The sequence below is a fragment of the Rhodococcus spongiicola genome (assembly GCF_004011835.1).
Taxonomy (GTDB): Bacteria; Actinomycetota; Actinomycetes; order Mycobacteriales; family Mycobacteriaceae; genus Prescottella; species Prescottella spongiicola.
Genome location: NZ_RKLN01000001.1, coordinates 1 through 461,373 on the forward strand (window position 1 = coordinate 1; position 461,373 = coordinate 461,373).

Sequence of the window (461,373 nt, forward strand, 5' to 3'; positions counted from 1 at the left end):
CACACCAAAACCAGAAACCCGCAAGGTCCCTCGCTCCGGGGCAACCGCTCCATTCTAGCCCACCCGAGAACCGGACACAAACCCCAACCCTCGAAGCAAACCACCCCGGCACGCCACCACCACCCCCACACAAGCGAGGGCGATCCAACCAACCGGGAAAATCAGGCGCTCCCCGTCCAACCTCGTTTACCCACGCCGATCAACCAACGATCGCGTCCGGGTCGGTGTCCGAGCCGCTCTGACCCGAACCAAGTTACGCCAGCGTTTCCCCACCGTCAAACCACCAGGTGGCCAACCACATTGACCACAAACACGCAGGTCACCAGGTGGAAGCCGGCCGATGACAGGCAGAACACAATTTTGTGACGCCGGGCACAGAATCTCGTGCGCCCCTCAGGATCTCGCGCACCCCTCAGGAACTGTCGACTCGGCGAATGTCGCCTCCGAGATCCGAGAGGTCCTCGACGAACCGCGGGTATCCCCGATCGATGTGATAGACGTCGTGCACCTCGGTCACGCCGTCGGCAACCAGACCTGCCAGCACAAGGCCGGCTCCCGCGCGAATATCGGAGGACCAGACCGGTGCGCTCGACAACTCCGGAACGCCACGCACAACCGCGTGATGTCCGTCCGTTCGCGCGTCGGCGCCGAGCCGAATCATCTCCTCTACGAACCGGAACCGTGCCTCGAAGACGTTCTCGGTGATCATCGAAGTGCCCTCGGCGATAGCTGCCAGACCGATGGCCATCGGCTGTAGGTCCGTCGGAAACCCCGGGTACGGAAGCGTCGCGAAGTTCACCGCCTGGGGGCGGTTCGCCTGAACGACTCGGAAGCCGCTTGCCTCAATGCTGATCTGAGAGCCTGCCGCCCGGAGTTTGTCGAGGACCAGCGCCACGTGGTTGGGGTTCACACCCCGGACGAAGACATCGCCGCGCGACATGGCTGCCGCGATTCCCCATGTGGCCGCGACAATCCGGTCTCCAATCACGCGATGCGACGTCGGATGGAGTCGATCGACCCCCCGAATCGTGAGAGTGGTCGAACCCGCGCCGCTGATCTTGGCGCCCATGCGCGTCAACATGTTGCACAGATCCACGATCTCCGGTTCGCGTGCAGCGTTGTCGATGACCGTGTCGCCCTTCGCCAGGACCGACGCCATGAGAATGTTCTCGGTCGCACCGACGGACGGGAATGCCAACCTGATGTTGGCGCCGTGAAGATCGTCGGCCTCGGCGACGACACACCCGTGCTCGATCTCGCTGTGCGCACCGAGCAGACGCAGGCCGGACTGGTGCATGTCGAGGGGACGTGAGCCAATGGCGTCACCACCGGGCAGTGCCACCACGGCCCTACGGCACCGTGCGACGAGGGGGCCGAGCACACAGACCGATGCCCGGAACTGCCGCACCGCGGCGAAGTCCGCGTGATACTTCGGCTGCGCCGGCGTGGTGATCGTTGCAACGTCGTCGTCGAGGACGACCTCGCACCCCAGACCGCGAAGGACGTCTGCCATCAACGGGACGTCGAGGATGGCCGGGCAGTTGCTGATCACGGTCGTGCCCTCGGCCAGCAGTGCCGCAGCCATCAACTTCAGGACGCTGTTCTTCGCCCCACCCACTGAAACCTCACCGACGAGTCGGTTTCCGCCGGTGACAAGAAAGCGTTCACTCACAGTCGCACAGCCTAGCCAGGGAAATACGATTCATGCTGAGCGGTACCGTTAGCCCATGGCTGTGCATCTGACACGGATCTATACCCGTACCGGCGACGATGGGACGACCGGCTTGAGCGACTTCTCCCGCGTGTCGAAGAACGATCCACGCCTGGTCGCGTACGCAGACTGCGACGAGACCAATGCGAGCATCGGTGTCGCGCTGGCACTGGGCGAGCCGCCCGAGGAGATCGTCGAAGTTCTCCGACAGATCCAGAACGATCTGTTCGATGCCGGCGCGGACCTCTCCACACCGATCGTCGCCGAACCGAAATACCCGCCGCTGCGAGTGACACAGTCCTACATCGACCGCGTCGAGGAATGGTGCGACAAGTTCAACGAACGACTCGAGCCTCTGAACTCCTTCATCCTTCCGGGCGGGACTCCGCTGGGCGCCCTCCTGCACGTCGCACGCACCGTTGCACGACGGGCAGAGCGTTCGGCCTGGGCGGCAGTCGAGGCGAGCCCGGACGATACGAGCGTGCTTCCGGCGAAGTACCTGAACCGGCTTTCGGACCTCTTGTTCATCGTCAGCCGGCTCGCGAATCCCGGTGGCGACGTCCTCTGGAAACCTGGTGGCGGCAGCAACGCCTGAACCGTCGACCTACCCATAAACGACACAAGGAAGGCCCGACGGCCTCCCTCGACACAACCCCGAGGCTGGGGCAGCCTCGCGACTACCGACGGCCGCGCATCGAACGCCCCGACGGCCTTGATTCCACCCAGGACAAGAACGCAGTCAAAGCACCACGGTCAAGAGCGATCTCGTAGGTGCGGTCACCGTCGACGACCTCGAGAATCACGATCTCGTCGGTCATGATGTCGTACTCGTCTCCGACCGGACCGCGCCGGGCCCCGATCTCGATGCCCTGGCGGGACATTCGGGAATCCGGACCGGGACGCAGGCTCGACAGCTTGTAGAACACGAGAACGCCGTCGCCGTACCGCACCACCCCGTGCCGCCAGCCGCTCCCACCCACGGCGGGGGTGACCCGCAGAATCGCCGCAGTACCGCCGCGACGCAACACCGTCAGCCGGTACACGAAAGCCGCGACGAACGCCGCGAGCAGTACTACCAGAATGATGAGAACAACCATCCCGATTGTCACTGCTCGTCGGCTCCGTCGCGGCTCTTCGTGAAGTGATCAGGCGCGTTCGACCGCACGCAGCTGGCCCTTGGCGGCAGCAAGCGCCTCCTGGTCATCCTGCGTCTCCGCCAGGACAGCCCTGGCCGCCTCGACGTCGATGTCCTCCGCCAAGTCGGCCGCCTCCGCGAGGATCGTCACCGTCGTGGCGGTCACCGAGAGGAAGCCTCCATGCACGGCCGCGACCACACGATCGCCGTCAATGGTCGTGATCGCGACCACGCCGCCCTCGACGAGCTGACCGAGGACCGGCTCGTGTCCGGGCATGACGCCGATCTCGCCCTCTGTCGTCTGAGCGCTGACCAGCTTCGCCGATCCGGACCAGAGTCGCTGCTCGACGGCAACGAGTTCAACGGTCATCTCAGCCATGTCGGTCTACTTTCCGGTGATCTTCTTGGCAGCGGCTTCGACGTCGTCGAGTCCACCGCAGCTGTTGAACGCCTGCTCCGGCAGGTGGTCGAACTCGCCCTTGCAGACGCGGTCGAACGCCTCGATGGTGTCGCGGAGCGGCACAACCGAACCGACCTCACCGGTGAACTTCTCGGCGACGATGAAGTTCTGGCCGAGGAACTTCTGGATGCGACGGGCGCGACCGACGAGGACCTTGTCCTCCTCCGAGAGCTCGTCCATACCGAGGATGGCGATGATGTCCTGCAGTTCCTTGTACTTCTGCAGGATTCGCTTTACCTCGTTCGCGACGCGGAAGTGCTCGGCACCGACGATGCCGGGCTCGAGGATGCGCGAGGTCGACGTCAGCGGGTCGACAGCGGGGTAGATACCCATCTGCGAGATCGGACGCGAGAGCTCGGTGGTCGCATCGAGGTGCGCGAAGGTCGTGGCCGGCGCCGGGTCGGTGTAGTCGTCGGCGGGAACGTAGATCGCCTGCAGCGAGGTGATCGAACGGCCACGGGTCGAGGTGATGCGCTCCTGAAGCTCACCCATCTCGTCAGCCAGCGTCGGCTGGTAACCCACGGCGGACGGCATACGACCCAGCAGGGTCGAGACCTCGGAGCCGGCCTGGGTGAACCGGAAGATGTTGTCGATGAACAGCAGAACGTCCTGTCCCTGGACATCGCGGAAGTACTCCGCCATGGTCAGCGCGGACAGTGCGACGCGCATACGCGTTCCCGGCGGCTCGTCCATCTGACCGAAGACGAGAGCGGTGTCCTGGAGGACGCCCATCTCCTCCATCTCCAGCTTCAGGTCGGTGCCCTCACGGGTGCGCTCACCGACGCCGGCGAACACCGACGTACCGGAGAACTCGCGCGCGATACGGGTGATCATCTCCTGGATCAGAACGGTCTTGCCGACACCGGCGCCACCGAACAGACCGATCTTGCCGCCCTTCACGTACGGGGTCAGCAGGTCGATGACCTTGATACCGGTCTCGAGAATCTCGGTCTTGCCCTCGAGCTGGTCGAACGCTGGGGGCTTGCGGTGGATACCCCACTGCTCACCGTCGCGACCGGTGCCCGGGGCGTCGAGGCAGTCGCCGAGGGCGTTGAACACGTGGCCCTTGACGACGTCGCCGACCGGAACCGAGATCGGCTTGCCGGTGTCGTGCACGGCGGCACCACGGACCAGACCGTCGGTCGGCTGCATCGAGATGGTGCGGACCAGGTTGTCACCCAGGTGCTGCGCAACCTCGAAGGTCAGCGTCTTCGCCACCGACGGGAGGGTGACCTCCGAGCGCAGGGCGTTGAACAGATCGGGCACGGCACCTCGCGGGAACTCGACGTCCACGACGGGGCCGATGACGCGCACGACGCGGCCGGCAAGTGCCGACGCCGCGCTGGCGTTGGTATCGGTAACTGCTGCGGTCATGTGCTTCTAGTCACTTCCTGCACTCGAGGCGAGTGCGTCAACGCCGCCGACGATCTCGCTGATTTCCTGGGTGATCTGGGCCTGTCGAGCCTGGTTCGCCTGACGGCTCAGGGTGTTGGCCAACTCCGTCGCGTTGTCGGTGGCCGCCTTCATCGCGGTCCGACGGGCGGCGGACTCCGAGGCCGCGGAGTCCAGCAGCGCCGCGAAGATGCGCGTGCTGATGTACTTCGGCAGCAGGGCCGCGAGCAGCGTCGAGGCCTCCGGCTCGAAGTTGTACACCGCGGTCGGACCATCGCTGCCATCGTGCTGACCGTTGGACAGCATGTCCTCGCCCAGCTCGATGTGGTCCTCGGTGTAGGCGACCTCGAGCGGCGCCATGCGGCGAACCTCGGGGGTCTGGGTCAGCATCGACACGAAGCGGGTGTAGACGATGTGGAGCTCGTCGACGCCCTCGATCGTGCCTTCGCCGCTCGGCGCCTCGACATCCGAGCCGGAGCCCGCCATGAACAAGTCGACGAGGTGACGGCTCGCCCTCGCGGCGTCCGCGTAGCCCGGCTCTTGTGAGAAACCGGTCCACGCGCCCCCGGTCGTGCGGCCTCGGAAGGTGTAGTAGGCGAGGCCCTTGGCGCCGAGCACGTACACGATCGGCTCCTTGCCCTCGGATCGCAGGAGCTGAAGCAGCTCCTCGGCTTCCCGGAGGACGTTGGCGTTGTAGCCACCGCACATTCCGCGGTCACTGGTCACGACCAGGACGGCGGCACGCTTCGGATTGGGGCGTTCGTTGAGCAGCGGGTGGTCGAGCGAAGCCGACGCACTCGCAAGCTCGGTCAGGACCTTGGTGATCTCCTCGGCGTACGGCTTCGAGGCCGCGACACGCGCCTGCGCCTTGGTGATGCGAGACGTCGCGATCAGTTCCTGGGCCTTGGTGATCTTCTTGGTCGAGTTGACCGACTTGATGCGAGAACGCAGTTCGCGAATGCTTGCCATCTAGCGGTCACTCTCCCTTCAGATGTCGCTGGATCATGGGGATCACGCTCACTTGCTGACAGTGGTGCGCTTGACGGTCACCGTCTCCTGGCCGACCTCGGACGCGTCGAGCGCCTCAGCCTCAGCCTCGTTGACGACACGCTTTCCGTCGGTGGTGAGGAAGCCGGCCTTGAACTTCTCCGTCGCGACCTTCAGCGCCGCGATCGAATCCTCGTCGAGGGCCTTGCCACCCTTGATCTGCTCGTAGACGCTGCTGGCGTTGCGGCGCAAGTCCTCGAGCAGTTCAGCCTCGAAGCGACGAACGTCGCCGACCGGAACGGAGTCGAAGACACCCTCACCGGCGAGGTAGATCGAGATGATCTGGTCCTCGACGGGGATCGGCGAGTACTGGTCCTGCTTGAGCAGCTCGACCAGACGTTGGCCGCGCTCGAGCTGAGCCTTCGAGGCGGCGTCGAGGTCGGAGGCGAAGGCCGAGAAGGCCTCGAGCTCGCGGAACTGAGCCAGTTCCAGACGCAGAGAACCGGAGACCTTCTTCATGCCCTTGGTCTGCGCGGCACCACCGACTCGGGAAACCGAGATACCGACGTTGATCGCCGGACGGATGCCCTTGTTGAACAGGTCGGACTCGAGGAAGACCTGGCCGTCGGTGATGGAGATGACGTTGGTCGGGATGTACGCCGAGACGTCGTTGGCCTTGGTCTCGATGATCGGCAGGGCCGTCAGCGAACCGCCACCGAGCTCGTCGGACAGCTTCGCCGAACGCTCGAGCAGACGCGAGTGCAGGTAGAACACGTCGCCGGGGTAGGCCTCGCGACCCGGCGGACGACGCAGCAGCAGCGAGATGGCGCGGTACGCCTCGGCCTGCTTGGTCAGGTCGTCGAACACGATCAGGACGTGCTTGCCCTGGTACATCCAGTGCTGGCCGATGGCCGAACCGGTGTACGGCGCGAGCCACTTGAAACCGGCGGAGTCGGAGGCCGGCGCGGCGACGATGGTGGTGTACTCCATCGCACCCTGCTCCTCGAGGGCAGCCTTGACGCCCGCGATGGTGGAGCCCTTCTGGCCGATCGCGACGTAGATGCAGCGGACCTGCTGCTTCGGGTCGCCGGTCGCCCAGTTGGCCTTCTGGTTCAGGATCGCGTCGACGCAGACCGCGGTCTTACCGGTCTTGCGGTCGCCGATGACGAGCTGACGCTGGCCGCGGCCGATCGGGGTCATGGCGTCGATTGCCTTGATGCCGGTCTGCAGCGGCTCCTCGACGGGCTGACGCTCGAGCACGGTAGCGGCCTGCAGCTCGAGCGCGCGGCTCTCGTTGGTCACGATGTCGCCGAGCCCGTCGATCGGGCGGCCCAGCGGGTCCACGACGCGGCCCAGGAAGCTGTCGCCGACCGGAACCGACAGAACGTCGCCCGTCCGCCGGACTTCCTGGCCCTCTTCGATGTGCTCGTAGTCACCCAGGATGACGGCACCGATCTCGGTCGCATCCAGGTTCAGGGCCACACCGAGCACGCCGCCCGGGAACTCCAGCAGCTCGTTGGCCATCGCCGACGGCAGGCCGGTGATGTGAGCGATGCCGTCGCTGGTGTCGGACACCACGCCGACCTCCTCACGGGAGGCCTCCGGTGAGTAGCTCGCGGTGTAGGTCTCAATCGCGCTACGGATCTCGTCGGAGGAGATCGTCAGCTCCGCCATGTTTTTCCTGCTCTCGGTATCTGGTCTTCGAAAAGATCGGGAGTATGTGTTCGGCCGTCGGCTACTTGAAGGTCTTCCGCAGGGCAGCGAGGCGACCGGCCGCGCTCCCATCGATGACCTCGTGATCGACCCGGACGACCATGCCGGCGAGAAGGTCCGGATCGACCTCCACGTGCACGGTGACGGGCTTGCCGTAGGTGCGGGTCAGCGTCGCCGCAAGCCGGTCGACCTGTGCACTCGACAACGCCGAGGCGCTGCGCACGTGCGCGACGGCCCTGTTCCGCTGGGCTGCAGCCAGCGCCGACAACTCGTCGAACGCCTCCGCGGGAGCGGATCGCAGCCGACTGACGGCCTGGATGGCGAGGGCCTCCGTGATCGCGGTGACCTTGCCGTACAGCAGCCTCGACAGCAGTTCGCGCTTGCTGGCGACCGGCTTCGAGAGATCCGAAAGGACCTGCTCGAGCTGCGGGTTGCCGGCAACGATGCGGCCGAGGCGGAAGAGCTCGTCCTCGACGGCATCGCTCTGATCCTGGTCGGCCGCGGCCCGAAGCAGGGACTCACGCCCGAGCGTGACCAGGGAGTTCAGTAGATCTGCCGAGGACGACCAGTCCTGGCCCACGGCGGTCTCGAGGGCTGTCAGCGCCTCGGCGCCGACCTTCCCGGAGAACACCTGGCGGGCCAGGCCTTGCCGACCCGCAGCAGGCGCGGAGGCATCGGCCAGCGCGCTCCTGAGACCGCGCTGGCCGTCGAGAACCTCGACCACCGAGAACAGCTCGGATCCGGCCTGCGCCGCGGCCGCAGTGGCCGCGCCGGGAGAAACGGAATCCAACGCCGCGGTGAGCGCAGAACGGGTCTGCGTCAGGGCTTCACGGCTCGCTGCGTACATGGTGCTCACTTTCCTGCTGCGGAATCGGCGCCGACAGCGTCCAGCTCGTCGAGGAAACGATCGACCGTTTGAGTACGCCGGACGTCGTCGGCGAGGGACTCCCCGATGACCTTCTCGGCCAGGTCGACCGCGGTCTTGCCGAGCTCGGCCCGCAGTTCGGTCACGATCTGCTGGCGCTGCGCGACCAACTGGTTGTGACCGGCCGCGACGATGCGGTCGCTCTCCTCCTGAGCCTGTGCCTTCATCTCGGCGATGATCTGCTGGCCCTGGGTACGTGCATCCTCACGGATCTGGGCAGCGACGCTCCGAGCCTCGGCGAGCTGGGCATGGTACTGCTCCAGTGCGGCCTTGGCCTCGGCCTGAGCCGCTTCGGCACGCTTGATGCCGCCGTCGATCTGCTCGGTGCGCTCGGCGAGAACCTTCTGGAACATCGGAAGGACAAACTTCCAGAAGACGAACCCGACGACCACCAGGGCAACGATCGACCAAGTGATGTCATACGTCGCGGGCAGGAGGGGGTTGTAGTCCCCCGGGGCCGCGAGCAATGCAATGGTGGTTGACATGGTGTGTTCTTAGAAGATGAAGCCGGCGACGAGGCCGATCAGTGCCAGGGCCTCGGTGAAGGCGATACCGAGGAACATGGTGGTACGCACCTGGCCGGCCATCTCGGGCTGGCGGACCATGCCCTCGATTGCCTTACCAACGACAATACCGACGCCGATGCCGGGGCCGATGGCGGCGAGGCCGTAGCCGACTGCACCGAGACCGCTGAACGTGGTCTCTTCCTGCGCGAGGACCTCAACTGCCTGAAGCGCAACGCTCATGTGGTGTTCCGTTCCCTTTCTGTTTCCCACCGCCGGTCGGCGGGTGGGTCAGGTCTGTCGATATGTATGAGTGGTCAGTGCGAGTCGGCGTGCAGGGCCAGGTCGATGTACACCGCGGTGAGCAGTGCGAAGACGTAGGCCTGCAGGGCGATAACCAGGAGTTCGAAGAACGTCATGGCGACGCCGGCGATGATCGACGGGATACCGAAGATCGCCTCGAACCCTCCGGCGGTGAAGAAGAAGTACTGGGTGGCGCTGAAGAACAGCACCAGCAGGATGTGCCCGGCAAGCATGTTGGCCATGAGTCGGACCGTCAGCGTGAACGGCCGGAGCACGAACGTCGAGAGGAACTCGATCGGGATCAGCAGGACGTGCAGCATCTTCGGGACATCCGGCACCACGACGCTCGATTTGACGTACTTGAAGAAGCCGTACTTCTTGATACCGACGTAGTTGAATGTGACGTAGGCCACTACCGCGAGCACCAGCGGCATACCGATTCTCGCGTTTGGCGAGATATTCAGGAATGGGGTGATACTCGCGAGGTTACTTGCCAGCACAATGAAGAAGATCGTCGTGATGATCGGCAGGAAGCGCTTGCCCTGCTCCTTGCCGAGGATCTCTTCGGCGATGTTGATCCGAACGAAATCGAGGAAGAACTCGGCGACGTTCTGGACGCCACGCGGAACGATCTTCGGGCTCCGCATCGCGATGATGAAGAACAGCGCGACCACTGCCGACATCAGCAGACGGATCAACATCAGTCGGTCGAGCTCGAAGGGAGTACCCTCGAACAACAACGCTGGCGGGTAGAAATCATCGAGTGACGGCGGCGTATATTCACTCGCGGCCATGAAGGTGACGCTCAGCGGTCTCTCCCGTAGTCGGCCGCAGGCATTGCTGTCTGCGGTTCGATCGGACATTGACGATCTAACAAGTCGACCAGGTCGGCTCGCGTATTCGTCAGCAGCTCGAGACTCGGGCGAACCGGTCCTGGCGTCTGTCGGTGTCGGCGACTGTCGTCGACTCGGCAACGAGAAGGCGGTTCCATCCGAACCTTTGCTTCGGACAATTCCGACGACCCCTGTCGCCAGCAAACACCGAGACGCCGGGCTTTATGGACTTTCCCGTCGTCAGCGCGCTTGCCTGGCCCAGAGACTACCAAGACATCTACGACATTGTGTAGACGGGGTCCCCTAGGACTCTGGAACACGTTCCGCGAACCGATTGCCTGGACCTACTGCGCAGTTCCCGAGTCCTGCACAGTCCCCGAGTCCTCCACAGGTCCGGCGTCCCTGTCGGACTCGGGAGGCGTCACGTACGGCACCTTCGTCTTCAGCACACCGTAAGTCTCCGCGCCCAGCACGATCACGAGCGAAAGGACGATCACGATCACCATCGCCTGACGGTTGTAGAAGTCGAGCGGATCGAGGATCGCGAGCACCGTGATCGCCAGGACCATCTTCAACAGCCAGCTTCCGAGCAGGACCGCACCCGCTGTCACCGCCGGCATTCTGGCCGTCAACAGCACGGCGAGCGCCGTACACAGGATGAACCCCCCGCCGACCGCGGCACCGAGCAAGGCACCCCACAGCCCGGCCACACCGGCGGCAAGACCCGCGACCGCCGCACCCCCGGCGGCGAGAGCGAGGAGCCCGAGGACTCCGTAGCGGAGTCCACGGCGGAGTGCTGCGGTCGGGTCGGCAGAATACGGCGCGGGGGTCGAAGTCACGGGACCAAGGGTAGAGGACGCCCCCGGGTCCCGCCCCTACCGGCGACGAGCCAGCTGCAGCCCGCGCCAGGACGGAACGGCCGTCACCACAAGCGCGAACACCAGACCGCCGGCGACCAGCAGGACCACCACGCGTCGGTCGATCAGCGCGGACCCGACCGCACCGAACGCGAGTATCGCGACCCACAGGTAGATCAGTAGGACGACCCGGCGATGCGAGTGACCGATCTGCAGCAGGCGGTGGTGCAGGTGCATCTTGTCGGGACTGAACGGACTCACACCGGCGCGGGTCCGTCGGACGATCGCGAGCAACAGATCCAGGATCGGGATGAACATGACGGCACCCACGAGCAGAAGCGGCGACAGCAGACCGAGCAGATCACGTGATCCGTACGCGTTCAAGCTGATCCGGCCGGAAGCACTGGTCGACACCGCCGCCAACGTCAGACCGATCAGCATCGATCCCGAGTCACCCATGAAGATTCGCGCCGGCTGGAAATTGTGCGGCAGGAAGCCGAGGCAGGCGCCGGCGAGCGCCGCGGCGATCATCGCCGGTGGGTACGCGCTCGCTGCGCCGCCCTGGTCGTGCAACAACCCCACCGAGAACGCGCAGATCGCGAGCGACGCGATCAGGCCGAGTCCCGCCGCGAGCCCGTCGAGACCGTCCACGAAATTCATCGCGTTGATCATCACGACCGTCACCGCGACCGTGACGAGCCCCGCCTGGAGTTGATCGAGGATTATCGTGGTGTCGCCGAACGGCTGGTAGATGATGTACCAGCTGACCCCCATGACCGCCAGGATTCCGGCGGCGGTCACCTGACCGACGAACTTGGTCAGTGCATCGAGACCCCAACGGTCGTCGATCACCCCGACCAGCACGATCACAAACCCGGCTACCAGTACCGCACTGATGTCGCTCGAGAACTCGAATCCACGGGTCAGCGCCGGTAGCTGGCTCGCGAAGAGCAGCGCGACGAGCATTCCGACGTACATCCCGACCCCGCCGAGTCGGGGTATCGGCTGCACATGCACGTCCCGGTCACGCGGAATCGCAACGGCGCCGAACCGGGTGGCCAACACTCGGACGGCTCCGGTCCCGAGGAAGGTGACGACGGCCGCCGTGAACAGCACCAGCAGCAGTTCGCGCGCCGGCACGCCCGCCCCGTTTCCTGCCTGGGCAAGCGCCAGCACGGCCGTATCCGCAGAACTCACTTCGACGACGCTACCGGCACGCCGGCGTGGGGACGGGATTGAGCACGACGGGTCCGATCACGGGTCACTTTCCTTCCGGCAGCAACGTTTCGACGGCAACCCCGAGCACGTCGGCGACGTCGGCGGTGGACACGGCACCCTCGCGGAGGATGCGCGGCTCGTCCGAGGTGATGTCGACGATCGTGGACGCGAGGGCGTGTGTCGCGGTGCCGCCGTCCAGGTAGACGCTCGCGGCCCCACCCAATTGGTCGCGCGCCTCTCCGACGGTGGTGGCCGGCGGCCGTCCGGAGATGTTCGCGCTCGATACCGCCATGGGCCCGACATCGCGCAACAGTTCGAGTGCCACCGGGTGCAGCGGCATCCTGAGCATCACGGTGCCGCGATTGTCACCGAGGTCCCAAGCCAGCGAAGGAGCCTGCTGCACAACGACACTCAGTCCACCGGGCCAAAACGCCTTGATCAGGTCGCGAGCTTGCGGACGCACAGAGTAGACGAGACCATCGATCGTGTTCCACGAGCCGACCAGGACTGGAACCGGCATGTCCCGACCGCGGCCCTTCGCCCGCAGAAGACTGGCGACCGCGTCACCGTCGAACGCGTCGGCACCGAGACCGTAGACGGTGTCGGTCGGAAGGACGACAAGCCGGCCGGCCTTGAGCGCGTTCTTCGCCGCGGTCAGTCCGGCTTCACGATTGTCGGGATCCTTGCAGTCGTAGACAGTGCTCACGCTCCCATCCTTCCATTCACCGCAGGTTCCCATTCACTGCAGGTTCACTGTCATCGCGCTGCCTCGAGGTCAGTGGCGATTCGCTGCGCGACAACGAATCGGGGCCGGCCCGCGAGATCCGGGTACTCCTCGACATGGTCGAACACGCGGCGGACCCGGAACAACTCTGCGACCTGTGCACCATTGGTGTCGTCGTGCTCGACACCGACGACGCCTCCGATGCGCAACCATCTGGCGATGTTGTTGATCATCGGCTTGATGACGGAAAGCCCGTCGGATCCGCCGAACAGTGCGGAGTGTGGGTCGTGGTCGGCAACCTCGGGATCGAGTGTTGCGTTCTCGGGAATGTACGGAGGGTTGGACACGATCAGATCGACTCCGCCCTCCAGTCCGGTGAGCAACCCACGGTCGGTCACGTCGCCCTGAACGAGACGGATTGGCGTGTCTCCAGCCTCGCGTCGACGATCCGCATTGCGACGTGCCCAAACGAGGGCATCGGTGTCGAGTTCGACCGCGTGCACGATGGCGTCCGGGCGCTCGTGTGCGATCGCCAGCGCGAGCGCACCCGATCCGGTGCACAGGTCCAACACAACGGGCGCACGTCGGCCAGACGCCTCGAGACGCGCGAGCGCCCACTCGAGAAGCAGTTCGGTTTCGGGTCGCGGCACGAAGACACCGGGTCCCACCTCGAGCGTGATGTTGCCCATCGCCGTCGCCCCGGTGACGTGCTGGAGCGGTATCCGTTGGGCACGACGGGCAACCAAGTCCCGGTACTTGTCGACGACGGCGTTGTCCACCAACGGCACCAACCCGAGTCGGGTGCGTTCTATCCCCAGCACGTGCGCGGCGAGCAGTTCAGCGTCCACCCGGGCTGACGGAACTCCCGCCCGTTCCAACTCGGCGGCTGCCTCGATGATGACCATGCGGATAGGTTGTCGACTCACGGGTACAGCCTGCCATGTCGGTCACAGGCCCAGCACGGATAGGTGGCGGTCAGCTTGCGTCGGTTTTGAGGGGTCCGCACGGCGATAGAATGCGACCGGTCTGAATATCGTCAGACGGGGGCCGGATGAAGTAAGGACCGTTCCTATGTTCTCCGCCAGCGCGGGCCGCATACTCGCGACCGCAGTTCTCACCACAGCCACCATGTACGTCGGATCGGCGGTCGCGCTCGCTGCGCCGTTCAACGTGCAACCGACACCGACGATCTGCCCGGGCGGCATGGGCCCGGTCGACGTCACAGCTCTGCCGGGAGGCCGCCTCGCGGTCAGCGTCCCCGAACCTCCGCCGGCTGGCGGAGGCAGGGTGGTCTGGGTCAACACCAGCACCGGTGCCACCGGGATCACCACCCTCACCAACAATGGCGACCGTGCCGAGGTCATCGCCGACACCGGGCCGGGCACGGTCATCACGACGATCGACGGCGTCTACACCAACGGCGCCGGTCAACCGTGCGTTTTGGCGCAGGGGGGCGTCGGGACGACGGTCGTGCCCTGACTCTTACTCGGCGGCCAGCCGAGCCTCACGGTCCGCCTGCCCGAGGGCGTCGAGCAGAGCGCCCATGTCGCCCTCGAGCACGGCGTCGAGGTTGTGCGCCTTGAACCCGATGCGGTGGTCGGTGATGCGGTTCTCCGGAAAGTTGTAGGTGCGGATGCGCTCCGAGCGGTCGACTGTACGGATCTGGCTCTGTCGGCCCGCGGATGCTTCCGCGTCCGCGGCTTCCTCGGCCGCCGCCTGTAGGCGAGCAGCGAGAACCTGCATGGCACGGGCCTTGTTCTGAAGTTGGGAACGCTCGTTCTGACACGTCACGACGATGCCGGTCGGCAAGTGGGTGATACGGACCGCAGAGTCGGTGGTATTGACGCCCTGGCCTCCCTTGCCCGACGACCGGTACACGTCGATACGCAGGTCCGACTCGTCGATCTGGACCTCTTCGACCTCCTCCGGCTCGGGGTAGACCAGGACTCCCGCCGCGGACGTGTGGACGCGACCCTGCGACTCCGTCACAGGTATGCGCTGCACGCGGTGCACGCCGCCCTCGAACTTCAGGCGCGACCAGACACCGTCACGGACGTCGCCCTTCGACTTGATCGAGATCGTGGCGTCCTTGTATCCGCCCAGGTCGGACACCGTGGCGTCGAGGATCTCAACGCGCCACCCAGCCCGCTCGGCGTACCGGAGGTACATGCGGGCGAGGTCCGACGCGAACAGGGCGGATTCCTCACCGCCCTCACCGGACTTGAGCTCGATCACGACGTCGTCGCCGTCGTGGGGGTCACGCGGGGCTAGCAGGTCGGTGAGTGTCTCGTCGAGCTTTGCCACCGTCTCCTCGAGGACGGGAACCTCGGCGGCGAAGGCCGAATCGTCGGCGGCCAGTTCACGGGCCGCTTCGAGATCCTCCTGCGCTGCCTTGAGCCTCGTGTAGGTCGCCATGACGGGAGCGAGCTCGGCGAAGCGCTTGCCCACTTTTCGTGCCACTGCCGGGTCGTTGTGCAACGCAGGATCAGCGAGCTGCTGCTCGAGGGCTGCGTGCTCGGCCAGGATGTCGTCGATCGCCGACGGCTGCGTGGTCCCTGCCATGGTTGGCTCCTGCTTCACGTTTCGGCGCACTTGTCGGTGCTTGTCGGTCGAATGTTTTTCGAGACCGCTCCCAACCGCGGCAAGTGCGTCAACGGGGTGGGAGGACGATACAAAAACGCCGACGCCCGGCCTGCAGGAGTCGCAGGACGGGCGTCGGCGGGGCAGCTACTTGTCGGCAGCCTTCTTGGGAGCACGCTTGCCGTAGCGCGCCTCGAAGCGAGCGACGCGTCCACCGGTGTCGAGGATCTTCTGCTTGCCGGTGTAGAACGGGTGGCACTGCGAGCAGACTTCGACGTTGATGCGTCCGCTCTGCGCGGTGCTGCGGGTCTCGAACGTGTTGCCACAACCGCACACGACGGTCGTCGCAACGTATTCGGGGTGAATTCCAGCCTTCATGGTGTCCCTTTCAATGGCCGCCGGGTCGACCTCGCCGTTCGAGGCCGTGAACCGGAACCGGACATAGTTGTCACGCGGGCGATCATTCTGCCAGATCTCCGGCGTCTGCTCCTAAACGCGAGCGTGATCTTCAACGCAACACCGGGCAGGATATTCCCGCCCGGTGACTCGGACGTCAATCCTCCAGCGCACTCGGTGCAGTCTTCGAGACGTTCATGAGGAACTCGACGTTGCTCTTGCTCTTCTTGAGTCGGTCGATCAGCAGGTCGATCGCCTGGTGTGAATCCAGACCGGACAGCACGCGCCGCAGCTTGTGCACGACGGCGAACTCGTCGGGGCTCATGAGAAGCTCGTCCTTGCGAGTACCCGATGGGTTGACGTCGACCGCTGGGAACACACGACGCTCGGCGATCTTACGATCGAGCTTGAGCTCGGCGTTGCCCGTGCCCTTGAACTCTTCGAAAATCACGGTGTCACCGGTGGAGCCGGTCTCGACCATCGCGGTCGCGATGATCGTCAGTGATCCACCGTTCTCGATGTTGCGAGCCGCGCCGAGGAAACGCTTCGGCGGGTAGAGCGCCGTCGAGTCGACACCACCGGACAGGATGCGCCCGGACGCCGGTGACGAGTTGTTGTACGCGCGGCCCAGGCGAGTGATCGAGTCGAGCAGCACCACGACGTCGCGGCCCTGCTCGACGAGCCGCTTGGCGCGCTCGATGGCGAGCTCGGCCACCGAAGTGTGGTCTGACGGCGGGCGGTCGAAGGTCGAGGCGATGACCTCGCCGTTGACCGACCGCTGCATGTCGGTGACCTCTTCCGGACGCTCATCGACAAGGACGACCATCAGGTAGCACTCGGGATTGTTGACCGAGATCGCGTTCGCGATGTCCTGGAGGACTGTGGTCTTACCGGCCTTCGGCGGCGACACGATAAGCGCGCGCTGTCCCTTGCCGATCGGCATGACCAGATCGATCACGCGGGTCGTGAGGATGTTCGGCGTGGTCTCGAGACGCAGGCGCTGGTTCGGGTACAGCGGCGTGAGCTTGTTGAATTCCGGCCGCTTGCGTGCCGCCTCGGGATCGTGCCCGTTGACGGTGTCCAGGCGCACCAACGGGTTGAACTTCTGTCGCTGGTTGCCCTGCTCACCCTCGCGCGGGGCACGGACCGCGCCGGTGATGGCATCGCCCCGGCGCAAGCCGTTCTTGCGAACGAGGTTCATCGAGACATACACGTCGTTCGGGCCGGCCAGGTAACCCGACGTCCGCACGAACGCGTAGTTGTCGAGGACATCGAGAATGCCGGCCACGGGCTGGAGTACGTCGTCCTCGCGGATCTCGGGCTCGCGACCCTCGCCGGCCTCACCGCGGTCACGTCCACGACGACGCTCCCGGAAACGACGACCGCGACGTCCGCGGCCTCCCTCCTCGTCATCTCCGTCACGGCGTTCACCGCGGCCCTCACCACGTGGGCCGCTGCCGCCCTGGTTGCGGTCACCGCGTTCGCCACGGTCACCGCGCTCGCGACGGCCACCACGTTCGCCACCCTGCTGGCCCTTGCCCTGCTCACGCGCGCCCTGCTCGCGTGTCTCGCCCTTGGCGTCGGATTCCTTGGCGCCCTCCTTGCTCTCGGAGGGGCGGGCCTCGGATGTGCGGGCCTCGGCAGGGGGCGTCGTGACAGTGGCGCCGCTCTCACCGTCGGCACCCGACTGCTCGGCGGCACCGGCCCGGCGGGTTGCCCCGCGACGTTGACGACCACGACGCGGCGCCTGCTCGGCGTCGGAGTCCCGGGTGTCGGTAGAGGAGGTGGGCGCCGACGGTGTCTGCTCGCCAGGCGAGTCCGTCTTGTCCGCGGCAGGCTTGTCCGCGGCAGGCTTGTCCGCGGCAGGCGCCGCGACCGCCGCACCAGACGAAGTGTTCGCTGACTTGGAGGCGACTTCTCCCTGCCGCTCCTTGATGGCGGCTATCAAGTCGCCCTTTCGCATTCCCGAAGTGCCCTTGATACCGAGTTCGCCCGCAAGCGAACGAAGCTCGGTCAGCACCATTCCGGAAAGCCCGGCGCCCCGTCGGGCCTCGGCGCGTTTGGGCGACGCAGCAACCGCACCCTCGTGCGGTGCAGCCTCGGATATCTTCGGAGGATTACCTGCCCCAGCACCCGCGGCCTCTGCCAGGGATTCTCGAACGGGCGTCGCAATCAGGTCCGTATCGGTCACGGAGGTCCTTTCCTTCCCTCACTCGCGCTGCGCTGAGCTGAGGGTTCGTCCCGCAGTTCAGCCGACAACTGAACTCGGATATGCCGTATCCGGTGGATGGAAATTCGGCCTGTCCCCCATCACATCACCCGAGAAGGCGGGTGCTGTCGATCGATCAACGCATAAGGAATCGCGTGAAGATCATGCCAGGTATCCCCCGGGGAAATGGAGTAATTGCCCTGGTGAAGCACCGGCGTCTGAAGCGCACGATGTACGGACACGCTCAGAATAGCGGCGAATGCTTCGTTCGGCAAGAACTGATCCTGAGCGCGTCCGGCTAATTCACTTGCACGCCATCCGCGATCTCGAGTTCGAGAACCCGAATGCCGTCCCGCTCGGCTTCGCTGCGAAGTGCATGCGGGAAAGGCCGATCGGACAGAGCCAGCACGGTAGGGCCGGCTCCCGACACTGTGGCCGCGATCCCGGCCGCCCGTAGCTTTGCGATCCACCGGGTCGTCAGCGGTAGCGCCGGCGCGCGCTGCGTCTGGTGCAGCTTGTCCTCGGTGGCAACCATCAACAGGTCCGGACGCTGGGTGAGCGCGACCACCGCGAGCGCACCGCGGCTGACGTTGAACGCTGCGTCGCGGTGCGGCACTATCTCCGGCAGCAGACCGCGAGTCAGCGCAGTCGACGACCGCTCGGAGGGAACGAGGGCCACGACCCGGATGTCTGGGTGCACGGGGAGTCGCACCGCGGAGTAGAGGCGTTGCGACTCGTCGTCCGCATCAGATTCGCTCCACGAGACGACAGCCCCGCCGAGGACGCTCGCCGCCGCGTTGTCGGGGTGCCCCTCGAATTCCGACGACAACTGCACCATCTGCGCATCGGTCAATGCCAACTCGGGCGCCGCCTTGCGGGCCAGACCGTTGGCGGCAGCGAGACCACCGACCGCGGCCGATGCAGACGAACCGAGTCCCCGCGAGTGAGGAATGGTGTTCCGGCACAGCACGTCCAAACCATCGGCCCACAGTCCGACTGCCTCGAGGCCGCGCTCGATCGCACGGACGACGAGGTGGGACGGACCCCACGGCACATCGTCCGCGCCCTCGCCGTCCACCCGGATCGTCAGTCCCGAACCCGTGGTTGTGACGGTGATCTCGTCGTACAGCCCGAGCGCGAGACCCAGTGTGTCGAATCCCGGACCGAGGTTTGCGCTCGACGCGGGTACGCGCGCCGTCACCGTGAGTCCGGCGGGAAGGGTCCTTGTCATCTCCTGCTTCACTGCCGTGTCCGGAGCCGCGGTCACTACGCGAGCTCGAGGGCGGATGCCACGGCGACGGGATCGACCGGAATCGGCTGCACCGCAGGCATACCCGCGAGCGCGGCGTCCGGGTCCTTGAGTCCGTTGCCGGTGACGGTGCAGACGACGGTCAAACCAGGGTCCAGCCAGTTCTCCTTGCGCGCTGCGAGCAACCCCGCGACGCTCGCGGCCGATGCGGGCTCGACGAACACTCCCTCGGTCGCGGCGATCAGCCGGTACGCCTCGAGAATCTCTTCGTCGGTCGCGGCACGGAACGCACCGTTCGACTCCTCCTTGGCGGCGACGGCGCCATCCCACGACGCCGGCGCGCCGATGCGGATCGCGGTCGCGATGGTCTCCGGATTCTTGACCGGAGCGCCCTGAACCAGCGGTGCCGCGCCCGCAGCCTGGACACCGAGCATGCGTGGGCGTACCGAGGTGATGCCATCGGCGAAGTACTCGGAGTAGCCGCGCCAGTAGGCGGTGATGTTGCCCGCGTTGCCAACCGGCAGCGCGTGCACGTCGGGCGCCCTGCCGAGCGCGTCGCAGATCTCGAACGCAGCCGTCTTCTGGCCCTCGATGCGCACCGGGTTCACCGAGTTGACCAGACCGATCGTCGAGAACTCCGCTGTTGTCTTGCGGGCCAATTCGAGGCAGTCGTCGAAGTTACCCTGCACCTGGATGATTCGTGCACCGTGCATGACGGCCTGCGCAAGCTTGCCCATCGCGATCTTGCCCTGCGGAACCAGCACCGCGCAGCCCATACCGGCCTTCGCGGCGTATGCGGCCGCGGAGGCCGAGGTGTTGCCAGTCGATGCGCACAGCACCGCACGCTGCCCCCGAGCGAGCGCATCGGTCACGGCCATCGTCATGCCGCGGTCCTTGAACGAGCCAGTGGGGTTGAGGCCCTCGACCTTGAGGTAGACGTCGCACCCGGTCAGCTCCGACAGATGCCCGGCCGGCAACAGCGGCGTTCCACCCTCACGTAGCGTGACGGTCTTCCAGTCCGCTCCGATCGCAAGCCGGTCGCGGTAGGCCTCGATCAGTCCCGGCCACGGCCTGTGGACGGGGGTGGCCTTCTCCTCGGCCTTGGGGTGGACGCCGGTCATTCGGAGGTACCTTCCAGTCGGAGCACGCTGGTCACAGCGGTTACGGATTCGAGTTCGGCAAGAGCGGCAACCGTTTCCGCCAATGCTGCGTCGCTCGCGAGGTGGGTCACGACCACCAGGCGCGCACCGTCGCCGGCACCCTCCTGACGGACCGTTGAGATGCTGATCTCGCGCTTGGCGAACTCGGCGGCGACCGCGGAGAGCACACCGGCCCGATCGGCCACCTGCATGTTGACGTAGTAGCGGGTCGGGATGTCGCCCATCGGCGCGATACGCAGGTCAGCGTATTTCGACTCGCGCGGACCACGGCCGCCATGGACTCGGTTGCGCGCGGCCATGACCAAGTCACCCATGACCGCGGACGCGGTGGGAGCCCCGCCCGCGCCCTGGCCGTAGAACATCAGCCGACCGGCATTGGCCGATTCGACGACGACGGCGTTGTACGCGCCGTTCACGCCGGCGAGCGGGTGCTCGCGCGGGACGAGGGCCGGGTACACCCGTGCCGAGACGCGCTCGCTGCCGTCCGCGTCGACGATGCGCTCGCAGATCGACAGCAGCTTGATCGTGCAGTCGAGGGACCTGGCGGCGTCGAGATCCGCAGCCGAAATTTGCGAGATGCCCTCGCGATACACATCGGCGGCGGTGACGCGGGTGTGGAAGGCGATCGACGCGAGGATCGCAGCCTTCGCCGCCGCGTCGAACCCCTCGACGTCGGCGGTGGGATCGGCCTCGGCATAGCCCAGGCGCCCGGCCTCGGCGAGCGTATCGGCGTAGTCGGCACCGGTCTCGTCCATCGCGGACAGGATGAAGTTAGTGGTGCCGTTCACGATGCCGAGCACACGGTCGACCCGGTCACCGGCGAGCGACTGCGTCAGCGGACGGATCACGGGAATCGCACCGGCCACCGCGGCCTCGAAGTACAGGTCCACGCTCTGCCGCTCGGCGGCCTCGGCGAGCTCACCGGTGTACTCGGCGAGCAGAGCCTTGTTGGCCGTGACGACCGACTTACCGGCGTTGAGTGCGGCGAGCACCAGCTTGCGCGGTAGCTCGATGCCGCCGATGACCTCGACGACGACGTCGACGTCGTCCTGCGTCACCAACGACTCGGCGTCCGTTGTCAGCAGCTCCTCCGGCACGCCGCGATCGCCGTCGATGCGGCGCACCGCGACGCCCCGCAGTTCCAGCCGCGCGCCGACTCGGGCCTCGAGGTCCGCTGAATGGTCCCGGATGATTCGGGCCACCTCGCTGCCAACGGTCCCGAGGCCTAGAACAGCTACCCCGATGGCGCGCTGCGCCGATTCGTTGGTCACTCCGCAACCTCCAAGCTGAGCAGATCTTCCACAGTTTCCCTACGCAAGATTAGGCGTGCGGTACCACCCCGCACCGCGACCACTGCCGGGCGCGGGAGCAGGTTGTACCGGCTCGACATCGAGTAGCAGTATGCGCCGGTCGCCGCCACGGCGAGCAAGTCTCCCGGACCGAGGTCGTCCGGCAGCCACGTGTCCCGGATGACGATGTCACCACTCTCACAGTGTTTGCCCACCACACGCGCGACCACCGGCTCGCCCACGCTGTCACGCGAGACCAGACGAGCATCGTAGTCCGCCTGGTACAGCGACGTACGGATATTGTCGCTCATCCCGCCGTCGACGCTGACGTAGCGGCGGGTCGCCCCACCGTCGAGCGTGACGTCCTTGATGGTTCCGACCTCGTAGAGCGTGACGGTGCCCGGGCCGGCGATGGCCCGGCCCGGCTCGACCGTGAGGGTCGGCACCGGCAGCCCGGCGGCCCTCGACTCGGTAGCGACGATGTGAGCGAGCTTGCCGGCGAGCACGTCGACCGGTGGCGGGTCGTCGCTCGGCACGTACGAGATGCCGAGCCCTCCGCCGAGGTCGACGATCGACAGCTGAGACGTCTTCTCGACACCGAACCGGTCGACGATCTCACGCATGAGGCCGATCACGCGGTGCGCGGCCAGCTCGAATCCGTCGACCTCGAAGATCTGCGAGCCGATGTGACTGTGCAAACCGACCAGACGCAGATTGTCGGATGCGAAGACTCGCTCGACGGCGTCCATCGCCTTGCCGCCGGACAGCGAGAATCCGAACTTCTGATCCTCGTGCGCGGTCGCGATGAACTCGTGGGTGTGGGCCTCGACACCGACGGTGACGCGGACCAGGACGTCCTGCACGACACCTTGGCGTGCCGCCAGCGCGTCGAGGCGTTCGATCTCGACCAGCGAGTCGAGCACGATGTGGCCGACGCCGGCTGTGACTGCGGTCTCGAGTTCGGCGACTGACTTGTTGTTGCCGTGCATGGTGATTCGCTCCGCCGGGAAGCCTGCATGCAACGCCACCGCGAGTTCGCCCCCCGACGCGACGTCCATCGACAGGCCCTCGTCGCGCACCCATCGGGCGATCTCCGTCGACAGGAAAGCCTTGGACGCGTAGTGCACTCGCTCGGCGCCACCGAAAGCGGTGGCCATGTCCCGGCACCGGGAGCGGAAGTCGTCCTCGTCGACGACGAACAGCGGGGTTCCGTACTTCTCCGCAAGCTCGGTGACCGGGACTCCGGCGAGCCGGACCTCACCGTCGTCGCCGCGCTCGGCCCCGCGGGGCCACACGTGCGGCGGCAACGTCGTCATCTTCGACGGTGTCGCCGGACGCGGGGGCAGCCCAGGGGCGTGCTGGATCTCGGCGTGCCGGGGTCCGGCGGGGTGCGCGTTCACATCCGCTCCGGTGCGCTGACGCCGAGCAGCTCGAGGCCGTTCGCGAGGACCTGACGTGACGCGTCGCACAGTGCCAGGCGTGCGATGTGCAACTCGGTGACCTCTTCGTCGCCCTGCGGGAGGACCCGGCACACGTCGTAGAAGCGGTGGTACGTCCCCGCGAGTTCCTCGAGATACCGGGCGACGCGGTGCGGCTCACGCAGTTCGGCGGCCTTGGCGACGACACGAAGGTATTCGCCGATGGTGCGGATCAGGTCACCTTCGCGGTCATGGGTGAGCAGACTCAAGTTCGGGTTCTGCGAACTCAGACCCATCTCGGCCGCATTGCGCCCGATCGAGCACAGGCGCGCGTGCGCGTACTGCACGTAGTACACCGGATTTTCGTTGGTGGCGGCGGCCCACAGCTCGAGATCGATGTCGAGGCTCTGGTCCACCGACGACCGCACCAGTGAGTAGCGGGCCGCGTCGATACCGATCGCCTCGACGAGGTCGTCGAGCGTGATGACCGTGCCGGCTCGCTTGCTCATCTTCACGGCCTCGCCCCCGCGAACGAGGTTGACCATCTGACCGATCATGACCTCGACGGTGTCGGGATCGTCGCCGAACGCGGCCGCGGCGGCCTTGAGCCTGCCGATGTAGCCGTGGTGATCGGCGCCGAGCATGTAGATGCACAGGTCGAAGCCGCGGGCGCGCTTGTCCTGGAAGTACGCGATGTCACCGGCGATGTACGCGGCGTTGCCGTCGGACTTGATGACCACGCGGTCCTTGTCGTCCCCGAAATCGGTGCTCCTGAGCCACCACGCGCCGTCCTCGTGGTACAGGCTGCCCGAGTCCTTGAGAGTCTCGACAGCCTTGGTGACGGCACCCGATTCGAACAGCGAATACTCGTGGAAGTAGACATCGAAATCGACACCGAATTCGTGCAGCGTGCGCTTGATGTGCGCGAACATCAGCTCGACACCGATGGATCGGAAGGTCTCGTGACGCTCGGCGTCGGGCAGCTCGAGCGCGCCAGGAGCCTGCTTCTGCACCTCGGTGGCGATGTCGACGATGTAGGCACCCGCGTAGCCGTCCTCAGGCGCGGCCTCGCCCTTGGCCGCAGCGATGAGCGAGCGTGTGAACCGGTCGATCTGGGCGCCGTGGTCGTTGAAGTAGTACTCGCGGGTGACGTCGGCACCCTGCGTGGCCAGAATCCGGCCGAGGGCGTCGCCAACTGCGGCCCAGCGGGTGCCGCCGAGGTGGATCGGGCCGGTGGGGTTCGCGGAGACGAACTCGAGATTGATGCGCTTGCCGGTGAGCGCATCGCCCGAGCCGTAGGCTGCGCCCGCCTCGAGCACCTTGGCGACGATCACACCCTGGGCATCGGCGCCGAGGCGAATGTTGAGGAAGCCTGGCCCGGCGACCTCGGCCGACGTGACGCCGTCGGCCGCGCTCAGCGCCTCGGCGAGCCAGGTGGCGAGATCACGCGGATTGGTGCCGGCCTTCTTGGCGACTTGCATCGCCACATTGGTGGCATAGTCGCCGTGCTCGGGGTTGCGGGGGCGCTCGACCGTGAGAGTCGCAGGCAGTACGGACACGTCGAGTCCACGCTCTGCGAGCACCTTCGCGGCGGTCCCTCGGAGCAGTTCGGCAAGGTCGGCTGGAGTCACAGGAGTCCATCTTATTGCGTGTATCGCAGGGGCGGATAACCAGTGTCAATAACTGGTATGGCCCTCTCAAAGGTTCCGCTCAGGGTCGATACGTACAGTGTGATGGATCCCGAGGGAGCTTGGAGGCTCGTTATCCCCTCGGGGACGCCCTGTCCAATCACCGAAAGAGCACTCATCGATGCCTAGCGGTTCGGAAAATCGTGGTTCCGGCTCCAAGAAAACCGGGGCCAAGTCAGCGAAGGCGATCAAGGCAGCCCGGAAGCAAGGCGGCGTACCCAACACCAAGCGTGGAGGTGGCGCAACCCGTCAGGTTCCATGGCTGACGGTCGGCGCCGTCGGCGCCGTCGTTGCACTCATCGCCGTCCTCGCCGTCGGCCTGTGGCCGAAGTACCTGGCCAAGAAGGAGGCCGACAAGTTCGCACCGACGGCGTCCAACCAGGATCCGTCGATGGCGATCGACGGTGTGGTCAAGATCGACTACCCCGCCGGCCAGCACGTCGGGTCCATCCAGCGAGTCGCGTACGACCAGTCGCCTCCGTTCGGCGGCCCGCACGATGCCGTCTGGGCCACCTGCACCGGCAATGTCTACCCCGACGCGCTTCGGTCCGAGAACGCCGTTCATTCACTCGAGCACGGTGCAGTCTGGATCACCTACAACCCCGACAACATCGGTGACGAACAGCGCGAGAAGCTCGCCGACCGCGTCGAAAGCGGGAGTGGCTATTTGCTGATGTCGCCATACCCGGGCCTGGACACGCCCATCTCGCTGCAGTCGTGGGGCCACCAGCTCAAGCTCGACGACGCCGACGACCCGCGCATCGACCAGTTCATCACCGCGCTGCGCCTGAACCGGTACATGTATCCCGAGCCCGGAGCGACCTGCGCGACCATTCCGGATTCGTTCGATCCCAACAACCCGCCGCCGTTCGATCCGAGTGCACCCGGACCCGATGCCGTCCCGATGAGCGACAGCGGCATCGCGCCCGACAACAGCACCGACATGCAGGTCCCGGCGGGGACCGACCAGCCCGGCGTCGGCGCAAACGAGTGACCGGCGCTATGGCGGACATCGAGCCGGAAACCGACGGCAAGGAGACGTCGCACAAGCGCAGCCAGCGCACGGCCCTCATGATCACCGGGCTCGTCGGGGTCCTGGCCATCGGTTTCGCGCTGGGGTTCCTCGTGCGTCTTCCGTTCGATGACACCTCGACGCCGACGCCGGCCGCGGACTCGGTGGATGTCGGGTTCTCGCAGGACATGACCGTTCACCACGTGCAGGCTGTCGAGATGGCGACGATCGCCCTGACCAAGTCGGACGACGCGGCCGTGAAGACCCTCGCCTACGACATCCTGACCAGTCAGTCCGACCAAATCGGACAGATGCAGGGTTGGCTGGCGTTGTGGGACAAGGCGCCGCGGCCGACCAGTGAATACATGACCTGGATGTCGGAAGGTGGCGCCGAGAGCATGCATGGTGGTCACGGTCAGGCGGCATCGGACAGTACCGCCGAGCCAGCGACGAACGGCGACCGTGCGATGCCGGGCATGGCGACCCCAGCCGAGATGACCGCGCTGGGTCAGGCGTCCGGCCCGGAACTGGACGTGATGTTCCTCCAGCTCATGCTGCGTCACCATCAGGGCGGACTGCCGATGGGCGAGTATGCCGAGCAGTATGCCAACGCTCCAGTCGTCCGCAATCTGGCGAAGAAGATGGTGGACATGCAAACCGGTGAGGCAAATCTGATGACGGACATGCTCGCGGAGCGGAATGCGGAACCGCTGCCGCTGAACTGATCGTTCCGTTCGCGAAGTCCAAACCGGGCGGCACACCCTCGAGGTGGGCCGCCCGGTCTCGTCTCCTCGCTGTTATGGGGCCGACCTGGAAAGCCCTATCTACCAACAGATGTGGATGTTCGCCGGCGCCGTGCTGAACCCTCTCCCGCCACGGCACGGAAGGCGGTTGTGAACTGAGTAGATGGCCGCCGCTGTCCAGGCGCCGTGCGGTGATGGGTGGCAAAGGTCCCCGCGCACGTGTGTTACTGTTTTCTCCGCCCCGCCCTCGTAGCTCAGGGGATAGAGCGCTTGCCTCCGGAGCAAGAAGTCGCAGGTTCGAATCCTGCCGAGGGCACACGGAAGGCCCCCTCCCTCGGGAGTGGGGCCTTCGCCCGTTTCAGCGCCGTGCCGAGTCGACCTCAGCGCAACCCTGAGCGCAGATCCAGTCCCCACGCCCCCACACCGCACACGACGACGACCGCGACGGAGACCACCGCGGCTCCTGTCGGAACGGCCTCGGGCCAGTGGAAAAGGGGTGCGGGCGCGTAGTCCCCGTACCTCGATCCCGTCACCCAGGCGGCGGACACGGCCGCCGGGATCGCGATCGTGAACGGCAGCGACAGCCCGACGGTCGAGGCCGGCGCCGACGTCGGCAGACACGAACTCACGACGAAAGCCGCCGCAGCCGGCAGCACGAATATGAATCCGACCACGGGAACGGCGTCCCAAGGCTCCTGCGTGAGGAGAACTGCCGCGGCGACAAGAGCCAGCAGACCGAACCCGAGCATTGGCATCGGAAATCGAAGACCCAGTGCGGTTCCCGCGGCTATCAATGCCGCTGAGATGGCCAGGATCCACGGCTCGGTGGTGGACGACGGCGCCCCGCCAAGTGCAGCGGCGAGAACCGCGGTGCCAGCGAACAGGATTCGGCCGTCAGGGCCGGGCAGCCTCCACGCGCTCCACGCGACGACGGCGACGACCACCGCGGCATAGACGAACCACGCCGTCGGGGGTGCGCCCCCGTCGACGAGGAGCCAGTTCACTGCGAAGGCCACGACGGGCAGCGCCGCGACCAAAAGGAGAAGGCGCCGGTCGAGTCTCGTCGTCCACGACGTCCGACGATCGAGGAGCGATCCAACTATCACCAGCACGGCGGTCGTGATCGGGATCCACGACGGTAGGACGGCCCCAGGATCCCACTCCGTCAACGAGGCGTAGGCGGTCCATCCCCTGGCCTCAGACCAGTACCGCTGTCCTTCGACAGCCTCGGCCAGCATGAAGGCGCCGATCATTCCCGCAGCAAGGGACGCCTGCGCGCTCAGCTGCCGGGAGGCCAGCGGTGCCGCCGCACCGAGAACCAGCCCGGCAGCAACGGCATTGGAGTACATGAACACCGCAGAATCGGCCGGGTAGCGAATCAGTTCGGGCAGTGCCAGCAGCATCGGTCCCGCGGCCCCGACCACGGTGGTCAGGGCGATCGACCGTCGGCGAGCCAGCGCGCTCGTCACGGCGACGGCTATCACCGCGGCGCACGCGACACCGGCGCCGTCGGCAGCGAGGATCGCCGGCAAGTTACTGGTGGCGTCCCGAGCGTCCGACCCCAACGGCGACCACAGCACCCAGCCGGCGAGCACACCGCTGAGCAGCGCGACGACGGCTCCCACGGCACGAGCGAGACGGACCACGCTTCGTTCCTCTCTTTGTTCGGTCTACCTCTTCTTTTTCTTTGTTCTACGAGGCCTGCAACTCCGCGACGACGTCGGCCATCCTCCGGTCCAACTCGGGATTCTCGGGCAACGCCAACGTGACCGTCCTCGCAACGCCGTCGAGCCGACGCCGAACCGCGTCTGCGAGGGTGTCGTAGCGCGCCGTCGGGACGATCTCGCCGAGCACCTCGTCGGTGACGACGTCGCGCAAACGATCCCACTCGTCGCGGCGGACCAGCTCGGCCAACTGCTCCTGCAGTCCCGTGAATCCGTTCCGTTCCAACGCCCCTCGGTAGGCCGGGGTCGAATACAGGAAACCGAAGAGTCGGCGGCGACGTTCACGCTCCGCGGCGACGTCCGCGTCGGTCGCTCCGGTGATCACCTGCAGTCCCGCGACGATGTCGAAGTGCTCGAGCGAGCGCCCCCTCGTCGAAGCTCCCTCGGCCAGTGCGGGTAGGCATTCGTCGACGAGGTAGCGCGGATCGGAGTTGGTGGGGTGTGTGATCAGACCGTCGGCCACCTCCCCGGCAACGCGGAGCATGCGCTGTCCCACCCCGCCGAGGTAGATCGGCGGGATCGCGGTGTCGGCATCGGGTCCGGGGTTGAAGTACGGCTGCATCCGGGTGAACCGGTATCGATTCCCCTCGTACGCGACGAGTTCACCGGTGCGGAAGGTTGCGAACGCCGAGCGGACCACGCCGACGTACTCGCGCATGCGGGCTGCGGGCGCGGACCACTCCATGGCATACCGCTCCTCGATGTTCTGTCGGATCTGACTGCCGAGCCCGAGGTGGAACCGCCCGCCCGACATCTTCGACAGGTCCCATGCCGCGTAGGCGGTCAGCAAGGGGCTGCGGACGAATGCCAATGCCACCGAGGTGCGTACGACGATCCGGTCGGTCGACTGCAGCGCAAGCAAGGCGAGAAGGAACGGATCATGGACGGTTTCGGACACATGCAACCCGTCGTATCCGGCGGCCTCAGCCCGGCGCGCGAAATCAGCGACCGCGGAGGGATCGATGGCGGGATCGGTTCCGGTGTAGACCTGCATCCGTCCGTTCTACCCGGCGAATCGCCAGATCGCGTGGCGGCACGGGGGGTACGGCCGTACGACATGTGACTGTCGATACCATCGCTTCTCGTGGTCGACAGCATGGTGGGGACGGAGCAAGTATCCGCGAAGGTGCCGCCGAGACGCCCGAGAACCCCACGCACCACATGGTGGGGGCTTCGTCAGGCACGCCTGATCGCGATAGTCGCGGCACTGATCGGTGTCATTTCGGCGCTGGCTATCCCATTACTGCCGGTCAACCAGCAGCAGGCGTCCCTGTCGTGGCCGCAGAACGGCGTCACGACGAGTGTCGAGGCGCCGTTGGTGTCGTATGCACCGCTGACGTTCGATGCCCGTATCCCCTGCGCGACGGCGCGAGGGCTCGAGGCGGGTGGTTCTGTCGCCGCCACCATGCCTTCGGGCGCACCGGGTGCCGAGCGGTACGGGTTCGTCGCGAAGACCTTGGCGGCGTCCGGGGATTCGCCCGCTCGCCTCGACGTGATCCTCCGCGACACCGCGCTGCTGTCTGTTCCGCTGTCGGAGCTGACAGGGCCGGAGTGCGCAGTGACGATCGCATCCGACGCGACGCGCACCACCGCGGCCGTCACCGGCTCTGCGATGGCCGAGTCGATTCCGACGAAAACACTGGACGGCGACTTCCGTCCGCAGATGGTCGGTGTCTTCAGCGACCTTGGCGGTGCGGCCCCATCCGGCCTGCAAGTGGCCGCCGAGTTGGATTCGCGGTTCTCGTCCTCGCCGACGCTCGTCAAAGTGGTCGCGATGATCACCGCGGTGCTGGCGACGCTCGCGAGTCTCGTTGCTCTGCACCGTCTCGACTGCACCGACGGCCGCCGCGCCCGACGGTTCTTGCCGGCCCGCTGGTGGCGTTTCGGGGTCACCGACGCCGTCGTCATCGGCACGCTCGTACTGTGGCACTTCATCGGTGCGACCACCGCCGACGACGGGTATCAATACACGATGGCGCGGTCGGCACAGTCGTCCGGCTACATGTCGAACTACTTCCGCTACTTCGGGGTCCCCGAGACCCCGTTCGGCACGCCGTACTACTACATCTTCGGTCTGCTCGACGACATCTGGAACGCCAGCCCTTGGGTACGCCTTCCGTCCCTACTCGCGGGTGTCGTGACGTGGATGGTGCTCAGCCGGGAGGTAGTCCCTCGCCTGGGGATCGCGGCGCGAACGAGTCGTGTGGCGCTGTGGACGGGCGCCTTCGGGTTCCTCGCCGTGTGGCTGCCGTACAACAACGGCCTGCGTCCTGAACCGATTGTCGCCGCGGGCGTGTTGCTCACGTGGTGCTCGATCGAACGGGCGATCGCAACCCGGCGCCTTCTTCCAGCCGCCGTCGCCATCCTCGTCGCCGCCGCGACGCTCTCGGTGGGCCCGTCCGGCATCATCTGTTTCGCGGCTTTGCTCGCCGGAGCGCGGCCCCTGTTGCGCATCGTCGTCGCTCGCGCGAAAACCATGGGCTACGCAGCACTGTTGCTACCGCTCGTCGCGTCCGGGACCGTGATTCTCGTCGCGGTGTTCGCCGATCAACCACTCGCGGTCGTCCCGGTCATGCAGGAAGCGCATGCCGTCGCGCTGCCGAACGAGAAGTGGTTCACCGAGTTTCTGAGATATCAGTGGCTGCTCAACTACTCACCCGACGGCTCCCTCGCTCGACGCTTCGGCATATTCACGATGTTCCTCGGCATCGCGGTCGCGACGCTCGCGATCCTGCGCAAGGGCGGAAGGATCCCCGGAACCGCAGCCGGTCCGTCGCGGCGGATCGTCGGCATCACGCTCGGCGCCGTCGCCCTGATGATGTTCACGCCGACCAAGTGGACGCATCATCTGGGCGTCTTCGCCGGGCTCGCCGGTGCACTCGCGGTGCTCACCGCGCTTGCCGTGGGCACCGCCGTCCTGCGTTCCCCGCGCAACCGCGCACTGTTCGCGGCGGCCGTGTCGTTCGTCCTGGCCATGTCGTTCACCGGGACCAACGGCTGGTGGTACGTGTCGTATTTCAGCGTGCCGTGGTGGGACAAGCCGCCGTCGATCGCCGGCACAGGGGTGGGCACCATGTTCTTCGGTGCCACCCTGGCGATGCTCGCGGTCGCGGCGTGGTGCCATCTCCGCGAGTCCGCGGTTCCCCGAACGGGTTCGCGTGCCCGGTGGATCTGGGCCATGCCACCCCTCACGATCGCCGCCGCCGCGATGGTGCTGTTTCAAGTGCTTTCACTCGCGAAGGGCGCGATCACGCAGTATCCAGCGTTCTCGCTGGCACGATCGAACATCGACGCACTGCGCGGCCAGAACTGCGGACTCGCCAACGACGTTCTGCTCGAGGTGGATCCCAATCTGTCCATGCTGCGACCGATTTCGGGGAACGCCGCGGCGGCACTCGCAGGAGAAACATCGACGGGCTTCACACCGAACGGTGTCGCCACCGATCTCAGTGCCGACGCGGACACGGCCACGACCGGCGCGGCGAATCTCGTCGACTCCGACGCTGAAGCAACCCCGGCCGACGCCTCCGCCGGTACGGGTGGCGGGGAAGGTGCGATCGGTGTCAACGGCAGCACGGTCGCGCTGCCGTACGGGCTCGATCCGGCGACCACCCCGGTGCTCGGCTCCTACCGTCGGGGTGAACAGGTCGCATCGACGTTGACGAGCGGGTGGTACGGCCTGCCCGCTGTCGGTTCCGACGGCACACGGGGTGACCTCATCTCGATCGCGGTGGCCGGCCGGATCCGGTCGGTCGATTCCGACGGCGTCGTCACGCCCGGACAGAACCTCGACATCGAATACGGGCACCGGCAGCCGGACGGATCGGTGACGGTGCTCGGCCGGGCGGCCCCGCTCGACATCGGCCCGGCGCCGTCATGGCGCAATCTGCGGGTGCCGCTCGACCAGTTGCCGGTCGAGGCCGACGCTGTCCGTCTGGTGGCCTCCGACGACGACCGCGACCCCGACCAGTGGCTGGCTGTCACTCCCCCACGGGTCCCGCGCACACAGACGTTGAACGACGTCGTCGGGTCGGACACCCCGGTGCTCGCGGACTGGGCAGTGGGACTCCAGTTCCCGTGTCAGCAACCGTTCTCCCACCTCGACGGTGTCGCGGAGGTGCCGCAGTACCGCATCCTCCCTGACCGTGGCGGCGCCGTCTCGACGAACAAGTGGCAGGACCATTTCGGCGGTGGCCCGCTCGGGTGGACCGACCAACTGCTGACCGCACGAACGATCCCGTCGTATCTGAATCACGACTGGCGACGCGACTGGGGACAGATCGAACAGTTCACCCAGCGAGACGAGACCGCGGCGCCGGCGCAGATCGCCACCGTGACCGAGCGTCGCTCGGGCCTGTGGAATCCAGGCCCGATGGCGCTGAACTTCTGACAGGTCCCGAAGTGCGCTCGTCCCCTACGGGCGCGGCTCGATGATCGCCGTGATCGCATCGATCTCGGCGCTGGGGATCGAGAAGTGTTCGGTGATCGCGACGGTGATGGTCTCGCGCCCACTGGTCATGTCGAGCAGGAATCGGGCGACGACGTCGGCACCCCACTCGCGGAACTCGAGGTCCCGGATGCCGCTGATCGGCCGGTACTGTTCGCCCGTTTCGAGCAGCGAACGGATCTCGTCGCCGGAATCGCCTGTACGCTTTCCGTTCTCGTAACGATGACAATGTCGCGCGAGGCGGACCTTGCTCGCGTCGTGGGTGACGAGCGAGTCGATGTACTCTCGCGCCATCGCCACGCGCGGGCTGTCCTGCGGGGCCGCGTCGGTCAGGTCGGCGATGCCGGCCAGCATGGAAACTGCCAGGTCACGCCGACAGATCAGGAGGTCCGGCAGGTACGGGTGCTCCTCGTTGTAGCGCAGCGGGGTGCCGTCGATCCGCGAGCAGTGCAGACCCGCCGCGAGTGCCACCCCGACCGGGGCGGCCGAGTCCCACTCCCACTGTCCGCCGGCGTGCACATAGGCGTCGGCGTCACCGCGGACGACGGCCATCGCCTTCGCGCCGGCGGACCCCATGGGCGCGACGTCGCCGCCGACCCGCTGCGCGAGGGCGTCGACGAACGCCGGAGGCCTGCTGTCGCTGACCAGGATTCGAGGACGCGGCCGGTCCGATGCCACCGCCCGAGTGCGTCCGCTGACGTACACCTCGCCGAGCGCGGGCTGCGCGACAGCGGCGGCGGTGATGCCGCGGTCGCGTTCCCACAGCGCGACGTGCACGGCCCAGTCGACACGCCGGGCGAGACCGTACTCTCGGGAACCATCGAGCGGGTCGATGATCCACACGCGGCGGTTGTCCAGGCGTGCACGGTCGTCGGCGGACTCCTCGGACAGCACCGCGTCGCCGGGGCGGATGGCAGCCAGCCCCTCGAGCAGAAGGGTGTTGGCCGCCTTGTCACCGCGGCGGCCCAGTTCCTTCGCGGCGGCCTTGTCCAGCGGGGTCTCCCCCAGTTCACGGGACCGCAGCTCGAGTAGCAGGTTCCCCGCGCGGGCGGCGAGATCGGCGGCGAGTTCTGCGTCGGTGGTCACAGCTCCAGATACTCCATGATCTTGGCTGCCTGCGCGACGGGGTCGCCGTCCTCGGGCCGCAAAACGATCTCGGCGTTCCGGGGTACCTCGTACGGGTCATCGACACCGGTAAACCCGGTGATCTCCCCGGCACGGGCCTTGGTATACATGCCCTTGGGGTCCCGGGCCTCGCACTGCTCGATCGGGGTATCGACGAACACCTCGACGAACGGCAGGCCCGCCTCCCGGTGCAGACGGCGCACGCGTTCGCGGTCCTCTCGATACGGGCTGATGAGCGAGGCGACCGCGACGAGGCCGGCGTCCGCCAACAGTTGCGCCACGGCGCCGACACGCCGGACGTTCTCCGCGCGATCGGCCGCACTGAACCCCAGGTCCGCGTTGAGCCCGTGTCGCAGGTTGTCGCCGTCGAGCCGGTAGGCCGGTACTCCCGCCGCGACCAGTCGCCGCTCCAATTCGACGGCGACGGTGGACTTTCCAGAAGCCGACAGGCCTGTGAGCCACACCGTCGCTCCACGCGTGGCGCGCTCGTCGCGGGACAGCGCGGCCGAGTGCCACACCACCTTCGATTCCTTGAGGGTGGGGCCGGTGATCATGCCGGCGGCAACGGTGTTGCCCGTGGTGTCGTCGACCAGAATGAAGCTGCCGGTGACACGGTTGCGCCGGTACGGGTCGAACAGCAGCGGCTGTTGGGTGCGCAGCTGAATACGTCCGATCTCGTTGAGATTCAACGACTGTGCGGACTCGTCGCGGTGCAGGGTATTGACGTCGAGGCGGTAGTCGAGCCGGACCACCCGTGCCTTGGTGGCCCTCGTGGTGTGCAGCACTGTGTAGCGCGCGTCCTCGCTCAGACTCGACTGCTCGGCAAGCCAGCAGATCATCGCGTCGACCTCTTGGCCGACGAGCGGTCGATTGTTAGGCCGGCACAGCGTGTCACCGCGTCCGACGTCGAGATCGTCGGCGAGTTGCAGGCACACCGCCGACGGTGCGAATGCCTCCCCGATCGGCTCGCCGCCCGGCCCCCAGATCGCGGAGATCGTCGAGGTGAACCCCGACGGCAGCGCGACGACCTCGTCACCGGGCTTGAAGACACCACTGGCGACGGTGCCCGCGTAGCCACGGAAATCGTGGAGGTCGGCGTCGGTCTGCTGCTGCGGGCGGACGACGTACTGGACCGGAAGCCGCGCATCGATGAGATTGCGATCGGAGGCGATGTGTACCTCCTCGAGGTGGTGCAGCAGCGACGACCCCTCGTACCAGGGCATGTTCTCGGTACGGCTGACGATGTTGTCGCCCTCGAGCGCCGACACCGGAATGAACGTCAGGTCGTGCACGTCCAGCTTGGTCGCGAACTGACCGAACTCGTCCTTGATCTGCTCGAAGCGTTCCTGCGACCAGTCGACGAGGTCCATCTTGTTGACACACAGCACGAGGTGTGGAATCCCGAGGAGGGTGGACAGGAACGCGTGCCTCCGGGTCTGCTCGAGCACCCCCTTGCGGGCGTCGACCAGGATCAGCGCAAGATCCGCGGTGGAGGCGCCGGTGACCATGTTGCGCGTGTACTGCTCGTGGCCGGGGGTGTCGGCGATGATGAACTTCCGTTGCGGGGTCGCGAAGTAGCGGTGCGCCACGTCGATCGTGATTCCCTGCTCCCGCTCGGCCCGGAGCCCGTCGGTGAGGAGCGCAAGATCGGTGTGCTCGGCTCCGCGTTCGCGGCTGCTGCGTTCGACGGCCTCGAGCTGGTCCTCGAAGATCGACTTCGAGTCGTACAGCAAGCGCCCGATCAGCGTGGACTTGCCGTCGTCGACGCTGCCCGCGGTCGCGACGCGGAGGAGTTGCCGGGTGTGCACCATCAGAAGTACCCCTCCTTCTTGCGGTCTTCCATGCCGGCCTCGGAGATCCGGTCGTCCGCGCGGGTCGCGCCGCGCTCGGTGATGCGGCTGGCCGCGACCTCGGTCACGACCTGCGCAGGGGTGGAGGCCGACGACTCGACACAGCCCGTGCACGTCGCGTCTCCGACAGTGCGGAAACGGACGAGCTCGTCGCGCGGTTCCTCACCCGGTAGCAGCGTCAGGAACCTCGTGTGCGCCAGTAGCATTCCGTCGCGTTCTACGACCGGGCGGCGGTGTGCGTAATAGATCGGCGGCAGGTCGATGTCCTCCTCGAGGATGTACTGCCAGATGTCGAGTTCGGTCCAGTTCGACAGCGGGAACACTCGGATGTGCTCCCCCTTGCGATGCCGGCCGTTGTAGAGATTCCACAGTTCGGGGCGCTGCGCGCGGGGGTCCCACTGACCGAACTCGTCACGGAAACTGAAGACCCGCTCCTTTGCGCGAGCCTTCTCCTCGTCGCGACGGGCTCCGCCGAACACGGCGTCGAACCGATTTTCACGGATTCCACGGAGCAGCGCATGGGTCTGCAGACGGTTGCGACTCGCTCGTGGTCCGGTCTCGTCGACCACGCGTCCGGCGGCGATGTCGTCCTCGACGCTCGCCACGACCAGCCGCAGGCCGAGGCGCCCCACGGTCCGGTCGCGAAACTCGATCACCTCGTCGAAGTTGTGTCCCGTGTCGACGTGCATCACTGGGAACGGCAGCGGTGCCGGCCAGAAGGCCTTCGCCGCGACGTGCAGCATCACCACCGAATCCTTGCCGCCCGAGAACAGCAGGACGGGGCGCTCGAAGGTCGCAGCGACCTCTCGGAAGATGTGGACCGCCTCGGCCTCGAGTGCCTGCAGATGGGACAACTCGTAGCCCGGCGGGGATGTCAACGGGGTCACTCGCGGCTCCTCGCGGATATGCCGGTACATTTTTGTACCGGTCCGGTTCACAGACCAGCTATGGGCCGAGAATAGAGCCGGGTCCTCCCTCCGGTCAATGGGCTACCTGTCGGGTCTGCTGCCGTGCGGGCTGGGCACCGTTCGGTCTAGTAGCGGACGGGCCGTCGCCCTCCGACCTCCGCGGTCACCGCATCCGCGGCCGCCACGAGCGCCTCACCGCGCCGGGCGATCTCGGTGCCGCTGATCGATGAGCCGACGTCGAGTGTCAGCACCAGCGATTGATGACCGTCGGCGTCGTAGCACGGGGCGGCGATCAGGCTCACCGGGTACTCGACATCGGCCTCCGTCTCACTGCCGAGGTAGACGCGGTCGCCTAGGCTCGAGACCATCTCGCCGATCAGTTCGCGTAGTTCCTCCGGCAGCTCCCGCCCGGCGACTCCTGCCATGAGAGAGAAGAGCTTGCGCCCGACAGGCGTGAGCCGCTCGACGAGGTACCCGACGCGGCGGCAATCGTCGACGACGCGCCCGAGCAGTTCCCGATCGAGCACGACCGGTAGGGCCGGCTCGCGGCGCAACCACGCCTCGAGGTCGTCGTCGCCGTCCCAGATCACGTACATCAGCCCCACCGGTGGAGCGAACGGGTACGCCTGCCCGACGCGGGCCGTGGTGCGACCCACCCTCATCCCTTGCGGGGCAACGGTCTCGAGAATCATGACCTGGTCACCCACGACCGCCGACGCTGTGCAGACCGCGTCGAACTCGGCCGCGAGCCGATCTAGTTGGCCGCGGGCGATCGGCCCGACGGCGAACCCGCGCTGCGCGGCCCGACCCGCCGCGATGAGCGCGGGCCCGAGTCCGTAGGTCTTCGAGGCCGGGTCTCGGGTGAGGTATCCGCCGGACACCAACTCGGACAGGATGCCCAGACAGGTCGGCTTGCTGATCGACAGTGCCCGCGCCAGTTCCGACAGTCCGAACCGTTGGACCTCACGCGCGACGAGGAAGTCGAGGACCTGCACCACTCGCTCGGTCGGCGGAGATCGACGCCCGCTCGGCTCAGCAGGCTCGGCAACCCCTGAAGTCATTGACCACTCCTTGAAACACGTTCTATCGTCGGACAACACCAGATCTACCACTCAGGTACATATTTGTACCTCTGGACCGAAGGAGCAAGGTGTGCTGACGGATCCACTCGCCGAGGCCATCGCCGAGGCCGAGACCCTCGTCAAAGAGGCCCCCCACATCCGGTCGGAGCAGGATCTCCTCGAGGGAATGCAGTACCTCGCGGGCGGCATTCTCGCGACCGTCCACGCGGCCTGGGCTACAGAGAAGACCCATCCGAGCTTCATCCAGGGCACCGGCCCGTTCATGAAGATGGGCCTCGACAACCCCGACACCCTGTACTTCGGCGCACGGATCAACGACGACGCGGAGTACATCGTGACCGGCACCCGGGGCACCACGGCCGACCTGAGCTTCCAGGTACTCAGCGGCAACTACACGAACGCGAACGTGCCCGGCAGCGAGATCGCCTTCGACGACCGGGAACTCCACATCGAGGACGACGGCACGTTCGTCGCGACGTTCGGCCCCGGGCCGGCGGAGGGACGCCGGAACCACTTCACGCTCGCGCCGGGGTCGAGCCAACTCGTGGTTCGCGAGGTCTACAGCGACTGGAGCCAGAAACGCGGCACCATCCGGATCGAGCGTGCCGACAGGATCGGCATCCCGGTGCCACCGCTCACGCAGGAGGAGACGGAGAAGCGATTCGCCCGAGCCGGCAAGGCGCTGGTCAGTCGCGTGAAGACGTGGCTGCAGTTCCCGCGGTGGTTCTACGACAACCTGCCGGTCAACACGATGACCGCGCCGCGGCTGACCCCGGGCGGCCTGGCGACGCAGTACTCGTCCGTGGGCCACTACGACCTCGCCGACGACGAGGCGATGATCATCACCGTCCCGAAATCCGATGCGCCGTATCAGGGTTTCCAACTCGGCAGCCTGTGGTACATCTCGCTCGACTACATCAACCACCAGACGTCGCTGAACAACGCGCAGGCTCAGGTCGATCCCGACGGGATGATCCGGATGGTCCTCAGCGAGCGGAACCCGGGCGTCACCAACTGGCTCGAAGCGCTCGGCCACCCGCGTGGTTACCTGCAGTTCCGGTGGCAGCGGACGTCCCGCGAATTCACCCCGGAGGACGGCCCGCGCGTCGAGGTGGTGAAGTTCGACGAGATCCCCGGGAAACTCCCGTTCCACGAACACAACAAGATCACGCCGGAGGACTTCGCTGCCCGCATCGCGCAGCGCCAGGCCGCCGTCGCCGACCGGATGATGGGGTAGAGCCATGACAAACCTGCTGCAGGACAAGGTGATCGTCGTCTCGGGCGTAGGTCCGGCGCTCGGCCGGACCCTGGCGCTGCGCTGCGCTGAGGCGGGCGCCGACCTGGTGCTGGCGGCACGCACCCAGGCCCGCCTGGACGAGGTCGCCAAGGAGGTCACCGACCTGGGCCGGCGCGCGGTGACGGTGTCGACCGACATCACCGACGATGCCTCGGCCGCGCATCTGCTGGCCGCCACCACGGACGCCTACGGCCGGGTCGACGGGCTGATCAACAACGCGTTCACGGTGCCATCCATGAAGCCGTTCGCCCGCACCGACTTCCAGCACATCCGGGACGCGATCGAGCTGACCGTGCTCGGGGCGCTGCGGCTGACCCAACTGTTCACCCCGGTCCTCGCGGAATCCAAGGGTGCGGTGGTGAACGTCAACTCGATGGTGCTGCGGCACTCCCAGGAACGCTACGGCAGCTACAAACTGGCCAAGTCGGCCCTGCTCGCGATGTCGCAGTCCCTGGCCACCGAACTCGGGCCGCAGGGCATCCGCGTCAACTCCGTTGCTCCCGGATACATCTGGGGTGAGACGTTGAAGAAGTACTTCGAGCACCAGGCGGAGAAGTACGGCATCACCGTCGAACAGATCTACGAGCACACCGCCGCGAACAGCGACCTGAAGCGACTGCCGACCACCGAGGAGATCGCCGACGCAGTGATCTTCCTCGCCTCGCCGATGGCGAGCGCGATCACCGGCCAGTGCCTCGATGTCAACTGCGGCGAGTTCCACCACTAGAGCGAGGAGCAAAGGGCCACCATGACCGAAAGCACCAGTTCCGATCGCACGACGGTCGGCACCATCGAGGACCTGCACGCGTCCGCTACCCGGATGACCGGGCTCACCGACTTCGGAGTCGACGACTACACCGAGGCGCTCGGAGTCCTGCTCGAATCCTACGCACGGGACGAGGATCTGACCCCGTTCGGCAGCAAGATCTCCCGGGTCTTCCTGCGCGGCGCCCTCGTCGCCCGTCTCCTCAGCGAGTCTGCTTGGGCGCAGTTTCCCGAGCACGCCGACGTGCGCATCGAGCGACCGATCTTCGTCACGGGCCTGCCCCGGACCGGCACGACCGCCCTGCACCGTTTGCTCACGGTGGACCCGGCGCACCAGGGCCTCGAGATGTGGCTGACGGAGATGCCGCAGCCGCGCCCACCCCGGGACACGTGGGAATCCAACCCGGTATTCCAGGCACTCGAACAGCAGTTCAGCCAACATCACGTGGAGCATCCCGAGTTCATGGGCGTGCACTACATGTCCGCCGGCGAGGTCGAGGAGTGCTGGCAACTGCTGCGGCAGACGTTCAAGTCGCTGTCTTACGAGTGCCTCGCAAACCTGCCCACGTACTCGAAGTGGCTCGAAGGGCAGGACTGGACGAACGCGTACGCGCGGCACAAGAAGAACCTCCAGCTGATCGGCCTGCACGATCAGAACCAGCGCTGGGTGCTCAAGAACCCGAGCCACCTGTTCGCGCTGGACGAATTGATGTCGGTGTATCCCGACGCACTGGTCGTCCAGACCCATCGCCCGCCACGGACGATCGTGCCGTCGATGTGCAGCCTCACCGAACAGGCCACCGAGGGGTGGTCGAACAAATTCCGTGGCGAGGTGATCGGCCGCAGCCAACTCGACCTGTGGGCGCGCGGTCTCGAAACCTTCACGTCCGCGCGGACCAAGTACGACCCCGCCCAGTTCGTCGATGTCGACTACAGCGACTTCGTCGCGGACCCGCTGGGCACCGTCGAGGGGATTTACTCGCACTTCTCGATCCCCCTGTCGGAGCAGGCACACAGCGCGATGGAGGACATGCATGCCGAGAGTCGCTCCGGCAACCGCAAACCGGCCCATCGCTACACGCTCGAGGACTACGGGCTGACCCCAGAAGAGGTCGACGAACGGTTCGGGGACTACGCCGGCGCGTGACGCCTACCGGAGGTGAGCGCCCAGTAGGGCGTCGAGGGCCTTGGGCGCTTCCTCCGGGATCCAGTGACTGACCCCGGGCAGGACCTCGAACATGTAGGGGCCGTCCACGTACCGGCCGGCAAGCCGTGCGCCGGCTTCGCCGAGCATCGCGTCCGCGTCGCTCCACACATACAGGGTGGGCACGCGGACGCGGTTCGGAAGGGAGTGAGGTGCGGTCATCATCAACGCGCGGTACCAGTTCAGCCCACCACGGGCGCGGCTCCGGTCCCGCATCGCACCGAGGTCGCGATCAGCGGCGGCGTCGCTCATTCCGCTGGCGATCAGGTACCGCCGGACGGATCCGCTTGCCGCGAGAAGCTTCTCGGGAATCACCGGCAGCTGGAAGGCGAGGATGTACCACGACATTCGGATCTGCCGGCTGGTGAGCAAGGCCCGTACGAAGGCCGTGGGGTGCGGCACCGAGAGCGCGGTGAGTGTCCGCACGAGATCGGGTCGCCGTGCGCCGAGCCACCACGCGACCGCCGCTCCCCAATCGTGGCCGATCACGTGCACCGGTCCGCGCCCTATCCGGTCGATCAGCGCCACTACGTCCGCGACCAACTCCGATGACCGGTACGCCCACCGGGAGCGCGGCCGTGCGCCCGCCGAGCATCCTCGTTGGTCGACCGCGAAGGTACGAAATCCCCGGGCGTGCAGAAGCGGAGCAACGCGGCTCCAGCAGCGGGAGTCCTGCGGAAATCCATGCAGCAGGACGACCGGAGCGCCATCAGCGGGTCCCTCGTCGCGCACGTCGAACGTCAAACCGTTCCGGGTGTACGAGGTGATCCGATCGTCGAGGTCCATTCGATCTCCTGCCCGTTGCGAGACAACGTCACGCTAGGAATCGACACAGCGGGTCAGCCTCCGGGCGCCGGGATAGACCCATACCAAATCGACACAGTTCAGACAAACCACTCGGTTACTGATAACTTCTACCGCGAGTGGCGTCACGCCACCAACACAAAAGCATCTCAAAGGAGTGACGAATGAATGTCAACACGATCTCTGCCGTGATCGAACTTGTCTACCTGGGCAACGCGCTGGTCGACACCCTGGGCGACCTGGGAATGACCACGGGGAGCTGACCTCCACCCACGCGTGCGGGCCGGGTCCACTGTGGATCCGGCCCGCACGCGTGTTTGCGGTGGGTCCGCGAACCGCGAACTCGCACGTGGGAGGATCGGGACATGCCGACACCGTCACCGTTGCCCCTGGACCCGATCGAGGAAGCGCATCGACAGTGGACCGAGCACGGTTGGGGGGCCGTGGCCGACGGCATGGCCGCAGTGACGTCGGTGGTGCGCGTCCAGCAGATCATGATGGCCCGGGTCGAGGAGGTCCTCAAGCCCTTCGGGCTGACGTTCTCACGCTACGAACTGCTGACACTGCTGACCTTCACCCGCAACGGGGCGCTGCCGATGGCCAAGGCAAGCGCCCGACTCCAGGTACACCCGACGAGCGTGACCAACGCGGTCGACCGACTCGAGGCCGCCGGCCTGGTGCGCCGTGTACCGCATCCGACTGATAGGCGTGCAACCCTCGTCGAGATCACCGACGAGGGACGTGAACTGTCGGTCCGCGCGACCAGGGCACTCAACGAACAGGTATTCGCCGAGCCCGGCCTGGCACCCGACAAGCTGGACGCGCTGATCCGCATTCTCACCGAACTGCGTCATCAGGCAGGGGATTTCGACACCGGCGACAGACCCGGAAAGTGGCACTAGCAAGGGGCATCAGCAAAAGGCACTGACAAAGTGGCACTACCGCAGCCCGGCCCCGCACCGTCCTGAGACGTGGGACCGGGCTGGGCCGCTGCTAGTGGTGGCCGAAGTTCGGATCACGCTTCTCGGTGAACGCGGCCATGCCTTCCTTCTGGTCCTGGGTCGCAAACGCGGAGTGGAACACTCGCCGTTCGAACCGCACACCCTCGGTCAGCGTTGACTCGAACGCCCGGTTGACCGACTCCTTGACCATCATCGCGATCGGCAGGGACATGTCGGCGATCCTCGACGCGGTCGCGATGGCGTCGTCGATCAGGTCGATGGCCGGTACGACCCGGGAGACCAGCCCCGCGCGCTCGGCTTCCTGGGCGTCCATGGTGCGGCCGGTCAGACACAGGTCCATCGCCTTGGCCTTGCCGACTGCCCGGGTCAGCCGCTGCGAACCACCGATGCCGGGCAGCACGCCGAGCTTGATCTCGGGCTGACCGAACTTGGCCGAGTCTGCGGCGATCAACACGTCACACATCATCGCGAGTTCACATCCACCCCCGAGCGCGTAGCCGGCGACGGCGGCGACGATCGGCTTTCGGGCCGCGGCGAGGCGATCCCACGCCGAGAACCAGTCGTCGAGGTACATGTCCATGAACGACTTGCTCTGCATCTCCTTGATGTCCGCGCCCGCCGCGAACGCGCGCTCGCTGCCGGTGAGCAGGATCGCGCCGATGCTCCGGTCCTTCTCGAAGTCCTCGACGGCAGCGACCACCTCCGACATCAGCTGCGCGTTGAGCGCGTTGAGGGCGTCCGGCCGGTCGAGCGTGATCATGCCCACGCGGCCGGTCCGTCCGACCCGAATGGTCTCGTAGTCCGTCATCGAGTGTCTCCGTTCGACCTGTCCCTGATGTCCCTGATGATCGCCGAGAAGTCCTCGCCGCCGTGCCCGGTCTCGTGGAACCTCCGATACAGCTCGGCGGCCCGAATTCCGAGTTCGCCGTCGACACCGTTGTCACGCAACGCGTTCGCAGCCAGACCGAGGTCCTTGTCCATGAGCGCGGCCGCGAAGCCCGGCTCGTAGTCGTTGTTCGCCGGGCTCCCAGGAACCGGCCCCGGCACCGGGCAGTTGGTGGTCAGTGCCCAGCACTGACCTGACGCGTTGGAGGCGACGTCGAACAGGGCCTGGTTGCTCAGTCCCAGCTTCTCCCCGAGCACGAACGCCTCGCTTATCGCGATCATCGACACCCCGAGGATCATGTTGTTGCAGATCTTCGCGGCCTGTCCGACGCCCGCCCCACCGCAGTGCACGACCTTGCGTCCCATCGCCTCGAGCAGCGGACTCACTGTCTCGAAGTCCTCGTCGGCACCCCCGACCATGAACGCCAGCGTGCCCGCGGACGCACCCATCACACCACCTGAGACCGGCGCGTCGACACCACGATGACCCGCTTGCTCGACGAGGTCGTGGGCGGTGCGGGCATCGGCGACGTCGATCGTCGAGCAGTCGACGAACAGCGTGCCCGGACGCGCCGCGGCGAGGAGACCACCGCGGTAGAGGTCGAGCACATGCTTGCCGCCGGGCAGCATCGTGATGACCACATCGGCGTCGGCGGCCGCCTCAGCGGCCGAGCCGACCACGGTGACGCCGGCCCGCGCGGCCACTTCCAACGCGGCCGGGACGAGATCGAATCCACGCACTCGGTGCCCGGCCTTCACCAGGTTCGCCGCCATCGGTCCACCCATGTGACCGAGGCCGACGAATCCGATGGTGGTGCCTTTGTCAGTCATTGCTTCTCCTCCCCATTCGCGAGCGCCGCGGCCAAACCGAGTTCGGACTCACCGAGAGGCTCGAAGAATCGATCCACGTGTTCGTCGGTGACCGCCTCGAGGGTCGACGGCGACCATGCGGGTTTCCGGTCTTTCTCTACCACCTGCGCGCGAATGCCCTCCACCAGATCATGAGAATCCAGGCACGCCGACGACACCCGGTACTCCTGATCGAGCGCCTCCTCGAGGCTGCCGAATTCACGTGCCTGTCGCAGCGCCCGCAACGTCACCTTCACGGCAGTAGGGGATTTCGCGAGGATTTGCTCTGCGGCCGCCGTCGCCTCAGGCACGCCGCTCGCGCGGAGGTTGGCGACGATCTCCTCGACCGTGTCGGCGGCGTAGGCCGCGTCGATCCAGCCACGCTGCTCGGCCAGCTCCGATGCTGGGGGCGGCTCCGCGAACAATGCCAGCGCGTCCTCGACCGAGCCGGTCGAGAGCACGCGTTCGAATTCCGCGAGCCGACCCGACGGGACGAAATGATCGGCGAATCCGCAGTAGATGGCGTCGCCGGCCCCCAGTCGGGACGTCGTCAGCGCGATGTGGGTGCCGAGCTCCCCGGGCGCCCGCGACAACAGGTAGGTTCCGCCGACATCAGGGACGAATCCGATCCCGACCTCGGGCATTGCGATCGTCGATCGCTCGGTGACGACCCGTACGTTGCCGTGGGCCGAGATCCCGACACCTCCACCCATGACGATGCCGTCCATGATCGCGACGTACGGCTTGCCGGAGCGGGCGATCGCGGCGTTGAGCACGTACTCGTCCCGCCAGAAGTCCTTCGACCCACTGCCACCCTCGCGGGCGTCGTGGTAGATCGAGACGATGTCGCCTCCCGCGCACAGACCGCGCTCGCCGGCGCCGATGACCAGCACCGCGTGGACCCAGTCGTCGGCGGCCCATTCGAGCAACGTCGACGTCAGCGCCTGCACCATGGTGTGGGTGAGCGCGTTGATCGCCTTGGGTCTGTTGAGGGTGATGCGACCGAGACCGCCGACCCGCTCGACGATCACCTCGGCCTGGTTCGACGCCGTACCGGCGGCGGCGCGTCGATCGTCGCCGCTCGCCGTGCTCACGCCGGCCCGACCAACGCGCGGGCGACTACTACTCGCATGATCTCGTTGGTGCCCTCGAGGATCTGGTGCACCCGCAGGTCCCGCACGATCTTCTCCAATCCGTATTCCGCCAGATAGCCGTAGCCGCCGTGCATCTGCAGTGCCTCGTTCGCGACCTTGAATCCGGTGTCAGTGGCGAAACGCTTGGCCATCGCGCACAACTCCACCTTGTCCGCGGTGTCGGCGTCGAGAGCGGCCGCCGCCCGCCACAGCAGGGTGCGCGCGGCTTCGAGTTCGATCCGCATGTCGGCGAGCCGGAACTGCAGCGCTTGCGACTCGACGAGCGCCGACCCGAACGCTTTGCGCTCCGCGAGGTAGGCGACGGCCTTGTCGAAGGCGACCTGCGCACCGCCGACCGAGCACGCGGCGATGCCCAGACGTCCACCGTTGAGGCCCTTCATCGCGATGGGGAAGCCCTCACCTTCACCACCGAGCAAGTTCGCGGCCGGCACCCGCACGTCATCGAGGATCACCTGTCGAGTGGGCTGGGCGTTCCAGCCCATCTTCTTCTCGTTGGCGCCGAACGACAGTCCGGGCGAGTCCTTGGGCACGATGAATGCCGAGATGCCGCGGGCGCCTGCTTCACCCGTACGGGCCATGACGATGTAGACGTCGGACGTTCCCGCGCCGGAGATGAACTGCTTGACCCCGTTGAGCAGATAGTCGTCTCCGTCACGAATGGCCTTGGTGGACAGGGCTGCCGCATCCGATCCCGCGCCCGGCTCGGTGAGGCAGTAGCTGCCGAGGTGTTCCATCGCCGCCAGCGGGGGCACCCAGAGCCGGCGCTGCTCCTCGGTACCGAACTCGTCGATCATCCATGTGACCATGTTGTGGATCGAGATGTATGCGGCGATCGACGGGCATCCCGTGGCGAGTTGCTCGAAGATGCGGACGCCGTCGAGTCGGCTGAGGCCGGAGCCGCCCACGTCCTCCCGGATGTAGATGCCACCCATGCCGAGTGCCCCGGCCTTGCGCAGCACGTCCACCGGGAAGTGCTTGGTCTGGTCCCACTCGATCGCGTTGGGACCCAAGTACTCCGCGGCGAACTCACGCGCGGTGTCGCTGATCGCGCGTTCGTCGTCGGACAGGATGAACACTGGCCGCTCCCCTACTTCATCGTCGGGATGACGAAGTGATCTACATGCTCTTTGACGCCGGAAGGCCAGCGCTGCGTGACCGTCTTGGTCTTGGTGTAGAAGCGGATCGAGTCGGGGCCGTGTTGGCCCAGATCACCGAACCCGGAGCGCTTCCAGCCCCCGAACGTGTGGTAGGCGATCGGGACCGGGATCGGCACGTTCACGCCGACCATGCCGGTGTCGACGCGGGCGCAGAAGTCGCGGGCGGTGTCGCCGTCGCGGGTGAAGATCGCGACACCGTTGCCGTACTCGTGCTCGGACGGCAGCCGCAAGGCCTCCTCGTAGTCGTGCGCGCGGACGACCTGTAGGACGGGACCGAAGATCTCCTCCTTGTATATCCGCATGTCCGAGGTCACGCGGTCGAACAGTGTTGCTCCGGTGAAGAATCCGTCCTCGTGCCCGTCGAGTTCGAAGCCGCGGCCGTCCACGACTAGTTCGGCACCCTCGTCGACTCCGATCTGAACGTAGCCGTTGACCCGGTCGAGAGCGTCGGCTCCGACGAGCGGGCCGAAGTCGGCGGCTTCGTCGTCGGAGCGTCCGATCTTCAGCTTCGCTACTCGTTCGGCAAGCTTCGCGACGAGCGCATCCGCAGTCTGCTCCCCGACCGGCACCGCCACCGAAATGGCCATGCAGCGCTCGCCCGCCGAGCCGTACCCGGCGCCGACCAGCGCGTCGGCGACCTGCTCGAGATCCGCGTCGGGCATGACGATCGCGTGGTTCTTCGCCCCACCGAAGCACTGGGCGCGCTTGCCGTGCGCGGTAGCGGTCTCGTAGATGTACTGCGCGATGGGGGTGGAGCCGACGAACCCGACAGCTTTGATCCGCGGATCGGTCAACAGCACATCGACCGCATCCTTGTCGCCGTTGACGACGTTGAACACGCCCGGTGGCAGACCGGCCTCGAGGAACAGCTCCGCCAGACGCAGCGGCACCGACGGATCCCGCTCGGACGGCTTGAGTACGAACGCATTCCCGCACGCGAGGGCGGGCGCGGCCTTCCACAACGGAATCATTGCCGGGAAGTTGAACGGGGTGATGCCGGTGACCACGCCGAGCGGTTGGCGCATCGAGAACACGTCGATTCCGGGGCCCGCCGACTCCGTGTACTCACCCTTGAGCAGGTGCGGGATGCCGGTGGCGAACTCGACGACCTCGAGCCCGCGCTGGATGTCGCCCTTCGCGTCCGGAATGGTCTTGCCGTGTTCGGACGAGAGCAGCCGTGCGAGCGGTTCCATCTCGTCCTGGATCAGCTGCAGGAATCGCATCAGCACGCGGGCGCGACGCTGCGGATTCCACGACGCCCACTCCTGCTGCGCCTCCGCAGCGCTCGCGATTGCCGCCTCGGTCTCGGGCCGGCCGGCCAACGGAACCCGAGCCTGCACCTCACCGGTGTTGGGGTCGAAGACGTCGGCGAATCGACCGGAGGCTCCGGGGATGCGCTTGCCTCCGATGAAGTGGGAGAGTTCTCGAACACCCATGTGCGAATCCACCCTTCTGTCGGGTCGGTACCTGCTAGGTCAGCGCCTGCGTCGATCCCAAACGACACAATGGAGACGCATCACCCTATATTCATCGTTCATCCTATAGTTGGACGTCCAGGCACGTCTAGGGGTGTGAACCCGACAATCGCCCGAAGCCCAGATCAGCGCCCATGTCGTCCGGAAGAATGACCATCCGAACGCCTGGTTCTCAGCGGCACTTCTGGACGGAGATCAGCGATGGACGACCTGGGCGAACCCATTCTGGACTCGATCGACCACCCCTTCTCGCGGCGCGGCCTCCTCGGTAGCGCGGGTGCAATGCTGATCGCGGGCATGGCCGGCGGGGCCACCCACGCAGCGGCGGCCTCCGGACCCGCGCGCTCGCAGTCGGGCGGCCTCCCCCACCGTCCCAACATCGTCGTCCTGGTCACCGATCAGGAACGTGACCCCATGTACTGGCCGCAGGGGTGGTCCGAGGACAACCTGCCCAACCGTAAACGCCTCGCCGACACTGGCCTGTCCTTCGACAACGCGTTCTGCAACAGTGCGATGTGCTCGCCCAGTCGGAGCACGTTCTTCACCGGCCTCTACCCGGCGCAGCACGGCGTCACCGCGACCCTGACCGAGGGCGGGACTCTCTCTCCGACCGAACCGACACTGCCGCTGGACATCCAGAACATGGCCAAACTGCTCGACTCCGCCGGCTACAACGTGCAGTACCGCGGCAAGTGGCACATGAGCAAGGGCGCCGACGGCGGCGACCCGTCGACCGAGGACCTCGCCGCGTACGGCTTCCACGGCTGGGTTCCGCCCGAAGGAGGCCAGGACACCAACCCCGACCACTTCGGTGGCGGATGCGCCGACCTCGACAGCGGCTACGCGGCACAGGCCGTCGACTTCCTACGAGGCGTCGACCCCGCCGACGACCGCCCGTTCGCGCTCATCGTCTCGTTGGTCAACCCGCACGACGTGCTCGCGTACCCACGGACGTGGGACGCGATCAACGGCGACTGCGACAACTACGGGTCGGCTCCCGGCGTCTTCGCGCAGGGCATCGACCTACCGCCTACATACGGCGAGACCCTCGCACTGAACTTCAAACCCACCCCGCAGATGCAGTCGCAGGTGCTGCTCGCCGCCGGGCTGGGTCCGCTGGCCGGAGAGCAGGCGGCCCGCAACTACGTCAACTTCTACGCGTACATGCACAAGGTGGTCGACGACCACATCGGCGCGGTACTCGACGCCCTCGAATCCCGGCCCGGGATGCGGGATTCGACGGTCGTGGTCCGGATGTCCGACCACGGCGAACTGGGCCTGTCACACGGTGGGCTGCGGCAGAAGATATTCAACGCGTACGAGGAGACGCTGCGGGTACCGCTGGTGATCAGCAACCCGGCGCTGTTCCCGCAGCCCGTGCGTACCGGCGCCCTCGCTTCGCTGATCGACGTGATGCCGACACTCGCCACGCTCGCGGACGTACCGGACCTCTCTGCGTGGGACTTCCGCGGCGTCGACCTCATGCCGATCGTCGCCGACGCAGCCGCAAACCCGAACTCCCCGAGCACCCATGTACAGGACGTCGTGCACTTCACCTACGACGACCAGAACTGCGGCGTCCCTGACGGACAGAACATCGTCACCCAGCCCAACCACATGCGCACCATCCGGGACCACCGCTGGAAGTACTCGGTGTACTTCGATCCGGCGGGCGTGACGCCGCCCCAGTTCGAGATGTACGACCTGGAGACAGATCCGCTCGAACTGCACAACCGTGCCAACCCTCTGAACGTCGCCTACTTCGATCCGGCCCAGGCGGAACGGATGCACGCCAAGCTGTTCGAGGTCATGGAGCGGTGCGGGACGACGCCCGCCGTTGGTCTCGCGACGGTACCGGTGGGGTCGTAGATGTCCGACACAGTCACCACCGGCACCACGCCACCGAGGTGATCGCGAAGGAAGCCAGAATGGCTACAGGCCGAGCATGATCAGGTACGAGATGTCGACGAAGAAGTTCCATACATCGACCAGAGGCTCGGAGAGCGCGACTACGAGAGCACGCAACGGCTCCGGCCACCCAGCAAGGGGATCCGGCGACGGCGGGTTGGCCTGCGCAACTCCGCCGCCAACGAACAGGCCGCCGACGAAGAGAAGTACACCCAAGGACGCGACAGCTGCAGCGGCTCTGATCTTGTTCATGCCGGGTACATCTGGCCGGAAGATCTGCGCGTTACTACCAACGCCACGTGCCGAATTCGACTCGAGTTGCGGGCGGGAGACTCCCAGCGCCGTATACAGTTCGGCCATGTACACCCAGACGACGGACAGTGTGGTCGACACAGAACCAAACGTCGAGTCCTGTGCACTGATCACGATCGATGTGCAAACAGACTTCTCCCGCGCCGGGGGCGCGACCTATGTCGAAGGAACGGAACCGCTACTTCCGACCATGGCGAAGATCGCGACGGCCTTCCGTCGCGCGGGAAAGCCGATCGTGCACGTAGTACGTCTGTACGAGCGGGACGGTAGCAACGCTGAACTGTGCCGACGCAACATCGTCGCCGACAGTTCGGGGATCGCCGCTCCCGGATCCGAGGGGAGCCAACTGGACGTTGCACTCCGACCCAGCCCGGACGTCGAACTGGATCCGGAGTGGCTGCTCGGCGGCGAATTCCAGAAGATCGCACACAACGAGTGGCTGATGTTCAAGCCGCGGTGGGGGGCGTTCTACGAGACGAACCTTCGCGCACATCTCCATCAGTTGGGCGTGGACTCGCTGGTGTTCATCGGCGCGAACTTTCCGAACTGCCCGCGCACGAGCATCTATGAGGCAACAGAGCGCGATTTTCGAGTGGCGATGGCGAGTGACGGCATTTCCCGGACCTACGACCGGGGTCTGGAAGAGTGTCGGGGAATCGGCGTTCGCGTGATGTCCAGCGACGAAATCTGTCGGTGGGTCGAACCGAGACTGGTCGCCGAATCTCCCTGAGAGAATAGACATCACGCTCATGTCGGTAACATTCGAGGAGCCGATCGGCAGCCGGGCGCGCGACGCCTGTCAATGTCGGGGCTGATCGCGAAGCTGTGGATACCTGCGAAGTGCTCGTTCCTGCTCGCTGCTTCCGGCCGGGTGGAAGCCCGAGATCAACTGGTCGAAATGTGCGCCGGCGTCGTGGAGGACATGCACGATGCGATCGGCGAGGAGATTGTTGTCGCCCTGACCGCGCAGGCCGATGAAGACCTCCCACAGCCGACTCCCCGACGGTGGTGGCTCCGGTCGATGCTTGGCATTGAACGCCGCAACACCGTCGGATGCCGGCACCGGCCCGCGGATCTGCCACCGCCCGATCGCAGTGAGCGTGTCCGCGAGGGCGGACCGGAGCCGCGCAACGTACTCGGCAACGCCGGCATCCGTGGCGTAGAAGTGCAGCACATTCTCAACCAGGTCGCTGTCCTGGAACGGGTCCGGCGGATCCGGCTCCGCATCCCATACGCTGCCGCGATCCACGTCAACGCCACCGACCCGGTCCAGGTCTGTGGCGGTGGTTTCCTCGCCCGAAGCGGGCGCGCCGCGTTTCTTGTCGGCGAACAGGCACTGAAGGTGATCCGAGGCACATCGGCCGTGTGTAACGCCGTCGATCCCTACCCCGACAACTCGGACGTCTACGACATGTTTTGGGGGATGATCAAAATGAAGCGTTCGGGGTTCGTTGTCGCTGGTGTGCTGCTGGCTGTCGGATTGGGCGGTGTCGCCGCGCCGACAGCAACCGCTCTGGGTTCCAATACCGGGTCGGAGGAGCGGCCCTGCAGTGACGAGTTCCGCCTCCCATGGGAGCCGGCCACACCCACGACTACTCCCGTACTCAGTCCGTACGGCACAGCCGACATCTACTGCTGGTACGCGGGCGGCTTCTCCGGGGTTTATCAGCTTGACCCGTGGGGTAACAAGCACCGCCTCGCGGGTGGCATGGGCTACTTGGGGAGCGCTGCTGCCAGCGTGAACAGCGTGCCCCTGCTGGCCCTGCTGCCCCTGCCCTTCTACGTGTGGGATCTCACAACTCTCTGACCGGGGTTTCACGCGGACAACCCTGCCGCGGACCACACGTCCAACTACTCGATCTGCCCAGCAACAACCCACATGGGAGGTTCACCTTGCGAAAGCGACTCACTACGATAACCGCCGGGCTGACCTGTGCAACAGTGGTATTCACTGCCACTGGATGCGGGAGCACCGATGCCCAGTCGGCTGAGATCACCGCGAGTGCGCCGGTAACCTCGACCACGACCGCAGCGCCGCAGAGTTCGACCACCACCTCTGTAGCCGCCGCTACCGCACCAATTCCCGCAGACGCAACTGAACCAGCGCCGAATTCGAACCCGGCAATCCCTACCGATACGGCCCCGCAATCGTCGCAAGCCTCAGCATCGGCAGACCTGATGCTGACCGACGTGCGGGTCGGTCAGCATCCGGGCTTCGATCGCGTGGTCTACGAGTTCGCCGGTACCGGCACTCCGGGTTGGCGTGCACGCTACGTCGATGGCGCCTTCCAGGACAACAGTGGCAAGCCGATCTCTGTGGCAGGAGACGGAATTCTGCAAATCTACATCAACCGAATTGCGTTTCCCTCCGACGACACCGAAACCGGTTCGTTTCCCTTGGTCCCAGGAGCATCGGGGGGCGTCGTGACCGAGGTGCGGGAAGGAGTCAGCTGGTCCGAGGGTGACATGCAGTCGTTCATAGGTACTGCTCGTCCCCAACGCCCGTTCACGGTCTTCACTCTCAGCGAGCCCACCCGGGTCGTCGTCGACATCGCCACGTGAACCAGTCGGGATTCACTGGTGTCGGCGCCTTACGGACGCTGCTGTGCACGGTTCGGCGACAGTCTCGATGACCGACGCCGGACCGCACTCCCCAACGCTCGGTAGCACTCGTCGAGGTCGCGAAGGGCCGCAGCCACGCCCACCTCGTCCTCGGCACCCTCACGAAGCACCTTGCGCAGCAGCATCGCATCGAGATCATCTGGGGCCGCAGCAAACTCGACCTCCGGCAGGTCCAGGTAGCTGACCTCGTCTCCGAAGTGGTCGTCGCCGAAGTGGTCGGTCCCGCCAGTCGGTGACTCCTCCTCGCCGCCGACGGCACGGATGAGTGTGTCGAGGTCGAGTCCACGCACCGTGAGCATCGTGATCGGATCGCGGTCGACGCGTTCGGCCAGCAGGTATGCGACCGCGGCGACGTGTTTGCAGGGCCACTCGAGGTCGGGGCAGGTGCAGTCGAAGTCGAGCTCACGCCCGCCGTCCGGCACCAGCATGGGTGCGAGTTCCTGCGGCACCGCCCCGGCGGCGAGCGCGGCGAGCAGTCCGGGTGTCGACCGGACCGTGTCGACCAACTCGGCGGTGTGCTCGTCGTCGAGGGTCCGCAGCGTCAACACCGCAGTGAACGGGGCGATCTGGCTACCCTGCACCTCGCCGGTGGCCCGTCCGGCCGCGATGTCCAGGGCGACCACTTGGCCGCCGCGAGCGTAGGTGCGTCCGCGGCTGAGCCGGCCGCTGTCAGCGACCTGCTCGAGCACGTCGATCAGGGCACGCCCCCACCACCCGCGGGCGAACGCGCCGCGCTTGGAGGCGGCCTCGACGCCGCCGACCACTGGCCGTCGTTTGCCGAATTCCGAGAAATCCGGGCGCCCACGCTGCGCGTTCATTCGCCGACCGCCTCTTCGCCGAGAGTCAACAGGTCGTGGAGCTGATCGGTGCTCATCTCGGTGATCCACCGCTCACCGGTCCCGATGGCGAGATCCGCGAGCTCCTGCTTGTTCGAAATCATCGCGTCGATCCGCTCCTCGAGTGTGCCGACGCACACCAGCTTGCGAACCTGGACGTCACGGCGCTGGCCGATCCTGAATGCACGGTCGGTGGCCTGGTTCTCCACCGCCGGATTCCACCAGCGATCCAGATGCACAACGTGATTGGCTGCAGTCAGATTGAGGCCTGTCCCGCCGGCCTTGAGTGAGAGCAGCATGATCGGTGGTCCACCCGTGCCCTGGAACTGCTCGACCATCCGGTCGCGGCGCGCCTTGGGGACGCCGCCATGCAGGAACGGTACGTCGACACCGAACCGCTCCGACAGGTAGGGCACCACGAGATCTCCGAATTCCCGGAACTGGGTGAACAGCAGGGCGCGCTCACCGTCGGCGGTCACCGCGTCGAGAATGTCCTCGACGAGGCCGAGTTTGCCGGACCGGTGCCGACCTCGGCGCAGCACCCCGGACCCGTCACCCAGGAAATGCGCCGGATGGTTGCACACCTGCTTGAGGCGGGTGAGCGCTGAGAGAACCGCACCCTTGCGCTGCATGCCCTCGGTGTCCTTGATCTTCTTCAGCATGTCGTCGACCACCGCCCGGTATAGCGCAGCCTGCTCGACGGTGAGGTTCGCCCGCACCGTCATCTCCTGCTTGTCCGGAAGATCGGAGATGACGGCGGGATCGGTCTTGACGCGCCGCAGGATGAACGGCGCCGTCACCGCCCGCAGCCGGGTAATGGCGGGCTCATTCTGCTCGCGTTCGATCGGTACAGCGAACCGGGCCCGGAATGCCTGTGGGCTGCCGAGCATCCCGCGATTGACGAAGTCGAGGATCGACCGCAGCTCGTCGAGCCGGTTCTCGACCGGGGTGCCGGTAAGCGCGACACGATGTTCGGCCGGGATCGCCCGGGCGGCGCGGGCTTGCGCGGTCGCCGAGTTCTTGATGTGCTGCGCCTCGTCCAGCACCACCCGGCGCCACGTCTGCTCCGCCAGCGTGGTGACGTCGCGGGCGAGTAGCGAGTACGTCGTGATCACCAGGTCGCTGGAGCGGACCGCGGCGGCCAAGTCCTCACCGCGGCTGCGGTCGGCACCGTGGTGCACCTGCACGCGTAGGTCTGGGACGAACCGGGCGGCCTCGCGTTGCCAGTTGCCGACTACCGACATCGGGCACACCAGCAGAGTCGGCTTACCGGACCGCTCGTGGGCGAGCAGGGCCAGCAACTGCAGCGTCTTGCCGAGGCCCATGTCGTCGGCGAGGACGGCGCCGAGCCCGAACTCGCTCATGAACGCCAGCCAATCCAGGCCTCGCTGCTGGTAGGGGCGCAAGTCGGCCTCGAGTCCGTGTGGTTTCGGGACCGGCGACGGCTCGAGGGTGCCATCAAGCAGGGTGCCCACCCACCCGGTGGCTTGTAGGTCCTGCACTGGGACCGGAGGCCGATCCGCCTCGATCAGCTGCCCCAGCAACTCGCCCAGCGTGCCCTCGCCACCCGAATTCCGTTGGGTCACGTAGCGGGCCGCCTGCGCGAGCACGGCTGCGTCCGCCTGCACCCACTGACCGCGCAGCCGCACCAGGTCGCTCTGGGTGTTCGCGAGCCGGGCCAGCTCGTCCGCGGTGAGAACCATGTCGCCCAGCGCGAGTTCCCAGTCGTACCCGACGATCTCGTTCATGCCGACCGCGCGTTCCTCAGCGGCGGGCGCCGGTGGCGACGACACCCGAACACGCAGCGACGGCGAGACCACCGCCCACGCCCGGGGCAACAGCAGCGTGATGCCGGCGTGCTGCAGCGCCCGCGCTCCGTGCAGCACCAGGTCGGTGACGACGGCGGTGGGCAGCAGCAGGTCGAGGCTGTCCGGATCGGACGGCAGATCCCGCAGTCTCGGATAGGCCGCGGAGACGGCGCCGAGCTTGCGGACCCCGACCTCGAGCAGCCGGGCCTCGGTGCGGTGCAGCAGGATCGGCGACGGCGCCTCTCCCTCGGGTCGCAGGCAGACCTGAAGCCGCCACAGGGCGCCGTCGCCGAGGTCAGGCTCAGGCTCGAGTAGCCGTAGCACCAGTTCGGGCTCGTCGACGGTGAGGCTCTCGCGCCAGGCGTCGAGCCCGGTCGCCATCCGGTGGTTGCCACCGTCGTACGGTTCGCCGCGCAACAGTGCCCGCAGTAGCGGGTGCTCGGAGTCCCGGTCCCCCAGTAGGTGCCGCACCACCGCGTCGGCGAGTTCGCCGACGAAGTCGTCGAGTATCTCGCGGGGAGTACCTTCGAGCCGCTGCACCGGCGGCATGGCTGCCGTCATCTCGGCCAGCCAAGCACGCTGGCGCTCGCCACCGAGCAGTCGCCACCGGGGCCACCAGTGCCCCTCCGTCCGGCACAGTTCGGGTACCACGCGTCCGGCCCGCGCCCAGCGCTCGACGCCGCGCGCTACATGCGCGAGGTAACGCAGATCCCCCGAGACGTCGGGGGCGTCGTCGGGGACCGCGAACAGGACATCGGCGGCCTCGGCCGGGGCGAGCGCAAGTACGGGTATCCGCTCCGCGCGCACCCCGTTTGCACCAGGTATGTGGATCGTGTGGTGTCGGCGGAATCGCCGGCGCAGGACTCGTCCGAGAGGTTCGGGCAGTTCGAGTAGATCGGACCCCTGATCCCGCCACAGCAGGAGACCCGCCCCCGGCGACCAGAGCCCGTGCAGCATGCGGTCCATCCAACCAGCCGCCGCCGACGTTCCTGGAGTTCACCCCGCCACGAAGGCCATACTGGGCGCAGGTGGAAGGCGGGTACGACATGGCGATCATGCTTCAGGTCTTCGAACAGGTGTACTCGCCCACGACACCCTGGCAGCACCGCAAGGTTGCGTTCATCGACGTCGACCACATCGTCGCGATGCGACTCGACGGCCAGTCCGGGGTGTGGCTCGACGTCACCAAACAGGGCGAATCGCACCGGTTGGCCACCACACGGTCCCCGGCGGAGGCCATCTACTTCCTGCTGAGCATCTTCGGCAAGATCGCCGAATGCCAACAGAATGGCGGATCGTGGGTCATCGGGCACGACGGCTTCGACGCCGCCACGATCCACGCCGCGAAGTTCCCGCATTCCTGACAGGCACTGTCGGTGCTGTTCCGACAGGCACTGTCGGTGCTGTTCCGACAGGCACTGTCGGTGCTGTTCCGACAGGCACTGTCGGTGCTGTTCCGACAGGCGCTGTCGGTGCTGTCCGGCACACTGCCACCGACTGGTGTGATCGGGAGGGGCAGTCGAGGGGGGATTCTGTCGATGGGGGTACTCAGGGTCGCGCTGTGCGCCGCGACGGCCGCGCTCGCATTCGGGTCTTCTTCGTGTGCCCTTGATCCGGGGGCGCCCGGGCCGGCCCCAGGTAGCCCCTCACGCGCGGCCGTCGACGACCTCCTCTCCCGGGTCGAGGTCGTGCCGGCGCGGCCCGATGTCCCGGGTTACGAACGTGGTTGCCGGGCCGGTCAGGCATGCGTGTTCGGGCCGTCGTGGTCCGACGACCACTCGGGCCGCGGCGGCCACGACGGCTGCGACACCCGCAACAACGTGCTCTCCGTCGACCTCACCGACGTCGTATTCCGCCAGGGCACCCACGACTGCGTTGTGGTGTCCGGAACGCTTGCCGACCCGTACTCGGGCCAGCGCATCGATTTCACCAAGCAAGACGCGAACGCCGTGCAGATCGACCACGTGTACCCGCTCGCCGCGGCGTGGGACCTAGGAGCCGCCGCGTGGTCACCGGAGCTACGCCGCGACTTCGCGAACGACATCACCTACAACCTGCTCGCGGTCGACGGGCCCGAGAACCAGGCCAAAAGCGACAGCACGCCGTCGCAGTGGCTGCCACCCGAGCCCGCTAGCCACTGCTTCTACGTCGGCAAGTACCTGAGCGTCGCGGTGCGCTACGGGCTGCCGATCACCGCCGCGGACCGCGACACGATCGAGACCATTGCGGCGAGGTGCCCGTGACGAGTCACCCACATGACCGGGAACCGCCGATTAGCGTGGACGAGGTGAGCCGCACGATTACCGAAGCCGTCACCAAGGACACCCGGCTGTGCATGTCGCTGTCGGGTCGGCCGAGCAACATTGGGACCCGCTTCCACAACTATCTGTACGAGGAGCTCGGCCTCGACTTCGTCTACAAGGCGATGACGACCACCGATCTCGCGGCCGCGATCGCCGGCATCCGCGCCCTCGGGATCCGCGGGTGTGGGGTGTCGATGCCGTTCAAGGAGGCTTGCATCGAGCACGTCGACGTGGTTCACCCGTCGGCGGCCGCGATCGACTCGGTGAACACGATCGTCAACGAGGACGGCGAACTGCACGCGTACAACACCGACTACCAGGCCGTCACCGATCTCCTTCGACGGGCGGAGCTGAGTCCCGACCTGTCGGTCGCCGTCGCCGGCAGCGGCGGCATGGCGAAGGCCGTCGTAGCAGCGTTGCGGGACTTCGGATTCCACACGGTCACCGTGGTCGCACGCAACGAGCAGTCCGGTTCCGCGTTGGCCCAGACGTACGGTTTCGAGTGGCGACCCGACCTCGGCGGGGCGCACCCCCAACTGCTCATCAACGCCACCCCGATCGGCATGGCCGGCGGACCAGACCGCGACACCGCTCGAGCGCTGCCGTTCCCAGAGGCGGCAGTCCTCGCGGCGGAGGCGGTCTTCGACGTGGTCGCGATGCCGCCGGACACCCCGCTGGTCAAGATGGCCACCGCGCACCACAAGGCCGTGATCACGGGCGCCGAGGTGATCGCGCTGCAAGCCGCCGAACAGTTCGCGCTCTACACCGGGGTGCGGCCGTCCTCCGACCAGATCCGGCGGGCGTCGGAGTTCTCGAGGTCGTAAATGTCGGAGCTACCGAGTGGCCCGGGCGAGTCGCCGAGCGCCCGTCTGGCGCGCAACTTCAGTGAGTTGTTGCAGGGACTCCGCGTTCAGCAGGCCGGCGTACAAATTCTCTTCGCGTTCCTGCTGGCGATCGTGTTCACCGAGCAGTACCCGGAGCAGTCTCTCTACGTGCGGGGCCTGCACCTGGTGACGATGCTGTGCGCGGCAGCGTCCTCGGTGCTGCTGATTGCCCCCGCGGTGTGGCATCGCATCCTGTTCCGGCAACAACGACGCGAGGACATCCTGCGGCAAGCGAACCGGTTCACGCTCGCCGGTTCGATCTTCCTCGCCGCGACGATGATCGGGACCGTGCTCATCGTCGCCGAGGTCGCGGTCGGCGGCTGGGCCGCCAAGCTCATCGGGGCGATCACGGCGGTCGTGTTCGCCGGGTTGTGGTTCGTCGTGCCGGCATTCCTCCGGCACGACGACGAGCTCCGGTAGACGGCGATCGCCTGCTACTGGAAGGCCGCGCGGACGAATTCTGTGGTGTCGGGCAGGGCGGCCCGCATCGTCCCGAGGTGACCCTCCGGGTAGGTGCGGAATACGAAGTTCTGGCCCGCAGCCGTCAACTCCGAGACCAGCGCGAAAGTGAATCCTGCGGGGACGACATCGTCGAAGAGCCCCTGCCCGATGAAGAGCGGTCGATCGTAGCCGGTGACGGGCACGGCCAGCGAGTGCTGCAGTGCCGCCTGCATCGCGGGCCCGGTCAACGGCCGCGACAACAACTGGCCGATGGTCAGGTTCCCGAACTCCGCCTGTGCATCCTCGTAGCAGAGCGACTCGAGCTGGTCGAGAACGTCGCGACCGAGTGGGCTCAGGTAGCTGTCGACGTCCAACTCGGGATGCGCAGCACGGAGGCCGACGAGCCCGTATCCGATGAACACCGTGCTCCCGGTGAGCGGCAGAGCCGGAAAGTCCGGGCCGGTCAGGGGCGCCAGCTTCTCGAGGTTGGACGGCACCCCGGTTGCGACGGTGCCACGAAAGTCGAGTTCGGGCGCATACCGCGTCGCGATCGATGCGGCGAACATGACCGCGTGACCACCCTGCGACTGCCCGAGCGCCACCCACCGGTCCGACAGGGACGGCGTCACCGCCCGGCCGGCGCGAACCATGTCGATCACGCTGTGCGCCTCCGACGGTCCGTCGAGGTACGGATGGATCCCCGGCGTCCCGAGCCCGACGTAGTCCGTCGCGACGATGGCATACCCCTCCCGGAGCCAGGATTCCAGGTACGGGCCGGAGATCTGCCCGGTAACGGTCGGCGCGCAGGCGTCTGCGACGCCCACGACACCGTGCGCCCACGAGACCACCGGCCAACCGCCGGGTGGGGGATCACCCGGCGGCAGCAGGACTGCCCCCGTGCTCAGCGCCGGCTGATCCCGCGGGCCGGTGGTCCAGTAGGTCACGTATGAGCCGGCGGCGACACCCTCGGGCAATGCGCCGGATGGCATTGGAGAGGAGTCGACGACCGTGCCCGGGGTCTCGAGTGCGGTCTGCGCACTGGCCCGGACCGGGCCGCCGAGCAGCGACAGGCCGAGCACGAGCGCGATGGTGATGCCTGCCAACCGGCCGAGCAGTGCTCTCATCGCACAGTCCCTGGGGCCACCACGACCGCCCTCCGACCGATTGGCCGACACGGCGTGGGTCCCCCCATTGTGCCTGCTAGGCGGTGAACATTGCGCCTACCAGGCGGTGCGGCCGACTGCCCGGAAGGACACGAGGCGCTATCGTCTGAACCCATGGCAGCTCCCGTCGAGCCCGAGCCTCGCGCCGAGGCCTATCCCGCGTTGTGGCCGGTGCCGACACGCTGGGCCGACAACGACCACTACGGTCACGTCGACAACATCGCCTACTACTCGTACTTCGACACCGCAGTCAACGGGTGGCTGATGGCCAGCACAGGCCTCGACATCCGAGAACTGTCAGCGATCGGGATCGTCGCAGAGACGTCGTGCCGGTTCATAAGCGAACTCTCGTTCCCCGATCAGCTGCACGTGGGACTCTCCGTCGAGCACCTCGGGACGAGCAGTATCGTGTTTGCGCTCGCGATCTTCCGGGAAGATTCCGGTGGAATCCTCGAACTGGCCGCCACCGCGCGGTTCGTTTACGTCTACGTCGATCCCGACACTCGTCGACCAGTCCCGATTCCTCCTGAGATTCGGAGCGCCGCAAGCCTGCTCGTGGTGTCGGAAGAGTAGAACGATCCCGCTCAGGCGAGCCCGACCGCGTCGGCGGTGGCAACCGCCCGACGGACGATGCTGTCGATCATCTCGACCGTCGGCCCACCGCTTTCGGCCCGGTTCCGTGGGTCGTCGATGGCACGGCGCAGCGCTCCTTCTGCGATGATCGCGAGCTTCCACAGCGCGAGGACCTGCCAGAAGCCCACAGTGGACACGTCCCGCTCGGTTTCGTGAACGTAGGCGTCGACCAATTCGTCCCGCGTCGGGAAGCCTTCGACGGTCGAAACGGTGAACGGTCCCGGTGACTGATCGCCGCGTTGTGGCCAAAACGCGAGGAGGCTGCCGAGGTCGGCGAGCGGGTCACCCAGGGTGCACAACTCCCAGTCGAGTACGGCCATGACATGGCAGTCCTCAGGCGAGATGATGACGTTATTGAGGTGGAAATCACCGTGTACCAGCGTGGTTTCCACTTGCTCCGGGATGTTGCGTGACAGCAACTCGGCGAGCGCGTCGACATCGGGCAAATCTCGCGTCTTGGACTGCTCCCACTGTGTGGACCACCGTCGGAGCTGGCGCGCAGCATAGGGTTTGGTGCTGGCGAGGTCGAGCAGGCCGGCGAGTTCGAGATCTACGCGGTGGATCCTCGCAAGCGCTGCGGGCATCGACAGTCCTACCGCACGGCGCTGTTCGGGCGTGAGCTTTTGCGCCGCTGCTTCGTCGTCGATCACGATTCCGTAGACATAGCTCATCAGGACCAACGGCGTATCCGTGATCGCCGGATCCGTTGTGAGACTGATCATTTTCGGGACGGGCACATCGGTTCCCTGTACCGCTGACACAATTCGGTACTCGCGTTCGACATCATGCGCCGAAACAAGCAGCCGCCCGAACGGCGGCCTGCGCAGTACCCAGCGACCACCTCCCGAATCACGCACCGCGAAAGTGAGATTCGACTGGCCGCTCCCGATCCTCTCGAACGACAACGGCATGAGCGCGCCGACACCGAGTCCGGCGATCCACATCGAGACGGCATCCTCGTCCAGGCCGACAATGCCCATTCCGCATCACTCCCCTGCCGCGTCTCGTGCGTTCGTCCGGACAGCGAAAACCGACCACTTGGCGAATCTTTCGATGGACGCGCCTCAGCGCTTGTCCGCCGATGCTACCGTCCGCGTGCCATCAGACAGGTATCGCGGATGCTGCGGAGCGATCACTGACGCGCAGTACGCTCGAGCAACGGTGCGGTCCGCGCCACCACCAACTCCCGCATCACCAGGGCCATATTGGTCCGTTCGACACCGGGAATCTTGAGGATCTGTCCCGCCAGCCGATACAGATCGTCCGCGTCGGTCGCCACCACCTTCACCGACAGGTCGGTCAATCCGGTCATCCCGTACACCTCGACGACCTCGGGGATGTCGGCGAGAGCATCGACGACCTCGTCGAGTCGGTGCTGGTCCAGCCGGGTGGCGACGAAGGCGGCAAGCGGGTAGCCCAACGCCCGCGGATCGACGAGTCGATCGAAGCCCGCCAGCACGCCCGACCCCTCCCATCGGGAGAGCCGCGCCTGCACGGTATTGCGGGAGAGGCCGAGTCGATGAGCAAGATCCACCCCGGTCGCACGCGGATTGCGGGACAGTTCCAGCAGAAGTCGGGCATCAGTCGCATCGAGAGTGGTCATAGTACGCAGTGTGTCAGGCCAAGTGTACCCCGGTCTGGGCATTGTGCTGAATCGTGACCGTGCCACTTGCGCAGATCGCGGAATCAAGGATGCTGTGAGGTAGAGCACAAACACCCGGTCGCCGCCCACGAAGCGGTCGCCGGGCCGGAGCCGCCGAGGTGACCCAATGGCCGACAAGATCGACCTCCCGGTGCAACTTGTCCAACCCGACGGACGACGCGTGCACTGCCCCGAATACGCGGCGGTCGTGTCCGACGTGGGCCCGGAAGAGCTGCGGCACCTGTACGAGGACATGGTGGTCGCGCGGCGCATCGACACCGAGGCGACCGCCTTGCAGCGGCAGGGCCAACTCGGTATCTGGGCATCGCTCCTCGGGCAGGAGGCCGCGCAGGTCGGCTCGGTACGAGCGCTCGATCCCGAGGACTACATCTTCCTCAGCTACCGCGAACATGCGGTGGCCTACTGTCGCGGCGTCGACCCGGCGGTCATGACCCGCATGTGGCGGGGGTGCGCCCATTCGGGCTGGGATCCGGAAGCGGTGAACATGACCAATCCGGAGCTCGTGGTGGGGGCACATGGTCTGCACGCGACGGGTTACGCGATGGGCGTGCAGTTCGACGGCGCAGAGATTGCCACCGTCGTGTATTTCGGCGACGGCGCCATCAGCGAGGGCGACCTGTCCGAGGCGCTCGGCTTCGCATCGAGTTTCAACGCGCCGGTGGTGTTCTTCTGCGAGAACAACCAACGCGCCATCAGCGAACCAGTGGAACTGCAGAGCCCCACCCCGATCGTGTCTCGGCCCGCCGGGTACGGCATGCCCGCCGTCCAGGTGGACGGCAACGACGTGCTCGCGGTGCTGGCGGTTACCCGACAGGCCGCCCGCCGTGCCCGCGAGGGCGGCGGACCGTCCTTCGTCGAGGCCATCACCTACCGGATGGGCGCGCACACCACCGCCGACGACCCCACCCGCTACAGGACGGAAGCCGAGCTCGAGCTGTGGAAGGCACGCGACCCGATCGACCGCATACGCCGACTGCTCGAGCGCGAGGGTCTGTTCGACGACGCCCTGGACGACCGGGTGCAGGCTCACGCCGACGAGGTCGCAGCGCGCGTGCGCAGCGGCACCCTCGAGACACCTGATCCTGAGCCGGACGACCTGTTCGCGCACGTCTACGCCACCGATCACCCCCTGATCAACGAAGAACGTGCGGCTTACCGGGCGTACCTAAACACCCTCGATGCCGACACCCTGGATGCCGACACCCAGAATGTGCCCGAGGAGGCCTTGTCATGACCGCCGTCGTCAATTCCGCGAACACGATGACGCTCGGCGGCGCCCTCAACACCGGCCTGCGCAAGGCCCTCGAGGACGACCCGAAGGTGGTGCTGATGGGCGAGGACATCGGCAAGCTCGGCGGCGTCTTCCGCATCACCGACGGCCTGCAGAAGGACTTCGGCCCGGACCGCGTGATCGACACCCCACTCGCCGAATCCGGAATAGTGGGAACGGCGATCGGGCTGGCGCTGCGCGGCTACCGGCCCGTGTGCGAGATCCAGTTCGACGGATTCGTCTACCCCGCTTTCGACCAGATCGTGTCCCAGGTCGCCAAGATCCACTACCGGACGCGCGGACATGTGAAGGTCCCGTTGACGATTCGGATCCCGTACGGCGGCGGGATCGGTGCGGCCGAGCACCACTCGGAGTCACCGGAGGCATACTTCGTGCACACCGCCGGACTGCGCGTGGTTACGCCAAGCAACCCGGCCGATGCGTACAGCATGATCGGGCAGGCGATCGCCCTCGACGATCCGGTCGTGTTCTTCGAGCCCAAGCGGCGGTACTGGGATCGCGGCGAGGTAGAGCTCGAGGTCGGGGGGAGCACCCCAACGGCGCTGCCTCTCGACCAGGCCCGCATCGCCCGCCCCGGTACCGATGTCACCCTCGTCGCCTACGGGTCCATGGTGCCCACTGCCCTCGAGGCCGCCCAGATCGGCGACGCGGAGGGCACGTCCGTCGAGGTGGTGGACCTGCGCTCGCTGTCCCCGATCGACTTCGCGACCGTGGAGGAGTCGGTGCGACGCACCGGACGCCTGGTAGTAGCGCAGGAGGCGCCGGTCTTCGCCGGTGTCGGCGCCGAGATCGCCGCCCGCATCTCCCAGCGCTGCTTCTACCAACTCGAAGCGCCCGTCCAACGGGTCGGCGGGTTCGACATCCCCTACCCGCCGTCGCGGCTCGAACGCCACCATGTCCCCGACGCCGACCGCATTCTCGGGGCTGTCGACGAGGTGCTGGCGGCGTGACCGGCGAGGAACCCGCACAAATGACCCGGGTCGAGGAGTATCGACTTCCCGACCTCGGCGAGGGTCTGACAGAGGCAGAAGTGGTGTCGTGGGCGGTCGCGGTCGGCGACACCGTCGAACTCAACCAGGTGATCGGCGAGGTCGAGACGGCGAAAGCCGTAGTGGAACTGCCGTCCCCGTTCGCCGGTGTGGTCCGGGAGTTGCTGGCGCAGCCCGGCGACACATTGCCCGTCGGCGCCGGGCTGATCCGGATCGAGGCCACCGAAGCGGCCGGCGAGAACAAGAGCACCGCAGCCGCCGGCGAGGTCAAAGACACCAAAGCCGACCGCGAGAGCAAGGGCACCGAAGCCGCCGGCGAGGTCGAGAGCGCCGAGGCCGACGGCGAGCAGAAGACCGGTGCGGTTCTCGTCGGATACGGCCCGTCCGGTCCCCCGACCAGCCGACGTCGCCGTCGAGCGCAGAGCCCCCCGCAGCAGAGCCCCCCCAAGCAGAGCAGGCAGCAGCCGTCGAGAGCGCGACCAGGCCTGGCCGTCCCCGCCGCTCGCCGTGTCGCCCGGGAACTAGGCATCGATCTGTCGACGGTCACCGGCACGGGCCGCGACGGCGCGATCACCGTCGACGATGTCACCCATGCGCGGCGCGGTCCCGAACCCGAACCGGCCGCGGCCCCCGCAGATGGCGAACGCGAGACCCGCACACCGGTCCGCAGTGTGCGCCGGCAGACCGCGTCGGCGATGGTCTCGAGCGCCTTCACCGCTCCGCACGTTTCCGAGTTCCTGACCGTGGATGTCACCGAGACAGTGCAAGTGCTGCACCGCCTGCGGGCTTCCAAGTTGTTCGAGGGGTTACGCCTGACACCCCTGACGCTGGTTGCCAAGGCGCTGCTACTCACGCTGCGCGAACATCCCACTCTGAACTCGACGTGGGCGGAGGACACCCAGGAGATCGTCACCAAGCATTACGTCAATCTCGGCATTGCGACCGCCACCGACCGCGGCCTGATGGTGCCGAACATCAAGGACGCCAACCAGTTGACGCTGCCCGACCTGTGCCGGGCTATCGGCGAACTCACCGACACCGCCCGGGCCGGCAAGGCGACACCCGCGGATCTGACCGGCGGGACGATCACGATCACGAACGTCGGGGTTTACGGCATCGACACCGGCACCCCGATCCTGAACCCGGGCGAGGCGGCGATCCTCGCGCTCGGCGCGATCAACCGGCGACCGTGGGTGGTGGGCGACGAGATCGTTGCGCGAGACGTGACGACGCTCAGCGTGACGGTCGACCACCGCCTGGTCGACGGCGAGCAGGCGTCGAAATTCCTATCCGACCTCGGCGCGATGCTCGCCGACCCGGTACCCGCTCTGCTCGCCCAACTCTGACCTACGGGGCCCAACCCCGACCTACAGGGCCCAACTGTGATCTAAAGGGCTTTGAGCTCCTCGGTGACCTCGGAAACCATCTTCTTGGCGTCGCCGAACAGCATCGACGTCTGATCCGCGGTGAACAGCGGATTGTCGATGCCGGCGTACCCGGACGACATCGACCGCTTGAGCACGATGACGGACTTGGACTGGTCGACGTTGAGGATCGGCATGCCGTAGATCGGCGAGCCCGCGTCCTCGCGCGCGGCCGGGTTGGTGACGTCGTTGGCGCCGATGACGACGGTGACGTCGGTGCGTCCGAATTCGCCGTTGATGTCGTCCATCTCCTTCATCGCGTCGTATTCGACGTCGGCCTCGGCGAGCAGGACGTTCATGTGACCGGGCATGCGTCCGGCCACCGGGTGGATCGCGTACTTGACCTCGACGCCACGCTCGTCGAGGAGGTCGGCCATCTCCTTGACGGCATGCTGGGCCTGCGCCACCGCGAGACCGTAGCCGGGGACGACGATGACCTGGTTGGCGTACGCCATCTGGATCGCCGCATCGGATGCGGACGTGGCCTTGACGGTTCCGCCAGTGGCTGAGATGGCCGCGCCGCCGACGTCGCCGCCACCGAACGCACCAAAGATGATCGCGGGGATCGAGCGGTTCATGGCCTTGGCCATGAGGTTGGTCAGGATCGAGCCCGAGGCGCCGACGATCATGCCGGCCACGATCATCGCCTGATTGTTCAGCGCCAGACCCATCGCGGCGGCGGACAGGCCGGTCATTGCATTGAGCAGCGAAATGACGACGGGCATGTCGGCGCCGCCGATCGGCAGCACCACGAACAGACCCATCACACCGGCGGCGACGAGCAGTGCGCCGATCCAGATCGTCGAGGTCGGCGCGTTGGCCGGATTGGCATTGACGCCGATGTAGACCGCGACACCGATCGCAGCAAGCACGAGCACGATGTTCGCCAGCTGGAATCCCTTCGCCGCCGCCACGACCCTCTTCTCGAGGTTCTTGTTCAACAGCTCCTGCAGTTTCGCGAACGCGACCAGCGAACCCCAGAACGAGACCGAACCGACGATCGCGGCGAACAACGAGCCAACGACGAACGGCGCCGACGGGACCGTGTCCAGGTTGGTGAACCCGTCCGAGCCGAGGAATTCGGCCCAGGCGATCAGCGCGACGGTGCCGCCGCCGACACCGTTGAACAGCGCGACGAGCTGCGGCATCGCCGTCATCCTCGTTCGCAGCGCCGGGGGGACACCGAGCACGATGCCGACCAGCAGACCGGCGATGATCAGCAGCCAGTTGTCGGTGTCGCGGATGTCGATCAGGACCGCGACGACGGCCACGAACATGCCCGCCGCCGCAATGTAGTTGCCGCGCACCGCGGTGCGCGGTCCGGTCAGACCCATCAGGCCGTAGATGAACATCGCGAAGGCCGCGATGTAGAGGGTGGAGACGAGGTAGCTCATCAGGCTTCAGTCCCCTTCTTCGCGGCCGCGCGGTTACCGGCTGTGGCGTCCTTCCTGGACTTGAACATCCCCAGCATGCGGTCGGTGACGACGAAACCGCCGACGACGTTCAGGGTCCCGAACACCAGCGCGACGAACAGGATGATCTTGATCGACCACGGCGCATCGGACGGCAGATGGCCGAGCACGACCAGCGCACCGAGCACGACGATGCCGTGGATGGCGTTGGTGCCCGACATCAGCGGCGTGTGCAGCGTGTTCGGCACCTTGGAGATGACGGCGAAGCCCACGAACCCGGCGAGAACGAGGATCGCGATGTTCGCCAACAGTTCTGTGTACATCTAGTTCTCCTTCGAGCGAGTCACGCACGCGCCGCTGAGGATCTCGTCCGTGAAGTCCGGCTCCAGTGCGCCGTTCTCGTCGAGCATCAACTCGATCAGCGCTGCCACGTTCTTGGAATACAGCTCGGACGCGTGCTCAGGCATCGTGGCCGGCAGGTTGAGCGGGCTGCAGATCGTCACGCCGTGCTCGACGATCGTCTGACCGGGTTTGGTCAGCTCGCAGTTGCCACCGGTCTCACCGGCCAGATCGACAATGACGCTGCCCGGTTTCATGCCTTCCACGGCGGCCGCTGTCACCAGTCGCGGCGCGGGACGGCCCGGCACCAGCGCGGTGGTGATGACCACGTCGAAACCCTTGATGGCGTCTTCAAGGGCCTGCTGCTGCTCGGCCCGCTCGGCCTCGGTCAGCTCTCGGGCGTAGCCACCTTCACCGGCGGCGTCGATGCCCAGGTCGAGCCACTGCGCACCGACCGACCGCACCTGTTCGGCGACCTCGGGGCGCACGTCGTAGCCGGTGGTGCGGCCGCCGAGTCGCTTCGCGGTCGCGAGTGCCTGCAGACCGGCCACTCCCACCCCGAGAACGAGCACCGTAGCGGGTTTCACCGTTCCGGCCGCGGTAGTGAGCATGGGAAAGAAGCGGGTGGACTCGGACGCGGCGACCAGCACAGCCTTGTAGCCGGCGACGTTCGCCTGCGACGACAACGCGTCCATCACCTGCGCACGCGAGATCCGGGGGATCGCCTCGACGGCGAAAGCGGTGACGCCGGCCGCGGCGAGCGCACCGATCTGGTTGTCGGCGTTGCGCGGAGCGAGGAACCCGATCAGCGTCTGCCCCGCGCGGAGCTTGCCGACTTCCGCATCCGACGGCGGCGCGACCTTGACGACAACGTCGCATTCCCACGCGTCACCGACCGTGGCGCCGGCCTCCTTGTACAACTCGTCGGGAATCAGCGCGCCCAGCCCAGCCCCGGCCTCGACAATGACGCCGACACCCTTGTTGGACAGGGACGCCACAACCTTGGGCACCAACGCGACCCGTCGCTCGTCGGTACCCGTCTCCCGAACGACACCGACCGACGGGTGCACCTGTTCCGCGCTCTTCGATGTTTCCAATGTTCTCGACTTCCTGCGCTAGATGGTGTGCCTGCCGCGACCGGCAGCAATTGTCGAGCGATCGGCGGATGACGACCGACCTGTGCAAGTGGTCCACGATGGTAGCCAGAACTAACTTAGGCCAGAACTACCGTGGGCGGGGGAACGCTGCATGTCGTCGAAGGTGTCGGAATCGAGTCCGAACCGAGGTATATCACCCCCACCGTGAGCCACACTTGTTTAACGGTTCCCCACGGCTGCGGCCGGGGGGATTTCCAGGCGGCGTTCGACGAACCGGTTCACGATCTCGTATAGACGCAACCTGGAGCCCGAGCCGGCCCATGACGCGGAGGTGGGGAGATGCCCTCGAGAGTCGTCGATGTCGAACGTGTGTACGACCACCCTGGGGCTGAGCCGGGGTTTCGGGTGTTCGTCGACAGGCTGTGGCCGCGTGGCCTGCGCAAGGATTCGTTCCACTACGACGAGTGGGCGAAGGACCTGGCGCCGTCGACTGAACTGCGCCGGTGGTACAGCCACGACGTGGCCGAGTTCGCCGAGTTTCGCTCCCGCTACCTCGCCGAGCTGGAGTCCGCGGACGGACGCAGCGCCGTCGAGCGGGTGCTGACGCTCGCCCGGGACCGTCCACTCGTCTTGCTCACCGCGACCCAGGACGTCGAACACAGCCATGCGGTTGTGCTCCGCGAGTTCCTCGAGGAGTCGGCCTGACCACGTCTTCGGTGAGATTGCCGGGCACCGGCCGTTGACGCCGCCGGGCACCGGCCGTCGCACTGCTGTGGTGATGGTCATAGAGTGACGGTGTGACCACAGATACATCGCGCGAAGAAGCGATCACATCAGTCGAGTTCCACTTCGACCCGATGTGCCCGTTCGCGTTCCACGCGTCGCGATGGATCCGGCACGTGCGCGCGGAGACCGCGATCGACATCGCGTGGCGCTTCTTCAGCCTCGAGGAGATCAACCGCCGCGACGACCAGAAGCATCCGTGGGAGCGCGAGTGGTCATACGGGTGGTCGCTGATGCGGATCGGGGCGCTCCTGCGACGCGAGAGCATGGACCTACTCGATCGCTGGTATGCGGCAACCGGACACCTGCTGCACATCGACGGCGGTAAACCGCACGATCCCAACGTCGCCCGCGGACTGCTCGATCGACTCGGACTCGACCCGGCGATACTCGACGCCGCGCTCGCCGATCCCACCACGCACGACGATGTTCGCGCGGACCACGACCGTGTGGTCGCGGCCGGTGGGTTCGGGGTCCCGACGCTGTTCGTCCAGGGCACCCCGTTCTTCGGCCCGGTGTTGGTCGATCCACCCGAGGGCGAATCCGCTGTGCGCTTGTGGAACACACTGACCGAACTGCTCGAGTTCCCCCACGTATACGAGATCCAACGAGTCAAGGGGGCCGCGGATACCGCGGCGATCGGGCAGGCACTCGAGCCCTACGTGCGGGGCCGGGACTGGGTTAGCGTCAACCGAGGAGAGGTCGTGGACCTCTCGATACTGGAAACGGAGAGCGATAGATGAGCGAGTTCCCCCGCGATGTGCTGGTCGAGGCCCTGTCCGAACAGTGGGCCGCGCTCGACGAGGTGCTGTCGACGGTCGAAGGCGACGCCTGGCTCACCCCGACCGCGCTCCCGGGCTGGACGGTGCGTGACATCGTCTCGCACATCGTCGGGACCGAAACGCTGCTGTCGGGCGAGAACCCTCCGGAGACGGCGATCGACGTTCACACACTCCCCCACGTGCGCAACGAGATCGGCGCCCTGAACGAGCGGTGGGTCGAGGGTCTGCGCGCACACACCGGAGAACAGATCCTGGCAATGTTCCGCGAGATCACTCGGATCCGGCTCGAGGCTCTCAGCACGATGACGCAGGAAGATTTCGACGCTCCGGCCGCCACTCCGGTCGGGCCCTCCACCTACGGCCGCTTCATGCGTATTCGAATGTTCGACTGCTGGATGCACGAGCACGACATCCGCGATGCACTCGGCGCTCCCGCTGGTGACGAGGGCGGCAAGCGAGGAAACGTCGCGATCGGCGAGATCGAGGGGGCACTCGGCTTCATCGTCGGTAAGCTCGGCCGCGCGCCGGAGGGTGCACGGGTGACGCTCGAGCTCTCGGGGCCGCTGGCCCGCACGATCCACGTCGAGGTGGACGGCCGGGCGGCGGTGGTACCGCAACTGTCCGGGCCGGCGACGGTGAAGATCGCAATGGACTCACGCCTGTTCGCACGTCTGGCGGGCGGGCGCACCACGGCCGCCGAGCACGTATCGGAGTTCGAACTCGACGGGGACGTCGAGGTGGGGCGGCGGATCGTCGACAATCTCGCGTTCACGATCTGAGCGCGTGCGACTGTTCCTGTCGTCGTACCGGTTCGGTGCGCATGTGGATCGCTTCGTGGATCTGGCGGGCGGTCGCGGTCCGATAGCGGTGATCGCGAACGCCGCCGATGCGTGGCCGCCGCGGGCGCGAGAGTCCGCGGTGGTCAGTGATGTCGGGCCGCTGCGCCGGCTCGGGTTCACGCCGTCCGAGGTGGATCTACGTGACTACGTGGGGCGGCCGGATCGGCTGGCCGACGCGTTGTCGGAGTTCTCGTCGGTGTGGGTACGCGGCGGTAACACGTTCGTGCTGCGGGCCCAGTTTTCGCGCAGTGGTGCCGACGAGGTGTTGGGGGAACTGATTAGAGGCGACGCGCTGATGTACGCCGGCTACAGCGCCGGCGCCTGCGTGATGGCGCCGTCCCTGACCGGGCTGGACGCTGCGGACGACCCAGGCGAGGTCGAGCCGACGTGCGGGATCGACCCGCGATGGGACGGCCTGGGATTCGTCGACTTCGCGCTCGTGCCGCACTGCTCACCGGCAGCTGACGGTACGCCGGATGCGGCGAACCCCGGCATGGAGGCGGCCCGGATGATCGAGGCCTGTCGCTCGACAGGTGTCCCGTATCGGATGCTGACCGACGATCAGGCGATCGTTGTGGCGAGCGACGCGACGACGTTGCTGTAGCCGCCCACGGTGACGAGGTCCTGCGGCCGGCCCTCGACGCGGTCCAGTTCGGACCAGATCAACTCGCAGCGTTTGGCGGTCATCTCGTCGGCCTCGGAGAGCAAGGCGTCGAGCAGGGACTTCGGGTCGTGCCGCCACGTGGCCTCGGCGCGCGCGACCTGACCGCTCATGAACAGCCCCGAGCGGGCGACCGAGTCGACCCAGTCCTGCACGTCGCCACGGTGGAGGCGTTCGATCGAGTCGTGGTCGACCCCGTCCATGAATTCGTCCGCGAACATGGCCGCGACATAGTTCTCGATGCAGTTCGACGAAGCACTCACGACTCCGCGCCCCTTTCTGCCCGACTACTACCCGACGCCCTTTCCTCGTAAGGGTGACATCACGGTGCGGGCAACAAGGTTGTTGATGGTGGTGGTGTCGCGTAACGCTTCGATTGCGATTAGACGACTGAGTTCGACGCTAGACCTGTCAAATCGCTGGGAGTTACTTTTTGATCATAACGATTCGGTAACGAAACTTGCTGTTAACGCGTTGGTGTGGTTGGTAACAACTCGTTCAGACGAATCGGACAAACGTACACCTGGCGAACGGAGTAAACGGGCGCCCCTTCTTTCCGGGCGGTGCCCGAACCTCGTCGAGTGCTCGATCACGGCGTGTCCGCGTTGTCCGACCCGGTGAAGCGCCGAATTCCATGACGCGCTCGATCGCGCAGGTCCACACTTGAGGCAACACCCGGACACATGGTTGCGAGGAGTGTGCGAATGCCCGACGGCCAGCCGTTCATCCCGCCGAGCGCGGTGGACGTCGACCTGTCCGCGGTCGGTTGGAGTATGAGCCGGACGATGTCGGACTTCGAGACGATGCTGTGGCGGATGGAGGAGACCCGGCCCGAACTCCGGACTCCGATCGTCGCGGTCGACGTTCTCGACCGAACTCCCGACTGGGAGCGGTTGGTCCGCGCCCACGAGTGGGCGTCGCACATCGTCCCGCGGATCCGGATGCGCGCGGTGCAACCGGCATTCGGACTCGGCGACCCGATCTGGTCGGTGGATCCGGAGTTCGATCTGGACTACCACTTGCGGCGGGTGCGCCTGCCCGAGGCGGCAGGCCTCGATCATGCGCTGCGGGTGTGCCGGCACCTGGCTACCGAGCCGTTCGACAAGGCCCGTCCCCCGTGGATGGCGATGCTGATCGAGGGCCTCGACGACGGCCGCGCCGTGTACGTCGTCAAGACGCACCACAGCATGACCGACGGCATGGGCGGCATCCAGATGATGACCCTGCTGCACAGCAGGCGTCCCGAGCCGACACCCGACAAGCCGGATCACGAGCCCGCACCACCCGAGCACCTGAACGACCTCGAGGCCCTCGGCCAGGAGGTGGTCGCGGAGGCCCGCCGGACACCGAGCCGGATCGCAGGTCTGGTGTCCGGGTCGGCACGCGCGACGCTGACCGCGCTCACCCGCCCCTTCGACGCGGCCGGTCAGGTGCTCAACTACGTGAACTCGCTGCTCCGGGTGATCCAACCGCCATCGGCGGCAGGCTCTCCCCTGCTCCGCGACCGTGGCCTCGGGCGCTGGTTCGGGGTCCTCGAAGTGGGATTGCACGAGTTACGGACCGCGGCCCACGCGGCCGGCGGCTCGGTCAACGACGCCTACGTCGCCGCCCTCCTCGGCGGGTACCGGCGCTACCACGAGGAGTTGGGGGTCGAGGTCGGCAAGGTTCCCATGGGCATGCCGATCAACATGAGAGCGGCGTCGGATCCGTCCGGCGGCAACCGGTTTGCCGCGGTGCGCTTCGCCGGTCCGGCCACCGAGGCGAACCCGGCGATGCGCATCCGGAAGGTGCGCGCGATGGTGCTCGCCTTGCGCGAGGAACCCGCAGTCGACATCGTCGAGGCCGCGTCCCCTGTGTTGGTCCGGCTGCCGACACGGGTGCTGGCCGAGTGGTACCTGTCGCAGTCGAAGGGTCTGGATCTGCAGGCGTCGAACGTCGCCGGGGTTCCGATCCCCATCTATCTTGCCGGGGCACGAATCGAGCGGGTGTTCCCGTTCGCGCCCACTGCGGGGTGCGCGGTCATGGCGACGATGGTCTCGCACGCTGGGACCTGTTGCATCGGGATCAATCTCGACACCGCAGCCGTGACGGAGCCGACACTGTTCATGCGGTGTCTGCAGGAGGGGTTGGACGAGGTGGTGGCGCTCGGCGACGCCGGCACCGGATCCGCGGGGTCGGAGGGAGCACGACGATGACCGATTCGACGACCCAGTCACAGGGTGTCTATCTGACAGAGCGGATGAGCGAGACCGAGGACCGGGTGTTGCGGAGCTGGCTGGAGCGGCGCGAGGCCGAGTCCGGGCAGCGCACCGTCACCGTCACGACAAGCGATCAGGAACTGGCCGCGCTCACCCGCCGTGAGGACGATCCGGTGGTGACCCCGGTACGAGTGGTGTGGCTGCCGGACACCACGAACGGACACCGGGGGCAGCGCCTGCGTGAGATCCTGTCCGCGCGCGACCCGCTGCATCTGAGTCGCAAGTCGCAGCGCCGGGTCCTGCGCAACGATCCCGCCCGTTGCCTTGTCCTCGAAGGAGACGGCGCCCCGCTCAGCGAGTTGCGTGATCGCCTGGCCGAGCGGGGCGGCGGCTCGCTTCCCGAGTTCATCAGGCGCCAGGCCGCACTCGCGCTCGAACGCGCCGAGCGCAAGCTCCTCGGCACCCAGTACAAGGTGTCGCGGTTCGTAGTCGAGGAGATCACCGACACCAGCCGGTTCACGGCCGGCGTCAAGCAGTTGGCCGCCAAGCTGAACCTGACCGTGGCCGAGGTCGACCGACGCGCCCGCTCGGATCTCGACGAGATGGTCGCCGCGCAGAGCCGACGAGCGATTGCGCTGTGGGACCAATTGGGCCGCTTCTTCTCCCGCGCCTACCGGCTCGACGTCGACACCACCCGCTTCGAGGAGTTGCGGGAGCTCAACCGGGAGCACTCGCTGGTGTTCCTGCCCAGTCACCGTTCGTACCTGGACCCGCTCGTGCTGCGCCCGGCGCTGCTCACGAACGACCTGCCGCTCAACCACGTGATGGGTGGCCTCAACGTCAGTTTCTGGCCGATCGGCCCGATCAGCAAACGGTCGGGCGCGGTGTTCATCCGCCGCAAGTTCGGCGGGGACGAGATCTACAAGTGGACGCTGCGCGAGTACATGCGATTCCTGTTGAACAAGCGGTTCAACCTCGAGTGGTACATAGAGGGTGGGCGGTCGCGCACCGGGAAACTACGCCCGCCGCGGTACGGGCTGCTGACCTACCTGGCGAAAGCGTTCCAGGACAGCGACGCCTCCGACGTCTACCTCGTTCCCGTGTCACTGGTGTACGACCAACTGTACGAGGTCAGTGCGATGGCCGCGGAAGCGCACGGCGCCGAAAAGCGCAAGGAGAGCTTCAGCTGGATGGTCGGCTACGTCCGGGCGCAGGGGCAGCGCCGCGGCGTCGCGCACGTCACCGTCGGTCGGCCGCTGTCACTGCGGGATTCGCTCGAGCAGGAGGAGGATCCGCGGCTGGCGATCCAGAAGACCGGCATCGAGGTCTGTCACCGGATCAACGAGGTCACCCCGATCACCGCGTCGTCGCTCGTGATGCTCGCGTTCCTCGGGATCGAGGACCGGGCGCTGACCGTTCCCGACATCGGGTTCATCCTGGGGCCGCTGGTCGAGTACATCACCGCACGCAAGCTCCCGACCGCAGGTGACGTCGACCTGACGAACCCGCAGGTGATTCGCAAGGCCTTGTTCACCCACCTGGATTCGGGTGTGCTCGAGCGCTTCGACGAGGGCGACGAACGCGTCTACTACCTCGGCAAGGATCAGGACCTGGTGGCGGCCTTCTTCCGCAACAACACGATTCACTTCCTGGTGGTTCGTGCGATCGCGGAGATGGTGCTGTTGGCCGCGGTCGACGAGAAGTTCACCGATCCGCTGACGGACGGATGGGAGGAGGCGTTGCGTCTGCGGGACCTGCTGAAGTTCGAGTTCTTCTTCAGTGACAAGGACACCTTCCGAGAGGAGCTGCGGTCGGAGCTGAGCATGATCGATCCGGGGTGGCAGCACGAACTGTCCAATCCCGAGCATGCCGCGCACGTCCTGTCCGGGGTGCGTCCCTATCTGGCCCACCGGGTCCTCCAGCCGTTCCTCGAGGCCTACCAGGTGGTGGCCGATCATCTGTGCGACGCCCCGTTGTCGCGGTCCTTCGACGAGAAGGCCTTTCTCACCGAGTGCCTCGCCCTGGCCCGGCAGCGCCGGTTGCGCCAGCAGATCGCATGCACCGAGTCGATCTCATCGGAGTTGTTCGCAACAGCGCTGCAGCTGGCGCGCAATCGGAACCTGGTCGAGACGGAAGACGAGTCGGTCGTAGAGCGGCGGCGCGAGTTCGCCGCCGAAGTCGGGGCGCTGGTCCGCAGGGTCCGAGAGATCCGGGCGAGGTCCCATGCCCAGCTCGACCGGATGCAGAGCTTGAGTCCGCCGACCGGCCTGGTTGACGTGCCTGCAACGGAGTCGGAGCAATGAACCGCCTCGAGGACCTGTACGCGGCGATCGCGGCTGCCCCGCCAGGCCCGACGACGCTGGCCGCGTTCGATCTGGACGGCACTCTCATCACCGGCTACACCGCCAGCGTGTTGTATCGGGATCGGCTGCGACGCTTGGACATCAGCATCGCCGAACTGCTGAGGACCACCGGGGCGGCGTTCGACACCCAGTTCCGGGGCGCCGACGTCGGGCGGTTGATGGAGATCGCGATCGGAGGCCTTGCGGGCCGCAGCGAGGACGAACTGCGGGAATGGAGCCAGCGGCTGTTCCGCCAAGAGGTCGGCTCGATGATCTACCCCGAGGTGCGGGGGCTGATCGAAGCGCATCGCCGGGCCGGACATCGGGTCCTTATGGCCACGTCGGCGACGACATATCAGGCGCAGTGCGTGTCGGACGATCTCGGTATCGGCGACGTGCTGTGCAGCCGCCCGGAGGTGATCGACGGAATACTCACCGGTGGGATGACCGCTCCGGCGCTGTGGGGCCCGGAGAAGGCGAAGGCGCTGCGGGAGTTCGCCGACGAGGTCGAGGCTCCGCTGTCGGAGGCGTTCGCGTACTCCAATGGCGTCGAGGATGTTCCGATGCTCGACTCGGTGGGCCGTCCGGTGGCGCTCAATCCGGACCGGAGGCTGGCGGAGATCGCGCGCACGGAGGGCTGGCTGTCGGTGAATCTGCCGAAGCCGGAGCGGGGGGCGACGCCGGTCGCGACAGCCCGCACCGGGATCGCGTTGGGGGCGTTGACGGCGACGGCGGCGGCGGGTGTGACGGCGGGGGTACTGGCCCGCAATCGACGGCTCGCGGCGAACCTGGTGGGCACGTTCGGCCCGGACCTGGCGCTCGCGATCTGCGGGATCGACGTGAAGATCACCGGGGAGGACAACGCGTGGAAGCACCGGCCGGCGGTGTTCATGTTCAACCACCAGAGCTCGTTGGATGTGGTAATCGCGGGCAAGGTGATTCGCCGGAACGTGACGGGGGTGGCGAAGAAGGAGGCGGCTCACGATCCGCGGTTCGCGGCGGTTGGGTCGCTGCTGGACGTGGCCTACGTCGATAGGGCGGACAGCACTCAGGCCCGCGCCGCCCTGAGGCCCGCGGTCGACAAGCTGATGGGTGGAACGTCGATCGCGATCGCCCCCGAAGGCACCCGCTCCCCCACACCGCGGATGGGCCGATTCAAGAAGGGCGGTTTCCACCTGGCGATGCAGGCGAAGGTGCCGATCGTGCCGATCGTCATCCACGACGCCGGAGATCTGATGTGGCGCAACTCGTTCGTCGCCCACCCCGGCACCGTTCACGTCGACGTTTTGGAGCCCATCGACACCAAGGGCTGGAAGGTGAAGAATCTCGACAACCACATCGCCGAAGTTCGGTCGGAGTTCGAGGACGTGCTGGCCGCCGGTCCGCGGAAGGCGTAGCGGGCTACATGCCGAGAACGGGGGGTGCGGCCAACGGAAGTTGCCCGATCAGCTCGTTGCCGTTGTCGACATCCACCAGATAGCCGGGGGTCTTGTGTTCGTTGTCGTCATCGCCGCGGCCGCGGGCACCGGCTCCTGGAACCATGCCCGCAGCACCGGGGGCCGCGGGTCGCGCACTCGCTGACCCTGTACCCGCAGTTCCCGCCGTTGCCCCCGCCGCGGCCGGGTTCGCGCCAGCGCCCGGGCTTGCTGCGCTGCCGCCGAGTCCACCGCCCACGAAACCGCCGGAGACAGCCCCGCCGAATCCTCCACTCGCCCCCTGGCCGCCCGCGGAGCTTCCGATGCCGGCGACCCCGATCCCTGGCTGGCCGAGTCGCGCACCGTCGACGGCGGACGCTGCGGCCGGTGCCGTCCACGCCGAGGCCGGGCTTGTTTGTGCAGCAGGCATCTCGGAGCCGGCACTGTTGGAGGTGTCGCCGAAGGGTGAAGGTTCCTGATCGCTCGGGTAGCCCTCCGTCATGGGGCCGGTGGTGTCGACACCTGGTGTGTTCGTCGGGGATCCGGCGTTCGGCGCCTGATATGGGGACTGCGGCGACGTGACGGCCGAAGGTGCGCCGCCGCTCGTCGGTGATAGTGGCCCGGCCTCGTTCGTGACCTTGGGCGGCTCAGGAAGTCTTGGCACCCTGGTACCGGCCTGCTCCATGACCGGGGCGTAGACGGTCCGCATGATCTGGATGGCTTCCTGGTGTGCCTCGTCGCGCTCGTGGAGCAGACTCTTGATGAATCCGACGTTGGGGAGAACTGAGTCGAAGACAGTCCCGAGAACGGAAAACTGCTCGACGGGCGGCACTGTTGCCTTCACCTGGTTGACGCCGGTGGCGGCCTCTTCGATCTTGCTGCCTACGAGCTTGCCGGCCTCCGCGAGTTTCTCCGACTCCCTCACGTAGTCGGCCGTTGCCAGCCTCGCGCTGTCGGCGGAGATGCCGCCCCAGTTCGCGCCGATCGTGTTGGTGATGAAGTCGCGGAAGTCGACCAGGGCCTCCTCGAGCGACTCGCCGATCTTCTTCCAACCCTCCGCGCTGGCACTTAGACTCTCACCGTTCATCGCGTCGACGGCCGCTTTGATCTGCTCGTGCGACATCGCTTCGAACGCCTCGGGCGGTGAGACGACGGGGTCGTCGAAGGCGACAGTATTGGCGTACATGTCGGCTTGGCGCGCGTAGATGTCGTCACGCGCGGCGTTGCCGGCAGCCTGTTCGTCGCGGACGCGCTGGCCCTCCTTGATGTCGTAGCCGGTGACCATGTCTACGATGGTGTTCCCCGGATCCCTGGCGAGCTCAGCGACGTCCCGACTGATGCCCTCGACGAATTCGTCAAAGCTCGGCAGTCCCATCCTCAATTCCCTCCGTATCTTGTGGCCCGTATGTCAATGGGCCCGCCCCGGCTTGCTGTCGTTGGCCGCGGCCGGATCCGAGGCCGCGGCATCCCCTCAGTACCACGGCCCCGGAAGCTTTGGTCGCCTCACATTAAATAGACGCTCGCTCACCTGATTCGGTTCCGCTCAACTTCCGGCCACCAAGGCCTGGCCGGATTGCACAGCACAGGCAGCGTCAGACGAGATTCGCGGGCGGCACGTCCGGAAGGTGAATCCAGCCCTCACGAGCAGCCACGTCCCGATCCGCCGTTTCCGGCAGCCGCGTCCGCCCGAGCGCCGCCGCCCGCGCAACGACGGCCGCCACGACGGCGTCGAATGCGTCGTCCGACGCTTCGCACGCCGCGCGGAGATCGCCCAGCTGCAACCGCGGAATCCGCTCACAGAATGTTTCGAGCACACTTGCTCGAGTCGTTCTGTTCGCCGAACCCTTGTACCCGCGAAATGGCAGGCCCCACTGTTGAAGGGCACCGGCCGGGTACACCTCCACTACCGTGCCGTCGATGCGGCTGACATCGGCACCCGCCACGTCGAGCCGAGCCAACAGCCCTGCGCACCGCAGCGCGACGTGCGCGATCAGATCCGCGGACACGCTGAGCGGCACGATGCCCGTCACCTCATGGACAACACGATCGGTCCGTCGCCGCACCAGCGGCAATCGACCGGACCGACTGCCCAATTCGAGCTCCACGAGCCCCTGCCGGGAACGGTGCGCGAGCACGAAGTCGACGAACGCGTCCGGCCACCCGAAGGGTGCGTCGATCCCGCACTTGTCGGCACCGAACACAACCTCGACCAGGTCGTCGTCCGTGGCACCGAGCCGGAAGTCGAGGACCCGCGCCGATCCGTCGTCCCAACCGATGATCGCAACAGCCGTTCTCGCCGGTTCGGCCGCGAGATCGATGCCGACTGTTCTCACGCCTCGACGCTATAGGTCTCGCGATCACACTGGAACCGCGTGTTACCCGGACCGCGCGGGTATCTGTTCGCCTCACCCGCGAATCCAGCACCCCGGGGCATGATGGACACATGACCAAGGTGGATCCCGCTGCTCTGGACCGGCTCGTCGACGCGCTGCCCGACGGCGCGGTCCTCACCGATCCAGACATGATCGCCGGCTACCGGCAGGACTGGGCCGCCGACCCGAGCGCCGGTACCCCGATCGCGGTGGTCCGCGCTACCTGCACCGAGGACGTGCAAGCAGTGATGCGATGGGCGTCGCAGCATCGGGTTCCGGTCGTTCCGCGCGGTGCAGGTTCGGGGCTCTCGGGAGGGTCGAGCGCCGTTGACGGCGGGATCGTGCTGAGCACCGAACGGATGCGCGCGATCACCGTCGACCCGGTCGCCCGGGTCGCCGTCACCGAACCCGGGCTACTCAACGTGGAGGTCAAGAAGGCCGCCGCCGAGCACGGCCTCTGGTATCCGCCGGACCCGTCGTCGTACGAGATCTGCTCGATCGGCGGCAACGCCGCCACCAACGCGGGCGGGCTGTGCTGCGTCAAGTACGGGGTGACCACCGACTACGTCCTCGGTATGCAGGTCGTCCTCGCCGACGGCACCGCCATCCACCTGGGTGGCCCGCTACTCAAGGACGTCGCCGGGCTGTCGTTGACGAAGCTGTTCGTCGGCAGCGAAGGCACCCTGGGCATCATCACCGAACTCACACTGCGGCTGATCCCCGCACAACTACCCGCATCGACGGTGGTCGCATCGTTCCCGTCGGTGGAGTCGGCCGCCGAAGCCGTTCTTGCGATCACCGGTCAGATCCGTCCCGCCATGCTCGAGTTCATGGACCACGCGAGTATCAACGCCGTCGAAGACGCCATCCACATGGGCTTGGACCGCAACGCCCGAGCTCTGTTGCTCGCCCAGTCCGACACCCCCGGTGAAGCCGGGGCGAAGGAGGTCGAGACCATCGTCGACGCCTGCGAAAAGAAAGGCGCGAAAGAGGTGTTCGCCACCGACGACCCCGCCGAGGGGGAAGCCTTCACCGTCGCCCGCCGCGCGGTCTTCCCCGCTGTGCAGGCGATCGGCAACCTGCTCCTCGAGGACGTCGGCGTCCCGATGCAACAGCTGCCCGCGCTGATCACCGGTGTCGAGTCGATCGCCGAGGACTGCGACGTCCAGATCTGCACCGTCGCCCACGCCGGCGACGGCAACACCCACCCTCTGATCGTCTTCGACCCCACCGATCCCGACATGACCGAACGCGCACACACCGCATTCAGTCGTGTCATCGACCTCGCAATCACGTTGGGCGGCACCATCACCGGTGAACACGGGGTCGGGCGACTGAAGCGCGACTTTCTTCCGGGGCAACTCGGCGAGGACGTGATGGAGCTGAATCGGCGGATCAAGACGGCACTGGACCCGTTGGGCATCCTGAATCCGGGGGCTGTAATCGACTAGGGCGTCTACGATCTGTGGGCTGAGCCCGCACCCCGTTGACCCTCGATAGCCACCATCCTGGGTCTTGCCCTGCGTCACGTCGAGGTGACAGTCCTCATGCTCCAGATCGGCCTAAGGGCCAGGCTGATCTCCGCTCAAGTTCCCGCTGGGAAGGATCACCCTCACCGGCGGGGGCATTCCCTCTGTGCCGTGCAGAACCTCATCTTCCAACTCCGCGAGCCGGGCTAGGGCAAACTCGCTGAGGCGCCCAGGCGCAACCGGTACATGTGCATCGACGGCCGAAGTGAATGAGACCGGTGTTCCGCTTCTACGGAACCATGCGGCAAAATTCGCTACCGGATTCGACCAGTTCATCGTTGGACCCGCGGCGACGTTCTGAATCGTTGAGCGCATCGTCGTCCGATCGAGTTGGGGGTCGATGATCGCCGCACCTAGTGCCTCGTTGTGCGACTCGAATCGGTCGTACCACCTTTCAAGCTTGAATCCCGGCCAGGATCGTTGCGCGAGGTGCTCTATGTCCTCGCTCGATGTCATTGCGTCCCAAACCGACACAGTCTGTCGGTCAAAGTCGACGTGAATACCGCCCGACGGGTCGTCGGCGACCATCGGTTCTAGTGGGCCAGGAACATGGGACGCGAACCTCTCCGGGCCAACGGAAAGGTGCTCGTCGACAAAATCCACGGTCGTCCACACATGTCCGACGGCGCCGCAAGTGGTGGATAGCACGACTCCCTCTTTGCTTCCGTCGTCCTCCTTCCAGAATGCGGTCATCGTGTCGCGGTCAGGGGCTGGCACCCGCTCGCCCGGTACATCTGGTCGGTCCATGCGGAGGTAGTCGAGAACCGAGCGTAAACCGTCCACAGCCCAAACAATTTCCCAGCCGGGCCACGTGCACCGGTACACCAGATGCCGAAACCGGCGATAGAGCCCGGGCTCGGCGTCTCCGATCGCAAGCACCCGTCTCCCGACGTCGATCAATGCCACGCCCTCGCACCAGTCGGGGTCAAGCCACTCCCGCGGGTTGGAGGCGTCGCGTGGATCCTGGCTGCGGACGTAGCGCAGTCCATGCTCCGGCCCCCACACAAGGTCGTCCAGCAGTGTGATCGCTGCCCAGTGCGAGTAGTACAGCTCGACGTCACGGTCGATGACTACCAGGTTCGCTCGATGACCCACGACTGCCTCCAACAGGTGCGTGTGCGCTCGACGAGATTCGAGTCGCCGGGCGCGATCATCACATTCGGCACCGACAACATCGCAATCCCCCTGGGCGGCAACATCACCGGTGAACACGGGGCGTGCGACTGAAGCGCGACTTTCTGCCGGGACAGCTCGGCGAGGACGTGATGGAGCTGAATCGGCGGATCAAGACGGCGCTGGACCCGTTGGGCATCCTGAATCCAGGGGCTGTGTTGCCCTGATCCTGCGGATGCCCAACGGTCCTGCGAGTCAGCTCGAGATCAGCCCACCGAGCACGTCGCCGAGGATTCTCGCGATGGACTCCTCGAGGGAGCCTGTGGCGCTGAGCTGGCCTTCCGAGGAGCCCAGACCGGTCTCGTCCAGGCTGCCGTCGACAACCTCACCGGGATTCGGTTGGCGGACAGTGAAACACGCTGTCAGGTTGGGCAGAGTGTTTGCGATGCCGACTGTGCCCTTCGTCTTGATGCCGCCGCTCGTGACAGTACTACCCGCAGGGAGATCCTCGGGAACCATGTAGGTCATCTCCACCGTGACCGGGTTGGCGGCGTTGATGAACCACCCGGTGGTGGTCACCTGGTAGCCGGAGCCGTTCGGAACCGGGGTGAACTCCGCGGTTTCCTGGCCGCCGGGGAAGGTATACCTCTTGACTGTCGCCTTGACCGGCGCCCCGAATCCGGCTGGCGGGTAGTCGATGAAGGTGTTGAGATACGGGTTTCCGATGGAAGTGGTGCCGACGACGGACTTGTAGGTGACCAGTGTTCCGGCGGCAACCTCTGTGGCGGTGACGGACTTGTCGTAGGTGTGGGTGATCCACACGGTGGACCAGTCCCTCTTCGTGGCGTGGCTCGTCGGCGAGCACTCGGCGGCGCCGGCCACACCTGCGCCGACTCCGATCGTCAGACCGGTTGCCACGAGCATCGCAGAGAAGGCCACGACAGCGGCGCGGCGCATCGGGGAATGAGACATCGCAAATCTCCCGTTCGACTTGAGGGCGAACCGCGCTACCCCGACGTTTTGCGGCCTATGCCCGTGATTCTTAGAGAGCGGCCACAGAATTGTCAAGGCTTCGCATCGATTTCGTAGAGATGTCGTTACCGCAGGAAGGCCCTCGACGCGGTGACTCACTCAAACTGCCAAGGTCAACTGGGTGAATCGCCCGGGTTGGAGTCGCCTGAACGCTCGTCGATGCTTGGAAAACCCGGCCCAAAAACATTCATCTTGGCTTGCAAATGCGGCGGTAAAAAAAGTCGTCTCAGCTTGGAAAAACTGCGTTATCGTCTTCGCCATTCCCCGATTGGGACGGGTGTATCAGATTCCCCGATTGGGACGGTTGTTCCAGATCACTATCGAGAGGAAGTTCATGTCCAACAGGAGCATTCGTCGTGTGATCGGCGGCGCCAGCGTCGTAGCGATGGCTGCGGGGTTAACGGTAGCGGCCGCTACCGGCACCGCGTGAGCGGCCCCCGAATCGACGACGTGGGAGACCACCAACAAGACCAAGATCACCCGGACGATCAGCAACACCACCCCAGTCGAGGGGGAGACGGTCACCGTGACCAACAAGCTCTATCAGCAGTTCGGTGGCGTAGTGACCTACATCTACTGGGTCAAGGACATACACCCGCCCTGCCTGAAATTCCAGTCGGCAAAGGTGGACGGGAAGAGCTACGGCGCCAGCACGGGAGCCGACTACGCGCAGGTCGACGGCAGCATCATCCAGTGGCCGATCAGACCCATCGCGAATCCAAGATCGCGTACCTTCGAGTTCACCTACAAGGTAGGTTCCGACTGTGAGCGCGACATCGCCATGAACACGGGAATGGGCTATAACGCCTCGATCGGCGGCAAGACCTGGAGCACCAAGGGCCCGAAGATCAACGTCCCCTACAACAGCACCACCACCACCCTCACCGCGCCGGCCAACATGCAGGTCGGGGAATCGGCGGTGCTGGAGGCTACTGTGACCGGTGGCGCCCGGGGAGACAACGTCGATTTCTATGACGGCGGCGTGAAGATCGGGACGGCCCAGCTCAACGACAAGGGTGTCGCGAAGTTCCACTGGACACCCGGCGCGTTCGGGAGGTACAGCATGAACGCGAGATTCCCTGCGACCCCAAGGGCTTTGGCTTCGTTCTCGACCGTGGTGGACGTTACCGTTTCGCCGGCCGATACCGTGTCGTCGACCGTGCTCGCCCCCGTCGTCGGTGCACAGGTCGGTCAGGCCAGCGTTCTCAGGGCGACCGTCGCGCCGACCGGTAGCGGTGGCACGGTCGAGTTCACGGACGGGGGTGAGGCGCTCGCCAATGTACCGGTCGGCGCCGACGGTGTAGCCACCTACACGTGGGTGCCGTCCACCGCGGGCGATCACACGATCGCCGCGACGTTCTCCGGGAGCGCCGGTGTCACCGGGTCGTCGGACAGCGCCACCGTGAATGTGGCGGCGGCGCCCGTCGACAACATCGACTCGAGGACAGTCCTCACCATCGGTCCCATCCCCACAGTCGGTGTGGCACAGACCATCACAGCCGACGTGACGCCCGGCGATGCGGGCGGCACCGTCACCTTCAAGGACGGCGACACCGTGATCGGGATTTCCTCGGTCGATTCGAGCGGTCGGGCCACCCTCGAGTGGACGCCCGCTCATGAAGGCCAACGGAACATCACCGCCCAGTACTCCGGCGCAGGCAATGTGAACGGGTCCGCCGACGAGATCACCGTGGTCGTCGGGACTGTCCCAGGCGGCGGTGACAACGGCGGCGGAACCGGAAGCGCCGGTTCCCTGTTCGGATCATCCGGTAGCAGCGGCTCCTAATTCGGATCCTGAAATGGCCGACGCTGTGTGACCCGTGCAGATCTTCGCAGGGGTCACACAGCGTCGTCGGGGCTTACGAGAAGTCGTGAGATTCGAACCGGGCGCGTGCCGCATCGGTGCCCAGCTCGGCCCGCATTGCGGGATTGCTCGCGTAGAGGCTCACGAAGTGGAGCAGAAGCACATCGTCCATCGCGAACTTGCGGCAGTCGAGCTCGATCATCGGGACCGGCGGTAGCTTGTCGATCCGCCAGATCGGCGTGGTGTATCGGCGTGTCCAGTTCGCGTTCGCGAATCCGATCAACAGGATCATCCGATGCCCGTTGTAGGCCGGCTTGACCCCCGCGACCGCCTCCCACGGAAGGAAGGACTCGAAGCTCCAACCACGGTGCCGAATGCCGTCGGGCGTGAACTGCACAGAGCCCGCCCGAACCAATCCAGAAACGACGAGCACAAGGAAGGACGCGAACACGGCACCGAGCACACCGAAGACGACTGACGCCCCGGGGATGCCGGAAGTCGGTGCGTTGAGGTAGATCTCAATGGCCGGGCCCGCGGTGACTGCGGTACAACACACTGTCAACGCAACCAGCACCGACCAGAGACGTCTCGACTGGCGGATCTCGGTTGCGGATCCTTGACCCGACTTTATGGGAACGCTTCGAACCGTTTCATGGGCGCCCGAGCGTTTGAGCAGCACCCCGAACGCTGCGACGAGAAGGACAAGGAGCCCGTAGGCGAGACCATATCGAAGTGCGGCGGGCTGGCCGCCGAGCCCGCCGGCGATTCCGACAAGCACCGCACCACAACCGATCGCCGAGAGCAATACCGTCGACATCTTCTCCCGCAAGGAGAATCCGCTACCCGGCCACTCCACCGGTAGTTGGAACTGCTCAGAAGACCGCATCCCACGCATCCTTCGCCAGTCCGCCGACTGCCGTACCGGCATCTCCGACGGCATCGAACCCCGCGCCAATGGCGTCGCTGACGTCGCCACCATTCTGATAGAGCGAGTCGACCGCTCCCGAGGCGAACAACCCAGCGCCCAGACCGACAACGGCTCCCACTGCTGTGCCGAGACCCGGGACAGCCGATCCGACCACCGCCCCGGCTGCCGCACCGGCCGCGAGGGATGCCCCGAACCCTGCCGCACCCGAAACGACCGCCTGTTCGACAGGCTTGCCGTCGTAGATGTCGTACGCGACACTTGCAACGCTGAGCGCTCCGCCCACCCTCAGGCCGATCCGACCCGAAGTCGCCTCAGACTTCAACGCCGAGGCAGCAGCCTCTTCAGCGCCTTCCTTCAAAGCGCGGGACAGGTCGAGATCTCGATAGACCAACGATGCAGGCGATCCCTCCGGCGCCGTGCGCGCAAGCTCGAGAAACTTGTCAGCCTCTTGGGACAGGAACTTCGCTTGTTCCGTGAGGGCGGCGACATGACGTCCAGCCAGGTAGCCAGCTGCACCGTTGACGAGATCGGCCGCGACGAAGAACCATTTTCCCGTGACGGTAGACCAGACATTGGTCAGCGTCTGCAGCGCGAAAGCCCAGTCCTCTCGCTCGGCTTCTGCATCTCGCTGGGCGGCTTCGTAGGCCCTCACGAGTTCCGCATATCGATCAAACGCGATTACTGCCAGGTTGTACGACTCGATTGCCACCGCAGTTGCGGCCGTTCCGGCCGGTGGCGCTCCAGGATCAGCCGGTGCAGGTCCAGGTTCTTCGATCACGTCGCCTGAGATGCGCAGTCCCGCTTCCGACGCGGTTTCGCGGATCTCGCGCATACGGTCGTGTGTCTGCTGCAGTTCTGCCGCGGTGTCCTCGAATTCCTGCGCGTAGCTGGTTACTGCGTCGACCAGATCTTCGGCCTTCGCGGCCGAAGAGCCGGCGCGGGAGGCAAAGCCGTCTCCCGCTGCGCCCTCCCACCCGGATTGGGCGGTGTTTCGGGCTCGGTACAGCTCGTCGACACCCTCGGATAGTGCGGGAGCGAGGGTGTCGCGCAGCCACGATGCGACAGTACGGATGCTGTCCGGGTTACCTTCCACGCGTGTGTCGATCGACATCGCTACTCCGCCCACGTGGAGATCGTCGCGTCCGCGGATGCGACGTCTTGCTCGCGGTAGCTGGCATTGGCCTGTGCGACCGCAGCACTCGCAGCCATGAGTGCCTCGACCAACTCCGCCGCATTCTCGGTCAGTCGCGCAAGAATCCCAAGGACGGCAGGCGTGGCGTCACCCGCCTCGACGGTTACCGGAACCGACGCGGCGACGCTATCGATCCTCGATCCGACCCCAGCCAAATCGCTGGCAATGCCATCGAGGGCATCGTTGTCAACGAAAAGAGTCACAGCACGGACCCTCTTCTCTCCGCTTCCGGAATGACAACATCAAGCAGCAGCAGATCGAAAGGCTGCGACTTCATGACGAGATCGAGTGCCGGTGTCCCGACCACGATCCATGGTTGGTGGGCTCCGCAGCACGCATGGAGCCGGTCGAGCGCCGAGTATGCGAGCAGCGCCATTCGGCCGTCCCGTGTGCGCCGCAACTCGATCTCGGCATGCTCCGGATCTGCTACATCCTTCGCACACGGCAGATATACAACGGGCGGAAACTCCGCCGGAATCGGGCTTGTCACCACGATCTACCCCCTCTGAGCACCGAATCGTCTCGACGCCCCCTCGTTCAGCCGCCCGAGGTTACCCCAGACGCGCTACGCCACCAGAATCCCGAGGTAGCGCAAAGCAACCCATCGACTCTCGTTGAGTACGGGCCCAACTATGTCGACGTTGCGGCGACCCGACGGAACCTCCACAGATCCTTCTCTCAGGATCAAGTGGTAGAGATATCCGGAACAGTCGTCGCGATCCGGGGGAACCACCAATGCCGAAGCTCGCCATCGCGAAGGGGTGCCTGCAGCAGTTCGGCGAGTTGGACAGGCCACTCCGGGAGAAGATCACCGAAACCCTAGTAGCGAAGTTCGAGGCCGCGACGCACACCGGCATCCACATGGAGAAGATCGCCGACGCCCGTACTCCGCGCTACCGTTCGATCCGCATCGACCAGTTCTATCGGGGAATCGTGCTCGCCCCGGAGACCGGCGACGTCTACACCCTCTTGACCGTCCTGCCTCACGACGACGCGTACGCGTGGGCCCGTCGCCGGGACCTGACCGTCAACCGCGCTACGGGCGCCATCGAGGTCAGGGATGTCACCACCATCGACGAGACCCTGCCTCAGCTCGTCAAGGCTGCCGAAGCCACCCCTGAGCGCCTGTTCGCCCGCGTCAACGACGCCGACCTCACCCGCCTGGGCATCGACGAGTCGACCCTCCCGATCGCCCGCACTCTCACCGACACTGCCCAACTGGATGCGTTGAAGCCCGTCCTGCCCGAGACGCAGTGGGATGCTCTGGCGGGACTCGCGTCCGGCCTGTCTCCGGAACAAGTGTGGTCCGAGCTAGGCGCGGAGATTGTCGACGAGCCCTACGACACAGACGATCTCGATGCCGCGGTTGCGCGCAGCACCGATCGGATCGTCCTGGTCGACGGCCCGGACGACCTGATGGCGATCTTCGCGCACCCGTTCGCGCTGTGGCGGATCTACCTGCACCCGACGCAGCAGGCGGTGGTCGACGCCACCTTCCGCGGCCCTGCCCGAGTCACCGGAGGGCCGGGTACCGGCAAGACCGTCGTCGCCCTTCACCGCGCCCACCGTTTGGCGCAGCAGACGACGGAGTCGGTGTTGGTGACCACCTTCACCTCCACACTCACGGACTCGCTACACGCCGGCATCAAACTGCTCGCGACCTCCCCTGAGGTGCTCGACCGGATCGATGTTCAGCACGTCGACAAGCTGGCACATCAAATCTTCCGGGAGCGGCACGGTGCCCCACAGCTACTCAGCTCCGCAGACGAGACGCAGCTGTGGTCCTCGATCATCGAGCGGCTCGAACTGCCCTTCACCGAGGCCTTTCTGGCAGCGGAGTGGCGCCACGTGGCACTTGCCCAACGGGTGTCGACGGCCGCCGACTACCTGTCGGCGAAACGCACCGGTCGTGGCCGCCGCCTCGGCGCCAACCAGAAGGCGCAAGTGTGGCAGGCACTGTGGGAGTTCGAGGACACGCTGCGTGAGCGCAACCTCTGGACGCACGAGACGGTGTGCCGGGAAGCCACTCGGCTACTCGAGGAACGCGACGACAAACCGTACCGGCACATCGTCGTGGACGAGGCGCAGGATCTCAGCCCCGAACGGTGGCGGCTTCTCCGTGCCGCCGTGTCCGACGGCCCCGACGACTTGTTCATCGCCGGCGACACTCACCAGCGCATCTACCAAAGCCATGTCAGCCTTCGTGAGGTCGGGATCAGGGTCACCGGCCGGTCCAGCCGGTTGAACCTGAACTACCGCACCACCGCCGAGATCCTCGGCTGGAGTCTGCAGCTGCTGCGTGGCGAACGCATCGACGACATGGACGGCCAGCTCGACTCCATCGCCGGATACCGCTCCGACGTGCACGGGATGCCGCCGACCACCAAGGGCTTCGGAACGCAGAGCGACGAGGTCGGGTACGTCGCCGACACCGTGCAGGCATGGCTCGACAGCGGAATCGCACCGGGCGAGATCGGGATTGCTACCCGCGCGAAGCGGCTCGGCACCAAGGTGCAGGATGAGCTCTTCAAGCGCGGTGTGCCGGTTCGCTCGCTGGGGAAGGCCAAGGACGCCGCTGATTCGGTATCGATCGGTTCGATGCATGCGATGAAGGGACTGGAGTTCCGATGCATGGCGGTCGCAGGTGTAGGCGCCAAGCAGGTTCCGCCGACAGCGGCGATCACACCGGTCGAGGAGGACGTCCAGACGCATGATCGCGACATACAACGCGAGCGGTGCGTACTCTTCGTAGCGTGCACTCGCGCCCGCGAGGACCTGCTCGTCACGTGGAGTGAGGAACCGAGCCCGTTCCTTGTCCCCCTCGTCTGATAGACATCATCCCGCAACGCCACTGCTCGACCCGGAAGGTCCACCATGCCGAAGCTCTCCACACTGCTCGACGAGATCGATTCGGGGACGGTACTGCTGCCCGAGTTCCAGCGCGGGTATGTGTGGAACCGCGACCAGGTCCGCGGACTGATGCGGTCGCTGTACCTCGGGTACCCGGTCGGTGGTTTGCTGATGTGGGAGACCTCGTCCGACGGAGTGTCCGTGCGCGGTTCCGTCGAGTCCGCCGGCGTGCGGCAGCTACTGCTGGACGGACAACAGCGCGTCACCTCGATGTACGGTGTGGTGCGCGGCACCCCGCCTCCGTTCTTCGAGGGTGACGCATCCGCCTTCACCGGCTTGCACTTCAACGTCAAGGACGAGGTCTTCGAGTTCTACACGCCGGCGAAGATGTCCGGAGATCCCACCTGGGTCAGCGTCACCGAACTGTTCGACAACGGGCCGATGGCCTACCTGACTCGGTTCGCAGACAGCAAGGACGACGCCACCGCGTACCTCAACCGACTCAACCAACTCGCCCAGGTTCGGGAGCGGGAGTTCAACCAGGAGAAGATCACCGGCGCCAGCAAGTCGGTCGACGAGGTCGTCGACATCTTCAACAAGGTCAACTCCGGTGGCACCAAACTCTCCAAGGGCGACCTGGCGCTGGCGAAGCTGTGCGCGCAGTGGCCGGAAGCCCGCTCGGAGATGCGCGATGACCTGGACCGGTGGAAGCAGGCCGGCTACGACTTCAGCCTCGACTGGCTGCTGCGCAACGCCACCGCCGTCGCTACTGGGCGTGCATTGTTCTCGGCACTGGACAAGGTTTCTGCACCGGAGTTCAAGCAGGCCCTGGAGTCCTCGGTCCAGCACGTCGGTGCCTTCCTCGATGCGGCGTCGGGTCGACTCGGGCTTGACCACGACCGGGTCCTGATGGGTCGCTATGCGGTTCCGGTTGTCTCGCTTCTGCTCTCGCAGCACGACGGACGGTTCGACGATGCCGCACATCGCGACAAAGTGCTGTACTGGTACGTGCACTCGGCCCTGTGGGGTCGCTTTGGCGGCTCCACCGAGACCTACCTGCAACAGGACTACGAGACGGCCAAGCGTGCCGGAGTCGACGGCCTCATCGCGGCGCTCGAACGCAGCCGCGGCGGCAGACTCGAGGTTCACGCCCACGACTTCGAGGGCTCGACCCGAGGATCCCGCTTCTACCCGCTGCTGTATCTGCTCACCCGCGTCAGCGGCGCCCGTGACTTCGGCAGCGGTCTCGAACTCAAGGCGGAACTGCTCGGCAAGCTCTCGTCGTTGCAGATCCACCACATCTTCCCGAAGGCCCTGCTGCGCGAGAAATACGATCGCGGCGACGTCAATGCCCTCGCGAACTTCTGCTTCCTGACGCAGGACACGAACATCCAGATCGGGAAGCGGGCGCCGGAGGAGTACCTGGCCGAGATCGAGTCAAAGCACCCCGGCGTTCTCGCATCACAGTGGATCCCGACCGATCCGGAGTTGTGGAAGGTGGAGAACTACCTCGACTTCCTCGCCGCCCGGCGCGAACTCCTTGCCGGCGCTGCGCAGTCCTTCCTCGAGGGACTTCGATCCGGCACTGGCGTATCCGACGAGCCGGCACTCGGACGGGCCACCGTCGTCGCAAACGAGCCCGACGATCCCCGCACTATCCAGATCCGGGACATGGTCTCGGAGCTGCGCCGCCTCGGATACGCCGAACCCAGCACCGATGCCGAGATCACCGATCCTGTCACCGGCCGCGCTCTCGCCGTGGCGGAAGCGTTCTGGCCTGGTGGCCTGCAGGTGGGCCAGGGCAATCCCGTCGTCCTCGAACTCGATCCGGACGATGCAGATCTGCCACGGCTCGAGGAACTCGGGTACGAGGTCTTCACCTCCGTCGACGCACTACTCGGGTATGTGACCCGGCGGAACGAGGCGGCCTCCGGCGAGGAGGCCTCCTCCCCGGAGCCCACAGTCGAAGCGACAAACGATGACGCGCTCGTCCTCGATCTGGGCCGCGAGTTGGCCGCTTGCTACAACCGCGCCCGCCGCGAAGCGGGCTACACCTCGCCCCAACTCCGCAGCATGCTCGCCGAGCTAGGACCACTCGCAACGGCGCGCAAACTCCTGTCCTCCCCCACCGTCTCCGACGGATTCGCCGACCTGTGGGAGCGTAACCGCCTCGACCTGACCGTCGAAGCGAAGGTCCTCGATCCTCGGTTCATTTCAGTGTTCACCGAGGACGAAATCGGTGTGGCGCGGCGACGGTTGGAGCAGTTCGGCTACGCGGCCTGACAATCACGAGTAAACCGCGGAGCCGACGTCTGTCCCCACAAGTCGTCGGCTGCCGCGGCTGCCACTCCAGGTGGCGTGAACCGTGAACGCCCAGGTGGCATTGAATCCGGGCGGCACCAGCTAGCGAGACTCGTCAACGTACGCCTCACTCGAGCCGAGACGTCGGGCCAGGAGGCTGCCAGATGCGGGCGGAAACAGTTGGTAGTTCTGCAGCTTCAAGACCACGACCACCTGTGCAGGCCAAGTCGAGTTCCCTAGCAGAGATCGCACCGGCGCGCTCGACCCGGCCAACAGATACTCGGCACTGCCATTGGCCGGACCTGTTGGTGTCTCGTTCCTGCACCGTCTACCCGTCTGACCAGCTATGGCCTCCAACAACCACTGTGCCGCAGCGCGACCCACGGATCGGCGGCATTAGGCGGTGAATCGGTAACCCGCGAACGGATCCAACAACTCCGCCAATTCCTTCCGAACCACTGGGCACGGCGGAGCCACCGGCTGGCGCCCCCAACGCATCGAAGCTGGCTATGGTGGCCACGAAAAAAGTAGTACTGCGGAGAGGTCGAAGCTGAGAGTCACAGCGGGGACCGTAGCCCGAGCCGCTAGGTCTCGTCTCCAGAGTCACGTCGGCTCCGCTCGATTCGAACACCTACAGTCCTCTGCCAGCCGCTACCGACCATGCCGATACCGGCAGACCCCACGTCGATTGCTTTGCCACCGATCGCCTTCGCCGCGCCTCCAACAAACATGCCGACTGCCTTTGCGCGACTTCCGAGTTCGGCGAGCGCGTCCTCGATGGTTGGATCCTCGTGCTCCACCCATTCCGTCACCTGTGCTCGTCGCGCTAGCGCGAACTCGTCGAGATCGTCACGTAACCGCACCATATCCTGCTTGACCTTCGATGCCGACATCCATCGAAGCACTTCCAGTGGCCTGAGCGCGGCGTAGGCTGCAAGTTCAGCTCGGGCATGCGCGAGCAGTTCGCCGTCACGCTCGAGATCACGAGCAAGGAGTGCGCGAGCCGAGTTGACAACGGTCTCGAGATGTTCCGGCTCCGTGCGTCTTGCCCGTTCGATCCGGAGACTTTGCCACAGGTAGTGCGACTCTTCCGCTACCACAAGCAACTTGAGTGTCTCGCCGAGTCGGTCGTCCTCCACAGCCCGTCCGATGTGGGCGGCGCGGTCCTGCACCGACTGGCTGCTGTCGAAACCCTCGATCGTTCGCTTGGCGTGGTTTCGGAGCCGCTCGATACCAACTTCCAGTTGAGGTCCGAGGCTTGCAACAGATTCCCAGTCCACCGCGGGAAGCGAGCCGGTTTCCTCGAATGTGGAGACGATGTGCTCGAGAGAGCTGTAGTGCCCAAGGACGTCTCCGATACGCGAGGCCTCTGCCAGGGCAAGAATCTTGTCCACACTGCCTTGAACGTGTTCGATGGCTTGTTCGACTGATGCCACCGCGGTGCGGAGTGCGGCGGTAGCCATTGCCACCTGTACTCCGAGAAGCTGCGTGGGTTCGAGCGGAACTGTCTGCCATCGGAGTTGGCCGCGGAAGATTCCGCTGTCATCGATTACCGACATCAGATTGAACCCGTCAGACCCGGGCAGGATGTTGTACTCCCGGAGCAGCTTCATGCTATCGGGCGACAAGCGGACGAAATCCCCCGCCTGGGCGGCGATCGCGGCCACGCCCGCAGCAAGAGCACCAATATCGGCCAGAGACCGCCGATCCGCTCCGGCGACACTGACTGCCCCCTTGACGGCGGCCCGCATCCTGTCGACATAGCCGGAAACATGGTCCGGATCGCCGGAGACGAGCACACCGTCGGAACTCACGACAACTGCGAGGTCACCTGCGCCTTCGGCCCCGCCGGACGACTGGTGGACCGGTTCGCGCGACGGGTCCTTGTGATTGTCGATCTCGTTCACGTAGGAGATGATGCCCCATACTCCCGACACTGTTCGCGAAACTTCAACACTCGGTTACGACGAAGGCCGGGACTGCCGAGCCGCTCAACCAATCCACAACCCGGTGCTGAAAATCAAAACACCGACCGTAGGATCCAGTCCTGTCAGCCCTGTCTCGGGTGGCCGAGTGCATCGCATCGCGGCAGTAGCCGCGCGAACATGGGGAGGACAGATGAGCGAGACCGGCCCACTCGAGCGAAAGTCTGTCCTGAACCCTGTTGGAGTCCAGGTGATTCTGGACATTCAGCATGCAACCAATCCCGCAATACGACGTTCACTTGGTCACGTTGCTCGCAGTCTCGATTACCCCGGGCGAAGCGGTAATCGACGGCTGAGAGCCTGTGTCGCCAACACACCTCAGAAATGAAAGGAAGGAAACGAAGTGACCTTCAAACCGAACCTGTCGGTCAAAGAGTGCCTCGACCATCTCGCGACCCGACTGGATCCAATCATCGCCTCGCGGCTCACGGACGATCTCGGTAATCACCCATGGACAGTCGTGCTGGAGATCCTCGACGAGAAGAAGGGCTTCACCAAGGGGTACAAGTACTGGACCCACGATCTCCAGGCCCAGCTTCGGATGATCACCGAGCGCCTCGGGGACTTTGGCTATCCCTTCGACGATAGGCAGCGCACCGTCAGCACCCTCGGCAATGAGTTGCGCATCGCCCGTAAGCAGATGGCACACATGCACGCCTTCTCCGTCGAGGAGGCCTTCCGCGCGAACGACTTCTGCGTCCGGCTTCTGGAGCACTTCGAGGACGGCGACGGCCTCGAGGAAGCAAAGCGCATCCGGTACGAGGCGCTCGTGGCACTTGCCGCAAAGGAAGGCGTCACCGAGCAGGTGGCCGCGGCAGCAACTGTCGTTCAGCCAACTGTGCGTGTTGAGACAACAGAAGAACCCTCCGAGAAGGCCGTCGGCGCAGCCGAAGACGAGTCCGAAGTGGTCACGCCTGATCCCGCTGTGCTGGTCCGTGAACCGAGCGTCATCGGTGATAAGCGGCTCGAGTTCGAGCCCTGGACCGTCGTTCCGATTGGGGGTGTCGAGATCCTCGACGATCTTCCCAAGAAGGCCGCTAAGGAGAAGGTCCGTGCCGCCGCGGTCGAAATTGCTACATACGAGGGTCCGATCCACCTTGATCGACTCGTGCAGATGACAGCCCAATCCTTCGGCCTGCAGCGTGTCCGAGCCTTGAGGGAAAGGAAGCTGGCCTACCAGATCCAGCAGGCGGGCCTCCTCGTGGATGCTGACAAATTCGTGTGGCCCCGTGAGATCGACCCTGGCGCTTGGAGCGAATTCCGCCCGAACGACAGCACCGCGGATCGCCCGTTCATACACATCAGCCCCGTCGAGATCGCGAACGCCGCACAATTCATCCAGACGAAGCGGCTGGGGATCGGCGCCGAAGAGCTCGCCGTCGCGGTACTTCGCACCTTCGGTCGGCAACGGCGGACCAAGCAGGTCGCGGCCCACCTTGTGAGGGCCATGTCCCGACTGGCCGAAGCCTCGTAACCGCGGCGGTCTTCGACATTCCCAGCGCAACCGCAGTGGCGCTACCGGTCCATTTCTCGGCGACCTCCCACCAGAATGCCCGCTCGCCCCCGAAGCGACGGCGATGTCAGCCGCCTACATCATGGGCGCCTTTCCTCAAGCGTCGCTTCGGGTGGGTGAGGGCCTCTTCACCAGTCGATGGCCCTTTAGTGCGACACCGCAGCGCTCCAATTCGGCGGCCCATCCTGCCTCAAGGCCAATACGAGTGGGATTGCTATAGAGCCCGGCACGTACTTCCGCTGCCGTGAGTCGTCGATACTTCGGTACTGCAGGGTCGTCTGCAGCCAGAAACTCTTCCTTACGATGCAACAGCGGTTTGTTCGTCCTGTCAGCGAAGGATTGGTATTGACTCTCGAGAGTCGTCATATCCACGCCATAGGTCCAATTCAGAGTGGGATGTGGATCCGAGTCGAATTTCGGGTATGACGACCACGAGACCCGCCGACCACGATGATCCAATTTGAGTATGTTCCATCCTTCAGGCCTGCCAGCCGCGACGAAGCCGCAATGCTCGTAGAGACGGAGCACCACGGGCATGGAGGAAATCGCCCGTTCGTGCACATAGAGTGCCGTCGCAGTCAGTTTTCCGACGGAGTTCCGCATCGCGCCTCGAATGTATGTATCGTCGCGAATTTTCAGCAATAGCCTATCAGCCCGCGCGCATGCTTCATGATAGCTACGAAAGCAATTTCTTATGTCTGCTCGAATCGAAATCGGCAAATCCGATAATTGCGCGCGCCCATTGAAGATTGACGTACCAAGGTAGAGAAGCGTGTCGAGAGTTGTTCGCTTAGCACCCTCGGCGACCTTGTCTGGATCTGCACCCTTCTTGATCAGACGAACTAGCGCAGACTGAGATACTCTTCCAAGCAATGGAATCACACCTGCAGGAATTTCCTCGAACATTGGAACTCGTCCGCGCTTCTCTGTAAATGCAATGACTTCAGCGAGCGCCGATACGTAATCGGCGCTGTCCGTCCAATCGAACTCCGAAATAGTCCCGCGAGCCAAATATGCTAGGCGGTCCTCCTCGCGGCGGAATGCATAAACTACCCCAGGTACGGGGGACACACAGTAGCCACCGGTTACATCTTCGACCAAGGCTCGCAGTTCGCGTGCGCCGTAGAAGTGCTGGAATGTGCCACGACTCGTGACTAGTCCGTCTCCGGTAGCGTGACCTCGTGCCGGTTGCTGTTCCCAGTCCATGCGGCAGCTGACGACCAGCGCCTTTCCCGCGAGCTGCCAAGCTGTTGACAGAGCCTGTCGCCGCTCGTTCTGATCTTCAATGACGTTCAACACGTAGGTGAGCATGACGACGTCTTGCTCATGCAACGGACTATCTGGCAAGAAAAAAGGGTCCCACCCGTGTGCCTCGATACCCATCTGCTCGAGCCGCCGAACATCCTGACCGCGCCCGCAGCCGTAGTCGAAAACGCTGTTGCTCTCTGACAACACCCCATCCAACAGAGCCTGCCGAAGCGGCATCGACAAGCCTGAGCGGCCAATAGCCGTTCGGTGCCGTTGGGTAGTCCATCCTGTTGGTGTCGCCATCGCCAATTCCTTCCGCCCCATACGTCTTCGCGACTACAAGATTGAGCGCATGCGAATCAAGTCAACGGAGGGCTCCTCTAAGGAGTGTATATCGTTGTTTGCGCAGCGCTGTGATATTGGCATCATGCCGCTAATTTGACGGATTCGTCCAATGTGGCGTGGATGGCTATTGACCGAGTGCGAGATGATGAGGTATGCAGTTGGCTCCGTTGATCCGGCTCGAGGGCTGTCCTGACGTTCGGGCAGCGGGTACGTTCATGACCGGCCAAAGTCGGCCAGTACCGGCCCAGTTGACGTGGCAGTCGTCGACCTGTACCGCCCGCAACGGACAGCGGATTGAGCGATTCGAGACCAAGTCCGCAAGTTCATGACTTCATCAACGATGAAACCCGCCTTCACAAGTATTCCGGGCCTAATTTCGCAGGCGATTTGTATCTGGCTCTAGAACGTGAATGATCTCCGAGTAGTTTCCGCGAGTGAACCCGAATTTTTCTGGTAAGAATTTTTTTAGCCAGCGATACAACGTCTGTGTCTGGCGAACCGGGTCGACAATATCCGGACACCGCCGAGCGATCCAGTCTCTCATTGCACCGAAACGCTTTGGTTCCTTGGCGAACTCTAAAACCTCGATGACGATGGGCTCATAGGAAAGCATCGCGGCTACATTGGTCTCGAAGGCGTTCCTGTCTTCGACACTTAGTATCCCAAGGTGCCGCAGGTCGATCAACGCATCTCGAGTGAGTGTTGTAGTGAGGTCATCGTGACGTCCTGCTTGAACATCAAATAGCGCACCTGGATCGCGGCAGCGCGGTAGCCATATATCGTGCCCCACACCAGCCCGATCCTGATACCCAAGGTCAGGCATCTCTGAGCTCGGAGCCACAATACTCTGAAGCTCGAGCGCTCTTGACGCTTGTTCCATCAGATCCTGCATCTGGTCTGTCGCGATCACCGAACAGGCGGCGACATCGTCTTCGAAGTCTTGGAGCGGTACGGAGTCGACAAGAAGTTCGAGGTTGCTTGGCTCACGCCACCCAAGTCCCGAAGCGGTCAGGTTCGCTGATCCGACGAATGCGCGATTGTCGAACCGAAAGTACTTCGCGTGAAGTCGGGAACACAGCATGAACTCCGCTGAGCGCCGCTCAAGTGCGGCTTGCCTACAAGCCAGATCACTTACCCCCGTCGCGACTTCCACGGGATGCCACCGTGTAACAACTCTAAGGTCTACCCGGGTGTCGGTCACCGCTAGAAGTCGCCGCAGCACAGCTTCCTTCATGAATGGCGCGACCAGGACGATCTCCTCCTGCGCCGATGCTGCAACGACTTCTAGCCGCGAACCTAAAGATGGTGCCATCTAGCCACGGAGGAATCGTGATGCGACCCGGCCCCAGTCGGTGCGGATATCCTGGAGGGCTTCGCGGCGCGCGGGTAGCGCTTCCTCGTCCTCATAACGCGCCCACGCCATCAGGAGCAGTTTGAGTCCACGGTTTGCGCGACGGAGCCGCTCGGCGAGTTCGTCTCGACTGTCCCCATCAGATATTTGATTTTCGAGAACTTCGACAAGACCCTCATACGCGGGGTGATCAACGTTAATCTTGATGACGATCTCACCCGCGACCGGCCGAACGTTGAAGAAAGCACCTCCATCGAGTGTTCCCTGCGAAAATACGTACTTCATTCCTTCTTGGACAACATCGAGCGACTTGTTGCGCGCCTGAGCTTGTGTCAATCCATCACCTTCAAAAACCTGCGCAAGAGCATTTACGCGTTCAGACTCAGGCATGCTTTCTTCTTTGTCACTCTGGCCCTTCCGACCTTCTGCCTGAAATTTCTTCGTAATTTCGGTCGCTTCAGCCTCTGGGGAGGCGACGCCATATCGCCTTTCTTGACTCTTTTGCCCCTGTGTCTGTATTTTTAGCGCCTTCCTGATCGTGCTCAGGCGGCGTTGTATGTCTTGCGCGACCTCAACGAGATCAGCAGCAGGATCACCGTTCTCCTCCATCTCCCCCTTGATGTCCGCGGTGCTACGCGAATCGTCCTTGATTATGGAGTCAATCGAAGCTGTTACTTCACTGAAGTATCGCGCCGACTGCTTGTTGTTGGTAACACCGAACACCTCGTCCAGCGCGGGCGGGAAGTCGACTTCGACACCCCACCATCGTTCCCTCGGGTCGTAGCCGATTACCAAGGACTGATCGAGATCCAGCTCGCGCCCAGCGCGCATGAGACTCACCCCAACGTTCCGCCCAGCGTGCTTGCCGTAGGGCAGCGCTCCTGCGTTGTTGGGCCTTCTCGCCCCACTCTTCGCGACGGTGAAACGCGTCGTCACGGTGTGCATCCCACCGTCCGGCCCCTCGATCTTCCGCTCGATTTCCCAGGTCTCTTCATCACCATCGGGCTCGAACATCGGGTCGTTGTCGTAGGGGGCGGGAGTGCTCGACGGAGCCATAAGGTACAGGGGGTCATTGACCCGAGCAGGCCTTGCCTTCGTGGCCTGCGACCTATCCCCAATATCGAACTCGGCGAGACGGATAGTTACCTCACCTTCGTGAAGGTAGCGCCTGTACATGCGCCCGATGATGTCTTCGGACCGATCGATGATTGTCGACGCCCTCCGCCACTGCATTCGGTCGAGTTTCGACCAGACGACCAGCGTGCCCGAAGATCCGACGGACTCGGCCAAATCACGCCAACCCTGCGGGACCGGATCAACCACGGGCAACGGAACTGTAGAGCTGGACCCCTTTTCGATCTCGTCGAGATCGATGAAGGTGTAGTTCGCACGGTCAGGAGAGTCGGTCCAAGACCAGACTTCAACGCGACGAGCCTGGGAGATGGACGCGCTCGGCAGGCCCATTCCGAAGCGGCCGATGCCGGAACGATCGTCGAGACGGGTCCCGTTGCCGAACTGCAGCGCCATCCGCAAGGTTTCGGCGTCCATGCCAGAGCCGTCATCAAGCACTCCGACTTCCTTGATGCGCGGCACATGCCGCTTTTGAACAAGCTCAAGTTCTTCACCTGCGAGGAGCTGCACGTGGCGGGCGCCCGCTTGTATAGCGTTGTCAATCAACTCGGCGACTGCATACGCCGTGTTCTTGTACCCGTTGTCTCGCATGGCTGCAATTGCGAGACTTGTTGGCACCAGATCGAAATCGGATTTTTTAGGCATCCCACACATCTTCCCAGTTCGTAAAGGCTTCGGACATACCGCCGAAACCCGGCAGCGAGGTGTCGACGATTGTAACCACAAGGGCCTCTTTATTACCCCCAGCTTGCACCCCGCGTGTCGCCCGACCAACCATCTGGCTGTACAGCACGAGAGACTTTGTTGGTCGCGCAATGATCGCAGCGCTGGTTCGAGGAGCATCGAATCCCGTTGTGAGCACACCGTAGTTGCAAAGAACCTGCGGCTCCTCGGCGTCGGACCGGAAGGCTGCTATCAGACGTTGTCGTTCGGAAGGCGACGTTTTGCTCGTCACTGACGACGCCCGTATCCCACGGGCAGCCAGCACGGTAGCCAGGATATTCGAATGCTGCGCGGTGGTGGCGAAGACAATGACACGGCTATGGGTCCGGATCAAGCTCTCCACGCGAGTAACGATCAACAGGTTTCGGGTGTCGTCCCCAGCTAGTTGTTCGAGAACCTCTGTGGGAATATCAGTTGCCTGCTCAATCTGTCGGAAGTCTTTGGGGCCGACATTCACATCACCTGAATAGGTAAGGGATTCGTACTCGGTTCTGGCGAGGTAGCCCTCGTCGATCAGGTAATCGACCGGATTGGCGTAGTCCGCTACCTTCAGGGTCACCTTCTTGTTAGCGAAGAAGTTCGACAGCTTTCGATCTTCGTCCAGATCGTTCCACGTTCGACCCGGCGTGGCTGTGAGCCCGAGTAGGCACGTTTCAGCATGTCTATCCACAAGCAGTTCGAGAACGTCCTTGTAGGTCGGCGCCAGAGCTTGGTGTGCCTCATCAATGATCACAAGGCGAGACCTGTCCGCTAGTCGGGACCACGTCTGGTAGTTCGATCGAATCGAGTTGTACATCTTGTCTAGACCGCACACGACGAGACCATCTCGAGCGTTATCGATCTCAATAGGGTTGGAACCCCAGAACCGGAAGACCTTCAACGTGCGATTCCCAAGCGCACCCCAGGCGCGCTCGAACTCCGAAGCTGCCTGCTCACAGAGTTCTTCGCTGTAGGCCAACCACACGGCCATGCGTGGTTCGCCTGCCCGCAAGTAGTCGCAAACGACGTTCATAGCTGTTCGAGTCTTGCCAGAACCCGTGGGCATATGAAGTATGGCGCGGCCGGGCCCATCACGCAGGGCGTCGACCACCTCAGACGTCGCTACTCTTTGGTGATGGAACAGGGGGTATCGCGGTTCTGCCGGCTTGTCGGGAAGTATCTCGTTCCGGCTGACTTCCTCATCGACGGAGACGCCAAGCAAGCGGTGGAGCTTCGCTTCTTGAGTAGATCCCTTGCGAAGCTTCAAGGATGTAAGGAGTTCGTACGGATCCCTGGAACCATTTCTCGAGCCGAGACCCAGCCCCTTGACCAGCGCCTCCGCCTGATTCGGTGAGAGCATTCGGAACAGGGCAGTCCGGGCTTTCGGGTCTCTGATGAGGTCACTCGGGGTCCGCTGCAATTTCAACAGCTCACGGAGCTTGCTCGGTTTGGCAAGATCAGGGTCCAAACGAATGAGCAACCGAGTAACATCTGGCCCCACTAGGTCGCGTAGCGTCTCTTCGTCCGCACGAGCCATGAGCGTGTTGAAGTTCAGCCGTTCATCGAGCACTTGCTGCCCCTTGGCTGCCCATCGAGTACGAGCACCCTAAGTGCGACAACAGGTTTGTGACTTTGCCAGTCACAGGCATTCCCCCCTCTGTTGAGATGAAAAGTCAATTGGTCGGGACTGGGATCCAAACTAGAGAGCGCACACCGAGCATTGCGCTGAATCGTCGTCATCGTCGAGGGCATCGCCCAGGACATCCCACACCGGCTTGTTCTTCTTCCGCTTGGACGCGCTATCCATTGCTTTGGCGTGCCGTTCGAGGATCTCTTCACGCCGCGCGATCAAGTCGGGCAGCGACTCCCCGCCCGACCACGTGTACTGCCTCCCCTTCATCGCATACTGACCGAATGATGCGTCACCATCGGCGCCGGCGTCCTGCCTGACCTTCGATTCGATAGCGATCGCCCTGTTGAATAGCTCTGGATGCTTCTCGGCCAGGCCAACCCATTCTGCTTTCCGTTGGTAGAAGCAGAAATAGCATCCTGAACGTGTCCGCCACTCGTAGTACTTCGGAAGACCGATTCCGGCCTCATCGAGAAGCCGAAGGACCCCGTCATGATCGATATCGTCTTCTACGAACGGAAAGACCGTACGAATGTTCGGCTTTGTGCTCACATACCCCTTGCGAGTGGCCTCATCAGCCCGTATCGCTACATAAGAGACGGCGGCGTCCTCGCCGATCCACTCCTCGAGTGGTTCGATCTTCATCTTTGCTGTGCACCAGCGCATCTGGGGTGACGGCAGCGTTCCGCGGTACACGTCGAACCAGTGATCAAATCCCTTCTTGGGGTTCAGTCGGGCGATCGGCTTGCCCAGCGCCGTTTCGAGGCGGTCGAGGTACGCATAGGTCTCGGGAAGTTCAGCACCGGTGTCGCAGAAGAAGTACTCCATCTCCGGGACCCGGTCACGCATGTATACAGCGAGGGCACTCGAGTCCTTTCCTCCGCTGATACCACAGATGTGTCGTACCGAATCAGCCATGGTGGATGTCCTTCCTGTGCTCGCCGTGCAATGCAGAAGATGTGTCTGTCTCTTCCAACGCCAACCTTGCCATGAGCATCCGACAAGCTTTCGTCCGTGAACCCCACACCTCACCGAGTTGCGCGAGGAGCGGCTCGAAGTGAGCGTCAATCGATTCCCTCTGCCGCTCAGTGATGGAGAGCAGCTCGGTGCGCTCGGTACCGTCTGGATGGGTAAGGGTCATCCGGCTGATGGCGAAGCCGTCGGGCTCAGCATCAGCCGCACGGCGGTCGTACAACACTGCCTGGACTCTGCGCATCGTTCCGCCAACTTCAGAAATCCTGAGAGAGAAACGGTTGGCCATATCGTCGTTCCAGACCCGTGGAGCGTGGCCTTCCGAGACGACCATTGCCACGTTTTCCAGCCAAGCCCGATCCTCCAGGGGCCTTGCGAGGGCACCGACAAACGCCTTGAGCCGGGGCTCGAGTATTCCACCGTCCAGGTTGGCTGCCTGCCCCGCGAGGAGCTTGCGAGTTTCGGACAGGGTCAATTCGGATACAGTCCCGGTGAGCGCCGTCGCGTCGATCAGGTGAGACTTGATGTCGTCGAGAAGTGCGTCATACGCGCCCTTCAGCTCGAGGATGACCTCCGCGAGCCGGTCTGCGTATTTGCCGGCGTCGACCTGGTTGCCGTTCCCGATGGCCGGAAACGGCTTCATCCCCAAGACCTGTGGGAGCGTCTCGAAGACAAGTACATCCGGCTCGGAAGCTGCGTGAAACGCACTACGTACTTCGAGTGCGTCCGCCGAAATCGCACTCTTCGTCTTCTGCGCGTACGGGGGCAACAGCCGTAGCTCCCGGAAGAGCGCAGTTGCGACATTGAGAAAGGTTGGCTGTTGCGAGCCCGCCTTGATCTTGAGCCGGGCGATGAGTGCATTCACGACGATTCGGCGACTTCCACTGTCGGTTCCGGTGTTTCGGACCGTGAAGTGGACAGGGTTGCGGGTAAGCCTCTCGGCGACGGCATCGTCGAGCGACAGGACGAGGCTTCCGTGCTCGTACAGGGCGATCTCGTTAGCGTTGACGACGAGGTTTGTCGCGACGAGGAGCGGGATCACGCCTTCCTTCAAGCCGATAGGGGGCTCAGTGAGGCGCCTCGTGACTTCAAGCAGATTCGTTCTGGTGGTCCTGGCATCCTTGAACACGGAATCGATCGTCTGCCACACTGCCTTCCACTGTGTGTCCGATGGGGCCTGAATTTCCCAGACACCTTCTGAGCTTTCACGGTGCATCCCCGTCGAACGGAATAGTGCGTCATAGATAGCCCGTTCGGGCCCATACCCCTCGATGCCGAAGGACTGCTCGCCCCCCTTAGCCAGCATCGCTTCCATGAGCACCCTACGAGCCTTGGCTCCCTGGCTTGTGAGTTCGCGCCTGGCGATCATCTCGTTGGATACACGGGGAGTATCGGTGTAGGCGCGATCTGAGACTTCTGACAACACGGCGGACAGACCGGTCTTGGGTGCCAACTCTCCGTCGTAGCCCGCGAGTACCCAACTCGCACGTGAATTCCAGGCACTACCGACCAAGCTGCGCAGCTGTTGCTGCGCGGCCGCCGTTCGCTCAGCAAGCTCGCGCTTCGCCACCCAATCGACATTCTCGTCCTCCGCGGAGTGGAGCGCGAGCTGCAATGCGGCCGCCTCCAGCGCTGCCTCCTCAACGGCAGCAAGATCGTTCGGAGTAATCACCACGATCGGCTTCCCACCAGAAGCGAGCTCCAGAAGCTCCTCCGAAGGGTGGGCGGTCGCGTATAGAACCGCACCGTCCCAGGCCGCGTCCGGCGCTTGAAAGTCCGCCGGCGTTAGGTTGCTGAACTTTTGTTCGAATATTCGCAGTACGCCGTTCCGTTGGCTGTGACGGCCAGCCACAGCCGGTTCCAACGGTGTCACCTCATTCAGCAGCGTTGCGAGATCCTTCGTTGCACATTGCCTCTTGGCGCCGGCAATAGCGCGCCGAAGGTCGTAGTCAGATCCTTGCCAAACTCGGTACTCGTCAGAGAAGGTCCGGTAGACGATCAGCCCCCTGTCCTCGAGTGAGGTCAGCACAGTGCCGACCTCATCGAGGGTGCTTGAGCCGTCTTGTCCTGTAAGAAGCGCGAATTCGAGCATGGGGCGTGACGCTCGTACGCTCCCACCGCTCGAAACTAGATTCAGGACCCCGATAGATTTGAGGGCGCGAAGCTCCGCAGAAGTGAGGCCGACGGTGTCCCTGATGCGTGTTTCGATCTCCATCCAGCGACTCGCGGTCTCGGAGACCCCGATCATGCTTCCGGCGGAATCGAGAAAGTAGTCATAGACCCGGTCAAGCCCGAGAAGCGGTACCGGTTGTGACGGATTCCATTCGGAACTGTCGAGAAATGCCGGCACGGCGAGGGGTTCCGTACCCGCCATGAAGGAGAACAATGTTCGTTCGTTCTGGCCGTAGCGCGTGCAGAGATCGGGAAGAACCGCAAGTGTGAGAGGGTGCAGCGGAATGGCATCCCGCGCGTCCTCTACGAGATCACGCAGACCAAGGTGCTCGAATGTCGTCGAGTTGGCTGTGATCCATTTGTCCGCGGCTTTATCGAGTTTCGGCGTCGTACGCTCTAAACTACCAACGATCAAACGGCGAGACTGAGAAGGTGTTTCGACGTAAGGGATGTCCTGGAAACGCCCTTGCACCTTTGACCATTCGCGTCTGCGCGCTGCAGATGTCTCCTGGACGTACTCGTCAAATGACAAGTGTTGCATGGTGATTATCACCAATGGAAGCGCATCGTCGCCCTGAGTTAGTTCTGCTAGTTCTTGCAAGAGATACGGATCACCTAGGTGACCGGATTCGGCGAAAGCTTCGAGATTCTTTCCGAACTCGTCGATGATCAGAATCATCGGACGAGTTGCACACATCCGTTTGATGGTGTCCCGAATGTTGTCCGTCGTCAGTGTTCGACTAGCTTCACTGTCACCGAAAGTGTTGGGGACGATGGTCTGCGTAGGTCCGAAGGTGCGCGCAGCACCGGAATGTAGCGCGCGCGCAATCGTGGACGAAACAGGTTCAGTCTTCGCTGTTGCGAAGGCCCGAATCATTCCTTCTCCCTGAATTCCCAGACTTCGCAATCCCTGGAGAATCAGAGTGTCTATGCTCTCGTCGACCATGCGCAGAATTGCGTGAGATTCAGCGAACTCGGGCGCGCTGTCTGGAGACAGCAGCGCGTCAAGAAACACGGCCAGGGATGACTTGCCTCCACCGTGCGGTCCTGTGATCGAAAATGTGCGTCCAGCAGCAGAATCGGCAAGCCCACGCCCGATTCTCCCGACGACGTCGATTGCACGCCCAGTCGGAACATACCCTTCGACTGCGTGTGCACCATGGTCGCGTTCCACGTTTGCTGACCGACTGAACCGCGGACGGGGATGTACGTATCGTGAGAGTGCACTCATGCTGCGGTTCCCTTCGCGGAACTTCTTCGGGTCTTCTTTGTCTGCGCCTTCTTGACTGCCCGTTCCGGTGAATCGTCGGGGTAGGCCTGTCTTGCGGCCGGCCCCGCAACTACGATGTTCTCGGCTCCCCAGAGGTCCGAGCGTCGTTTTCTGTGATGTTCAAACATCACCTCACGAGCAACCTCGATTGGATGCGGGTCGACAGTCAACTGTTGCGCTCCGGCTGGTCGCGCAATCTTGATCCCGGACACTTCCTGTTCCGACTGCTCGATCGCGCCGACGATGTCCTCCGCAGTCAGTTTCATGATCCGACCGGGCGAACCGGGATCGACGGCAAGTCGATCAATCGAGATGGTGTTACTTCCACCAGCGTCACGGCTCATGTAGTCGAGGCATGCGTATGTGATCGCGGCCGCCGGCAGGCTCCGCTTCTCGCCGCGAACGAATCGGTAGCTGTTTCTGGAGCCGGGAGATGGCTGAATAATCTGCAATTCGCGGAATGGCGAATCCAGTACGTCGTCCAGGGTTTGCCGCCCGCGCGTTTCTCGTCGTGTGTACATACGGAGAAGGCAGTCAACATCCTTTCGGATGCTTGATTCCTTGGGCTGTTGCCACGTCGTGGCCGCTATTTCGTCAACACAGTACTGCAGCAACTCATCCTCAGTGAACTCGACTGCACTGAAGTCGTTGAATGTCAATCGCCATATCGGCAGCATGGTTTCGGCAGCTATGGCCTGCCAGTGTAGAATCCACAGCGTGCTCGGATCTTCCATGTATGGGTCTAGCCCACATTCTTCGTCCAGGAAGGCCCGACCGAATTGTGTGGGCACTGAGACGGACACACGCGATCTTTCTGGATGAGGCTTCCGTGTGACGACCCTGGTCGCCGTGGACCAAAACCGTATTGCATCGACCATGTTCTTTCCGACACCAAGTTGGACTGGAGCCTCAGGCAGATTGAAGGCGTTGGGATTTCCAACGGCTGCGTCGTAGCCCTTCTTGATCCATCCAAAGCGTGGATGGAATGTTTGATGGTTCGCGAACGTCGGAACTGCGGATTGTTCGAGTGTCATGGATCAGCCTTCCGATCGCGTTGTCAGCTCGCGAACACGCACAACCGCTGATGCAATCTCATCAGTCGCATGCTCAATTTCGTCGAGCGTTGTTGGGCGTCCAAGCGAGATCCTCAGGGTCTCGGAGGCCGCCTGGTGAGTCAGACCCATTGCGAGCAGCACATGGGACTGCGTGGGTGTTGCGGACTGGCATGCGCTGCCGGAAGAAACGGCAACACCTGGCATCGAGGTCATCACGGCTTCAGCGTCTGCGCCGCGAAACCGCAGGCTCAAGGTGTTAGTTAGCCGTTCGGCTTCAATCCCGTTCACTTCCACATCACTGAGACGTAAACGCAGTCCGGTCAACAACTCGTCCGTAAGGTGTGCCAGCCTCTGGGCGTCAGCGGGCTGTTCTTTCGCTGCCAACTGAGCCGCTCGACCGAACCCCGCTAGCGCCGGCGTATTCTGCGTGCCGCCCCGCAGTTCAAACTCTTGTCCACCGCCGGGAAAGATTGGGACTAGTCGTCGCTGGATGTGTCGGGATGCGATCAGGGCGCCCGCACCTTTGGGCCCGTAAATCTTGTGGCTACTACAGACCAGAAGGTCCGAGCAATCGACGACATTCGCCATGTCGCCCTTGCCAGCAAGCTGGGTTACGTCCGTGAAGAGAAGTGCGCCGCGATGTCGAGCCAGCTCGGCGGCCGCTCTCGAGGGCGCCAGAACCCCGGTCTCGTTGTTCGCGGCCATCAGGGCAACAACTGAGACCGTGTCGTCTATCAGCTCTGCGAGGTGCGAGAGGTCCACCAACCCGGACCGCTCGACGCGAGCGCGCCTTACTTCCCCGCCGGTCAGTTTGGCGGCCACATCCGCAGCTGAAAGAATGGCCTTGTGCTCAGTGGCCGCTACCACAATGTTCGGCCTCACTGGAGCGCCTCCCAGTGCCGCGCCGATAATTCCAAGGTTTGCTGCCTCGCTCGCACCGCTGGTCAGCACGACATCCCGTGCAGGCCTACCGGCTAGATCCGCAACATGGTTCCGCGCCTCTTCGACTACCTCGGCGGCAGCCTGACCGCTCCTGTGCTGGACGCTCGCCGGGTTCGCGAACTCCGACGAAGCTTCGACAATGGTCGTCGCCACCCGCGGGTCGACCGGCGTTGATGCATTGTGGTCGAGGTAAATCATCATGGCGGCACCGATCCTATAGGCCTGGTTCTCTATCCCCATTGAGGCGCGCGGCGCCTTGGCTGTCGGCAACCATTGCAGATGCCACCGACAGAATCCACCGGCGTCGTGGTGAGCCACCTCGGCGGGTCCGCAGCCGACCGACTCGAGGAGTCGACAACGGGATGAGCCCTGGGGCGACAAGTAGAGCGCCTCGCACTCCGTTGGCACGACGCCGCAGTGCTCGTGCGGCGGCGTGTGATTGAGCGAGTCGACCATACGTGGGTCGCGGCTTCACCTAGTGAGCAGTCCGCCACAGCCTTCGCTTCGTTGATCGGTGGGCTGCCATCGTCCCTGCCGTACCTGTCTGGTAGACACCCGGTGGGCGTCACTGGCCCTCCATGCTCGTCGAAAGGCTGACCACATGAGCAGCTACCCGTCCCGGCTCGTAGGTGCCCTCAAGACGATCTTCTCGGACGGGCCGATCGACAGTTCGGCCCTTCGCGCTCGGCTCGAGCAAGCGGGGTTGCGCAGAATCGATGACACCGACATCTACTTCGCGTGCCACGAACACGCACTCGCCGTTCTCGATTCGACGCAAACCAGGTGGGTACCCACTGGGTGGGCATCTCCGCGGTCCGGCGCCGAGCCCGACGGCAACCCGGCGCGGGTACACGAAGCGGGAAAGGGATCGAGGTCACTGACACGCAGCGACCAGCGCGAACTCGCCCGACTTCGCGCATCCGCCAATCTCAACGACGAGCGTGCAGACGAGTGGACCGCCCCCCTCGACCCCGAATGGCAGAAAATGGCCACCGAGGCGGCCAAGGCTCTCGCGTCGGAGCACAACGAGGTGACCCGAACCAGGTCTACTCACGACGTCGCCTTGACTCGGGGAACGTCCGTCGTCGTGACAGAGGCCCGCAAGGTGATGCGATTCGAGATGCAAGGCGATGCACCTACAAGCGAAGGCCAGACTGCAACGCTGATCACCCAGTTCGATAAGTACGAGGTCGAGGTCGTGGCCGTCTATGGCACGGAAATCAGCCTGTCGGTGTCGAACAGCTGTCCAGACCTCGAATCTGCGACGCTGCGCTGCGACCTGTCATGGCTCCTCGGCCGTCAGCTAGAACGCCTCAGACAGTTGCTCGTCGACGTGGGCCAGTTCGACACAATCGCTGCACTCGACGTGGTATTGCCCGGGCGGGGAGCCGGCGCGCCTGTCTCCGACCCACCCGCGCTGCCTGAACTGAACAGGGCCCAACGCAATGCTGTGTGTCAGGGCCTCGGCGACGGCCTCACCTGGCTGTGGGGACCACCCGGCACAGGCAAGACCACCACCCTGTCGGTCCTGATCCGCGAACTCCTGGCCAAGGGAAAACGCGTGCTCCTCACCGCCCCGACGAACGCAGCTGTGGACGTTGCCCTTGCCGGCTTCCTCAACCACGCCAGCGGCTTCGAAATCGGTGACGTGGTTCGGGTCGGAGAGCCGGCCACCGACGCGCTCACCGGACGTCCGGTCCCGGTACTGACGGACGAGGTCACTGCCATGCGTGGCGAATCCGTCGCCGCACGACGCGTCGAACTCGAGAACGAAACCCGCGAGCTACGACAGGAACTCCGCAAATTCACCGCGGCCAAGGACGCAGTTGCGCCCACCGACGACAACCGAGTGCGGGCTATCGAGGCCCAGATCGCGCGAAACCGTGAGATGTCGAAGAGGCTCGGCGAGATCTTGTCCGACGTACGCCGGAAGGTCTGTCGTGAGGCCCAGCTCGTCGCCGCCACCACCCACCAGGCGGTACTCGACACCCTCGCCGACGCGGTCTTCGACGTCGTCATCATCGACGAGGCAAGCATGGTCTCCACGGCGATGACGATGCTCGTCGCGGGCCTCGGCAGAGGACACACCGTCATCGCGGGCGACTTCCGCCAGCTCCCGCCGGTCTCGAGATCCGATGAGCCACACACCAGGCTGTGGCTGCGCCGCAGCTCGTTCGAGAGTGCCGAAATCGACGCAGCAGTGCGAGCCGGGAGTCCGCTGCCCAACCTTGCGGTCCTCGACGTCCAACATCGGATGCACCTGAGGATTGCGGAGTCCGTCAGTGACGGCTTTTATCCCGAGCGCCGGCTCGCAACCGCCGAATCGGTGCTCCGACGGCACCGCGCCACATCCGCGCTCAGCGACGCGCCGATCGTGGTGCTCGACAGCTCCGCGCTCTCCCCCAGGGCGGCGCGAAAACACGGACTGCACTCCCGCTACAACCCCATGCACGCGCAGCTCGTTGCAGCCCTGGTGACGACGTTCCATGAAGATGCCACAGCAGCCCTCATCAGCCCCTTCGGAAGCCAAGCCACGCTACTCGACTCACTTCTGGACCCGTCCAATACAAGGCATGCAGCGTCGACAGTGCACCGCTTCCAAGGCGGTGAGGCCAACGTCGTCTTGTTCGACGCCGTCGACACCACTGGAGGCGGGATGAAGCTCCACCAGTGGTTCGAGCGCGGCCACTCAGGCAGTGACGGCGCCCGGCTGATCAACGTGGCTGCCAGCCGCGCCCGCGATCAGCTAATTCTCGTCGCTGATCTCGGCCGTATCCACCGCGCCAGGACCACAGTCGACGCCGTGCACAAGTTCACAGCGGCAGCGCTAGCCGAAGCGGAGTTCTTGCGATGGAAAGACGTTGTTGCTCTACCCGGCTCGCCGACCACTCAGGAGCCAGGCCTGGAGCGGCTGATTTCCGACATCGGGGCAGCGAGAGAAGCGATAGACATCTGGTCCGGTGACCTCGACCCGAGGACCGCACGTCCCATCGTTGCCGCGCTCGCCGACGTTGCAGGCGAGGTTCCGGTGTCGATCTGGTACCCCCCGTCCGGAGGCGGTGATCTGCCTGACGTCTTGGCCCCGCTGCGGTACTCGTCGGTGTGCCTCCGGCCGTGTAGCCCAGTCCGCGAATCGACGGCAGTTGTCGGCGACGCACTGTGGACAGCCTCTAGCCCGCTTCTCTCCGAGGACCCGGGTAGGGTGCTGCGCACCGCAAATTCCCAGCTCGCTAGAGCCGTCCGTCGTGCGCTGCTGCGCCGGAAGACTGCTCACTCACCCGGCAGTGGCGACTTCGCCGAAACGTGTGCCTGCGGACGCCTGCTTGTCCGGGAAGAGGCAACGGGCGGACCTCGCGCCGGAGTCTGGTCGGCCTGCAGGAAGTGCGACGGCCCTGGAATGGGCAAGCGAAAGAGCCCGCGTCGCTAGTCGATCACGTTGACGCACAAGCGTCCGAACCTATAGGTGGGACTCCCAGGAATCGAACTATCCCACGGATCGGAACTCGCGATAACTGATATCCAGCAACTCTTGATCAGGCCGCTCCGATGACTTCTGAGGCACGACCATCAGTCGCTGGCCATGCCGCTCCTTGAGCCCATGTTCGAGCATCGGGCCATCGATCTCGACGAGTAGATCCTCGCGGATCTCGACCACATAGTCCGGCCTGATCCCGAGGATCCTCACGTCGTACGCAGCGTGGTGAATCTTGCACAGCGCCAGACCGTTCCGTACCGACGCGATACCCGCTTCGTGCCCGTCGGAGACGATGTGTGCAGCATCGAGGAGCGAGCCATGTCCAAGCGCGCAGACCGCGCAGCGGGTGTCGTATGCTCTCATCACCGTCGCGCGGAAGACGGGCTGATGGAGGCGGCGTTTGGTCTCGGCGACGACATACCGTCGCAGTGTCTCTTCGACCGGCGAATCTGGGCGGTGCAGGTCGCGTGCTTCGTCAATCGCGACGACGAACTGGTGCTTGTCGGGTTCCTCGTCGACTAGGTAGACCGGGTAGATCGGCTGATAGCGGCCGACGCCCACCCCCACCCCGTAAAACCAGATCAACGGGACCTGTCGAAGCATTGCGGCCCGCAATCCGCGGTTGTCCATGTTGTCGGGGTCCGTCCCGGACCACTTTTACCGCAGGAATCCGTCGCCCCCGACCTCATCCTCGTACGGTCGCTCCGAGCCCTCCGCACGGTAAGTCGTCATGATCGACAGGGCGGAGCTCAACTCCTTGGGTTTACGGATCCCGCGCGTCGGATCGACCAAGCGGAACATCTCGCCGTCAAAAGTGAAATCGAGCAACTCCTCGCGGGTAATCGAGTCGACCCCGTCGTTGGTGCGGATGGTGAGAAACCGCATCGCTTCCTGCCTCAGTCGAGCGTCTTCGCTCGCCCCCATCACTACGGCCACAAACTGTCCTCTCGCCTCGCAAAAGCGCACCGAAGGACCCTTCCTGCAGGCTGCCAATGCCGGATCCGCGCCGGACCTTGAATCGAACCGTCTCTTGCCGTCGAGGCTAGACAGCCGCGTTGCAGGATTGCTCGATGACGTCCGGGCGGCGGCATCGCGATCACGATCCACGGGTTCGGTCTCTACGTCACGGTCGCCTACAACGGTCCGCGGCTGCAGGTGTGGACGTCGGTCCTCTCCGAGCTAGCTGAGGGTCCGGTCACTGGGCGGCACCTGCTGGAGCTCGTCACCGGCTGACCGTGGCTGCGGTTCACACCTGGGCGCGGCAATTCCATTAGGACACTGTTGAACTGAACAGACCTGGTGGACTACTACACCTGCGCGGACCTCGAGTCACCCGTGTTCGATAACCCCGAACTTCGACGCAGTGTCGTCGTCGGTGGCGGAGTACCGGGCTTCGATCTTCTCGAACAGGGCTTGCATTCCCTCCACTTCGTCAATGTGATCCGAGAGAGCTTGCACCAGCGAATACTCGCCGCCCACAGCCTTCTTCCCGAACTTCTCGGCAAGCGCCTGCCCGCTCTGCAGAATCCCGAACCCGTCGACCACTCCCAGTTCGGCTGCGCGATCACGGAGCGAACGGAGCTCTGCGATGAGCGCAGAACAGCGTTCCGCACACGCACGGGCCGTCCCCGGCTCGAGGTACAGCTCGCCCGCTTCGACACTGCGGCCCAGCCGACTCCATGTACCGATACTTCCGCTCGCCATGCTTCCCCCTGGTTCCTCGCCTACTGCGGAAGGTGCGGCAACAGTGTGCGCGTCGCCTCGAGCACGACACGCGCCGGAGCTTGTTTCGCCGGATCCTCGTCCCAGTCGGTAACTACCACCATCACCATCCCCTCCGCGGATCGCAACGCGAGGTAGCTCCGTTGCGAGGCGGGGTAAGCCGTGCTCCGGAACGCAAGGGCATCACGGTCGCCCGCCTGAATGGCTTCGAAGTCCTCGTACTCACTGTTGTTCCTCAAGTCGTCGAACGTGTAGACGGTCGAGAACACGCTGAGCGAGTATTGATCACTGTTCCAGCCGCAGATGTTCCAGCCGGGCTGATGCACATCGAGAATGTCCCGCGACTTGGTCGCCGGATCCATCCCGACCTCCCGGATGGCGTCATCCGGAATGTCGTCACACGGACTGAACACCGGATCCCCCGGCGCCGGACCCGCGGGAGCGGACTCCCCCGACACCGCCCCGCCGCACCCGGCCAACAGCACCACCGAACAAACGGCACCCAGCACAGCTCGCACCTGAAGTCTCCCCCTCACGACGCCCACACTAGTTCGACGCACCGAACCGGACGCCGGTTCCCCCGCCGGGCAGCCGTTGCCTGTCGTCCGCTGGGCCGCAGCTCCAGCGTCGTGGGGTTGCGGCTGATCACGTCCGCCGCCTCGGCGAGCCGCGCCGACGCCTGGAACTCGGCCTCCGCGTTAATGATCGCGGCGCGACGCTCCCGCTCGTCCTCCGCCTGCCGGGCGATGGCCCGCTACATGTCCCGCGGGATCTCAACGTCTGTGATATCGACTGTGGACACCTTCACACCCCGCCGCTCGGTCTGGTGGTCGATAACCTTCTGCAGCTCCTCGCCGCGGAGAACATTTCGCAGTCAAGTTCGGTAGCGCGCTCGACTGCGACACTGACGACGACTCCTTTGCGAGCGGACGCGGAGCTGCGGTGACAACATCGCGTGTGCGGCCACGACACCGCCAACCTCGGCTCGACGATCCCCGTCGGACGGTCGTCGAACTAGGCAGAGTGGGTGAACCGCACACCTGCGCGGACCCCACGTCATCCGTGCTCGATGACCCCGAACTTCGACGCGGTGCCGTCGTCGGTGGCGGAGTAGCGGGCGTCGATCTTCTCGAACAGAGCTTGCATTTGCTCTACCTCGTCGATGTGATCGGATAGCGCTTGGACGAGGGAATACTCACCGCCATCGGCTTTGCCCTCGAACTTCGCCTTGAGAGCCAGCCCACTCGGCAACGCTCCGAAACCATCGACTCGGCGCAACCGGTATGCACTTTCTCGCAACCCCCGGAGTTCTGAAGCAAGATCAGCGCAACGCTGCGCACAGCGCCGAGCCACGCCAGGTTCGAGGTAGAGATCCCCCGCATCGACCGCCACCCCCAGAGCACCCCACCCTTGACCTTCCACCAGAAGCCTCTCTTCACCTGTCACTCGGGGATGTAATCGGCGAGGGTTCGCGCGATGCGCAGCGCGGCATCGCACGGCTCTTCATTGGCAGGTTCGGGACCTGACTCCGAGATCGACACCATCACCGCGAACCCACCCGATGTCATCGCCACATCGCAGCGTGTCCGTTCCCGGTCCGCCACGTCACGAAATGAGACGGCTTCCCTTCCTGCGAGATCGACCGGGGCGAAGTCTTCGAAGTCATCGTTCCGTCGTACCTCGTCCATCGTTTGGGTCGACGAGAAGATGGACAGGAAGTGCGTGGAGTTGTTCCACCCGCAGATGTTCCATCCCGGCTGAGGAACGCCCATGATGTCGCGTTCCTCGGTCGCCGGATCCATCCCGACCTCCCGGATGGCGTCGTCGGGAATGTCGTCACACGGACTGAACACCGGATCAGCCGGCGCCGGACCCACGGGAGCGGACTCCCCCGACACCGCCCCGCCGCACCCGGCCAACAGCACCACCGAACACATCGCACCCAGCGCAGCTCGCACCTGAAGTCTCCCCCTCATGACGCCCACACTAGTTCGACGCACCGAACCGGACGCCGGTTCCCCCGCCGGGCAGCCGTTACTTGTCGGCGCGCTGAGCCTCGGCCTGCGCCGACATCCAGCTGGCGATGAGCGACTGCATATCATTCCGCCCCGGCAGCGCGGGCGTGTCCGAGGCCTCCGCGTCCTCGCCCGAAGCGGTGGCCGACTCCGAAACGGCACCACCGGCCAGGAACGGGCGCATCAAGTCGATCGGGACCGGGAAGACCACCGTCGACGTGCTTTCCCCGCCCAGGTCCCCCAGCGTCTGCAGGTATCGCAGCTGCAGCGTCGTGGGGTTGCGGCTGATCACGTCCGCCGCCTCGGCGAGCCGCGCCGAGGCCTGGAACTCGGCCTCCGCGTTGATGATCTTGGCGCGACGCTCCCGCTCGGCTTCCGCCTGCCGTGCGATGGCCCGCTGCATGTCCCGCGGGATCTCCACGTCCTTGATCTCGACAGTGGAAACCTTCACGCCCCACGGCTCGGTCTGCTGGTCGATCACCTTCTGCAGGTCCTCGTTGAGGCGCTCCCTCTCGGCAAGCAGCGAATCCAACTCGGCCTTGCCGAGGACCGACCGCAGCGTCGTCTGTGCGATCTGCGACGTCGCCGCGTAGTAGTCCTCGACGCTGACGATTGCGCGGTTCGCGTCCACCACCCGGAAGTATGCGACGGCGGTGACCTTCACCGGCACGTTGTCCCGGGTGATCACCTCTTGTACCGGGACATTCAACGTCACGGTTCGTAGGCTCACCCGGACCATGCGGTCGATCGCCGGGATCATCAGTACCAGGCCGGGACCCTTCAGGTCGATCAGCCGCCCGAGCCGGAACAGCACTCCCCGCTCGTACTCGCGCAGCACCCGGATCGCGGACGATCCCACGACGACCGCGAGCAGCGCGACGACGATGACGGCGAGAACGATGGTGGTCAGCATGGCAGCTCCCACGGTTCGCGACGACGCACGCTCAATGTGAGTCCTCGAACGTGCTCGACGACGACGGCGTCCCCCGCTCCCGGAGTATCGGTGTAGCCGAATTCCATTTGAGCTCGCCACAATTCGCCGTCCAGTTCGACCTGACCTTCGTCACCGTTCCACTGGCGGACGGTGGCCTCGGATCCGACCAACGACTGAAGTCCGGTCTGTACGGGCTCTCGGTGCGCGCTCAGTACCTTCCGGCCAGTCACCGCGACCACACCCAGCCCGACCGCGCCGACACCCAGCGCCACCGGAAGCGCGACCTCGACCCCCAGTCCACCGGAGGTGAATAGCAGCCACGTCCCGGTCCCGGCGAGCAGGGTCCCCACCACGCCGAGCGCACCGTAGGTCGGCACGTGCGCCTCGATCACGATCAGCAGCACGCCCGTTACCAGCGCCAATACGCCCAATGCGGTCATCTTGCACTCACCTGCGGCGAGGGCCCGGTCGCTTCGCGTAGCCACCCGCGATCGAGCCCTCACTTCAAAGGTAATGGCCGCGCCATCGCGATGCCACCGCCCCTGGTCTTCGCTCGACACCCTGGTTGCCACGAACAGATCAGAGCGTTCGATTCCGAGATCCGCGAGGGCACGACCCAGGGTGAGTGCCGCCGCTCAGCCGGACTCCGGGATGAGCGCCGCGGCGCTCACGTGATCGAGTACCCCCCATCGACAGGCAGCACAACACCGGTCACATAGCGGGCAGCGTCAGAGACAAGGAAAAGCACGACATCGGCTACGTCGTCGCCGTCTGCAAAGCGTTGCAGCGGGATTCGGCTCAGCTTCTCGGCTCGGATGCCTGGTTGGCTGAGGAGTTCAGCGGTCATCGGCGTTTCGACGTAGCCCGGGGCAATTGTGTTCACTCGGACCCCTTGCGGCCCGAGCTCAACGGCAAGCCCCTTACCCAGCTGGGTCAGCGCGGCCTTGGTTGCACCGTAGGGGACGATGCCTGGCACCGCTCGATCCGCCGAAAGCGAGGCGATGTTGACGACGCTGCCCCGTGTTGCGATGAGTGACTTCATCGCCTGCCGGGTCAGCCGGTACACAGCCGACAGATTCACATCCACCAACCGCTGCCATCCATCGTCCTCGACATCGACAGCTGCCGTGCGCAGTTGAATTCCCGCGGCATTGACCAGGATGTCCAGGCGACCGGCGGTCTCGAGCGCGAGGTCGACCGCGGAGGCACTCAGGTCCGGATCGGTCAGGTCCCCGCACAGTCCCGCACCCCCGAGCCGACTCATCACCTCGGTCACCTTCGGATCTGCATCGACACCGATGACGGTCGCACCGTGTGCAGCGAGCGTTCGAGCGATCGATGACCCGATCCCGCCGGCCCCACCCGTAACCAGTGCGACCCGCTCTGCCAACTGGCCGGACACCGAGGCCTGTGCTGTGGCACTCACTGGACCCCCTTCGGCCTCGCACGAGCCAACTCATGACTGCCTGTGAAAGTGCTTTCCCGTAGAGGTGGGTCCCCGACATGGGCATAGCTTCACTGCTCGTCAGAGTATAGGCTGAAGAACCACGGAGCAAGAAAGCGCTTACAGGAAGTCTTATGCCATCCGTATCTCTTCCCGCCGCGGACCGTACGGTCACACGCCTCGTTCTCGGCGAGCCGGCGAAGCTCGACGTCCGGGCAACCCCGCCGACCAGTCGCCAGGTCTACGCGGCCTCCCATGTCGTGGCCGACCCACTGCGGGCCTCGGGCGAGAACGTCTCGGATCAGATCGACTGGGAGGGAACGCTGCGGTTGCGCCGCGATCTGTGGTCACTCGGACTTGGTGTCGCTGAATCCATGGACACCGCCCAGCGAGGCATGGGCCTGGACTGGACCGCCGCCAAGGAACTCGCCGTCCGCACCCTCGCCGAAGCCAAGTCCGTCGGTGGCACGGTCGTCGTCGGTGTCGGCACGGATCAGCTCAAAACCGAACGGGCGTCTCTCGCAGAGATCCGCGATGCATACATCGAGCAGATCGATGCGATCGAATCCAGCGGGGGTGATGTCGTCATGATGGCCAGCCGGCACCTCGCCCGAGCTGCGGCAGGACCAGACGACTATCGAACGGTGTATGACGCGGTCCTGTCGGCTGCGCGACGTCCGGTGATTCTGCACTGGCTGGGCACCGTGTTCGATTCCGCCCTCGACGGATATTGGGGTGCCGAAGATCCCTCTGCCGCAATGGACACCGTGGTGGAGATCCTCGACGCTCATCGCGACAAGGTCCGCGGAATCAAAGTATCCCTTCTCGATCAGTCTCTCGAGATTGCGCTACGGGAGCGCATGCCGGCCGGAGTCCGCGTATTCACAGGTGACGACTACAACTACGTCGACCTCATCGCCGGAGACGGAACCCACAGCAGCGATGCCCTCCTGGGTGCATTCGCCGCGATCGGACCGTTCGCATCCGCGGCCTTCGCCCGCCTCGACGCCGGCGACATTGGTGGGTTCAAGACGGTCTTGGGACCCACCGAGTCCCTGAGTCGTCTGATCTTCACCTCACCCACCCAGTACTACAAGGTCGGTGTCGCGTGGCTCGCCTACCTCACAGGCAAGCAGAACCACTTTCGAATGATCGGCGGCTTCGAAACCGGACGAAGCCTGCTTCATCTTGCGGATCTAGTCCGAGCAGCCGATGCACTCGGCCTGTTCCCCAACCCTGACCTCGCCGCCGATCGCGCGTCGGCGTACTTTGCGGTGCACGGCATCGACTGACATGGATCTCACGAGGTGCAGCCTCAATTCCGCCACTGTGAAAGGAACGGGCTTCAACGAACTGGCCGACCTCGCCCAGAAGTGGGGATTCCGCGGCGTCGGTCTGTGGCGCGACGTCCTCGAAGACCTGGATCTGGCTGCGGCGAGCCGCCGTTTGAAGCACTCGGGTCTACGTGTGAGCAGCGTATGCCGTGGGGGAATGTTCCCTCAGCCCGACGATCAGTCTCGTCGCCGACGTTTCGACGACAATCGCGCCGCCGTCGACCAGGCGCATTTCCTCGATGCGGACTGTCTCTACCTTGTGTGCGGGCCCCCGAACGCGGATCTGACCGGCGCCCGGCAACAGATCCACGACGGCATCCTCGAGCTAGAGCCGTACGCCCGACAAGCAGGAGTCCGCCTCGCCGTCGAGCCCTTCCATCCGATGATGGCGTCAACCCGCTCGGCGATCACCTCGATAGGCGAGGCGAACGATCTCGTCGAGAAGATCGCGTCTGACATGGTTGGAGTCGGCATCGATTCATACCATGTCTGGTGGGATGTACGGATGCACGAAGAGATCAGACGTGCAGCGCGCCATCTGTTCTCGGTTCAACTCGCCGATTGGGTCACCCCCATCCAGGGCGAGTTGAGCACCCGCGGCATGCCCGGGGAAGGCTGCATCGATCTACAGGGATTCGTCACCGTCTGTACCGAGGTTGGCTATCGCGGCCTGGTGGAGGTCGAGGTGCTCAGCAGTAGGTGGTGGTCCGAGACTCCGGACGACGCGATCCGCGGCGCAGTCAAGGGCCTGCTTTCGATTTGAACGGAATCAGTCAGTCCCTGTCGAGACGCCGGTCGAGACAGGGCCCGTCGAATCCCGGATGACGACCTTCGCGTCAAGCATCGGCGCGGAAGCACCGGGTTCATTCCGCAGCGCCTCCTGCAGCAGCCGCCACGCTTGATCGCCGAGCTGAGCCTTCGGACTCTGCACGGTGGTCAAGGGTGGGGCGATGTGGCGTGCGATCTCGACGTCGTCGAATCCAGTCACCGAGACATCCGCGGGCACCCGTACCCCGAGTTCGCGCAGCTTCGAGATCGCTCCGACTGCGGTCAGATCGTTGAAGCAGATCAGGGCGGTCGGCTCCTGAGCGAGCGCGCTCTCGGCAACGTTGAAGCCGCCCTCGATCGTCCCATCCGAATCAACCCTGAACGATTCGATGCCAAGCACTTTGGACATCTCGACGGCTCGCCATCGCTCGCGGTTCTGCCACGACAGGTCCGAGCCTGCGACGTACACAACCCGACGATGCCCCAGTTGCGCCAGATGGCCACACAATTCCATCATCGCCGTGAAGTTGTCGACCGCGACCATCGGCAGATCGACTCCGAGCTCAACCCTGTTCACCAGGACGACCGGAGTCGACTGCGCCGCTAAATCCTTCAGACCGGAGACCGGAATCCGTGAGGACAGCAGTATCAACCCGTCGACCTGACCGAGTAGGTCGACGGCGGTCGAGTACTCGTCATCCGCAGTCCCGGAGTAGTCGGCAACGAGCATCCGGTAACCGTCGGTGCGTGCAGCATGGTGCATCTGCTTCACCGTGTCGAAGAAGTAGGCGTTCGCAAGGTCGGGAAGTATGACTCCCACGTTTCGGAGGGATCCCAGAGCCAGACCTCGCGCGGCCCCGCTTGGCCGGTACGCCATCTCCTCGGCAACCGCATGTACCCGTGCAGCCAAGTCCGGGCTCACGGCGGGATTCCCGCTCATCACGCGGGACACAGTTGCGGTCGACACACCGGCCGCCTTGGCAACCATGGAAATCGTCGGCCGACGAGTACCGGAGGTTGTTCGCGCTTCGTCCAACCTCACGCCTCCTTGTCGACCCCACTTAAGCCCTGATCCTGAAACTCCAAGATCACGATGCAACCGCTTACAGCGTATCGCTCTGCTTCCCCTTCGGCGGGTCAGCCACCTGGAAGGTGCTCACGGAAGGTTCCGGCGCCCTTCTTCGTCAGGCCTTCGATGCGGTGACCGCATCTCGCGGATCATCGAGGCTCCTGTCGATCGGATCCGGCGTGATGTAGGTGGTTCCGATCGTGATCAAGGTGAGGATGCACAGGTAGCCGGCGATGAAGACCCATGCGCCGAGGCCCGCACCCGGAACGCTGGCGCCGCCGTCTGCGGCGACTACCAATGCGATGATCCATGCCCCGATCAGTGGGGCGAGGCCGCCGGACAGGACGGCAGATACCTCCCTGGCCACAGACACGCCGAGATAGCGTTGCTGGGATCCGAAGAGTTCACTGAGGAAAGCGCTTTGGGCGCCGAACATTCCCCATGTCCCGATTCCGAGGGCGAGTGAGATCACGACAATTGTCAGCACGACACTGCCCTGCGAGAGCGCCCACCAGATCGGGAACGCTGACACGAGCTGGAAGTACGCGAAGGCGCGGTATGTCTTGACTCGTCCGTACCGGTCGGAGAGTCTGCCTGCGATCGGAACGACGACGGCTCCCAGCGTGGCGGCGAAGACTAAGGACAGTGCGCCGATGGGGCCTGTCACACCGACAGCGGCGCTGGTGACGTAGGCAACCGCGAGTGCCTGATACATCGACGAGGAGCCGTTCTCGGCGAGCCGTAGGCCGATTCCTCGCAGCAGCGAGGGGCGTGAATGCTCGAGCAAGTTCTGCAAGGGATGCTCGTCGATCTGATGCTTTGCTTTCAGCTTTCTGAACGTGGGCGAGTCCTTCAGATTGACGCGCAGGTACATCGCCACGCCAAGGATGACGACGCTGGCAAGGAAGGGAATCCGCCAGAGCCAGGTGTCGGTGACCTGGCCGTCCCCGAAGTAGACGAGGAAGTAGACCAAGGCCGCAACGACGGTTCCGACCTGCACTCCGAGGAAAGGCAGCGAGGCGAAGAACCCACGCCTGTTCTTCGGGGCGTATTCGGTCATCAGGATCGAAGCTCCAGCCATCTCGGCGCCGGCGCCCAGGCCCTGGCAGATGCGCAATGCGATCAACAAGAGCGGCGCCAGCATGCCCACTCCGCCGGAGTACCAGTCGCCTTCGCTGCCGTGGTACGTGGGCAGAAGACCGATTCCGGTGCTGGCAACACCCATCAGGATGATGGTCGCCAAGAGCACGAACTTGCGACCCATCCGGTCACCGAGGCGGCCGAAGAAGATGCCACCCAAGGGGCGGACCGCGAAGCCGATGAAGTAGGTGGCGAAGCTGAGGATCAAGCCGGTTGACGGGTTGTCGCTCGGGAAGAACAGCGGGCCGAATACCAACGCCGACGCGAGGCTGTAGAGCGCGAAGTCGTAATACTCGAGGGCGCTGCCGGCAGAGGCACCCCATGCGGCCCTACGAAGATCTGCGGTCGTTACTTCGGGATGGTCGGAGGCCGTCGCCCGAGTGTCATTGACGCCGTCGCCCAGATGGGGAGAGTCGAGAGTCATGGTCTGCCAATCCTGGAGTTCAGGAGCCGGTAAATGTCGGCGTGGTCTTGTTACGGAAGGCGGTGACGCCGGCGGCGAAATCGTCTGTTCCAGCTGCGAATCCGCTGCCGAGTGCCTCGAGGATGGCCGAGGGGGCGCCAGCGGCTGCAGCGTCGACGAGTTGTTTGCTGACCTGTACTGCGGCGGGGGCGCCCTCGAGAATCCGATCGATGAACTCTGTGACCGTGTCGGCGAGCGCGCTGCGCTCGGAAACGGCGTTCAGTAGCCCCCAGTCCAGCGCCGTGGCGGAAGGCACCTGGCGGCGCGTGAATATCATCTCCTTGGCGCGGGCTGCCCCGACAACTTGTGTGAGGCGTTCGGTGCCTCCCCAGCCCGGGACCGTGCCTAGGCCGGTTTCCGGCAGCCCCAGCCGAGCGGTATTCGCGCCGATCCGCAGGTCACAGGCCAGCGCGAGTTCGAGGCCGCCACCGACCGCGATGCCGTCGACGACTGCGATCGTAGGCTGCCGCAGTTGCGCGAGGTAGCTGAAGACCCTGTGCCCCTCCCTGATCCAGCGTCTCCACATTTGCGCGGGCCTGAAACACGAGAACTGGGCGATGTCCGCGCCGACACAGAACGCCTTCTCCCCTGCTGTGGTGATCAGGACGACCTGAGCATCGGAGTGATCGATGGTCCGCAGCTCGGAGTAGAGATCGTTGAGCAGTTCGAGTGTCAGTGCATTCAGTTTTCGGGGGCGATCGATCAGCACGGTCGCGACGCGGCCGTCACGGCTATGAGTGACGGTGATCCGTCCGGCATCACTGGATGGTTCAGAGAAGTTCATATGAGGGCTCTCGGTCCTGGCGAGGTTCGTCATGGTTGAAGTGCCTGCACCCGTGGATGCTCGGGCAGCGGCGAGAGTTGCAAATTCTGCAGCTTCGGCGAAAACAGCTTGCCGCACATCGTTTTCAGGTTCGGGTCAACGCGTAGCTCGAACTCCGACCTATCCAGGACGTCGCGCTGCAAGTCGACGCCCGGGGCGATCTCGGTGACCGTCAAGCCTTCCGGCCGTAGCTCGAGCACCGCGCGTTCGGTGACGTAGAGGACCCTCTGACCGTTGGCAAGAGCACGCTGGCCGGAGAACGTCGGGGAGTCGACTTCCTTCACGAACTTGGTGTGAGGGCCGTCGGCACGGATGTCGAGGCGGCCGTTCTCGATCGCGATGTCGCGGCGCCCCGCTGTGAAAGACCCGACGAACACGATCGAAGGTGCCGACGACGTTATGTCGACGAAGCCACCGACTCCTGCGGTTACGTGCCGACGCTTGGGCAAGCTGTGCACGTTCACGTTGCCGTGTTGGTCGATCTCGAGGAACGAGAGCAACGAGTGCTCGAACCCTCCGCCCTGGAGCAGGGTGAACTGATCCGAGCTCTGCATGATCGCGTCGGGATTCTGCGCCACTCCGAAGACGAAATCGAGCAATGGGACACCACCCACCGGGCCCTGCTCGATCACCCAGGACACGGCATCGGCTAGCCCCTCTTCGACGAGGACGTGCGGCACCAACGCCGATACACCGAAGCCGAGATTCGCGATTTCGCCTGCCTGCAGTTCGGCTGCCGCGCGGCGCGCCATGATCTTCTCGAGCGTGAACGGTACCGGCTCGATGGTGCTCAGCGGTCGCCGCAGTTCACCGGACAGGGCGGGGTCGTACTGCGTGTGCGTGGTCTGCAGCTGCTCCGGGGCGAGGACGAGGGCATCGACGAGGACGCCTGGGACACGGACTGCTCTCGGGTCCAGGCTTCCGCCCTCGGCGAGATACTTCACCTGCGCGATGACCACACCACCGTTGTTGTGAGCGGCATAAGCGAGATCGAGTGCGCCGAGCGGAGACGCCTCCTCTTCAAAGGTGAGATTGCCGTGGGTGTCGGCGGTGGTGGCTCGGATGATCGCGACGTTCGGTACCAGCGCCTCGTAGAACAGCCACTCCTGACCATCGAGCTCGTGAACTCGAACAATGGCATCGGGTGTGATCGCGTTCATCCGACCAGCCCCGATCCGTGGGTCGACGAAGGTGTCCAGCCCGACCTTGGACAGGACACCGGGCTGCTTTGCGGCTGCGGCGCGGTGCAGTTGGTAGAGGACGCCGGATGGGAAGTTGTAGGCCTCGACCTCGTTGTTCTCGATCATCTGCCAGATCCTGGGCGGCTCCGCGGACGACGGGCCGGACGGATACGAGCCGGCGACGACACGGGCGAGCAGACCCGGTCGGGCGATGTGATCGATGCCCTTGATGCCCCACATGTCACCCGCAGCGATTGGGTGCACGCTCGTCAGACCGGCGGGCGAGCTCGATTCCTCGTACCGCTGCCCGAGCCCGGCGAGAACCGCATCGGGGCATCCCAGCCCTGAGGAAGAACTGACGGTGATGATGTCGCCGTCATGCACGAGATCGGCCGCCTGTCGCGGAGAAAGAACTCGGGGGGTATGCACCTCTACTCCAAACTGTAAGCGCTTACTCTATTGGCGCGGTTAACCTTTCGTGACATCAGCCGAACGGACGAACGTCAGCGACGAGGCCGCCACGCGGCTGTGGAGCCACGGACCCGCAGCGCGGGCGCGACGAGATCGTGGGTGTACGGATGCGAGTCGCGGGCAGGACCGCCATTGCTGTCCAGCGACTGACCGATGCGCTCGAGAATTAGTTCCCCGCACTTCTCCCCGATTGCCGTCGGGAAGGTGGCCACTGTGGTCAGCGGTGGCGTCCGGTGGGCGGAACCCGCTATGTCGTCGAATCCACCGACCGCGATGTCTCGGCCCGGCTCGAGCCCTCGACGGTTCAACTCCGCATAGACCCCCACCGCGACGATGTCGCTGTAGGCCACGATCGCGTCCGGAACGGTTCCTCGATCGAGTAGCCGCCGTGTGGCTTCGGCACCGCCGTCGGGAGTCGCCTCCCCGAACAGGCCGTCCGCACGAATCATGGACATCTCCCCGCCGGCGATCGCGGCACGGAACCCTTCTTCGCGTTCGCGGCGGGCCGACGTGTGCTGCGGCCCGCCGACCATCGCAACCGTCCGAACACCCATCGCTCGAAGATGCCCGCCCAGCAGGCGACCCGCCTCGACATTGTCGGCACCGACGTAGTCGTGACCGAGGTTGAAGTGCCGCGCCAGAAGCACCAAGGGAATACCCGATGTGGCGAGCAGCTTGTCGATCTCGACGGCTTGGGTATCGCCTGCCGGCAGGAGAATCAGCCCGTCGATGCTTCGCTCCACGAACCGGTCGAGCAGTCGACGTTGCCGCGCGGGATCGTCGCGACTGTAGCCGACGAACACCGCGTAGTTACTGCGGTCGGCGACGTCCTCGAGCGTCATCGCCAGTTCCGCGAAATAGGGGTTCTGCACTTCGGTGACGACCAAGCCCAGAGTCATCGACCTCGGATTGCGGAGCATTGCCGCATGGCGGTTGTAGACGTAGCCGAGCGCCTTCATCGACTCACGGACGCGCCGAGTGGTTTCCCGGGCGACACTGGGACTGCCGTTGAGCACGAGTGAGGCTGTCGAGCGGGACACACCGGCATGCCGACTGACATCACTCAGGGTGACTCGCTTCATGACGTGTGCCCGCTTCCGATGACGACGTGAGCTGCGACACACACGATAACCCAGAAGTTGGATCGATCCAACCCCCGAAATGCCTGCTTGCTGTACTACATGATGAGCACTCGCAGGTCCGGCGGACCTGACCGTTAGTTCCTGCTGGATCGATCCAAATCGTTGCTACCCGCGCCGCAGCCCACTCGCTCGCGAGACCTGTCGTTCCACACCTTCCCGCACGGCGTCCTCCGTTCCGACGATTCGCACGTGCGTGCGTGCCCGGGTAATGGCGGTGTACAGCAACTCGCGGGTGAGCAGCGACGACCCGGCGTCCGGCAAAATCACCGAGACCCGGTGGTACTGGCTGCCCTGGCTGCGGTGAATCGTCATCGCGTACACGGTCTGCACCAACGCCAGATGGCCCAGGCGCAGCAGGTACGGTTCCTTGCCCCGGGCAAAGGCGGCGATCAGCTCGCCGTCCCCGCCGGAGACGACAACTCCGGTGTCACCGTTGTAGATCCGGGTCTCGTGATCGTTCGCCGTCACCAGCAGCGGCTGCCCCGCGTACCAGCGGTCGGGGTCGAGGCGGCTGCCGGCGGCCTCGCCGATCCAGTCCATCGCGTTGCGCGCCCACCACGACGCCCCGAACGGGCCGTCCCGGTGCGCGCACAGCAATCGGTGCTTCTCCGAAGCTCGCAGCGCACCGACCGCGTCACCGGCAAGAGCGGCCGCCGTTACCTCCGTCGATGTCGACACCACGTCGGCGCGCACCCCGGCCACGTCCTCGATGTCGACGAAGGACACATCCGGCGCCCCGCTGCGGAGGATGTCGAGCACGCGATCCGGGTCGCTGTCGCGCACCGCAATCGCCAACTGAGCAATCTGCCCACCGAAACGCCGACCGCGGCTGAGGCGAATCATGCCCTTTCGCAACCGGTCCCGCTCGGCGGCACTCAACGCCGCCTCGGCCGGATCGTCCGTCGCCGACAGATCCGCACCCACCACCTTCGCCAGCATCGGGTTCTCGGCACCGGCCGCCGGGCGGGCGACGAGATCAGCTAGGACCGCACCGGCATCCACCGACGCCAACTGATCGGGGTCGCCGACGAGGATCAGCCGCGCCTCGGGGCGCACGGCCTCGAGCAGTCGGCACATCATCGTCAGCGACACCATCGATGTCTCGTCGACCACGATCACGTCGTACGGCAGATGGTTGGTCTCGTTGTAGCGGAACCGGCTGGTCCCACGCTGCCAGCCGAGCATCCGGTGCAACGTCATGGCCGACAGCTGAGACTGCAGCCCGACGACGCCGACCTGCTCGTTCACCGATTCCTCGAGGCGGGCGGCCGCCTTGCCGGTCGGTGCTGCCAACCCGATCCGCAGTCCCGGATGCTGACGCTCGAGCAAGGCCAGCACCCGCGCGACGGTGTGAGTCTTGCCGGTGCCGGGCCCGCCCGCGATCACCGACGTCCAGTGCGCAGCGGCAACGGCTGCCGCGATGCGCTGCCGGTCCGGGGCCGCAGACGGCCGGGACGGGTCCTGGTGGTCACGGAACAACTCGTCCAGCCCCGCCAGCAGCAAACCTTCGTCGACGGCCGGATGGCCGGTCGCGCGTGCGTCGAGGATCCGCCGGACCGTCTGCTCCTGCCGGTAGTACCGATCCAGATACAGCTGGTTGTCCACCAGCCGCAGGGGCCGCAACGGCCCCTTGTCGCCGCCGACCACGAGCGGGCTCGACTGCAGCGCCTCGGTGACGGCGGAGTCGTCGGGCCACGGCAGCGTCGCCGGATCTACTGCAGGACCGTCGGGCCTCTCGTCGACATGGACCTCACGAATCCGGTTCAGATCCAGGCACACCGAGCCCAACCGCACGGCCCGCACCGCGAGCGCGGTCGCCAGGTGCACCGGCTCGCGGGTTTCTCCGCCGAGCGTCGCGAGCCGCAGTGCGACGTGCACGTCGGCGGCCTCGAGCACCCCGGCCTCGTTGAACTCGCGCAGCACGCCCTTGCCACGCTGCGCGACGCGTGCCTCGATCACTGGTCCTCCTCGAGGTCGCCGGGCGCCGCCAGCAGATCCGACAGCTCCACCACCAGCTGCGGGGGCGGGTCCCAGTCGAACACTCCGGCGCCGTCGGGTGTCTCGGGGCCGGCCATGCCGCGCACGAACAGGTACTGCACCCCGCCGAGGTGCGTCGCCGGGTGGTAACCCGGCAGCCGCCATCGCAGGTACCGATGTAGTGCAACGGCGTACAGCATCGCCTGCAGCGGATAGTGCGACCGCATCATCTCTTTCGCCATCGCGTCACGGGTGAAGTCGGCGGTGGTCAGTTCGCCGGGCGCGAGCCGGTTGGTCTTGTAGTCGACGACCACGAACCGCGGACCGTTCGGCCCGGGAACGCGTAGCACCGCGTCGATGCTGCCGGTGAGATAGCCCCGCAGCGGCGTCGGATCCAGAGCCTCGAGCTTGTCCGCGTACGACGCGAGGACGTCGTCGGCCGGCAGATGCCTGCGCAGCAACTCCACTATCCGGTGCAGCGTCACCTCGAGCGCGGCGGGATCGTCTCCCCCGGCGAGCGGAAACTCGAAATCCAACTCCGGTAACCGGTCTCGCGGCATGACGCTAGCGAGGGTGCCACCGCCCGCAAGCGGGGTGCGCAGCACCGGCAGCAACGCCTTCGCGAGTGTCTCCGGGTCCACCTGCGCCATCCGCGCCTCGACGGACTCGCGACAGTGCCGCAGCAGCTCGGCCTCCAGATCGTCGGCGGCTGTATCGACGTGCTCGAGGATCTCGTGGACGAGGGTGCCGAACACCGCGCCGTAGGGCATGCCGTTCATCGTCGAGGGAATCCCGTCGGCGTCCGCCGGCGAGATCAATGCGGGCTCCTCCGGTTCGTCGTCCTTTCCCGGATCCTCCGCCTCGCTGGCAGAGCCGGGATGCTCGTGCGCCGACGCGGTGAGCGCCGTGTACGACGTGCGCCGCCATCCGTCGTCGAGCGCCCGGTCGAACACCGCCGCGGCGAGTTCCCCGGACCCATGTTGCGGCGCCGTCCACGACAGCTGCGGAGTGGGGTCGGCGCCGACGGCCTCGGCCGTGACGGGGATCGGCGCGGCGTCGGCCCACTGAGTCAGATGCTGCGCGACATTGGGATCCTCCGGCACGCCCGCCTTCTGTGGCACCTCGGCCTCGCCGGGGCTGCGGCCGAACAGGATCCGGTGCAGCGGTCCCTCGGTGGTCCCGTAGGCGGGCGCCCACCACAACACCAGCTGGCACTGGGCCCGGGTGAGGGCCACGTACAGCAGCCGCAGGTCCTCGCCCGCGGCCTCGGTGTCGCGGCGACGGCGCCGGTCGCCGTAGCCGGGGCTGCCCTCACCGCCGATGTCGAGGATCCTCCGACCGCTCTCGTCGTGCAGCAGCAGCCGGTTCTTGTCGGAGTAGCGGCCGGTGCTCCATGCGAACGGCACATAGACGATGGGGTACTCGAGGCCCTTGCTCGCGTGCACCGTGGCCAGCTGGACGGCAGCAGCGTCACTGTCCAGGCGGCGGCTGCGGTCACCTCCACCGGACTTTGGGTCCTCGATGCGGTCGCTGAGCCAGCCGGTGAGCGCGGTCAGGCCGAGGGATTCGTCCACCGCGACGGCCCCGAGCAGCTGTGCGATGTGGCGCAGGTCGGTGAGGATCCGCTCACCGGAGACAGCAGCGAGCAGACGCTTCTCGAGTTCGGTTTGCGTGGAGAGTTGTTCGAACAGTGCCGCGAACCCGGACTGCGCGAACAGCGCCGACAGGTCCCGCAGCCGTCCGCCCACCGTGGCGACCAGGTCGTCTCTGGAGGAGTCGATCCGCTCCGCCGTCCACCCGAACAGTGGTGTGAGCGCGGCGAGCCGTACCCGGTCGGGCCGGTGCGGCTGTTCTAGCGCCTGCAGTACCCGTAACCAGTGGTGAGCGGCGGGCGTCTCGAACACGCTGCTGCCGCCGGCCAGCACCGAGGGGACGCCGGCGCCGTCGAGGGACTCCTGGACCAGAGCGATCTGCGCGTTGGTTCCGGCGAGGATTGCGATGTCCCCGGGTTCCACCGGGCGGCGGGTGCCGTCCAACTCGAGGGTTGCTCCACTGTCGAGCAGCCCGACGATGTCGGCGGCGACGTCGTCGGCGACGCGTTCCCGCAGCCGACCGACGGCGGGGAAGCCGGAGTTGTTCAGCCTTCCCGCCCCGGCACGGGGCAGATACCGCACCCGCAGCGGCGGCGCGCCGTGCAGCCGCGAACCGGAGTTGGCGGCCTCGACTGCGTGCACGACAATCTCGCGGTGTCCGAGCGTGGCACCGCCGTGCAGATAGTGCAGTGCCGCAACCAGATCCGCATCACTACGCCAGTTGCACGCCAGTTCCTGGCGGTGGTCCGCGGCGTCGACCGCGTCGAGGTAGCTGAGCACCTCGGCGCCGCGGAACGCGTAGATGGCCTGTTTGGGGTCGCCGACGAGCACGAGCGTCGAGTGCCCGTGGAACGCCGCACGCAGGATGCCCCACTGCTGCGGATCGGTGTCCTGGAACTCGTCGACGAGCACCACACGGTAGCGTTCGCGGACACGGCGACAGGCGGCCTCGCCGTGCTCAGCATCGGTGAGCACGCCGTGCAGCAGGGCGGGCAGGTCGTCGAAGTCGCGGATCCCGGCCAGCCGCTTGCGCCGCTGGGTCTCCTCGCGCACGGCGCTAGCGAACGCGACCGCGTCGCCCGCGCGACCGCCGTCAGCCTTCTCGGGTGCGAGCACGGCCTGGGGATCGAAGATCGCGGCCCGGGCCGCGGCCCGAGCGTCGGTGGGACGGAGGGTGCGGGTGTCGGCGCGCCCGAAGTGCCGAACGTACAGGTCGGCGATCACGTCCTCGACCAGATCCTCAGCCTCCTCCACTAGGACCGCGTCGGGGTCGCGTTCCCCCGCGATGCCGAGTCCGTCGAGCATTCGCTGGCAGAAACTGTGGGTGGTGACGATGGTGCCGGCGTCGAAGTCCGACAGCGCCTGCATCAGCCGCCGACGCCGACGCGTCACCTCGTCGTCGTCCGTGTTCGCCAGGTGCGCGATCAGCGGATCGCTACTGCTACGTGCCACAGCCGGGTCCGCCAATCCCGCTGCTGCCGTGGTGAACCGCTCGCGCGTGCGCTCGCGCAGCTCCTTCGTCGCGGCTCGACTGAACGTCACGAGCAGCAGTTGCGACAGGTCGATGTCCTCCTCCGCGACGAACCGGGCCGCGAGGCCGACGATCGCGTAGGTCTTGCCGGTACCGGCACTGGCCTCTAGGACGGTCGTGCCCGTCGGGAGTGGGGCGAACAGGCCGAAGGCGTTGTCACTTTTCGCCGGAACGGTTTCGGCGGTCACGGTTCTCCCAAGGTCTCGGCCGCGAGAAGCGGGCCCCACAGAATGTCAGCCTCGAAGCCGAACAGCGTCGGCTCGTGAGCTCCGGGCGGCGCCTGCTCGGCCGTGAGCACCGACAGGCTCGCGCCAACGCCGTGCACGTACTCGATGTGCCGGTCCTTGCCATCCCCGAAGTCGCCGTCCCACTCCTTCTCGGCGGCGACCAACGCGAGTTCGACGGAGCGCCCGCGGAACCGCAGGTCCGTGTAGACGGCGGAAGCCTTCGGCGCCATCGGAAGCGGGCGCTGCAGTCCTCGCTCACGGAGGTCCACGAGCCGCCGCAGGATCTCGGCCGGATTCTCGGGGGCGGCGAGCGCCGACCGCGCGACAGGCGACCGGCCCCGGCCCCGGCCGGTGGTGACCGCTGTGGGGCCGTCGAACCGACCCGTGGCAGCGATGGCGAGCAGACGCACCCAGGCCGCGATCCGATGCTTGGGGGCGAGCCGCGAGAACGTGGTGCGTGCGACGACAGCGTGTCCCGGGGGGCCGCCGTGCACCCCGTCGACCGTGCCGGACAGCCGACGACCGCCACCGAGGTCGACGTCGATGTCGACGGTCTCGGGGCGTCCCGCATGCACCGGTGCGGCGGCACGCGCCAGCGAGTCGACGGCCCATTCGATCTCGCCGAGCGCGGTCTCGCCGAGTTTCGCCGGCGGTAGGGTGCCTCGGCGCCACTCGGCCGCACGGAACGCGGCCTGATCGGTGCCGGCAAGCCGGGCAGTGAGCATGCGGTCACCGATCCCCCACCGTGCGAGGGGATCGAGTTCCAGGTCGAGCGCGTCGGCGGCCTCCTCGTCCAGCTCCGGCACCCGGAACCCGAGGCGCTGCCGGAGGAAACCCTGGATGGGATGCTCGAGGAAGGAGATCAAGTCCGCGAGGTCCACGACGCCGTCCCCCAGTTCGACGGCGGGCAACGGTTCCGGCAAGAACGCCGGCTGGGCGGCCGGTGGCTGCTGCGCTGACTGTGCTCCCGCCAGGGCCGCTCTGTCGAAGCTGAGCGGGTTGTCGGGATCGAAGTTGCGGGGGTCGAAGGGCTGCAACGGATGTCGGGTCACCACTGCACCCGGTCCCGTCATCGTCTCGAGAACGTCGCGCACCTCGCTGAGCGGTACCGCAGGCGGCCGCACCGTGCCGTTGGTCGGGTCGGCACCGGTGTAGAACAGCAGGAGCCGTTCGGTGGCGGACATGATGGCGTCGAGCAGCAGTTGCCGGTCCTCGCTGCGCGGATCACGTTCCCCGAGGAACGGATCGCGGGCGAGGACGTCATCGCCGTCGACGTTGGTGCCGCGGGGGAAGACGTCGTCGTCGAGCCCGAGAAGCGCGACCACACGGTGCGGGACCGAGCGCATCGGAACCATCGTGCACACGGTGAGTTCGCCGGTGCGGAAGTTGGCGCGGGTGGGTCGGCCGGCGAGCCGGGACCGGAGCATCGCGCGGATGTCGGCCAGGCGCAGCTGGGTGTCACCGCCGTGGTCGACGGCGACGGCCAGTTCGCGACGTGCCTGCCCGAGTTGCCACGCATCGGCCTCGGCCACGTCCACGAGCAGGTCCAGGGCGCGGGACAACGCGGCCGACCACTGCTCGGCAGTCTGCAGTCCGGTCAGCCCGCGCAGGGAGACGTCGAGCCGGTCGACGTACTCCGCGAGCCTTCCGGTGAGTTCGATGTCGTTGCTCTCCACGTCGTCGAGTGGCAGTGCGAGCGAGAGCCATTCGCCGTCCGCGTCGTCGGCGGCAGCGCCGAGCAGGATCCGGTCGAGCGCCGTCTTGAGGGTGTTCTGCTCGAAGCCGTCCAGTCCGAAGGCCCGCCGCTCACGAGCTCCGATGCCCCAGCGTGCTCCCGCCGCCGTGGTCCACTCTCGGATGCGTTCGAGGGCGTCGTCGTCGAATCCGAAGCGGCGCCGCACCGGGCCGGTGGCCGCCAGATCGAGCACCTGGCTGATCGTGATGCGCGAGTCGGCGAGATCCAGCAACGTGGCGACGACGCCGAGAACCGGATTGGTCTGGTGCAGTGCGCGATCCGCCAACCGCACCCGCAGCCGGTGTCCGGGGTGACTCCGCTCCCCCTGGATGCCCTGGCCGAACGCGGCCCGAACCAGCGGTGCGTACGTCTCGACGTCGGGACACATGATGATCACGTCGCGTGGCTCGAGGGTCGGGTCGTCCTGGAACAGGTGCAGCAGCCTCTCGCGCAGCGTCTCGACCTGCCGGGCCGGACCGTGACACGCGTGGATCTCGACGGTGTCGTCAGCCCGGCAGGCGGCCGGCGCACGGTCGGCCGCAATGTCGGACTGAAGACGACCCAGCAGTGTCGTCGGCCGCGACTTGCGTGGATGGTGCACGTCGACCATCTCGACGGCCTTCAGCCGAGACTGCAGTTCGCGCACGTCTCGGGCGAGGCTGGCGAGCAACGGGTGCGCGACGTCGAGGGCCCGCAGGTCCTCGGCTCGCCGCCGCGGCGGGGCGGTGTCGGACATCGCGCCCCACATCTCGATACTGGGATGCGGAATCCACAGGTGCACATCACGATTGGCACCGATGGCGGCCAGCACCTGAATCTGGTCGGTCCCCAGCCGGGTGGGTCCGAACAAAGAGAGCCGCTCCGGCAGGTCGAGGAGGCAGGGCTCGTCTCGCAGGCGCGCACAGGCACCCTCGAGCCGTTCGGCGGGGCTCGGACCACCGATTCGTTCCCGAAGGCGGCGCCACAGCTGGGCCTGCCACTGCAGATCTGCGTCGAGCGGTTCGGCGCCGTCGGTGTCGCGACCGCCCGCCCAGTCGACGAGCATGGCGGGCCGCTGCGAGGCGTAGGAGCGGAACAGTTCGGCCAGGTGCGCGGCAGTGCCGTACCGCCGCCCCGAGCGGTGGTCGTCGGCGCCGCACCCGAGGTGGCGGGCCAGCACGCTGCACCACGGCTCATCCACACAGTCGTCGATGACCTGCAGCAGGGTCCACAGCACCCGCGACGGATGCCACGGGTCGTCGTCGACGTCGTATCCGGTGGCGGACGCGAGCGCCTGGTCGACCAGTCGCGTCGGCGAGGGGAAGTCGATGTTGGCTGCAACACCATCACCGTGACCGCCATTGCCCGCGCCCAGCACATGCGACAGACGCTGTGTCAGCCATCGCTCGACGCCTTTGGCGGGGACGGCGACCACTTCGCGTTGCAACGGGTCGGCGAGCGGTTTGACCAGCACATCAGCGAGCGCGGACGCCAGCGTGCCGGCGCTCTCGGCGCGGTGCAGAGTCAGCAAGTCCGTACCCCTCCATGGTTCTCGTCCGCGTGCCGTCCGGAGTATCACATCTCTCGGACATCGGAGGCTATCCAATCGGGCGAAGCGGCAGGTCGACAGAACTCGTTCGACCGCGATGACCATCGCTGACGTTCAATGGAGTCTGCGCAGCGGCGGTCGGTGGCCGCCTGCACGTGCCACGCCGACCGGCGCCGATGGTCCACGCACCGACGGGCGACGTTCCGACCGATTCCGCCGAGATGCTCAGCGCCAGGCAGCGAGGACATAGCGGGTTCGTTCGCCCGCCTGCGCCCCGGTCGTCAGTCTTGACCAGCGGGCATACGGGCCACCGAGTGGGCCGTAGGCCAAGGGCGTTGCGTTCTTCCGATCGCCGATTCGCAGACAGAATCGAACATCGACCCTCGTGTAACGTGGGCGGGCTGCTACCAAGGGGTACGTACCGACGGACGGAAACACCATGACCACCTGGAACACCCGCCCCGAGACCAGCGACGACATCACTGCCATCCACGGCGTCAACCTCGCCGCCTTCGACACCGCGGACGAGGCCAACCTCGTCGACGCCCTGCGCGCCGACTCTTCCTGGATCGAGGGCCTGTCCCTCGTCACCACCGACCAGAACGGCACCATCGTCGCCCACGCACTGCTGACCCGCTGCCACATCGGCGACACCCCGGCCCTGTGCCTGGCCCCTTGCGCGGTCCTGCCCGACCACCAGCGCAGCGGCGCCGGCTCGGCCGCCATCCGCGCCGCCCTGGCGGCCGCCAAGGATATGGGTGAGGACTACGTCACCGTAATCGGACACCCCACCTACTACGCCAGGTTCGGGTTCACCCGCGCCTCCACTCAGGGCATCGGACTAAGTATCGACGTCCCCGACGAGGCACTCATGGCCATGACCCTGAACGACAACGACCCTCTCCCGACCGGCACCATCCGCTACGCCGCCCCGTTCGGCATCTAAACCGCCTTTGAGGGCTGCAGGTTCCCACGACGTTGCGGGCCCACCCGCACTGGACGCCGCCGCGGGGCTATCTGGCCGCAGGACGGCGCGGGAAGACAGACCAGAGACGGTCAGTCGATCATGACCGCGAGAGACCAGCACCCTGCCAGCTCACGAACGGTCGCCACAATCGCCACGGTGCGCCGTTGCGCCGCGCAAGGAAACCAACCCACCGTCGGTGCGAACGCTGGTTGCGTACAGGGGTTGCGGCATCCTCGCGAACGTGGAGATTCCGCTTCCGCTCTGATGTAAACGGTTGAGCGCGTTGCCCTGTGATATCGCGGAGTGTCGGGCTAGCGAGCCGTCCCACCCCGGTGGCGCCGCGCATCCTCCGCAGTGAAGTTGGCGGTCAGCCGCAGGTCCGACAGCGGGACCTCCCGGTTCGGGCTGCGCACCTCCACGCGGACGGGTTCACCCGACGCGTCGTCGGACATCCCGATCGGCCCGCCCCGCCCGCCCTGCAGGTACTTGTCGCCCCACTGCATGAGGGCCAGCACCGCGGGCAGCAGGTCGCGACCCTTCTCGGTGAGCACGTACTCGTAGCGCGTCCGCTGACCGGGCTCCTTGTACGGCTGCCGCTCGAACAGTCCCTCGGTGGTCAACTCCCGCAGCCTGGAGGCCGCGACTGCCTCGGTGATGCCGACCCGTCGCGCGAAGTCGTCGAAACGGGTGGTCCCGTAGTAGGCCTCCCGCAGGACCAGCATCGCGGATCGCGTTCCGACGACGTCCATCGCCTTGGCGATCGAGCAGTGGGTGGGGCTCCAGGCGTCCCGGTCTGCCAGGAGGCCGTCGAATCGTGCCGCGTTCATGGCACCAGGCTACCTGACTTGCAAAATGCATAGCCAGCTTCTACGGTCCTGACTATGGTCATACATAGTCAGGTGGGTCGCCCAGTTCGGCTCGCTCCCCTCCTCGCCGTCCTGTGCGGCGCACCATTCGTCGCGAGCCTCGACCTCTTCATCGTCAACGTCGCGCTCGGCGACATCGCCGAGAGCTACCCCGGCAGCTCACTCGGCGACCTCAGCTGGATACTCAACGGCTACGCGATCGTCTATGCGGCACTGCTGGTTCCACTCGGACGGTGGGCCGACCGGATCGGACGTCGGCGCGGGTTCGCGCTGGGACTGGCCCTGTTCACAGCCGCGAGCGCCGCCTGCGCGCTGAGTCCGTCACTGTGGTTCCTCGTCGCATTCCGGGTACTGCAGGCGGTGGGTGCCGCTGCCCTGACTCCGGCAAGCCTCGGACTGTTGATCGAGGTTCTCCCCGAGGACCGGCGCGCCGTCGCCGTCCGGATCTGGGCGGCGACGGGCGCGGCAGCGGCAGCACTCGGCCCCGTCGTCGGCGGAATTCTCGTAGAGGCTTCCTGGCAGTGGGCGTTCCTCATCAATATCCCGATCGGAATCGCACTGTTGATCGCTGCGACCCGCGCCGTGCCCAGCGGCCGGCCCGCCGACACCGACACCGGACTCGACCTCGCCGGTGCGGCGCTGCTGATCGCCGGTATCGGCGCGCTGTCGCTCGGGCTGGTCCAGGGCCCGGAGTGGGGTTGGGGCGATCCCCGGGTCACCGTCGCCTTCGTGGTCGCCGGTGCGGCTCTGGTTCTGTTCTGGTGGAGCAACAGCCGTCACCGGTCACCTCTCATCGAACCCGCCCTGTTGAGGGTGCCCACGTTCGCGTGGTCGAACGTCACCGCGGTGGTATTCAGTGCGGCATTCGCCGCTGGACTTCTGGCCAATATCCTCTGGCTGCAGGAGGTTTGGGGGTACTCGGCTCTCGGGACCGGACTAGCGATTGCTCCTGGGCCGATGCTCGTGCCGCTCTTCGCCATCGTCGGACAGCTCCTGGCCCGGCGGTTCTCCGCCGGCGCCATCGCCGCCGCCGGAAGCCTCCTGTGGGCGGTGGGCACGCTGCTCATTCTGGCCGCGGTGGGAGAGCAACCGGACTACGTCATCGAGTTCCTCCCCGGCTTGTTGGTCGCCGGTGTCGGCGTCGGCTTCGCGCTCCCAACCATCCTCTCGACCGCCACCGCAGACATTCCACAGGCGCGATCGGCCACCGGCAGTGCCATCGTCAACATGAATCGGCAGATCGGCACCGTGATCGGTGTCAGCGCGCTCGTCGCGGTGGTCGGCACCGCCGTGGGCTACGAGGACACCCATTCCGCCTTCGTCCTCGCCTGGTGGCTGATCGTCGCAGTAGCAGTCGGTGCGGCCGTCACATCCCTGGGAATGAGTTCCCGCAACCAACAAGACCCGGAGGTGTCTCTGTGATTCCCTACGACATGATCCCCTCGACCACAACCACCTTCCCTTCCGAGTTCGATTCCAGCTGGCTCGGTTTCGGCGGCCTGCACGGTGGGCTCGTCGTGGCCTCGATGTTGCACGCCGCCTCGGCCGAGACCACCGCGACACCGGTCGCCGTGACGGCCCACTTCACCAGGCCTGTCGAGCCGGGCCCATTGGACGTTCGGGTCGACGTCGAGCACGGTGGGAAGACGCCGAGCGTCCGAGCGTCCCTCGCCGACTCCGCCAGCGCGTTGGTCCGCCTCACCCGCGACACCGGCGGCGACGCACGATCCTGGCCCGTCGGTACGTTCGATATCGGCGGCGCTGATCCGGAACAGCTTCCCCCGCTGGAGATCCCGGTCGACTTCGTGCCGTTCTCCCGCTACCTCGACATCCGCCCGATCAACGCGGCGCGACCCTTCGCAGGTGGCACCGACCCGGAGTTCGAGGTGTGGATCCGCCTTCTCTCGTCGATCGAGTTCAGCGAACAGGGACGGGCGGCAGTGTTGCTCGACGCCCTACCGCCGGGGTTGTTCGCCACACTCGACAGGGTTGTCGCCATTCCCACCGTCGAGTTCAGTGCGTACTTCCCACCAGTGAGCCCGTCCGGCTTGTCCACAGACGACCGGCACGCATCGGTGGACGAGCAGTGGCACCACCTTCGCCACCGCACGGTCTGGGCCACCGATGGCCTCTGTGTTGACGAATCCGAACTTCGCACCTCGACGGGCCGCCTCGTCGGACAAGCGCGCCAGCTCCGCCGAATCCTCGCACCCTGATCTCCACCGCACCGGAAAGGAATCATCATGAGAGACGCAGTAATCGTCGAAGCCGTGCGCACACCCATCGGTCGGGGTAAGTCCAGCGCAGCCAAGCCCGGTGGGGCACTGCACGGAATACACCCTGTCGACCTCCTCGCCCACAGCCTGTCCACTCTCGTCGAACGCACCGGTGTCAATCCGGCGCTCATCGACGACGTCATCGGCGGCACAGTCACCCAGGTGGGCGAGCAGGGCCAGAACATCACCCGGAGCGCACTGCTGGCGGCGGGGTTTCCCGAGTCGGTACCCGGCACCACCGTCGACCGCCAATGCGGCAGCAGCCAGCAGGCTGTCCACTTCGCCGCGCAGGGCGTGATCTCCGGCGCCTACGACATCGTCGCCGCCGTCGGTGTCGAGTCGATGGGCCGAGTACCCATGGGATCCAACATAATCGGACGGGAATCCCTTGGTGAACGGCTCGAGCGTCGGTATCCCGACGGGCTCGTCCCGCAGGGCATCAGCGCCGAACTCATCGCCGCCCGGTGGGAACTCTCGCGGACTCAACTCGACGAGTTCTCCCTGCACAGCCACCAGAAGGCGGCGGCCGCGACGAGCGACGGCCTGTTCACGAAGGAACTGGCGGTACTCCCCGAGTTGGGCGTCGACGAGGCGATCCGCCCCGGAACAACTCTCGACGCGCTGGCGAGCCTGAGACCCGCATTCCGCAGCGACGAGTACGCGCAGCGGTTTCCGCAGATCGACTGGTCGATCACCGCAGGCAACAGCAGTCCGTTGTCGGACGGCAGCGCGGCCCTCCTGATCACCACCAGCGAGATCGCGGCACGTCTCGGGCTGCGACCCCTCGCCCGGCTGCACAGTTTCGCGGTCGCCGGCGATGACCCGCTGTACATGTTGACGGCGGTCATTCCGGCCACCCGCAAGGTGCTCGAGCGCAGCGGCCTCGACATCTCGGACATCGGCCTATTCGAGGTCAACGAGGCGTTCGCACCGGTGGTTCTGGCATGGGCCGTCGACACGGGCGCCGACCTGGACCGCGTGAACGTGCACGGCGGTGCGATCGCACTCGGACATCCGCTGGGTGCGAGCGGCGCCCGGTTGATGACCACCCTGGTCAACGCGATGCAGCAGCGCGGCGCCCAGTTCGGTCTGCAGACGATGTGCGAGGCCGGCGGGCTGGCCAATGCGACGGTGCTCGAGCGGCTGGCTTGACCGCCGACGGTGGGCGACCCGTCATCGGTTGCGGTGTATCATCGCCGCACCGACGGCACGCAACGCGTCCCGCAACGACTGCGGCTCGAGCACCTCCACCTCGGAGCCGAGCGAGGTGAGCTGATCGAGCGCGACGTCCTCCGCCTCGAGCCGAAGGTCGACGGTGAACCATCCGTCGTCGTCGGGCGGCCCGGGTTCGACGCGAGCCGCCTCGACGCCGATGACATGTGGTAATCGCCGCCATGCCGCGGCGGACAGGCGCACGCGGCAGTCGAATCGCAGCAGTGCGCGGTCGAACTCGGCGACCGAGTCCGCCCACCACGTGGGCAGATCGAAGGTGTCGGGCCGCATTGCCGGCGTGTCCAGAACGATGGCCTCCGCGATCCTCGATACCCGGTACGACAGCGTGCGGCCGCGATGCCGCGCGACGAGGTACCACACGCCGGCCTTCGCAACCAGGCCGAGGGGATCGACAGTTCGCGTCGCTGTACGTCGTCCCTTGCGGTAGGACATACGCAGCCGCCGACCCTCCAACACGGCGGCGCCGACGTCAGGGAGGTTTCCGACATCGCGAGGCCGGTCGAACCATCCGGGCGCGTCCACGTACAAGCGGTCACGCCACGCCTGCGCGCCAGCCCGTAGTGGAAGAGGCAAGGCCCTCAACAACTTCGATTGCGCAGCGGTGGCGACTTCGCGAAGCCCGAGGTCCTCGGCAATCGACGGCACCCCGAGCAACATCAGCGCCGACGTCTCGGCTCCGGTCATTGCGCCGAGTTTCGACTGCCAGCCGTCGAGCAGGCGAACCCCGCCGCCGGGGCCGCTCTCGGTCCACACCGGGACGCCCGCCGCCGACAGCGCCGCGACGTCGCGATACACGGTGCGCACCGAGACACCCAGTTCGTCCGCGAGGCGCTGCGCTGTGACACCCAGGCTGCCCTCGAGGCGCAGCATGATCTCCACGAGTCGGCTCGACCGCATACCCGGAGCCTAGTCAGGAATTCCTGCCACACCCTGTCAGGGATGCCTGTGCACACTGGTCGCCATGAGCAACTGGACTACGTTCGCAAACGAAGCCCCGGACCTGGCACGCGCCGTCGCGGCGCGTCTCGAGGCCCACAAACATCACGTCCTCGCGAGCCTGCGCAGGGATGGCTCGCCGCGTGTCAGTGGCACGGAGGTGGAGATCTATGGGGGCTCACTCCTGCTCGGGTCGATGGTGGGGGCTCGGAAAGTGCAAGATCTGCAACGGGATCCGCGGTTCTCGCTCCACAGCAACCCAGGCCATCACTCGATGGATGGCGGTGACGCCAAGATCACCGGTCGCGCTCAGGAAATTCTCGGAGAACGGAAGAAGCGAATCGTCGATCATTGGATCGTCGATCGCCACCCGAGCGACCCTGCCGAGGCTGAGGTAGCTGCTGAATCCGATGCACTTGCCGAGGCGGAGGTATTCGAACTCGACCTCGAGGAAGTGGTCTTGACAAAAGTCGCGGGCGATCACCTGCACATCGACCTATGGCGACCCGGCAAGGGCGTAACCCGGTTCACCAGATGAACAACAGGCCCTCAACCGACCGCGCGACGCAGGAGGTCGGCAACCTCACTGTCGAACGCAACGAACGTCACGACGCGGACATTCGTCCGCACGGCCCGGACGGCGGCGACGGCCTGCGCCACGGCGTCGCCCATCGGCCACCCGAACGCGCCCGACGAGATGAGGGGGAAGGCAACCGTCTCGGCACCGAGCTCGTCGGCGACGGCGAGACTGCGCCGGTAGCACGAATGCAGCACCTCGCTGCGGTCCTCGTGGCGCGAGTACCGTGGCCCGACGGTGTGGATCACCCAGTTCGCAGGCAGTTGTCCCGCCGTCGTCGCAACGGCCGCCCCCTCGGCGAGCCCGTTCGGCAACGTCGTGGCCCGTAGGGCCCGGCACTCCTCGAGGATCGCCGGTCCACCGCGCCGGTGGATCGCGCCGTCGACCCCGCCGCCACCGAGCAGCGACGAGTTGGCGGCGTTGACGATGGCGTCCACCCGCTGCGAGGTGATGTCACCGTGCACGATGTCGATGACGGTCATACGGACTCCTTCGGTGTGGTGGCGCCGCGCGAACGCCGGCCCCTCGGTCGCAATCGCAGCACGGTTCGAGCGGCGGCGTCCAGCACCATCCCGAATTCGCGACCACCCGGAATTCACAACCACCCGGATCACACTGTCGTCGGCGTGCACCGCCCGACTCGCGGTGTCAGAGCACGCCAAATCGACGGGTGGGAGACGACAACCTCCCGTTGGTCTACTCGGGGAGCATTCTCGCCAAGAGCCGAGATGTCGGTGTGTGCTTGGCCGCGACCGGCGCCGCACGCGTGGCGCCCGGTAGCGCGATCAGCCACAGTGCCGACCGCAGTGATTCGTACGTCCGCGCCCAGGACCGCGACTCGTGGTCGCACACGTCGGCTTCCTCCGAATCACCCTCATCGAGAGCTATTTCCGCGTGCTCCAGCCAGACGACCTCTTGTTCCTTGGTGATCTGCAGGTAGTCGAGCACGGCGTCCCGGTCGTGGCCACACACCGACGCGACCTCGTACGCAGTGAGCGATTCGGACCCGTCCTGATCGAGATGCATCAGTGTCAGCAGAGCCGGAGGGGTGCCCGGGTCGTCCTCCTCTTCCTCATCGTCCTCGGTGTCGTCGTCTGTCGGTGCGCGCGATGGCACATCGTCGTTTTTCGGGGGCAGGCCGTCGGCGAACCGGGCGTCGACCGACACGGTGAACGCGCTGAACAGGTCGACCGTGCGACGCAGAAGGTTGGCAGCTTCACGGTCGTACGCAACGAATTTCACGACACGGACATTCGTCCGCGTGGCCCGGACGGCGGCCACGGCCTGCGTTACGGCGTCGCCCATCGGCCACCCGAACGTACCCGACGAGATGAGCGGGAAGGCGACCGTCGCGGCACCGAGCTCGTCGGCGACGGCGAGGCTGCGCCGGTAGCACGACCGCAGCACCTCGCTGCGGTCCTCCTGCCGCGAGTACCCCGGCCCGACGGTATGGATCACCCATTTCGCGGGCAGCTGTCCCGCCGCCGTCGCGACCGCAGCTCCCTCGGCGAGCCCCTTCGGCAACGTCGTGGCCCGCAGAGTCCGGCACTCCTCGACGATCGCCGGTCCCCCGCGCCGTTTGATCGCGCCGTCCACCCCACCGCCGCCGTCGAGCAGCGACGAGTTCGCGGCGTTCACGATCGCGTCCACACGCTGCCGGGTGATGTCGCCCTGCACGATTTCGATGACGGTCATGCGTGCTCCTTTGTGTGGTCGTCTGGCGCGCGGTCTCATGACGCCGGTGATTGCTTGGCCGCGGCCGGCGCCGCCCGCGTGGCATCTGGTAGCGCGATTACCCGCAGTGCCGACCGCAGCGATTCGTACGTCCGCGCCCAGGCCCGCGACTCATAGTCGCGGGCGTCGCCCTTCTTCGAATCACTCTCACCGCGAGCTGTTTTCGCGGACTCTCGCCACTTGATCTCGTGTACCTGCGTGATCCTCAGATAGTCGAGGACCGCGTCGCGGTCGTGACCGCACACCGACGCGACCTCGTGCGCAGTGAGCAATCCGTACCCGCCCGGATCGAGGTGAATCAGTGTCATCAGGGCAGGCGGGAGGCCCGGGTCGTCCTCGTCATCCTCGGTGCCGTCGTCTGTCGGTGTGCTGGATGGCACATCCCCTCTTTCGCGGGGCAGGCTGTCGGTTGACCGGGCGTCGACCGAAGGCGTCAACGTGCTGAACAGGTCCACAGCGCGACGCAGAAGATCGACAACCTCGGGGAAGGCAACGACGAACTTCACGACACGAACGTTCGTCCGCGCGGCCCGGACGGCGGCCACAGCCTGCGTCACGGCGTCGTGCTTCGGCCACATGCCCGGGGAGAGGAGCGGGAAGGCAACCGTCTCGGCACCGAGTTGGTCGGCGACGGCGAGACTGCGCTGGTAGCACGACTGCAGCACCTCGCTGCGGTCCTCCTGCCGCGAGTACCGTGGCCCGACGGTATGGATCACCCATTTCGCGGACAGTTCGCCCGCCGTCGTCGCAACAGCCGCCCCCTCGGCGAGCCCGTTCGGCAACGTCGTGGCCCGCAGAGTCCGGCACTCCTCGGCGATCGCCGGTCCCCCATTCGCGTGAATCTGGCCATCCACCACACCGCTGCTGTCGAGCAGCGACGAGTTCGCGGCGTTCACGATCGCGTCCACCCGCTGCCGGGTGATGGCGCCGAGCACGATCTCGATGACGGTCATGCGTACTCCCTTGTGTGGTCTCGACATTCCACGGTCGCGGGTTCGGGCGAGTCCCGCCGAACCCTTCTAGGCCTTCCGGTATTGCACCCCAACAACATCCAGCACGCACGGGCACCGCTGGGGTTCGACTGCGCCCTCGACCAAGGCGGCGCGACCGTCGGCCCCTGTCGCGCCTAATCGACAGGGAGAGACGACGACCACCCCTCGAGATCGTCGCCTCCCCCCACCGTCCGCACGGCTAGTCGCTCCAGATCAACCGCGCGGTATCCGGGCCAGCCGTGCAGCATCCGAGTCCACCGCGCCGGGATCACGGACGCACCCCACCGCGCCCCGAGCAGTCCCCCGGCGATCGCCGCGGTGGTGTCGGTGTCATGACCGGCACGCACCGCCTGCTCCAACGCCCGCTGCAGATGCTCAGGACCGGTCGCGTCCGTAGTGGTGATCGCCCACCACGCAGTCAGCAGCGCGTCGACGACCCACCCGTTGTTCGGGAAGTCGGCCGGCGTGCCTCGCTCGGCCCGGTCGAGTAGCGGTGTCCAGTAGTCGCGCGCCCCTGTCGAGGCCCCCGCGACGTACTCGCGAACACCGTCGAACGTGCCGTACAGAACGGCGTGGCGGATGGCGTAGGTCCACATCTCGCACGCCTCCACGGCGCGCTCGTCGTCGTGGGTGAGCAGGCTGATCGCACGCGCCGCCCGCAGACATCCGTCGGCGTCACCGAGGTAGGCCAGCGCGACCGGCGCTGTCCGCATCAGCGACCCGTTACCGCCCTTCAGCCCCGGTATCGCCGCCGCGATCGAACGCATCTCCTCGGCCGAGGCCGGCCGCTTCGACAACACCGCCGACGTCTGGACCCCGATGTCGGCCGGTCCGGACTCGTACCACCGGACGAACTGCGCCGCAACGGCATCCAGTCCTGGACCGGTAGAAATGTCGGCCCCAGTCGCAGCGACCTCGGCAATCGCGACGGCCATCGAGGTGTCGTCGGTCCACTCGCCCGGTGCGAACGAGCCGAGCCCGCCGCCGATCATGTCGATCACCGCGTCGGACCCAGGCGCCGTGAACTCGTACCCCGCACCGAGCGCATCACCGGTCGCGGTAGCGAGAAGTACACCGGCGGCGCGGTCGGTTCGTTCGTCGGGCAGCCCCACAAAAACTCCTTAGATCAGCTTCGCGCTAAACATTAGCGCATCATTGCGCTAATCTGCAAGGGTGACCCCGGATGCAGGACGAACCGAGTGGCGCGATGCCGACGGCAAGGCGCTCACCGACTACCCCCGGCCGTCCGTGGCCGTCGACGTGGCGGTCCTCACGGTGCAGACGGGCCAACTCCACGTACTGGTCGTCGAGAGACCCGATGGCGCGCTGGCACTTCCCGGTTCATTCCTGCGGCCCGGCGAACGGCTGGCCGACGCGGCCGAACGCGCTCTGCAAACGAAGGCCGGGCTCGTCGGCGCCGACTTCCATCAGCTCGCGATGTTCGATGCCCCGGACCGCGACGGCCGTGGCTGGGTGCTGTCGATGGCGCACGGTGCGACCCTGCGCCGCGACGAGCTGCCGGCCGAGGCCACGCTTGTCCGTGTGGACGGTCGGACGGTGACCGCGCCATTGGCCTTCGACCACGCCGCAATGGTGTCGCGCGCCGTCGACGACCTGCGTGGCCGCTATGCCCGCCGGGTCGACCCGTCCGGACTCCTCACCAACGTCTTCACAGTGCTCGAACTCCGGCGGCTGTACGAAACAGTATTCGGCCGGTCTCTGCCCAAGGATTCGTTCCGGCGACTGGTCATCGACGCGATCGAGGCAACAGGGCGAACGTCGAGCAGCGGAACTGGGCGTCCGGCCGAGCTGTTCCGCCACAGGAGCGGTGCCGATCTGCCGGCTGGTGCCGCAGGCATGCTGACGGATTGACCGACACGGCCTGGCATGCCCGGAGTTGTCGCTCCGGCAAGCTACGTTGAACGCGACACGGTCGAGCGCTGCAGCAGACCTCGACCGTGACGCAGAGGCCCGACAGACAGGGGGCAGCATGTTCGAGATCGCCAGCTTCGACGAGGCCGTCGACCGCTCGTGGAGCCTGTTCCAGCGCAAACTCGCCGATCACCTTTCCGCGATGCGGAACGACGACATTCTGATCCTCGAATGGATCGAAGAGAACACCGTGGACGGGTTCACGCCGTGGGTCCAGTTCCTGCTCTGGGACGACGAGTACCTGCGTGCCGAGGTGTCGTCGAACTCGTACCTCGCACCCCGGTACACGCTCGCGCCGGAGGCCGAGAATCGACTGTGCGAGTTGGGGTGGAGCCGGCCCACGCGCCTCCCCCGAGGGGAACCCGACGACGGATCACCCGCGTTCTTCCTCGACAAGGAACAGCGTTGGGCCGATCAACTCGCGGCGATGACTGTGAGCACACTGCGCGAAATCTGGAGTGTTCCGCACCCTAGCTTCGTCCTCCCAGAGATCATCGGCACGCTCGAAGGCTCCGACCTCGCTGCCGACACCGTCGAGGTCGAACCAGCACCCGACCCCAGCCATCTCGACGATGACACCGCCGTAACCCCATCCGACCCGGATCAACTCAGAAACCTGGTCGCCTCCACCGTCGAGAAGGCTCTCGGTTTCACCCCCGAGATCGACGACGACGGGGACGTCGTCCTGAAGTTGGACGACCAACCGGTGCTGGTGATCACGCATCCGGATCAACCACTCGTGCGGGTGTGGGTCCCACTGCTCCACGGAGTCGTCGGACGCACCCGCGCCGCCGAGAACGCCTGCGACCTCACCAAGCGGTGGCCCGGCATCCGGTTCACCCTCGACGAGGACCGTCTCAACGCCTCGATCGACGTGTCCGGAAATCCGTTCGTTCCCCGCCACCTGGTCGACGCGCTCGACCAGTTCAGCGCGTTCACCCCCTCGGTCGACGCCCGATTCGCCGCGCGCTTCGGGGGCTCCCGCTTCGCCGACGGACTGCCCCGCGAGAGAGGCGATGTGCCATCGAGCGCACCGACCGACGACGGCACCGACGACGATGGGGACGACCCGGGCCTCCCACCGGCCCTCATGACACTGATCCACCTCGATCCGGGCGGGTCCGGGTCGCTCAGCGCGCATGAAGTCGCGTCGGTGTGCGGCCACGACCGCGACGCCGTCCTCGAGTACCTGAAGATCACGCAGGAACAAGAGATCAGCTGGCGTGAGTCCGCGGAAACGGCCCGCGGTGAGGGTGATTCAGACGAAGCCGACGCATGCGACCACGAATCACGGGCCTGGGCGCGGACGCACGAATCTCTGCGGTCAGCACTGCGAGTGATCGCGCTACCGGACGCCGCGCGTACGGCTCCGGCCAAGCCGGATCAGACGGAATTGTTCGGCGAACCGACCGAACAGGCCACCGAACAGACCGTGTTCGAGGCGAACATCACCGAACCGCCGGACCACACCGCGAAGGGTACGCAGTGACACGCCCAATGGCGACAAAGGCCCGATGACAAGTTCTTGACCACCGACGAAGGCGACCTCGACAAATACGACATCCGCGGCGTCCGAGTCACGCCGCTCGCACCGTGACGTGACCGCGGCAGCGAAGTCCGCACCACGAACCGTTCGGTCGGAGCAAAATGATTTGCACCGACCGTTCGGGATCTCGGTCAGGGATCTCGGGAAATCCCGCGGAGGCGCCAGCGATGACGAACGGCACCGGCAAGGAACCGCTCGGCAACGACGAACGTGCCGAACTCGAGCGGCTGCGCGAAGAGGTGGCGACGCTCCGCGCCGGGCTCGCCGAATCGGGTCCGACCGGTGCAACGACTGTCGGCGCCCCACGACACACACTGCGGTGGATCGGTGTCACGATCTTGCTCGTGCTCGTCGCCGCACTGGCGATCGTGTCGGTGACGTCGCGGTTCGTGCGGAGCCAGATCCTCGACACCGAGCGCTACGTCACGACGGTCGCGCCGCTGGCCGATGATCCGGCGATCCAGGCCGAGGTCACCAACCGCGTCACAGACGAGATCCTCGCCAGGATCGATCTGGACTCACTCACCACCGAGGCGCTCACCGCCCTCACCGACGTCTCGAATCTTGCTGAGGAAGCGCCCCGTGTGAACCAACTCGTGGTCGGACTGTCGCCCGTGCTCGCCGGACAGGCGAAAGGCTTCGTCCGCGACACCGTATCCGCGTTCGTCGAGTCGCAGCAGTTCAAGGACCTATGGATCCAGGCGAACCGCCGCGCCCACAACGCGCTCGTCTCGGTGGTGACAGGCAACTACGGAGTGAGCGCGGTCGAGGTCGATCAGAGCGGCACGGTCAGCATCTCGCTGGAGACGATCATCGACAACGTGCGAACGGCACTGGTCGACCGCGGCTTCACGATCGCCGAGACGATCCCGAGCGTGGACAGACAGTTCGTCCTGTTCCAATCCCCCGGCCTTGTGCAGGCACAGCGCGCGGTCAACGCCCTCGACAAAGTGTCGGCCGTGCTTCCGTGGTTGGCGATCGCTTGTGCGGCCGCCGCGGTCGCGGCGTCCCCTGGTGGTCGTCGCCTGCGGACCCTGTCGCTGGCCGGGTTGTCGGTCGCGGTCGGAATGCTCGTTCTCGCGATCGGAATCCTCGTCGCACGTGCGGTCTACCTCACCGACATCCCACCCGACGTCCTGTCCCCGGATGCCGCGGCAGTGGTCGTCGACACCGTGCTCGTGCCACTGCGTACCAGCCTGCGTGCCGTTGCGGTGGCCGGCGTGGTGGTCGCAGTCGGCGCCTACCTGACAAGTGGCTCGTCGTCGGCGAGGGTCGTTCGCCGCGGATTCGGCCAGGCGCTCGATTTCGTGCGGCGGCCCACCCATGGCCGCCCGCCGAGCACCGCGGAACGGTGGGCCGCGCAGGCGCGAATACCGCTCCGAAGCGCGATCATCGGTGCCGCGGCACTGCTACTGATCTTCTGGCGCTACCCCACCGGAATGGTGGTCCTGTGGATCGTTCTCGGTGCCCTGCTCGCCCTGCTCGCGCTGGAGGTGATCATCCGGCCGGCGGTCGGGACGTCCACGCAGGCGCCGGATAGTGGCGTCGAGCAAGAGTGAACAGCACTAGGAATACTCGTGGCGGGCCCCGATGCTGTACTCGGTAACGTCCCGAACGCATGTACGTCGAAAAGGAGACCCGCCGTGGCGAACAGGATCGAGCACAACACGGACCAGAACCGCTTCGAGGTCTACGTCGACGACACGCTCGCCGGATACGCCGAGTACCTCGAGTCGAACGGCGTCCGGGACTTCGGACACACCGTTACCAACCCGGAATTCCGAGGCCGGGGACTTGCCGGCCAGGTGGTCAAGGCTGCTCTCGACACATCCCGTGAACAGGGCTTCAAGATCGTGCCGTCGTGCTCCTACGTCGCGAAGTACGTCGAGTCCCACCCCGACTACGCCGATCTGGTCGCTTGACCCACTACAACGAATCACACTGGGTACGAGCATGTTCCGCGTTCCGAGGTAGACACAATGCTTGACACACAGGACATCTCAGGTGATTCCCGCGCAAGAAGGTTCACATCACAAGCAGTCGGGTAGACTCGCTGGTGAGCGGCCACCAAGAGTGGTTCCCCGATCCCGCGCACAGCACGCGAGACCCCACCCGTGAACCGGACGATAGGCGTTCGATGGAGCAAACAGGGAAAACCTCGCACAACGGTCACCGGTCCGGCAACGGCCGAGTATCGATCACCGACGGCGCGGTGCGGACCGTATCGGGGATCGCCGATGTAACCACGTCGTCTATTGGAGCCCTCGGCGGCGCGGCTGTAGGAAGCGTCGTCGGTGGGGTCCGAGGAGCAGTGGGCGGAGTCGCCGACGGCACCCGACGGGGTCTCGAGGTGGGTAGCCGCTCCACACCGGCCGCAATCCTCACGATGGCTGCTGCGGGTGCTGCCGGCATTGTCGACTGGCCCGTGGTCGTGACCGTCGGGGGCGCCGCGCTCGTGCTGAGGCAACTCCACGCGCGCGGCGCGAGCCCAGAAGCAACCGTGCAGCCGGCTGAAGAGAAGCCCGCGACGAGGGCGCGGAGCGGCGGATCATCCACGGCGGCGAAGAGGAAAGGCACCGCGAAGAGCACCGGGTCACGCCCACGGGGGCGTACCTCTCGGTGAGGGTCGCGGTAGTCGGGGCATTCTTCGGACAGGCACGCACCCTGTCCGAACGAGGCGTGACCGCTGCCGTGACAACCGCGACCGTGAGCACCGCGGCGACCGCCGGTGTGCTCACCGGACTCCTCACGTCCGGGCGCTCGGCATACGTCAACGCAGCACACGCCGGGACGGCGCTCCTCGAGTCGACGCACCCCGAGTCAGACCGCCCCGAGTCAGGCCACCAAGAGTCGGCCCACACCGAGTCGGCGCAGCCCGAGCGAGCGACCCTCCCACCACCTCCCGGATGGTCGGACGCTGTCCTGGCGGCACGATTGGCGGCCCTCGCCGCACATTCCGCCGGTTTCGGGGTCGCGCTCGCCGGTCGAATCCTGCGACTTCCCAGGCTTCCACTCGTGGCGGCCGCCCCGGTCACGATCATCGACTATCAGCCACGGCTTCGGGGCCTCCTCGAATCGACAATCGGAACTCGACGTACCGATACCGTGCTCTCGCTGGCCAACGCCGCGACGTACGCGGCGGCGCAGGCCCCGACTCCGCTTGCGGTGGAGGCGTTGCTGCGTGCGTCCACCGTAGGTGAGGTGGTCGCCAACCGGGCCGCGTGGCACCGCAGCGCGCATCCGCCCTTCAGTGGAGACGACCTCCGGCCGCAACACGGTCCGATCGAGCGTCATCTCGAGCGGGCCTCATGGGCGCAACTGGGGGCGGCCGGCGTCGTCGGGGTGGCTTCAGGGAGCGTCCGAACCGCGGGAACGGCGGCGCTGGTCGCCGCGCCCAAGGCGGCCCGTACTGCCCGCGAGTCGTTTGCGGCCACGCTCGGGCGCGGGTTCGCTGCGCAAGACATCCTCAGCCGCGGACCACGGACCCTCCGCCGTCTCGACTCGATCACCGCGCTCGTCGTCGAGCCGCGAGCACTCCTGACGGACGAACTGCGGGTGAGCCGGATCCGCGGCGTCTCCGACGAACTCAGGGCCGAGGTGTGGGAGGCGGCACGCAGTGCCGTCGAAGCAGGCGAACTCACCGAAGGCTGGCACGCTCTCGCTGCGCTACCCGGCCCTGCCACATCGGGCCCCGCCACATTCGGCCCCGACACGTCCGGCCCCGACACGTCCGACACAGCGGGGCCGGCCGTGCTGGTCTCCCGTGTACACGACCCGCTCGCGTCAGCCGTCCTCGAGCAGACTCGCCACGCCGATGTGACGGTGCATTCGCTCGATGACGAAGCCCTCGGGTCGCTGCGGTCCGCATTCGATGAGCTTCGAACACCCTCCACCACCACCGATTCCGACCTGTCCGCCATCGTGCGGGAACTACGCAGGGGTGGGGCCACCGTCGCCGTTCTGGCGACACACTGTCCGGACGCCCTCGCCGAGGCCGACCTCGGTATCGGATTCTCGGATGGAGAAACTCCGGTCGAGTGTGACCTCCTGGTACCAGACCTCGAGGCTGCCTGGCGCGTGCTTCGCGCGCTACCGGCGGCCCGGACCGCGAGCAGGCGGGGCATCGAAATCGCTACCGGTGCTTCACTTCTCGGATCGCTGCTGATGCTCCCCGGCACTCACGGGCGCGGCCCCGGACCGATCAGCGCGGGGTCGGGTGCCGCGCTGTGGACCGGGCACAGTCTCGCCAACGGGGTGCTGGGCGCCGAGACCCCGACCCCGATACCCCAGCACGACTGGCATGCGATGCCGGCGGATCGGGTCCAGCGCATGCTGGCTACGCCCATCCCACAGGGGCCGCCGTCCGGACCGGGACGGATCGAGTCGCTGGCGTCGTGGGCGCAGCGTCCGGCGGGGTTCCTGTGGGATTTCGGTCAGTCGCTGCGCACCGAACTGTCGGACCCGCTGACCCCTATTCTCGCGACCGGTTCGGCAGCGAGCGCGGTCCTCGGTTCACCGGTCGACGCGGTGTTGGTCGGGTCGGTGCTGGTCGGAAATGCCGCGTTGTCGGCCGCACAACGCCTGCACGCCGAACGCCTGCTGCGGCGACTCCTCGCAGTTCAGGATCCGCCGGCGCGCATCGTGAGTCCCGACGGCGGGTACCGGTCCGTCCCGTCCGCGCTGTTGCACCCCGGCGAGGTGATCGAGGTGCGGCCAGGCGAAGTGGTGCCCGCCGACGGCCGACTACTCACTGCCGACGGCGTCGAGGTCGATGAGTCGTCACTCACGGGCGAGTCGCTGCCGGTCGACAAACAGACCGCGGCGACGCCGGGTGTCCCCCTCGCCGACCGCACCTGCATGCTCTACGCCGGTACCACCGTTCTGACCGGTACCGCGACCGCGGTGGTGACGACGGTCGGCGCCGCTACCGAGACCGGACGTGCAACGGCGCTGTCGCCGAGACGGGTCGGCCGGGTCGGCCTGCAGGCACAACTGCGCGAAATGACCGGCCAGGTTCTACCGGTCAGCATCGCCAGCGGCGCGCTGGTCACCCTAACCTCGATGCTTCGTGGCGGAGGCCTGCAGGCGGCGATCACCAGCGGCGTCGCGGTCGCGGTCGCCGCAGTGCCGGAGGGACTCCCCCTCGTCGCCACGCTCGCGCAGCAGGCGGCCGCGCGCCGGCTGACCAAGGCTTCCGCGCTGGTCCGTTCGCCCCGCTCGGTGGAGGCGCTCGGCCGTGTCGACGTGGCGTGCTTCGACAAGACCGGCACGCTGAGCGAGGACCGGCTGCGGGTCAGGGCCGTCCGCCCGGCTGCCTCCGTCGATCCCGACACCGTCCTGCGCGCCGCCGCCCGCACGTCCGTCACAGTCGACGGGGTCGCGGCTCCGCACGCCACCGATCGTGCGGTCGTCGAGGCCGCAGAGGCCACGACACCGGACAGCGACCGTCCACCGGAGCCTGACGACGTGGTCCTACCGTTCCGCTCGGGACGGCCGTATGCGGCGGCGCTGAAAGGGACCGAACTCGTGGTCAAGGGCGCTCCCGAGGTGGTGCTCGCGGCCTGCACCGGAGCTGCGCCGTCGAAGCTCGAGGGCATCGTTGCAGAGGTCCCGTCCATGGCGGAGGAGGGTATGCGCGTGATCGCGGTGGCTCGCCGCGTCGTCACGCCTGCGCAGGCCGCCCGCGCCGTCGGTGATCCCGACGAGGTCGAGGTGCTGTGCGGACAGGGGCTCGAACCGTTGGGCCTGCTGGGACTTTCCGACACGATCCGTCCCGAAGCCGTCAACCTGCTTCCGTCGCTCGAGGAGCGTGGCGTATCGGTCCGGCTGATCACCGGCGACCATCCCGTCACCGCTGCGGCAATCGCACGCAACCTCGGACTCGCACTCGACGCTGACGACGTGGTGACCGGCTCGGAGTGGGAGGCACTCTCACACCGCGGGCAGGAGATCGCGGTGCGGGAGAGGTGCTTGTTCGCCCGGATGACGCCCGAGCAGAAGGTGCAGATTGTTCAGACTCTCGAACGCACCGGCCACGTGTGCGCGATGGTCGGGGACGGCGCCAACGATGCCGCTGCGATCCGGGCCGCAAGTATCGGTATCGGTGTCGCGTCACGCGGCAGCCACCCGGCCCGCAGTGCGGCCGACCTTCTGCTCCTCGACGGGCATGTGGACGCGATCCTCGATGCAATCGACGAGGGTCGGCAACTGTGGCAGCGAGTGCAGTCGGCGGTGTCGGTGCTGCTCGGCGGCAACGCCGGCGAGGTGGCGTTCGCACTGATCGGGAGCGCGATCAGTGGGCGGGCCCCACTGGGCGCACGCCAGTTGCTTCTGGTGAACCTGCTGACCGACGCCCTACCGGCTGCCGCACTCGCGGTCAGCCCGCTACGCCAGGACCGCGCCCACCACGGCCGCGGTCCCGATACGGCGGCGCTGTGGCGGACCGTCGCGATCCGTGGAGCCGCCACCGCGGCCGGTGCCAGTGTGGCGTGGGGGCTGGCGAGCGTCACCGGACGCCCGCGGCGCGCGTCGACGGTGGGCCTGGTCGCCCTCGTCGGAACGCAGCTGGGACAGACGTTGATCGATTCGCACAGCCCACTGGTCGTGGCCACCGCCCTCGGGTCCATCGGTGTGCTGGGCGCCGTCGTCACTACGCCCGGGGTGAGCCAGTTCCTGGGTTGCACACCGCTGGGACCACTGGCTTGGGCACAGGCCCTGGGATCCGCGACGGGCGCGACGGCGGTCGCGGCGCTGGCACCTCGAGCGCTCGCATGGTGGGGCGATCGCCGGGCCCAATCCGATCAGTCGACGACCAGAACCCCGGCTCTCAACAGCACCGCGTATGCGTGGCGCAACGGCGGAGCAAGCACCGACGTCACGACACCGGTCAACGGGTCCGGTCCGGGCGAGCGGACGGACGACGTGAACGCGGAGAGCGCTGGGAGCGCCGATAACGAGACGGTCACGAACCACAGGATGGTCACCGTAGGTGTACAGCGGGTGAACAACGGGGATTGACGAGGCGAACGATGACGGAAGTAGGGCTCGATCAAGAGGTTTCCCTGAACTCGCACGGTGCGGACTCCCACAGCGCGGCACTCGCACGGATCACGCAGGGCTCGAGGTTCGCGATACGACTTCCGGTCGTCGGCGACGTCGGCGTTCCGCACCCCGATCAGTTGGCCTACTTCGCGGCACTCGGGCTGCTCGCGGCGTTCGAGGTGATCGACTGGCCCGTCGCGCTCGCGATCGCTGCAGGGCACGTCCTCGCCGAGGACCACCGCCACCGCACACTGCGCGAGGTCGGTCAGGCGCTCGAGAGCGTCTGACCAGAAATCCAAGTGACACCACTCCACCTGCGACGCTAGATTTCGGGCCACTTCATGCAAAGCACGAGAGCGGAGGGGCCATATGCGAAAGCTCGTGTACTACGTCGGCGTCACCTTGGACGGCTGCATCGCCGGGCCAGACGATGAGATCGACTTCTTCCCGTTCACCGACGCGATCGCGGCCTGGATCACCGATCGCTACCCCGAGACCATCCCGACGCATATGCGACCGGCCCTGGGATTGGGCGAGACCCCCAACCGATCGTTCGACACGGTCGTGATGGGCCGCGGGACGTACGCACCGGCCCTCGAGATCGGTGTCACGAACCCGTACGCGCACCTTCGTCAACTCGTGGTGTCCACGACGCTGGGAACCAGCCCGGACCCGGCGATCGAATCGATCGCGGACGATCCTCTCACCGCAGTGCGGAAGCTCAAGTCCGAAGAGGGCCTCGATATCTGGCTGGCCGGCGGCGGAAAGCTCGCGGCCTCGCTCCTCCCGGAGATCGACGAGTTGATCGTCAAGAGCTATCCGATGGTGGCCGGTTCCGGACGACCAATGTTCGATGGCGCCTTTCAGCCGACCGCCTTCACTCGAATCGACCAGACCGCACTCGACGACGGCGCTTCTATCACGAGTTTCCGACGTTCGGCTACCATTTCTTAGTGGCCGGCAGCCAGAGGAAGCGGGTCGATGGCACCGCAATCGGCGGGGTGTCCGCAACGATGATGTGGACACTGCGTAACCGCGCCTTAGAGGCGTCGCGTCCGGACGGGACGTTTGACGATCCGCTGAGCGTGCAGCTCTACGAGACGATCGACTATCCGTACGAGAAATTCGGGAGACCGGATCAGTCGCACGCGCTGCGGGCCCGTGCCTTCGACGCGGAAGTGCGCTCGTTCCTCGCGGAGCACCCCGGCGGAACCGTTGTCGCCCTCGGTGAGGGACTCCAGACCAGTTTCTGGCGCATCGGCGACCCCGACGTGCGGTGGTTGTCGGTCGATCTTCCCGACGTGGCTGCCCTGCGCAAGCGACTCCTGCCGTCCGAGCCGAACGTCACGACGCTGGCGATGTCGGCGCTCGATCGGACGTGGATGGACCACGTGGACCCGGATCGCGGCGTGATGGTCACCGCGGAGGGTCTGCTGATGTACCTGCCGGCGGGGGAATCACTGAGGCTGATCACCGACTGTGTGCGACGGTTCCCGGGCGGCCGGCTCATCTTCGACTCGATCCCGAGGTGGGTGAGTCGGAAGACCATGAAGGGCTTGCGGCTCACGAAGAACTACACCCTTCCGACCATGCCCTTCCACCTGTCGGCCGCCGAGGCGGCGGTACTGCCCGAGCGGATCCCCGAGATCTCCTCTGCCCGTGAGGTTTCCCTACCCTTCGGGCGTGGGCTGTGGGGATCGAGACTACTTCGGAAGCTGGCTGACGCGCCGCCGCTGCGCAACGTGCGGCCCACGATCACGCTGTGCGGATTCGCGGGCTGAAGTCCCCAGCTGAAGTCCCCAGCTGAAGTCCCCAGCAGAGGGCGTCCGACCCGTCAGGATCGCAGGTGCGCGAGAACCGCGAGCACCCGACGGTGCCCGCTGTCCGACGCCGACAGGCCCAGCTTCGCGAAGATGTTGCCGATGTGCTTGCTGACCGCGGTGTCGCTGACCACCAGTCTGCGGGCGATGTCGCCGTTGCCGAGGCCCTCGGCCATCAGCCCTAGTACCTCGGATTCGCGCGGGGTGAGCGTGCGGACCGGATCGTCGGCCCGCCGCCTACTCATCAGCTGCGAGATCACCTCGGGGTCCATCACCGTTCCGCCCTCGACCACCCTGCGCAACGCGTCGACGAACTCCTCGACCTTGCCGACCCGCTCCTTGAGGAGGTAGCCCACCCCGCCCGCTCCGCCGGACAGCAGTTCACTCGCATACCGGTCCTCGACGTATGCGGACAACACGAGCACGGGGAAGCCGGGGCGCCGGCAACGGGCCTCGATCGCCGCCTTCAATCCCTCGTTCGTGAACGTCGGCGGCATCCGGACGTCCAGGACGGCGCCGTCGGGTGGGTCCTGTTCGAACGATTTCAGGAACTTCTCGGCGTCGTCGACGGCGGCCGTCACCTCGATGCCGACGCTGCGGAGCAGGAGCGCGAGCCCCTCCCGCAGCAGCGCGTCGTCCTCCGCGATCAGAATCCGCACGGCAACTCCACCTCGAGTCGTGTCGGCCCGCCGGGCGGGCTGTCGACCGTCAAACTTCCTTCGAATGCCGAGACCCTGCGGCGAATCCCCGCCAAACCGCTCCCCGCGGTCTCGACCGCGCCACCGATGCCGTCGTCGAGGACGTCGATCACCAGCCACGCCGCTTGGTCGCCGTCGCGCGTCGCGATGGTGTCGTCGCGCGTCGCGATGGTCACCCGCACGTGCTCGGCGCCGCTGTGCTTGGCGACGTTGGTCAACGCCTCGGCGACGACGAAGTAGGCCGCGGCCTCGACCGCTGCCGGGGCCCTCCGTAGCCGTTCGACGTCGAGTACGCACGGTACCGGGCTGCGGCCGGCGAGGGCGGAGGCGGCACCGTCGAGTCCGAGTTCGTCGAGCACCGGTGGGTAGATGTCGTGTACGAGGGTCCGCAGTTCGGACAGTGCGTCCGATGCGGCGTCCTGCGCCCGGAGCAGCTGCGGGAGGGCCTGTTCGGGAGCCACTCGGAGGGAACGCTCGGCGAGCCCGAGCATCATCACGACGGCCACCAGTCGGTTCTGGGCGCCGTCGTGGAGGTCGCGTTCGATGCGGCGCAGCTCCGCCGCGTGCGCGTCGAGCGCCGCAGCCCGGCTCGCGGTCAGGGCAGAGACTCGTTCGGACAGTTCGACTTCCCGCCGGGGCGCGAGGAGGCGCGCCGCCAGGGCCGCTGCCCCACGCGCGATGAGCGGGATCGACCACCAGCCCAGGGCGACGTACCCGATCGCAACCAACGGCATCGGTGCCGCGCCCCACCACGACGTCACGGGGTAGATGCTGCTCACCGGCTCGTCCGCAGGCAGCATCCACCAGTAGAACGGGATCGCCAGGGAGTTGAGCGCACCGACCGGCAGGGCAACCAGGAACATTCCGGCAACGGGCAAAACCAACGCGTGACTCGCCAACCACGCGAAGTCGCGACGGGTCGATGGTGCGGTCAACAGCCTGAGCAGGTCGTCGAAGCCGGGGCGCTGCGGAATCGGCGGGTACCGTCCGGCGATGGCCGTACCGGTGAACCTTCCGGCCCGGATCCTCGCCCGCCCCGCCCACCATCTCAGCACCCGGACGTACACGGGCACCGCGAGCCAGCCCACGATGAGGATCAGCAATGACGCGATGACGATCCCGACCACGAACAGACCCAGAGATACGAGACCGGCCACGGACTCGACCGCGAGAAAGCCGAGGGCGCGCCGGCGCACCGCGAGCCGTCCGTTCCGATCCATCGACCCAGCATGCCCCACTATCGGACAGTTGTCGGTACAGCTGACCACACCATCGATCGGGTAGTGCGCCGGATGTTCCCTGCCGCCCGCTCTCCATAACGTTTCGGGCCATGTCCTCCTTCATCTCCGCCCCACCGATCGTGCAGAGTCCGCCGCGCTCGGCGGTCCGGCTCACCGACGTCCGCAAGACGTACCGTTCCGGGCGCACCCGGGTCACCGCACTCGACCACGTCAGCGTCACGCTCGCCGCTGGTAGCTTCACCGCCATCATGGGACCGTCGGGCTGCGGCAAGAGCACCCTCCTGCACTGCGCCGCCGGTCTCGACCAGCCGACACGTGGCTCGGTCTGGCTTGGCGAGACCGAGATCACCGCGTTGAAGCCCAAGGCCCGCAGCGTGTTCCGGCGCGACAATGTCGGGTTCGTCTTCCAGGCCTACAACCTCATGGCGGCGCTGACCGTCGAGCAGAACGTGACCCTCCCCCTCCTGCTGGCCCGACGGCCCACCGACCGCACTCGTCTCGAGTACGTCCTCGCCGCCGTCGGCCTCGCCGACAAGCGGGACCGTCGTCCCGCCGAGTTGTCGGGCGGTCAACAGCAGCGGGTGGCGATCGCGCGGGCGCTCATCACGAAGCCGCACGCGGTGTTCGCCGACGAGCCGACCGGCGCCCTCGACAGCCGCTCCGCGCGCCAGGTCCTCGACTTGCTGCGACGCGCCACCACCGAACTCGGGCAAACCGTCGTCATGGTCACCCACGATCCGGTCGCAGCCGCGCACGCTGACAGGGTCCTGTTCCTCGCGGAGGGGCGTCTCGTCGGCCACATGGATTCCCCCACCGTCGCGGCCGTCACCAACCACATGACCCATCTCGGGGAGTGGTGAGCGTGCGTCGGCCTCGTCTGCGCGTGCTCGCACGTGCCAACATCCGCAGGCGCCCGGGCGGGTTCGTGGCGGTGTTCGTCGCGGTCTTCTGCGCCGCCCTGCTCACCTGCGCGCTCGGTGTGCTGTTCGAGTCAGGTATCCGCGGCGGCGTCCCCCCGCACCGCTATGCGGGAGCCGACGTCGTGGTCGGTGCGGCGCAGTCACTCGACGTCCGCGAGGACATCGACCCCCCGTACGTCGAGCGCGCGTTGCTGCCGGACGCCGTCGTCGGAGAGCTGTCCAGTCTTCCGGGTGTTCGCGCCGCGGTGGGCGACATCAGTGTGCCGTTGAGCACCGACGACGGCACCGTGTTAGACGGGCACGGCTGGGCGTCGGCGGCCCTTGCGCCCTACCGGCTCTTGTCCGGGCGAGCCCCGACGTCGCCCGGCGAGGTCGTCGTGACCGGAACCGGCAGCGTAGGAGATCAAATCACCTTGCGGCACGGCGGGATCGGCAGCGACTACACGGTAGTCGGGATTGCCACGGCTCCTGCGCCCGAGCCGTCGCACCGCCCCGCATCCATCTTTCTGTCCGACCTCGACGCCCGCGAGATGTGGCCGCACGGTGATGCGGTGTCGGTGGTGGGGTTGTTCGCTGACGAAGGATTCGATGCGGCATCGCTGGCCGCCGCGGCCCGCGATGAACTCGCCGGACTCGATGTCCACACCTACACGGGCGACGCCCGCGGCGACGCGGAATACCTCGACGCTGGTGCGGCGCGCAACAACCTGATCCTGCTGTCCGGATCGTTCGCCGGACTGGCAGTGGCGATCGCGATGTTCGTGGTCGCGAGCACGCTGTCGCTGTCAATTCAGCAGCGTCGGCGTGAGTTCGCGTTGTTGCGAGCCACCGGCGCCACTCCCGGTCAGGTGCACCGGCTGATCGGCAGCGAAGTTCTTCGGGTTGCCGGCGCCGCCGCACTTGTCGGGGTGGGCCCCGGGTACGCGCTCGCACAGGTGCTGCGGGCCCAGTTCGCAGCAGCCGGTGTTCTACCGACGGACTTCGCGCTCGCGTACGGACCGTTGCCAGCCCTGGCCGGGGGGCTTCTGGCAGTGGTCACCGCTCGGATCGCCGCGGCTGTTGCAGCTAGACGCCCGGCCCGACTCGATCCCACTGAGGCCCTGCGCGAATCCGCCGTCGAACCCGGGTCGATCGGACCTGTCCGTCTGCTCAGCGGTCTCGTCGTCGCTGCCGGCGGCCTCTTCCTGTCGCTCCTCCCGGCCATGCTGCCGGGGCAGGCGGCGCTCGCGGGTGCGGGATCCTCCGCCGTGCTGCTGGTCATCGCGGCGGCGCTGTTGGGTCCGATCCTGGTGTCCGGCGCGATCCGATGGTTCGGCGGTCCCCTCCGCCGCAGCTCGTCGCCGACGCTCGTCCTCGCGGCCACGAACTCGGGGGCCGGGGCACGGCGTCTCGCGGCGGCGATCACCCCGCTGGCGCTCGTCGTCGCCATCGGTGCCGTGCAGCTCTTCGCGCAGGACACCGTCGCCGCCGCGGCCGACAAGCAGTCCCGCGACGGCACCACCGCGGACCTCGTCGTCACCGCTCCCTCCGGGATGGCGCCCGCACTGGTCGACGCCATCGCAGCCCATCCCGCTGTGCGCGAAGCCAACCCGATCACCCGTACGCAGGTCCTCTACGAGGTTGGTGGAGAGGCTCCGTACACCGAACCGTACTCGGCACAGGGCGTCGACCCCGCGGCGACGGAGTCGACCATGAATCTCGACGTCCGAGACGGCAGCCTCGGGCAGCTTGGCGACGGCACCGTCGCGCTCAGCACGGACGCCGCGTACGCGATGAGCGCCGACCTCGGCGACACGGTCCCGCTCCGGCTCGGGGACGGGACACTCGTCACCCCGACGGTGGTCGCGACATACAGCCGCGGCCTCGGCTTCGGCGAGGTCACGCTGCCGGCATCTCAGGTCCGGGCGCACACCACGACCGGGCTGGCCGACATGGTCCTCGTGTCGGTACAGCCCGGTCGGATCGATGACGCCCGCGCCGCGATCACCGCGATGGGCGGAGTCACGGTCTCGGACCGTACCGAGTTCGCCGTCGCCGGACAGGAGCAGCGCCGCGAGCAGGCTTGGGTGAACGTCGTCGCGCTCGCCGTGCTGCTCGCCTATCTCGCGATCGCGGTGGTGAACACGCTCGTGCTCGCCACCGTCGAACGCAGCCGGGAGTTCGCGCTGCTGCAACTGGTGGGCTCGAACAAAGGTCAGGTTCGTCGCATGATGGGTGCCGAGTCGGCGATCGTCGTCCTCGTCGCAGCGGTCATCGGCTCGGTGGTCGCCCTCCCGCCGCTCGCCGGCGTCGCGGCGGCGGTCTCGGGGCGTCCGATCCCGAGCATCTCGCCCGCGGTCTACGCCCTGATCCTCGGCGTCGCCGCCGCGCTGGGTGCCGGCGCGATCGCGATTGCCACCCGAACCGCGCTGCGCCGAGACCCGGTGGCCGCTGCCGCCGGAGCCGGGCCTAGCTGAACCCCATCGCCTTGTCTCCCCACGCGACACGCATCTCTCGATCCGGGTCGGCGACGAGGCTGTCACGGTGGTCGATCAGGAGCGTCGACCGGGTCTCCTCGGTGTACGGTGCCCAGTGCTTGGAACCGTCGAGCGCGGCCGGGACGGCGTGCCGCGCGAAGGCCAGCCAGCGTCGCTGCATGCGCCGAGCTACCTCGATCGCGCTCCTGCGACCCCCGAGCCAGAAGGTGGGATCCGGATTGAGTGTCCCGAAATTACCGAAAACATAGGGCAATTCGGTTGCGTGTGCGGCCCCGATGCGCGCTGCCTTGAGCATCGGTGTGGCGTGGTCGAAGCGATACATCCACGTCGGCGAGTGCCGACTGTGCGCGTCGGCCACCCACAGGGCCGGCATCCGGAAGGCTGCATCAGTTGTAATCGCCAACGCCCCTCGGGATTTCGTCGAATCCGGGTATGCGGCGGCGATCTCGGCCAGCCGCGCCGGAGACAACTCGGGATTGTCCTCGGCCAGACCGGCGAACATCTGCTGGACGGCCTCGGAACTGACCGGCAGCAGTGACGAGCCGGTGAACTTGAAAATCGACGCCTCATCCTTGTTGGAACCGATGATCAGCGGGATGCGGTGCGAGTATCCCCTCTGGAACGCCGTGACCGGATAGCGCGGGACCAGGTCGCGGTCGACGACCGGGGCCACGGCCACCGTGCCCGGCACCCGTGTCGGCACCTCGTCGACGAGAACGTCGCAGGCCTCGACCAGTTGGCCGACAGGCATGTCGAAGAGGTCGGTCGCGCGACCAACGGATAGGTCCAGGATCTCCAGGAACCGTCGCGCAACGGCCGCAGCCCGTTCGGCGCCGTACACCGACGTTGCCGGCGGGCTCTGCGCGATCGCACGATGGAACAGGCCCTCGGCCCTCGGCACCGTCATCAGTGTGGTGATAGATCCGCCACCGGACGATTCACCGAACAGCGTCACCTCGGCCGGATCACCACCGAACGCGGCGATGTTGTCGCGCACCCACTCGAGGGCCGCGATCTGATCCCGCAGGCCCAGATTCGACTCGAATGTGCGGTCCGCTGTCGAGAACGACGACAAGTCCAGGAAGCCCAGGGCCCCAAGCCGGTAGTTGAAGGTGACCACCACGACGTCACCGCGTTCGGCGAGCAGTCGGCCGTCGTAGACGGCCTGCGCAGAGGAACCCAAGCAGTAGGCGCCGCCGTGGACCCAGACCATGACCGGGCGTGGTTCGCCGTCGGGGAGCGGGGCCCACACGTTGACGGTCAGGCAGTCTTCGTCGATCCGCATCGACGGGTCGAGCGGGATGGAAGTGTCGTGGCCCTGAGGTGCCATCGCGCCGAACGCGCCGGCGTCGAGCACGAGGCTCCACGGCTCGGGCGGTACCGGGCTGCGGAAGCGCAATTCTCCGGTGGGTGGGGCCGCGTACGGGATGCCCCTCCAGAAGAAGACCGAGCCCTCGGGATATCCGCGGACCGGTCCGAGTCGTGTCTCGACCACCAGTGCGTCGGGCTGCCTGAGCGCCCCCACCTCGACAACCTCCACAGCCCGACCCTCCTGACCTCCCGCGCGGGATGGTGCCGACTGCCGGTCGGTCCGTTCCACGACGGACCGTCGCCTCAAACGTACCAATCCTGCAGTGCTAAGGTCGGCACGTTCACTGACACGGGGTGCTCCGCAAGGGCGGGGCTGAGATCACACCCGGGAACCTGCATCAGGTAATGCTGACGAAGGGATGTCATGGCGATGACAACGCCTGTCCAGGACTCGTCTGACCATTCCGCCACCGAAGGCGCTCGATTCACCGATCTGCTGTGGGAGCGCACGGCCGATCTGCGCGCTCTGATCGACGACATGGAGTTCCTGCGTCGACTCGGTGACGGCACACTTCCGCTCGACGTGTTCCGTCATTACATCGAGCAGGACTCGCTGTATTTGGCCGAGTACACGAAGGCCCTCGCACTGTTGGCCACCAAGTCGCCGGATCCCCAGACCGCGGCGTTCTGGGCGACGTCGGCCGCGACGGCCGCCGTCGTCGAAACTCAACTGCACGGAGAACTCCTGGCCGGCGGCTCCCTCCCCGAGAGCACGCAGGCGCCGGAGCACTCACCGGCCTGCCTCGGGTACGTGTCGTACCTGACCGCGACCGCATCCACCGAGCCGTACCCGGTTGGGGCCGCCGCGGTTCTGCCGTGCTTCTGGATCTACGCCGTGGTGGGTCGCCGCCTCGCCGCCACCGCCCACGAAGTGCTCGCGGCCGATCCGTCGCACCCGTACGCGCAGTGGGTGACCACCTACGACGATCCTGCCTTCCAAGAGTCCGTCGAGTCGGCACGTCGCCTCGTCGACGCTGCCGCAGACGCCGCAACCGCCGAGCAGCGCGAGGCCATGATCCGCGCGTTCGTGATCGCGACGCGCTACGAGTTCATGTTCTGGGACACCTCCCTGAACCAGCAGTCCTGGCCGGCGTCGTGAGGACCATGTCGCGGCTGCGCCGCGCTCTGGCGACCTCGGCGATCGTGGTGTCCGTGCTGGGCGTCCTCACCGCATGCGGCAGTTCCGACAACTCGGCCGACACCATCCGGTTCGCCCTGGACTGGACACCGAACACGAACCACACCGGGTTGTACCTCGCGCTCGAGGAGGGCTTCTTCACCGACGCCGGACTGAACGTCGAGGTGCTGCCGTACAACCAGTCGTCGCCGGACACCCTGGTCGACGCCGGGCGGGCCGAGTTCGGCATCAGCTTCCAGGGTGCGGCCACGTTCTCGCGGGCCGCGGGCGCCCGGACCGTCTCGGTGCTCGCGCCGCTGCAGCACTGGGCGACCGGTATCGGCGTCAAGGCGGATCGGGCCGACATCACTCGCCCCAGGGACCTCGACGGCAAGATCTACGCCGGGTTCGGCGATCCCGGCGAGGAGGCGATTCTCCGCCAGGTCATCCGGAATGACGGCGGTACAGGTGATTTCGAGACCGTCGTACTCGGCACGTCCGCCTACGAAGCGGTGTACGACGGGCAGGCCGACTTCACGGTGTCGTTCTTCGCGTGGGAGGGCATCGAGGCGGAACATCGTGGCACCCCGATGCGCTACTTCCATTACACGGACTTCGGTTTCCCGGACGCATACGCAATCGTGGTCAACGGGAACGAGACCTGGCTCGCCGAGCATCCCGAGCAGGCACGCAAGTTCGTGGAGGCCCTGCAGCGCGGCTACCAGGTGGCCGCCGACGATCCGGACCGCGGTGCACGAGCATTGATCGACGCCAACCCGGGTGTCTTCAGCGACGAGGAACTGGTCTACGAGAGCCAGCGGATGCTGGCGGCGGACTACATGAAGGACACCTCGGGCCGCGTCGGCGCGCAGACGCGGGACCGGTGGGCCGGCTACTCGGGGTTCCTGTACGAGAACGCACTGCTCGCCGGGCCCGACGGCAATCCCCTGACCACCGAACCGGACTGGTCTACGTACTTCACCGATGAGTACCTCGCAGCGTCCTAGTCGCGGAACGCTACCGGCACACGGACCGGTGCGCCGGTTCCTTCCGGCCGCGCTCGTCGTGATAATGCTGGTCGCGGCATGGCAGATCTATGTCGTGGTGAGTGGGATCCGACCACAGGTCCTGCCGTCACCCGCCCGGGTGGTCGAGCAGGGATGGATGCACCGTGACGACATCGCTGTCAACGCGTGGGCCACAGTGCAGGTCACGCTCGTAGGGTTCGCGGTCTCCCTCGTCGTAGCTTGGGCGCTCGCGATCCTCGTCGACTTTTCCCCCCGGCTACGACGCGCCTTCGTTCCGCTGTTCGTCGTCTCCCAGACGCTACCGATCATCGCGATCGCGCCGCTGATGATCATCTGGTTCGGCTTCGGCCTGCTGCCGAAGGTCCTCGTGATCGCCCTCGCGACGTTCTTCCCGATGACCATCGGCCTGATCGAGGGCTTCGCGGCAGCCGATCGGGATGCCGGCGCGCTGCTGCGCAGCATGGGCGCGACGCGCTGGCAACAGTTCCGGTACGTGCGACTGCCGTCGGCTCTCCCCCGCTTCTTCACGGCGTTGCGAATCGGCGTGACGTATGCAGTCGTGGGCGCGGTGTTCGCCGAGTACGTCGGCGCGAGTTCCGGACTGGGCATCTACATGAGCGTCCAGAAGAACTCCTTCCGCACCGACCTGGTGCTCGCGGCCGTCCTGGTCACTGCGGTGGTCAGCGTCGCACTGTATCTGTGCACATTCGCGATCGAACGGGTCGTGGCACCCTGGGCCATGCGACCGAGCCGGGACCGACACCATGACTGACATCCAGACCGATACCCCCATCGTCGAACTGTTCTCCGTCACCAAGACGTTCGGTAACCGACGAGTTCTCGACGGTGTCGACCTCGGCGTCCGACCCGGTGAGTTCGTGTCCGTGATCGGGCCGAGTGGTTGCGGCAAGAGCACCATCTTCGGGATCGTTGCGGGTCTCGATGATCCGGACTCCGGCACCGTGTCTGCGCCGACGTGCGCCCACATGCCCCAGAAGGATCTGCTCTTCCCGTGGCGTTCGGTCCTCGACAACACCACCCTCGGACTCGAGGTTCAGCGCGTCCCCCGCAAACAGGCTCGCGCCCGCGCCGCCGAACTCTTCCCACGGTTCGGGCTCGCAGGCTTCGAGAATGCTCGACCCCACCAACTCTCGGGCGGAATGCGCCAGCGGGCAGCCTTGCTCCGCACGGTTGTACAGAACCGCTCGGTTCTGCTGCTCGACGAGCCGTTCGGCGCCCTGGACTCGCTGACCCGCACCGAGATGCAGACCTGGTTGCAGGACGTGTGGCAGCAGTACCGTTGGACGGTACTGATGATCACCCACGACGTCCGCGAGGCCGTGTTCCTGTCCGACCGCGTAGTCGTCCTGTCGGCCAGGCCGGCGACGGTTCGACGCGACGTGGTCGTCGATCTGCCGCGTCCGCGAGAACTCTCGGTGGTCACGTCCCCCGAGTTCGTGGCGATCGAACGCGAACTCATCGAGGTACTGCACGAGGAGTCCCGTCGGGCGCTGGCCGAGCAGGAGTCTGCCCGCTAGCTAAGACCCAGATGGCACAGGTGCTGGCTCGAGACCGCCTGGTTGCTGAGGGAACGCTGCGCCCCGGACGGCCGGTGCGGTGCATGCCGACATGCCCGCCACCGGAACCGTCCAGGGACAACATCATTCGGTCCTACGACCCGATGGATCCTACGAACCCACCGGCACCGGCACCGGCAAACCCGCCGGACCCGGTGGACCCGAAGCCGTTCGGCAGCGGAGCCACCCACTTCCACTCCGCGCAGTCGTTGGTGACGAACTTGGTGTCGGTCTTCTCGATGACCACAGCCGATGCCACCGTCTTATCGGGATCGTTGGCTGGCTTGGTACGGCCTGTGGCGACCTCGCCGCCGGGGGCTTTGCGTTCCCAATCGCATTTCTCGTTCTCGAGGCCGGGGTTCTGGTAGATGCCCGGCTTGACCTTGTTTTCCCCGTCGCCGACCAGGAACTCGCCGGTGCCAGAAATGGTCGGCTTGCCCAGGCTCCCCGACGAGCCGAGCGACCCGGTCGAACCCAGCGACCCGGTACCGTCCTCGAGCGGGGCCACCCACTTCCACTCCGCGCAGTCGTTGGTGACGAACTTGGTGTCGGTCTTCTCGATGACCACAGCGGATGCCACCGTTTTATCGGGATCGTTGGCTGGCTTGGTACGGCCTTTGGCGACCTCGCCGCCGGGGGCTTTGCGTTCCCAATCGCATTTCTCGTTCTCGAGGCCGGGGTTCTCGTAGATGCCCGGCTTGACCTTGTTTTCCCCGTCGCCGACCAGGAACTCGCCGGTGCCAGGAATGGTCGGCCCACCCAAGCTTCCGCTTCCGGACGAACCGAACGAACCCACCGCACCGAACCCACCCGCCGCACCGACCGAACCGGTGCCACCGAACGGATTGGCCTGGGCGATACCGCCCGTTAACATTGCCAACGAAGCTAGTCCTGCGATCCCGATTCTTGCAGCACGCATGCATACCTCCTCGCAATCACGGCCCCCGGAGCGGGCGCCTGGCGAAGATCACGGTATTGCAACAAACCACCGGAGTGGGGGAACCTGAAATCCCGCGTCAAGTTCTCGACCGGCGCGAGCCACCAACGGCGGCACCCGCATCTCGACCCGAAATCGCCTGTACGGAAACGTTCTCACCCTTCCATGTGTCTCCGGGAAGGACGACTCGCGAAGCGGGCTCAGGACCTCAGATTCCCATCGAGCGCGCGATCATCGGCCAGGAGTTGTGCAGGTCGTCCTGCCAGTAGCCCCACGAATGGGTGCCCCCGGGCCGGAAATCGACGACGGCAGGGATGTTCAACTCGGCGAGTCGTCTGGCGAGGTTGTGGGTGCAGTAGTTGGTCGCGGCTTCGATGACGCCGCCGACAATGATCTGGTTGGCAAGTGCCAGAGCCTGGCCGTTGATCCCGGGGCCCTCGAGCGTTTCGTGAGGACCGGGCAGACCGGAGCCGCTCGTGATGTACAGCTCGGTGCCGCGCAGTCGTTCAGCGTTGACGACCGGATCGTTCGCCACCCAACCTGGGCCATCGAGTGGGCCCCACATGTTCGTGACGTCTACACCGCCACGCACACCAAGGACCGTTTGGATCGCGCTCTGACCTGCCCACGTGCTGGTCTCGGCACAGCCACTGTAGGAGCCGACGCTCTCGTAGAAGCCGGGCTTGGCGATTGCGAGATTGAGTACCGACGTCGCGGTCATCGAGATCGCGGCAATGGACTGAATGCCGTTGGTTCCGAACCTCTCGTCGATTACTGGCGGTAGTTCCTCGAGCAGGAAGGTCTGCCACTTCTGGCGGCCGAGCTTCGGATCGTCTTTCTCCCAGTCGGTGTAGTAGCTGAATGCCCCCTCGAGTGGAGTCACGACATTGACGTTCTCGTTCTTGAAGAAGTCCATCACGTCGGACTTGCGCTGCCATGTCGCGGAGTCCTCGCCCCCGCCGGCGCCGTTGAGGAGATACAGCGTCGGTCGTGGCTCACTGGTGTCCGCAGGCAGGATCACCTCGAGAGGGATGTTTCGATCCATCGACGGCGAGTACACCGAGATTTTGACCTTGCGGTCGGAGCTCTGGGTGTATCTCGCCAGGTAAGACCCGGACTCGTTTGGTGCAGCCGCTGCACCGACTTGGGCCAATGCCGTCGTCGGCGCTGCGAGCAGCGACGCGGCGGTCAGAACCGCCGCAGCCGCAAGAGCGCGGGCGCGCCCAACCTTCGAACTCGTCACTTCAACGTCCTCCCCTGAACCTCGAAACATGCTGCGCGCAATGCAGATCCGACGCGTCTATGCGCGACGTCGGAACCCCCGCGACCGACTTCAGAAGAGCACAATACTGACCCGTGGCGGTAGATGTCCAGATCCGTGACACCTAAGCGGGGTTGATCAGCAGTTCACGTTCAGATGTGGAGTGATGCGGACGGATACGCTCTCGTTCACTCAAATCCTTTGCCTCATAACCGCTGCCGAATCGAGTGGCGAGGGCTGCGCGACGGGGCGGTCGAGCCGATCGCCTCGGAGTGTCCTCTTCCAATCAACGGGCTCAACCGATCGTTCGAACGGGATCCGAACCATCCCAGGTACGGGCCTGCTCGATTCCGTAGTCGAGCATCGCCCGCATCCCGGCGCTCTGGATGTACTCGAAGACGATCCCCGGCTGCGCCGGCGAGTGCACGTATGCGACCCGGGTGAAGGGGCTCTCGGCGACGAACAGTTCCTCGAGACCGCGACTGCGAGCGGAAGCGAGCGATTCATCGAGATCATCTGTGATCCAAGCGATGTGGTGGGGACCGAGCAGTGGATTACCCGCATCATCCGTGTACGGGGACGGTGTGGACGACGTGATCTGCATGAGTTCGATCTGGAGGGCGCCGGTGTACCCCATCGCGACGTCCATGGTCACGACGGTGTCGGCTCCGGCGTAGCGCCCGGACAGCCTCACGCCACGGAACACCGTCCACGGGCCGACACCGGCGTGTTTCACCCAGTGGTCGAGGGCATCGTCGAGTTCCGCGACGACATACCCCATCTGCATTGCGGGTTCCGGAACCTGATGGCTCATGCACACCTCCAGCGGCGGTCGACGTGGCTGGGATGGTACCCGCGCCCCGTCATGGTCCCGAGCCGCCGCAACCCCACCCGAGCTCGGCGAGATCCCTGGCACGGCCGATCACGTCGTCGAGCATCTCCTCCGTGAGCTTGCCGGTGAAGGTGTTCTGCTGACTCGGGTGATAGCACCCGATCATGGTGAGCGTCTTACCGGCCGGGGTGTGCAGGACGGCGATCTCCCCGTGCCCGAACTTCGGCTTGGGCACGGGCACGGTCCCCCCTGCGCGGCGAACGACGTTCAGGGTCGCATCCCAGCCGAAGGAGCCCAGAGCGAGGACGGCACGCACCCACGGCAGCAGGTCCGCGAGTTCGGCGTCCAACCAACTCGCGCAGCGGTCCCGTTCCTCGACGGTCGGCTTGTTGTCCGGCGGCGCGCAGCGGACGGCCGAGATCATTCTGGCGCCGAACAGCTTCTGCCCGTCCCCGGCGTGCTCGGCGGTCGCCCTGTTCGCGACGCCGGCGCGGTGCAGTGCCCGGAACAACCAGTCGCCGGACTGATCACCGGTGAACATCCGGCCGGTGCGGTTTCCGCCGTGTGCCGCGGGCGCCAGGCCCACGATCAACAATTTGGGCAGCGTGTCACCGAAGCCCGGGAGCGGACGTCCCCAGTAGGGCTGGTCCGCGAATGCACGTCGTTTGACGTCGGCGACATGCTCGCGCCAGTCCACCAGACGCGGACACGCCCGGCACACGCTCACGCGGGCGTCGAGCTCCTCCAGGTTTGCCGCGGTGGTGGCCTGAGCGGCGACGTCCTCCGCGCAGCGCGCGACAGGCGTGTCCACGGTCGCCGGATCGGCGGGCCAGCCGGTACCGGGGGGTACCGGGGATGCGAACAGCTCACCCGTGCCGGGATGCGGCAGCAGCTCGCCGGTCATCGGGTCCACACAGGCATCGGCATGCGCCAATTCAACCCGATCGGCTCGCCTCGATCGGCTCCGCACCGCCTACCCCGATGCGGGTGCCGGGAGCCGGGCCACCACAATCGACGGCATGAACCAGCACACCGTCGATCCGGCGATCGTCGAGGCAGCCCGCCTCGCTCGCCGGGTGGTCGCGTTCAGTGGCGCCGGCATGTCCGCCGAGAGCGGCATTCCTACCTTCCGGGATGCCCAGACCGGCCTGTGGGAGAAGTTCGAGCCGGAGCAGCTCGCGAGCCCGGACGGGTGGAGGCGCGACAGCGGGCTGGTATGGGCGTGGTACCAGTGGCGGACCGGCCTGGTGCGCCGCGTGCAGCCCAACGACGGCCACCGGGCACTGGCGGCATGGGGGCAGCAGGTCCCGATGAAGATCATCACCCAGAACGTCGACGACCTGCACGAGCGCGCCGGCAGCGAGGTCACTGCACACCTGCACGGCAGCCTGTTCGCCCCACGATGCAGCGGATGCGGCGCGGCGTACCCGTCGGACGGCGGTCTCGACGTCGAACCCACCGGCCCGGTGCCGCCCCCGAAGTGCGCGAGTTGCGGCGGAGAGGTGCGCCCCGGCGCGGTCTGGTTCGGCGAGTCGTTGCCACTGGAGGCCTGGCAGGGGGCCGAGAACGCGATCGACGAATGCGACCTTATGATCGTCGTCGGCACGTCCGGGGTGGTGTACCCAGCCGCGGCCCTGCCGCTGCAGGCAATCGAGTCTGGTGTCACCGTCCTCGAGATCAACCCGCAGACGACCGACCTGAGCCCGCACGTCCACCACTCGTGGCGCACCACGGCCGCCATCGGGCTTCCTGCCCTCGTCGCGGCGATTGGCGAGTACTGGTGAGTAGCGTCACTCGAGGTCCCGTGCAGTGACCTAAACGTGCACTACACCCGTTGGATCGGGCCCCCCGCGCCACTGATCAATAGTTGGCGGATTACACACATTTGTTACGTATCGCCCAAACCTGCGACGAACCGTGAGACAGTGTCACAGTTGGGTCACAGCTGGCCGTGCCCGCTCGAGACTAAAGGAGACGTTGTGTCCGTTGAGACCGATTCGCTCGCCGTCCGTGCCACTGGCTCCTCGGGGGACGTCGACGAGACCACGCTCGACCGCCTCGAGCAGGAGATCGCCGAGCTGGATGCTCTGATCCTGGCTGCCGTGCGTCAGCGCACCGACATCGCGCGCAGCCTGGCAACAGTAGAGGCGGAAGAGCACGATGACGCCGCGTCACGCTTCGAGGATCTCGGGTCCGACGGGCCCGCGCTGGACCGCATGCTGGCGCGGTTGAGCGCACACGACTCCGAGTAGGGCGCGAAGGCCTCAGCGCCGACCGTGTAGGGCGTGTGCGGTGACCGCCTGAACTGCTCGCTGCTCGACGACCTCCAAGGATTCACCCACGTGCGCACGCAGGGACGCGAGTGCACCCGTCAACTCACCGTCGAGGATCTGTTCGACGATGGCGAGGTGTTCGGTCACGGTCGCATCCACCCGTTCCGGGGTCTGGTAGTCGTACATCCTCACGAGCCGGATCTGACTGTTGACGTTCGCCAGCGCACGAGCCAGCGCCGGGTTGCCGGTCGCGGTCGACAGGTCCAGGTGATACTGCTGGTCTAGCTGGACGATGTCGGGGGACGGTTCCGGTGGGGTGGCCTTCAGGTCGAGCCACCGTCGCCGCACTGACTCGAGCAGAGCCCGGTCGAGTTCGAGATCCGGGTTCTCGATATGCCGGGCGATACCCCGCAACTCCAGCGTGATCCGCAGCTCGTACAAATCCCGAATACTGTCGAGGTCGGGAAACATCGGGTAGTACCCGTCGTCGCGCCGGATGACGATGCCGTCCGAGTGCAGCCGCACGAGCGCCTCGCGAAGCGGCGTCCGCGACACCCCGAGCGACTCACACAGTCGTCCCTCCACCAGCCGGGCGTGCGGATCCACCTGACCGGTCATGATCTGCTCTCGCAGTTCCAGATAGACCCGCTCTCGCAGACCGATTCCCGCGCGTGCGCCTGGATTGGTCATCGCATGGTCTCCATCTGTCGCTGTGACGCGGCGCCCGAGAGAGGCGGCATGGGAGTCTCCTGTTCGTGGTTCTGCCGAATGCCCTCGCCTGATGGTTCGACGCTACCCGTCCGTCCCCACGGGGACGCCTGCCAGGAACGCACGCCATCCGCCGAAGCCGGTGATGTCGACGCCGCCCGCAGCCGCCGCCGGTGTGCACGTGAACCCGACAGCGGCGGTGCCGTCCGCTAGCGTCATCGCGGTGAGCGCCATCGGCTCCGGCAATGCCGCCAGGAAGGCGCCCAGGCCCGCTTGCGAGATGCGGTACAACTCCCCCGGCAGCGAACGCCCGCCACCTTCTGGCACCCGCACGAGACCCGGCTTGGGCGGCACGGAGTCCAGACGGACCATGAGGTAGTCGTCGGTCGTCGCCACGGACCGCTCGAACCGGGCCCCCAGCGCCTCCAATTGGTGATGGAGCGGCTGGCCACGCAGGTGCGCCCCGAACACTGCGAGCAGGACCCCCTCGTCTGGTGCGACGGCGGCGGGGTCGGTTCCGGCGACACGAGCCGCGACATCGAGCGCAACCTGGTCGCCGAACGCCGGGGCAACGGTCATGACACCGAACGACTCGCCGGGTTCACCCGCCGCCGGCACGGCGACGGACGCCATGTCGAGCAGGTTGCAGAAGTTCGTGAAGGTGCCGAGCCTGCGGTTGATCTCGAGCGGCTCGACGACTACATCGTCGACAAGGGGATGCTCGGTCGTGGTGGGCAGGAGCAGCACGTCTACGTCAGCGAACAGTTCAGCTGCGTAATGCTTGGCGGCGATGAGAGAGCCTGTGTCACGGACGAATTCGTGGGCCGGCTTGTCGGCCGCGCGGCGAATAATACCGGCGACGGTGGGGTCGAGAGCCGCGGACGGGTTCGCGACGACGAACTCCCCTACCGCGTCGTACCGTTCCGCGACGAGCGCGCCATCGTAGAGGAGTCGCGCAGCCGCGAGGAGCGGCGCGATGTCCACGCGCACGACTTCGACGCCGGCCTGCTCTACGCCCGCCACGGTCGACGCGAAGCTCCGCCGGTAGCTGTCCGAGAGCAATTCGAGCTGTGCGTCGATCGGAATCCCGACACGAGGCCGTTCCGGCGCGGCGAGCACGACGTCCCTGGGCCACGACCGGCTGCGAGGGTCGGCTGCGTCCGGTCCCGTCATGATCGACATCGTGTGCGTGGCCAGGTCGAGAGTCGGCGCCATCACCGTGACGCAGTCGAAGTCGGCACACGCGGGCACGACACCCCTGGTCGGCACCAGGCCGAGCGTCGGCTTGATGCCGACCACGCCGTTGAACGCAGCGGGCACACGCCCGGATCCGGCGGTGTCAGTGCCGAGCGCGAAGTCGACCAGCCCGAGGCTGACGGCCACTGCGGAGCCGGAGCTCGAGCCTCCCGAGACCCGGTCGGGATACTCTGCGGCACGAACGATTCCGTAGGGACTGCGAGTGCCGACAAGCCCTGTGGCGAACTGGTCGAGGTTGGTCTTGCCGAGCAGGACCGCACCCGCGTCCAGCAGTCTCGTCACCGCCGGCGACGTCGCCGTGGCGATGTAGGCGAACTCCGGACAGGCCGCCGTGGTCGGAAGCCCGGCGACGTCGATGTTGTCCTTGACCGCGAACACGGTCCCGGCCAGCGGCAGCTCCTCGCCCGCCGCGACGCGCCTTTCGATCGACACCGCGTCGGCGAGGACGTCGGACTCCGATCGCAGATGAATCCACACTTCTGGGCGAGCACACTCGGCGACACGGGCGAAAGCAGTTCGCACGCGTTCAGTAGGGGTGGCGTCGAGCGTCGTCGTCATCGTTGGCCGCTTTCTCGCACGGGCCGCACCTCGGCCCAACCATGTATACGTCGCCGTATACGCTAGAAGTCCTGGTGTTACGTGCGGGCTACACGACGTGACGATCTCGTGTCGACGGGTGAGAACGGCGAGCCGAGAACGCCGACCCGACCAGCAGCCCGGCGATCGCGCGTGCGGTACTCCACACAATGTACGCCCGGGTGAATCGTGTTCTAGACTCCACACACCCACACAAGATCTCGTTCTACGACGACCCGGCGGATCCCCACCCCGGCAGTATGTGGCCCGGTCCTTCGCGGACACTCGTCGACCCGCGCGCTTCGACCGGCACCGGCGCCAGAATCTGTGGAGGACGCTCAGCATGACCGAAACCGCATTCGTCACCGGGGGCACGGGCGCACTCGGCGTTCATGTCACCAAACATCTTCTGTCCCTCGGATGGCGAGTAGTCACGACGTTCACCGAGCCGTCCAAGGCCGCGCGGCTCGAGAGCCACGATCGGCTGGAGCTTGTCCAGTGCGACGTCGCCGTCCCCACGGAACTCACCGCAGCCGTCTCCGTCGCCGCGGGCGATCCGGATGCTCCGCTGACGGCGCTGGTCAACCTCATCGGCGGTTTCGAGTCCGGGCCGCGCACGCACGAAGCCGACTTGGAAGCCATCGACCGCCAGCTGGATCTGAACGTGCGTACCACGTACACGGTTCTGCGTGCGACACTTCCGCACCTCATCGCGAACGGCGGCGGCTCAGTGGTCTCGATGTCGTCCGGCGCGGCCGTGAAGCCGTTCCCGGGTGGCACCGCATACAGCACCTCGAAGGCCGCGGTCCTCGCCCTGGCCGAGTCGATCGCCGTCGAGTACAAGAAGGACCACATCCGGTCGAATGCCCTGCTGCCCGGGGTGATCGACTCGCCCGCGAACCGGGCCGCCATGCCCAACTCCGACCGGTCGAGCTGGGTCGATCCGACAGATGTCGCCAAGGTGATCGCGTTCTTGCTCTCGGACGACTCGGTACCCATCACGGGTGCCGCTATCCCGCTGGGACTGTGACGACTCCGAGGACGAGTTCGAGACCCTGAGCCGAGACCGGGCTGACGCGCGCCGAGCTACCGTGCCCTGAGCTACGGCGCCCTGAACTACCTCGCGCCGAACTACCGTGCCCCCCGGGCGGTCAGTGCAGCGATGTCACCGCCCAACGTGTGCCGGAAGGTGCGGAGCAGACCCTCGACCTCATCGAGCTGGTCACCCACCTGGTGGGTGTTCTCCACGGACAATTCCCGGATGCCCGAGCGCGCGATCAGCTCGTCGATCCGGCTGTCCAGACTCGTTGCCCAGCGCATGGACGCCACGGCTCGAAGCTGGGTCTCGGCATGCGACAACAAATCTGCGATCCGGGCGAGTGCGGCGACGCGTTCGACCAACTGCTCCCACACCGGTTCGAGGGAGTCACGACGGGAGGCCACGTGATCCCTGGCCTCTGGAGTGGAGACGAGCGCATCGTCGAGCTCGCCGTAGATTCCCTGCAACGCCACGGTGTCGACAGCGATCTGGGTCAGCTCTTCCGCGAGATCGAGTTGGGCGCGTTGCACCGCGAAGTGCTCGGAATGCCATGCCGCCGATCCCTCGATCCGGTCGTACAGCGCGCCGGCGAGGAACAACAGGGTGTCGTATCGGTCCGCGAAGCGGTCATCGTCGGATTCCACCGCGCCTTCGAGCACCTCGGCCGCTCGGCGGCCCACCTCTCGTGCCCTCGTGTTGTCGGACGCGCGCACCACCCGAGCCGCGGTTCCCTCCAGCATCGCGTTGCGTAGATCGTGCAGGTGCCGGCGGTGGACCGGCAGCGGAGCCGGGGTGCGGGTCAGCGCAGTGAACAGCGCGTCGCGCTGGCCGGGGTCGAGGTGTAGCCCGTCGCGACGCTCACGGCGGATCGCCCGCACACCGCCGGCATAGTGCGTGCCGGACATCGTCATCGCAGACTGCAGCCCGTCGAGTCGCTTGCCGAGATCGGCGGCCCGGTAGCGGTAGGCGAGCTGCACGGGGCCGGAGCGCAACGAGGCGACCTTGCGCACCATGTGCCGGTGCTCGTCGACGAGCAGGCGCAGGTCGCCGAATCCGCCGATCGACGGGAGCGCACGCCCGGCACGCCGTCGGGCGGCGAGGATCTGGCGGGTGGATGCGTCGACACGTCCAGCCGCGATCAGCACGCTGGCGGCGTCCGAGAGCGGCGGATGCCGACCGTCGAGACGTGCCCGCTCGCACCAGCATCGAACCTGTTCATTGATGCGCTCGCGACGCTCGGTCGCGCCGTCGGACGGATCGGGTGCGGGCATGGTGCCTCCTCGAGGGGCCTACTGCTCACCACTGTTCCAGAAATCTTGCGCAGTCGTCGCGACCCCGACGGCAGGTTCAGTCGATGACGGCGTCGCCGAACTCAGGCGGGCTACCGAGGAATGGACGGTGCGATGGGGGCTGCTGTCCCTCGACGTCCGTGACGCCGAGTTCTTCGGCGATCTCGGCGCCCACGAGGACCTGACCGCTGCGGGCCATCAGCTCCGGGTCCCGCGCGAGCGCGTCGATGACCCGGCCGGTGAACTCCGGCGACTCGGCGGTCGCGGCCAGGCCGTCGTACGCGCCGGGGTTCGCGGCGAATGCGGCCAGCGTGCGCTCGGTCTTGAGCAGGCCCATCCAGATCGAGACCACCGCGATACCCCACGGGCGAAAATCGACAGCCATGTCGTGCGCCATCTTGTCCACCGCCGCCTTGCCCGCGCCGTAGGCGGGGCCGTGCATGTAGCACGTGCCGCCGAACGAGGACGTGTTCACCACGAGGCCCTCGCCGTTGGCTACGAGCAGCGGAGCGGCGTAGTAGCTCGAGATATAGCTCGAACGCATCCCGACGTCGAACAGGTCGAGCAGCGACAGCGGCTTCTCCCAGAACGGTCCCCTCATGGTCAGTGCATCCGGAACGGTCAGTGCGTTGTTGACCAGGATGTCCAGGCGCCCGTGCTCCTCCCGCAGCTTCGTGAAGAACGTCTCGACCTGGGTGTCGTCGCCGTGATCGAGTACGACGGGCACGCCGACGCCTCCCCGTCGCGTGACCTCTTCGGCGGTCGCGAACACCGTGCCGGGCAGGGGCGCATCACCCTCGGACTTCGTCCGCCCCGTCACGTACACCTTCGCGCCGGTCGCGCCGAGCGCAAGCGCGATGCCCTTGCCCGCGCCACGGCTCGCGCCGGTGACCACGACGATCCGATCCGATCTCAGCCCCACCATTCACTCCATCCGTCGTCGGGAGACCCCACACGGTGTGCGGTCCGTGTCCCACTGAGCACACCGCAAGGGGCGCAGGTGGCACAAGCCATCTCGCGGTGGACCCGAAACAGGATCGGCCGGAAGCTGCTTGAATCTAGGGATGACGCACGACATCCCCACGCGGCCGCTCGAAGGCGTCCGCGTGCTCGAGCTCGGCAACTACATCGCCGCCCCCACCGCCGGCCGACTGCTTGCAGACTTCGGCGCCGAGGTCATCAAGGTCGAACGGCCGCGCACCGGTGACGAACTGCGAAATTGGCGCCTCTATTCGGGCTCCACGTCGATGTTGTACCGCACGATCAATCGGAACAAGAAGTCGATCGTGCTGGATCTGCGTTCCGACGAGGGCCGAGCGCTCGTGCTCGAACTCGTCGCCGAGTGCGACATCCTGCTGGAGAACTTCCGTCCGGGCACGTTGGAGAAGTGGGGCATCGGCCCAGAGCAACTGAACGCGGCCAATCCGGACCTGGTGATCACCCGGGTCTCGGCGTTCGGGCAGACCGGCCCGCTCGCGCAGCGGCCGGGCTTCGCCGCCGTGGCCGAGGCAGTCGGTGGATTCCGGGAGCTCGTCGGGGATCCCGACCGCCCCCCGGTTCGGGTGGGGGTGTCGATCGGCGACTCGATCGCGGGTCTGTACGCCGCATTCGGGTCCGTGATGGCCCTGTATCGGCGTGGCGCCAAGGCCGGTGAGCAGATCCCGTTGCCGCAGAGGATCATCGACGTCGCTCTCAACGAGTCGATCATGTCGATGATGGAATCGCTCGTCCCCGACTACCTCGCATACGGCGTCAAGCGTGAACGGGTGGGGGGCCGCATGGAGGGCATCGCCCCGTCCAACGCGTACCCGTGCAGCGACGGCACGAGCATCATCATCTCCGGTAACGGCGATGCGATCTTCCAGCGCTACATGGAGACCATCGAGCGCCCCGACCTCGCCGCGGACGAGGAACTACAGACCAACGCCGGCCGCTGGGCACGCCGCGACGAACTCGACGCCGCGATCAGCGCATGGACGTCCCGACACACCCGCGACGAGGCGCTGCACCTCCTCGACGAGGCGAACGTTCCGTCCGGTCCGATCTACACCGCCGCCGACATCGTCGAAGACGAGCAATACAACGCGCGCAACATGATTCAGACGTTCCATGTCGACACCGGCGGCAGCGTGCCGCAGCCGGTGGGCTTTCCGGGGATCGTCCCGGTGATCGGTGGGAAGTCACTGCCGATCGGGCACGTCGGACCGGATCTGGGCGAGCACACCCGCGAGGTTCTGGCTTCGGTGCTCGGCAAATCCGACGCCGCGATCGACCGGATCGTCGCCGAGACGGAGGCGCGATGACCACGGACAACACCTACTCCTACACCCCGCAAGCAATCCTGCGGGACGTCACGCTGCGGGACGGGTTGCAGCTGACCGGAAAGCCGCTGTCGACCGACCGTAAGGTCGAGATCGCCCGCGGCCTGCTGGCCCTCGGGATTCCGGAACTCGAGATCGGCTCGATGGCGCGACCGGACCTAGTGCCGCCGATGGCGAACACGCTCGAGGTCATCGCCGAGCTGACCGCCGAGGAACTCGACCGCTGTTGGGTATGGGTGGCGACCCCGCGGCACGTCGAGAAGGCCGTGGCCGCGGGCGCCCGGAACTTCCAGTACTGCTTTTCCGCGTCGGAGTCGCACAACCGGGCCAACATCGGGCGGTCCACCGACGACAGCCTCGCCGCGATGCCGGCCGCAATCGAGCTGACCCGCGACGTGGGTGGGCGAATTCAGCTATGTGTCGCAACGTCGTTCACGTGCCCGTTCGAGGGCGAGGTCCCGGCCGACCGGGTGCTCTCGATCGCGAACGACCCGCGAGCCGACGGCGCCGACGACATCGTTCTCGCCGACACCCTCGGACAGGCCGTCCCCGCCCAGGTGGCCGCCCTCGTCACTCGAGTCAGGGACGAATCCCCGCAGCGTCGCATCGTCTTCCACGGCCACGACACGTGGGGGCTCGGAGTCGCGAACACCCTGGCCGCGATCGGCTCGGGTGCGACCGTCGTCGACGGCTCCCTCGGCGGGCTCGGCGGCTGTCCGTTCGCGCCGGGTGCGAGTGGAAACACCTCGACCGAGGACATCGCGTTCGCGACCCGTCCCCACTGGCTCACACCTGCGACGTTGACGGACCTCGTGGACATCGCGACCCCGATGCTCACCGAACTCGGCGAGCCCAACCGGTCCCGAACTGCCGAGGGAAGCCGTTCCGAGGCACGTGCTTTCGAATGGGTGCGCCCAGTGTCCTAGCGCGGTCCTAGCGAGGTTCGGCCACCGGGCCCTCCACCAATTCGCCGACCAGCCGATCGACCTGCTCACGCGTCAGGTGAGCACCCATCGTGGCGTACTGTTCATACTCCTCGTCGTCGAGTGCGTTGTGGACAGTGGCCGCCTCGATCGGACCGTCCACCACGTCGATCCAGGTCGGCAGGAATCCGGCCTGCGCACCGAGCGCATCCGCCGCGCCCATCAGCACCGCGCCATCCGTGGGACGACCCGCGGACGCCAGTACGGCCGCCGTCGAGTGGACCATCACCAACCACGAGATGACGTCGTCCTCCTCGAGTTCCGCCCGCAGCACCCGCATCGTGGCGAGTGCACCTTCGACGTCACCGGCGTCGGACGCGGCCTTCATCAGCCCCCACGTCGACGCCGTCACCGCCCATCGATGCCCGCAACGCTCGCCGACTCGAATCGCCGCACGCAGTTCGTTTCGGGCCTCCTCGACCGATCCAACCGTGCGCAACAACAGGCCCAGCACGGTCCGCGCCTCGGTCTCCGTCCACTCCGAATGGTGTTCGGCCGCGACCTTCACGGCATTCCGGGCGGGTTCGACCGCCGCCTCCGGCTGCCCCTGCATCGCGACGAACAGTGCTCGCCACGCCTCGTCGCGGGCCATCTCGCCGATGTCGCCGATCGACGACCACAGGTGCGCGGCCCGGCGGGCCGCGTCCTCGGCTATCGCCGCGTCACCGGTCAAGTAGGTCAGCGACGACAGACCGTCGAGGGCACGCGCCATCACGCGCGGCTCGGGCGGCCGCCAGTCCCCCGCGACCATGTCGAGCGCGGTCCGCAGGAACTTCAGGCCCTCACCGACGTTCCCGGTCCGATACCAGAACCACGAGAGGTAACCGGCCAGTTCGAGTGCGTAGTGAGCATCGTCCGCCGCGAACGCCGACTCGAGGGCCGCTCGATGTTCGGCCTGGTCCTCGGTGAGCCGGGTGAGGGCATGCCCGGCGCGGGCACTTCGCAACATGCCGGCGGCACTCTCGACCCGCGACATCACGAACGCGCGGTGAGCAGCGTGGATTGCGACCGACTCGGCATCGTCGGCCTGCTCGCGCGCGAACTGGCGGATTGATGCGAGCATCCGGTAGCGCGTGGGTGACGTTCCCGGCACCACCCGCAGCAAGCCTCGGCGCACGAGCACCGTCAGCAGGGCCGACACGTCGGCCTCCGCGGCGAATTCGTACATCGCGGCCGCGCCCTCGGCATCGAACGAACCCGCGAACACCGAGGTTCGGCGCAGCAGCATCGCCTCCGCGTCCGACAACAGACTGTTGACCCAGTCCACGACGTCCCACATCCGTCCGCGTGGACCGATCTGCGGGTCCGGAACTCCGTGCAGCAGCGCCATGTGTCTCGCGAGACCGTCGGCGATCTCGGCTTCGCTCATGTAGCGCAACTGCGCCGCAGCCAACTCGACGCCGAGGGGAATGCCCACGACCGCGGTACAGACGGCCCGCACCGACCGCTCGTTCTTGTGCTCCAACCGCCATGTGGCGTCGACACCGGCCGCGCGCTCGGCGAACAGTTCGAGCGCGTCGCCGTCCACCGACAAAGACGTGACCTCGTGCACGGCCTCGCCCGCGACCCCGAGCGCTCCCTGGCCGGTGACGATCACGTGGACGCCCTTGCAGCACTCGACGATCGCCCGCACCGTGTCCGCCGTGTAGTCGACGACGTGGTCGCAGTTGTCGAGAACGAGGACGCTCGACTTCGCGGCCATCACTTCGGCCAAGTGTATTGCGGATCCGACGCCCGGCAGAGAGAGGACCGTCGCGATGGTCGACGGGATCAATGCCCCGTCGCTGACCTTTGCGAGATCGACGATCCAAGGCCCGTCCGACATCTCCTTCCGTCGGCATACCTCGACGGCAAGTCGTGTCTTGCCGACCCCCGGTGGACCCACCAGCGTCACCAGTCGACTCTCGTCCAGTAACTCCACGAGACGCGTTACGTCGTCCTCGCGATCGACCAACCCGGTCCCCGGCAGGACCAGGTTCGACCCGGGCAGAATCGGCGGCGGCGACACCTCGGCCGTCTCGAGGTAGGTGCTGTCTTTCTCCAGGATCGCCCGCTCGAGCCGACGAAGACCGACGCCGATCTCGCAACCGAGACCATCGTCGTAGATGGCGCGACAGCGTCGCAGCGCGGCGAGCGCATGCGCATCCTGACCGGATCGGGCGAGCCCCAGCACCAGCAGTTCCCACGCGCGCTCGTCGAGCGGGTGATCCACCACCAGAGCCTCACCTTCGACCGCCGCCGACGCGGGCTCGCCCCCGGCGATTTGCGCCCGGGCCAGCGCGATCCGGGCCTCGAACCGACGTGCGGTCAGCCGCGCCACCGCGGATTCGATGAACTCGGTCTCGATGAACGCCTCCGTCGGAATGCCGGCGAACGCGAAGCCCTTCCACAGGCGCAGCCCCTGACGGTAGGCGTCGGCCGCGGCGTCGGGCGCCCGCTCGAGCATTGCGTCACCGCGGCGCACCTCATCGACGAATCGGGCCGAATCGACGGCGTCACGAGGCACGACGATCTGGTAACGCGTTCCCTCCCGGACCAGGACATCGCCATCTCCGCCCAGGTCGGCGCCGAGTCGGCTTCGGAGTCGCTCGAGGGCCTGCGCCAAGGCGTCCGGGCCGTCCGCACCCTGCCCGTTCCCTTCCGACGCCCCCGTACATCGCACCTGGGCGCGCAGCCGCTCGATGTCCACCGAATGCGGAAACGCCACGAGCAGCGCGGCGAGCAGTGCCCGCTCCTGCTGATCGAGGCCGATCGGGTTACCCCCGCGCCGGGCCGTGACGGGACCCAGCACCGCGAACTCGATTTTGTTCGCCACGACTCGCTCCCTTCACTGCCCGTCACGCCCGCCGTCAGTCCGTAGCGTCCACCGTGCCGTGTCAATCCGTGGCATCCACCATGCCGTGTCAATCCGTGGCATCCACCATGCCGTGCCCCGCGACGTCCGCGACCAGTACCCGCAGGTGATCGTCGGTCGCACCGAGGGTGTGTTCGATCGCCGTCAGCCGTGACACGTAGCGCCCCACGGCGTACTCGGCGGTCATGCCGATTCCGCCGTGCATCTGGATCGCCTCCTGCCCGATATGCCGCGCCGATCGCCCGATCCGCAGCTTGGCGCGCGAGGCCACCACCGGATCTACGACCCCGTCCGCGAGCGACATCATCGCGTACAGGCTCATGCTGCGGGCCAGTTCCAGTGACACGTACATGTCCGCCGCACGGTGCGTGAGAGTCTGGAAGCGGGCCAGTGGCACTCCGAATTGCTTACGGGTACGCAGGTATTCGGTGGTCAGGCGCAGCACCTCCTCCATCGCCCCGACGGCCTCGGCGCACAGCGCCGCCTGTGCCCGCACGTGCGCGGCACGAATCGCGACGACGGCATCGCCGCCGCTACCGAGCGGCTCCGCGTACACGTTCCGGAAGTCGACTTGCGCGGCGCGGAGTCCGTCGTGGGTGGCGTACGGCTTCCGTTCCAGACCCGGCGCGTCCGCGTTCACGAGGAACAATCCGACGCCACCGTCGGGTAGTGCCGCCGAGACGACGAACGTGTCCGCGTTGTCGCCGTGAAGCACCGGGTTCTTCGTCCCCGATACCGTCCACGAATCCGCCTGCCGGACAGCGCTGGTGACGACGTCGACGGCGGGCCAACGGGACCCGGGTTCGGCGTGGGCGAATGCCAGCAGCGTCCCGCCCGCAGTCACGTCGGGCAGGATCTTCCGTCGCTGCGCCTCACTGCCCATATCGGCGATCAGCCCGCCAGGCAACATCACCGCGTCGAGGACCGGCTCCGGTGCCAGTCGTCGCCCCAACTCCGTCATCACGAGCCCGACCTCGACCGCACCGGCGCCCGATCCGCCGTCCTCCTCGGCGAATCCGAGCCCTAGGAGACCGGTATCGGCGAGCCGCCGCCACACGTCCACACTCCACCCTCGCGGTGTCGCCTTGACCGCGTCCAGCGTCTCGGCGTCGTAGCTACGGTCGAGAAGCTCCCTCGTGGTGTCCCTCAGCAGCTTCTGTTCGTCGTCGAGTTCGAAGTCCATGCCCCCGCCTCACAATCCCAGGATCGAGGAGGCGATGATGCTGCGCTGCACCTCGCTCGACCCGCTGTAGATCGACATCTTCCGATAGTTCAGATAGGTCGGGGCCGCGCGCTGGGCCCACATCGGGCTCGCGATGTCGGGCCCGGCGTCGAACGGCAGCGAGTCCGGTCCAGCAACGTCGACGAGAAGTTCGGTCGCCGCCTGCTGGAGCTCCGAGCCCCTCAGCTTCAACAGCGACGACGCGGGATCCGGCTTGCCGTGGGCCGAACTCGCGACCACCCGCAGCTGCGTCAACTCCAGCGCGAGCAGCTCGTTTTCGAGTTCCGCCACCCGGGCCGCGAACAGCGGGTCGTCGAGCAGCGTGCCCGACCCTGTCGGCGTGCGGGCCGCGTGTTCCTTCGCCCGCGCCAGCTTGACCCTGGCGCGGCCCACCCCCGTGACCCCGGTCCGCTCGTTGCCGAGGAGGAACTTCGCGTAACTCCAGCCGGCGTTCTCCTCACCGACCAGGTTTTCGACGGGAACACGGACCTCGTCGAAGAACACCTCGTTGACCTCGTAGCTGCCGTCGATCAACCGGATCGGGCGCACCGTGACCCCAGGCGAGCTGAGGTCGATGAGCAGGAACGAGATGCCGGCCTGCTTCTTCGGGGCATTCGGGTCGGTACGGACCAGGCAGAAGATCCAGTCCGCGTGCTGGGCCAGGGTCGTCCACGTCTTCTGCCCGTTCACGACGTAGTGGTCACCGTCGCGCACCGCCCGCGTCTGCAGCGACGCCAGATCGGACCCGGCACCGGGCTCGGAAAAACCCTGACACCACCAGATGTCGAGGTTCGCGGTCGGTGGGAGGAAGCGGGCCTTCTGTTCCTCGGAACCGAAGTTGGCAATCACCGGTCCGACCATGTTCACGTTGAACGCGAGCGGTTCGGGAACCGCGGCCAGCTGCATCTCGTCGCGCCAGATGTGACGTTGCACCTCCGACCAGTCGCGGCCACCCCACCGGACCGGCCAGTGCGGCACCGCCAGGCCTGCGGCGTTGAGCGTTCGTTGTGTCGTGACGAAGTCGTCGCGACCAATCGGCGCTCCGGACGCCACCCGTTCGCGGATCCCCTCCGGGATCTGGGTTCGGAAGAACGTTCGCATCTCGTCCCGGAACGCTCGTTCTTCGGTGGTCAAGGCCAAATTCATCGACGATTTCCTCCACGCGGATCGGTCGGGTCCTCGATGCGAACGCTACTCCCCTCGGGCAAGAGGAATGGAGGCTTTGCACGGGTGACGTGCATGCCCGGGGCAAGTCCCCCACCAGCAGATCGGCCACCGCGGCGGTACCTTCACGGCCGAACACCGTGGAGGTACCGCCGCCGGTCACACCTACACGTCGGCGATAGCCTCGAGCGGCTTGGTCCGTGCCGCCCGGGCTGCCGGCCACAGTGCCGCGAGGACACCGACCACACCGGACCCGATCAACATGGCGACTACCTGGCCCCACGGGACCGCGATCCGATCGAGCCCCTGGTCGGCGAGCGTCTGCACGAAACCCCAGCCGAACACGACACCGAGGAGCACGCCCACGAGGGCCCCGAACACCGCGATCAGGACCGACTCGATATAGATGGTGCGGCGCACCTGGACCCGCTGCATGCCGACCGCCCGCAGCATCCCGATCTCACGTCGTCGTTCGACGACCGAGAGCGCCAGGGTGTTCACGATGCCCAGGATCGCGATGACCACCGCGAGCGCCAGCAGTCCGTACAGCACCGCGAGGAGGGTGTCGATCTGCTGGGCCTGGCTGCCCTTGAACTGCTCCCGGTCCTGGACCTGCACCGCCCCGAACGGGTCGGTGGCGGTCGCCAGATCGGCAGCCATCGTGGCCAAGTCTGCGCCGGGCGTCGCCTTGATCAGCACACCCACGATGAAGCCCATATTCTGCGGCGTCACCTCGTCGTAGACCTCGCCAGACACGACCCACGAACCGAGCAGCTGGTTGTCGGCGTAGATCCCGGTCACCGTGGTCGTCACCGACTCGCCGTCCCGACTGACCATGGTGACAGGGGTACCCAGCTTCCAGCCGTATTTTGCGGCCTCGGACTCGGCAACGAGCATGTCGTTGCCGGTGACGGAGGCGGAGCCCTCCTTCATCTCGTACTCGAGCACGGCATCGGGTGATTCGCTGAATGCGGTGCCGGTCGCGTCCTCGTCATTGATCGCCACCATCACCGGGTGCATCCGGACCGCTTGCTCGACGCCGTCCACCCCCTCGGACGCTTCGGCAGCCTTGGCTTGAACGCCGAGCCCCCAATGAGGGTCGGACACCTCGAATGGGGTGAGCACGAAGTCGGCCTCGACCCCCGTGTCCACGAGCGCATTGACGCTTGACTTCGCCGACGCGCCGAGCACACCGATCAGCGACACCAGCATCAGGCCGAGCGTCAGCGCGAATGCAGTCGCTGCCGTGCGCTTGGGGTTGCGGATCGCGTTCGTGCGGGCCAACCGCCCCACCGGCCCGAACGGCCTGGCGAACACCGCTCCGAGAGCGCCGACGACCGGGCGAGACAGCGCGGGCGCGGCGAGGAGCACAGCGAGGACGAGGCCGAGGGCGCCCAGCCCGACGGTCGCCGCCGCGCCACCGCCGGTGGACTGGGACCCGGCGAACAGTGCGATCACACCGCCGACGGCGGCTGCGACACCGATCAGGGTGCGCACCTTCAGGGTGTCGCCGGTGGACACGGACTCCTCACGCATCGCAGCAACCGGCGGTACCTTGGAAGCCCGGCGGGCCGGCGCGTAGGCGCTGACCACGGTGACGAGCACACCCAGCACGAGTGCGACGACGATCGTTCGCGGCGCGACCTGCAGCGCCCCGCCGGGCAGACCGAGATCGAACGCGTTGAGCAGGCTGCGTAGGCCGTACGCGAGTCCGACACCGGCGGCGAGACCCAACGCGCTGCCGATCACACCGATGATCAGTGCCTCGAAGGCCACGGACCGGCCGATCTGGGTGCGGCCGGCGCCGATCGCACGCAGGAGCGCGAGCTCGCGCAGGCGCTGCGCCACGATCATCGAGAAGGTGTTGTAGATGATGAAGGTGCCGACCAACAGCGCGATGGCACCGAACGCCAGCAGGAAGTAGTTGATGAAGCTGAGGGCCTGAGTGATCTCGTCCTTGGCCTCCTCGCTCACCTCGGTCCCGGTCTGCACCTTGGTGTCGGGCAGTGCCGCAGCGATGCGGTCTCGGAGCACGTCCGGTGAGACCCCGCTGCCGGCGACGTCGATGTATCCGACATGGTTGCCGTCGGTGAACAGCTGGCGGGCCTGGGCATCGGTGAACAGCGCTTCCACGTAGCCGCCGGCGTCGTTCTCGAGTGCGTAAATGCCCGAGACGGTGACGTCGATCGGCCCGTCCCTCGTCAGCACCTGCGTTTGGTCGCCCACCGCGAGACCTGCACGGTTCGCGGCACTGTCGTTGAGTGCGATCTGCCCGGCCTGCTCGGGCGGTGTACCCGCCACGAACTCCACCGGTTCACCGAGCTGTTGGTCCGGCGGCAGGAACGAGGAACCGAAACTTGGTGCGCCGCCGTTCTGCATCGGCTTGCCCGCCGAGTCGAGGACCACGATCGGGCCACCCGCGTAAGGTGCGACGGCGCGGACCCCGTCGACGCCGCGGATCGTGTCGGCGGCGGCGAGCGGGACACCGCTCGAGTGCTGCTCGACGGCGCTGACACGCACGTCGACGCCCGTGGCCTCACTGTCGACGATGCTGTCGAAGGTTCTCTGCAGGGTGTCGGTGAATACGAAGGATCCAGCGACGAATGCGGTCCCGAGCACCACCGACAAGACGGTAAGCAGGAGCCGCACCTTGTGCGCGGCCAGGTTGCGCAACGACACCTTGCGCATCGGGGACGTGGTCATGGCCATGGCGTCAGACCGTCTCGAGGTTCTTCATGCGGTCCAGGACAGACTCCGCCGTGGGTTCGCGCAGTTCGTCGACGATCTGCCCGTCGGCGAGAAACACGACTCGATCGGCGAAACTCGCGGCCCGGGGATCGTGCGTGACGATCACGACGGTCTGGTCGAACTCGTCGACCGCGGCACGCAGGATCGCCAGTACCTCACCCGACGAGCGCGAGTCGAGATTTCCGGTCGGTTCGTCACCGAAGATGATCTCCGGCCGCCCGGCGAGGGCGCGTGCGCACGCGACGCGCTGTTGTTGCCCGCCGGAGAGCTCCCCCGGACGGTGGCTGAGGCGATCCCGCAGACCCAACCGGTCGATCACGGCGTCGAGCCACTGCTGGTCGGCCTTCCGGCCGGCGATGTCGAGCGGCAACGTGATGTTCTCGAGTGCCGTGAGCGTGGGCACGAGGTTGAACGCCTGGAAGACGAACCCGATCCGGTCCCGACGCAGCTGCGTCATCTTCTTGTCCGACAGTGAAGTCAGATCGGTCGCACCGATCAGCACCGAACCCGACGTCGCCGCGTCCAGACCGGCGAGGCAATGCATGAACGTCGACTTGCCGGAGCCGGATGGCCCCATGATGGCGGTGAACTCCCCCCGCGCGAACTCAGCAGACACACCCGCAAGTGCGTGGACCTGGGTGTCCCCACTGCCGTAGACCTTCGTCAGGTTGACCGCTCGCGCGGCAAGTGTGGTTTCCGTGGGCATCTCGGTTTCCGTTGGCATGCCCAACATCTTCGCCTGCCGGAGCTGGCGGAAACCATCGGGGACTTCCCTGATCTTGAACCCCGAACCCTGATCTCGAGCTACGGGAGCCGAAACGGGTCAGTCGTGGGAGAAGGCGCGTGCGATTTCCCGCTCGATGTCGAGATACGGCTCACCGGAGACGTCGGCTGTGACTCTCGCTACAGTGCCGCCGCCGAACCGGAACGGTGCGCTGTAAAGGCGGGAGACGGACTGACCGGTATCGCGGCCGACCCGGATACCCTCCCCCACGGCGGAGAACGTCGCGGGCTGTATCCGCATCCTCTCCAGCGTCCCCACTGCATGCTCGTCGATGTACAGCGTGGTGTTTCCAACCGGGGTGATGCCGTCGTCGGCGGTACCGGTGCGTTCGAAACGCACGCCGAGGACGTGTCCGCCTCGGGTGATCCGGTCCGCGGAGACGACAAGCTGCTCCTCCTCCCCGAGGAAGTTGTTCACGTACTTCAGTTGGCCGTCCTGCACGAACAGCGTGTGCCCGCCGAGCCTGCCTCCATGCGCGTACAGCACGCCTTCGGCGTCGTCAGACTCGATGGTGACCTCCGCCAGCAACGAGAACGTACGGCCGCGGATCTCGAGCGCTGCGCCCGGGCCCACCTCGGCGGCATCGGGGTAGTAGATCGACGAGGTGCGTTCGCCGGTCAGGTAGGGGCGGTTCCGCATGGCGATCGCCAGCATGCCCAGGTCACTGAGCGGTAGGCCGTCGTACTTGGCGGCTTCGTCGAACCACAGCGCACGCATCTCCTCGAGTTTGTCCGGACGCGCCGCGGCGAGGTCGTGCACCTGGCTACGATCGCGCTCGATGTGGAACAGTTCCCATCGGTCCTCGTCGAAGTGGGACCAGTCCGACGGAGTCGCGGCGTGGACGGTGTTGGCGAACCAGCCCTGGTGCCAGATCCCGCGGGTGCCGAGCATGGAGTAGAACTGCGTCGTCTTGCCGGTCACGGCGTCCGCGTCCTCGAGAATCGTTCGGAAGCTGATCCCCTCGAGCGGTCTTTGCGGGACCCCCTTGACGGTGAGCGGCGGATCGAGGCCGAGCAGCTCATAGACGGTGGGCGTGATATCGCACACGTTGATGTAGTGATCCCGAACCTCGCTGCGCGCGGCGATACCGTCCGGCCACGAGATCAGGCACGGATCGGCGATACCGCCCTCGTGCGAGGCGTACCGCTTGAACAGCTTGTAGGGAGTGTTGAACGCGAACGCCCAGCCGATGCTGTAGTGGTTGTATGTCTCCGGACCGCCCAACTCATCGATCTTCTCGAGATTGTCCTCGATCCGATCCGCATAGCCGTTGAAGAACTTGTGCTCGTTGACCGAACCGTGGGGACCGCCTTCCCCACTGGCACCGTTGTCCGACAACACCACGATGATCGTGTTGTCGAGCTGTCCGGACTCGTCGAGATAGTCGAGCAGACGCCCGATCTGCGCATCCGTGTAGCTCAGGTAGCCGGCGAACACCTCCGCCATCCGGCAGAACAACCGTTTCTCGTCGTCGGCGAGCGAATCCCACGGGCGCACGGTGTCGAGTTCCGGCCACGGCGTGCCGTCCGCGCTCACCTCGCCCACATACGGGTTCATCGGCGACAATTCCGTGTCCTCTGGAACGAGACCGAGACGCTTCTGGTTCGCGAGGACGATTTCTCGATACTTCTCGTACCCCATGTCGAACCGACCTTTGTATCGGTCGGCCCATTCCTTCGCTACGTGGTGCGGCGCATGGCCGCAGCCGGGACACATATAGAGGAACCACGGCTTGTCGGGCGCGATGACCTTCGAGTCCCGAATGAACCCGATCGACTTGTCCGCCAAGTCCTTCGACAGGTGGTAGCCGTCCTCGGGCGCGTACGGCGGTTCGACGGGGTGATTGTCGTAGACGAGATTCGGGTACCACTGGTCGGCCTCGCCGCCCAGGAACCCGTAGAACCTCTCGAATCCGCGCGAGAGCGGCCAATTACGTTTTGTGGCAGCCAAATTCAACTCTTCGAGTGGCGTCATGTGCCACTTGCCGACCGCGTACGTATTCCACCCCCGCTCACCGAGGACCTCAGACACGAGCGCGCAGTCCGCGGGAATCCGCCCACTCGAGTTCGTGAATCCTTCGGTGAACTCCACGATCGTCGCCATGCCCACCGATGTCGCATTGCGTCCCGTCAGCAGTGACGCCCTCGTCGGTGAACAGAGTGCTGTCGTGTGGAACTGGCTCAACGCGATTCCACGATCGGCGATTCGACGCATATTGGGCATGTCGACCAATCCGCCGTACACGTCCCACGTGCCGATACCGATGTCGTCCCAGACCAGATACAGAATGTTGGGCGCCCCCTCCGGCGCCCTGGGTTCGGTGAACGGCGCCCAGTCGGGCGTCGATTCCCGGATGTCGACCGATACCTTGCCGGTGAATTCCTCAGCCATGGCCGGGCCCTCCCCATGCGACTGCAACTCCATCATCACACGCACGGGAAGGGCCCGGGGCGATTCGACGTCGACATCCGCGGCCGTCACCGCGATACCCACCGTTGAACCCACTACTCTGACCCCATGCGGATCGGAGCCCACCTACGGCAGGACGACGACCCCATCGGGATCGGTGAGAGTCTCGGTGCCGACATCGTCCAACTCTTTCTCACCGACCCGCAGAAATGGGACAAGCCGGAACCGCACCCGCAGACCGAGCGCATCCTGCGGAGCCCGATCGACGTCGTCGTGCACTCGTCGTACGTCATCAACGTCGCCAGCCTCAACAACCGACTCCGGATGCCCTCCCGCAAGGCCGTCGCCGACCAGGCCGCGGCCGCTGCCGAAATCGGCGCGATCGGGCTCGTCGTCCACGGCGGACACGTCCGAGACGGCGAGGACCCCGCCGCAGGGGTCACCAACTGGCGCAAGCTCTTCGAACGACAACAGGACAAGGGCGGCTTCGCAGTTCCGATCCTCATCGAGAACACTGCCGGCGGAGACTTCGCGATGGCCCGGCATCTCGACGCGATCGCCCGCCTGTGGGACGCGGTGGGCGAATTCGGTGCCGGGTTCTGCCTCGACACGTGCCATGCGTGGGCCGGAGGGGAGGAACTGCCCGGCATCGTCGAGCGGATCAAGGCGATCACCGGCCGGATCGACCTGGTTCATCTGAACAACTCACGCGACGAGTTCGACTCCGCCCGCGACCGCCACGCGAACCTGGCCACCGGCACGATCGACCCCTGGATGCTCGCAGAAATCGCGTCCGCGGCCGGGGCCCCGTTGATCCTCGAAACACCCGCCGAGGGGATCGCCGCCGACCTCGCCTACCTGCGCGACGCACTCGCGGCCCGCTGACACGCCCAACGCCAGATACCGAATCGGATACGAGGCGCGTCAAATCCGGAACGATGCCCAATCGACACTTACCATCCCGAGATATGACGAATTTCCGGTCCCACCGCAGGCTCGCCATGTCCTCCGTCGCCGCCGCTGCCCTGGCCCTCGCCGGGTGCACGACCACCGAATCCGAGCCGACCGCATCGACCCCGCTCACTTCGTCTGCAGCCGACTCCGAAGGCACGAAGCGCGACGCAACGGCATTCCAGGCGTCCGACGACGCGATGACCGGGGTGCCGACCGGAACAGCACCACAGTCCGCGGACGCATCGCCGGACGCCGCGCTCACCATCACCGACATGCTCGTGACCAGCCACGAAGGGTTCGACCGCGTGACCTACGAACTGAGTGGCACCGGCACTCCGGGGTGGCGAGCCGACATCGTCGAAGCCGCAATTCAGCAGGGCAGCGGCCACACGATCCCAATGCACGGCCAGGGAATTCTCCAGGTCTTGATCGACGGTTCGTCGATTCCGTCCACGATCGGTGTCGAGCCCTACTCCGGCCCGAATCCTCTCGAGGTCGAGAACCCGGGTGTCGTGACCGAGGTGCAGGATGCCGGTGTCTTCGAGGGCACCACCCAGACCCTGATCGGCCTGTCGAAGCCGGAAACGCCGTTCCACGTCTATACCCTCAGCGACCCGACTCGACTCGTCGTCGACGTAGCGCACTGACGACCGACTCCCCTTCCCAAGCCCTCTTCAGCCCTCTTCCCAAGCCTGAGGCGAGGGGAGTGGGTCAGAAGTAGCGACGGATGTTGTGAATCTGGAAATCGGACAGCGTGGCCCGATTCGAGACCCACGGCGATCTATCCGTCGCCGTTCGACCAGGTAGCGATGGCGGTCAGTCGCGCGGACGGCGCCTGGCGAACTTGTCGCTCTTGCGGCCGAACTTTCCGCCGGCCCGGTCGCTGCGACCGCCGCGAGAAGGACGCCCGGATGGCGGACCCTGATCGAGCTGCAGCTGGATCAGCACTCCGGAGATTCGCGTAGCGCGCAGCGCCTCGACCGCCTCTCCGGGCAAATTCGCCGGCAGCTCGACGAGGCTGTGGTCGGGCCGGATGCTGATGTGCCCGAAGTCGCTGCGGCGCAGACCGCCCTCGTTCGCGATGGCCCCTACGATCGCCCCCGGCGCCACCTTGTGCCGCTTGCCGACCGCGATGCGGTATGTGGCGAACTCCTGGCCGTCGCGGCCGAACCGCGGACCGTCGTCGAACCGGCGGGCCGGGCGCTCACGCGGCTCGCGGCGTGGCGGAGCCGGCGGTTCCGGCTCCATGAGGAACGATTCACCGTCACGGGACTGCACCGCCAGCGCCGCGGCGATGTCGGCGAGCGGGACGTCGTGCTCGCGCTCGTAGTCCTCGATCAGCCTGCGGAACAGGGCCAAGTTCGGCGAGGCCAGGCTGGCGGTGATCGAATCACCGAACTTCGCAACCCGCTGCGTGTTGACGTCCTCCACCGTCGGCAATTGGATCTCTGTGAGCGACTGCCGAGTGGTCCGCTCGATCGCTTTGAGCAGGTGGCGCTCGCGCGGTGCGACGAACAGCAACGCGTCACCGGCACGCCCAGCGCGACCGGTGCGACCGATGCGGTGCACGTACGACTCGGTGTCGTGGGGGATGTCGTAGTTGACGACGTGCGAGATGCGGTCGACGTCGAGGCCGCGAGCCGCGACGTCGGTGGCGATGAGGATGTCGAGTGCACCGGATTTGAGCTGGCCGATCGTACGCTCACGCTGCGCCTGCACGATGTCGCCGTTGATCGCAGCCGCAGAGAAGCCGCGCGCCCGCAGGCGCTCGGCGAGGTCCTCGGTGGCCTGCTTCGTCCGGACGAAAATGATCATCGCCTCGAACGACTCGACCTCGAGGATCCGGGTGAGCGCGTCGAGCTTACGCTGGTGCGCCACCTGCACCCACCGTTGAGAGATGTTCGCGGCGGTCTGGGTCTTCGCCTTGACGGTGATCTCGATCGGGTCGTGCAGGTACTGCTTGGAGATCTTCCGGATGGCGGGCGGCATCGTCGCCGAGAACAGGGCGACCTGCTTGTACTCGGGGGTGTCCTCGAGGATGCGCTCGACGTCGTCCTGGAAGCCCATCTTGAGCATCTCGTCGGCCTCGTCCAGAACGAGGTAGTCGAGCTTCGACAGGTCGAGAGTGCCCTTCTCCAGGTGGTCGATCACCCGACCGGGGGTACCGACGATGATCTGCGCCCCGCGGCGCAGACCCGACAGTTGCACCCCATACGCCTGACCGCCGTAGATCGGCAGGACGCGCACGCCCGGCATATGGGCGGAGTACTTCCCGAATGCCTCCGCGACCTGCAGCGCCAACTCGCGCGTCGGCGCCAGGATAAGCGCCTGCGGGACCTTCCGGTCGACGTCGAGGCGGGAGAGGATCGGAATCGCGAACGCGGCGGTCTTACCGGTGCCGGTCTGCGCGAGACCGACGACGTCGTTGCCGGCGAGCAGCGGAGGAATGGTCGCGGCCTGGATCGGTGAGGGCGACTCATATCCGACGTCAGAGAGGGCTTGGAGCACACGTTCGTCGATGTCGAGTTCGGCGAAGGTGGCGGGATTGCTGTCGGACTGCGGGTCACGCTCGGTGTCACTCATTTGACCAGTGAGTTTAGTCGATGCGTGGTATAGGTCTTGCCGCGACCGCCTTCGACGTGCATCAGCGCTACGACCTGCACCGAAGACGCGTCGGGAGGCGTGGAATGTGCGTGTAGTCGAGTCCGCACACGCGTTCGAGTACGGATTCGGCTCCCCTGTCTATTACGGTTCTCGCACGCGCCACCGAGGACGCGGCCGACGAGTTCGCGCCCGAGGATGTGAGCAAGCACGAGGCCGCATCTACGCGTTCCACACTGCGCTCGAGTTGGCTCGGCAGAATCGGCTTCTGAATTTCAGCCAAGACGTCAGATCCCGTCGACAATCTGGGCGGCATCATCTCGGTGATCTTCATCGCCGCCCTCGTTCTGGCGATCAATTTCGCACCTGTGGACGGTGCCGGAGCTACGGCCATCGGGCTGGACGTAATTGCGCTGGCTGCGGGCGCAGCGCTTTTTCTTCAGCAACGCCGGGCGAAGCACCCACTGTTCGACCTACACGCCGCCTCCCGTCCGACGTTCTGGGTGGCCGCGGTTGCCGGTTTGGTGGTGTTCGGCTCGCTCATGGACGCCAGGTTCATCGGGCAGCAGTTCTTCCAGAACGTACTCGGCTATTCGACACTCGCGGCTGGGTCGGCGATCATCCCGGCCGCCGAGGTGGGTCCGGGGGCAGCGCTCGAGATCCGTGGCCGCACTTTCTCGTTGCTGGCGGAGGTCACCGTCTCCCGCCTTTACAACGCACCGTTCCGGTTCGGCGGCGGCACTGTCGCAAGAGTCACAACCGACGGCTCCGGTGGAGCCGTATCTCGACATCGAGCGGGAAATCGCACGCGCCTTCTCCCACGACTGACCCGATCCGGCTTTCGGGGTTCGAGATCAGGTTTCGGGGTTCAAGATCAGGGAAGTCCCCTATGGTTTCCGCCTGCTCCCAGTGGCGAAGATGTTGCGCATGCCTACGGAAAGCGCAGTCAGATCGGTCGCCGGATCCTTCGTGTGCACCGACACCCTGCAGAAGACGAATCGACGACGAACTCTGGCCGCGGTCGCAACCGCGTTGCTGCTGGTTCTCGGGGCGGCGTGCTCGGGCGGCTCGTCTTCGACGGACGGCTCCGCAACCTCCACCGAGGCGCAATCGAGCCCTGACACGGGAACACAGCTTGACTCCGCTATGGTCGACCGCATCGACGCGGCTATCGAGAACACGATGACGATGGCATCGATTCCCGGCGCGATCGTGGGCGTCTGGGGACCGGACGGCAACTACGTCAAGGCGTTGGGTGTAGCCGACAAGACGTCGAGGTTCCCCATGGAGACCGACTTCTACAGCAGAATTGGCAGTGTCACAAAAACATTCACTGTTACCGGCGTATTGCAGCTCGTCGACGAAGGCCTCGTTTCCCTAGATGATCCGATCTCGATGTACGTTGAGGGTGTGCCATCGGGTGATGAGATCACCCTGCGTCAACTCGCCCGGATGCAAAGCGGGCTCGCCAACTACACGGCGATCAACGAGTTCCAACAGGCGCTGTTCGCGAATCCCGAAGCCAACTTCACTCCGCAGCAACTCCTGGACTACGCCCTTGCAGGGCCCGCGGCTTTTCCGCCTGGACAGGGATTGGAGTATTCCAATACGAACACGATTCTTCTCGGGCTTGTCGTCGAGAAGGTCAGTGGAATGTCGTTGCCGGAGTATCTGAGTCAGAAGATCACCCAGCCGATGAACATGGAACACACGCGTCTGCCTGTCACCAATGCGTTTCCGGAACCACATCCAACTGGCTACACCTACCAGACCGCTGACGGTGAGGAAGCGGTATCTACGGACTGGAATCCGTCATGGGGAGGGGCGGCTGGAGCGATGATTTCGACCCTCGACGACCTTCGCATTTGGGCTCCTGCCCTGGCTACCGGAGCTTTGCTGCAGCCGGAGACTCAGGCGCAGCGGCTCGAGATGGTGGCTGTGCAGGGTGTGCCGTTCGAGATCAGCTACGGGCTGGGGATCTTCGACGTTGGGGGCTGGCTCGGGCACAACGGCAGCATCCCCGGCTACCAGACCGTGTCTGTGTATCTCCCGGAGAGGGAGACGACTCTCGTGATCATGATCAACAGCGACATCCCCTACGAGGGAAACGAGCCCAGCGCGATACTCGCCCAGGCGATCACAGAGATCATCTCCCCGGAACACGTCTACCGACTCAGCTCTGACGTCGAGGAGCCGGACCTGTCGATCTCGGAAACACCTGTACCAGTTCCCACCCGGTGACATTCCACAGCCCCTCGGGTTCTTGCCGTTTCGGCAACAGAACTATCGGGTCTTCGGGCTATTCACTCAGGGTGGTGCCATGACGCACGATCATTCACTGGACGCGACCGATCTCTGCAGCCAGGAGTTCTGGGATGCGCGCTACGACTCGACTGCCGCGGTGTGGAGCGGGAAACCCAATCCGCACCTCGTGGAACAGGTGACGGACGTCGCACCCGGAAACGCCCTCGACGTCGGCTGCGGAGAGGGCGCCGACGCCATCTGGCTGGCCTCCCGCGGGTGGAACGTCACCGGGTTGGACGTGTCGCCGGTGGCGTTGACCCGCGCAGCCGCGCGGGCCGCGGAGGCGGGCACCGAGATCGCGGGCCGCACGTCGTGGAAGCAGACCGACCTCCGCACCTGGGAGCCCCCCGCCCACCGCTTCGACCTCGTGTCGGCACACTTCATCCATGTGCCCGCCTCGGACCGCCGAGTACTACACGGTCGCCTGGCGGCGGCAGTGCGACAGGGCGGACGGCTCCTCATCGTGGGTCACCATCCGTCCGACCTGCAAACCTCCGTAGGGAGATTCGATTTCCCAGATCTGCTGTTCACGGCAGAACAGGTTGCTGCCGCGCTGGATCCCGACGACTGGGAAATCCTCGTGTGCGCGGAACCGACGCGCGAGGCGCTCGATCCCGAAGGGAGGCCGGTCACCATCCGTGATGCCGTGCTGCACGCCATTCGTCGGGGATGAGGACTACCTGCCTGTAGGTCAACTTCGCACTCGTCGATCCGCACCCCCGCATCGACGAGATCGTCGACCTGCCGAAGAGCGCTGCCCGCCGTATCCTGGCTCTCGACGACATCCGCCGCGGCAGGCACGCCATAGCCTGACCAACCGATTGGCCGATCATCTCCGCGGCGCCGTACTCGCGATTCTGGAGGCCGAGGATGCGGGCGAGCGCTTTGTGTACCTGGTCGGTCCGAAATTCGTGCGAGCTCGCACCGGCAACAGCCGCCCATCGAGGACGAGGCACGCACGGCCGTGGTCCGTCGAAACCGGTCCGTACGAGTGGCTGTCGACTTCCATGTCGCGCTCACAAGTAGGCACCTCGCGAAGCTCGGCAAGCGTCGGGAGTTCGTCAATGTCGAACCCGACGTGCCGACGCTACTCGCTCACGGTGACGAGCACATTGACGCAGTCGCGGCCGCCGCCTCGGCCATCGAGAACGGCCTGGTCGAACTGAGCATGCACTTGCCCGCGAGAAAAGTAGGGACGCCATTGGGCCGGAACGGAACCCGGCTCCCATACGGAGACGATTCCGGTAGCAACGAACCGTGAAACCACGCCCGGTTGATACCCGACGACGTCCGCGACTACCTAGCCGACAACCCGGGAGAACGATCATGAGTGCAGGCGACGACGCCACCGTCTTGAGTGGCGAAGACGACCGCGACCTTTCCGATCCCGACCGGACATCGGTCCGCACCCCCACCGAGGTCCGTCGTGTGGCTTTCGCCGGCGGCATCGGCACCCTCATCGAGTACTACGACTTCGCGCTCTACGGCTATGTGTCCACGATCATTGCGCCGTTGTTCTTCCCCTCCGATGACCCGGTCACTTCATTACTTGCAGTGCTGGCCGTGTTCGCCGTGTCCTACGTAGTGCGTCCACTCGGCGGGATCTTCTTCGGCTGGGTCGGCGACCGGTATGGGCGTCGAAAAGCTTTGGTGGTCACGGTAATCGGAATCGGTTTGGCGAATACAGCCATCGGACTCCTACCGACCTACGCGGTGGCCGGCGTGCTGGCACCGATCCTGCTGGTGTCCATCCGTTTCGTGCAGGGCTTCTTCGCCGGCGGCGAAGTGGGCGGCGCAGCGACCGTCATCGCGGAGGCTGCCCCACTGGGCAAGCGGGCACGGTACGGAGCATTCACCCCAATGGGCACCAATGGAGGCTTCGCGATCGCGGCTGCGGCCGTCGGGATCGTGTCCGGCGTGCTCGCCACCGACCAGCTGGACACGTGGGGCTGGCGTATCCCGTTCCTCGTGGGGCTCCCGCTGACCGTTGTCTGCTACATCGCGCGCCGCGCGCTACCGGACATCGACCAGAACGTCTCGCTCGGCAAGCACGGGTTCCCGCTGCTGTCCGCGCTGCAGTCCCATCCCAAGGCACTGTTGCAAGCCACCGCGCTCGGCATCGGCGTTCAGGGTGCGGCCTACATCGGGTCCACGTTCGTCGGCATCTACCTCGTCACCAACCTGCACTACGCGAGGTCGCCGGTGTACTGGATCACCGCCGGCGTCACGCTCGTAGCGGTGGGGCTCATGCCGTTCACCGGGCGCCTCGCTGACCGCATCGGCTCGCTCGAGGTGGCCGCCATCGGCCTCGTGGGGTACGCGGTCGTAACCTATCCTGCGTTTCTGCTCATGGGCGTCGGTAGCCTCACGCTCGCCGCCCTCGGCTATGTCCTGATCATGGTGAATATGTCATTCCTGCAAGTCGCGTCCTTCACCGTGACACCGCGGCTCTTTCCCGACGAGGTGCGATACACCGGCACCGCGCTGGCGACCAACCTCTCCGTCGTGGTCGCAGGCGGCACCGCACCGTACGTCGCCACCTGGCTCGTCCGGCGGACGAATGACCTGCGCTCGCCGTACTACTTCGTGGCGGTGACGTGCATCATCGGCCTGATCGCCGTCGCGACGATGTGGAAGCAGAGCCGCCGTGGGGGACGGTCGCAGTAATCGACCACTCGGTGGATCAGGACAGCTTGAGGGTCGGCTTGTAGATCTCCATCCATGCCGCGACGTCGAGGGTGCGCTCGAGCCCACGTCGCGACATCGGAGTGATCTGCGGGGTGTCGACCGACACGGCATGGGTCAGCCAATCTGGGCTGATCAGTCCGAACACCGGGTGCGAGCGGTCGCTGAGCAACTCCTTGCACTGCTGCTGCAATGCGACAGCATATTTCGGGTCCTGGGTGGACGGGTACGGCGACTTCACCCGGTCGATCACTGACTGCGGCAGTACATCCTTGGCCGCGGCCCGTAGCAGCGACTTCTCCCTTCCATCGAAGGTCTTCAGCGACCACGGAGCGTTGTATACGTACTCGACCAGCCGATGGTCGCAGTACGGCACCCGAACCTCGAGGCCGACGGCCATACTCGCACGATCCTTGCGATCGAGCAGGATTCGGACGAAGCGCGTCAGATGCAGATTGCAGATCTTCCGCATTCGCCATTCGAAATCGGATTCACCGTCCAGCCTGTCGATACCGGCCACGGCGGAATCATACGAATCCTGCACGTACTCATCCATATTCAGCTGCGACATGACCTCCGGTGTGAGGATGTCACGATCGTCTCCGAAGTGATCGTCGTACCGCACGAGCCACGGAAAGGTGTTCGCCTCCCACGCCCTCGGATCGAAGAACCACTTGTATCCACCGAAGACCTCATCGGCCGACTCACCGGACAGTGCCACCGTCGAATGCTTGCGGATCTCCTTGAACAACAGATACAGCGAGGTGTCTATGTCGCCTACCCCCTCCGGGATGTCGCGCGCGATGAGCATGTGCCGTCGCGCGGCGGGGTCCGCCACAAGCTCGGAGTCGAGCACGATGTCCCGGTGGTCGGTCCGGGAACGCTTGGCTACATCGTGCACGTATGGGGTGTCGGGGGCGTCTCGCAATGAGTCAGGGATGAAATGCTCCGTCTGACCGACGAAATCAACGGAGAACGAACGTACCGTCTCCCCCACCTCGGCGAGTTGCTCGGCCGCTATCGCGGTCATCGCGGAGGAATCGAGGCCGCCAGACAGCAAAGTGCAGCGGGGCACGTCGGCGACCAATTGCCGGCGCACGATGTCGTCGAGCAGTTCGCGCACGTGCGCAACCGAGGTGTCCCGGTCGTCGGTATGCGGCCGAGTCTGCAGTGACCAGTACACGTGGGTGCGCAGCCCGGACCGCGAAACCGTCACCACGGTGCCCGGCAGCACCTCGTTCATCCCGTCCCACGCCACATGACCGGGCGACTTCACGAATGCGAACATCTCGCGGATACCGTCCATCGTGACCGTCGGCTCGACCATCGGGTTCGCGAGGATCGCCTTGGGTTCCGAACCGAACAGCACACCGTCGGGAGTCTCGTAGTAGTAGAACGGCTTGATACCCATCCGGTCGCGGATCATTACCAGCTTGTCGACGCGGGAATCCCAGATGGCGAACGCGTACATGCCGTTGAGGCGATCCGCGACGGCCTCCCCCCATTCGAGGTAGCCGTGGAGGACGACCTCGGTGTCGGAGTCCGTGAGGAACCGGTGCCCACGCCCGTACAGTTCCTCCCGCAGTTCACCGAAGTTGTACGCCTCACCGGAGTAGACCATCGCGACGGCGCCATCCGGGGTGTTCACAGTCATCGGCTGGCGGCCCCCCGGCAGGTCGATGACGGCGAGCCGACGATGTCCGAGCGCCGCATGATCTACGACCCACGTGCCACGGTCGTCCGGTCCGCGGCAGCTCATTGTCTCGGTCATGTCGTCCAGGGTGGCTTGCTCGACGCGAAGGTCCCGTTCGAACGAAACCCATCCGACGATTCCACACATACGTTCCTCCAACTGCCGCCGGCGCTCTTCCACAGCGCATGATCATTTCCGAGGTGGCAAGCTCCAGCCTGTCCTTGTAGACCATTTATCGTTCTTTACCTTTGCTAACCGCCTGGCCCCAGGGTAGCGCCGTCCTGGAAAATCGGTAGTCACAACTCTGACGCGACGATCTCCAGACTCTTCACCGCACATCGCCAAACGTTCGAACGGGAGAACGCCGCCCTCGAGCAACTGTCGGCGCCGCAGGTTTCGGCCTGCTGTCACGATGCTCGCGGTGTGGGCTGGATTGTCAAGCACATAAAGACTTAACTGATCTGGCGCGAGGGAGGGCTAGGGGTACCGCAGCGCCGCCGCGGCGATCGCCACGGCACCTCGTCTGCCCCACCGACGGGGCCGGCCACTGTCAGGTACGTAGGTTCCGAGGATGGTGGGTCTCGACGAATACGAGGAATCGCTGCAGCCACTCGTCGTCGGCGTCCTCGTGAGAGAAGTGGCCGGCACCGTCGAAGACGGTCAACTCACTGTTGGGGAGGAGGTCATGCAAGCGCTCGGCGTTGGAGGTTCGGACGAACTGGTCGTGGGCGCCCCAGGTGATCAGCACGGGAATGCTGACGGATGGCAAGCGCTTCTCGAGCACAGGCAGCTCCGCCGCGTACGAGCCGAGGAAGTCGAACGCGTTGCGGTGCTTCTCGGGGTCGAAGCAGATCGTTCGGTACTCCTCGACTGCGTCGGCTGATGGCGTGAAGTGGTGGTAGCCTGCCGCGGTCGCCGCGTTGAAGTTCTGCTTCATCAACATTCGTCGCATTGGCGGGCGAGATCCGAACCATCGGACCAATCGTGATCGGGTCGCCGCTTTCAGGGCCGGGCCGAAATCAGACGGCCAGGTGCCGGGGCCGTCGTAGATGTTCAACCCGAGGAGCCGTTCGGGTCGGCTCGATGCAAGCCACAGTGAGACCGGGACGCCAATGTCGGGCCCGATCAGGAAGATCTGGTCGATCCCATTAACGTCCAGCAGCTTCAACAGAACATCGGACTGGGCGGAGGGTCGCATGACCGAACCCGACCCGGTCGACCTACCGAAGCCCGGCAGGTCGACAGCCAGAAGGTCGACATTGTCGGCTAGTCGCTCCCAGAGGGATTCCCAGCAGCGGATGGACTGGGGGAAAGCGTTGGTCATCACGACCGTCGGCCGATCACCGTTGTGAACCCGGGCGATTCTGAGGTCCTGGCCGTCAACGGTCTGTCGTTCGAATCGCATCATGTGGTGGTCCTAACAGGCGAGGTGGGTAGTGTCGATGTTCCTCGCATTCCGAACTCGGATCGCCAAGGGGCGCTCCTCTGTAGGTTGGGTACAACTCTATCGAGATGCAGCTCCCTCGAGCACGAATTCTTCCCGTCACTGAATTGGACATACTCAGCGCTCACGAAAGCTTCACTCACACGCTGAGATCGGGGCAGGGGACCACCCGTAGATGGCTATGGCTCGTTCCGATCGAAGCCGGAACGAGCCATAGCCATCTAGTCCCTCGGCATGTGGCAGCGCTCTAGATCACAACGAGACCAGCATGCGACGGGCGATGTTGTTGTCTCTCAGCGGTCTTAGCGCCAGCCGAGCTAGAACCAATGCATTGTCGTCGCCGGCAATACGGTTCGCGCTGAGCTCACTGCAAGACAAGCACTGATGGATGATCGTCCATTCGCCAGCGTCTCGGACCGAAATGCCCATTGCCTCCATGCGGCCATGACAAGAAGCTGCCCGGTCACCTGGGACGTGGCGGTCAACATGCAGGCTGGTCAGGCAGTTCGGACAGTGATTACGGTGCCTGGTGCCTGGCGCATCCACGGACACGTCGAGCCGGCAGCCGACACACCGGAAGTCGTTTGCTCGGTGCCTACCCTGGCTGTGCAGGACATCCTTGTGCCGCTGAGGCCGTCGTTTGGCCTGCATGCGGGCGCGTGGATTCTTGTTGCGTTTCGACACGACGTCATCTCCTTCCTGATCTTTCAGAGGCCGCCGAATGATTCGAGCGGAAACGGTGGCTGTGCCAGCGGCCGTACCGCCGTACGCATCAAGATGAGCTGATTGTCATCGGCACAGATGTGGTTCGAGGTCAGTTCATCGCAACGCATACACCGATGGATGACCATCCACTCGTCGGTGCGGTGCATGGCGACGGCGATGGGTGCCATGCGGCCGTGGCAGTCGCTTGCGCCGCCCTCGACGTGGTCGAGAACATGCTGGGAGTGCAGGCATGAAGGACAGTGGTTTCGCCGCACGCCATCTCTCGCGACGGTTGACACGGTCAGTCCGCACCATGTGCAGGTGAACGTACTGATCTTCAGGGCGTTGTTAGATGCGCTCGAACGAGATTTGTTGCTGGACACCCGAGGTGCTCCTTGCTACGAGGTCTGTGATGACAGCAAGAGCGGGCCGAGTGGCCTCGACTGAATAGCCACCCAGTAGGCCGCAAGAAGGCGGCGATACAAGGGTGTGGCTGAATCAGGGCACCGGGTACAGCACGTCCTGGCACGGTCCCCGAAGAGGACTGTGCCCTATTTCAAACGGCTGGTTAGCCGATGCAGCGAGGCGCACTCGGCGCGGGCTGGGGCATAAAAGCTCGTTTCTTGGGCGTGGCAGGCCCGGAGGAGGTCTGTGGTAGCTGCGCGAACGTATCAACAGGCTCGTTGTGCTGCAAGCGAATATTGTGCTCATCGGGACGTGTGCGCCTTGCAGTGGCGACGTCGACCGGGAGTGCTCCACCCTCACTATCGAACGACAGTGCGTCACCGCCGAGCAACATGATGAGCATCGAGCGCGCGCATCCCATCACCGATAGAGACGACGACACCTATCGGACGAGCAGGAAACCTTCTACGGTGTTGCGCTCTTCAACACAGGCGAGCAGAACACCTGTGATCTCAACAATGCGGCGTTGCCGGATGCGTTGGTCCGGGAACCTGTGAGTGGGCCGGCGAGAGCGACTCTAATCGGTGAACGTTCCGGGTAGTCAGACAGCGGAGCTCGTTCCTGCCGACGCCGGTCACATCCCAGGGATCGAATCGAACCCTCCACGGCCCGAAGGGAACCGGGTAGCGTGCATGATCTGAAAGATCAACAACACAGGAACTTGGGGGTCTAGTGAGCAAGACCAGCACCATCGTCAAGTGCATCGCGGGCGCATGCTTCGCCCTCGCCGCAGGCACCGCAATCGCCGCACCCGGCGTCGCCGCTGCAGAAACAGATACGGCCTAGGGGGAGATTTTCGCCTACACGAGCTCCGAACAGGTCGCCCCACTCAGCGTCGCCGTCCTGCACCTTCTGGTGGGCGAAGAGGGGCTCGAAAGGCTCAATAACGCATCTATCAACTTGTCCGTTACCGTGCTTTGGCCGGGTTCCTGCTGCCCCTGACGCTTAGAGCGTGTGCCATGTGGGGCGCTTCTTGAAGCAGGTCAGGGCGGCGGCGAGGTGGAGGAATCCGGCGAAGTGTTCGGCGCAGCGTTCGTAGCGGATGGTCAGGGGCGGTAGCCGGTGAGCCAGGCGATGGTGCGTTCGATCTTCCGGCACTGCCGAGCCGGTCGAGTACTTCGCGATGGAGTGCGTCGAACACCCCGGCCGCCCCCAGCCGGTGAACCGTCGGTGCGCGGTCGGGACCGTGACCCCGAACGTGGGCGGCAGGTGCCGCCGTTCGCAGTCGGTGGTGAGCACGTACACGATCGCAGTGAACACCGCCCGATCGTCCACCGGTGCGCTACCAGCTCCCTGCGGGCGGGCAGGGAACGGCGGAATCAGCGGTTCGGCAATCTCCCACAACGCATCCGGCACCAACCGCAGTGATAACTCATCTACCACGCATCACATGTTGCACCACACCACACCCCACCCACATGAGACACACCCTTAGTCCCGGGACGATCTTCATTCAGAAGAACTGGAACCAACAACGGTCGACTGACAACAGCCTCAACGTTGGGCCTACTCGTGGAATCAGTACACCCTAGTACGGACCAGTAGGTCTCCAAATCGCTTGTGGCGCACACACTCCGGCCCACAGGACTTCACTGGCCCCTGCCCGGCAAGCTCTGCCCGCTCGGTATGGACAACCCCGCCCATGCCGAGTAGACCTACATGCGGAGTTCTCCGGAGAGTGGAAACGCACGACGGAGATCTGGAGACAACTTCATACGGACCACAAGGAGCAACCTATGTCTAGATCTTTGCGAATCTTCACCCCGCGCGGCTTGCGTTCCGGTCGGCGATCGCCTTCGGTTGTCATCTCGACTCTCGGCTCTGCCGCCGTCGTTGCTCTGACGACGGTGAGCGTTGCGGGGTTCACAGGTGTGCCGGTCGCGCTCGCCGATCAGGCGCCATCAGGAACGGTGATTTTCGAAGACAACTTCGAGGGTCCAGCCGGCGCACCGGTCGATACATCCAAGTGGAAGTACGACCCAGGCTTGGGTGAGAACAACGAGCTGCAGGAGTACACCGCCGGTACGGACAACATCTCGCTCGACGGCAACGGACACCTACAGATCACAGCCAAGATGAAAGATGGCACCGATCTCAGCGATCCCCAGGTCGGCGATTTCACGTCGGGACGAATCAACACCTCGGACTCGTTCAACCCGACGTACGGCCACTTCGAGGCGCGGATCAAACTTCCTATCGGACAGGGCATCTGGCCCGCGTTCTGGATGTTGGGTAGCGACTTCCCAGAAGTCGGGTGGCCACAGAGCGGCGAGATTGACGCCATGGAGTACAAGGGCAGCGAACCGGACACAGTACACGGCACGATCCACGGCCCCGGATACGCGGGAGACCAAGGCCCCACCACTAGTTTCACCCTTCCAGACGGTCAGAATCTCTCCGACGACTTTCATATTTATGCTGTCGACTGGTCCCCGAACCTGATCACCTGGACACTGGACGGCCAACAGTACGCAAGCCGGACACCGCTGGACATCGGAGTGGGAAACCAGTGGGTCTTCGACCATCCGTTCTTCATGATTCTCAATGTCGCTGTCGGCGGGAACTTCTCCGGAAACCCCGACCCCACCACTTCATTCCCCCAAACGATGTTGGTGGATTATGTGCGCGTCACAAGTAACACCCCTGGGTGGGCCGGAAGCCTCACGCCACAAGCTAGATGACCACTTCGGTTCCGTGCCCCGATGTCCAGCATCGGGGCACGAATAATGTCCAAGCTTCATCTCGATATCAACGCCGGACGATGCACCCTCTGTCTCAACTCCGTTGTAGAGCAATGTTATTACCGAGTTGACACTCGGATGGACCGAACACACAACTGCACGGATGTTCGACATCTCACGCACGGTCGTCTTAGTGGACGGTCGCTGGATGGTGTGAACTCTACTCCGGGACAATCCCGGCCGAGAGTTTCACATCGGTCGCCCACTACGTCGCCAGGCGACCTCACCGACGATGGCTCGGCCCGATGCGAATTTCTGGAACGCGTCGCCGAGCACTCCGCCACCCGATCGCCCGACGGTGCGTCATGATCCACGAGGAACCGATCGTCGACAGCCGAAGCCGGACGCTGGTACCTGCGCATGCACGACACCTGCCACACCGTCGCCACGCTGATACTCGACCGTCGAGAGCAAGCCAATGAAGATTCGGCGGACGTTCCGGGTAGTCAGACAGCGGAGCTCGTTCCCGCCGATGCCGGCCACATCCCAGGGATCGAATCGAAACCTTTACGGCCCGAAGGGAACCGGGTAACGTGCACGATCGGCAAGATCAACAACACAGAAAACTGGGGGGTCTAGTGAGCAAGACCAGCACCATCGTCAAGCGCATCGCGGGCGCAAGCATCGCCCTCGCTGCAGCCACCGCAATCGCCGCGCCCGGCATTGCCGCTGCAGAAACTGATGTCTTGGCTGCACCTACGACCTCGGTCGAGACGTCATCCGAACTGCGCGATGCAATTATCGAGGCACTGGATGATGCTCTTATGGGATCACTCTTCGGAATCTCGGAGCGAGGGTTCTGCTGTCTCCCTCCCCCTGACGCGCAGTAGATCGTCGACAGCTGATGTGAAGCGCTCGGCCGGGACAATCCCGGCCGAGCGTTTCGCATCCATCACCCGTTACGTTGCCGTGCGACCTCACCGACGATGCTCGGCTCAGCAGGAACTGGCTCGACATGAACTCGCTTGACAGGAAAGAACGCAACCCACCGAGTGCCCTGTCCAGGGACGACCCGGCCCACACGCCCGGAATGCCACAGATCACAATGTGGACGACCCGTCATCTGGAAAGGAACCAGCAGTGCCTGATACGACACCCATCCCCACACACTGGTACAACATCGTCGCGGACCTGCCGGTCGCCCCGCCGCCTCACCTGCACCCGGGCACAAGGGAACCTGTCACCGCCGAAGATCTGGCTCCACTCTTCCCGAGCGCCCTCATCGAGCAGGAACTCACCACCGAGCAGTACGTCGAGATCCCCGAGCCAATCCGTGAGGCATACCGGACATGGCGGCCCGCACCGCTGATCCGGGCGCGCGAGTTCGAGAAGGCCCTCGGTACCCCGGCCCGGATCTACGTCAAGTACGAGGGTGTCAGTCCGGTCGGCAGCCACAAGACCAACACCGCGGTCGCGCAGGCGTACTACAACGCCGAGGACGGCGTTAAGAAGGTAACCACCGAGACCGGCGCCGGCCAGTGGGGGAGCGCGCTGTCGTTCGCGTGCGCCAAGTTCGGCATCGCACTCGAGGTGTGGCAGGTGCGCGCGTCGTACGAGTCGAAGCCCTACCGTCGACACCTGATGGAGACCTACGGCGGCACCGTACGGCCGAGCCCGTCCGAGCTGACCGAGTCGGGCCGGAAGATGCTGGCCGAGTTCCCCGACACACCAGGATCGCTGGGCATGGCGGTCACCGAGGCCGTCGAGGTCGCCGCAAACGATCCCGACGCACGGTACGCGCTGGGCAGCGTCCTCAACCACGTGGTGTTGCACCAGACGGTGATCGGCCTCGAGGCCGTCGAACAGTTGCGGGGCGCCGGCGAGGCCAACGCCGACGTCGTGTTCGGTTGCGCCGGTGGTGGTTCCAACCTTGCCGGCCTGGCGTTCCCGTTCATCCGAGAGGTGCTGCACGGCAAGGCGCAGACCCGGATCGTCGCCGCCGAACCGGCCGCATGCCCGTCGATCACGCAGGGCGAGTACCGCTACGACCACGGTGACGTCGCCGGCCTGACGCCGCTACTGAAGATGCACACCCTCGGCCAGGAGTTCGTGCCGGATCCGATCCATGCGGGCGGTCTGCGCTACCACGGCATGGCGCCGCTGCTCAGCCACACCGTCGACCTCGGCTACGTCACCGGCCAGGCCATAGATCAGACCGACTCCTTCGCCGCAGGTGTGCTGTTCGCGCGCACGCAGGGCATCGTCCCGGCGCCGGAGTCGGCGCACGCGATCGCGGCGGCCGCCGAGTACGCCCGCGGGCTGACCGAGCCCGAGGTCCTCGTGATCGGCCTCTCCGGCCACGGGATGCTGGACCTCCCCGCCTACCAGGCTCACATCGACGGGGACCTGATCTCGACGACCTGACTGCGCAACGACCTAGCTGCTCAGAGGCTCCGCCGCCGCAATCGATCGATCGGGGTGATCCCGGCACCCGTCCGGTGCCGGGTACTCGGGCGTATCGTCGGAGGAGAGAGCGAAACGGAGCACGCGCATGCACTATGCGACGCGCGAGAGAGCAGGTCGCACGCTGGCCAAGTCGCTGAGCCACCTTCGCGGGTCGGACCCCGTGGTGCTCGGACTCCCCCGCGGCGGCGTCCCGGTCGCATTCGAGGTCGCGAAGGCACTCGACGCGCCTCTCGACGTCATCCTCGTTCGCAAGCTCGGGGTGCCGTGGCAACCCGAACTGGCCATGGGGGCGATCGGCGAGGGCGATGTCGAGGTGTTGAACGAAGACGTCGTCCGCCACGCACAACTGCCGCGTGAGGCGGTGGACGAGGTGCGCACGAAGGAACGACAGGAACTGAAACGACGGGCCGAGGCGCTGCGCGGGCGCCATCCGCACGCGCCATTGGCCGGCCGAACTGCCATTCTCGTCGACGATGGGATGGCGACAGGGGCGACAGCCGCCGTCGCCTGCCAAGTCGCGCGGGCCGCCGGGGCGAGTCGTGTCGTTGTCGCAGTACCAGTGGCGTCCCCGGAGGCCATGTCCCGCATGAGGGTGTGTGCCGATGAGGTCGTCTGCCCATTCGTCCCGGCGGACCTCGGCGGCGTCGGCGGCGCGTACGTCGACTTCCACCAACTCGACGACGTCGAGGTGACAGACTTACTCGCGCGCTCCAACGAAAAAAGTTCGTGACCGAGGAAACACTCCCCATGCCTGCGTCGATATACGGACCAGGGAACCGCGAAGCCTGGGAGGACCCGTGACCGTCTCGGAAAATCAGATTCACAAAGTCGTCGATGCCTGTCGCACACGCCTGGGCGACCCCGGCGGATGGGTGTCGCCCGACGCGTACCGGCGCAGCCTGGCCCTGTGCATCATCGAGTCGGTCCAGGCGGCCGGGGCACGTTTCGCCGACGCAGGATTGGTGGTCGACAGGTACCTCGCGTACCGACGAGCACACGATTCGGGCCCGGTCACCGACGGCGCACGCACCCTGCTACGCACGTTCGAACAGGTCGGAAGTGCCGATCAATGGGCCGGCAAGATCGGCAATTACAAGCGCCGCTACTCGGAGTCGGCGGCTCCTCTCCGGGCCAGCGAGATCCAACGTGCCGCCGAACGCCTCCACGCGCTACACATCGACTCCGTCGCAGATCTGATCGACGCCACCCATGACTCCCACACCGCGAGCGAGCTGCGCACCGCATGGCACGAGTCCTGCGGTGCCAACGACGACACCACCTGGCTGCACCTGCTCCTCCTTGCCGGCATCGCCGACGCCGACGACACGGCCGCCGTCGAGGGGTTCGTGCGATCGGCGCTGACGGGTTCACCGGACCCTTGCCCGCCGGCAGCCGAGGTTCTCGCGGCAGCGGCCGATGAACTCGGCGTCTCGCCAACGGCGCTCGAGTACGCAGTGCTGCGGTGGCGATGCACCTGCGACGAACACTTCTTGCCCGTCGCCTGACGGATCGAGCGCCGGCACAGAAGTTCGGCAGAACTCGCGGCCGCTGTTGTTTTCACAGGTCGGGACCCCGATCGACGCAAATCGGGCACCCAGCTCCGTGCAAACACTCCTCGAATGTGATGCAATGCACATCCAACATGACATTTCTTGGAGGGGTCAAAGTGCGTGAGTATTCGGTTCCACAGTCGTTCACCATCCCAGACGACGCGTCGATGGCCGACACTGTCTTCCGGTACGAAGAGGAATGCCCGAACCACATCCCGTTCAAGAAGCCTGCCGGCGGCAACTGGGTCGACGTAACCGCAGCCCAGTTCGCGAAAGAGATCAAGGCTGTCGCGAAGGGCCTGATGGCATCCGGCATCGAGCTCGGTGACCGCGTCGCGATCCTGGCGGCCACGCGCTACGAGTGGGTCGTCCTGGACTACGCGATCTGGACCGCGGGCGGCTGCACGGTTGCGATCTACGAGACCTCGTCCGCCGATCAGTCGAAGTGGATCCTCGAGGATTCGGCCACATCCTTGCTCATAGTGGAGACGTCCGCGCATGCCGAGCGGGTCAAGGACGTCGCGGAGGCCGCGCCCGCACTGCGCGAGGTGCTGCAGATCGAAGCCGGCGCGATCGACGAGCTCACCACTCGCGGTGCCGGCATCAGCGACGACGAACTGCACGAGCGCCGACGGCAGGTAGGCGCGTCGTCGCCGGCTACCCTCATCTACACGTCCGGCACCACCGGCCGCCCGAAGGGCGTTCAGCTCACGCACGGGAACTTCTTCGCCGAGTCGGCTTCCGTCCGGATCGCGATCAGGGATGCGATGCGGGAGGGCAAGCGCACCCTCCTGTTCCTGCCGCTCGCGCACGTGTTCGCGCGGGCCATCTCGTTCGGAGCGTTCGATTCGAAGGTCACCGTTGCGCACACCGCCGACCTGACCACACTGCTCGACCAGTTCGCCGTCTTGAAGCCGCACTTCATCCTCTCGGTCCCCCGCGTATTCGAAAAGGTCTACAACTCCGCGAAGCAGAAGGCCGAGGACGGCGGCAAGGGCAAGATCTTCGCCAAGGCCGCCGAGACCGCCATCGCCTGGAGCGAGGCACAGGACAAGGGCGGGCCCGGACTCGGCCTGCGCCTGCGTCATTTCGTCTTCGACAAGCTGGTCTACGGCAAGCTGCGTGAGGCCCTGGGCGGCGAGTGCGAGCGCGCCGTGTCGGGCGGTGCACCCCTCGGCGCCCGCCTCGGCCACTTCTTCCGCGGCATCGGCATCCCGGTATACGAGGGCTACGGCCTCACCGAGACCAGCGCCGCTATCACCATCAACACCACGAACGAAATCAAGATCGGCACTGTCGGCAAACCGATCGACGGCCACGCCGCACAGATCGCCGAGGACGGCGAGCTCCTCGTCCGCGGCCCGGTCGTGTTCGGTGGCTACTGGCACAACGAGACGGCCACAGCTGAATCGATCCGCGACGGATGGTTCCACACCGGTGACCTCGGGACGATCGACACCGAGGGCTACGTCACGATCACCGGCCGCAAGAAGGAGATCATCGTGACCGCCGGCGGCAAGAACGTCGCCCCCGCAGTGCTCGAGGACGCGCTACGCGCACATGCACTGATCAGCCAGTGCCTGGTCGTCGGTGACGCGAAGCCGTTCATCGGCGCCCTCATCACCCTCGATCCCGAAGCTCTGCCCGGTTGGATGGAGCGGCACGGCGTGTCGACCGACACCCCGATCTCGGAGATCGTCAAGCATCCCGACCTCGTCGCCGAGATCGACGCCGCGGTCTCCGAGGGCAACAAGAAGGTGTCCAACCCGGAGCAGATCAAGAAGTACCGGATCCTCGATGTCGACTTCACCATCGACACAGGTGAGCTGACGCCCACGCTGAAGCTCAAGCGCAACGTCATTCACGAGCGACACGCCGACACCATCGCACGGATCTACGCCTAATCGGCGACGACGCGACAAGCAGAATCGGGCCCGGATGCCACTGGCATCCGGGCCCGATCGCTAGGTCTAGATCGCCGCTGCTCCGAAGAGAGCCCGCGCCAGAGCTACCTCGCCGACGGCGTCCAGATTGACCAGGGGGCGCCGCCGCCAGAGCGTGAGTAGCAAATCTTGCGCGGGGCCTCGCAGCGCGACATCGCCTGTGCGGTGTTCGCGAGTGACCTCGACGGCATCGGATCCGAACGCGATGTGCCACTCCGCCGACTCGGTGTCGGTGCCGTGCAGGTGGATGGCGCGCCCGTCGAGCGAGTCCGGCAGCCGGCCGCCTCGCGCGAGACGTACCAGGAACACGTGAACCCACTCGTCGACGCCATCGGCCGCGATCTGCGGGTCAAGTTCGGCAACCCGGGGGCCGCCCGCTGCCTGCAAGGCGTCGGCCACGTCTATCCGGTGGACCGCTACCTCGTGGGTCTGCCTCCGCAACCACCACGCCACCGTGCCCGGTCCGCTCATTGTCGGTGCCGGCTTCCCGAGGTCGAGACGGGTGAAGGCGTCGAGGACCGAATCGAGTGCGGCCCGATAGGTGGCAAGACATTCCGGCCCTCGCGGCATGTCTCCGTTACGGCGGATCGCCGACAGCGGCGTTTCGGCGGAAGCCTGCAACGCAGCGACAACCCACTGATGCACCTTGCCGGTGTGTCGCACCACGTGTTCGACAGTCCACCCCGGGACCATCGGCACCGGTTCGGACAGCGCCGCGACCGGGGTCGCGGCCAGCATCTCGCCTTGCTCACGCAGCGCGTTCTGAAGACTCGCGGCATCCATCAGCCAACGGTAACGCCGTACAGGAAGTTCGCGAGGGCGTTCGTCACCACCAAAGGGAAGCTGACCGGACCGATCAGCCGAAGCACATCCCTTCGCCCCGGTAGGTGGGTGTCGCGGTCGCCTTGCCGTCGCCATCGACCAGGTACAGGTCGGAAAAGCGCTCACACAATTCACCGGCCTTCGCGTGCCGGAACCAGACCCGGTCACCCACCGCAAGCGTCGCGGCCGCTGCTCCCTCGACCGGGGTCTGCACCTCACCGGCGCCCTCGTTGCGGAGCAGCTTCAGCCGTGGCGGCCACACGGGCGACGGAATCCGGGTCTTGGAGGCCGGACCGGACGCGATGTAGCCACCCCCGAACAGGGTCGTGACCCGCGGGGTCGGCTTACGCACCGCGGGCAGCGCGAAGAACATCGCCGGTCGCGGAGTGAACGAGTGGTAGCGGTCGAACAGTGTGGGCACATACAGGCCCGAACCGGCGGTGACCTCGGTGACGCTGGAGTCGGCCGAGCTCAACTCGAGGGAGCCGGTACCGCCGCTGTTGACGATCTCCAGTTTGCCCACCTCTGCGGTGACGGCATCGACGACAGCCGTTCGCCGCTTGGACAACTCCGCCGCGGACGCCTTCTTGACCATCCGCACCGCGAGACTCGTGTCCTGCAGACCTGCGATCTGGGCCTCGTAGAACATCACGCCGACGACGGCGAACCCGCGGTCGGCCGCAAGCTTGGCCAGCCGAGCCACCTCGCCGGGCTCGCGCAAAGGCGAGCGCCGCACGCCCAGATGGGCCGGACCAATCCGCAGCGACGCATCTACGTCGAGGCATACCCGCGGACGGACACGATCGGTTCCCATCGCCGCGCGGGCGACGTCGAGCTGGGCGACGTCGTCGACCATCAGCGTGACCCGGTCGAGCAACGCGGGATCGGCGCCCAATTCGGCAAGAGCGGCGCGATCCACGGTTGGGTAGCCCATCAAGACGTCCTCGGCACCCTGCCGAGCGAGCCAAATCGCCTCCCGCAGCGAGTACGACATGACGCCGCGGAAGCCGCCGGAGGCGGTGAGCGACGACCCTAAGGCCACTTCGAGGACGGCTCGGCAGCGTACCGACTTGCTGGCCACTCGGACCGGCGTTCCGTTCGCCCGTCGGACCAGATCGGACGCGTTCGTGCGCAGCGTCGTCAGATCCAGGGCCGCCAACGGCGGGTCGAGATGGGCCGTGGCGGCGGTCAGTCGGTCGATCGTGGCAGTCACATCAGTTCCGTTCGTCAGTCCAAAGAGGCCGGCGTCCGGACTAGTCGATCACTCTCCTGAACGATTGTCCAGGTCCTAATCCGCCTCGACCGCCTTACCCGCGACAATTCGCGCCAGATCGTCCAGCTCGGTGAGGATGGCGTTGCTGTCGCGGTCGACGAGCCAGCGCAGCACGATCCCATCGATGATGGCGAGTGCGAAGCGGGCGATCGCGTCAACCGGCTCGGTCCACGAGCACCCCGTACGGCGAGCACACTCTTCCAGAAACGCGCTGGCTTGGACGTCCATGACCTGGTACTGCTCGTCGGCGACACTCCCGGCGAGGGGCGCGCCGGCTGCACGGTGCCGCAGCGCATAGGCGGTGATCTCGTACGTGAGCAACTGCCGATCGGCGGTGGACTCGATGACCTGCCACATCCCGGTGAGACCCGTGTGCAGGACTTCCCGCAGACCTGTCAGCCCGACCGGTTCCTGGGAATCCAGCACCGACGTGAATGCCTCGTGGATACCGCCACTGAGTTGCAGCACCAGGCTCTCGGCCATGGCTGCGACCAGGGCTTCCTTGTTCTCGAAGCAGTAGTGCACGACGCCGAGCGACACACCCGCTTCCTCGGCGACAGCGCGGATCGTCACCGCGGCGATACCACCGTGTTCGGCGATGGACAGAGCGGCCTCGACGAGCTGGGCACGGCGTTCTTCCGCGGGGAGCCGATTCAACATCCCCTGATCGTAAGACCAATGGCCCTATTTGCGTGTCTTATTTGCTTGGACACTCGTCCAAGTGAATAGTTACGGCATGGCACAGCACACGTGGCGAAACTGGGCGAGAACCCACTCGTCGACACCACACCGATTCGAGACGCCCCGATCGGTGGCAGAACTCAGCACGCTCGTCGCGAAGGCGGCCGAGCAAGGATTGCACGTCAAGCCCGTGGGGGCGGGCCACTCGTTCACCGGAGTCGCCGTCACCGACGGTGTGTTGGTGAGCCTCGACAACATCGCTGGTATCGAGTCCGTACGCACCACGCCCGAGGGTCCGGTCGCGACCGTGCTCGCGGGTACACGTCTACGGAGCCTGAACGACCAACTCTGGGACCGAGGACTCGCGATGATCAACCTCGGCGACATCGACGTGCAGTCGATCGCCGGGGCGCTGTCGACAGGCACCCACGGGACCGGAGCGCAGTTCGGTGGGTTGGCGACGGTGATCCGTGGGCTGCAGATCGTCCTGGCCGACGGTTCGGTCGTCGACTGCTCCGACTCCGAGAACCCCGACCTGTACCAGGCCGCGAAGATCGGCCTCGGCGCAATCGGAATCATCTCCAAGCTCGACCTTGCGGTGCAGCCGGCCTTCACGCTGCGGGCGGTCGAGAGCCCGGCCCGACTCGACGAGACGCTCGAAGGGCTCGAGCACGACCTCGCGACCGTCGATCACTTCGAGTTCTACTGGTTCCCCCACACCAATCGCGTACTGACGAAGCGCAACACCCGACTTCCCGGCGACTCGCCGTTGCAACCGGTCAGCCCGATTCGCAGCTTCATCGACGACGAACTGCTGTCCAACACCGTGTTCGAGGGGGTCAACCGGGTGACGACCGCCGTCCCGTCGGCCATTCCGCAGATCAACCAGATCTCGGCCCGTGCGCTTTCGGCGCGTGAGTTCACCGACCGCAGCTATCGCGTGTTCGCCTCGCCTCGCCGGGTTCGCTTCCGTGAGATGGAGTATGCGGTGCCGCAGGAGACGGTCAAGGACACCTTGCGGGAGATCTCGACCTGGCTCGACCGATCGGACTGCCGGATCGCGTTCCCGGTCGAGGTGCGTTTCGCCCCGGCCGATGATCTCTGGATGTCGACCGCAAGCGGCCGGGACAGCGCCTACATCGCCGTCCACCAGTACTACCGTCGCGACCACCGCGAGTACTTCGACGCGGTCGAGGCGATCGCGCGTGCCGTCGACGGTCGACCGCACTGGGGCAAGATGCACAGTCGCACCGCCGCCGATCTGCGGCCGACGTACGCGCGGTTCGACGACTTCTGCGCCGTCCGCGACAAGTACGACCCCTCGCGAGTCTTCGACAACGACTACCTCCGACAGGTTCTCGCCTGACCCGGTCGGAACCGACCTGATACCGGTCGGCACATCGCCGTAGTGCGCGATGTGCCGATCGGATCGAATCCCTCACGCCAGGAACGACGTTCGTTCCGTCGCGAGGGCACTCCAGGCAGAACGCAGGGTGGACCTGTACTGATCTCGACGTTCCCCACGCCGCCTGCTACCCACTCAGGGCGCGACAGCCACGCACTCGAGCAATTCGACTATCGCAGTGCGTAGTTCGGAACCATCGGATGGAGCCGAGCGCTCGTTGAGCACTGCGTGCTGGAAGATCCCATCGAACAGCGCATAGATCATGGCAGACGACATCGTCAGCTTCCGGTCCCCGAGTTCCGCGAAGTGTTCGACCACACGGAAGATCATCGCCTCGAGGTTGCGATCGAGTTCGGCGACTTTCTGCGCAAGTTCGGCATCGAACATCGATTGACTGCGCAAGTCGTACCAGAGGCGCTGCACCGGGGCGTCGTCGATCAGTGACACGATCATCGCGTCACAGAACAGTTGGCGGACATCGTCTTCGGTCGTACCCGCGCCCACGACGCTGTCGTAGCGTGCGATGCAGCGGGCCTTGTAGTGCTGGACGCAGTAGGTGATCAGTTCCGTCTTGTCCTGGAAGTAGTAGTGCAAGACGCCGTGCGTGAACTGGGACTTGTCTGCGATGTCCCGAAGACTGGTACGGGCGTACCCCTGCTCGGCAAGTGTCGCCAGCGCTGCAGCGGCAAGCTGCTCGCGGCGATCTTCGAACTTGTCGGCGGGCCGCCTGCGCGTTCGGACGGCCGAATGCCCGAGCGTCTTCGTCATCAACTCCTCCATCTCACGTGCACCTTCACAGAGCAACGGAGTATACGGGAACTTGACTCTACCTGGGCAAACCACCTCCCGTGCGCCAATCTCTTGACAGTTGTCTAATTTTTTCTTGACAGTTGCCAAGGGATAAGTAGTGTGATCCGCGTCGCAAGCGCTGCGGAATCCGTCACATACTCGGCAAGGGAGCATTGAAGTGGGTACGTTCGACCTATCGGGCAAGAAAGCGCTGGTCACAGGCGGTGCGCAAGGTCTAGGCGAAGGCTTCGCCCTCGCCCTCGCCAAGGCGGGTGCCGATGTCGTCATCAGCGACATCCAGGACGACCTAGGCAAGCAGACCGCCGATCGCCTCGCCGAAACAGGCCGTCGTGTCGGATTCGCCCATCACGACGTCACTTCCGAGGATGATTGGCGCGCGACAGTCGCGGCCACTGTGGACCTGCTCGGCGGTTTCGACATCCTGGTCAACAACGCCGGTATCGAAATCACCGGCCTGCTCTCGGCTTTCGACCCGGATGGCTGGCGACGGATGTTCGACGTCAACGTGGTCGGCACCGGTCTGGGTATCAAGCACGCCTTTACTGCGATGGCACCCGGCGGCACTGCAGGCCAGGGAGGGGTCGTCATCAATGTGGCCTCCGTAGCCGCGACCATCGCGTTTCCCGGTATCGCCGGCTACTCGGCGTCGAAGTCGGCGGTGGATCGGATCACCAGGATCGCGGCACAGGAGTCCGGCAAGCTCGGCTACGGCGTGCGTGTGAACTGCCTCTACCCGGGCCTGGTCGCAACCGAGATGGGTAACCAACTAGCCGGCGACCTGGTCACTCTGGGACTTGCGAGCGATCTCGGCGAGGCTATCGGAGCGGTTGTCGAGCAGACACCGTCAGGCCGCCTGGGTGAAGTGTCCGACATGGCCAGTGCGGTGGTGTTCCTTGCGTCGGACGACGCCCAGTTCATCAACGGCGCGGGTATTCCGGTCGACGGCGGTATGGGCATGTAGTTGCGCCGGACGCCGGCACGACGCGCCCTTTCCCTTGCACCCCGCTCCCTTTGCGCCCGTTCCCCTTTCCGCCCGTTCCCTTTTCCGCCCGTTCCCCTTTCCACACCTTCAACTTTGCCCACTGACAACGGTCACACACAGAAGGACATGACATGACCGACACGAAGCCTGTTGTCGTCTACGGTTCCTCCGGGTACACGGGGCGCCTCGTATGCGAGTACCTGCGCGAATACAACGTTCCGTTCATCGCCGCTGGTCGCGACCGTAAACGCGTCGAGGAGGGCCTCGCTGCCGTCCCCGGCGTCGGGACCGTCGAGCACGAGGTCGTCGAGGTCGAGCACACGGTCGAGGCCCTGACCGAGCTGTTCTCAGGGGCCAGTGCGGTCTGCAATATGGTTGGCCCGTTCATCAAGTACGGCCCGGTGGCCGTAGAAGCCGCCCTCGCCGCCGGCTGTCACTACATGGACACCACCGGCGAGCAGGACTGGGTCATGGATGCTCAGGCCAGGTGGGGTGAGCAGTACAAGGAGAAGGGCCTGCTTCTCTCGCCGGGAATCGCCCACATGTACACCACGAGCGAGATCGCTGCGAACATCTGTCTCGAAACCCCGGGCGTCGACTCGCTCGACATCGTGTCGATGTTCAACGGCTTCCCGACCTATGCATCGACGCAGACGATCTTCCACAGCCTCAAGTCCGACTGGTACCAACTCCAGCAAAACCAATATGTCCAGTGGGATCGGACCTCGAAGTTCGAGATAAACATTCCTGGCCAGCACGATCGTGGCCTGGCGCTGCCGTGGGGCGGAATGTCCCACCCGGTGTGGTTCAAGGACGACCCGCGGGTCGCCAACGTCCGCTCGATCGGCGGGGTCTACGACCGGACCGTGATGGAGGGCGTCATCGAGACACTGAAGATGATCGAAGAGAAGATCAAGCCGTTGCCGACCGAGCAACAAGAAGCGGCCCTTTCGGAGATCGCCGGATCCGTTCAGGCCGGGATGCCGCCACGAGAGAACCCCCGGATCAACAAGTCGATCGACTCGGTCCACGGCTCCGGCCCGCTCGCGCGGGCACACTGCGTCATCCACGGCAACTGTAACTACAAGCAGACCGGTCTGCTGCAGGCTTACGCCGCCTACTCGCTGCTCCAGCAACCGCCCCGGCGCGCCGGTTTCGGATCGGCGTGCCAGGCGTTCGGTCACCGCGAACTCCTCGGGGTCTTGCGTAGCTTCGGGCTCGTCCTCGAGCCGATCGTCGAGGCTCATTCCTGACGGCAGACTGTCTCAACTCCGGCGTGATGCCGGGAGTTCGGCACCCGGCATCGCACATACATCGATTGTCGCCCTTGTGCTCTGAACGCAATAGACGGCCGAAACTCTGTCCTCGGCGCACATGGCGCAAGTCGTATGTGCTTCTTACTGTTCTCCTGTACTCCTGTTGAGCTCGAATCGAAGGTCTCCATCATGAATTGGTCTGCATTGCCGGACGAACGCGCACGGATCGATCGCCAAGGCGCATGTATCGCCGACCAGCGGATCGCCTTGTCCAATGGCGAGTTTGCCGAACACGTACGTTCTGCCGCAGCACAATTGACTGATCTCGGGGTGAAGCCGGGATCGGTGGTGGCCGTTCAACTGCAGAATCGAGTCGAGCTGATCGTGGCCCTGTTCGCGGCATGGCGGATCGGTGCGGCCGCGACTCCGGTCAATCCGAACCTGACCGACTTCGAGACCGCCCACCAGCTGAAGGACGCCAACGCCGCAGTACTGATCGGCGACGATCGGCCGGCGCCGTCCTTCGAGGGCGCCTATCTCGACGTGGCGCAGCTGGGAGCGAGCGTTGCCCCGGAGACCGGCGACGCATACCTTCCGGCACCCGACGATCTGGCGCTGCTGATATACACCAGCGGAACGACCGGCTCGCCGAAGGGTGTGATGCTCACCCATGCCAACCTTCAGGTCATGTGCGAGAGCGTGATCGAGGCGCTCGAAATGACCGCGGACGACCACTGCCTGCTGGTGCTGCCGCTGTTTCACGCCAACGCCATCGTGCTGAGCACACTGACCCCGCTACTCGTCGGGGCGCACGCCACCATCGCGGTCAAGTTCAACATCGACACCTTCTTCGAGCTGGTCGAGAAGCACCGCCCCACCTACTTTTCCGCGGTTCCGACCATCTACGCAATGCTGGATGCGCTGGGCAAGGAAGTCCAGCCCGATACGTCGTCCATCCGACTGGCCATCGGAGGCGCCGCCCCGATGCCGGCCGATCTCATCGAACGGATCGAGGCCCGCTACGGCTTCCCCCTCATCGAGGGCTACGGACTGTCGGAGGGCACCTGCGCATCGACCATCAACCCGCTGCACGGTGTTCGCAAGCCGGGCACCGTGGGGATCCCACTGCCCGGCCAGCGCATCGAGATCGTCGCGCCAGACGGTTCGTCACAGCCGCAGGGAGCGACCGGCGAGGTGGCCATCAGTGGCCCGAACGTGATGGCCGGCTACTTCGGAAAACCCGAGGAAACGGCGAAGACGTTGGCCAACGGGCGCCTCCACACCGGTGATGTCGGCTACCTCGACGAGGACGGATACCTCGTGTTGGTCGACCGCATCAAGGACATGATCATCCGCGGCGGGGAGAACCTCTATCCCAAGGAGATCGAGACGGCCCTGTACACCCACCCGGACGTGCTCGAAGCCGCTGTGATCGGGCAGCCGGACCCCATATACGGCGAGGTCCCGGTTGCGTACGTGGCCCTACGACCGGGGTCTCCCCTCAGCACCGACGACCTCTTCGACGTCTGTCGAAAGTCCTTGTCCAAGTTCAAGCTTCCGGTTGAGATCGTTACCCGGGAGAACCTGCCGAAGAATGCCGTCGGCAAGCTCGACAAGCCCACGCTGAGGGCGCAGATGCGCGCGCGTGGCCAGGCCGCGAATTCTTGACGGCCCACCCGACCTGCCACCGTCGAAATCGTTGCCACACTTGTGTGAACACCGAAACAAGGGAACTCACGGAGTCGTAGTGTCCAGATCAGTATGCGTCGTGGGCGTCGGTATGGTGCCCTTCACCAAGCCCAGCAAGACCGACCCGTATGACGTGATGGGCGCGGCCGCCGCGCGGAAAGCACTCGACGACGCCGGCGTGGACTTCGCCGAGGTCGAGCAAGCGTATGTCGGATACGTCTACGGCGACTCGACGTCCGGCCAGGCATCGTTGTACGGCATCGGCCTCACAGGCATCCCGGTGGTCAACGTCAACAACAACTGCGCGACCGGTTCGACTGCACTGTTCCTGGCTCGCCAGACCGTCGAGTCGGGTGCCGCCGACTGTGTCCTGGCCCTCGGATTCGAGCAGATGAGCCCGGGTGCGCTGGGGGTGGGATTCACGGACCGCCCGTCACCGCTGGCGCGTTTCGACGAGACCGTCGACGCTCGCCGGGGTCCCGAGCCTGATTCGCCGTTGGCGCCGAGGTACTTCGGCAATGCCGGCCTCGAGCACATGGAGCGCTACGGGACCGCGCCGGAGACGTTTGCCCAGATCGCGGTGAAGGCGAGGCGTCACGCCGCGAACAACCCGTACGCGGTCTTCCGTGACTCCGTCACGGTGGAGGAGGTGATGGCCTCGCCGCCGATCTACGGTCCCCTGACCCGGCTGCAATGCTGCCCCCCGACCTGCGGAGCGGCTGCCGCGGTGATCTGCAGCGAAGACTTCGCGCGGCGCCACGGCCTGGACACGACCGTGCGGATCGCGGCCCAGGCAATGACGACCGACTTCGAGACCACCTTCGATCCGACCGATATGCGACGGCTGGTCGGCTACGACCTCACCGCCGCTGCTGCGACCGCTGTGTACGAAGCGGCGAGCGTGTCGCCGGACGACATCGACGTCGCGGAATTGCACGACTGCTTCACCACCAACGAGTTGATCACGTACGAGGGCTTGCAGTTCACTCCCGAGGGCACTGCCGAGAAGTTCGTCCTCGACGGCCAGAACACCTATGGCGGCCGAATCGTCACCAACCCGTCCGGAGGGCTGCTGTCGAAGGGACACCCACTCGGGGCCACCGGACTTGCCCAGTGCTCGGAACTGATTTGGCAGCTGCGCGACACCGCCGATGCCAGGCAGGTCGACGGTGCACGTCTCGCACTCCAACACAATCTCGGACTCGGCGGAGCCTGCGTCGTGACGCTCTACGAACGCGCCGGCTGAACAGCCGCCCGGTGAACGTCTTCGGCTCCACTGCCTTCCCATCGTCCACACTCACCACAGGAGAAGCTCATGGTTGGTCTGCTTACTGACAAGGTAGCCATCGTCACGGGAGCCGGTGCCGGTATCGGTGCGGCGATCGCCCGCGCATACGGCGCCGAGGGCGCGCGTGTCGTCGTCTCCGACATCAACGGTGATGCGGCGAGGGAGGTGTCCTCGTCCATCGAGGGGTCCATCGCGGTCACGGCCGACGTCGCTGACGAAGAACAGGTGAAGGCACTTGTCCAACGAACGGTCGCCGAGTTCGGCGGCCTGCACGTGGTGGTTCCGAACGCGGGTATAGCGACGGCGAAGCCGCTGCTGGAGACTTCCTTCGAGGACTGGCGAAGGGTGATGTCGGTCGATCTCGACGGAGTGTTCCTGACCATCCGTCATTGCCTGCCGGCGATGCTCGAATCCGGGGGTGGGTCGATCGTGAACATCTCCTCGATCTCGTCCACCACCGGTTCTGCCCTCATCGGCAGCTACGCCGCTGCGAAGGCCGCGGTGCGGAACCTGACGGAGACGCTCTCGGCCGAGCTGCGGTTCCAGAACATCCGCGCCAATGCGCTTCTGCCCGGGTTCATCGATACCGATCTCGTCAAGACGCACCAGCCGGAATTCGAGCGGGCGCTCGGTCTCGAGGCCGGCGGGTTCGACAATGTGATCACTGCCAAGCAGACACGTTACGGCCGGACCGAAGAGGTGGCTGCTGCGGCGGTGTTCTTCGCGAGTGACCAGTCGTCTTGGTGCAACGGAAGCAGCCTGATCCTCGACGGCGGCTTCAAAGCATCCCTACTCTGATGCTCTCCCCAGCCGTATACGTCGTGCCGCCCGGCGGCCTCGATCACCTCGTCACCCGAGATGTGGATGCACCTGAGCCGCAACCCGGCGAAGTCACCATCGAGGTGCATGCGAACTCGCTGAACCACCACGACGTTCTTGTCGCGAGCGGCGCGATCGAGACCGGTGAACCACGAATCCTGCTCTCCGACGCGGCGGGTGAGGTTGTCGCGCTCGGCGACGGAGAGTCGCGGTTCGAGCTGGGCGACCGGGTGATGACGACCTACCTGCCGCACTGGCACCACGGACGGCCCTCCTTCGACGGGTTTGCGAACTCGCCGGGTGACGGCGTCGACGGCTACGCCCGTCGGTTTGTCACGATCGACGCCGCCGCGTTGACCGGAATCCCGCGGAACTACTCGTACGCCGAGGCCGCGACCCTACCGACCGCAGGACTGTCGGCCTGGCGGGCACTGTTCTCGTCGGCGCCGCTCAGGCCGGGACAGTCCGTGCTCGTTCCCGGTTCGAGCACGGTGTCACTGTTCGCAATTCAACTCGCCAAGGCCGTCGGCGCAAGGGTGATCGGTACGTCCTCGTCGACAGAGAAGATGTCGAGGCTTCTCGATCTGGGCGTCGACGCCGCCGTCAACTACCGAGACAATCCTCAATGGGGGCGAGAGGCCTTTGATCTCGTGGGTCACGGGGTCGATCACGTGCTCGACATCGGTGGGCCGGCCACATTGAATCAGTCCCTCGCCGCAGTGAAGGTCGGCGGACGGATCAGCGCACTGGGCATCATGGCGGGGGCGTCGTCGGTGGTCGATTTCACGCCGCTACTGACCAAGCAGATCACGATCGAGGGTCTGCTGGTCGGAAGCAAGGAACATCAGGAGGAGATGGTCGCCGGGCTCGAGGGCCTCGAGGTCAATCCTGTCATCGACTCGGCGTACCCGCTCGATCGCTTGAGCGACGCGCTCCGCCACCAGGAGTCGGGCCGGCACTTCGGCAAGATCGTCGTCACGTCGTAGCTGCCGTCACGATCGGAGCAGTTCCGCCTTGCGGCCGGGGGATGCGAATGACGCCTCGATCGAGTTGCGGGCGAGCAGCGCCTCCTCGTCCTCGGTCAGGCCCTGCCGGTCGCGCAGCTGCGCGAAGTTCGCGCCGACGTCGCCACCGAAGTAGGCGGGATCGTCGGAGTTCACGGTGACCCGAAGACCCGCCTGCAGCATGGTCCGCAGCGGATGCTCATCGATGGAATCCACTACGCGCAGACGCACATTCGACAGCGGACACACTGTCAACGGGACCTCCTCGTCCACCAGCCGCTCGACCAGCGCCGGGTCCTCGAGGCAGCGCACGCCGTGGTCGATCCGCTGTGCACCGAGCAGATCCAGTGCCTGCCAGATGTACTCGGGTGGGCCTTCCTCGCCGGCATGGGCTACGGCATGCAGGCCCTCCGCCCGAGCACGGGCGAACACGTCCTCGAACAGAGTCGGCGGATATCCGACCTCCGTGGAATCGAGCCCGACGCCGATGATCGGCGCCCGCAACCGCAACAGCTCCGCCAGCACCTCCTCGGCGTCGTGTACCGGCTCGTCCCGTAGGAACGCCGCGATCAGTCCGCTGCTCACGCCGAACTCGCGCTCACTCGCGGCGAGCGCGTCGAAGATTCCGTCGAGCACCACCTGCAGCGGCACTCCACGCGAGATGTGCGCCTGCGGATCGAAGAAGATCTCCGCGTGCCGTACCCCCGCGGCGGCGGCGCGCCGCAGGTAATCACGTGTGAGGTCGGCGAAATCCTCCGCCGTGCGCAACACGGCCATGTTCGCGAAGTACAGATCGAGGAACGACTGCAGATCGGTGAACTCATAACGGGCTTCGAGGTCTGCAGGCGTGCCGTACGGAAGGTGCATTCGATTGCGCTCGGCAAGTGCGAAGATCAATTCCGGCCCGAGTGCACCCTCAATGTGCATGTGCAGTTCTGCAAACGGCGTCGCGGCCATTCCCGTCAGCGCCCCTTCCACACCGGTGCGCGCTTCTCGGCGAAGGCGGTCGCGCCCTCGCGTGCATCCTCGGAGACGAACACGGGGGCGATGGTCTCGAGTTGACGTGCGAAAGCCTCATCGGAGGACCAATCCGCGGACCGGATGATCACTTCCTTCGTCTTCGCCACCGCGAGCGGGCCGTTAGCGGTGACACGTTCGGCGAGGGCGAGCGCCCCCTCGAGCGCACCGCCGGGCTCGGTCAATGTGTTGACGAGCCCGTATGCGGCGGCCTCCTCCGCGGTGAACGCATCACCGGTAAGCGCATACTCCATCGCCTTCTGATACGGGATCCGGCGGGGCAGGCGCAGCAGCCCGCCCGCACCGGCAACCAGGCCTCGCTTCACCTCGGGGATCCCGAACTTCGCCTCCCGCGACGCGACCACCAAGTCCGTGGCGAGGACGAGTTCGGTGCCACCGGCCAGCGCGTATCCCTCCACCGCAGCGATGAGAGGCTTTCGCGGCGGCACCTCTGTGAATCCCAGTCCCCTACCTGGCGCCAGGATGTTCTCGCCGGCGACGAAGGCCTTCAGGTCCATACCCGCGCAGAAGTTTCCGCCGGCACCGGTGAGGATCCCGAGTGAGAGCCCATCGTCGCCGTCCAACTCGTCGACGGCTGCCGCCAGCCCACGGCTCACGGCACCGTTGATCGCATTTCGCGCATCCGGGCGGTTGATCGTGATCACCATCGCACGACCGCGGCGCTCGCGCAGAACTTCATCCGACATCGGCACATCCCTTCGTCGTGGAACGATCTTCGAACCACACACGCACCGAGCGCCGGTCGATTCGTCCCATGGAATTGCGTGGTAGTACATCGCTCTTCGCGCACAAGTGTCGCGGAAGCCGGTGGCCGAGAAGCGCTTCGAGGAACTCGCCGACGGCGTCGGGCTCGAGGTCTGCGCCTGTCTTCGGGACCACAATCACGCCGAAGTCCGGTCCGCGAGCCGTCATCACGTCGACCGCAACAGCCTCGTCCACATCTGAATACCCGAGCAGCAAGTCCTCGACCTCCCTGCTGTAGACCACACCGCGAGAGATCTCGACCGCCTCCTCTACGCGTCCGACGATTCGGAACTCACCACCGAGCCCGATCCGCGCGACGTCGCCGGTGTGCAGCCACCCGCGCGCGGTCGTCCGCGCGGTGCCCTCGTGGCTGCCCCAGTACCCTCGCATCACGCTCGGCCCGCGGCACCACAACTCTCCGACACTGGGATCGACTGCAGATTCCGCAACCGCGAACTCCATTCCATTGTGGGGTAGTTCGGTTCGCCCGTCGACCGCGGTCATCGGCAGGATCATTCCGGCACCACCGGTTTCCGTCATTCCCCAGCCCGAGACGACCTCCGCTACCGGAAAGCGGTCACGCAACTGTTCCACCGTCGCGGCCGACACGATCTCGTCGTCGAGTGCGAGAAATCTCAGTGATCCGAACGGACCGGTCGAGGTGCGCAGGACCTGCCGGAACAGGCGAGCGGGAGCCGAAAGGCGTTCGATCCCTTCGACGTCGAAGGCGCGGCACAGACTGTCGGTATCCAGCTCGGGGGCCAGGACCACGGTGCCACCGGAAGCCAAGGTGGGCAGCAGTTGAGACACGCAGACCGTAGCTGAACTGAGCGGCAGCGCCACGGCATGGCGCAGACCATCCGGGGTGACCCTCTCCCGGCCACCCCAAGACCGGATCACCGCCTCGACTGTGGAGAGCACGTTCTCGTGGCTCAACTCGACGCCCTTGGGCTGGCCCGTGGTACCGCTCGTGTAGAAGAGGAGCGCCGAATCGCTCAGCGCCGCACCGTCGTCGATGAAGGGTGTCCCGGTCGGCAATTCCGCGTCGAGGACAAGGAGGCTTCCGCTGTCCTCGAGAATTCGCCGCAACTGCGCATCTGAGTGGCCGGGATGCACGGGAACAGGCACGCCGCCGGCGAGCAGGACGCCGAGGAAGGCCTGCACCCACCGCACCCCATTCGGCATCCGGATTGCGACCCGATCGCCGATACCGACACCCCGTTCGAGCATCCCCCCCGCGATCCGGGACGCCGACGTCCACAGTTGCGCATAGGTCAGCCGCCGACCTCCGCCGGCCTCGACGACGGCCTCACGCCCCGCGTACCGGTGCGCGGCAACATCGAGTAGTTCGGTCAAGCACGATGTGAGCCCGGTGAAGTGCAGCAGGCCATCGGCGCAACGCACCATCCGGCCATCACACAACCGACCGGTCTCGACGGGATACTCGAGCAGCGACGCCACAGCCACCTCCACGAGTCGGGTTGGCCACGACTATATGACCCCGGTCACAAATGTGTCGGACGAACCGCGCGGTCGGCGTGACGCTATGGCGCGGTTCCGAAGCTCGGCATCGAGGTGGCGCGCCCTCCGACGCCTCAGGCGGCGCGCTCGGTGTCCGAACGGAGGATCTCGGTGAGCGCCCGGCCGAAGGTGTCGGGGTCGCCGATCAACCAGCCGTGGCAGCCGGCCACACGGTGTACACGCGGGTTGCGCAGCGCACTGCGCAGGGACTCGAAGCTGGCCTGCGGAATGAAGGTGTCTCCCCGACTCCACAGCAGCGTGGTCTTCAAGCCGCGGTCGGCGATACGGGTGGCCTCCGCGCGCAGGTCCGCGGTTCGCGCCAGCTCCCCGACCTGCCACAGCGCGGACGGGCTGTGGACCATGTTGCGCACCGCGTCCCCGGTGATCGTCGCGATCGCCGAAACGGGAGTGCCCGACAGGACCGCGTCGACTGCCGCGGAAACGCCCCAACGCCATAGCGGGCGGTGCCTGATGTCGCGCACCTTCCCGTTCGGCGCCCAGGCGCCACCGCCTACCGAGTTGACCAGCACGAGTCGCGATACCCGATCGCCGAGGCCGTCCGCCGTCGCGAGCGCCACCCCGCCGCCGAAAGAGTGCCCGACGACGGTGACGGGGTCGTCGACGCCGAGCGAGTCGAGGAATCTCCCCACCCACCGGGCGTACCCGCCGAAACCATGGTGCTGTGCCGACAGCGGGTCTGTGCCGCCGAAGCCCGGCAACGCCGGCGCGTACACGCGCACGCCCGTAGCGGCGAGCCGGTCGATCGCCCCCGCATAGGTCCGGTGGGTGAGACCGAAGCCATGCAGGAAGACCACAGGTCGTCCGCGCCCGGCCACCCCGTAGGGGACGGTGCAGCCGTCGACGTCGATTTCGCGCCACGACGGTCCGAGATCGGCTCGGGGGTCGATCGTCGGATGAAATTCCGGCTGTCGGCGCATCGGGGTACCTCACTTTGTGCAATCGGCGTCGGCTGGTAATAGCTTCGTTATCCGCGCCCCATCTGCACGACGGTAGAATTACGTATTTATATACGTGTTCCGCGCCACAGGGTCCCCGCGCACGCCTCCGCCCACGGGGCCGATACCCCGGTTCAAGCTGTTGATTCGTCACGCTGTTCGGCGACCCACGCCGCAATCTGGGTGCGTGACCCGAACCCGAGTTTGGTGAGCACCCGCTCGACGTGGCCCTCGGCCGTGCGCTGGGCAATCACCAGCGTCTCGGCGATCTCCCGGTCGGTCAGGCCACGTGCCACGAGTTCCGCGACCTGACGTTGACGTGGGGTAAGCGCGGGTGTCGTATCGGTCGGAATCACGATCCGCATCGCCGCGGTGGGCGCATCCAGCTCGGCCCGCGCAAGCTCAGTGCAGTCTCCCGGCGAAAGCGCGAACTCGACGGCGTCGGCGAACCCCAGGGCCACGCCACGAGAGAAGGCCGCCTCGAAGGCTCGATCACCCAGGAGTCGCCGGCACTGTCTGCGGCACTCCTCGTGGTACTCGAGCATTCCCGGAACCGCCACCGGCGGCACCCCCATCTCCCGGCGCATTGCTTCCGCCGCACCCGACAGGATTGCGCCCCGTTGGCCCTGGCGCGCGTCGGCAGCAGCCCACGCCATCGCCTCGAGGCACCCCGCGCCTGCAAAGTGATCGTCGACCTCCGGTGTGAGTGGCAGCGCCTCGGCGAACAGCTGGGCAGCACTCTCGCGTTCACCTCGCCTCCACAGCGTCAGCCCGAGCACGAACATTGCCCCGGCCTGATAAAAGGTCGCGCCGTGGGCCCGCGCAATCGACAGCAGTTCCTCGAAGTAAGCCGTCCCGCGTTCGGGATCCCCGCACATCCCGGCCACCAGACCCAGCGCCCCCAGCGTCCAGATGACTAGTGACAGCTCCGGACGAGCTCGGAACTGCCCGAGCGCAGGCTCGAACAACTCGGCAGCACGAGCGCACTCACCCTGATACAGCGCCTGCGCGCCGGCCGCGTGCAGGACGAGAGCATCGACGTACGGATCATCGAGGACCCGGGCGAGGGACTGCGCCCGCGCGATCAGCTCGGACGCGGCGGCGAAGTCTTCCTGCATGCTCGCGAGCAGGCTGGCATTGCAGAGGGCGGCGACGCGTACCGGATCGGGAACCTCCTCGGAGGCATCGAGGATGCGTGCAAACCAGCGCCGCCCCTCGTCGAGCATCCCCTTGCAGAACCAGAACGGGAACAGCGCCTTCGCCATCTGCACCCCGGTCGGCGCCTCCCCGGATCCTGTCACACAGAAGTCGAAAGCTTCACGCAGATTCGCGGTCTCCCGAGTCAGCCGTGCGATGATCTCCACCTGACGTGGACCGACCCAGTCCGCCTCGGCACGCGCGACGAGAGACTGGTACCAGGCCAGGTGCCGGCGCCGGCACTCCGCCCGCTCGCCCGCCTCGACGAGCCTTTCCTGCCCGTACTCCCGCAACATCTCGAGCATCCGGTAGCGAACCACCGCACCGGAACGCTCCGCGATCAGGATCGACTTGTCGACCAGAGACCCCACCAGAATTTGCACGTCCCCCGACAGCGCGTCAGCGCACACCCCTTCGACTGCGTCCAGCTCGAATCCGCCCGAGAGGACCGACAACCGATTCCACAGCCGGCGCTCGTCCGGATTACACAGCTCGTAGCTCCAATCGACACTCATCCGCAGTGTCTGCAGCCGTGACGGAGCCACCCGGCTGCCGGCGGTCAGCAAGCGGTACCGGTCGGTGAGCCGGTCCAGGATCTGCTCCGGCGACAACACCCGCACACGAGCGGCCGCGAGTTCGATCGCGAGAGGCAGCCCTTCCAGGCGATGACAGATCCGGGCGATCGCAGCCCGGTTGCCCTCCGTGACGGCGAAGCCCGGGACAGCGGCCTCGGCGCGTTCGACGAACAGCGTCGCGGACTCGTAACTCGGCATTGCCTGCAGGGTCGGAGGCGAATCCGGGTCGGGAACCGGAAGCGGCGGCACCCGCAGAACCGCCTTACCACCCACGTCGAGAGACTCCCGGCTCGTCGCGAGGACCCGCAGACCTGGGCAGCTGCGCAGAAGCAAGTCGACCAACTTCGAGGCCGCCCCCACGAGGTGCTCACAGTTGTCGAGCAGGACAAGCAGATCCCTGCTGCCGACGAAGTCCACCAGCAGATCGGTCGGCGAACGCGCGGCAAGGTCGCGCAGCCTGAACGACTCGGCAACCGCGTTCGGGACCAACTCCGGATCCCGTAGCGCCCCGAGTTCGACCAGCCAGACGCCGTCACGGAACTCGCGCTGCACCTCACCTGCGACCTGCAGCGCGAGCCGCGTCTTCCCGACGCCCCCGATACCCGACAGCGTCACCACGCGAGACTTGGTGAGCAAACGCTTTGTCGCCGAGACCTCATGTCGCCGTCCGACGAATGTCGTCAACGTAGCTGGAAGATTCCCGACCCTTCCCTTGGGGGCGGGCCTCTTGGGGGCAGGTGACATGGACCGGCTCGCTTCCTCCCCCGCTGTCAATAGTCTCGTTTTCCGCACCCGATCGGCACGACGGTAGAACTACGTGTTTTTCAAGGGTTCGGCGCCACGGGGTTCTCCTGGACGAATACGTCCGCTAGTTCGATGCCCCAGTCGAAGATGTTGACTCTTTGCGTTGTTCGGCGACCCACGCCGCAATCTGGGTGCGTGACCCGAACCCGAGTTTGGCGAGAACCCGCTCGACGTGACCCTCTGCCGTACGCTGCGCGATCACCAGCGTCTCGGCGATCTCCCGGTTGGTCAGGCCACGTGCCACGAGATCCGCGACCTGACGCTCGCGGCGGGTCAGCACAGCCCGCGCAGCCACCGGTTCCGCGATCCGCATCGATGCGGCAGGCGCGCCCCTCTTGGCCCGCATCCGCTCGGTGCCGTCTCCCGCCGACAGTGCCAACTCGACGGCGTCGGCGAACTCCAGGGCCGCGCCACGAGAGAAAGCCGCCTCGAAAGCCCGGGCACCGAGGAGTCGCCGGCACTGTCTACGGCACTGCTCGTGGTAGTCGAGCATTGCCGGAACCACCACCGGCGGCACACCCATGTAGCGCCGCATCGCCTCCGCAGCACCCGACAGGACGGCGCCCCGTTCACCCTGGCCGGCATCGGCGGCTACCCAGGCCATCGCCTCGAGGCACCCCACGCCGGCGAAGTGATCGTCGACAGCCGGTGTGAGTGGCAGCGCCTCAGCGAACAGCCCGGCCCCACGCTCGCGCTCACCTCGCCGCCACAGCGTCAGTCCGAGCATGAACATCGCCCTGGCCTGATAGGTAGTCGCGCCGTGGCGGCGCGCAATCGACAGTAGTTCCTCGAAGTAGTCCGTCCCGCGTTCGGCGTCCCCGCACATCCCGGCGACCAGACCCAGCGCCCCCAGGGTCCATATGACTAGTGATAGGTCCGGACGAGCTCGGAACTGCCCGAGCGCGGGCTCGAGCAACTCGACGGCACCTGTGCACTCGCCCTGGTAGACCGCCCGCCGCCCGGCCGCGTGTAGAACGAGAGCATCGATGTACGGGTCCTCGAGGACCCGGGCGAGGGATCGCGCCCGCGCGATCAGCTCGGACGCGGCAGCGAAATCTTCCTGCATGCTCGCGAACAGGCTGGCGTCACAGAGGGCGGCGACGCGGATCGGATCGGGAATCTCGTCGGAGGCATCGAGAAAGCGTGTAAACCAGCGCCGTCCCTCGTCGAGCATCCCCTTGCAGAACCAGAACGAGTACAGCGCCTTCGCCATCTGCACCCCGGTCGGCGCCTCGCCGGACCCGGTCACACAGAAGTCGAGAGCTTCACGTAGGTTCCTGTTCTCCCGGGTGAGCCTGGCGATGATCTCCACCTGACGCGGGCCGACCCAGTCCGCCTCCGCACGCTCGACCAGAGCGCGGTACCAGTGCAGGTGCCGATGCCGGCACTCCGTCAACTCTCCCGCTTCGTCGAGCTTCTCCCGGCCGTAGTCCCGCAACATCTCGAGCATCCGGTAGCGAACCACCGCGCCGGACCGCTCCGCAATCAGGATCGACTTGTCGACCAGAGACCCCACCAGCCCCAGCGTGTCCCCCGATACGGCGTCAGCGCACACGCCTTCGACTGCGTCCAGCTCGAACTCGCCCGAGAAGACCGACAACCAGCTCCACAACCGGCGCTCCTGCGGAGTGCACAGCTCGTAGCTCCAATCGACACTCATCCGCAGTGTCTGCAATCGGGACGGAGCCACCCGGCTGCCGGCGGTCAGCAAGCGGTAGCGGTCGGTGAGCCGCTCGAGGATCTGCTCCGGCGACAACACCCGCACACGAGCGGCTGCGAGCTCGATCGCGAGGGGCAATCCGTGCAGGCGATGACAGATCCGGGCGATCGCAGCCCGGTTGTCCTCCTTTAGGGCGAAGTCCGGGTCAACGGCTTGGGCACGCTCGACGAAGAGCGTCGCGGCTTCGTAGCTAGGCATAGCCTGCAGGGTCGGCGGCGAGTGCGGGGCGGGAACCGGAAGCGGCGGCACCCGAAGGACTGCCTCACCACCCACGTCGAGAGGCTCCCGGCTCGTCGCGAGGACGCGAAGGCCTGGGCAGTTGCGCAGGAGCAGGTCGACCAGCTCAGAGGTCGCGCCGACCAGGTGCTCACAGTTGTCGAGCAGGACGAGCAGATCCCTGCTGCCGACGAAGTCCACCAGCAGATCGGTCGGCGAATGCGCGGCGAGATCGCGCAGCCCGAACGACTCGGCAACCGCGTTCGGGACCAACTCCGGATCCCGTAGCGCCCCGAGTTCGACGAGCCACGCACCGTCACGGAAGTCGCGCTGCACCTCACCTGCGACCTGCAGTGCGAGCCGCGTCTTCCCGACGCCCCCGATACCCGACAGCGTCACCAGGCGAGACTTGGTGAGCAAGCGTTTCGTCGCCGAGGACTCGCGCCTTCGTCCGACGAATGTCGTCAGCGCAGCTGGGAGATTTCCGACCCTTCTCTGGGCGGCCGTAGCCATGGACCGTCTCTCTTCCTCCACCCCTGCGGATTCGACGGTACGCGAACCCCATCGAGGGAGCAGGCGAGAGCGGACGGGTTCGCCCACGAAGCCCGATACCCCAGTTCAGGGTGTTGCGTCGTCGTGCTGTTCGGCGACCCACGCCGCAATCTGGGTGCGCGAACCGAACCCGAGTTTGCTGAGAACCCGCTCGACGTGACCCTCTGCCGTGCGCTGCGCGATCACCAGCGTCTCGGCGATCTCCCGGTTGGTCAGGCCACGTGCCACGAGATCCGCGACCTGACGTTCGCGGCGGGTGAGCACAGCCGGCGCTGCTATCGGTTCCGCGATCCGCATCGATGCGGCGGGCGCGCCTCTATGTGCCCGCATCGGCTCGGTACCGTCTCCCGCCGATAGTGCGAACTCGACGGCGTCGGCGAATCCCAGGGCCGCACCCCGCGAGAAGGCCACATCGAAAGATCGGTCCCCGACGAGTCGCCGGCACTGTCTGAGGCAATCCTCGTGGTACTCGAGCATCGTCGGAATCGCCACCGGCGGCAGGCCCATCTCCCGGCGCATCGCCTCGGCTGCACCCGACAGGATTGTGCCCCGTTCGCCCTGGCGTGCATCCGCGGCGGCCCACGCCATCCCCTCGAGGCACCCCTGGCAGGCGAAGTGATCGTCGACGGCCCGTGTGAGTGGCAGTGCTTCGGAGAACAGTCGGTACCCACGCTCGTGTTCACCTCGCCGCCACAGCCCGAGTCCGAGCATGAACATTGCCCTGGCCTGATAGGAACTGGCCCCGCGGGCCCTCGCGATCGACAGCACTTCCTCGTGGTAGGCCCTGCCGCGTTCGGCGTCCCCGCTTGTCCCTTCCACCAAGCCCAGCCCCAGGAGGGTCCGGATGAGTTGTGGAAGGTCCGGGCGCGCTCGGAGCGGCCCGAGCGCAGGCTCGAACAGCTCGACAGCCCGCGCGCACTGACCTTGGTACACGGCCTGCCGGCCGGCTGCGTGCAGGACGAGAGCATCGATATACGGGTCCCCGAGGACCCGGGCGAGGGACCGCGCCCGCGCGATCAGCTCGGACGAGGCGGCGAAGTCTTCCTGAAAACCCGCGAAAGAGCTGGCAGAGCAGAGGGCGGCGACGCGGATCGGATCGGGAACCTCGTCGGAGGCATCGAGGACACGTCCGTACCAGCGTCTGCCCTCGTCGAGCATCCCCTTGCAGTCCCAGAACGAGTACAGCGCCTTCGCCATCTGCACCCCGGTCGCCGCCTCGCCGGACCCGGTCACACAGAAGTCGAGAGCCTCGCGCAGGTTTCCCGTCTCCCGGGTGAGCCGGGCGATGATCTCCACCTGGCGCGGGCTGACCCAGTCCGCCTCCGCACGCTGGACCAGAGCGCGGTACCAGTCGCGGTGTCGGCGACGACACTCCGTCCGCTCGGCCGCCTCGACGAGTTTGTCCTGCCCGTAGTCTCGCAACGTCTCGAGCATCCGGTAGCGAACCACCGATCCGGACCGCTCCGGAATCAGGATCGACTTGTCGACCAGAGAACCCACCAGAGCTTCGACATCCCGGGTTGCAACGTCAGCGCACACCCCTTCGACTGCGTCCAGCTCGAATCCGCCCGAGAAGACCGACAACCAACTCCACAACCGGCGTTCCTCCGGAGTGCACAGCTCGTAGCTCCAATCGACACTCATCCGCAGTGTCTGCAGCCGTGACGGAGCCACCCGGCTGCCGGCGGTCAGCAAGCGGTACCGGTCGGTGAGCCGGTCCAGGATCTGCTCCGGCGACAGCACCCGGACACGAGCGGCCGCGAGTTCGATCGCGAGAGGCAGGCCTTCCAGGCGATGACAGATCCGGGCGATCGCGGCCCGGTTGCCCTCCGTGACGGCGAAGCCCGGGACGACTGCCTCGGCGCGTTCGACGAACAGCGTCGCGGACTCGTAACTCGGCATTGCCTGCAGGGTCGGAGGCGAGTGCGGGTCGGGAACCGGAAGCGGCGGCACCCGTAGGACGGCCTCACCACCCACGTCGAGAGACTCCCGGCTCGTCGCGAGGACGCGAAGACCCGGACAATTGCGCAGAAGGAAGTCGACCAACTTCGAGGCCGCCCCCACCAGGTGCTCACAGTTGTCGAGCAGAACAAGCAGATCCCTGCTGCCGAGAAAATCCAACAGCAGATCGGTCGGCGAACGCGCGGCCCGCTCGTACAGCCTGAACCGCGCGGCAACCGCGTTCGGGACCAACTCCGGATCGCGTAGCTCCGCGAGTTCGACCAGCCATGCGCCGTCACGGAAGTCGCGTTGCACGTCGCCGGCGACCTGCAACGCGAGCCGCGTCTTCCCGACGCCCCCGATCCCCGTCAACGTCACCAGGCGAGACTCGGTGAGCAAATGCTTGGCCGCCGAGACCTCGCGTCGCCGTCCGACGAACGTCGTCAGCGGGGCCGGAAGATTCCCGACCTTGCTCCGGGTGGCAGTCGCCATGGACCGTCTCTCTTCCTCCACCCTGCAGATTCGACGGTACGCCCACGCAATACAAGGATTGGGCCAGCCGAGGGCCACGAACGAACATCCTTACTACAACCGTCCGGACACCGCACTACCGTTGACGACGTGGACGGCCATCAGATCGACATCATCCGGCTCGCGTGGGCGCGCGAACTCGGCCTTCCCGACCGCGCCTTGGACGACCGCGGTGCCCGCCACGTGAGGGTCGACGATCTGGAGGACCGGATCCGCTTCGTGACGATCGCCGGCGCAACCGCACTGGTCGGACCCTCGTGGGCTGTCGAACGCTCGCGGTCGTGCTCCGACGACGAACTCGCGCGCTCCGGTGGCCTGCTCGCGCTCGCGAAGGACCACTCGGGCCGGGGATCCGGACCGGTCGAACTGGGGTGGGCCGCCGACTTCGGGAGCGCTGTCGCGGTCGAGGAACCCCTGGTCTCCCACGAGTTCGAACACGTTCTGGCCCTCGAGGCCGTGTGCCCGCCCGACGATGTCGCCGAGGCCAGGCTGACCGAGAAGGCGAACTGGTTCACCGTCGTGGACGATGACCACGCCCCACTCGCATCCGCCGGCTACCTCGAATGGCAGGGCATCATCGCCGATATGGGCACACTGACTGCCCCGGCGGCCCGGCGGCGCGGGTACGGCGCTACCGCGACGCAACTCGCCACCAATGACGCCCTGGATGCAGGCCTGATCCCGCAATGGCGCGCGCACCGGGACAACATCGCCTCGCGCAGACTGGCGACGAACCTCGGCTACGAGGAACTGGGAACGTTCGTGTCGATCGCGGTGGCGCCCAGTACCGTGTGAATCAACGAGACACATGGAGTTGATCACGATGAGCGACGACGGTACGCAGCCCTCGACCGGCACCGACGTCGGTGCCAACTTTGTCGACCCGGGCAAAGAGTTCTCCCGGGACATGCGCTACATCACGACGCGCATCACCGCAGACGGACGCGACGGCTATCCGGTCGAACCGGGCAGATACCGGCTGATCGTCGCACGCGCCTGCCCGTGGGCCAATCGGGCAATCATCGTACGGCGACTGCTCGGACTGGAAAGCGTTCTGTCCATGGGGATCTGCGGCCCAACGCATGACGAGCGCAGTTGGACATTCGATCTCGACCCCGAGGGCGTCGACCCGGTCCTGAAGATCCCGCGGCTCCAGGACGCGTACTTCGCCCGCTTCCCGGACTACCCACGAGGCATCACGGTGCCAGCCATCGTCGAGATTCCGACCGGCCAGGTAGTCACCAACGACTTTCCAAACATCACCCTGGACCTGTCGACCGAGTGGAAGGAGTTCCACCGCGACGGTGCGCCGGACCTGTATCCGAAGGACTTGCGGAGCGAGATCGACGAGGTCGCCGAACTCGTGTTCCGAGATGTCAACAACGGCGTCTACCGATGCGGCTTCGCCGGTTCGCAGGAGTCGTACGAGAGCGCCTACGACCGACTGTTCGAGCGTCTCGACTGGCTCACCGAGCGGTTGTCTGCTCAGCGATTTCTGGTGGGTGACACCATCACCGAGGCCGACGTGCGCCTGTTCACCACCCTCGCCCGGTTCGATGCGGTGTACCACGGACACTTCAAGTGCAATCGGAACAAACTATCGGAGATGCCGGTGCTGTGGAACTACGCCCGGGATCTGTTCCAGACCCCCGGGTTCGGGGACACGATCGACTTCGCCCAGATCAAGGAGCACTACTACATCGTTCACAAGGACATCAACCCGACGCAGATCGTGCCGAAGGGGCCGGACCTGTCGCATTGGCTCGAACCACACAACCGGGAAACGCTCGGTGGCCACCCATTCGGGAACGGCACTCCACCACACCCTCCACTTCCGGAAGAGGTTGTGCCGCTGTCACATTGGGCAAATACCGAGCGAGACTGAAGGCTGCTGGATAGCTTCCCCATGTGAAACTTCGGACGATTGCGGCAGGCCTGAGCGTGGCGATGGCGCTCGTTGCGTGCGGACAGAACGCGGACTCCAGTCCCGCAGCAACTTCGCACACCTATCCTCCCGAGTGCTGCACGGGCCTTTGGCAGTCCGGCAGTCTCGTGGTTGGTGCGCCACTACCATCGCCACTGCCACCTACCACGACACCCGAGCCATCCACGACATCCGAGCCATTCGCGGAAGACAGACAGGTGCCAACCCTGGTCGAGGTCGCGCTGGAGGAGATGAACGGTCGCGATCAGATCGTGTACACGCTTGACGGCCAGGGAACGGTCTCATGGACCTTACGGCCAGTGGCGGTGGCGATCGCCTACGGTGGCCGGGGCGTGCAGCATGTAGCTGGAAGCTCCGTCATTCAAGTGGATCTGGCTGGAGTCGGACCGCCTCCGGTAGAAAGCGAAGCCGACGATCCGCGGCGTCTTGTGAGTGCGGAGCTCGAGCACGTCGTCGAGGTCATCGAGATGCCGCGGTCCGATTCGGTTGCGCAGTCCTTTGTCGGTCTGCGCCAGAACGCTTCCAACGTCGAGGTGCATCACCGGACGGACGGAGAGCGCGTGCAGCTCGTGGTCGCCGTGGAGGGTGAAGGCGCCTAGGGGCTGTGCCGGGCCAGGAGTTCGGCCTCGCCAAACCTGCATTCCGTATAGTCGTATTCAAGTGACCAGTCGTATTGAAGTGACCATGCCACCCGGAATGCCGTACCGGGAGACCGAATTGAGGACTGGATGGCCGACAGGCAGGGGCGAGTCGAATCGACCATCACCAACGTGCTGGACAATGCGAGCCGATTGCAGGCGCCGGCCGTGGCAAGGTACGTCGAGCGAGTCCGCCGCGCCCACCCTCATGAGACGCCCGCACAGATCGTGGCGCGGATGGAGAAGATGTTCCTGACCGCGGTGACGAGCAGTGGGAGCGCTGTCGGCGCCACCGCTGCTGTCCCGACGGTGGGTACTGCCGCGTCTATCGCCGCGGTCGGCGCCGAGACCGCGTTCTTCCTGGAGGCGTCCGCGCTGCTGACGCTCGCGATTGCTTCGGTACACGGAATCTCCCCACACGACCATCAGCAACGTCGCACCCTCGTCCTTGCCGTCGCACTCGGTGAGTCCGGCATGGAGATCGTCGAACGGGCCACCGGACTGACGGCGACGAACTGGGCACACCTGGTCACCGGACGGATACCGCCTCAGACCATGAAGGCGATGAACAGTTCACTGGTACGTAGATTCGTGACGAAGTATGCGGCCAGGCGGAGCGCGCTCATCCTCGGAAAACTGCTTCCGGCCGGCGTCGGCGCGGTGATCGGCGGCGCCGGAAACCGTGCGATCGGTCGTGGTGTCATCGACAACGCCCGCGAGGCGTTCGGACCGGCACCCAGGGCCTGGCGTGATCGAGTCGACGCGCCTGATGCCGACGCACGGCTGCCAGTCAGCCCGGCACCGAGCCAGGAGCGCAAAGTCCACTCCTGACGCGGACTCCCGACGAGAGGACGACATCGTGCGAGCCGAGAGTTCCGACGGTCTCCACGTCCTCACTGCTGGGTCTGGCGAGCGGACGGTGGTTCTCCTGCACGGCTACTCGGACCACGGCGGAACCTGGCAAAAGGTGCTGCCTACCCTCGCTGAGCACTATCGGGTGCTCGTCGTCGACCTGCCCGGATTTGGTCGCAGTGCGGGAACCTGGCGAGAACCTGTGATCGACGGATACGTCCAGATCCTCAGTGACCTGGTCGGCGATGAGTCCGATCAGGTCAGCGTCGTCGGGAATTCGCTCGGCGCGGTGATCGCCCTCGCATTGGCCTCCGCTCGGCCCGAACTCATCGCCGACGTCGTCCTGTCCGACATGCCCGGAGTAGCCCCCATCCCGCGCTCGTGGACCCGGGGCGCTCAGTTGCGCATGGATGGGATCGCGGGTGCGCTCGCAGGCCCAATGCCGGACAGGTACGTCCAATGGATGATGGGTGCGGTGTATGCGCTTGCAGCGCTTAGGCATCCGAGCCGAGCGGACGCACAGGTGCGGTCCGGCTACACCAAGCACTACGCGACCAAGCGCCAGGTTGCCGACCTCCTCGCTCTCGGCCGTGTCGTGATCCGGGAGATCGCAGACCTGCCGATACCGAGGATGATCGACGACCTCGAGGTGCCCGCACTTCTGCTGTGGGGCGCGAACGATCTCCTCACACCCGCCCGCGCGGCTCGGCGAATCACTGTCACGGCGGATCGTCAGGTCGCGGTCATACCGAGTTGTGGTCATTGTCCGCAGCTCGACTGCCCGAGCGAGTTCCTCGGGGAAGTGCTGCCGTTTCTGCGCCGATGAGAACGGTGCCCGTTCTTGCGCCGATAGAGGCCGGCGTCATGATCGGTAGAGTTGTACCCATGCCCGGGCACCAGCTCGCCCACGGCGGGAGTCGGCCCCGCCGCGACGCGCAGGTCACGCAGCCCCTTCGTTCCCACCACTGCCAGGACCACTTGCGAAGAAGGCGTAGATCATGAACACCAAACGACTGCTCGTCGGGATCGGCGCCGCCGCGGCCGCCCTCATTCTCGTCGTCGGATGCTCGAACAACGAATCCACGAACAATGCCACGACCACCGGTGCCGAGGCCACAACCTCGGCTGGCGCTGCCGGTACGAACGAACCGAGCGGCGCCCACAACGACGCAGATGTCGCCTACGTCCGGATGATGATTCCGCACCACGAGCAGGCCATCGAGATGGCGGAGCTGGTGCCGAGCCGCTCGAACAGCCCCGAGATCAACTCCCTCGCCACGCAGATCGAACACGCCCAGGAACCCGAGATCGAACAGATGGAGGATTGGTTGACGGCATGGGGAGTGCCCGAGCCGGAACATCAACCGATGACGAACATGCCGATGACCACTATGCCGGGGATGCCCGAGATGGAAAACGGTATGCACGGCATGATGACGCCGGAACAGATGCGGTCGCTCGAGAGTGCGAATGGCATGGAGTTCGATCGCATGTGGCTGGAGATGATGATCGTTCACCATGAGGGTGCCGTCACCAGTTCGGAAGAGATTCTGCGCAACGGCGAAAGCGAGCAGGTGAAGGAACTGGCTCAGAACATCATCGCGAGCCAACAGGCCGAGATCGCTCAGATGCGGCAACTTCTGAACAGGTAGGTCGACTCGGCCGACCTCGAGGGGATCGGTGATCTCGGGTATGCCTGCTACGCGAGCCCCGGGCACGCGCCGCACTTCACGTGCGGCCATTGAGGCGCACGGGCTGTCGAAGCAATTCAAATCTGTTCGGGCCGTGTCGGACCTGAGCTTCAACGTTCCCCACGGTTCGATCACGGGCTTGCTGGGACCCAGGGGTTCCGGGAAAACCACGACGCTGCGGATGCTGCTCGGCCTCGTTCGCCCGGACACCGGCACCTCCACAGTGCTCGGACTCCCGTTCGGCGCGATCGCAGAACCGGCGCGAGCTGTCGGCGCAATGCTCGGCTCCCGCGGGCTGCACCCCAATCGCACCGCGCGCGGGCATCTGCGGGTGTACGCGTCTGCCATCGGGGTTCCGGACGACCGGGTCCGGCAGGTACTGCACCTGGTGGGGCTCACCGGCGCGGCAGGCCGCAAGACCGGCACATTGTCGCTGGGCATGCGCCGGCGCCTGCTACTCGCGACGGCACTACTCGGCGACCCTCAGGTGCTCGTACTCGACGAGCCCTGCAGCGGAATCGATCCCGAGGGCATCGCGTGGTTGCGTGAGTTTCTCGCCGGTTTCGCCGGAGCGGGCCGGACGGCGTTGATCTCGAGTCACCTGCTGCACGAGGGGGCTCAGATGATCGATCGCCTCGTGGTGGTCAACCGCGGTGCACTCGTCCACCAGGGTCCGATGGAACAGTTCCGCGCCCGCCATCGTGCCCGACTCGTCGTCGCATGTTCCGATCCGGTCCGACTCGCGACTGCGCTCGCTGCGGCCGGCATCACGGACGTGCGGCATCGGGCTGACGGCAGGGTCTCCGTCGCCGGATCGGATTCCGCGACGCTCGGCAGGATCGCCTCGAACTGCGACGTCACCGTGTTCGGGGCCGCGACCGAACTAGTGGATCTCGAGCGGGTGCTCGTCGCGATGACGTCGGGGCCGTGCACCGACCCCGGGCCACACGGAGTCGTACCGTGACGACGAACCTGCTGTTCTCCGAGTTCCGCAAGTTCGCGACGTTGCGATTCTGGTGGGCCCTGGGTCTGGCACCGCTGTTCGCCGGTGTGCTCGCCGGCCTGATCAGCGTGCCGGTCGTAGCCGGGGTCGCCGGGAGCGCGGGTTCCCATGAGTTGGCGTCCTTGGTAGACAGAATCGGATTGCTGGTCACTCTCCCGCTCATAGTCGTGTGCTCGGCGCTGTTCGGCGCGCTCCACGCCGGCACCGAGTACCGACACGACACGATGACGACCACGGTGCTCATCGCACGCAGCCGGGACGCCGTGGTAGCCGCCAAGCTTCTGGTCGGTGCCGCTTTCGGGTTCCTCTGCTGCCTGGTAGTCGCGATCGTCGGAGTCTCGACTGTCCTACTCATCGGGTCCGACGGTGTCCGCTTCGACGGGACACTGGCGGCGATCCTCGTGGTCGCACTGGTGGCATCCACGCTGTGGGCACTCATCGGCAGCGGGCTGGCGTTGTCGACCAGGTCTTCGACCGCGACCGCAGTCGGGATCGTGGCCTGGTTGGTGCTCGAGCCTGGAGTTGTCGCGACCGTTCTCGACGGCGTCCACCTAGAGGCCGTGGGCCGGTGGCTGCCTGGTTCGGTCACCGTCGCGGCGTTCCACGGCATCGGCCGCGGCGACCTCGGCGGCAGTGCCGGCGGCGGCGGCGACGCTTCAGTGCCCACGACCGCGTCGTCGCTCGTAGGCCTGGCAGTGTGGGCCACTCTGGCGTGTGGGCTCGGTTGGTGGGCTACCCGCACACGCGACCTCAGCTGATCTTGCGGCGACGAACGTTGTCTGCCCATCGGACTACGGTTGATCACGATGGCTGGACAGGATGCGACGACGGTGGCCGACGGTCAGCAGGGCTGGATTCGACGACTCGGAGCGGAGTGCTGGAACCACCGACGCACCGTCGTGGGGGCACTCTCCGTAACGGTGATCGCAGCGATCATCGACATCCTGTTCCCGCTGCTGACAAAGTTCGCGCTGGATGCAGCGACGACCGGCGAGTCGAGCGCCACCAGCGTCATCGCAAGAATCACCGCACTCATCGCAGTTCTCGCCTGCGTCCGCTTCGGCTGCCAGTACGGGCGTCGAATGCTTGCGGGACGGCTCTCGTTGGACGTCCAGCACGACCTGCGCCTCGGACTGCTCGGCTCGCTGCAACGCCTCGACGGCCGGGGCCAGGACCAGATCCGGACCGGCCAGGTGGTGTCCCGCTCGATTACCGACCTGCAACTCGTCCAGGGCCTGCTGTCCATGGTTCCGATGTCGGCAGGCGTGGTGCTCCAGTTCACCCTGGCGCTGGTGATCATGACCTGGTTGTCGCCGCTGCTGACGGTCGTCGCTCTGGTGGTGGTGCCCGCGGTGGCTCTCGTGGTCTACCTGGTGCGGCCCGCGCTGTTCGCGGCGACGTGGTCGGCGCAGCAGCGCGCAGCCGACCTGGCCCAGCACGTCGAGGAGACTGTCACGGGTGTCCGGGTCGTCAAGGGGTTCGGGCAGGAGTCCCGCGCGGTGGACCAACTCGAGGATCGTGGCCGTACGCTCTACGCCGAGCGCCTGCGGGCGGCCCGAATCAACGCGCGGTTCGCGCCGTCAATGGCGACGCTCCCCCAACTCGGCCTGGTCGGCGTGGTCGCGCTCGGCGGCTACCTCGCGCTACAGGGGTCCATCACCGTCGGCACGTTCCTGGCGTTCGCGGCGTACATCGCCACGATGACCACAGCCACGCGCACCATGTCTCAGGTCGTGATCATGGCCCAGCTCTCACGGGCCGCTGTCGAACGCGTCTACGAGGTGATCGACACGAAGCCGGACGTCTCCGACCCACCACACCCGACCGATCTACCCGACGGGCCGCTCGGGGTGGATCTGCACGAAGTCAGGTTCGGATTCGACGAGGGCAGCGCTGTTCTCGACGGTCTGGACCTCACCATCGCGCCCGGCGAGTCGGTGGCCATCGTGGGACCGGCCGGATCAGGCAAGACCGCGCTGTCGTTACTCCTACCCCGCTTCTACGCGCCCGATTCCGGAACACTGTCGCTGACGAGCGACGGCCGCAGCTACGACGTCTCCGATCTGCGAGCCGAACAGCTCCGTGAGGCGGTCGGCTTGGTGTTCGACGAGCCGTTCCTGTTCTCCGACACGATCGCCGCGAACATCGCGCTCGGCCGGCCTGACGCCAGCGCCGAGCAGATCCGCTCCGCCGCCCGGCTCGCGCAGGCCGATGAGTTCATCTCTGCACTGTCCGACGGCTACGACACCGTCGTCGGGGAGCGCGGGCTGACACTGTCGGGTGGTCAACGTCAACGCGTCGCATTAGCCCGGGCACTGTTGGTGGATCCGCGTGTGCTGATCCTCGACGACGCGACGTCCGCAGTGGACGCTGGCACCGAGGCGGCGATCTTCGCGGCGCTGCGCAGCGGCCGCCGCCGGACGACCCTGATCCTGGCGCACCGCCGCTCGACCCTCACTCTCGCCGATCGCGTTGCCGTACTCGACGCCGGCCGGATCGTCGACATAGGGACGGTCGACGAACTCGACGAGAGGTGCCCGCTGTTCCGGACCCTGCTGGCGACACCGGACCCGTATCAGGCGCAACCCGACTCCGACGAAGTCAAGCCGAGCGCCGACTCGGCGGACGATCCGACCGCGGCGCAGCTGTGGCCCGACGTCGCCCCCAAAGGCGACGAGGGAACCCGCGCCGACCGGGGGCTCCCGGGTGGCCACGGCGGTGGCCGTCCTGGCGGTGGCGGCCCGATGGCCGGCGCTCTCGGTGGCGTGGCGGCGACTCCCGAACTGCGACGCGCCGTCGATGCTCTACCGCCTGCAAACGAGGACCCGCACACCGACACCGCCCGATTGCGGGCGGACGAATCGGAGTTCCGACTCGGCCGGCTCCTGCACCCGGTGCGTTGGCTGTTGGCCGGTGTCGTGTTGTGCCTGGCGCTGGACTCACTGATCGGCATAGCGTTCCCGTCAATCGTGCGGTTCGCGATCGACCGCGGTGTGGTCCCCGGCGATTACGGCCCGCTCTGGGCGGCCACCGCGTTCGGCGCGACACTCGCCCTTGTCGGCTGGCTCGTGGTCGCGATCCTGACGGTCGTCACGGCACGGGCGGGCGAGCGAGTGCTCTTCGGGCTGCGGGTCCGCAGCTACGCTCACCTGCAACGACTCGGCCTCGACTACTACGAACGTGAACTGTCCGGCCGGATCATGACCCGCATGACGACCGACGTCGACGCGTTGTCGTCGTTCATCCAGACCGGCCTGTCGACCTCGATCGTCGCTCTGCTGACATTGCTGGGCATCGCGGTGGCGTTGCTGGTGACGGACGCGGCGCTCGCTCTCGTCACGCTGACCGCCCTCATCCCGCTCACCGTCGCCACGCTGGTGTTCCGGCAGGTCTCCGGCGCGGCGTACACCGTGTCCAGAGAACGGATCTCGCTGGTGAACGCCGATTTCCAGGAGAACATCGCGGGTCTGCGCGCCGCCCAGGCGTACCGACGCGAGGAGTTCGCCGCGCGGCGGTTCGCCGAGCGTGCGGAGGGATACCGCCGCAGCCGCATGCGGTCGCAGCGCGCGATTTCGGTGTACTTCCCGTTCATCACGTTCCTCTCCGACCTGGCGCTCGCCGCCGTCGTGTTCGCCGGTGCACAGCGCGTTGCCGACGGTGCCGCTACCCCCGGCACCCTCGTCGCGTTCGTTCTCTACCTGGGGCTGCTTTTCGGGCCTATCCAGCAGCTGTCGCAGGTGTTCGACGGTTACCAGCAGGCCAACGTCGGCCTGCGCCGGATCGCGGATCTGCTCGCGACCAGCAGCTCGATCGAGACAGCGGAGCCCGGTGACACCGTCTCGATCGAGGGCCGCCTGCACGGTCGAGTCCGGTTCGACGACGTGAGCTTCCGATACCAGGGCGCCGAATCCGACGCCCTCAGCGAGGTCGACCTGCACATCCCAGCTGGTACGACGGTGGCGCTGGTGGGACGGACAGGCGCCGGCAAGTCGACGATCGTCAAACTTCTCGCCCGCTTCTATGACCCGACGTCCGGCGCGGTCAGGGTCGACGACGAGAACCTGCGCCGCTATCCGCTCCACCGGTACCGGGGACGCCTCGGAGTCGTCCCGCAGGAAGCTCACCTGTTCACCGGGACCGTCGCGAGCAACATCGCTTACGGGCGACCCGACGCCACCCGGTCGGAGATCGAGGCTGCGGCCCGCGCGGTCGGGGCCTTGCCGGCCATCGCGGCACTCACAGGCGGCATGAATCAGCCGATCGGGGAACGCGGCCAAGGCTTGTCCGCCGGTCAGCGCCAACTGATCGCGCTCGCACGCGCGGAGATGGTGGACCCTGATCTGCTGCTGCTCGACGAGGCGACCGCAACGCTCGACCCCGCCACGGAACGGCTGGTACTCGAGTCGAGCCGGATGGTCACGCGGCGTCGAACCTCAGTCGTGGTCGCCCACCGGCTGGCGACCGCCGCGAGAGCGGATCTCGTCGTGGTTGTCGACAACGGCCGAATCGTCGAAACCGGCGATCACATCACACTTCGACACGCCGACGGTCATTATTCACGACTCTGTGACGCGGCGGAAAAAGGACGGGGGAATAATTCGTCGGCGAGAACCGTCGTCGATGGTGACCCCATCGACTCCATCGCAACAATGTGAGACAGCCAACACGCTACGGACCGGACACCCGCGTTCGACGCATGGAAGCTAGCCTCATGTTAGGCGCTCTGATCGGGTACCGAAGAAAGAAACGAGGCGAACACCTGCCGTGAGCAGCAGCTCTACTTCCGAGTTCGGACAGAACCAGTGGCTAGTCGACGAGATGTACCAACGCTTCCAGGATGATCCCTCATCCGTGGACCCCAGTTGGCACGAATTTCTGACGGATTACAAGCCCGACGCGGCGAATGCGGGCGGAAACGGTAAAGCTCTGGGCGGCGAAGTCACCACCAAGACGGTGAACCACGCAGCAGCGCAGGCTCCTGCGGCCGCCCCTACACCGGCGCAAGGAACCGCACCAGCCCCGGCGCCAACCACCAAGGCGGAGACCCCACCTCCGGCCCCCGCGCCTGCTCCCGCTCCTGCCGCCGCCCCCAAGCCGGAAGCACCCAAGGCGGAAGTGACCCCGCCCGCTACCGAGGACACCAATCAGGTGCTGCGCGGCGCCGCCGCCACGGTCGCTCGCAACATGTCGGCCTCGCTCACGATCCCGACCGCGACCAGCGTTCGTGCTGTCCCGGCAAAGTTGATGTTCGACAACCGCATCGTCATCAACAACCACCTCGCCCGCACCCGCGGCGGCAAGGTCTCGTTCACCCACATTCTCGGCTACGCGATCGTACAGGCGGTCAAGTCGTTCCCGAACATGAACCGGCACTTCGCCGAGATCGACGGCAAGCCGAATGTCGTCACACCGGCGAACACCAACCTGGGCCTGGCAATCGACCTGCCGGGCCGCAATGGTAGCCGCTCACTGGTCGTCGCGGCGATCAAGGGCTGCGAGTCGATGAACTTCGTCCAGTTCCACAGCGCATACGAGGATATCGTCCGACGTGCGCGCGACGGCAAACTCACCGCCGAGGACTTCTCGGGTGTCACGATCTCGCTGACCAACCCGGGAGGCATCGGCACCGTGCACTCGGTGCCGCGTCTGATGCAGGGTCAGGGCGCCATCATCGGCGCCGGCGCGATGGAGTACCCCGCCGAGTTCCAGGGTGCCAGCGACGAGCGCATCGCTGAGATGGGCGTCGGCAAACTGATGACGCTGACCTCCACCTACGATCACCGGATCATCCAGGGCGCCGAGTCCGGCGACTTCCTCCGCACGATCCACAACCTGCTGATCAGCGACGAGTTCTACGACGAAGTCTTCCACTCGCTGCACATTCCCTACGAGCCGGTCCGTTGGCGCCAGGACGTGCCGGAGGGTGCGGTCGACAAGAACACCCGCGTGCTCGAACTCATCGCGGCGTACCGCAACCGCGGCCACCTCATGGCCGACACCGACCCGCTGCAGTTCGTCAAGGACAAGTTCCGCAGCCACCCGGACCTCGACGTCACGACCCACGGCCTGACCCTGTGGGATCTCGACCGTGAGTTCAACGTCGGCGGTTTCCACGGCCAGACCCGGATGAAGCTGCGCGACGTCCTGTCGATCCTGCGGGACGCCTACTGCCGCCACATCGGCGTCGAGTACACGCACATTCTCGAGCCCGAGCAGCAGGCATGGCTGCAGGAGCGGGTCGAGGCCAAGCACGTCAAGCCGACCGTCGCCGAACAGAAGTACATTCTGAGCAAGCTCAACGCTGCCGAGGCGTTCGAGACGTTCCTGCAGACCAAGTACGTCGGCCAGAAGCGCTTCTCGCTCGAGGGCGCCGAGTCGGTCATCCCGATGATGGACGCGATCATCGATCAGGCGGCCGAGCACCAGCTCGACGAGGTCGTGATCGGTATGCCGCACCGCGGTCGCCTCAACGTGCTCGCGAACATCGTCGGAAAGCCGTACTCGAAGATCTTCACCGAGTTCGAAGGCAACATGAACCCGGCAGCAGCACACGGCTCCGGCGACGTGAAGTACCACCTCGGTGCCGAGGGCACCTACATCCAGATGTTCGGCGAGAACGACATCAAGGTGTCGCTGACGGCGAACCCGTCGCACCTCGAAGCGGTCGACCCGGTTCTCGAGGGCCTCGTCCGCGCAAAACAGGACATCCTGGACAAGGGCGAGAGCGGGTTCACCGTCATGCCGCTGATGCTCCACGGCGACGCGGCGTTCGCGGGCCAGGGTGTCGTCGCCGAGACGCTGAACCTCGCGCTGCTACGCGGCTACCGCACTGGCGGCACCGTGCACGTGGTCGTCAACAACCAGGTCGGCTTCACCACCGCCCCGGAGCACTCGCGCTCGTCCGAGTACTGCACCGACATCGCCAAGATGATCGGCGCCCCGGTCCTGCACGTGAACGGCGACGACCCGGAGGCCTGCGTCTGGGTTGCGCAGCTCGCCGTGGACTTCCGTGAGAAGTTCGGCAAGGACGTCGTGATCGACATGATCTGCTACCGCCGTCGCGGCCACAACGAGGGCGACGACCCGTCCATGACGCAGCCGGCTATGTACGACCTGATCGACACCAAGCGCAGCGTCCGCAAGAGCTACACCGAGGCGCTGATCGGCCGCAGTGACATCTCGCTCAAGGAAGCCGAAGACGCCTTGCGCGACTACCAGGGCCAGCTGGAGCGGGTGTTCAACGAGGTCCGCGAGCTCGAGAAGTTCAACCCCGAGCCGTCTGAGTCCGTGGAACTCGACCAGACTCCGCCGGCGCGCCTGACCACGGCCGTCGATACCGCGGCGCTCGAGCGCATCGGCGACGCATTCGTCAACGTCCCCGAAGGCTTCATGGTCCACCCGCGTGTGAAGCCGGTCATCGAGAAGCGCAGGGAGATGTCCCGCGAAGGCCACATCGACTGGGCATTCGCCGAGCTCCTCGCGTTCGGTTCACTCGCTGAGCAGGGCGCCCTGGTGCGTTTGGCCGGCCAGGACTCGCGCCGCGGCACGTTCACGCAGCGCCATGCGGTGCTGATCGACCGTAAGAACGGTGACGAGTACAACCCGCTCGCGGACCTTGCCACGAACTCCGGCTCCGGCGGCAAGTTCATGGTCTACGACTCGGCGCTCACCGAGTTCGCCGGCCTGGGTTTCGAGTACGGATACTCGGTCGGCAATCCCGACGCGCTGGTGCTGTGGGAAGCGCAGTTCGGTGACTTCGTCAACGGCGCGCAGACCATCATCGACGAGTTCATCAGCTCCGGTGAGGCCAAGTGGGGCCAGCTGTCCGACGTCGTGCTGCTACTGCCGCACGGCCACGAGGGCCAGGGTCCGGACCACACCTCGGGTCGTATCGAGCGTTTCCTCCAGCTGTGCGCGGAGGGCTCGATGACGGTCGCGATGCCGTCGACGCCGGCGAGCTACTTCCATCTGCTGCGCCGGCACCACCTGGACGGCATCCGTCGCCCGCTGGTGGTGTTCACGCCGAAGTCGATGCTGCGCAACAAGGCTGCGGTCAGCAAGCTCGAGGACTTCACGACGGGCAAGTTCCGCTCGGTGTTCGAGGAGCCCGCGTACGAGACCGACGGCGCCGACCGCGACCCGGTCGAGCGGGTGCTCCTCACGTCCGGCAAGCTCTACTGGGAGTTGCTGGCGAAGAAGCAGAAGGAGAACCGCGACGACGTCGCGATCGTTCGGATCGAGCAGCTGTACCCGATCCCGCGGCGCCGTATCGCGCAGACGCTGGACCGCTACCCGAATGCCTCCGAGTTCTTCTGGGTCCAGGAGGAGCCTGCGAACCAGGGTGCGTGGCCATTCCTCGGTCTGGCGCTGCCGGAGTTGCTTCCCGAGAAGTTCGCGGGCATCAAGCGCGTCTCGCGGCGTGCGATGTCGGCGCCGTCGTCGGGCTCGAGCAAGGTCCACGCTGTCGAGCAGCAGGAGATCATCGACGCCGCGTTCGCGCCCAAGAAGTGATGACGACCTGACACTGCACACCGCGTTCGCGCCGACGAAGTAGTCGGTCTCCGATCGATTGAGCGACGACACCGGCCCGTCCACGAGAGTGGGCGGGCCGGTGTCGTGTTCGCAGACCGAGATCGCTGTCGGCCCGCACTACTCGGCCGTTCTATCCCTACAACGCTCTATCCCGACAACGCTCTCGCGGATTCGACACTGTCGGTCACCGACGTCAGGGCCGCCACGTGCAGGTCGATCAGTTCGTCCCGGGAGAGCTGCGGGCGATGCAGCCACGAGATGGTGGTTTCTTCGACGAATGCGATCCAACCGCGCACCGGCAGCTCGGTGCGGGATGTGGGCTCGATACCGAGCGACGGGAGATGCTCGACCACCCGTCGGACCATCTCGGTGCGGGTCTCCTCACACACCTCCCGCATGTCGGGGTCGCTGCTGGCGGTCCCCCGCAGCAGTGGGAGGTAGGTGCCGCGGTTCTCCGAGACGTAGTTCACGTACGACGCCGTGGCATCGCGCAGGATTTCGAGGGGCTCGAGGTCGGGGTTCGGGGCCGTCGCGGCGAGCATCTCCTCGCTTGTGTGGCGAACGATGGCAAGGTGGAAGTCGTGCTTGGACGCGAAGTAGTGAAACAGCAGGCCACCGGACACGCCCGCCTGATCGGCGATGTCCTCGACGGAGATCTGTTCGAGCGGCCGATCGGCAAGCATGCGAACACCCAAGCCGATCAGCTGCGCCCGCCTCTCCTCGGGGCTCAGGCGCGTGCGTTTTACGCCATCCATGCGTCCACCTTACTCAATGGCAGGCAACTATTGACTGTCGGTCAATAAGCTTCTACGCTCCCGTACATGAGTCTTCCGGTCACAGATACTTCCGCTCAGGCCACGTCCCCGCGCCAGGTCGACACGCTGATCATCGGCGGTGGCTTCTCGGGTCTCGGCGCAGCTATCAAGCTGGTCCAGGAGGGCAAACGCGACTTCGTCGTGCTCGAGCGCGGCGACGACGTGGGTGGCACGTGGCGCGACAACACCTACCCCGGCGCCGCATGCGACGTACCTTCCCATCTGTACTCGTATTCGTTCGCTCTCAACCCCGACTGGACCCGATCGTTCTCGCCGCAGCCCGAGATCCAGAAGTACATCTCGTCGATTGCTCGCAAGTACAAGGTGCTCGACAAGCACATCTTCGGTTGCGAGGTCCATTCGGTGCGCTGGAACGGTGAGAGCGCGCGCTGGGAGCTGAAGACCTCCAAGGGCGACTTCGTCGCGAAGATCGTGATCTCGGCGGTGGGCGTGCTGTGCGAGCCGTCGTTGCCCGACATCAAGGGCATCGAGGAGTTCGAGGGCGATATCTTCCACTCCGCCCAGTGGAATCACGACGTCGATCTGAGCGGCAAGCGAATCGCGGTGATCGGAACGGGCGCATCGGCCATTCAGATCGTGCCGCAGCTGGGCCAGATCGCCGCACAACTCGACGTGTACCAGCGCACCGCGCCGTGGGTCCTGCCTCGCTTCGACCGCGAGTACACCACCGTCGAACGTCTCGCGTTCAAGTACGTACCCGGATTCCAGAAGCTCTGCCGCACCGGCATCTACTGGGCGCGCGAGTCACAGGTCTTCGGACTCACCAAGGCGCCCATCTTCATGCAGCCGCTGAAGTTCCTCGCCGAGCAGCATCTGCGCATGCAGATCAAGGACAAGGACCTGCGCCGCAAGGTCACCCCGAACTTCCAGATCGGCTGCAAGCGGATGCTGATCTCCAACAACTACTACCCGACGCTGACTCAGCCCAATGTCGACCTCGTCACCGAGGGCATCGCCGAGATCCGCAAGGACTCGATCGTCGATCGCGACGGCACCGAACGCAAGATCGACGCGATCGTCGTCGCGACCGGATTCCACGTCACCGACTCTCCAACGTTCGCAAGCATTTTCGGCAAAGACGGGAATTCGCTGGCCGAGACGTTCGAAGAGGTCGGCATGCAGGGCTACAAGGGGGCCGCGGTCGCCAACTTCCCCAACATGTTCTTCCTCCTCGGGCCCAACACCGGACTCGGCCACTCCTCGATGGTGTACATGATCGAGTCTCAACTCAACTACATCGTCGACGCGCTCGCGACGATCGAACGCTACGACATCGGCACGATCGAGGTCCGCAAGGACGTGCAGCAAACCTACAACCGCGAACTGCAGGCCAAGTTGTCGGGCAGCGTGTGGAACGCTGGCGGATGTGCCAGCTGGTATCTCGACAAGCACGGGAACAACCCGACACAGTGGCCGGGCTTCACGTTCGAGTTCCGGGACATCACCAGGAAATTCGACCTCGACGCATACCGCAGCGTCGCCACGAGCGACCTCCCCGTCCCCGCCGCCGTTGCGCAGCGACAGGTGGTCGAAACCGCCGACACCGAGCCGACCGATCTCGACGACGACAAAGTGGCGGCACAATGAGTGAAGTCGCGGGCAAGGTCTGCGTCGTCACGGGCGCCGCATCCGGCATCGGGCGAGCGCTGGCCCTCGATCTCGCCGGACGAGGAGCGAAGCTTGCCCTCTCCGACGTGGATTCGATAGGCCTTGCGAAGACCGTGCGCCAGGTCGAGGCCCTCGGCGCCGAGGTCAAATCCGACCACCTCGACGTCGCCGAGCGCGAGGCGGTCCTCGCATACGCGGACGCGGTGGCCGCACACTTCGGCAAGGTGCACCAGGTCTACAACAACGCCGGCGTTGCCTTCCAGGGCGAGGTGGAACGCTCGCAGTTCGCTGATATCGAGCGCATCATCGACGTCGACTTCTGGGGTGTCGTGAACGGCACCAAGGCTTTCCTGCCGCACTTGATCGCGTCGGGCGACGGGCACATCGTCAACATCTCCAGTGTCTTCGGTCTGGTGTCGCTCCCGGGCCAGAACGCTTACAACGCAGCGAAGTTCGCGGTGCGTGGATTCACCGAGTCGCTTCGGCAAGAGATGCTCGTCGCGAAGCATCCGGTCAAGGTCACGTGTGTCCATCCGGGTGGTATCAAGACCGCGATCGCGCGCAGCGCCGGCGCGCCCGAGGGTGACGATCGGGTGGCTTACGCGGAGTTCTTCGACAAGCGGCTCGCGCGGACCACACCGGAGGACGCCGCACGGACCATCGTGAACGGGGTACGTAAGGGCAAGGCGCGGGTGCTCGTCGGCGCGGACGCAAGGTTCATCGACGCGTTCGTGCGAATCCTCGGCCCCGGCTATCAACGGGTGGTCGCTACGATCGCAGCGCGTACGTTTCCCAAGGCTACGAAGGAGCAAACACGATGAGGGCGGTATCGCTCCCACTGCCACTGGTCGAAGCGAGCCTGAAGCCGTTCTACCGGCTCGCGCTCAACGCCCGGCTGCCGTTCCGGGTGCAGCGCGCACTGCTCGACATGGCCGCGCCGACCCAGTGGTTGCCCGACGGGACCGTCGTGCGCAAGACCATGCTCGCGGGTCGTCCCGCTGAGCGCATCACCGTCGGCGCCACCGAGCGGTCCAACGCCGTCCTGTACCTGCACGGTGGTGCTTTCACGATCGGGTCCCTGGCGACACACCGCTCCCTCGCGGCCCACCTGGCTCGCGAATCCGGCAGCGTCGTGTACACACTCGACTATCGGCTCGCGCCGGAGCATCCGTATCCGGCCGGCCTCGAGGATGCCGTCACGGCCTTCATCGAGCTCGCCACGGACCACGGCTACACGGCCGAACGCGTCGCGGTCGCGGGTGACTCTGCGGGTGGTGGGCTGGCACTGTCGACCACTCGACGACTGATCGACACGTATGGACTGTCGCCTGCGGCAATGGCTTTGATCTCGCCGTGGGCCGATCCCGGTTCGCGTGTCGTCCCGTTCGACCGTGATCTCGTCGTCAACTCCGCGTGGGCGTTTGCCTCGGCGGACGCGTACCTCGGTACCGGTGACGCATCGGATCCCGGCTACGCGCCGCTCCACGGCCGTCTGGACGGGCTGCCGGCGACGGTAGTCCACGTGGGCACCAGTGAGGTTCTGTATCCCCAGATCGTCGACTTGGTGACGAAGCTCGAGGCCAGCGGAAACCGCCTGCACTTCGTGGAGTATCCGCGCCTGTGGCACGTCGCCCACCTGCAGGCGTCGCTGCTGCGGGAGGCCGCCGACGCAGTGGCCGACCTTGGGTCGTTCCTGCGGTCGGCGTTCCCGTCATAGGTGCTCGTCCAGCCACGCGCTCGCGGCGTCGGCTGACGAGATCTCGCCACTGCGGATACTGACCACCATCTCGGTCAGATCCGCGGTGGTGAGCTGCAGGACCACGCTCAACCCGTTGACGTCGTCGGCGCGCAGCACGTTGCTGCGGTACAGCGGCACGACGTTCTGTGCGGTGAATGCGTCCTCGGAGTCATCGAGAACGACGAGGCCGGCGTCCTGCACTCCAGCTGCGGCCGCTGTGGCACCGCCGATCGGCGATGGGCTGGCGAGTAGTTCCCGCACGACATCGTCGGTCGGCCCCACCGGGACCACCGCTCGGAATGTGCAACCGTACGCTGATCGCACGCGCGACAGCGCCAACTCGTCCTCGTCGAACCCTTCGGAGGTGTACAGCGTCAGGCCCGCGCAATCCGGCGCGATGTCGCCGATCGCGCGAGCTCCGAGCCGGTCAGCCTCTGGGCGGGGAAGCACGAGCGCCGACCGGTCGTCGGCGGGCGCGTACTCGGAGACCGCGAGGTCACCGGGCAACGCCTTGTTGAGCATCTCGAACACGTCCTCGGCAGCGGTGACGTCGGCGCCGGGTTCGAACCAATGCAGCAGCCGCCCGGTGTAGTCCGGCACCAGTGACACCCGGTTCGCATCGAGCGCCTCCAGCCGGTCAGCTCGGTCCCCCAACCCCAGGACGAGTTCGGTACGACGCCCGGCCGCTTCGAGCGCGCCGGCGTAGAGCCGGGCGACGAGCTCGCTCTCGACGGTGGTGGAGGCACCGACCACGACCGGCGGCGGCTGCGTGGGTGCGCTGACGCTGCTGCTGGTGTCGACACCGCACCCAGCCAGCAGCGCAAGGACCGGAAGGACCGTCAGCCGGGCGGCGAGCCCACCCACACGCCGAGCCCGCTTCGGTGCCACGCCCGCGCCTCCGATCTTCCCGTGAACGGTCCCACGGTAACTCCCAAGGACCATTCCCCAGAGACTATTTCCCAGGGACGAAGGACTACCGACTACGACGCGGTGACACCCTCATCCTTCGCGGCCTGCGCAACGGCCGCAGCGACCGCTGGGGCGACCCGCGGATCGAGTGGGCTCGGGACGATCTTGTCGGCCGCGAGTTCGTCGCCGAGGACCGACAGGATCGCGTCGGCTGCCGCGAGCTTCATGCCTTCGGTGATCCGGCGGGCACCGGCGTCCAGTGCGCCCTTGAAGACGCCCGGGAACGCCAGCACGTTGTTGATCTGGTTCGGGAAGTCGCTGCGGCCGGTGGCGACGATCGACGCGTACTTGCGAGCGATGTCCGGGTGGATCTCCGGATCCGGGTTGGACATCGCGAAGATGATCGCATCGGAGGCCATGGTCGCGATGATCTCCTCGGGCACCGTGCCTGCGGACACACCCAGGAACACATCGGCACCATTGAGTGCTTCGACGATCCCGCCCGTGCGGCCGGTGGGGTTGGTCCGAGCAGCGAGGTCCGCCTTGATCTCGTTGAGGTCGCCGCGATCCGACGAGAGAACGCCCTTCGAGTCGAGCACGGTGACGTCGTAGACCCCGGCAGCGAGCAGGATGTTGGCGCAAGCGACACCGGCAGCACCGGCGCCGGAGATCACCACTCGCAGACCCTCGATGTCACGGCCCCGAACCTTGGCTGCACCGCGCAACGCGGCGAGCGCGACGATAGCGGTGCCGTGCTGGTCGTCGTGCATGACCGGGCAGTCGAGCGCCTCGATGACGCGCCGCTCGATCTCGAAGCAACGCGGCGCCGAGATGTCCTCGAGGTTGACTGCGCCGAAACTCGGACGCAGCCGAACCAGGGTCTCGACGATCTCGTCCGGATCCTTGGTGTCGAGTACGAGCGGGATGGAGTTGAGGTCGGCGAAGTTCTTGAACAGCGCCGACTTGCCCTCCATGACCGGCAGCGAGGCACGGGCACCGATGTCGCCGAGCCCGAGGACGGCCGAGCCGTCACTGACGACGACGACAAGGCGGTTGGTCCACGTGTAGCGATCGGCGAGAGTGTCGTCGGCATGGATCGCTCGGCTGACTTGCGCGACGCCAGGCGTGTACGCGATCGACAACGCACGCTGGGAATCGAGGGGGGCGGTGGTCTCCACCGACAGCTTGCCACCGACGTGACCCGCGAAAATATCCTCGTCGGTTATCTCGACCTTTGGCGTAACGGAAGCTTCAGACACAGTGGACACGATGACACTCCTCTAGATGCCGGACTCACTCGGGTCCTGGTTACTACGGAGTAACCGGATCGACGAGGTGAAATCGACCCAGGCACTTCTGAACACAGGACTGCTTCGGTTGCAGCTACCGGGGCGCGCGATTGGCTGCACTACTGCCGGAGCGTGACGGCGCCGGGCAGGGTGGGCCCTGGCACAGGTTCTGCCACCTGGAAGCTCCCGCGAAGGGCGGTAGCACCGACGCGAGAGTGCAGTAAGTTTGCACCATCAGGGGACCGGAATCAAATCCGTCAGATCGGTCCCACCCTCACGAAAAACCTCGCCTACCTGTGAGGATGCACCCGGCATGCCCGGAACGACTCACACCATCGAGCTGGATTCGTTACAGCCGTGGGTCACGACCACCACTGCGTCCAAAGCAGCAAAGTGGTAGCCACGAGAACTGCCATCGATGCGAGCATGGACGCACCCCCGCGGAGGCGATCGGCTGCGATCTGCAGACCCACCGCGACGATGCTCGAGACCACGTGTGCGGTGATCGTGTCGGTGCCCGGTCCCGGGAAGTCCCGACTCGCCGCCAGGTACGCGACGACTACGACGGCGATTGTCGCGGCCACGACACCACCGGCCGCGATACCGGACAGCCCGCGCAGTGCCCGTACTGTCCACGAGTCCAGCCACTGCCGAGGCTCGTCACCCCACTGCCGAGGCTCGTCACCGTATCCGTCGTAGGTCACCGGTCGCCTCCTGTGTCGTCCCGTCCTCGACTGCCGTTCCGTCCTCGACAGTCATCGCGTCACCTGGCGGGGCCGACAGCACGGGCACGCCCGATGCGCGCGCCACGATCGCGTCGAACGACTCCGGAGCCGTGGTGTACTGGCCGAGCTCGATCGTCTTGTTCGTCCCGTGGTAGTCCGACGACCCGGTGACGATCAGATCCAACTCAGTCGCGAGCGATCGCAAGAGATCAACGTCGCTCCCGCCGTGGTCCGGGTGATCGACCTCGAGACCGGCGAGCCCGCGGTCGGCGAGTTCGCGAATGCTGTCGAGTGCAACCAGTCGCCCGCGCGAACGTGCCCGAGCGTGGGCGATGACGCTCACTCCGCCTGCCGCATTGACCATCTCGACCGCTCGTTCGAGGGGGGTGTCCTCTTTCTCGACGTAGTAGGGGCTGCGCACGGAGAGAGGACCGGCGAACGCCTCATCAACGCTCGAGACGACCCCGGCCTCCACGAGCGCGCGCGCCAGGTGCGGGCGTCCGACCACCTGCCCGGCGTCGGCCATCACCGCGTCGAAGTCGATCGGCAACCCGTCGGCGGCCATCTTCGTCGCCATTGCACGCAGTCGAGCGACCCGTTCACCCCGCAGTCGCTCCCGTTCGTTCGCGAACTCGCGCGCGGTCGGGTCGAACAGGTAGGCCAGCAGGTGCACGGCGACGGGACGCCCATCCTCATCCCTGCCCTCGCACGACATCTCCATGCCGCGGACCAACCGGAGCCCACTGGGCAATGCCGCGGCCGCCTCTGCCCAGCCGGCGGTGGTGTCGTGGTCGGTGATCGCGAGCACGTCCACATCGGCCCTGACCGCTGCCTGTACCAGTTCCGTGGGGCTATCGGTTCCGTCCGACGCGGTCGAGTGGGTGTGGAGATCGATACGCACCGGTCCAGTGTGGCAGGTCACGGCCCGGTGCGCCGTGGCTTGTCTGCGCCGTCGCTTGTCAGAGCGTTGCGGCACCGCGGGCAGGATCCCGGATGTCGATCCCGGCCTCGGCCCACGCCTCACGGAGCGCGCCGGCTCCGCGCACTCGCACCCAGGCCGCTTCGGTGCCGGTCAACGGCGCTACCTCGAGGAACTGCACAGGCTCGAGCGGATCGGGAAGGGCCAGGTCGGGGATCTCGCTCGTGCCGAGCAGCACCGCGGTGAACGGCGCTCCCTTCCACAGCGGCTCGCCCAGGTCGATCAGCCCGTCCGGCTTCAGGACCACACCCTCGACCGACGGCGCGGCCGCGAGAACAGCGAGCGTCTTGTGCACGCCTGAAGCGACTCCCGCGCCCCCGGCGAGGGCCAGGACCAGCTCCGCCCGGGGCCCGCGCGTGGGGTCGGCGACCATCTCGCTCGGATCACCCATCGGGTGTCGTGAGCAGCCCAAGGTCGCGTAGCGCACCGGCGCGTCATCTGCGCCGCGGTAGTACAGGACGTCGATGGGTTCGAGGCCCAGGAAGGTCACCGAGGCTGCGGTCGGCTCGGGTCCACCGATATGCCGGTCGAGGTGTGCACGTACGGCGGGGACAACACTGTCAGTCACGCATCCATCTAACACCCGCGGCGGGACGGGTCCCCAGGGTGGCCGTGCCGACCGTTACCTACTGCGGACGAACCGGACGTCCCCGCGAACCAGGCCTCGAACGCCCCAGCGCCCGAACCGATTCGATCGGAACCTCGGCCGAGTCAGAGCGCGAGTCGGGCCAGCATGTCACGTCCGGACTCCGCCGTCTTGGGATCGCAGAGCACGTCATAGCGAGTGGCGACCAGTTGCATGGTGGACGAGAAGTCCCGCGTACCACGGGTTGCCGCGTACGGGATGGTCGTCGAGATCAGCCCGAAGACGATTCCGCCCACGATGCCGACGAGTAGCGGCCCGAGGAGTCCGCCCGTGAAGATACCCAGCAGCAGACCGAAGAACACGCCCAACCATGCACCCGAAACAATCCCACCGCCAATGACTTTGGCCCAAGTCAGGCGCCCCAGGACTCGTTCGACCTGCATGAGGTCGACGCCGACGATCGTCACGTCCTGGACCGAGAACTGTTGGTCGGACAAGTAGTCGACAGCGCGCTGGGCCTCGGCGTAGGTCGAGTACGAACCGATGGGCCAGCCGGTAGGTGGCGTGGGAAGCCCCCGACCGGGACGACTCGGCTGTGAGAGTGGGTTCGTCATCGTCTTCGTCTCTCCTGCTCGCGGTGCGTGATGTGCCCGGTTCTACCGATCGTCTGTCCTGCTATCAATTGTGCCCGCCCCTGGGCGTGCCCGCCTACCCGTTCGACGGAGGAGTGAAACGAGAGGTTCGACTCATACCCGCGGCCCGACCCTTCGCCGAGATGACCAGCGCCATCTTCCGGCTCGCCTCGTCGATCATCTCGTCGCCGAGCATCACGGCACCACGCGCGCCGCCGGCCGCGGACGTGTGGAACTCGTAGGCGTCGAGGATCAACTCGGCCTGGTCGAAGTCCTCCTGCCGCGGGCTGAATACCTCGTTGGCAGTATCGATCTGGGTGGGATGGAGCACCCACTTGCCATCGAAGCCGAGCGCCGCGGTGCGCTGCGCGGAGCGGCGGAAAGCTTCGACATCGCGGATCTGAAGATAGGGACCGTCGATGGCCTGCAGATCGTGCGCACGCGCGGCCATCAGGATCGTCATCAGAATGTGGTGGTAGGCGTCACCGCGGTCGTAGCCCTCGGGTTGTTCGCCCACGACGAGTGTCCGCATGTTGATACTCGCCATGAAATCCGCCGGACCGAACACGAGCGTTTGCACGCGCGGGCTCGCAGTCGCGATGGCGTCGATGTTCGTCAGTCCGATCGCGTTCTCGATCTGCGGTTCGATACCGATGCGCCCCACCTCGAGTCCGGCGGCCTTCTCGATCTGCGTCAACAGGAGATCGAGGGCCTGGACGTGGCTGGCGTCGGAGACCTTCGGAAGCAGGATCGCGTCGAGATTCCCACCCGCGCCACCGACGACGGTCGCAACGTCGACATGGGTCCATTCGGTGGTCCAGTCGTTGACCCGCACCACCTTGATCTGGTCGCCCCAACCGTCCTCGTTCAGCGCGTCGACGATGCGCTCCCGCGCCTCGGCCTTCGCGATCGGCGCGACTGCATCCTCGAGATCGAGGAAGATCTCGTCGGCCGGCAACCCCTTCGCCTTGTCGATCATCTTGCGGCTGGAACCGGGCACAGCCAGTACTGACCGGCGCGGCCGCAAACGAGAAGACATGGTCGACAAGCCTCCAAATTCAGTGGATCACCAGACAAGGACTTAGCCTTTTCATCATGGCAGCTGTGAACAAGGTATTCGCAGCCAGGCTCGCCGGCCTGGTGGTTCTCGGACCCGACGGCGAGTCGATCGGTCGCGTCCGCGACGTGGTGCTGACGATTCGGGTCGGCCGTCAGCCGCCGCGGGTCCTCGGCCTGGTTATCGAAATGTTCACGCGCAAAAGGATTTTCGTGCCGATGCTGCGGGTCACCGCGATCGAGCCGGGCTCAGTGACCCTCAAGACGGGCAATGTGAGTCTGCGCCGGTTCGATCAGCGCCCGACCGAGGTACTCGCCCTCGCCCAGGTCCTCGACTCCCGCGTCACCACCGACGACCCCGAGGTCGTCGAGGTGATCGGATCCGACGTCGTCATCGTGGATCTGGGTATCGAATTGACCCGCACCCGGGACTGGGTCGTCTCCCGCGTCGCGGTCCGCGCCTCTCGCAGTCGGCTCGGCCGCCGTTCGGCGATCCACGTCGTGGATTGGCAGCACGTGCACGGGTTGACCTCTACCGCGCTCGCGATGCCCGGCCAGGGCGTCTCCCAACTGCTCATGCAGTTCGAGGGCATGCGCGCTGCGGACGTGGCACACGCGATGCGCGAACTGCCGGAAAAGCGTCGCCACGAGGTGGCGCTGGCGCTGGACGACGAACGCCTGGCCGACGTGGTGCAGGAACTGCCCGCCGACGACCAGACCGACCTGCTGCTGCACCTCGAGGTCGAACGTGCTGCCGACGTGCTCGAGGCGATGGATCCCGATGATGCCGCGGACGTGCTGGGCGGGCTGCCCGAGACGGACGCCGAATCGCTGCTGCAGCTGATGGACCCAGAGGATTCCGAACCGGTCCGCCGCTTGCTCGAACACTCGCCGGACACCGCGGGCGGGCTGATGACGCCCCAACCCGTGGTGCTCACTCCGTCGACGACCGTTGCCGAGGCCCTCGCCCGGGCCCGCAACGCCGATTTGACGCCGGCCCTCGCCAGCATGGTCTTCGTGGTCCGGCCCCCCACGGCGACCCCGACCGGACGATATCTCGGATGCGTCCACCTGCAACGGCTTCTGCGCGAGCCGCCCGCGAGCCTAGTCGGCGGCATCCTCGACGACGGCCTCCCCCGTCTCGACCCCGAGGACTCGCTCGCAACGATTACGCGCTACTTCGCCACCTACAACTTGGTGTGTGCACCGGTCGTGGACGACGAGCGCCACCTACTCGGGGCCGTAACCGTTGACGACGTCCTCGACCACCTCCTGCCCGAAGACTGGCGCGAGGAGGAGTCCGACGATGAGTGAACTCAACGGTCGCCAGCGCCTCGAGACCCCCCGCGGCACACGGGGCCTGCGATTCCACATCGACGTCGAGGCCGTCGGCCGGGTCAGCGAGAGCATCGCTCGATTCCTCGGCACCGGACGCTATCTGCTGATGCAGACCGTGGTCGTGGTGGTGTGGGTCGCCCTCAACGTGTTCGCGGTGAGGCTGCAGTGGGATCCCTATCCGTTCATCTTGCTGAACCTCGCCTTCTCGACGCAGGCCGCGTACGCCGCCCCCCTGATCCTGCTGGCCCAGAACCGGCAGGAGAACCGGGACCGGGTTTCGCTCGAGGAGGACCGGGCACGCGCGGCGCAGACCAAGGCCGACACCGAGTTCCTCGCGCGTGAACTGGCGGCCCTTCGGTTGGCCGTCGGCGAGGTGGCGACCCGCGACTACCTCAGACGCGAACTCGACGACATCCGCCAGTTGCTCGCCGTTCGGGAGGGCGGCGAGGACGAGCCCGACTCCGCTGCCGGCCCGAAATCGCCGACCGGCAGGAAGTAACCGCACGACACGTCACCGATAGGTAACGTGTTCGAACATCGCAGAGATATTCCCGCAGAACGCTCGGAATGTGTTGCGTGACTGTGGATGCAAGCTTCTGCAAGGAGGGGTTGAGGGAGTGCATGCCCGTGGGGTTCTCAGTATGTTCGCCGTTGTTCTTACCGGATTCGTGACGACAGCGTCATCCACGGGAGGCGTGTTCGACACCCTCGCCGCAGGGTCGACGTCGCACGCGACGACCCCCGCCGCGGCGGCCACGGCCGGGCAGGCGGCACTGATCCCGACGGTCGGACTGGTTCCCGCGGCACCACGACCAGAGCGTCAACTGCGCTCCGCCAAATCGGTGGCGGCCTCCGATGGCCCGTCACCCTCGCGCGCAGAACCCCACGCCGTTCCCGTTCCAGTCGTCGTCGGCCCCCTCGGCATCCCGGAGATCGTCCTCAACGCCTACCGTGCTGCCGAACAAGCGGCAACGAGCACGCAACCGGGTTGTGGCCTGCCCTGGAACCTTCTGGCCGGCATCGGGAAGATCGAGTCCGGCCATGCCGGTGGCGGACGGACCGACGCGGCGGGAACCACCGTGACGCCGATCCTCGGGCCTACCCTCGACGGCCACCTGGCCGGCAACGAGATCATCACCGACACCGATCTCGGGGTCCTCGACGGCGATCCGGTCCACGACCGTGCGGTCGGCCCCATGCAGTTCATTCCGAGTACCTGGGCACGGTATGCGTCGGACGGGAACGATGACGGCGTCGCCGATCCGAACAACGTCTTCGACGCCTCCCTCTCCGCTGCCCGGTACCTGTGCTCGGGTGGCCTGGATCTGCGTGATCCGGAACAGCAGTCACGTGCCGTCCTTCGATACAACAACTCGACGGCCTACCGGGCGAACGTGCTCGCGTGGTCTGAGGCCTACGCCGCCGGCACCGCCGCGCCGGCGGAACCCATGACACCTTCGCCGCCGGAGCGCCTCGCCGACGCAGTGGACGTCGCGGCCACGATCCCGGCGCCGACGACCTCGCCCGCGGCACCGGACGCTGCACCCTCCCCGGCTCCGATTCCTGCGCCGATGCCTTTTCCCGTCATACCTGGACTCCCGATACCGGGACTCCCGCAATTGCCGTGCCTGATCTTCTGCCCTCCGCCCGCCCCTGCGCCGGACGCCGGTCCGACTCCCTGATTCGGGCCCGCACTGCGCCACCTACCATGGGGGGTATGGCAGCCCTGACCGAGACCGCCGTCCGCACCGCACTGTCCAAGGTGCAGGACCCCGAGATTCGTAAACCCATCACGGAACTGGGCATGGTCAAGAGCATCGATATCGGTGGCGACGGCAGTGTCGACATCGGCATCTACCTGACCACAGCCGGCTGCCCGTTGCGGACCGAGATCACCCAACGCGTAACCAAGGCCGTCGCCGACGTCGAGGGCGCCGGAACCGTGCGCGTCGAACTCGACGTGATGAGCGACGAACAACGGACCGAACTGCGCCGCTCGCTTCGCGGAGATTCCACCGAACCGGTGATCCCGTTCGCACAGCCTGGATCGCTCACCCGCGTGTATGCGGTGGCGTCCGGCAAAGGCGGTGTCGGAAAGTCGAGCGTCACGGTCAACCTCGCGGCCGCGATGGCGGCGAAGGGACTGTCGGTCGGAGTGCTCGACGCCGACATCTACGGTCACTCGGTGCCACGCATGCTCGGCACCGACGCCAAGCCGACCCAGGTCGAGCGGATGATCATGCCGCCGCAGTCGCACGACGTGAAGCTGATCTCCATCGCCCAGTTCACGCAGGGCAACACACCGGTGGTGTGGCGCGGGCCGATGCTGCACCGCGCGTTGCAGCAGTTCCTGGCGGACGTCTTCTGGGGAGACCTCGATGTGCTCCTGCTCGACCTGCCGCCTGGCACCGGTGACGTCGCCATTTCTGTCGCCCAGCTCATTCCCGGCGCCGAGATCCTCGTCGTCACCACGCCGCAGCAGGCCGCCGCAGAGGTCGCCGAGCGGGCCGGTGCCATCGCGCTACAGACCCGTCAGCGCATCGCCGGCGTCGTCGAGAACATGTCGTGGATGGAACTGCCCGACGGCACACGCATGGACGTCTTCGGTTCGGGTGGTGGTCAGGCCGTGGCCGACCGTCTCACCCGCGCGGTGGGCGCAGACGTTCCTCTGCTGGGCCAGATTCCGCTCGAGCAGGCGGTCCGCGAGGGCGGCGACGTCGGTATGCCGATCGTGCTCGGCGCCCCCGACTCGCCCGCCGGCACCGCGTTGCGGGAGATAGCTGACAAGCTGTCTGTTCGGGCCCGCGGCTTGGCCGGAATGTCCCTCGGAATCGACACCGTCCGGCACCTGTAGCAGGCGCTCGCTGCGACTACGTGGCGTCGGGATCGACCGGGGGACGTTCCCCCGACGCGAGAGGCTTCGACTGGGGGGGCGCCGAAGCCCCGGAAGAAGCAGAAGGCCCAGAAGCAGAAGCCCCGGAAGAAGCAGAAGCCGGCGAGGCAGCCGGCGCAGAGCCGTTGGTGCTCGGCTTGCTGTCGAAGTTGCCGGTCAGGATCGAGTCATCTCCGTCGAGCAGATGCTTGGTGATGACCGCGCGCGGCGTCATACCGCGCAACTCGTTGATTTGGGACAGCGGTTTACGCAGGTCCTCGAACTCGGGGCCCAGCTCATCCTTGATCTGCTTACTTGCCCCGCTCGCGTAGTCGCGAACTTGACGCATGGTCTTGGTCACCCAGCTGACCGCACCCGGCAGCCGCTCAGGTCCCAGGATCACAAGCGCCGCCACGAGGAGCACCATGAACTCGCCCCAGCCGATGTTGCCAAACACGCGTCTAGGGTACGTGGTCGCAGCCAGAAGCGCTCGCGCCAATCCGGAATATCACATGAACGTCTGTCTACCGGAGCGTCCGGTCAGTCCGATGTCGGCGTGACCTGCAGATCCACCAGCCGCCCGGAGCGAAACAGCTGGATCGGAACCGGCTCGCCGACCGCCTGGTCATGGACGGCGACGACCAGCTCGTCCGAGCTGGCGACGGTCCGGTCCCCGACCTTCACGATTACGTCGCCCTCGACGATGCCCGCCTTCTCCGCAGGGCTACCGGCCTGCACATTCGCGACCTCGGCACCGCTGGTGGCGTCGTTGATGACGGTACGGGTGTTGACCCCGATCTGCGTGTGGCGGACTACCCCGTCTCGGATCAGTTGCTGAGCCACCGTCGTGACGTCATCGATGGGGATGGCGAATCCGAGCCCCACCGAGCCGCCGCTCTCGGAGCGGATCGCGGAGTTGATTCCGATGACCCGTCCATCCATGTCGATCAGGGGTCCTCCGGAATTACCCGGGTTGATCGCGGCATCGGTCTGTACGGCGTCGATGACCGCGTCGGTGTCGGTGCCCTCGCCGCTCAGCCGCACTGGCCGGTTGAGCGCGCTGACAATTCCACGGGTCACGGTCTTGGTGAGCCCGAGAGGCGAACCCACGGCGACAACGTCCTGTCCCACCCGGACGTCTGCCGACCTACCGAGTTCGGCGACGGTGAGGTTCTGCGCGTCGGTCTTCAGGACTGCAAGATCCGTCTTGGTGTCGCGTCCCACGATCTGCGCCGGCACCTTGGTGCCGTCCGAGAACGTCACCCGAATGGTCGAGGTCTCCGGATCGGTTGCTGCCATCGAGATGACATGGTTGTTGGTGACGATGTAGCCGCCACCGTCGATGACGACGCCCGACCCGGTCCCGGACTGGTCGCCATCCGCCACTTGAATCGAAACCACCGACGGGAGCACAGCGTCCGCGACCTCGGCGATCCGACTGTCTGGAAGGTCATCGCTGCCCCCGGACTGCGCGAGGGTGACGTTCCTGTTGGTGAGAGAACCCCGGTCCGACGTCGCGGCTATCGCGACCAAGCCGCCGACCAGCCCGATCACAAGAGCGATGGCCGCCAAGGCCGCGAGTGCTTTGCGCTCGATGCGTTCCCCGAACAGCACTTCCCGCACAGTCAGTTTGGGTGCGTCCGGCTGCCGTGGCGGTGCGGTAGGCCCCTCGGCCGGAGCACCGAGCCGGACGGGCGCGGCGGGGTCACGCCACGGATCAGCTGCAGGCGGGTCTTCGGAGAGAACCGGATCGACTTCGGGTCCGCGTTGAAGCGAGTCCACTTCGCCCTCTGGGCGGCCGAAGGCCTCTGCCAGGACGGCGTCGGGGCGTCCGATTTGGACGGCGGGCCGGTCGGGCATTCCCGTGTGCGGACCGAAAGAACTGGTCACGGTCGGCGGCCGACCGAACGCCTCCTGGGTGGCCGGGTCGACGTGCGGGCGGTAGACCGGGCGTGGGGCCAACCTGGACTGCTCCGTACGATCCGGTCCCGTGGACGGAGCCGATTCTGCGGCGTCGTCCCCCGCCGCTCCCGGATTTGTCGAATCCGCCGTCACGCGCGCTGGTCCCCCTCGTCTGCGTCAGTCACGCCTGCCAGTATCGCCGATTCAACCCCGCGGCAACACTGACGGCACGTCAGAGCAATGCCGACGGCACGTCAGAGCAATGCGGCCGGCACGTCAGAGCTATGCGGCCGGCACGTCAGAGCTATGCGGCCGGCACGTCAGAGCTATGCGGCCGGCACGTCAGAGCAATGCGGCCGGCACGTCAGAGCAATACCGATGGCATGTCAGCGACGACGGCGGAACGGCCAAAGGCGAGCGGAGTCGCCGCCCTGATCGAAAGAAATGATGCCCGGCACCTCACCCTGGCTCGGAGCAGGGTCCTGGTCGGGATGACACCGCGGGATGTCGCTGAGGAGCCCGAGTAGCGAACTGGGCATCGACACGTCCCCGGCGACCCTGCGCAACGCGACTCTCGCCTGCTGCTGCGTGTCCACCTCCGCCGCGCAGTCAGGGCACAAGGACAGGTGGTGGGAGGCACGCACGTAGGCGTTCATGCCGAGCTCGCCGTCGACATACGCGGCGATCGCCTCACTCGCCAGGTGCTCCGTGGAGCCGAACCGACGAGGTCTGCGCGCCTGCGTCATCGAACCCTCCTGAATCAATAGCCGATACCGATCCGCTCGGTATCAACTTTGCCATTCGCAGCCAGGTGCTCGCGCAGAGCCTGCCGTCCACGGTGAATCCTGCTGCGCACAGTACCCAGCTTGACTCCCAGTGTGGCACCGATCTCCTCGTAGGAGAGTCCTTCTATGTCACAAAGGACGACTGCTGCACGAAACTCGGGCGCCAGCGAGTCGAGCGCCGACTGCAGGTCGGGCGCCAGCCTCGCATCGTGGTAGATCTCTTCAGGGTTGGGCGAGTCCGAGGGGACGCGGTCGTAGTCCTCGGGCAGCGCCTCCATCCGGATCCGGTTGCGGCGGCGCACCATGTCCAGGAACAGGTTGGTGGTGATGCGGTGTAGCCAGCCCTCGAACGTCCCGGGCTGGTAGTTCTGCAGCGAGCGGAAGACCCGGATGAATGTGTCCTGGGTCAGGTCCTCGGCGTCCTGCGCGTTACCCGACAGACGGTAGGCCAGCCGGTACACCCGGTCGCCGTGCTCGCGGACCAGTTCGTCCCACGAGGGCATCGCGGACTTGTCACCCGTGGCGTCGAACGCGGCCGTGCCGGCCGCGGACACGTCTGAATCGGTGCCCGCCTCGGCGGGTCGATCGGCAGTGAAGGGGAGCGTGCGTTCGGCGTTGATCATGTGGATGGGTGGATCCTCCTACTCAGGACCGCGGACCACGAGACATCGGATTGTTTGAGGTTCAACTCCCGAAAGCACGGAATTGTTCCCGCCACCGTCCGTTGAGATCGGCTACGTGATCTTCACGCCGTGCGGTCTAGTCGTCCGGCGCTGCACATAACCTTGTCGTGCCCCGATATGTGGGCACTATGAACAACCTGAGCGGCACCTGAGAATGTCACCCGAGCGAGCCTTGACGACTCCAGATCACGGCAGGGCTAGCCTCTACAGCGTGTACACCAACGTCGAACGGATTCTCACCCACACCGAGGACACGATCCCCGAGGACGAGAAACTGACCACGGCACGCGATCGTGCGACCGAACTCGGCGCCGCCCCGGTGCCACCCGCGGTCGGTGCCGCACTCGCGCTCTTCACCAAGATGCTTGACGCGAAGGCCGTGGTCGAGGTCGGAATGAGCGCCGGCGTCAGTAGTCTGTGGTTGCTTCGCGGCATGCGAGAGGACGGCGTCCTCACCACGATCGACAGCGAGTCCGAGCACCAGCGCGCGGCAAAGCAGGCGTTTCGGTCTTCAGGCATCTCCCCCTCCCGCACCAGGCAGATCAACGGGCGCGCGCTCGACGTGCTGCCACGACTCGCCGATTCGGCATACGACATGGTGTTTGTCGACAACTCCCCGACCGATCATCCGCACTTCGTACGCGAGGGCGTGCGACTACTGCGACCGGGCGGCGTGATAGTGCTGCACAACGCACTGCTCGGCGGCCGTGTCGCCGATCGCGGCCAGCGGGACGCGGCCACGGTCGCGGTCCGGGACGCCGCGCGTGCGATCGCCGAAGACGATCGCCTCACCCGCGCGCTGCTCCCCGTGGGCGACGGCCTGCTGTGCGCCGCCCGCCTGTGAGGTCTAGATCCAGACGCCTTTGCCGATCGTCACGACACCGCCACTGCTGACGGCGAACCGCTGGCGGTCTCGTTCGAGGTCGACGCCGATGATCTCGCCCTCACCCACCAGGACGTTCTTGTCGAGGATCGCGCGGCGCACCACGGCACCTCTGCCGACCCGGACGCCGGGCATCAGGACGCTGCCCTCGACTGTTGCACCGTCGTCGACCATGACGTTGGAACTGAGAACCGAATTCCGGACTGTGGCGGCCGACAGGATCGAGCCCGCCCCGACGACGGACTCCTGCGCCAGGCCGCCTTTGACGAACTTGGCGGGAGCGAGGTTCTCGCCCCCGCCGCGGATGGGCCACCGCCGGTTGTAGAGATTGAACACGGGGTGGACGGATACGAGATCCATGTGCGCGTCGTAGAAGGCGTCGATGGTTCCCACGTCGCGCCAGTACCCGCGATCGCGGTCCATCGCCCCAGGTACAACGTTGTTCTTGAAGTCGTAGACCGACGCGACCCCCGCCTCGACGAGAGCGGGAATGATGTCCCCACCCATGTCGTGGTCGGAGTCGGAGTTCTCGGAGTCGGCGCGGATCGCGTCGACGAGCACCTTCGTGGTGAATACATAGTTACCCATGGACGCGAACGTCACGTTGGGGTCGTCGGGGGTGCCCGGTGGGTGCACGGGCTTCTCGAGGAACTGGGTGATATGACCGGATTCGTCGCTGTCGATGCAGCCGAACGCGTACGCCTCGCTGCGAGGGACCCGTATGCCGGCGACAGTCACCCCGGCGCCCGAATCGATGTGATGCTGCACCATCTGCTCAGGATCCATGCGGTACACGTGATCGGCGCCGAAGACGACGATGTACTCCGGGTCCTCGTCGTAGACGAGATTGAGCGACTGGAAGATGGCGTCCGCGCTGCCCGTGTACCACCGCGGGCCGAGTCGCTGCTGTGCCGGCACGGGGGTGATGTACTCGCCTGCGAACCCGGACAACCGCCAGGTCTGCGAGATGTGCCGGTCGAGCGAGTGTGACTTGTACTGAGTGAGAACACAGATGCGCAGGTAGCCTGCGTTGACGAGGTTGCTGAGCACGAAGTCGATCAGCCGGTACGCACCCCCGAAGGGGACGGCGGGTTTGGCCCGGTCAGCAGTGAGCGGGTACAGGCGCTTACCCTCGCCTCCGGCGAGAACGATCCCGAGCACATGGGGCTGACTCCTCACACCAGTCAACCTATCCGCCCCCTTCCACCGCCGCCAGCGCTGCAGGCCTCTGGAACCGCTGAGAACACGCCCCCCGCCGCTGGCCGGAACGGGTTCCTGCGGTTACGTTTAGCCGGTGCGGGTCGCAATGATGACGAAGGAATATCCACCCGAGATCTACGGCGGTGCGGGTGTCCACGTCACTGAGTTGGTCACGCACCTGCGCAGCCTGTGCGAGGTAGACGTGCACTGCATGGGCGCGCCGCGCGATAGCGCCATCGTCCACGGTCCCGACCCCGCGCTGACCGGCGCCAATCCGGCTCTCCTCACGCTCTCGGCGGGGCTGCGGATGGCCCACGCCACGGCCGAGGCGGACGTGGCGCACTCGCACACGTGGTACACGGGGCTCGCAGGCCACCTGGCTGCCCAACTGCACGACATCCCACACGTCGTGACCGCGCACTCCCTCGAGCCGCGGCGCCCGTGGAAGGCCGACCAGCTCGGAGGCGGCTACCGCGTCTCGTCGTGGTCGGAGCGCAACGCAATGGAGCACGCTGACGCCGTCATCGCCGTGAGCGAGGGCATGAAGGCCGACGTCCTGTCCACGTACCCGGCGATCGATCCCACACGAGTCCATGTGGTACACAACGGGATCGACTCCGCCGCATGGTATCCCGGTCCACCAGCACCCGACACTCGATCGCTGTTGGCGTCGAACAGCGTCGACCCGGACCGCCCGATCGTCGCGTTCGTCGGCCGGATCACCCGTCAGAAGGGGCTCAGCCACCTCGTCGCCGCGGCCCACGAGTTCGACCCCTCGATCCAACTGGTGTTGTGCGCGGGCGCGCCGGACACCCCGGAACTCGCGGCCGAGACGGAGGCTGCCGTCTCACAACTCGCGGCCCGACGCGATGGTGTCTTCTGGATCCGCGACATGCTCCCCACCGAGAGGATTCGCGAAGTCCTTTCCGCAGCAACCGTATTCGTATGCCCATCGGTGTACGAACCGTTAGGGATCGTCAATCTCGAGGCCATGGCGTGCGAGACGGCGGTCGTTGCGTCCGACGTCGGCGGTATCCCGGAGGTGGTGCAGGACGGCGCCACCGGCCGGTTGGTCCACTACAACTCGTACGAGACGGAAGCCTTCGAAAGCGAACTGGCGGCGGCCGTGAACGAGGTGGCCACCGACTCCGGCCGAGCGGCGGCAATGGGCCGCGCAGGACGTCTACGCGCCACGGCAGAGTTCTCGTGGTCTCGGATCGCCCGACAGACCCTCGACGTGTACGCCGACGTGCTCGGTCGACGGTGACAGTTGGTCGGCTCGGCCGACGGGAACAATCGGTCGGCTCGGCCGACGGGAACAATTGGTCGGCTCGGCCGACGGGAACAATCGGTCGGCTCGGCCGACGGTACGATCAGGCGCCTCAGTCGGGTGAAACGACCCGACGATAGGTTGACACCACAACCGAAGCGGTCACGGGAAACGGTTCGGGAAGTGCTGCGATCGCCTCGGCCCGCTTTGCGGGGGTGAGGTGGCGGGCCGATGGACCCATGCCAACGATGTTCTCGACATCCCGGTGCGACAACATCATCCGGATCTCCACGGGTGTCCGCCTGACGCGTTCGAATCGACCGGCCACGGTTTCGCCGAGTCGCTCCACCTTACGTTCGTCGACGCGGACCATTCCGAGCCGGCCTACGAGTTCGACAAGATGTCGATCGGTGGGCGTGAGGATGACGAGGGTGCCTTCGTCGGCGAGTACACGGTCGATCTCGGCAACGTTGCGCGGAGCGAAAACCGAGAGCACGTGCGTCAGGGCCTGGTCGCGAACCGGTAGCTGCCGCCAGACGTCGGCGACAACTGCGGCGGCACGTGGATGTGCGCGGGCCAGTCGCCGCGCGGCCGGTTTGGAAAGGTCAACACCGATGCCATGTGCCGTTGGAACCCCATCGAGCGCCCGCACCAGATAGTGACCGGTACCGGAACCAATCTCGAGGAGGCGCGGTTTGTCCGGGCACCCAGCTTCCGTGGCCGTCAGTACGACGGCATCGGCGACCGCGGACATCAGGGGATCGAAATGACCCGAGTCGAGGAATTCGCTGCGAGCCGCGATCATCTCGGGGCTATCGCCGGTGAATTTCGTCGCGGACCCAGTCAGCAGGGTGACGTAACCCTGACGGGCGATGTCAAAGCTATGGCCGCGCGTACAGACCAGTGCGCGGTCGAGCAGGTCCAGTTCATCACCGCACTGGGGGCACGCGAGTAGCTCGCACACGTCGGCAAGCACCTGTACTGCCGCCTTTCCCGAAAACGGACGACTGCCAGCTGGCCCGCTTATCAGCTGGCACGGCCTGTCCAGCCGGCACGGATCGTCAGCTACAGGCGGCGGCCGGGTCGACGCGTCGACCCGGCCGCAACGCCGCAGAGTAGATCCCTGTCAGCTGGTCACACCCTTGAGCTCGTCTCCGAGAGCCGCGGCTTCCTCCGGGGTGAGTTCGACGACCAGACGTCCGCCGCCCTCGAGTGGAACCCTCATGACGATTCCTCGTCCCTCTTTGGTTGCCTCGAGGGGACCGTCCCCGGTCCGGGGCTTCATGGCCGCCATCCTCTGCTCCCTCCAAATCTGCGCCGGATTCACTAGCGCCTTGGGTTACCGTGGGTGCCCCGCACGCACTCGGCGAGGCTCTCTGGCCCATTCTTCCCTATCGAGCGGGTCGCCGGGTAGCTAGGAGCCAAAAACCGCGCAAATCAGGCGTCGTCATCGAGGCGGCTCGACCCAGCAGGATTCGAGGTGGTCGTCAACCATCCCGGTGGCCTGCATGAGCGCATACGCCGTGGTGGGGCCCACGAAACGGAAACCACGGCGCTTCAACTCAGAGGCCATCGCCCTCGATTCCGCAGTGACCGCGGGCACGTCGTCGAGCCGTTCGTACCGCCGTGCGCGGCGTGGTGGTGCAAACGACCACAGCAGCCTGTCGAGGTCGGTGTCGGCGAGATCGAGAACCGCGCGGGCATTGCCGATGACGGCCTCGATCTTCGCCCGGTTGCGAACGATCCGGGCGTCGCCAAGCAAGCGAACAACATCGGCGTCCGTGAACGCCGCCACGCTCTCGGGGTCGAAACCCGCGAAAGCCTCACGGAACGCTTCTCGTTTGCGCAGGATCGTGATCCACGACAGCCCGGATTGGAATGCCTCGAGGGAGAGCTTCTCGAACAGCGCGGCGCGACCGTGGAGCGGCTGCCCCCACTCGAAATCGTGGTAGTCGCTGTAGATCCGCGAGCCGTCGGTGTCGACCGCCCATGGGCAGCGAGTCCGTCCATCCACCGGCGACACCGCCGAAAACCGATCCCCCGCAACCTCGCTCATCACTCCGACTCCGCGTGGTTCGAAGTATGGTTCGACTCCCCCGAGTTCTCGGGACCGTCACCGGCGCCCGCGTCGATGCCATCGGCCAATTGGGCTCTCAGAGAGTCGATCTCCTGCCCCAGACGCTCGAGCGCCCAGTCCACCTCGCTTGCCTTGTACCCACGCACGGCCTGTTGGAACCGAAGCGCGCGTACGTCAGCCCCGGTGACCCCTTCCGCGGGCAGCACAGTCGCGGTCGTGCCGGCGGGCAACGGTGGCAGTTCCTCGGAACGACCGAACACCATGCTCACAACAAGGTAGAGCAGGCCACCGACCAGCACCATGATCACCATGTACAGCAGGACCGTCAGCATGACCCGATACTGTCATGAGCCACCGACACGCACGCCCCGGGCAGGTTCGCGGCGGAACACCGGACGGACCGTGCTCATGGGTGGGCGGTCGACCAGCGAGACATCGGTACGCGCCGGGACGAACGAGTCGGCGTCCGCGACGAACTGTGTCAGCCCGGCACCACTGTCCTCCACGCCGCACCTGCGCAACATCGTGCCGATGATCTGTCGGCTCATCACGCCGAGTTCGGACAGCGGCCGGTTGCGATGCTTGCGCACACCCAGATTGACCTGCCCGATCGCGGCGAGCCCAAGGCGGTCGTACGTGTCGAGAAGCAGTCCGATCTCGACGCCGTAGCCCGCTGCGAACGGCACCGACGACAGCAGTTCCCTGGTCCCGGCGTACTCACCGCCGAGGGGTTGGAGTACACAGGTCAGCTCGGGACGTAGCGCCGCAAGCATGGGCCGGGCGACCAATTCGGTGACCCGGCCGCCGCCGTTGGCGTCCTCGGTACCGCTCACCCGCAGCGGACGCCGATAGTAACCTTTGACCAGGTGGATCCCGTTCACGGTGAGCAGCGGCCCGAGCAGCTTGGGAACGAAGGCGGGATCGGGTTCGACGAGGTCGGAGTCGACGAACGCGATCAGGTCGCCGGTGCTCGCGGCCATCGAACGCCACAGCACCTCGCCCTTGCCCGGGACGGGCGGCAGTCCCGGTACCGCCTCCTCACGGCTGATGACCGTCGCCCCCGCCGCCCTGGCCCGCTCGGCCGTCGCGTCGCACGAACCGGAGTCGAGCACGATCAATTCATCGACCAGTCCACCGAGCAGCGGCTCGATGGTGCCGACGACCCCGGCGACCGTCTTCTCCTCATTGAGTGCGGGTAGCACGACCGACACCGTGCGCCCCGCCTTTGCCCGCTCGAGTTTGGCGATGCTCCAGCTGGGGTGATCCCAACTGTTGGCATCCGTCCAGACGCTCGAAACCTCGGTGATGCTCACGCCAACCCCCGTACGGTGCGCGTGGGTTGCCGGGTACCCATGATCGCGGCGACCATGTCGACCACACGCCTGGTCGGGGCAACCTCATGAACACGAAACACGCGAACACCGCCGGCGGCCGCCAGTGCAGTCGCCGCGAGAGTGCCCTCCAACCTCTCGGCCAGTTCCACCCCCAAAGTCTCCCCGACGAAGTCCTTGTTGCTGAGTGCCATCAGCACGGGCCATCCGCTCTTAACGAGATCTTCCACACGACGCAACAATTCGAGCCCGTGAAAGGTGTTCTTCCCGAAATCGTGGGTCGGATCGATCAGGATCGAGTCCGGCTGCACCCCCAATCGCACCGCATGATCGGCAGCCCGCACGACCTCGTCGATGACGTCGGCGACGACGTCCGCGTAGCGAACCCGGTGCGGCCGGGTGCGGGGCTCAGCACCCCCGGTGTGGGAGCAAACGATCCCGGCGCCCAGTTCCGCGGCAACCTCGACCAGTGCGGGATCGGCACCCGCCCACGTGTCGTTTACGAGGTCTGCGCCCGCACCGCAAGCGAGTCGGGCCACCTCACTTCGCCACGTGTCGATACTGATCATCAGGTCGGGGTGTCGCGAACGGATGGCCTCCACGAACGGCACCACCCTCCGGATCTCCTCCTCGCTGTCCACCACGGCACCCGGGCCGGCCTTGACTCCGCCGACGTCGACGAGGTCCGCGCCCTCGGCGACAGCGCGGTCGACCGCCGCCATGGCCGCCTCGTCGCCGAACGTAGCACCGCGGTCGTAGAACGAGTCCGGGGTGCGGTTGACGATCGCCATGACGAGTGCACGATCGGTCGCGACCGGTCTGCCGCAGAGCGTAGGCAGGACGACACGGCCGGCGGCCGGCGTGTCATCGGAGGCGGGGCGGGGGGCCATGCCCCCCATGGTCGCACGGCCGAGATGCCACTATCCCCCGGGAGCATCACCCTCGGCGACGGCGCGGGCGTAACCGTCGTATGCGGGTACATAGCCTGCGGTCCGGCCGGCGAGAACGTAGAGCCGCTCGACGGTCGACGAGTACCCCTCCGCACTCAACTCCACCTTGCGACTCTTAAACGTCGACGTGGTCTGGAGCGAATCGACGACCCGCACGAACAGCGGGACCGCGTACACCGGCAGCCGGTTGAACAAGACCGTCGCGAGCCGCTGCCCGTCGAATTCGTGGCCGCGGCGTAGCGTCACCGCGGCCATGCCGGCCTTGCCGTCCGTTCCGGGGACCGTGACACCGTACGCGACGGACTGTTCGACCGCGGGGAACGCGGACAGCGCACTCTCGACCTCGGTTGTGGCGACGTTCTCGCCCTTCCAGCGGAAGGTGTCGCCGAGACGGTCGACGAACGCGACATGCATGAAGCCCTGGCTTCGGACCAGGTCGCCGGTGTCGAACCAGCAGTCACCGTCCTTGAAGCCGTCTCGGACAAGCTTGTTCTCGCTGGCGTCGGGATCGGTGTACCCGTCGAAGGGTGAGCGTTCGGTGACCTTGGACAGCAGCAGCCCCACCTCGCCGGTTCTCACCCGGCGCAGACGTCCATCGGCGGAGCGTCGCGCACGGCCACTGTCGGGATCGAACTCCACCACCGCATATGGCAGCGGGCACATTCCCGCGGTCCGTTCGACGCCCAACGCATTGACGAACGCGATATTGCACTCGCTCGCACCGTAGAACTCTGCGACACGGTCGATACCGAACCGCTCGGTGAACTCGGTCCAGATCTCCGGGCGCAATCCGTTTCCGACGATGAGTCGGATGTCGTTGTCCCGGTCGGTCTGCGTGGGTGGCTGGTTCAGCAGGTAGCGGCACACCTCCCCGATGTAGACGAATGCGGTGGCCTCGTTGACCTTCGCCTCGTCCCAGAACCGGGAGGCGGAGAAGTTGCGTCCGATCGCGAAGGTCGCGCCGGAGAAGAGCACCGCCGACAGCGACACCGTGAGAGCGTTGTTGTGGTAGAGCGGGAGCGCGCAGTAGAGAGTGTCGCTGCGACGCAAGCGCACTCCCATCGCACCGATCCCCGACATGCTTCTGAGCCAGCGATGGTGACTCATCAGGCTGGCCTTCGGTAGCCCGGTGGTACCGGAGGTGAAGATGTAGAAGGCGCGGTCCTTTCCTTGGATACGCTCGCACACAGTGGGATTCGACGCGTCCGCGCCCTCTGCGGCCCGGTCGAGTTCGGCACTCCACAATACTTTCTGTGCGTGTGTCTCACCGTCGAGCGACGCGAGTGCCTCGTCGCACTCCTCTCCCACGACGAGCACACGGCTGTCCAGCAACGACAAACTGTGCGCCAGGACGTCGCCGCGTTGGTTGTGGTTCAGCATTCCCGCGACCGCACCGAGTTTGACCACCGCCAACGTCACCAGGAGCGTCTCGGGACGGTTCTTCATCAGGACCCCGACGACGTCGCCGCGCCGGACGCCATGCCGCGCGAGGACGTCGGCGTACCGATTGACCTGTGTGTTCGCCTGACCGTACGTGATGGATTTGCCCTCGAAGCGGATGAACGGATGATGGCGTTGCCGTCGCGCCAGGTCCTGAAAGACGCGGCCGATGGATACCCGGTCCTCCGGCCTACGGATCAAACCCAGCGCCCCGCGCGCCAGGATGGGGAGTTCGGTCGCCATCCCCGGCAGTCGCCGCGCCAACTGCAGAAGGTCGATAGTCGAAGCGGCGTCTGAGCTCATCTACATCCCCACCACGTTCAGCCGGTGCAAGCGTCCAGCGCGGCCTCGACTTCTCTAGTGATGATCAACCGGTCGAGTGCTCGCTGCCCGACGAAGCGCTGAGCCTTCAGGTCTTCGAGCCAGCGCAGCAGCGGGCGGAAATGATCGAAAGGATCGAGCATCACAACCGGCTTGTTGTGCATACCGAGATACCCTGTCGTCCACGTCTCGAACAACTCTTCCAACGTGCCGATTCCGCCGGGTAGCGTGATGAACGCGTCGGCGCGGTCCGCCATGATCCGCTTACGTTCGCTCATCGTGTCGGTGACGATCAACTCGTCTGCATCGACATCCGCAAGCTCCTTGTGTACCAACGCTTTCGGAATGACACCGACCGTAAACGCATCGGCCGCACGGGCCGCTTCCGCGACCGCGCCCATCATCGCGACATTGCCACCGCCGGATACCAGTTGCCATCCACGGCGACCGATCGCGGTACCAACCTCGGAGGCCAAATCCAGGAACCGCGCATCGACCGGAAGTGACGCGCAGTAGACGCAGACAGCGAGTTTCTCGCCGGACTTCTCGCCGCTCACCACTCGTCTTCATCTCCCAGAAGTGCCGCTTCGTCCACACCTTGCTGCGACTCCACGACGATACGCACGGCCTCGTCGACGCTGTCGGTGAGGTGGATGAGGTCGAAGTCGCCCGAGGAGATCTTACCGGCTCCTTGGAGCACGGAATGCAGCCAGTCCATGAGCCCGGACCAGAACTCGGTGCCCACCAGAATGATCGGGAATCGAGTGATCTTGCGGGTCTGCACCAGGGTGAGCGCCTCGAAGAGCTCGTCGAGCGTGCCGAATCCACCGGGCAGGCAGATGAACGCTTGCGAGTACTTCACGAACATGGTCTTACGCGCGAAGAAGTACCGGAAGTTGATGCCCAGATCGACCCAGTCGTTGAGCCGCTCCTCGAACGGCAACTCGATCCCCAGACCGATGGAGTATCCGCCGCTCTCGCAGGCACCACGGTTCGCGGCCTCCATGACTCCTGGCCCACCACCGGTAATCACCGCGTACCCGGCCTGTACCAGCGCGCCGGCCAGTTCACGAGCGAGCGCGTACTCGGCGTGATCCTCATCGACGCGCGCCGACCCGAACACCGAGACCGCCCGCGGAACCTCCGCGAGCGCATCGAAGCCGTCGATGAACTCGCTCTGGATGCGCAACACACGCCACGGGTCGGTGTGCACCCAGTCGGTCGGGCCGCGTTGGTCGAGCAGCTTCCGATCGGAGTTCGCCACGTCGGCCTTGCGGTCGCGCCGCAACATGACCGGACCACGATGTTGCACCCAGTCCTCAGCGCCCCCGTTTCCGGGTTGTGCCGCTCCGCGTTGTACCGCTCCGGTCTTCTTCTCACGTGCCATGCTGGTCAGGCTAGGCGCTCACGTGCTCAGGTATCCGCGCAACACCCGCGTCACCTCGGTGATCTGGTGGACCGGGACGTGCTCGTCCCGCTTGTGCGCCAGATTCGGATCGCCCGGTCCGTAGTTGACTGCCGGAATCCCCAGCGCCGAGAAGCGTGAGACGTCCGTCCATCCGTACTTGGCACGGTAGTGTCCGCCGGCTGCGCCGATCAGCGCCGCCGCCGCCGGATCGGACAGCCCGGGCAAGGCCCCGGGCGAACTGTCGGTGACCTCCAGCCCGAGTTCGAGTCCGCCGAGCGCCGAAGGATCGAACACCTCGCGCACGTGCGCGATCGCCCCCTCGACGCTGCGGTCGGGCGCGAACCGGAAGTTGACGTCCAACTGCGCCGCGTCGGGCACGACGTTGCCGGCCACCCCGCCCGAGATTCGCACCGCCGACAGCCCCTCGCGATATATGCAGCCGTCGATATCCACCGACCGTGCCTGATACGCCGACAGTCGCTCGAGCACCGGAGCGAGCTTGTGGATCGCGTTGTCACCCAGCCACGAGCGTGCGGAGTGGGCCCGGACGCCCGCCGCGGTCAGTCGCACCCGCAGGGTCCCCTGGCAACCCGCCTCGATGAGACCGGCCGTGGGCTCGCCGAGTATCGCGACGTCGGCGTGCAGCCAATCGGGAAGCTCGTTCTCGATCCGGCCGAGCCCGTTGTATTGCGCCTCGATCTCCTCGCAGTCGTAGAACACCAGTGTCAGGTCGTGGGCAAGATCCGCGATCGTGGCAGCAAGGTGCAGGAACACCGCATCGCCCGATTTCATGTCGACGGTGCCGCAGCCATGCAGCAGGTCACCATGCTCGTCCCTCGTCCGATGGCTCGGCACGTTGTCGGCGATCGGCACCGTGTCGAGATGCCCGGCGAGCAACACACGACTCGGCAGACCCCGGTTCGTGCGGGCAAGCACCGCGTTTCCGTTGCGGATCACCTCGAACCCCGAGGTCTGTTCCCGTAATGCGGCCTCGACCGCGTCGGCGATCGCTCGCTCGTCCTGGGACACGCTCGGTATGTCCACCAGTGCGGCGGTCAGATCGATCGGGTCGGCACGCAGATCCAGCAGGCTCACGCTCCCAGGTTAGGGCAATCGGATCCCGCGGCCCGACCGGTCGGAACTGTGGGTGGTGGTCACAATCGGCTCACCGCCCCTGGGCCTGTGCATCCGCTCGCGTAACCTGTGGTCCCGTGAGTGCACAGGGAGCTTCTGCAGTAGGCGTCGCCAACGTGACCGAGTCAGGCGCGGTTCTCGACACCTGGTACCCCGCCCCCGAACTGGGCGGGTTCAAGGAGAACGGAACCGTCGCGCTCGAGGGCACCGACATTCCTTCGGATCTCGCGCTGCTCGTCGGCCACGACGAGGCCCGCGAGGTCAACCAGGTCGTGGTGCGCACCACGATCGCCGACCTGTCCGCGGCGCCGGTCGACGCGCACGACGCCTACCTGCGTCTACACCTGCTGTCGCACCGCCTGGTGCAGCCGCACACGATCAACCTCGACGGCATCTTCGGCCTGCTCGCGAACGTCGTGTGGACCAACTACGGACCGTGCGCGGTCGACAGCTTCGAACTGGTCCGCTCGCGCCTGCGGATCCGAGGCCCGGTCACTGTGTTCGGCGTGGACAAGTTCCCCCGCATGGTGGACTACGTGGTTCCGTCGGGGGTGCGGATCGCCGACGCCGACCGCGTCCGTCTCGGCGCGCACCTGGCGAGCGGTACCACCGTCATGCACGAGGGCTTCGTCAACTTCAACGCGGGCACGCTCGGCAACTCGATGGTCGAGGGCCGCATCTCCGCCGGCGTGCTCGTCGGGGACGGCTCGGACATCGGCGGCGGTGCCTCGATCATGGGCACCCTGTCCGGTGGCGGTAAGCAGGTCATCTCCGTCGGCGAGCGCTGCCTGTTGGGCGCGAACTCCGGCCTGGGTATCTCGCTCGGCGACGACTGCGTCGTCGAGGCCGGCCTCTACATCACTGCGGGCACCAAGGTGACGGGCCCGGACGGCACCGTGGTCAAGGCCGCTGACCTCAGCGGCAAATCGAACATCCTGTTCCGCCGCAATTCCGTGTCCGGCACCGTGGAGGTTGTGCCGTGGAAGGGCACCGGCGTCGAACTCAACGAAGCATTGCACGCGAACGACTAGTGAGCAGCACAGGGACGCCGGTCCACCTGCGGCACGGCCTGAAGGTTCGTCATCTGACGATGATGGGCCTCGGGTCGGCGATCGGAGCGGGTCTCTTCCTCGGGAGTGGGGTCGGGATCGCGAAAGCTGGTCCTGCGGTCCTCATCTCTTACCTCGTTGCCGGTTTCGTCGTCGTGTGCGTGATGCGCATGCTCGGCGAGATGGGGGCCGCTCTGCCCGCGAGCGGATCCTTCTCGCACTACGCGCGCATCGGCATCGGGGAGTGGGCCGGCTTCGTCATGGGCTGGCTGTACTGGTTCATGCTGATCATGGTCCTCGGCGCCGAGATCACCGGCTCGTCGGCGATCGTGAGCCAGTGGCTTCCCTCCGTCCCGCAGTGGGTCATCGCGCTGGTGTTCGTGACGTTCTTCGCGGTCATCAATCTCGCGAAGGTGGGCAACTTCGGCGAGTTCGAATTCTGGTTCGCTGCGCTCAAGGTCGCTGCGATCATCGGGTTCCTGGTCGTCGGCGTGCTGCTGGTGTTCGGCCTGTTCCCCGGCACCGAGCCCGTCGGATTCACCCATCTCCTCGGCGACGGCGGGTTCATGCCGAACGGCTTCGCCGGGATTGCCGCGGGTCTACTCGTCGTGGCCTTCGCTTTCGGCGGCATCGAGATCGTCACCATCGCAGCCGCCGAGTCGTGGGACCCCGAGCGTGCAATCGGGATGGCGGTGCGCAGCGTCGTCTGGAGGATCAGCGTCTTCTACCTCGGTTCGATCGCGATCATGGTGCTGCTGCTGCCGTGGAACGACCCCGCACTCCAGAGCGGCCCCTTCGTTGCAGTACTCGACCAGGCGAACATCTCGTATGTCTCGGGCCTGATGGAACTGGTCGTCGTCATCGCTCTGCTCTCCGCGTTCAACGCTCAGGTCTATGGCACTTCCCGTATGGCATTTTCGCTGGCGCGGCGCAACGACGGGCCCGCTGCGCTGACGAGACTGTCGAAGTCCGGGGTCCCCACCAATGCGGTTTGGCTGTCGGTGTTCTTCGGCTTCGTCAGCGTCCTGCTGACCTGGCTGCTCCCCGATTCACTGCTCGGCATCCTGCTCAACTCCGTCGGCGCGGCGCTCCTGGTGATCTGGGTGTTCATCGTGGTCGCGCACCTGCGCCTGCGCCCGAAATTGGAGCGCGAGGGCAAGCTGTCGGTCCGGATGTGGCTGTTCCCCCACCTGAGCTATCTGACGCTGGCCCTCCTCGGCGGCTTGGTCGTGCTGATGGCCTTCGACACGGACGCACGCAGACAATTGATCTCCACGCTGGTGCTTGTCCTCGTGATCGGCGTGCTGTCACTGATCAATTCGCGTCGTCGCGCACGCCAACCCGCGGCCACGACGACACCCTGAACCGCTCGAAAACGGGCACACCGGACGGTCTCACGACGTAGGGTCGGCGCACGTCGACCCTTCACCTGTAGGAGATCCGTTGAGCTTCATCGTTGTCGAACGACCGCGCGAGAACGTGGCGCTGGTGACCCTCAACCGTCCGGAACGCATGAACGCGATGGCGTTCGACGTCATGGTGCCGTTTCGGGAGTCGCTCGAGGCCATCAGCAACGACAACTCGGTTCGCGCCGTCGTCATCACCGGCGCGGGTCGTGGCTTCTGCTCCGGAGCCGACCAGACCTCGGCGGGCAGCCCGCCGCACATCGACGGGCTGACCCGGCCGTCGGTCGCGCTGCGCGCGATGGAGATGCTCGACGACGTCGTGCTCACGTTGCGCCGCATGCACCAGCCGGTGATCGCTGCGATCAACGGTGCCGCGATCGGCGGCGGATTCTGCCTGTCGTTGGCCGCCGACATCCGGCTCGCCGCGCCCGAGGCGTACTTCCGTGCGGCCGGGATCAACAACGGCCTCACCTCGAGCGAGCTCGGCCTGAGCTACCTGCTGCCGCGGGCCATCGGGTCATCCCGTGCGTTCGAGATAATGCTCACCGGGCGCGACATCGACGCCGACGAGGCCGCCCGGATCGGTCTCGTGTCCCGCATCGTCGCCGGCGAGGATCTGCTGGAGGAGGCGTTCGACCTGGCGCAGCGGATCGCGATGTTCTCGCGACCCGGCATCGAACTGACCAAGCGCACCCTGTGGTCGAGCCTGGACGCATCGTCGATGTCCCAGCACATGAACCAGGAAGGACTCGGCCAGTTGATGATTCGGCTGATGACAGACAACTTCGAAGAGGCCACCCTGGCCCGACGGGAGAAGCGGGATCCGGTCTTCCGGGACACCCGATAGGCCGGCAGGCCGCAATCGGGACGGGTTTCAGTCGGTCAGTCCTGTTCCGGCCCGACCCGGACGACCAGCTTTCCGAAGTTCTTTCCATGCAGCATCCCGATGAATGCGTCCGGCGCCTTCTCCAACCCGACCACGACATCCTCCCGGTGCTTGAGCCGTCCGTCGGCGAGCCACCCGGAGGCGTCGCGTTCGAAGTCCGCGGACATCTCCTGGATGAACTCGGTCTGGATGAAGCCGCGAACGGTGAGGCTCCTGGTGAGGACCAGACCCATGAAGGCAGGCAATCGGTCCGGCCCCTCGGGAGCCGACACAATGTTGTACTGGGACACCAATCCGCACACCGGAATGCGCGCATAGAAGTTGAGCAGCGGGAGCACCGCGGCGGTGACAGGGCCGCCGACGTTCTCGAAGTAGACGTCGATGCCGTCCGGTACCGCCGCCTTCAGTTGGTCGGCGAAGTCCTCGGCGCGGTGATCGATCGCGGCATCGAACCCTAGTTCGTCGCGCAGGTACCCGCATTTCTCCGCTCCGCCGGCGATCCCGACGGCCCGGGCCCCGTGGATCTTCGCGATCTGACCGACGGCCGACCCGACCGGACCCGCCGCCGCAGCCACGACGACGGTCTCGCCAGCCTGCGGGCGGCCGATCTTGAGTAGACCCGCGTACGCGGTGAATCCGGGCATACCGAGCACGCCGAGGGCCGTGGACAGCGGTGCGCGATCGGGGTAAAGGGCGCGCAGGCTGTTGACGTCGGCCACCGCGTGGGACTGCCAACCGGTGTACCCGAGAACGTAGGCTCCGGGTTCGATTCGTAGACTCTGGGACTCGACGACCTGCGAGACCGTCGCGCCGACCATGACATCACCCACCGCGACCGGTGGGGCATATGACTTGGCGTCGTTCATCCGGCCGCGCATGTACGGGTCGAGCGACAGGTACACGGTGCGCAGCAGAACCTGTCCGTCGGACAAGGCTGGCAGTTCCACAGTCTCGGTACGGAAATTGTCCGGCGTCGGCTCGCCGTGAGGCCGCGAGGCGAGAACGACGCGTGTGCTTGTGACAGCGCTCATGCCCCCGACCATACGCCGGTCGGTGCGGGCTCTCAGGTCAGCAATTTCTTCTGTACCTTGCCCAACGCGTTGCGGGGCAACGACTCGACGATGCGGACCTCCCGCGGCCGCTTGTGCACCGACAATTGCGAAGCGACATGGTCGATCAGGGTGGTCTCGTCGAGTCCGTCGCCGATGACGAATGCCACGATTCGCTGGCCGAGGTCAGCGTCCGGTAGTCCGACGACGGCGGCCTCCCTCACACCGGGGAAACCGAGCAGCGCCGTCTCGACCTCACCGGCACCGATGCGGAACCCGCCGGACTTGATGAGGTCGGTCGACTCGCGTCCGACGATCCGATGGAAGCCGCCCGGGTCGATCGCGGCGACGTCACCGGTCTTGAACCACCCGTCCTCGGTCCACGACTCGGCGGTCGCGTCGGGGCGGTTGAGATAGCCGTCGAAGAGCATCGGTCCGCGAACCTCGAGCCCGCCGAAGCTCTCGCCGTCGTGCGGGACGTCTGCTCCTCGTTCGTCACGCAGACGCGTCTGGACGCCACGGACCGGCAAGCCCACCCAGCCGGGGCGCCGTTCGCCGTCGAAGCGCGTGGTCAAGGTCAGCAGCGTCTCGCTCATGCCGTACCGCTCGATCGGCGCGAGACCGGTGAGCTCGTGCAGCCGCTCGAACACCGGCACCGGCAACGCCGCGCTGCCCGACACCAGTAGTCGCGCACCGCTGAGGGCACGGGCGGACTCGGGGTCCTCGGTGATCCGTGACCACACGGTCGGTACGCCGAAGAACAGCGTGCCACCGGCGGCGGCGGCCTCGGCGTATGCGCGCGGCGTCGGCCTGACCGTGTGGATCATGGGGCTGCCGACCCGCAGCGCGCCGATCAGACCGAGGATGAGTCCGTGTACATGGAACAGTGGAAGCCCTTGCACCAGAACATCTTTCGAGGTCCAATCCCACGCCTCGGCAAGCGCATCGATGCCCAAGGCAATTGCGCCACGACTGAGCAGCACGCCCTTTGGCGCACCCGTGGTGCCGGAGGTGTACAGCACGAAGGCGATCGAGGAGGGGGGCGGTTCGGGGTGGCTGTGCCAGTCACGGGCGTGCAACCGAACCGGGACCACCGGGAGCGAGCTGTCGTCGGGAGCCTGCCCGAGCCACGCCTGCGCACCGGAATCGGAGAGGATGTGGGCACGCTCGGCCGGACCGGAGTCCGGTGGAACCGGAACGACCGTCACACCGGCGAGCAGGCTACCGACCACCGCGATCACCGTCGCCGCGGACGGTGTCGCGAGTACCGCGACACGCTGGGCGCCGGCGATTCGCTTGGCCAAGGCCCCGGCGGCACCGACGATGTCGGTACGGGAGAATGTGGTGTCCCCTACCCGGACCGCGTCGCGAAGGTCGTCGCCACGCGCGACGGCGCGAGGTTCGATCGAACTGAGCAGCACGATGCCCACCTTCTCACATCACCGCGTCAGCTGCGCGTGGCTGCCGAGCGCATGAAGAACCACAGGTTCGACGGCCGCTCCGCGAGACGGCGCATGAAGTAGCCGTACCACTGACTACCGTACGGCACGTAGACCCGCACCCGGCGGCCGGCGTCGACGAGCCGTTTCTGTTCGAGCTCACGGATGCCGAACAGCATCTGGTGCTCGAAACCGTCTACGTTCCTTCCGGTTTCCCGCAACAACTCGTCGACCGAGCCTATGATCGTCGGGTCGTGCGTCGCGACCATCGGGTAGCCGTCGCCGCGCATCAGGGTCGCCAGGCAGCGCATGTACGACGCATCCACCTCGGCACGTGATTGGTATGCCACCGACTCCGGTTCGCTGTAGGCCCCCTTGCACAGCCGGATCCGCGAGCCGGCGCCGGCCAGGTCGCGGCAGTCGCCCTCGGTTCGCCGCAGGTAGGCCTGAACCACGGCGCCGAGCCACGGGAAGTCCGCACGCAAGCTGCCGACGATCGACAACGTCGAGTCGGTGCGAGTGTGGTCCTCGGCGTCCACCGTGACCCATACGCCGTGCGTTTGCGCGGCCGAGCAGATCGTGCGCGCGTGATCGAGCGCGATCTTGTCGCCGTCCGCCGGCAAACCCTGCCCCAGCGCAGAGAGCTTCACCGACACTTCGAGCGGGTGGACCCCGTCCACCCCGGCTTGGGGCAGCCGTCCGAGTTCGGCGATCAACGCGAGATACGCGACGACGGTCGCGCGTGCCTCCCCGACGTCGAACGTGTCCTCACCGAGGTAGTCGATGCTCACCGAGCGGCCGGCAGCGAGCAGGGCCGCAGCCGCGGCCATCGCGTCGTCGAGCGTCTCCCCCGCGACGAACCTCCGCACGATCGATCTGGTGACCGGAGCCTTCAGGACCGCACCCTTCACCCGCTCCGAGCGGGCGGCGGCGAGAAGGGCCGGCCGCAGTGGATTCGACATGACGCCGGGCGTCATCGCCCGTCCTCGGACTCCATGTGCGGGTAGCGGTAGTCGGTCGGCGGAACGAACGTCTCCTTGATCGTGCGCGCCGAGACCCACCGCAGCAGGTTCAGCGGCGATCCCGCCTTGTCGTTGGTGCCCGATGCGCGAGCCCCTCCGAACGGCTGCTGTCCCACCACCGCCCCGGTCGGCTTGTCGTTGACGTAGAAGTTCCCGGCCGTGTAGCGCAGTGCGGCCGAGGCCTGTTCGACCGCTGCTCGGTCTTCCGCGACGACGGCGCCGGTGAGCGCGTAGGGTGCCGCGCTGTCCACGGCCGTGAGGATGTCGGCGAACGCACCGGGCGCGGAGTCGTCGTACAGGTACACCGACAGGATCGGCCCGAAGTACTCCTTCCGCAGCGCCTCGTCGTGTGGATCGTCGACGAGCAGCACGGTGGGCCGGACGAAGTAGCCGACACTGTCGTCGTACTTGCCGCCGACGGCGATCTGCACGCCGTCCGCGGCGCGTGCCCGCTCGATCGCGGCGACCGACTTGTCGTAGGCGCGGCGGTCGATGAGCGCTCCACCGAAGTTCTCGAGATCGGTGACGTCACCGTAGGTGAGGGCGTCAACCTCGGCGAGGAACTGATCCCTCATCCCGCCCCACACCGATTGCGGAATGTACGCGCGTGATGCCGCCGAACACTTCTGCCCCTGGTACTCGAACGCCCCCCGGACGAGGACGGTCGACAGTGTCGCGGGGTCGGCCGACGCGTGCGCGACCACGAAGTCCTTGCCTCCGGTCTCTCCCACCAAGCGCGGGTAGCCGCGGTAGCTCTCGATGTTCGCGCCCACCTCCCGCCACAGGTACTGGAACGTCGCCGTCGACCCGGTGAAGTGGATCCCAGCCAGCCTCGGGTCACGCAGCGCCACATCGGAAACCGCCGCACCGTCCCCGGTGAGCAGATTGATCACTCCGGGAGGCATGCCCGCCGCCTCGAGCAGTCTCATCGTCCAATAGGCGGCGAGGGTCTGTGTGGGAGACGGTTTCCAGATCACCGTGTTTCCCATCAGGGCCGGGGCGGTCGGCAGGTTGCCGGCAATGGCCGAGAAGTTGAAGGGCGTGATTGCGTACACGAACCCTTCGAGCGGCCGGTACTCGAGCCGATTCCACACGCCCGGCGACGAGATCGGCTGGTCGGCGAGGATCTGGCGGGCGAAGTGCACGTTGAACCGCCAGAAGTCGACCAATTCACACGGTGCGTCGATCTCGGCCTGCTGCACCGACTTGGACTGCCCCAACATCGTCGCCGCAGCCAGCTTCTCGCGCCAGGTTCCGGACAGCAGGTCGGCGGCGCGCAACAGGATCGCCGCTCGTTCGTCGAACGGCATCCCTCGCCACGCGGGCGCCGCTGCGGTCGCCGCGTCGATCGCGGCGGAGGCGTCGTCGTACGTCGCGTTGGTGAAGGTCGCCAGGACAGACGAATGGCGATGCGGCTGAACCACTTCCCGGATTTCACCACCGCCGAAGCGGTCACGGCCACCGACCACGCGCGGAATCTCGATCGCCGAGGCGGTGTGCGCGGCGAGCGCCGCCTTCAGACGGTCGCGCTCAGCGCTTCCCGGCGCGTAGGAGTGCACCGGCTCGTTGCGCGGCGCCGGTACCTGCGTGACGGCATCCATGCTGCCCTCCTCAGCCAGAGCCAAGAATCTGCAACCAAGCTCAGGCTACGCCGAGACGGGCCGGCGCGAGGGGGTTCAGGGGGTCACCGCACCTGTCGGTGACTCACAGCGTCAGCCGAGTCGACTCGCCCCCGCCGCGATGCGCTCGTCCGACGCGGTGAGAGCGATCCGCACGTGCTTGACGCCCCGCGGGCCGTAGAAGTCGCCCGGTGCGACCAGGATGCCCCGTTCGGCGAACCAGTCGACGGTGTCCCGGCAGTCCTCGCCGCGGGTGGCCCACAGGTACAGGCCCGCCTCCGAGTTGTCGACGGTCAAACCCGCCCCGCGGACAGCGGCCAGCAGGATCTCGCGGCGCCTCCGGTACCGCTCGCGCTGCTCCCGCTCCTGATCGTCGTCGGTGAGGGCCGCCGCCATCGCGGCCTGGATCGGTGTCGGCATCATCAAGCCCGCGTGCTTGCGCACCTCGAGCAGTTCGGCGACCAACTCTGGGTCACCCGCAAGGAAGCCGGCCCGGTAGCTGGCCAGATTCGAGGTCTTCGACAGCGAATGGATCGCCAGCAGCCCGGTGTGATCGCCGCCGCACACACGCGGATCGAGGATCGACACGGCCTCGTCTTCCCAGGTCAAACCGAGGTAGCACTCGTCGGAGGCGACGATCGCGCCACGCTCGCGGGCGAACTCGACCACCTTGCGCAGGTGCGGGACACCGAGCACCTTGCCGGTGGGATTGGACGGGGAGTTGACGAAGATCAGTGCCGGCGTCTGCGGCCCCAACTGCGCGGTTCCATCGGCGCGCAACACTCGCGTACCGGCGAGCAGAGCGCCCACCTCGTAGGTGGGATAGGCGACCTCCGGAATCACCACGAGATCTTCCGCGCCGAGCCCGAGCAGGGTCGGCAGCCACGCGATGACTTCCTTGGTGCCGATCACAGGGAGGATCGCCGCGGGATCGACACCGGTCACACCGTAGCGCCGCGCCAGCGACGCCGACGTGGCCTCACGCAGCTCGTCGGTGCCGTGCGTCGTCGGATACCCGGGCACCGCTGCGACCGACGCCAACGCGTCCTGGATGACCGGCGCGACCGGGTCGACCGGCGTGCCGACCGACAGGTTCACGATCCCGTCGGGATGCGACTGCGCCTTCTGCTTCGCGGACGCGAGGGAGTCCCACGGGAAATCCGGCAGGGCCTTCGCTGGTGACTTGCGGGGCATGCGCGGCACCGATCTTCCTCGAACCGTTCCGACCTAGTCGTCGCCCATGGGCGGCAGGGCTTTGATCATCGGCGGGTCGTAGTCGACCTTGCCGAGCTTCGCGGCACCGCCCGGCGAACCGAGATCGTCGAAGAAGTCGACGTTCGCGGTGACATAGCTGGTCCACTGGTCCGGGACGTCGTCCTCGTAGAAGATCGCTTCCACGGGGCAGACGGGCTCACACGCACCGCAGTCCACGCACTCGTCCGGATGGATGTAGAGCATGCGACCGCCCTCGTAGATGCAGTCGACTGGACACTCCTCGATGCAGGCCTTGTCCATCACGTCGACGCACGGTTCGGCAATCACGTAGGTCACTGCTGCTCTCCCTGCCTTTCTGACACTGGCGCCGGGGCGCTTTCCGACACTGACGCCGGGGCGCCTCGGCGAGCCGGCTCCGGGCTCGAGCCCGGCGAACATCCGGAGTGTCCAGTATGAAGCGTTGCGGCCACGACCAGTCGGTGAGGGTGCCCTCATACAGGCGCCGGGATCCGCGTCGTCAGACCAGCGGCAGCACGGACGTGGGCTCACGAAGGGCGTAGGTCGTCGTCCGCTCCCGAACCGGCCGGCCGATCCCCTCGGCGATGGCCCGCAACTCCTCGACCGTCTTCTCGGATCCGTACTGCGATCCGGCCATCCGGGAGATGGTCTCCTCCATCAGCGTGCCGCCCAGATCGTTCGCACCACCCTGGAGCATCGCCTGGGTTCCGGCGACACCGAGCTTGACCCAGCTGGTCTGGATGTTGTCGATGCGTCCGTGCAGCATGATCCGCGCCAGCGCGTGCGCCGCCCGGTTGTCGCGGCGCGTGGGTCCCGGTCGCGACGCCCCCGCCAGGTACAGCGGGGCGCTCTGATGCACGAACGGCAGCAGCACGAACTCGGTGAAACCTCCTGTCTCGTCCTGAATTCCACGGATCACCTGCAGGTGGCCGACCCAGTGCCTGGGACTGTCCACGTGGCCGTACATCATCGTCGAACTCGACCGCAGCCCCACCTGGTGCGCGGTGGTGATCACGTCGATCCACGCCGATGTCGGCAGCTTGCCCTTGGTCAGCACCCACCGCACCTCGTCGTCGAGGATCTCGGCCGCGGTTCCGGGAATCGTGTCGAGCCCGGCGGCCTTCAGTTCGATGAGCCAATCGCGGATGCTCTGGCCGCTGCGGGAGGCGCCATTGACGACCTCCATCGGGCTGAACGCGTGCACGTGCATCGACGGAACGCGCAGCTTGACCGCCCGCACCAAGTCGGCGTACCCGGTGACCGGCAGCTCGGGGTCGATGCCACCCTGCATGCAGACCTCGGTCGCGCCCGCGACATGCGCCTCCCATGCTCGGTCGGCGACCTCCTCCGCCGAGAGCGTGTACGCGTCGGCGTCGCCCTTGCGCTGAGCGAAGGCGCAGAACCGGCACCCCGTGTAGCAGATGTTCGTGAAGTTGATGTTCCTGTTCACGACGTAGGTGACGTCGTCGCCGACAGCGTCCCGGCGCAGCGCGTCCGCGAGCGCGACGACGGCCTCGAGTCCGGCCCCGTCCGCGGTCGCGAGTGCGAGGTACTCGTCATCGGACAGACCGGCGGGGTCCTTTTCGGCGTGGCGCAACGCCGCGAGGACGTCGGTGCCGACACGCACCGGGGCGGTTCGACCCAATTCGAGGACCTGTTCCCGCACGGTGTCCCAGTCCCCGAACGCGCTGCCGAGGTCGGACCGGGTCTCGGTGTTGCGCCCACTGGTGTCGATCTCGGTGTGCAGGTCGACCCGGCCCGACGACGCCCACTCCTCGTCGGGCTCCTGCCACGGCAGCCCCACCGGTTTCACACCCTCGCGGGCCAGACCGGTATCGGGGTCCGCGAGCGCCCGCACGTGGGCGCCGATCCGCGGGTCGATCCACGGATGTCCGGCCAGCACGTACTGCGGCTGTGCCGCCGTCCGCTCCACGAGCATGAACCCGGCCTGCGCCGTGATCTCGGCGAGAGTGTCCAGATTGGGCCAAGGTCGTTCGGGATTCACGTGGTCGGGGGTGAGCGGCGAGACGCCGCCCCAGTCGTCGACGCCGGCCCCGATCAGCGCGAGGCACTCCTCGTGTGAGACCAGATTCGGCGGAGACTGGATCCGCATGCCCGGACCGAGTAGCAGTCGCGCGACCGCGATGGTCGCGAGGAACTCCTCGAGACTCGCGTCAGGGGCACCTCGCATCGCGGTGTCGGGCTTGGCGAGGAAGTTCTGCACGATCACTTCCTGCACGTGACCGAAGGCCTTGTGCAGCTTGCGAATCGCCATGATGGAATCGGCGCGCTCGGCGTGCGTCTCGCCGATCCCGACCAGGATGCCCGTCGTGAACGGTACCGACAACCTGCCCGCATCGGTCAGCGTCCGAAGCCGAACCTCGGGGTCCTTGTCGGGACTGCCGTAGTGGCACTCCCCCTTCTCGGTGAACAGCCGCTTCGAGGTGGTCTCGACCATCATTCCCATCGACGGTGCGACGGGCTTGAGGCGCGAGATCTCCTCCCAGCTCATCACGCCCGGATTCAGGTGCGGCAGCAGGCCCGTCTCCTCGAGCACCCGGATCGCCATCGCTCGGACGTAGTCGAGGGTGGAGTCGTAGCCGCGCTCGTCAAGCCACTGCTTCGCCTCTGGCCAACGGTCCTCCGGTCGGTCACCGAGCGTGAACAGTGCCTCCTTGCAACCCATTTCGGCGCCGCGACGAGCGATCTCGAGAACCTCGTCCGGCTCGAGATACATCCCTTGGCCCGCAGCGCGCAGTTTGCCCGGCACCGTGACGAACGTGCAGTAATGACACTTGTCGCGGCACAGACGGGTCAGTGGGATGAACACTTTGCGCGAGTACGACACGGTGTTCGGGCGGCCCGCCGAATCCAGGCCCATATCCCGTACGCGCGCGGCCGATGCGCACAGGTCTTCGAGGTCGGCGCCGCGCGCGTGCAACAGCGTGGTCGCCTCGTCGACGTTCAGCGTCACGCCGTCCCTGGCCCGGCGCAGGACCCGGCGCATCGCAGTCGCGGACGGAGCCTCGGAGGGGATCTGACGCCCCGGAACCGGCGAGAACGTGGACTGGTCGGGGACATCGCTCGAGTGACTCACCCGTCGATCATGCGCCACCGACCGGGGTGACTGCCACCAGGGTTCTTACGAAGTCTGCCTATCCGTGCGGGTAGTCCTCGTCGACGGGCACGCTTCGACGCTGCTCGGCTGCGTCAGCGGGATCGACTTCGAGCGGCGTCGGCGGTGGTGGTGCCGACTCGTCCTGCTCGTCATCCGTCTCGGCCGGAGTGAGCTGCTCGACGAGGTCGGCCTCGGACACGTTCGCGGACACCGGTTCGCCCTCGGTGTTCTCGGTCTCGTATGCAACCATCTCGACCACCTCCCGTCTCTGCGCCACTCCTACGGTCCTCAGGGGCATCCTCCACCATAAGCCACGAGTCGGGCAGGATAAGGTCGTGAGCCTGTGTTCCCTTCTCCCGACTCGACACGATCCGAGCGACCAGTGACGATGGCCGACCCCCAGTGGCGGCCGAGCACCAAGGCCAGGCTGTTGTGGGCGATCAACGCCGCACTTCTGTGGCTCCCGGTGTTCGTGGCCCAGGCCGTGGTCGTAATCATCGGCTGGTGGCCGGGGTGGGTACCCGGTGCCGTTCTCGCGACCACCATGGTGCTGGCGGTGGTCCACATCCTCGTCGTACCGCTCTGGCGGTACCGGGTGCACCGCTGGGAGATCAGCGAAACCGCCGTGTACACCCGGACCGGATGGTTCACCCAGGAGCGTCGGATCGCACCCATCTCGAGGGTGCAGACCGTTGACACCGAACGCGGACCAGTCGACCGCATGCTCGGACTCGCCACGGTGACGGTCACGACCGCCTCCTCGGCCGGCGCCGTGCAGATCGTCGCCCTCGATCAGGAAACGGCGGATCGCACGGTCGCAAGGCTTACCGAGATTGCAGGAGCGAACGCCGGAGACGCCACGTGAGCGTCCCCGTCGAATCGTCCGGAGCGGCAGCCCTCGCGGCCGAGGAAGAGCAGCCGTGGCTGCGTCTCGACAAGCGGATGCTGATCGTGCATCCAGTTAACGAGATCCTCACGCTGCTGCCGGTCATCGTGGTGTCGTGGATTCTCGGCAGCAGTAGCGGCAACCACTACTGGGGGCTGATAGCTGTCGCCGCGCTGGTAGCGCACGGCGTGCTGCGTTGGGTCACCACCACCTACCGCGTCGGACCCGTGCACGTACAGCTGCGACGCGGGGTGTTCCAGAAGAAGTTGCTCTCGGTCCCGCGCAGCCGCATCCGGTCCGTCGATGTCGAGGCAGGCGTCATGCATCGGCTACTCGGGCTGGCCGTGCTGCGGATAGGGACCGGAAGGCAAACCACCCGCCACGAAGACCGGTTCGAGCTCAACGCCCTCGACGCGTCGCTCGTGCCGGATATGCGCTCCGCACTCCTCGCCGGACGCGGACGCCCCCCGGATGCGGAGGACGACGCGGCACCAGCAGTCGCACAGACCCGCGAGATCGGGCACTGGTCCGCGTCGTGGGTACGCTACGCCCCGTTCTCCGTCACGGGTCTGATCGCGATCGGCGCCTTCGTCGGCGTGATCTTCCAGTACGGCCTCCAAGACCGGATCACCGACGCACCTGTATTCACGAACGGCTTCGATTCCGCCGAACAAGCCGGGGCACTCGCCCTCTCCGTTCTCTCGCTGTTCGCGCTGATCACGCTGTTCGTCGTCGCGAGCGTGCTCGCGAGCGTGCGGTATCTCGTCGTCTACGGAGATATGACCGTCACGGACAACGGTCAGACCCTGCACGTGAGCCACGGCCTGCTGCGGACGCGACAGACCACGCTCGACCGCGCCCGTCTACGCGGGACGACGCTCAAGCAGCCACTGCTGCTTCGCCTGGTGGGCGGCGCCGCGCTGGACGCGATCATGACAGGCGTCAGCGCCGAGCACCGCGAGTCCTCGCTGCTGCTACCGCAGAGCCCACGCACCGAGGCAGCCCGCGTGATGACGACCGTCCTCGGCGACGACCGACAGGCCGACGCGCCGCTCGTCGCGCACGGACCGGCCGCCCGTCGAAAGCGATACACGCGAGCCCTGTGGCCCGCGGCGCTCGCCGCCGTGATCGCGGTCGCCGTCCTCGCCACTGGCGGGCACGTGCCGTGGCCCGCATGGGCGGGGGTCGTGGTGCTGGCCGCCGCGGGGGCGACGTTGGCGCAGGACCGCTACCGTGGGCTCGGCCACGCGGTGCTGCCGGGCTGGCTGATCACCCGCAGCGGTTCGCTGGACCGCCGACGGCACAGCCTCGAGGCCGCGGGCATCATCGGGTGGACGGTGCGGCAGACGTTCTTCCAGCGTCGGGCGGGCCTCGCCACGGTCATCGCAGCCACACCCGCGGGCACCGGCCGATACGTCGTTCACGACATTCCCGCCGAGCAGGCGTGGTCGCTTGTCGAGGCCGTGACGCCGGGCGCCGGAGGCATCTGGCTTCGCGCTCAGAAGGACTAGTACTGAGCGCGCGAACGATCAGTTCTGTGCGCGCGCGACCATCGTCTCGACCTGTACCCGGAACAGGTACACGCCCGCGGGCAGGACGGCTCCGACGAACAGCAGCAGTGTCCGCCAGTCCTCGAAGACGAGCACATCGCCGCCGGGTCCACCGATCGTGCAGACAGCGAAGCCGAACAGCCAGCCCAAGAGCGGCGCCGCAGCGACGAGCACCCGATCGGTGAACTGACGGGCGCCGATGACGAGCAGCAGATTCACCGCCGCGCCAACGAGGATCGACACCGGGAACGGCGCCGTCCCGATGTACGCGGGCAGGAACAGGACCGTCAGGACCGCGCACAGGAACCCGTCCAACGTGAGCAGGGCCAACGTCGTGCGGCTTTCTGCGACGCTCGGCGGGGCTTCGGTGGAGCTCGGATCGGTCACGCTTCGATCATCCGCCATGACCGCTGCCCGCATCACGCTGGGTGGGGAGCGGTGCGGAAACCCCGGCGAACAGGTCCGCCTCGCGTCCACGCTCGTCGACAGGGCCGGCCTGCCCGCGGACCAGCACGAAGTGCTCCTCGGTCAGGATCGGCTGTACTACGAGGTTGGACAACACGAAGCCGGAACCCGACGGTGTCACGGCCACCTGAGTCTCGTGGGCCCGCAGGGCCGTCAGCTTCGCCTCCATCACCGTCGAGACGTCCACCGCTGCAGTCACTGTGGAATCCGGCACGCTCGGCAACTGGTCCGGTTCGGGCATCGTCCACCCGGCGGGGATCTCGCCGATCCGGGAGAGTCCTGCCTCGAGTGCTCCCTGCTCAGCGACAGTCCAGTAGAACTTCGCGACCTCCCACGGCGCACCCGCATCGGCGAACGCGGCGGTGCCTGCAGCCTCGACGGCCGCCGTCGTGAATCGGTGTGTCTGAACGTGATCGGGGTGGCCGTACCCGCCGGCCGGGTCGTAGGTCACCACGACGTGCGGACGCAATTCGCGGATCGCCGCGACCAGCGCGCCCACCGCCTCGTCCGGATCGGCGTTCACGAACGCCCGTGGGTTTGCCGACGACGCAGTACCTGCCATACCCGAATCCCGCCAGCGACCGGCGCCACCCAGGAATCGGGGCGCGGACGCACCCAACGCCCGCAGCGCACGGGTCAGTTCGAGGATCCGGTAGCCGCCCAGCTGATCGGCGCGGTCGGCGACCAGCCCGGCCCACTGGTCACCGATCACCTCACCCTCCTCACCGAGAGTGCAGGTGAGGACCGTGACCTCGGCGCCATCCGAAGCGCAGCGGGCTATCGCGCCACCCGTCGTCAGCGTCTCGTCGTCGGGATGTGCGTGTACGAACAGGATGCGTCGACCGCTCACCGAACCCGCTTCCTCACTCACTGCACGATCCACTCACTGCATGGTCCACTCACTGCAAGATCCGCGTCCAGGTACCGGCATCCGCGAAGACACCCACCTGAACCGGGCCGGTCAGGTCCACGCGTTCGACGCCCGGTCCCGCCGCGACGACGGTGTTGTCCTGCAGCACCGGCAGCACCGCCGCAAGATCCCACAGGCGCGGCTCGGCCTCCGCGATAACTTGCAGCACGTCGCCCTGTCCCCGCAGGGCCTCGTCGATCGCGGGCTGCAACACCGGATCGCACAGACCCGAGAGGTTGCTCGGAGCCCGTCGCGCGGGCCCCTCTTCCGACGCGACGGTCGGCGACGATTCGGAAGTGGTCCCCAACGGCGTCAACGGCAGGCACCCGAAGCGGGACGCAAGAGACGTCGCCGGGTCTCCTCCGGCTCGCTCCCACCCGACCACCGCGTCGACGGTTCCGGCCGACAGTGCGTCACCGTAGAGATCCTCACCATGCAGCACCTGGACCGCGGCCGCGATGCCAGCGCCGCGCCACAGGTCGGCCACCGTGTTCGCGACCGCGATGGCCGTGCGGTCGTTTTGCGGTGCACCGATCACCAAGGTCAGCTGGTTGTCCCCGCGCATCAGGCGACCGCGAGTCAGGACCTCCGGATCTGCCGGGCCCGTCTCGTTCGGCACCGACTGGAATCCGGCCGCCGCCAGTAGGTCCGTCGCCTGCTCACGCGCGAGCGCCTGCGGGGCCGTGGGTACATAGCCGGGGTCGGAGGGTGCCAGCACCTGAGCGCGCGCCGCCGTCGCCGACGACTGACTGCCGGCACCGACGGTCGCGAGCAGGTTCGCGTCGAGCAACCCGAGCAGACCCCTGCGGACCCCTACGTCGGCCAGCTGTGCCACCCGGCCGTTGAGCGTCACCGTCAGCACCCGCGGTTGCAGTTCGGTGCCCGTGCGCACGCCGGGGATCACCGAAAGCTGCGCGAGAGTCCCGGCCCCTCCGTGGACTCGCGCCACCTGTGTGTCACCGGATCGCATGGAATCGGCCAGCTGCGCCGGCGACCCGCCGCGGCGCATGAGAATCTCGTCGGCCACGGCCGGCGGGCCCCAGAATCGGTCGTTGCGCTCGAGCAGAATCTCGTCCCGGCCGGGGTCGACCGACTTTATGTGGAAGAGGCCACCGGACACCGGGATGCTGTCCGACAGTCCCCGCGCGAACCCACCCGGCGAGTCCTTCACCAGGTGCGACGGCAGCAGGTCGGTGAAAAGCTGGCGCCACGCCGGATATGCCGCCGTGAGCTTGACGGTGACGGTCTTGCCGCCGCCGGACGACTCGACATCTTCGATCAACCCGTAGCCGGCGGGGTCGACGACCCCGGGCTGACTGATCATCTGCTGCCACAGGTACCGGAAGTCCTCAGCGGCGATCGGCGCGCCGTCGGACCATTGGGCCTCGTTGCGCAGCTGGTAGACGATCGTCGACGGCGCCTCGGGTGTCGGCGGCTCGAGGGTCGCCGACACCAGAACCGACGGGTCGAGCACCCAGTCCGTGATGCCCGGGCGTTCCGGGTCGAGCACCGGCCGGAACGGGCTCGGCAGAACGAGCGCACTGACCGCGGAGTTCACGGGCGACTGATCGGCGAGAAGATGCGGATTGAATCCCGTACCGACGTCGTCGATCGCGACGACCACGGTGTTCCTGGCGGTCACGGTGGTCGTCGGACTGAGGCTGTCCGTGCTCTCGACGGGCGGAGGCGGATTGGCCGTGCAGGCGGCGGTCAGCAGCACACCGACCGCAACTGCCACGGCAGCGCGGCGCCCTCCAGCCCCCGCATTCCGGTACAGCGCCACTATCGATCCTCCCCTCCCTGCGAACTCGCACGGCGAGCGGACACCACATCCGTGCACGGTGTACAAGGATTCAGCCTCGCACAGCGCACGAGAAAACCGGTACTCACCTCAGAGGGCGGCCTTGTCACGAGCCTTCTGGCGAGAGCGCTCACGGGCACGCTCGGTGGCGTTCAGGTGGACCTTGCGTACGCGGATCGCCTCGGGCGTGACCTCGACGCACTCGTCGCCGGCGCAGAACTCCATGGCCTCTTCGAGACTCAGGGTGATCGGCTTGGCGAGCGTCTCGATGACGTCGGCGGTCGAGGAGCGCATGTTGGTGAGCTTCTTCTCGCGGGTGACGTTGATGTCGAGGTCCTCGGCGCGCGGGTTGATGCCCACGACGTGGCCCTCGTAGGTGTCCGCGCCCGGCTCGACGAAGAACGTGCCCCGGTCGGCGAGTTGGATCATCGCGAAAGGCGTCACGGAGCCCGCGCGGTCGGAGACGAGCGACCCGGTGTGGCGGGCGCGGATCTCGCCGGCCCACGGGCCGTAGCCGTGGGCGACGGCGTTGGCGATGCCCGTGCCGCGGGTCTCGGTGAGGAAGTCGGTCCGGAATCCGATCAGGCCACGGGCCGGGACGATGAACTCCATCCGCACCCAGCCGGCCCCGTTGTTGGACATCTGGACCATCTTGCCCTTTCGGTTGGCCAGCAGCTGGGTGATCGAGCCGAGGTGCTCCTCGGGGGCATCGACGGTGAGCTCCTCGAACGGCTCGTGCACCTTGCCGTCAACCATCTTGGTGACCACCTGCGGCTTGCCGACGGTCAGTTCGAAGCCCTCGCGGCGCATCTGCTCGACGAGGATTGCCAACGCCAGCTCACCGCGGCCCTGCACTTCCCAGGCGTCCGGGCGGCCGATGTCGAGGACGCGCAACGACACGTTGCCAACCAGTTCGGAGTCCAGGCGCGACTTGACCATGCGGGCGGTGAGCCGGTGCCCCTTGACCCGGCCGACCAGCGGTGATGTGTTGGTGCCGATGACCACGGAGATGGCCGGCTCGTCGACGGTGATCGTCGGCAGCGCGACAGGGTTCTCGGTGTCGGCGAGTGTGTCGCCGATCATGATCTCGGGGATTCCGGCGACGGCGACGATGTCACCGGCGGCAGCGACCTCGCCCGGCTCCCGGTTGACGCCGACCGTCTTCAGCAGCTCGGTGATCTTGACGTTCTTGATGCCGTCGGCGTGCATCCATGCGACGTTCTGGCCTTTGCGGAGCTCGCCGTTGTGGATGCGGACGAGCGCGAGGCGGCCCAGGAAGTCCGACGCGTCGAGGTTGGTGACGTGGGCCTGCAGCGGCGCGGCCACGTCACCTTTGGGTGCCGGGACATGGTCCATCAGCACCTGGAACAGCACGTCGAGGTTCTCGTCGGCCGGAGCCTGACCGTTGTCGGGACGAGTCAGCGACGCACGGCCCTCACGGCCCGATGCGTACAGAACCGGCAGGTCCAGCATCGCCTCGGCCGCCTCGGCGGCGGTGTCGTCGAGGTCGGATGCCAGGTCGAGCAGCAGATCCTGCGTCTCGGTGACGACCTCCTCGATCCGCGCGTCAGGGCGATCAGTCTTGTTCACGACGATGATCACCGGCAGCGACGCCGCGAGCGCCTTTCGCAACACGAACCGGGTCTGCGGCAGAGGTCCCTCGGACGCGTCGACGAGCAGCACGACACCGTCGACCATCGACAGGCCGCGCTCGACCTCACCACCGAAGTCCGCGTGACCGGGGGTGTCGATGACGTTGATGACGGTGACCGAGCCGTCCGCGTTGTGACGGTGGACGGCAGTGTTCTTCGCGAGGATGGTGATGCCCTTCTCGCGTTCGAGGTCACCGGAGTCCATGACGCGGTCGACCGGCTCGGCACGCTCGGCGAAGGCCCCGGACTGGCGCAGCATGGCGTCGACGAGGGTGGTCTTGCCGTGGTCGACGTGCGCGACGATGGCGACGTTACGGAATTTGGTGGTGCTCACGCGGGGCGTTCTCCTGGCTACTTACGGGGACCACGCGAGTTTGGTGTCGCACGGCATGGGCTGCCGTTACGCGCATGCGTGATTCCCATTCGCGACCCCGGGGCACCGAGCGTCGTGCAGAAGTCACGACATGTGCGCCGACGGAGGGATGGCGGCCAGCGAACACCCTACCCGCCCACGGCTGCGGTTCTCACATCGCTGCCCACCATCACCACCGCCGACCTGCGGATCGTGATGTGGGCCACCGCTTGCGGGAGTCCTGTCAGTTATCTCACGGTCGCCCTCGGGCCACTGCCCGCGGCCAACGAATGAGGGTACGCTAACTTCACGCGACAGCGGTCTGGGCGTCGCATTCGAAGGAAGGTCGGGCTCGCCACATGGGCAAGGGAAAGGTGAAGGCCAGCAAGGTGTCTGGCCTCAAGCCCAAGAAGAAGTGCTGCCGGAAGAAGACACGCTGCCTCAAATGCCCGGTCGTGATCATGCGGATGAAGAAGCTCGAGGACGAGGGCGCGACCAAGAAGGAACTGAAGAAGGGGCTCAAGAAGGCTCGCGCGGCCTGAGTATCCGCAGCCCGAGAGCCTGGGTCACCCACCGAGGAGCGTGACGAGGTCCGGCAGCCAGCCGCGGTCGTTGCCGACGAGCGCGATCTCACGCAATTCCCGGGCATCGACCCAGCACAAAGCCGCGTGGTCAAGAGCTCGTGGGGTGCCGCGGATCAGTTCGGCTCGGTACGCGCGCAGGACCAGGCCGTCCCGGAGGGGCACGTCGGCCCCGATCCGCTCCCCCACCGTCACCTCGACGCCCAGCTCCTCGAGCAGTTCGCGGTGCACGGCGTCGGCGGGGGATTCCCCGGGCTCCACCTTGCCGCCCGGCAGTTCCCAAAGCCCCGCGAGCTCGGGCGGGCGGGTGCGCTGTGCGAGCAACAGCCGCCGGCCCTGGATCACGGCGGCAGCGACAACCTCGCGGTCGCGGGTCCTCCCGGTCATTGCGGTTCTCTCGACATCGCACCATCATGAGGTATGGCCGAGCTGCTGTCCGACACCGACATCGATACGGCACTCACGGGTTTGCCGAGCTGGCGCCGCGACGGCGCCGCGCTGGTCCGGACCGTCGAATCATCGAGCTTCCCGGCGGCGATAACGCTGGTTGACCGGATCGCGGAAGCGGCTGAGTCCATGAATCACCACCCGGACATCGATATCCGCTGGCGCAAGGTGACCTACACGTTGTCGACGCATTCCGCCGGTGGCATCACGAAATCGGATCTGGAGTTGGCTCGCCGGATCGACGAGCTGGCGGCGTCAGCGTGATGCGGTACCTGCGGCCCGCGTAGGCGACCCACGCGAAGACGACAAGAACGCCGACCACATTGACCGCTGCGGCCCACGCGAGCGCGCCCGGGCGTGAGATCGAGTCGTCCTCGAGCTGCTTGAGAACCCACGGCACACCGATGACGGTGACCGCGAGCCAGCTCGCCGCGACGATGCGCGTGCCGAGCAGCCGTCCGTACGGTCCGTACACGAGCCAGATCAGCATCGGTAGCACCCACACCCAGTGGTGCACCCACGAGATCGGCGATACCAGCAGCCCGAAGAGCTGCACGAGCACCAGCGTGCCCAGCCGGTCATCGCGGTCGAGTGCACGCCACGCCAGGAAGCCCAGGGCGGCGGCGACCACGACAGCCGCGATCCACACGACCCCGGAACCGACGTCGTGACCGGCGAGGCGACTGAGCGCACCGCGCAGCGACTGGTTCCACGCCGACCCGACGGGTCCGATCCGGTCGGCGTCCCCGAACTTGGACGTGAAGTAGTCGCGAGCTTGGCCGTCGATCACGAGGTAGCTCAGGCCGACGGTGCCCGCGAATGCCACGCCCGAGAAGATCGCCGCGCGCCAGCGTCGTTGCGCGAGGAAGTACAACCCGGTGATCGCCGGCGTGAGCTTGACGCCGGCGAGGGCGCCGACAATCCCGCCGGACACCCACCACCTGGTGCTGCGAACCGCGAGCATCGCCCCGAGCACCAGGAACACGTTCACCTGGCCGTAGTCGAGCGTCGTGCGCACGGGTTCGCTCCACACGCCGAGCGCGGTCCACAGCATCGCGACATTTCGCCAGCGAGGTTCACGTGCGGTTTCGCCGATCAGCAGTTCGAGGCTGATCCGGATCACCCAGAAGAGGGCCACGACGGTGAACACCTGCCAGCAGAGGCCGACCAGCCCGAACGGCAGGTAGTGCAGCGGCAGGAACACCAACGCCGCGAATGGCGGATAGGTGAACGGGAGCGGGAAGTCGGGCGTCTCCTCCGAGTAGGTGAATGCGTACAGGTCACCGTGAAGCAGGGCAGCCGATCCGTCGACGTAGACGTGGAGATCGACGAAGTTGGTGCCGTTGGGCGTGAGGATCGTCCACAACAGCCTGGCCAACACCGACAAGGCAAGTACCAGCGGCGCCCACCGGAGGAGCCGGTGGAACACCGTGCGCGCCCGGTCGGCGCGTGAAAGCCGTGAAAGCACTGACACTGGCTGGCGTTCTCCCGTGGACATGTGGCTGGACGCACCCAGTGCGGCGCAGCGGCGGGAAGGACCAGGTGTCGTGTCAGCCTAACCCGACCCGAACAACCGGTCGAAATTCTCGCCTCATGCGTAACAGTTGCATCAAGGATCATATTTTCCCCATACGTAACGGGATATGGTCACCAGGCGATGGCAGTCACGTCACAGGTTGCATAGACTCCTCGCGACGCTGGTCACGATCGAACCGGACGTATGAGTCTGTACACACCGGGGGTCGATCCCTAAAGTGACCCGCGACCGAGTAGGACGCAGAGCCCGCTCTGTGGGCCGATGCTGCACCGCAGTTGTCTGACGACAAGGATGGGGAAACCGTGATTCGTAACCGAGGAATGCGACGAGCGATTACTGCCTGCGCAGTTGCGGCCGCCGCGGCACTCGCTGTCCCGGCCAACGCGACCGCGCAGCCCACACCCCCCGAGGGCGTCTCGATCGACACGCTGGCAGCCCTTGCGCCCGCCATCGTGGGGATCGTGGCCGACGCGCCGGATCTCAACGACGCCGATGCCAAGGCCGACATTCTGGCTCAGGCCCGCGACCTACTCGAGGGCGCGAACCTGCCGCCGGAGCTGGAGTCCACTCTCGAGAGCGTCATCACCTTCCTCGACGGCAGTGGCGGAGGCGGACCGGAGATACCCCAGAACGGCCCGGTGATCGCTCAGTTCCTGTACCCGACCGTCGGCCAGGGTTGCATCGCCCCGTCGGGCGACTCGGTCGGAACGGCGCTCGCGGTTCCGGGGCCGGCGCAGCTGCCTCCGCCCGGGCCGGGCGCAGGTCAGGCCGGATTCGTTTTCACGGCGCTCGGCACGGAGCGGGCCGCTGAGAATCAGGGCATGACGGTGACGTGGATCAACATCGACAACGGACGTCGCGCGACGCAGGACCTCACTACAGAGGCGCGAATCAATCCGGACGGCCCCGCCACGCTCTCGGCGATCGCCGATACCGGTCCGGGACGCGTCCTTGCCACCATCTCGGGTTCGCTGACCACCGAACCCGAGGGTTCTGCGCCGATCACGTGCAGTTTCCTGCCGACCGTCGGAATGTTCACGGTCGCATAGAACACGCGTTTCACAACGAAGGTCCCGCCGAGTATTCGGCGGGACCTTCGTTTTAGCCGCTCTCCGCTGTTGCGGACCCATCGGTTCGTGGTAAACCGAAGAATGGCCGACAGCATGCAGTCGATCCGTTCCTGGAAGTCGCGGCGATCGATCTTGTCGATCCGTTCCGAGGGCTCGATCCTGTCCATAGGGAGCGTCGGCTCGATCCTGTCGATCGGCAGCATCGGCTCGATCCTGTCCATCGGGTCGATCGGCTCGGCCGCGTCCGCGTTGTCGTCGCTGTCGTTCGTGAGTGTCGGATCAGCGATGTCGGGGCTGTCGAGATGGTCGCTGATGTCCTGGCGCGGGGTGGGACGCTCCCCCGAGCAGCGTCCGACGCTCGTGGTCGTGCCCGACGAACCGGACCTCGCCGTGTCGACCACTCGACACGTGCAGTCCTAGAGCCCAGAATCTCGTCGGGCAGTCCCGGATAGCTGGCCCCGCGAGACCCCGCCAAGTCTGGCCCTGCAAAATCTGGCCCTACGGAGTCTGCGAAATCTGCGTCTGCTGAGCGCCGGCCGAAGAGCTGCCTTCAGAGGAGCCCATGTACAGGTTTGCAGCGATCGCGTACAGCAGGTTGATGAGAATTTCCACGAGACCCTCCACGTAGTAGTGGTTTTCAGACTGTTGCCATCATCCGAACCGGTTCACCGGTCGGACCCACACTGCATATCGCAGGAACATCTCGGCCCGTTTCACCCTCTCACAGGTGCGGTAGCGTTGGGGTGGCATCGTGAAGTCACTCCAGGGAGTCACGGCCATGAGCAAAGAGAAGTGGTGGGTGCTGGGATCCGACTCCGGTTGGTCTCTCGAAGAGCGTCCGAACGGCGATCACGTCGTCATCAGCCAGTCCACGGCTGAGGAACATGTGCTCGCCGGGTACCAATGGATGCACGTCAAGCACGACGACGCGGAGACCGGAACCCACGCTCACGCCCTCAAAGTACTGGGCGAGGGACCACCGCCATTTGGGAAGTGGACGGAATTTCACGGAACGTGAAAGTCAACCGAATCCGGCGAAACGGCGTTCCACTCTTTCAGTGAGGTTCCACGAGCGTTCGCCCGCGCTGGGGGCGGCTCTCCCGAGTCGTGAGGAGCCCCGAGCGAGGGACTCAGTCCCGAATGCCGAATGGGCGCCCTCCTTGCCGAGGACGCCCATTCGGTTGGGTAGGGAAAGTTGTCAGGTCCAGAGCACCGCGATCAGTGTGTTCACGATGGCCAGGCCGCCGACGACGTGGGCCAGGTTCGGGTTACCCTCGTCCCGCTTCTGCCGTGCACGGCCGATCTCGGCGATGGCGACGACGGCCAGGGCGATCAACAGCTTGACGCCGATCTTGGCGTTGTTGACATCCTCGTCCAGCGAGTCGATGGACGAGGCCATGCCGACGATCACCAGACCGGACAACAACTGGATTCGCGCGCCCCAGACCATCACCTCACTGATCCGGGGAGCTTTCAGAACCGACAGGTAGCCACCGACGATCGCAGCCATGCCCAGCAGGTGCACGGCCACGATGATGTTGTAGAGGACAGACATGTCCTTACCTTAGCTTTGGGCACAGGTTGGACCGACACGCCGACCCGGGATCCACTCCCGGACGGGTCCCCTACCGATTTCGCCAGGAAGGGCTACGACAGGAAGTACCGGTTGCGAGTCGACCACTGCCCGTACTCGGGCTTGAGGATCGAATTGAGGTCGACGCCGATCCCCCCGATCTTCCGCTTGTCGATCTCGAATTGGTGCAGGTGCGCGGCGGGATGCACGTAGTCTGCCGGCGTTCCCCAGTTGTGCTGCCAGAACCACTCGCCCACGCCCGCGCGCAGACACCGATCGATCGTGGGCGAGTTCGCGTAGACACCCACGTTCGAGTGCCCCATGACGCTCCCCCAACCGCGTAGATACGGAGCGATCAGGTTGTCGAACTCCCATTCGGACGGGTTGTCGTCGATGGACGCGTAGATGGGGCAGTTCTCGGGTCCCCCGGCGGCGCGATGAAGTTCGAGGCCGCGGTTGGCATGACGCACGCCGGCGTCGTAGCCGCCGCGCCAGTCCGCCGTTTCCCCCTTACCGAACTGGTAGCAGGAAACGATCTGCAGCCCGAAGGCTGCCATCGCGGCCGCCTCCCCGAGCAGCATCGGCTTACCGAGCATCCATTCTGCGCCGGGGCGCCGGTCGGAGACGTAGCGGATGGCGCCGACGTGTCCGGCCAAGAGGATCCCGAGTGGGGACGGCACACCCGCCGAGTAGTCGACCAGCGTCGCCGGTCCTGCGCTCGCAGTCGTCGGGCCCGCCGCTGCGGCCAGGCCGGCGGCTGCGGAACCAACCGCCGCGATCTTGAACAGTCCCCGCCTGGAAACCCGCATCACAAACCTCGCATAACCGGCGGGCATCCGGCAGTTCCGTAACTGGCCCTCGCAGGTTCACTCCGCCTTGCCGCTGTTGGATTCGAGGCCTATTTCACCACAGTCACTCAGGTACCGTCAGTCACATCAGTGACTCCACAGCTGAAGTAGTCAGTCGGTTTCGAGGCCGGCGAAGAAGTCGGTCTGCACTGCGACGTCCTCGACCACGCGCGTCGTCGTCCGCACCCCGAGCGCATGCTCCTTGAGCAGGTCGCACAGCCGGTCGCCGTCGATGAGGTCGACAGGCGGTGCACCATCGCGACTGGACTCGGCCCGCGCCTCGCTCGTGAAGGTCCCCGTCGTGATCAGCAGGCCCTTCTCGCCGCGACCGGCCATTGCGCCCCGCAGGTCGCGAACAGCGCCGACACCGACGCTGCCACTGACCCGCTTGCACTGGAAGGCGACGGGAAAGCTCAACAACGAGATCTGGCACATGCCGATGCCGTCGACGCCACCGTCGCCCCCGCGAGCGGTGATGGTCGCGCTCGAGAAACCGGCCTCACGCAACAAGCGCTGGATGAGCCTTTCGAAGGCGGTCGACGACATCCGCAGGATCTCCTCGAGCAGTACTGCCCTCCACTCGATCGTCTCGTCGGATTCGCCGTACGCCGTGTCCGATTCCGCCTCCGCGGCCGCATCCGACGGCGGAAGATCCTGCTCGTCGGGAACGCCGGCCTTGCGGTTGAGGCGTTGCCGGCGCTTGTCGGCGGTGAAGGCCGCGAGCAGCGGACGGATGTCGCTTTCGGTCACCTCGCGTCCACGTTTGGTCACGCTCCACACCGCTCGACGACTGTTGGCAAGCAGGCCCATTCCCTTGAGATACGTACGCGCCCAAGCCAGTCGGTACTCGACCTCTGTCCCCGGCCCCGCTCCGTGCAGAATCCCCTGCACCTCGGGTGACCAACCCTCACGTTCCACGACCGCGCCGTCGAGTTCGTTGTTCGACGCCGACCCACCGAGCGCGATGAGCGCCTGCAAGGTGGGCCAAAGTAAATCGGTGTACGGGGGGAGCTGGGCGATCAGATCCGCCTGACCGGCGACGTCCCCACCCTGTCGCTCCTGCACCTGCACACCCGCTCCCATCGCACCGTCGGTCGGTGGCCGTTCGACACCGGATTCTCAGCCGACCTGGATGTTAACCGCTGGTCTGTGCGGCTTCGAATCTGGTGGCATCGGAATGCGACCGGGCAACTCGGCGTACTCGACGAGACAGTCCGACGATTCGGGCGCGCCGACCGGCTGAAGCGTCGATACTGGAACAGGAACACGTTCTACTTAGTCGCATGTCGAAAGGACCCAGCTCCATGGCCGAGGCCACCTCCGTTCGTCCCCTGTCCGCCGAGACCATCGACACGTGGAACTACGAGGCCGATGTCGTGATCGCCGGCTACGGCGTCGCCGGTGCGAGCGCCGCGGTCGAGGCCGCCCGCGCCGGCGCCGAGGTCCTGGTCCTCGAGCGGGCCGGCGGCTGGGGTGGCGCGGCCTCCCTGGCCGGTGGGTTCATCTACCTGGGCGGCGGCACCGCGCTACAGAAGGCCCTCGGCTTCGAGGACACGCCCGCGAACATGAAGACCTTCATGATGGCGGCCCTCGGCCCGGGCGCCGACGAAGAGAAGATCACCGATTACTGCGAGGGCAGCGCCGACCACTACAACTGGCTCGTCGAATGCGGCGTGCCCTTCAAGGAGAGCTTCTACGGCCAGCCCGGGTGGGAGACTCCGTTCGACGACGGCTTGATGTACTCCGGTGGCGAGAACTCGGCTCCGTTCAGCACGATCGCCACCCCGGCTCCACGCGGGCACATCCCGCAGATGGCCGACAAGAAGGTCGGCGAGAAGGGCGGCGGCTACATGCTGATGAAGCCGCTCGTCGATACGGCCACCGCACTGGGCGTGCAGGCGCAGTACGACATGCGTGTGCAGACGCTGATCACCGACGCATCCGGGCGCGTCGTCGGCGTCCAGGCGAAGCAGTACGGCAAGGACGTCTTCGTGCGAGCCCGCAAGGGTGTGGTACTGGCCACCGGCAGCTTCGCCTACAACAAGGAGATGGTCGAGTCGTTCGCGCCGCGGCTGATCGGACGTCCCGGTGCCGCGATCGAGGAGCACGACGGCCGCGCGATCCGCATGGCCCAGGCCCTCGGCGCCGACCTCGCCCACATGGACGCTACCGAGGTCGCGTTCTTCGGTGATCCGCAGATGATGGTCCGCGGCATCCTGGTCAACGGGCGCGGCCAGCGCTACGTCAACGAGGACACCTACCCCGGTCGTATCGGCCAGCTCACGTTGCTGCAGAACGACAATCAGGCCTACCTGATCATCGACGAGGAAGCCTACGAGGAGGCGAACACCACTCCGACGTCGACGCCCTTCTTCCGGTTCCAGCCCAAGTGGGTCGCCGAGACCGTCGAGGAACTCGAGTCGGAGATGGGCCTGCCGGAGGGGACGCTGCAGGCCACCGTCGAGGTCTACAACAAGCACGCAGCCAGCGGGCAGGACCCGGTGCTGGGCAAGAAGTCCGAGTGGGTGAAGCCGATCGGCTCGCCCGTGGCCGCTCTCGACCTGCGCAACTTCACCGCCGGGTTCACGCTCGGCGGCCTGCGCACCAACACCGACTCCGAGGTCCTGCACGTCTCGGGTGATCCGATTCCCGGCCTGTTCGCGGCCGGCCGTTGCACTGCCGGCGTGTGCGCGTGGGGCTACGCCAGCGGCACGTCCCTCGGCGACGGCAGTTTCTTCGGTCGTCGCGCGGGCATCAGCGCCGCGAGGGGCTGATGCCGGGGAGGTGACCGGGTACGCCCGGCCGGTCAGGCCGGGCTGACCCCGTCACCGAGGAGAAGCATCCCCGCGGTCCGCACGAATTCGCGGCATGCCCGACGTTTCGGTCAGGCCTTGCCTTGTGAGCTGACCGGTACCGCCACGCGGGGCATACTCGGGGGAAGACCGCCGCCCTCGGGGCGGATTCCAGCCGTTTCGGGGATGCACTCATGACCGAGACCGAGTCCGATTCCGATTCCGTCGACGGGAACACGCTCGTCGTCGATGCGCTTGCCGCCAATGGCGTCTCGACTATCTACGGGGTCGTCGGAATCCCTGTCACCGATCTCGCCCGCACGGCCCAGGAACGGGGCATGCGCTATCTGGGTTTCCGCAACGAGCAGGCCGCCGGGCATGCGGCCGCGGCGGCGGGCTATCTCACCGGGCGCCCCGGCATCTGCCTGACAGTGTCGGCGCCGGGCTTCCTGAACGGGGTGGTGGCGCTTGCGAACGCGACCGTCAACTGCTTCCCCATGATCCAGATCAGCGGATCGAGCGACCGCGCCATCGTCGACCTCGAGCAGGGCGACTACGAGGAACTCGACCAACTGACCGCGGCGCGCCCGTTCGCGAAGGCCGCGTACCGCGTCGACTCCCCCGAGCTGATCGGCGTGGGTGTGGGCCGTGCGATCCGCGCCGCGGTCTCCGGTCGGCCCGGCGGCGTGTACCTGGATCTGCCGGCCGACGTCCTGAGCGCGTCCGCTCAACGCACCCCGCCTCCACGGATTGTCGATCCGTCGCCGCGCCAGATCCCGGCGCCCGAATCGGTGGACCGGGCGGTTGCCCTGCTCGAGCAGGCGCGGCGCCCGCTGATCGTTCTCGGTAAGGGAGCCGCCTACGCGCGCGCCGACGCCGTGATCCGCGAGCTCGTCGAAGCGACGGGTGCGCCGTTCCTACCGATGTCGATGGCCAAGGGACTTCTGCCTGACGACCATCCCCAGTCGGCGGCGGCCGCACGATCGCTGGTGCTCGCCGACGCCGACGTCGTGGTCCTGGTCGGTGCGCGCTTGAACTGGCTGCTCGACCACGGGCGACCACCGCGGTGGTCGGCGGATGCACGGTTCATCCAACTCGACATCTGCGCAGCCGAGTTCGACAGCAACCGCCCGATCGAGGCACCGGTACTCGGGGACATCGCTTCCTCGGCGGCCGCACTGCTCGCGGCAGTCCGCCGGAGCCGTATCGCCCCGGTGCCCGAGTGGCGGGAGCAGATCGAGGCAAGCAAGCGAGCGAACGTCAAGAGAATGGACGCGCAGCTGCACGCCGACGTGCACCCGATGAACTTCGCTGTCGCGCTGCGGGCGATCCGAGACGTCCTCGACGACCACCGTGATGCGATCGTCGTCAGCGAGGGCGCGAACACCCTCGACAGCGCGCGCAACATCATTCCGATCTACGCACCCCGGCACCGGCTCGACGCCGGGACCTGGGGCGTGATGGGCGTCGGCCTCGGGTACGCGATCGCCGCAGCCGTGGAGACGGGCGAGCCCGTAGTAGCGATCGAGGGAGACAGCGCGTTCGGCTTCAGCGGCATGGAGATCGAGACGGTCTGCAGGTACAAACTGCCGGTCGTCGTGATCGTGTTCAACAACGGCGGGGTCTATCGCGGCGACGAGATCAACGCCCACTCCGACGACCCGGCACCGACGGTGCTGCTGCACTCGAGTCGGTACGACACGTTGATCGAGGCATTCGGCGGCGTCGGATACCACGCCGAGACCCCGGCCCACGTAGCGGCGGCGCTCCGGTCGGCACTCACCACCGCGGCGCCGGCGTTGATCGACTGCGTGATCGACCCAGCCGTCGGCACCGAGAGTGGCCACCTGCAGAAGCTGAATCGACTGGCCCGCGAGGAGGAACCATGACCGAACACGATCCCGGCGGATACCTCGATCCCACCAAACCACAAGCACTCGAAGGGATTACGGTCGTCGACTTCACCCGGGTGCTCGCCGGGCCGACCTGCACCCGGATGCTCGCCGACGCGGGCGCTCGGATCATCAAGATCGAACGACCGGGCATCGGCGACGACACCCGTCAGATGGGCCCGTTCGCCGACGACGGCACCTCCGAGTACTACCGGCTGGCGAATGTCGGCAAGGAGAGCATCGCAGTGGACCTGAAGGATCCGGACGACATGGCGCTGGTCCGGTCGATGATCAAGCACGCCGACGTGGTGGTCGAGAACTTCCGCCCCGGAGTGATGGCCGGGCTCGGCCTTGCGCCCGACGACCTCGTCGCGCAGCATCCCCGACTGATCGTGTGCTCGATCTCCGGGTTCGGCCAGTCCGGCCCGATGCACCAGGAACCGGCCTACGACACGGTTGTCCAAGCCCTGTCGGGAATCATGGACGCCACCGGTTGGCCGGATGGTCGCCCGACCCGGGTGGGCACGTCGATCTCGGACATTGCCGGGGGGATCATGGGCTACTGCGGCGTCGTCACCGCCCTCGTCGCGAGGGAACGTACCGGCCGCGGGACGACCGTGGACATCGCGATGCTCGACAGCACCTTCGTGTTGATGCAACAGTGCCTGATGGACGTGCTCGGGCGCCGCGTGCGCCCGACGCGCCTGGGCAACCGGCACCCGTTCATGTACCCGTTCGACACGTTCGAATGCAGCGATCGACCGATCGCGATCGCCGTCGGCAACGACCGTCTGTTCGAAACCTTGTGCAATGCAATGGGCCTGACGCACCTCCCGGCCGACGCGCGGTTCGCCACCAACGTCAACCGGTGTGCCAACCACGCCGACCTGAAGGCCGCGATGGAGAAGGTGCTGAGCACCGACACCTGCGAAACCTGGCGCAGCCGGCTGGTCGATGCGGGCGTGCCGGTCGGAATGGTCCTCAACATCGAGGACACCTGCAAACTCGACCAGATCGCGGTACGCGGCATGATCAAAAACGTTGGCGGGTTCGACGTTACGGGAACACCGCTCAAGTTCGGGACGTGGGATTCGGTCGGCGCGACGATTCCTTCTCCGGACCTCGACGACTGCGGAGAGTTGCTCCGAAGGGAGTTCGCGCCGCGCCCCGATGCGTGACACGGGCGGAACAAATTGCGACACGCATCCATAACATCCATAACACTTGGTTGACAGCCGCATACCTTCCATAACACTTGTTTGACAGCCGCATACGGCAAGTCGACAGTGGCGGATATGGCCCCGCTCGACCCGTTGGTTTCCGAAGTCCGAGAGTTCAACCGCTTCTACACGCGGGCCGTTGGGCTGGAGCCAGTCGCGCCGGCCGGCGCTCCGTTCAGCCCCACCGAAGCGTCTGTTCTGGACGAGCTCACCAGGTTCGCCGACGCTGGACTTGTCGACAGCGAGGCACCGGTCACCGAACGCCTTGGCCAACGCGTCGTCCTGACGCAGGCTGGTCGGGACTCTCTCGCCAAGCTCGACACCGCGCGGGACCGCGCAGCCGATGCGTTGCTGTCCTCACTAGGACGGACACAGCGCCGGGAGCTCGTCGAGGCAATGGCGCGGATCCGCCGTGCGCTGGGCAAGCAGGCGCGATCTCCGGATTTCGTCCTCCGCGCACCGGATCCTGGCGACTTGGGCTGGGTCATCGAGCGCCACGGTTCCATCTACGCCAGCGAGTACCAGTGGGACGCAACGCTGGAGGTGACCGTAACCAAGATCGTCGCCGACTTCGCCGAACGGCGCGGCAGTCGCGAAGCGGCGTGGATTGCCGAGCTGGACGGCGAACGGATCGGCTGCGTGTTCTGCATCGCGACCGATCAGGTAGCCACTGCTCAGCTGCGCCTACTGTTCGTCGATCCGTCGGCCCGCAATATGGGAGTGGGTACGCGGTTGGTGCAGGAGAGCCTTCGTTTCGCCAAACAATCCGAGTACAACCGAATCATGCTGTGGACCATCGAGGTACTCGAGGCCGCGCGAAGGATCTACGCCAAGTCGGGATTCCAAATCGACCGCCGAGAGCCCGAACACCACTTCGGACAGGACCTCGTCAGCGAATACTGGTCGCGGGCCCTCTGACCTCGCGCAGACCTCGAAGGAGCGCGTCCGTGCTCGAGTCTGTATCTCCGAATACCCCGGTCAGCCGATACTGGCATGCCACACGAGCGCGGCGGCAAGCGCACCGGCGCCGTTGAGCGACCAGTGCAGCGCGATCGGCGCCAGCAGGCTCCCGCTGCGGCGGCGCAGCCACGTGAAGACGAAACCGGCGACTGCTGTCGCGGCGACGGCACCAGCAATGCCGAGCGCCTGCCCGAGCGGTCCTCCACCCAGGATCTCCGTCAATCCACGATTACCCGTCGTCAGCCCCAAGGACGAGGCGATGTGCCACAGCCCGAAGAGCAGGGAGCCGGCCGCGAACACTCCGCGGACACCGGAGACACGGGACAGAGTCCCGTGCAGCACGCCCCGGAAGGCGAGTTCCTCGGGGATCACCGTCTGGAGCGGGATGACGATCATCGACGCGATGAGGGCACCGGAGATGGTGGCGTATCGGTCGGCCATGAAGAACGGGCGCGTGATGGGAAGGGCGATGCCGATCCCGATGACGGCGAGCACGATGCCCATGGATGCCAGGGAGTAGAGCGTCCCCTTGCGCCAGTGCCTTGGGGACAGCCCCAATTCCGACCAGGCGAGTCCTCGACGACGGCTCAACATGACGAGGGTGGCGGCAGCGATCGGGACCGTCGCGATGCTCGCCCAGACGGTCGTGAAGTGCGCGATCAGGTTGGTCGCAACCAGCACAACCACCACAACGGCCACGTCGAGCCAAGCGTGCCACACGCGAATCCGGTGAATACCCGTCGAGGATCCGGCTCCCGCGGTCTGAGTGGCAAGGATCATGCGCTGAGCAGCTCCAGTTCTCTGCGATCCACCCGGCACCGAGAGAACCACTGATCGTAACCTGTCCGTTATTTCCAGCGAGCGTACGCCTGCCCAACGAAGGACGTGCGGTGAGCTTGCCCACACCCACGCCGCGACCTCCGGCTGTTTCCTGGGTGCCGTTGCGACGACCGGCGATGCAGTGCCCGGACAAATTCCAAGCCGCAGCCATTCTCGACATACTCCGTGACCGAAACGCAGACTCTGCACAACAGTTGTGAACGACAGCGGCATCGTCACCGGCACACCGGAACCGACCAACCGTGCGGACTGATCAGCGAACCAAGCGCCGGCCGGTGAAACGGCACGGCCGCCGCGACCCCCACACCGAGGGGGCTGCGACGACCGCGCGGACCCGCCGACAAACGCGGGCATGGCCTTCAGTCAGGCGCTGAACAGTCGTTCACTCAATCCAAACTCCCTCGCCCCAACAGGCGCCTTCGCCGCCTTGAGCACTCAAGCAATACCCCAAGCTAACGCTGAGGAAAGATATGAACGCAGTCCCTGCGGCCAAACCCACTACGGGGGCCACTACAGAGCCCAGAACAGGGTCATACACGAGCGCCTCGAGCGACTGGGTGCCCGGTGGCGGCGGTGTCAGGTCGGACACCGCCTCCATGCCCGGTTCCGACGGTGCGGCGCTCGCCTGGGTGGCGCCGAACCCCCCAGCAACGAGTCCGACAGTCGCGGCCACGACGATCAACGGCTTCCGAATGGATCGGATCACGAAACTCCTCCTGAAATTGGTCAGCAATCGACCCGGTAGAGCCTCCGTGAATTGACGGTCCCCCCGTGCCGAACTCGGGTCAATCGACGACCCGAGGCGCAGACGCTATCAAACGTTCGTTCGTGTCCGCAAAAGGTCTCGCGCGCGTCGCGGCCACACGCTCACCCGCGAGTCGCGTGGCCAATACCACCCGGATACCGAACGCGCACTGGCCGTGAAATCCACTGGTGCTAGGCTGATTCACGCACGACCTAGAGAGGCTTACCGCAACACTCGGCGTTCTGTCTCCGCTCCCCAAGCACGCCTTGCCCTCCTCGACCAGTCATCCGTCGCATGATCCGTGGCACCAAGGATCCCGTATCGTCGCCGTACCGTTTCTCGGCACCACGACGACACCATCACTGTGAGAAAGGAATCGACCACATTCCTGTGAAAACGACACGGTCGTCGCAACCTCCCGCATCGCGAGAGCTTGCGACGACCGCGTGAAGCCGCCGACGCACGCGGGGCTTGGCCTCCGATCAGACGCTGGACCAGCCGTTCACTCGCCGACCTCGTCCATCAGATAGCACTGGGTAATCACGCAGTAGATCATGCTACTGCCCACCAACGCAGAGAACCCAATGAGTAGGGGCGGGACCACTACAGAGCCGAGCGGGCTCAGGGTGGGGTACCCGTCGAGCGCCTCGAGCGAGCCGGTGTCGGCGGCCGGTGTCGGCTCGGACACCGCCTGGATGCTCGCCTCCGGCGGCGCGGCGCTCGCCTGGGTGGCACCGAACCCACCAGCAACGACTCCGACAGTCGCGGCGACGACGATCAACGGCCTCCGAATGGAACGAATCACGAAACTCCTCCTCGAGTTGGGCAGCAATCGACCCGGTAGAGCATCCGTGAATTGACAGCCCCCCGTGCCGAACTCGGGCCTACCAACGACCCGAGGCGCAGAAGCTATCAAACATTCATTCGCGCCCACAAGCGGTCTCGAGCGTGTCTCAGCTACGCCCTCGCCTCTGAGGCATGTGGCCGATACCACCCGAACACCGAATGCGCACCCTGGACCTGAAATCCATTGACACCAGCAGGAGTCACCCACGAAGAGAGGGATGTGTCGTAACACCCGACGGCACCGCAAGGTTGACTGAGACTCGAATAGCGCCCGCCGCCGCCTCGGTTCTCGACACCACGACGACACCGCCACTGTCAGAACGGAACCGAGCACGGTCCCGCGAAAACGACACGGTCGCCGCAACCTCCAAGCCGAGAGCGTTGCGACGACCGTGTAGACCTGCCCAATAGTGCGGGGCTTGGCCTTCGATCAGAGGCCGAGGCCGAGCTCGGCGCTGAGGGCGAACGGGAGAACGCCGGCGGTTGATCCGATCATGAAGATCGGGGCAACTACCAAGGCAAGTACCGAGCTGACGAGACGTGCCGACAGCGTTCCGAGTGGGTCCATGACAAAATCCTCCTGAAGTTGGCCAGCAATCGACTCGGTGAGCCTCCGTGAATTGACAGCCCCCCGTGCCGAACTCGGGTCTATCGACACCCCGAGGCACATGAAGTTAACAACGTTCACTAGGGCACGCAAGTATCGAAACTGCTTCGCTACCAAGATGATTCATACACGATAGGTGGGGTGCGCCCACAACGCTCGGCGACGTCGAGCGGTTGACAGAGACTCGAACAACACTGCGCGCGCGAACAGGACGCCCCCTAGGCGTCGCCACCCGAATGATCATCCCGGATAGGGTCACTCTGCGATGACCTGCCGCCGACTCACCGGGTGGGAATCATCACCCCTCGAACGTCGGCATGCAGTTATTGGGATCGAGGAAGAAGCAGTACCCGAACATGCTGCCCATGACACTGCCCGTACCAGCGATCATGAACGGTGCCGCAACAATGGTTGCGAGCGAGCCGAGCACAGAGTTGCCGTCGAGCGAGCCGTTGTCGGCGGCCGCTGCCGCCACTGTCACGTCGGATACCGCCTGGATGCCGGCGTCCGACGGCATGGCGCTCGCCTGGGTGGCACCGAACCCACCAGCAACGACTCCGACAGTCGTGGCGGCGACGATCAACGGCTTCCGAATGGAACGAATCACGAAAACTCCTCCTGAAGTTGGGCAGCAGTCGACCCGGTAGAGCCTCCGTGAATTAGCAGCCCCCCGTGCCGAACTCGGGTCTATCGACACCCCGAGACCCAGAAGCTAGCAACGTTCACTTGGGTACGCAAGCGGCCTCGGGTGTCTCGCGGCGACGCCCTCTCCCCCGAGCCGTGTGTGGTACCACCCGAACACCGGATGCGCACCCGCCCCTGGAAATCCGTTGACAATAAGTGGATCTGCACGCGACTGAGGAAACGGCGTGAGTCATCGTCCGGCGACGTCGACCGGGTCGCGCAGATCTGGGAGCGGCGTGGAATCCACGTCCTGAAGGGCCAGAAAAGCGACACGGACACCCAACTCGAGTAACACCGGCTACCCCATACACGACAAACAGACCAACTACTACGTGCTTGGGGGGACGATCGGATGAAGCGATTGGGCTTCGTTGTCGCTGGTGTACTGCTGGCCGTTGGGATGGGCACTATTTCCGCGCCTACAGCGACCGCGGAGGAGCTCGGTTTCGGGATGTCGACGTACGAGCCTTGCAGTGACAGGTTCCGGCTCCCATGGGAGCCCGTGCCGCAGTGGGCGCCGCCAGCGCCGTGGGATCCAGCGCTGTACAAGCCGAATGTCGTGCTCAGTCCCTTCGGCACGGCCGACATCTACTGTGCCGCGTGGAAGGGTTTCAGCTCCGCTTATCAGGTTGACCCGTGGGGTAACAGGCACACCCTCGACAACCAGCTGGGCCAGATGGGGAGCGCCGCCAGTGTGAGCAATGTGCCCTTCCTGACCTGGGCGACGCTGCCGTTCTACGTGTGGGATCCGGAAACGTTCTGACCAGGCTGTTTCAGCGAGTTGCGCTCGAACTGAGCGAACGCCGCCATGACCGTGAGCGCGGGTTCCGAGCCGGCGTCCACCGGTGATCGATCTGACGTATTCGCACGTACCAGTTGTTGGTTCCGACGACTCATCGGCCTCAGGAACGAACCGTCACTATGACGCTCCGGCGAACAGGGGTGCCCGGAGCCGCAACACGCCCGGTCTATAACGTGAGTGGGCGCAAAGACTCGTAGGTTGCGTGCGACGGCATTTGCCGTGGCTGCAGCGGCCGGAGTTGCGCACCCGCCGACGGATCCGCACTCGGGGTAAACGACCTGGCAGCGCAGCGATTCGACGACCCATGGGCGCCGCCCAACCGCACTAGGGAGAGATGATGGCCGAATTCCTCTATGAGGACCTGCTGCCGATCGGTGAAGACCCCACCGAGTACCGACTACTCACCACGGAGGGGGTGTCCACCGTCGAAGGGCCCGACGGACGCACCTTCCTGAAGGTCGAGCCCGAGGCCATGCGCCTGCTCACTGAGACGGCACTCCACGACATCTCCCACTACCTGCGTACCGACCATCTCGAGCAGGTCGCGAGCATCCTCGACGATCCCGAGGCCTCCGACAACGACAAGTTCGTCGCGCTGGACCTGCTGAAGAACGCGAACATCGCCGCCGCAGGCGTGCTGCCGATGTGCCAGGACACCGGCACCGCGATCGTGATGGGCAAGCGCGGGCAGCAGGTGCTCACCCCCGGCGACGACGAGGAATCGATCGCACGCGGCGTGTACGACGCGTACACCAGGCTGAACCTGCGCTACTCACAGAATGCTCCCCTCACCATGTGGGAGGAGAAGAACACCGGCAACAACCTGCCTGCGCAGATCGAGCTCTACGCGGACACCGCGAAGGGCCACGAGAACTCTTACAAGTTCCTTTTCATGGCCAAGGGCGGCGGATCGGCCAACAAGTCGTACCTGTACCAGGAGACCAAGGCCATCCTGAACCCGGACTCGATGATGCAGTTCCTCGAGGCCAAGATCCGCTCGCTCGGTACGGCGGCCTGCCCGCCGTACCACCTGGCGATCGTCGTCGGCGGCACGTCCGCCGAGTTTGCTCTCAAGACCGCGAAGTACGCGTCGGCGCACTACTTGGACGAGCTGCCCACCGAGGGCGCGATCACCGGCCGGGGCTTCCGCGACCTCGAGCTCGAGAAGCAGGTCTTCGAACTCACCCAGAAGATCGGCATCGGTGCGCAGTTCGGCGGCAAGTACTTCTGCCACGACGTGCGAGTCATCCGTCTCCCCCGCCACGGTGCGTCGCTGCCTGTCGCGATCGCCGTCTCGTGCTCCGCGGACCGCCAGGCCAAGGCGAAGATCACCCCCGAGGGCGTCTTCCTCGAGCAGCTCGAGTTCAATCCCGGTCGGTTCCTGCCGGAGATCACCGACAGCCAACTCGACGCGGAGACCGACGGCGTCTCGGGCACCGGCAAGGGCGCCGCCGTCAAGGTCGACCTCACCAAACCGATGCCGGAGATCCTCGCCGAGCTGTCCAAGCACCCGGTCAAGACCCGCCTGTCACTGACCGGACCGCTGGTCGTCGCCCGCGACATCGCGCACGCGAAGATCAAGGAGCGCCTCGACGCCGGCGAGGACATGCCGGAATACCTCAAGAACCATCCGGTCTACTACGCCGGCCCGGCCAAGACTCCGGACGGGATGGCGTCGGGCTCGTTCGGCCCGACCACGGCCGGACGCATGGATTCCTACGTCGAACAGTTCCAGGCCGCGGGCGGGTCGATGATCATGCTGGCCAAGGGAAACCGCTCCAAGCAGGTCACCGACGCATGCTCCACGTACGGCGGCTTCTACCTCGGTTCCATCGGCGGCCCCGCCGCTCGTCTGGCCCTGGACTGCATCAAGAAGGTCGAGGTCATCGAGTACCCCGAACTCGGCATGGAGGCAGTCTGGAAGATCGAGGTGGAGGACTTCCCCGCGTTCATCGTCGTCGACGACAAGGGCAACGACTTCTTCGCCCACACCGGTGAGGTCACGTTGACAGTCGGCAAACGCCCCGGCCTGTGAACTGACGCGAATCCCACCCGAAACCTGTAGGCCCGGTGGAGTATTCACTCTGCCGGGCCTTCGGTTTGGTTCACAGCACGAACGGAACGAGCCGCTTCGTCCGGCGCATGTACTGGCGATACGGCTCGCCCAATCCCTCCATGAGCACTCGCTCCTCGTACGAGATGCGGACGACGTACGCGGCTGCGAGCGCGAGCACCGTCAGCGGCGAAAGCCAATTCGTATATGCGACTGTAAATCCAAACGCACACACCAATGCGCCCGTGTACGACGGGTGCCGAATTCGGCGGTACAGACCGGTATCGACGACCCGCTGCCCCGGCACCGTCTGTACCCAGAACGTGAACGACGCCCCCAGTTCGTGGACCGCTCGGAGCCGCAACGCCTGTCCCACAAGAGCCACGGTCAGACCAGCCCAGAAGTACCACCAGGCGTCGTCGCTGATCACGGTCTTCGAGGACAGGACACTCACAGCCGCACCGCCCAGATACGCGGTCGCGAGCCCTAGCCCGACGACGACGCCCGTCCGCAAGTCTCGAGCCGAGCCGGAACTCGGGTGAGTTCGCCCGATCCTGAACTCGAAGAACAGCACTGCCAGGAACGCGACCACGAGCATCGCCGCCGCAAGCGAGTCGGTCACGAACAAGGGCTTTGCCGCTCCGTCGTCAGCCACCCGTCATCACCTCGACGCTGCGCGCTTGAGCTGGTGCCTCCATGTTCGGAGTGTGTCCCAGCGACGACGCTCACACGGCATGAATGGGCTATGTCGTGTCGTCAGGCCGGCACCACGCCAGCCTCGACCGCCGCCGCGCGGTACGCCTCGGCGAGCGAGTCGACGGTGTCGTGGGCGTTGAGGCCGCTGGGGTTGGGCACCACCCACAGTTCCGCACCCTCGAAGTCCTCGGACTGGCGTCCCTTCGAGGCCTTTCGCGCTCCGAACGCTGCCCGATAGGCAGTGATCCCTGCGACCGCGACCACACGGGGGCGCAGCTCCGCGACCAGAACGCGCAGTCTCGCGCCACCCGCGCGGAGCTCGGCGGGGGTCAGCTCGTCGGCCCGAGCTGTCGCGCGCGGGACGAGATTGGTGATACCGACGCCGCGGGACACCAGCAGACCCCGGTCCGCAGCCGACATTCCCGCGGTGGGATCGATCGGGCGGTCAATGATCCCGGCACGCTGCAGCGCCGGATAGAAGCGGTTCCCGGGACGGGCGAAGTGCGCACCGGTCGCGGCCGTCCACAGTCCGGGGTTGACGCCGACGAACAACAGACGGCAGTCCGGACCGATCAGGTCCGGAACCTCCGCGTCCCGGAACGACTCGAGTTCGGCACGGCTGAATCCCATGTGACCAGCGAACCGCACGGTCGCGTACCGATCAAACCGTCGGTGTTCGTACAGGAGGCCGAGCTATCTCCCCTCCGGCACGCGGACGCGAGCCGTCCCCGACCATTTGGATGGATGTCCAGATTCCACCTCCAAGTCCCTTCTGTCGCCCCACACTGTGCGCTATATTTCGATCGCATAACGCACCGGACGGCACCGCCCGTGAAAGGTCACGATGAACACCAACCTCAACCTGAATCTCGACTCGCTATCCCCCTTGCTGCTCGCCGTGCTGTTCGGACCCAGGGTTATCGACACTTTCCTGGACTTCGGCAGCACCTTCGAGTTCAGCTGAGCACCAAGGCTCTGTCACGACAGAACACCCCGGGACCGGTCCCGGGGTGTTCTGGTCATTCTGTGGCCCTATGGTGCTGTGGCCCCTAAGTGCCCTTGACGTTGAGAATCTGTCGCAATTCGTGACGGACCTCCACGAGATCCCGGGCGTCGTCCATCACGACGTCGATGTCCTTGTAGGCGTCCGGAATCTCGTCGACCCACTCGGCTCCGTGGCGGTATTCGATCCCCCGCATCCGCTGGGCCAGGTCCGCGACCGTGAACCGCCGTCGTGCCTCCGTGCGGGAGAATCGGCGTCCGGCCCCGTGCGGAGCCGAGCACAGTCCCGACTTGCTGCCCTTGCCGACCACGACGTACGAGCGCGTCCCCATGGAGCCCGGGATCACCGCGGCGACACCCTCGTGAGCGTCGACGGCGCCCTTGCGGGTGAGCCAGACCGTCTCTCCGTAGTGCTCCTCCTGCTCGGTGTAGTTGTGGTGGCAGTTGATCCGCTCCGTTTCCCGAACCGGGTCGCCGATCCACTCCCCGAACACCGCAGCGAAGCGGTCCATCATCTCGGCCCGATTGAGGTAGGCGAAGCGCTGCGCCCACCGCAACTCGCGGATGTAGTCCCCGAACTCAGGCGTGTCCTCCGCGAGGTACGCGAGATCTCGGTTGGGCAACTCGATATGCCACCTGCGGCACCGATCCTGTGCGATCTTGATGTGCTTCTGGGCGATCTTGTTCCCCACTCCCCGGCTGCCGGAATGGAGGAACAACCACACGCGGTCCTGCTCGTCGAGGCACAACTCGATGAAGTGGTTCCCACCGCCGAGAGAGCCCAACTGCTGGCGCCAGCGCGGGGAATGGGACAGGTCGACCCCGTCCTTCTCCGCCCGCTCCTCCAACTCGGCGATCTTCTTTTCCGCGAACCACTTTCCGAGGGAGGTGGCAAGATTGTAGTTGCCGGGAGACAAAGGGATCGAGGCCTCGATCGTGGTACGCAGCGCGTGTAGTGCTCGGCCGCCGCTCCGAACACGCTCGACGTCACCGACATCGAACTGGGTTCGGGCAGCGATCATTCCGCATCCGATGTCGACCCCGACAGCGGCCGGGATCACCGCGCCGCGGGTGGGGATCACCGTTCCCACCGCCGCGCCCTTCCCCAGGTGCGCGTCCGGCATCAGCGCCACGTGAGGGTAGACGAACGACATGGAAGCGGTCTCACATGCCTGCGCCAGGGTGCCGCCCTCGATCTGGCTCGCCCAGCTCAACAGCTTCCGGCCGGTCCTGGTGGGTGTCACTGTTCCTCTCCGATCGATGTTCTTACCTCAGTTCTACAACCGCGGGATGCAGGCATCGAGGTTGTCGCGAACTCCCGACAACCTTCGGCTCCAGGGACACCGCTCCGCGGTACCGCCCCTCGCACGTAGGTTCCTTCTTGCCGGGCGCGTGTAGCGAACGCGAAGGTCATACACATATAGATCCCACCGCGCCGCCTGCTTGTTCGGACTCCCCAACCTTGCCCGCAGTCAAGGCGACCGTACGCCCGGTTGCGGCGTCGAACAACGTGTTTTCCTGGTCGGTCAGCCCGACCGGAACAGGAGAGTGGCCGACGTCTATTCGGGATTGGCAAGTGCGGGTGCGTCGAGGACACTGCGCCCGTACCAGCGGCAGATCTCGAGCGCCGAGATCAGGCGGTAGTGATCGGTCCGGTCGATCAGGTGTCCGAACTCCTCGACTATCTGGTGAATGCGATATCGAACCGTGTTGCGGTGCAAAGACATCAACTCTGCAGTGGCAGCCAGGCTTCGGTGGCAGCGCAGGTAGATCCGCAGGGTCTCGCGAAGCTCCTCCGAGCGCGCCGTGTCGACCGCGAGCGCCCCGAGCACCTCGGTGACGAATGCCTGCACCTCGCCGAGATCGTCCGCGAGCATCGCGATCGGCGCAATATCGTTGTAGGTGAGCACTTTCGGTGGTTTCGGCATTGCCGATCCGGCCAGCGACCGCAGCCGGCTTGCTTGCCGATAGGTCTTCTGGAAGCCCTGCGTCCCCGGGACCGCCCGGCCCACCACCACTTGCATCGACAGGTCCGACGCGTCAACTGTCGACCTGAGCATTTCGACGAACCCGGCGGGCACCTGATCGAACGAAATCCACACGCACAGACAGGATTCACCGGTCGGAATCGAGATCGTCGAGCTTTGCGGTGATATCGATTCGATGAGCTGGCGTGCCTGCTCGAGCGAGTCGGACTCACCGGGACCGGGAGGGGGAACCCAGATGTCGATCGCCATGTGAGTGCCGGACAGGTCGTATCCGAGAGCCTTCTGCGCCTCGGCTGTGTCCTCCGCGGTACCGTCGAGCAGACGCCTCACCAGATGTTGGGTCAGCCCGCTCCGGCTCGAGACCCAGCGTTCACGTTCGGCTTCGTATGCGCGCGCCACTTCCTCGCAGATGTGGTCGATGAACGCTGCCAGCTTGCCGACGACGATCCGCAAGGCGGTGAGGTCGTCGATGTCTTCCGTCTCGCTGGCCGAGTCGAGACACAACGCCGTGAACCTGGCCTGGCCAATCCTGTAGGCGCGTAGGAGCGCGGCCAAGGAAACGTCCTTGCGGGCCAGTTCCTTCGCGAAAGCGAGCGCTCCGGGGGGCGCCGGCTCAACCGAGGGATCCCCGCCGTCTTGCAGGGACGAGATGAAGACAACCGTATTCTCCGCGATACTGGCAAACAGGAGGGTGCGCTGGTCATGGTCGCGCACCAGCTCCGGAACGCCTCTCGCGGTCGCATCGAAAAGGTAGGCGATGAACTCCTCGCGGTGAGGCAAAATGGACGCGGCTATGCGTGCGGCCGCCGCCTCGTCTCCCGGCTCCCAATCAACGAAGATCGAAGTCATCGATCTCTTGCGATCCTGTCGAGTGCGGACAGGGCGGCGTTGTGGCCGCACATTCCGTGCACGCCGGCGCCCGGCGGCGTCGATGCCGAGCACATGAACACGCCAGGGATTCCGACGTAGTACGGATTGGTGGTGATGCGCGGACGCGTCGCCACCTGGGCTAGCGTGTTCGCCCCGCCGATGATGTCGCCACCGACGAGGTTCGAGTTGTGTCGCTGGAGATCGCCGGGACTGCGGGTATGGAGACCGACGATGCGATCACGCGTGCCCGGTGCGAATCGTTCGAGTTGCGCGATGACCGCCTCCGTTGCATCGCCGGTGTAGCCGTGCGGTACGTGCGCATATGCGTAGACCGGGTGAACGTCACCGACAGAGCGCTGCCGATCGGCAAGGTACTGCTGCGCGACGAGAACGAACGGACGTTCCGGCATGTGACCGTTGTTGATCGAGCTTTCAGCGGCGGCAACCTCGGCGGCGGATCCGCACACGTGAACGGTGCCGGCGCGACCGCTGAACTCGTCCCGCCACGGGACTCCGCCCTCGATCGCCAAATCCACCTTGAAGGCGGCCGGACCCCGACGAAACCGCCGGTAGGCGCGCTGCACCGACGTTGGAAGCTCGTCACCGGCCAGATCGGCGACCGCTCCCGGTTCGAGATCGAGCATCACGACGTCGGCGGAGCGAACCTCGTGCAGAGACCGCACCCGGTTACCCGTCTCGATTCGGCCGCCCAGATCGGTGAGCACCTTCGCCAGGGCCTCGGCCAAGCGTATGGAACCGCCCCTGACGACCGGCCAGCCGTAGCGGTGACTGATCGCCGTGAACATGAGCGCGAATGCAGAGGTCGCCGGTCGGCTGAGTGGGCGCCACCCGTGGGCGGCATTGCCTGCGAACAAGGCGGCTGCTTCCTCGGTCCGCCATATGCGTCCCAGCACATCTGCGGGAAGCAGAGCGGCCGACCCGAACCGTGCCAGACGCACGGGATGCCGCGGCAGGTGCAGCAGCGGTTGCAGGACCTCACCTGCAAGGTCGTCGAACCCCCTGGCCAGGGGGCCGAACAGCCTGCGCCAACGCCCCGCGTCCGGGCCCAGGTGCCCGGTGGTCGCGTCCAGCGACGCCAGCATCGCGCCGGCGCGACCACCGTCGAGGGGATGGGCGAGATCCACCTCCGGCCAACCCCACTCCACCCCGTGCGCGGGAAGGTTGAGGCTACGGAAGAACGGAGACGCGAGCCCGATGGGATGCACCGCGGCACCATCGTCGTGCAACAGCCCGGGGAGGATGCGCTCGGTGGACCTTGTCCCGCCGCCGATAGTCTCCGCGGCTTCGAGCACTGTCACCTCGATGCCCCGCTGGGCGAGCGTGATGGCCGCGGCGAGACCGTTCGGACCCGCCCCGACCACTACCGCCGTCGTCATTGTTTCGACGATTCCTTCTGGACAGTTGCCGACCAACCGGAGGAGTTTTCCTCGGTCCGTGTCGAGGTTACGGGAACCGGACCCGACTCGAGCCAGGGCTGCGGCGTGATGATGTCGGACAGTTCGACATAGCCTCGTTCGATCTCGCCGAGAGCGAGGTCGTACACGCGGTATTGCTGCCGCGCGACATGGATCGGCTGGGACTCGACGTAGGCGACGATGACTTCACCCGGGGCGAACCCGCACCGCTCCTGGATGGCCTTCATGAACTGCTGGTTGTGTACGTGCCCGTCACCGAACTGCCAACCGAGGAGCGCACCGGCGACGAGTTCGCCCTCGCGGATGTCGTAGTTCTCGTACGAATCGACGTTTCGCCCAATCAGCGTGCTGAGGGCGCGGCCCTGGCTGTGCAACGAACGCCACGCAACGGTCTTCTGCAGGAGGATCTCCCCGACCTCCCGGCCGTACAGCGGAGTGAGCTGCTCGATCTGGGTGGGGGCAGCCTTGACGATGTGAGTGTTCAGGCGAGATTCAGTGCCCTTGCGGAACGCCCATTGAGTCGTTGCCCAGTTGCCTGCGTAGTACCGCATCGAAGGAAGGAACGAGATCTTGTCCGGTCGAAGGTTGCCGAGGATCGGGAAGAAGAACAACCCACCGACGAGCAGTGCGAGCAGAAGCGGAGAAACGGCGGTGACGCCGAACTCGGGTGGCATATGAAGGCCGAACAGCCAAATCGCGCTGAGGCAGTAGAAGACGTTCCACTCCAGGGGAACCGCCAGCGGGAACATCGAGGCGATCACTAGATGGAAGAACACGATTCCCGCGATCGTGACGAGAGTCAGCGTCCGGTTCGTCGAGAACAGCAGGATCAGCGGAACCGCGAATTCGATGACGGTGCCCTGATGCGCCACCACCGCGGCAAGCTTCGAGGGCCGGAGGTCGTCGGGGAAGTTCCGGTACAGCTTGCGCTTCATCCGAGGAGACCGGAGCCACGGGGCGTTGCTGAGCATCGCCGTAACCACAAAGCTGAAGTGCCGGCCGAGCTTGGAGAACGCTGCCCAAAACCACACGGTGCACACGATGAGCTTGAGCGCAACGATCATGTCGACGTAGGGCAGAACGGCAAAGAATATCGCGGCCACCCAGTACTGCTCGCTCCGCGCAATGAGAAAGACGATCTTGTCACGGAGGCCAATGACCACGAGCATCACGATCAACGGCCACAGCAGCCGAGGATCGAGGAGCCCGACGCTGTCGGCCGGCTGGCCCTCCTTGGCGACCCCGTCCGAAAGTAGGAGGATCACCAGGTTGGCGACGATGCCGACATACAGCGCGACATCGAACCAAGTCCGGGCCGTTCCCCGGGTGAACGGGATCTTTCCGGGCCAGGGCGGCATCCGAAGGGTGTTCGGACGCGCGAAATGCAGGAAGCCGCCGATCGGTGGCGTGAACCGGAAGGCGAGCGGACCGGACGACGCGCCGAGACCGAGAACCTCGAACAGCATCGTCCACAGCAGCATCTTCTGGTAGAAGATCGGCTCTGTCCAGAAAGACGCGACATCCCAGAATCCACCGAATCCAGCGGTGAAGCTGGCGAACACGACACCGAGGAAGAGGTACAGCGCGATCTTCACCACGTAGAGCAGGGGGATCGCCCAAGGTGTGCCGAAGCCGTACTCAGCCCAGTGCTGCGACAGGATCTTCATCCGCTCGAGGTGTGGCTTCTTCTCGAAGGTCTCGAGATCGACGTCCGGCAGTTCCGGTTTTGTGAAACTCATAGCAATCCTTGACTGAGGTGGAATCCGGCTGTTGAACCGAACTGGGTTTCGTCTGTGCCGGATTCCGAACGGAGACAGGCCCGTTCGCGCCGACCGAGGCTTCCGACTCGCAGACATCGATACCCGAGCCGGGGTGGGGATCCTCGATCCGAGCTGCGGAGGAGCTTCGTGAGAACCATATGGACCAGGTGTGACCCACGCCATATGCCGCTAGATCAGAGTTCTCGACCCGCCCTGTGCCGAGAGCACAAACGAACTGGTGCACAGCCGCCCGTCGGGCGGCGGATCCCCTCCCCGACGGGCGGCGAGTCGTCAGAATTACGAATTCGGTGTCACCTGGAATTTCCGCATCATGTCGTAGTCCTCATGAGTGACGATGTGGCAATGCCAGACGTAGCCACCCGGCCTGTCGAAATGAGCGACGAGACGGGTGAGCTGACCGGGAAGCGACAGCACGGTGTCCTTTCTCCCCTGCTCGTTGGGCTGAGGAGCAATCGGATCGCCCTTCAAACCGTGCAAATCGAGGGTAGCCCCTTGGAAGGTGCGTTCTGGATCATTCATGAATTGCTGATTTCGGAAGACGAGGTCACCATCGAATTCCTGCCGGTCCACGACCTGGAACTGCACCTGATGAATATGGATCGGGTGGCCCGCCGCAGTGGTGTTGTAGATCTCCCAAATCTCCGTGGACCCCTCCGGTATGACCTCGGTAACTTCGTCCATATAGAACAACGAGCCCGACTCCATGGTCCCCATCAACACCAAAGTCCTACCGATATCGTCACGCAGGTTGAACAACACAAGCTGCCTGACCGTTCGAGGATCGTCTCTGAGAAGGAGCTCGAGTGGTGCACGCAGCGCGATCGATGGATCGAAGTTCTCGGCCTGCAGCCTGCTGGGCCGTGTCGCCACCCCACCGATATCAAAGCGCATGACCAAACCCGCCGACTCGGGATCGGCGACGGGCACGAGGCCGCCCGAACCGTCGATGAGGGCCAGGTCGCCGCCCCGGTTGTAAACCAGCCTGGTCGAGCCGGCGGGGTCGGCCGGATCGACGAAACCGCGAAACTGCGATTCTGGACCGAGATTCTTCAGGACTATCTGCTCGCCCGCGTGATCGGTGAAGTCGACGACAATGTCCATCCGCTCGGCCGGAGCCACCACCAGTTGTTTGAGGCGAACCGGGCGGTTCAAGAAACCACCATCGGACCCAATCTGAAAGAAGTCCATGCCGTTGTCGAACTCGAGAACGAAACTGCGAGCACTGGTCCCGTTGAGCAGTCGCAGGCGGTACCTGTTCGGCTCCAGATCCACCTTCGGCCAAGCCATACCGTTCACGAGAATGTAGGTTCCAAAGAATTCATCAAGTACCGTCGGATCCGGCCAGTTGTCCGCGATGTCCTTCTTGATGATGGGATTGATGGGCTGACCGTGCCGACCCGGGTAGTACAGACTTCCCGCATCGTCGAACAGCGCATCGTGTAAGGCGATCTCGAGCATGTGATCGTCGTCAGGAATGATAGCTCCGTCGATCAGGCGGTCTTCATTCCTATCCCTGATCAGATACATCCCGAACAGCCCTGCATACACATTGAGCCGCGTCATTCCGACGACATGATCGTGATACCACAAACCCGCCGCCTCCTGCGAATTGTCATAGGAATAGACGCGCTTATCCCAGTCGTGGCCGGTTGATCGATACTGTTGCGTGTACCAAGCATCCGGGTTTCCGTCGCTTTCGGCTTCGGTGTGCCCTCCGTGCAAGTGGATAACGACCGGTTTCTGCCCGATGAATTGCGGTGTGGACTCGCCGAGGTCTGGTATGTGGAGCGTCAGATCTATCGGAAGAATGTAAGGAGCATCGTTCGGCAATTGATTTTGCCATTCGACCTGAACAATGTCATCGGACCTGGCGATAATGGTCGGACCCGGTGCGGTGACCACACCCTGGTACTCAAAGCCGTAATAGGTGGTCAGCATCTCGCCACCATCGGAATCCCGCAGCCCACTCCACTGCACCGTCTCCCGTATAGGCATCGCGAGAGCCGCACCCATATCCAGATAGATCCTGGACGGTAATGGCAACGCGTTTACAAACTTCTCCTGAGTGGCAGGATCCAGTAGCCTTACTACGTTTGCGCTCTCGCTGTCATCATTGGTTTCGGAGGTGAAGTCGCACGCCGAAGCGCTGAGTCCGATGAGGGCCCCGGTAGCGACTGATCCCGTCAAGAATGTTCGTCGCGCTATAACCGGATTCATGGATTCAGGGTTCGGCCTGTTCGTCATGAACTCTCCAACCACAACGACGGGCAAGGATCATTTCTGACTCCGCACGCAGGCACGCGCACTCCGTGGTCGAGGGTAACACCGTCCGGCTGGATCGCCCGGACGTTCGGGACGCCGGCGGCGACTCCTAAGTCAGGTGGGAAAAACCCACGAACGAGTAGCCGAAGGGGTGGACCCACACGAACGGACTGGTGTAGACGTAGTCGGCCAAGGGTGTCGGGACCGCCGACCATCGGTCGTCACTGCCGGTGAACCCGCGAGAATAGTTCACCGTTCAATCCAATGGCTGCGAAACCTCCGAGCCCGATATCTTTGCGAATGCACTTCTCAGTTGCAGCGAGAGATCCGTATACACCCTGTACCGTGTCGAGTATATAGCGGCACTCGATTCTCGTGGCCGGTACGAACGCGCTACGGGAAAATGATCCGGCGGCGCATACGTCTCGTACCAACCAAGTTCGCGGCCGGCGATGATGGCCGCGCCGCGGACCGCGGCATTCTCTGGCTCCGCCACTACCTGGATGTCATGACCCATGACGTCCGCCAATATTTGCATCCAGAGAGTTGACTTGGCACCACCGCCGACTACGTACAACTTCTCTGCGTTTGCACCCAAGAGTTCGAATAGCGAACGGTAGGCGAAACAAACGCCTTCCATCGCAGCACGGATCATATCCGCGCGTGTCGTTTGGTTCGAGAGGCCGATGTAGCACGCGCGGGCGTTGGGATCCCGAAAGGGGGAACGTTCACCAGCGAGATAGGGCAGATAGATCACGCCGTTGCTGCCGGCCGGAGCCATCGCTGCGGTCGCGTTGAGCCCGGCATAGTCTTCGCTGTGCGCTACCTCCGCCCCCACCCAATCCAGGTTGCCGCCCGCGGTGAGCATGGGCGCAACCCGGATGACGCGTTGCAGGTCTGGATGACGCAGGGTGAAGACGCCGCTTTCCGCACTTGCCTTAGAAGATTCAGCTGCGTCCGGCGGGGTGGATGCGATCCAGCCACTGGTGCCGAGGTAGCAGTAGAAGCGGTGAGGTTCCCCCGCGCCGACACCCACGGTCGTCGCTGCAAGATCACCCGCACCGGCAAAGACCGGCAGATCGGGAGGCAGCATGAGAGTCCGCGCCGCGGCAGCCGTGAGTGTCCCGATGCACTCGCTGGCCGGCGTCAGTTTCGGGAGCCGCTGCGTGTCCAATCCCAGCCTCTCCAGGAGGTCCGTCGCCCACGCATTTCCGTCCAAATCGAGGAGGCCGGTAGTACTGGCCGTCGTATGATCGCAGCTGGTATTACCGCACAGCCGCCATGCGATATAGCTGTGTGCACCGAAGAGTATTGTCCGGGACGCGGCCAATCGATCTGGCTCGTGTTTTTCCAACCAACGCCACTTGGCCAACAAGCTCGACGCGTCCTGCGTATTTCCAGTGATGCTTGTCAGTCTGTCTGCGCCAATCTGTGCGGAAATTTCCTCGGCTTCCGAACGCGCGCGTGTATCTGAGTACAGAATGGCGTGCCCAATTGTGTCATCAGCACCGACGAGAATCAGATCCTGCATCTGCCCACTCAGGGTGATTCCCGCCAGGTCAGCTGCGGTAGCCCGGTCCGCCGTCGCTCCAATCTGACCGAGGGCGTCCTGCGCAGCCCGCCACCACGCCTGTGGCTCCTGCTCCATGCAGTAGTCAGCCGGGCTGTACGTTTCGTAGCCGGAGTACCCGCTCGCCAGCAACCGACCATCTTGCGCCACGAGCGCCGCCTTGGCGCCACCCGTACCGATGTCCAGCGAGATCAGTTTCTGCACGAGTACCAGCCTATTCCGGCTCAACTCGGTTCCGAGTGCGTCGACCTGCTCATGAAGCTGGCCGGAGCGGACCAGGAGAAACAGCAGGACCCGCGATCGGGCGACGTCGATCATGTGGCGGGAGTGGACGGGGAGCCAGAACCAGCGCCCTGAGCTGGGGATCTATGCGTCGAACATTCGAGGTGTAGTGCGCTTCTACTGCGGTCGCGTTCGACGCCGATGGCGTGGCTTCCCCGTAGGTGGCGGCCTCCGATGTTAATTTCCTTCAAGTCGGGGCGGAGATACCCGCGCTCTTTCGAGGTACCACCGGTGCACCACCACCCGCACGAGGGCTTGCATACGGAGAACAAGCGAAAGGGGAACCCTGTGATCAAGTCAGTACGTGTCGCCGTCACCGCAGCCTTTGCCGCCCCGCTCCTGGCCGCGGTGTTCGCCGCGCCGGCCAATGCCGCGGCTGATGACGTCACCCTTACCGCCGACGTCCAGGGCAACGATGTTGAGGTCACTATCGCCAACGACAGCCCGGGGCCGATCGTCTGCAGCTGGTTCCCAACGAACGACGACCCTGATGATCCCACCCTGCTCGTGGCGACGCTCGTCGAGCCCGGCGGTGAGGATCGCACCGCAGCGGCCTTCGACGATGGCAGCCATCAGATCAGTTGGTGGTGCGCCTCCTTGCTCGGCCCCGAGTTCTGGGGGACGGGGGAACTCCTGCCCACCGCGACGGCCGATCCGTTCCCATTCACCACCCCGGTCAGTGCCGCCGACGACGGCGCAGGCTCCGGCTCCGGCAGCCTCGGCAGCGCCGACTCCGGCAGCCTCGGCAGCCTCGAGTACGGCAGCGCTGAGTACGGCAGCTTGGCAAGCCTCGAGTACGGCAGCCTCGCGAGCCTCGAGTACGGCAGCCTCGAGGGCGTCCTTGGCTTTTCTTCGTAGCCCTCCCCGGCCCGGCGCCATCACGGTGTCGGGCCAGAAACATGTCCCGGTATCCCAGTGATGGCGGTGGTTAGCCTCTTCCGACAGGCCGGAACAGGTCGCCGTCGGGGCCCGTTCGATGAACCTGTAGGCGTGCGCCCATATACGGTTGCAGGAGTCAATCGAATCAGGGGGCATACGTGCTGATCGGCATCTGCGCAGCAATACTCGGGCTCATCTTGCATACAGCGGGTGCTCGCCTTTCGACCCGCGAGGGCGGCGACGGCGCGATCCCGCCGGCTCGAGGTCGGCAACCGGTCCGGCCGTCGTGGCGAGTTCGCCTGCTCCACACCGCCGGTTGGGTGGCGAGCATCGCAGCTGTGGTGGCCATTAGCGACGGCTTTTGGGACGTTGGGCCGGGTGTGAGCATCGCTGTGACTGTCGCCGTTCTCGTAATCGTCAACGGCCTTCCAGACTTCATCGTGGCCCTGCAGCGCGGCCGAAACGCACCGCAGTCCTGATCACGCCTACGACCGCATCAAACGCCGGTCGAATCTGTCGGTCAGAACGGCCAGATCAGTCGTTGGAGGCTGCCGAAGGGCCCGGTCGGCGGTATGTCGGTGATGTCGAGGACCACAGGCAGGACGACGTCTTCACCGATGCCGTTTGTGGCGGTGACGGTGAACTCGAACCGTCCGGTGGCAGTGGGGGTTCCGGCTAGGACACCGTCCGAGGTGAGGGTCAGCCCGTCGGGCAGTGCACCAGCGGTGACGGTGACATGGGGTGCCGGATACCCGGTGAGCGTGAATGCATGCGCATAGGGCTGGCCGATTTCACCGGTCGGCGGCGTCCCGGTCAGGGCCGCGGTGCCGACGATCGCGAGATCGACGTTCCGTACATCGTGACCATTGCCATTGTCGGCGGTGACGGTGAATGTGAACTGCCCACTGGCAGTCGGGGTTCCGGCTAGGACACCACCCGAGGTAAGGGTCATCCCGTCGGGCAGTGCACCAGCGGTGACGGTGACATGGGGAGCCGGATCCCCAGTGAGCGTGAACGCATGCGTATACGGCTGGCCGATTTCACCGGTCGGCGGCGTCCCGGTGAGGGCCGGCGTGCCGACGATGGTGAGGTCGACTGGCAAGTCGACGCCCTCACCGACGCCGTTGGTGGCAGTCACGGTGAACGTGAACTGGCCCCTGGCGGTAGGGGTGCCGGACAGGATGCCATCAGCACCGAGAGCAAGCCCGTCAGGCAATGTACCGGCGGTGACGGTGGTGGTCGGGGCGGGGCGCCCACCGAGGATGAAGGTGTGCCGGAAGGGCTGGCCAACGATACCGGCAGGCACTTCCCCATTCAGGACAGGCGCCTCCTGTACGTCGAAGGCGACGGGCAAGACAGCATCGTCACCGATGCCGTTGCCGGCGGTGAGGGTGAACTCGAACAGTCCTGCGGCGGTGGGGGTTCCGGAGAGAATCCCGTCCGAGCTGAGTGTCAGTCCGTCGGGTAGGGCGCCGGCGGTGACAGTGGTGGTCGGGGCCGGGCGCCCAACAAGAGTGAAGGTGTACTGGTAGGGCTGGCTGACCGTACCGGCCGGGGGTGTGCCAGTCAGTTCCGGCGTTCCGATCGCGATCACCGACACCGTACTGTCGTTGAGATTGGTGACGTAGGTGTGAGTGCCGTCGGGGGTGATGGCCACGCCGAATGGGTAGCGTCCGACCGGCACGGTGGTGGTGACGGTGTTAGTGGTGGTGTCGATCACCGATACCGTGTGATCGTCGTTGGTGACGTAGGCGAGGGTGCCGTCGGGGGTGACCGCGACCCCGTTCGGGCTGTTTCCGACCGGGACGGTGTCGATCACCACCCGCGTGGCGGTGTCGATCACCGACACCGAGTCGTCGAAGGTGTTGGTGACGTAGGCGCGGGTGCCGTCTGGAGCGATCGCTAGCTGGTACGGGTAGTTTCCGACCGGGACGGTGTCGACCACCTCCTGCGTAGCGGTGTCGATCACCGACACCGAGTCGCCGTCGGCGTCGACGACGTAGGCGAGGGTGCCGTCGGGGGTGACCGCGACCCCGAGAGGGGTCTCGACCCGGACGGTGGTGGTGACGGTGTTGGTCCTGGTGTCGATCACCGACACTCGGTCGGGTTCGCCGCCAACCCCGCTGAGGCTGACGTAGGCATGGTTGCCGTCGGGGGTGATAACCACAAAGCGCGGACGGTCGCTGGCAGCGACCTCGATAGTGGTGGTGACGGTGTTGGTGGCGGTGTCGATCACCGACACCGTGCCGTCGTCGGCGTTGGCGACGTAGGCGCGGGTGCCGTCGGGGGTGACCGCCACCCCGTTCGGGCGTTGTCCGACCTGGATGGTGGTGGTGACGGTGTTGGTGCTGATATCGATCACCGACACCGTCCCGTCCTGGCGGTCGTTGGTGACGTAGGCATGGTTGCCGTCGGGGGTGATCGCCACCCCACGCGGGCTGACGTCGGCCGGGATAGTGACGGTGACGGTGTCTGCGTGCGCGGCGGGGGTGGCCAACAGCATCAATCCCGCCAGGCAGGCAACGACGAATCCCGCCACGGGCAGGCGCGCGGCACGGCGCCCGGCACTCGGGTCACCTCCGCGAACAGACGGAACAACAACGGTCGTGTGCGACATCGTGACTAAACCCCTTCGGCCAATGCGGAGATCCAGGCGGGTGCCGGCACCTCCACAGGTGCAGCACGCAGGGCACCGAAAGGTTGAACCGAACCGTCCTCTCGCGCGGTGAGGACTATACGGGGCATATTAGGGCAAACGGGACACCCCGAGACTGCCGGATGGCGCTAGAACTGATCGCTGGTCGTGCCTCCTGCGAACGGCGGGCCAGAACTAGCCCCCGAACTGCGGCTGTAGACGTTGAAGCGGACCACGGCCGAACACCCATCACCAACCCGCAGCAGTGCCGGAACCCCTCGGGGCCGAGCTGCGTCAAACGGAACAGAGCTTCGCCGTGAGCCCCGAGCAGCCGTGCTCGGCACCGCGCATGGCACTGAAAAACTTGGAGGGGTTCATTGGGCGATCAGCTGGGTGTCGATACCGAGGCGTTGCGTTCGCTCGCTGAGTCGTTGACAGGCGAGGCCGATCGGATCTCCGGCGTCGACCCGTCCGGTCCGATCGACGCCGCCGCCGCCGCAATGCCGGGGTCGTCGGTCGGTGCGGCCGCCGCCCGTTCCGGGCACCCATTGCTCAGGTCCTACTTCGATACTGCCGAGCGGCTGCGCGAGATGGCAGCCACCGCGGAGGCGAACGCCCGCAGCTACGACGACGCCGACCAGGCCTTCCGACTCAATCTCGACGCCATGGCCGGGGACCTCTAGATGGTCACGCTGTCGCAGTTGCGCGCGTGGCGCCCGGACGAGCTCGCCGCCGCCGGGACCGCCGTCGCCGCATCGAACCGCACCTTCGGCGACGCGATGAACGCGACCGGATCGCACTTCGTCGACGTCCTGTCGAGTTGGCAGGGCACTGCCGCCGAGGCAGCCGAATCACGCTGTGCGACAGAACAGGACGCGGCCCACCGTATCGCGACAGCGGTCACCGCGCAGTCCGAGGCGTTGACGAATGCCGCGGCCTCGATCGGTCCCGCCCGACTCACGGCCCTTGCCATCGCCGACGAGGCGATCGCCTCCGGATTCGCAGTCGCCGACGATGGCCGGGTGACCGCCCCACCGTTGCTCAGCGGTAACCCGGTCGCCGACCTGCTGATTCAGGCGCAACTGAACGAACAGGCGAAGATGTTCGAGGCCAGGCTGATCCCCGCCCTGGCCACGGTCGGCGAACTCGACGCCCGCGCCGGCGCCGCCCTGGACGCCGCGACCGCCCAGCTCGGCGACACCCTCGAGGCCCGAGTGGGGAGCCTCGGAACCGACGACACGCTGAACGCACCAGTACCCGGTGCCTCCGCCGCCGACAACAAGGAGTACTGGGACTCGCTCACCGAGGAACAGCGCCGTCGGATCATCGACGAGCATCCGAACTGGGTCGGCAACCGTGACGGTATCCCGGCCGCGGTGCGACACGAGGCCAACGTCAACCGGTTCGACGACGAGCGTGCCCGCCTCGAAGCCGAACGCGACCGCCTGCAGGCGAACCTCGACGAGAATCACTTCGGCGGCACGTTCACCAACGACGACGCGGCGCTCTGGTACACCGAGCAGAAATTGCGCGACCTCGACAAGATCGAGGGCATCGTGGCGGACAACCCCGACGGCCGACTGGTGCTGCTCGACCTGCAGTCCGGCGAACGCGGCATGGCCGCGTTCGCCGTCGGAGATCCCGACACCGCAGACCACATCTCCGTCACCACCCCCGGACTGAACACCAACATCGACGACTCCTTCACTGACATGGTCAATGAGGCGAAGTTCCTGCAGATCGAGGCGGAGAAACAGCTCGAACACGCCGGTCGCGACGAGACCGTGGCGAGCATCGCGTGGTTGGGGTACGAGCCGCCGCAAACCACCGGCCCAGGAGCCCTCGACCTCGTACGCGGCGGTCTGGATGTGGCCCAGACCGATCGGGCGACCGCGGGCGCCGCGAAGCTCGCCGGGTTCTACGACGGCCTCGATGTCGCCTCCACACAACCGGACCCGCACATCACCGCCCTCGGACACTCCTACGGATCCCTCACCACCGGTCTGGCCCTCCAGGATCCCGGACCCGGCCAACCCGTCGACGACGCCGTGTTCTACGGATCACCCGGCATCAACGCCGACGACGAATCCGACCTCGGCCTCGCCGAAGGACACGGCTACGTGATGGAGGCCGACGGGGACCGCCTCGTCCCTGAGATCGGCAAGACACACCGATTCGGACCCGACCCGAGCACCGCCGACTTCGAACAGCTCTCCGTCGACGCGGGCACCAGCCCGGACGGCGTACCGCGCGACGGCGTCCACTCCCACAGCGAATACACACGACGCGGCGACAACGAGGAGGGTCTTCGAATGTCGGGATACAACATGGCAGTGATCGTGGCCGGACTACCCGAACTGGTGGTGCGCTGATGAACCGACGCACCCTGCCGGTGCTCGCTGCGCTGGCAACGACCCTGACAATGCTGACCACCGGATGCGGAGATCTCATGGGCAACCCCTACAACCACACCGACGAGGAAATCGCCGAAGCCGCCGCCCTGCTGCCCACCCTGCCCTCACTCGAGGACACCGAACAGCAGATCACCGAGGCGGTGGTGCAGATCGCCGACGCCGCAACAGCCATCGCACCGGAACTGCAGTGGGAGTGGCGACGCGACCGGACCCAGTTCAGCTGCGGTGGTGCGTTCGCTGAGACCGACGGACTTCAGATCAACCTACAGATGTACGTCTCCCTCATCCCGATCTCCGATGCCGACTGGCCCCGCATACTCCAGGCCGCCCGCGACATCGCCGCACCCCTCGGCATCACCCAGCCGACCGTGCGCGTCGACAAGCCCGGCGATCACGACGTGGTGCTCACCAGCGACGACGGTAATCGGATCGGCCTCGGCTCGAACGCGCGTGCCGTCATCAGCGCCACCACCGGCTGCCGCCTCCCCGTCGAGCGGACCGACCCGACGCCCTGACGCGTCGACACACCACCCACCCAACGACTCCGGGAGCGACACCATGACCGGCAGCGCACCGTTCGACGACCTCGCCGCGAAAGCACGGCGCGTCCACGAGGCGGTGGCACCGACACCCACCGCGCAGCTTGCGCCGAGGCGCGGAAAGCGGCACAGGCACTTCGTGACGAGCTAGCCACCGACCCCCGCGTCGCGCAAGTCATCGCCGGAACAGGCACGAACGCCCCCGTGACGCCGCCCCACCACCCTGAGCCTGAGGAAGACGAGGGCGCCTACTACGCCACCAGGTCGGTCCGCCGGAGCGTCTGACAGCAGCGATCCGTCCGCAGACGAGTTGTTCGGGCCGCTGCAGGTCTGCAGCGGACGCAGAGCCTGAAATTGGCTGATGAACTGTGTATTGCACGTTGAAGCGGGACTAGATCCTGGGCGTTTGCTGTCGTTGGGTGGCCCTGAGGAGTATTCGAAGGATGGTCGAGGCCAGCGACTTTGTTCGTTAGAGCCCCTGGCTCGACGTGGCATGTGGTTCTGTTGCGGACCCACTGCGGACCCACTGCCGTTCTGATCGGAGTTGAACTCCGGTCAGGTCGGGCCGTCGAGGAGTCGTCCGTTGGTGGCCAAGACCGGCGCGATCCCCGCCAACCTCCGATATCGAGGGTGCACCGGGGATCGCGTGACCGGCCTCCCCGTTCGAAGGACGGCCCTTCTGTCGGCTACTGGCTCGGGATCATGCCCGGGTAGATGTAGACGGGCGACGGGGGTGCCGTAAAGGACCCGATGAACTCCATGCCGGGTACATTGTCGAGCTCACGTGGGTTTCCTTCCGAATCGGCCTGCCAGCATTGGACGTTCACACCGCGGAATTTTGCACACACGATCTGGGCGGATCTCCCATACGGGGAGACGACACGAGTCGCCTTAACCATCGGATTCCAGAACTCGAGCTGATCAGGCATCAGGACGGAGTCCGTCACGTCGTACCCGTTCTCCGGCCATGCATCCTCGGCATTGGCCACGCCCGCGCCGAGGATCGAGAGTCCGATGGCGAGTACACCGGCGCGGGCGAGTTTCGAAAGCGTCATTCCTTTTCCCCTCCGTGGAAAGCACTGAACAGCTTGCATATCCGTTCGGATGAGGCGGACGTTACCGACGGGAACAGACCGGGCTTCTTGACGGCGCCTCCGCGGAATGCCCGAAACTACTTGCTTGCCCGAACGGCCGCTTGCTACGTTCTGCGCGTCGGGTTGTCGATGGACCCGAGTTCGGGAGGGGTCTTGATGATGCGTTCGATCCGGAGATCGCTGGCCGTCGCTGCTGCGAGTGTAGGTCCGCGAAACTTCCTGCGGTTCAGCGAGAGCGGGAACCGCTGATGGGAAATGACTGGTTCCCGCCAATTGCATTCCTCGGCGCGGCAGTGCCTATGGCCTGGCAAGCGTACAGAGGGTTTCGAGGAACGGCCCTCGAAAAGATGAACTACAAGGCGTCCGACGCGGTGCGTGAGAGTCCCGAGCTGACACGCAAGGCGAATGAACTCGTCGCCCGCTGGTGCACAGCGGCTACCGTCCTTGTCTTGATTCCAGTGGTTACCCTGACTCTTCTCTGGATCTTCGCGACGATCACCTTTCCGTCGTGGGCATTCTTCTGGAGCGTCATGGTCTACATGTGCGTGGTCCCCCTCGCCGCTGTCTATTACCCGCAATACCGCATCCGACGTCTGGCTCCTCCACACGCACCCGTCTCCAGATCCGCGGATGGCCCTGACACCTGAACGCTGCCAAGCGGTTTGACCGGGTAGCTCTCGGGCGGGCGGGATTGCTCGCGGTCCGCGATGCAGATCACCCCGGCCTTTTGGTGGGGACGGGGTGTCTGGTGTTCGGCGCTGGCCGCGTCTAGGGGTGTCGAAGGTGTTCGTGCCCTGTCAAGCCATTGCCGGTCCGCGGCAGACATGGGTTCGTGGTGGGCAATTTTCGCACCGGAGTCTCTCGAGGGCTGAACATACTTCTGGCCCGACACCGTGATGGTGGCGGGTCCGGAAGGGGTGGTCAGGAACTGCCGAGGCTCCCAACGCTGCCATCGTCGACGGGAACTCGGGTGGTGACCGCAGTCGGATCTGCCGTGGGGGTGTGCGGCACATCGCCGACAGCATCGACGCGCAGACGCCCCGCCAGGAGCCGTGCGCCGGGGCAACCGAGGCCGGCTCCCAGAGGCGTCCATACCGCGCGGATGGCGATGGTAGACGGCCGCAGGAGTGGGGTGACCCCCCTCGCTGAACGGCGTAAGCCCCTGCGGACGAGCTGATCCGAGCCCCTGCGGGTTCTGCTGCGGACCTACTGCGGGCCGGGAGCCACAAATAGCCCCCTGACCAAGGGGCTAAACGTTGAAGCGGAACTCGACCACGTCACTGTCCTGCATGACGTAGTCCTTGCCCTCCATGCGCACCTTGCCCGCGGCCTTGGCTGCGTTCATGGAGCCGGCCTCGACGAGGTCGTCGAAGGAGACGATCTCGGCCTTGATGAAGCCGCGCTCGAAGTCTGTGTGGATCACGCCGGCGGCCTGTGGAGCGGTGTCGCCCTTGTGGATCGTCCAGGCGCGCGCTTCCTTCGGGCCGGCCGTCAGATAGGTCTGCAGACCGAGTGTGTGGAAGCCGGTGCGAGCGAGCGCGTGCAGTCCGGGCTCGGACTGGCCGATCGAGTCCAGCATTTCCTGGCGGTCTTCCTCGTCGAGTTCGAGGAGTTCCTGCTCGACCTTGGCATCGAGGAACACCGCGTCGGCCGGTGCAACGGAGGCCGCGAGCTCGGCGACCTTCGCCTCGTCGGTCAGCACGGACTCGTCGGCGTTGAACACGTACAGGAACGGCTTCGTGGTGAGCAGGTGCAGCTCACGCAGCAGCGAGAAGTCGAGCGTGTCCTTCGCACTGAACAGGGTCTTGCCCTCGTTGAGGATCTGCTGCGCCCGCAACGCCTCCTCGTACTGGGGTTTGAGGTCCTTGTTCTTCTTCGCATCCTTCTCGAGCCGCGGCAACGCCTTCTCGAGGGTCTGCATGTCGGCGATCACCAGCTCGGTCTCGATCACCTCGATGTCCGACGCCGGATCGACCCTGCCGTCGACGTGCACCACGTCGTCATCGGCGAATACGCGAACGACCTGGCAGATGGCGTCTGCCTCGCGAATGTTGGCGAGGAACTTGTTGCCCAGCCCGGCACCCTCGGAGGCGCCCTTGACGATCCCGGCGATATCGACGAACGACACGGTGGCAGGCAGGATGCGCTCGGAACCGAAGATCTCGGCCAGCTTGTCGAGCCGTGGATCCGGCAGCTCGACCAGTCCGACGTTGGGCTCGATCGTGGCGAACGGATAGTTCGCAGCGAGCACGTCGTTCTGGGTCATCGCGTTGAAAAGGGTCGACTTGCCCACGTTGGGCAGCCCGACAATTCCGAGGGTAAGGCTCACGGTATAGGGATTCTACGGCGTCACGGCTCGGGCGCGGTGGTCGGCCGCGTCCGACACCGACCACCACTTCCGCCTACCCGTTGTAGATGCTGGTGGTACCGGTGGTCCCGCTCGTCTCGTCGACGACCAAGAACCCGAGTACGACGATCATGAAGACGGCGTACAGCGCGAACAGCGCGATCGCGATCCCCAGCGAGATCTTGCCCAGTGTCTTGACCCGGTCCGACGCGTACTGCGCGCCCTGGTAGTCGCCCATCGCCCACCTGGGAAAGATCGAATGCAAGTGGTTGAACGCGGCGAACGCTAGCGGCCAGAAGAAAATGATTGAGGCCGCGGCCCAACCGGCGTTCAACGGCGGCAACGGCGGCGGTCCGCCGTACTGGGCCGCCGGCGGGACGGTCGCGTACTGCGGGACACCGGGATACGGCTGCTGCGCGTACCTCGCCGAACTACCGTGCTGATCGGTCGGCGAGCCCTCGGGTCCGGTGTTGATCGTCGGTTCCGACATGTCTTGATGTCCCCTCCGTTGTCGACAGTTCGTCGGCACAGAAGGTATCGGAAAACCGACGAATCGGTCAGCCCCCGGCTTTGCGGGCAACCGTGACCGCCCAGTCGGCTCCCTTGTGCCAGGGCCGAAGATCCCATGTGGCGTAACGATATTCGCGCACCATCCCGACCGCAGCGAGATCGAGGTCGAACTCGTCGACGCCGTACTCGTAGTCGGTCGCGAACCCCGCCACGAAGATGCCGCCGGGCACCAGATGGTGGGCGATGCGTGCCAGAATCTGCCGCTCGGTGCCACGCGCGACGAAGATCATCACGTTGCCGGCGGCGACGACGGCATCGAACCGCTCTCCCGGCAGGTCGAGCGTCGCGAGATCCGCCTCGTGGACCGTCAGTTCCGAATGCTCGCGGGCCGCGGCAACGAGAACGGGATCCAGGTCGACGGCCGTTACCCGGTGGCCGCGTCGGGCCAGTTCGGCGCCGAGTCGCCCTGTGCCGCAACCAGCGTCGAGAACGCGTGCACCGCGCGGCAGCATCGCATCCAGTGTCCGAGCCTCGCCGTGCAGGTCCGTCTCGTCCGCTTCGAGTTGCGCGAAGCGCGCGACGTACGCGCGAGAGTCCGACACGGATCGTTCACGCTGCCATCGGGTCTCGGCCATGCAGCTCACAATAGGCCCCCGTATAGGACCACCGGCACCGACCGCTGATTCCGTATGTTCCACGGGCTCAGTTCGTACAGTCCGCCAGCCGCCGCAACAGCGTCGTCAGCTGTCGGACGTCTTCGGGATCCCACCGCGACAGCCGCTCGCGCCAACTGGCGATCGCCGACTCTCGGACTTCCGCCACTTGGACGCGTCCCGGATCGGTCAGCGCAACCAGGCGCGCACGTGCGTCCTGTGGGTCCGGGCTACGTTCGACGAGTCCCAGGCGTACCACCGCGTCGATCTGCCGGGTCAGGGTCGACTTCTCCACGCCCAGCTTGGCCACCAGCGTCGACATCGGGACGGCATCGCCTCGCGCGAGGATCATCAAGAGCGGATAGCACGCGGGATCGAGTTTGGGGTGGATGGCCCTCGCACGCTCACGGGACTGAATCCGCCCACGCCGCCACAGATCGACCAACTCGGCCTCGAGTTCGGTGATCGGATCCGCGCTCATACTGCTGGACGTCCCTTCGCTCCGACTGTTGCAGGCGCATACGCGGCCTCACAACGCCGATAGGGTACGCCCCTGACGTCCGTCGTCGCTCGAGCCTACGGGCACGCCGGCCTGACCAACTGCAGGATACGGTTGGCCTGGTCCTCGGTCGGAGCGGTGCCGTTGTTCGTCGCGGTCTCGGTGACCTTCGCCACCAGTTCCTCGGTGCTTGCACCGGAGCCGATGTCGGCGCAGGTCTCCTGGACGATCGACTCGATCGATTCGTCGTCGCGGTCGCTCGACAGGCTCGGGTACGCCGTCCGGAACGTGGCGACGAACGCGGACAACTTGGCATCGTCCCAGACCTCACCGATGCCCGACACCAGACTCGACGCGGTCGCCTGGATGCTCGACACCAACTCCGACGCGGTCGCTTGGACGCTCGAGCGTAGTGCCTCGGCGGGTCCCGGCTCCGGCGTGGACGTGACCGCGGAGCTGATCCTCTCCTTGGTCTCCTCTGACGTGCCTCCGTTGTCAGCGCACGCGCCGACAGCGACTAAGAGAGCCGAGGCAGTCACAATCATTGCAGCTGTCTTCCCCTTGATTCTCCCCATGGGCGGATCCTAGCGGTGCCCCCAAGGCGATTGTCGGGTTTAACCGGTCCGTGACCGGATCGATTGCACACGCCGACCGGGACAAATGCGTAGATTCGAGAATGAGCGCCACCAGACCTCCCGGAAGGAACCGCGCCCTGTGAGCCTCAAGAACATCGTCCAGCCCGCCCGGCGCACCCGCATGCGTGACCGCGGCGAGGTCATCGGCGCCGGCGGGATGTGGCTTGCGAAGTGGTCGCTGTGCATCGCCGCGATTGCGATCGGGGCGCTCGTGGTCGGCTGGGTTCTCCAGAAGCTGTGGGTGATCGCCCTCCCCGTGCTGTTGGCGATCGTCGTCTGCACCGTGCTCTGGCCACCTGCGCGTGCCCTCACCAGGCGTGGCGTACCCCCGGCCGCCGCCGCGTCCATCACGATGCTCGGGTTCTTCGCCCTGTTCGGCGGCGTCGTCGCCCTGATCGTGCCGTCCGTCGTCGCCCAGGCACCCGAGCTGGCGAACAAGGCCACCGAGGGTATCCAGCAGGTGCAGGACTGGTTCCAGGGCCCGCCGATCAACCTGCAGGACGAGCAGATCGACACGGCCATCAACGCGATCACGACAAAGGTGCAGGAGAGTGGCACCGCCATCGCGTCCGGTGTCTTCAGCGGCGTCACCAGCGCCGGATCGATGGTCATCACCCTCGGCCTGGTAGTCGTGCTCTCCTTCTTCTTCATCAAGGATGGGCCCCGGTTCATCCCGTGGCTGCACAGCGTCGGCGGCGGGCGTGCCGGACGGCACCTCGAAGCGGTTCTCGTCCGGATGTGGGACACGCTGGGCGGCTTTATCCGCACCCAAGCTCTCGTGAGCCTCATCGATGCCGTGTTCATCGGCGCGGGCCTGCTGATTCTCGGTGTTCCACTCGCCCCCGTACTGGCGATCTTCACGTTCATCGGTGGCTTCATCCCGATCGTCGGTGCGTTCGTCGCCGGTGCTCTCGCGGTCCTGGTGGCGCTGGTGGCGAATGGTCTGACGACCGCGCTGATCGTGCTCGCGATCATCATCGCCGTCCAGCAGATCGAAGGAAACGTGCTGCAGCCGGTGCTACAGAGCAAGAGCATGAAGCTCCACGCCGTCGTGGTGTTGCTCTCCGTGACGGCCGGCGGCGCCCTGTTCGGCATTGTCGGCGCGTTCCTCGCCGTTCCGGTCGCCGCGGTGGCCGCGGTGGTAATCCGCTACCTGGGAGAGCAGGTCGATCGCCGCCTCGAGGAGGACAGGCTGTTGGATGCTGACGCGAATGTCGACGGCGACGGCACACCCAGCGGCGGCGGCACACCCAGCGACGGCGACGGCACACACAGCGACGGCGAGGTGGACACCGCCGATGCGTCCCCGGTCGCCGAACCGTCTCCGGTCGCCGATTCGGACCCGAGCACCAGCTCGTCCGGGTCCGGCCGTCGCTAGCTTGCGATCATCTCGAGCGTGGATCCGGTCCGGCCCCGCACCACGTGCAGCCGGCTCGGGATCCGCTGTCGCATCTCGTCGACGTGGCTGACGATCCCGACCACGCGACCACCGGCCCGCAACTCGTCGAGGACACCCATCGCCAGATCCAGGGTGTCGGCGTCGAGCGTGCCGAATCCCTCGTCGATGAACATCGTGTCGAGCACCACGCCACCCGACTCGGCCGCGACGACGTCGGCGAGACCCAGCGCCAGGGACAGCGACGCCAGGAACGACTCGCCGCCGGACAGCGTCTTCGCCGACCGAACGACGCCGGTGTAGTCGTCACGAATGTCGAGGCCCAGTCCACCGCGGCGTCCTCGCGAGCCCGCCTCGTCTGAATGGACGAACTCGTACCGGCCGGCGGACATGCGGCGCAGCCTCACCGACGCCGACATCGCGACCTCCTCGAGCCTGGAGGCGAGCACGTAGGAGCGCAGCGACATCTTGCGCGAATTCTGACCGCGTCCGGCCACTACCTCGGCGAGGCCGGCGAGTTCCTCGTGGGTGGCGAGTACCGGCCCCAGCGCAGTCATGGTCTGCTCGAGCTGGGAGACGAGGCGCTCGAGGTTCCCACGACGCGTCTCGGCCTCCGCTGCCGACGCCGCGGCGACCTCGACAGCCGACGCGGCCTCGCGAGCGAGAGTCTCGGGCACAGAAGTGTCGACCGGGTCGAGCTCGGCGACCGCCACGACGTCAGGTTCCGCCAGCACCGCGCGGGCACCTGCGGCTCGGTCCCGGGCGGCGGTGAGGACCTCCTCGATCTGACCCAACCGCGAGGCCGAGCGGATCGCTGCCCGCGCTTCAGCGAGTGACTCGAACCCGGCGTCGGTCGCGGCGGCTCGCGCGCGACCATCCAGGTTGCGGGCGGTCGCATCGAGCATTGCGGCCCTGTCCCGAGTATCCAGCAACTGCGCGGCCTGTGTTGCCAGGTCGCCGAAGCGGTCCCGCCGCGCCTGCACGCTACGGTCGCCACCGGCGGCCGCCAGCATCCGAGCCTGCAGCGCCGCGACCTGCTCGTCGGACGACTCGATGCGGGTGTCGAGAGCGGTCCGTTCGGTATCGGTCGCACGAGATTGCTGGTCCAGCTCCGCACCGCGGGAACGGAGTTCGTCCACCGACGCGGTCGCCCTGGCAAGGCCGGCCGCCACCGACCGCGCATGCTCGACGGCGGCCGCGGCGTCCTCGCTCCGCCGCCGTAGCTCCGCGTGGTCGCCACCACCACTGCGCCCGGAAAGCAGTTCGACGACCCGTTCTTGTTGGGACAACAGCGCCGTCTCCGCTTCGAGCGCAGCTGCAGCATGTTGCTCCTCGCCGCGTGCCGCCTCCTCGTCGTCCTTGGTGACGGTCGCATCCTCCGGGCGAGCGGGCGCGGGATGGTCGAGAGATCCACACACCGCGCACTTCTCACCGTCGACCAGTTGCGCGGCCAACTCGGCGGCCATGCCCGCGATCCGCCGCTCCCGCAGGTCGAGCAGTCGGTCCCGCGCGTTCTGGTGCCTGTCGCGGGCGCCGGCCACAGTTCGGCGACGCTCCTCCAGTACCGTTGTCGCAGAAACCAGTTCGTCGGCAGCCGCGGCGGCGTCGGCAGCGCGGGCGGCCGTTTCCTCGAGCGTCGGCACCGACGTCTGCGCCTGCTCAGCACGGCGTGCGGCGTCCTCGGCCGTGGCCAGTTCCTCGGGCCACCGATCACGTGCGGTCGCCAACTCGTCGGCACGACGTGTCAAGTCGGCACTGCGTAGACGCATCGCGGCGAGGTCGCGCGCGAGTCGTTCCATTTCACGAGCCTCGGCGAGCAACGAGTCCAGGCGGACCACTTCGGCGGACCACTCCCCTGCCTGCGTGCGGATCGCGTCGCGATCGGCCTCCGTCTGCGGCCACGACAGCTGCGCCACCAAGTTCGAACCGTGTTCGGACGCGGTGAGCCTGCCGGAGACCGTGCGGGCGTCCGCCAGAGCGGACTCGGCCCCGCTCGCGGCGGAGTCGGCGTCGGAGGCCGCGGCCGCGACCACCGCGGCCAACGCGGCGCGATCCGCCTCCGCTGCCAGGGAATCCCGCTCGGATGCCCCCGCCTCGAGCTCGGCCAGTTCGGCTCGGGCACGCTCCCGTCGGAGCTGCAACTCACGGACCCGCCTGGACTCCGCTGCCGCGGCGCGTGCCGTCTCGTCTGCAGCGCGAACTCGCGTCAATTCCGTGGCCGTCAGCTCAGCCGTCTCCACGGCCTGATCGAACAGCCGCCGGGCCCAGCCGAGGGGATCACCGTCGGCCCCGGCCTCCATCCCCGCCGCCGTCGATACCCGCGCCACGAGCATGTCCACCCGCTTGCGGTTTTCGTCGACCTGCGCCGCGCTCTTCCTCCTCTCGTCGACGAACCAGTCTTCGACGGACTTGAACCGCGTGGTGTCGAAGAGCTTCTCGAGCAACTTGCCACGTTCCTCGTTGTCCGCCCGCAGAAACCTGGCGAACTCCCCTTGCGGCAGCAACACCACCTGGAAGAACTGGTCGGAGGTCATGCCGAGCAGGCGCTCGACCTCGCGAGCGATATCCGGTATGCGGGACAAGTGCTCGCCATTGCCGCCCAGCCAGGTGAGAGTCGCCTTCGCGTTCTCGGTGAGCGTTCCCGCACCACGCTTCTTGGGGCGTTCGTACTCGGGGCTACGGGTGATGCGCATAGATCGTCCCCCGATGGTCGCCTCGAGCGTCACCGTCGGAACGGAGCCGGCCGGCGCGTGGTCCGACAGCAGCCGCTTCCCTTCCTTGCGAGCACCGGGCACGGTGCCGTAGAGCGCAAATGCCACTGCGTCGAGGATCGTCGTCTTGCCCGCACCTGTCTGCCCGTGCAACAGGAACAGCCCGTCCGCGCCCAGGTCGTCGAAATCGACCTCGACGGTGCCGGCAAAGGGGCCGAACGCCGTGACCTCCAGCCTGTGCAGTCTCACGCCGGCACCTCGGCCGCGTCCAGCGGATCATCCGAGCGAACCGATGCGGCCTCCTCCGCCGTCGCGCGGCGAAGCGCCTCCTCGAGCAGTCGGGTCTCACCCACGCTCGCCTGGCTGCGCACATCCGACAGGAAGCCCTGCGCCACTTCGAGATCCGAACGTCCACGAACCCGCTCGCGATATCTGAGTTCTGGATTACCTTCGGGCCGTTGCCATTCCATGTGAACCGCGTATCGGAAACGGGACTGCAGTGCCCGCATCGCATCGACGGGACGCAACGGATCGGTGAGAATGGCCGACACGTAGTGGTCCTCCACGGACTCGAGCGCTTCGTCGTGCAGCAACTCGTCGAGCGTTCCAGTGAGTTGACTGAGCCCACGCACCACGGGCAGGTCGATGTGCTCGACGCCGGCGAGGCCGGCGGCATCGACGTCGACGAGCAACACCGCCTTCCGGTGCGAGCGCTCCCCGAACGAGTACGGCAGTGGTGATCCGCTGTATCGGACGTTCTCGGCCAGGGTCTGCGGCGAGTGCAGATGTCCGAGTGCGACGTAGTCGACGCCGTCGAACGCGGATGCCGACACGGTCTCGACGCCACCGATGGAGATCGACCGCTCCGACCCGGTTGCCTCCCCGCCGACGACGAAGGCATGCGCGAGCAGTACCGAACGCAGACCGGGCGTCTCAGCCCGGCGTGTGTCCAGGTCCGTCCGGATCCGCGCCATAGCGACGTCGAGGATGTCGGCGTGAGACCGCGCCTGCGGTGCCCCCAGTTCGGCTCGGGTGATCTCGGGTTCGAGGTAGGGGATGCCGTAGAACGCGACCGGACCGTGTTCGTCGTCGAGCAGCACCGGAGTGTCCAAGGCAGCCACCCTTGTGAGCAGATGGAGGCCGCCGGCCGCCGCGAACGACGCGCCGGCACCGAGTCGCGTCGGCGAGTCGTGGTTGCCCGACGTCGCGACGATCACCGCACCCGCCGCGCGGATCGCCTCGAAACCCCTGTTGCATACCTCCACCGCGTCGGCGCTGGGGATGGAACGGTCGTACACATCCCCCGGGACCACGACCACGTCGACGGATCGGTCGACGACCAGGTCTGCGATCGCCTGGAGTACCCGCCCCTGGTCGGCGAGCAGGTCGACACCGTGGAAGGTGCGCCCCACGTGCCAGTCGGATGTGTGCAGGACCCTCATGACGAACGACGGTAGAGCACCCGCCCGACATCATCGAGAACCGGACATGTCGGTCCCTGGCCCGACCACGCTGTCCGATCTCGGTGAAAACACGGCCTCAGGCGGTCCCGCCGGGCGAGTAAGCCGGCCTCGAGCGACTACTCTCGAGGTGTGTCTTCAACCCAACGTGCTCGTTCCGGGGTGCCGCTCGATCAGCGATCGGCTCTCCCCTCAGTTCACGGCATACCCGCCTGGGGGGCTGTCGCGGTCGCCGCTGGGTTGACCATCATCGGATTCGCGTTGGACGCCGCGTCGGGGAGTGAACAACTGACCTCGAAGTTCTCGGCACTGTACTTCCTCGGCTGCCTGGTGGCGGTCCTCGCCGTTCGCCACCGCGGGCTCTTCACTACCGTCGTCCAGCCTCCCCTGCTGCTGTTCATCGCAGTGCCGGTCGGTCAGCAACTCCTCACCAACACCAACGGCGCCAGCCTCAAGGACCTCGCGCTCAACGTCGCGTACCCGCTGGTAGACCGGTTCCCCCTGATGTTGGCGGCCACGGTCGCGGTGGTACTGATCGCCGGTGTGCGGAAGGTCATGTCCCGGCAGAGCCAAGGTGCCCCCGCTCGCTCCCGAGCAAGTCGGGCCTCGGCGAGGGCCACGCGCGGCGGCACCTCAGCGGATCGCCGAGAAGCCCGCACCTCGGCGCAGGACAGACGCCCGGCGCACGACCCGACGGCTCCGCGGACGACCTACGAACCCGCGACGGCCCGTTCTAATGCGCGCGGCGGCTACCCCGAGCCGGTGCGTCGCGACAGATCACGACGCGACACCGCATACAGCGAACCCATCGCCCGAGGCCGCGAACCGATCCAGCGCGATTCGATTCCCGCCCGAGGCCGCCCGACGATGGACGTGCCTTCCCGCCCCGTCACGCAGGTGCGCAACCGGGGCCATCGCGAGCCCCCGATCGACCGCTAGATGAACGCACGACTGGCCCCGGGACAGACCGTCCCGGGGCCAGTCGCATGTTCCGTCAGGTTCGCGCGGCGCGCAGCTCCCGCGGCAGGGAGAAAACGAGCGTCTCGTTGGCGGTGGTGACCGGCTGGACGTTGGCGAACCCGTGCTCGGCGAGCAGGTCGATCACCCCGCGGACCAGGATCTCGGGAACCGATGCCCCGGAAGTGATCCCGACGGTCCGCACCCCGTCGAGCCAGGCGACGTCGACCTCGCGGGCATAGTCGACGAGGTGTGCGGCGCGAGCGCCTGCACCCAGAGCTACCTCGACGAGCCGGACCGAGTTGGACGAGTTCCGTGAGCCGACCACGATCACCAGATCGCACTCAGAGGCCATCGCCTTCACCGCGACCTGGCGGTTTTGGGTGGCGTAGCAGATGTCATCGCTGGGCGGGTCCTCGAGTTGCGGGAACTTCTGCCGCAGCCGGTGCACCGTCTCCATCGTCTCGTCGACCGACAGGGTCGTCTGTGACAACCAGACGACTTTCGCGCCTTCTCGCACGGTGATGTTCTCCACCGCGTCCGGGCCGTCGACCAGCTGCACATGATCGGGGGCCTCGCCCGCGGTGCCCTCGACCTCTTCGTGCCCCTCATGGCCGATCAGCAGGATGTCGTAGTCGTCGCGCGCGAATCGCTTGGCCTCCTGGTGCACCTTCGTCACGAGGGGGCAGGTCGCGTCGATCGTGTGCAGGTTCCGCTCCTCAGCGGCAGCGTGGACCGCGGGAGACACCCCGTGCGCGGAGAACACCAGTACCGAACCCTCGGGCACCTCGTCGGTCTCGTCGACGAAGATGACACCCCGCTCGGCGAGCGTGTCCACGACGTGGCGGTTGTGGACGATCTCCTTGCGCACGTAGATGGGCGCCCCGTGCTTCTCGAGCGACTTCTCCACAGTCTCTACTGCGCGGTCGACGCCGGCGCAGTAGCCGCGTGGCTCGGCCAGTAGGACCCGCTTGTCTACGCCGGCGGCGTCGGGATCGGCGGATCGTGCGATACCCAGGTTGAGAGGAACTGCCGAAGACATGACACCAGCGTACGGTGCGTGCAATTCGCCGATCCCGCAGTACGGACCATCGGCGCTGTCAGCTACCAAATAACGCGAACGTAAGGCAGGCTGTGAGCATGATCCGTCCCCCGTTCGTGGCGCGCGTCGCCGCTGGTATGGCCATCACGGCCTATGAAGAGGCACGCAAGCTGCCGTCGACCGCTGTGACGTTGCCGATGACCGCGGTCAGCCAGGTGTTGCAGACCACGATGCGGGTACAACAGTCCATGACGGCACTCGCCATCAAAGGCGACCAGGCATTCTGCCTCCTCGACCGCGCTGAGGAAGAGCCGTCGTGGGCGGTGTTCGACGAGGATCAGACCGACGGTGAGATCGATGTCGAGGCGCCGGAAGACTCGAGAGACGCCGGCAGCGACCGTACGTCCAGCCCTGGACGGTTCGCGCTGTACTCGATGACCCCGACCAACGAAGACGCCGCCGACACGGCCCAGGAATCGAAGGTGGACCCGACGCCGGCCGTCCAGGACGTTCCGGACATCGCCGAGGAGCTCGACTACGAGTCCCTCACGCTGGCACAACTACGGTCGCGGCTTCGGTCGCTGTCGGTGGAGGACCTGACAACGCTGCTCGAGTACGAGGAGCGCACCACAGCTCGAGCTCCGTTCCAGACCATGCTGGCCAACCGCATCACTTCCGCCAAAGCCAAGTGACGTCCGCTCGACCCGCCTCCGGTGGCCCTCCCCCGAGCACGGCCGAGCATCCCTGGCCCGTACGGACCGTCTCGACCAAGGTCGCACACTGGATCGACCGCCTCGGTAGCGTGTGGGTCGAGGGCCAGATCACCCAAATCAACGCCAGGCCGGGGACGCGCACCGCGTTTCTCGTGCTGCGTGATCCGTCGGTCGACATGTCGTTGTCGGTGACCTGCTCACCGCAGCTACTGCGTGACGCCCCAGTCCCGCTCACCGAGGGCAGCCGCGTCGTGATGTTCGGCAAGCTGTCGTTCTACACCGGTCGCGGGACCGTGTCGCTGCGTGTGACCGAGATCCGCGCGGTCGGAATCGGAGAACTACTGGCCCGAATCGAGCGGCTCCGCGCATTGCTTGCCGCCGAGGGGCTGTTCGATCCGCGGCTCAAGCGTCCCCTGCCGTTCCTGCCTGCCACGATCGGACTCGTCACGGCCCGCGCGAGCGCTGCCGAACGAGACGTGCTCGAGGTTGCCCAGCGGCGGTGGCCGGCGGTCCGGTTCGAGGTCCGAAACGCCACCGTGCAGGGCCCCACAGCCGTGCCACAGATCATCGCGGCCCTCGAGGCGCTCGACCGCGATCCCCACGTCGACGTGATCATCCTCGCCCGCGGCGGCGGCAGCGTCGAGGACCTGCTGCCCTTCTCCGACGAGGCCCTCTGCCGCGCAATCGTCGCGTGCACGACGCCCGTGGTGAGTGCCATCGGTCATGAGCCCGACAATCCGCTGAGCGACCACGTCGCGGACCTGCGAGCAGCGACCCCGACCGACGCCGCAAAAAGGGTGGTGCCCGACGCAGTCGCCGAGCAGGCCTTGGTGTCCGAGCTGCGCGAACGTAGCGCCGCAGCGCTGCGGAACTGGGTGGAACGCGAGTCGCACCGGGTGGAGCAACTCCGCAGTCGACCGGTCCTGGCGGACCCCCTGCAGGCGATCGATCGTCGAGCGGAGGAAGTCGAGCGGCTGCGCGACGCCGGCCGCCGCGACGTGAGCCGTGCGATCGCGTCGGAAGCCACCACCCTCGAGCACCTGCAGGCGCGGCTGAAGACGCTCGGCCCGGCTGCGACGCTGGCCCGCGGCTACGCCGTCGTGCAGAAGATCTTCGGGGACGGGGACGACGCCGAGCCGGAGGTGCTGCGGTCGGTCGACGACGCCCCGCCGGGAACGCAGATCCGTGTCCGAGTGGCCGATGGTGCGGTGCGCGCCGCCGTTATGGGAAGGGAGTCATGAGCAACCATGAGTAACGCAGATGTCGCCGAACTCGGGTACGAAGCGGCGCGAGACGAACTGGTCGACGTCGTCAAGACCCTCGAGCAGGGCGGTCTGGACCTCGACGCGTCGCTCGCGTTGTGGGAGCGCGGCGAGGCACTCGCACGGCGCTGCGAGGAGCACCTCGCGGGCGCTCGCCGACGGGTCGAGCAGGCACTCGCCCACGCCGACGAGGCCGACGCAGAAGAAGACGCGGAAGAAGAAGCCGACTAGCCGGTCGGCCGTCTAGGGCTGCAGTGGCTGGACCGCGCCGACCGCCGTCGCGAGCTTGGTGAAGTCCTCCGCCGGTGCCGACCCGGTGATGAGAATCCGTGCGTCTTCGAAGTCGCTGACCCAGATCGCCTCGCCGCCGTCGCCGCCGAACACGACCCATGTGCGGCCTCCGATCTGTTCGGCGCCGGTCGCGTAGCGCGGTCCATCGGCGATGAAAGGTACGAGAGCTTCTTCGGTCGCGGTGCTCTGCGTCAACTGGATGTACCGGCCCGCCTCGGTGATGAAGCCGATGGTGGTCGTGTCCGCCTCCCTCGCGCCGGAGACGCTGCTCCGGCTACCCGAGTTCGAGGTCCAGCCGTCCGGGATCTCCGGCTGGCGGATCGGGAAACCGAGTTCGCGGGCGTCGTACCTGAAGGCCGCATCGGCGTCGAAGCTGGGAATGGGACCGGGCTTCGGACCGCCCAGGTTGATCGAGCACTGACTTGCAATACCCGCAATCACCAGACTCGCGATCACCAACGGTATGAGCGACCACGCCATGTCTCGGCCGTTCTGCAAAATGCGGGGTTTCTTCTCGGGCACGATGTCCAGTATTCCCGTTCCGCCGGGAGGGTAGCCCAGCAGCCCACTCCTCGTGGGCGTTCTGAAAGAATCATCGCCGACGATTCGTCCACCGAATGGACGGCGCGACCGCGACGCGGTCGACCGCTCCGCAGTGTCGGCCACCGTGCCGACCGTGACCAGCAGGAGGCACCGCAAATGACGGCCAGCACCCCATCGAGTCGCCGCGAGGCCCCGGACCGCAACCTCGCACTCGAGTTGGTGCGCGTCACCGAGGCCGCCGCAATGGCCGCCGGTCGCTGGGTCGGACGGGGCGACAAGGAGGGCGGCGACGGTGCAGCCGTCGACGCCATGCGCCACATGGTCAGCTCGGTCTCGATGCAGGGTGTCGTCGTCATCGGCGAGGGCGAGAAGGACGAAGCCCCGATGCTCTACAACGGTGAAGAGGTCGGTAGGGGCGATGGCCCGCTTTGCGATGTCGCTGTGGACCCGATCGACGGCACGACGCTGATGAGCAAGGGCGCCCCGGGCTCGATCGCGGTTCTCGCGGTCGCCGAGCGTGGTGCGATGTTCGACCCGTCGGCTGTGTTCTACATGGACAAGATCGCAGTCGGCCCCGAGGCCGCCGACGTCATCGACCTGTCCGCAGGCGTCGCCGAGAACATCCGTCGTGTCGCGAGGGCCAAGCACCGCTCGGTCTCCGACACGACTGTGACGATCCTCGATCGCCCGCGCCACGCGGACATCATCCGTGAAACCCGTGAGACCGGTGCTCGCATCCGCCTCATCTCCGACGGCGACGTGGCCGGCGCGATCGCGACCGCACGCCCCGAATCGGGCGTCGACATGCTGCTCGGCATCGGCGGCACACCGGAGGGAATCATCGCCGCGGCCGCGCTGCGCTGTGTGGGTGGCGCCCTGCAGGGCCGCTTGGCACCCAAGGACGACGACGAACGCCAGAAGGCGATGGATGCGGGCCACGACCTCGACCGCATTCTGCGGACCGAAGAACTGGTCACTGGTGAGAACATCTTCTTCTGCGCGACCGGTGTCACCGACGGCGATCTGCTCAAGGGCGTGCGCTACTACGGTGGCGGCGCGACGACACAGTCGATCGTGATGCGCAGCAAGTCCGGCACGGTTCGCATGATCGAGGCCTACCACCGCCTCGAGAAGCTGCACGAGTTCTCCTCGATCAACTTCGACGGCGACGAAGACGCCGCGCCTCCGCTGCCCTGATCTTTCTGCAATTCGCGCCGTGGGGTGCGTCGGGCCCTCGTCCGACTCACCCCACGCCGGCTTCTCGCGACATACCGTGTAGACCATGAGCGACTCCAGCGACCCCCGTTTCCGCATCGAACACGACACGATGGGCGAGGTCCGGGTCCCGGTCGACGCGCTCTGGCGCGCGCAGACCCAACGTGCCGTCGAGAACTTCCCGATTTCCGGCCGCGGTCTCGAGCGCGCGCAGATCCGTGCGATGGGCTTGCTGAAGGCGGCGTGCGCCCAGGTCAACAAGGATCTCGGCCTCCTTGACCCTGAGAAGGCCGACGCGATCATCGTCGCCGCGAACGCGATCGCCGACGGCCTTCACGATGACCAGTTCCCGATCGACGTGTTTCAGACCGGCTCGGGCACGAGTTCGAACATGAACGCGAACGAGGTGATCGCAAGCCTCGCAGCGAGGGCGGGTGTGGCCGTCCACCCGAACGACGACGTCAACATGTCGCAGTCGTCGAACGACACATTCCCCAGTGCGACGCATATCGCCGCGACCGAGGCTGCCGTCACTGATCTCGTGCCCGCGCTCGAGCACCTCCGACTTGCCTTGCTCGGCAAGGCGACTCAGTGGCGGACGGTGGTCAAGTCCGGCCGCACGCATTTGATGGACGCCGTTCCCGTCACCCTCGGCCAGGAGTTCGGCGGCTACGCCCGCCAAATCGAGGCCGGGACGGAGCGGGTGTTGGCAACGCTCCCCCGCCTCGGCGAGTTGCCGGTCGGCGGCACCGCCGTCGGGACCGGCCTCAACGCCCCAGACGACTTCGGCCCACGTGTAGTCGCGGAGTTGGTGCGCATGACCGGACTCGATGCCCTGACCCCGGCCCGGGACCATTTCGAGGCTCAGGCCGCACGTGACGGGCTCGTCGAGATATCCGGCGCGCTGCGCACCGTGGCGGTGTCCCTGACCAAGATCGCCAACGACATCCGGTGGATGGGATCGGGCCCACTGACCGGTCTGGGGGAGATCCGGTTACCGGATCTACAGCCGGGCAGCTCGATCATGCCCGGGAAGGTCAATCCCGTTCTGCCCGAGGCAGTCACGCAGGTTGCAGCTCAGGTTGTCGGAAATGACGCTGCCGTCGCGTGGGGCGGCGCGGCGGGCGCATTCGAGTTGAACGTCTACATCCCGGTAATGGCACGCAACATCCTGGAGTCGCTGCGCCTGCTCGCCAACGTCTCTCGCCTGTTCGCCGACCGCTGTGTCGAAGGACTCGAGGCCAACGAGGAGCATCTGCGCACGCTCGCCGAGTCGTCGCCGTCGATCGTCACACCGCTGAACTCGGCGATCGGCTACGAGGAGGCCGCCGCCGTTGCGAAACAGGCTCTGAGGGAGCGGAAGACCATCCGTCAGACGGTGATCGACCGTGGCCTGCTCGGCGACGACCTCTCCGAGGCGGAACTCGATCGGCGCCTCGACGTGCTCGCGATGACTAACGTCGACCGCGACGAGTAGTCTCGAGGCCTTCCGCCGTGAGTCTGCGCTTCCGCCCACGTTCCGACGACGAGAAAGGTCCAACATGCGCATCATCCGCCGATACCGCTCGCTTGCAGTGGTCTTCGCTGCCGCGACTCTGACGGCCGGATGCACCTCTACCGTGACGGACACGCCGCTCACATCCCCGACGGCGACGCCGGTCAACCCCGCGCAGGTCGCCGGCGTGCCGCTGCCCGAGGGTTCGGTCGCGGACGCCCTGGCCCAACTCGATGGACTGGCCGAGGACCTGATGAATTCCTCCGGAATCCCGGGCATGGCCGTCGCCGTCGTGCACGGTGGGGCGACGGTGTACGCGAAAGGGTTCGGAGTCCGCGAGGTCGGATCACCGGAGGAGGTGAACGCCGACACGGTGTTCCAGTTGGCGTCGCTGTCGAAACCGATCGGGGCTACCGTCGTCGCACATCAGGTCGGTAACGGGATCATCGACTGGGACACCCCGGTCGCTGCGAGGGTGCCCGGATTTGCGCTCGCCGACCCGTACGTGACCGAGCAAGTCACCGTCGGCGACCTGTACTCACACCGCTCCGGCCTCCCCGATCACGCCGGCGACATACTCGAAGGTCTGGGCTACGACCGTCAACAGATCCTCGAGCGGTTGCACCTGCTCCCGCTCAACCCGTTCCGAAGCTCTTACGCGTACACCAACTTCGGCCTCACCGCGGCTGCCGAGGCGGTGGCGAACGCGTCAGGCACCGATTGGGCGACGCTGTCGCAGCGGACGCTCTACGAGCCACTGGGCATGTCTGCCACCAGCTCCCGTCACGCGGACTACGCGGCGCGCGAGAACCGTGCCGTGGGCCACGTGAAGGTCGACGGAGCGTACGTCGCGCGGGCGGAGCGAAACCCGGACCCACAGTCGCCCGCCGGGGGCGTCAGTTCGTCAGTGAACGACCTCACCTCGTGGTTGAAGATGCTGCTGGCCGACGGTGAGACCGAGGGAGGGCAACTGATCCCCGCCGAATCGATGTTGCCGGCGATCTCGCCGCAGAACGTCTCCTCGGCACCGACCTCCCCTGACGCCCGTGCAGCCTTCTACGGCTACGGGTTCAACGTCGACACCAGCGCGGCCGGGCGCGTCACGCTCAGCCACTCGGGGGCATTCGCGCTCGGCGCGGCGACGAGCTTCGTCGCGATCCCATCGGCGGACGTCGCAATCGTCGCGCTCACCAATGCCGCGCCGATCGGCGTCCCGGAGACCCTCACCTCCGAGTTCGCCGACCTCGTCCAGTTCGGTGAGGTTCGCCAGGACTGGGCGGGACTGTACGAGAGGGCCTTTCCGACGTTGCCCGATCCAGAAGATGCGTCGACCGGCCAGACGCCGTCGTCTGCACCGCCGCGGCCCCTGGCGACGTACGTCGGCACGTACGCCAACGACTACTTCGGTGCCGCACAGGTCACCGAGCGCGACGGCGCTCTGATCCTCACGATGGGCCCCGAAGGCTTGGTGTTCCCGCTGACTCACCAGGACGGTGACGTGTTCACCTTCGCCCCCGCCCGCAAAGGTGGCCCGATCGGCGTGATCTCCAAGGCCACGTTCACCGGCGACACGTTGCTGCTCGAGTTCTTCGATGCGAACGGGCTCGGCACGTTTACGAAGAGTGCACCATGAACTCGACAGCAGACTCGAATCCACCCACCGAGTCGGCCCGGGTAGTCGAGGAACTCTTCGCCGCACTGTCCGACCTGGACGTCGACCGCGCTCTCGAGCACCTGGCGCCCGATATCGTCTGGCAGAACACCGGACTGCCCACGCTGCGAGGTCAGCGGAGTGTCTTCCGGGCGCTGCGGTTCGCCAACAGACCGGGAGTTCGCTTCGATGCCGTGATGCACCACGTCGTAGGGAACGGCGACACCGTCCTCGTCGACCGCACCGACACCTTGCACGTCGGACCGGTGCGCTCGACGTTCTGGGTGTGCGGGACGTTCGAGTTGCGCGACGGCCGAATCGCCGTGTGGCGAGACCGTTTCAGCTGGGGCAACGTCGCGGTGGGCACCATCACGGCGACCACGCGCGCACTCTGGCGGCGAGTGCGCCCCGATTAGATTCCCAACTCGGCACCGGCCCTCGGTGCCGAGTTGGGAACTCTCAGCGACGGCTGGCCCGCTTGCCCGCCTTTTCCGCGATATCCAGCGCCGCGAGGTAGCCGAACACGAGCGCGGGCCCGATCGTGGCACCGGGACCGGCGTAGGTGTGACCCATGACGGGAGCGCTGGTGTTGCCGGCCGCGTACAGCCCCTCGATGACGGATCCATCCTCACGCAGGGCGCGTCCGGCGACGTCGGTGACGATGCCGCCCTTGGTGCCGAGATCGCCGGGCACCATCTGCGCGGCGTAGAACGGCGCCTTGGAAAGCTCACCCAGGCTCGGGTTGGGCTTGTTGGTGATGTCGCCGTAGTAGTGGTCGTACTTGCTCTCGCCACGATGGAAATCAGCATCGACACCCTTGCGCGCGAACCCGTTGAACCGCTCAATCGTCGCCGTCAGTTCGTCGGCAGGCACGCCGATCTTCTCGGCGAGCGCTTCGACGCTCGACGCCTTGACGATTGCCCCGTTCTCGAGCCAACGGCGCGGAAGAGGAGCCCGGGCCGTCACGCCCGCGAAGAGGTAGCGGTCGCGGTACGTCTGGTCGAAAACGAGCCAGCACGGCAGGTTCTCCCCGGGGCCTGCGCCCTGCCCCCACTCACCGCCGTACATGCGGTGCGTCGCTTCGACGTAGGGCAGCGACTCATTCATGAACCGCTCACCACGGTCGTTGACCATGAGGCTGCCCGGCAGCGAGCGCTCTGCCAGCGCGAACCACGGCCCCTTGGGTAGCGGGATGGACGGCGCCCACCACGCGTCATCCATGAAATCGATTGCAGCGCCGGCTTTCAGACCGGCATTGATGCCGTCACCGGTGTTCGACGGTGCCCCGATCGTCCAGTCCGCACTGATCGGTGCTCGCTGGTACTTCTTGCGCATCTCCTCGTTGGCATCGAACCCGCCGCACGCGAGGACGACGCCGTACCGGGCGCGTAGCGTGCGCTTCTTGCCACCGGACTCGACGACGATGCCGGTCACGGATCCGTCATCGACCACCAGGTCGACCAGGCCGGTGTTCAGCCACAGCGGGACACCCGCCTGCCGTACACCCAGCAGCAGCTCCGCCATGAGCGCCGCGCCCATTCCGATCAGCTTCTGCCGGCGAGCCTTCGCGACGAACGTGCGCAGGCCGACCCGAGCCATGCGGACCGGGCCTCGCCAGTGTCGCAGCCCAGTGCTGAGCCACCGGTAATCCGATTGCTTCACAACGACATTCAGCGGCGCTTTGCCATACGTCGGGTGGAGCGTGTCGAGATCGTCACCGAGTGCGCGAGCATCGAACGGCTTGGGCTCACACGAGCGTCCCGTGGACAGTCCGCCAGGAGCCTCTGGGTAGTAGTCGGAGTAGTTCTTCACCCATTCGAGGTTCAGCGGCGAGTTGTCGATGAGGAACTGCAAGGCCTCCGGTCCGCGATCGATATAGGTGTCGATCCGGGCCGGGTCCACACCCGGGCCGATGATGCTGTGCAGGTACCGCCGCGCAGCCTCGATGTCGTCGGCCGGTGCGTCGCGCTCGAGCACGGAGTTACCCGGGATCCAGACGCCGCCGCCGGACCGCGCCGTCGAACCGCCCCAGTACTGGGACTTCTCGACGACGACGGTCCGTAACCCCTGCTTGGCGGCCGTGATCGCCGCAGCCATTCCGGCGCCGCCGGCGCCCACCACGACAACGTCGAACTGTTCGTCCGGACCCGCGTTCCCCGCCATGACCACCCCTCGGTACGCATTGGAATTGTAGTGGTCACAAACTAGAACACGTTCCAGTCGCGGACAAGAGGCCGGCGGCGCCACCCGGCCTGACCAGTACTTACGGGTTCGGCCCGAACTCCTCGAGCATCTCGGTGACGAGCTCGGCGATGGGTGAGCGCTCGCTCCGGGTGAGGGTGATGTGCGCGAACAGTGGGTGTCCCTTGAGCTTCTCGACGACCGCTGCCACGCCGTCGTGCCGCCCGACACGAAGGTTGTCGCGCTGCGCAACGTCGTGGGTGAGCACGACCCGCGAACCGGTACCGAGCCGCGAGAGCACGGTGAGCAGCACGTTGCGCTCGAGCGACTGAGCTTCGTCGACGATCACGAACGAATCGTGTAGCGAACGTCCGCGAATATGCGTGAGCGGCAACACTTCCAGCATTCCCCGGCTCATCACCTCGTCCATCACCGCGGGGCTGGCGAGACCGTCGAGGGTGTCGAAGACGGCCTGCGCCCACGGCTCCATCTTCTCGTTCTCGCTGCCCGGGAGGTAACCCAATTCCTGACCGCCCACCGCGTAGAGAGGTCGGAACACGACGACCTTGCGGTGGCTACGCCGCTCGAGGACCGCCTCCAGCCCCGCAGTGAGCGCCAGCGCCGACTTGCCGGTACCGGCCTTGCCGCCGAGCGAGATGATGCCCACACTCTCGTCGAGCAGCAGATCCAACGCCACGCGCTGCTCCGCCGACCTACCGTGCAGGCCGAACGCCTCCCGTTCACCGCGCACCAACTGGACCCGCTTGTCCGGCGTCACCCGCCCCAGCGCACTCGAGGTACCGCCGAGAAGGCGAACGCCCGTGTGACACGGCAGCTCGCGCGCCTCGTCGACCTCGACGACGCCCTCCGAGAACAGCTGGTCGATGATGCCGGGCGCGACGTCCAGTTCGGCCATGCCGGTCCATCCGGACAGGACCACATCGTGGGCGCGGAACTCGTCCGCCGGCAGGCCAACCGCACCCGCCTTCACCCGCAGCGGGATGTCCTTGCTGACGAGCACCACGTCCTTGCCCTCCGCGGCGAGATTGAGGGCGCACGCGAGGATTCTGGAATCGTTGCTGTCCGTGCGGAATCCGACTGGAAGAACCGACGGGTCAGTGTGGTTCAGCTCGACTTGGAGGGTCCCTAGCGTGGAGCCGATCGGTACCGGGCGGTCTAGACGACCGAACTCGAGCCGGAGATCGTCGAGCATCCGCAGCGCTTCACGGGCGAACCATCCCAGTTCGTGATGGTGCCGCTTGGCCTCGAGTTCACTGACGACGACCAGCGGCAAGACCACTTCGTGTTCGGCGAACCGAGTGACGGCCCACGGATCCGAGAGCAAAACCGAAGTGTCCAGAACGAAGGTGCGGACGGAGCTGATTGGGGTCACGTGAGGCTCCTCGCGTCTGCGTGGCACCCGCGCAAACGTGTTCGATGGGACCGGTCCGAACCTGATGTGTCAATCGACACGGAGGCCGGGTGCCGGCCCCCTCGCACTGAGTAGTTCAGCCACGATCAGGACCTCCCGTACAGTCGGCTTCCCCTGCCGCCTGTTACCCCGCGAGGCTACGCCTGTCGACCAACCGCGAAGTGCACGCGAGCGGCGTGTCGGGTGAACACCACGTGAGGGTCTCGACCCGACACCGCGCGGCCTGCGGGAATCGGGGCCTGTCGGTTTCAGGCCCCGAAACTGTCAGGCCCGAAACTGTCAGGCCTTCGACAGCAGGCCCCAGTTCTCGAGGCCGTCGTAGAGCGGGAAGTCCTGCGCCAGCTTGGACACGCGGGCACGCAGGGCTGGGACGTCGGCGGCGGCGCCCTTGGCGAGCGCGGTCGCGATGACGTCGGCTACCTCGACGAACTGCTCCTCGCCGAAGCCTCGGGTGGCCAGGGCCGGGGTGCCGATCCGCAGGCCCGACGGGTTCATCGGCGGGCGCGGATCGAACGGCACGGCGTTGCGGTTGACGGTGATGCCGATCTCGTGGAGCAGATCCTCGCCCTGCTGGCCGTCGAGTTGTGAGTTACGCAGGTCGACCAGGAGCAGGTGGACGTCGGTGCCGCCGGTGAGGACCGAGATGCCGTTGCCGGCGACGTCGGCGCCGGTCAGGCGTTCGGCCAGGATCTTCGAGCCCGCGAGGGTGCGCTCCTGACGCGCCTTGAACTCGGGAGTGCCGGCAATCTTCATCGCGACGGCCTTCGCGGCGATCGCGTGCATGAGCGGCCCACCCTGCTGGCCTGGGAACACGGACGAGTTGAGCTTCTTGGCCCACTCCTGCTTGGCCAGGATCATGCCCGAGCGGGGGCCGGCGAGGGTCTTGTGGACGGTGGTGGAGACGACGTCGGCGTGCGGGACCGGCGAGGGGTGCAGACCTGCGGCGACCAGACCGGCGAAGTGCGCCATGTCGACCCACAACTTCGCGCCGACCTCGTCGGCGATGGCGCGGAACGCTGCAAAGTCGAGGTGACGCGAATACGCGGACCATCCCGCGATGAGCACCTGGGGACGCTCCGCGAGCGCGATGTCGCGGACCTGATCCATGTCGACGACATGGGTGTCCTCCCGGACCCCGTAGGACGCGACCTGGTACAGCTTGCCGGAGAAGTTCAGCTTCATGCCGTGCGTGAGGTGGCCGCCGTGGGCGAGGTCCATACCGAGCAGCTTCTCGCCGGGGTTCATCAGCGCCATCAGCACGGCCGCGTTGGCCTGTGCACCGGCGTGCGGCTGGACGTTCGCGAAGTCGGCGCCGAAGATCTCCTTTGCGCGGTTGCGCGCGAGATCCTCGACGACGTCCACGAACTCGCAGCCGCCGTAGTAGCGGCGGCCCGGGTAGCCCTCGGCGTACTTGTTGGTCAGGACGCTGCCCTGAGCCTCGAGGACGGCGCGAGGAACGAAGTTCTCCGACGCGATCATCTCGAGGGTGTCCCGCTGACGTGACAACTCACCCGCCATCGCGGTGGCGACCTCGGGGTCCAGTTCGGCGAGGGACGCGGTGTTCACGTCAGCGGCAGGCACGGCAGTCATCAGCGAATCTCCAGGCTGGATTGCGAAAGGATCGCCCCCAGTCTAGGGAACAAGCCTGTCAGCGCCCCAACGCGGCTCCACCACCGCTGGCGACCTCATCGCGCAAAGCGCCCGGAGTGAGGGGTTCGTCGAGCAGCCGCCTGAACCGCGCGGATCGTTGCGGGCCGACCGGAGTCTGCGCCAGCCAGCTCCCGAGCAGTCGGTACCCCTCCACGTAGGTGCTGATGTACGCGCGCCACAGCGGCGACGACAAGAATCGCAGGCTCTGCTTCGCGCGTTTCGGGCTCGACAGCGCCCACTGCTGCAGGAACGCCTCGACCTTCTCGGTGCTCGCGCCACGGTCGTGCAGCATCAGCGCGGCGTCCTGACGCACCGACAGCAACCCACTCGCCGCCGCCGACAACTGCTCGGCTCGTTCGCCGTCGAACCGCATCCCCAGATCGGCGTAGATCTCCTGGGCCCACCGACCCCACCCCGGACCGATGATCGACTCCAGAGCCAGGTCCGCCAACCCTTCGGCCATGAGGCACTGAGGGGTGTTGACGACGAAAAGCGTCTGCTCGTGCTGTCCGGTCCCGACGAGACCGGCCTCCTTGCGACAGTGCTCGGTGTGGTGGCCCGGGTAGGACTCGTGTGCGATCAGCCGCGGCAGGTTCGCCATCTGCTGATCGAGATCGGAGTTGATCGCGACGGTGGACCGGTATCCGCCGAGGTAGTAGTTGAACCCGGACCACGGCTTGTCGCCGACTACCTCGTAGTCGACCCGTTCGGTCTCGGGCAGCGCGTACTCGACGCGCACCCGGTCCCGCAGTGCGCTGTTGAATGCCTCGACGCACTCGCGCAGCCGGTCCGGCGGGATACGGTCGGCTGCTCGATGGGCCTCGACGCGTTCGGCGAGCGTGCCCGGACCAGGTAGGACGGCGTCCATGCGACGGTGCGCTTCGCGGTACTCGTCCTCGTTGCCTACTTCGATCCGCACATCGAAGTACGCCGAGACCTCGTCGACGAAACCGATGTCGTCGCCCGCGAACTTGCGCGCTGAACACTCCAAAGCTGTCAGATGGGCGTCGAGGAATCGGCTGCGCTCCTCCGTGAGCCCAGCGGATGCAAGATCGGCGCGCAGTGCCCGAGCGTCCGCAGCCAGGCGACGGGGGTCGGGCATCGGCTCGTTCTCCACCTGCCGACGTAGGGCCGGGTCACCGGTGTAGGCATCGACGAAGCCCTCCTCCAGGCGGTCGAAGCGCAGACCCAGCAGAAGGTAGTCGCGCACCAAGGCGTCCGGTTCCATGGTCGGGACCCTAGTCGGTGCGGGCCCTCGTCGCTCACCAGTGGTTTCCGCCGTGATCCGGACCCGCCGCAGCAAGCGTGTGTGGCTGCGAGCACAATTTGCCCTATGCACCTGCCTTCCCCCAGCACGCGCATGCACCGGTCGCAAGCAACGACCCTCTCGCGGGAGGAGCGGCGATGGCACGGGTGAGCGAATCGAGTCCCTATGTCGAGTTCGACCGCAAACAGTGGCGCAAGCTCCGCAAGTCGACACCGCTCGTCCTCACTGCAGAAGAACTCGTCGGGCTCCGTGGCCTCGGTGAACAGATCGACCTCGACGAGGTTGCCGAGGTCTATCTTCCGCTCGCTCGTCTGATCCACTTGCAGGTCGCCGCCCGCCAGCGCCTGTTTGCCGCAACCGCGACCTTCCTCGGGGAGAAGCACCCCGATCGCCAGGTGCCGTTCGTCATCGGCGTCGCCGGCAGCGTGGCGGTCGGCAAGTCGACCACCGCCCGAGTGCTGCAGGCACTGCTCGCCCGCTGGGAACACCACCCGCGGGTAGACCTCGTCACCACCGACGGATTCCTTTACTCCACCGCTGAACTGACGCGGCGGGGCATCATGCACCGCAAGGGATTTCCGGAAAGTTACGACCGCCGCAAACTGCTGCGGTTCGTCACCGAGGTCAAGTCCGGCGCGGAAGAGGTTGCAGCGCCTGTGTATTCACACGTCTCGTACGACATCGTCCCCGGCCAGTACCACCTCGTCCGCCAGCCCGACATCCTCATCATCGAGGGCCTGAACGTGCTGCAGACCGGTCCAAGACTGATGGTCTCGGATCTGTTCGACTTCTCGATCTACGTCGACGCGCGGATCGAGGACATCGAAAGCTGGTACATCAAACGTTTCCTGGCACTGCGCAAGACGTCCTTCGCCGACCCGAACGCACACTTCCACCACTACGCCGCGCTCTCGGACGAGCACGCGACGCTCGCTGCCGAGGACATCTGGAACTCCATCAACCGGCCGAACCTGGTCGAGAACATCCTGCCCACCCGCCCGCGCGCGACGCTGGTGCTACGCAAGGATGCCGACCACACCATCAACCGCTTGCGCCTGCGCAAGCTTTGATCGAGAAGGGTGCCCTTTGCGCCCCCCTCCGGACGCAAAGGACACCCGGGTCTACAGTCCCGCGTAGGCCTGCGCGAGATACTCCTCGGTGCGAGGCGCACCCAAGAGCTGTGGGGTCATCTTGTTCATCACGTACGCGAACGTCATCCGGCGGTCGGGGTCGTTGACGACTATCGAGCCCCCGTACCCGGACCACCAGCACACCCGGCCGTCGGGGATCGACGGGTGGATGGGCGACGCCGACAGCGCGTACCCGAGGCCGAAACGCAGTGGCACACCGAGTACCTGGTCGACGCCGTCAGCCTGCACGTCGTAGATCCGGTCGACCGTCTCGGGTCGGAGCAACTGCTCGCCCGACAAGGTCTTTCCGCCGTGTGAGACAACCGATTGGATGCGGGCGACCGACCGCGCGTTGCCGTGGCCGTTCACTGCGCCGATCTCCGCGCCGCGCCACATCCGGCTCGAGGTCTCCGGCACCGGGATCATCGGATTCGTCATCGTCTTGACGAAGACACCGTCAGGCGGCAACGCCGAATAGTCGAATCCAGTGGGCGGTGGCGGAATCAGGGGTGCAACCCTCGCGTCGACGTCGACGGGCGTACTGATGAAGTAGTCGGCGCCGCAGGCCTCCGCGACCTCGGTGGCGAAATACTCACCGAGGCCGACCCCGGTGATCCGACGGAGCATCCCACCGACCAGGTGCCCGAAGTTGGTCGCGTGGTAGCCGGACGCCGTGCCGGGCTGCCACCATGGCGCCTGTTCCGCGAGAAGATCTTCCGAGCGGACGGCCTCACAGATGTCTGCGATCGTGACCGATTGCTGCCAACCGCTCACTCCGGACGTATGGCCGAGGATATGGCGCACCAGGACGCCGTTCTTACCGTTCGCTGCGAACTCCGGCCAGTACTGAGCGACCGGAGCATCGAGATCGAGTTGCCCGCGGTCGACGAGCAGCAGGGCCACGAGCGCGGTCATCGTCTTCGTCAGCGAGTACGTGTTGGCGATGGTGTCCTTGACCCAGCGCCCGCCGGTGTCAACGTCCGCGACACCGCCCCACAGGTCCACCACGGTCTCCCCGTCGACCACGACACACACCGAAGCCCCGATATCGGTGCCGTCGTCCAGGTTGCGCTGCAACAGGTCTCGGAGACCGTCGAACTCGGAAGCCGTGAACCCCTCGGCGGCGGTCACCGGACACCCACCGGGGTGCGCTGCGCCCGCTTCTCGCCGGCAGCGATCTCCTTCTTCAGGTCGCGCACGTACCGCGCGAAGTCGACCTGGATGGTGTGCCGCGGCGCCTGATAGTACTGCGCGAGGCTGGCCGCATCGTCGCCCGCGATGATCTGGCGCATCTCGTCGTCCGAGGGTGGCGTGTAGGCACCTGTGAGCACTCCGGCCACGAGCTTGCTCTGCTGCTCGGCGAGATTGACGATCGTCGGGGACGCCTGGGCGAGGCCCATGAAGAAGAGGTTGTCGATGCCGGGCTGCATGATCCGCTTGAACAGCGGGAACCGGTGCTGGTCGTCGGGATGCAACGCGGAGTCGCGGAAGAAGGGGAAGCTCATCTTGTACCCGGTCGCGCACACGATGACGTCGGCGGGGACCCGACGTCCGTCGACGAGCCGAACGTGGTCACCGTCGAGCGCGTCGATCGCGGGAACGCATGTCAGGTCACCGGATCCGGCCTTGGCGAGGAAGTCGATGCTCACCGACGGATGCGCGCTGAGCGGTTCGTGGTCGGGTTCGGGCAGCCCGTAGTCCTGCATGCGGCCGAGCGACTTCTTGATCTTGCGGCGAGCAATCGCCAAACCCAGCTTCCTGGGCATCCACGGCGGCATCATCATCTTGTCAGCCGGCATGCCCTCCCGGTACTTCGCGAGGACCCAGACCCCCCGCCGCGCGGATACCCACACATGCGCGGCGATCGACCGGTGCGACAACTCCGACGCGATGTCCAGCGCCGAGTTGCCCATGCCGACCACCACGATGTTCTTGCCACGCATGTCAATCGGATCGAGAGCGTTGAGGTAATCGTGGCTGTGGATGATCTGCCCGTCGAACCTGCCCGGGTAGTCGGGCATCCGCGGATCCCAGTGGTGGCCGTTTGCCACGACGAGCGCGTCGTACGTGCGGACGTCGCCGTTGTCGAGCGTGACGGCCCATCGACCGTCCTCGAGTCGTTCAGCCTTGTCGACCTTGGTCCGAAACGTGATGGTGTCTCGTAGATCGAATTTCTCTACGTAGTCGCGGAAGTAACCGTGCATGAGCGAGTGGTGTGGGAAATGCGGCCAGTCGGCGGGGACGGGGAAGTCCTCGAACTGAAGTCGCGTCGACGACGTGTCGATGTGCAGGCTCTCGTAGCACGCCGACATGCCCGTCGGATTCTTGTAGTACCAATTGCCGCCGACGTCGTCGGACGCCTCGAAGCAGTCGTACGGGATGCCGTGGTCCTTGAGGCGCTTGGCCGTGGTGAAGCCCGAACAACCGGCACCGATGATGCACACCGTGGGCAGCTGAGGCATCCAGTTGCCTCCCTTCTATCGAGTTCGAATCGGACATCGCATTAGATGTGATTTACGTCATAGAACCGGACTCGCTGACACACTGTCAAGCGAACGGCCAGAGGTCGAAATGAGCGCGTCCGTACGATGCAATCGGAGGTATGCGGTGAACCAGATCCATGGGGTGCCCAGGACCAAACCGACGCTGCGGGTCGAACAGAAGCGGCAGACACGACGGCGCCTCCTCGACTGCGCCCGCGAATTGTTCGCCGCCAACGGGTACGCGGCAGTGAAGATCGAGGACATCGCGTCCGCGGCAGGCTGTAGCCGCGCCACGTTCTACCTGCACTTCACCGGCAAGACCGACATCCTCCGCAGAATCGGCTCCGAGTCGATGGACCCGCGGCCGGTGTCGGTCTACGCAGACCTCGACGCGGTGCTCGACAACGCAACGCGGGAGGAGTTCACGCAGTGGATCGAGCGGGCCATCGACTGGTTCGACCGCAACCGCGCGATTCTGCCCGCCTGGGACGAGGCACTGGTCCTCGAGCCGGGTTTCCGGGAGCCCGCACGAGAGGCGATCGCAGCGCTGCCGGATGCGATGCCGTCCTATCTGGCGCGCTGGGGTGCAGATCGTGAGCGCGAGGCCCGGCTACGAATCCAACTCCTGGTGACCCAACTGGAGCGCTTCTTCACCCGATGGGCCGTGCAGGGCACGATCGAAATTTCCCGGGACGAGGCCGCGACTGTCCTGACCGACATCTGGTTCCCGGCTTTGATGCCTCCGCAGGCCTGACAGGCTCTCAAGCTCCGAAGCGGCGGTGCCGTGCGGCGTAGTCGCGCAGCGCGCGGAGGAAGTCGACGCGCCGGAACTCCGGCCAGTACGCCTCGGTGAACCAGATCTCGGAGTACGCGCTCTGCCACAACAGGAACCCCGACAGGCGCTGCTCCCCCGAAGTACGGATAACCAGATCGGGATCCGGCTGACCAGACGTGTAGAGGTGGCTCTCGATACCCTTGACGCTCATGGCCTCCACGAGGTCGTCACCGGTGAGTCCCTGGCTCAGCTTGTCGCGCAGCAGCGCTCGGACGGCGTCGGCGATCTCCTGGCGCCCGCCGTACCCGACCGCCACATTGACATGGGTACCGGTCCGTCCCCGCGTGCCCTCGGCAGCCTCGCGCAAGCGCCGCGCCTGGTCCTCGGGCAACAGATCGAGGGTGCCGACGATCTTCACGCTCCAGTTCTGACCCGAGCCGGAGATCTCCTCGACCACCTCGGTGATGATCTCGAGGAGAGTGTCGAGTTCCTCCGGCTCGCGGCGCAGGTTCTCGGTGGAGAGCAGGTAGATCGTTGCCATCTCGATGCCGGCAGCGTCGCACCAGCCAAGCAGTTCCGCGATCTTGCGGGCACCCATTCGGTGCCCGTGGCTCACGTCGGCGAATCCGTTCTCACGGGCCCAACGCCGATTGCCATCGCACATCACCGCCACATGGCGCGGATGCTGTAAACCGTCGAGGCGGCGAAGGAGCCGTCGTTCGTAGATGCTGTACAACAGGCCGCGCAAATTCACCTGGACATCACCACGGGAACAAAGACTACGCCGCGACTTTCGAGGGCCGGCGACGCCCGCCGGTGTCGCGAACGCCTCACCCGCGGCCCCTACCGCACCTACGTCACCGTAGGTTACGGTTCCGACATTTGATGTTTCATCCCGGTTGGAACCGGGGACAGGGGCGTGTGATGACAGTTCTGGGACTCGACGACCTCGCGTCGGGCTTGCCGGTGAAACCGCGGATGCGCGGCTGGATCCATGTCTGGGCCCTCATGGTCGCGTCGATCGCCAGCGTGACCTTGATCACACTCGCGTTCACGCTCGAGTCTGCCCGGGCCGGATTGGCGACCGCCGTCTACGGCACCACCGTGTGCGGCCTGTTCGCGGTGAGCGCGGTGTACCACCGGGTCCACTGGCACACCGTCGAGGCCCGCACTCGGATGAAGCGCGCCGACCACTCGATGATCTTCCTGTTCATCGCCGGCAGCTACACACCGTTCAGCCTCCTCGCGTTGCCCCCGGGCACCGGAGCAATTCTGCTCACCGTCGTCTGGGGCGGTGCCCTTGCTGGGGTCCTGCTGAAGATGTCGTGGCCACACGCGCCGCGCTGGGTGGGCGTGCCTCTGTATCTGTTGCTCGGGTGGGCGGTCGTCCCGGTAGCGGGAGAACTCGTCCAGCAGGCCGGCGTTGCTCCACTCGTTCTACTCGCGGTCGGCGGCGTCTTCTACAGCGTCGGCGCGGTGCTCTACGCCACCAAGTGGCCGAACCCGTGGCCGCAGACGTTCGGGCATCACGAGTTTTTCCACGCCGCTACGGCGATCGCAGCGCTGTGCCATTTCGTTGCGGTGTACCTGGTGGTGTTCGGGTAGCCCGGCCTGGCGCCCTTGACACGCGAATTCGAGTGACACGCGAATTCGGGAATCGCCGAAATCCAACCATTGATACCGACTGATTGTTACTCTCTCATGCGGTACAAGCCATTCGGCTTGGACGCACAGCTCGCCCGCGAAACGGAACACCCGTATCGACCGCACACAAGGAGGGGCCCATGACCTGGACCGCCGAACTGCTCGGTCTGGATATCACTATCGGCGAGCCGGTCCCGGGCTTCTTCGGGAGCTGAAACACCACAGCGGTAGCACGCGACGGGTATCGCGCTTCGCTTGCGAAGACTGCGCATTCCCATCCCAGGCAGGACCGAACGATCGGAACTGCCGCAACCCTGGAGGTACATCATGGATATGGGCTCATTGGGCTCGATCGGCGAGGTTTTCGCCATCATCCCCGGCAGCATCGCAATGGTCGGGGAAGCAGTCTTCGAATCGATCTTCTTCGTCATCGACGAAGTGAACAACATCATCACCGGCAGCAGCCAGTCCTGACCAGGACCTCCTGGGCAACCACGCGACACGGCCCGTGCAGCATTGCTGCACGGGCCGTGTCCTTTCACCAACTAGCGAGCTTCACCGACTGGCTAGCTCGCGCAGATCCTCGAGGTCGGTTACCGGCCGGTCGCACACGAATCCCCGGCACACGTAGGCGGTCGGGACCCCGCCGATCGGCCGCCGATCCGCGAGCAGCGGCATCGAATCCGTCAGACCCGCAACCACCACCGCACCTCCGGGTGCCAGTCGACGTGCCTGCCTGGCCAACTCGGAAGGCGAGTCCGGCGAGTCCTCGGAGACTGCGATCTGGAGGGGCCCTCGCACCGACGCCTCAGCGACCGCGAGCCAATGCCCTGCAGACCGCGGTGCACGCTGCATGACCACCGCCGCACGGGCCAGTGAATCCGCGGCAGCCGCTGCGTACTTCGTCGATCGATCCGCATCCACCAACGACGACGCTGTCAGCAGCGCCTCCGTCGTCACCGATGCGCCCGAGGGCGTTGCGCCGTCGAGCGGATCACGCGGACGGCTCACCAGGGTTTCGGCGTCGTCGGCGGTGTCGAACCAACTCCCGGCCTCGTCGGGGTCGGCGAAGTGGTCGATCGATGTGTCCAGCAACCCGGTTGCCGCATCCAGCCACTCATCCGAGCCCGTGACCTGGTGCAGCGCCAGGAGCCCGGTCGCCAGCGCGCCGTGGTCCTCGAGGATCCCCGCGGACTCCCCTGCCACCCCGGCCAGCGACGCCCGTCGCAGTCGCCCGTCCACCATGTGCGTCGTGAGGAGGACACGCGCGCATTCCTCGGCGGCCCACACCCATTCGGGTCGGTCGAGCGTGGCACCGGCCTCCGCGAGCGCGGTGATCGCGAGCCCGTTCCACGCGGTGACCACCTTGTCGTCCCGCGCCGGCTGAGGGCGTCGCTCCCGCGCCGCGAACAGGCGTGCCCGCACGTCGGCGAACCGCGCGTCGTCGGACGGGTCCGCGAGGAGTTGCAGCACCGAGGATCCGCGTTCGAACGTCCCCTCCTGCGTCACCGCGAAAGTCTCCGCAGCCCACGCCCCCTCATCAGGTCCGAGGGCCTCGGTCAGCTGGGTGTGCGTCCACGCGTAAGTCAGGCCCTCTTCGCCGTCGGTGTCGGCGTCGAGCGCCGACGCGAATGCGCCCGCGCCTGTACGCAGGTCGCGCAGCATGAACTCGGCGGTCTCCTCAGCGACCCGCCGCGCGAGCGCGTAATCGGTGCGGCGCGCCAGGTGTGCGTAGAAGCGCAACAGCAACGCGTTGTCGTAGAGCATCTTCTCGAAGTGGGGCACGACCCATCCGGCGTCGACCGAGTAGCGGGCGAAGCCGCCACCGATCTGGTCGTAGATGCCACCGCGGGCCATCGCCTCGGCGGTGCGCACAGCCACGTCCAGCACCGGCGTGGCGCCGGTCCGTTCGTACGAGCGGAGCAGACCCTCGAGCAGCATCGACGGCGGGAACTTGGGAGCGCCGCCGAACCCTCCATGATTGCGATCCTCGTCGCGGAGCACACTCGCGACGGCTCCCGACAGAAGCGTGACGTCCACGGGCGGCCCGCCTGCGGGCAGTGCCCCACTACTGCGACGGAGCTCGGTCACCACCGATGCGGCCGCGTTGTCGACCTCGCCACGGCGCGTGTGCCACGTGTCCGTGATCGCGTGCAGCAACTGGGTGAACGACGGCATCCCGCCGCGCGGCTGCGGCGGGTAGTAGGTGCCGCAGTAGAACGGGGCGCCATCCGGGGTGAGAAAGCATGTCATCGGCCAGCCGCCCTGACCCGTCATCGCGACCGTCGCGTTCATGTAGACCGAATCCAGGTCGGGTCGCTCCTCGCGGTCGACCTTGATGCACACGAAGTGCTCGTTCATCACCGCGGCAGTCTGGGCGTCCTCGAACGACTCGTGCGCCATCACATGGCACCAGTGGCACGACGCGTACCCTATCGACAAGAGGATCGGGACGTTGCGCTCACGGGCCCACGCGAGCGCCTCCGGACCCCACTGCTGCCAGTAGACCGGATTGTCGGCGTGCTGCCGCAGATACGGGCTGGTCGCGCCGCCCAGGGTGTTCCGCTCGAGCGACACGGCCCCCTCCCCTAACTCGTCGGTCTCGCAGGCGGGTCGTTCTCGGCCGGCCGATTCTCGTCGGGACTCGTAGCACCGCGGTCCGTGCCGTCGTCGGCCGCCTGATCAGCCTCCGGATGCTCCGGCTGGAATGTATCCGGCAACTTCTTCAGCTGCTTGTTCATCGACCGGACCAGCAGGATCGTGCCGATCAGCAGCGCCACGATGAGCACCAAGCCCAGCGGCGATGCCTTGCCGAACTCGGGGCCCGTCGGGTTGCTGGGGGTACCCTGCGCGAGAAATTCCCCTGCCAACGTCGCCATTGCCAACGTCGTCATCACTGCGTCTCATCCTTCGAAATGCCCGCGAAGAAGTCGTCCTCCGGGATGGCCGTATGTACCCGTGTCTTGACGAGTTCGAACTCCTCTGTCGGCCAGATCTTCTGCTGGATATCCAGCGGTACTGCGAAAAACGAGCCGTTCGGGTCGATCTGCGTGGCGTGGGCGCGGAGGGCGTCGTCCCGCTGCGGGAAGAAGTCGCCGCACTGGATCTGGGTCGTCACGCGCGCCATCAAGTCGCCCTGCTCCGTCTTCCACTTCGCGAGCCACTCCGCCATCGGGAACTCCTCCCCACGACGCTCGTACTCCTCCTTGAACAGGACCAGGCGCTTCCGAATGAAACCGTGGTTGTAGTAGACCTTCTGGACCTCCCACGGCTTCCCGGCATCGGGGAACTGCTCAGCGTCCGCTGCCGCCTCGTACGCGGCCATCGAGACCTCGTGACACTTGATGTGGTCCGGGTGTGGGTAGCCGCCGTTCTCGTCGTACGTGGTCATCACGTGCGGGCGGAAATCGCGGATCACCTTCACCAGCGCCTCGGTGGGCACCTCGAGCGGCTCGAGTGCGAAACACCCCGGGGGCAGTGGCGGCTTGGGATCACCTTCCGGGAGGCCGGAGTCGACGAACCCGAGCCACATCTGCTGGACCCCGAGAATGCGGGCGGCCTCCGCCATCTCCTCACGACGCACGTCGTGCATCCGCTCGCGGATCCCGGGAACGTCCATCGCGGGGTTCAGGATGTCCCCGCGTTCACCGCCCGTCAGGGTCACCACGAGGACCTCGTTGCCCTCGCTGGCGTAGCGAGCCATCGTTGCAGCGCCCTTGCTCGACTCGTCGTCGGGATGGGCATGAACGGCCATGAGTCGGAATCCGCTCACGTGTGTCTTCACCTCAGCTTCGCGTGTCACCGTCGTGGCGTGTCACCTGTAGCGGTCGACCGCTACCTCGTGCGGCACCTGGTCGTCCTTCCCCTATAGTTCCACCTGGCACCCACAAGGGTCGGTCGTACCCCTGCTACGCGCGGTATCCCGACCCCGACGGACCATTGTGCACCACCGAACCCGCTCGAGAGCGAAGTGATGAGCAGTACAACTCTGACCGACCGCTACGGATCCACGCCCAGAAGACCGCGGTCCGGGAACTGGGTCAAATGGGTGCTCACGGGCCTGGTGGTTATCGCCGGCATCGGCATCGCTTCGATCGGTTACTCGAAGTTCGCCGTCAACGAGGTCGAGGGAAAACAGATCTACTTCGACATCATCGACAACCGCACGATGAACATCCAGTTCACCGTCACCCGCGAGGATCCGTCGCAGCCGGCGGTGTGCATCATCCGCACCAGGTCGAAGGACGGATCCGAGACCGGTCGTCGCGAGGTGTACATCGCACCGTCCAACGAGTCGACGGTCGAGGTCACAGCACCGGTCCATACCTCCCATCCACCGGCGGTGGGGGACGTGTACGGATGTAGTCTGAACGTCCCGGCCTATCTTCACGCGGGCTGAGGTCCAGACCGACCGGTCCTCCTTTCACGGGTCGAGAACCTGCCGCGTGCTAAAATGGATCGATGCACGGTTCCACTGGAGCCGTGTATTGCTGCATTGACGGCAGGACGAGTCTGCTTACGAAAGTAGGCGTGCTGGGGGATCTTCGCCACGGACTGGAACCGCCTGCCCGTTGGTCGTTGCTGTTCGCAGCGATCTGCTGGGGGAGAACAGCAACGAGGGCTTCGATTTACGAAGGAGTGATCGACAATGACCGAGACCCAGGTGACCTGGCTTACTCAGGAGTCTCACGACAGGCTCAAGGCTGAGCTGGACCAGCTCATCGCCAATCGTCCGGTCATTGCCGCCGAGATCAACGAACGTCGTGAGGAGGGCGACCTCAAGGAGAACGGCGGCTACCACGCTGCGCGCGAGGAGCAGGGCCAGCAGGAGGCTCGCATTCGCCAGCTGCAGGAGTTGCTGAACAACGCCAAGGTCGGCGAGGCTCCGACGCAATCGGGTATCGCGTTGCCCGGTTCGGTCGTCAAGGTCTACTACGACGGTGACGAGACCGACACCGAGACGTTCCTCATCGCCACCCGCGAGGAGGGCGCCCGCAACGACAAGCTAGAGGTCTACTCGCCGAACTCCCCGCTCGGCGGCGCGCTGATCGACGCCAAGGTGGGCGAGACCCGCGAGTACACCCTGCCCAACGGCAGCCTGATGAAGGTCACTCTCGTCAGTGCGGAGCCGTACCACGCCTGATCACACCCAGATACGAAGAACCCCGGCTCGGGCGTGTTGCCCGGACCGGGGTTCTCGCGTTCCGGCGGCCTGATCAGAACCCTGTCGCGCATTCACACACGCATCGGGCAATCCGACTGTCGCGGGCGAGATTCGGGAAACACTCGGCCCCGCGAGTCGGAGTCCGATCAGCCCAGAGCCTGCTCGATGTCGGCGAGCAGGTCCGTCGCATCTTCGATGCCCACGGACAGACGCACCAGATCCTCCGGCACCTCGAGTGCAGAACCGGCGGTGGACGCGTGCGTCATCGCACCCGGGTGTTCGATGAGCGACTCGACGCCGCCGAGAGACTCTGCGAGCGTAAAGATCTGCGTGCGCGCGCAGAAGTCGAGCGCGGCCTGCTTGCCACCCTTCAGCCGCACCGAGATCATTCCGCCGAAGCGGCGCATCTGCTTGGCCGCCACCACATGACCGGGATGCGAATCGAGCCCCGGATAGATGACCTGGTCGATCGCGGAGTGCCCGGACAGCAGATCGACGATCTTCTCGGCGTTGTCGCTGTGCCGTTCCATGCGCAGCGCGAGGGTCTTGATGCCGCGCATCGTCAGGAAAGCGTCGAACGGACCGGGCACCGCACCCGCGCCGTTCTGCAGGAACGCGAACTTGGCGTCGAGGTCCTCGTCGTTGGTGACGAGCGCTCCACCGACGACGTCAGAGTGGCCACCGATGTACTTGGTCGTCGAGTGCAGCGCGATGTCCGCACCCAGCGCCAGCGGCTGCTGCAGATAGGGCGATGCAAAAGTGTTGTCCACCAACAACTTCGCACCAGCCGCGTGCGCCACCTCCGCGGCCGCTGCGATGTCGCCGATGTTGAGAAGCGGGTTCGTCGGCGTCTCGACCCAAACCAGCTTGGTGCTCGGACGAATCGCGGCGCGAACCGCATCGACATCGGACACCGCGACCGGGGTGTATTCGATCCCCCACTGTGTGAACACCTTGTCGATGAGGCGGAACGTGCCGCCGTAGGCGTCATCGGGGATCACCAGATGGTCGCCGGGACGCAGCAACGACCGCAGGACACAATCCGTCGCCGCCATGCCGGATCCGAACGCCCGCCCGAACGTGCCCGACTCGAGTGCCGCGAGGTTCGCCTCGAGCGGCCGACGGGTCGGGTTGCCGGTGCGCGCGTACTCGAACCCGCCCCGCATGCCACCGACACCGTCTTGTGCGAATGTCGAACTGGCATAGATCGGAACGTTGACGGCGCCGGTCTGCGGATCGGGCTCGTATCCGGCGTGGACGGCTCTGGTGGAGAAACCCTGCTCGCTCATGCCGACCAGCCTAGCGATCGGGTTGGACCACGGGGATTCGCGCTCTACCCGTCCGACCGGCGGTCAGGCTCCGGAACTGAGGAACCCGAGCAGGTCGTGTCGGGTGATGACCCCAGCCGGCTTGCCGTCGTCCACCACCATGAGGGCGTCGGTGTCACCCAGGGCCTTCGTGGCCGCCGACACCGGCTCTTGCGCACCGATCAGCGGGAACGGCTTGGACATGTGCTTCTCGACCGGATCTGCCAGGGCCGCGCGGCCCTCGAAGACCGCACTCAGCAGGTCGCGTTCGGACACACTGCCCGCGACCTCGCCGGCCATGACCGGCGGCTCGGCCCCGACGACGGGCATCTGCGAAACCCCGTACTCACGCAGGATCTCGATCGCATCGCGAAGCGTCTCACCCGGGTGCGTGTGCACCAGATCGGGCAGCTCACCGGACTTGCCGCGCAGCACGTGTCCGACCGTCGGCTCGGCAGTGTCACCGGAGAGCGGGGTGCGCAGGAAGCCGTACGAAGCCATCCACTCGTCGTTGAAGATCTTCGACAGGTAGCCGCGGCCGCCGTCCGGGAGCAGCACGACGACCAGCGCGTCCGGCCCCTCACGCTTGGCGACCTCGAGGGCAGCGACGACAGCCATACCGCAGGAGCCGCCGACCAGTAGACCCTCCTCGCGGGCGAGTCGGCGCGTCATATCGAACGAGTCGGCGTCGGACACGGCGATGATCTCGTCGGGCACGCTCGGGTCGTAGGCGCTGGGCCAGAAGTCTTCGCCGACACCCTCGACCAGGTACGGCCGGCCGGTGCCGCCCGAGTAGACCGAGCCCTCGGGATCGGCGCCGACGATCTTGACCTTGCCGCCGGAGACCTCCTTGAGGTAGCGGCCGGTCCCCGTGATCGTGCCACCCGTGCCGACGCCGGCGACGAAGTGCGTCACCTTGCCGTTGGTGTCGCGCCAGATCTCCGGGCCGGTGGTCTCGTAGTGGCTGTCCGGGCCGCCCGGGTTGGCGTACTGGTTGGGCTTCCACGCGCCGGGGATCTCACGCACGAGACGGTCGGAGACGCTGTAGTAGCTGTCGGGGTGATCGGGAGCCACCGCGGTCGGGCACACCACGACCTCGGCGCCGTACGCGCGCAACACGTTGCGCTTGTCCTCGCTGACCTTGTCGGGGCAGACGAACACACACCTGTAGCCGCGCTTCTGGGCGACCAGCGCCAGGCCGACGCCGGTGTTACCGGACGTTGGTTCGACGATTGTGCCCCCTGGCTTCAGCTCGCCCGACGCTTCGGCAGCGTCGATCATCTTGACCGCGATGCGGTCCTTGGAGCTGCCGCCTGGGTTGAGGTACTCGACCTTCGCCGCAACCGTCCCGTAGCCCTCGCCGACCACGGAGGACAGCTTGACCAGAGGGGTGTTGCCGATGAGGTCGACGACATGATCCGCGATGCGCATGGTCCCATGTTCCCAGATCGGAATCGGACATGCCGACCGGATCCGGGCAAGCCGATTCGTCGAGCCGTGCCCTTGAGCGCGGTGGGCCCGGTGCTCGTCAACCCACGATGCGGAATACATTTCGGAAGGAGATCTGTTTCCCCAGTTCACAGGATGTTCGCTGCGCTGAAACCCGCGTGCAGTCGTTCCTGCCGACCGAGCCGGGAGGTGGCCCGTTGAGAGATCACAACGGCAACGTAAGTTCATTGATCGAGAAGACCAACCCCAGAAGGAGTTCCCATGCCTGAGGCAGTCATTGTCTCCGTTGCCCGCTCGCCGATCGGCCGTGCCATGAAGGGCACGCTGGCCGGCATGCGTCCAGACGATCTCGCCGCGCAGATGGTCGCCGCCGCGATCGACAAAGTACCCGAGCTCGATCCCTCCGAGATCGACGACCTGCTCCTGGGCTGTGGCCTGCCGGGCGGCAAGGCCGGGTTCAACATGGGCCGAATCGTGGCCATCAAGCTGGGTTACGACACCCTGCCCGGCACCACCATCACCCGCTACTGCTCGTCCTCCTTGCAGACCACCCGCATGGCACTGCACGCCATCAAGGCCGGCGAGGGTGACGTCTTCATCTCCGCCGGCGTCGAGTCCGTGTCGAGCTTCGCGGCCGGCAACTCGGACTCCCTGCCGGACACGAAGAACCCGTTCTTCGCCGACGCCATGGAGCGCACCACCGTGGCCGCCCAGGGCGGCGTGCAGTGGCACGACCCGCGTGAGGACGGCATCGCCCCCGACGCATACATCGCGATGGGCCAGACCGCCGAGAACGTCGCGCAGCTGACCGGTATCAGCCGCGAGGAGCAGGACCAGTGGGGCGTCCGTTCGCAGAACCGCGCCGAGGAGGCCATCAAGGCAGGCTTCTTCGAGCGTGAAATCACCCCGGTCACCCTCGAGGACGGCACCGTCGTCAGCAAGGACGACGGCCCGCGCGCCGGCGTCACCTACGAGGCCGTCAGCCAGCTCAAGCCGGTCTTCCGCCCCGACGGCACCGTCAACGCCGGCAACTGCTGCCCGCTGAACGACGGCGCGGCCGCGCTGGTCATCATGAGCGACACCAAGGCCAAGGACCTGGGCCTGACCCCGCTCGCCCGGGTCGTGTCGACCGGCGTCTCGGGGCTGTCGCCGGAGATCATGGGCCTGGGCCCCATCGAGGCCACCAAGAAGGCCCTGGCGCTGGCCGGGAAGACGATCAGCGACATCGACCTGTTCGAGATCAACGAGGCCTTCGCGGTGCAGGTGTTGGGCTCGGCCCGCGAGCTCGGCATCGAGGAGGACAAGCTGAACGTCTCCGGCGGCGCGATCGCCGTCGGTCACCCGTTCGGTATGACCGGCGCTCGCATCACCGCGACGCTGCTCAACAACCTGCAGACCCACGACAAGCAGTTCGGTGTCGAGACCATGTGCGTCGGCGGCGGCCAGGGTATGGCGATGGTCCTCGAGCGCCTCAGCTAGTCCTCTAGCCCTCGAACGTCCGTGAACGGGCGGTTTTCTGAGCGTCGGCCGGGTGGGCCGCCGGAAAACCGCCCGTTCGTCGTCAGACGGGGGCACCGGCCCTCCGGAGCTTGTCGCGGACACGGGCAACGAGGACCCCAGGCCTGTCGTAGAGCAGCTCTGCTCCTACACGGATCACGGTCCAGCCCTGTGCCTCCAGGCGAGCCTGCCGCTCGATGTCGAGGCCACGCTGCCGGCGGGTCCAGTGATCGACGCCGTCGTACTCGACAAGCGTCAGCCAATCGCGCCACCCCATGTCGGAGCGTGCGAAGACGCGGCCGTAAGGATCCCGAATCCGGATCTGGGTCTCCGGTCGCGGGAGTCCGGCGTCTACGAGCGTCAGCCGGGTGTGCGTCTCAGGTGGGGACTCCGCGCCGCCGTCGACGTCCTCGAGGATTGCCCGTAGACGAGCCACCCCGCGCAATCCTGCCCACCGCTCGGCAAGCAGGGCGACGTCGGCCGGTTTGAGTCCTGTTGCATTGCAAAGTGCGTCCACTGCAACGATCGCCGGCACCCGGGGTAGACGGCGTCCGAGATCGAAGGCCGCGCGCGCCGATGTTGCCACCGACATCCCGCCGAGCAGTTCGAACTCGTCGGGTTCAATCCGGCAGTTGTGTGCGATCATTCCCGCGGGAGCCCGCCGGTGACCTACCCGGATCACCTCTGCCGGCTCTTGATTGTCGATCCACTTCGTACCGCGCAGCGCAGCTGCCGAGAAACCGGTGAGGATTGCCTCCGGTCCAGCGAAGAGTGCTGCAGCCTGTGCGCGACGCGCTGGAGTGACCTCGACGTGCTTGCGGACGTAGACGCCGCGGTAGATGCGCACGAAGTCGTGGTAGAGCTGATGGTCAGTCAGCTCCCCCGCTACGGCCGACCGCAGAAACGGCTCCTCGTATGCCCCCATAGGAGCAGCATCACCGACGAAGTACGCCCAGAGAACTCGCCGGACGAAGTTATCCCCAGGCCGCCAACGGCGAACGGGCGGTTCTCCGACCGTCGGCCGAGTGGCCTGTCGGAAAACCGCCCGTTCGTGAGGCGCTGTGCGGCTAGTCGCTGTTGAAGTAGCTGAGCAGGCGCAGAATCTCGACGTACAGCCACACCAGGGTGACGGTCAGACCGAGGGCGATGCCCCACGCGGCCTTCTCCGGGGCCTGGGCGCGGATCAGCTGGTCGGCAGCGTCGAAGTCCAGCAGGAAGCTGAACGCCGCGAGGCCGATGCACACGAGGCTGAAGATGATCGCAACCGTGCCGCCGTCGCGCAGGCCGAATCCGCCGTCGGTGAAGAAGCTCGCGACCAGGTTGCCGATCATCAAGACCACGACACCGATGAGCCCACCGATGATCATGCGGGTCAGGCGGGGGGTCACGCGGATGGCGCCGGTCTTGTAGACGACGAGCATGCCGAAGAAGACGCCGAACGTGCCGAGAACGGCCTGGCCGATCAGCGTGGATGCCGCCACTCCAGCGGCGAGCATATTGGCGAAGAGGAACGAGAGCGCGCCGAGGAACACACCCTCGCACGCCGCGTAGGCGAGCACGATCGCCGGGTTGTCCATCTTGCGGCCGAACGTCGCGACCATCACCAGGACGAAGCCGATGAGGCCACCACCGATGACAAACGGCATCGCAAGGTCGGTGTTATTGCCGACGAGCAGATACGAGACGATCGCCGTCAGCGTCAATACGCCGAGCGTGATACCCGTCTTGGTGACGACGTCATCGATCGTCATCGCCCGCTGCGGCGTCTGAGGCTGCTGACCGTAACCGTATTCCTGGGGTATCTGCGTGGCACCTGCCTGCGCAGATCCGAATCTGGCGTATCCGCCCTCCTGCTTGGGCAGGTTGCGGAACACCGGGTTACTGGTGGTGCGCACCGTGCACATCCCTTCTCGTGGTCGTCGGTCGAGCCCCCGATGAGGCTCGAGTCGGCCGGGCATCCGGCATCGCTGTCCGTAAAACGTCCTGCGCGGAACGGAAAGTTCCCGCACCACGCGACCGAAGTCGGACATTTCGGACTGTACCGGGCGTTCCGCTGTCGTCACTATACGAGGACCGGAACAAACGGTATCGGTTGCGCCATCGATCCAGCGAGAAATCGCACAACGGCAGACAATGGAGACATGGGAATCGAAGATGGGGCCGGCGGGACCTTGAACGTCAGCGAGAGCCTCGATTCTGACGAAGTGTGCAACGCCGACGGCGACGATGTGGTCGACGCACCCGACGCATGGAGCGAGGCCGATCGGTTCGGCACCACCCTCCGTGAGGCCGAGCAGGGCGAGAGCCTCGAGCAGCGCCTCGCCGAGGAGGAGCCGGACATCCTGATGTCCGATGAGGAACCCGAGGACGACGACGAGCTGCAGAGCGCCGAGATCGTCGACGGCGTCATCGTCGAGGACCTCGGTCTGCACCGGGGCCAGGTCGACGGCGATGCGGCGGCCGGTGGACCTGTGGCGTAGCTGTCGCTACCGCACCCGGGTCGACCGGGTGACGGTGAACTTCGCGCTGCGCCCCATCTCCTCAGTGGGCCCGACGGCGCGCCCCAGCGCTCCCTTGTAGCCGAGATGCGAGTTGAAGACGATCCATAGTTCCCCGCCCGAGCGCAGGACCCGCCCGGCGGCGGCGAACATCTTGGCCGCGCTTCCTGTGTGTACCGCCGCACCGACATGAAACGGCGGATTGCAGACGATCAGATCGACGCTCGCATCAGGTAGCGAGTCCAACGCGTCGTCACGGAGCGCGCGGACCCGGTCGCCGACACCGTTCGCTCGGGCAGTCGCCGCTGCTGACGCGACGGCAGCGGCGGACTGGTCACTCGCGATCACGGACGCCGACGGCTGCGCCTTCGCCAGGCTCACCGCGAGGATGCCCGTCCCACAGCCGAGGTCTACCGCGGTCTCGGCCTCGCGCATCCCTGGCAGGAACTCGAGCAAGAACCGGGTCCCGATGTCGAGCTTGGGGCCGGCGAACACCGCTCCGTGCGCGACGACATGCAGGTCGAGATCATCTAGGCGCTCCACGACCGGAAACCGCGACGACTCGGCAAGTTGTAGCGGTGAGTCGGCGATGAGCACCCGCGACTTCTGCCGACCCAGCGTCGCCCTCACGTTCTCGAACGACAAGCGCAGCACGTCGTTCATGGCGTGGGTGATGTGCTTGTTTCGTCCGCCTGCGTAGACGACGACATCCGGGGCGGCGTACCGGGCGACGGCGTCGGCGATCTCGTCGAGCTCGTCGAGGCCTCGGGGCAACTGCATCAGCACAACTCGCGCCCCGGCGAGCAGATCCTCCCCCAACGGCAACGACCGGTAGGAGCCGGACTGCCCGACAGCTTCGGCATTGTTCGCCAACGCTCGCTCTCCAGTGAGCCGATCCTGTTGCACACGAATGTCTTTCGCACCGAAACGAACGGCGCATCCGAGAGTGAGCGCACCATAGTGATCGCCGATCACGACGACGGTGCCGGTTGGTGCGTTGCCGAGTGCGCCGGCTGCCTCGTCGAGTATCAGTCGGTCGGCCGCGTCGACAGCGAACAGATTGGGCGCCTCGACATCAGGGAAGCGCCGGATCCGGCTGAACACGTCTTCGACGGAGAGCATGGCGACAAGTGTCCTCGACGCTCCGACGTGCTTGACACCCGGCCTGTCGACGGAACTGGGACTGCACAGCGACCCCAGGCCGACCCGAATCGACACGCCAACCCGGTGCGGGCTGCGAAGATGGCGATGAGCGGTTAGTTGAACCCAGGTCACGTCTGCGACTTACCGAGGAGGGATCATGACCGACGAACCCGACGCCGAACTCGAGGTTCAACCGTTGTCTGCGTCCCTCCGCTACGAGATACGCGTGGGCGCCGAACTGGCAGGGTTCACTGAGTTCGTCGACAGCGGCGAACAGCGGATCTTCTTCCACACCGAGGTCGACGAACGCTTTGCCGGACGGGGGCTCGCGAGCACATTGATCCGTACCGCGCTCGACGACGCCACCTCCCGCGGCAGGCGCATCGTGCCGATCTGTCCGTTTGTCGCAGGCTTCCTCGACAAGCATCTGGAATTCGTCGAATACGTCGACGCGGTGACTCCGGCTGCACAGCGGACCGTCATGCAATTCCGAACCTGACACACGACCGCTCAGTTCCGCGCTCGGCAGCGGTGTCGTATCTCCGAACCGCAAAGCTCGCAAACATGGAATCTGTTGCTCCACTGAAACATTAGGTGCATTCCCGCCAGACCCGTCGGTCAGCTGCAAGCACTCTTCTCTTCGGGAGTTTGAGCGTTGTAGATGCACTCCGTGTAGGCGTCCCAGTCATTCGTGATCTGGGTCTGCTCGCCCCCGAACCGATCAATCGCGTTGAACACGATCACGATGCCGACGATCCCGCCGATCATTGCCAAAACACTCAGAACGACACCAGACACAGCAGCCTTCTGATCGGTCTGCGTCACCGGTGACGGTCCGACCCGCGTCATCTGCCTACCCGGGTGCTGCGAGAACTGGTCGGCCATCAGAAACCTTTCGTCTGCACAATGATTCAAACTCAACCGAGACAGGCAGAATGAACAAAGCGTCGAGGCAACGTGCCACCACATTTGTGCGAACGAGAATCCCCCTTGGATACCGACCGCCCCTGTCGTCTGACCTCCAATGTATACCGCAAATCGGACAATTCCCGAGGGTAAATCGGAGTACCCGAGTGGGACTCGAATCCAAATCGTGCGTGAATCGACCGTGGCGCAGCTGTGCGTTTGCGAAGCAGTTCTCCTCGGAACCTGTTGTAGGGCTCCGTATTCGATCTGCTTCGTAGTTGTCGAGGCCGGTCTGAGTACTCGTTTGCTTCGTCGCGCCCACGCAGCAGCTTGTTCTTCGGCGTGCTCTCTGGCGGCGTAACGGGTTCGAGCTACGGGTGGGAGTTGTACCAGTCGATCATCTTTTCGGGGTGTTCGGCGAAGTAGGTGTAGCCGTGGTGGCGTATCGAGGTGCCGCCTATCCAGAACATTTCCTTGTCCACGGCGGGGATGGCGTCGTAGATCGCCTGGACGTCGGCTTCACGGGTCATGAGATCGTCGCGGACTTGCACGACGAGGGTGGGGATGGTGACGGCGGTCGCGAAACGGGTCATGTCGTAGTCGTCGACCTTGAAACTGGTCAGGAGTTGGATGGCGGTTTCGAAGTGTCCGATGGCCTCAGGTACGCCCATCGCTTCCAGGGCGCGCTCGGCGAAGCTGCGGCCGGTCAATGGTTGGATGGCGATCATGGAGCGCACGCCGTCGAACTCTGCGGGGTTATGGGCCATGGCGACGAAGGTGGAGTCGGCGCCGATGCACATGCTCTGCAGCGAGATCGCCATGTCCTTGGTGTCAGGGCGCGATCGGATGTAGCGGAGGGAGCCGATGACGTCGCGCCATTCGATCAGTCCGGTGGCGCAGATGCCGCCGGCCCCGGCAGAGCTGAGGCCGTGGTTTCGCAGGTCATAGGCCAACACGTTGTAGCCCGCATCGTGCAGGGCCTTGTACTTGGGCAAGAAGTCGACCTCGACGCCGTTGGAACTGTTCCAGCCCTCCAGGTGGCCCGGGTAACCCTGCCGGTTGGCAGGGCCGAAGTGGTTGCAAATCACGACGCGCCCGGAGTCGGCCGGAATCAGCCATCCCTCGAGCACGGTGCCGTCGAGGGCAGGAAAGAAGACATCCTCGTAATCGAGGCCAACAGTGTCAGGACGTTTGAGGATCGGGGTTCGTTCGGGGAACGCCAGGCCACGGGCTACCATCTCGGCGATCTGGACTCCGGTGGGTGCTGCGGTGTCGGTCATTGCGGTGCTCCCGGTACGGCATGAGTATTGATACGTCTTGTCGTACGTGCAGTCACTGGGTGGCAAGCGAATCATCAGCGTTCAGCTGATGCCTGCAATCGACTTCGTATCGCTACGCGACGGCAATGTTGTTGCCCGGCAGTGCCATAGGCGGTCCCCCACATCGTCCGGGTCGGTCGGTGCCGAACGGAGTCTTGTGCGGCGGTCTCCTCGACTGCCGGCCAGTGGGAATCCCGATCCCAGAGAAGGTTCCGGTGGTGTTGGGGTCTCCCCCTCGGCTGTCGACATCCTGCACCTAGCCAGCTGACTCGCCGTCACTAAAATATACATGACAGTCAGTCAGATACAGGATGAGCAAGGGGGATCGCCATGAAGTGGACCGCGGCCGATGTGCCCGATCAATCCGGCAGGGTCGCCATCATCACCGGCTCCAACACCGGCCTCGGCTACGAGACCGCCGCCGTTCTCGCCGCCAAGGGTGCCCACGTCGTATTGGCGGTGCGTAACCTCGAGAAGGGCAAGGAAGCGGCCGATCGCATCAAGGCGGTCAGTCCCGACGCCACCGTCACACTGCAGCAACTCGACCTCACCTCGCTGGAGAACATCCACAAGGCCGCCGAGGAGCTGCGCGCCAACCATCCACGCATCGATCTACTGATCAACAACGCTGGCGTCATGTGGACTCCCAAGGCCACGACAAAAGACGGCTTCGAGTTGCAGTTCGGCACCAACCACCTTGGTCACTTCGCGCTCACTGGCCAGCTGATCGAGAACATGCTGGCGGTCGAAGGGTCGCGGGTGGTGACGATCAGCAGTCTGGGTCATCGGATCCGCGCCAAGATTCACTTCGACGACCTGCAGTTGGAGCGGAACTACAACCGGGTGGCCGCCTACGGACAGGCCAAACTGGCCAACCTGATGTTCACCTACGAACTAGCGCGCCGGCTCGAGGACAAGGATGCCCAGACGATCGCGGTGGCAGCTCACCCCGGTGGCTCCAACACCGAGCTCACCCGCAACATTCCGGGGATCGTCAGGCCACCTCTCGAACTGCTGTCAGGACTGGTGGCGCAAAGCGCAGCCATGGGTGCGTTGCCGACGTTGCGCGCGGCAACCGATCCGAGTGTGCGGAACGGTCAGTACTACGGCCCGGATGGCTTTCGCGAAACGCGCGGCAACCCGAAGCTCGTTGAGTCCAGCGCACAATCACACGATGCTGACATTCAGCGCCGACTCTGGGCCGTGTCCGAAGAACTGACCGACATCACCTACCCGGTGTAGCAGCTGATTGCCTCGCAACACGGCATGACATGGTGAGGAGCTCGGGAAATGCAGGTCGAGAATGCTGTCTATCCCAGCGTTGAACGCATCGGGGCGCTGGGTGCGGTCGAGTCCGGGGAGCCGGTCGTGATGCTCAACCTCCTCAGGTTTCGTGACAAGGCGGTCTATAGCGATGGCCGCTCGACAGCGCTGACCGGGCGCGAGGCGTACCAGATCTATGCCACCGCGATGCAGAAGATCGTCGAAGAAAACGGTGGAAGGTTTGTGTTTCTCGGACAGATCAATTCGTTGGTGATCGGCGAGGTCGAAGATATGTGGGACTTTTGCGCCCTGGTCGAATACCCCTCCGCTGCAGACTTTGTCAGGATCGCCACATTGCCTGAGGTTGCTGAGATCGGCGTCCACCGAACCGCCGGCCTCGCGGGCCAACTGCTGATACGCGTAGCCCAGACGTGACGTCGGAGAAGACGGCCAAGATCAGTGCATCATGACCGTCCGAGCGCCTTCGGCCTCGGAGTCCGGGTTCTCCGATTTCTTGCGTGGCAGCAGGAACGCAGGGATGAAAGTCAGCAGGATCAGAACCGCCGCGACAACGAATGTGTTGCCGAAGGCGTCGGCGAGTTGCGAGAAAGCGTGGGCCAGTACCGGTGGCGGCGTCTGCGCGGCGATCTGCGCTGCCTCCGGAGTATCGCCACGCGACGCGACTGCCAGCCCAGCCGTTCCCTGACTCGAGATCTGATTCGTCAGGACAACCGACATCACGGCGGCGCCGATCGACGTCGCTGTCTGCTGCACGATGGCCACCAACGTCGAACCGCGCGCCACCTGCTCATGGGAAAGCGTGGTGAGCGCCGCGGTCATCAGCGGCATCATCGTGCAGCCCATTCCCAAACCCATCACGAACAGGGCACCCATCAGCAACCACGTCGAAGTATCAGCTGCCACCTGAGTGAACACACTCAGTCCGACGAGGGTCAACGGCAACCCGGTGAGCACGATCTTGCCGGCACCGATCTTGTCGACGAGCCGCCCGGCGATCGGCATGGTCAGCATCGCGCCGATACCCTGCGGCGCGATCAATAGACCGGCGCCCAGCGTGTTGTGCCCACCCACTTGGATGAAGTAACTCGGGAACAAAAGTCCGGCACCCATGAACGCGACAACGAACATCAACAGCGTGATCACCGCGATAGTCAGCTGGCGATCCTTGAACAGATGCAAGTCGATCAGAGGATGGTTCTTATTGAGCGCGTGGAGGACGAACGCGAGGATCAGCGTAAGTCCGATTGCACCGGACACCAACACCCGGGCCGAGGCCACCGTTCCGACTTCCGGGATGGATGAGACACCGAACAGAAACGTCGCTAATCCTGGTGAGAGCAACAGCATTCCGAGGAAGTCGAACGACTCGGAAGGCGCCGGCTTGTCGGACGGCAGAATGAAGTAGGCGGCAACAATGGCAACAAGGCCGATGGGCGGGTTGATCAGGAAGATCCAGTGCCAGCTCGCGACCTCGATCAACCACCCGCCGAGGATGGGACCACCGATGGGACCGAGCAGCACCGGGATGCCGAGCACCGCCATGACCCTTCCAATCCGGTCTGGGCCCGCAGCCCTGGTCAGGATCGTCATGCTGAGGGGCATCAGCATGCCGCCGCCAAGCCCCTGAAGAACGCGGAAGCCGATCAACGAGGTGATGTCCCACGCCATGCTGCACGCCACGGACCCGAGAACGAACAGCGCCACCGCCGTTATGTAGAGGCGCTTGGTTCCGAACCGGTCGGCCGCCCACCCGGTCAACGGAATGACGGCCCCCAGCGCGAGGGTATACGCGGTCATCGTCCACGCGACGGTGGCGTATGAACTGTCGAATTCTCGCGTGAACGTCGTGAGCGCGACGCTGACCACAGTCACGTCGAGGATCGACATGGTCGCACCAAGTACCACGACGGCCGCGATCTTGAGGACCGCGCTGTCCAGTTTGTCAGGCGCTGTAGGCGCCTCCTTCGGCGATGTCATAGCCCTTCTCCTGGTTGAGTTCTCGCAGGGCATTCGCAGCGAGGACAGGTTTCAGTGCCTCGATCAGTCGAGACCGGTCGCTCTCCGGAATCAGTGACGCGAAACGACGCAACTGTTCACGTCTGTGTTCGACGTGTCGGGTGGCTGCCGCGTGACCTGCAGCGGACAACGACACCCTCTTGACGCGCCGGTCACGCTCATCCTCTCGGCGGTCGACCAGGCCGTGTCTCACGAGTTGATCGATGTTTCGACCCGCTGCAGCCATCGACAGCCCCAGTTTTTCCGCAACCTCGTTGATCGGAAGCGGTTCGTCGCGATGCGCCAACGTGAAGAGGACCCGCACCTGCGAAAAGGTGAGGTCCAGTTCGAGGAGGTTGTCCACCAACTCCCCCTCGTTCATCACCTGAGTGAAGAAGTCGTTGAAGAGTTCGAAGAGAAGATCAGCAGTGGTGTCGGACACACCCAAATGCTAGCGCTCGTGCAACTATTATCCAAGTGCAATCATTGACCAAACGCAATTATTGCGTAACCGGATTATCGGTGTCTGTGCCACGGGGCCTGCCGACGTAGGGAACAGGCCGTGCGGTTCTGTACCGGCCATGAAGCGCCCAATCGAAATCATCGCGGTACGACGGCGGCGTATTGCGGGACTCGTCGCCGCCGTTGGCGGCCGGCGGCCTCGAGATTGGGACGGCGGGCGCCCGACTTCCGCCCCGCCGCAACACAACCCATTGGCCTGGCGACCGCGCCGTAGGGCGGACCTCAACCAACAGCGGCCCCGAACATGCTTCTGGCCCGACACCGTGATGGTGCCGGGCCAGGAAGGGGCGGTCAGGAACCGCCGAGGCCGGCGCAGTGGCTACCGACACTGCCGCCGCTGCCGGCGTCGGCGGTGCTAGCGCTGCCTGTCTCAGTGCTACCGAAGTTGCCGAAGTCCATGCTGCCAAGTATGTCGAGGCTGCCGGAGCTGCTGCAAGGCGGGGCGATGAACGTGAGCGGATCGGCCGTGCCGGTTTCCGACGTGTTCCCCCACGCCTCGACGCCGGGTACGGACTCGCAGTTCCAGATGACGTCATAGCGGCCGTCGGCGACGGTCACTGGCTCGCGGTACACCGCGTCGGGCTGGACGAACACGTTGATGCGCACGTGGGTTTCGCCGAACAGGCCACTCGATGCCGCCCAGGCGCATTCGATCATCCCGTCGCTGTCGTTGGCGATGATGACTTCAACGTCGTTCCCGACGACATCGACGGAGAGGGCGACGTCCTCGGGTGCGGCGTTCGCTGGTGCGGCGAACGCGACGGCCAGGACCGGGGCGGCCAAGGCTGCGGTGACGGCGGCACGTACTGACTTGATCAAAGACTTCCCCTTCGCTCGTTCTCCGGATGTGGACATGCCCCGGTGACATCTCGAAAGAACGCGAGCAATCCCCGAGCGTGAAGGAAGCTAACACCGGAGGCCAACGCCTTCAGGGAAGCCACGCCATCGGCGTGGAACGAGAGCCCGCAACAGCTGACGACACATGCTTCTGGCCCGACACCGTGGTGGTGCCGGGCCAGGAAGGGCCGTTAGGAATCGCCGAGGCTGGGGGAAGTGGTGCTGCCCGAGGTGGTGCTGCCCGAGGTGGTGCTGCCCGAGTCGGTGCTGCCGGACTCGGAACTGCCGAGGCTGCCAAGACTGCCGGACTCGGAACTGCCGAGGCTGCCGAGGCTGCCGGTGTCGGTGCCCTCGTCGTCGACAGGCACCGGGGTGGTGACCGGGGTCGGATCTGCCGTGTCGCCGCCGCCTCCTATATCGCCCGTGCCCCATTCCTCGTCAGAGGCAGGGATGGTGGTGCACCACCAACTGATCTTGTAGTCGCCGTCGGGCAGGTCCGCTGCGGTGCGAGACTCGCCACCCAAAGGCAGGACGAGGGTTCGGACCAGCACCTGGGGCTCGTCATCGACGTCGTCGCCGGCCCACGCCAGCCATTCGCAGCCGATCAGGCTTGGGTTGTCGTTAGTGATGGTGACCCACACGTCGTTGCCCTGGACGTCGGCGGTGAGGTTGACGTCCTCGGCAGCCGCGTTCGCTGGTGCGGCGAACGCGACGGCCAGGAGCGGAGCGGCCAAGGCTGCGGTGACGGCGGCACGTACTGACTTGATCAAAGACTTCCCTTTCGCTCGTTCTCCGTATGCGGCGTGCGCCGGTGGCATCTCGAAAGAACGCGAGCAATCCCCCCGGGGTGTGAGGGAAGTTAACACCGAACATGGCCATCTCGAGAGAAGCCACGCCATTGACGCTGTAGGCACCCGAGTATTCGCGCTGATGAAACCGCATCGCCCGCAACAGCTGACGGCACACATGGGGGAAGCCGAGCTATTTGGCGAACTACCGAACAGCGGCCGAAACATACTTCTGGCCCGACACCGTGGTGGTGCCGGGCCAGCAAGGCCCGGTTAGGAACCGCCGAGGATGCCGAAGTCGAGGCTGCCAAGGCTGCCGGTGCCGACCTCCCCTGCTACAGCACCGACGGTGAACGTGATCGGTTCGGTCCTGTAAGCGGGGTCAACGGAGTCTGGTGTCCCCCACGTCTCCAGATAAGGTGCGGGCCAGGTGGCGGAAGGGCGGCCTTTGCACGTCCAGGTCATCTGGTAGGTGCCATCGTCGAAGGTCGCCGCCTTGCGGTGCTCCTTGATATCCGGAAGGTATAGAAAAGTAGCGCCGGTGCCGAGTGGATTAGCTCCGGAGTTGCCGTCGTTCGTTATCTCCCATGAGCAGTCGAGGTCGTACTTGGAGTTGATGGTGACGATGAGTTCGACGTCGTTGCCCTGGACGTCGACGGTGAAGGTGAGGTCTTCGGGCGCTGCGTTGACTGGCACGGCGAACATGACGGCCAGGAGCGGGACGGCCAAGGCCGCGGTGACAGCGGCACGTACTGACTTGATCAAGGAGTTCCCTTCTCTCGTTCTCCGTATGCGGGCCCGTGTGCGGGTAGTGGTGCACGGGGGTGGTACCTCGAAAGGACGCGAATGTATCTCCGCCCCAACGTGAACGAAGCTAACACCGGAGGCCGCCCACCTCGAGGGTTTCCACGGAATCGGCGAACGCGAACCCCGAACACCTGACAGCAGGAAGCCGAGCTATCTCTGACGAACAACCCGCCGCTTGTGCCAGGTGCCGGGCCGACCGGAACCAACACGAAACAGCGTGCCTGAAAACGCTTCTGGCCCGACACCGTAATGGTGCCGGGCCAGGAAGGGGCGGTTAGGAACTGCCGAGGACGCCGCTGCCAGTGTTAAGGACACCGCTGCCAGTGTTGATGGCGGCGAAGACAAGTTTGACCCAGTCGGGAAGGAGGTGCCAGCCGTCGCCGGTGATGCCGCCGTCGTCCGTGCCGCCGCCGTCGGTACTAGCCGGGGTAGTGAACTGGATCGGTTCGGCCGTTTCGGTGGGAGAGAGATTCCCCGTCCCCCATTCCCCGACAGGACGGGTGGTGCCGAGGCACGACCAACTGAGCTCGTAGCTGCCATCGTCGAAGGTCGCCGTGCTGCGATACTCGCCACCGCGGTCGATTAAATGATCTCTGGACACGAACGGACCGGGCGCGGAGGGGTCGTCATTCGCGACCTGCCAGAGGCAGACGATCTCCTGCGAACTGTTGTTGGTGATCCTGACTTCAACGTCGCTGCCCTGGAACTCGGCGGTGAGAGTGACGTCTTCGGGTGCGGCGTTGGCCGGCGCGGCGAACACGGCGGCCAGGAGCGGAGCGGCCAAGGCTGCTGCGGCGGTCGCACGTACTGACTTGATCAAGGAATTGCCTTCCCTCGTTCTCCGTATGCGGGCGTGACCGGTGGCATCTCGAAAGAACGTGAGCAATCCCCCCGGCGTGAGGGGAAATTACACCAAAGAGACGTGAGCATGCATTCGGCGCTATCACTGAGATCACGGCGGGGTCCGCGGCGCATCGCCGACAGCATCGACGCCCAAGGGTCCAGCCAGCAACCGAGCGTCGACATCCACCTCCACGTCCACATCACCGACGACGAACCTGCGCCTCGGTGGGGTCGAAGGACTCCGGGATGAGAGAAGGCCCCGTCAGTGTGGCGGGGCCTTCGTCGTCTCGGGTCAGCTCTCGAAGATCGATTCCAGCAGCTGGCTGACGATCAAGTTCACGCTGCCGAAGGTTCGATCTTCGAAGGTGATCTCGACGGGCTCGGCCGTGCCCCGGAATGTCCCCCAATACTCGCTGCCATCGGAAGCGTCACAAAGCCAATCGATGGTGTGTTCGCCGCGTACCTTTGCGGTAACCCTCGCACTATCCGCGCTGCCGGGATCGACTTCCATGCTGACGTCGACGGGCCCCAGGTCTGCCGAGACGGCGGATATCATCGGGCTTGTGTACGTACGGCAGTCGATCTTCGACTCGCTGTTGTTGGTGATGGTCACGATCATGTCCTTGCCCTCGGTCGTCGCCGAGAGGGTGACGTCCTCGGGCGCCGCTTGGGCAGGTGCCGCGAACACGGCGGCGAGGAGGGGGGCGGCCAGCAGTGCGGATGCCGCGGTGCGAACAGACTTCTTCAAAGGGTCCCTCTTTCGTCCAGTGATGTTTCGCGAGGCTAACTCACCTCGGCACCCTTGGGCGCGAACGACACTCCGGTCGCTCGGTCAGCCCTGACCTTCGCCAGCTCCTCCGCGAAGTATGGGCTGTCTTTCAAGAGCCGATTCTGTCGAGCCCAGCTCGAGGGCGGTATCCACCTCATCGTCACTGAGGTCGCCCCGATCCAAACCCACATCGATGAAACCGATCAACTGGACGACAGCATCCTGCTCGATGTGGCATCCCAGCGAATAGTCTCTTGACCTGCGGCGATTAAGTGCCCCCAGTGGGACTCGAACCCACACTTTGCGGATTTTAAGTCCGCCCCAGTTGCACCCACCCACACCCACACACGCGGCTGAACTGCCTATTCTTAGATGACAACGAGCCGGTACGACCCCCGACGCGCGCCCACTTGTGACAACTGTGTGACAACTCGACCCGACGGCGCGCTACACTTCGGCACGACAACCAAACAACGAGACCCCGGCGAGTGCGCTAACACTCCCGGGGCGTGGCCGAACTACCTGAGGAGTTCGACATGCAACAGCATACGTGTATGCGCACGCGCCCACAGCCGATGGGGCAGCGTTTCGAGGACGCGATCGCGTACCTCTCTACCCTCTCCCCCAGCGCTGATCCGATCGCCGCCGTCCGTGGCTTGATCCGCCAGCAGCTCGAGTCGGGCCTGTTCTTCGACGCCCACGAGTGGGAAACCCTTGGCGCCCAGGCGGTGACCCGATGAGCGTCCGAATGATGACCTGGGTTCTCGACGAGGCCCCCGTGAATGACTCCACCCAAACCCTCGTGCTGCTGTGCCTCGCTGACCACGCGAACGACGATGGTCTCTGCTGGCCGTCGATCGCGAAGGTTGCGGCCCGCGCCCGCTGCAGCGAGTCAACCGCCCGCCGCTCGGTCCGCAAGCTCGAGGAGGCTGGACTCATTATCCGCGAAGGCATTTCGCCCGGGCGTGCGACGAACCTCTACAGGATCATCCCCCGCCGTGAACCCCGTCAGATTGACCGGGTTGGGGATCACTTCACCGCGAAGACTCCGGGAAATAGCATTTCACCTGCGGATATGCCGTTCGGTGCACCTGTGGATGCCGAACCCTGTCAGATTGACCGGGTTGGACCTCCAACCCTTGCACCGGTGACCACCAACCCTGGCGTGGGTGACACCCCAACCCTGGCACCGGTGACACCCGAACCATCAATGAACCATCATGAACCGCCAGCAGCTGCGGGCGGCAGCGCGATCGCCGAAACCACGAGCCGGATCGGCGAACTCGAAACCGCCGTCCGGGCCGTCGGGCTCGGCGCCCGCTTCGATCGCCTCTCGGCCGATGACCGAACGACCATCGACGGCCTGATCGACCTTCACGGCGTCCAGGCCCTCGCCGCTCATGCCCTGACCCAGCACCGCCCGAACGATCCGGCAAGGTTCGCGAACGCTTGGATCGAGGCGTGGAAGGCGCTGCCCGTTCCGGGATTCCAGGCCGCTGCGGCACCGCGCCCTGCGTGCACCGACTGCGACAACGGCTGGATCGACGCCGACACCCCCTGCCCCGTCTGCCGGTCCAACCTGGTCGGACGGATCGGAGGCGACCAGTGACCCGGATCCGTTGGGACGTCGTCGCGATCGTCGGGACGACTTACGCAATCGCCGTTCTTGCATTCGTGCTCAGCTACTCGAAGCTGACCGACCTCGCCGAGCGGGCCAACTACAGCCCGCTGATGGCTCGCGCGTGGCCGCTGATCGTCGACGGCCTCGCAGTCGTGGCGACAGTCGGGGTCATGCGGATGCGCCGGCGCGGGTACGCATGGTTCCTGCTCTTCGCCGCCACCACCGTCTCGATCGTCGCGGCCATCGCGAGCGCCATGCTGCCACCCGGACCGCTACCTCCCGTTGCAGCCGCGGCCGTGTCGGTCGCGGCCGCGCTGTGTCTGCTCGCCGCACCGCACCTCGCGGTGAAGATCCAGCGGGACGCCGCGCAGTCCCGGGACACGTCGCACCTCGCACCTGCGCAGCGCAAGCAGGTGACCGCGCAGACCGGCCTCGCACCTCACACCTCGCAGCCCGCGCAGGCTTCGCACCGCGCTCCCGCGAAGCCTGCGCCGAGCACTGAGCACCCCCGGTGCGAAGTGAGCACTGAGCAGTCGAGCAGTGCGCCGCGCACTGAGCAGGCGGACCGCGCAGCTGCGCAGACCACCCCTGATCTGCACACTTCGCAGTTTGCAGCGCACGCTACAGCGCAGGCCGACCGTGAGGTGCAACTGCATCTCGTCGGCCGCGACGATGCGCAACCTCGTGTTGCGCAGCCGAAACCGCGCGCCGTGAAGTACACCGATGCGCAGATTGCAGAGACCCTCGCACTCGTCGCATCCGGTGTTTCGCAGCGCGAAGCTGGGCGTCGGATCGGAGCGTCCGGCAACACAGTTCGCGCGTGGGTCGCGAAGGCCGCAGCGCTGTAGCAGGACGGCGCATGCGACACCCCGCGAATGCCCTCGCAGCGAAAGCACGCCCGGTACGTTGAAGCGAGTGGCGTGCTTGCGGGGTGTCGATGCGACAAGAAGGGAAGGCTCTAGTGGCATTTTGGTGGGCCACCCAGACGACGAACCATGAAGAGGCGATCGAGCAGGGATCCTTGTGGACGGCCCGCAATAACAAAGGAAAGCTGAAGGAAGCTCGTCGCCCGATCTTGGAGATTCAACCCGGCGATATCGTCTTCCACTACAGCAACAACTACTTGCGTGCAGTCAGTGTCGCCACGGCTCCCTGGTGTCACGCGGATCGCCCGAAAGGCTATCCGACGAGGCCGGAGGATGACCGCAACGACGGGTACCTTGTTGCCGTCGATCCGATCGTGACAGGGCTCGAAATCCACCGCGAGCGGGTTGCCGAGCTCCTGCCCCACGGCGCGCCAGGACCCCTCAATAGGGTTGGCCGAGTAGCCCGGGGGAAGTATCTCTCACGCCTCAAGCCCGACGAAGCTGCGCGACTCCTCGGAATGATTGAGCTCAACTACATCCCGGATGCTGGCGCCGGCAAGCACGACCCAGGGACCGAGGAGCCAGCCACCACCGACGCACGGGTTTCAGCTACCCGGAGACTCGAGCAAGCCAGGTTCCGCGCGGAGCTGTTTGAAGACAAGAGCGACGGGTGCTGCGGGCTTTGCGATCGATCTCTGCCAGGGAACTTGCTTGTAGCGGCGCACATCAAGCCCCGAGCGCTATGCACTGATGCGGAGCGGCAGGCCTTCCGGAAGGTTGGAATGCTTGCCTGCGCTCTTGGTTGCGATGCTCTCTTCGAACACGGCTACGTAAGCGTTGATCGAACCGGCATTATCGTCAGCTTCGCGAGACCGTCACACCCCGCACTCTCCGAGGCCCTTGATGCTTTGGTGGGACGGACGTGCCCTGCCCACAACAACGATCGTGCTGAGGCGTTTAGCGTTCATCACGACAGAAGCCTCGCTAAACATCACTACCGAACGCTCCGCTGAACTGGCTGCGTCGCGCGCGGAGTGTCCCTTCAGGGCGTGACCTAGCGATGCCGCGGTTGCGATCATGCGGTGCGGCACTACTTGCGCCGCCAGCGTTCCCCGAAGTCGAGCGGCCCAGTGTGTGGTGGCCGGTACAGGATCACCCCGCAGGTGCGGCGGTTCTGCCGACTCGGACGGGTGTCCGATTCGTCCCGTATAGTCCTCACCCGCGGGGGACGACGGTTCGTTCTCGACCTTTCGGTGCCCTGCGCGTACTGCGCCCGTAGAGATGCCTGTGCCTCATCCGCACTTCCTCATTGGCCGAAGGAGCCTAGTCACGATGTCACACAACACCTTTGTTCCGGCTGGCCGCGGAGGTGACCCGGGCTCGAGGACTCGCACCAGGCGACGGCGCGAGGCGGGACTCGTCGCTGCCCTGGCGGCCGGGCTGATGCTCGCGGCCGGCCCGGCCGCCCAGGCTGACACTGTCACCGACACGATCCCGCTCGGAACGACACAGCCGTATGGGGTGGCAATCACTCCGGACGGCAACTGGGCCTACGTCGCCGACAGTGTCGACGGCATCGCGCCGGTGATCGACACCTCAACGAACACGGTCACCACCTCGATCCAGGTCGGCGGACTGCTGGCCGACGTCGCGTTCACCCCGGACGGCACCCGCGCATACGTCACCAACGGCGGTAACGGCACGGTTTCGGTGATCGACACCGCCACCAACACCGTCATCGACACCATCGACAGTGTCGACGGTGTCGAGACCACAATCGGGGTGGCGATCACCCCCGACGGCACCCGCGCCTACGTCACCCACCTAGACTTCTTCGGCGACGAGGGGGAGCAGCACGACGGCAAGGTGTCCGTGATCGATACCGCCACCAACACCGTCACCGACACCATCGACGTCCCCCAATATCCGTACGACGTGGCGATCACCCCGGACGGCACCCGTGCCTACGTCACAGGAACCTCAGTGTCGGTGATCGACACCACCACCAACACCGTCACCGACACCATCGACGTCGGCGCAACCTTGGTGGCGATCACCCCCGACGGCACCCGCGCCTACGTCACTAGCGAGGACCCGGTGGTGTCGGTGATCGACACCACCACCAACACCGTCACCGCCACAGTCCCGGTCGGAGATTGGTCACGCGGGGTGGCGATCACTCCCGACGGCACCCGCGCCTACGTCACCCTCGACGAGGAGGGCTCGGTGTCGGTGATCGACACCACCACCAACACCGTCACCGACACCATCGACGTCGGCAACCGCCCGGCATACCTGGCAATCACGCCCGACGGCACCCAGGCATACGTCACGAACAGTCGCGACGGCACCGTGTCGGTGATCGCGATCACCGAACCGTCCACCGGATCCCTGGGATCGCTCGAGTCCTTGCCCGAGTTCCTGGATTCGCTCGAGTCCTTGCTCGACAGCCTGGGATAGCACGACGCAAGCTCCCCCGCCTCAGCTCGAGGTCGTTGTGTCGCACTAGCTTCGCCGCCAGCGTTCCCCGAAGTCGAGCGGTCCAGCGTGAGGTGGCCGATACAGGATCACCCCGCAGGCCCTGCATTCGTAGGTGCGGTGTCCACCGGCGTCGGTACATCCGCAGGCCATCCAGCCGACGATGACGCGGCCAGGTCCGAGCCGATGGCCGGCCGGGCACGTTTTCGGTGCGCGCTCATACCTCGGCACCCACCCATATTCGCACACACGTTCGAGTGTGGTGTTATGGTTGCGCGGTGGCCTGAGGGAAGCGGGCCATGCGAACGCCCCGCCGTAGTTGACTTACGGCGGGGCGTTGTTGTGCGTGGCGTACCGCACAAGCAGACCAGCCGCGTGGTTTGATGCCGCTATGAAACGGACAATCGCAGCAATTGCCCTTGCATCCACCGCCCTACTCGTCACTGCATGCGGCGAGACCCAGCGCGACAAGATCGAAGAGGCCGCGAAGGCAAACGGAATGACGGATGTGCAGTTCTTGGCCTGCGAAGACTTCGCGAACGGCATCGGCAACATCTCATCAGAGGATCAGGGCGCCCGAATCGAACTCGCTCGCGAAGTGAACGAGTGGGCGCAGAAGGGCGGCGAGGATTTAGCGACAGCCGGTGATTCGCTCGCGCGTACCGCGACTGGGTCCACAACTAGCTGGAATGTCGCCTCTGACGGGTTCGCTGAGGCGTGCTGGCGGGCAGGGTGGCCCAGGCCCGGCACGGTCGAATAGCTGCTGCCCCATCCGCGGCATCCGATCGCCCCGCCGTAGCTGGTTTACGGCGGGGCGTCGTCGTAGTAGCGGTGCATCGCCAGTTCCCAGCGCACGAGGTCGATTGCCTCGCGTACCCGTGGGTCGTCTGGGTTGTAGCCTTCGTCGCGGATCGCGGCGGCTTCGATCGGGTCCATGTCTGTTGTGACGCAGTGGCTGGCTGATCGGTTTCCTTGAGACGACGAAACGCCCCCACCCGGAGAAGGGTGGGGGCGTTGTTCGTGTCTAGGCCAGCTTCGAGATGAGCAAAAACATCTCTCCCGCCTGGACTCGCATAGGGAAGGTGTCCGCACGCAGCGTGGGTAGGACGTAGGTCTCGGAGGGGACCGAGACTGTCTGCGTGGAGATCCCGTAGTCGCTGTCACCGATGTAGTGGAGGTAGACCTCGTTTTCGTTCGCCCCGACCGGGAACCGGCCACGGGATTGGAACGGCCACAACACCCCCCAGGTGACCTGGTAGGTGCCCGCGGGCAGGAGAATCCCTGATCCCGCTGCCGTCGGCCACTGCGCCAGCGAGTTGATCGGGGCGACGTTCACTGGCGCATCGCCGCTGGTTGTGACTTCGACATCTTCCTGCGACTCGTAGTAGGAGCCGAGCCGATACGAAAGCTTGGTCATGTCGGCGGCGAGCACCCGACTACTCGAAAGGCTGCTCGAGATGTATGCCTGCATCGCGATTCGCTGATCGGTACCGCCCGGGATGATGGCAGCCACCTCCGTCGTGGCGCCCTCCCGCCTGACCAATCCCTGCAGGGTGAAGGCTTCAGCGGACGCGCCGTCGACGATGCGGGCATCGCGGTTCGACTCCGTGACGTTGGAGTTCGTGGTGGTCGCGATACCGGTCACCATGAACGAAGCGTGCCCGGGGATCACCAACCCGCTGGTGCTGGGTGAGGTCGGGTCGGTGTCCGGGAAGGCGGGGTCGAGTCTCCAGCCGAGCACCTTCTGCCAGGTCTCGCTTCCGAGCTGTTGCGTGCCATCCTTGAGCAGCCCCTGCGCGGTGATGCGACCACCTGGCGACAGATCGACCCAGCCGAGGGAGGCGTCGTGGACCCACACCTCTTCGATCTCGGTGGCTCCGAAGAACACCTGCCCGACCTCAGTGGAGCCGTACTGCATCGGCATAGGTGCCTCCGTCTCAGCCCTTGGGGATCAGATAGAGGACATCGTCTTCCGGCGATGCCGGTAGCGAGTCCACCAGCTGGATCCGTTCCTTCACAAATTTCACGTTGGTGGCGTGCTCGGGGTTGTCTGGGTCTGGGTCTCCCACTGTGATGACCCCACCGGTGGCGCGGTACGGGATGGTGCCCTGTCTGGGCTGTGAGGAGAACTCGATCGGTGAGTTCTGGCCGCTGCTGTTGGTGCCGTAGAGCCTGCTGCCTGTGGAGGTCGTCGGGACACGGCCGGCGACCTGGGTGTTCACATAGCCCTCCGAGGCCGCGCCGGACACGTCGTCGACGGATAGCGTGACCGCGCCCGTTCTGCCGGCGACCGTCTGCACCGGGCTGGTGGGATACACCCACTCGACCCAGGAGGTGATCTGGGATGCGTTGTCGGCGGCGAGGACCCACATGGTGCCGGTGTCGGTGCGGATGCACCAGTCGCCGCGCTGCCCTGTCAGGGACAGCATCGCCGATTGTGAGGCGACCGCCCCGAGGTGATCGGTCACGGCGACGGCCGGGATCTGCGACTGCGGGATCTTGCCGTCGCCGTCGAGGTCGGCCTTGTTTGCCAGTGTCTGCGCCGCCTGTATGGCGCTCTGCTCGGCGGCGCCCGCGGACTCGAAGGCTCGATCGGCATCGGCCTTTACCTCTTGCCGCACCGCTTCGGCGCCGTCCGCGATCGCGTCATCGACGCGCGTCTCGGCGCGGTTCGCCGCATCCTCGGCGCGACCCGCGCTGGACTCGGCCGACGTCGCGGCCGCCCACGCCTTCGACACCAGCGGGTCCGGCACCTCCGCGAATTGCTCGATCAGATCCATCAGGTCGACCGACTCGTCGGAGTCGGGGACGACGATCGTGTAGACCTCGGTGAACCAGCCCGACTCGACCCGCACGGTGTAGCCGCCCGGGACCAGGTCGGGAGAGTCCGCCACACCATCGGACGAGACCGTCACCTCGATCGGCTCCGGTGTGAGGATGTCGTCCGTGCCGGCACGTCGCAGCTCGGTGGGCGTGAACGTGATTGTGCCGCTGGATAGGTCGGTGCCGTTCGGCAGAACGAAGTGCGCGGCAACGCTAGTCACCCGAATCACCCTCTCCTGTGTCGCCGGTCTCTGTGTCGCGGGAGATGTGTTGCACGGTCAGTCGGCTCCGGTCGGGGCCGCCGAGGATCCCTCGTCCGACGGCGAGGGTGGTGACGTACGCCTGGACCTGATAGTCGGCCGCGGGGACCACCACGGAGCAGATGTTGGTGCTCGATGTCGCCGAGTTTTCGGAGAGTTTCGCCTTCATCCGCGAGAACACGGTGCCGTTCGGTCTGAGGATCCTGATTTCCCACTCCGCCGCGCTGCCCACAAGGGTCCAGTCGAACCAGAGTTGGCAGCGGATATCCCACAAACCCTGGTCTTCGAGGACGATGCGCCCGAACAACAGATGGCAGCCCTGCATAGGCCCGATCTGGTTGGAGAAATCGCACGGACCTACCTGGGTGAGTCCTCTGTCTGTGTCCATGTACGCGCTGCCGTAGTCCAGCAGCGGGGAGAGCAGGTCGGTGCGTTCGTTCAGGCCGAGTTGCCCGTCCCGGAAACCGTTACCGGCATCCTTGACCTTGTCGAAACCGCCGAGAACGCCCCCCGAGATCTCGTCCTTGTACTCGTCTTCCGACTTCGTCGCCCAATCTTCGATGCCGCCGAACCCGACGAGCATCCCGTCAGGAGTTTCCCCAGCAGGTGAGGTCACCGGTCACACCTCGTCTCGCAGATCGTCCGGGATGGCCGGTGGTGCGCCGACTCGCCCTGCCGCATCCCACCGCAGCCAATCCCGGATGTTGCGGACGGCGCTTCGGAGGAGACGGCGAGACTCGAGTTCCGACCGTTGCAGCCGCTCCATGTCGGTGCGCAGTTCCGCGATCTGCTTGGCTTGCCGGGCGTTCCAGGCGGCAAGCACACCAGCGATCGCCACACCGAGTGCTTGGATGATGTCGGGCACCATGTCAGCCCTCGCGATCGCGCGCGTACTTCTCCAGCTCGTCGATCTGCTTGTCGGTCACACCGTTTGGCGTGAACTTCACACCGACCACAGCGCCGAGCGAGATCAGCACCATGACGCCCTGCGCGGCACCGGACGGGACGTCGATGCCGACCGACAGCACAGTCCACAGGACCGCCACGACCGCGGCGAGAGCGGTCGTCACCGTGTTCGCATATCGCTTGACGAGCGGCTGTTCGGCCAGCTTCGCCCGCAGGATCTCACCAATCAGATTCGTGTTCATCTACTTCACGTCCTTCCGGATCTCTGCGACGGCATCGACGAGGGTTAGGTCCTGGCCCTCGGAGTTCTGTCCGAGCTGCGGCCACGGGCCGAGCTGGTCGAGGATCAGGTCGAGCTTGCGGTTGATCTCCTGGTACTGCTCGGGGGTCACGGATCCTCCTGGATTCGGTGCGGGAGCGGGCGCGGGCCCGTAGATCCCGAGGTGGTTGTCGTTCAACTTCGCGGCGAACGCGGCGATCCTGGGATCACCTTCACGCCAGCCGATCTGGTAGTGCATCTCGTCGGGGTACGACCAGTCGGCACCCCAGAAGATCGAGCCCTCGAACAGCCGCAAGCCTTCGCGGACCTTGGCGATCCGAGCGGCCGGCATGACACGACGACCCCACGGGTATTGCGGGGCGTTGATATCGAGCGCGGTACCGCTCAAGTGGTTGGAGGTGGGGACGTCGTTGGTGTTCGACCATCCCCACACCGGGGACGAGATCGGTTCGACGTTGCGGTGATACCAGATCAGCCAGGCGTTGAGGATGGTCGCAGCATCCCCGGCCCGCACTGGTGCGGTGTTCGAGTGGGGCACCGGATTGGCGACGACACACTCGTCGCGGTTGCACATCCGCCAGCCGTTCTCTGAACGGTCGTTGCCGTAGACGGTTCGGAAGCTCATCAGCCCTCCTCGCTGGTCTTACGTTCGTCGGCCTTGATTGCGTCGAGGGCTTCGTTCAGTTCCTTACGCAGATGGGGCGGTAGCTTCCGCACCACGTCTTTCGCGTCCGCGTGCGGCGGATCAGGTTCGTCGATCGGCACCCAGCGACCGAGACCGGTAATCCAGTGCTCCTCGGTTTGCGGGAGCCGCAGCTTCAGCGTCGGCTCGGCCGCGTGCCCGCAGCTGTCGCACTGGAGGCGAGCGCCGAGGTCGTGCAGGCGCTTCGACACGAGCCGGTAGTACTCGAGCGGCAGCATCGCGAGCGCGCCCTTGAGCTTGGGCATCGACACGAACATCCACCAGAACATCTCCTCGGGATCGGAGAGGTCGCAGCTCTCCCGTGTCGGGATGTCCTCGGGTCTCACGACATCACCCCCAGTTCCTTCAGGTCGGATTTGCCCTTGTCGATGTCTGCCATCAGACGGACCCACGGGTCCTGTTGCAGCGCTTCACCGCCGAGGGTGATGCCGATATCCACTGCCCGGTCCACGCCCCACGACAGGGTTGTCTTCGATACCCGCTCGACGTGAAGCCGCCCGGTGATGTCGCCGGGGATCTGGGTGACGACCCGATCGCCTTTCCCGAAGTGCCCGATACCGGGTGCGCCGATCACGTAGGGAGCGGCGTCGGTGATCTCCAGCGCCCCGGAGAACACGGTGCGGGTCTCGTGTGCGCCGGCGCGTAGCACCGACAACGTGTCCAACGTGTATGCCTTGCCGCTCGAGGCGATGAAGTGTTCGAAGTACCGGAAATCTCCACTGGCTTTGGCTCGTTCGAGGAGCGGGACGGCATGCCACGCCAAAATGGTGTCTTCGTAGAACGGGGCGAGGAGGGTGTCGATCGACCCTCCGACCGATCCGACGAGCAGTAGGTTTCCGATGATGTCGCCCGTGGCCTGGATGACCGCCGAGATGGTTTCGTTGATACCTGGCATGGAGTGTCCGCCGGTCACCAGCTGCACCGCCCGCGCCGGCCGCTGCTTGAAGGACGAGGAGAGCACGCCCGGGCTGTCGGGCGGGTAGTACACGTAGGGCACTCGTGGATCGGTGCGGCGGTCACCGGGTGTGCGGTAGGCGTCGACCGTCGGCATGGCCGGGCCATCGTCGTCAGTGTGCTCGAGGAAGTCGTCGGTGTATGAGCGGATCGTGCGGATCAGCCCGTCGAAGATCGTGCCGCCGTTCGAGGTGCCGGCCTCGACGCCGGACTTGTCCTCGACCCACACCACGAGTGCGCCGTGCCTCAGCTGCGCACCCGGCCAGGGTTCCGGATCGCCTTCGAACCAGCGCCGCCACTGCAGCGACAGCTCGGCGTCAGCGAGGATGCCCTGCGCGGCCTCGTGCCAGTATTTGAATCTCGAGGTGAGGATCGCCCACGGCACGCCCGCGGCCAACCACTCCCAGAAGCTGCCGGGTTTGACGACGACGGTCCAGTCGGACATCGCGTCGCTTTCCCACCATGACGACATCGCCAGAGGGTCGTCGGGCAGGTTGAACTGGCGGCCGTTCTCGCGCCACAGGTTGATGTGCAGCGCCGTCAGCACCACCCAGGGCGCTGGACCCGCCAGACCGAACACCTTGACCGGCTGAAACGCGGGACCGAACGACGGTGTCGACCACAGCAGCTTCGTCTTCAGCTGCTCGAAATCGCTGAGGAACGTCGCCACCAGCGTCGAGTCACCGAGGTCGTCGGTCTGCACGTCGACCTCTTCGAGCAGCCCCGACCAGCGCACCCCCATGTAGTCGACGGAGACGAGGACGTTCATTGCTTCGCCACGCTCGATGCGCCCGTGCATGTCGTTGAGCCACTGGGCTTGCGGCATGTCGAAGTCGATGCGCAGGGTGCCGACGCCGGTGTCGTTGTCGACGTCGTCCCACGACGCCTCGTCCTCGCATTCGACGATGTGCACCAGGTCGGCGTCGGCTCCCGACCACAACCGAACCAGCGGAGGAGTGCGGCGTAGCCGCTCCAACTCGGCGTGCTGCGCCTCGGTCGACTCCCAGATCGCCGCGCACTGCTCCTCGAGCGACAACCCGAAATCGACTGCGGTCACAGCAGCTCACCTCCCCACGGTTTCGGCCACAAGCGCGGCTGATGCAGCTCCGCACGGGCACCCCCAGAGGGGGAGTTCTTGTAGGAGATCGGCAGCCTCGTCGGGGGTGTGTAGGGCGGGATCTTGTGCATGAAGTAGTCTCGTCCGCCGTTCTCGCCGAGCAGGTTCACGCCGGCCCAGGATTCGAGCATCAGCCGCATCGGGTCGTAGTTGATGCGGGCACCGGCATGGGCGTCGGCGATCGGCAGCAGCTCCACGACCCGGTCGCCGAACTCGCCGCCCGGCACCCGTTTGCCCTTCGGGCCGATCCACGACGGATCGGGGATCGTCCACTCCGCCCGGGTGAGTACCCACGACTGCCACATCTCGATCGGTGTCGGGTTGGATACCTCGATGTACCCGGACGCCGAGCTGTCCTCGCTCGTGAAGACGGTGACCTTCTTGCGGCCCTCCCAGAACGGCTGCCCCGACCGCACCCGGTAGATCGGGTTCAGGTACTGCTCATCGTCGAGGGTCGGGTCGAACTCGGGATCGAGGTCGGTGTCGGCTTGCCGCTGGATGAACAGCCGCCGGGTGTCCCGCTTTGACTTGACCACGATTCGCGCCAGCTGCTCGTCCGGGTCGTACTTGTCCGGGGCGTCGGTGATCATCTGGTCGAGCAGTGAATCGAGCCGTGCGATGTCCATCGGGCCCTCGTCACCGAACAGGTGGAACCCGAGGGTGATGTCCCGCCACGGGAAGGTGCGGTCTTTGAACCGGCCGCCGCGCTCACGGGCCGCCCGCTTCCACTCCGACGAGATCGGTGCCCCATAGATGCCCTGGACCTGACCAGCCGCCAGGATCACACCCTGGCGGCCGGCATTCTTCCCAGCGACGTCGAGACGAAACCCGTTCGCGCCGATGATCGCAACATCCACCGCCGCTCACCTCCCGAAACGCATGAGAGCGATCCGCTCCCGGTTCGCCTGATCGCGCTGCCAGGAAGCCTGGTCGGCGATCGTCTGGTTGTTGTTGTTGACGATCTGCACCCGCGGACCACCGGCACCGGCACCGACCAGTTCGTCGACCTTCGCGATGTTCGCCTCGGCGGTCTTCCAGTGCGCGTCCTTGAGGACGTGCTCGGGTTCGTTGAGTCCGTTGAACCCGAATGTGCCCGGCTCCCAGATGCCTCCGTTGTCGAACAGTCCGACGTCGGAGAGGAAGTTGCGGGCGTCCATCAGCCACGGCACGACGTTGCGGTCGCCGTCGACACCCTCCTGCCCTCCTGTCGGCGCGGTGCCGGCTTCGGGGGTGATGGTGTAGCGGTCCGCGAGATCCAGCAGGCCACCGACGCCGGTGATGTCGATCAGGCTGTCTGCCCAGATACCGCCGATGTCGGCGCCCATCTGCCGGAACCGTTCCCGACCCGAGAACGTCTGCTGCGGTTGCTGCGCTCCACCGACTGCGCCGGTGCCCGGGGGCGTCTGTCCGCTGGAAGGCTGCAGCGACTCGGCCATCTTCACCGTGGCCATCGGCAGCCAGGCGTGGTCGGTGAACATCGGATCGGAGGCACCTGCCGCGGTGCCGCCGTACTGGCCGTTGCCGCGCTCGCCGCCCATCTCGAAGTTCACGCCGTTCGGCAAGGTGGCCGCGGTGTGGCCGCCGAACGGGCCGCCGTTGAACCAGCCGATCCGCAGCGACCCAGCCGGGCCGACACCGCTCTTGAAACCGCGCTCTGCCAGCCCTTCCGCCTGCGTGCCGGTGGCGAACCGGCTCCCGAACGGATCCAGCCCGGCAGCGAAGTTCGCCAGCGCGGAGACGGCACCGGAGCAGTCACCCCAGTTCACACCGCCCCACACATACGGCTTGCCGTCGACGCCCTTCGCGAAGGCGGCCAGATCGGCCGCGCCGACGACACCACCCTCGGCGTAGCCGGGGACCATCGCGTGCAGTAACTCCGGTGACGGCACCCAGCCCGCATTCAACGCCGCGACGACCTCGTTGCCGCCCCGGTCCATCGCCGATTTCCTGACGACACCCTCACCGGTCGATACGAACGCCGTCGGGATCCCCCACCGATCCACACCAAGGATCGAATCGGAGGTGCCGGTACCCGGACCCCACAGGGTTCCGTCATCGCGCCGGCCCGCGACGCCGCCCGCGGCAAGTAGTGGTAGGTCGGGCGTGGGAATCGTGAACCCCTGCCCGCCGAGGAACGGGACATAGTCGGGGACCTTCATCTCGATCTCGAAGTCGTTCCACTTCCGAATAACCCAGTTCAGCGCGCTCTTGAACGTGTCCTTGATGCCGTCCCACATCCCAGACGCGGCGTCAGCGATCCTGCCCGGCAGCCCGGTCACGAATCCGACGACGGCGTCCCACTTTTCGACGATCCAGTCCTTGACCTCGCCGACCTTGTCGCCGATCGAACCGAACGCCCCTTTCAGCATCTCGAACCCGGACGATAGAACGCCCCAGGCCCAGTCCCACGCTGCGGTTATGGCGCCCCAGACGGCCGACCAAATATCCTGGAACCAGGTTGTTTTGGTGGCGATTAGCACGACCACGGTGACAAGACCTGCGATCGCTGCGACGATGAGCCCGACCGTGCTCACCTTCATCGTGCCGTCGAGGAGCTTGTGTGCCACATTCCATGCGAGGGTTGCGATCTCAATGGCCTTGACCGTTGCTGTGTAGCCGACCAGGGCCGCGAAGAACGGGGCCGCCACTAGGGCCAAGGTCTTGAGGCTGTCGCTGTTGTCCATGACCCACGTCGCCATGCTCCCGAGTGCATCGGTGAGCCCGCCGGTGATGGTGTTCTTCAGCTGATCAAGAGCGAGTGACGGGTTGTTCGACTCCCACTGCTCCTGGAACCTGCCCGTCGCTCCTTCGAACCCGTTCATCGCGTCACCCGCGGAACCCATGCCGTCGAGGAAGCCAGGAATGGTGTTCTTTGAAAGGTCCTCGAGTGGTGCACCGAACAGGGCGACGGAAAGCTCGGCCTGACGTGCCGGGTCCTCGACTTCCTGCAGCTTGCCGATGATCTGGTTGAACGCCTGAGCCGACGTCTGGCCGCCAGCGAGCAGCTTGTTCGCCATATCCCTTGCCGAGAGCCCCATCGCGTCGAACGCCTCGACCGCGCCCTTGTCGCCGAGATCGGTGGCGCGGATGGTGAATTCCTTCACCGCGTCGCCGACTTTGTCCATGGCAACCTTGCCGCCGTCCGCGGCGTTGGCGATCGTGCCGAACGCCTCCTGGCCGCTCAGTCCGGCAGCAGAGAAGAAGGTGCCGTACTCGTTGATCAAGTCGGGAAGCTCGCCGCGCATGGCCTCGTCGGTGCGCTGCCATGCCGTGGTCATCAGGTCGAAGGCTTCGGTCGAGTCCTTCGCAAGCCCCTGTGTGATGAGTTGGTTCGCGGTCTGCACCGTCTCGGCCATGTCGACGCCGAAGTTCCGCGAGAAGAACGCGGCCGAGTCGGCGATCTCGCTGATCGACTTCTCGCCTTCGGAGCCGGCCACCTCGAACGTGGAGGCCACTGCGAGGATCGCGTCCGATGCCTCCTGCATCGACCCGACCATCCCCGACTTGTAGAGCTCGCCCGCCATTTCGCCGTACTGCTCAGCGAGTTCCGGCGTGGCGCCGAGCTGCACACCGAGGCGATTCTCGATGTCGAGATTGTCGAGGGCCTGCATCCCGAGCCCGACAGCGCCACCGATCCCGGCGACGGCCGCGGCGAATGCGCCGATCTTGCCGACCCCGATGTCGGCCTGCCCGCTGGCATCGTCGACGGAGTCGGAGAAGTCGAGCAGTTTCCGGCTCGACTGTCGCGCCTCGTCGCCCGTCTCCTTGGTGGCGCGGGTGGCCCGCTCTTGCGCGGTCTCGAGCTGCTTGAGAGCTGCCTCTGCTGCCCCGACGGTCTGGTTGTGCTTCTGGCGCGCCTTCCGCACTCGCTCCTCGGCCGAGGCGAGCTGAGACGCCTTCGCGTTGCCTTTCTCGCGCAGTTCCTGCAGCTTCAACTCTTCGATGTTCAGCTTCGCCGCTGCGTCCTGCTCGGCGGAGCGCGCCTGCTCGATCTTCCGCGATGCGGTCTTGACCGCGGCCTCGGCCTGGCTCAGCCCGTCAGCGATACCGTCGCCGAGTTCCTTGCCGGCCTGTTTCCCGGCCTGCTTCATCTGCGGGGTGAGCTGCCGGGAGATGTCTTTGCTGACACCGCCGATTACCGGGACGATCTGGACCTAAACCGATGCCCAACCAATACTGGTAGTCATCGCGGCACCACCTCCTCAGGCCACGGGACGCACCCGATCGGACTTACGCATGTTGCACACCATGTGCGCGAGTTGAAGATTCGACGGATCGTGTGACCCCCCGAGTGATCGCGGAACGATATGATCGACCGAGGGACACATCGCCCCGTCGTCCTTGCGACTGAGGGACATATCGACGTCGCCGCCACAGATTCCGCAGATCGCACCGTCTCGTAGCGCGAGCTGCCGCGCGCTCATCTTGTACTTGTCGTAGTCGCCGACGCATCGCCGGCAGAACTTGGTAGTTCGTCGCTTGCGTTGCCCGCCCTTAGTTACCTCGGTCAGATCGATCTGCGCACCGCAAGCGACACACGGCGTGGACTTGGGACGCGGCCCACCGAATCGCTCGAACGCGACACGACACCCATCACAGCAGTACTTGCGGTGCATCGAATCCTTGGTGCTTTCACCGCAGTTCAAGCACGGTCCACGATTCGACCATTTCCAGATGAAGGGCTTCGGTTCTTCACCGATCCGCCTCCACTGGCTGTAGTGGGAGTTGCACCATCCGCGCTTGCGCCTAGGTTCGCTGCATCCAGTAACAGCGCAACGTGGCTTGCACGCCTCTGAGCAGTGCTTTGGATAGATGTTTCCGCTGCGCGCCATTGGCGACCCGCACGTGGGGCAGGGGCGGGTAGCGCCGACCACGTCGAACCTCTCATTCAGTTTTGCGTTCGCCCTGCGAGGCGGCGGGCGTTGCGGGCCTTGGCTCGCTCGAGTGCTCCGCGCCTGCGTACCGTTCGGGTGGCGTTGCGTTTCTGCGCCTCCTGCTCGCGCCGCGGGTGATCACGCGGGGCCTTGCCCTTGGCCGAGTTCGCCTGCGCGATCACCAGCCAGGTATCCGCGAGGAGGTGGTCGGTGATCGACCACGGCACCGTGCCGCCGTTGTCGGCGATCGCGAGCGCGGAATCGCTCGGCAGATGTCGGATCCGCACCCATACCTGCCGCAACGTCAGCAGTGGCCGGCCCTCGTCGTCGCAGCGCCACAAGTCGCGGATGTCCCGCTGGTAGTAGCGGTCGAGATCAGCCTCGACGAGGTCGGCCTTCTCGGCGATCAGTCGCAGGAGGCCGATCAGTTTCCCAAGTCGCCGACCCCGACTTCCTGGGCGATGAGGTCCCACATCTCCTTTGTGGCTTCGCCGGGTGTTTTGCCGGCCTCCATCGCGCGCTGGCAGAACAGCACGAACCCGTCGCGACCGAGCAGTTGCACGAGCATCCCGGGGACGTTGCCGACCGCGGAGGCGGCGAAGAACTGCCAGTTGTCCTGCAACTCGGAGCGTCGGATCCGGAACTCGTCATCGAACGCGGTGATGCGAATCTCGATGTCCTCGGCCTCGGCCTGCTGGGGGGATTTCTTCGGCGGCCGGTCCTGCGGTGCGGGCGCGTGTTCGGGAATATTGTTGCGTCGCTTCTTTCCCCGCTTCCCGCCATTGTTTCCGCGCTGCGGTCCGGGGGTGTTGTCGTCGAAGGCGTCGAAGTCGGTGTCAGGCATGAGTGTGCAGCTCCTACTGGCTGTCCCGCCACACGGCGGGGGCGATGGCCGCGACGACCCGGTCAGCGGCGGAAGTGTCGAGCCCGGCCTCGATGAGCCGGGTGTGGGTGGTGGCGATCTGGTCCGCGAAGTCCGGCGGGTGCGCCTGCTCGGCAGCGTCGTCGGCGTCGATCAGCGCGGCGGCATGGATGGTCTTGGCGACCCTCGCGCGCAGCCGCGGCGGAACGGGATCGCCCGGCTCGATGAGGCCGAGGGTTTCGGCGGCCTGCCGGATCTCGGTGTCGCTGGGTGGCTTCATGTGCAGCTCCCTGATGTTGCGGGGGTGGGGCCGGCCGCCCGGCGGGCTGCACACCGTCGGGCGGCCGGGGTCCTACTCGACCGGGTCGCCTGGTCCCGGATCGGATTCCTCGGTGTCGGGCGCCGCGTCGGGTTCGAGGTCAGTCCTCGACGCGGCCTCTAAGGGGTCTCGGGCTGGTCCACGCGGAAGAACACGTCACCGTCGGAATCGTTCGCGTGATGGACGGTGAACTCGTAGGACTCGTTCGTGCCCTCGACCTTCCCGGAATGGCTGGTCAGCTCGATGAGGGCGGGCCGGGTCGAGATCAGGATCTCGGTGGCGATGTCCTCGTCCCTGGACACATAGCAGGTGTAGAACCGCAGGTTCTTCGGCGCACCGACCTTGCCCTCAGTCGAGCCGGGGAGGACGACCTTGCGGGTGACGGCGTTGTCCTCGAGCGCGGTGAAACCCGTGGCGACCGTGCCCTTCTTGGCCTTACTGCGGTAGCGGGCGTGCCCGTAGCCGTCGTAATGCGTGATCTCCACGCTGGGATTGACGGGGATCCCCTTGCCTGCGTCGAGCAGGCCCACGAACCCCTGGAGCCACGTGATGTCGAGTTCGACGTCGGTCCCTGCGGGCACGAGCGCCGCGATGTCGGTGACCTCGGATGCGTCGATCAGGTAGACCTCGGCCTCGTCCCAAATGTGGGCGGCGTCGGCGTTGACTGCTGCAGCCATGAGAATGCACCCCTTCCAAGGGTGTTGAGCCACACGGTGTGGCGGATCAGAAAGAAACGGTGCGGACGCGGGTGGTCACGGTGAACGACGCCGTGAACCCGTGATTGGAGTTGTCGCGTCCGTCGAGGAGACCCGCGCCGGGTCCGATGTGCGCGATGCCGGGGACCTTCGAGCACAGCAGCCAGCCCAGGCACTTCCCGGCGATCTCACGAGCGAGCGTGCGACCCTCCGCCCACACGGTGACCCGGATCTGCGGGCTCGTCGACACCGGCCACTGCACCGGGCCGGAATCGTCGAACACCACCACCGCCGGCGGATCCGACGGCGTCCAGTCCTTCGGCAGGCTCAACCCTGTGGTGATTGCCGGATCGAGCGCCTGGACCTGAGTCGCGAGGAAGTCCTTGACCGGCACGGTCGCATCCCGTGGCCGCACACGCGCCTTCACTTCGACCTCACCTCCAGGCCGACCATGCCCGCAGCGCGGGTCAGGGCGCCGCGCTGCAACTGGAATCCCCTGCCACCGGGGTGCTTGATCGCTACCGACGCCACCTGCCGATCGGAGGTGTAGGTGTCGACCTCCACCGGCACGTCGTCGTCGAGCTGGCCGCGCACGTTCGCGGCGACCTGCTCGGCGAGCGCGTTGACCATCTGCATTACCGCGGGCGACTGCAGAATCTTCTCCACGCCGGCGTGGTCGAGTTGGAACCCTGGCCGGGTCATGATCACCCCCTGCTGATGCTGGCGAGCACTTCGAGTGCTCGGCGCCCGGTCCCGAACGCGGACTGCCAGTCGAGGATCCGGATGTCGCAGACACGGCCGCGGATCTCGAGCTGGTCGTCATCGGTCAGATCGGGTGCCGGCGAGAAGTACACGGTGTGCTCGATGGTTTCGCCGTTGCGAGCAAGAGCGGTGTTCCGGCGGGACGCACCCGGGGTGACCCCCTTCGTTTGGAGCGGGGTCCGCTCGACGGTCGACGGGATCGGGTCGTTGTTCGTATCGAGCCCGCCTGGTGTTCGGCGGATGCGTATGACGGTTTCGCTCATGGCATCCTCGGCAGCGTGTAGCGGTTGAGGACCGCGATCTCGTGCGCGTACAGCACCGTCGATCCCTCGGACGCGGAGAAGCTGAACGGGCCGATCTGCTCGGCCTGACCGCCCAGCTCCGATTTCACCGCGCGTGCGGCAGCGTCGAGCACCACACCGAGAAGATCGGCGGGGGTGTCGAATCCGTGCCGCATGGTGACCTCGATCGAGCGCCACCGATCCGGCCACTCGCCACGCAGGGTGCCGTCTGCGGACCATTCGACATCCTCGACGACCTCCCCCTGCACCCGGACCTCGTCGAGGGAGACCAGGCGCAGGGTGGGCAGGCTGAGGATGGTGCCCCCGTCGCCGTCGAGGATCACTGTCTCATCGACGACGGGGGCCACATGCCAGCCGCAGAAGGAGCGGACCGCGCCGTTCGCGACATCGAGTTGCCACTGCTCGAGACCGTCACCGGCCATGAGGTTCTGGAACTGTTCGAGTCCGATCAGCGCGTCCATCGGCTACTGCTCCTTGTTCCGGGGTGCCTTGGCCCGCGTCTGCACCTTCTTCTCGCGGGCCCCGGACCGCTTCGCGTCCTCGTCGGTCATCTGCACGGTGTGCTCGATACCTCCGATATCGAGAACAAACTCACGCATCGCGGCCCCCTTACGCGGCGCTCAGGGTGAGCTTGACGAAGCCGAGCGGGCGACGGACCGCCAACGCGACACGCTCCTCGGCGCGGATCGTCACCAGGTTGTTCGTGAAGTCGTCGTCGTGGCTGTTGGTCGCCTCGACCCGCACCCCGCCCTTGCGGTACAGGGTGGCCGACTGCGAGAACGCGCCGACGAGGACGGTTCCCGCGGTGATCGCCGGGGTGACAACGGTCCGCAGACCCCACAGCGGCGGATTCATCGGAACCCCGCCGTTGCCGTACTGGCCGGCGAAGAAGCCGCCACCGAAGTACTGGCCGTTGGCGTCCTTCGACAGCCGGAACGCCTGGTAATCGACCGGGTTGATCACGATGCCGTCCGCGTTCAGACCGGAGGCGGTGGAGATCTTCGTCATCGACCGGAACACCGCGTCAGCGTTGTCCGCGGCAGCCGCGGCCGTCTCGGTCTGGATGCCCGAACGGGTCAGCAGACCGGTGAGGTTCTGGCCGAGACCGTCGCCGTTGAGCAGCTGCGCCTCCTCGAAGGTGGCGAGGTCATGCAGCAGGCGGCCGTCGATCTCACTCTTGAGGAACGGGGCGTCCTCGATGAACTCGTCGGAGATCTTGATGAACCCGGCGATCTTCTTCAGCGCGTCGACCACCGAGGTGGGGTTCGCGTAGTGGAACTGCGGCTTCGCGCCGCCCTCGGCGACGGTATCGAAGCCGCCCTCACGCGCACCCTCGACGAGGTAGCTGATCGCGTTCCCGGAGATCTGCCCCCTGCCGAGCAAGTCGGCGATGGTGAGCATCGGCCGGTACGCCTGCACCACGGTCCGGTCATAGTCGGTGAGCAGCGGCACACCGTCGGACCAGCCGCCGACCGTGTGGGTGTCGCCTGCGGCCTTGAACTCGGCCGTCGACAGCGAGAATCGCCGCCCCTTGACGCCGGAGATGGAGTCGCCGGCCTCCTTGAGGAAGTGTTCACCGAGGGAACGCGACTTGCGGCCGGCCGTGCTGAAGCCCTTCGGTGCGCCCTCGTCGCCGCCCATCTCGTCGCCACCGGCCTTGGCCGAGGCGTCTCCGAGCGCATCGAGGGCCGAGAGGAGCTGGTCACCCTTCTTCGCTGCGGCGATCTTCCCGCCGAGGCTCTTGGCCTCCTCGATCAGCGACTCCACCTCCGCGACCTGTTCGGGTGTCGGCTCGACGCCGGCAGCCTTCGCGTCGTCGAGGATCTTGTGCGCCTTCGCTTTCGCCTCGGCGCGCTTCTCTACGAGGTTCACAGTGAACCCCCTTCTGCCTCATCGAGGCCGAGTAGTTGCAGATGCAGCGCCAGGGAGACGGACGGGCTCGGCGTGGTCTGATCCGACGCCGCCTTGCTAGGCAACTCGGCAGACGGTTCCTTACCGCTGGTCTGGTCCTGGTCTTCTTCTGAATCCCTGGATTCAGGGAGGACCGCTTCGAGGTCGTCGGCCGCGGTGCGCAGCTGCCCGATCACGTCGCGCATAGTCGTTTCGTTCTTGGCCGAGATGACGCGGCCGGCCTTCGCGCACAGCGCGTCCGTCGCGGATTTCACCGCCAGAATCTCGGTCTCCTGATTCGCGCCGATCGGCACGATGCTCACCTCGTACAGCTTCAGGCGGTCGAGGGAGACGTGTTCGAGCTTGCCGTCATCGCCCTTGACGTCATGCGACTCGAGCACGTCGAAAGCAAAGCTCATCTGCCCGACCCGGCCGCCCTTGAGGAGGCGATACACCTGCGCGCCCTTCGGCGAATCCATGTCGAGTCGGGCGTGGACCTTCAGGCCGCGCTCGTCCTCCTCGGCCGAGAGAACCCCGCCGATGTTGTAGTCCGGGTCGGACATGTTGTGCCCCCACAACACCGGCAGCACACCACCGGAATCCGACCACTCCTTCAGCGACTCGGCGAATGCGCCCTTCGCGACGACCTCGCCGTAGGAGTCGACGTTGCCGAACACACTGGCGTAGCCGACGAACTCGCCCTCGGCGAGCCCATCACGCTCGTCCGCCTTGACGCGGACACGAAAGTCCTTGATGTTCACTGGTCATTCCTCCCCGGCCGGATCCTCTGTGGTCGGCGCGTTCGGGTTGTCCGCCGTCTGATTCAGATTCGACGTGAGCAGCGCGGCATCACCGCCGAGGGCGGGCATGTTCTGCTTGGCGCGGGCCTCGTCCGCGGTCATCCAGGGCCGCCCGACAGCGGTCTGGAACGCCGAGGCTTCTTCCTCGAACGAACCCCGCATCTTCGCCTTGACGTTGAACTCGACGAAGACGCCGCCTTGTACGCGCGGGGCGAGGAAGGTGTTGATGCGGTCCTCGATCATTCGCAGTGTCGGGCCGAGGGTGTCGGAGTAGAGCATCCGGGAGAACTCTTTGACGTTGCTGTAGTTGGCGTTGTCGAGGAGGCCGACCATGACGGGGTTGACGTGGTACACACTGGCCACCGTGGTCAGGGCGAGCTTCGCGGCATCGACGTACTCGTCCTCTTTCGATGAGAAGCCGAGCCGCTTCAACTCCATGCCGTCCTCGAGGAGCGGGGTGGAACCGGCCTGGTTGCCGCTACCCGAGTACGCGTCGCGGTACTGCTTCATCCATTTCGACTTCGCCTCACTCGACCATTCCGGGGCATCCTTTGGTCGGTGCACGTAGGCGTCGACCCGGCCTCCGCGCTCCCACTTCTGACGCCGGTACTCGGTGGCCGCGATCTGCTCACGCAGCGTTGCCTTCAACGCCGAGATCGGTGACGACCCGATCCGGGTGTCCTCCGGGTTCCAGCCGTGGAAGACGAGCATGTCCGATGCGGGCACGATCACCGTGTCGGTGACGTCCGGTAGTGACACCTCGTACGCGGAGATGCCGAACGCGCCGTCGGATTTCGAGCCGGTGATCCATGTCGGCCGGATCGGCCGGATCGTCCAGCCCGCGTCGGACTTCGTGTCCTGTGTGACCACCCAATAGGCGGTGTCGTACAGGGCTAGGGTCGCGACCAGGTCGTGTACCAGCTCGTAGGTTGTCTGCTGCGGATTCGGGGTGCTCACCAGCGACGTGAGCCCACCGGCGCGCACCCGCGTGTGATTGCCGTCGTCCGACTTCTCGAACACGTGCAGCCCCAGCTGGGCGACGTTGCGGGCGAGGAAGTTCACCACTGTCCGTAGATTCGGCTGGTCTCGCCACAGCTTCTCCGCCGTCTGTCCAGTGAGCCCGTCGAGGTTCACCTCGACCACGGGGGCGGATCCGGCGGTCTGGCCTGCCGGCGCTTTGGCACCGAACCCGAAGAAGGACGCAAGGCCCATCGCATTGCCTCCTAGAGCATGACGAAGTCGGTGTTTTCGTAGGCCGAGATCCGGGGTGTCTCGACGGGTTGTGCGAGCAGCCACGCAGCCTCGGACACCGCGATCAGTGGCGCGATGTCCGACGGGGATCCCTTGCGGTCGAAGAACCAGGCATCTCCCGCGCTGCGGGCCCGTGCCGCGCGCACCGCCTCATCAAGGAGGGGTTGGCCGCGGTGCCGGATCGTCTGTTGCCGTATGCGGTCGAAGAACGCTCCCGCGGACTTCGCGAGATCCGCGCCGCCGCACGGCACGACCGTCAACCCGGCCTCGGTCATGTCCGCGCTCAGGCTCGACACCGGAGCGCCGCGTTCCTGCACGGTGACCCGGCCGTCGAACCAGCTGTCCTCGTTGTCGAGGCGTTCGACCAGCCACGGGATCACCCACGCCGTTCCTGCACGTGACGCGACGACCTCGACGTGCAGTAGCCCGTCCGGGCGTTCGGCGACGATCCCGATGTGCGTTCGGGAGCGATCCCACGACACATCGACCGCGACAGCGACCCGCGTGTCGGGCCCGCGCTCCGATTCCATGTCTTGTAGCGGTGCCCAGTCCTCGAAGTCGATGATCCCGGTCTGGATCTGCTCGACCTCCTGGCACAGATTCTCGGTACGGAACCCGTTCTCCGTTTTGGTCTCACGGTCCGCCTGCAGCGCAGCCGCGGTGAGGGTATGGCCGAGGGACGGGTTCGCCTGCGCCCGCACACCCCAGTCGTCGATATCGCAGCCGTCCGGCGCCGACCACTCGAACAACCCGAGGGTCACCTCGTCGGTGCGGGCGGTCTCGATCGCGGTCTTCGCCCTCCCCCGCAGATCACGCAGCACCACCGAATGCACATCACCCGCGTTCGACGCGCACACCGTCTGCGCGCGCGCCGGCACCAGGGTCGTCGAGGACAGCGCGTTCCACGCATCCCACGACTTGTGCTCACGCAACTCGTCCAAGAACAGCAGATCCGCGGTCTTGCCGCGGCCGGCGTCTCGTTCGAGGGTTTCGACGATGTACCGGCCACCCGACCGCAGCCGCATCGCCTTCGCGCCGTTGACGCGCTTGGGCTTGTGCATCCGCTTCTTCAGCGCGGGCACTCGCTCAGCCTGGGTGACAACCTCTTCCCACACGTCCTCGGCGTCACCGAGGGACTGGGCCGCACCGATCACCGTCTGCGCTGCGTCAACGAACAGCCGCCACAAGATCAGCGCCTTGATGATCGTCGTCTTGCCGTTCTGCCGGCTCACCAGCAGCAGCACCCGCTTGAACCGGAACGTGCCGTCCTCGTTCAACTCGAGCGCATGGAGCAGGAACCACTTCTGCCACGGCAGCAGCGTCATCCGCAGCACCGTCTCGGCGAACCGGATGCACTCGAAACCCGCGCTCGTCCGCGTCGTCAGCTCCCGCAGCGGCGGAGTGAACAGGCGAGGCTCGGTGCAGCCCTTGACATCAGACAGACCGGAGCGTGCGGCGGTCATCGAGGATCGCATCCAACTCGTCACCCTCAGCCTCGGCCTGCAGGTTCAGCTTCGCCGCACCCTCCGGCGTCAACCCCAGCCCGGTCAGCACCTTGTGCAGCGTCGGCACCGGCCCGAACGACGCCTTCGTCGCAGCCTCCGTCCCGGTATCCACCGCCTCGTCGATCACCCGGGCCAGCATCCGCGCCTGCTCGATCGCGGCCCGATACTGCGGGGCGTCCTGGAGGTGTTCAGCGGCCCGCACCGAGGCGTTGACCTCCGAAAGGAGCGTCTTTTTCGCCATGATCAGACCTCCGATACTGGGTTACCGCGCGCGCGACCCCCCTTCACCTGCAGGAGGGAGAGAACCAGCGCCGCCAAGGAGTGGTCCGTGATGTGGGGGTCCTGGTGATTGTCAGGCCCCCTGGGGGTCACCAGGTTTCGCTGGGTGTGCCGAGGGTGGCAGTGGGTTCGCCAGCACCTCTGGAGGCATTACATCCGCCGTGGCTTGCCCGGAAGTTGTTGGTGTCGTCGACCAGCTCGGGGTGTGTCTTGACCGGGTGGTAGTGGTCGAGCTGGAAGGCGTCAGGGTGTTCGCGGGGCAGGGTGTAGTCGATGGGTTGCCCGCACAGGTGGCAGGGCGCGGCCCGTTGGTGGCAGCGGCTTCGGAAGTCTGCGCGGAGTGTCTTGTGGCGGCGGGTGGATCGTTCGTTCGCCACGTCAGCGCCGTCGCCAGGTGCGCGTCTTGCGGCCTGGGCTGTCCGCGTCTGCCGGCTGGGCGCAGTGGATGTGGACCTCGCCGATGCGGATCGGCTGCGACTCGCTGGCTGCCTGGTTGCCAAGGATGGCGTTGCCGATGCGGATGAGGACGTGTCCGGTGATGGATGTGATTGCGTCGATCGGGTTCACTGCGCCTCCTTCGTGGTAAGGCGTTCCGGGTTCGCCTTCGACCCTGAATCCGCTGAAATCCTCGAGGTGAGCGGCCTCCGGTGTTAACTTCCCTCACGTCAGGGCGGAGACACACTCGCGCCCTTTCGAGTTGACACCCCGGGTGCACCACCATCCGCACACGGGTCCGTACACGGAGAACAGAAAAGAGGACTCCTTGATCAAGTCACTACGTGCCGCCGCTACCACGGTCCTGGCCGCCCCGCTCCTGGCCACTGTGTTTGCCGCACCGGCTAGCGCCGCACCCGAAGACGTCACCCTCACCGCCGAATTCCACGGCAACGACGTCGAAGTCACCTTCACGAACGACAGCTCGGAAGTGGTTCGATGCCAGTGGGACGTTCGGAACGACGGGGAGGGCTGGGGGCGCGGCTATTCGCTGGTCAACGTCGATCCCGGCGGCGAGCATCGCCCGATGGACACGTTCGACGATGGCAGCTACCAGCTCGATTGGTTGTGCTATAACCCGGACTCTGGGGAGCAGTGGGGAACCGAGGGTCGCATACAGACAGCCGAGTCGATCCTGTTCACCCTCCCCTTTGTCCCTGACGACGACGCCGACGACGGCAGCCTCGGGGACCTCAACCCCGGCATCCTCGTAGGTATCCTCGGAGCCCTCGGAGCCGGCAGCCTCGCCCTCGGCAGTTCCTAACCGCCCCTTGCTGGCCCGGCACCATCACGGTGTCGGGCCAGGAAGGCGTTCGCAGTCAATCACTCCACACGGAGAACAGAAAAGAGGACTCCTTGATCAAGTCAGTACGAGCCGCAGCCGCAGCTGCGTTGGCCGCTCCGCTCCTCGCCACGGTGTTCGCCGCGCCGGCTAGCGCCGCACCCGAAGACGTCACACTCACCGCCGAGGTCCAGGGCAACGACGTCGCATTCACCCTCACCAACAACAGCGACAGCCCGCACGTTGTGCTCTGTTCCGTGTATATCGCGCCCGCCGCCACCCCCTCGAACGCTGTATTCGGCGAGATCCGCTCGCCCTCGGCCGGTAGCGAGGAGCGCTTTACCGCGACCGTCGACGATGGCAGCTACCAAATCGAGTGGTACTGTCGGGAACTTACAGGTGATCCCAACGATCCCGAAGAAAGCTGGGGGACAGGGAATGAGGGAAAGTACACAAAAACGGCCGACCTGATCTTCTTCACCGCCCCGGTTATCCCTGACGACGACAGCGCCGGCAGCCTCGGGGACCTCGACCCCGGAGTCCTCGTAGGTGTCCTCGGAGCCCTCGCCGCGGGCAGCCTCGCCCTCGGCAGTTCCTAACCGCCCCTTGCTGGCCCGGCACCATCACGGTGTCGGGCCAGGAAGGCGTTCGCAGTCAATCACTCCACACGGAGAACAGAAAAGAGGACTCCTTGATCAAGTCAGTACGTTCCGCCGTTACCGCAGCGTTGGCCGCTCCGCTTCTGGCCGTCGCGTTCGCCGCGCCAGCTAGCGCCGCACCCGAAGACGTCACCGTCTCCGCTGAGGTTCAGGGCAACGACGTCCAAGTCACCTTCACCAACAACACCGAGCAACCGGTCTTCTGTAACTTGGGGATCGCGGACGCCGCCGACCGCTGGGACCGTGTATACGACGAGTATTTCGTCTTCTTTCCCGACGATGATCCCTTTACCGTGACCGTCGACGACGGCAGCTACCAGATCGACTGGTTCTGTGATGAAATTCAGGGGTCCGAGAGCTGGGGGACAAGCCGCGGAACCGCCGAGCCGATCTTCTTCACCCTCCCCTTTGTCCCTGACGACGGCGACACCGACGACGGCAGCCTCGGGAACCTCGACCCCGGCGCGCTCGTAGGTGTCCTCGGAGCCCTCGCCGCCGGCAGCCTCGTCCTCGGCAGTTCCTAAGCGCCCCTTCCTGGCCCGGCACCATCACGGTGTCGGGCCAGAAGCGTGTTCGGGCCGGTGTTGGTTTGGGTCCGCCCCGCACGAGCACGCTCGCTAGGCCAATAGGTTGCTACCGGTGTGGGGCGGAAGAGTGTGCGCCCGCCGTCCCCCTCTCAAGGCCGGCGGGCGCTTTCCCCTGGGCGCTGGCAAGCTGCTCGCAGGGGAGGCCGGGACGTACCGCTATGGCGGCGTGCCGCGCGCACGGGGGGTGGGCTGCAGCGGCTGGGTGTCCCGGAAGACTTCGGGCCGGAGTCTATGCGGCGATGACGGGTGCGTTCAGCACGCCGTGGCTGACGGTGAGTATGTGTGCGTCAGCAGTGATTACGGTGGCGTATTCGCCGGTGTAGATGGTGCGCCATTCACGTCCGTCCCGGGTGACCCGGGTGACCAGGGGCGCGGCGAGTGCGGCCTCGATATGCGCGGCGTGGATGTTCCGTTCGAGCATCCGGAACAGGGCGTGCGCAGACAGTTCGCGGCCGGCGACCTCGAGTGTTTGCGGGTTGCGGCGCAGGTAGTCCTTGATGCGCTGTTCTCTCATCGGCGTGCCTTCTCTCTGGTTGCGCGTTCGGCCTTCGCTACGTCGAGGAGGCGGTAGAGCTTGCGGCCACGTTCGTCGAGTCCCGCGGGTGAGAGCTTTTGTTCGCGGACCCATTTGGTGATGGTGCATAGCGCGACACCGCAGAGGGTGGAGGCTTCGGTGGCGGTGATGAGAGAGTTGATGCCTTCGGGGGTCAGGATCGCGGTGCCGGCCATTTTCGCCTCCTGCGCGCATAGCAAAGGACCCCGTGCCGGTGGTGTCTGGCGCGGGGTCCTTTGAATCGTGTTGTGGATACACGTATGTCAGTGCTCTCTACTGTACCAGTACAGCCGACGTGGTGGTATCGCCGTCGGTGAGTGTGTCGAGCGTGGCGGTGATGAGCTGCGGATATTCGGCTGCGGAGATGGTGTATCCGCAGGCTTCGCAGAGGATGAAGTCTTGGCCGAGGCCAGCGGTTCGGGTGAGTGTTCGGAGCCCGCAGTCCGCGCGTGGGCAGGGTGTGCGGATGGTGTGCCGGGGCCGGTTGTGGCCGAGGATCGTTCGGATCTTGGTATGGAGTTCGCGGATCTCCGTTTCGGCGTCCTGGGTGTAGTCGAGGAGCTGCTGGGTTCTGGGGTTGAGGTAGTGCCAGGCGGCGCGTATGCGGACGGATTCGGCGGTGGTGGGTGCGGGTGGGGGTGTTTCGTTCCGGTGTTCGGCGAGGGCTTCGTGCCAGCCGTGGAGTGTGGTGGCGATGAGGGCGGCTGTGTCGGAGGCCCATTCGGCGGGGTGCCCGTATTCGCGGGTGGGTGCGGTTCGGGTGGTGGGTTGGCGTGGTGGTGTGGGGAGGGTGGTGGTGAGGTTGAGCCAGTCGAGGATGAGCCAGTAGATGTGCAGGCGGAATCGGTGGTCGTTCACTTGACCCTCCTGGTTGGCGGGTAGGTGGTGCGTCGGGTGTGGCCGGGGTTGTTCGCCCACATGGGCGGGGTGCGGCTAGGGCGCGGGATTACCGGACGGAGTGGGTGTGGGCGCTGATCGTCCGGTGGCAGAACCCCGATGGCCTGCTTGAGGTTGATGAGCGCGATCTTGGTGACCTCGGTGATCTGATCCAGGAGCGGCCGACTACCTGGGATCGTCAGGGCTAGGTGCTCGGATGCCGCGACGATCGCGCGTAGTTCGTCTTCGGTGACTGGTCGGTCGAGCTTCCCGGCGTGGCTGCGATCTCCGTCGTTCATCGATCCCCCTCGGTGCGCTGTCCGGTGATGAGTGCGACGAGATCAGCGACTGTGCATGTGACCCACTGCTGCATCGGATCTGTGGTCCCCCGACGTTTGTGGACGACCACACCCGTCAGGGCATCGTCATTCCCAGCCTCTAGACGCGCCTCTCGCGTCCATTCCGGCAACCTGAGGGTGGAAGTGTCCTTGCACTCGATGACGAGCCTCTGGCCGTGAATGCGGACCCCTCCGATGTCGCCGCGATCCTTGGCGCCGTTCTTGACGCGGCGGTCGATCCGGTCGTCGTCGAGGGCTGCTGCGAGACCGTCCGCGATCAGTCGTTCGAAGCGGGCGCCGGCGGCCTTGGCGCTGGCACGGTTTCGGGTCATCAGCTGCCTCCCATCATCGACCGCATCAGCTTCGAGCCGCGGGCGTTGATCTCGTCCTGCTCCGGGTTGTGGCCACACGGGCTGCCGCCGCGATAGCCGTCGCTGTCACACAGCTCGCAGGCGGCGATCTGCTGGCGGGCGAGTTCGGCGGCGTGCTCCCGTTCAGCGCGAGCCGCTTCGGCTTCGGCTCGGGCCTGCTCGGTGTCCCACCGCTTGCGGGCGATCCTGGCGTCGCCGCAGGCGCGGCAGTTCGGCGGGTTCGGGTTATCGATGTGCTGAGGGCATTTGGGGGCGGGGGGTTCGGCCGCGTCGCGCTGGTGACCTTCCGTACTTACGTAACCACTCTTAGGTTGCAGGCTTAGAGGTGCAGGTGCAGGTGCAGGGAATCCGTACCGAATTCGATTGGTTATCTGGTCCCCCTGCGTTTCGGTTATCCGCACCGAATCGGATTGGTTATCCGATTGGTTATCTGCACCGGATCCGATTGGTGATCCACACCCGATCTGATTGGTGTAGTGCACCGCTTCGAGGTCGGGTCGCGACACCAATCTCGCCAAGCCCTCGCGGGTGTCCTTGTGCGTCCACGACGTGAAGTCGGGGTGCTCCTTCTGCTCCCGCTTGATCTCCGAGATAACTGCCGCCCGCAGCGTCTTCGACGCGACCGACTGATACGCCTTCACCACCGCGGCGGCCATCTTCGGGTTCCTCAGCAACTCGTCGCTACGGACATAGGAGCGGACAAGCACCTCCTCAGTCTCCAGATCGAACAGTGCGTACCGGTGGCGCTCGAGCACGGCAGCGGCAGTGAGGAGACGAGCCAACGTCATGTCGCCGGCCTTTCCGGTCAGCCGGTTCGGCCTCCAGTCCGCGACGCCGCACTGATTCAGTGTCGGATCCGGAACCAGGACACGGAAGTACAGCCACTGCGCATCGGCACTCAGTTCTTCGAAGTCCTCGTCGTCGGCGACACTGATCCTGATTCGCGCATACTCGCGAGCCATCACGCCACCTCCTCTTCATCCATCGGGAGCGGTTTCCCGCTCATCGGGCACTGATGGCCAACTTGGTCTTTGTGCCGCCACACGCGGCCGGTTGTCTCGGTGGCCTGGGCGGGGCGCCAGCAGACCGGGCAGCGAATCGTCATGCCGCCCCCTGGGTGGTGTTGCAGTGGTGGCAGATCGAGCCCCAGCCGTGGCCGAAGAGTGGGTCATGCACTTGGACAGGGCTCGGTGCCGGCTCGGCGTGTACGAACGCTGCGTGCCAGCCGAGGCTGCACCGTTCAGGCCCGCGACGGCCGTCGGGCCCGAACATGTCCACGAGTCCTTCGAGTTGGGCGGTCATGGCAGCACCTCCTCGTAGGAGAGGGTGACGTCGGCGCCGTTGCTGTCCTTGAACCGCAACGTCATCCCGTCACGTTCGAATGGGGTGCCGGACTCGCGGAGACGGGCTGCACGCTTGCGGATCGCGTCGGCGGCTGTCCCGGAGCCGCCGATGCTGCTGTGCCCGACGCGGGTCAGATGGACGATGTGACTCACGGCTGCTCACCGCCCTTCGCGCCCAGGGCTTCGATCAAGTCCTTCCGTGCTGCTTCGACCAGCTCGCGCCCCGATGACGACAGCATGTACTTCGCCACCTTGTCCCACTGGTCGGCGAGGGCCTGCACCCTTTCGGCGATGGCTCGCAGTTCGTCGATCTCCTGGAGGGCGCCGGCAATGGTCCGGCCGCAGTCGTTGGTCATCCTCACTCCTTGATTCCGTTGATGCGGTCGGCCATCCACTCGCAGTAGGTGCGATCGGTGCCCGGATAGCGGCGCAGGTGGTAGGACGTGTGGTCGTCGGTGAGGTACCCCCTCGCGTCCGAAATGGCCTGCCGGTACGCCCGGAGGACTGCGGGGATGTTGCGCCAGTCCCGGATGGTTGATTGCCAGCGCCGTGTCCGGAGCCGGTCGAGCAGGTCCGTAGCCCACGCCCCTGGATCGGCCAGCGAGAACGCGGCCGACTGATCCGCGAACGTGCGCAGCGGGGAGTCAAGTGGGCAGCAGGTGATCACGTCGGCCGGATCGGCGCAGTGCCACACCAGGAAGTTGCCGGGGATCGGACGTGACCCGGCGATGCCACAGCCTGTCGCGCCCGGGTTGACGTCGTTGACCGATGACCGCAGCGGGTCCGAAATCAAGCCGACGCCCCGCAGGTCGAGGCCGGGATGATCACCCAGGGCGATCTCGTCGGCGACGTTGCCGGCCAACGCCGCGCCGCCGCTGTAGCCGAGCAGCACGACCGGATTCGGATCACGCCGGATGTAGTCGATCAGCATCTCTCGGCCGGTGCGCAGCGCCTTGTCGAACGAGATGCCGCGGACGCTGGGCACGGGGCCGTAGGTGGCCGACCACGGCAAGGCCACGATACGGAACCGCTCCGGATCCAGGAGCCGAGTGACGTTGGCCAGCATCGGGGACGGGTACGGTTCCCCTATGCCGCGGCAGGTGATGACGGTCATCGTTGGCTTCACACCCATTGCGACACCATCCACTCCATCAGGGCGGCGATCCGGGTGCGCTCGGTCTCGGGGTCCTTGAGCACCAGAATCGGCGTGATGTAGATCAGTTCGGTCATGCTGCTTCCCCCTTCAGCGTTGATGCGTCCCTCTGCACCTGGCGTGGGTGCATTCCGAGCCGTTCGGCGATCTCGAGCTTCGGAACTCCTTGCGCGAGGAGCGCGGCGACCTTCTCGAGCCGGTCCGCCCGCCGGTCCGCCTGCGCGGTCTTCCTGTAGCTGGCGTTGCGGTCGGACACGCAGATTCGGCAGCGCCGAGTCGTCCCGCCCCGCACCCACTGCGTGTTGTCGGGCGTGTACTCGTGGCCCCGACGGCAGTGTGTAGCGCCGTGACTGGCGACGGTGGGTGCACCGCGGACTTGACCCGCCCAGATCCCGTATTCCTGTCCGGAGCTGCGTGCGAACGCGCGGCACTCGGCGAGAACCGGGCAGGTGTGGCAGATGCTCACTGCACGGTTGATCGTGGCCTGATCGTCCCGGTTCGGGAACCACCAGTCGGGGTCATGGCCGAGGTCTTCGCGGCACGCGGCCTGCTCTCTCCAATCGCTCACTGTCGCTCCTCCCTCGGGCCGACCGGCTTCCCGCCGCACATCCCGCTCCGCTCAGACACTGCGTGTATCCAGCCGCCGAATGGCGTCTGTCGGATCGGCTTCCCGCATTGCTGGCACTCGCTCACGGCCACCTCCTCGGATCGGCGACGGCCACGATCTCGCCGGCAGCGAGGACGATGGCCACGGCCACCCCCGCCGCCGTCACTCCGACGGCGAGGGCGAAGGCCGACAGCTGGGCCCGGGTCACTTGGCACCGCCCTCGGTGGCCGGCTGCGCAGGCTCGGTGGCTTCGGCGATCTCCTCGACAGTCACGCCCGTCGTGTCGTCGACCGTCTCCCCATCGATCCACTCCGGCTCGACCTGATCGAGCTGCGATCCGACATCAGTGCGCGCAGAACCGTCGAGCTGGATCGCCGAGGCGAACTCGGGTGAAAGGGGTAGCCACTTCGATAGCCGCTTGAGGACGGTCTTGCGGGCCATCTGCTCCCAATCCGACTTCCACGGGCCTGAGTTCGCGGACTTCGATCGCTTCCGGATCGCTTCGATGTCGTCGACCGACATGATCTCGAAGGCGTTCCCACCGTGCTTGAACGTCGCGACCGCGTACGCTGCGACGACCCGGCCACGATCGGCGAGTGCCGGCTTGTGCGTCAGCGACGGAGCGAGCCCGTACGCGAAGTCGAACTCGTCGTTCTCGTAGACGACATGCGCGGCAATCGAATCGAGCTGCCCCGACTGCCACGCCAGCTTCACCAGACCCCGATAACCGGGGACGAACGTGACCGTGTTCCCGAACGGAACGAGGTACGCCTCGCCGAGCGGGCCCGGCTCGAGACCGACCTGCGCGGCGGTCATGAGCGCACCGAGGAACGACTGCGGGTCGCAGTTCTTCAGCCCCGGGGTCTGGCGCAGCACGGTCAGCGCGATACGCGCCATCCGGTCGGGATCCATGTGCTTCGGCAACGCCCGCTGCAGCTCCGGCTTCATCGCGTTGATCAGCTGCGCGAGGGTCTGCTGCCCGCCCTCCTGCTTGGCCGGGGTGCGGCGGGTGGCAACGGGTCGATACTGCTTGTCAGTCATGGTGTTCCTCACTTGAAGGCGTAGGCGGGTAGGGAGACGCGGTGGACGTCTTGCCCGTAGTCGGGCCACGTGTCGGTGGCCTGGCAGTGGGCGTAGAGGTCGATCGCTTCGCGGTTGCGTTGGCGGCCCAGTGCGACGGCGTCGTCGTCGAGTTCGATCACCGACACGAGGTAGGGGGCTGTCTTCTCTTGGGCGACGAACACGAACGCCGGGTCGTCGCCCAGGCCGAGGGCGGTGAGCCCGTCGATGTACCAGGGGGCCTGCTGGTGGTAGCCGTAGTCGTAGGCAGCCTTCGCGAAGTGCTTCGGGTCCGCGGATGTGGTGGTCTTGTAGTCGACGATGATCTGTCGGCCACTGCCCTGCGTCGGGAGCCAGTCGGGGCGCACGCGCAGCCACATGCCGGTGTGGTCGTCGCGCCAGAATCCCGAGAGTTCGGCCTGGCCGTCGCGGAACAGCATCGCCGCGATCGGGTGGGTGCAGAGCTGGTCGGCCATCGCGTGGACGGTGTCGTAGTCCGCCGGCTTCAGTGGAACCTTGCCCTCCGCACGGACCGCGGCGACCACATCCTTGATCGCTTTCGTTCGCCACTCGTCGGCGTCGATCCGCACGAGTTCTGCGCCGACGCCGAGGATGAGGGAGTGTGCGGCATGCCCGAAGTCGAAGTGGTCCTTCGGCTCCGGCGGGTGGTCGAGCCGGTACCGGTACCGGGCCGGGGACGCGAGCAGCGCACGCGCCCCCGACGAGGACAGCGAGTTCTTGTCGGAGTGGTAGACGTGGTCCGGGATGTCGGCGTACAGGCCTTCGGCGTCGACGATGTCGCTCACGCGACCACCTCCCCCGCCTCCTGGGCGCGGCGGTGCTCGATTGCATCGCAGTGGGTGCAGTCCCACTTCATCGGATCGGTCACGTGAGCCTCCACCAGCAGAGCAGCCCCAGAGCGAAGGCCGCAATGAAAGTGATCACCGAAACCCACGCCAGGACACGCCATGTCACCTCGTCGCGGTCGGAGCCGTCCCACGGGCCGTGGTCGTCGAGGACCTGATGGCAGTCGTGGCACAACTCGAACGGGCCGTTGCAGTCGGAGCGCATGAGGGTGTCGGGGTGCAGGCAGACGTGCATCAGCTCGCCCTGATCGACAATGCTGGTCATGCCGGCACCGCCTCGGTGTCGTCCCACGTCGGCAGCGGCAGCTCGACCGCGAGCGCCGCGAAGATCGGGGTCCGGGACCGTGGGGTGATCGAGGGTGCGGCGTCCTGCTGATTGCGTTTGAAGAGCTTCACGTCAGGCTCCAAAAGGGTGTAGTCGGGTGCGCGATGGCCCGAACTGGGCCTCGCGTGGAATGTCGGTAGTTGGAGTTAGCGGGCTGTGCTGTGTGGCTTCATGCCTTGACCGCCTGCGCGTCTGCCAGCAGCTCCCTCAGCTTCGCGATCCCTTTCACGGTCACGCGGATCGTCGGCGCCGGCAGTTCGTAATCGCCAGTCTTCGAGTTCAGGAACGGCCTTCCGGGCCGCTCGTACAATCGGCCGGTATCGACCTGTTCCTGGCGGGCTTCCCAGCCGCCCCGCGGGTTACGGGAACGGAAGATCCACTTCCGGTCGTGCATGAAGAGGAACAGCCGGTCTCGGCCGATCGAGATCGCCGGGTCTTGAGCCAGGATCTTCGCGGCCTCCGCGACGCTGTAGTCGCCCTTCGCATCGGCGAGATGGTTCCACGACTTCGCTGCAGGCTCGAGCTCCGCCACCTTCGCTTGGGCAAGCGCCTTCTCGTCCTCGAGTTCGATCACCATCTGCGCGAGAGCGCGACGGTCAGGGAGTGCAGCCACGGCCGGGCGAGTCTCCGCCTCACGAGTACGGACCGCGAAATATGCCTGGGCTGCGGCAACCTCGGCTTTGCGGGGGTCGCCGTTCATCGCCACGAGGTAGCAGGCAAAGCGGGAGAGATGAAAGTCGGTGCGTGTCGTCTTGGCGATCGCTTCCCGGATCCGGGAAGCGTTGGCGTCGACGTTGTGCCCTTGGGCGCGCATCGAGGCGAGTGCTCGATCGACGACATCTTCGAAGCGCTCCCACTTCTCGTATCCGAGTAGTGGCATGAGTTCGCGGGCGGACCAGTACTCGGTGCCATCCGGGTGACGGCGCCGGATCTGATCAAATGGGGACTCACCCCCGCTCACTACTGCTGGTGCGTTACTATCGGTCACGTCTACCTCTCTGGGTTGAGTAGGGCTAGGGGCCGCCAGTTGTTGGCGCAACTGGCGGCCGTTTTCATGCGTCCGATTCCTCGTGTGCGGCAATGAACTCTGCGATCTGAGCGTCGGAGACCTTCCGACCCCTGCCTATGCCCGCGATGTATGCGAGGCGGCCCTCGTTCCACCACTCACGGACGGTCGAGGCGTGAACGCCGAGCAACTTCCCTGCTTCGGTCGCTTTGTAGAGCCGGGTCGGGATGATCGTCGTCATGCGCGCGTCTCCTCACCAAAGAAGTCCTTGACATTGGCTCCGGTCAGCTTCGCGATGCGCACGAGATCCGATCCGGTGAGCGAGCTGACGCCACGCAATCGGCGGGCCAGCTTCTGCCGGGAGTAGCCGAGAGCCTTCGCAGCCTTCGTTTGGCTAATGTTGGCGATTCGGAGGTAGAGACTTGCGCGTTCGGAGAGCGTGCGGTCGATGTCACCGACTGGATCCAGAATTGGTGTATCGGGTTTCATGTTGATCATAATGCTCCAGTTCTGGACCCTTCGCAACTGCGACCCGCGCTCGTGTTCCCTGTATCGATTCAGTCACAAGATGTAGTGTTTGGGTTCAGATCTGAGCTAATATGCTCCGCATGGAGACAGTGGGCCCCACATTTGGAGCAGATGAAGTCCGTACAGCCATCGCCGGCGAGATACGCGCCCTCCGCGGCCGGCGAGGAATGAGTCAGACCGAGCTACGCGAACGCGCGGGATTCAGCCGGTCGACTATGAGGCGCATCGAGAGCGGCGAGCGCGACGTGGAGATCGCCGAACTAATGGCGATCTCGACCGCACTCGGCATCAATGCCGCGGAACTGCTTCAAGCAGTTCAGGACTCACTCGAGGGCAAGCAACTCTGACACTGGGCGCCCACTGCGTAGTGCGAATAGAACAAGATCGGTAGCGTTCCGAGAATCGGTCGGCGAGATCTCGTCATCGCAGAGGTCTCGCGCGGAAGCTACATGTGCGTTATGGTCTGTCACGCCTACCTTCTTCTTGGATCGGGCTGAACTAGGGCCGTCAGCTGCTGCAACAGCTGGCGGCCGTTCTGCGTTTCAGGATGACTTGCGACTACTGCTCGCGAGAATGAAATACCCCCCCTCCCTTACGGGTTCTGGCTGGCCTCCGGCCCGCACTCCCCCCTGCCATCCCCCGCACTGCGGAGTGCGACAATGGCTGCACAGTCCGTGCTGTGCATCACTACGAACATTAGCGACCGGACGGTAGGTAAAGAAAGCAAAACCGGTCCCCCAATTTTGGGGGACCGCCCTGGTTGGGTCCCCCTTAGTAAGTGTGTCCTAACCCCTAGTGCCTGCGGGAACCAAGTATGACGACTCCACCTCCCCCGCAGCCATTCACCCCGGGACGCCTGGTTCGCGAGATGCGCGAGTCCCGTGGAGTGAAGCGAAAGGAGCTAGCCCGACTGGCCCCGATGAGCGAGGGATACTTGGAAAAGCTTGAGACCGGGGCACGGCCGATGTCAGTGCGGTCCGCGGACAAGATCGGGAAAGCTCTGGGCGTGGACGATAATGAGCTCGCCTACTTGCGCGCCATCTCGCGAGATGGCCGGCTCCCGAAAGCAGCCCCCACACAGGACGACCTCGACCCCCTCGGTGATCACTTGGTCGCCGTCCTCGACAACTCCCTCACCATCACCGCGATCACACCGGGCGTCGAGCGCCTGCTGCCCGGCCTGACATACAACACATCCCTGCTCCGCTGGCTATTCACAGATCCCCAGTCGCGGATCAAGCTTCCTACTGCATGGAAGGACGTTGCGGACGTGGCCTTGCGGCTACTGAAGTGGCGGCTGGCTAGGTACGGCGCCGAACCGCCGATGTGGTCCTACCGGCTGCTCGCCGAACTCAATGAGGCGCAGAGCTTCCACGGCCGATGGGTTGGATCCGGCTTCGCGCCGGTCCCACCTCTCTTCAACATGCCGATCCGGCGACCGAGCCGGGCCGAGAGAATCATCGACAACTACATCGTGATGGTCGCCGAGGCAGGCGGTCAGGTCATCCTGATATGGCTTTGAGCCACACCCGAATCAGTGGGTTGACTATCTCGGGATGCGTCCAGCTCACGGCGTGAGAGGCGAGCGGGGCCTCGATCGTCTCGAGCTGCGTTTCGCCGCCGAGCTGGTCGCGCAACGCCCGCACGGCGGCGTCAGAGAAGGCTTGGTCGTAACTCCCGCGGATGATGAGGCTCGGACAGGTGATCGCTGTAATCGCCGTCTCGACCGAGTCGCGCCGGATCAGGCAGTCCACCGCCCCCGCCAGTCGCGTCCGGTCATCCTCGCGCCACCTGTCGATCCACACCTGCTGCTGGTCCCGGGTGCCGCCAATCATCGACGACGCGAGTGTGAGCATCAGATCATCAACCACCGGATCGGACACCCACCGGTCGAACACGAATCTGTATCCGGCCTTCTGCCTCTCGGTGTACTCCGCGCCGTCGGTGCCGATCAGGATCAGACCCGACACCATCTCGGGAGCGGTGAGTGCGATCCGGAGCGCGGTGAACCCACCTTGAGACATCCCCGCGAGAACAGCCGTCTTAACCTCGGCCGCGTCCATTACCGCGCGCACATCCTCGGCCTGGTCCCAGAATGAGAACTCGTTGCCGAAGTCCTCGGTGAGCCCGTGCCCGCGCGCGTCCAGGCAAAGCACGCGGTACTCCGACGACAACTCCGCCACCTGGTGCTCGAAGAACCGTGTGTCGAGGAGGAATCCGTGCATGAACAGGATCGTCGGCAGATCCCCGCCCGTGTCGGTGTAGTAGATGCGGGCCCCGGCAGTCTCAGCGAACGGCATGGACGCAAACTACCGGCCGTTACGCTGTTGCAACAAGAAGCCCCGCACCTAATGGATGCGGGGCATCTCGGAATCTGGCGGATTCGAGAGGAAGTCTAACCGTGGCACGCCGACAGCTCCCCCCACAGATCAAGAAGATCGAACTCTCGACGCGCGAGCGCGGAAGGCCAGTGGTCCGCTACCAGCTCACAGTCGATGTCGGCGCAGACCCCGAGACTGGGCGCCGGAAGCAGATGCGCAGGCGGTTCAAGACTGAGGACGAGGCGCGCAGCGAGCTTTCCCGGATCCAGGCCGAGGTTTCTCAAGGCACCCATGTGCACGCTCGTGACACGACAGTCGCAACCGCCATCGACAAGTGGCTGCTCTCGAAGCACTCACTTAAGCCGTCTACTGCCAACGGCTACAGGGTTGTCCTTGCGCCAGTTCGAGCCGAACTGGGAGACAAGGCGGTCCAGAAGTTGACTCGCAGTGATCTCGACAACCTCATCTCGAAGCTGCGGGCTGGGGGGCTCGCAAGCGAGAAGCACAGGACCCGGAAGCCGTGGAAAGCTCGCACGGTCAACTACATGCTGACCGTCCTCGCAGCCGCCCTCGAAGGCGAGGTTAAGCAGGGCACCCTCGTCCGCAACGTGGCGAAATTGGTTGACAAACTCCCGGAGGCCGGCGAGCGGCCCGAGATGAAGACGTGGACCCCGGAGCATGTGGAGATGTTCCTCGAAAGCGCAGACGGCGACTCATACTCGCACGCATGGTGGCTGGCCCTCTGTGGGCTTCGACGCGGAGAGATCAGCGGGCTGCGTTGGGGCGACGTCGACCTCGCGAGCAAGGCTCTGAACGTATCGACATCGCGGGTATCGTTCGCGCAGACGATCTCCGAGGGAGTTCCCAAGTCGAAACGCTCGGCGCGAACACTGCCGATCCCTGACGATCTCGTGACCGCGTTGAAGGCCGCGAAGAAGCGGCAGGCAGCGGACCGGCTGGCGGTCGGAGAAGCGTGGAAGGACACCGGATACGTCGTCGTGGACCGCACGGGAAATCCCCCAACGCCAAACACGCTCACCTACTGGTGGAAGCGATCCGTGGAGAAGGCCGGCGTGCCGGCGATCCGCCTGCACGACGCCCGGCACACATGCGCCACGCTCATGCACCTACGTGGCGTGCCGATCGCAGTCATCGCAGCGTGGATGGGTCACGCTTCGGCCGCTTTCACCCTCTCCACGTACGCGCATTCTCAGGACCCTGCGCTGCTTCAGGCCGCGAGTTCCGCACCAGTTGTGACAATCCGTGACACTTTCGGACCGTAGGAGCTGTCTGCCGGATCGCAAACAGCCCCTGACCAGTGCCCCCAGTGGGACTCGAACCCACACTTTGCGGATTTTAAGTCCGCTGCCTCTGCCAATTGGGCTATGGGGGCCCACCACCCGATTTCGGTGGCGACGGCATTGGAATCTCGGAAACAGTCTAGGCGGAATGCTGGTTGGCTAGTTCACGCCCTGCCTTTCGACACCGACATCGCAATCCCGTCGAGGATGTCGTGCTCACTCACGACGAGCTCGTCGATACCGGCGCGTCGCGAGAGTTCTTCTGCCAAAACGACCGTGATGATCGCGCCCCCACCGATCACATCGACCCGGCCAGGGTGCATCGGGCCCAAATCGGCCCGCTCGTCGTGTGTCATCGTCACCAGGCGATGCGTGACGTCGTGCAACTGCTCGAGACTGAGCCGTGACAGGTGGACGCGGTCGGCGCCGTACTCTTCGAGATCCTGGGCGACGGCGGAGAGCGTCGTCATCGTCCCGGCAACCCCAACCCATGTGTGGGCCTGCTCGACGGGAACTCGTTCGAACGCCTCGGCGAGACGCACCGAAGCGAATTCGCTTGCGGCGGAGATTTGCTCGGCGGTCGGGGGATCGTCGTGCAGGCAACGTTCGGTCACACGAACGCAGCCCACGTCGATAGAGCAGGCCGCGTGAACACCTGTGTCGTCGCCCAACACGACCTCGGTGGATCCGCCGCCGAGATCGACCACGACGAAGGGCCCACCGGCGGGGTCGAGTTCACCGACCGCGCCGGCGAACGAGAGTCGTGCCTCCTCGTCGCCGGTGATGACCTCCGCCTCGGCACCGGCAATGACCGCGCCCAGCACCTCTCGGGTCATCGCGAAGAAGTCTTCACGGTTTGTGGCGTCTCGCGCGGCCGAGGTTGCGACCATCCGCACGGCCGTCGCCCCGGTCTCGCGAATGATGTCGGCGTACTCGCTCAGAGCGACGCGGGTGCGCTCGATCGCCTCAGGAGCGAACGCACCGGTCGCATCGACACCCTGTCCGAGACGAACGATCCGCATCAGACGTTTCACGTCGGTCAGTCGCCCGTTCTCGTCGGCGTCTGCGACCAGCAGGCGGATCGAGTTGGTTCCGCAGTCTATCGCGGCGACCCTGGTCACTCGTGGTCCTCGGGTACAGGAGAGCTGGCGGCCTCGGGCCAATCTTCCGGAATCGCGGTGCCGCGCAGCCCACTTCGCGCAGCGAGCGCCACGGCTTCGTCGCCGAGCGGGTTGACTCCCGGCCCCTTCGCAAGTGAGTGCGCGATCAGTACGTGCAGGCACTTGACCCGGTCCGGCATGCCACCGCCACTGAAATCGGTTCCCAGTGAAGCGATTTCATTTCGTTCGGCCAGGTAGGATTCGTGGGCCTGTCGGTACGCGGCCGCGAGCTCGGAATCGGTACCGAGCCGCTCTGTCATCTCACGCATCACGCCTGCGGACTCGAGTCGGCTGGCTTCAGCTGTCAGCCGAGGGTCCGTCAGGTAGTAGAGCGTCGGGAACGGGGTCCCGTCGGGCAGACGGGGTGCCGTCTTGACCACGCCTGGCTGACCGTCCGGGCACCGGTAGGCGATCGCGAGGACGCCTCGCGGGACCCGCCCCAACTGGGTCGCAACTGCATCAAGATCTTCCTGGGGGACGGACGATTCGCTCACCCGGTAGGTACTCCTGGTTCTTCTGGTGCGGGAGCCGGTACCGCGGGGTTCTCCGGCAGAGTTCCTCGCTCGGGCTCGGTGGAGGGCGGCGGTCCGGCGAGCCGCTGCCACAGGTCACTGTGCCAGGCCCCGGTCGACGGCGGCGGGGGCGGCGCGTCCTCCTCCGGCGGCTTGTAGTCGCCCGGCAACTGAACCTTGTACGGGGTCTCCCCCGGCCGTACGAGGCCCAACCGCTCACGAGCTTGCGCTTCGATCCACGCTGGATCTTCGATCTGTTCCTTTTGACGCTGCAACTCGTCGAGCTCTCGCTCGAGGTCACGCTGCTCGGATGCCAGACGGTCGGCCTCGGCCCGCTGGGTGAGGTAGGTATGCATCGGCACGGCAAGCGTGAGGGCCAGCACGAAGATCACCCCTCCGAGAATGACAGCCCGCCTGGTCGAGAGCCCGAACAAGGTGTGCTGCGGCTTTGCCGGGGCCGCTGCCTGCCCCTTCCGCATCGTGCGCGCACGGGACGAGGTAGCGACCGTTTCACGCTCACCGGCCGCGTCGGAGTGCTCCGCGTCGATCGATTGGGTGCTGTCGGTAGCTGCGGCAGGAGTTCCGGAACGAATCCGCCGGCGCCTACGCGACACCCGATCCGATCCGGAACCGCGGCGAGCGGGCCGCCCACCCGGAGAGGGGCGACCCGACCGCGACCTACCGCGCTGACTCATCAGCCGGCGGCACCCTCGAACGCGAAGCGCGGGAAGGCCAGCTCACCTGCGTACCGGGCAGCGTCGCCGAGGAGTTCCTCGATGCGCAGCAGCTGGTTGTACTTCGCTACACGCTCACTACGAGCGGGCGCACCGGTCTTGATCTGGCCACTGCCGACCGCGACGGCCAGGTCGGCGATCGTCGTGTCCTCGGTCTCGCCCGAACGGTGGCTCATCATGGTCTTGTAGCCGCTGCGGTGCGCCAGGTCGACGGCGTCGAGGGTCTCGGTCAGGGTTCCGATCTGGTTGACCTTGACGAGCAGGGCGTTGGCGGTTCCCTTGGCGATGCCGTCCTCGAGGCGTTCCGGGTTGGTGACGAACAGGTCGTCCCCGACGAGCTGGATCTTGTCGCCGATCTGCTCGGTGAGCGCGACCCAGCCGGCCCAGTCGTCCTCGCTCAGCGGATCCTCGATCGAGACGAGTGGGTACTGGCCGAGCAGTTCGGCGTAGAACGCACCCATCTCCTCCGCGGTGCGGACCTTGCCCTCGAACTGGTAGCCGGTGCCCTCGGTGTAGAACTCGGTGGCCGCAACGTCGAGCGCCAGTGCGACGTCGGTACCCAGCCTCAGACCTGTCTTCGCGATGGCCTCGCTGATCAGGTCCAGAGCCTCGCGGGTACCGGCAACGTCGGGAGCGAAGCCGCCCTCGTCACCGAGGCCGGTGGACAGGCCCTTCAGCTTCAGGACGGCCTTGAGCGAGTGGTACACCTCGGCGCCCCAGCGCAGCGACTCCTTGAAGGTAGGCGCACCGATCGGCGCGACCATGAACTCCTGGACGTCGACGCCGGTATCGGCGTGAGCGCCGCCGTTGAGGATGTTCATCATCGGCACGGGCAGCACATGCGCGTTGGGGCCACCCACGTAGCGGAAAAGGTCGAGATTCGACGACTCGGCAGCGGCTCGGGCCACAGCGAGCGACGCGCCCAGGAGCGCGTTCGCGCCGAGGCGGGACTTGTCCGGCGTACCGTCGGCGTCGAGCAAGGCCTGGTCGACGGTGCGCTGCTCGGCGGCGTCGAGGCCGATGATGGCGGGCCCGATCTCGTCGAGGACGGACTCGACGGCCTTCTGGACGCCCTTGCCCAGATAGCGGTCGCCACCGTCGCGCAGTTCGACGGCCTCGTGCTCACCGGTGGACGCGCCGGACGGAACGGCGGCCCGCGCGAAGGTGCCGTCTTCGAGGAGGATCTCGACCTCCACCGTGGGGTTGCCACGGGAATCGAGGATCTCGCGAGCTCCTACCTGCTCAATGCTGGCCACGGATGGTTCTCCTTCGGCGGCTTCGATCGGCTGCTGCCGGCGGTGAACGAGTGCCGTCCGGACAGGCAGCGTCTGGTTGTCTACGGGCAAGCGGCCAGCTGGCCGCCTCTTGCTGCGACGGCATAGGCCGCCGGAAGCATAGTGCCAGGTCCGAGGGTAACCGGAGTAATCGACTCCTGCCCCGAGGCACGCCCGCCACGCAGGTCACCTTCGCACGCCGACCGAGTACGACGCCGCGCGCTCGCGCACGTCGAGAAGGTACTCGCCGGACGGGTTGTAGGCCATGAGGGCCGCGGTCCACCCGTCCGCGGTGGTCAGGTCGCCGCCACGGGCGCACAGGTACCGCGCTGCGGTGAGAGCCGCGTCGTCGATGTTGTCCGGGTCGACGATGCCGTCTCCGTTCGCGTCGACACCCCAGCGTGTCCACGTCTCGGGAATGAACTGGAGGGGGCCCATCGCGCGGTCGTGGGTGGCGTCGCCGTCCATCGCGCCGTCGTCGGTGTCCGGGATCTCCGCGACTCCCGGTGATCCGTCGAGGGGGATTCCCCGGATGGGCGGATCGACCTGGCCGTCGCTCCCGACGCTTGCGCCACGGTAGGTGCCGTGTTTGCTCTCGACCGACCCGATGCCGGCGAGCGTCGTCCAACCGAGGCCGCAGTCCGGCTTGGTCGCTGCCATCACCGCAGCCGCGTAGCCGTAGGCCTCGAGGGCGGTCGGCGAGATCGCCAGGTTCTCCGACAGCGGGGCCGACCAATCGTGCAGCAGGTTCGCGGTCCTTCCGGGCGCATTGACGTCGATCGGCGGCAGCGGAGCGCCCGGTCCCGGCGGGATACCGTCAGGTATCTCGATGTGCGGCGAACGCCGACTGAACTCGTCGAGCCTCGAGGCAAGTGAGAGGACAACGACCCCGACGAACACCGACGACATCAGCACCAGGAGGTTCCGGACCCGGCGCCGCGGCCGGGGTGGCATCCGATGCGGCGGCAGCCCCGCACCGTACGCCCTCGGGACCGGGTACGTGGAGGCGGCTCGTCTCGTCACGGCGTCCAGTAGGTCTGCCACGCCGCGGCGTCGAGCCCACCCCACGGGACTCCGTCAGCGTGCGCTGCGGACTCGGTGGCCCGGATGTGTGCGACGAATCGCAATGTCGCCTTGCGCAGTTCGTCCTCCGCGCTGGTCGGTTCGCCCAGCCGCACCACCCGTAGCTCGTCGGGGACAAGATTGTCCGGCAGCCCGGCCTTGCGGGCCCGCGACATCACCTTCTCGGCCAGTGCCAGCGCGGGCTGCTCGAGTGCGATGCCGTCGACGCAGGATTCGCGCGCCTTCTCGGCGGCCTTGCGGACCTCCCATGCCCTCTCCTGCTCGGCGATGTCCACCGGTCCTGTGATGTCGTCGGCCAGGTGTGGGCTGCGGTGGGCCAACTTCGCGATGAGCGTGGCAGCCACGTCGTCGACCGTGAACTCCCCCGCCGCCTCCGCAATACGGGAATGAAAGAGCACTTGCAGCAACAGATCTCCGAGCTCCTCGCGAATCAACTCCGGATTCCCATCCTGGATCGCGTCGAGTAGCTCGTACGTCTCCTCGAGCAGGTAGGACCGTAGCGAGTCGTGGGTCTGTGTCACTTCCCAGCCACCGAAGCTCCACAGACGGTCCATCACCTCGACGGCCTCGACCAACGCGTCACCCAAGCGCCAGCCCTCAGGGCGCTCGTCTCCTGCGCTCATCCGCGTCAAACCCCGGCCCGCATGCCGGTCGCGGTCACATCCACCGCTCCCGCGGCCTTGCCGTCGAGCGCGAGCAGCAGATCCGCGACGTACTGCAGCAACTCGACGTCACGCATCCGGCCGGCCCCGATGCCACCGGAGCCCGCGCGCGGCACCGGAAGCTGGATCATTCCTGTCGTCGCACGATACTGGGCGCTGGGATAGATCCGCTTGAGCCGCAACTGTTTCGAGTCCGGCAAGGCCATCGGAGAGATCTTCAGCTGGGTACCCGTCACGGCGACCTCCTCGACCCCGTATTCACGGCAGAGCAGGCGGAGTTTGGCGACGGACACCAGCCGGCCCACCTCCTGAGGCAGTGGGCCGTACCGGTCGACCAACTCGTCGACCACGCTCACGACCGCGTCCGAATCGGTCGCGGCGGCCAGCTTACGGTACGCCTCGAGGCGCAGCCGATCACTCGCCACGTAGTCCGGCGGAATGTGCGCGTCCACCGGAAGATCGATGCGCACTTCCTTGGGCGCCTCCTCGGAGGTGATCGGACGACCGTCCGCGACGGCCCGGTACGCCTCGACGGCCTCCCCCACCAGACGCACGTACAGATCGAAGCCGACACCCGCGATGTGGCCGGACTGCTCCGCGCCGAGGACGTTGCCGGCGCCGCGAATCTCGAGGTCCTTCATCGCGACCGCCATTCCCGCACCCAGATCGGAGTTCTGCGAGATGGTCGCGAGCCGGTCGTAGGCGGTCTCGGTGAGCGGCGTCTCCGGCGGGTAGAGGAAGTAGGCGTAGCCGCGATCTCGGCTGCGTCCGACACGGCCTCGCAACTGGTGCAACTGGGACAACCCCAGAGAGTCGGCCCGCTCCACGATGAGGGTGTTGGCGTTCGAGATGTCGAGGCCGGTCTCGACGATCGTCGTGCACACGAGCACGTCGAACTCGCGCTCCCAGAATCCCTGCACGGTCTTCTCGAGCGTGTCCTCGTTCATCTGTCCGTGCGCAACCACCACCCGAGCCTCGGGCACCAGATCGCGAATCCGCTTTGCCGCCTTGTCGATCGAGCTGACCCGATTGTGTACGTAGAAGACCTGGCCGTCCCGTAGCAGTTCTCGCCGGATCGCGGCCGCCACTTGCTTGTCGGAGTATCCGCCGACGTAGGTGAGGATCGGATGCCGCTCCTCCGGCGGGGTCAGGATGGTCGACATCTCCCGGATGCCGGCCATGCTCATCTCCAGGGTGCGCGGGATCGGCGTCGCCGACATCGTGAGCATGTCGACGTGGGTGCGCAGCGCCTTGATGTGTTCCTTGTGCTCGACACCGAAACGCTGTTCCTCGTCGACGATCACCAGCCCGAGGTCCTTCCAACCGACACCGGTCTGCAGCAGGCGGTGGGTGCCGATGACGATGTCGACTTCACCCTCAGCCATCTGGGCGATGATCTCCTTGGACTCCGCCGCGTGGGTGAAGCGGGACAGGCCGCGCACCTTCACCGGGAACGACGCCATGCGCTCGGTGAACGTCTGCAGATGCTGCTGCGCAAGCAAGGTGGTCGGGACCAGCATCGCGACCTGTTTTCCGTCCTGGACGGCCTTGAACGCCGCGCGGACCGCAACCTCGGTCTTGCCGTAGCCGACGTCGCCGATGACGACGCGGTCCATCGGCACCGGCTTCTCCATGTCCGACTTGACCTCGTCGATCACGGTCAATTGGTCGTGTGTCTCGGTGAACGCAAACGCGTCCTCCATCTCCTTCTGCCACGGCGTGTCGGATCCGAACGCGTGACCCGGCGCCGCTTGTCGGGCGGCATAGAGCTGCACGAGCTCCCCGGCGATCTCCCGAACAGCCTTGCGTGCCTTCCGTTTAGTGTTCTGCCAGTCCGACCCTCCGAGCTTGGACAGGGCCGGCATCTCGCCGCCGACGTAGCGGGACAGCTGATCCAGCGACTCCATCGGCACGAACAGTCGGTCACCTGGCTGGCCGCGCTTGCTCGCCGAGTACTCGATCACCAGGTACTCGCGTCGAGCTCCGCCGACGGTCCGCTCGACCATCTCGACGAACCGGCCGATGCCGTGCTGATCGTGCACCACCATGTCGCCCGCGGTGAGCGCGAGCGGATCGACCTGATTGCGGCGCTTGGCCGGGAGTCGTTTCCCATCGCCCGCCCCGGCGACACGGTTGCCGGTGAGATCGGTTTCGGTGACCACCACCAGTCCCGGCTCCGAGTCGGAACCGGCCAGGACGAAGCCGTCCTGCAGGGCGCCGCGCATCACACCCACCTGGCCACGCGGCGGCTGCGCACCCGGTTCGAGCTGCGCCGCGGGCACATCGGCCTCGTGTATTCGCTCGATCACCCGCTGCGCGGTTCCCGCACCTGCGACGACGACGACCGCGCGACCGCCGGTGGTCACATGGGCTCGCAGGGTCACGAACAGTTCGGCAAGTAGTTCGTCCGAGCCTCGGACCTGCGGTGCCGCAGTGACGGCCAGTTCCATCTGGTCGCCACTGCCGGATGCGAGCGGTGTCATCGTCCACCACGGCTGCCCCTGCGCCTGGGCCGACTCGTGAACCTGGCGCAGGGACCGGTATGCCGAGGCCCCGAGATCGATTCCGGCGCCGAGCGTGGATGTGTCCACGGGCGCGGCTGCGCCCATCGACGCGGCAGTCCACGACGCCTCGAGGAACTCCAGCCCGGTTCGGACGAGATCGGTCGCGCGGGTCCGGATCTTCTCGGGATCGCACAGCAAGACGTGCGTCGACGATGGAAGGACGTCGGTGAGGAGCTGCAGTTCTCCGGGGCGGACCACCGGCAGGAGCGCCTCCATGCCCTCGACGGGGATGCCGGCGGACATCTTGTCGAGCATCTCCACCAGGGAGGCGTCCGCCGGGTTGTCGGCCGCCAGCTGGGCCGCCCGGTCCCGCACGTCGCCGGTGAGCAGCAACTCCCGGCACGGGGGTGCGATGACGGTACCCACCTCGATCTCGGGCAACGATCGCTGATCGGCGACCGAGAAGGCACGCAGCTCGCTGACCTCGTCACCCCAGAACTCCACACGAACCGGGTGATCGGCGGTAGGCGGGAAGAGATCGAGGATGCCGCCCCGAACGGCGAACTCTCCCCGCTTCCCGACCATGTCGACGCGCGTGTAAGCCAGTTCCGCGAGCCGCTGGATCAACCCCTCGAAGTCGAGTTCGCTTCCGACGCTCAGCACCACCGGGTCGATCTCGCCGAGCGCGGGGGCCATCGGCTGGACCAGAGAACGCACCGTCGTCACGATCACCTGCAACGGCGGGCCGTACAGCCGGTCGTCGGGGCGTGCCAATCTGCGGAGTACCTCGAGCCGGCGTCCGACGGTGTCGGCGCTCGGAGACAGTCGCTCGTGCGGCAGCGTCTCCCACGACGGGAAATGCGCGACGCCGGCGCCGAGCATCTCTTGCAGCTCGGTAGTCAGATCGTCCGATTCCCGTCCGGTGGCCGTCACCACGAGCAGCTGGGCATGTTCGGCCAACGCCGCAGCGACAAGGGCGCGTGCGGGTTGCGGTGCAACGATGTCGACGTCGGTGCGTCCGACCGCGTCGGCGATCCCGGCGAAGGCGCTGTGCTCCAGCGCCGTCTTCGCCAGTCCTTCGAGGGGGGTATCTGCTGCGGACGGCAGGGAAGTCAAGAACGCACTCCTGAGCGGTGACGACGAACTGCTGGCGAACGGCTCGGGGCGCGGACGAGCAGCGGTAGCGGGCGCGCGCCAGCCTAGTCGATTCTATGCGCATCCCGGCTCGGGGACGTGCGGCCCAAAGCCCTACTGAACAGACAGTTTCGGATGGCTCGGGCGGCAAGCTCGCCCGTCGTCGACGACGGCCGGGGCCCAACCCGTTCTCGGGCCGACCGCATGGTCACCGAACGCCCTATCCGCCGAGTTGCGGATCCGCCTCGAGGTTCGTCAGGCCGTTCCAGCACAGGTTCACGAGATGGGCGGCCACGACCTCCTTCGACGGAGCTCTCTCGTCGAGCCACCATGTCGCCGTGGTGGCGACCATCCCGACGAGCGCCTGCGCATACAGCGGCGCGAGTTCGGGATCGAAACCGCGGCGTTCGAAGTCACCGGCGAGGATGTGTCCCACCTGCCGGACCGCCTCGTTGAGCAGACTCGAGTAAGTGCCCTCGTCGGCGGTGACCGGCGAATCGCGCACCAGGATCCGGAAACCGTCGGTGCGCTCATCGACGTAGGTCAACAGGGCCAGCGCCACTCGTTCGATCCTGATCCGTGACCGGTTCTGCGTCAGTGACGACGTGACCATCTCGAGCAGCTTCGACATCTCTCGGTCGACGACGACGGCGTAGAGCCCCTCCTTGCCGCCGAAGTGCTCGTAGACCACAGGCTTGGAGACCTGCGCGCGGGCGGCGATCTCCTCGATCGAGGTAGCCTCGTAACCGCGTTCGGCGAACAGCGCTCGTCCGATCTCGATCAGCTGTTCACGCCGCTGCGTCCCGGTCATCCGGATGCGAGGAGATCGTTCGGGATTGCTGGACTCCCTTGGTCGCGACACTCGCGGTGACCGTCCCTTCCGACACTCCGCAGCTTCAATTTCCCGAGCAGTTCGACGCGTGGGGCGCCGGCATGCGAGTATCGTTCCCGCGACCCTCGAGCGCCAGCTCGTCGGCGCAGCGTTCCGCCGTAGTGTAATGGCAGCACCTCTGATTTTGGTTCAGATAGTTCAGGTTCGAGTCCTGGCGGCGGAGCTCCCCGGTCCACCGGTTGTGATTCCCACCACGCATACCAAACCTGACGGTCTGAACCCGTTAACTCTCCGTTAACTTGCGAATCAGCGCAGCTGGTCTCGGGCTTATTGTCGTGGCGGGACCACCTCGCGATAATCTTTCACCAGAACGCGCGACGAGTCCGGCCGCCCGAGCAGCCAAGCCTAAATAGACCTCGAGGGAGCTTCATGCCACTGCAGACCGCCGTCATCGTCCTCGCAGCCGGTGCCGGGACGCGAATGCGGTCGAAGACCCCCAAGGTTCTGCACACTCTGGCCGGCCGATCGATGCTCGCCCACTCGCTGTATGCCGCAGTCGCGATCGAGCCCACCGAACTCGTGACGGTCATCGGTCACGACCGGGACTCCGTCGGCGCGGCGGTCGACGAGGTCGCTAAGGATCTCGAGTATGCGATCTCCTCCGCCGTCCAGCACGAGCAGAACGGCACGGGGCACGCCGTCGGCTGCGGGTTGAGCTCACTGCCCGACGATTTCGACGGCACGGTTCTGGTGACCTCGGCCGACGTTCCACTGCTCGACGCGGATACCCTGCGCGCACTGATCGACACCCACACCGCAGCACCGGCCGCCGCGGTGACCGTTCTCACCACCACTGCGTCCGACCCCACGGGGTACGGGCGGGTCTTGCGTACCACCGACGGCGAGGTCGCCGCGATCGTCGAGCAGGCCGACGCCACCGACTCGCAGGTCGCGATCACCGAGGTCAACTCCGGTGTGTACGCCTTCGACGCCGCCACGCTCCGCGCTGCGTTGTCGTCCCTCAGCGCCGACAACGCGCAGGGCGAGCTGTACCTCACCGACGTCATCGCGATCGCCCGGCAGGCCGGGAAAACCGTTCGGGCACAGCACATCGCCGACGAACTCTCGGTTGCGGGCGCGAACGACCGGGTCCAGCTGTCCGTGCTGGCGGGCGAACTGAATCGTCGGATCCTCGAACGGCACATGCGCGCCGGCGTCACCGTCGACGACCCGTCGAGCACGTGGATCGACGTCGATGTCAGGATCGACCGCGACGTCACATTACGTCCAGGCGTGCAGTTGCGTGGCGCCACGAGCATCGGCGAGGACGCCGTGATCGGTCCCGACACGACGCTCACCGATGTCACCGTCGGCGAGGGTGCCTCGGTGATCCGTACTCACGGCGAGGGCGCCGTCGTTGGACCCGCGGCGACCGTCGGGCCCTACACATACCTGCGGCCGGGCACCGTCTTGGGCGCGTCCGGCAAGCTCGGTGCCTTCGTCGAGACCAAGAACACCGACATCGGCGCGCATTCGAAGGTCCCGCACCTCACCTACGTCGGTGACGCGACCATCGGTGAGCACAGCAACATCGGAGCATCCAGCGTTTTCGTCAATTATGACGGTGTGAACAAGAGTCGCACCGTCGTCGGTTCGCATGTGCGGACCGGATCCGACACCATGTTCGTCGCCCCGGTCCATGTCGGTGACGGCGCCTATACGGGCGCAGGCACCGTCCTGCGCACCGACGTGCCACCGGGGGCGCTCGCAGTCTCGAGCGGCAAGCAGAGCAACATCGAGGGTTGGGTCCAGCGCAACAGGCCCGGCACTCCTGCTGCCGAGGCTGCGCAGCGAGCACTTCAGCAAGAAACCGACCGGCGAGAACCGAAGGATGGCGAAGACCAGTGAGCGCGATATCCAGCGACGTGCAGAAGAACTTGATGCTCTTCTCCGGCCGCGCACACCCCGAACTGGCCGAGCAGGTGGCCAAGGAACTGGACATCCAGGTCACGCCGCAATCGGCTCGTGACTTCGCCAACGGCGAGATCTTCGTCCGGTTCGAAGAATCGGTGCGAGGTTCGGACGCGTTCGTGCTGCAGAGCCACCCGGCGCCCCTGAATCAATGGGTGATGGAGCAGCTGATCATGATCGACGCGCTCAAGCGTGGATCCGCCAAGCGCATCACCGCGATCCTGCCGTTCTACCCGTACGCCCGCCAGGACAAGAAGCACCGCGGTCGCGAGCCGATCTCGGCTCGTCTCATCGCCGACCTCCTGAAGACCGCCGGCGCCGACCGCATCATCACCGTCGACCTGCACACCGATCAGATCCAGGGCTTCTTCGACGGCCCGGTCGACCACATGCACGCCCTGGGCCAGCTGGCACAGTACGTCCGCGAGAACTACGGCACCGAGAACATCTGTGTCGTCTCCCCCGACGCGGGCCGCGTGAAGGTCGCCGAGAAGTGGGCCGACGCCCTCGACGGCGCACCGCTGGCGTTCGTGCACAAGACTCGTGATCCGCTGGTTCCGAACCAGGTCAAGTCGAACCGCGTCGTCGGTGACGTCAGCGGTCGCACCTGCGTGCTCATCGACGACATGATCGACACCGGCGGCACCATCGCGGGTGCCGTCGAGATTCTCAAGAACGCCGGCGCCGGCGACGTCGTCATCGCCACCACGCACGGCGTGTTCTCTCACCCGGCCTCCGAGCGCCTCGCGAACTGCGGCGCCAAGGAGGTCATCACGACCAACACGCTGCCGATCCCCGAGGAGAAGCGGTTCCCGACGCTGACGGTGCTGTCCATCGCGCCGCTCCTGGCTCGCACCATCCAGGAAGTCTTCGAGAACGGCTCGGTGACGTCCCTCTTCAACGGGATCGCCTAGATCGTTACTGCGCCCGTGCCCCGTTCACCCTCGGGCGAACGGGGCACGGGCGTAGTGTTTGCGACGTGTTCTCCGGGTTCCCGACCGCCGCACTCGACTTCTACGAGGATCTCGAGGCCGACAACAGCAAGGCCTTCTGGACCTCCCACAAGTCGATCTACGACTCCGACGTGCGCGCACCGATGGTCGAGTTGCTCGCCGAACTCGAACCGGAGTTCGGGCCCGGCAAAGTCTTTCGTCCCTATCGGGACGTACGGTTCTCAAAGGACAAGTCGCCCTACAAGACCCACCAGGGAGGGTTTGTCGAGACGTGCCCAGGTGTCGGGTTCTACGTCCAGGTCGACGCCTCCGGGATGTTCGTGGCCGGGGGCTACTACGCTCACACCCCGGAGCAACTCGCGCGCTATCGGGAGGCCGTCGACGACGAGCGCCGCGGTCGCGCTCTGCAGCGGATCGTCCGCAAGCTCGAATCGGCGGACTACGACATCGGTGGCGACCGTCTCGCCACGCGCCCGCGAGGTGTGGCACCGGACCATCCGCGCATCGAGCTGCTCCGGCATCGCTCGTTGACGGCGGGATCGAATCTGGGTTGCCCCGACTGGCTCGCCACCGCCGACGCGGCCGCCCACGTGCGGCTCGCCTGGCGCGATATGCGCCCCCTCATCGACTGGTTGACCGACGTCTTCGGCGATCGCGAGTGAGAACAGCGCCGAGCGCAGAACTCATGCGGCACAAGACTTTGCCGCTACTGGCCGGTAGCCGTCATGAATTTGATCACCCCCGACGAGGAAATCGGGACCTCGATGTGGCCAGGCATGAACCGGTGCCCTATTGTGGCTCGTCGTGATCGACGCTCAGCCCCGGGACGCAAGCTCTGAAATCTCGAACACCCAATCAGTTCGCCGGTGGACTCCCGGGTCTTGTGTGTGGTGCGGAAGCGACGAATCGATCGACTTGTTCCGCAACGAGCCGCGCTGTAGCACGTGCCGCGAGCAGGAGAGCGTCATCGACGCGGCGCGCAAGTTCATGGGTATGTACGGTCTCCGCCCGATCGGTGGCACGTTGCAGTCCGACGACGAGGAGGAGCGCGAGTGGCGTGTTGCGGCCCGTGACGCGCGCTCAGCCCTCAATCAGATCCGCCTCGCCGAGCCCCCGGACCCGGCGATCGTCCGCAAGTCGCTGCGTCCCAAAGCCGCTCACATCGTGTCCGCGATCGAGACCGAGTCGGCTCCGGCAAGCAAAGCCCCGGCCGGCAAGGCCCCGGTCAACAAAGCCCCGGCGACGCGTCCCCGCACGAAGCCGACCAAACCTGCTCCCGCGCCGACCGCCGCCGTCGCACCCGCGAACCTGCCGGACCTCGCAGCCCTCGAGGAGCGTGTGACCGGCCTGCTCGACCAGCTCACCAAGGTCGACGCGCAGATCGAGCTCGCCGAGGCCGCGCAGGGTCTTGCCGCGCGCGCACGCCTCGACGACCTGGGCCGCCAGAAGGCCTCGATCCTCCGCACTCTCGCCGCCCTCGAGAAGGCGCGCCGGAGCTCGGGTACGCAGGGCGCGAGTTGAGATGTTCGTCCGTGACGCCCTGATCAGCGATCTGCCCGAGATCCTCGAGATCCACAACGAAGCGGTCGCCAACTCGACAGCGATCTGGGACGAAACCCCCACCGACATCGACGAACGGCGACAGTGGTTCCACGACCGCCACGCGAACGGGTTCCCGATCCTGGTCGCCGACATCGACGGCCACGTCGCAGGGTACGCAACGTACGGGGTGTGGCGCGCGAAGAGCGGTTACCGCTACACCGTCGAGAACTCGGTGTACGTGCACGTCGACTACCACCGCCGGGGTGTCGCGACGGCCCTGATGACCGCGTTGATCGAGCGGGCCCGTGCCGGTCACCTACACGTGATCGTCGCGAGCATCGAGTCGTCGAACACCACTTCGATCGCGCTGCACGAGCGTTTCGGCTTCCGGGTCGTCGCGCAGATGCCCGAGGTCGGTCAAAAGTTCGGCCGCTGGATGGACATGACGTTCATGCAGCTGATTCTCTGACCAGCCTCGGCGAGCGGATCAGGCTCGGCGAGCGCACACGAGCGCGAACCGATCGTCCGCGTCGGTCCAGGTCTGGGCGTCGGCGAATCCTGCGGCCGCGAGCTCGGCGCGGATGCCGTCTTCACGGAACTTCGCGGAGATCTCCGTGCGAAGCTGCTCCCCGTGCTCGAACGACACCTCGAGCCCGAGATCCGTTACCTGCACTGCCATCTCGGTCGTCGCCTCGAGCCGCATCTCGATCCATTCATTGACCGGATCCCAGAGTGCGACGTGCCGGAACCTTTCCAGGTCGAAGTCGGCGCCCAATTGTTTGTTCAGCACCGACAGCACGTTGAGGTTGAACTGAGCGGTGACGCCGGCCGCATCGTCGTATGCCGGCACCAGCACCGCCGGGTCGGTCACGAGCGCGACACCTAGCAGCAGGTAGTCGCCGGGCTCGAGGACGCCCGCGATGCCGGCGAGGAACTCGCGCCGCTCGTCCGGGACCAGGTTGCCGAGCGTGCCGCCCAGCAAGGCGATCATCCGCCGGCCTCCGGCCGGTAGATGGTGCAGTGATTCGGTGAAGTCTCCGACGACACCGTGCACGCCGATCTGCGGGAATTCCGCAGCGATGCGTCGAGCGGCGTCCCGCAGCGCACTCTCGGAGACGTCCTGGGGGACGTACCGTTCGAGCGTGCCTCGCGCCCCCATTTCCCGGAGCAACAGAGCTGTTTTCTCGGAGGAGCCCGAACCGAGTTCGACGAGGATCTGCGGTGAGGCGATTCCCGCGATCTCGCCGGCGTAGGCCTCGAGCAGTGCCCGCTCGGTGCGAGTCGGGTAGTACTCCGGAAGCCGCATGATCCGTTCGAACAGTTCACTTCCACGCGCGTCGTAGAACCACTTCGGCGGCAGCGATTTGGGTGACGACGTCAGCCCCCGCGCCGCATCGGCCCGTAGCGCCGCGGTCAGTTGCTCGGGTGCGATGTGGACCTCCAGGGTCGGTGCGCTCATTCCTCTCCCATCCGAAGAACTCGTTTCTCGGGTAACCCTCACAGGGGGGTCGAGATCAGGTGGCCCGGCCGCGCGGTGACGAGGTGCCCGTCCGGGATCTCTTTCCATTCGTGGTTGCGGTCGTAGGGCTCCGAACTGATGACCGCGCGATCGTCGTCGACAAGTGTCGACAACGCGTGCTCCCATGTCGTGGCCCACAACTGCCGCCCGTCACCGAGGAGCATGTTCAACTTCGATCCGGGCGCTGCCTCCGTCACGAGGGTCGAGACCTGCATCAGCGCTAGCTCCGGGCTGTTGTCCCGCAGCGCGTTCCGCACGAGCATCCACAGCAGCGCCGCATCGGTGGGCGCCTCGAGACCCAGCAGGTCCACCATGGGCAGCCGCCCGGCCGGCTCGACCATCGATTCGGGCCATCCCGCGATCCGGCCGTTGAGGCTGAACGCCCAGTGTTTCGAGACGAACGGCGCGCACGCGCTGCGTTCGACCGGCATCCCCACCGTCGCCGAGCGGACTGCTGCGAGCACCGCGTGCGACCGGACCTTCGACAGCATCTCGGGCAGTGCCGGGTCCGACCAGATCGGCATCGCGCTGCGGTACCGCGACAGTGTCGAACCCCACCAGGCCGCGCCGAACCCGTCGGCGTTGATGGAGCCGCCACCTCGCATGTCACGCGGATCCCACGACTGCCGCAGCAGCGAGAACTCCCCCGCCGTGATGACCTCCCGCACCGAGCGAGTCGGTCCGATATAGCCCAGGTGCCGACACATCAGACATCCCTCGCGCAGCGGAAGCCGGCGAAGATCTGTCGCCGGATCGGGTGGTCCCAGTTCCGGAACGTGCCCCGGCACGCCACCTGGTCGGTGCCGAACGACCCGCCGCGAAGAACACGGTAGTCGCCACCGAAGAACACCTCCGAGTACTCCCGGTAGGGGAACGCTTCGAAGCCGGGATAACCGGTGAACGGCGACGAAGTCCACTCCCACACGTCACCGATCAGCTGACGCACCCCCGCCGGCGACGCTCCCTCCGGGTAGGACCCGACCGGTGCGGGACAGAGATGCCGCTGGCCGAGGTTCGCCCGAGTGTGGTCGGGTTCATCGTCGCCCCATGGGAACCGGCGGGACCGACCGCTCGCCGGATGCCAGCGCGCCGCCTTCTCCCACTCCGCCTCGGTGGGCAACCGCTTGCCGGCCCATCGCGCGTACGCCTGCGCCTCGAACCAGCACACGTGCATCACCGGCTCGTCCGGCGGCACGGGTTCGAACACCCCGAACCGGCGCCGCCACCAGTGCTTGCCGCCGTCGGTCGTCCAGAACTGCGGGGATTCGAGCCCGCGCTCGACGCGATGCTGCCAGCCTCGCTCGCTCCACAGCTCCCGACGTCGGTAGCCGCCGTCGTCGATGAAGCACATGTAATCGGCGTTGCTGACCGGGACCGTGTCGATCGCGAAGGCTCCGACGTATACCCGATGCGATGGACGCTCGTTGTCGAGCGCCCACGGATCTTCGGACGTGCCCATCACGAATTGGCCCGCGGGAATGACCACTTCACGCTCGGACACCGGGGCAGCCGCGACGGGGACGGGCGGCGCCGCCAGTACCGCTGGCCCCGCTCGCAGCTGGTGCGTCGCGAGCATCGTCTCGTCGTGTTGTTGTTCGTGCTGGGCGATCATGGCGAACGCGAACCCGTTCGATTCCAGGCGACGACCACGGAACTTGCTCGCATCCAGCACGTCCCACGTCTTCTCCCGAACCTGGCCTACATACCGACGCGCCTCGGAGGGGCCCAGCAGCGGAAGGGCAGGCCGGGAGGAGCGGGAATGCTTGAACGCGTCGTACAACTCGTCGATGTCGCTGCGGACGGGCTCACGTCCACCGACGTCGCGGACGAGCCACAGTTCCTCCTGGTTCCCGATATGTGCGAGATCCCAGACGAGCGGACTCATCAGCGGCGAGTGCTGCGCCACCAGATCGGCCTCGTCGACGCACTCGGTGAGCGCGTCGCTACGCCGCCGAGCCCGCAACAGCGCCGATTCGAGTGATTCGCGTAGCCCGGTCACGCTGTAGTCCCCCTCGCTTGTTCACCACGGGTCTGTTCACCACGCCGACATCGCCCGGCGGCCGATCCGAGTTCGGCTCCCAGCGCCGGGTCCGCAGCGTGCTCGGCCGCGAGTTCGAGCAGTGCTGCCGCGCCGGCACGCAGTTCGCCGTCGGCGAGGCCGTCTCGTGCGGCATCCTTCCACCGCCCTCGGGTGTCTGCCGCGACGTCGGTCGCGTCCGGCGCGTCGAGCAGGGCCTCCACCGCGGCCACCGGCAGCCGCCACCGGTCCCCCGGTTGTGTGTCGAAGTAGCGCACCTCGAGGTGGCCGACCGCGCGCACGAGAGGGAACACCGTCGTGAGGTGATAGTCGAGGTCCGCTCGGGTCGGCCGGCGGCCCAGGTCGTCGTCGAGGGCGCCGTCGATCCAATCCGCGAACGTCGCGTCGGGCGGAGCCGTCCAGGACGGCCCGTCCCGGATCACACACAGCAGCGGCACGTCGAGTACCCAGCGCGCGTAGTCGCCGATCGGGTCATCCGTCCATTCCCCGGTGTCAGACGGCCCGCCGGTGCGGGGCGGATCGAGTTCGAGCCAGGTCCGCATCCGCTGAGACACCCACCGCCCCGGTGGAATCCCGTGAAGTCGTGGAGAGCATGCGAACGCCGCGATCAGGGCGGGGCCGATGGTGTGGAGCAGGTTCCACCGGCGAGCAACATCCGCCCGATCCACCCCGGCGTCGACGCTCACCTGGACGGCAGCGGTGTTGCACATCATGAGCTTGCCGAACGGACCGACGCCCTCGAACCTCTCCTCCATGGCCCGATAGCGGGGCAAATGCAGCAGTCGCTCTGCCGACCGACGGGTGTCGGCGGCACGCGCGTGCGTGGTTATCGAGTGTTTCGCGAGAAGGGAGCACAGCGTCCGTTCGTCGGAGGCGAGGGCGTCGCAGAGGGCGACGGCACTATCGCGGGGAACGCTGGAAAGCTCGATCTGACCGCCGGGTTCGACGGTGACGAGGCTGCCCGCAGGTAGAGGGCGGGCGGGGGAATCAGGAACGAGGGATCGCGGGGCGTGAGGCCCGAGAGCTGCGGCGATCGAGGCAAGGTCTGGGCGGGTGAAAGCTTGACTGTCGTTTGCAGTAAGCCATTCGAGTTCGGCACCGATCAGTTTCGGTGGACCAAGTTTGAAGCACACCCCACCGAGGTATGCCTCGGCCGCCGGACGCGAGGTAAGACTGGTGGACTCGACTGCTACAACCATGCCATCCTCCCCTCGAGAGCGGTCGAACGTCCTCCTCGAGGGTAGAGCCCGCTTCCCGTCGTGGCTACCGCTGGAGAGGAATTGCCGATGCTCGACCTCGAACAGCTTCGACGCGATACACCTGGGTGTCTCGACCGGGTGTTTCTCGACAGCGCAGGATCATCCCTGCCGCCGCAACCAGTGCTCGCCACCGTGATCGGACATCTCCGGCGCGAGGCTGAGGTAGGTGGGTACCTCGCGGCCGCCGAACGTGCCGACGACCTCGCGGCAGTGCGTCGTTCACTCGCACACCTGATCGGAGCCGAGCCTGCCGAGATCGCCCTCGTCGACAGCGCCACCCGGGCGTGGAACGAGTTCGTCGCCGCGATCCGCTTCGTGCCCGGCGACCGAATCCTGATCTCTCGAGTCGAATACGCCAGCAACGCGATCACCGCACTGCACCGTGCCCGCGCGGCTGGTGCAACCGTGGAGGTCATACCGAGCGACGCATCCGGTCGCATCGACCTGGACTCTCTCGAACGGATGCTCGACGACCGCGTTCGCCTCGTCTCGCTGGTTCACGTTCCGACCAATGGCGGGTTGATCAACCCGATCCGGGAGGTAGTGGAGATCGCGCACCGTCAAGGCGCGCTGGTCCTGCTCGACGCCTGCCAGTCGGTGGGCCAGCTCCCGATCGACGTGGCGGCTCTCGGTGTCGATGCGCTGTCGGCGACCGGCAGAAAGTGGCTTCGTGGACCTCGTGGCACCGGATTTCTCTACCTGCGAGGAGAACTCGTCGAACGGCTGGACCCGGTTGCACTCGATCTGCGGAGCGCCGAGTGGACCGGACCTGACACCTACCGGCCGGCGCCGAACGCGACACGCTTCGAACTGTGGGAGTACGACGTGGCGGCGCGACTCGGGCTCGGTGTCGCCGCCGACTATCTCCTCGACATCGGAATCGACTACGTCGCACGCGCAATCGCCGAGAGGGCCGACGCGATGCGAACGGGGCTGAGCAGCCTGAAGGGTGTCACCGTTCGGGACCTCGGAACCGACCGCAGCGGCATCGTCACATTCACCGTCGACGGTATCGATGCGATGCGCGCTCGAGAACAACTGGTGGACAAACAGATAACGGTTACGGCGAGTCCCCGATCGTCGACCTTGTTGGACATGAGTGCTCGCGGACTCGACGCCGTCGTCCGCGCATCCCCGCACTACTTCGTGTCCGAGGGGGACATCGAGACCTTCCTGGAGGCCGTCGCGGGACTAGCCTGATCGTCCGTCACCCCCGCTCCACCCGCTTACGGGTCCTTTTGCGATCGCCTCGGGCGTCCGGTAATGTACTTCGAGTTGTCTCGGCGAGGGCGATTCGCGCGGCACCGCGCAGTCACCGTGATCGACGCGGCCACGGCTCCGATAGAGCAGTTGCTCCGGCCGTTCGTGTCCGTTCGCCCCTCATCGCGACGAACGAAGTCAACGCATATCTCACGTGAGTTGTAGGAGCCGTTTCACATGTCTGACGAAGATCGTCTCGTAGCCGCCGTACGTACCGAATTCGGCAAGGGCGCCGCCCGCCGTGCCCGTCGCGATGGCCAGGTTCCCGCCGTACTGTACGGCCACGGCACCGATCCGCAGCACCTGAACCTCCCGGCCCGTGAACTCGCCGGCATCCTGCGTGCCCACGGCACCAACGCCGTCATCAACCTGGATATCGACGGCAAGCAGCAGCTGGCGCTGACCAAGTCGGTCGTCGTTCACCCGCTCCGTCGCCACATCGAGCACGCCGACCTGCTCATCGTCCAGAAGGGCGAGAAGGTCTCCGTGGAGGTCCCCGTCGTCGTCACCGGCGCCGCGGCTCCGGGCGCCCTGGTCACCGAAGAGGTCACCGCGATCAAGCTCGAGGTCGAGGCCCTGCACATCCCCGAGTCGGTCGAGGTCTCCGTCGAGGGCGCCGAGATCGGCACCCAGGTCCTGGCCGGTGGCATTACGCTCCCGGAGGGCGCAACCCTGGCCGACGACGCCGAGTTGCTGGTCGTCAACGTCGTCGCCTCCCCGTCCGCCGCGGCTCTCGGTACCGAAGAGGAGACCGAGGAAGAGGCCCCCGAGGAGACGGCCGCCGAGGTCTGATCAGCCGCACGCTGACCGTCCAGCGGCGCGTCGACCCCAGTCGGGTTCGGCGCGCCGCTGTTGTATGGAAGAGATGCGTATGGAAAGGATGCTCGACCAGTGAGTGAAGAGTCCGGGACGGCAATCGTCGTCGGCCTGGGGAACCCGGGTCCCCAGTACGAGAAGACCCGCCACAACATCGGGTTCATGGTGGCAGACACGCTCGTCGGACGCCTGGGCGGAAAGTTCAGCGCCCACAAGCGCAGCGGCACCGAGATCGTCCAGACCCGACTGGTCGGCCGCCAGGTCATCCTCGCGAAGCCACGCTCATACATGAACCTCTCCGGCAGGGGAGTTTCGGGGCTGGCCCAGTTCTTTTCTGTCGAGCCGGGAAACATCGTCGTCATCCACGACGAACTCGACCTCGATTTCGGCACGATCCGACTCAAGCAGGGCGGCGGTGAGGGCGGCCACAACGGGTTGCGTTCCATCTCGAACGCGCTCGGCACCAAGGACTATCTACGTACCCGGATCGGCATCGGACGTCCCCCGGGTCGCCAGGATCCGGCCGACTTCGTCCTCAAGCCCTTTTCCAGCGTCGAGCGCAAGGAACTCGACCTGGTGTGCGAGCAGGCCGCCGACGCCGTCGAGCTGGTGCTGCATCTCGGGCTTGAGGCGGCGCAGAACCGGTTGCACTGAACCGGTTGCACTGAACCGGTTGCACCGAACCGGTTGCACCGAACCGGTTGCACCGAACCGGTTGCACCGAACGGGATGCACTGCTTCCCATCAAGACCGCTGTCTCAGCCGAAGCGTAGGACGATCGCCTCGGCAATTCGGGCGGGAGCATCCTCTTGGAAGAAATGGCTCGCGTCGGGCAACTCCAACAGGACGTGATCGGGAAACGTGGCCTGCATGCGCGGAATCATGCGGTTGGGCTTGAAGGCGGAATCCTTCATACCCCATAGGATCAGCGCCGGCTTCGTTCCGAGCTTGATCGGCACGTCACGGGAAAGGCGCTCGAGCAGCGGACGGGCTGCCAGGATCTGCTTGGGCATCTCCGCTACGCCCCGTCGCGCCTCCCGCGAGGGTTGAACTCCGCGATAGTGGGCCATCTCCTCGGGCTTCAGTGAGCGCGACGTTCCCAGCGGGATGATGCGTTCGACGAAGAAGTTGTTGTTCAGAATGGCGCGCTGCATGGGACCACTCGACATCACCCTGCTGAAGAGCTTCATCGTCGGGCTGTCCGCAGGCCAGAACCATGTGTTGCCCAAGACGACGCCCCGCACGCGATCAGCGCGCGCGGTGTCGACCGCCATGCTGATCGGACCACCCCAATCCTGACCGAATGACACGTACCCGTCCAGGTCGAGGTGGTCGACGAGCGTACCGACGACGAATGCCTGCTCTTCGATGGAGTACCCGAAAGCCTCAGGGTGATCGGACAATCCGAATCCAAGATAGTCAACCGCGATGCACCGGAAACGATCCCGCAGTCTGGTGATGATGTCGCGATACAGGAAGCTCCACGTCGGGTTGCCGTGGCAGAACAGGATCGGCGGGCCCGTGCCTTCGTCGATGTAGTGCACCCGTCCGTGCGGGCTCTCGAACCAGCGTGAAGTGAACGGGTACAGCTCCGGATCCGGTGTGAAATCGACCTTCATCGTTCCTCCTGCGTCCTGGGGCTCGAAACGCACAATCCCGAACGGTCGACTCA

At 66.0% G+C, this 461,373-nt stretch carries 429 protein-coding genes, 3 tRNA genes, 7 pseudogenes and 1 riboswitch (1 of these 440 only partly in view); of the genes and pseudogenes, 167 read left to right on the forward strand and 272 right to left on the reverse strand.

Annotation, left to right across the window (positions count from 1 at the left end; translation table 11 throughout):
• Positions 1–412: 412 nt before the first annotated feature.
• Positions 413–1,672 carry a UDP-N-acetylglucosamine 1-carboxyvinyltransferase gene (gene murA / locus EF834_RS00005; protein ID WP_127944166.1) on the reverse strand — a complete coding sequence of 420 codons (1,260 nt, stop codon included), beginning with the start codon at positions 1,670–1,672 and terminating at the stop codon, positions 413–415.
• Between the two features lie 55 nt (positions 1,673–1,727).
• On the opposite strand from murA, the gene EF834_RS00010 reads away from it, so the two are divergent.
• A complete protein-coding gene (locus EF834_RS00010) occupies positions 1,728–2,306 on the forward strand; it encodes a cob(I)yrinic acid a,c-diamide adenosyltransferase (protein ID WP_127944169.1) in 579 nt (192 codons plus the stop codon).
• A gap of 82 nt (positions 2,307–2,388) precedes the next feature.
• On the opposite strand, the gene EF834_RS00015 is transcribed toward EF834_RS00010, so the two are convergent.
• The 13 genes from EF834_RS00015 to prmC form a co-directional block, all read right to left on the reverse strand.
• Positions 2,389–2,808 carry a DUF2550 domain-containing protein gene (locus tag EF834_RS00015; RefSeq protein WP_127944172.1) on the reverse strand — a complete coding sequence of 140 codons (420 nt, stop codon included), beginning with the start codon at positions 2,806–2,808 and terminating at the stop codon, positions 2,389–2,391.
• 48 nt (positions 2,809–2,856) lie between these two features.
• Positions 2,857–3,225: a F0F1 ATP synthase subunit epsilon gene (locus EF834_RS00020; RefSeq protein WP_127944175.1), complete on the reverse strand. Its 369-nt coding sequence runs from the start codon at positions 3,223–3,225 to the stop codon at positions 2,857–2,859.
• Positions 3,226–3,231: 6 nt separating this feature from the next.
• Positions 3,232–4,680, reverse strand: coding sequence for a F0F1 ATP synthase subunit beta (gene atpD, locus EF834_RS00025; RefSeq protein WP_127944178.1), 1,449 nt, complete (start codon positions 4,678–4,680; stop codon positions 3,232–3,234).
• Positions 4,681–4,686: 6 nt separating this feature from the next.
• Positions 4,687–5,667 (reverse strand): F0F1 ATP synthase subunit gamma, encoded by a 981-nt coding sequence (locus tag EF834_RS00030; protein WP_127944181.1) that lies wholly within the window; start codon positions 5,665–5,667, stop codon positions 4,687–4,689.
• A gap of 48 nt (positions 5,668–5,715) precedes the next feature.
• Entirely contained in the window at positions 5,716–7,359 is a 1,644-nt protein-coding gene (gene atpA / locus EF834_RS00035; protein WP_127944183.1) for a F0F1 ATP synthase subunit alpha, read from the reverse strand.
• A 61-nt stretch (positions 7,360–7,420) separates the two neighbouring features.
• The gene (locus EF834_RS00040) at positions 7,421–8,245 is read right to left on the reverse strand and encodes a F0F1 ATP synthase subunit delta (RefSeq protein ID WP_127944186.1); all 825 of its coding nucleotides are present in this window, start codon (positions 8,243–8,245) and stop codon (positions 7,421–7,423) included.
• Between the two features lie 5 nt (positions 8,246–8,250).
• On the reverse strand, positions 8,251–8,808 hold the full coding sequence (locus tag EF834_RS00045; RefSeq protein ID WP_127944190.1) for a F0F1 ATP synthase subunit B: 558 nt from the start codon (positions 8,806–8,808) through the stop codon (positions 8,251–8,253).
• Positions 8,809–8,817: 9 nt separating this feature from the next.
• The gene (locus tag EF834_RS00050; RefSeq protein WP_127944194.1) at positions 8,818–9,069 is read right to left on the reverse strand and encodes an ATP synthase F0 subunit C; all 252 of its coding nucleotides are present in this window, start codon (positions 9,067–9,069) and stop codon (positions 8,818–8,820) included.
• 74 nt (positions 9,070–9,143) lie between these two features.
• The gene (gene atpB, locus EF834_RS00055) at positions 9,144–9,992 is read right to left on the reverse strand and encodes a F0F1 ATP synthase subunit A (protein ID WP_127944197.1); all 849 of its coding nucleotides are present in this window, start codon (positions 9,990–9,992) and stop codon (positions 9,144–9,146) included.
• Positions 9,993–10,306: 314 nt separating this feature from the next.
• Positions 10,307–10,801, reverse strand: a complete 495-nt coding sequence (locus EF834_RS00060) for a hypothetical protein (protein WP_164874028.1) — start codon at positions 10,799–10,801, stop codon at positions 10,307–10,309.
• Between the two features lie 36 nt (positions 10,802–10,837).
• Positions 10,838–12,016 carry a glycosyltransferase family 4 protein gene (locus tag EF834_RS00065; RefSeq protein WP_127944200.1) on the reverse strand — a complete coding sequence of 393 codons (1,179 nt, stop codon included), beginning with the start codon at positions 12,014–12,016 and terminating at the stop codon, positions 10,838–10,840.
• Between the two features lie 64 nt (positions 12,017–12,080).
• On the reverse strand, positions 12,081–12,743 hold the full coding sequence (locus EF834_RS00070) for an L-threonylcarbamoyladenylate synthase (RefSeq protein ID WP_127944204.1): 663 nt from the start codon (positions 12,741–12,743) through the stop codon (positions 12,081–12,083).
• Positions 12,744–12,793: 50 nt separating this feature from the next.
• The gene (gene prmC / locus EF834_RS00075) at positions 12,794–13,687 is read right to left on the reverse strand and encodes a peptide chain release factor N(5)-glutamine methyltransferase (RefSeq protein ID WP_127944207.1); all 894 of its coding nucleotides are present in this window, start codon (positions 13,685–13,687) and stop codon (positions 12,794–12,796) included.
• A gap of 145 nt (positions 13,688–13,832) precedes the next feature.
• On the opposite strand from prmC, the gene EF834_RS00080 reads away from it, so the two are divergent.
• A complete protein-coding gene (locus EF834_RS00080) occupies positions 13,833–14,240 on the forward strand; it encodes an amidohydrolase (RefSeq protein WP_127944209.1) in 408 nt (135 codons plus the stop codon).
• 3 nt (positions 14,241–14,243) lie between these two features.
• Here EF834_RS00080 and prfA read toward each other — a convergent pair whose 3' ends face one another.
• The 8 genes from prfA to argS all read right to left on the reverse strand — a co-directional run bounded on the left by prfA (position 14,244) and on the right by argS (position 24,693).
• Complete coding sequence (gene prfA / locus EF834_RS00085) at positions 14,244–15,323, reverse strand: peptide chain release factor 1 (protein ID WP_127944212.1); 1,080 nt, start codon at positions 15,321–15,323, stop codon at positions 14,244–14,246.
• A 165-nt stretch (positions 15,324–15,488) separates the two neighbouring features.
• Positions 15,489–15,719 (reverse strand): 50S ribosomal protein L31, encoded by a 231-nt coding sequence (gene rpmE, locus EF834_RS00090; protein ID WP_127944216.1) that lies wholly within the window; start codon positions 15,717–15,719, stop codon positions 15,489–15,491.
• Between the two features lie 175 nt (positions 15,720–15,894).
• Positions 15,895–17,928 (reverse strand): transcription termination factor Rho, encoded by a 2,034-nt coding sequence (rho, locus tag EF834_RS00095; protein ID WP_127944219.1) that lies wholly within the window; start codon positions 17,926–17,928, stop codon positions 15,895–15,897.
• Positions 17,929–18,244: 316 nt separating this feature from the next.
• On the reverse strand, positions 18,245–19,177 hold the full coding sequence (gene thrB / locus EF834_RS00100) for a homoserine kinase (protein WP_127946005.1): 933 nt from the start codon (positions 19,175–19,177) through the stop codon (positions 18,245–18,247).
• Between the two features lie 35 nt (positions 19,178–19,212).
• Positions 19,213–20,316, reverse strand: coding sequence for a threonine synthase (gene thrC, locus EF834_RS00105; RefSeq protein ID WP_127944222.1), 1,104 nt, complete (start codon positions 20,314–20,316; stop codon positions 19,213–19,215).
• Positions 20,313–21,626, reverse strand: a complete 1,314-nt coding sequence (locus tag EF834_RS00110; protein WP_127944225.1) for a homoserine dehydrogenase — start codon at positions 21,624–21,626, stop codon at positions 20,313–20,315. The genes thrC and EF834_RS00110 overlap by 4 nt, the downstream gene beginning before the upstream one ends.
• Positions 21,623–23,044, reverse strand: coding sequence for a diaminopimelate decarboxylase (lysA, locus tag EF834_RS00115; RefSeq protein WP_127944228.1), 1,422 nt, complete (start codon positions 23,042–23,044; stop codon positions 21,623–21,625). Before lysA ends, EF834_RS00110 begins: the two co-directional genes overlap by 4 nt.
• Positions 23,041–24,693 carry an arginine--tRNA ligase gene (gene argS, locus EF834_RS00120; RefSeq protein ID WP_127944231.1) on the reverse strand — a complete coding sequence of 551 codons (1,653 nt, stop codon included), beginning with the start codon at positions 24,691–24,693 and terminating at the stop codon, positions 23,041–23,043. Before argS ends, lysA begins: the two co-directional genes overlap by 4 nt.
• 178 nt (positions 24,694–24,871) lie before the next feature.
• On the opposite strand from argS, the gene EF834_RS00125 reads away from it, so the two are divergent.
• The 3 genes from EF834_RS00125 (at position 24,872) to EF834_RS00135 (ending at position 26,821) form a co-directional block, all read left to right on the forward strand.
• The gene (locus EF834_RS00125) at positions 24,872–25,744 is read left to right on the forward strand and encodes a DUF3105 domain-containing protein (protein WP_127944234.1); all 873 of its coding nucleotides are present in this window, start codon (positions 24,872–24,874) and stop codon (positions 25,742–25,744) included.
• Between the two features lie 8 nt (positions 25,745–25,752).
• A complete protein-coding gene (locus EF834_RS00130; RefSeq protein WP_127944237.1) occupies positions 25,753–26,487 on the forward strand; it encodes a DUF305 domain-containing protein in 735 nt (244 codons plus the stop codon).
• A gap of 261 nt (positions 26,488–26,748) precedes the next feature.
• Positions 26,749–26,821 (forward strand) — tRNA-Arg (locus EF834_RS00135).
• Positions 26,822–26,885: 64 nt separating this feature from the next.
• Here EF834_RS00135 and EF834_RS00140 read toward each other — a convergent pair.
• Positions 26,886–28,151 (reverse strand): hypothetical protein, encoded by a 1,266-nt coding sequence (locus tag EF834_RS00140; RefSeq protein WP_127944240.1) that lies wholly within the window; start codon positions 28,149–28,151, stop codon positions 26,886–26,888.
• A gap of 46 nt (positions 28,152–28,197) precedes the next feature.
• Entirely contained in the window at positions 28,198–29,223 is a 1,026-nt protein-coding gene (locus tag EF834_RS00145; RefSeq protein WP_127944243.1) for a TIGR03617 family F420-dependent LLM class oxidoreductase, read from the reverse strand.
• A 90-nt stretch (positions 29,224–29,313) separates the two neighbouring features.
• Between EF834_RS00145 and EF834_RS00150 the strand changes: the two genes are divergently transcribed.
• Positions 29,314–32,619, forward strand: a complete 3,306-nt coding sequence (locus EF834_RS00150; protein ID WP_456238936.1) for an arabinosyltransferase domain-containing protein — start codon at positions 29,314–29,316, stop codon at positions 32,617–32,619.
• Between the two features lie 24 nt (positions 32,620–32,643).
• Here EF834_RS00150 and EF834_RS00155 read toward each other — a convergent pair whose 3' ends face one another.
• The 4 genes from EF834_RS00155 to EF834_RS00170 all read right to left on the reverse strand — a co-directional run bounded on the left by EF834_RS00155 (position 32,644) and on the right by EF834_RS00170 (position 37,620).
• On the reverse strand, positions 32,644–33,762 hold the full coding sequence (locus EF834_RS00155) for a 3'(2'),5'-bisphosphate nucleotidase CysQ (protein WP_127944246.1): 1,119 nt from the start codon (positions 33,760–33,762) through the stop codon (positions 32,644–32,646).
• Entirely contained in the window at positions 33,759–35,612 is a 1,854-nt protein-coding gene (gene cysC, locus EF834_RS00160) for an adenylyl-sulfate kinase (protein ID WP_127944248.1), read from the reverse strand. Before cysC ends, EF834_RS00155 begins: the two co-directional genes overlap by 4 nt.
• Positions 35,612–36,568: a sulfate adenylyltransferase subunit CysD gene (cysD, locus tag EF834_RS00165; RefSeq protein WP_127944251.1), complete on the reverse strand. Its 957-nt coding sequence runs from the start codon at positions 36,566–36,568 to the stop codon at positions 35,612–35,614. The genes cysC and cysD overlap by 1 nt, the downstream gene beginning before the upstream one ends.
• Before the next feature lie 116 nt (positions 36,569–36,684).
• Complete coding sequence (locus EF834_RS00170) at positions 36,685–37,620, reverse strand: IclR family transcriptional regulator (RefSeq protein ID WP_127944254.1); 936 nt, start codon at positions 37,618–37,620, stop codon at positions 36,685–36,687.
• Positions 37,621–37,711: 91 nt separating this feature from the next.
• Between EF834_RS00170 and EF834_RS00175 the strand changes: the two genes are divergently transcribed.
• From EF834_RS00175 to EF834_RS00185, 3 genes are read left to right on the forward strand one after another with little or no spacing between them, the layout of a single operon-like run.
• Positions 37,712–38,878 (forward strand): hypothetical protein, encoded by a 1,167-nt coding sequence (locus EF834_RS00175; protein ID WP_127944256.1) that lies wholly within the window; start codon positions 37,712–37,714, stop codon positions 38,876–38,878.
• A 4-nt stretch (positions 38,879–38,882) separates the two neighbouring features.
• Complete coding sequence (locus EF834_RS00180; protein ID WP_127944259.1) at positions 38,883–39,665, forward strand: SDR family oxidoreductase; 783 nt, start codon at positions 38,883–38,885, stop codon at positions 39,663–39,665.
• 21 nt (positions 39,666–39,686) lie between these two features.
• A complete protein-coding gene (locus EF834_RS00185) occupies positions 39,687–40,850 on the forward strand; it encodes a sulfotransferase family protein (protein WP_127944262.1) in 1,164 nt (387 codons plus the stop codon).
• 3 nt (positions 40,851–40,853) lie between these two features.
• Here the strand turns inward: EF834_RS00185 and EF834_RS00190 are convergent, their stop codons facing one another.
• Entirely contained in the window at positions 40,854–41,693 is an 840-nt protein-coding gene (locus EF834_RS00190; protein WP_127944265.1) for an alpha/beta fold hydrolase, read from the reverse strand.
• Positions 41,694–42,076: 383 nt separating this feature from the next.
• Here EF834_RS00190 and EF834_RS00195 point away from each other — a divergent pair, with 383 nt between their 5' ends.
• The gene (locus EF834_RS00195) at positions 42,077–42,613 is read left to right on the forward strand and encodes a MarR family winged helix-turn-helix transcriptional regulator (protein WP_127944268.1); all 537 of its coding nucleotides are present in this window, start codon (positions 42,077–42,079) and stop codon (positions 42,611–42,613) included.
• A 91-nt stretch (positions 42,614–42,704) separates the two neighbouring features.
• Here the strand turns inward: EF834_RS00195 and EF834_RS00200 are convergent, their stop codons facing one another.
• From EF834_RS00200 to EF834_RS00220, 5 genes are read right to left on the reverse strand one after another with little or no spacing between them, the layout of a single operon-like run.
• Positions 42,705–43,481, reverse strand: a complete 777-nt coding sequence (locus EF834_RS00200; protein ID WP_127944271.1) for an enoyl-CoA hydratase — start codon at positions 43,479–43,481, stop codon at positions 42,705–42,707.
• On the reverse strand, positions 43,478–44,389 hold the full coding sequence (gene mmsB, locus EF834_RS00205; protein WP_127944276.1) for a 3-hydroxyisobutyrate dehydrogenase: 912 nt from the start codon (positions 44,387–44,389) through the stop codon (positions 43,478–43,480). Before mmsB ends, EF834_RS00200 begins: the two co-directional genes overlap by 4 nt.
• Positions 44,386–45,501, reverse strand: coding sequence for an enoyl-CoA hydratase/isomerase family protein (locus tag EF834_RS00210; protein ID WP_127944279.1), 1,116 nt, complete (start codon positions 45,499–45,501; stop codon positions 44,386–44,388). Before EF834_RS00210 ends, mmsB begins: the two co-directional genes overlap by 4 nt.
• Positions 45,498–46,637 (reverse strand): acyl-CoA dehydrogenase family protein, encoded by a 1,140-nt coding sequence (locus EF834_RS00215; RefSeq protein ID WP_127944283.1) that lies wholly within the window; start codon positions 46,635–46,637, stop codon positions 45,498–45,500. The genes EF834_RS00210 and EF834_RS00215 overlap by 4 nt, the downstream gene beginning before the upstream one ends.
• Before the next feature lie 11 nt (positions 46,638–46,648).
• Positions 46,649–48,154, reverse strand: a complete 1,506-nt coding sequence (locus EF834_RS00220) for a CoA-acylating methylmalonate-semialdehyde dehydrogenase (RefSeq protein WP_127944286.1) — start codon at positions 48,152–48,154, stop codon at positions 46,649–46,651.
• A gap of 240 nt (positions 48,155–48,394) precedes the next feature.
• Between EF834_RS00220 and EF834_RS00225 the strand changes: the two genes are divergently transcribed.
• Complete coding sequence (locus EF834_RS00225; protein ID WP_127944289.1) at positions 48,395–50,062, forward strand: sulfatase-like hydrolase/transferase; 1,668 nt, start codon at positions 48,395–48,397, stop codon at positions 50,060–50,062.
• A gap of 63 nt (positions 50,063–50,125) precedes the next feature.
• On the opposite strand, the gene EF834_RS00230 is transcribed toward EF834_RS00225, so the two are convergent.
• Entirely contained in the window at positions 50,126–50,461 is a 336-nt protein-coding gene (locus EF834_RS00230; protein WP_164874029.1) for a hypothetical protein, read from the reverse strand.
• Between EF834_RS00230 and EF834_RS00235 the strand changes: the two genes are divergently transcribed.
• The 3 genes from EF834_RS00235 (at position 50,460) to EF834_RS18355 (ending at position 52,975) form a co-directional block, all read left to right on the forward strand.
• The gene (locus EF834_RS00235) at positions 50,460–51,143 is read left to right on the forward strand and encodes a cysteine hydrolase family protein (protein ID WP_127944295.1); all 684 of its coding nucleotides are present in this window, start codon (positions 50,460–50,462) and stop codon (positions 51,141–51,143) included. The genes EF834_RS00230 and EF834_RS00235 overlap by 2 nt on opposite strands.
• A 72-nt stretch (positions 51,144–51,215) precedes the next feature.
• Positions 51,216–52,220, forward strand: coding sequence for a hypothetical protein (locus tag EF834_RS18275; protein ID WP_206615149.1), 1,005 nt, complete (start codon positions 51,216–51,218; stop codon positions 52,218–52,220).
• A 371-nt stretch (positions 52,221–52,591) separates the two neighbouring features.
• Complete coding sequence (locus EF834_RS18355; protein ID WP_235870918.1) at positions 52,592–52,975, forward strand: AMIN-like domain-containing (lipo)protein; 384 nt, start codon at positions 52,592–52,594, stop codon at positions 52,973–52,975.
• 29 nt (positions 52,976–53,004) lie between these two features.
• Here the strand turns inward: EF834_RS18355 and EF834_RS00250 are convergent, their stop codons facing one another.
• Together EF834_RS00250 and EF834_RS00255 are read right to left on the reverse strand one after the other, a co-directional pair.
• Positions 53,005–53,853: an SWIM zinc finger family protein gene (locus EF834_RS00250; protein ID WP_127944300.1), complete on the reverse strand. Its 849-nt coding sequence runs from the start codon at positions 53,851–53,853 to the stop codon at positions 53,005–53,007.
• Positions 53,850–56,636, reverse strand: coding sequence for a DEAD/DEAH box helicase (locus tag EF834_RS00255; protein WP_127944304.1), 2,787 nt, complete (start codon positions 56,634–56,636; stop codon positions 53,850–53,852). Before EF834_RS00255 ends, EF834_RS00250 begins: the two co-directional genes overlap by 4 nt.
• An 89-nt stretch (positions 56,637–56,725) precedes the next feature.
• Between EF834_RS00255 and EF834_RS00260 the strand changes: the two genes are divergently transcribed.
• The 4 genes from EF834_RS00260 (at position 56,726) to EF834_RS00280 (ending at position 59,286) form a co-directional block, all read left to right on the forward strand.
• The gene (locus EF834_RS00260; RefSeq protein ID WP_127944308.1) at positions 56,726–57,043 is read left to right on the forward strand and encodes a hypothetical protein; all 318 of its coding nucleotides are present in this window, start codon (positions 56,726–56,728) and stop codon (positions 57,041–57,043) included.
• A gap of 174 nt (positions 57,044–57,217) precedes the next feature.
• Positions 57,218–57,922: an HNH endonuclease family protein gene (locus EF834_RS00270; protein WP_127944313.1), complete on the forward strand. Its 705-nt coding sequence runs from the start codon at positions 57,218–57,220 to the stop codon at positions 57,920–57,922.
• 44 nt (positions 57,923–57,966) lie between these two features.
• Positions 57,967–58,806: a shikimate 5-dehydrogenase gene (locus EF834_RS00275; protein ID WP_127944317.1), complete on the forward strand. Its 840-nt coding sequence runs from the start codon at positions 57,967–57,969 to the stop codon at positions 58,804–58,806.
• Positions 58,807–59,286, forward strand: coding sequence for a DUF6328 family protein (locus tag EF834_RS00280; protein ID WP_127944320.1), 480 nt, complete (start codon positions 58,807–58,809; stop codon positions 59,284–59,286). It abuts the gene before it with no gap.
• Positions 59,287–59,300: 14 nt separating this feature from the next.
• On the opposite strand, the gene EF834_RS00285 is transcribed toward EF834_RS00280, so the two are convergent.
• A complete protein-coding gene (locus EF834_RS00285) occupies positions 59,301–60,431 on the reverse strand; it encodes a lipase family protein (RefSeq protein WP_127944323.1) in 1,131 nt (376 codons plus the stop codon).
• Between the two features lie 153 nt (positions 60,432–60,584).
• Between EF834_RS00285 and EF834_RS00290 the strand changes: the two genes are divergently transcribed.
• On the forward strand, positions 60,585–61,043 hold the full coding sequence (locus EF834_RS00290; protein WP_127944326.1) for an acyl-CoA thioesterase: 459 nt from the start codon (positions 60,585–60,587) through the stop codon (positions 61,041–61,043).
• An 11-nt stretch (positions 61,044–61,054) separates the two neighbouring features.
• Here EF834_RS00290 and EF834_RS00295 read toward each other — a convergent pair whose 3' ends face one another.
• Positions 61,055–62,083 (reverse strand): phosphotransferase family protein, encoded by a 1,029-nt coding sequence (locus EF834_RS00295; RefSeq protein ID WP_127944329.1) that lies wholly within the window; start codon positions 62,081–62,083, stop codon positions 61,055–61,057.
• A 152-nt stretch (positions 62,084–62,235) separates the two neighbouring features.
• Entirely contained in the window at positions 62,236–62,706 is a 471-nt protein-coding gene (locus EF834_RS00300) for an Lrp/AsnC family transcriptional regulator (RefSeq protein ID WP_127944332.1), read from the reverse strand.
• 166 nt (positions 62,707–62,872) lie between these two features.
• On the opposite strand from EF834_RS00300, the gene pdhA reads away from it, so the two are divergent.
• The 3 genes from pdhA to EF834_RS00315 are packed head-to-tail and all read left to right on the forward strand — an operon-like array spanning position 62,873 to position 66,392.
• Positions 62,873–64,000: a pyruvate dehydrogenase (acetyl-transferring) E1 component subunit alpha gene (gene pdhA / locus EF834_RS00305; protein WP_127944335.1), complete on the forward strand. Its 1,128-nt coding sequence runs from the start codon at positions 62,873–62,875 to the stop codon at positions 63,998–64,000.
• Positions 63,997–65,007 carry an alpha-ketoacid dehydrogenase subunit beta gene (locus EF834_RS00310; protein ID WP_127944339.1) on the forward strand — a complete coding sequence of 337 codons (1,011 nt, stop codon included), beginning with the start codon at positions 63,997–63,999 and terminating at the stop codon, positions 65,005–65,007. The genes pdhA and EF834_RS00310 overlap by 4 nt, the downstream gene beginning before the upstream one ends.
• 20 nt (positions 65,008–65,027) lie before the next feature.
• Positions 65,028–66,392, forward strand: a complete 1,365-nt coding sequence (locus EF834_RS00315; protein WP_127946007.1) for a dihydrolipoamide acetyltransferase family protein — start codon at positions 65,028–65,030, stop codon at positions 66,390–66,392.
• A gap of 41 nt (positions 66,393–66,433) precedes the next feature.
• Here EF834_RS00315 and EF834_RS00320 read toward each other — a convergent pair whose 3' ends face one another.
• The 3 genes from EF834_RS00320 to EF834_RS00330 are packed head-to-tail and all read right to left on the reverse strand — an operon-like array spanning position 66,434 to position 69,318.
• Positions 66,434–67,864: an NAD(P)(+) transhydrogenase (Re/Si-specific) subunit beta gene (locus EF834_RS00320; protein WP_127944342.1), complete on the reverse strand. Its 1,431-nt coding sequence runs from the start codon at positions 67,862–67,864 to the stop codon at positions 66,434–66,436.
• Positions 67,864–68,205, reverse strand: a complete 342-nt coding sequence (locus EF834_RS00325; RefSeq protein ID WP_127944346.1) for an NAD(P) transhydrogenase subunit alpha — start codon at positions 68,203–68,205, stop codon at positions 67,864–67,866. Before EF834_RS00325 ends, EF834_RS00320 begins: the two co-directional genes overlap by 1 nt.
• Entirely contained in the window at positions 68,206–69,318 is a 1,113-nt protein-coding gene (locus EF834_RS00330) for a Re/Si-specific NAD(P)(+) transhydrogenase subunit alpha (RefSeq protein ID WP_127944350.1), read from the reverse strand. It abuts the gene before it with no gap.
• Between the two features lie 339 nt (positions 69,319–69,657).
• Here EF834_RS00330 and EF834_RS00335 point away from each other — a divergent pair, with 339 nt between their 5' ends.
• The 4 genes from EF834_RS00335 (at position 69,658) to EF834_RS00350 (ending at position 72,326) form a co-directional block, all read left to right on the forward strand.
• Positions 69,658–70,023, forward strand: coding sequence for a DUF488 domain-containing protein (locus tag EF834_RS00335; RefSeq protein ID WP_127944353.1), 366 nt, complete (start codon positions 69,658–69,660; stop codon positions 70,021–70,023).
• A 122-nt stretch (positions 70,024–70,145) separates the two neighbouring features.
• A complete protein-coding gene (locus EF834_RS00340) occupies positions 70,146–70,844 on the forward strand; it encodes a mycothiol-dependent nitroreductase Rv2466c family protein (RefSeq protein ID WP_164874065.1) in 699 nt (232 codons plus the stop codon).
• Entirely contained in the window at positions 70,841–71,662 is an 822-nt protein-coding gene (locus tag EF834_RS00345; RefSeq protein ID WP_127944359.1) for a maleylpyruvate isomerase family mycothiol-dependent enzyme, read from the forward strand. The genes EF834_RS00340 and EF834_RS00345 overlap by 4 nt, the downstream gene beginning before the upstream one ends.
• Before the next feature lie 4 nt (positions 71,663–71,666).
• Positions 71,667–72,326 (forward strand): Type 1 glutamine amidotransferase-like domain-containing protein, encoded by a 660-nt coding sequence (locus EF834_RS00350; protein WP_127944362.1) that lies wholly within the window; start codon positions 71,667–71,669, stop codon positions 72,324–72,326.
• On the opposite strand, the gene EF834_RS00355 is transcribed toward EF834_RS00350, so the two are convergent.
• Positions 72,284–72,646: a hypothetical protein gene (locus tag EF834_RS00355; RefSeq protein ID WP_408014430.1), complete on the reverse strand. Its 363-nt coding sequence runs from the start codon at positions 72,644–72,646 to the stop codon at positions 72,284–72,286. The two genes, EF834_RS00350 and EF834_RS00355, sit on opposite strands and share 43 nt — an antisense overlap.
• A 441-nt stretch (positions 72,647–73,087) precedes the next feature.
• Here EF834_RS00355 and EF834_RS00360 point away from each other — a divergent pair, with 441 nt between their 5' ends.
• From EF834_RS00360 to EF834_RS00370, 3 genes are read left to right on the forward strand one after another with little or no spacing between them, the layout of a single operon-like run.
• Positions 73,088–74,578: a wax ester/triacylglycerol synthase domain-containing protein gene (locus tag EF834_RS00360; protein ID WP_127944365.1), complete on the forward strand. Its 1,491-nt coding sequence runs from the start codon at positions 73,088–73,090 to the stop codon at positions 74,576–74,578.
• Complete coding sequence (locus EF834_RS00365; RefSeq protein ID WP_127944368.1) at positions 74,575–76,884, forward strand: glycerol-3-phosphate 1-O-acyltransferase; 2,310 nt, start codon at positions 74,575–74,577, stop codon at positions 76,882–76,884. The genes EF834_RS00360 and EF834_RS00365 overlap by 4 nt, the downstream gene beginning before the upstream one ends.
• Complete coding sequence (locus EF834_RS00370) at positions 76,881–78,320, forward strand: HAD-IB family hydrolase (RefSeq protein WP_127944371.1); 1,440 nt, start codon at positions 76,881–76,883, stop codon at positions 78,318–78,320. Before EF834_RS00365 ends, EF834_RS00370 begins: the two co-directional genes overlap by 4 nt.
• 4 nt (positions 78,321–78,324) lie before the next feature.
• On the opposite strand, the gene EF834_RS00375 is transcribed toward EF834_RS00370, so the two are convergent.
• Both EF834_RS00375 and EF834_RS00380 read right to left on the reverse strand, forming a co-directional pair.
• A complete protein-coding gene (locus EF834_RS00375; protein ID WP_127944374.1) occupies positions 78,325–79,713 on the reverse strand; it encodes a PPE domain-containing protein in 1,389 nt (462 codons plus the stop codon).
• Positions 79,714–79,930: 217 nt separating this feature from the next.
• Entirely contained in the window at positions 79,931–80,671 is a 741-nt protein-coding gene (locus EF834_RS00380) for a DUF429 domain-containing protein (RefSeq protein ID WP_127944377.1), read from the reverse strand.
• Between the two features lie 110 nt (positions 80,672–80,781).
• On the opposite strand from EF834_RS00380, the gene EF834_RS00385 reads away from it, so the two are divergent.
• Positions 80,782–82,161, forward strand: a complete 1,380-nt coding sequence (locus tag EF834_RS00385; RefSeq protein ID WP_127944380.1) for an FAD-binding oxidoreductase — start codon at positions 80,782–80,784, stop codon at positions 82,159–82,161.
• Between the two features lie 111 nt (positions 82,162–82,272).
• Here EF834_RS00385 and EF834_RS00390 read toward each other — a convergent pair whose 3' ends face one another.
• Positions 82,273–83,346 (reverse strand): hypothetical protein, encoded by a 1,074-nt coding sequence (locus EF834_RS00390; RefSeq protein WP_235870919.1) that lies wholly within the window; start codon positions 83,344–83,346, stop codon positions 82,273–82,275.
• Between the two features lie 63 nt (positions 83,347–83,409).
• On the opposite strand from EF834_RS00390, the pseudogene EF834_RS18360 reads away from it, so the two are divergent.
• Positions 83,410–83,579: pseudogene (locus tag EF834_RS18360) on the forward strand (FAD-binding oxidoreductase); the annotation flags it as partial.
• Between the two features lie 28 nt (positions 83,580–83,607).
• On the opposite strand, the gene EF834_RS00400 reads toward EF834_RS18360, so the two are convergent.
• Positions 83,608–84,324 (reverse strand): hypothetical protein, encoded by a 717-nt coding sequence (locus EF834_RS00400; protein WP_235870920.1) that lies wholly within the window; start codon positions 84,322–84,324, stop codon positions 83,608–83,610.
• Between the two features lie 342 nt (positions 84,325–84,666).
• Positions 84,667–84,909 (reverse strand): hypothetical protein, encoded by a 243-nt coding sequence (locus tag EF834_RS18365; RefSeq protein ID WP_235870921.1) that lies wholly within the window; start codon positions 84,907–84,909, stop codon positions 84,667–84,669.
• Position 84,910: 1 nt separating this feature from the next.
• Here EF834_RS18365 and EF834_RS00405 point away from each other — a divergent pair, with 1 nt between their 5' ends.
• Positions 84,911–86,170, forward strand: a complete 1,260-nt coding sequence (locus EF834_RS00405) for an Ig-like domain-containing protein (RefSeq protein ID WP_235870922.1) — start codon at positions 84,911–84,913, stop codon at positions 86,168–86,170.
• Positions 86,171–86,243: 73 nt separating this feature from the next.
• Here the strand turns inward: EF834_RS00405 and EF834_RS00410 are convergent, their stop codons facing one another.
• From EF834_RS00410 to EF834_RS18370, 4 genes are read right to left on the reverse strand one after another with little or no spacing between them, the layout of a single operon-like run.
• On the reverse strand, positions 86,244–87,074 hold the full coding sequence (locus tag EF834_RS00410) for a hypothetical protein (protein ID WP_127944386.1): 831 nt from the start codon (positions 87,072–87,074) through the stop codon (positions 86,244–86,246).
• Entirely contained in the window at positions 87,061–88,227 is a 1,167-nt protein-coding gene (locus EF834_RS00415) for a WXG100 family type VII secretion target (protein ID WP_127944389.1), read from the reverse strand. Before EF834_RS00415 ends, EF834_RS00410 begins: the two co-directional genes overlap by 14 nt.
• A 2-nt stretch (positions 88,228–88,229) precedes the next feature.
• Positions 88,230–88,511 (reverse strand): hypothetical protein, encoded by a 282-nt coding sequence (locus EF834_RS00420; RefSeq protein WP_127944392.1) that lies wholly within the window; start codon positions 88,509–88,511, stop codon positions 88,230–88,232.
• Positions 88,508–88,801: an SAV_915 family protein gene (locus tag EF834_RS18370; protein WP_408014431.1), complete on the reverse strand. Its 294-nt coding sequence runs from the start codon at positions 88,799–88,801 to the stop codon at positions 88,508–88,510. The genes EF834_RS00420 and EF834_RS18370 overlap by 4 nt, the downstream gene beginning before the upstream one ends.
• A 242-nt stretch (positions 88,802–89,043) precedes the next feature.
• Between EF834_RS18370 and EF834_RS00430 the strand changes: the two genes are divergently transcribed.
• Both EF834_RS00430 and EF834_RS00435 read left to right on the forward strand, forming a co-directional pair.
• Complete coding sequence (locus EF834_RS00430) at positions 89,044–91,137, forward strand: UvrD-helicase domain-containing protein (protein ID WP_127944395.1); 2,094 nt, start codon at positions 89,044–89,046, stop codon at positions 91,135–91,137.
• Between the two features lie 45 nt (positions 91,138–91,182).
• On the forward strand, positions 91,183–93,441 hold the full coding sequence (locus EF834_RS00435) for a GmrSD restriction endonuclease domain-containing protein (protein WP_127944398.1): 2,259 nt from the start codon (positions 91,183–91,185) through the stop codon (positions 93,439–93,441).
• A gap of 602 nt (positions 93,442–94,043) precedes the next feature.
• Here the strand turns inward: EF834_RS00435 and EF834_RS00440 are convergent.
• Positions 94,044–95,396 carry a hypothetical protein gene (locus tag EF834_RS00440; protein WP_127944401.1) on the reverse strand — a complete coding sequence of 451 codons (1,353 nt, stop codon included), beginning with the start codon at positions 95,394–95,396 and terminating at the stop codon, positions 94,044–94,046.
• 391 nt (positions 95,397–95,787) lie between these two features.
• Between EF834_RS00440 and EF834_RS00445 the strand changes: the two genes are divergently transcribed.
• Complete coding sequence (locus EF834_RS00445) at positions 95,788–96,918, forward strand: DUF3320 domain-containing protein (protein ID WP_164874030.1); 1,131 nt, start codon at positions 95,788–95,790, stop codon at positions 96,916–96,918.
• 135 nt (positions 96,919–97,053) lie between these two features.
• Here the strand turns inward: EF834_RS00445 and EF834_RS00450 are convergent, their stop codons facing one another.
• The 8 genes from EF834_RS00450 to EF834_RS00485 form a co-directional block, all read right to left on the reverse strand.
• The gene (locus EF834_RS00450; RefSeq protein ID WP_127944402.1) at positions 97,054–98,508 is read right to left on the reverse strand and encodes a DNA phosphorothioation-associated putative methyltransferase; all 1,455 of its coding nucleotides are present in this window, start codon (positions 98,506–98,508) and stop codon (positions 97,054–97,056) included.
• 412 nt (positions 98,509–98,920) lie between these two features.
• Entirely contained in the window at positions 98,921–99,862 is a 942-nt protein-coding gene (locus EF834_RS00455) for a phospholipase D family protein (protein ID WP_127944405.1), read from the reverse strand.
• Positions 99,863–101,677, reverse strand: a complete 1,815-nt coding sequence (locus EF834_RS00460) for an ATP-binding protein (protein WP_164874031.1) — start codon at positions 101,675–101,677, stop codon at positions 99,863–99,865.
• Positions 101,670–103,304: a DEAD/DEAH box helicase gene (locus tag EF834_RS00465; protein ID WP_235870924.1), complete on the reverse strand. Its 1,635-nt coding sequence runs from the start codon at positions 103,302–103,304 to the stop codon at positions 101,670–101,672. Before EF834_RS00465 ends, EF834_RS00460 begins: the two co-directional genes overlap by 8 nt.
• Before the next feature lie 129 nt (positions 103,305–103,433).
• Positions 103,434–104,282, reverse strand: coding sequence for a phosphoadenosine phosphosulfate reductase family protein (locus EF834_RS00470; protein ID WP_127944408.1), 849 nt, complete (start codon positions 104,280–104,282; stop codon positions 103,434–103,436).
• Entirely contained in the window at positions 104,275–107,682 is a 3,408-nt protein-coding gene (locus EF834_RS00475) for a hypothetical protein (protein ID WP_235870925.1), read from the reverse strand. Before EF834_RS00475 ends, EF834_RS00470 begins: the two co-directional genes overlap by 8 nt.
• Before the next feature lie 53 nt (positions 107,683–107,735).
• On the reverse strand, positions 107,736–108,812 hold the full coding sequence (locus EF834_RS00480) for a DUF4007 family protein (RefSeq protein ID WP_127944411.1): 1,077 nt from the start codon (positions 108,810–108,812) through the stop codon (positions 107,736–107,738).
• A gap of 3 nt (positions 108,813–108,815) precedes the next feature.
• Positions 108,816–109,976, reverse strand: a complete 1,161-nt coding sequence (locus tag EF834_RS00485) for a cysteine desulfurase family protein (RefSeq protein ID WP_235870926.1) — start codon at positions 109,974–109,976, stop codon at positions 108,816–108,818.
• 400 nt (positions 109,977–110,376) lie between these two features.
• On the opposite strand from EF834_RS00485, the gene EF834_RS00490 reads away from it, so the two are divergent.
• Positions 110,377–113,202 carry an AAA domain-containing protein gene (locus EF834_RS00490; RefSeq protein ID WP_127944414.1) on the forward strand — a complete coding sequence of 942 codons (2,826 nt, stop codon included), beginning with the start codon at positions 110,377–110,379 and terminating at the stop codon, positions 113,200–113,202.
• Positions 113,203–113,259: 57 nt separating this feature from the next.
• On the opposite strand, the gene EF834_RS00495 is transcribed toward EF834_RS00490, so the two are convergent.
• From EF834_RS00495 to EF834_RS00535, 10 genes and pseudogenes are all read right to left on the reverse strand, one after another.
• Positions 113,260–113,880: an HNH endonuclease gene (locus EF834_RS00495; RefSeq protein ID WP_235870927.1), complete on the reverse strand. Its 621-nt coding sequence runs from the start codon at positions 113,878–113,880 to the stop codon at positions 113,260–113,262.
• Between the two features lie 27 nt (positions 113,881–113,907).
• Positions 113,908–114,186, reverse strand: a complete 279-nt coding sequence (locus EF834_RS18375) for a hypothetical protein (RefSeq protein ID WP_235870928.1) — start codon at positions 114,184–114,186, stop codon at positions 113,908–113,910.
• Positions 114,187–114,579: 393 nt separating this feature from the next.
• Positions 114,580–114,954 carry a hypothetical protein gene (locus EF834_RS00500; protein WP_127944417.1) on the reverse strand — a complete coding sequence of 125 codons (375 nt, stop codon included), beginning with the start codon at positions 114,952–114,954 and terminating at the stop codon, positions 114,580–114,582.
• Between the two features lie 20 nt (positions 114,955–114,974).
• On the reverse strand, positions 114,975–115,490 hold the full coding sequence (locus EF834_RS00505) for a DUF3558 domain-containing protein (protein WP_164874032.1): 516 nt from the start codon (positions 115,488–115,490) through the stop codon (positions 114,975–114,977).
• Positions 115,491–115,585: 95 nt separating this feature from the next.
• Positions 115,586–115,825, reverse strand: a pseudogene (locus EF834_RS18650) (SPFH domain-containing protein); the annotation flags it as partial.
• A gap of 203 nt (positions 115,826–116,028) precedes the next feature.
• A complete protein-coding gene (locus EF834_RS18380) occupies positions 116,029–116,250 on the reverse strand; it encodes a hypothetical protein (protein WP_235870929.1) in 222 nt (73 codons plus the stop codon).
• A 164-nt stretch (positions 116,251–116,414) separates the two neighbouring features.
• Positions 116,415–116,948, reverse strand: coding sequence for a DUF3558 domain-containing protein (locus EF834_RS00520; protein WP_127944423.1), 534 nt, complete (start codon positions 116,946–116,948; stop codon positions 116,415–116,417).
• A gap of 58 nt (positions 116,949–117,006) precedes the next feature.
• The gene (locus tag EF834_RS00525) at positions 117,007–117,897 is read right to left on the reverse strand and encodes a slipin family protein (protein ID WP_127946017.1); all 891 of its coding nucleotides are present in this window, start codon (positions 117,895–117,897) and stop codon (positions 117,007–117,009) included.
• Positions 117,894–118,361 (reverse strand): NfeD family protein, encoded by a 468-nt coding sequence (locus tag EF834_RS00530; RefSeq protein ID WP_127944426.1) that lies wholly within the window; start codon positions 118,359–118,361, stop codon positions 117,894–117,896. Before EF834_RS00530 ends, EF834_RS00525 begins: the two co-directional genes overlap by 4 nt.
• A 227-nt stretch (positions 118,362–118,588) precedes the next feature.
• Complete coding sequence (locus tag EF834_RS00535; RefSeq protein ID WP_127944429.1) at positions 118,589–119,347, reverse strand: SDR family NAD(P)-dependent oxidoreductase; 759 nt, start codon at positions 119,345–119,347, stop codon at positions 118,589–118,591.
• Between the two features lie 152 nt (positions 119,348–119,499).
• On the opposite strand from EF834_RS00535, the gene EF834_RS00540 reads away from it, so the two are divergent.
• Together EF834_RS00540 and EF834_RS00545 are read left to right on the forward strand one after the other, a co-directional pair.
• Positions 119,500–120,657 carry a dihydrodipicolinate synthase family protein gene (locus EF834_RS00540; protein WP_127944432.1) on the forward strand — a complete coding sequence of 386 codons (1,158 nt, stop codon included), beginning with the start codon at positions 119,500–119,502 and terminating at the stop codon, positions 120,655–120,657.
• 37 nt (positions 120,658–120,694) lie between these two features.
• Complete coding sequence (locus EF834_RS00545; RefSeq protein ID WP_235870930.1) at positions 120,695–121,462, forward strand: sugar phosphate isomerase/epimerase family protein; 768 nt, start codon at positions 120,695–120,697, stop codon at positions 121,460–121,462.
• A 6-nt stretch (positions 121,463–121,468) separates the two neighbouring features.
• Here the strand turns inward: EF834_RS00545 and EF834_RS00550 are convergent, their stop codons facing one another.
• The 8 genes from EF834_RS00550 to recC all read right to left on the reverse strand — a co-directional run bounded on the left by EF834_RS00550 (position 121,469) and on the right by recC (position 136,328).
• On the reverse strand, positions 121,469–122,455 hold the full coding sequence (locus EF834_RS00550) for a LacI family DNA-binding transcriptional regulator (protein ID WP_127944439.1): 987 nt from the start codon (positions 122,453–122,455) through the stop codon (positions 121,469–121,471).
• 196 nt (positions 122,456–122,651) lie between these two features.
• Positions 122,652–124,100 carry an MFS transporter gene (locus tag EF834_RS00555; RefSeq protein WP_127944442.1) on the reverse strand — a complete coding sequence of 483 codons (1,449 nt, stop codon included), beginning with the start codon at positions 124,098–124,100 and terminating at the stop codon, positions 122,652–122,654.
• 19 nt (positions 124,101–124,119) lie between these two features.
• Positions 124,120–124,923 (reverse strand): enoyl-CoA hydratase/isomerase family protein, encoded by an 804-nt coding sequence (locus EF834_RS00560; RefSeq protein WP_127944444.1) that lies wholly within the window; start codon positions 124,921–124,923, stop codon positions 124,120–124,122.
• Between the two features lie 29 nt (positions 124,924–124,952).
• Positions 124,953–126,572 carry an acyl CoA:acetate/3-ketoacid CoA transferase gene (locus tag EF834_RS00565; RefSeq protein ID WP_127944447.1) on the reverse strand — a complete coding sequence of 540 codons (1,620 nt, stop codon included), beginning with the start codon at positions 126,570–126,572 and terminating at the stop codon, positions 124,953–124,955.
• A 74-nt stretch (positions 126,573–126,646) separates the two neighbouring features.
• Positions 126,647–127,696 (reverse strand): LacI family DNA-binding transcriptional regulator, encoded by a 1,050-nt coding sequence (locus EF834_RS00570; RefSeq protein ID WP_127944449.1) that lies wholly within the window; start codon positions 127,694–127,696, stop codon positions 126,647–126,649.
• 165 nt (positions 127,697–127,861) lie between these two features.
• Positions 127,862–129,715 carry an exodeoxyribonuclease V subunit alpha gene (recD, locus tag EF834_RS00575; protein WP_127944452.1) on the reverse strand — a complete coding sequence of 618 codons (1,854 nt, stop codon included), beginning with the start codon at positions 129,713–129,715 and terminating at the stop codon, positions 127,862–127,864.
• Positions 129,712–133,044 (reverse strand): UvrD-helicase domain-containing protein, encoded by a 3,333-nt coding sequence (locus tag EF834_RS00580; protein WP_235870932.1) that lies wholly within the window; start codon positions 133,042–133,044, stop codon positions 129,712–129,714. The genes recD and EF834_RS00580 overlap by 4 nt, the downstream gene beginning before the upstream one ends.
• Positions 133,041–136,328 carry an exodeoxyribonuclease V subunit gamma gene (gene recC / locus EF834_RS00585; RefSeq protein WP_127944459.1) on the reverse strand — a complete coding sequence of 1,096 codons (3,288 nt, stop codon included), beginning with the start codon at positions 136,326–136,328 and terminating at the stop codon, positions 133,041–133,043. Before recC ends, EF834_RS00580 begins: the two co-directional genes overlap by 4 nt.
• A 457-nt stretch (positions 136,329–136,785) precedes the next feature.
• Here recC and EF834_RS00590 point away from each other — a divergent pair, with 457 nt between their 5' ends.
• Positions 136,786–137,292 carry a GNAT family N-acetyltransferase gene (locus EF834_RS00590; protein WP_127944461.1) on the forward strand — a complete coding sequence of 169 codons (507 nt, stop codon included), beginning with the start codon at positions 136,786–136,788 and terminating at the stop codon, positions 137,290–137,292.
• A gap of 332 nt (positions 137,293–137,624) precedes the next feature.
• Here EF834_RS00590 and EF834_RS00595 read toward each other — a convergent pair whose 3' ends face one another.
• Entirely contained in the window at positions 137,625–138,140 is a 516-nt protein-coding gene (locus EF834_RS00595; protein ID WP_127944464.1) for a winged helix-turn-helix transcriptional regulator, read from the reverse strand.
• A gap of 54 nt (positions 138,141–138,194) precedes the next feature.
• Here EF834_RS00595 and EF834_RS00600 point away from each other — a divergent pair, with 54 nt between their 5' ends.
• Genes EF834_RS00600 through EF834_RS00610 form a run of 3 tightly spaced genes read left to right on the forward strand, consistent with a single transcriptional unit; the run spans position 138,195 to position 141,607 of the window.
• Complete coding sequence (locus EF834_RS00600; RefSeq protein ID WP_127944469.1) at positions 138,195–139,601, forward strand: MFS transporter; 1,407 nt, start codon at positions 138,195–138,197, stop codon at positions 139,599–139,601.
• A complete protein-coding gene (locus EF834_RS00605; RefSeq protein WP_235870933.1) occupies positions 139,598–140,395 on the forward strand; it encodes a thioesterase family protein in 798 nt (265 codons plus the stop codon). Before EF834_RS00600 ends, EF834_RS00605 begins: the two co-directional genes overlap by 4 nt.
• Before the next feature lie 27 nt (positions 140,396–140,422).
• Complete coding sequence (locus EF834_RS00610; protein WP_127944471.1) at positions 140,423–141,607, forward strand: thiolase family protein; 1,185 nt, start codon at positions 140,423–140,425, stop codon at positions 141,605–141,607.
• 21 nt (positions 141,608–141,628) lie between these two features.
• Here the strand turns inward: EF834_RS00610 and EF834_RS00615 are convergent, their stop codons facing one another.
• On the reverse strand, positions 141,629–142,585 hold the full coding sequence (locus tag EF834_RS00615; protein ID WP_127944474.1) for a helix-turn-helix transcriptional regulator: 957 nt from the start codon (positions 142,583–142,585) through the stop codon (positions 141,629–141,631).
• A 64-nt stretch (positions 142,586–142,649) separates the two neighbouring features.
• Here EF834_RS00615 and EF834_RS00620 point away from each other — a divergent pair, with 64 nt between their 5' ends.
• A complete protein-coding gene (locus tag EF834_RS00620) occupies positions 142,650–143,162 on the forward strand; it encodes a pyridoxamine 5'-phosphate oxidase family protein (protein ID WP_127944477.1) in 513 nt (170 codons plus the stop codon).
• 11 nt (positions 143,163–143,173) lie between these two features.
• Here the strand turns inward: EF834_RS00620 and EF834_RS00625 are convergent, their stop codons facing one another.
• The 4 genes from EF834_RS00625 to EF834_RS00640 all read right to left on the reverse strand — a co-directional run bounded on the left by EF834_RS00625 (position 143,174) and on the right by EF834_RS00640 (position 147,039).
• The gene (locus EF834_RS00625) at positions 143,174–143,683 is read right to left on the reverse strand and encodes an O-acetyl-ADP-ribose deacetylase (protein ID WP_127944481.1); all 510 of its coding nucleotides are present in this window, start codon (positions 143,681–143,683) and stop codon (positions 143,174–143,176) included.
• Between the two features lie 214 nt (positions 143,684–143,897).
• The gene (locus tag EF834_RS18655; protein ID WP_127944484.1) at positions 143,898–144,896 is read right to left on the reverse strand and encodes an O-acetyl-ADP-ribose deacetylase; all 999 of its coding nucleotides are present in this window, start codon (positions 144,894–144,896) and stop codon (positions 143,898–143,900) included.
• Positions 144,897–144,931: 35 nt separating this feature from the next.
• Complete coding sequence (locus EF834_RS18660; protein WP_127944487.1) at positions 144,932–145,888, reverse strand: macro domain-containing protein; 957 nt, start codon at positions 145,886–145,888, stop codon at positions 144,932–144,934.
• Between the two features lie 173 nt (positions 145,889–146,061).
• The gene (locus EF834_RS00640; RefSeq protein ID WP_127944490.1) at positions 146,062–147,039 is read right to left on the reverse strand and encodes an ADP-ribosylglycohydrolase family protein; all 978 of its coding nucleotides are present in this window, start codon (positions 147,037–147,039) and stop codon (positions 146,062–146,064) included.
• A gap of 61 nt (positions 147,040–147,100) precedes the next feature.
• On the opposite strand from EF834_RS00640, the gene EF834_RS00645 reads away from it, so the two are divergent.
• The 6 genes and pseudogenes from EF834_RS00645 to EF834_RS18765 form a co-directional block, all read left to right on the forward strand.
• Entirely contained in the window at positions 147,101–147,799 is a 699-nt protein-coding gene (locus EF834_RS00645) for an NUDIX hydrolase (protein ID WP_127944493.1), read from the forward strand.
• A 118-nt stretch (positions 147,800–147,917) separates the two neighbouring features.
• On the forward strand, positions 147,918–149,348 hold the full coding sequence (locus tag EF834_RS00650) for a T3SS (YopN, CesT) and YbjN peptide-binding chaperone 1 (protein WP_127944497.1): 1,431 nt from the start codon (positions 147,918–147,920) through the stop codon (positions 149,346–149,348).
• Positions 149,349–149,572: 224 nt separating this feature from the next.
• Complete coding sequence (locus EF834_RS00655) at positions 149,573–150,964, forward strand: hypothetical protein (protein ID WP_127944500.1); 1,392 nt, start codon at positions 149,573–149,575, stop codon at positions 150,962–150,964.
• Between the two features lie 84 nt (positions 150,965–151,048).
• The gene (locus EF834_RS00660; RefSeq protein WP_127944503.1) at positions 151,049–151,327 is read left to right on the forward strand and encodes a GNAT family N-acetyltransferase; all 279 of its coding nucleotides are present in this window, start codon (positions 151,049–151,051) and stop codon (positions 151,325–151,327) included.
• A gap of 389 nt (positions 151,328–151,716) precedes the next feature.
• Positions 151,717–152,028 (forward strand): hypothetical protein, encoded by a 312-nt coding sequence (locus EF834_RS18395; RefSeq protein WP_235870934.1) that lies wholly within the window; start codon positions 151,717–151,719, stop codon positions 152,026–152,028.
• A pseudogene (locus tag EF834_RS18765) lies at positions 152,025–156,173 on the forward strand (cation-translocating P-type ATPase); the annotation flags it as partial. The gene EF834_RS18395 and the pseudogene EF834_RS18765, both read left to right, overlap by 4 nt.
• Positions 156,174–156,205: 32 nt before the next feature.
• Here the strand turns inward: EF834_RS18765 and EF834_RS18695 are convergent.
• Complete coding sequence (locus EF834_RS18695) at positions 156,206–156,493, reverse strand: Rv1535 domain-containing protein (RefSeq protein WP_408014432.1); 288 nt, start codon at positions 156,491–156,493, stop codon at positions 156,206–156,208.
• On the opposite strand from EF834_RS18695, the gene EF834_RS00675 reads away from it, so the two are divergent.
• The 3 genes from EF834_RS00675 (at position 156,434) to EF834_RS00685 (ending at position 158,227) form a co-directional block, all read left to right on the forward strand.
• Positions 156,434–156,733 (forward strand): hypothetical protein, encoded by a 300-nt coding sequence (locus EF834_RS00675; RefSeq protein ID WP_235870936.1) that lies wholly within the window; start codon positions 156,434–156,436, stop codon positions 156,731–156,733. The genes EF834_RS18695 and EF834_RS00675 overlap by 60 nt on opposite strands.
• A gap of 82 nt (positions 156,734–156,815) precedes the next feature.
• Complete coding sequence (locus EF834_RS00680; RefSeq protein ID WP_127944505.1) at positions 156,816–157,400, forward strand: dihydrofolate reductase family protein; 585 nt, start codon at positions 156,816–156,818, stop codon at positions 157,398–157,400.
• A 59-nt stretch (positions 157,401–157,459) separates the two neighbouring features.
• Entirely contained in the window at positions 157,460–158,227 is a 768-nt protein-coding gene (locus EF834_RS00685) for a class I SAM-dependent methyltransferase (protein WP_127946021.1), read from the forward strand.
• 53 nt (positions 158,228–158,280) lie between these two features.
• Here EF834_RS00685 and EF834_RS00690 read toward each other — a convergent pair whose 3' ends face one another.
• Positions 158,281–158,925, reverse strand: coding sequence for a response regulator (locus tag EF834_RS00690; protein WP_127944509.1), 645 nt, complete (start codon positions 158,923–158,925; stop codon positions 158,281–158,283).
• Positions 158,913–160,184, reverse strand: a complete 1,272-nt coding sequence (locus tag EF834_RS00695) for a sensor histidine kinase (protein ID WP_127944512.1) — start codon at positions 160,182–160,184, stop codon at positions 158,913–158,915. Before EF834_RS00695 ends, EF834_RS00690 begins: the two co-directional genes overlap by 13 nt.
• A gap of 110 nt (positions 160,185–160,294) precedes the next feature.
• On the opposite strand from EF834_RS00695, the gene EF834_RS00700 reads away from it, so the two are divergent.
• Together EF834_RS00700 and EF834_RS00705 are read left to right on the forward strand one after the other, a co-directional pair.
• Positions 160,295–161,065, forward strand: a complete 771-nt coding sequence (locus tag EF834_RS00700) for an ABC transporter ATP-binding protein (protein WP_127944515.1) — start codon at positions 160,295–160,297, stop codon at positions 161,063–161,065.
• A gap of 2 nt (positions 161,066–161,067) precedes the next feature.
• Positions 161,068–163,581, forward strand: coding sequence for an FtsX-like permease family protein (locus EF834_RS00705; protein ID WP_235870937.1), 2,514 nt, complete (start codon positions 161,068–161,070; stop codon positions 163,579–163,581).
• Here EF834_RS00705 and EF834_RS00710 read toward each other — a convergent pair.
• Positions 163,574–165,127, reverse strand: a complete 1,554-nt coding sequence (locus EF834_RS00710) for a carboxylesterase/lipase family protein (protein ID WP_408014465.1) — start codon at positions 165,125–165,127, stop codon at positions 163,574–163,576. The genes EF834_RS00705 and EF834_RS00710 overlap by 8 nt on opposite strands.
• Before the next feature lie 126 nt (positions 165,128–165,253).
• Positions 165,254–165,350, forward strand: a riboswitch (TPP riboswitch).
• Between EF834_RS00710 and EF834_RS00715 the strand changes: the two genes are divergently transcribed.
• From EF834_RS00715 to EF834_RS00730, 4 genes are all read left to right on the forward strand, one after another.
• The gene (locus EF834_RS00715; RefSeq protein ID WP_408014433.1) at positions 165,338–166,072 is read left to right on the forward strand and encodes a TenA family protein; all 735 of its coding nucleotides are present in this window, start codon (positions 165,338–165,340) and stop codon (positions 166,070–166,072) included. (Overlaps the previous riboswitch by 13 nt.)
• Positions 166,069–167,097 (forward strand): ABC transporter substrate-binding protein, encoded by a 1,029-nt coding sequence (locus EF834_RS00720; RefSeq protein WP_127944529.1) that lies wholly within the window; start codon positions 166,069–166,071, stop codon positions 167,095–167,097. Before EF834_RS00715 ends, EF834_RS00720 begins: the two co-directional genes overlap by 4 nt.
• Positions 167,075–167,890, forward strand: coding sequence for an ABC transporter permease (locus EF834_RS00725; protein WP_127944532.1), 816 nt, complete (start codon positions 167,075–167,077; stop codon positions 167,888–167,890). Before EF834_RS00720 ends, EF834_RS00725 begins: the two co-directional genes overlap by 23 nt.
• Positions 167,883–168,656 (forward strand): ABC transporter ATP-binding protein, encoded by a 774-nt coding sequence (locus EF834_RS00730; protein ID WP_127944535.1) that lies wholly within the window; start codon positions 167,883–167,885, stop codon positions 168,654–168,656. The genes EF834_RS00725 and EF834_RS00730 overlap by 8 nt, the downstream gene beginning before the upstream one ends.
• Before the next feature lie 133 nt (positions 168,657–168,789).
• Here the strand turns inward: EF834_RS00730 and EF834_RS00735 are convergent, their stop codons facing one another.
• From EF834_RS00735 to EF834_RS00750, 4 genes are all read right to left on the reverse strand, one after another.
• Positions 168,790–169,614, reverse strand: a complete 825-nt coding sequence (locus tag EF834_RS00735) for a hypothetical protein (RefSeq protein WP_127944538.1) — start codon at positions 169,612–169,614, stop codon at positions 168,790–168,792.
• A 226-nt stretch (positions 169,615–169,840) separates the two neighbouring features.
• Positions 169,841–170,905 carry an alpha/beta hydrolase gene (locus EF834_RS00740; RefSeq protein ID WP_127944541.1) on the reverse strand — a complete coding sequence of 355 codons (1,065 nt, stop codon included), beginning with the start codon at positions 170,903–170,905 and terminating at the stop codon, positions 169,841–169,843.
• A gap of 283 nt (positions 170,906–171,188) precedes the next feature.
• A complete protein-coding gene (locus tag EF834_RS00745) occupies positions 171,189–171,707 on the reverse strand; it encodes a VOC family protein (RefSeq protein WP_127944544.1) in 519 nt (172 codons plus the stop codon).
• Between the two features lie 49 nt (positions 171,708–171,756).
• Entirely contained in the window at positions 171,757–172,629 is an 873-nt protein-coding gene (locus EF834_RS00750; protein ID WP_127944547.1) for a uracil-DNA glycosylase, read from the reverse strand.
• Between the two features lie 115 nt (positions 172,630–172,744).
• Here EF834_RS00750 and EF834_RS00755 point away from each other — a divergent pair, with 115 nt between their 5' ends.
• Positions 172,745–173,509 carry an SIR2 family NAD-dependent protein deacylase gene (locus EF834_RS00755; protein WP_127944549.1) on the forward strand — a complete coding sequence of 255 codons (765 nt, stop codon included), beginning with the start codon at positions 172,745–172,747 and terminating at the stop codon, positions 173,507–173,509.
• A 195-nt stretch (positions 173,510–173,704) separates the two neighbouring features.
• On the forward strand, positions 173,705–173,977 hold the full coding sequence (locus EF834_RS00760) for a chorismate mutase family protein (protein WP_127944553.1): 273 nt from the start codon (positions 173,705–173,707) through the stop codon (positions 173,975–173,977).
• A 12-nt stretch (positions 173,978–173,989) separates the two neighbouring features.
• Here EF834_RS00760 and EF834_RS00765 read toward each other — a convergent pair whose 3' ends face one another.
• Both EF834_RS00765 and atzF read right to left on the reverse strand, forming a co-directional pair.
• Positions 173,990–174,688: a GntR family transcriptional regulator gene (locus EF834_RS00765; protein WP_127944556.1), complete on the reverse strand. Its 699-nt coding sequence runs from the start codon at positions 174,686–174,688 to the stop codon at positions 173,990–173,992.
• A 102-nt stretch (positions 174,689–174,790) separates the two neighbouring features.
• Positions 174,791–176,521, reverse strand: coding sequence for an allophanate hydrolase (gene atzF / locus EF834_RS00770; RefSeq protein ID WP_127944559.1), 1,731 nt, complete (start codon positions 176,519–176,521; stop codon positions 174,791–174,793).
• A 361-nt stretch (positions 176,522–176,882) separates the two neighbouring features.
• Here atzF and EF834_RS00775 point away from each other — a divergent pair, with 361 nt between their 5' ends.
• On the forward strand, positions 176,883–177,569 hold the full coding sequence (locus EF834_RS00775; protein WP_127944562.1) for an SDR family NAD(P)-dependent oxidoreductase: 687 nt from the start codon (positions 176,883–176,885) through the stop codon (positions 177,567–177,569).
• Positions 177,570–177,670: 101 nt separating this feature from the next.
• Here the strand turns inward: EF834_RS00775 and EF834_RS00780 are convergent, their stop codons facing one another.
• Positions 177,671–178,849 (reverse strand): hypothetical protein, encoded by a 1,179-nt coding sequence (locus EF834_RS00780; RefSeq protein WP_127944566.1) that lies wholly within the window; start codon positions 178,847–178,849, stop codon positions 177,671–177,673.
• 76 nt (positions 178,850–178,925) lie between these two features.
• Positions 178,926–179,792, reverse strand: a complete 867-nt coding sequence (locus EF834_RS00785) for an SDR family NAD(P)-dependent oxidoreductase (RefSeq protein WP_127944570.1) — start codon at positions 179,790–179,792, stop codon at positions 178,926–178,928.
• A gap of 139 nt (positions 179,793–179,931) precedes the next feature.
• Between EF834_RS00785 and EF834_RS00790 the strand changes: the two genes are divergently transcribed.
• Together EF834_RS00790 and EF834_RS00795 are read left to right on the forward strand one after the other, a co-directional pair.
• Positions 179,932–181,170, forward strand: a complete 1,239-nt coding sequence (locus tag EF834_RS00790; protein WP_127944573.1) for a CaiB/BaiF CoA transferase family protein — start codon at positions 179,932–179,934, stop codon at positions 181,168–181,170.
• Positions 181,167–182,114, forward strand: a complete 948-nt coding sequence (locus EF834_RS00795) for a hydroxymethylglutaryl-CoA lyase (protein WP_127944576.1) — start codon at positions 181,167–181,169, stop codon at positions 182,112–182,114. The genes EF834_RS00790 and EF834_RS00795 overlap by 4 nt, the downstream gene beginning before the upstream one ends.
• A gap of 7 nt (positions 182,115–182,121) precedes the next feature.
• Here the strand turns inward: EF834_RS00795 and EF834_RS00800 are convergent, their stop codons facing one another.
• The 6 genes from EF834_RS00800 to EF834_RS00825 form a co-directional block, all read right to left on the reverse strand.
• A complete protein-coding gene (locus EF834_RS00800) occupies positions 182,122–184,986 on the reverse strand; it encodes an ATP-binding protein (RefSeq protein ID WP_127944578.1) in 2,865 nt (954 codons plus the stop codon).
• An 88-nt stretch (positions 184,987–185,074) separates the two neighbouring features.
• A complete protein-coding gene (locus EF834_RS00805) occupies positions 185,075–186,208 on the reverse strand; it encodes an acyl-CoA dehydrogenase family protein (protein WP_127944581.1) in 1,134 nt (377 codons plus the stop codon).
• 9 nt (positions 186,209–186,217) lie between these two features.
• The gene (locus EF834_RS00810; RefSeq protein ID WP_127944584.1) at positions 186,218–187,393 is read right to left on the reverse strand and encodes an acyl-CoA dehydrogenase family protein; all 1,176 of its coding nucleotides are present in this window, start codon (positions 187,391–187,393) and stop codon (positions 186,218–186,220) included.
• Between the two features lie 183 nt (positions 187,394–187,576).
• Positions 187,577–190,120, reverse strand: a complete 2,544-nt coding sequence (locus tag EF834_RS00815) for an ABC transporter permease (RefSeq protein ID WP_127944587.1) — start codon at positions 190,118–190,120, stop codon at positions 187,577–187,579.
• 4 nt (positions 190,121–190,124) lie between these two features.
• Positions 190,125–190,892 carry an ABC transporter ATP-binding protein gene (locus tag EF834_RS00820; RefSeq protein ID WP_127944590.1) on the reverse strand — a complete coding sequence of 256 codons (768 nt, stop codon included), beginning with the start codon at positions 190,890–190,892 and terminating at the stop codon, positions 190,125–190,127.
• A 90-nt stretch (positions 190,893–190,982) separates the two neighbouring features.
• Positions 190,983–193,334, reverse strand: a complete 2,352-nt coding sequence (locus EF834_RS00825) for an arylsulfatase (protein ID WP_127946022.1) — start codon at positions 193,332–193,334, stop codon at positions 190,983–190,985.
• Between the two features lie 126 nt (positions 193,335–193,460).
• On the opposite strand from EF834_RS00825, the gene EF834_RS00830 reads away from it, so the two are divergent.
• Entirely contained in the window at positions 193,461–194,237 is a 777-nt protein-coding gene (locus tag EF834_RS00830; RefSeq protein ID WP_127944593.1) for a deoxyribonuclease IV, read from the forward strand.
• An 83-nt stretch (positions 194,238–194,320) separates the two neighbouring features.
• Positions 194,321–194,953 carry an AMIN-like domain-containing (lipo)protein gene (locus EF834_RS00835; protein ID WP_127944595.1) on the forward strand — a complete coding sequence of 211 codons (633 nt, stop codon included), beginning with the start codon at positions 194,321–194,323 and terminating at the stop codon, positions 194,951–194,953.
• Positions 194,954–195,122: 169 nt separating this feature from the next.
• Here EF834_RS00835 and EF834_RS00840 read toward each other — a convergent pair whose 3' ends face one another.
• Complete coding sequence (locus tag EF834_RS00840; protein WP_127944598.1) at positions 195,123–196,889, reverse strand: DEAD/DEAH box helicase; 1,767 nt, start codon at positions 196,887–196,889, stop codon at positions 195,123–195,125.
• Positions 196,890–197,188: 299 nt separating this feature from the next.
• On the opposite strand from EF834_RS00840, the pseudogene EF834_RS18400 reads away from it, so the two are divergent.
• The 5 genes and pseudogenes from EF834_RS18400 to EF834_RS00865 all read left to right on the forward strand — a co-directional run.
• Positions 197,189–197,593, forward strand: a pseudogene (locus EF834_RS18400) (MFS transporter); the annotation flags it as partial.
• Positions 197,594–197,834: 241 nt separating this feature from the next.
• Entirely contained in the window at positions 197,835–199,148 is a 1,314-nt protein-coding gene (locus EF834_RS00850) for a serine hydrolase domain-containing protein (protein ID WP_127944601.1), read from the forward strand.
• A gap of 79 nt (positions 199,149–199,227) precedes the next feature.
• Positions 199,228–199,884, forward strand: coding sequence for a class I SAM-dependent methyltransferase (locus EF834_RS00855; RefSeq protein WP_127944603.1), 657 nt, complete (start codon positions 199,228–199,230; stop codon positions 199,882–199,884).
• Between the two features lie 318 nt (positions 199,885–200,202).
• On the forward strand, positions 200,203–200,472 hold the full coding sequence (locus EF834_RS00860) for a hypothetical protein (RefSeq protein WP_127944606.1): 270 nt from the start codon (positions 200,203–200,205) through the stop codon (positions 200,470–200,472).
• Between the two features lie 65 nt (positions 200,473–200,537).
• Positions 200,538–201,878: an MFS transporter gene (locus tag EF834_RS00865; RefSeq protein ID WP_127944610.1), complete on the forward strand. Its 1,341-nt coding sequence runs from the start codon at positions 200,538–200,540 to the stop codon at positions 201,876–201,878.
• A 16-nt stretch (positions 201,879–201,894) separates the two neighbouring features.
• On the opposite strand, the gene asnB is transcribed toward EF834_RS00865, so the two are convergent.
• Positions 201,895–203,736 (reverse strand): asparagine synthase (glutamine-hydrolyzing), encoded by a 1,842-nt coding sequence (gene asnB / locus EF834_RS00870; protein WP_127944614.1) that lies wholly within the window; start codon positions 203,734–203,736, stop codon positions 201,895–201,897.
• 238 nt (positions 203,737–203,974) lie between these two features.
• On the opposite strand from asnB, the pseudogene EF834_RS18405 reads away from it, so the two are divergent.
• Positions 203,975–204,123 (forward strand): annotated as a pseudogene (locus EF834_RS18405) (IS3 family transposase); the annotation flags it as partial.
• 16 nt (positions 204,124–204,139) lie between these two features.
• Here the strand turns inward: EF834_RS18405 and EF834_RS00875 are convergent.
• The 4 genes and pseudogenes from EF834_RS00875 to EF834_RS00890 form a co-directional block, all read right to left on the reverse strand.
• Complete coding sequence (locus EF834_RS00875; protein WP_127944617.1) at positions 204,140–204,997, reverse strand: alpha/beta fold hydrolase; 858 nt, start codon at positions 204,995–204,997, stop codon at positions 204,140–204,142.
• Between the two features lie 288 nt (positions 204,998–205,285).
• Entirely contained in the window at positions 205,286–205,684 is a 399-nt protein-coding gene (locus EF834_RS00880; RefSeq protein ID WP_206615172.1) for an RNHCP domain-containing protein, read from the reverse strand.
• Positions 205,685–205,740: 56 nt separating this feature from the next.
• Positions 205,741–206,121 (reverse strand): RNHCP domain-containing protein, encoded by a 381-nt coding sequence (locus EF834_RS00885; protein ID WP_127944623.1) that lies wholly within the window; start codon positions 206,119–206,121, stop codon positions 205,741–205,743.
• Between the two features lie 1,172 nt (positions 206,122–207,293).
• Positions 207,294–207,586: pseudogene (locus EF834_RS00890) on the reverse strand (transposase); the annotation flags it as partial.
• A gap of 488 nt (positions 207,587–208,074) precedes the next feature.
• Here EF834_RS00890 and EF834_RS00895 point away from each other — a divergent pair.
• The 6 genes from EF834_RS00895 to EF834_RS00920 all read left to right on the forward strand — a co-directional run bounded on the left by EF834_RS00895 (position 208,075) and on the right by EF834_RS00920 (position 214,804).
• On the forward strand, positions 208,075–208,884 hold the full coding sequence (locus tag EF834_RS00895; RefSeq protein ID WP_164874035.1) for a glycoside hydrolase family 16 protein: 810 nt from the start codon (positions 208,075–208,077) through the stop codon (positions 208,882–208,884).
• Between the two features lie 638 nt (positions 208,885–209,522).
• Positions 209,523–209,774: a hypothetical protein gene (locus EF834_RS00900; RefSeq protein WP_127944631.1), complete on the forward strand. Its 252-nt coding sequence runs from the start codon at positions 209,523–209,525 to the stop codon at positions 209,772–209,774.
• A 250-nt stretch (positions 209,775–210,024) separates the two neighbouring features.
• Positions 210,025–211,308, forward strand: a complete 1,284-nt coding sequence (locus tag EF834_RS00905; RefSeq protein ID WP_127944635.1) for a TrpB-like pyridoxal phosphate-dependent enzyme — start codon at positions 210,025–210,027, stop codon at positions 211,306–211,308.
• 127 nt (positions 211,309–211,435) lie between these two features.
• A complete protein-coding gene (locus tag EF834_RS00910; RefSeq protein WP_127944638.1) occupies positions 211,436–212,080 on the forward strand; it encodes a phosphoribosyltransferase in 645 nt (214 codons plus the stop codon).
• Between the two features lie 67 nt (positions 212,081–212,147).
• Positions 212,148–212,855, forward strand: coding sequence for a heme peroxidase (locus EF834_RS00915; RefSeq protein WP_127944642.1), 708 nt, complete (start codon positions 212,148–212,150; stop codon positions 212,853–212,855).
• Positions 212,856–213,016: 161 nt separating this feature from the next.
• A complete protein-coding gene (locus EF834_RS00920) occupies positions 213,017–214,804 on the forward strand; it encodes an AMP-dependent synthetase/ligase (RefSeq protein WP_127944645.1) in 1,788 nt (595 codons plus the stop codon).
• A 66-nt stretch (positions 214,805–214,870) separates the two neighbouring features.
• On the opposite strand, the gene EF834_RS00925 is transcribed toward EF834_RS00920, so the two are convergent.
• The 3 genes from EF834_RS00925 to EF834_RS00935 form a co-directional block, all read right to left on the reverse strand.
• Positions 214,871–215,626, reverse strand: coding sequence for a maleylpyruvate isomerase N-terminal domain-containing protein (locus EF834_RS00925; RefSeq protein WP_127944647.1), 756 nt, complete (start codon positions 215,624–215,626; stop codon positions 214,871–214,873).
• A gap of 73 nt (positions 215,627–215,699) precedes the next feature.
• Positions 215,700–216,878: an amino acid deaminase/aldolase gene (locus EF834_RS00930; RefSeq protein WP_127944650.1), complete on the reverse strand. Its 1,179-nt coding sequence runs from the start codon at positions 216,876–216,878 to the stop codon at positions 215,700–215,702.
• 75 nt (positions 216,879–216,953) lie between these two features.
• Positions 216,954–217,598, reverse strand: a complete 645-nt coding sequence (locus EF834_RS00935; RefSeq protein ID WP_127944653.1) for a TetR/AcrR family transcriptional regulator — start codon at positions 217,596–217,598, stop codon at positions 216,954–216,956.
• Between the two features lie 76 nt (positions 217,599–217,674).
• On the opposite strand from EF834_RS00935, the gene EF834_RS00940 reads away from it, so the two are divergent.
• Positions 217,675–218,985, forward strand: coding sequence for a D-arabinono-1,4-lactone oxidase (locus tag EF834_RS00940; protein ID WP_127944655.1), 1,311 nt, complete (start codon positions 217,675–217,677; stop codon positions 218,983–218,985).
• A 174-nt stretch (positions 218,986–219,159) separates the two neighbouring features.
• On the opposite strand, the gene EF834_RS00945 is transcribed toward EF834_RS00940, so the two are convergent.
• Complete coding sequence (locus tag EF834_RS00945) at positions 219,160–219,792, reverse strand: TetR/AcrR family transcriptional regulator (RefSeq protein WP_206615150.1); 633 nt, start codon at positions 219,790–219,792, stop codon at positions 219,160–219,162.
• A 199-nt stretch (positions 219,793–219,991) separates the two neighbouring features.
• On the opposite strand from EF834_RS00945, the gene EF834_RS00950 reads away from it, so the two are divergent.
• From EF834_RS00950 to EF834_RS00975, 6 genes are all read left to right on the forward strand, one after another.
• Positions 219,992–220,795 (forward strand): SDR family NAD(P)-dependent oxidoreductase, encoded by an 804-nt coding sequence (locus tag EF834_RS00950; protein WP_127944661.1) that lies wholly within the window; start codon positions 219,992–219,994, stop codon positions 220,793–220,795.
• A 152-nt stretch (positions 220,796–220,947) separates the two neighbouring features.
• Entirely contained in the window at positions 220,948–222,069 is a 1,122-nt protein-coding gene (locus EF834_RS00955; protein WP_127944664.1) for a DUF5938 domain-containing protein, read from the forward strand.
• Positions 222,070–222,261: 192 nt separating this feature from the next.
• On the forward strand, positions 222,262–223,740 hold the full coding sequence (locus tag EF834_RS00960) for a class I adenylate-forming enzyme family protein (protein WP_127944668.1): 1,479 nt from the start codon (positions 222,262–222,264) through the stop codon (positions 223,738–223,740).
• 79 nt (positions 223,741–223,819) lie between these two features.
• Entirely contained in the window at positions 223,820–225,007 is a 1,188-nt protein-coding gene (locus tag EF834_RS00965) for a lipid-transfer protein (protein ID WP_127944671.1), read from the forward strand.
• Positions 225,008–225,076: 69 nt separating this feature from the next.
• Complete coding sequence (locus tag EF834_RS00970) at positions 225,077–225,847, forward strand: glucose 1-dehydrogenase (protein WP_127944675.1); 771 nt, start codon at positions 225,077–225,079, stop codon at positions 225,845–225,847.
• Positions 225,847–226,854, forward strand: coding sequence for a zinc-dependent alcohol dehydrogenase family protein (locus EF834_RS00975; protein ID WP_127944679.1), 1,008 nt, complete (start codon positions 225,847–225,849; stop codon positions 226,852–226,854). The genes EF834_RS00970 and EF834_RS00975 overlap by 1 nt, the downstream gene beginning before the upstream one ends.
• A 6-nt stretch (positions 226,855–226,860) precedes the next feature.
• Here the strand turns inward: EF834_RS00975 and EF834_RS00980 are convergent, their stop codons facing one another.
• The 7 genes from EF834_RS00980 to EF834_RS01010 form a co-directional block, all read right to left on the reverse strand.
• A complete protein-coding gene (locus EF834_RS00980; RefSeq protein WP_127944682.1) occupies positions 226,861–227,829 on the reverse strand; it encodes an adenosine deaminase in 969 nt (322 codons plus the stop codon).
• Positions 227,830–227,834: 5 nt separating this feature from the next.
• Complete coding sequence (locus EF834_RS00985; protein WP_127944685.1) at positions 227,835–228,596, reverse strand: crotonase/enoyl-CoA hydratase family protein; 762 nt, start codon at positions 228,594–228,596, stop codon at positions 227,835–227,837.
• Positions 228,586–230,115, reverse strand: coding sequence for a class I adenylate-forming enzyme family protein (locus tag EF834_RS00990; RefSeq protein WP_235870939.1), 1,530 nt, complete (start codon positions 230,113–230,115; stop codon positions 228,586–228,588). Before EF834_RS00990 ends, EF834_RS00985 begins: the two co-directional genes overlap by 11 nt.
• Positions 230,116–230,249: 134 nt before the next feature.
• Positions 230,250–231,113 (reverse strand): alpha/beta fold hydrolase, encoded by an 864-nt coding sequence (locus EF834_RS00995; protein ID WP_127944688.1) that lies wholly within the window; start codon positions 231,111–231,113, stop codon positions 230,250–230,252.
• A 152-nt stretch (positions 231,114–231,265) separates the two neighbouring features.
• A complete protein-coding gene (locus EF834_RS01000; protein ID WP_127944691.1) occupies positions 231,266–233,647 on the reverse strand; it encodes an ATP-binding protein in 2,382 nt (793 codons plus the stop codon).
• A gap of 124 nt (positions 233,648–233,771) precedes the next feature.
• A complete protein-coding gene (locus EF834_RS01005; RefSeq protein WP_127944694.1) occupies positions 233,772–236,156 on the reverse strand; it encodes an ATP-binding protein in 2,385 nt (794 codons plus the stop codon).
• 105 nt (positions 236,157–236,261) lie between these two features.
• Positions 236,262–238,628, reverse strand: coding sequence for an ATP-binding protein (locus EF834_RS01010; RefSeq protein WP_127944697.1), 2,367 nt, complete (start codon positions 238,626–238,628; stop codon positions 236,262–236,264).
• A 129-nt stretch (positions 238,629–238,757) separates the two neighbouring features.
• Here EF834_RS01010 and EF834_RS01015 point away from each other — a divergent pair, with 129 nt between their 5' ends.
• From EF834_RS01015 to EF834_RS01060, 10 genes are all read left to right on the forward strand, one after another.
• Positions 238,758–239,462: a GNAT family N-acetyltransferase gene (locus EF834_RS01015; protein ID WP_235870940.1), complete on the forward strand. Its 705-nt coding sequence runs from the start codon at positions 238,758–238,760 to the stop codon at positions 239,460–239,462.
• A 28-nt stretch (positions 239,463–239,490) separates the two neighbouring features.
• Positions 239,491–240,552, forward strand: a complete 1,062-nt coding sequence (locus tag EF834_RS01020; protein WP_127944703.1) for a glutathione S-transferase family protein — start codon at positions 239,491–239,493, stop codon at positions 240,550–240,552.
• 257 nt (positions 240,553–240,809) lie between these two features.
• Positions 240,810–241,211, forward strand: a complete 402-nt coding sequence (locus EF834_RS01025) for a hypothetical protein (RefSeq protein ID WP_127944707.1) — start codon at positions 240,810–240,812, stop codon at positions 241,209–241,211.
• A gap of 129 nt (positions 241,212–241,340) precedes the next feature.
• The gene (locus tag EF834_RS01030; protein WP_127944710.1) at positions 241,341–242,081 is read left to right on the forward strand and encodes a hypothetical protein; all 741 of its coding nucleotides are present in this window, start codon (positions 241,341–241,343) and stop codon (positions 242,079–242,081) included.
• A gap of 28 nt (positions 242,082–242,109) precedes the next feature.
• Positions 242,110–242,928, forward strand: coding sequence for an alpha/beta fold hydrolase (locus EF834_RS01035; protein WP_235870941.1), 819 nt, complete (start codon positions 242,110–242,112; stop codon positions 242,926–242,928).
• Positions 242,929–243,100: 172 nt separating this feature from the next.
• Positions 243,101–243,754 carry a DUF305 domain-containing protein gene (locus EF834_RS01040; protein ID WP_127944713.1) on the forward strand — a complete coding sequence of 218 codons (654 nt, stop codon included), beginning with the start codon at positions 243,101–243,103 and terminating at the stop codon, positions 243,752–243,754.
• Positions 243,755–243,794: 40 nt separating this feature from the next.
• Positions 243,795–244,757, forward strand: coding sequence for an ATP-binding cassette domain-containing protein (locus EF834_RS01045; RefSeq protein WP_127944716.1), 963 nt, complete (start codon positions 243,795–243,797; stop codon positions 244,755–244,757).
• The gene (locus EF834_RS01050) at positions 244,754–245,554 is read left to right on the forward strand and encodes an ABC transporter permease (RefSeq protein ID WP_235870942.1); all 801 of its coding nucleotides are present in this window, start codon (positions 244,754–244,756) and stop codon (positions 245,552–245,554) included. Before EF834_RS01045 ends, EF834_RS01050 begins: the two co-directional genes overlap by 4 nt.
• A gap of 48 nt (positions 245,555–245,602) precedes the next feature.
• A complete protein-coding gene (locus tag EF834_RS01055; RefSeq protein WP_127944720.1) occupies positions 245,603–249,451 on the forward strand; it encodes an ABC transporter ATP-binding protein in 3,849 nt (1,282 codons plus the stop codon).
• Positions 249,452–249,560: 109 nt separating this feature from the next.
• Complete coding sequence (locus tag EF834_RS01060; protein WP_127944722.1) at positions 249,561–253,307, forward strand: multifunctional oxoglutarate decarboxylase/oxoglutarate dehydrogenase thiamine pyrophosphate-binding subunit/dihydrolipoyllysine-residue succinyltransferase subunit; 3,747 nt, start codon at positions 249,561–249,563, stop codon at positions 253,305–253,307.
• Positions 253,308–253,474: 167 nt separating this feature from the next.
• Here EF834_RS01060 and EF834_RS01065 read toward each other — a convergent pair whose 3' ends face one another.
• Complete coding sequence (locus EF834_RS01065) at positions 253,475–254,083, reverse strand: TetR/AcrR family transcriptional regulator (RefSeq protein ID WP_127944727.1); 609 nt, start codon at positions 254,081–254,083, stop codon at positions 253,475–253,477.
• A 66-nt stretch (positions 254,084–254,149) separates the two neighbouring features.
• On the opposite strand from EF834_RS01065, the gene EF834_RS01070 reads away from it, so the two are divergent.
• Genes EF834_RS01070 through EF834_RS01080 form a run of 3 tightly spaced genes read left to right on the forward strand, consistent with a single transcriptional unit; the run spans position 254,150 to position 257,489 of the window.
• Positions 254,150–255,751 carry a flavin-containing monooxygenase gene (locus tag EF834_RS01070; RefSeq protein WP_127944731.1) on the forward strand — a complete coding sequence of 534 codons (1,602 nt, stop codon included), beginning with the start codon at positions 254,150–254,152 and terminating at the stop codon, positions 255,749–255,751.
• Positions 255,748–256,593 carry an SDR family NAD(P)-dependent oxidoreductase gene (locus EF834_RS01075; protein ID WP_127944734.1) on the forward strand — a complete coding sequence of 282 codons (846 nt, stop codon included), beginning with the start codon at positions 255,748–255,750 and terminating at the stop codon, positions 256,591–256,593. Before EF834_RS01070 ends, EF834_RS01075 begins: the two co-directional genes overlap by 4 nt.
• Positions 256,590–257,489 (forward strand): alpha/beta hydrolase, encoded by a 900-nt coding sequence (locus tag EF834_RS01080; protein ID WP_127944738.1) that lies wholly within the window; start codon positions 256,590–256,592, stop codon positions 257,487–257,489. Before EF834_RS01075 ends, EF834_RS01080 begins: the two co-directional genes overlap by 4 nt.
• On the opposite strand, the gene EF834_RS01085 is transcribed toward EF834_RS01080, so the two are convergent.
• From EF834_RS01085 to EF834_RS01115, 7 genes are all read right to left on the reverse strand, one after another.
• Positions 257,484–258,398 carry a glycine betaine ABC transporter substrate-binding protein gene (locus tag EF834_RS01085; RefSeq protein WP_235870943.1) on the reverse strand — a complete coding sequence of 305 codons (915 nt, stop codon included), beginning with the start codon at positions 258,396–258,398 and terminating at the stop codon, positions 257,484–257,486. The two genes, EF834_RS01080 and EF834_RS01085, sit on opposite strands and share 6 nt — an antisense overlap.
• A 92-nt stretch (positions 258,399–258,490) precedes the next feature.
• Positions 258,491–259,687 (reverse strand): NAD(P)-dependent malic enzyme, encoded by a 1,197-nt coding sequence (locus EF834_RS01090; protein WP_127944744.1) that lies wholly within the window; start codon positions 259,685–259,687, stop codon positions 258,491–258,493.
• A 383-nt stretch (positions 259,688–260,070) separates the two neighbouring features.
• Entirely contained in the window at positions 260,071–260,412 is a 342-nt protein-coding gene (locus tag EF834_RS01095; protein WP_235870944.1) for a hypothetical protein, read from the reverse strand.
• Positions 260,390–261,334 carry a PHP domain-containing protein gene (locus tag EF834_RS01100; protein WP_127944747.1) on the reverse strand — a complete coding sequence of 315 codons (945 nt, stop codon included), beginning with the start codon at positions 261,332–261,334 and terminating at the stop codon, positions 260,390–260,392. The genes EF834_RS01095 and EF834_RS01100 overlap by 23 nt, the downstream gene beginning before the upstream one ends.
• 58 nt (positions 261,335–261,392) lie before the next feature.
• Entirely contained in the window at positions 261,393–261,980 is a 588-nt protein-coding gene (locus tag EF834_RS01105) for a suppressor of fused domain protein (RefSeq protein ID WP_127944750.1), read from the reverse strand.
• A gap of 143 nt (positions 261,981–262,123) precedes the next feature.
• Positions 262,124–262,612: a general stress protein gene (locus tag EF834_RS01110; protein WP_127944753.1), complete on the reverse strand. Its 489-nt coding sequence runs from the start codon at positions 262,610–262,612 to the stop codon at positions 262,124–262,126.
• Positions 262,613–262,706: 94 nt separating this feature from the next.
• Positions 262,707–263,669, reverse strand: coding sequence for an HpcH/HpaI aldolase/citrate lyase family protein (locus tag EF834_RS01115; protein ID WP_127944756.1), 963 nt, complete (start codon positions 263,667–263,669; stop codon positions 262,707–262,709).
• Positions 263,670–263,725: 56 nt separating this feature from the next.
• On the opposite strand from EF834_RS01115, the gene EF834_RS01120 reads away from it, so the two are divergent.
• The 4 genes from EF834_RS01120 to EF834_RS01135 all read left to right on the forward strand — a co-directional run bounded on the left by EF834_RS01120 (position 263,726) and on the right by EF834_RS01135 (position 267,878).
• Positions 263,726–265,000, forward strand: a complete 1,275-nt coding sequence (locus EF834_RS01120) for a magnesium transporter MgtE N-terminal domain-containing protein (RefSeq protein ID WP_127944760.1) — start codon at positions 263,726–263,728, stop codon at positions 264,998–265,000.
• Positions 264,993–265,523 carry a DUF1003 domain-containing protein gene (locus tag EF834_RS01125; RefSeq protein WP_127944763.1) on the forward strand — a complete coding sequence of 177 codons (531 nt, stop codon included), beginning with the start codon at positions 264,993–264,995 and terminating at the stop codon, positions 265,521–265,523. The genes EF834_RS01120 and EF834_RS01125 overlap by 8 nt, the downstream gene beginning before the upstream one ends.
• Before the next feature lie 142 nt (positions 265,524–265,665).
• Positions 265,666–266,706 (forward strand): lytic transglycosylase domain-containing protein, encoded by a 1,041-nt coding sequence (locus EF834_RS01130; RefSeq protein WP_206615151.1) that lies wholly within the window; start codon positions 265,666–265,668, stop codon positions 266,704–266,706.
• Between the two features lie 35 nt (positions 266,707–266,741).
• The gene (locus tag EF834_RS01135) at positions 266,742–267,878 is read left to right on the forward strand and encodes an Mrp/NBP35 family ATP-binding protein (RefSeq protein ID WP_127944768.1); all 1,137 of its coding nucleotides are present in this window, start codon (positions 266,742–266,744) and stop codon (positions 267,876–267,878) included.
• A gap of 16 nt (positions 267,879–267,894) precedes the next feature.
• On the opposite strand, the gene tatB is transcribed toward EF834_RS01135, so the two are convergent.
• From tatB to sigE, 4 genes are all read right to left on the reverse strand, one after another.
• Positions 267,895–268,353 (reverse strand): Sec-independent protein translocase protein TatB, encoded by a 459-nt coding sequence (gene tatB, locus EF834_RS01140; RefSeq protein ID WP_127944771.1) that lies wholly within the window; start codon positions 268,351–268,353, stop codon positions 267,895–267,897.
• Between the two features lie 83 nt (positions 268,354–268,436).
• Positions 268,437–269,951, reverse strand: coding sequence for a S1C family serine protease (locus EF834_RS01145; protein ID WP_127944774.1), 1,515 nt, complete (start codon positions 269,949–269,951; stop codon positions 268,437–268,439).
• A gap of 233 nt (positions 269,952–270,184) precedes the next feature.
• Entirely contained in the window at positions 270,185–270,544 is a 360-nt protein-coding gene (locus EF834_RS01150) for a zf-HC2 domain-containing protein (protein ID WP_127944777.1), read from the reverse strand.
• Positions 270,545–270,558: 14 nt separating this feature from the next.
• Positions 270,559–271,206 carry an RNA polymerase sigma factor SigE gene (sigE, locus tag EF834_RS01155; protein WP_127944780.1) on the reverse strand — a complete coding sequence of 216 codons (648 nt, stop codon included), beginning with the start codon at positions 271,204–271,206 and terminating at the stop codon, positions 270,559–270,561.
• Between the two features lie 271 nt (positions 271,207–271,477).
• On the opposite strand from sigE, the gene EF834_RS01160 reads away from it, so the two are divergent.
• Positions 271,478–272,110: an O-methyltransferase gene (locus EF834_RS01160; RefSeq protein WP_127944782.1), complete on the forward strand. Its 633-nt coding sequence runs from the start codon at positions 271,478–271,480 to the stop codon at positions 272,108–272,110.
• Between the two features lie 3 nt (positions 272,111–272,113).
• Here the strand turns inward: EF834_RS01160 and glgC are convergent, their stop codons facing one another.
• Positions 272,114–273,328: a glucose-1-phosphate adenylyltransferase gene (gene glgC, locus EF834_RS01165; protein WP_127944785.1), complete on the reverse strand. Its 1,215-nt coding sequence runs from the start codon at positions 273,326–273,328 to the stop codon at positions 272,114–272,116.
• A 115-nt stretch (positions 273,329–273,443) separates the two neighbouring features.
• On the opposite strand from glgC, the gene glgA reads away from it, so the two are divergent.
• Positions 273,444–274,616, forward strand: coding sequence for a glycogen synthase (gene glgA / locus EF834_RS01170; RefSeq protein ID WP_127944788.1), 1,173 nt, complete (start codon positions 273,444–273,446; stop codon positions 274,614–274,616).
• 115 nt (positions 274,617–274,731) lie between these two features.
• Here the strand turns inward: glgA and EF834_RS01175 are convergent, their stop codons facing one another.
• The 10 genes from EF834_RS01175 to dapE form a co-directional block, all read right to left on the reverse strand.
• A complete protein-coding gene (locus tag EF834_RS01175; RefSeq protein ID WP_127944791.1) occupies positions 274,732–275,595 on the reverse strand; it encodes a putative RNA methyltransferase in 864 nt (287 codons plus the stop codon).
• A gap of 150 nt (positions 275,596–275,745) precedes the next feature.
• Entirely contained in the window at positions 275,746–275,913 is a 168-nt protein-coding gene (locus EF834_RS01180) for a DUF3117 domain-containing protein (RefSeq protein ID WP_003931055.1), read from the reverse strand.
• A 153-nt stretch (positions 275,914–276,066) separates the two neighbouring features.
• On the reverse strand, positions 276,067–276,675 hold the full coding sequence (locus tag EF834_RS01185; protein ID WP_127944795.1) for a DNA-3-methyladenine glycosylase I: 609 nt from the start codon (positions 276,673–276,675) through the stop codon (positions 276,067–276,069).
• Positions 276,675–277,028, reverse strand: coding sequence for a DivIVA domain-containing protein (locus tag EF834_RS01190; protein WP_127944797.1), 354 nt, complete (start codon positions 277,026–277,028; stop codon positions 276,675–276,677). Before EF834_RS01190 ends, EF834_RS01185 begins: the two co-directional genes overlap by 1 nt.
• Before the next feature lie 12 nt (positions 277,029–277,040).
• Positions 277,041–278,009, reverse strand: a complete 969-nt coding sequence (locus EF834_RS01195; RefSeq protein ID WP_127944800.1) for a glucosyl-3-phosphoglycerate synthase — start codon at positions 278,007–278,009, stop codon at positions 277,041–277,043.
• On the reverse strand, positions 278,006–278,917 hold the full coding sequence (gene folP / locus EF834_RS01200) for a dihydropteroate synthase (RefSeq protein ID WP_127944803.1): 912 nt from the start codon (positions 278,915–278,917) through the stop codon (positions 278,006–278,008). The genes EF834_RS01195 and folP overlap by 4 nt, the downstream gene beginning before the upstream one ends.
• A gap of 30 nt (positions 278,918–278,947) precedes the next feature.
• On the reverse strand, positions 278,948–280,720 hold the full coding sequence (locus EF834_RS01205; RefSeq protein WP_127944806.1) for a long-chain-acyl-CoA synthetase: 1,773 nt from the start codon (positions 280,718–280,720) through the stop codon (positions 278,948–278,950).
• A gap of 17 nt (positions 280,721–280,737) precedes the next feature.
• Entirely contained in the window at positions 280,738–281,295 is a 558-nt protein-coding gene (locus EF834_RS01210; RefSeq protein ID WP_408014435.1) for an LOG family protein, read from the reverse strand.
• Positions 281,292–282,125 carry an LOG family protein gene (locus EF834_RS01215; protein ID WP_127944812.1) on the reverse strand — a complete coding sequence of 278 codons (834 nt, stop codon included), beginning with the start codon at positions 282,123–282,125 and terminating at the stop codon, positions 281,292–281,294. The genes EF834_RS01210 and EF834_RS01215 overlap by 4 nt, the downstream gene beginning before the upstream one ends.
• A gap of 18 nt (positions 282,126–282,143) precedes the next feature.
• Positions 282,144–283,241, reverse strand: a complete 1,098-nt coding sequence (dapE, locus tag EF834_RS01220) for a succinyl-diaminopimelate desuccinylase (RefSeq protein WP_127944815.1) — start codon at positions 283,239–283,241, stop codon at positions 282,144–282,146.
• Between the two features lie 116 nt (positions 283,242–283,357).
• On the opposite strand from dapE, the gene dapD reads away from it, so the two are divergent.
• From dapD to EF834_RS01235, 3 genes are all read left to right on the forward strand, one after another.
• Entirely contained in the window at positions 283,358–284,311 is a 954-nt protein-coding gene (gene dapD, locus EF834_RS01225) for a 2,3,4,5-tetrahydropyridine-2,6-dicarboxylate N-succinyltransferase (protein WP_127944818.1), read from the forward strand.
• Positions 284,311–285,693: an amino acid permease gene (locus EF834_RS01230; protein WP_127944821.1), complete on the forward strand. Its 1,383-nt coding sequence runs from the start codon at positions 284,311–284,313 to the stop codon at positions 285,691–285,693. Before dapD ends, EF834_RS01230 begins: the two co-directional genes overlap by 1 nt.
• A gap of 79 nt (positions 285,694–285,772) precedes the next feature.
• Positions 285,773–286,582, forward strand: coding sequence for an enoyl-CoA hydratase (locus EF834_RS01235; protein WP_127944824.1), 810 nt, complete (start codon positions 285,773–285,775; stop codon positions 286,580–286,582).
• A gap of 35 nt (positions 286,583–286,617) precedes the next feature.
• Here EF834_RS01235 and EF834_RS01240 read toward each other — a convergent pair whose 3' ends face one another.
• The 8 genes from EF834_RS01240 to EF834_RS01275 all read right to left on the reverse strand — a co-directional run bounded on the left by EF834_RS01240 (position 286,618) and on the right by EF834_RS01275 (position 296,378).
• On the reverse strand, positions 286,618–287,652 hold the full coding sequence (locus tag EF834_RS01240; protein ID WP_127944827.1) for an NADP-dependent oxidoreductase: 1,035 nt from the start codon (positions 287,650–287,652) through the stop codon (positions 286,618–286,620).
• A gap of 32 nt (positions 287,653–287,684) precedes the next feature.
• Positions 287,685–289,091 (reverse strand): acyl-CoA synthetase, encoded by a 1,407-nt coding sequence (locus EF834_RS01245; RefSeq protein WP_127944830.1) that lies wholly within the window; start codon positions 289,089–289,091, stop codon positions 287,685–287,687.
• Positions 289,092–289,117: 26 nt separating this feature from the next.
• The gene (locus tag EF834_RS01250) at positions 289,118–290,086 is read right to left on the reverse strand and encodes a proline dehydrogenase family protein (RefSeq protein WP_127944833.1); all 969 of its coding nucleotides are present in this window, start codon (positions 290,084–290,086) and stop codon (positions 289,118–289,120) included.
• Entirely contained in the window at positions 290,083–291,732 is a 1,650-nt protein-coding gene (pruA, locus tag EF834_RS01255) for an L-glutamate gamma-semialdehyde dehydrogenase (protein ID WP_127944836.1), read from the reverse strand. Before pruA ends, EF834_RS01250 begins: the two co-directional genes overlap by 4 nt.
• A gap of 111 nt (positions 291,733–291,843) precedes the next feature.
• Positions 291,844–292,944 carry a succinyldiaminopimelate transaminase gene (gene dapC, locus EF834_RS01260; RefSeq protein WP_127944839.1) on the reverse strand — a complete coding sequence of 367 codons (1,101 nt, stop codon included), beginning with the start codon at positions 292,942–292,944 and terminating at the stop codon, positions 291,844–291,846.
• Between the two features lie 33 nt (positions 292,945–292,977).
• Positions 292,978–293,301: a ferredoxin gene (fdxA, locus tag EF834_RS01265; protein WP_127944842.1), complete on the reverse strand. Its 324-nt coding sequence runs from the start codon at positions 293,299–293,301 to the stop codon at positions 292,978–292,980.
• A gap of 181 nt (positions 293,302–293,482) precedes the next feature.
• The gene (locus tag EF834_RS01270; RefSeq protein ID WP_127944845.1) at positions 293,483–296,098 is read right to left on the reverse strand and encodes a bifunctional FO biosynthesis protein CofGH; all 2,616 of its coding nucleotides are present in this window, start codon (positions 296,096–296,098) and stop codon (positions 293,483–293,485) included.
• A 40-nt stretch (positions 296,099–296,138) separates the two neighbouring features.
• Complete coding sequence (locus tag EF834_RS01275; RefSeq protein ID WP_235870946.1) at positions 296,139–296,378, reverse strand: hypothetical protein; 240 nt, start codon at positions 296,376–296,378, stop codon at positions 296,139–296,141.
• A gap of 111 nt (positions 296,379–296,489) precedes the next feature.
• On the opposite strand from EF834_RS01275, the gene EF834_RS01280 reads away from it, so the two are divergent.
• Both EF834_RS01280 and EF834_RS01285 read left to right on the forward strand, forming a co-directional pair.
• Positions 296,490–296,966: a PH domain-containing protein gene (locus tag EF834_RS01280; protein ID WP_127944851.1), complete on the forward strand. Its 477-nt coding sequence runs from the start codon at positions 296,490–296,492 to the stop codon at positions 296,964–296,966.
• Positions 296,963–298,498, forward strand: coding sequence for a PH domain-containing protein (locus EF834_RS01285; RefSeq protein ID WP_127944854.1), 1,536 nt, complete (start codon positions 296,963–296,965; stop codon positions 298,496–298,498). Before EF834_RS01280 ends, EF834_RS01285 begins: the two co-directional genes overlap by 4 nt.
• Before the next feature lie 18 nt (positions 298,499–298,516).
• Here the strand turns inward: EF834_RS01285 and EF834_RS01290 are convergent, their stop codons facing one another.
• The 4 genes from EF834_RS01290 to typA all read right to left on the reverse strand — a co-directional run bounded on the left by EF834_RS01290 (position 298,517) and on the right by typA (position 303,699).
• The gene (locus EF834_RS01290) at positions 298,517–298,942 is read right to left on the reverse strand and encodes a hypothetical protein (RefSeq protein ID WP_408014436.1); all 426 of its coding nucleotides are present in this window, start codon (positions 298,940–298,942) and stop codon (positions 298,517–298,519) included.
• Positions 298,932–299,852, reverse strand: coding sequence for an N-acetyl-1-D-myo-inositol-2-amino-2-deoxy-alpha-D-glucopyranoside deacetylase (mshB, locus tag EF834_RS01295; RefSeq protein ID WP_127946027.1), 921 nt, complete (start codon positions 299,850–299,852; stop codon positions 298,932–298,934). The genes EF834_RS01290 and mshB overlap by 11 nt, the downstream gene beginning before the upstream one ends.
• Positions 299,853–299,901: 49 nt before the next feature.
• On the reverse strand, positions 299,902–301,650 hold the full coding sequence (locus EF834_RS01300) for an ABC transporter family substrate-binding protein (RefSeq protein WP_235870947.1): 1,749 nt from the start codon (positions 301,648–301,650) through the stop codon (positions 299,902–299,904).
• Positions 301,651–301,803: 153 nt separating this feature from the next.
• The gene (typA, locus tag EF834_RS01305; RefSeq protein WP_127944864.1) at positions 301,804–303,699 is read right to left on the reverse strand and encodes a translational GTPase TypA; all 1,896 of its coding nucleotides are present in this window, start codon (positions 303,697–303,699) and stop codon (positions 301,804–301,806) included.
• Between the two features lie 377 nt (positions 303,700–304,076).
• On the opposite strand from typA, the gene EF834_RS01310 reads away from it, so the two are divergent.
• Positions 304,077–304,259: a hypothetical protein gene (locus tag EF834_RS01310; RefSeq protein ID WP_127944867.1), complete on the forward strand. Its 183-nt coding sequence runs from the start codon at positions 304,077–304,079 to the stop codon at positions 304,257–304,259.
• A gap of 24 nt (positions 304,260–304,283) precedes the next feature.
• On the opposite strand, the gene EF834_RS01315 is transcribed toward EF834_RS01310, so the two are convergent.
• On the reverse strand, positions 304,284–304,685 hold the full coding sequence (locus EF834_RS01315; RefSeq protein WP_127944872.1) for a (deoxy)nucleoside triphosphate pyrophosphohydrolase: 402 nt from the start codon (positions 304,683–304,685) through the stop codon (positions 304,284–304,286).
• A gap of 33 nt (positions 304,686–304,718) precedes the next feature.
• On the opposite strand from EF834_RS01315, the gene EF834_RS01320 reads away from it, so the two are divergent.
• Positions 304,719–305,009: a 4a-hydroxytetrahydrobiopterin dehydratase gene (locus EF834_RS01320; protein ID WP_127944875.1), complete on the forward strand. Its 291-nt coding sequence runs from the start codon at positions 304,719–304,721 to the stop codon at positions 305,007–305,009.
• Here the strand turns inward: EF834_RS01320 and EF834_RS01325 are convergent.
• The gene (locus EF834_RS01325; RefSeq protein ID WP_127944878.1) at positions 304,951–306,243 is read right to left on the reverse strand and encodes a mannosyltransferase; all 1,293 of its coding nucleotides are present in this window, start codon (positions 306,241–306,243) and stop codon (positions 304,951–304,953) included. The two genes, EF834_RS01320 and EF834_RS01325, sit on opposite strands and share 59 nt — an antisense overlap.
• A 359-nt stretch (positions 306,244–306,602) precedes the next feature.
• On the opposite strand from EF834_RS01325, the gene EF834_RS01330 reads away from it, so the two are divergent.
• The 3 genes from EF834_RS01330 (at position 306,603) to EF834_RS01340 (ending at position 308,370) form a co-directional block, all read left to right on the forward strand.
• Positions 306,603–307,331, forward strand: a complete 729-nt coding sequence (locus EF834_RS01330; protein WP_127946028.1) for an Rv1157c family protein — start codon at positions 306,603–306,605, stop codon at positions 307,329–307,331.
• A gap of 102 nt (positions 307,332–307,433) precedes the next feature.
• A complete protein-coding gene (locus EF834_RS01335; RefSeq protein ID WP_127944881.1) occupies positions 307,434–307,772 on the forward strand; it encodes a hypothetical protein in 339 nt (112 codons plus the stop codon).
• 358 nt (positions 307,773–308,130) lie between these two features.
• A complete protein-coding gene (locus EF834_RS01340) occupies positions 308,131–308,370 on the forward strand; it encodes a maltose regulon activator MalT (RefSeq protein ID WP_127944884.1) in 240 nt (79 codons plus the stop codon).
• 180 nt (positions 308,371–308,550) lie between these two features.
• Here the strand turns inward: EF834_RS01340 and EF834_RS01345 are convergent, their stop codons facing one another.
• The 3 genes from EF834_RS01345 to EF834_RS01355 all read right to left on the reverse strand — a co-directional run bounded on the left by EF834_RS01345 (position 308,551) and on the right by EF834_RS01355 (position 310,856).
• Positions 308,551–308,907, reverse strand: coding sequence for a hypothetical protein (locus EF834_RS01345; RefSeq protein WP_127944886.1), 357 nt, complete (start codon positions 308,905–308,907; stop codon positions 308,551–308,553).
• 92 nt (positions 308,908–308,999) lie between these two features.
• Positions 309,000–309,734: a DUF1906 domain-containing protein gene (locus tag EF834_RS01350; RefSeq protein WP_127944889.1), complete on the reverse strand. Its 735-nt coding sequence runs from the start codon at positions 309,732–309,734 to the stop codon at positions 309,000–309,002.
• Positions 309,735–309,884: 150 nt separating this feature from the next.
• Positions 309,885–310,856, reverse strand: coding sequence for a restriction endonuclease (locus tag EF834_RS01355; RefSeq protein WP_127944892.1), 972 nt, complete (start codon positions 310,854–310,856; stop codon positions 309,885–309,887).
• A gap of 221 nt (positions 310,857–311,077) precedes the next feature.
• Here EF834_RS01355 and EF834_RS01360 point away from each other — a divergent pair, with 221 nt between their 5' ends.
• The 4 genes from EF834_RS01360 (at position 311,078) to EF834_RS01375 (ending at position 316,595) form a co-directional block, all read left to right on the forward strand.
• Positions 311,078–312,547 carry an FAD-dependent oxidoreductase gene (locus EF834_RS01360; protein WP_127944895.1) on the forward strand — a complete coding sequence of 490 codons (1,470 nt, stop codon included), beginning with the start codon at positions 311,078–311,080 and terminating at the stop codon, positions 312,545–312,547.
• A 212-nt stretch (positions 312,548–312,759) separates the two neighbouring features.
• The gene (oxc, locus tag EF834_RS01365) at positions 312,760–314,454 is read left to right on the forward strand and encodes an oxalyl-CoA decarboxylase (protein WP_127944898.1); all 1,695 of its coding nucleotides are present in this window, start codon (positions 312,760–312,762) and stop codon (positions 314,452–314,454) included.
• Positions 314,451–315,635, forward strand: coding sequence for a CaiB/BaiF CoA transferase family protein (locus tag EF834_RS01370; RefSeq protein ID WP_127944901.1), 1,185 nt, complete (start codon positions 314,451–314,453; stop codon positions 315,633–315,635). Before oxc ends, EF834_RS01370 begins: the two co-directional genes overlap by 4 nt.
• Positions 315,636–315,752: 117 nt before the next feature.
• Positions 315,753–316,595: a GNAT family N-acetyltransferase gene (locus EF834_RS01375; protein WP_127946029.1), complete on the forward strand. Its 843-nt coding sequence runs from the start codon at positions 315,753–315,755 to the stop codon at positions 316,593–316,595.
• Between the two features lie 60 nt (positions 316,596–316,655).
• Here the strand turns inward: EF834_RS01375 and EF834_RS01380 are convergent, their stop codons facing one another.
• The 4 genes from EF834_RS01380 to EF834_RS01390 all read right to left on the reverse strand — a co-directional run bounded on the left by EF834_RS01380 (position 316,656) and on the right by EF834_RS01390 (position 320,282).
• Positions 316,656–317,417 carry a CPBP family intramembrane glutamic endopeptidase gene (locus tag EF834_RS01380; RefSeq protein WP_127944905.1) on the reverse strand — a complete coding sequence of 254 codons (762 nt, stop codon included), beginning with the start codon at positions 317,415–317,417 and terminating at the stop codon, positions 316,656–316,658.
• Positions 317,418–318,724: 1,307 nt separating this feature from the next.
• Positions 318,725–319,027, reverse strand: coding sequence for a hypothetical protein (locus EF834_RS01385; protein WP_127944908.1), 303 nt, complete (start codon positions 319,025–319,027; stop codon positions 318,725–318,727).
• A gap of 471 nt (positions 319,028–319,498) precedes the next feature.
• Positions 319,499–319,636 (reverse strand): hypothetical protein, encoded by a 138-nt coding sequence (locus tag EF834_RS18115; protein ID WP_164874036.1) that lies wholly within the window; start codon positions 319,634–319,636, stop codon positions 319,499–319,501.
• Positions 319,637–319,973: 337 nt separating this feature from the next.
• Complete coding sequence (locus EF834_RS01390; protein ID WP_127944911.1) at positions 319,974–320,282, reverse strand: hypothetical protein; 309 nt, start codon at positions 320,280–320,282, stop codon at positions 319,974–319,976.
• Positions 320,283–320,711: 429 nt separating this feature from the next.
• On the opposite strand from EF834_RS01390, the gene EF834_RS01395 reads away from it, so the two are divergent.
• Both EF834_RS01395 and EF834_RS01400 read left to right on the forward strand, forming a co-directional pair.
• Positions 320,712–321,122 (forward strand): hypothetical protein, encoded by a 411-nt coding sequence (locus tag EF834_RS01395; RefSeq protein ID WP_127944915.1) that lies wholly within the window; start codon positions 320,712–320,714, stop codon positions 321,120–321,122.
• A gap of 376 nt (positions 321,123–321,498) precedes the next feature.
• Positions 321,499–323,196: a fumarate hydratase gene (locus tag EF834_RS01400; RefSeq protein WP_127944918.1), complete on the forward strand. Its 1,698-nt coding sequence runs from the start codon at positions 321,499–321,501 to the stop codon at positions 323,194–323,196.
• Positions 323,197–323,266: 70 nt separating this feature from the next.
• On the opposite strand, the gene EF834_RS01405 is transcribed toward EF834_RS01400, so the two are convergent.
• From EF834_RS01405 to EF834_RS01440, 9 genes are all read right to left on the reverse strand, one after another.
• A complete protein-coding gene (locus EF834_RS01405) occupies positions 323,267–323,869 on the reverse strand; it encodes a methyltransferase family protein (protein ID WP_127944921.1) in 603 nt (200 codons plus the stop codon).
• A 101-nt stretch (positions 323,870–323,970) separates the two neighbouring features.
• A complete protein-coding gene (locus EF834_RS01410) occupies positions 323,971–324,540 on the reverse strand; it encodes a mismatch-specific DNA-glycosylase (RefSeq protein WP_127944924.1) in 570 nt (189 codons plus the stop codon).
• Positions 324,541–324,959: 419 nt separating this feature from the next.
• Complete coding sequence (locus EF834_RS01415) at positions 324,960–326,156, reverse strand: RtcB family protein (protein WP_127944927.1); 1,197 nt, start codon at positions 326,154–326,156, stop codon at positions 324,960–324,962.
• 315 nt (positions 326,157–326,471) lie between these two features.
• Entirely contained in the window at positions 326,472–327,749 is a 1,278-nt protein-coding gene (locus tag EF834_RS01420; protein WP_127944930.1) for a PucR family transcriptional regulator, read from the reverse strand.
• Positions 327,746–329,167 carry a phytoene desaturase family protein gene (locus EF834_RS01425; RefSeq protein ID WP_127944934.1) on the reverse strand — a complete coding sequence of 474 codons (1,422 nt, stop codon included), beginning with the start codon at positions 329,165–329,167 and terminating at the stop codon, positions 327,746–327,748. Before EF834_RS01425 ends, EF834_RS01420 begins: the two co-directional genes overlap by 4 nt.
• The gene (locus EF834_RS01430) at positions 329,164–330,945 is read right to left on the reverse strand and encodes a DUF3556 domain-containing protein (RefSeq protein ID WP_164874037.1); all 1,782 of its coding nucleotides are present in this window, start codon (positions 330,943–330,945) and stop codon (positions 329,164–329,166) included. The genes EF834_RS01425 and EF834_RS01430 overlap by 4 nt, the downstream gene beginning before the upstream one ends.
• A 318-nt stretch (positions 330,946–331,263) precedes the next feature.
• A complete protein-coding gene (locus tag EF834_RS01435) occupies positions 331,264–333,231 on the reverse strand; it encodes a multicopper oxidase family protein (protein ID WP_127944941.1) in 1,968 nt (655 codons plus the stop codon).
• Positions 333,232–333,358: 127 nt separating this feature from the next.
• Entirely contained in the window at positions 333,359–333,502 is a 144-nt protein-coding gene (locus EF834_RS18120; protein ID WP_164874038.1) for a hypothetical protein, read from the reverse strand.
• 3 nt (positions 333,503–333,505) lie between these two features.
• Entirely contained in the window at positions 333,506–335,137 is a 1,632-nt protein-coding gene (locus tag EF834_RS01440; RefSeq protein WP_127944944.1) for a xylulokinase, read from the reverse strand.
• A gap of 252 nt (positions 335,138–335,389) precedes the next feature.
• On the opposite strand from EF834_RS01440, the gene EF834_RS01445 reads away from it, so the two are divergent.
• A complete protein-coding gene (locus tag EF834_RS01445) occupies positions 335,390–335,959 on the forward strand; it encodes a hypothetical protein (protein WP_127944946.1) in 570 nt (189 codons plus the stop codon).
• Positions 335,960–336,500: 541 nt separating this feature from the next.
• Here the strand turns inward: EF834_RS01445 and EF834_RS01455 are convergent.
• A complete protein-coding gene (locus EF834_RS01455) occupies positions 336,501–338,597 on the reverse strand; it encodes a YncE family protein (protein ID WP_127944951.1) in 2,097 nt (698 codons plus the stop codon).
• A gap of 395 nt (positions 338,598–338,992) precedes the next feature.
• Between EF834_RS01455 and EF834_RS01460 the strand changes: the two genes are divergently transcribed.
• Genes EF834_RS01460 through EF834_RS18575 form a run of 4 tightly spaced genes read left to right on the forward strand, consistent with a single transcriptional unit; the run spans position 338,993 to position 341,719 of the window.
• Complete coding sequence (locus tag EF834_RS01460) at positions 338,993–339,298, forward strand: UDP-glucose 4-epimerase (RefSeq protein WP_127944954.1); 306 nt, start codon at positions 338,993–338,995, stop codon at positions 339,296–339,298.
• The gene (locus EF834_RS01465) at positions 339,299–340,987 is read left to right on the forward strand and encodes an alpha/beta hydrolase (RefSeq protein ID WP_235870949.1); all 1,689 of its coding nucleotides are present in this window, start codon (positions 339,299–339,301) and stop codon (positions 340,985–340,987) included. It abuts the gene before it with no gap.
• The gene (locus tag EF834_RS01470; RefSeq protein ID WP_127944957.1) at positions 340,987–341,544 is read left to right on the forward strand and encodes an LppA family lipoprotein; all 558 of its coding nucleotides are present in this window, start codon (positions 340,987–340,989) and stop codon (positions 341,542–341,544) included. The genes EF834_RS01465 and EF834_RS01470 overlap by 1 nt, the downstream gene beginning before the upstream one ends.
• A gap of 43 nt (positions 341,545–341,587) precedes the next feature.
• Positions 341,588–341,719 (forward strand): hypothetical protein, encoded by a 132-nt coding sequence (locus EF834_RS18575; protein ID WP_268960876.1) that lies wholly within the window; start codon positions 341,588–341,590, stop codon positions 341,717–341,719.
• Positions 341,720–342,254: 535 nt separating this feature from the next.
• Here EF834_RS18575 and EF834_RS01475 read toward each other — a convergent pair.
• Positions 342,255–342,623, reverse strand: coding sequence for a hypothetical protein (locus tag EF834_RS01475; protein ID WP_127944960.1), 369 nt, complete (start codon positions 342,621–342,623; stop codon positions 342,255–342,257).
• Positions 342,624–343,009: 386 nt separating this feature from the next.
• On the opposite strand from EF834_RS01475, the gene EF834_RS01480 reads away from it, so the two are divergent.
• Positions 343,010–343,309, forward strand: coding sequence for a hypothetical protein (locus tag EF834_RS01480; RefSeq protein ID WP_127944963.1), 300 nt, complete (start codon positions 343,010–343,012; stop codon positions 343,307–343,309).
• A gap of 602 nt (positions 343,310–343,911) precedes the next feature.
• Here EF834_RS01480 and ychF read toward each other — a convergent pair.
• The 5 genes from ychF to EF834_RS01505 form a co-directional block, all read right to left on the reverse strand.
• Entirely contained in the window at positions 343,912–344,991 is a 1,080-nt protein-coding gene (gene ychF, locus EF834_RS01485) for a redox-regulated ATPase YchF (protein ID WP_127944965.1), read from the reverse strand.
• 73 nt (positions 344,992–345,064) lie between these two features.
• Positions 345,065–345,499 (reverse strand): CD225/dispanin family protein, encoded by a 435-nt coding sequence (locus EF834_RS01490; RefSeq protein WP_127944968.1) that lies wholly within the window; start codon positions 345,497–345,499, stop codon positions 345,065–345,067.
• A gap of 67 nt (positions 345,500–345,566) precedes the next feature.
• On the reverse strand, positions 345,567–346,154 hold the full coding sequence (locus tag EF834_RS01495; protein WP_164874039.1) for a class I SAM-dependent methyltransferase: 588 nt from the start codon (positions 346,152–346,154) through the stop codon (positions 345,567–345,569).
• Between the two features lie 67 nt (positions 346,155–346,221).
• Entirely contained in the window at positions 346,222–346,653 is a 432-nt protein-coding gene (locus EF834_RS01500) for a MarR family winged helix-turn-helix transcriptional regulator (protein ID WP_127944974.1), read from the reverse strand.
• Positions 346,654–346,748: 95 nt separating this feature from the next.
• A complete protein-coding gene (locus EF834_RS01505; protein ID WP_127944977.1) occupies positions 346,749–347,246 on the reverse strand; it encodes a hypothetical protein in 498 nt (165 codons plus the stop codon).
• Between the two features lie 181 nt (positions 347,247–347,427).
• Between EF834_RS01505 and EF834_RS01510 the strand changes: the two genes are divergently transcribed.
• Positions 347,428–348,684 (forward strand): AI-2E family transporter, encoded by a 1,257-nt coding sequence (locus EF834_RS01510; RefSeq protein WP_127946031.1) that lies wholly within the window; start codon positions 347,428–347,430, stop codon positions 348,682–348,684.
• Here EF834_RS01510 and EF834_RS01515 read toward each other — a convergent pair.
• Both EF834_RS01515 and EF834_RS01520 read right to left on the reverse strand, forming a co-directional pair.
• The gene (locus tag EF834_RS01515) at positions 348,681–351,662 is read right to left on the reverse strand and encodes an AAA family ATPase (protein WP_127944980.1); all 2,982 of its coding nucleotides are present in this window, start codon (positions 351,660–351,662) and stop codon (positions 348,681–348,683) included. The genes EF834_RS01510 and EF834_RS01515 overlap by 4 nt on opposite strands.
• On the reverse strand, positions 351,659–352,855 hold the full coding sequence (locus EF834_RS01520; RefSeq protein ID WP_127944984.1) for a metallophosphoesterase family protein: 1,197 nt from the start codon (positions 352,853–352,855) through the stop codon (positions 351,659–351,661). The genes EF834_RS01515 and EF834_RS01520 overlap by 4 nt, the downstream gene beginning before the upstream one ends.
• A 150-nt stretch (positions 352,856–353,005) precedes the next feature.
• On the opposite strand from EF834_RS01520, the gene EF834_RS01525 reads away from it, so the two are divergent.
• Positions 353,006–353,812: a DUF6542 domain-containing protein gene (locus tag EF834_RS01525; RefSeq protein WP_127944988.1), complete on the forward strand. Its 807-nt coding sequence runs from the start codon at positions 353,006–353,008 to the stop codon at positions 353,810–353,812.
• 55 nt (positions 353,813–353,867) lie between these two features.
• Here the strand turns inward: EF834_RS01525 and EF834_RS01530 are convergent, their stop codons facing one another.
• Positions 353,868–354,872 carry a 4-hydroxy-3-methylbut-2-enyl diphosphate reductase gene (locus EF834_RS01530; protein WP_127944991.1) on the reverse strand — a complete coding sequence of 335 codons (1,005 nt, stop codon included), beginning with the start codon at positions 354,870–354,872 and terminating at the stop codon, positions 353,868–353,870.
• Positions 354,873–354,970: 98 nt separating this feature from the next.
• Between EF834_RS01530 and EF834_RS01535 the strand changes: the two genes are divergently transcribed.
• Genes EF834_RS01535 through EF834_RS01545 form a run of 3 tightly spaced genes read left to right on the forward strand, consistent with a single transcriptional unit; the run spans position 354,971 to position 357,078 of the window.
• A complete protein-coding gene (locus tag EF834_RS01535; RefSeq protein ID WP_127944994.1) occupies positions 354,971–355,564 on the forward strand; it encodes a lipid droplet-associated protein in 594 nt (197 codons plus the stop codon).
• Complete coding sequence (xseA, locus tag EF834_RS01540; RefSeq protein ID WP_127944998.1) at positions 355,561–356,826, forward strand: exodeoxyribonuclease VII large subunit; 1,266 nt, start codon at positions 355,561–355,563, stop codon at positions 356,824–356,826. Before EF834_RS01535 ends, xseA begins: the two co-directional genes overlap by 4 nt.
• Before the next feature lie 6 nt (positions 356,827–356,832).
• Positions 356,833–357,078, forward strand: a complete 246-nt coding sequence (locus tag EF834_RS01545) for an exodeoxyribonuclease VII small subunit (protein WP_127945001.1) — start codon at positions 356,833–356,835, stop codon at positions 357,076–357,078.
• Between the two features lie 12 nt (positions 357,079–357,090).
• On the opposite strand, the gene EF834_RS01550 is transcribed toward EF834_RS01545, so the two are convergent.
• A complete protein-coding gene (locus EF834_RS01550) occupies positions 357,091–357,660 on the reverse strand; it encodes a DUF4245 domain-containing protein (protein WP_127945004.1) in 570 nt (189 codons plus the stop codon).
• Positions 357,661–357,837: 177 nt separating this feature from the next.
• On the opposite strand from EF834_RS01550, the gene glpX reads away from it, so the two are divergent.
• The 4 genes from glpX (at position 357,838) to EF834_RS01570 (ending at position 362,458) form a co-directional block, all read left to right on the forward strand.
• On the forward strand, positions 357,838–358,878 hold the full coding sequence (glpX, locus tag EF834_RS01555) for a class II fructose-bisphosphatase (protein ID WP_127945007.1): 1,041 nt from the start codon (positions 357,838–357,840) through the stop codon (positions 358,876–358,878).
• Between the two features lie 85 nt (positions 358,879–358,963).
• Positions 358,964–360,373 carry a class II fumarate hydratase gene (locus EF834_RS01560; protein WP_127945010.1) on the forward strand — a complete coding sequence of 470 codons (1,410 nt, stop codon included), beginning with the start codon at positions 358,964–358,966 and terminating at the stop codon, positions 360,371–360,373.
• 64 nt (positions 360,374–360,437) lie between these two features.
• The gene (locus EF834_RS01565) at positions 360,438–362,024 is read left to right on the forward strand and encodes a serine hydrolase (RefSeq protein WP_127945013.1); all 1,587 of its coding nucleotides are present in this window, start codon (positions 360,438–360,440) and stop codon (positions 362,022–362,024) included.
• Positions 362,021–362,458, forward strand: coding sequence for a limonene-1,2-epoxide hydrolase family protein (locus EF834_RS01570; protein WP_127945018.1), 438 nt, complete (start codon positions 362,021–362,023; stop codon positions 362,456–362,458). Before EF834_RS01565 ends, EF834_RS01570 begins: the two co-directional genes overlap by 4 nt.
• 43 nt (positions 362,459–362,501) lie before the next feature.
• Here EF834_RS01570 and kstD read toward each other — a convergent pair whose 3' ends face one another.
• The 4 genes from kstD to EF834_RS01590 all read right to left on the reverse strand — a co-directional run bounded on the left by kstD (position 362,502) and on the right by EF834_RS01590 (position 368,533).
• Positions 362,502–364,205 carry a 3-oxosteroid 1-dehydrogenase gene (gene kstD, locus EF834_RS01575; protein ID WP_127945021.1) on the reverse strand — a complete coding sequence of 568 codons (1,704 nt, stop codon included), beginning with the start codon at positions 364,203–364,205 and terminating at the stop codon, positions 362,502–362,504.
• A gap of 100 nt (positions 364,206–364,305) precedes the next feature.
• A complete protein-coding gene (locus EF834_RS01580) occupies positions 364,306–365,616 on the reverse strand; it encodes a PhoH family protein (RefSeq protein ID WP_127945024.1) in 1,311 nt (436 codons plus the stop codon).
• Between the two features lie 318 nt (positions 365,617–365,934).
• Positions 365,935–367,245, reverse strand: coding sequence for a serine hydroxymethyltransferase (gene glyA / locus EF834_RS01585; RefSeq protein WP_127945028.1), 1,311 nt, complete (start codon positions 367,243–367,245; stop codon positions 365,935–365,937).
• Between the two features lie 58 nt (positions 367,246–367,303).
• Complete coding sequence (locus EF834_RS01590) at positions 367,304–368,533, reverse strand: DUF885 domain-containing protein (protein ID WP_127945031.1); 1,230 nt, start codon at positions 368,531–368,533, stop codon at positions 367,304–367,306.
• Positions 368,534–368,709: 176 nt separating this feature from the next.
• Here EF834_RS01590 and coaA point away from each other — a divergent pair, with 176 nt between their 5' ends.
• Positions 368,710–369,642, forward strand: coding sequence for a type I pantothenate kinase (coaA, locus tag EF834_RS01595; protein WP_127945034.1), 933 nt, complete (start codon positions 368,710–368,712; stop codon positions 369,640–369,642).
• A 51-nt stretch (positions 369,643–369,693) separates the two neighbouring features.
• On the opposite strand, the gene EF834_RS01600 is transcribed toward coaA, so the two are convergent.
• Together EF834_RS01600 and EF834_RS01605 are read right to left on the reverse strand one after the other, a co-directional pair.
• Entirely contained in the window at positions 369,694–370,833 is a 1,140-nt protein-coding gene (locus tag EF834_RS01600; RefSeq protein ID WP_127945036.1) for a serine hydrolase domain-containing protein, read from the reverse strand.
• Entirely contained in the window at positions 370,830–372,164 is a 1,335-nt protein-coding gene (locus EF834_RS01605; protein ID WP_127945038.1) for a flavin-containing monooxygenase, read from the reverse strand. Before EF834_RS01605 ends, EF834_RS01600 begins: the two co-directional genes overlap by 4 nt.
• 109 nt (positions 372,165–372,273) lie before the next feature.
• Here EF834_RS01605 and EF834_RS01610 point away from each other — a divergent pair, with 109 nt between their 5' ends.
• The gene (locus tag EF834_RS01610) at positions 372,274–372,939 is read left to right on the forward strand and encodes a TetR/AcrR family transcriptional regulator (protein WP_127945040.1); all 666 of its coding nucleotides are present in this window, start codon (positions 372,274–372,276) and stop codon (positions 372,937–372,939) included.
• Between the two features lie 7 nt (positions 372,940–372,946).
• On the opposite strand, the gene EF834_RS01615 is transcribed toward EF834_RS01610, so the two are convergent.
• On the reverse strand, positions 372,947–373,714 hold the full coding sequence (locus EF834_RS01615) for an isoprenyl transferase (protein ID WP_127945043.1): 768 nt from the start codon (positions 373,712–373,714) through the stop codon (positions 372,947–372,949).
• Positions 373,715–373,884: 170 nt separating this feature from the next.
• Between EF834_RS01615 and trhA the strand changes: the two genes are divergently transcribed.
• A complete protein-coding gene (trhA, locus tag EF834_RS01620; protein WP_127945045.1) occupies positions 373,885–374,565 on the forward strand; it encodes a PAQR family membrane homeostasis protein TrhA in 681 nt (226 codons plus the stop codon).
• Positions 374,566–374,931: 366 nt separating this feature from the next.
• On the forward strand, positions 374,932–375,078 hold the full coding sequence (locus EF834_RS18125) for a hypothetical protein (protein WP_164874040.1): 147 nt from the start codon (positions 374,932–374,934) through the stop codon (positions 375,076–375,078).
• Between the two features lie 81 nt (positions 375,079–375,159).
• Here EF834_RS18125 and EF834_RS01625 read toward each other — a convergent pair whose 3' ends face one another.
• Genes EF834_RS01625 through mca form a run of 3 tightly spaced genes read right to left on the reverse strand, consistent with a single transcriptional unit; the run spans position 375,160 to position 378,376 of the window.
• Complete coding sequence (locus tag EF834_RS01625; protein WP_127945047.1) at positions 375,160–377,181, reverse strand: thioredoxin domain-containing protein; 2,022 nt, start codon at positions 377,179–377,181, stop codon at positions 375,160–375,162.
• Positions 377,182–377,192: 11 nt separating this feature from the next.
• The gene (locus tag EF834_RS01630; RefSeq protein WP_235870951.1) at positions 377,193–377,498 is read right to left on the reverse strand and encodes a hypothetical protein; all 306 of its coding nucleotides are present in this window, start codon (positions 377,496–377,498) and stop codon (positions 377,193–377,195) included.
• A complete protein-coding gene (gene mca / locus EF834_RS01635) occupies positions 377,498–378,376 on the reverse strand; it encodes a mycothiol conjugate amidase Mca (RefSeq protein ID WP_127945049.1) in 879 nt (292 codons plus the stop codon). Before mca ends, EF834_RS01630 begins: the two co-directional genes overlap by 1 nt.
• A gap of 201 nt (positions 378,377–378,577) precedes the next feature.
• Here mca and EF834_RS01640 point away from each other — a divergent pair, with 201 nt between their 5' ends.
• Together EF834_RS01640 and greA are read left to right on the forward strand one after the other, a co-directional pair.
• Positions 378,578–379,003, forward strand: a complete 426-nt coding sequence (locus EF834_RS01640; protein ID WP_127945051.1) for a DUF4307 domain-containing protein — start codon at positions 378,578–378,580, stop codon at positions 379,001–379,003.
• 249 nt (positions 379,004–379,252) lie between these two features.
• A complete protein-coding gene (gene greA, locus EF834_RS01645) occupies positions 379,253–379,747 on the forward strand; it encodes a transcription elongation factor GreA (RefSeq protein WP_127945053.1) in 495 nt (164 codons plus the stop codon).
• A gap of 167 nt (positions 379,748–379,914) precedes the next feature.
• Here the strand turns inward: greA and EF834_RS01650 are convergent, their stop codons facing one another.
• Together EF834_RS01650 and EF834_RS01655 are read right to left on the reverse strand one after the other, a co-directional pair.
• On the reverse strand, positions 379,915–381,057 hold the full coding sequence (locus EF834_RS01650; RefSeq protein WP_127945055.1) for a cystathionine gamma-synthase: 1,143 nt from the start codon (positions 381,055–381,057) through the stop codon (positions 379,915–379,917).
• Between the two features lie 63 nt (positions 381,058–381,120).
• Positions 381,121–382,506, reverse strand: a complete 1,386-nt coding sequence (locus tag EF834_RS01655; protein WP_127945057.1) for a cystathionine beta-synthase — start codon at positions 382,504–382,506, stop codon at positions 381,121–381,123.
• Between the two features lie 279 nt (positions 382,507–382,785).
• Here EF834_RS01655 and EF834_RS01660 point away from each other — a divergent pair, with 279 nt between their 5' ends.
• Positions 382,786–384,003 carry an acetyl-CoA C-acetyltransferase gene (locus EF834_RS01660; protein ID WP_127945059.1) on the forward strand — a complete coding sequence of 406 codons (1,218 nt, stop codon included), beginning with the start codon at positions 382,786–382,788 and terminating at the stop codon, positions 384,001–384,003.
• A gap of 82 nt (positions 384,004–384,085) precedes the next feature.
• On the opposite strand, the gene EF834_RS01665 is transcribed toward EF834_RS01660, so the two are convergent.
• Together EF834_RS01665 and EF834_RS01670 are read right to left on the reverse strand one after the other, a co-directional pair.
• Positions 384,086–384,946 carry a DUF559 domain-containing protein gene (locus EF834_RS01665; protein ID WP_127945061.1) on the reverse strand — a complete coding sequence of 287 codons (861 nt, stop codon included), beginning with the start codon at positions 384,944–384,946 and terminating at the stop codon, positions 384,086–384,088.
• 142 nt (positions 384,947–385,088) lie between these two features.
• The gene (locus tag EF834_RS01670) at positions 385,089–385,916 is read right to left on the reverse strand and encodes a Bax inhibitor-1/YccA family protein (protein WP_206615153.1); all 828 of its coding nucleotides are present in this window, start codon (positions 385,914–385,916) and stop codon (positions 385,089–385,091) included.
• 246 nt (positions 385,917–386,162) lie between these two features.
• On the opposite strand from EF834_RS01670, the gene EF834_RS01675 reads away from it, so the two are divergent.
• Positions 386,163–386,501, forward strand: a complete 339-nt coding sequence (locus tag EF834_RS01675) for a hypothetical protein (protein WP_127945065.1) — start codon at positions 386,163–386,165, stop codon at positions 386,499–386,501.
• Positions 386,502–386,507: 6 nt separating this feature from the next.
• Here EF834_RS01675 and EF834_RS01680 read toward each other — a convergent pair whose 3' ends face one another.
• Positions 386,508–387,641, reverse strand: coding sequence for a class I SAM-dependent methyltransferase (locus EF834_RS01680; RefSeq protein WP_127945067.1), 1,134 nt, complete (start codon positions 387,639–387,641; stop codon positions 386,508–386,510).
• A 178-nt stretch (positions 387,642–387,819) separates the two neighbouring features.
• Between EF834_RS01680 and EF834_RS01685 the strand changes: the two genes are divergently transcribed.
• Positions 387,820–388,161, forward strand: coding sequence for a GNAT family N-acetyltransferase (locus tag EF834_RS01685; RefSeq protein WP_127945069.1), 342 nt, complete (start codon positions 387,820–387,822; stop codon positions 388,159–388,161).
• A gap of 119 nt (positions 388,162–388,280) precedes the next feature.
• Here the strand turns inward: EF834_RS01685 and EF834_RS01690 are convergent, their stop codons facing one another.
• Both EF834_RS01690 and EF834_RS18130 read right to left on the reverse strand, forming a co-directional pair.
• Positions 388,281–388,547 (reverse strand): hypothetical protein, encoded by a 267-nt coding sequence (locus EF834_RS01690; protein ID WP_127945071.1) that lies wholly within the window; start codon positions 388,545–388,547, stop codon positions 388,281–388,283.
• Positions 388,548–388,939: 392 nt separating this feature from the next.
• On the reverse strand, positions 388,940–389,848 hold the full coding sequence (locus EF834_RS18130; RefSeq protein ID WP_164874041.1) for an alpha/beta hydrolase family protein: 909 nt from the start codon (positions 389,846–389,848) through the stop codon (positions 388,940–388,942).
• A gap of 369 nt (positions 389,849–390,217) precedes the next feature.
• On the opposite strand from EF834_RS18130, the gene EF834_RS01705 reads away from it, so the two are divergent.
• A complete protein-coding gene (locus EF834_RS01705; protein WP_127945077.1) occupies positions 390,218–391,129 on the forward strand; it encodes an SDR family NAD(P)-dependent oxidoreductase in 912 nt (303 codons plus the stop codon).
• Positions 391,130–391,177: 48 nt separating this feature from the next.
• Positions 391,178–391,585, forward strand: coding sequence for a DUF1330 domain-containing protein (locus tag EF834_RS01710; protein ID WP_127945079.1), 408 nt, complete (start codon positions 391,178–391,180; stop codon positions 391,583–391,585).
• A 21-nt stretch (positions 391,586–391,606) separates the two neighbouring features.
• On the opposite strand, the gene EF834_RS01715 is transcribed toward EF834_RS01710, so the two are convergent.
• The 7 genes from EF834_RS01715 to EF834_RS01745 form a co-directional block, all read right to left on the reverse strand.
• Positions 391,607–393,148, reverse strand: a complete 1,542-nt coding sequence (locus EF834_RS01715) for a DHA2 family efflux MFS transporter permease subunit (RefSeq protein WP_127945081.1) — start codon at positions 393,146–393,148, stop codon at positions 391,607–391,609.
• On the reverse strand, positions 393,114–393,548 hold the full coding sequence (locus EF834_RS01720) for a MarR family winged helix-turn-helix transcriptional regulator (RefSeq protein ID WP_408014467.1): 435 nt from the start codon (positions 393,546–393,548) through the stop codon (positions 393,114–393,116). The genes EF834_RS01715 and EF834_RS01720 overlap by 35 nt, the downstream gene beginning before the upstream one ends.
• Before the next feature lie 431 nt (positions 393,549–393,979).
• Positions 393,980–394,507 (reverse strand): hypothetical protein, encoded by a 528-nt coding sequence (locus EF834_RS01725; RefSeq protein WP_127945085.1) that lies wholly within the window; start codon positions 394,505–394,507, stop codon positions 393,980–393,982.
• A 209-nt stretch (positions 394,508–394,716) separates the two neighbouring features.
• Entirely contained in the window at positions 394,717–395,295 is a 579-nt protein-coding gene (locus EF834_RS18135; protein ID WP_164874042.1) for a hypothetical protein, read from the reverse strand.
• A gap of 291 nt (positions 395,296–395,586) precedes the next feature.
• Positions 395,587–396,078 carry a hypothetical protein gene (locus EF834_RS01735; RefSeq protein WP_127945092.1) on the reverse strand — a complete coding sequence of 164 codons (492 nt, stop codon included), beginning with the start codon at positions 396,076–396,078 and terminating at the stop codon, positions 395,587–395,589.
• A 316-nt stretch (positions 396,079–396,394) separates the two neighbouring features.
• Positions 396,395–396,940 carry a hypothetical protein gene (locus EF834_RS01740; RefSeq protein ID WP_127945095.1) on the reverse strand — a complete coding sequence of 182 codons (546 nt, stop codon included), beginning with the start codon at positions 396,938–396,940 and terminating at the stop codon, positions 396,395–396,397.
• A 315-nt stretch (positions 396,941–397,255) separates the two neighbouring features.
• Positions 397,256–397,711 (reverse strand): hypothetical protein, encoded by a 456-nt coding sequence (locus EF834_RS01745; RefSeq protein ID WP_127945098.1) that lies wholly within the window; start codon positions 397,709–397,711, stop codon positions 397,256–397,258.
• A 575-nt stretch (positions 397,712–398,286) separates the two neighbouring features.
• Here EF834_RS01745 and EF834_RS01750 point away from each other — a divergent pair.
• The 7 genes and pseudogenes from EF834_RS01750 (at position 398,287) to EF834_RS01775 (ending at position 403,457) form a co-directional block, all read left to right on the forward strand.
• On the forward strand, positions 398,287–398,472 hold the full coding sequence (locus tag EF834_RS01750) for a hypothetical protein (protein ID WP_127945101.1): 186 nt from the start codon (positions 398,287–398,289) through the stop codon (positions 398,470–398,472).
• 11 nt (positions 398,473–398,483) lie between these two features.
• Positions 398,484–398,660 (forward strand): annotated as a pseudogene (locus tag EF834_RS18700) (helix-turn-helix domain-containing protein); the annotation flags it as partial.
• A gap of 219 nt (positions 398,661–398,879) precedes the next feature.
• Positions 398,880–399,341, forward strand: coding sequence for a hypothetical protein (locus EF834_RS18410; protein ID WP_235870952.1), 462 nt, complete (start codon positions 398,880–398,882; stop codon positions 399,339–399,341).
• On the forward strand, positions 399,338–400,201 hold the full coding sequence (locus tag EF834_RS01760; protein ID WP_235870953.1) for a DUF2637 domain-containing protein: 864 nt from the start codon (positions 399,338–399,340) through the stop codon (positions 400,199–400,201). Before EF834_RS18410 ends, EF834_RS01760 begins: the two co-directional genes overlap by 4 nt.
• 113 nt (positions 400,202–400,314) lie before the next feature.
• Positions 400,315–401,232, forward strand: a complete 918-nt coding sequence (locus EF834_RS01765) for a hypothetical protein (protein WP_127945107.1) — start codon at positions 400,315–400,317, stop codon at positions 401,230–401,232.
• Positions 401,233–401,551: 319 nt separating this feature from the next.
• Complete coding sequence (locus EF834_RS01770; protein WP_127945110.1) at positions 401,552–402,679, forward strand: YncE family protein; 1,128 nt, start codon at positions 401,552–401,554, stop codon at positions 402,677–402,679.
• A gap of 409 nt (positions 402,680–403,088) precedes the next feature.
• Positions 403,089–403,457, forward strand: coding sequence for a hypothetical protein (locus EF834_RS01775; RefSeq protein ID WP_127945113.1), 369 nt, complete (start codon positions 403,089–403,091; stop codon positions 403,455–403,457).
• A 44-nt stretch (positions 403,458–403,501) separates the two neighbouring features.
• Here the strand turns inward: EF834_RS01775 and EF834_RS18580 are convergent, their stop codons facing one another.
• From EF834_RS18580 to EF834_RS01905, 28 genes are all read right to left on the reverse strand, one after another.
• The gene (locus EF834_RS18580) at positions 403,502–403,633 is read right to left on the reverse strand and encodes a hypothetical protein (RefSeq protein WP_268960881.1); all 132 of its coding nucleotides are present in this window, start codon (positions 403,631–403,633) and stop codon (positions 403,502–403,504) included.
• Between the two features lie 88 nt (positions 403,634–403,721).
• Positions 403,722–404,621 (reverse strand): hypothetical protein, encoded by a 900-nt coding sequence (locus tag EF834_RS01780; RefSeq protein WP_127945116.1) that lies wholly within the window; start codon positions 404,619–404,621, stop codon positions 403,722–403,724.
• 13 nt (positions 404,622–404,634) lie between these two features.
• On the reverse strand, positions 404,635–405,741 hold the full coding sequence (locus EF834_RS01785; protein WP_127945118.1) for a hypothetical protein: 1,107 nt from the start codon (positions 405,739–405,741) through the stop codon (positions 404,635–404,637).
• Complete coding sequence (locus EF834_RS01790; RefSeq protein WP_127945121.1) at positions 405,734–406,396, reverse strand: hypothetical protein; 663 nt, start codon at positions 406,394–406,396, stop codon at positions 405,734–405,736. The genes EF834_RS01785 and EF834_RS01790 overlap by 8 nt, the downstream gene beginning before the upstream one ends.
• Before the next feature lie 3 nt (positions 406,397–406,399).
• Positions 406,400–406,648, reverse strand: coding sequence for a hypothetical protein (locus EF834_RS01795; RefSeq protein WP_127945124.1), 249 nt, complete (start codon positions 406,646–406,648; stop codon positions 406,400–406,402).
• A gap of 1 nt (position 406,649) precedes the next feature.
• On the reverse strand, positions 406,650–406,928 hold the full coding sequence (locus EF834_RS01800) for a hypothetical protein (protein ID WP_127945127.1): 279 nt from the start codon (positions 406,926–406,928) through the stop codon (positions 406,650–406,652).
• Positions 406,929–407,591, reverse strand: coding sequence for a M15 family metallopeptidase (locus EF834_RS01805; protein ID WP_127945131.1), 663 nt, complete (start codon positions 407,589–407,591; stop codon positions 406,929–406,931).
• A complete protein-coding gene (locus EF834_RS01810; RefSeq protein WP_127945135.1) occupies positions 407,591–407,995 on the reverse strand; it encodes a phage gene 29 protein family protein in 405 nt (134 codons plus the stop codon). The genes EF834_RS01805 and EF834_RS01810 overlap by 1 nt, the downstream gene beginning before the upstream one ends.
• The gene (locus EF834_RS01815) at positions 407,992–409,680 is read right to left on the reverse strand and encodes a Gp37-like protein (protein ID WP_127945138.1); all 1,689 of its coding nucleotides are present in this window, start codon (positions 409,678–409,680) and stop codon (positions 407,992–407,994) included. The genes EF834_RS01810 and EF834_RS01815 overlap by 4 nt, the downstream gene beginning before the upstream one ends.
• Entirely contained in the window at positions 409,677–410,597 is a 921-nt protein-coding gene (locus EF834_RS01820; RefSeq protein WP_127945141.1) for a hypothetical protein, read from the reverse strand. The genes EF834_RS01815 and EF834_RS01820 overlap by 4 nt, the downstream gene beginning before the upstream one ends.
• Positions 410,598–410,603: 6 nt before the next feature.
• Positions 410,604–413,831 carry a phage tail tape measure protein gene (locus tag EF834_RS01825; RefSeq protein ID WP_127945144.1) on the reverse strand — a complete coding sequence of 1,076 codons (3,228 nt, stop codon included), beginning with the start codon at positions 413,829–413,831 and terminating at the stop codon, positions 410,604–410,606.
• Positions 413,832–413,942: 111 nt separating this feature from the next.
• Positions 413,943–414,386: an HNH endonuclease gene (locus tag EF834_RS18280; protein ID WP_206615154.1), complete on the reverse strand. Its 444-nt coding sequence runs from the start codon at positions 414,384–414,386 to the stop codon at positions 413,943–413,945.
• Positions 414,387–414,628: 242 nt separating this feature from the next.
• Positions 414,629–415,087 (reverse strand): hypothetical protein, encoded by a 459-nt coding sequence (locus EF834_RS01835; RefSeq protein ID WP_127945148.1) that lies wholly within the window; start codon positions 415,085–415,087, stop codon positions 414,629–414,631.
• Positions 415,039–415,458, reverse strand: a complete 420-nt coding sequence (locus EF834_RS01840) for a hypothetical protein (protein WP_127945151.1) — start codon at positions 415,456–415,458, stop codon at positions 415,039–415,041. The genes EF834_RS01835 and EF834_RS01840 overlap by 49 nt, the downstream gene beginning before the upstream one ends.
• 13 nt (positions 415,459–415,471) lie before the next feature.
• Entirely contained in the window at positions 415,472–415,756 is a 285-nt protein-coding gene (locus EF834_RS01845) for a hypothetical protein (protein WP_127945153.1), read from the reverse strand.
• A gap of 158 nt (positions 415,757–415,914) precedes the next feature.
• A complete protein-coding gene (locus EF834_RS01850) occupies positions 415,915–416,472 on the reverse strand; it encodes a hypothetical protein (protein ID WP_127945156.1) in 558 nt (185 codons plus the stop codon).
• Between the two features lie 46 nt (positions 416,473–416,518).
• Positions 416,519–416,917, reverse strand: coding sequence for a hypothetical protein (locus EF834_RS01855; protein WP_127945159.1), 399 nt, complete (start codon positions 416,915–416,917; stop codon positions 416,519–416,521).
• Positions 416,914–417,192: a hypothetical protein gene (locus EF834_RS01860; protein WP_127945162.1), complete on the reverse strand. Its 279-nt coding sequence runs from the start codon at positions 417,190–417,192 to the stop codon at positions 416,914–416,916. The genes EF834_RS01855 and EF834_RS01860 overlap by 4 nt, the downstream gene beginning before the upstream one ends.
• A gap of 2 nt (positions 417,193–417,194) precedes the next feature.
• Positions 417,195–417,515, reverse strand: a complete 321-nt coding sequence (locus tag EF834_RS01865) for a hypothetical protein (RefSeq protein ID WP_127945165.1) — start codon at positions 417,513–417,515, stop codon at positions 417,195–417,197.
• Entirely contained in the window at positions 417,512–418,015 is a 504-nt protein-coding gene (locus tag EF834_RS01870; RefSeq protein ID WP_127945168.1) for a hypothetical protein, read from the reverse strand. Before EF834_RS01870 ends, EF834_RS01865 begins: the two co-directional genes overlap by 4 nt.
• Positions 418,016–418,018: 3 nt before the next feature.
• Positions 418,019–418,153, reverse strand: a complete 135-nt coding sequence (locus EF834_RS18585) for a hypothetical protein (RefSeq protein WP_268960882.1) — start codon at positions 418,151–418,153, stop codon at positions 418,019–418,021.
• Between the two features lie 10 nt (positions 418,154–418,163).
• Positions 418,164–419,426: a phage major capsid protein gene (locus EF834_RS01875; protein ID WP_127945171.1), complete on the reverse strand. Its 1,263-nt coding sequence runs from the start codon at positions 419,424–419,426 to the stop codon at positions 418,164–418,166.
• Entirely contained in the window at positions 419,423–420,205 is a 783-nt protein-coding gene (locus tag EF834_RS01880) for an HK97 family phage prohead protease (protein WP_127945174.1), read from the reverse strand. Before EF834_RS01880 ends, EF834_RS01875 begins: the two co-directional genes overlap by 4 nt.
• Before the next feature lie 3 nt (positions 420,206–420,208).
• Complete coding sequence (locus tag EF834_RS01885; RefSeq protein WP_127945178.1) at positions 420,209–421,456, reverse strand: phage portal protein; 1,248 nt, start codon at positions 421,454–421,456, stop codon at positions 420,209–420,211.
• 11 nt (positions 421,457–421,467) lie between these two features.
• Positions 421,468–422,958, reverse strand: coding sequence for a terminase large subunit domain-containing protein (locus tag EF834_RS01890; protein ID WP_164874043.1), 1,491 nt, complete (start codon positions 422,956–422,958; stop codon positions 421,468–421,470).
• A complete protein-coding gene (locus EF834_RS01895; RefSeq protein WP_127945185.1) occupies positions 422,930–423,241 on the reverse strand; it encodes a terminase small subunit in 312 nt (103 codons plus the stop codon). Before EF834_RS01895 ends, EF834_RS01890 begins: the two co-directional genes overlap by 29 nt.
• Positions 423,242–423,368: 127 nt before the next feature.
• A complete protein-coding gene (locus EF834_RS01900; protein WP_127945188.1) occupies positions 423,369–423,656 on the reverse strand; it encodes an HNH endonuclease in 288 nt (95 codons plus the stop codon).
• Between the two features lies 1 nt (position 423,657).
• Positions 423,658–423,846: a hypothetical protein gene (locus EF834_RS01905; RefSeq protein ID WP_127945191.1), complete on the reverse strand. Its 189-nt coding sequence runs from the start codon at positions 423,844–423,846 to the stop codon at positions 423,658–423,660.
• Positions 423,847–424,042: 196 nt separating this feature from the next.
• On the opposite strand from EF834_RS01905, the gene EF834_RS01910 reads away from it, so the two are divergent.
• The 3 genes from EF834_RS01910 (at position 424,043) to EF834_RS01920 (ending at position 425,738) form a co-directional block, all read left to right on the forward strand.
• Positions 424,043–424,537, forward strand: coding sequence for a hypothetical protein (locus EF834_RS01910; RefSeq protein WP_127945194.1), 495 nt, complete (start codon positions 424,043–424,045; stop codon positions 424,535–424,537).
• A 92-nt stretch (positions 424,538–424,629) separates the two neighbouring features.
• On the forward strand, positions 424,630–425,154 hold the full coding sequence (locus EF834_RS01915; protein WP_127945200.1) for a hypothetical protein: 525 nt from the start codon (positions 424,630–424,632) through the stop codon (positions 425,152–425,154).
• 92 nt (positions 425,155–425,246) lie between these two features.
• The gene (locus tag EF834_RS01920; RefSeq protein WP_127945203.1) at positions 425,247–425,738 is read left to right on the forward strand and encodes a hypothetical protein; all 492 of its coding nucleotides are present in this window, start codon (positions 425,247–425,249) and stop codon (positions 425,736–425,738) included.
• A 292-nt stretch (positions 425,739–426,030) separates the two neighbouring features.
• Here the strand turns inward: EF834_RS01920 and EF834_RS01925 are convergent, their stop codons facing one another.
• From EF834_RS01925 to EF834_RS02005, 19 genes are all read right to left on the reverse strand, one after another.
• The gene (locus EF834_RS01925; RefSeq protein WP_127945205.1) at positions 426,031–426,315 is read right to left on the reverse strand and encodes a DUF4258 domain-containing protein; all 285 of its coding nucleotides are present in this window, start codon (positions 426,313–426,315) and stop codon (positions 426,031–426,033) included.
• Positions 426,312–426,530 carry a hypothetical protein gene (locus EF834_RS01930; protein ID WP_127945209.1) on the reverse strand — a complete coding sequence of 73 codons (219 nt, stop codon included), beginning with the start codon at positions 426,528–426,530 and terminating at the stop codon, positions 426,312–426,314. The genes EF834_RS01925 and EF834_RS01930 overlap by 4 nt, the downstream gene beginning before the upstream one ends.
• Before the next feature lie 97 nt (positions 426,531–426,627).
• Positions 426,628–427,212: a hypothetical protein gene (locus EF834_RS01935; protein WP_127945211.1), complete on the reverse strand. Its 585-nt coding sequence runs from the start codon at positions 427,210–427,212 to the stop codon at positions 426,628–426,630.
• Positions 427,209–427,529 carry a hypothetical protein gene (locus EF834_RS01940; RefSeq protein WP_127945216.1) on the reverse strand — a complete coding sequence of 107 codons (321 nt, stop codon included), beginning with the start codon at positions 427,527–427,529 and terminating at the stop codon, positions 427,209–427,211. Before EF834_RS01940 ends, EF834_RS01935 begins: the two co-directional genes overlap by 4 nt.
• Positions 427,526–427,900, reverse strand: a complete 375-nt coding sequence (locus EF834_RS01945) for a hypothetical protein (RefSeq protein ID WP_127945218.1) — start codon at positions 427,898–427,900, stop codon at positions 427,526–427,528. The genes EF834_RS01940 and EF834_RS01945 overlap by 4 nt, the downstream gene beginning before the upstream one ends.
• Positions 427,900–428,904: a hypothetical protein gene (locus EF834_RS01950; protein ID WP_164874044.1), complete on the reverse strand. Its 1,005-nt coding sequence runs from the start codon at positions 428,902–428,904 to the stop codon at positions 427,900–427,902. The genes EF834_RS01945 and EF834_RS01950 overlap by 1 nt, the downstream gene beginning before the upstream one ends.
• Before the next feature lie 136 nt (positions 428,905–429,040).
• The gene (locus EF834_RS01955) at positions 429,041–429,241 is read right to left on the reverse strand and encodes a hypothetical protein (protein WP_127945224.1); all 201 of its coding nucleotides are present in this window, start codon (positions 429,239–429,241) and stop codon (positions 429,041–429,043) included.
• On the reverse strand, positions 429,238–429,435 hold the full coding sequence (locus tag EF834_RS01960; protein ID WP_127945227.1) for a hypothetical protein: 198 nt from the start codon (positions 429,433–429,435) through the stop codon (positions 429,238–429,240). The genes EF834_RS01955 and EF834_RS01960 overlap by 4 nt, the downstream gene beginning before the upstream one ends.
• On the reverse strand, positions 429,432–429,638 hold the full coding sequence (locus EF834_RS01965) for a hypothetical protein (protein WP_127945230.1): 207 nt from the start codon (positions 429,636–429,638) through the stop codon (positions 429,432–429,434). Before EF834_RS01965 ends, EF834_RS01960 begins: the two co-directional genes overlap by 4 nt.
• 2 nt (positions 429,639–429,640) lie before the next feature.
• Positions 429,641–430,414 (reverse strand): alpha/beta hydrolase family protein, encoded by a 774-nt coding sequence (locus EF834_RS01970; protein WP_127945233.1) that lies wholly within the window; start codon positions 430,412–430,414, stop codon positions 429,641–429,643.
• 94 nt (positions 430,415–430,508) lie between these two features.
• Positions 430,509–431,003 (reverse strand): WhiB family transcriptional regulator, encoded by a 495-nt coding sequence (locus tag EF834_RS18285; protein WP_206615155.1) that lies wholly within the window; start codon positions 431,001–431,003, stop codon positions 430,509–430,511.
• Between the two features lie 121 nt (positions 431,004–431,124).
• Positions 431,125–431,250, reverse strand: coding sequence for a hypothetical protein (locus tag EF834_RS18590; protein ID WP_268960883.1), 126 nt, complete (start codon positions 431,248–431,250; stop codon positions 431,125–431,127).
• Complete coding sequence (recT, locus tag EF834_RS01980; protein WP_127945237.1) at positions 431,247–432,083, reverse strand: recombination protein RecT; 837 nt, start codon at positions 432,081–432,083, stop codon at positions 431,247–431,249. The genes EF834_RS18590 and recT overlap by 4 nt, the downstream gene beginning before the upstream one ends.
• Before the next feature lie 8 nt (positions 432,084–432,091).
• Positions 432,092–432,907, reverse strand: a complete 816-nt coding sequence (locus EF834_RS01985; RefSeq protein WP_127945240.1) for a PD-(D/E)XK nuclease-like domain-containing protein — start codon at positions 432,905–432,907, stop codon at positions 432,092–432,094.
• Between the two features lie 79 nt (positions 432,908–432,986).
• Positions 432,987–433,232, reverse strand: a complete 246-nt coding sequence (locus EF834_RS01990) for a hypothetical protein (RefSeq protein WP_127945243.1) — start codon at positions 433,230–433,232, stop codon at positions 432,987–432,989.
• On the reverse strand, positions 433,229–433,363 hold the full coding sequence (locus tag EF834_RS18595; RefSeq protein ID WP_268960884.1) for a hypothetical protein: 135 nt from the start codon (positions 433,361–433,363) through the stop codon (positions 433,229–433,231). The genes EF834_RS01990 and EF834_RS18595 overlap by 4 nt, the downstream gene beginning before the upstream one ends.
• A gap of 98 nt (positions 433,364–433,461) precedes the next feature.
• Positions 433,462–434,280, reverse strand: a complete 819-nt coding sequence (locus EF834_RS01995) for a phage antirepressor KilAC domain-containing protein (protein ID WP_127945246.1) — start codon at positions 434,278–434,280, stop codon at positions 433,462–433,464.
• Positions 434,281–434,344: 64 nt separating this feature from the next.
• Complete coding sequence (locus EF834_RS02000; RefSeq protein ID WP_127945248.1) at positions 434,345–434,539, reverse strand: helix-turn-helix domain-containing protein; 195 nt, start codon at positions 434,537–434,539, stop codon at positions 434,345–434,347.
• Positions 434,536–434,787 (reverse strand): helix-turn-helix domain-containing protein, encoded by a 252-nt coding sequence (locus EF834_RS02005; protein WP_164874045.1) that lies wholly within the window; start codon positions 434,785–434,787, stop codon positions 434,536–434,538. The genes EF834_RS02000 and EF834_RS02005 overlap by 4 nt, the downstream gene beginning before the upstream one ends.
• A gap of 119 nt (positions 434,788–434,906) precedes the next feature.
• Here EF834_RS02005 and EF834_RS02010 point away from each other — a divergent pair, with 119 nt between their 5' ends.
• Both EF834_RS02010 and EF834_RS02015 read left to right on the forward strand, forming a co-directional pair.
• Positions 434,907–435,173 carry a helix-turn-helix domain-containing protein gene (locus EF834_RS02010; protein WP_268960885.1) on the forward strand — a complete coding sequence of 89 codons (267 nt, stop codon included), beginning with the start codon at positions 434,907–434,909 and terminating at the stop codon, positions 435,171–435,173.
• Positions 435,174–435,640: 467 nt separating this feature from the next.
• The gene (locus EF834_RS02015; protein ID WP_127945257.1) at positions 435,641–436,348 is read left to right on the forward strand and encodes a helix-turn-helix domain-containing protein; all 708 of its coding nucleotides are present in this window, start codon (positions 435,641–435,643) and stop codon (positions 436,346–436,348) included.
• Here the strand turns inward: EF834_RS02015 and EF834_RS02020 are convergent.
• On the reverse strand, positions 436,329–437,126 hold the full coding sequence (locus EF834_RS02020) for an alpha/beta fold hydrolase (protein WP_127945260.1): 798 nt from the start codon (positions 437,124–437,126) through the stop codon (positions 436,329–436,331). The two genes, EF834_RS02015 and EF834_RS02020, sit on opposite strands and share 20 nt — an antisense overlap.
• Positions 437,127–437,227: 101 nt before the next feature.
• Here EF834_RS02020 and EF834_RS02025 point away from each other — a divergent pair, with 101 nt between their 5' ends.
• Positions 437,228–438,430, forward strand: coding sequence for a tyrosine-type recombinase/integrase (locus tag EF834_RS02025; protein ID WP_127945263.1), 1,203 nt, complete (start codon positions 437,228–437,230; stop codon positions 438,428–438,430).
• A gap of 36 nt (positions 438,431–438,466) precedes the next feature.
• On the opposite strand, the gene EF834_RS02030 is transcribed toward EF834_RS02025, so the two are convergent.
• The 9 genes from EF834_RS02030 to EF834_RS02070 form a co-directional block, all read right to left on the reverse strand.
• Positions 438,467–438,540 (reverse strand) — tRNA-Leu (locus EF834_RS02030).
• Positions 438,541–438,612: 72 nt separating this feature from the next.
• Positions 438,613–439,569: a Ppx/GppA phosphatase family protein gene (locus EF834_RS02035; protein WP_127945266.1), complete on the reverse strand. Its 957-nt coding sequence runs from the start codon at positions 439,567–439,569 to the stop codon at positions 438,613–438,615.
• Complete coding sequence (locus EF834_RS02040; RefSeq protein WP_127945269.1) at positions 439,566–440,102, reverse strand: DUF501 domain-containing protein; 537 nt, start codon at positions 440,100–440,102, stop codon at positions 439,566–439,568. The genes EF834_RS02035 and EF834_RS02040 overlap by 4 nt, the downstream gene beginning before the upstream one ends.
• Positions 440,099–440,734, reverse strand: a complete 636-nt coding sequence (locus tag EF834_RS02045; protein ID WP_235870956.1) for an FtsB family cell division protein — start codon at positions 440,732–440,734, stop codon at positions 440,099–440,101. Before EF834_RS02045 ends, EF834_RS02040 begins: the two co-directional genes overlap by 4 nt.
• Positions 440,735–440,814: 80 nt before the next feature.
• On the reverse strand, positions 440,815–442,110 hold the full coding sequence (gene eno, locus EF834_RS02050; protein ID WP_127945272.1) for a phosphopyruvate hydratase: 1,296 nt from the start codon (positions 442,108–442,110) through the stop codon (positions 440,815–440,817).
• Positions 442,111–442,314: 204 nt separating this feature from the next.
• Positions 442,315–443,160 carry a lytic transglycosylase domain-containing protein gene (locus EF834_RS02055; protein WP_235870992.1) on the reverse strand — a complete coding sequence of 282 codons (846 nt, stop codon included), beginning with the start codon at positions 443,158–443,160 and terminating at the stop codon, positions 442,315–442,317.
• Positions 443,148–443,834, reverse strand: coding sequence for a MazG family protein (locus EF834_RS02060; protein ID WP_127945275.1), 687 nt, complete (start codon positions 443,832–443,834; stop codon positions 443,148–443,150). Before EF834_RS02060 ends, EF834_RS02055 begins: the two co-directional genes overlap by 13 nt.
• A gap of 5 nt (positions 443,835–443,839) precedes the next feature.
• On the reverse strand, positions 443,840–447,493 hold the full coding sequence (mfd, locus tag EF834_RS02065; RefSeq protein WP_127945278.1) for a transcription-repair coupling factor: 3,654 nt from the start codon (positions 447,491–447,493) through the stop codon (positions 443,840–443,842).
• Positions 447,494–447,731: 238 nt separating this feature from the next.
• The gene (locus EF834_RS02070; RefSeq protein ID WP_127945281.1) at positions 447,732–448,322 is read right to left on the reverse strand and encodes a TetR/AcrR family transcriptional regulator; all 591 of its coding nucleotides are present in this window, start codon (positions 448,320–448,322) and stop codon (positions 447,732–447,734) included.
• 173 nt (positions 448,323–448,495) lie between these two features.
• Here EF834_RS02070 and EF834_RS02075 point away from each other — a divergent pair.
• The 6 genes from EF834_RS02075 (at position 448,496) to EF834_RS02100 (ending at position 453,278) form a co-directional block, all read left to right on the forward strand.
• Positions 448,496–448,566 (forward strand) — tRNA-Gln (locus EF834_RS02075).
• A gap of 206 nt (positions 448,567–448,772) precedes the next feature.
• On the forward strand, positions 448,773–450,251 hold the full coding sequence (gene glmU / locus EF834_RS02080; RefSeq protein WP_127945284.1) for a bifunctional UDP-N-acetylglucosamine diphosphorylase/glucosamine-1-phosphate N-acetyltransferase GlmU: 1,479 nt from the start codon (positions 448,773–448,775) through the stop codon (positions 450,249–450,251).
• Positions 450,248–451,228, forward strand: a complete 981-nt coding sequence (locus EF834_RS02085) for a ribose-phosphate diphosphokinase (protein WP_127945287.1) — start codon at positions 450,248–450,250, stop codon at positions 451,226–451,228. Before glmU ends, EF834_RS02085 begins: the two co-directional genes overlap by 4 nt.
• A gap of 65 nt (positions 451,229–451,293) precedes the next feature.
• Positions 451,294–451,929 carry a DUF2461 domain-containing protein gene (locus EF834_RS02090; protein ID WP_127945290.1) on the forward strand — a complete coding sequence of 212 codons (636 nt, stop codon included), beginning with the start codon at positions 451,294–451,296 and terminating at the stop codon, positions 451,927–451,929.
• Between the two features lie 142 nt (positions 451,930–452,071).
• On the forward strand, positions 452,072–452,788 hold the full coding sequence (locus EF834_RS02095) for a hypothetical protein (protein ID WP_127945293.1): 717 nt from the start codon (positions 452,072–452,074) through the stop codon (positions 452,786–452,788).
• A gap of 1 nt (position 452,789) precedes the next feature.
• Positions 452,790–453,278 (forward strand): GNAT family N-acetyltransferase, encoded by a 489-nt coding sequence (locus tag EF834_RS02100; protein WP_127945296.1) that lies wholly within the window; start codon positions 452,790–452,792, stop codon positions 453,276–453,278.
• An 18-nt stretch (positions 453,279–453,296) separates the two neighbouring features.
• Here EF834_RS02100 and egtD read toward each other — a convergent pair whose 3' ends face one another.
• Genes egtD through egtA form a run of 4 tightly spaced genes read right to left on the reverse strand, consistent with a single transcriptional unit; the run spans position 453,297 to position 457,565 of the window.
• Positions 453,297–454,268, reverse strand: coding sequence for an L-histidine N(alpha)-methyltransferase (gene egtD, locus EF834_RS02105; protein WP_127945298.1), 972 nt, complete (start codon positions 454,266–454,268; stop codon positions 453,297–453,299).
• 38 nt (positions 454,269–454,306) lie between these two features.
• The gene (gene egtC / locus EF834_RS02110; RefSeq protein ID WP_127945302.1) at positions 454,307–455,035 is read right to left on the reverse strand and encodes an ergothioneine biosynthesis protein EgtC; all 729 of its coding nucleotides are present in this window, start codon (positions 455,033–455,035) and stop codon (positions 454,307–454,309) included.
• Positions 455,035–456,327 carry an ergothioneine biosynthesis protein EgtB gene (gene egtB, locus EF834_RS02115; protein WP_127945305.1) on the reverse strand — a complete coding sequence of 431 codons (1,293 nt, stop codon included), beginning with the start codon at positions 456,325–456,327 and terminating at the stop codon, positions 455,035–455,037. Before egtB ends, egtC begins: the two co-directional genes overlap by 1 nt.
• On the reverse strand, positions 456,324–457,565 hold the full coding sequence (egtA, locus tag EF834_RS02120; protein ID WP_127945308.1) for an ergothioneine biosynthesis glutamate--cysteine ligase EgtA: 1,242 nt from the start codon (positions 457,563–457,565) through the stop codon (positions 456,324–456,326). Before egtA ends, egtB begins: the two co-directional genes overlap by 4 nt.
• An 87-nt stretch (positions 457,566–457,652) precedes the next feature.
• On the opposite strand from egtA, the gene EF834_RS02125 reads away from it, so the two are divergent.
• The 3 genes from EF834_RS02125 (at position 457,653) to pth (ending at position 460,355) form a co-directional block, all read left to right on the forward strand.
• The gene (locus tag EF834_RS02125; RefSeq protein WP_127945311.1) at positions 457,653–458,825 is read left to right on the forward strand and encodes an aminotransferase class V-fold PLP-dependent enzyme; all 1,173 of its coding nucleotides are present in this window, start codon (positions 457,653–457,655) and stop codon (positions 458,823–458,825) included.
• Between the two features lie 237 nt (positions 458,826–459,062).
• Positions 459,063–459,677 carry a 50S ribosomal protein L25/general stress protein Ctc gene (locus tag EF834_RS02130; RefSeq protein ID WP_127945314.1) on the forward strand — a complete coding sequence of 205 codons (615 nt, stop codon included), beginning with the start codon at positions 459,063–459,065 and terminating at the stop codon, positions 459,675–459,677.
• Positions 459,678–459,776: 99 nt separating this feature from the next.
• Positions 459,777–460,355 (forward strand): aminoacyl-tRNA hydrolase, encoded by a 579-nt coding sequence (gene pth / locus EF834_RS02135; protein WP_127945317.1) that lies wholly within the window; start codon positions 459,777–459,779, stop codon positions 460,353–460,355.
• A 104-nt stretch (positions 460,356–460,459) separates the two neighbouring features.
• On the opposite strand, the gene EF834_RS02140 is transcribed toward pth, so the two are convergent.
• Both EF834_RS02140 and EF834_RS02145 read right to left on the reverse strand, forming a co-directional pair.
• Positions 460,460–461,320: a haloalkane dehalogenase gene (locus EF834_RS02140; protein ID WP_127945320.1), complete on the reverse strand. Its 861-nt coding sequence runs from the start codon at positions 461,318–461,320 to the stop codon at positions 460,460–460,462.
• A gap of 50 nt (positions 461,321–461,370) precedes the next feature.
• On the reverse strand, positions 461,371–461,373 hold the final stretch of the coding sequence (locus EF834_RS02145; protein ID WP_127945323.1) for a DoxX family protein. It continues 372 nt past the right edge of the window; 3 of the gene's 375 nt are visible here — the last part of the coding sequence; its start codon lies off the right edge, out of view — the gene reads right to left on this strand; it ends in the stop codon at positions 461,371–461,373.

Coding starts and splice junctions, on each gene's coding strand:
- EF834_RS00010 (WP_127944169.1), top strand. CDS start 1,728: ATGGCTGTGCATCTGACACGGATCTATACCCGTACCGGCGACGATGGG.
- EF834_RS00015 (WP_127944172.1), bottom strand. CDS start 2,808: ATGGTTGTTCTCATCATTCTGGTAGTACTGCTCGCGGCGTTCGTCGCG.
- EF834_RS00020 (WP_127944175.1), bottom strand. CDS start 3,225: ATGGCTGAGATGACCGTTGAACTCGTTGCCGTCGAGCAGCGACTCTGG.
- atpD (WP_127944178.1), bottom strand. CDS start 4,680: ATGACCGCAGCAGTTACCGATACCAACGCCAGCGCGGCGTCGGCACTT.
- EF834_RS00030 (WP_127944181.1), bottom strand. CDS start 5,667: ATGGCAAGCATTCGCGAACTGCGTTCTCGCATCAAGTCGGTCAACTCG.
- atpA (WP_127944183.1), bottom strand. CDS start 7,359: ATGGCGGAGCTGACGATCTCCTCCGACGAGATCCGTAGCGCGATTGAG.
- EF834_RS00040 (WP_127944186.1), bottom strand. CDS start 8,245: ATGTACGCAGCGAGCCGTGAAGCCCTGACGCAGACCCGTTCTGCGCTC.
- EF834_RS00045 (WP_127944190.1), bottom strand. CDS start 8,808: ATGTCAACCACCATTGCATTGCTCGCGGCCCCGGGGGACTACAACCCC.
- EF834_RS00050 (WP_127944194.1), bottom strand. CDS start 9,069: ATGAGCGTTGCGCTTCAGGCAGTTGAGGTCCTCGCGCAGGAAGAGACC.
- atpB (WP_127944197.1), bottom strand. CDS start 9,992: ATGTCCGATCGAACCGCAGACAGCAATGCCTGCGGCCGACTACGGGAG.
- EF834_RS00080 (WP_127944209.1), top strand. CDS start 13,833: ATGTTCTCCGCCAGCGCGGGCCGCATACTCGCGACCGCAGTTCTCACC.
- prfA (WP_127944212.1), bottom strand. CDS start 15,323: ATGGCAGGGACCACGCAGCCGTCGGCGATCGACGACATCCTGGCCGAG.
- rpmE (WP_127944216.1), bottom strand. CDS start 15,719: ATGAAGGCTGGAATTCACCCCGAATACGTTGCGACGACCGTCGTGTGC.
- thrB (WP_127946005.1), bottom strand. CDS start 19,177: ATGACAAGGACCCTTCCCGCCGGACTCACGGTGACGGCGCGCGTACCC.
- thrC (WP_127944222.1), bottom strand. CDS start 20,316: ATGACCGGCGTCCACCCCAAGGCCGAGGAGAAGGCCACCCCCGTCCAC.
- EF834_RS00125 (WP_127944234.1), top strand. CDS start 24,872: ATGCCTAGCGGTTCGGAAAATCGTGGTTCCGGCTCCAAGAAAACCGGG.
- EF834_RS00130 (WP_127944237.1), top strand. CDS start 25,753: ATGGCGGACATCGAGCCGGAAACCGACGGCAAGGAGACGTCGCACAAG.
- EF834_RS00145 (WP_127944243.1), bottom strand. CDS start 29,223: ATGCAGGTCTACACCGGAACCGATCCCGCCATCGATCCCTCCGCGGTC.
- cysC (WP_127944248.1), bottom strand. CDS start 35,612: ATGGTGCACACCCGGCAACTCCTCCGCGTCGCGACCGCGGGCAGCGTC.
- cysD (WP_127944251.1), bottom strand. CDS start 36,568: ATGTACCGGCATATCCGCGAGGAGCCGCGAGTGACCCCGTTGACATCC.
- EF834_RS00170 (WP_127944254.1), bottom strand. CDS start 37,620: ATGACTTCAGGGGTTGCCGAGCCTGCTGAGCCGAGCGGGCGTCGATCT.
- EF834_RS00180 (WP_127944259.1), top strand. CDS start 38,883: ATGACAAACCTGCTGCAGGACAAGGTGATCGTCGTCTCGGGCGTAGGT.
- EF834_RS00185 (WP_127944262.1), top strand. CDS start 39,687: ATGACCGAAAGCACCAGTTCCGATCGCACGACGGTCGGCACCATCGAG.
- EF834_RS00190 (WP_127944265.1), bottom strand. CDS start 41,693: ATGGACCTCGACGATCGGATCACCTCGTACACCCGGAACGGTTTGACG.
- EF834_RS00195 (WP_127944268.1), top strand. CDS start 42,077: ATGCCGACACCGTCACCGTTGCCCCTGGACCCGATCGAGGAAGCGCAT.
- EF834_RS00200 (WP_127944271.1), bottom strand. CDS start 43,481: ATGACGGACTACGAGACCATTCGGGTCGGACGGACCGGCCGCGTGGGC.
- mmsB (WP_127944276.1), bottom strand. CDS start 44,389: ATGACTGACAAAGGCACCACCATCGGATTCGTCGGCCTCGGTCACATG.
- EF834_RS00220 (WP_127944286.1), bottom strand. CDS start 48,154: ATGGGTGTTCGAGAACTCTCCCACTTCATCGGAGGCAAGCGCATCCCC.
- EF834_RS00225 (WP_127944289.1), top strand. CDS start 48,395: ATGGACGACCTGGGCGAACCCATTCTGGACTCGATCGACCACCCCTTC.
- EF834_RS00235 (WP_127944295.1), top strand. CDS start 50,460: ATGTACACCCAGACGACGGACAGTGTGGTCGACACAGAACCAAACGTC.
- EF834_RS00230 (WP_164874029.1), bottom strand. CDS start 50,461: ATGGCCGAACTGTATACGGCGCTGGGAGTCTCCCGCCCGCAACTCGAG.
- EF834_RS18275 (WP_206615149.1), top strand. CDS start 51,216: ATGTCGGGGCTGATCGCGAAGCTGTGGATACCTGCGAAGTGCTCGTTC.
- EF834_RS18355 (WP_235870918.1), top strand. CDS start 52,592: ATGCTGACCGACGTGCGGGTCGGTCAGCATCCGGGCTTCGATCGCGTG.
- EF834_RS00250 (WP_127944300.1), bottom strand. CDS start 53,853: ATGAACGCGCAGCGTGGGCGCCCGGATTTCTCGGAATTCGGCAAACGA.
- EF834_RS00255 (WP_127944304.1), bottom strand. CDS start 56,636: ATGCTGCACGGGCTCTGGTCGCCGGGGGCGGGTCTCCTGCTGTGGCGG.
- EF834_RS00260 (WP_127944308.1), top strand. CDS start 56,726: ATGGCGATCATGCTTCAGGTCTTCGAACAGGTGTACTCGCCCACGACA.
- EF834_RS00270 (WP_127944313.1), top strand. CDS start 57,218: ATGGGGGTACTCAGGGTCGCGCTGTGCGCCGCGACGGCCGCGCTCGCA.
- EF834_RS00280 (WP_127944320.1), top strand. CDS start 58,807: ATGTCGGAGCTACCGAGTGGCCCGGGCGAGTCGCCGAGCGCCCGTCTG.
- EF834_RS00285 (WP_127944323.1), bottom strand. CDS start 60,431: ATGAGAGCACTGCTCGGCCGGTTGGCAGGCATCACCATCGCGCTCGTG.
- EF834_RS00290 (WP_127944326.1), top strand. CDS start 60,585: ATGGCAGCTCCCGTCGAGCCCGAGCCTCGCGCCGAGGCCTATCCCGCG.
- EF834_RS00295 (WP_127944329.1), bottom strand. CDS start 62,083: ATGGGCATTGTCGGCCTGGACGAGGATGCCGTCTCGATGTGGATCGCC.
- EF834_RS00300 (WP_127944332.1), bottom strand. CDS start 62,706: ATGACCACTCTCGATGCGACTGATGCCCGACTTCTGCTGGAACTGTCC.
- pdhA (WP_127944335.1), top strand. CDS start 62,873: ATGGCCGACAAGATCGACCTCCCGGTGCAACTTGTCCAACCCGACGGA.
- EF834_RS00310 (WP_127944339.1), top strand. CDS start 63,997: ATGACCGCCGTCGTCAATTCCGCGAACACGATGACGCTCGGCGGCGCC.
- EF834_RS00315 (WP_127946007.1), top strand. CDS start 65,028: ATGACCCGGGTCGAGGAGTATCGACTTCCCGACCTCGGCGAGGGTCTG.
- EF834_RS00320 (WP_127944342.1), bottom strand. CDS start 67,864: ATGAGCTACCTCGTCTCCACCCTCTACATCGCGGCCTTCGCGATGTTC.
- EF834_RS00325 (WP_127944346.1), bottom strand. CDS start 68,205: ATGTACACAGAACTGTTGGCGAACATCGCGATCCTCGTTCTCGCCGGG.
- EF834_RS00335 (WP_127944353.1), top strand. CDS start 69,658: ATGCCCTCGAGAGTCGTCGATGTCGAACGTGTGTACGACCACCCTGGG.
- EF834_RS00345 (WP_127944359.1), top strand. CDS start 70,841: ATGAGCGAGTTCCCCCGCGATGTGCTGGTCGAGGCCCTGTCCGAACAG.
- EF834_RS00360 (WP_127944365.1), top strand. CDS start 73,088: ATGCCCGACGGCCAGCCGTTCATCCCGCCGAGCGCGGTGGACGTCGAC.
- EF834_RS00365 (WP_127944368.1), top strand. CDS start 74,575: ATGACCGATTCGACGACCCAGTCACAGGGTGTCTATCTGACAGAGCGG.
- EF834_RS00370 (WP_127944371.1), top strand. CDS start 76,881: ATGAACCGCCTCGAGGACCTGTACGCGGCGATCGCGGCTGCCCCGCCA.
- EF834_RS00375 (WP_127944374.1), bottom strand. CDS start 79,713: ATGGGACTGCCGAGCTTTGACGAATTCGTCGAGGGCATCAGTCGGGAC.
- EF834_RS00385 (WP_127944380.1), top strand. CDS start 80,782: ATGACCAAGGTGGATCCCGCTGCTCTGGACCGGCTCGTCGACGCGCTG.
- EF834_RS00400 (WP_235870920.1), bottom strand. CDS start 84,324: ATGTCTCATTCCCCGATGCGCCGCGCCGCTGTCGTGGCCTTCTCTGCG.
- EF834_RS00410 (WP_127944386.1), bottom strand. CDS start 87,074: ATGCGGTCTTCTGAGCAGTTCCAACTACCGGTGGAGTGGCCGGGTAGC.
- EF834_RS00415 (WP_127944389.1), bottom strand. CDS start 88,227: ATGTCGATCGACACACGCGTGGAAGGTAACCCGGACAGCATCCGTACT.
- EF834_RS00430 (WP_127944395.1), top strand. CDS start 89,044: ATGCCGAAGCTCGCCATCGCGAAGGGGTGCCTGCAGCAGTTCGGCGAG.
- EF834_RS00435 (WP_127944398.1), top strand. CDS start 91,183: ATGCCGAAGCTCTCCACACTGCTCGACGAGATCGATTCGGGGACGGTA.
- EF834_RS00450 (WP_127944402.1), bottom strand. CDS start 98,508: ATGGCGACACCAACAGGATGGACTACCCAACGGCACCGAACGGCTATT.
- EF834_RS00455 (WP_127944405.1), bottom strand. CDS start 99,862: ATGGCACCATCTTTAGGTTCGCGGCTAGAAGTCGTTGCAGCATCGGCG.
- EF834_RS00460 (WP_164874031.1), bottom strand. CDS start 101,677: ATGCCTAAAAAATCCGATTTCGATCTGGTGCCAACAAGTCTCGCAATT.
- EF834_RS00470 (WP_127944408.1), bottom strand. CDS start 104,282: ATGGCTGATTCGGTACGACACATCTGTGGTATCAGCGGAGGAAAGGAC.
- EF834_RS00480 (WP_127944411.1), bottom strand. CDS start 108,812: ATGACACTCGAACAATCCGCAGTTCCGACGTTCGCGAACCATCAAACA.
- EF834_RS00485 (WP_235870926.1), bottom strand. CDS start 109,976: ATGATGATTTACCTCGACCACAATGCATCAACGCCGGTCGACCCGCGG.
- EF834_RS00490 (WP_127944414.1), top strand. CDS start 110,377: ATGAGCAGCTACCCGTCCCGGCTCGTAGGTGCCCTCAAGACGATCTTC.
- EF834_RS00495 (WP_235870927.1), bottom strand. CDS start 113,880: ATGGACAACCGCGGATTGCGGGCCGCAATGCTTCGACAGGTCCCGTTG.
- EF834_RS00500 (WP_127944417.1), bottom strand. CDS start 114,954: ATGGCGAGCGGAAGTATCGGTACATGGAGTCGGCTGGGCCGCAGTGTC.
- EF834_RS00520 (WP_127944423.1), bottom strand. CDS start 116,948: ATGAGGGGGAGACTTCAGGTGCGAGCTGCGCTGGGTGCGATGTGTTCG.
- EF834_RS00530 (WP_127944426.1), bottom strand. CDS start 118,361: ATGACCGCATTGGGCGTATTGGCGCTGGTAACGGGCGTGCTGCTGATC.
- EF834_RS00540 (WP_127944432.1), top strand. CDS start 119,500: ATGCCATCCGTATCTCTTCCCGCCGCGGACCGTACGGTCACACGCCTC.
- EF834_RS00550 (WP_127944439.1), bottom strand. CDS start 122,455: ATGGTTGCCAAGGCGGCCGGTGTGTCGACCGCAACTGTGTCCCGCGTG.
- EF834_RS00555 (WP_127944442.1), bottom strand. CDS start 124,100: ATGACTCTCGACTCTCCCCATCTGGGCGACGGCGTCAATGACACTCGG.
- EF834_RS00560 (WP_127944444.1), bottom strand. CDS start 124,923: ATGAACTTCTCTGAACCATCCAGTGATGCCGGACGGATCACCGTCACT.
- EF834_RS00570 (WP_127944449.1), bottom strand. CDS start 127,696: ATGAAGCGAGTCACCCTGAGTGATGTCAGTCGGCATGCCGGTGTGTCC.
- EF834_RS00590 (WP_127944461.1), top strand. CDS start 136,786: ATGACCACCTGGAACACCCGCCCCGAGACCAGCGACGACATCACTGCC.
- EF834_RS00595 (WP_127944464.1), bottom strand. CDS start 138,140: ATGAACGCGGCACGATTCGACGGCCTCCTGGCAGACCGGGACGCCTGG.
- EF834_RS00600 (WP_127944469.1), top strand. CDS start 138,195: ATGGTCATACATAGTCAGGTGGGTCGCCCAGTTCGGCTCGCTCCCCTC.
- EF834_RS00610 (WP_127944471.1), top strand. CDS start 140,423: ATGAGAGACGCAGTAATCGTCGAAGCCGTGCGCACACCCATCGGTCGG.
- EF834_RS00615 (WP_127944474.1), bottom strand. CDS start 142,585: ATGCGGTCGAGCCGACTCGTGGAGATCATGCTGCGCCTCGAGGGCAGC.
- EF834_RS00620 (WP_127944477.1), top strand. CDS start 142,650: ATGAGCAACTGGACTACGTTCGCAAACGAAGCCCCGGACCTGGCACGC.
- EF834_RS00625 (WP_127944481.1), bottom strand. CDS start 143,683: ATGACCGTCATCGACATCGTGCACGGTGACATCACCTCGCAGCGGGTG.
- EF834_RS18655 (WP_127944484.1), bottom strand. CDS start 144,896: ATGACCGTCATCGAAATCGTGCAGGGCGACATCACCCGGCAGCGTGTG.
- EF834_RS18660 (WP_127944487.1), bottom strand. CDS start 145,888: ATGACCGTCATCGAGATCGTGCTCGGCGCCATCACCCGGCAGCGGGTG.
- EF834_RS00650 (WP_127944497.1), top strand. CDS start 147,918: ATGTTCGAGATCGCCAGCTTCGACGAGGCCGTCGACCGCTCGTGGAGC.
- EF834_RS00655 (WP_127944500.1), top strand. CDS start 149,573: ATGACGAACGGCACCGGCAAGGAACCGCTCGGCAACGACGAACGTGCC.
- EF834_RS00675 (WP_235870936.1), top strand. CDS start 156,434: ATGACGGAAGTAGGGCTCGATCAAGAGGTTTCCCTGAACTCGCACGGT.
- EF834_RS00680 (WP_127944505.1), top strand. CDS start 156,816: ATGCGAAAGCTCGTGTACTACGTCGGCGTCACCTTGGACGGCTGCATC.
- EF834_RS00685 (WP_127946021.1), top strand. CDS start 157,460: ATGATGTGGACACTGCGTAACCGCGCCTTAGAGGCGTCGCGTCCGGAC.
- EF834_RS00695 (WP_127944512.1), bottom strand. CDS start 160,184: ATGGATCGGAACGGACGGCTCGCGGTGCGCCGGCGCGCCCTCGGCTTT.
- EF834_RS00700 (WP_127944515.1), top strand. CDS start 160,295: ATGTCCTCCTTCATCTCCGCCCCACCGATCGTGCAGAGTCCGCCGCGC.
- EF834_RS00715 (WP_408014433.1), top strand. CDS start 165,338: ATGGCGATGACAACGCCTGTCCAGGACTCGTCTGACCATTCCGCCACC.
- EF834_RS00725 (WP_127944532.1), top strand. CDS start 167,075: ATGAGTACCTCGCAGCGTCCTAGTCGCGGAACGCTACCGGCACACGGA.
- EF834_RS00730 (WP_127944535.1), top strand. CDS start 167,883: ATGACTGACATCCAGACCGATACCCCCATCGTCGAACTGTTCTCCGTC.
- EF834_RS00735 (WP_127944538.1), bottom strand. CDS start 169,614: ATGCGTGCTGCAAGAATCGGGATCGCAGGACTAGCTTCGTTGGCAATG.
- EF834_RS00740 (WP_127944541.1), bottom strand. CDS start 170,905: ATGTTTCGAGGTTCAGGGGAGGACGTTGAAGTGACGAGTTCGAAGGTT.
- EF834_RS00745 (WP_127944544.1), bottom strand. CDS start 171,707: ATGAGCCATCAGGTTCCGGAACCCGCAATGCAGATGGGGTATGTCGTC.
- EF834_RS00750 (WP_127944547.1), bottom strand. CDS start 172,629: ATGACCGGCGAGCTGCTGCCGCATCCCGGCACGGGTGAGCTGTTCGCA.
- EF834_RS00755 (WP_127944549.1), top strand. CDS start 172,745: ATGAACCAGCACACCGTCGATCCGGCGATCGTCGAGGCAGCCCGCCTC.
- EF834_RS00765 (WP_127944556.1), bottom strand. CDS start 174,688: ATGACCAATCCAGGCGCACGCGCGGGAATCGGTCTGCGAGAGCGGGTC.
- atzF (WP_127944559.1), bottom strand. CDS start 176,521: ATGACGACGACGCTCGACGCCACCCCTACTGAACGCGTGCGAACTGCT.
- EF834_RS00775 (WP_127944562.1), top strand. CDS start 176,883: ATGACCGAAACCGCATTCGTCACCGGGGGCACGGGCGCACTCGGCGTT.
- EF834_RS00780 (WP_127944566.1), bottom strand. CDS start 178,849: ATGCCCGCACCCGATCCGTCCGACGGCGCGACCGAGCGTCGCGAGCGC.
- EF834_RS00785 (WP_127944570.1), bottom strand. CDS start 179,792: ATGGTGGGGCTGAGATCGGATCGGATCGTCGTGGTCACCGGCGCGAGC.
- EF834_RS00790 (WP_127944573.1), top strand. CDS start 179,932: ATGACGCACGACATCCCCACGCGGCCGCTCGAAGGCGTCCGCGTGCTC.
- EF834_RS00795 (WP_127944576.1), top strand. CDS start 181,167: ATGACCACGGACAACACCTACTCCTACACCCCGCAAGCAATCCTGCGG.
- EF834_RS00805 (WP_127944581.1), bottom strand. CDS start 186,208: ATGGACTTCGAACTCGACGACGAACAGAAGCTGCTGAGGGACACCACG.
- EF834_RS00810 (WP_127944584.1), bottom strand. CDS start 187,393: ATGAATTTGGCCTTGACCACCGAAGAACGAGCGTTCCGGGACGAGATG.
- EF834_RS00815 (WP_127944587.1), bottom strand. CDS start 190,120: ATGGCCATGACCACGTCCCCGATGCGCAAGGTGTCGTTGCGCAACCTG.
- EF834_RS00820 (WP_127944590.1), bottom strand. CDS start 190,892: ATGTTGGGCATGCCAACGGAAACCGAGATGCCCACGGAAACCACACTT.
- EF834_RS00825 (WP_127946022.1), bottom strand. CDS start 193,334: ATGGCTGAGGAATTCACCGGCAAGGTATCGGTCGACATCCGGGAATCG.
- EF834_RS00830 (WP_127944593.1), top strand. CDS start 193,461: ATGCGGATCGGAGCCCACCTACGGCAGGACGACGACCCCATCGGGATC.
- EF834_RS00835 (WP_127944595.1), top strand. CDS start 194,321: ATGACGAATTTCCGGTCCCACCGCAGGCTCGCCATGTCCTCCGTCGCC.
- EF834_RS00840 (WP_127944598.1), bottom strand. CDS start 196,889: ATGAGTGACACCGAGCGTGACCCGCAGTCCGACAGCAATCCCGCCACC.
- EF834_RS00850 (WP_127944601.1), top strand. CDS start 197,835: ATGCCTACGGAAAGCGCAGTCAGATCGGTCGCCGGATCCTTCGTGTGC.
- EF834_RS00855 (WP_127944603.1), top strand. CDS start 199,228: ATGACGCACGATCATTCACTGGACGCGACCGATCTCTGCAGCCAGGAG.
- EF834_RS00865 (WP_127944610.1), top strand. CDS start 200,538: ATGAGTGCAGGCGACGACGCCACCGTCTTGAGTGGCGAAGACGACCGC.
- asnB (WP_127944614.1), bottom strand. CDS start 203,736: ATGTGTGGAATCGTCGGATGGGTTTCGTTCGAACGGGACCTTCGCGTC.
- EF834_RS00875 (WP_127944617.1), bottom strand. CDS start 204,997: ATGATGCGATTCGAACGACAGACCGTTGACGGCCAGGACCTCAGAATC.
- EF834_RS00880 (WP_206615172.1), bottom strand. CDS start 205,684: ATGCAGGCCAAACGACGGCCTCAGCGGCACAAGGATGTCCTGCACAGC.
- EF834_RS00910 (WP_127944638.1), top strand. CDS start 211,436: ATGCACTATGCGACGCGCGAGAGAGCAGGTCGCACGCTGGCCAAGTCG.
- EF834_RS00925 (WP_127944647.1), bottom strand. CDS start 215,626: ATGGATGCCGCGAGTCTTCAGAACGCGCTGCGTGAGCAAGGCGAGATG.
- EF834_RS00935 (WP_127944653.1), bottom strand. CDS start 217,598: ATGTTGAATCGGCTCCCCGCGGAAGAACGCCGTGCCCAGCTCGTCGAG.
- EF834_RS00940 (WP_127944655.1), top strand. CDS start 217,675: ATGGCACAGCACACGTGGCGAAACTGGGCGAGAACCCACTCGTCGACA.
- EF834_RS00945 (WP_206615150.1), bottom strand. CDS start 219,792: ATGACGAAGACGCTCGGGCATTCGGCCGTCCGAACGCGCAGGCGGCCC.
- EF834_RS00955 (WP_127944664.1), top strand. CDS start 220,948: ATGACCGACACGAAGCCTGTTGTCGTCTACGGTTCCTCCGGGTACACG.
- EF834_RS00960 (WP_127944668.1), top strand. CDS start 222,262: ATGAATTGGTCTGCATTGCCGGACGAACGCGCACGGATCGATCGCCAA.
- EF834_RS00970 (WP_127944675.1), top strand. CDS start 225,077: ATGGTTGGTCTGCTTACTGACAAGGTAGCCATCGTCACGGGAGCCGGT.
- EF834_RS00975 (WP_127944679.1), top strand. CDS start 225,847: ATGCTCTCCCCAGCCGTATACGTCGTGCCGCCCGGCGGCCTCGATCAC.
- EF834_RS00980 (WP_127944682.1), bottom strand. CDS start 227,829: ATGGCCGCGACGCCGTTTGCAGAACTGCACATGCACATTGAGGGTGCA.
- EF834_RS00985 (WP_127944685.1), bottom strand. CDS start 228,596: ATGTCGGATGAAGTTCTGCGCGAGCGCCGCGGTCGTGCGATGGTGATC.
- EF834_RS00995 (WP_127944688.1), bottom strand. CDS start 231,113: ATGCGCCGACAGCCGGAATTTCATCCGACGATCGACCCCCGAGCCGAT.
- EF834_RS01000 (WP_127944691.1), bottom strand. CDS start 233,647: ATGTCACCTGCCCCCAAGAGGCCCGCCCCCAAGGGAAGGGTCGGGAAT.
- EF834_RS01005 (WP_127944694.1), bottom strand. CDS start 236,156: ATGGCTACGGCCGCCCAGAGAAGGGTCGGAAATCTCCCAGCTGCGCTG.
- EF834_RS01010 (WP_127944697.1), bottom strand. CDS start 238,628: ATGGCGACTGCCACCCGGAGCAAGGTCGGGAATCTTCCGGCCCCGCTG.
- EF834_RS01020 (WP_127944703.1), top strand. CDS start 239,491: ATGAGCGACGACGGTACGCAGCCCTCGACCGGCACCGACGTCGGTGCC.
- EF834_RS01030 (WP_127944710.1), top strand. CDS start 241,341: ATGGCCGACAGGCAGGGGCGAGTCGAATCGACCATCACCAACGTGCTG.
- EF834_RS01040 (WP_127944713.1), top strand. CDS start 243,101: ATGAACACCAAACGACTGCTCGTCGGGATCGGCGCCGCCGCGGCCGCC.
- EF834_RS01045 (WP_127944716.1), top strand. CDS start 243,795: ATGCCTGCTACGCGAGCCCCGGGCACGCGCCGCACTTCACGTGCGGCC.
- EF834_RS01055 (WP_127944720.1), top strand. CDS start 245,603: ATGGCTGGACAGGATGCGACGACGGTGGCCGACGGTCAGCAGGGCTGG.
- EF834_RS01065 (WP_127944727.1), bottom strand. CDS start 254,083: ATGGATGGCGTAAAACGCACGCGCCTGAGCCCCGAGGAGAGGCGGGCG.
- EF834_RS01070 (WP_127944731.1), top strand. CDS start 254,150: ATGAGTCTTCCGGTCACAGATACTTCCGCTCAGGCCACGTCCCCGCGC.
- EF834_RS01075 (WP_127944734.1), top strand. CDS start 255,748: ATGAGTGAAGTCGCGGGCAAGGTCTGCGTCGTCACGGGCGCCGCATCC.
- EF834_RS01080 (WP_127944738.1), top strand. CDS start 256,590: ATGAGGGCGGTATCGCTCCCACTGCCACTGGTCGAAGCGAGCCTGAAG.
- EF834_RS01110 (WP_127944753.1), bottom strand. CDS start 262,612: ATGACGAACCCACTCTCACAGCCGAGTCGTCCCGGTCGGGGGCTTCCC.
- EF834_RS01115 (WP_127944756.1), bottom strand. CDS start 263,669: ATGTCTTCTCGTTTGCGGCCGCGCCGGTCAGTACTGGCTGTGCCCGGT.
- EF834_RS01120 (WP_127944760.1), top strand. CDS start 263,726: ATGGCAGCTGTGAACAAGGTATTCGCAGCCAGGCTCGCCGGCCTGGTG.
- EF834_RS01125 (WP_127944763.1), top strand. CDS start 264,993: ATGAGTGAACTCAACGGTCGCCAGCGCCTCGAGACCCCCCGCGGCACA.
- EF834_RS01130 (WP_206615151.1), top strand. CDS start 265,666: ATGTTCGCCGTTGTTCTTACCGGATTCGTGACGACAGCGTCATCCACG.
- EF834_RS01135 (WP_127944768.1), top strand. CDS start 266,742: ATGGCAGCCCTGACCGAGACCGCCGTCCGCACCGCACTGTCCAAGGTG.
- EF834_RS01150 (WP_127944777.1), bottom strand. CDS start 270,544: ATGACGCAGGCGCGCAGACCTCGTCGGTTCGGCTCCACGGAGCACCTG.
- sigE (WP_127944780.1), bottom strand. CDS start 271,206: ATGATCAACGCCGAACGCACGCTCCCCTTCACTGCCGATCGACCCGCC.
- EF834_RS01180 (WP_003931055.1), bottom strand. CDS start 275,913: ATGGCGGCCATGAAGCCCCGGACCGGGGACGGTCCCCTCGAGGCAACC.
- EF834_RS01185 (WP_127944795.1), bottom strand. CDS start 276,675: ATGAGCGAGGTTGCGGGGGATCGGTTTTCGGCGGTGTCGCCGGTGGAT.
- EF834_RS01190 (WP_127944797.1), bottom strand. CDS start 277,028: ATGCTGACGGTCCTGCTGTACATGGTGATCATGGTGCTGGTCGGTGGC.
- folP (WP_127944803.1), bottom strand. CDS start 278,917: ATGGCCCCCCGCCCCGCCTCCGATGACACGCCGGCCGCCGGCCGTGTC.
- EF834_RS01205 (WP_127944806.1), bottom strand. CDS start 280,720: ATGAGCTCAGACGCCGCTTCGACTATCGACCTTCTGCAGTTGGCGCGG.
- EF834_RS01215 (WP_127944812.1), bottom strand. CDS start 282,125: ATGGCACGTGAGAAGAAGACCGGAGCGGTACAACGCGGAGCGGCACAA.
- EF834_RS01240 (WP_127944827.1), bottom strand. CDS start 287,652: ATGAGCGCTGTCACAAGCACACGCGTCGTTCTCGCCTCGCGGCCTCAC.
- EF834_RS01250 (WP_127944833.1), bottom strand. CDS start 290,086: ATGACGCCCGGCGTCATGTCGAATCCACTGCGGCCGGCCCTTCTCGCC.
- pruA (WP_127944836.1), bottom strand. CDS start 291,732: ATGGATGCCGTCACGCAGGTACCGGCGCCGCGCAACGAGCCGGTGCAC.
- dapC (WP_127944839.1), bottom strand. CDS start 292,944: ATGCCCCGCAAGTCACCAGCGAAGGCCCTGCCGGATTTCCCGTGGGAC.
- EF834_RS01280 (WP_127944851.1), top strand. CDS start 296,490: ATGGCCGACCCCCAGTGGCGGCCGAGCACCAAGGCCAGGCTGTTGTGG.
- EF834_RS01290 (WP_408014436.1), bottom strand. CDS start 298,942: ATGGCGGATGATCGAAGCGTGACCGATCCGAGCTCCACCGAAGCCCCG.
- EF834_RS01310 (WP_127944867.1), top strand. CDS start 304,077: ATGGGCAAGGGAAAGGTGAAGGCCAGCAAGGTGTCTGGCCTCAAGCCC.
- EF834_RS01315 (WP_127944872.1), bottom strand. CDS start 304,685: ATGACCGGGAGGACCCGCGACCGCGAGGTTGTCGCTGCCGCCGTGATC.
- EF834_RS01320 (WP_127944875.1), top strand. CDS start 304,719: ATGGCCGAGCTGCTGTCCGACACCGACATCGATACGGCACTCACGGGT.
- EF834_RS01325 (WP_127944878.1), bottom strand. CDS start 306,243: ATGTCCACGGGAGAACGCCAGCCAGTGTCAGTGCTTTCACGGCTTTCA.
- EF834_RS01330 (WP_127946028.1), top strand. CDS start 306,603: ATGCGACGAGCGATTACTGCCTGCGCAGTTGCGGCCGCCGCGGCACTC.
- EF834_RS01335 (WP_127944881.1), top strand. CDS start 307,434: ATGGCCGACAGCATGCAGTCGATCCGTTCCTGGAAGTCGCGGCGATCG.
- EF834_RS01340 (WP_127944884.1), top strand. CDS start 308,131: ATGAGCAAAGAGAAGTGGTGGGTGCTGGGATCCGACTCCGGTTGGTCT.
- EF834_RS01345 (WP_127944886.1), bottom strand. CDS start 308,907: ATGTCTGTCCTCTACAACATCATCGTGGCCGTGCACCTGCTGGGCATG.
- EF834_RS01350 (WP_127944889.1), bottom strand. CDS start 309,734: ATGCGGGTTTCCAGGCGGGGACTGTTCAAGATCGCGGCGGTTGGTTCC.
- EF834_RS01355 (WP_127944892.1), bottom strand. CDS start 310,856: ATGGGAGCGGGTGTGCAGGTGCAGGAGCGACAGGGTGGGGACGTCGCC.
- EF834_RS01360 (WP_127944895.1), top strand. CDS start 311,078: ATGGCCGAGGCCACCTCCGTTCGTCCCCTGTCCGCCGAGACCATCGAC.
- oxc (WP_127944898.1), top strand. CDS start 312,760: ATGACCGAGACCGAGTCCGATTCCGATTCCGTCGACGGGAACACGCTC.
- EF834_RS01370 (WP_127944901.1), top strand. CDS start 314,451: ATGACCGAACACGATCCCGGCGGATACCTCGATCCCACCAAACCACAA.
- EF834_RS01375 (WP_127946029.1), top strand. CDS start 315,753: ATGGCCCCGCTCGACCCGTTGGTTTCCGAAGTCCGAGAGTTCAACCGC.
- EF834_RS01380 (WP_127944905.1), bottom strand. CDS start 317,417: ATGATCCTTGCCACTCAGACCGCGGGAGCCGGATCCTCGACGGGTATT.
- EF834_RS18115 (WP_164874036.1), bottom strand. CDS start 319,636: ATGGACCCACTCGGAACGCTGTCGGCACGTCTCGTCAGCTCGGTACTT.
- EF834_RS01395 (WP_127944915.1), top strand. CDS start 320,712: ATGAAGCGATTGGGCTTCGTTGTCGCTGGTGTACTGCTGGCCGTTGGG.
- EF834_RS01400 (WP_127944918.1), top strand. CDS start 321,499: ATGGCCGAATTCCTCTATGAGGACCTGCTGCCGATCGGTGAAGACCCC.
- EF834_RS01410 (WP_127944924.1), bottom strand. CDS start 324,540: ATGGGATTCAGCCGTGCCGAACTCGAGTCGTTCCGGGACGCGGAGGTT.
- EF834_RS01420 (WP_127944930.1), bottom strand. CDS start 327,749: ATGACTTCGATCTTCGTTGATTGGGAGCCGGGAGACGAGGCGGCGGCC.
- EF834_RS01425 (WP_127944934.1), bottom strand. CDS start 329,167: ATGACGACGGCGGTAGTGGTCGGGGCGGGTCCGAACGGTCTCGCCGCG.
- EF834_RS01430 (WP_164874037.1), bottom strand. CDS start 330,945: ATGAGTTTCACAAAACCGGAACTGCCGGACGTCGATCTCGAGACCTTC.
- EF834_RS01435 (WP_127944941.1), bottom strand. CDS start 333,231: ATGACGAACAGGCCGAACCCTGAATCCATGAATCCGGTTATAGCGCGA.
- EF834_RS01440 (WP_127944944.1), bottom strand. CDS start 335,137: ATGATCGACGTCGCCCGATCGCGGGTCCTGCTGTTTCTCCTGGTCCGC.
- EF834_RS01455 (WP_127944951.1), bottom strand. CDS start 338,597: ATGTCGCACACGACCGTTGTTGTTCCGTCTGTTCGCGGAGGTGACCCG.
- EF834_RS01465 (WP_235870949.1), top strand. CDS start 339,299: ATGGTCACGCTGTCGCAGTTGCGCGCGTGGCGCCCGGACGAGCTCGCC.
- EF834_RS01470 (WP_127944957.1), top strand. CDS start 340,987: ATGAACCGACGCACCCTGCCGGTGCTCGCTGCGCTGGCAACGACCCTG.
- EF834_RS18575 (WP_268960876.1), top strand. CDS start 341,588: ATGACCGGCAGCGCACCGTTCGACGACCTCGCCGCGAAAGCACGGCGC.
- EF834_RS01475 (WP_127944960.1), bottom strand. CDS start 342,623: ATGACGCTTTCGAAACTCGCCCGCGCCGGTGTACTCGCCATCGGACTC.
- EF834_RS01480 (WP_127944963.1), top strand. CDS start 343,010: ATGAACTACAAGGCGTCCGACGCGGTGCGTGAGAGTCCCGAGCTGACA.
- EF834_RS01490 (WP_127944968.1), bottom strand. CDS start 345,499: ATGTCGGAACCGACGATCAACACCGGACCCGAGGGCTCGCCGACCGAT.
- EF834_RS01495 (WP_164874039.1), bottom strand. CDS start 346,154: ATGGCCGAGACCCGATGGCAGCGTGAACGATCCGTGTCGGACTCTCGC.
- EF834_RS01500 (WP_127944974.1), bottom strand. CDS start 346,653: ATGAGCGCGGATCCGATCACCGAACTCGAGGCCGAGTTGGTCGATCTG.
- EF834_RS01505 (WP_127944977.1), bottom strand. CDS start 347,246: ATGGGGAGAATCAAGGGGAAGACAGCTGCAATGATTGTGACTGCCTCG.
- EF834_RS01510 (WP_127946031.1), top strand. CDS start 347,428: ATGCGTGACCGCGGCGAGGTCATCGGCGCCGGCGGGATGTGGCTTGCG.
- EF834_RS01520 (WP_127944984.1), bottom strand. CDS start 352,855: ATGAGGGTCCTGCACACATCCGACTGGCACGTGGGGCGCACCTTCCAC.
- EF834_RS01530 (WP_127944991.1), bottom strand. CDS start 354,872: ATGTCTTCGGCAGTTCCTCTCAACCTGGGTATCGCACGATCCGCCGAT.
- EF834_RS01535 (WP_127944994.1), top strand. CDS start 354,971: ATGATCCGTCCCCCGTTCGTGGCGCGCGTCGCCGCTGGTATGGCCATC.
- EF834_RS01545 (WP_127945001.1), top strand. CDS start 356,833: ATGAGTAACGCAGATGTCGCCGAACTCGGGTACGAAGCGGCGCGAGAC.
- glpX (WP_127945007.1), top strand. CDS start 357,838: ATGACGGCCAGCACCCCATCGAGTCGCCGCGAGGCCCCGGACCGCAAC.
- EF834_RS01560 (WP_127945010.1), top strand. CDS start 358,964: ATGAGCGACTCCAGCGACCCCCGTTTCCGCATCGAACACGACACGATG.
- EF834_RS01565 (WP_127945013.1), top strand. CDS start 360,438: ATGCGCATCATCCGCCGATACCGCTCGCTTGCAGTGGTCTTCGCTGCC.
- EF834_RS01570 (WP_127945018.1), top strand. CDS start 362,021: ATGAACTCGACAGCAGACTCGAATCCACCCACCGAGTCGGCCCGGGTA.
- kstD (WP_127945021.1), bottom strand. CDS start 364,205: ATGGCGGGGAACGCGGGTCCGGACGAACAGTTCGACGTTGTCGTGGTG.
- glyA (WP_127945028.1), bottom strand. CDS start 367,245: ATGACTGCCGTGCCTGCCGCTGACGTGAACACCGCGTCCCTCGCCGAA.
- EF834_RS01590 (WP_127945031.1), bottom strand. CDS start 368,533: ATGGAACCGGACGCCTTGGTGCGCGACTACCTTCTGCTGGGTCTGCGC.
- coaA (WP_127945034.1), top strand. CDS start 368,710: ATGGCACGGGTGAGCGAATCGAGTCCCTATGTCGAGTTCGACCGCAAA.
- EF834_RS01605 (WP_127945038.1), bottom strand. CDS start 372,164: ATGCCTCAGCTGCCCACGGTGTGCATCATCGGTGCCGGTTGTTCGGGC.
- EF834_RS01610 (WP_127945040.1), top strand. CDS start 372,274: ATGAGCGCGTCCGTACGATGCAATCGGAGGTATGCGGTGAACCAGATC.
- trhA (WP_127945045.1), top strand. CDS start 373,885: ATGACAGTTCTGGGACTCGACGACCTCGCGTCGGGCTTGCCGGTGAAA.
- EF834_RS18125 (WP_164874040.1), top strand. CDS start 374,932: ATGGATATGGGCTCATTGGGCTCGATCGGCGAGGTTTTCGCCATCATC.
- EF834_RS01630 (WP_235870951.1), bottom strand. CDS start 377,498: ATGACGACGTTGGCAATGGCGACGTTGGCAGGGGAATTTCTCGCGCAG.
- EF834_RS01640 (WP_127945051.1), top strand. CDS start 378,578: ATGAGCAGTACAACTCTGACCGACCGCTACGGATCCACGCCCAGAAGA.
- greA (WP_127945053.1), top strand. CDS start 379,253: ATGACCGAGACCCAGGTGACCTGGCTTACTCAGGAGTCTCACGACAGG.
- EF834_RS01650 (WP_127945055.1), bottom strand. CDS start 381,057: ATGAGCGAGCAGGGTTTCTCCACCAGAGCCGTCCACGCCGGATACGAG.
- EF834_RS01655 (WP_127945057.1), bottom strand. CDS start 382,506: ATGCGCATCGCGGATCATGTCGTCGACCTCATCGGCAACACCCCTCTG.
- EF834_RS01660 (WP_127945059.1), top strand. CDS start 382,786: ATGCCTGAGGCAGTCATTGTCTCCGTTGCCCGCTCGCCGATCGGCCGT.
- EF834_RS01665 (WP_127945061.1), bottom strand. CDS start 384,946: ATGGGGGCATACGAGGAGCCGTTTCTGCGGTCGGCCGTAGCGGGGGAG.
- EF834_RS01675 (WP_127945065.1), top strand. CDS start 386,163: ATGGGAATCGAAGATGGGGCCGGCGGGACCTTGAACGTCAGCGAGAGC.
- EF834_RS01680 (WP_127945067.1), bottom strand. CDS start 387,641: ATGCTCTCCGTCGAAGACGTGTTCAGCCGGATCCGGCGCTTCCCTGAT.
- EF834_RS01685 (WP_127945069.1), top strand. CDS start 387,820: ATGACCGACGAACCCGACGCCGAACTCGAGGTTCAACCGTTGTCTGCG.
- EF834_RS01690 (WP_127945071.1), bottom strand. CDS start 388,547: ATGGCCGACCAGTTCTCGCAGCACCCGGGTAGGCAGATGACGCGGGTC.
- EF834_RS18130 (WP_164874041.1), bottom strand. CDS start 389,848: ATGACCGACACCGCAGCACCCACCGGAGTCCAGATCGCCGAGATGGTA.
- EF834_RS01705 (WP_127945077.1), top strand. CDS start 390,218: ATGAAGTGGACCGCGGCCGATGTGCCCGATCAATCCGGCAGGGTCGCC.
- EF834_RS01710 (WP_127945079.1), top strand. CDS start 391,178: ATGCAGGTCGAGAATGCTGTCTATCCCAGCGTTGAACGCATCGGGGCG.
- EF834_RS01715 (WP_127945081.1), bottom strand. CDS start 393,148: ATGACATCGCCGAAGGAGGCGCCTACAGCGCCTGACAAACTGGACAGC.
- EF834_RS01720 (WP_408014467.1), bottom strand. CDS start 393,548: ATGAACGAGGGGGAGTTGGTGGACAACCTCCTCGAACTGGACCTCACC.
- EF834_RS01750 (WP_127945101.1), top strand. CDS start 398,287: ATGCGCACGCGCCCACAGCCGATGGGGCAGCGTTTCGAGGACGCGATC.
- EF834_RS01770 (WP_127945110.1), top strand. CDS start 401,552: ATGTCACACAACACCTTTGTTCCGGCTGGCCGCGGAGGTGACCCGGGC.
- EF834_RS01775 (WP_127945113.1), top strand. CDS start 403,089: ATGAAACGGACAATCGCAGCAATTGCCCTTGCATCCACCGCCCTACTC.
- EF834_RS18580 (WP_268960881.1), bottom strand. CDS start 403,633: ATGGACCCGATCGAAGCCGCCGCGATCCGCGACGAAGGCTACAACCCA.
- EF834_RS01780 (WP_127945116.1), bottom strand. CDS start 404,621: ATGCCGATGCAGTACGGCTCCACTGAGGTCGGGCAGGTGTTCTTCGGA.
- EF834_RS01795 (WP_127945124.1), bottom strand. CDS start 406,648: ATGGTGCCCGACATCATCCAAGCACTCGGTGTGGCGATCGCTGGTGTG.
- EF834_RS01800 (WP_127945127.1), bottom strand. CDS start 406,928: ATGAACACGAATCTGATTGGTGAGATCCTGCGGGCGAAGCTGGCCGAA.
- EF834_RS01805 (WP_127945131.1), bottom strand. CDS start 407,591: ATGAGCTTCCGAACCGTCTACGGCAACGACCGTTCAGAGAACGGCTGG.
- EF834_RS01825 (WP_127945144.1), bottom strand. CDS start 413,831: ATGAAGCAGGCCGGGAAACAGGCCGGCAAGGAACTCGGCGACGGTATC.
- EF834_RS01840 (WP_127945151.1), bottom strand. CDS start 415,458: ATGCCTGACACCGACTTCGACGCCTTCGACGACAACACCCCCGGACCG.
- EF834_RS01845 (WP_127945153.1), bottom strand. CDS start 415,756: ATGAAGCCACCCAGCGACACCGAGATCCGGCAGGCCGCCGAAACCCTC.
- EF834_RS01850 (WP_127945156.1), bottom strand. CDS start 416,472: ATGGCTGCAGCAGTCAACGCCGACGCCGCCCACATTTGGGACGAGGCC.
- EF834_RS01860 (WP_127945162.1), bottom strand. CDS start 417,192: ATGACCCGGCCAGGGTTCCAACTCGACCACGCCGGCGTGGAGAAGATT.
- EF834_RS01865 (WP_127945165.1), bottom strand. CDS start 417,515: ATGAGCGAAACCGTCATACGCATCCGCCGAACACCAGGCGGGCTCGAT.
- EF834_RS01870 (WP_127945168.1), bottom strand. CDS start 418,015: ATGGACGCGCTGATCGGACTCGAACAGTTCCAGAACCTCATGGCCGGT.
- EF834_RS18585 (WP_268960882.1), bottom strand. CDS start 418,153: ATGCGTGAGTTTGTTCTCGATATCGGAGGTATCGAGCACACCGTGCAG.
- EF834_RS01885 (WP_127945178.1), bottom strand. CDS start 421,456: ATGGGCCTTGCGTCCTTCTTCGGGTTCGGTGCCAAAGCGCCGGCAGGC.
- EF834_RS01890 (WP_164874043.1), bottom strand. CDS start 422,958: ATGACCGCCGCACGCTCCGGTCTGTCTGATGTCAAGGGCTGCACCGAG.
- EF834_RS01895 (WP_127945185.1), bottom strand. CDS start 423,241: ATGGCGAAAAAGACGCTCCTTTCGGAGGTCAACGCCTCGGTGCGGGCC.
- EF834_RS01925 (WP_127945205.1), bottom strand. CDS start 426,315: ATGAGAGAACAGCGCATCAAGGACTACCTGCGCCGCAACCCGCAAACA.
- EF834_RS01930 (WP_127945209.1), bottom strand. CDS start 426,530: ATGGCCGGCACCGCGATCCTGACCCCCGAAGGCATCAACTCTCTCATC.
- EF834_RS01940 (WP_127945216.1), bottom strand. CDS start 427,529: ATGAACGACGGAGATCGCAGCCACGCCGGGAAGCTCGACCGACCAGTC.
- EF834_RS01945 (WP_127945218.1), bottom strand. CDS start 427,900: ATGACCCGAAACCGTGCCAGCGCCAAGGCCGCCGGCGCCCGCTTCGAA.
- EF834_RS01955 (WP_127945224.1), bottom strand. CDS start 429,241: ATGACCGCCCAACTCGAAGGACTCGTGGACATGTTCGGGCCCGACGGC.
- EF834_RS01965 (WP_127945230.1), bottom strand. CDS start 429,638: ATGACCAACGACTGCGGCCGGACCATTGCCGGCGCCCTCCAGGAGATC.
- EF834_RS01970 (WP_127945233.1), bottom strand. CDS start 430,414: ATGGGTGTGAAGCCAACGATGACCGTCATCACCTGCCGCGGCATAGGG.
- recT (WP_127945237.1), bottom strand. CDS start 432,083: ATGACTGACAAGCAGTATCGACCCGTTGCCACCCGCCGCACCCCGGCC.
- EF834_RS01990 (WP_127945243.1), bottom strand. CDS start 433,232: ATGACCAGCATTGTCGATCAGGGCGAGCTGATGCACGTCTGCCTGCAC.
- EF834_RS02000 (WP_127945248.1), bottom strand. CDS start 434,539: ATGACGACGATCATCCCGACCCGGCTCTACAAAGCGACCGAAGCAGGG.
- EF834_RS02005 (WP_164874045.1), bottom strand. CDS start 434,787: ATGAAACCCGATACACCAATTCTGGATCCAGTCGGTGACATCGACCGC.
- EF834_RS02010 (WP_268960885.1), top strand. CDS start 434,907: ATGGAGACAGTGGGCCCCACATTTGGAGCAGATGAAGTCCGTACAGCC.
- EF834_RS02015 (WP_127945257.1), top strand. CDS start 435,641: ATGACGACTCCACCTCCCCCGCAGCCATTCACCCCGGGACGCCTGGTT.
- EF834_RS02020 (WP_127945260.1), bottom strand. CDS start 437,126: ATGCCGTTCGCTGAGACTGCCGGGGCCCGCATCTACTACACCGACACG.
- EF834_RS02060 (WP_127945275.1), bottom strand. CDS start 443,834: ATGAGCGCAGGAGACGAGCGCCCTGAGGGCTGGCGCTTGGGTGACGCG.
- EF834_RS02070 (WP_127945281.1), bottom strand. CDS start 448,322: ATGACCGGGACGCAGCGGCGTGAACAGCTGATCGAGATCGGACGAGCG.
- glmU (WP_127945284.1), top strand. CDS start 448,773: ATGCCACTGCAGACCGCCGTCATCGTCCTCGCAGCCGGTGCCGGGACG.
- EF834_RS02100 (WP_127945296.1), top strand. CDS start 452,790: ATGTTCGTCCGTGACGCCCTGATCAGCGATCTGCCCGAGATCCTCGAG.
- egtD (WP_127945298.1), bottom strand. CDS start 454,268: ATGAGCGCACCGACCCTGGAGGTCCACATCGCACCCGAGCAACTGACC.
- egtC (WP_127945302.1), bottom strand. CDS start 455,035: ATGTGTCGGCACCTGGGCTATATCGGACCGACTCGCTCGGTGCGGGAG.
- egtA (WP_127945308.1), bottom strand. CDS start 457,565: ATGGTTGTAGCAGTCGAGTCCACCAGTCTTACCTCGCGTCCGGCGGCC.
- EF834_RS02125 (WP_127945311.1), top strand. CDS start 457,653: ATGCTCGACCTCGAACAGCTTCGACGCGATACACCTGGGTGTCTCGAC.
- EF834_RS02130 (WP_127945314.1), top strand. CDS start 459,063: ATGTCTGACGAAGATCGTCTCGTAGCCGCCGTACGTACCGAATTCGGC.
- EF834_RS02140 (WP_127945320.1), bottom strand. CDS start 461,320: ATGAAGGTCGATTTCACACCGGATCCGGAGCTGTACCCGTTCACTTCA.